The 404,262-nt window shown below is 66.2% G+C and carries 359 protein-coding genes, 14 tRNA genes, 1 rRNA gene and 10 pseudogenes (1 of these 384 cut by a window edge); 228 read left to right on the top strand and 156 right to left on the bottom strand.

The window, feature by feature from the left end:
* The first annotated feature begins 9 nt into the window (after positions 1 to 9).
* The 4 genes from rrf to CFB81_RS11415 all read left to right on the top strand — a co-directional run bounded on the left by rrf (position 10) and on the right by CFB81_RS11415 (position 1,615).
* Positions 10 to 122: ribosomal RNA gene (gene rrf / locus CFB81_RS11430) — 5S ribosomal RNA — on the top strand.
* 244 nt (positions 123 to 366) lie between these two features.
* Entirely contained in the window at positions 367 to 771 is a 405-nt protein-coding gene (gene cueR / locus CFB81_RS11425; protein WP_069620936.1) for a Cu(I)-responsive transcriptional regulator, read from the top strand.
* Between the two features lie 215 nt (positions 772 to 986).
* Complete coding sequence (locus CFB81_RS11420; RefSeq protein ID WP_006478295.1) at positions 987 to 1,133, top strand: DUF3563 family protein; 147 nt, start codon at positions 987 to 989, stop codon at positions 1,131 to 1,133.
* A 146-nt stretch (positions 1,134 to 1,279) separates the two neighbouring features.
* Positions 1,280 to 1,615, top strand: a complete 336-nt coding sequence (locus CFB81_RS11415; RefSeq protein ID WP_089435379.1) for a hypothetical protein — start codon at positions 1,280 to 1,282, stop codon at positions 1,613 to 1,615.
* Between the two features lie 14 nt (positions 1,616 to 1,629).
* Here the strand turns inward: CFB81_RS11415 and CFB81_RS11410 are convergent, their stop codons facing one another.
* The gene (locus tag CFB81_RS11410) at positions 1,630 to 2,475 is read right to left on the bottom strand and encodes a 23S rRNA (adenine(2030)-N(6))-methyltransferase RlmJ (protein ID WP_069620935.1); all 846 of its coding nucleotides are present in this window, start codon (positions 2,473 to 2,475) and stop codon (positions 1,630 to 1,632) included.
* A gap of 111 nt (positions 2,476 to 2,586) precedes the next feature.
* Positions 2,587 to 3,558 carry an aldo/keto reductase gene (locus CFB81_RS11405; RefSeq protein WP_069620934.1) on the bottom strand — a complete coding sequence of 324 codons (972 nt, stop codon included), beginning with the start codon at positions 3,556 to 3,558 and terminating at the stop codon, positions 2,587 to 2,589.
* A 164-nt stretch (positions 3,559 to 3,722) separates the two neighbouring features.
* Between CFB81_RS11405 and CFB81_RS11400 the strand changes: the two genes are divergently transcribed.
* Positions 3,723 to 4,511, top strand: a complete 789-nt coding sequence (locus CFB81_RS11400) for a 3-hydroxybutyrate dehydrogenase (protein ID WP_069620933.1) — start codon at positions 3,723 to 3,725, stop codon at positions 4,509 to 4,511.
* 116 nt (positions 4,512 to 4,627) lie between these two features.
* Here the strand turns inward: CFB81_RS11400 and CFB81_RS11395 are convergent, their stop codons facing one another.
* Entirely contained in the window at positions 4,628 to 5,827 is a 1,200-nt protein-coding gene (locus CFB81_RS11395; protein WP_006478300.1) for an amino acid aminotransferase, read from the bottom strand.
* A gap of 259 nt (positions 5,828 to 6,086) precedes the next feature.
* Here CFB81_RS11395 and uvrB point away from each other — a divergent pair, with 259 nt between their 5' ends.
* The 5 genes from uvrB (at position 6,087) to CFB81_RS11365 (ending at position 11,638) form a co-directional block, all read left to right on the top strand.
* On the top strand, positions 6,087 to 8,177 hold the full coding sequence (uvrB, locus tag CFB81_RS11385; protein ID WP_089435306.1) for an excinuclease ABC subunit UvrB: 2,091 nt from the start codon (positions 6,087 to 6,089) through the stop codon (positions 8,175 to 8,177).
* Between the two features lie 226 nt (positions 8,178 to 8,403).
* Positions 8,404 to 8,955 carry an iron transporter gene (locus tag CFB81_RS11380; protein ID WP_006483880.1) on the top strand — a complete coding sequence of 184 codons (552 nt, stop codon included), beginning with the start codon at positions 8,404 to 8,406 and terminating at the stop codon, positions 8,953 to 8,955.
* Positions 8,956 to 9,010: 55 nt separating this feature from the next.
* Positions 9,011 to 9,343 carry a cupredoxin domain-containing protein gene (locus CFB81_RS11375; RefSeq protein WP_006478303.1) on the top strand — a complete coding sequence of 111 codons (333 nt, stop codon included), beginning with the start codon at positions 9,011 to 9,013 and terminating at the stop codon, positions 9,341 to 9,343.
* Between the two features lie 58 nt (positions 9,344 to 9,401).
* Positions 9,402 to 10,244, top strand: coding sequence for an FTR1 family protein (locus CFB81_RS11370; RefSeq protein ID WP_027784952.1), 843 nt, complete (start codon positions 9,402 to 9,404; stop codon positions 10,242 to 10,244).
* On the top strand, positions 10,241 to 11,638 hold the full coding sequence (locus CFB81_RS11365) for a 4Fe-4S binding protein (protein WP_069620929.1): 1,398 nt from the start codon (positions 10,241 to 10,243) through the stop codon (positions 11,636 to 11,638). The genes CFB81_RS11370 and CFB81_RS11365 overlap by 4 nt, the downstream gene beginning before the upstream one ends.
* Before the next feature lie 275 nt (positions 11,639 to 11,913).
* Here CFB81_RS11365 and hemP read toward each other — a convergent pair whose 3' ends face one another.
* The 3 genes from hemP to CFB81_RS11350 all read right to left on the bottom strand — a co-directional run bounded on the left by hemP (position 11,914) and on the right by CFB81_RS11350 (position 13,752).
* Positions 11,914 to 12,159, bottom strand: coding sequence for a hemin uptake protein HemP (hemP, locus tag CFB81_RS11360; RefSeq protein WP_089435305.1), 246 nt, complete (start codon positions 12,157 to 12,159; stop codon positions 11,914 to 11,916).
* Positions 12,160 to 12,299: 140 nt separating this feature from the next.
* Complete coding sequence (locus CFB81_RS11355) at positions 12,300 to 12,782, bottom strand: SRPBCC family protein (RefSeq protein ID WP_069620927.1); 483 nt, start codon at positions 12,780 to 12,782, stop codon at positions 12,300 to 12,302.
* A gap of 97 nt (positions 12,783 to 12,879) precedes the next feature.
* Positions 12,880 to 13,752, bottom strand: a complete 873-nt coding sequence (locus tag CFB81_RS11350) for a pirin family protein (RefSeq protein WP_069620926.1) — start codon at positions 13,750 to 13,752, stop codon at positions 12,880 to 12,882.
* Between the two features lie 121 nt (positions 13,753 to 13,873).
* Between CFB81_RS11350 and CFB81_RS11345 the strand changes: the two genes are divergently transcribed.
* Positions 13,874 to 14,848 (top strand): LysR substrate-binding domain-containing protein, encoded by a 975-nt coding sequence (locus CFB81_RS11345; RefSeq protein ID WP_050018189.1) that lies wholly within the window; start codon positions 13,874 to 13,876, stop codon positions 14,846 to 14,848.
* Positions 14,849 to 15,254: 406 nt separating this feature from the next.
* Here the strand turns inward: CFB81_RS11345 and CFB81_RS11340 are convergent, their stop codons facing one another.
* The 9 genes from CFB81_RS11340 to CFB81_RS11300 all read right to left on the bottom strand — a co-directional run bounded on the left by CFB81_RS11340 (position 15,255) and on the right by CFB81_RS11300 (position 22,537).
* Complete coding sequence (locus CFB81_RS11340; RefSeq protein ID WP_089435304.1) at positions 15,255 to 15,683, bottom strand: biopolymer transporter ExbD; 429 nt, start codon at positions 15,681 to 15,683, stop codon at positions 15,255 to 15,257.
* 13 nt (positions 15,684 to 15,696) lie between these two features.
* Positions 15,697 to 16,431 carry a MotA/TolQ/ExbB proton channel family protein gene (locus CFB81_RS11335; protein WP_006483875.1) on the bottom strand — a complete coding sequence of 245 codons (735 nt, stop codon included), beginning with the start codon at positions 16,429 to 16,431 and terminating at the stop codon, positions 15,697 to 15,699.
* A 35-nt stretch (positions 16,432 to 16,466) separates the two neighbouring features.
* Complete coding sequence (locus CFB81_RS11330; protein WP_006478312.1) at positions 16,467 to 17,198, bottom strand: energy transducer TonB; 732 nt, start codon at positions 17,196 to 17,198, stop codon at positions 16,467 to 16,469.
* Positions 17,199 to 17,416: 218 nt separating this feature from the next.
* Positions 17,417 to 17,653: a bacterioferritin-associated ferredoxin gene (locus CFB81_RS11325; protein ID WP_006482749.1), complete on the bottom strand. Its 237-nt coding sequence runs from the start codon at positions 17,651 to 17,653 to the stop codon at positions 17,417 to 17,419.
* 149 nt (positions 17,654 to 17,802) lie between these two features.
* Positions 17,803 to 18,660, bottom strand: a complete 858-nt coding sequence (gene murI / locus CFB81_RS11320; protein WP_089435303.1) for a glutamate racemase — start codon at positions 18,658 to 18,660, stop codon at positions 17,803 to 17,805.
* A 34-nt stretch (positions 18,661 to 18,694) separates the two neighbouring features.
* On the bottom strand, positions 18,695 to 19,171 hold the full coding sequence (gene bfr, locus CFB81_RS11315; protein ID WP_006478315.1) for a bacterioferritin: 477 nt from the start codon (positions 19,169 to 19,171) through the stop codon (positions 18,695 to 18,697).
* A gap of 193 nt (positions 19,172 to 19,364) precedes the next feature.
* On the bottom strand, positions 19,365 to 20,888 hold the full coding sequence (locus tag CFB81_RS11310; RefSeq protein ID WP_059528380.1) for a fumarate hydratase: 1,524 nt from the start codon (positions 20,886 to 20,888) through the stop codon (positions 19,365 to 19,367).
* A gap of 43 nt (positions 20,889 to 20,931) precedes the next feature.
* On the bottom strand, positions 20,932 to 21,516 hold the full coding sequence (locus tag CFB81_RS11305) for a TIGR00645 family protein (protein WP_069620923.1): 585 nt from the start codon (positions 21,514 to 21,516) through the stop codon (positions 20,932 to 20,934).
* Positions 21,517 to 21,628: 112 nt separating this feature from the next.
* The gene (locus CFB81_RS11300) at positions 21,629 to 22,537 is read right to left on the bottom strand and encodes a DMT family transporter (protein ID WP_089435302.1); all 909 of its coding nucleotides are present in this window, start codon (positions 22,535 to 22,537) and stop codon (positions 21,629 to 21,631) included.
* 314 nt (positions 22,538 to 22,851) lie between these two features.
* Between CFB81_RS11300 and acs the strand changes: the two genes are divergently transcribed.
* The 3 genes from acs (at position 22,852) to CFB81_RS11280 (ending at position 27,282) form a co-directional block, all read left to right on the top strand.
* Positions 22,852 to 24,834: an acetate--CoA ligase gene (gene acs / locus CFB81_RS11290; RefSeq protein ID WP_089435301.1), complete on the top strand. Its 1,983-nt coding sequence runs from the start codon at positions 22,852 to 22,854 to the stop codon at positions 24,832 to 24,834.
* 84 nt (positions 24,835 to 24,918) lie between these two features.
* Positions 24,919 to 25,263, top strand: a complete 345-nt coding sequence (locus CFB81_RS11285) for a DUF4212 domain-containing protein (RefSeq protein WP_069617740.1) — start codon at positions 24,919 to 24,921, stop codon at positions 25,261 to 25,263.
* Positions 25,264 to 25,266: 3 nt separating this feature from the next.
* Positions 25,267 to 27,282 (top strand): sodium:solute symporter family protein, encoded by a 2,016-nt coding sequence (locus tag CFB81_RS11280; protein WP_089435300.1) that lies wholly within the window; start codon positions 25,267 to 25,269, stop codon positions 27,280 to 27,282.
* Between the two features lie 225 nt (positions 27,283 to 27,507).
* On the opposite strand, the gene CFB81_RS11275 is transcribed toward CFB81_RS11280, so the two are convergent.
* Positions 27,508 to 27,598: transfer RNA gene (locus tag CFB81_RS11275), tRNA-Ser, on the bottom strand.
* A 350-nt stretch (positions 27,599 to 27,948) separates the two neighbouring features.
* On the opposite strand from CFB81_RS11275, the gene CFB81_RS11270 reads away from it, so the two are divergent.
* The 6 genes from CFB81_RS11270 to CFB81_RS11240 all read left to right on the top strand — a co-directional run bounded on the left by CFB81_RS11270 (position 27,949) and on the right by CFB81_RS11240 (position 36,418).
* Complete coding sequence (locus tag CFB81_RS11270) at positions 27,949 to 30,726, top strand: type VI secretion system Vgr family protein (protein WP_089435299.1); 2,778 nt, start codon at positions 27,949 to 27,951, stop codon at positions 30,724 to 30,726.
* A gap of 23 nt (positions 30,727 to 30,749) precedes the next feature.
* Complete coding sequence (locus CFB81_RS11265) at positions 30,750 to 33,011, top strand: hypothetical protein (RefSeq protein WP_089435298.1); 2,262 nt, start codon at positions 30,750 to 30,752, stop codon at positions 33,009 to 33,011.
* The gene (locus CFB81_RS11260; RefSeq protein WP_179235944.1) at positions 33,008 to 34,489 is read left to right on the top strand and encodes a virulence factor; all 1,482 of its coding nucleotides are present in this window, start codon (positions 33,008 to 33,010) and stop codon (positions 34,487 to 34,489) included. Before CFB81_RS11265 ends, CFB81_RS11260 begins: the two co-directional genes overlap by 4 nt.
* Before the next feature lie 9 nt (positions 34,490 to 34,498).
* Positions 34,499 to 34,762, top strand: coding sequence for a PAAR domain-containing protein (locus CFB81_RS11255; RefSeq protein WP_006482760.1), 264 nt, complete (start codon positions 34,499 to 34,501; stop codon positions 34,760 to 34,762).
* Positions 34,763 to 35,021: 259 nt separating this feature from the next.
* Entirely contained in the window at positions 35,022 to 35,675 is a 654-nt protein-coding gene (locus CFB81_RS11245; RefSeq protein WP_256976068.1) for a hypothetical protein, read from the top strand.
* A gap of 122 nt (positions 35,676 to 35,797) precedes the next feature.
* Entirely contained in the window at positions 35,798 to 36,418 is a 621-nt protein-coding gene (locus CFB81_RS11240) for an HAD family hydrolase (protein ID WP_089435297.1), read from the top strand.
* A 40-nt stretch (positions 36,419 to 36,458) separates the two neighbouring features.
* Here CFB81_RS11240 and CFB81_RS11235 read toward each other — a convergent pair whose 3' ends face one another.
* Positions 36,459 to 37,568 carry a fatty acid desaturase gene (locus CFB81_RS11235; RefSeq protein ID WP_089435296.1) on the bottom strand — a complete coding sequence of 370 codons (1,110 nt, stop codon included), beginning with the start codon at positions 37,566 to 37,568 and terminating at the stop codon, positions 36,459 to 36,461.
* Positions 37,569 to 37,794: 226 nt separating this feature from the next.
* Between CFB81_RS11235 and CFB81_RS11230 the strand changes: the two genes are divergently transcribed.
* Positions 37,795 to 38,832, top strand: coding sequence for an AraC family transcriptional regulator (locus CFB81_RS11230; protein WP_089435295.1), 1,038 nt, complete (start codon positions 37,795 to 37,797; stop codon positions 38,830 to 38,832).
* Positions 38,833 to 38,891: 59 nt separating this feature from the next.
* Here the strand turns inward: CFB81_RS11230 and CFB81_RS11225 are convergent, their stop codons facing one another.
* The gene (locus tag CFB81_RS11225; RefSeq protein ID WP_089435294.1) at positions 38,892 to 39,941 is read right to left on the bottom strand and encodes a beta-propeller fold lactonase family protein; all 1,050 of its coding nucleotides are present in this window, start codon (positions 39,939 to 39,941) and stop codon (positions 38,892 to 38,894) included.
* On the bottom strand, positions 39,928 to 41,295 hold the full coding sequence (locus CFB81_RS11220) for an MFS transporter (protein ID WP_089435293.1): 1,368 nt from the start codon (positions 41,293 to 41,295) through the stop codon (positions 39,928 to 39,930). Before CFB81_RS11220 ends, CFB81_RS11225 begins: the two co-directional genes overlap by 14 nt.
* 573 nt (positions 41,296 to 41,868) lie before the next feature.
* Between CFB81_RS11220 and CFB81_RS11205 the strand changes: the two genes are divergently transcribed.
* Positions 41,869 to 42,849, top strand: coding sequence for an acetyltransferase (locus CFB81_RS11205; protein WP_069617763.1), 981 nt, complete (start codon positions 41,869 to 41,871; stop codon positions 42,847 to 42,849).
* 316 nt (positions 42,850 to 43,165) lie between these two features.
* Positions 43,166 to 44,644, top strand: a complete 1,479-nt coding sequence (locus CFB81_RS11200) for a deoxyribodipyrimidine photo-lyase (RefSeq protein WP_179235942.1) — start codon at positions 43,166 to 43,168, stop codon at positions 44,642 to 44,644.
* 22 nt (positions 44,645 to 44,666) lie between these two features.
* On the opposite strand, the gene CFB81_RS36515 is transcribed toward CFB81_RS11200, so the two are convergent.
* From CFB81_RS36515 to CFB81_RS11190, 3 genes are all read right to left on the bottom strand, one after another.
* Positions 44,667 to 44,789: a hypothetical protein gene (locus tag CFB81_RS36515; RefSeq protein WP_059832810.1), complete on the bottom strand. Its 123-nt coding sequence runs from the start codon at positions 44,787 to 44,789 to the stop codon at positions 44,667 to 44,669.
* On the bottom strand, positions 44,780 to 46,012 hold the full coding sequence (locus CFB81_RS11195) for an MFS transporter (RefSeq protein ID WP_089435292.1): 1,233 nt from the start codon (positions 46,010 to 46,012) through the stop codon (positions 44,780 to 44,782). The genes CFB81_RS36515 and CFB81_RS11195 overlap by 10 nt, the downstream gene beginning before the upstream one ends.
* Before the next feature lie 163 nt (positions 46,013 to 46,175).
* Entirely contained in the window at positions 46,176 to 47,117 is a 942-nt protein-coding gene (locus CFB81_RS11190) for a LysR substrate-binding domain-containing protein (protein ID WP_069617751.1), read from the bottom strand.
* A gap of 234 nt (positions 47,118 to 47,351) precedes the next feature.
* Between CFB81_RS11190 and CFB81_RS11185 the strand changes: the two genes are divergently transcribed.
* Positions 47,352 to 48,395, top strand: a complete 1,044-nt coding sequence (locus CFB81_RS11185; protein WP_089435291.1) for an alpha/beta fold hydrolase — start codon at positions 47,352 to 47,354, stop codon at positions 48,393 to 48,395.
* A gap of 124 nt (positions 48,396 to 48,519) precedes the next feature.
* Complete coding sequence (locus CFB81_RS11180) at positions 48,520 to 49,275, top strand: 4'-phosphopantetheinyl transferase superfamily protein (RefSeq protein ID WP_089435290.1); 756 nt, start codon at positions 48,520 to 48,522, stop codon at positions 49,273 to 49,275.
* A 21-nt stretch (positions 49,276 to 49,296) separates the two neighbouring features.
* On the opposite strand, the gene CFB81_RS11175 is transcribed toward CFB81_RS11180, so the two are convergent.
* Positions 49,297 to 50,217, bottom strand: a complete 921-nt coding sequence (locus CFB81_RS11175; protein WP_089435289.1) for a glutamate/aspartate ABC transporter substrate-binding protein — start codon at positions 50,215 to 50,217, stop codon at positions 49,297 to 49,299.
* 213 nt (positions 50,218 to 50,430) lie between these two features.
* Here CFB81_RS11175 and hutH point away from each other — a divergent pair, with 213 nt between their 5' ends.
* The 10 genes from hutH (at position 50,431) to CFB81_RS11120 (ending at position 62,958) form a co-directional block, all read left to right on the top strand.
* Positions 50,431 to 51,954: a histidine ammonia-lyase gene (gene hutH, locus CFB81_RS11170; protein WP_089435288.1), complete on the top strand. Its 1,524-nt coding sequence runs from the start codon at positions 50,431 to 50,433 to the stop codon at positions 51,952 to 51,954.
* Positions 51,955 to 51,958: 4 nt separating this feature from the next.
* Positions 51,959 to 52,654: a histidine utilization repressor gene (gene hutC, locus CFB81_RS11165; RefSeq protein ID WP_069617756.1), complete on the top strand. Its 696-nt coding sequence runs from the start codon at positions 51,959 to 51,961 to the stop codon at positions 52,652 to 52,654.
* Positions 52,655 to 52,693: 39 nt separating this feature from the next.
* A complete protein-coding gene (gene hutU / locus CFB81_RS11160) occupies positions 52,694 to 54,382 on the top strand; it encodes a urocanate hydratase (RefSeq protein ID WP_059791395.1) in 1,689 nt (562 codons plus the stop codon).
* 2 nt (positions 54,383 to 54,384) lie between these two features.
* Positions 54,385 to 55,008: a HutD family protein gene (locus CFB81_RS11155; protein ID WP_089435287.1), complete on the top strand. Its 624-nt coding sequence runs from the start codon at positions 54,385 to 54,387 to the stop codon at positions 55,006 to 55,008.
* A gap of 4 nt (positions 55,009 to 55,012) precedes the next feature.
* A complete protein-coding gene (hutI, locus tag CFB81_RS11150) occupies positions 55,013 to 56,236 on the top strand; it encodes an imidazolonepropionase (RefSeq protein ID WP_089435286.1) in 1,224 nt (407 codons plus the stop codon).
* A 196-nt stretch (positions 56,237 to 56,432) separates the two neighbouring features.
* Positions 56,433 to 57,809, top strand: coding sequence for a formimidoylglutamate deiminase (locus tag CFB81_RS11145; protein ID WP_089435285.1), 1,377 nt, complete (start codon positions 56,433 to 56,435; stop codon positions 57,807 to 57,809).
* Positions 57,810 to 57,860: 51 nt separating this feature from the next.
* Positions 57,861 to 58,658, top strand: coding sequence for an N-formylglutamate deformylase (hutG, locus tag CFB81_RS11140; protein WP_089435284.1), 798 nt, complete (start codon positions 57,861 to 57,863; stop codon positions 58,656 to 58,658).
* Between the two features lie 727 nt (positions 58,659 to 59,385).
* Complete coding sequence (locus CFB81_RS11130; RefSeq protein WP_089435283.1) at positions 59,386 to 60,195, top strand: gamma-glutamyl-gamma-aminobutyrate hydrolase family protein; 810 nt, start codon at positions 59,386 to 59,388, stop codon at positions 60,193 to 60,195.
* 11 nt (positions 60,196 to 60,206) lie between these two features.
* Positions 60,207 to 61,544: a glutamine synthetase family protein gene (locus CFB81_RS11125; protein WP_069617762.1), complete on the top strand. Its 1,338-nt coding sequence runs from the start codon at positions 60,207 to 60,209 to the stop codon at positions 61,542 to 61,544.
* Between the two features lie 28 nt (positions 61,545 to 61,572).
* A complete protein-coding gene (locus tag CFB81_RS11120; RefSeq protein ID WP_089435282.1) occupies positions 61,573 to 62,958 on the top strand; it encodes an aspartate aminotransferase family protein in 1,386 nt (461 codons plus the stop codon).
* A gap of 122 nt (positions 62,959 to 63,080) precedes the next feature.
* Here the strand turns inward: CFB81_RS11120 and CFB81_RS11115 are convergent.
* Positions 63,081 to 63,155 (bottom strand) — tRNA-Val (locus CFB81_RS11115).
* A 98-nt stretch (positions 63,156 to 63,253) separates the two neighbouring features.
* Positions 63,254 to 64,156, bottom strand: coding sequence for a LysR family transcriptional regulator (locus CFB81_RS11110; protein ID WP_089435281.1), 903 nt, complete (start codon positions 64,154 to 64,156; stop codon positions 63,254 to 63,256).
* 175 nt (positions 64,157 to 64,331) lie between these two features.
* Here CFB81_RS11110 and CFB81_RS11105 point away from each other — a divergent pair, with 175 nt between their 5' ends.
* The 3 genes from CFB81_RS11105 (at position 64,332) to CFB81_RS11095 (ending at position 68,878) form a co-directional block, all read left to right on the top strand.
* A complete protein-coding gene (locus CFB81_RS11105; RefSeq protein ID WP_089435280.1) occupies positions 64,332 to 66,083 on the top strand; it encodes an acyl-CoA dehydrogenase family protein in 1,752 nt (583 codons plus the stop codon).
* Positions 66,080 to 67,297 carry a CaiB/BaiF CoA-transferase family protein gene (locus CFB81_RS11100; protein WP_089435279.1) on the top strand — a complete coding sequence of 406 codons (1,218 nt, stop codon included), beginning with the start codon at positions 66,080 to 66,082 and terminating at the stop codon, positions 67,295 to 67,297. The genes CFB81_RS11105 and CFB81_RS11100 overlap by 4 nt, the downstream gene beginning before the upstream one ends.
* Positions 67,298 to 67,465: 168 nt before the next feature.
* Entirely contained in the window at positions 67,466 to 68,878 is a 1,413-nt protein-coding gene (locus CFB81_RS11095; RefSeq protein WP_089435278.1) for an MFS transporter, read from the top strand.
* 210 nt (positions 68,879 to 69,088) lie between these two features.
* Here the strand turns inward: CFB81_RS11095 and CFB81_RS11090 are convergent, their stop codons facing one another.
* Both CFB81_RS11090 and argA read right to left on the bottom strand, forming a co-directional pair.
* Positions 69,089 to 69,364 carry an oxidative damage protection protein gene (locus tag CFB81_RS11090; RefSeq protein WP_006478357.1) on the bottom strand — a complete coding sequence of 92 codons (276 nt, stop codon included), beginning with the start codon at positions 69,362 to 69,364 and terminating at the stop codon, positions 69,089 to 69,091.
* A 51-nt stretch (positions 69,365 to 69,415) separates the two neighbouring features.
* Positions 69,416 to 70,795 carry an amino-acid N-acetyltransferase gene (gene argA, locus CFB81_RS11085; protein ID WP_050013028.1) on the bottom strand — a complete coding sequence of 460 codons (1,380 nt, stop codon included), beginning with the start codon at positions 70,793 to 70,795 and terminating at the stop codon, positions 69,416 to 69,418.
* 23 nt (positions 70,796 to 70,818) lie between these two features.
* On the opposite strand from argA, the gene hrpA reads away from it, so the two are divergent.
* The 5 genes from hrpA (at position 70,819) to CFB81_RS11060 (ending at position 78,956) form a co-directional block, all read left to right on the top strand.
* Positions 70,819 to 75,039, top strand: a complete 4,221-nt coding sequence (gene hrpA / locus CFB81_RS11080) for an ATP-dependent RNA helicase HrpA (RefSeq protein WP_089435277.1) — start codon at positions 70,819 to 70,821, stop codon at positions 75,037 to 75,039.
* 179 nt (positions 75,040 to 75,218) lie between these two features.
* Positions 75,219 to 76,208, top strand: a complete 990-nt coding sequence (locus CFB81_RS11075) for a beta-propeller fold lactonase family protein (protein ID WP_069621806.1) — start codon at positions 75,219 to 75,221, stop codon at positions 76,206 to 76,208.
* A 16-nt stretch (positions 76,209 to 76,224) separates the two neighbouring features.
* On the top strand, positions 76,225 to 77,199 hold the full coding sequence (locus CFB81_RS11070; protein ID WP_069621807.1) for a sterol desaturase family protein: 975 nt from the start codon (positions 76,225 to 76,227) through the stop codon (positions 77,197 to 77,199).
* A gap of 117 nt (positions 77,200 to 77,316) precedes the next feature.
* On the top strand, positions 77,317 to 78,144 hold the full coding sequence (locus CFB81_RS11065) for an EI24 domain-containing protein (RefSeq protein ID WP_069621808.1): 828 nt from the start codon (positions 77,317 to 77,319) through the stop codon (positions 78,142 to 78,144).
* Positions 78,141 to 78,956: a molybdopterin-binding protein gene (locus CFB81_RS11060; protein WP_069621809.1), complete on the top strand. Its 816-nt coding sequence runs from the start codon at positions 78,141 to 78,143 to the stop codon at positions 78,954 to 78,956. The genes CFB81_RS11065 and CFB81_RS11060 overlap by 4 nt, the downstream gene beginning before the upstream one ends.
* 122 nt (positions 78,957 to 79,078) lie before the next feature.
* Here the strand turns inward: CFB81_RS11060 and CFB81_RS11055 are convergent, their stop codons facing one another.
* Positions 79,079 to 79,543, bottom strand: a complete 465-nt coding sequence (locus tag CFB81_RS11055) for a rhodanese-like domain-containing protein (RefSeq protein WP_059583291.1) — start codon at positions 79,541 to 79,543, stop codon at positions 79,079 to 79,081.
* 406 nt (positions 79,544 to 79,949) lie between these two features.
* Here CFB81_RS11055 and glnA point away from each other — a divergent pair, with 406 nt between their 5' ends.
* From glnA to CFB81_RS11035, 4 genes are all read left to right on the top strand, one after another.
* Complete coding sequence (glnA, locus tag CFB81_RS11050; protein WP_017331833.1) at positions 79,950 to 81,365, top strand: type I glutamate--ammonia ligase; 1,416 nt, start codon at positions 79,950 to 79,952, stop codon at positions 81,363 to 81,365.
* Between the two features lie 161 nt (positions 81,366 to 81,526).
* Complete coding sequence (glnL, locus tag CFB81_RS11045; RefSeq protein ID WP_179234889.1) at positions 81,527 to 82,669, top strand: nitrogen regulation protein NR(II); 1,143 nt, start codon at positions 81,527 to 81,529, stop codon at positions 82,667 to 82,669.
* Between the two features lie 37 nt (positions 82,670 to 82,706).
* On the top strand, positions 82,707 to 84,233 hold the full coding sequence (gene ntrC, locus CFB81_RS11040) for a nitrogen regulation protein NR(I) (protein ID WP_069621810.1): 1,527 nt from the start codon (positions 82,707 to 82,709) through the stop codon (positions 84,231 to 84,233).
* A 92-nt stretch (positions 84,234 to 84,325) separates the two neighbouring features.
* Complete coding sequence (locus tag CFB81_RS11035; RefSeq protein ID WP_089435276.1) at positions 84,326 to 86,443, top strand: prolyl oligopeptidase family protein; 2,118 nt, start codon at positions 84,326 to 84,328, stop codon at positions 86,441 to 86,443.
* A 52-nt stretch (positions 86,444 to 86,495) separates the two neighbouring features.
* On the opposite strand, the gene xth is transcribed toward CFB81_RS11035, so the two are convergent.
* On the bottom strand, positions 86,496 to 87,272 hold the full coding sequence (gene xth, locus CFB81_RS11030; RefSeq protein WP_089435275.1) for an exodeoxyribonuclease III: 777 nt from the start codon (positions 87,270 to 87,272) through the stop codon (positions 86,496 to 86,498).
* Between the two features lie 181 nt (positions 87,273 to 87,453).
* Between xth and CFB81_RS11025 the strand changes: the two genes are divergently transcribed.
* Positions 87,454 to 87,530: transfer RNA gene (locus tag CFB81_RS11025), tRNA-Met, on the top strand.
* 106 nt (positions 87,531 to 87,636) lie between these two features.
* Here CFB81_RS11025 and CFB81_RS11020 read toward each other — a convergent pair.
* Positions 87,637 to 88,329 carry an aspartate/glutamate racemase family protein gene (locus CFB81_RS11020; RefSeq protein WP_089435274.1) on the bottom strand — a complete coding sequence of 231 codons (693 nt, stop codon included), beginning with the start codon at positions 88,327 to 88,329 and terminating at the stop codon, positions 87,637 to 87,639.
* Positions 88,330 to 88,494: 165 nt separating this feature from the next.
* Here CFB81_RS11020 and dinB point away from each other — a divergent pair, with 165 nt between their 5' ends.
* Positions 88,495 to 89,670 carry a DNA polymerase IV gene (gene dinB, locus CFB81_RS11015; RefSeq protein WP_069621814.1) on the top strand — a complete coding sequence of 392 codons (1,176 nt, stop codon included), beginning with the start codon at positions 88,495 to 88,497 and terminating at the stop codon, positions 89,668 to 89,670.
* A 67-nt stretch (positions 89,671 to 89,737) separates the two neighbouring features.
* Here dinB and CFB81_RS11010 read toward each other — a convergent pair whose 3' ends face one another.
* The 4 genes from CFB81_RS11010 to fixL form a co-directional block, all read right to left on the bottom strand.
* Positions 89,738 to 91,825: a M3 family metallopeptidase gene (locus tag CFB81_RS11010; protein ID WP_089435273.1), complete on the bottom strand. Its 2,088-nt coding sequence runs from the start codon at positions 91,823 to 91,825 to the stop codon at positions 89,738 to 89,740.
* 285 nt (positions 91,826 to 92,110) lie between these two features.
* Positions 92,111 to 92,971 (bottom strand): bifunctional methylenetetrahydrofolate dehydrogenase/methenyltetrahydrofolate cyclohydrolase FolD, encoded by an 861-nt coding sequence (folD, locus tag CFB81_RS11005; protein WP_069621816.1) that lies wholly within the window; start codon positions 92,969 to 92,971, stop codon positions 92,111 to 92,113.
* Positions 92,972 to 93,222: 251 nt separating this feature from the next.
* Positions 93,223 to 93,861: an oxygen response regulator transcription factor FixJ gene (gene fixJ / locus CFB81_RS11000; protein ID WP_006493245.1), complete on the bottom strand. Its 639-nt coding sequence runs from the start codon at positions 93,859 to 93,861 to the stop codon at positions 93,223 to 93,225.
* A complete protein-coding gene (gene fixL, locus CFB81_RS10995) occupies positions 93,858 to 96,374 on the bottom strand; it encodes an oxygen sensor histidine kinase FixL (RefSeq protein ID WP_050013013.1) in 2,517 nt (838 codons plus the stop codon). Before fixL ends, fixJ begins: the two co-directional genes overlap by 4 nt.
* On the opposite strand from fixL, the pseudogene CFB81_RS36800 reads away from it, so the two are divergent.
* The 4 genes and pseudogenes from CFB81_RS36800 to lpdA form a co-directional block, all read left to right on the top strand.
* Positions 96,294 to 96,511, top strand: a pseudogene (locus CFB81_RS36800) (hypothetical protein); the annotation flags it as partial. The gene fixL and the pseudogene CFB81_RS36800 sit on opposite strands and share 81 nt — an antisense overlap.
* A 136-nt stretch (positions 96,512 to 96,647) precedes the next feature.
* A complete protein-coding gene (gene aceE / locus CFB81_RS10985; RefSeq protein WP_069621817.1) occupies positions 96,648 to 99,344 on the top strand; it encodes a pyruvate dehydrogenase (acetyl-transferring), homodimeric type in 2,697 nt (898 codons plus the stop codon).
* Positions 99,345 to 99,412: 68 nt separating this feature from the next.
* Entirely contained in the window at positions 99,413 to 101,071 is a 1,659-nt protein-coding gene (aceF, locus tag CFB81_RS10980; protein WP_089435272.1) for a dihydrolipoyllysine-residue acetyltransferase, read from the top strand.
* Positions 101,072 to 101,352: 281 nt separating this feature from the next.
* The gene (gene lpdA, locus CFB81_RS10975; protein ID WP_089435271.1) at positions 101,353 to 103,119 is read left to right on the top strand and encodes a dihydrolipoyl dehydrogenase; all 1,767 of its coding nucleotides are present in this window, start codon (positions 101,353 to 101,355) and stop codon (positions 103,117 to 103,119) included.
* 192 nt (positions 103,120 to 103,311) lie between these two features.
* Here lpdA and CFB81_RS10970 read toward each other — a convergent pair whose 3' ends face one another.
* Positions 103,312 to 103,878, bottom strand: coding sequence for a phasin family protein (locus tag CFB81_RS10970; protein WP_034188948.1), 567 nt, complete (start codon positions 103,876 to 103,878; stop codon positions 103,312 to 103,314).
* Positions 103,879 to 104,532: 654 nt separating this feature from the next.
* On the opposite strand from CFB81_RS10970, the gene pbpG reads away from it, so the two are divergent.
* A complete protein-coding gene (gene pbpG, locus CFB81_RS10965) occupies positions 104,533 to 105,699 on the top strand; it encodes a D-alanyl-D-alanine endopeptidase (RefSeq protein WP_050013009.1) in 1,167 nt (388 codons plus the stop codon).
* A gap of 114 nt (positions 105,700 to 105,813) precedes the next feature.
* On the opposite strand, the gene CFB81_RS10960 is transcribed toward pbpG, so the two are convergent.
* Positions 105,814 to 106,623 (bottom strand): IclR family transcriptional regulator, encoded by an 810-nt coding sequence (locus CFB81_RS10960; protein ID WP_050013008.1) that lies wholly within the window; start codon positions 106,621 to 106,623, stop codon positions 105,814 to 105,816.
* A gap of 183 nt (positions 106,624 to 106,806) precedes the next feature.
* Between CFB81_RS10960 and CFB81_RS10950 the strand changes: the two genes are divergently transcribed.
* From CFB81_RS10950 to iscX, 12 genes are all read left to right on the top strand, one after another.
* The gene (locus tag CFB81_RS10950) at positions 106,807 to 107,529 is read left to right on the top strand and encodes a (Fe-S)-binding protein (protein WP_089435269.1); all 723 of its coding nucleotides are present in this window, start codon (positions 106,807 to 106,809) and stop codon (positions 107,527 to 107,529) included.
* 34 nt (positions 107,530 to 107,563) lie between these two features.
* Positions 107,564 to 108,976, top strand: a complete 1,413-nt coding sequence (locus CFB81_RS10945; protein ID WP_089435268.1) for a lactate utilization protein B — start codon at positions 107,564 to 107,566, stop codon at positions 108,974 to 108,976.
* 128 nt (positions 108,977 to 109,104) lie between these two features.
* Positions 109,105 to 109,332: a hypothetical protein gene (locus CFB81_RS10940; protein WP_050013005.1), complete on the top strand. Its 228-nt coding sequence runs from the start codon at positions 109,105 to 109,107 to the stop codon at positions 109,330 to 109,332.
* A 101-nt stretch (positions 109,333 to 109,433) separates the two neighbouring features.
* Positions 109,434 to 109,916, top strand: a complete 483-nt coding sequence (locus CFB81_RS10935; protein ID WP_089435267.1) for a low molecular weight protein-tyrosine-phosphatase — start codon at positions 109,434 to 109,436, stop codon at positions 109,914 to 109,916.
* A 114-nt stretch (positions 109,917 to 110,030) separates the two neighbouring features.
* Positions 110,031 to 110,570: a Fe-S cluster assembly transcriptional regulator IscR gene (gene iscR, locus CFB81_RS10930; RefSeq protein WP_006401955.1), complete on the top strand. Its 540-nt coding sequence runs from the start codon at positions 110,031 to 110,033 to the stop codon at positions 110,568 to 110,570.
* 65 nt (positions 110,571 to 110,635) lie between these two features.
* Positions 110,636 to 111,859 (top strand): IscS subfamily cysteine desulfurase, encoded by a 1,224-nt coding sequence (locus CFB81_RS10925; RefSeq protein WP_069621823.1) that lies wholly within the window; start codon positions 110,636 to 110,638, stop codon positions 111,857 to 111,859.
* A 67-nt stretch (positions 111,860 to 111,926) separates the two neighbouring features.
* Positions 111,927 to 112,334 (top strand): Fe-S cluster assembly scaffold IscU, encoded by a 408-nt coding sequence (gene iscU / locus CFB81_RS10920; protein WP_006478389.1) that lies wholly within the window; start codon positions 111,927 to 111,929, stop codon positions 112,332 to 112,334.
* 65 nt (positions 112,335 to 112,399) lie between these two features.
* Positions 112,400 to 112,723: an iron-sulfur cluster assembly protein IscA gene (gene iscA / locus CFB81_RS10915; RefSeq protein ID WP_011885413.1), complete on the top strand. Its 324-nt coding sequence runs from the start codon at positions 112,400 to 112,402 to the stop codon at positions 112,721 to 112,723.
* Positions 112,724 to 112,819: 96 nt separating this feature from the next.
* Positions 112,820 to 113,347 carry a Fe-S protein assembly co-chaperone HscB gene (gene hscB / locus CFB81_RS10910; RefSeq protein WP_006491598.1) on the top strand — a complete coding sequence of 176 codons (528 nt, stop codon included), beginning with the start codon at positions 112,820 to 112,822 and terminating at the stop codon, positions 113,345 to 113,347.
* Positions 113,348 to 113,401: 54 nt separating this feature from the next.
* On the top strand, positions 113,402 to 115,270 hold the full coding sequence (gene hscA / locus CFB81_RS10905) for a Fe-S protein assembly chaperone HscA (RefSeq protein WP_069621824.1): 1,869 nt from the start codon (positions 113,402 to 113,404) through the stop codon (positions 115,268 to 115,270).
* Between the two features lie 87 nt (positions 115,271 to 115,357).
* The gene (gene fdx / locus CFB81_RS10900) at positions 115,358 to 115,699 is read left to right on the top strand and encodes an ISC system 2Fe-2S type ferredoxin (protein ID WP_089435266.1); all 342 of its coding nucleotides are present in this window, start codon (positions 115,358 to 115,360) and stop codon (positions 115,697 to 115,699) included.
* A 19-nt stretch (positions 115,700 to 115,718) separates the two neighbouring features.
* Positions 115,719 to 115,928 (top strand): Fe-S cluster assembly protein IscX, encoded by a 210-nt coding sequence (gene iscX, locus CFB81_RS10895; protein ID WP_069621826.1) that lies wholly within the window; start codon positions 115,719 to 115,721, stop codon positions 115,926 to 115,928.
* A 145-nt stretch (positions 115,929 to 116,073) separates the two neighbouring features.
* Here iscX and CFB81_RS10890 read toward each other — a convergent pair whose 3' ends face one another.
* The 5 genes from CFB81_RS10890 to CFB81_RS10870 all read right to left on the bottom strand — a co-directional run bounded on the left by CFB81_RS10890 (position 116,074) and on the right by CFB81_RS10870 (position 122,802).
* Positions 116,074 to 116,802 (bottom strand): glycine zipper 2TM domain-containing protein, encoded by a 729-nt coding sequence (locus CFB81_RS10890; protein ID WP_089435265.1) that lies wholly within the window; start codon positions 116,800 to 116,802, stop codon positions 116,074 to 116,076.
* Between the two features lie 347 nt (positions 116,803 to 117,149).
* The gene (lysS, locus tag CFB81_RS10885) at positions 117,150 to 118,676 is read right to left on the bottom strand and encodes a lysine--tRNA ligase (RefSeq protein ID WP_089435264.1); all 1,527 of its coding nucleotides are present in this window, start codon (positions 118,674 to 118,676) and stop codon (positions 117,150 to 117,152) included.
* 73 nt (positions 118,677 to 118,749) lie between these two features.
* A protein-coding gene (prfB, locus tag CFB81_RS10880; protein WP_124504323.1) for a peptide chain release factor 2 occupies positions 118,750 to 119,854 on the bottom strand; the annotation gives its coding sequence in 2 pieces (ribosomal slippage) (positions 118,750 to 119,772 and positions 119,774 to 119,854; 1,104 coding nt in all).
* Positions 119,855 to 120,015: 161 nt separating this feature from the next.
* Complete coding sequence (gene recJ, locus CFB81_RS10875; protein WP_089435263.1) at positions 120,016 to 121,713, bottom strand: single-stranded-DNA-specific exonuclease RecJ; 1,698 nt, start codon at positions 121,711 to 121,713, stop codon at positions 120,016 to 120,018.
* A 12-nt stretch (positions 121,714 to 121,725) separates the two neighbouring features.
* Positions 121,726 to 122,802 carry a regulator gene (locus CFB81_RS10870; protein WP_179235940.1) on the bottom strand — a complete coding sequence of 359 codons (1,077 nt, stop codon included), beginning with the start codon at positions 122,800 to 122,802 and terminating at the stop codon, positions 121,726 to 121,728.
* Positions 122,803 to 122,959: 157 nt separating this feature from the next.
* Here CFB81_RS10870 and CFB81_RS10865 point away from each other — a divergent pair, with 157 nt between their 5' ends.
* The 9 genes from CFB81_RS10865 (at position 122,960) to ftsB (ending at position 133,986) form a co-directional block, all read left to right on the top strand.
* Positions 122,960 to 124,213, top strand: a complete 1,254-nt coding sequence (locus tag CFB81_RS10865) for a lipoprotein-releasing ABC transporter permease subunit (protein WP_006483000.1) — start codon at positions 122,960 to 122,962, stop codon at positions 124,211 to 124,213.
* Positions 124,206 to 124,967, top strand: a complete 762-nt coding sequence (gene lolD, locus CFB81_RS10860; RefSeq protein ID WP_175806125.1) for a lipoprotein-releasing ABC transporter ATP-binding protein LolD — start codon at positions 124,206 to 124,208, stop codon at positions 124,965 to 124,967. The genes CFB81_RS10865 and lolD overlap by 8 nt, the downstream gene beginning before the upstream one ends.
* 66 nt (positions 124,968 to 125,033) lie before the next feature.
* Positions 125,034 to 125,822 (top strand): TatD family hydrolase, encoded by a 789-nt coding sequence (locus CFB81_RS10855; RefSeq protein WP_069617733.1) that lies wholly within the window; start codon positions 125,034 to 125,036, stop codon positions 125,820 to 125,822.
* A gap of 57 nt (positions 125,823 to 125,879) precedes the next feature.
* On the top strand, positions 125,880 to 128,369 hold the full coding sequence (locus tag CFB81_RS10850) for a DNA internalization-related competence protein ComEC/Rec2 (protein ID WP_089435262.1): 2,490 nt from the start codon (positions 125,880 to 125,882) through the stop codon (positions 128,367 to 128,369).
* Positions 128,370 to 128,564: 195 nt separating this feature from the next.
* Positions 128,565 to 129,410 carry an alpha/beta fold hydrolase gene (locus CFB81_RS10845; protein WP_069617731.1) on the top strand — a complete coding sequence of 282 codons (846 nt, stop codon included), beginning with the start codon at positions 128,565 to 128,567 and terminating at the stop codon, positions 129,408 to 129,410.
* 169 nt (positions 129,411 to 129,579) lie between these two features.
* On the top strand, positions 129,580 to 131,238 hold the full coding sequence (locus CFB81_RS10840; protein WP_006478404.1) for a CTP synthase: 1,659 nt from the start codon (positions 129,580 to 129,582) through the stop codon (positions 131,236 to 131,238).
* Positions 131,235 to 132,089, top strand: a complete 855-nt coding sequence (gene kdsA, locus CFB81_RS10835) for a 3-deoxy-8-phosphooctulonate synthase (protein ID WP_006478405.1) — start codon at positions 131,235 to 131,237, stop codon at positions 132,087 to 132,089. The genes CFB81_RS10840 and kdsA overlap by 4 nt, the downstream gene beginning before the upstream one ends.
* A 106-nt stretch (positions 132,090 to 132,195) precedes the next feature.
* Positions 132,196 to 133,479: a phosphopyruvate hydratase gene (gene eno, locus CFB81_RS10830; RefSeq protein WP_006478406.1), complete on the top strand. Its 1,284-nt coding sequence runs from the start codon at positions 132,196 to 132,198 to the stop codon at positions 133,477 to 133,479.
* An 81-nt stretch (positions 133,480 to 133,560) separates the two neighbouring features.
* Positions 133,561 to 133,986 carry a cell division protein FtsB gene (ftsB, locus tag CFB81_RS10825; RefSeq protein ID WP_069617730.1) on the top strand — a complete coding sequence of 142 codons (426 nt, stop codon included), beginning with the start codon at positions 133,561 to 133,563 and terminating at the stop codon, positions 133,984 to 133,986.
* 89 nt (positions 133,987 to 134,075) lie between these two features.
* Here ftsB and CFB81_RS10820 read toward each other — a convergent pair whose 3' ends face one another.
* From CFB81_RS10820 to CFB81_RS10810, 3 genes are all read right to left on the bottom strand, one after another.
* Positions 134,076 to 134,390 carry a hypothetical protein gene (locus tag CFB81_RS10820; protein WP_179235938.1) on the bottom strand — a complete coding sequence of 105 codons (315 nt, stop codon included), beginning with the start codon at positions 134,388 to 134,390 and terminating at the stop codon, positions 134,076 to 134,078.
* Positions 134,391 to 134,575: 185 nt separating this feature from the next.
* Entirely contained in the window at positions 134,576 to 135,526 is a 951-nt protein-coding gene (gene hslO / locus CFB81_RS10815; RefSeq protein WP_069617728.1) for an Hsp33 family molecular chaperone HslO, read from the bottom strand.
* Between the two features lie 25 nt (positions 135,527 to 135,551).
* A complete protein-coding gene (locus tag CFB81_RS10810) occupies positions 135,552 to 136,076 on the bottom strand; it encodes a gamma carbonic anhydrase family protein (RefSeq protein ID WP_069617727.1) in 525 nt (174 codons plus the stop codon).
* 143 nt (positions 136,077 to 136,219) lie between these two features.
* Between CFB81_RS10810 and CFB81_RS10805 the strand changes: the two genes are divergently transcribed.
* The 11 genes from CFB81_RS10805 to CFB81_RS36070 all read left to right on the top strand — a co-directional run bounded on the left by CFB81_RS10805 (position 136,220) and on the right by CFB81_RS36070 (position 145,570).
* Positions 136,220 to 137,080 carry a ferritin-like domain-containing protein gene (locus CFB81_RS10805; protein ID WP_089435260.1) on the top strand — a complete coding sequence of 287 codons (861 nt, stop codon included), beginning with the start codon at positions 136,220 to 136,222 and terminating at the stop codon, positions 137,078 to 137,080.
* A gap of 173 nt (positions 137,081 to 137,253) precedes the next feature.
* Positions 137,254 to 138,144, top strand: coding sequence for an alpha/beta fold hydrolase (locus CFB81_RS10800; RefSeq protein WP_069617725.1), 891 nt, complete (start codon positions 137,254 to 137,256; stop codon positions 138,142 to 138,144).
* Positions 138,145 to 138,226: 82 nt separating this feature from the next.
* On the top strand, positions 138,227 to 139,057 hold the full coding sequence (locus CFB81_RS10795; protein WP_041492088.1) for a 3',5'-nucleoside bisphosphate phosphatase: 831 nt from the start codon (positions 138,227 to 138,229) through the stop codon (positions 139,055 to 139,057).
* Between the two features lie 72 nt (positions 139,058 to 139,129).
* A complete protein-coding gene (locus tag CFB81_RS10790; protein ID WP_050012987.1) occupies positions 139,130 to 139,762 on the top strand; it encodes an L-threonylcarbamoyladenylate synthase in 633 nt (210 codons plus the stop codon).
* 47 nt (positions 139,763 to 139,809) lie between these two features.
* Positions 139,810 to 140,472: a site-2 protease family protein gene (locus tag CFB81_RS10785; RefSeq protein WP_011549479.1), complete on the top strand. Its 663-nt coding sequence runs from the start codon at positions 139,810 to 139,812 to the stop codon at positions 140,470 to 140,472.
* A gap of 8 nt (positions 140,473 to 140,480) precedes the next feature.
* Positions 140,481 to 141,683: a tryptophan--tRNA ligase gene (locus CFB81_RS10780; protein ID WP_012328807.1), complete on the top strand. Its 1,203-nt coding sequence runs from the start codon at positions 140,481 to 140,483 to the stop codon at positions 141,681 to 141,683.
* A gap of 8 nt (positions 141,684 to 141,691) precedes the next feature.
* Positions 141,692 to 142,294, top strand: coding sequence for a bifunctional 2-polyprenyl-6-hydroxyphenol methylase/3-demethylubiquinol 3-O-methyltransferase UbiG (locus CFB81_RS10775; RefSeq protein WP_069617723.1), 603 nt, complete (start codon positions 141,692 to 141,694; stop codon positions 142,292 to 142,294).
* A 46-nt stretch (positions 142,295 to 142,340) separates the two neighbouring features.
* Positions 142,341 to 143,246, top strand: a complete 906-nt coding sequence (dapA, locus tag CFB81_RS10770) for a 4-hydroxy-tetrahydrodipicolinate synthase (protein ID WP_069617722.1) — start codon at positions 142,341 to 142,343, stop codon at positions 143,244 to 143,246.
* A gap of 111 nt (positions 143,247 to 143,357) precedes the next feature.
* A complete protein-coding gene (gene bamC, locus CFB81_RS10765; RefSeq protein WP_089435259.1) occupies positions 143,358 to 144,503 on the top strand; it encodes an outer membrane protein assembly factor BamC in 1,146 nt (381 codons plus the stop codon).
* A 4-nt stretch (positions 144,504 to 144,507) separates the two neighbouring features.
* Positions 144,508 to 145,284 carry an MBL fold metallo-hydrolase gene (locus CFB81_RS10760; RefSeq protein WP_089435258.1) on the top strand — a complete coding sequence of 259 codons (777 nt, stop codon included), beginning with the start codon at positions 144,508 to 144,510 and terminating at the stop codon, positions 145,282 to 145,284.
* Between the two features lie 121 nt (positions 145,285 to 145,405).
* On the top strand, positions 145,406 to 145,570 hold the full coding sequence (locus tag CFB81_RS36070) for a hypothetical protein (protein ID WP_176730179.1): 165 nt from the start codon (positions 145,406 to 145,408) through the stop codon (positions 145,568 to 145,570).
* Positions 145,571 to 145,590: 20 nt separating this feature from the next.
* Here the strand turns inward: CFB81_RS36070 and CFB81_RS36795 are convergent.
* Positions 145,591 to 145,837, bottom strand: a pseudogene (locus CFB81_RS36795) (hypothetical protein).
* 56 nt (positions 145,838 to 145,893) lie between these two features.
* Complete coding sequence (locus CFB81_RS10745) at positions 145,894 to 147,114, bottom strand: cupin domain-containing protein (protein ID WP_089435257.1); 1,221 nt, start codon at positions 147,112 to 147,114, stop codon at positions 145,894 to 145,896.
* 32 nt (positions 147,115 to 147,146) lie between these two features.
* Between CFB81_RS10745 and CFB81_RS10740 the strand changes: the two genes are divergently transcribed.
* A complete protein-coding gene (locus CFB81_RS10740) occupies positions 147,147 to 147,689 on the top strand; it encodes a peptidylprolyl isomerase (protein WP_069617718.1) in 543 nt (180 codons plus the stop codon).
* Here the strand turns inward: CFB81_RS10740 and CFB81_RS10735 are convergent.
* The 4 genes from CFB81_RS10735 to CFB81_RS10715 form a co-directional block, all read right to left on the bottom strand.
* A complete protein-coding gene (locus CFB81_RS10735; protein WP_179235936.1) occupies positions 147,669 to 148,940 on the bottom strand; it encodes a hypothetical protein in 1,272 nt (423 codons plus the stop codon). The genes CFB81_RS10740 and CFB81_RS10735 overlap by 21 nt on opposite strands.
* Positions 148,921 to 151,578: a DNA mismatch repair protein MutS gene (gene mutS / locus CFB81_RS10730; RefSeq protein WP_089435256.1), complete on the bottom strand. Its 2,658-nt coding sequence runs from the start codon at positions 151,576 to 151,578 to the stop codon at positions 148,921 to 148,923. The genes CFB81_RS10735 and mutS overlap by 20 nt, the downstream gene beginning before the upstream one ends.
* Positions 151,579 to 151,857: 279 nt before the next feature.
* Complete coding sequence (locus CFB81_RS10720) at positions 151,858 to 153,480, bottom strand: NAD(P)/FAD-dependent oxidoreductase (RefSeq protein WP_069617716.1); 1,623 nt, start codon at positions 153,478 to 153,480, stop codon at positions 151,858 to 151,860.
* Positions 153,481 to 153,784: 304 nt separating this feature from the next.
* Entirely contained in the window at positions 153,785 to 154,588 is an 804-nt protein-coding gene (locus CFB81_RS10715; protein ID WP_059608913.1) for an inositol monophosphatase family protein, read from the bottom strand.
* Positions 154,589 to 154,869: 281 nt separating this feature from the next.
* Here CFB81_RS10715 and CFB81_RS10710 point away from each other — a divergent pair, with 281 nt between their 5' ends.
* Both CFB81_RS10710 and cysE read left to right on the top strand, forming a co-directional pair.
* On the top strand, positions 154,870 to 155,694 hold the full coding sequence (locus CFB81_RS10710; RefSeq protein WP_089435255.1) for an RNA methyltransferase: 825 nt from the start codon (positions 154,870 to 154,872) through the stop codon (positions 155,692 to 155,694).
* A 301-nt stretch (positions 155,695 to 155,995) separates the two neighbouring features.
* Positions 155,996 to 156,769 (top strand): serine O-acetyltransferase, encoded by a 774-nt coding sequence (gene cysE / locus CFB81_RS10705; protein WP_027784824.1) that lies wholly within the window; start codon positions 155,996 to 155,998, stop codon positions 156,767 to 156,769.
* A gap of 52 nt (positions 156,770 to 156,821) precedes the next feature.
* Here cysE and CFB81_RS10700 read toward each other — a convergent pair whose 3' ends face one another.
* The 4 genes from CFB81_RS10700 to CFB81_RS10685 form a co-directional block, all read right to left on the bottom strand.
* A complete protein-coding gene (locus CFB81_RS10700) occupies positions 156,822 to 157,622 on the bottom strand; it encodes a UDP-2,3-diacylglucosamine diphosphatase (protein ID WP_089435254.1) in 801 nt (266 codons plus the stop codon).
* A gap of 27 nt (positions 157,623 to 157,649) precedes the next feature.
* Positions 157,650 to 158,141 (bottom strand): peptidylprolyl isomerase, encoded by a 492-nt coding sequence (locus tag CFB81_RS10695; protein ID WP_006478428.1) that lies wholly within the window; start codon positions 158,139 to 158,141, stop codon positions 157,650 to 157,652.
* A gap of 88 nt (positions 158,142 to 158,229) precedes the next feature.
* Positions 158,230 to 158,805, bottom strand: coding sequence for a peptidylprolyl isomerase (locus tag CFB81_RS10690; protein WP_006484003.1), 576 nt, complete (start codon positions 158,803 to 158,805; stop codon positions 158,230 to 158,232).
* A 39-nt stretch (positions 158,806 to 158,844) separates the two neighbouring features.
* Positions 158,845 to 159,567 (bottom strand): tetratricopeptide repeat protein, encoded by a 723-nt coding sequence (locus CFB81_RS10685; protein WP_084044165.1) that lies wholly within the window; start codon positions 159,565 to 159,567, stop codon positions 158,845 to 158,847.
* A 234-nt stretch (positions 159,568 to 159,801) separates the two neighbouring features.
* Here CFB81_RS10685 and cysS point away from each other — a divergent pair, with 234 nt between their 5' ends.
* The 7 genes from cysS to CFB81_RS36385 all read left to right on the top strand — a co-directional run bounded on the left by cysS (position 159,802) and on the right by CFB81_RS36385 (position 167,809).
* Positions 159,802 to 161,199: a cysteine--tRNA ligase gene (gene cysS, locus CFB81_RS10675; RefSeq protein WP_069617712.1), complete on the top strand. Its 1,398-nt coding sequence runs from the start codon at positions 159,802 to 159,804 to the stop codon at positions 161,197 to 161,199.
* 43 nt (positions 161,200 to 161,242) lie between these two features.
* Positions 161,243 to 162,070, top strand: coding sequence for a DNA-3-methyladenine glycosylase (locus tag CFB81_RS10670; protein WP_050012971.1), 828 nt, complete (start codon positions 161,243 to 161,245; stop codon positions 162,068 to 162,070).
* A gap of 103 nt (positions 162,071 to 162,173) precedes the next feature.
* Positions 162,174 to 163,145: an acetyl-CoA carboxylase carboxyltransferase subunit alpha gene (locus tag CFB81_RS10665; RefSeq protein ID WP_089435253.1), complete on the top strand. Its 972-nt coding sequence runs from the start codon at positions 162,174 to 162,176 to the stop codon at positions 163,143 to 163,145.
* A gap of 46 nt (positions 163,146 to 163,191) precedes the next feature.
* Entirely contained in the window at positions 163,192 to 164,613 is a 1,422-nt protein-coding gene (gene tilS, locus CFB81_RS10660; protein WP_089435373.1) for a tRNA lysidine(34) synthetase TilS, read from the top strand.
* A gap of 342 nt (positions 164,614 to 164,955) precedes the next feature.
* Entirely contained in the window at positions 164,956 to 166,209 is a 1,254-nt protein-coding gene (locus CFB81_RS10650) for an aspartate kinase (RefSeq protein ID WP_069617711.1), read from the top strand.
* A 110-nt stretch (positions 166,210 to 166,319) separates the two neighbouring features.
* Positions 166,320 to 166,413: transfer RNA gene (locus CFB81_RS10645), tRNA-Ser, on the top strand.
* A 244-nt stretch (positions 166,414 to 166,657) separates the two neighbouring features.
* Positions 166,658 to 167,809 (top strand): AlpA family transcriptional regulator, encoded by a 1,152-nt coding sequence (locus CFB81_RS36385; protein WP_218829338.1) that lies wholly within the window; start codon positions 166,658 to 166,660, stop codon positions 167,807 to 167,809.
* A 160-nt stretch (positions 167,810 to 167,969) separates the two neighbouring features.
* Here the strand turns inward: CFB81_RS36385 and CFB81_RS35400 are convergent, their stop codons facing one another.
* Entirely contained in the window at positions 167,970 to 169,640 is a 1,671-nt protein-coding gene (locus CFB81_RS35400) for a hypothetical protein (protein ID WP_143328582.1), read from the bottom strand.
* 480 nt (positions 169,641 to 170,120) lie between these two features.
* Between CFB81_RS35400 and CFB81_RS35395 the strand changes: the two genes are divergently transcribed.
* Positions 170,121 to 170,591: a hypothetical protein gene (locus tag CFB81_RS35395; protein WP_143328581.1), complete on the top strand. Its 471-nt coding sequence runs from the start codon at positions 170,121 to 170,123 to the stop codon at positions 170,589 to 170,591.
* An 844-nt stretch (positions 170,592 to 171,435) separates the two neighbouring features.
* Here CFB81_RS35395 and CFB81_RS35390 read toward each other — a convergent pair.
* On the bottom strand, positions 171,436 to 172,134 hold the full coding sequence (locus CFB81_RS35390) for a hypothetical protein (RefSeq protein ID WP_143328580.1): 699 nt from the start codon (positions 172,132 to 172,134) through the stop codon (positions 171,436 to 171,438).
* A gap of 1,030 nt (positions 172,135 to 173,164) precedes the next feature.
* Between CFB81_RS35390 and CFB81_RS10625 the strand changes: the two genes are divergently transcribed.
* The 4 genes from CFB81_RS10625 to CFB81_RS35385 all read left to right on the top strand — a co-directional run bounded on the left by CFB81_RS10625 (position 173,165) and on the right by CFB81_RS35385 (position 179,567).
* Positions 173,165 to 173,695 (top strand): hypothetical protein, encoded by a 531-nt coding sequence (locus CFB81_RS10625; RefSeq protein WP_143328579.1) that lies wholly within the window; start codon positions 173,165 to 173,167, stop codon positions 173,693 to 173,695.
* A gap of 75 nt (positions 173,696 to 173,770) precedes the next feature.
* Positions 173,771 to 176,140 (top strand): AAA family ATPase, encoded by a 2,370-nt coding sequence (locus tag CFB81_RS10620; RefSeq protein WP_089435371.1) that lies wholly within the window; start codon positions 173,771 to 173,773, stop codon positions 176,138 to 176,140.
* Complete coding sequence (locus CFB81_RS10615) at positions 176,137 to 178,092, top strand: UvrD-helicase domain-containing protein (RefSeq protein WP_256976038.1); 1,956 nt, start codon at positions 176,137 to 176,139, stop codon at positions 178,090 to 178,092. The genes CFB81_RS10620 and CFB81_RS10615 overlap by 4 nt, the downstream gene beginning before the upstream one ends.
* Before the next feature lie 419 nt (positions 178,093 to 178,511).
* Positions 178,512 to 179,567 carry a hypothetical protein gene (locus CFB81_RS35385; RefSeq protein WP_143328578.1) on the top strand — a complete coding sequence of 352 codons (1,056 nt, stop codon included), beginning with the start codon at positions 178,512 to 178,514 and terminating at the stop codon, positions 179,565 to 179,567.
* A gap of 346 nt (positions 179,568 to 179,913) precedes the next feature.
* Here the strand turns inward: CFB81_RS35385 and CFB81_RS10610 are convergent, their stop codons facing one another.
* The gene (locus CFB81_RS10610; RefSeq protein WP_089435249.1) at positions 179,914 to 180,573 is read right to left on the bottom strand and encodes a hypothetical protein; all 660 of its coding nucleotides are present in this window, start codon (positions 180,571 to 180,573) and stop codon (positions 179,914 to 179,916) included.
* A 218-nt stretch (positions 180,574 to 180,791) separates the two neighbouring features.
* Positions 180,792 to 181,187 carry a hypothetical protein gene (locus CFB81_RS10605; RefSeq protein ID WP_179235934.1) on the bottom strand — a complete coding sequence of 132 codons (396 nt, stop codon included), beginning with the start codon at positions 181,185 to 181,187 and terminating at the stop codon, positions 180,792 to 180,794.
* A 66-nt stretch (positions 181,188 to 181,253) separates the two neighbouring features.
* Here CFB81_RS10605 and CFB81_RS10600 point away from each other — a divergent pair, with 66 nt between their 5' ends.
* Positions 181,254 to 181,511, top strand: coding sequence for a helix-turn-helix domain-containing protein (locus CFB81_RS10600; protein ID WP_089435248.1), 258 nt, complete (start codon positions 181,254 to 181,256; stop codon positions 181,509 to 181,511).
* A 3-nt stretch (positions 181,512 to 181,514) separates the two neighbouring features.
* On the opposite strand, the gene CFB81_RS10595 is transcribed toward CFB81_RS10600, so the two are convergent.
* The 10 genes from CFB81_RS10595 to CFB81_RS36510 form a co-directional block, all read right to left on the bottom strand.
* Complete coding sequence (locus CFB81_RS10595) at positions 181,515 to 181,814, bottom strand: hypothetical protein (protein ID WP_089435369.1); 300 nt, start codon at positions 181,812 to 181,814, stop codon at positions 181,515 to 181,517.
* A gap of 101 nt (positions 181,815 to 181,915) precedes the next feature.
* On the bottom strand, positions 181,916 to 182,722 hold the full coding sequence (locus CFB81_RS10590; protein ID WP_089435247.1) for a DUF4942 domain-containing protein: 807 nt from the start codon (positions 182,720 to 182,722) through the stop codon (positions 181,916 to 181,918).
* Positions 182,723 to 182,788: 66 nt separating this feature from the next.
* Entirely contained in the window at positions 182,789 to 183,871 is a 1,083-nt protein-coding gene (locus CFB81_RS10585) for a hypothetical protein (protein WP_089435246.1), read from the bottom strand.
* Complete coding sequence (locus tag CFB81_RS10580) at positions 183,868 to 184,770, bottom strand: phage capsid protein (protein ID WP_089435245.1); 903 nt, start codon at positions 184,768 to 184,770, stop codon at positions 183,868 to 183,870. Before CFB81_RS10580 ends, CFB81_RS10585 begins: the two co-directional genes overlap by 4 nt.
* A gap of 53 nt (positions 184,771 to 184,823) precedes the next feature.
* A complete protein-coding gene (locus CFB81_RS10575) occupies positions 184,824 to 185,039 on the bottom strand; it encodes a hypothetical protein (protein ID WP_089435244.1) in 216 nt (71 codons plus the stop codon).
* A 12-nt stretch (positions 185,040 to 185,051) separates the two neighbouring features.
* On the bottom strand, positions 185,052 to 186,047 hold the full coding sequence (locus CFB81_RS10570) for a YqaJ viral recombinase family protein (RefSeq protein ID WP_089435243.1): 996 nt from the start codon (positions 186,045 to 186,047) through the stop codon (positions 185,052 to 185,054).
* Positions 186,048 to 186,167: 120 nt separating this feature from the next.
* Positions 186,168 to 186,314, bottom strand: coding sequence for a hypothetical protein (locus tag CFB81_RS36065; RefSeq protein WP_256976034.1), 147 nt, complete (start codon positions 186,312 to 186,314; stop codon positions 186,168 to 186,170).
* Positions 186,311 to 187,279, bottom strand: a complete 969-nt coding sequence (locus CFB81_RS10565) for a DUF932 domain-containing protein (protein ID WP_089435242.1) — start codon at positions 187,277 to 187,279, stop codon at positions 186,311 to 186,313. The genes CFB81_RS36065 and CFB81_RS10565 overlap by 4 nt, the downstream gene beginning before the upstream one ends.
* Before the next feature lie 90 nt (positions 187,280 to 187,369).
* Positions 187,370 to 187,852: a hypothetical protein gene (locus CFB81_RS36060; RefSeq protein ID WP_179235932.1), complete on the bottom strand. Its 483-nt coding sequence runs from the start codon at positions 187,850 to 187,852 to the stop codon at positions 187,370 to 187,372.
* Complete coding sequence (locus CFB81_RS36510; RefSeq protein ID WP_256976030.1) at positions 187,845 to 187,973, bottom strand: hypothetical protein; 129 nt, start codon at positions 187,971 to 187,973, stop codon at positions 187,845 to 187,847. Before CFB81_RS36510 ends, CFB81_RS36060 begins: the two co-directional genes overlap by 8 nt.
* 861 nt (positions 187,974 to 188,834) lie before the next feature.
* On the opposite strand from CFB81_RS36510, the gene CFB81_RS36505 reads away from it, so the two are divergent.
* Positions 188,835 to 189,041 (top strand): UvrD-helicase domain-containing protein, encoded by a 207-nt coding sequence (locus tag CFB81_RS36505; protein ID WP_256976029.1) that lies wholly within the window; start codon positions 188,835 to 188,837, stop codon positions 189,039 to 189,041.
* Between the two features lie 719 nt (positions 189,042 to 189,760).
* Here the strand turns inward: CFB81_RS36505 and CFB81_RS10550 are convergent.
* Both CFB81_RS10550 and CFB81_RS36875 read right to left on the bottom strand, forming a co-directional pair.
* A complete protein-coding gene (locus CFB81_RS10550) occupies positions 189,761 to 190,693 on the bottom strand; it encodes a 5'-methylthioadenosine/S-adenosylhomocysteine nucleosidase (protein ID WP_179235930.1) in 933 nt (310 codons plus the stop codon).
* A gap of 429 nt (positions 190,694 to 191,122) precedes the next feature.
* Positions 191,123 to 191,249 (bottom strand): annotated as a pseudogene (locus CFB81_RS36875) (site-specific integrase); the annotation flags it as partial.
* 322 nt (positions 191,250 to 191,571) lie between these two features.
* On the opposite strand from CFB81_RS36875, the gene CFB81_RS10545 reads away from it, so the two are divergent.
* Both CFB81_RS10545 and CFB81_RS10540 read left to right on the top strand, forming a co-directional pair.
* On the top strand, positions 191,572 to 191,745 hold the full coding sequence (locus CFB81_RS10545) for an integrase core domain-containing protein (protein WP_235348184.1): 174 nt from the start codon (positions 191,572 to 191,574) through the stop codon (positions 191,743 to 191,745).
* A gap of 306 nt (positions 191,746 to 192,051) precedes the next feature.
* Positions 192,052 to 192,231 (top strand): annotated as a pseudogene (locus CFB81_RS10540) (HoxN/HupN/NixA family nickel/cobalt transporter); the annotation flags it as partial.
* 13 nt (positions 192,232 to 192,244) lie between these two features.
* On the opposite strand, the pseudogene CFB81_RS35380 reads toward CFB81_RS10540, so the two are convergent.
* Positions 192,245 to 192,398 (bottom strand): annotated as a pseudogene (locus tag CFB81_RS35380) (IS3 family transposase); the annotation flags it as partial.
* Positions 192,399 to 192,640: 242 nt separating this feature from the next.
* On the opposite strand from CFB81_RS35380, the gene CFB81_RS35375 reads away from it, so the two are divergent.
* The 7 genes and pseudogenes from CFB81_RS35375 (at position 192,641) to CFB81_RS10510 (ending at position 198,961) form a co-directional block, all read left to right on the top strand.
* The gene (locus CFB81_RS35375; RefSeq protein WP_143328577.1) at positions 192,641 to 192,910 is read left to right on the top strand and encodes a hypothetical protein; all 270 of its coding nucleotides are present in this window, start codon (positions 192,641 to 192,643) and stop codon (positions 192,908 to 192,910) included.
* A 397-nt stretch (positions 192,911 to 193,307) separates the two neighbouring features.
* Positions 193,308 to 194,396 carry a cobalt-precorrin-5B (C(1))-methyltransferase gene (locus CFB81_RS10535; RefSeq protein WP_089435239.1) on the top strand — a complete coding sequence of 363 codons (1,089 nt, stop codon included), beginning with the start codon at positions 193,308 to 193,310 and terminating at the stop codon, positions 194,394 to 194,396.
* On the top strand, positions 194,393 to 195,124 hold the full coding sequence (locus tag CFB81_RS10530; RefSeq protein WP_089435238.1) for a cobalt-precorrin-6A reductase: 732 nt from the start codon (positions 194,393 to 194,395) through the stop codon (positions 195,122 to 195,124). The genes CFB81_RS10535 and CFB81_RS10530 overlap by 4 nt, the downstream gene beginning before the upstream one ends.
* 42 nt (positions 195,125 to 195,166) lie before the next feature.
* Positions 195,167 to 195,922 carry a precorrin-4 C(11)-methyltransferase gene (gene cobM, locus CFB81_RS10525; protein ID WP_089435237.1) on the top strand — a complete coding sequence of 252 codons (756 nt, stop codon included), beginning with the start codon at positions 195,167 to 195,169 and terminating at the stop codon, positions 195,920 to 195,922.
* Positions 195,923 to 196,038: 116 nt separating this feature from the next.
* Positions 196,039 to 196,857: pseudogene (locus CFB81_RS10520) on the top strand (IS5 family transposase).
* 89 nt (positions 196,858 to 196,946) lie between these two features.
* On the top strand, positions 196,947 to 198,404 hold the full coding sequence (locus CFB81_RS10515; RefSeq protein ID WP_089435236.1) for a cobyric acid synthase: 1,458 nt from the start codon (positions 196,947 to 196,949) through the stop codon (positions 198,402 to 198,404).
* A 149-nt stretch (positions 198,405 to 198,553) separates the two neighbouring features.
* Entirely contained in the window at positions 198,554 to 198,961 is a 408-nt protein-coding gene (locus CFB81_RS10510) for a hypothetical protein (RefSeq protein WP_089435235.1), read from the top strand.
* 323 nt (positions 198,962 to 199,284) lie between these two features.
* On the opposite strand, the gene CFB81_RS10505 is transcribed toward CFB81_RS10510, so the two are convergent.
* The 3 genes from CFB81_RS10505 to CFB81_RS10495 form a co-directional block, all read right to left on the bottom strand.
* Complete coding sequence (locus tag CFB81_RS10505) at positions 199,285 to 199,566, bottom strand: integrase core domain-containing protein (protein ID WP_373452644.1); 282 nt, start codon at positions 199,564 to 199,566, stop codon at positions 199,285 to 199,287.
* The gene (locus CFB81_RS10500) at positions 199,536 to 200,948 is read right to left on the bottom strand and encodes a tyrosine-type recombinase/integrase (RefSeq protein WP_256976028.1); all 1,413 of its coding nucleotides are present in this window, start codon (positions 200,946 to 200,948) and stop codon (positions 199,536 to 199,538) included. Before CFB81_RS10500 ends, CFB81_RS10505 begins: the two co-directional genes overlap by 31 nt.
* Before the next feature lie 444 nt (positions 200,949 to 201,392).
* Positions 201,393 to 201,821: a hypothetical protein gene (locus CFB81_RS10495; RefSeq protein WP_143328575.1), complete on the bottom strand. Its 429-nt coding sequence runs from the start codon at positions 201,819 to 201,821 to the stop codon at positions 201,393 to 201,395.
* Between the two features lie 317 nt (positions 201,822 to 202,138).
* Between CFB81_RS10495 and CFB81_RS35365 the strand changes: the two genes are divergently transcribed.
* The 6 genes from CFB81_RS35365 (at position 202,139) to cyoD (ending at position 208,534) form a co-directional block, all read left to right on the top strand.
* Positions 202,139 to 202,351 carry a hypothetical protein gene (locus tag CFB81_RS35365; protein ID WP_143328574.1) on the top strand — a complete coding sequence of 71 codons (213 nt, stop codon included), beginning with the start codon at positions 202,139 to 202,141 and terminating at the stop codon, positions 202,349 to 202,351.
* Between the two features lie 533 nt (positions 202,352 to 202,884).
* Positions 202,885 to 204,414, top strand: a complete 1,530-nt coding sequence (locus tag CFB81_RS10490; protein ID WP_089435232.1) for a NuoM family protein — start codon at positions 202,885 to 202,887, stop codon at positions 204,412 to 204,414.
* A gap of 281 nt (positions 204,415 to 204,695) precedes the next feature.
* On the top strand, positions 204,696 to 205,583 hold the full coding sequence (gene cyoA / locus CFB81_RS10485; protein WP_069617708.1) for a ubiquinol oxidase subunit II: 888 nt from the start codon (positions 204,696 to 204,698) through the stop codon (positions 205,581 to 205,583).
* Positions 205,584 to 205,586: 3 nt separating this feature from the next.
* Positions 205,587 to 207,593, top strand: coding sequence for a cytochrome o ubiquinol oxidase subunit I (gene cyoB, locus CFB81_RS10480; protein ID WP_069617707.1), 2,007 nt, complete (start codon positions 205,587 to 205,589; stop codon positions 207,591 to 207,593).
* Entirely contained in the window at positions 207,593 to 208,201 is a 609-nt protein-coding gene (cyoC, locus tag CFB81_RS10475) for a cytochrome o ubiquinol oxidase subunit III (RefSeq protein WP_027784811.1), read from the top strand. Before cyoB ends, cyoC begins: the two co-directional genes overlap by 1 nt.
* Positions 208,202 to 208,534 carry a cytochrome o ubiquinol oxidase subunit IV gene (gene cyoD, locus CFB81_RS10470; protein ID WP_059573658.1) on the top strand — a complete coding sequence of 111 codons (333 nt, stop codon included), beginning with the start codon at positions 208,202 to 208,204 and terminating at the stop codon, positions 208,532 to 208,534.
* A 113-nt stretch (positions 208,535 to 208,647) separates the two neighbouring features.
* On the opposite strand, the gene CFB81_RS10465 is transcribed toward cyoD, so the two are convergent.
* The gene (locus CFB81_RS10465) at positions 208,648 to 208,947 is read right to left on the bottom strand and encodes a DUF4148 domain-containing protein (protein WP_069617706.1); all 300 of its coding nucleotides are present in this window, start codon (positions 208,945 to 208,947) and stop codon (positions 208,648 to 208,650) included.
* Positions 208,948 to 209,165: 218 nt separating this feature from the next.
* Here CFB81_RS10465 and CFB81_RS10460 point away from each other — a divergent pair, with 218 nt between their 5' ends.
* The 9 genes from CFB81_RS10460 (at position 209,166) to CFB81_RS10420 (ending at position 219,141) form a co-directional block, all read left to right on the top strand.
* Complete coding sequence (locus CFB81_RS10460; RefSeq protein ID WP_050013034.1) at positions 209,166 to 209,840, top strand: response regulator transcription factor; 675 nt, start codon at positions 209,166 to 209,168, stop codon at positions 209,838 to 209,840.
* Positions 209,841 to 209,851: 11 nt separating this feature from the next.
* Positions 209,852 to 211,243 (top strand): HAMP domain-containing sensor histidine kinase, encoded by a 1,392-nt coding sequence (locus tag CFB81_RS10455; RefSeq protein WP_089435231.1) that lies wholly within the window; start codon positions 209,852 to 209,854, stop codon positions 211,241 to 211,243.
* 16 nt (positions 211,244 to 211,259) lie between these two features.
* Entirely contained in the window at positions 211,260 to 211,955 is a 696-nt protein-coding gene (locus tag CFB81_RS10450; RefSeq protein ID WP_069617704.1) for a response regulator transcription factor, read from the top strand.
* 164 nt (positions 211,956 to 212,119) lie between these two features.
* Complete coding sequence (locus CFB81_RS10445; protein ID WP_089435230.1) at positions 212,120 to 212,476, top strand: hypothetical protein; 357 nt, start codon at positions 212,120 to 212,122, stop codon at positions 212,474 to 212,476.
* 140 nt (positions 212,477 to 212,616) lie between these two features.
* Positions 212,617 to 214,479 (top strand): extracellular solute-binding protein, encoded by a 1,863-nt coding sequence (locus CFB81_RS10440; RefSeq protein ID WP_089435229.1) that lies wholly within the window; start codon positions 212,617 to 212,619, stop codon positions 214,477 to 214,479.
* 50 nt (positions 214,480 to 214,529) lie between these two features.
* Entirely contained in the window at positions 214,530 to 215,573 is a 1,044-nt protein-coding gene (locus tag CFB81_RS10435) for a microcin C ABC transporter permease YejB (RefSeq protein WP_069617701.1), read from the top strand.
* 48 nt (positions 215,574 to 215,621) lie between these two features.
* Positions 215,622 to 216,719, top strand: a complete 1,098-nt coding sequence (locus tag CFB81_RS10430; protein ID WP_050012940.1) for an ABC transporter permease — start codon at positions 215,622 to 215,624, stop codon at positions 216,717 to 216,719.
* Entirely contained in the window at positions 216,716 to 218,338 is a 1,623-nt protein-coding gene (locus CFB81_RS10425) for an ABC transporter ATP-binding protein (protein ID WP_089435228.1), read from the top strand. The genes CFB81_RS10430 and CFB81_RS10425 overlap by 4 nt, the downstream gene beginning before the upstream one ends.
* 128 nt (positions 218,339 to 218,466) lie before the next feature.
* The gene (locus CFB81_RS10420) at positions 218,467 to 219,141 is read left to right on the top strand and encodes a C40 family peptidase (protein WP_069617699.1); all 675 of its coding nucleotides are present in this window, start codon (positions 218,467 to 218,469) and stop codon (positions 219,139 to 219,141) included.
* A 149-nt stretch (positions 219,142 to 219,290) separates the two neighbouring features.
* On the opposite strand, the gene CFB81_RS10415 is transcribed toward CFB81_RS10420, so the two are convergent.
* Positions 219,291 to 220,208 carry a patatin-like phospholipase family protein gene (locus tag CFB81_RS10415; RefSeq protein WP_069617698.1) on the bottom strand — a complete coding sequence of 306 codons (918 nt, stop codon included), beginning with the start codon at positions 220,206 to 220,208 and terminating at the stop codon, positions 219,291 to 219,293.
* A gap of 273 nt (positions 220,209 to 220,481) precedes the next feature.
* Between CFB81_RS10415 and gltX the strand changes: the two genes are divergently transcribed.
* From gltX to CFB81_RS10370, 9 genes are all read left to right on the top strand, one after another.
* Positions 220,482 to 221,891, top strand: coding sequence for a glutamate--tRNA ligase (gene gltX, locus CFB81_RS10410; RefSeq protein ID WP_069617697.1), 1,410 nt, complete (start codon positions 220,482 to 220,484; stop codon positions 221,889 to 221,891).
* Positions 221,892 to 222,018: 127 nt separating this feature from the next.
* A tRNA-Ala gene (locus CFB81_RS10405) sits at positions 222,019 to 222,094 on the top strand.
* 137 nt (positions 222,095 to 222,231) lie between these two features.
* Positions 222,232 to 222,307: transfer RNA gene (locus tag CFB81_RS10400), tRNA-Glu, on the top strand.
* 78 nt (positions 222,308 to 222,385) lie between these two features.
* Positions 222,386 to 222,462, top strand: a tRNA-Asp gene (locus CFB81_RS10395).
* A gap of 63 nt (positions 222,463 to 222,525) precedes the next feature.
* Positions 222,526 to 222,601 (top strand) — tRNA-Glu (locus CFB81_RS10390).
* Between the two features lie 80 nt (positions 222,602 to 222,681).
* Positions 222,682 to 222,758: transfer RNA gene (locus tag CFB81_RS10385), tRNA-Asp, on the top strand.
* Between the two features lie 65 nt (positions 222,759 to 222,823).
* Positions 222,824 to 222,899: transfer RNA gene (locus CFB81_RS10380), tRNA-Glu, on the top strand.
* A 73-nt stretch (positions 222,900 to 222,972) separates the two neighbouring features.
* Positions 222,973 to 223,049 (top strand) — tRNA-Asp (locus CFB81_RS10375).
* 361 nt (positions 223,050 to 223,410) lie between these two features.
* A complete protein-coding gene (locus CFB81_RS10370; RefSeq protein ID WP_069617696.1) occupies positions 223,411 to 223,875 on the top strand; it encodes a GNAT family N-acetyltransferase in 465 nt (154 codons plus the stop codon).
* 33 nt (positions 223,876 to 223,908) lie between these two features.
* Here CFB81_RS10370 and CFB81_RS10365 read toward each other — a convergent pair whose 3' ends face one another.
* Entirely contained in the window at positions 223,909 to 224,790 is an 882-nt protein-coding gene (locus CFB81_RS10365; protein WP_069617695.1) for a helix-turn-helix domain-containing protein, read from the bottom strand.
* Positions 224,791 to 225,072: 282 nt separating this feature from the next.
* Between CFB81_RS10365 and CFB81_RS10360 the strand changes: the two genes are divergently transcribed.
* Complete coding sequence (locus CFB81_RS10360; protein ID WP_089435227.1) at positions 225,073 to 225,486, top strand: gamma-glutamylcyclotransferase; 414 nt, start codon at positions 225,073 to 225,075, stop codon at positions 225,484 to 225,486.
* A 138-nt stretch (positions 225,487 to 225,624) separates the two neighbouring features.
* Here the strand turns inward: CFB81_RS10360 and aceB are convergent, their stop codons facing one another.
* Complete coding sequence (gene aceB, locus CFB81_RS10355; RefSeq protein ID WP_089435367.1) at positions 225,625 to 227,217, bottom strand: malate synthase A; 1,593 nt, start codon at positions 227,215 to 227,217, stop codon at positions 225,625 to 225,627.
* 68 nt (positions 227,218 to 227,285) lie between these two features.
* Positions 227,286 to 228,053: a haloacid dehalogenase type II gene (locus CFB81_RS10350; RefSeq protein ID WP_089435226.1), complete on the bottom strand. Its 768-nt coding sequence runs from the start codon at positions 228,051 to 228,053 to the stop codon at positions 227,286 to 227,288.
* A 158-nt stretch (positions 228,054 to 228,211) separates the two neighbouring features.
* On the opposite strand from CFB81_RS10350, the gene CFB81_RS10345 reads away from it, so the two are divergent.
* Together CFB81_RS10345 and CFB81_RS10340 are read left to right on the top strand one after the other, a co-directional pair.
* Positions 228,212 to 229,117 carry a LysR family transcriptional regulator gene (locus CFB81_RS10345; protein ID WP_069617691.1) on the top strand — a complete coding sequence of 302 codons (906 nt, stop codon included), beginning with the start codon at positions 228,212 to 228,214 and terminating at the stop codon, positions 229,115 to 229,117.
* A 159-nt stretch (positions 229,118 to 229,276) separates the two neighbouring features.
* Positions 229,277 to 229,711, top strand: a complete 435-nt coding sequence (locus CFB81_RS10340) for a universal stress protein (protein ID WP_050012929.1) — start codon at positions 229,277 to 229,279, stop codon at positions 229,709 to 229,711.
* Positions 229,712 to 229,904: 193 nt separating this feature from the next.
* On the opposite strand, the gene aceA is transcribed toward CFB81_RS10340, so the two are convergent.
* The 3 genes from aceA to CFB81_RS10325 form a co-directional block, all read right to left on the bottom strand.
* Positions 229,905 to 231,212 carry an isocitrate lyase gene (aceA, locus tag CFB81_RS10335; protein WP_089435225.1) on the bottom strand — a complete coding sequence of 436 codons (1,308 nt, stop codon included), beginning with the start codon at positions 231,210 to 231,212 and terminating at the stop codon, positions 229,905 to 229,907.
* Between the two features lie 391 nt (positions 231,213 to 231,603).
* Positions 231,604 to 233,154: a DEAD/DEAH box helicase gene (locus CFB81_RS10330; RefSeq protein WP_089435224.1), complete on the bottom strand. Its 1,551-nt coding sequence runs from the start codon at positions 233,152 to 233,154 to the stop codon at positions 231,604 to 231,606.
* 357 nt (positions 233,155 to 233,511) lie between these two features.
* Positions 233,512 to 233,781 carry an acyl-CoA-binding protein gene (locus tag CFB81_RS10325; protein ID WP_089435223.1) on the bottom strand — a complete coding sequence of 90 codons (270 nt, stop codon included), beginning with the start codon at positions 233,779 to 233,781 and terminating at the stop codon, positions 233,512 to 233,514.
* 147 nt (positions 233,782 to 233,928) lie between these two features.
* On the opposite strand from CFB81_RS10325, the gene tsaB reads away from it, so the two are divergent.
* From tsaB to CFB81_RS10305, 4 genes are read left to right on the top strand one after another with little or no spacing between them, the layout of a single operon-like run.
* Positions 233,929 to 234,696 (top strand): tRNA (adenosine(37)-N6)-threonylcarbamoyltransferase complex dimerization subunit type 1 TsaB, encoded by a 768-nt coding sequence (gene tsaB, locus CFB81_RS10320; protein ID WP_069617687.1) that lies wholly within the window; start codon positions 233,929 to 233,931, stop codon positions 234,694 to 234,696.
* The gene (rimI, locus tag CFB81_RS10315) at positions 234,693 to 235,193 is read left to right on the top strand and encodes a ribosomal protein S18-alanine N-acetyltransferase (protein WP_069617686.1); all 501 of its coding nucleotides are present in this window, start codon (positions 234,693 to 234,695) and stop codon (positions 235,191 to 235,193) included. Before tsaB ends, rimI begins: the two co-directional genes overlap by 4 nt.
* The gene (locus CFB81_RS10310; protein WP_089435366.1) at positions 235,180 to 236,211 is read left to right on the top strand and encodes a uracil-DNA glycosylase; all 1,032 of its coding nucleotides are present in this window, start codon (positions 235,180 to 235,182) and stop codon (positions 236,209 to 236,211) included. Before rimI ends, CFB81_RS10310 begins: the two co-directional genes overlap by 14 nt.
* Positions 236,208 to 237,173, top strand: coding sequence for a DUF1853 family protein (locus tag CFB81_RS10305; RefSeq protein ID WP_089435222.1), 966 nt, complete (start codon positions 236,208 to 236,210; stop codon positions 237,171 to 237,173). Before CFB81_RS10310 ends, CFB81_RS10305 begins: the two co-directional genes overlap by 4 nt.
* Before the next feature lie 18 nt (positions 237,174 to 237,191).
* Here CFB81_RS10305 and thiD read toward each other — a convergent pair whose 3' ends face one another.
* Positions 237,192 to 238,001, bottom strand: a complete 810-nt coding sequence (gene thiD / locus CFB81_RS10300) for a bifunctional hydroxymethylpyrimidine kinase/phosphomethylpyrimidine kinase (RefSeq protein WP_089435221.1) — start codon at positions 237,999 to 238,001, stop codon at positions 237,192 to 237,194.
* Between the two features lie 58 nt (positions 238,002 to 238,059).
* Positions 238,060 to 239,367 (bottom strand): lysophospholipid transporter LplT, encoded by a 1,308-nt coding sequence (gene lplT / locus CFB81_RS10295; protein WP_089435220.1) that lies wholly within the window; start codon positions 239,365 to 239,367, stop codon positions 238,060 to 238,062.
* A gap of 218 nt (positions 239,368 to 239,585) precedes the next feature.
* On the opposite strand from lplT, the gene alr reads away from it, so the two are divergent.
* From alr to CFB81_RS10280, 3 genes are all read left to right on the top strand, one after another.
* Positions 239,586 to 240,656: an alanine racemase gene (gene alr, locus CFB81_RS10290; RefSeq protein ID WP_069617682.1), complete on the top strand. Its 1,071-nt coding sequence runs from the start codon at positions 239,586 to 239,588 to the stop codon at positions 240,654 to 240,656.
* A gap of 11 nt (positions 240,657 to 240,667) precedes the next feature.
* Positions 240,668 to 242,044 carry a DNA repair protein RadA gene (gene radA / locus CFB81_RS10285; protein ID WP_069617681.1) on the top strand — a complete coding sequence of 459 codons (1,377 nt, stop codon included), beginning with the start codon at positions 240,668 to 240,670 and terminating at the stop codon, positions 242,042 to 242,044.
* Between the two features lie 148 nt (positions 242,045 to 242,192).
* Positions 242,193 to 242,459 (top strand): DUF2866 domain-containing protein, encoded by a 267-nt coding sequence (locus CFB81_RS10280; protein WP_089435219.1) that lies wholly within the window; start codon positions 242,193 to 242,195, stop codon positions 242,457 to 242,459.
* Between the two features lie 195 nt (positions 242,460 to 242,654).
* On the opposite strand, the gene CFB81_RS10275 is transcribed toward CFB81_RS10280, so the two are convergent.
* Entirely contained in the window at positions 242,655 to 244,586 is a 1,932-nt protein-coding gene (locus CFB81_RS10275; RefSeq protein WP_089435218.1) for an ATP-binding cassette domain-containing protein, read from the bottom strand.
* A gap of 136 nt (positions 244,587 to 244,722) precedes the next feature.
* Between CFB81_RS10275 and CFB81_RS10270 the strand changes: the two genes are divergently transcribed.
* Complete coding sequence (locus CFB81_RS10270; protein WP_069617679.1) at positions 244,723 to 245,202, top strand: glutathione peroxidase; 480 nt, start codon at positions 244,723 to 244,725, stop codon at positions 245,200 to 245,202.
* Positions 245,203 to 245,259: 57 nt separating this feature from the next.
* On the opposite strand, the gene cls is transcribed toward CFB81_RS10270, so the two are convergent.
* The 6 genes from cls to dapC all read right to left on the bottom strand — a co-directional run bounded on the left by cls (position 245,260) and on the right by dapC (position 251,476).
* Positions 245,260 to 246,699: a cardiolipin synthase gene (cls, locus tag CFB81_RS10265; protein WP_089435217.1), complete on the bottom strand. Its 1,440-nt coding sequence runs from the start codon at positions 246,697 to 246,699 to the stop codon at positions 245,260 to 245,262.
* 155 nt (positions 246,700 to 246,854) lie between these two features.
* A complete protein-coding gene (prmB, locus tag CFB81_RS10260; RefSeq protein ID WP_089435216.1) occupies positions 246,855 to 247,763 on the bottom strand; it encodes a 50S ribosomal protein L3 N(5)-glutamine methyltransferase in 909 nt (302 codons plus the stop codon).
* A gap of 11 nt (positions 247,764 to 247,774) precedes the next feature.
* Positions 247,775 to 248,914 carry a succinyl-diaminopimelate desuccinylase gene (dapE, locus tag CFB81_RS10255; RefSeq protein ID WP_069617676.1) on the bottom strand — a complete coding sequence of 380 codons (1,140 nt, stop codon included), beginning with the start codon at positions 248,912 to 248,914 and terminating at the stop codon, positions 247,775 to 247,777.
* Positions 248,915 to 249,002: 88 nt separating this feature from the next.
* Positions 249,003 to 249,371, bottom strand: coding sequence for an ArsC family reductase (locus tag CFB81_RS10250; RefSeq protein WP_006478478.1), 369 nt, complete (start codon positions 249,369 to 249,371; stop codon positions 249,003 to 249,005).
* Positions 249,371 to 250,198 (bottom strand): 2,3,4,5-tetrahydropyridine-2,6-dicarboxylate N-succinyltransferase, encoded by an 828-nt coding sequence (dapD, locus tag CFB81_RS10245; RefSeq protein WP_006478479.1) that lies wholly within the window; start codon positions 250,196 to 250,198, stop codon positions 249,371 to 249,373. Before dapD ends, CFB81_RS10250 begins: the two co-directional genes overlap by 1 nt.
* 45 nt (positions 250,199 to 250,243) lie before the next feature.
* Positions 250,244 to 251,476 (bottom strand): succinyldiaminopimelate transaminase, encoded by a 1,233-nt coding sequence (gene dapC / locus CFB81_RS10240; RefSeq protein ID WP_089435215.1) that lies wholly within the window; start codon positions 251,474 to 251,476, stop codon positions 250,244 to 250,246.
* 158 nt (positions 251,477 to 251,634) lie between these two features.
* Here dapC and CFB81_RS10235 point away from each other — a divergent pair, with 158 nt between their 5' ends.
* From CFB81_RS10235 to def, 5 genes are all read left to right on the top strand, one after another.
* Entirely contained in the window at positions 251,635 to 252,576 is a 942-nt protein-coding gene (locus CFB81_RS10235; RefSeq protein WP_089435214.1) for a DMT family transporter, read from the top strand.
* 139 nt (positions 252,577 to 252,715) lie between these two features.
* Positions 252,716 to 256,228: a chromosome segregation protein SMC gene (smc, locus tag CFB81_RS10230; protein ID WP_089435213.1), complete on the top strand. Its 3,513-nt coding sequence runs from the start codon at positions 252,716 to 252,718 to the stop codon at positions 256,226 to 256,228.
* A gap of 85 nt (positions 256,229 to 256,313) precedes the next feature.
* The gene (locus tag CFB81_RS10225; RefSeq protein WP_089435212.1) at positions 256,314 to 257,600 is read left to right on the top strand and encodes a cell division protein ZipA C-terminal FtsZ-binding domain-containing protein; all 1,287 of its coding nucleotides are present in this window, start codon (positions 256,314 to 256,316) and stop codon (positions 257,598 to 257,600) included.
* 165 nt (positions 257,601 to 257,765) lie between these two features.
* Complete coding sequence (ligA, locus tag CFB81_RS10220; protein WP_069617670.1) at positions 257,766 to 259,841, top strand: NAD-dependent DNA ligase LigA; 2,076 nt, start codon at positions 257,766 to 257,768, stop codon at positions 259,839 to 259,841.
* On the top strand, positions 259,838 to 260,371 hold the full coding sequence (gene def, locus CFB81_RS10215) for a peptide deformylase (RefSeq protein ID WP_089435211.1): 534 nt from the start codon (positions 259,838 to 259,840) through the stop codon (positions 260,369 to 260,371). Before ligA ends, def begins: the two co-directional genes overlap by 4 nt.
* An 80-nt stretch (positions 260,372 to 260,451) precedes the next feature.
* On the opposite strand, the gene CFB81_RS10210 is transcribed toward def, so the two are convergent.
* The 3 genes from CFB81_RS10210 to map are packed head-to-tail and all read right to left on the bottom strand — an operon-like array spanning position 260,452 to position 265,514.
* A complete protein-coding gene (locus CFB81_RS10210; RefSeq protein ID WP_089435210.1) occupies positions 260,452 to 262,059 on the bottom strand; it encodes a pseudouridine synthase in 1,608 nt (535 codons plus the stop codon).
* Between the two features lie 16 nt (positions 262,060 to 262,075).
* Positions 262,076 to 264,652, bottom strand: a complete 2,577-nt coding sequence (locus tag CFB81_RS10205) for a [protein-PII] uridylyltransferase (protein ID WP_069617668.1) — start codon at positions 264,650 to 264,652, stop codon at positions 262,076 to 262,078.
* Positions 264,653 to 264,698: 46 nt separating this feature from the next.
* Complete coding sequence (gene map / locus CFB81_RS10200) at positions 264,699 to 265,514, bottom strand: type I methionyl aminopeptidase (protein WP_069617667.1); 816 nt, start codon at positions 265,512 to 265,514, stop codon at positions 264,699 to 264,701.
* Between the two features lie 379 nt (positions 265,515 to 265,893).
* Between map and rpsB the strand changes: the two genes are divergently transcribed.
* The 16 genes from rpsB (at position 265,894) to CFB81_RS10115 (ending at position 281,532) form a co-directional block, all read left to right on the top strand.
* Complete coding sequence (gene rpsB / locus CFB81_RS10190; protein ID WP_069617666.1) at positions 265,894 to 266,634, top strand: 30S ribosomal protein S2; 741 nt, start codon at positions 265,894 to 265,896, stop codon at positions 266,632 to 266,634.
* Positions 266,635 to 266,796: 162 nt separating this feature from the next.
* Positions 266,797 to 267,678 (top strand): translation elongation factor Ts, encoded by an 882-nt coding sequence (gene tsf, locus CFB81_RS10185; RefSeq protein ID WP_021159104.1) that lies wholly within the window; start codon positions 266,797 to 266,799, stop codon positions 267,676 to 267,678.
* 156 nt (positions 267,679 to 267,834) lie between these two features.
* Positions 267,835 to 268,548, top strand: a complete 714-nt coding sequence (gene pyrH, locus CFB81_RS10180; protein WP_006402648.1) for a UMP kinase — start codon at positions 267,835 to 267,837, stop codon at positions 268,546 to 268,548.
* A 104-nt stretch (positions 268,549 to 268,652) separates the two neighbouring features.
* A complete protein-coding gene (gene frr, locus CFB81_RS10175) occupies positions 268,653 to 269,213 on the top strand; it encodes a ribosome recycling factor (protein WP_006478492.1) in 561 nt (186 codons plus the stop codon).
* A gap of 49 nt (positions 269,214 to 269,262) precedes the next feature.
* Positions 269,263 to 270,045, top strand: coding sequence for a polyprenyl diphosphate synthase (gene uppS, locus CFB81_RS10170; RefSeq protein WP_034188847.1), 783 nt, complete (start codon positions 269,263 to 269,265; stop codon positions 270,043 to 270,045).
* The gene (locus tag CFB81_RS10165; protein WP_089435209.1) at positions 270,039 to 270,860 is read left to right on the top strand and encodes a phosphatidate cytidylyltransferase; all 822 of its coding nucleotides are present in this window, start codon (positions 270,039 to 270,041) and stop codon (positions 270,858 to 270,860) included. Before uppS ends, CFB81_RS10165 begins: the two co-directional genes overlap by 7 nt.
* A 15-nt stretch (positions 270,861 to 270,875) precedes the next feature.
* Positions 270,876 to 272,072: a 1-deoxy-D-xylulose-5-phosphate reductoisomerase gene (locus CFB81_RS10160; protein ID WP_050012899.1), complete on the top strand. Its 1,197-nt coding sequence runs from the start codon at positions 270,876 to 270,878 to the stop codon at positions 272,070 to 272,072.
* A gap of 11 nt (positions 272,073 to 272,083) precedes the next feature.
* Complete coding sequence (gene rseP, locus CFB81_RS10155; protein WP_089435208.1) at positions 272,084 to 273,457, top strand: RIP metalloprotease RseP; 1,374 nt, start codon at positions 272,084 to 272,086, stop codon at positions 273,455 to 273,457.
* A 61-nt stretch (positions 273,458 to 273,518) separates the two neighbouring features.
* On the top strand, positions 273,519 to 275,828 hold the full coding sequence (gene bamA, locus CFB81_RS10150; RefSeq protein ID WP_089435207.1) for an outer membrane protein assembly factor BamA: 2,310 nt from the start codon (positions 273,519 to 273,521) through the stop codon (positions 275,826 to 275,828).
* A gap of 64 nt (positions 275,829 to 275,892) precedes the next feature.
* Positions 275,893 to 276,390, top strand: coding sequence for an OmpH family outer membrane protein (locus CFB81_RS10145; protein ID WP_048248617.1), 498 nt, complete (start codon positions 275,893 to 275,895; stop codon positions 276,388 to 276,390).
* Positions 276,391 to 276,406: 16 nt separating this feature from the next.
* On the top strand, positions 276,407 to 277,486 hold the full coding sequence (lpxD, locus tag CFB81_RS10140; protein ID WP_069617661.1) for a UDP-3-O-(3-hydroxymyristoyl)glucosamine N-acyltransferase: 1,080 nt from the start codon (positions 276,407 to 276,409) through the stop codon (positions 277,484 to 277,486).
* 129 nt (positions 277,487 to 277,615) lie between these two features.
* A complete protein-coding gene (gene fabZ, locus CFB81_RS10135; protein WP_006495559.1) occupies positions 277,616 to 278,083 on the top strand; it encodes a 3-hydroxyacyl-ACP dehydratase FabZ in 468 nt (155 codons plus the stop codon).
* A 67-nt stretch (positions 278,084 to 278,150) separates the two neighbouring features.
* Positions 278,151 to 278,939, top strand: coding sequence for an acyl-ACP--UDP-N-acetylglucosamine O-acyltransferase (gene lpxA, locus CFB81_RS10130; RefSeq protein ID WP_050012895.1), 789 nt, complete (start codon positions 278,151 to 278,153; stop codon positions 278,937 to 278,939).
* Between the two features lie 3 nt (positions 278,940 to 278,942).
* Positions 278,943 to 280,112 (top strand): lipid-A-disaccharide synthase, encoded by a 1,170-nt coding sequence (gene lpxB / locus CFB81_RS10125; protein WP_069617660.1) that lies wholly within the window; start codon positions 278,943 to 278,945, stop codon positions 280,110 to 280,112.
* Positions 280,109 to 280,753: a ribonuclease HII gene (gene rnhB, locus CFB81_RS10120; protein WP_089435206.1), complete on the top strand. Its 645-nt coding sequence runs from the start codon at positions 280,109 to 280,111 to the stop codon at positions 280,751 to 280,753. Before lpxB ends, rnhB begins: the two co-directional genes overlap by 4 nt.
* Positions 280,750 to 281,532 (top strand): RNA methyltransferase, encoded by a 783-nt coding sequence (locus tag CFB81_RS10115; RefSeq protein WP_089435205.1) that lies wholly within the window; start codon positions 280,750 to 280,752, stop codon positions 281,530 to 281,532. The genes rnhB and CFB81_RS10115 overlap by 4 nt, the downstream gene beginning before the upstream one ends.
* Before the next feature lie 97 nt (positions 281,533 to 281,629).
* On the opposite strand, the gene CFB81_RS10110 is transcribed toward CFB81_RS10115, so the two are convergent.
* On the bottom strand, positions 281,630 to 282,445 hold the full coding sequence (locus CFB81_RS10110) for a pyruvate, water dikinase regulatory protein (protein WP_006483812.1): 816 nt from the start codon (positions 282,443 to 282,445) through the stop codon (positions 281,630 to 281,632).
* Positions 282,446 to 282,820: 375 nt separating this feature from the next.
* On the opposite strand from CFB81_RS10110, the gene ppsA reads away from it, so the two are divergent.
* The 3 genes from ppsA (at position 282,821) to CFB81_RS10090 (ending at position 286,832) form a co-directional block, all read left to right on the top strand.
* On the top strand, positions 282,821 to 285,220 hold the full coding sequence (gene ppsA / locus CFB81_RS10100) for a phosphoenolpyruvate synthase (protein ID WP_089435203.1): 2,400 nt from the start codon (positions 282,821 to 282,823) through the stop codon (positions 285,218 to 285,220).
* 208 nt (positions 285,221 to 285,428) lie between these two features.
* Positions 285,429 to 285,863, top strand: a complete 435-nt coding sequence (locus CFB81_RS10095) for an NfeD family protein (protein WP_089435202.1) — start codon at positions 285,429 to 285,431, stop codon at positions 285,861 to 285,863.
* A gap of 33 nt (positions 285,864 to 285,896) precedes the next feature.
* The gene (locus CFB81_RS10090; RefSeq protein WP_089435201.1) at positions 285,897 to 286,832 is read left to right on the top strand and encodes an SPFH domain-containing protein; all 936 of its coding nucleotides are present in this window, start codon (positions 285,897 to 285,899) and stop codon (positions 286,830 to 286,832) included.
* A gap of 157 nt (positions 286,833 to 286,989) precedes the next feature.
* Here the strand turns inward: CFB81_RS10090 and smpB are convergent, their stop codons facing one another.
* Positions 286,990 to 287,436 carry an SsrA-binding protein SmpB gene (gene smpB, locus CFB81_RS10085; RefSeq protein ID WP_006478511.1) on the bottom strand — a complete coding sequence of 149 codons (447 nt, stop codon included), beginning with the start codon at positions 287,434 to 287,436 and terminating at the stop codon, positions 286,990 to 286,992.
* A gap of 99 nt (positions 287,437 to 287,535) precedes the next feature.
* On the opposite strand from smpB, the gene CFB81_RS10080 reads away from it, so the two are divergent.
* Both CFB81_RS10080 and CFB81_RS10075 read left to right on the top strand, forming a co-directional pair.
* Positions 287,536 to 287,973 (top strand): type II toxin-antitoxin system RatA family toxin, encoded by a 438-nt coding sequence (locus tag CFB81_RS10080; RefSeq protein WP_006478512.1) that lies wholly within the window; start codon positions 287,536 to 287,538, stop codon positions 287,971 to 287,973.
* 4 nt (positions 287,974 to 287,977) lie between these two features.
* A complete protein-coding gene (locus tag CFB81_RS10075; RefSeq protein WP_034207647.1) occupies positions 287,978 to 288,301 on the top strand; it encodes an RnfH family protein in 324 nt (107 codons plus the stop codon).
* Positions 288,302 to 288,341: 40 nt separating this feature from the next.
* Here the strand turns inward: CFB81_RS10075 and CFB81_RS10070 are convergent, their stop codons facing one another.
* The 3 genes from CFB81_RS10070 to CFB81_RS10060 all read right to left on the bottom strand — a co-directional run bounded on the left by CFB81_RS10070 (position 288,342) and on the right by CFB81_RS10060 (position 291,361).
* Positions 288,342 to 289,307, bottom strand: coding sequence for a DMT family transporter (locus CFB81_RS10070; protein WP_089435200.1), 966 nt, complete (start codon positions 289,305 to 289,307; stop codon positions 288,342 to 288,344).
* A 115-nt stretch (positions 289,308 to 289,422) separates the two neighbouring features.
* Positions 289,423 to 290,109: a glutaminyl-peptide cyclotransferase gene (locus tag CFB81_RS10065; RefSeq protein ID WP_069617654.1), complete on the bottom strand. Its 687-nt coding sequence runs from the start codon at positions 290,107 to 290,109 to the stop codon at positions 289,423 to 289,425.
* Positions 290,110 to 290,140: 31 nt separating this feature from the next.
* The gene (locus CFB81_RS10060) at positions 290,141 to 291,361 is read right to left on the bottom strand and encodes a DNA-binding protein (protein ID WP_069617653.1); all 1,221 of its coding nucleotides are present in this window, start codon (positions 291,359 to 291,361) and stop codon (positions 290,141 to 290,143) included.
* Positions 291,362 to 291,475: 114 nt separating this feature from the next.
* Between CFB81_RS10060 and CFB81_RS10055 the strand changes: the two genes are divergently transcribed.
* The 5 genes and pseudogenes from CFB81_RS10055 (at position 291,476) to guaA (ending at position 297,157) form a co-directional block, all read left to right on the top strand.
* Positions 291,476 to 292,240, top strand: a complete 765-nt coding sequence (locus CFB81_RS10055; protein WP_069617652.1) for a DUF899 domain-containing protein — start codon at positions 291,476 to 291,478, stop codon at positions 292,238 to 292,240.
* A gap of 28 nt (positions 292,241 to 292,268) precedes the next feature.
* Positions 292,269 to 293,083, top strand: a pseudogene (locus tag CFB81_RS10050) (DUF2182 domain-containing protein).
* A gap of 280 nt (positions 293,084 to 293,363) precedes the next feature.
* Positions 293,364 to 294,824: an IMP dehydrogenase gene (gene guaB, locus CFB81_RS10045; RefSeq protein WP_089435199.1), complete on the top strand. Its 1,461-nt coding sequence runs from the start codon at positions 293,364 to 293,366 to the stop codon at positions 294,822 to 294,824.
* Positions 294,825 to 294,830: 6 nt separating this feature from the next.
* Positions 294,831 to 295,430 (top strand): hypothetical protein, encoded by a 600-nt coding sequence (locus CFB81_RS10040; protein ID WP_089435198.1) that lies wholly within the window; start codon positions 294,831 to 294,833, stop codon positions 295,428 to 295,430.
* A gap of 107 nt (positions 295,431 to 295,537) precedes the next feature.
* A complete protein-coding gene (gene guaA, locus CFB81_RS10035; RefSeq protein ID WP_089435197.1) occupies positions 295,538 to 297,157 on the top strand; it encodes a glutamine-hydrolyzing GMP synthase in 1,620 nt (539 codons plus the stop codon).
* A 214-nt stretch (positions 297,158 to 297,371) separates the two neighbouring features.
* On the opposite strand, the gene CFB81_RS10030 is transcribed toward guaA, so the two are convergent.
* Positions 297,372 to 297,989, bottom strand: a complete 618-nt coding sequence (locus tag CFB81_RS10030; RefSeq protein ID WP_089435196.1) for a PolC-type DNA polymerase III — start codon at positions 297,987 to 297,989, stop codon at positions 297,372 to 297,374.
* 154 nt (positions 297,990 to 298,143) lie between these two features.
* Here CFB81_RS10030 and CFB81_RS10025 point away from each other — a divergent pair, with 154 nt between their 5' ends.
* A complete protein-coding gene (locus CFB81_RS10025; RefSeq protein WP_069617647.1) occupies positions 298,144 to 298,731 on the top strand; it encodes a 2'-5' RNA ligase family protein in 588 nt (195 codons plus the stop codon).
* Between the two features lie 82 nt (positions 298,732 to 298,813).
* Here the strand turns inward: CFB81_RS10025 and CFB81_RS10020 are convergent, their stop codons facing one another.
* The 9 genes and pseudogenes from CFB81_RS10020 to CFB81_RS09985 form a co-directional block, all read right to left on the bottom strand.
* Positions 298,814 to 299,263 (bottom strand): acetyltransferase, encoded by a 450-nt coding sequence (locus CFB81_RS10020; protein ID WP_089435195.1) that lies wholly within the window; start codon positions 299,261 to 299,263, stop codon positions 298,814 to 298,816.
* Between the two features lie 89 nt (positions 299,264 to 299,352).
* Positions 299,353 to 299,826 (bottom strand): NUDIX hydrolase, encoded by a 474-nt coding sequence (locus CFB81_RS10015; protein WP_089435194.1) that lies wholly within the window; start codon positions 299,824 to 299,826, stop codon positions 299,353 to 299,355.
* 49 nt (positions 299,827 to 299,875) lie between these two features.
* Positions 299,876 to 300,760, bottom strand: coding sequence for an NAD(P)-dependent oxidoreductase (locus CFB81_RS10010; RefSeq protein WP_089435193.1), 885 nt, complete (start codon positions 300,758 to 300,760; stop codon positions 299,876 to 299,878).
* A 106-nt stretch (positions 300,761 to 300,866) separates the two neighbouring features.
* Positions 300,867 to 301,145: a gamma-butyrobetaine hydroxylase-like domain-containing protein gene (locus CFB81_RS10005; protein WP_089435192.1), complete on the bottom strand. Its 279-nt coding sequence runs from the start codon at positions 301,143 to 301,145 to the stop codon at positions 300,867 to 300,869.
* Positions 301,142 to 302,137, bottom strand: coding sequence for a HEAT repeat domain-containing protein (locus CFB81_RS10000; RefSeq protein WP_089435191.1), 996 nt, complete (start codon positions 302,135 to 302,137; stop codon positions 301,142 to 301,144). The genes CFB81_RS10005 and CFB81_RS10000 overlap by 4 nt, the downstream gene beginning before the upstream one ends.
* Before the next feature lie 39 nt (positions 302,138 to 302,176).
* Positions 302,177 to 302,266 (bottom strand): annotated as a pseudogene (locus tag CFB81_RS36790) (ABC transporter ATP-binding protein); the annotation flags it as partial.
* A gap of 6 nt (positions 302,267 to 302,272) precedes the next feature.
* On the bottom strand, positions 302,273 to 302,518 hold the full coding sequence (locus CFB81_RS09995; protein WP_006490846.1) for a ferredoxin family protein: 246 nt from the start codon (positions 302,516 to 302,518) through the stop codon (positions 302,273 to 302,275).
* An 11-nt stretch (positions 302,519 to 302,529) separates the two neighbouring features.
* A complete protein-coding gene (locus tag CFB81_RS09990) occupies positions 302,530 to 304,269 on the bottom strand; it encodes a fumarate reductase/succinate dehydrogenase flavoprotein subunit (RefSeq protein ID WP_089435190.1) in 1,740 nt (579 codons plus the stop codon).
* Positions 304,266 to 305,036: a GntR family transcriptional regulator gene (locus CFB81_RS09985; RefSeq protein WP_069617640.1), complete on the bottom strand. Its 771-nt coding sequence runs from the start codon at positions 305,034 to 305,036 to the stop codon at positions 304,266 to 304,268. The genes CFB81_RS09990 and CFB81_RS09985 overlap by 4 nt, the downstream gene beginning before the upstream one ends.
* 296 nt (positions 305,037 to 305,332) lie before the next feature.
* Between CFB81_RS09985 and CFB81_RS09980 the strand changes: the two genes are divergently transcribed.
* The 11 genes from CFB81_RS09980 (at position 305,333) to CFB81_RS09930 (ending at position 315,564) form a co-directional block, all read left to right on the top strand.
* Complete coding sequence (locus CFB81_RS09980; protein WP_089435365.1) at positions 305,333 to 306,556, top strand: MFS transporter; 1,224 nt, start codon at positions 305,333 to 305,335, stop codon at positions 306,554 to 306,556.
* A gap of 276 nt (positions 306,557 to 306,832) precedes the next feature.
* Positions 306,833 to 307,234, top strand: coding sequence for a DnaJ family domain-containing protein (locus CFB81_RS09975; protein WP_027784729.1), 402 nt, complete (start codon positions 306,833 to 306,835; stop codon positions 307,232 to 307,234).
* Complete coding sequence (tadA, locus tag CFB81_RS09970; protein ID WP_069617638.1) at positions 307,231 to 307,827, top strand: tRNA adenosine(34) deaminase TadA; 597 nt, start codon at positions 307,231 to 307,233, stop codon at positions 307,825 to 307,827. Before CFB81_RS09975 ends, tadA begins: the two co-directional genes overlap by 4 nt.
* 94 nt (positions 307,828 to 307,921) lie before the next feature.
* Positions 307,922 to 308,860, top strand: coding sequence for a muramoyltetrapeptide carboxypeptidase (gene ldcA, locus CFB81_RS09965; protein ID WP_089435189.1), 939 nt, complete (start codon positions 307,922 to 307,924; stop codon positions 308,858 to 308,860).
* A gap of 308 nt (positions 308,861 to 309,168) precedes the next feature.
* Positions 309,169 to 309,873 carry a GntR family transcriptional regulator gene (locus CFB81_RS09960; RefSeq protein ID WP_069617636.1) on the top strand — a complete coding sequence of 235 codons (705 nt, stop codon included), beginning with the start codon at positions 309,169 to 309,171 and terminating at the stop codon, positions 309,871 to 309,873.
* A 149-nt stretch (positions 309,874 to 310,022) separates the two neighbouring features.
* The gene (locus CFB81_RS09955) at positions 310,023 to 311,507 is read left to right on the top strand and encodes an NCS1 family nucleobase:cation symporter-1 (RefSeq protein WP_089435188.1); all 1,485 of its coding nucleotides are present in this window, start codon (positions 310,023 to 310,025) and stop codon (positions 311,505 to 311,507) included.
* Positions 311,508 to 311,517: 10 nt separating this feature from the next.
* Positions 311,518 to 312,309, top strand: a complete 792-nt coding sequence (locus tag CFB81_RS09950) for an aspartate/glutamate racemase family protein (protein WP_089435187.1) — start codon at positions 311,518 to 311,520, stop codon at positions 312,307 to 312,309.
* Between the two features lie 186 nt (positions 312,310 to 312,495).
* A complete protein-coding gene (gene puuE / locus CFB81_RS09945) occupies positions 312,496 to 313,449 on the top strand; it encodes an allantoinase PuuE (RefSeq protein ID WP_034207577.1) in 954 nt (317 codons plus the stop codon).
* Positions 313,446 to 313,967: a 2-oxo-4-hydroxy-4-carboxy-5-ureidoimidazoline decarboxylase gene (uraD, locus tag CFB81_RS09940; protein ID WP_069617633.1), complete on the top strand. Its 522-nt coding sequence runs from the start codon at positions 313,446 to 313,448 to the stop codon at positions 313,965 to 313,967. Before puuE ends, uraD begins: the two co-directional genes overlap by 4 nt.
* 74 nt (positions 313,968 to 314,041) lie before the next feature.
* Positions 314,042 to 315,055 carry an allantoicase gene (gene alc, locus CFB81_RS09935; protein ID WP_089435186.1) on the top strand — a complete coding sequence of 338 codons (1,014 nt, stop codon included), beginning with the start codon at positions 314,042 to 314,044 and terminating at the stop codon, positions 315,053 to 315,055.
* A complete protein-coding gene (locus CFB81_RS09930; protein ID WP_089435185.1) occupies positions 315,052 to 315,564 on the top strand; it encodes an ureidoglycolate lyase in 513 nt (170 codons plus the stop codon). Before alc ends, CFB81_RS09930 begins: the two co-directional genes overlap by 4 nt.
* Before the next feature lie 75 nt (positions 315,565 to 315,639).
* On the opposite strand, the gene CFB81_RS09925 is transcribed toward CFB81_RS09930, so the two are convergent.
* Entirely contained in the window at positions 315,640 to 316,605 is a 966-nt protein-coding gene (locus tag CFB81_RS09925) for a LysR family transcriptional regulator (RefSeq protein WP_089435184.1), read from the bottom strand.
* Between the two features lie 151 nt (positions 316,606 to 316,756).
* Here CFB81_RS09925 and CFB81_RS09920 point away from each other — a divergent pair, with 151 nt between their 5' ends.
* Positions 316,757 to 317,161 (top strand): RidA family protein, encoded by a 405-nt coding sequence (locus CFB81_RS09920; RefSeq protein WP_069617629.1) that lies wholly within the window; start codon positions 316,757 to 316,759, stop codon positions 317,159 to 317,161.
* Positions 317,162 to 317,361: 200 nt separating this feature from the next.
* Positions 317,362 to 317,772 carry an ACT domain-containing protein gene (locus CFB81_RS09915; RefSeq protein ID WP_089435364.1) on the top strand — a complete coding sequence of 137 codons (411 nt, stop codon included), beginning with the start codon at positions 317,362 to 317,364 and terminating at the stop codon, positions 317,770 to 317,772.
* A gap of 102 nt (positions 317,773 to 317,874) precedes the next feature.
* On the opposite strand, the gene CFB81_RS09910 is transcribed toward CFB81_RS09915, so the two are convergent.
* Together CFB81_RS09910 and uraH are read right to left on the bottom strand one after the other, a co-directional pair.
* The gene (locus tag CFB81_RS09910) at positions 317,875 to 319,068 is read right to left on the bottom strand and encodes a urate hydroxylase PuuD (RefSeq protein ID WP_069617627.1); all 1,194 of its coding nucleotides are present in this window, start codon (positions 319,066 to 319,068) and stop codon (positions 317,875 to 317,877) included.
* A 53-nt stretch (positions 319,069 to 319,121) separates the two neighbouring features.
* The gene (uraH, locus tag CFB81_RS09905) at positions 319,122 to 319,475 is read right to left on the bottom strand and encodes a hydroxyisourate hydrolase (RefSeq protein ID WP_089435183.1); all 354 of its coding nucleotides are present in this window, start codon (positions 319,473 to 319,475) and stop codon (positions 319,122 to 319,124) included.
* 508 nt (positions 319,476 to 319,983) lie between these two features.
* Between uraH and CFB81_RS09895 the strand changes: the two genes are divergently transcribed.
* The gene (locus CFB81_RS09895; RefSeq protein WP_089435182.1) at positions 319,984 to 321,396 is read left to right on the top strand and encodes an 8-oxoguanine deaminase; all 1,413 of its coding nucleotides are present in this window, start codon (positions 319,984 to 319,986) and stop codon (positions 321,394 to 321,396) included.
* Positions 321,397 to 321,496: 100 nt separating this feature from the next.
* Here the strand turns inward: CFB81_RS09895 and CFB81_RS09890 are convergent, their stop codons facing one another.
* Together CFB81_RS09890 and CFB81_RS09885 are read right to left on the bottom strand one after the other, a co-directional pair.
* The gene (locus CFB81_RS09890) at positions 321,497 to 322,426 is read right to left on the bottom strand and encodes a LysR substrate-binding domain-containing protein (RefSeq protein ID WP_006478550.1); all 930 of its coding nucleotides are present in this window, start codon (positions 322,424 to 322,426) and stop codon (positions 321,497 to 321,499) included.
* Positions 322,427 to 322,646: 220 nt separating this feature from the next.
* Positions 322,647 to 322,856 (bottom strand): dodecin, encoded by a 210-nt coding sequence (locus CFB81_RS09885; RefSeq protein WP_011549586.1) that lies wholly within the window; start codon positions 322,854 to 322,856, stop codon positions 322,647 to 322,649.
* A 135-nt stretch (positions 322,857 to 322,991) separates the two neighbouring features.
* Between CFB81_RS09885 and CFB81_RS09880 the strand changes: the two genes are divergently transcribed.
* Positions 322,992 to 323,885 carry an NAD(P)-dependent oxidoreductase gene (locus CFB81_RS09880; protein ID WP_089435181.1) on the top strand — a complete coding sequence of 298 codons (894 nt, stop codon included), beginning with the start codon at positions 322,992 to 322,994 and terminating at the stop codon, positions 323,883 to 323,885.
* A 66-nt stretch (positions 323,886 to 323,951) separates the two neighbouring features.
* On the opposite strand, the gene CFB81_RS09875 is transcribed toward CFB81_RS09880, so the two are convergent.
* The 4 genes from CFB81_RS09875 to CFB81_RS09860 all read right to left on the bottom strand — a co-directional run bounded on the left by CFB81_RS09875 (position 323,952) and on the right by CFB81_RS09860 (position 327,344).
* Positions 323,952 to 324,398, bottom strand: a complete 447-nt coding sequence (locus CFB81_RS09875) for a hypothetical protein (RefSeq protein ID WP_006488003.1) — start codon at positions 324,396 to 324,398, stop codon at positions 323,952 to 323,954.
* 333 nt (positions 324,399 to 324,731) lie between these two features.
* Positions 324,732 to 325,163, bottom strand: a complete 432-nt coding sequence (gene mscL / locus CFB81_RS09870) for a large conductance mechanosensitive channel protein MscL (RefSeq protein ID WP_006752022.1) — start codon at positions 325,161 to 325,163, stop codon at positions 324,732 to 324,734.
* 235 nt (positions 325,164 to 325,398) lie between these two features.
* Positions 325,399 to 326,577 (bottom strand): tetratricopeptide repeat protein, encoded by a 1,179-nt coding sequence (locus CFB81_RS09865; RefSeq protein WP_089435180.1) that lies wholly within the window; start codon positions 326,575 to 326,577, stop codon positions 325,399 to 325,401.
* 86 nt (positions 326,578 to 326,663) lie between these two features.
* Entirely contained in the window at positions 326,664 to 327,344 is a 681-nt protein-coding gene (locus tag CFB81_RS09860; RefSeq protein ID WP_050013305.1) for a PspA/IM30 family protein, read from the bottom strand.
* A gap of 442 nt (positions 327,345 to 327,786) precedes the next feature.
* Between CFB81_RS09860 and CFB81_RS09855 the strand changes: the two genes are divergently transcribed.
* Positions 327,787 to 330,309 (top strand): penicillin-binding protein 1A, encoded by a 2,523-nt coding sequence (locus CFB81_RS09855; RefSeq protein WP_069617622.1) that lies wholly within the window; start codon positions 327,787 to 327,789, stop codon positions 330,307 to 330,309.
* Between the two features lie 83 nt (positions 330,310 to 330,392).
* On the opposite strand, the gene CFB81_RS09850 is transcribed toward CFB81_RS09855, so the two are convergent.
* The 4 genes from CFB81_RS09850 to mfd form a co-directional block, all read right to left on the bottom strand.
* Positions 330,393 to 330,827 carry a DUF3574 domain-containing protein gene (locus CFB81_RS09850; protein ID WP_069617621.1) on the bottom strand — a complete coding sequence of 145 codons (435 nt, stop codon included), beginning with the start codon at positions 330,825 to 330,827 and terminating at the stop codon, positions 330,393 to 330,395.
* A 142-nt stretch (positions 330,828 to 330,969) separates the two neighbouring features.
* Positions 330,970 to 331,989, bottom strand: coding sequence for a threonine/serine dehydratase (locus CFB81_RS09845; RefSeq protein WP_089435179.1), 1,020 nt, complete (start codon positions 331,987 to 331,989; stop codon positions 330,970 to 330,972).
* A 60-nt stretch (positions 331,990 to 332,049) separates the two neighbouring features.
* A complete protein-coding gene (gene argE, locus CFB81_RS09840) occupies positions 332,050 to 333,270 on the bottom strand; it encodes an acetylornithine deacetylase (RefSeq protein ID WP_089435178.1) in 1,221 nt (406 codons plus the stop codon).
* A 104-nt stretch (positions 333,271 to 333,374) separates the two neighbouring features.
* On the bottom strand, positions 333,375 to 336,845 hold the full coding sequence (gene mfd, locus CFB81_RS09835) for a transcription-repair coupling factor (RefSeq protein ID WP_069617618.1): 3,471 nt from the start codon (positions 336,843 to 336,845) through the stop codon (positions 333,375 to 333,377).
* Positions 336,846 to 336,952: 107 nt separating this feature from the next.
* Between mfd and ispD the strand changes: the two genes are divergently transcribed.
* On the top strand, positions 336,953 to 337,663 hold the full coding sequence (ispD, locus tag CFB81_RS09830; RefSeq protein WP_069617617.1) for a 2-C-methyl-D-erythritol 4-phosphate cytidylyltransferase: 711 nt from the start codon (positions 336,953 to 336,955) through the stop codon (positions 337,661 to 337,663).
* A gap of 29 nt (positions 337,664 to 337,692) precedes the next feature.
* Positions 337,693 to 338,178 (top strand): 2-C-methyl-D-erythritol 2,4-cyclodiphosphate synthase, encoded by a 486-nt coding sequence (gene ispF / locus CFB81_RS09825; RefSeq protein WP_069617616.1) that lies wholly within the window; start codon positions 337,693 to 337,695, stop codon positions 338,176 to 338,178.
* Between the two features lie 125 nt (positions 338,179 to 338,303).
* Here ispF and CFB81_RS09820 read toward each other — a convergent pair whose 3' ends face one another.
* The 4 genes from CFB81_RS09820 to ompR form a co-directional block, all read right to left on the bottom strand.
* Positions 338,304 to 338,831 carry a carboxymuconolactone decarboxylase family protein gene (locus CFB81_RS09820; protein WP_006478562.1) on the bottom strand — a complete coding sequence of 176 codons (528 nt, stop codon included), beginning with the start codon at positions 338,829 to 338,831 and terminating at the stop codon, positions 338,304 to 338,306.
* Between the two features lie 76 nt (positions 338,832 to 338,907).
* Complete coding sequence (locus CFB81_RS09815; RefSeq protein ID WP_006478563.1) at positions 338,908 to 339,456, bottom strand: peroxiredoxin; 549 nt, start codon at positions 339,454 to 339,456, stop codon at positions 338,908 to 338,910.
* Positions 339,457 to 339,645: 189 nt separating this feature from the next.
* Positions 339,646 to 341,007, bottom strand: a complete 1,362-nt coding sequence (locus CFB81_RS09810; protein ID WP_050013296.1) for an ATP-binding protein — start codon at positions 341,005 to 341,007, stop codon at positions 339,646 to 339,648.
* Between the two features lie 41 nt (positions 341,008 to 341,048).
* A complete protein-coding gene (gene ompR / locus CFB81_RS09805; protein WP_006478565.1) occupies positions 341,049 to 341,783 on the bottom strand; it encodes a two-component system response regulator OmpR in 735 nt (244 codons plus the stop codon).
* Positions 341,784 to 342,041: 258 nt separating this feature from the next.
* On the opposite strand from ompR, the gene CFB81_RS09795 reads away from it, so the two are divergent.
* From CFB81_RS09795 to CFB81_RS09785, 3 genes are all read left to right on the top strand, one after another.
* Positions 342,042 to 342,320: a hypothetical protein gene (locus tag CFB81_RS09795; protein ID WP_006478566.1), complete on the top strand. Its 279-nt coding sequence runs from the start codon at positions 342,042 to 342,044 to the stop codon at positions 342,318 to 342,320.
* Between the two features lie 134 nt (positions 342,321 to 342,454).
* Entirely contained in the window at positions 342,455 to 343,957 is a 1,503-nt protein-coding gene (locus tag CFB81_RS09790) for a DUF1800 family protein (RefSeq protein WP_089435363.1), read from the top strand.
* Between the two features lie 67 nt (positions 343,958 to 344,024).
* Positions 344,025 to 345,245, top strand: a complete 1,221-nt coding sequence (locus CFB81_RS09785; protein WP_089435177.1) for a DUF1501 domain-containing protein — start codon at positions 344,025 to 344,027, stop codon at positions 345,243 to 345,245.
* Positions 345,246 to 345,255: 10 nt separating this feature from the next.
* Here the strand turns inward: CFB81_RS09785 and hpnD are convergent, their stop codons facing one another.
* Positions 345,256 to 346,089 carry a presqualene diphosphate synthase HpnD gene (gene hpnD / locus CFB81_RS09780; RefSeq protein WP_089435176.1) on the bottom strand — a complete coding sequence of 278 codons (834 nt, stop codon included), beginning with the start codon at positions 346,087 to 346,089 and terminating at the stop codon, positions 345,256 to 345,258.
* 246 nt (positions 346,090 to 346,335) lie between these two features.
* Between hpnD and CFB81_RS09775 the strand changes: the two genes are divergently transcribed.
* Positions 346,336 to 346,422, top strand: a tRNA-Leu gene (locus tag CFB81_RS09775).
* Between the two features lie 164 nt (positions 346,423 to 346,586).
* Here CFB81_RS09775 and CFB81_RS36055 read toward each other — a convergent pair.
* The 6 genes from CFB81_RS36055 to CFB81_RS09745 form a co-directional block, all read right to left on the bottom strand.
* A complete protein-coding gene (locus CFB81_RS36055) occupies positions 346,587 to 346,868 on the bottom strand; it encodes a hypothetical protein (protein WP_179235928.1) in 282 nt (93 codons plus the stop codon).
* A gap of 116 nt (positions 346,869 to 346,984) precedes the next feature.
* Positions 346,985 to 347,215 (bottom strand): hypothetical protein, encoded by a 231-nt coding sequence (locus CFB81_RS09765; RefSeq protein WP_006487995.1) that lies wholly within the window; start codon positions 347,213 to 347,215, stop codon positions 346,985 to 346,987.
* A gap of 109 nt (positions 347,216 to 347,324) precedes the next feature.
* The gene (locus CFB81_RS09760; protein WP_069617766.1) at positions 347,325 to 348,434 is read right to left on the bottom strand and encodes a class II histone deacetylase; all 1,110 of its coding nucleotides are present in this window, start codon (positions 348,432 to 348,434) and stop codon (positions 347,325 to 347,327) included.
* 14 nt (positions 348,435 to 348,448) lie between these two features.
* Positions 348,449 to 349,642 (bottom strand): MFS transporter, encoded by a 1,194-nt coding sequence (locus CFB81_RS09755; RefSeq protein WP_089435174.1) that lies wholly within the window; start codon positions 349,640 to 349,642, stop codon positions 348,449 to 348,451.
* A gap of 21 nt (positions 349,643 to 349,663) precedes the next feature.
* Complete coding sequence (locus tag CFB81_RS09750) at positions 349,664 to 350,710, bottom strand: porin (protein ID WP_089435173.1); 1,047 nt, start codon at positions 350,708 to 350,710, stop codon at positions 349,664 to 349,666.
* A complete protein-coding gene (locus CFB81_RS09745) occupies positions 350,707 to 350,880 on the bottom strand; it encodes a hypothetical protein (protein WP_249190494.1) in 174 nt (57 codons plus the stop codon). Before CFB81_RS09745 ends, CFB81_RS09750 begins: the two co-directional genes overlap by 4 nt.
* A gap of 131 nt (positions 350,881 to 351,011) precedes the next feature.
* On the opposite strand from CFB81_RS09745, the gene CFB81_RS09740 reads away from it, so the two are divergent.
* Entirely contained in the window at positions 351,012 to 352,163 is a 1,152-nt protein-coding gene (locus CFB81_RS09740; protein WP_069617770.1) for a helix-turn-helix transcriptional regulator, read from the top strand.
* 106 nt (positions 352,164 to 352,269) lie between these two features.
* A complete protein-coding gene (locus tag CFB81_RS09735; protein ID WP_089435171.1) occupies positions 352,270 to 353,268 on the top strand; it encodes a 2-dehydropantoate 2-reductase in 999 nt (332 codons plus the stop codon).
* Between the two features lie 117 nt (positions 353,269 to 353,385).
* Here CFB81_RS09735 and CFB81_RS09730 read toward each other — a convergent pair whose 3' ends face one another.
* Positions 353,386 to 353,835: a MarR family winged helix-turn-helix transcriptional regulator gene (locus CFB81_RS09730; protein ID WP_089435170.1), complete on the bottom strand. Its 450-nt coding sequence runs from the start codon at positions 353,833 to 353,835 to the stop codon at positions 353,386 to 353,388.
* A 62-nt stretch (positions 353,836 to 353,897) separates the two neighbouring features.
* The gene (locus CFB81_RS09725) at positions 353,898 to 355,043 is read right to left on the bottom strand and encodes a glycerate kinase (RefSeq protein WP_089435169.1); all 1,146 of its coding nucleotides are present in this window, start codon (positions 355,041 to 355,043) and stop codon (positions 353,898 to 353,900) included.
* A gap of 392 nt (positions 355,044 to 355,435) precedes the next feature.
* Between CFB81_RS09725 and tig the strand changes: the two genes are divergently transcribed.
* The 7 genes from tig to CFB81_RS09685 all read left to right on the top strand — a co-directional run bounded on the left by tig (position 355,436) and on the right by CFB81_RS09685 (position 364,341).
* Positions 355,436 to 356,782 (top strand): trigger factor, encoded by a 1,347-nt coding sequence (gene tig / locus CFB81_RS09720; protein WP_069617774.1) that lies wholly within the window; start codon positions 355,436 to 355,438, stop codon positions 356,780 to 356,782.
* 140 nt (positions 356,783 to 356,922) lie between these two features.
* Entirely contained in the window at positions 356,923 to 357,576 is a 654-nt protein-coding gene (gene clpP, locus CFB81_RS09715) for an ATP-dependent Clp endopeptidase proteolytic subunit ClpP (RefSeq protein WP_006496351.1), read from the top strand.
* Positions 357,577 to 357,740: 164 nt separating this feature from the next.
* Positions 357,741 to 359,012 (top strand): ATP-dependent Clp protease ATP-binding subunit ClpX, encoded by a 1,272-nt coding sequence (clpX, locus tag CFB81_RS09710; RefSeq protein ID WP_006489345.1) that lies wholly within the window; start codon positions 357,741 to 357,743, stop codon positions 359,010 to 359,012.
* 197 nt (positions 359,013 to 359,209) lie between these two features.
* Positions 359,210 to 361,633, top strand: a complete 2,424-nt coding sequence (gene lon, locus CFB81_RS09705) for an endopeptidase La (RefSeq protein WP_050013282.1) — start codon at positions 359,210 to 359,212, stop codon at positions 361,631 to 361,633.
* 207 nt (positions 361,634 to 361,840) lie between these two features.
* A tRNA-Val gene (locus CFB81_RS09700) sits at positions 361,841 to 361,916 on the top strand.
* 23 nt (positions 361,917 to 361,939) lie between these two features.
* Positions 361,940 to 362,016, top strand: a tRNA-Asp gene (locus CFB81_RS09695).
* A gap of 387 nt (positions 362,017 to 362,403) precedes the next feature.
* Positions 362,404 to 364,341: a SurA N-terminal domain-containing protein gene (locus CFB81_RS09685; protein ID WP_069617775.1), complete on the top strand. Its 1,938-nt coding sequence runs from the start codon at positions 362,404 to 362,406 to the stop codon at positions 364,339 to 364,341.
* A 71-nt stretch (positions 364,342 to 364,412) separates the two neighbouring features.
* Here the strand turns inward: CFB81_RS09685 and CFB81_RS09680 are convergent, their stop codons facing one another.
* Entirely contained in the window at positions 364,413 to 365,081 is a 669-nt protein-coding gene (locus CFB81_RS09680) for an arylesterase (protein WP_089435167.1), read from the bottom strand.
* On the opposite strand from CFB81_RS09680, the gene CFB81_RS09675 reads away from it, so the two are divergent.
* The gene (locus CFB81_RS09675) at positions 365,080 to 365,793 is read left to right on the top strand and encodes an ABC transporter ATP-binding protein (protein ID WP_069617777.1); all 714 of its coding nucleotides are present in this window, start codon (positions 365,080 to 365,082) and stop codon (positions 365,791 to 365,793) included. The genes CFB81_RS09680 and CFB81_RS09675 overlap by 2 nt on opposite strands.
* Before the next feature lie 69 nt (positions 365,794 to 365,862).
* Here CFB81_RS09675 and pgi read toward each other — a convergent pair whose 3' ends face one another.
* The 3 genes from pgi to CFB81_RS09660 form a co-directional block, all read right to left on the bottom strand.
* On the bottom strand, positions 365,863 to 367,485 hold the full coding sequence (gene pgi / locus CFB81_RS09670) for a glucose-6-phosphate isomerase (RefSeq protein WP_069617778.1): 1,623 nt from the start codon (positions 367,483 to 367,485) through the stop codon (positions 365,863 to 365,865).
* 111 nt (positions 367,486 to 367,596) lie between these two features.
* Positions 367,597 to 369,159 (bottom strand): NAD(P)H-hydrate dehydratase, encoded by a 1,563-nt coding sequence (locus CFB81_RS09665; RefSeq protein ID WP_089435166.1) that lies wholly within the window; start codon positions 369,157 to 369,159, stop codon positions 367,597 to 367,599.
* Positions 369,160 to 369,211: 52 nt separating this feature from the next.
* The gene (locus tag CFB81_RS09660) at positions 369,212 to 370,513 is read right to left on the bottom strand and encodes an FAD-dependent oxidoreductase (RefSeq protein WP_089435165.1); all 1,302 of its coding nucleotides are present in this window, start codon (positions 370,511 to 370,513) and stop codon (positions 369,212 to 369,214) included.
* 330 nt (positions 370,514 to 370,843) lie between these two features.
* Between CFB81_RS09660 and purL the strand changes: the two genes are divergently transcribed.
* The gene (purL, locus tag CFB81_RS09655; protein ID WP_089435164.1) at positions 370,844 to 374,908 is read left to right on the top strand and encodes a phosphoribosylformylglycinamidine synthase; all 4,065 of its coding nucleotides are present in this window, start codon (positions 370,844 to 370,846) and stop codon (positions 374,906 to 374,908) included.
* Positions 374,909 to 374,913: 5 nt separating this feature from the next.
* On the top strand, positions 374,914 to 375,462 hold the full coding sequence (locus CFB81_RS09650; RefSeq protein WP_089435163.1) for a GNAT family N-acetyltransferase: 549 nt from the start codon (positions 374,914 to 374,916) through the stop codon (positions 375,460 to 375,462).
* 171 nt (positions 375,463 to 375,633) lie between these two features.
* Here CFB81_RS09650 and CFB81_RS09645 read toward each other — a convergent pair whose 3' ends face one another.
* From CFB81_RS09645 to CFB81_RS09625, 5 genes are all read right to left on the bottom strand, one after another.
* Entirely contained in the window at positions 375,634 to 376,416 is a 783-nt protein-coding gene (locus CFB81_RS09645) for a peptidylprolyl isomerase (RefSeq protein ID WP_069617783.1), read from the bottom strand.
* A gap of 18 nt (positions 376,417 to 376,434) precedes the next feature.
* Positions 376,435 to 376,743, bottom strand: a complete 309-nt coding sequence (locus CFB81_RS09640; protein ID WP_050013273.1) for a BolA family transcriptional regulator — start codon at positions 376,741 to 376,743, stop codon at positions 376,435 to 376,437.
* A gap of 1 nt (position 376,744) precedes the next feature.
* Positions 376,745 to 377,275 (bottom strand): septation protein A, encoded by a 531-nt coding sequence (locus CFB81_RS09635; RefSeq protein WP_089435162.1) that lies wholly within the window; start codon positions 377,273 to 377,275, stop codon positions 376,745 to 376,747.
* 129 nt (positions 377,276 to 377,404) lie between these two features.
* Complete coding sequence (msrB, locus tag CFB81_RS09630; protein WP_089435161.1) at positions 377,405 to 377,836, bottom strand: peptide-methionine (R)-S-oxide reductase MsrB; 432 nt, start codon at positions 377,834 to 377,836, stop codon at positions 377,405 to 377,407.
* Between the two features lie 43 nt (positions 377,837 to 377,879).
* Complete coding sequence (locus CFB81_RS09625; RefSeq protein WP_089435160.1) at positions 377,880 to 379,448, bottom strand: YdiU family protein; 1,569 nt, start codon at positions 379,446 to 379,448, stop codon at positions 377,880 to 377,882.
* 177 nt (positions 379,449 to 379,625) lie between these two features.
* Between CFB81_RS09625 and CFB81_RS09620 the strand changes: the two genes are divergently transcribed.
* The 5 genes from CFB81_RS09620 to CFB81_RS09600 all read left to right on the top strand — a co-directional run bounded on the left by CFB81_RS09620 (position 379,626) and on the right by CFB81_RS09600 (position 387,103).
* The gene (locus CFB81_RS09620; protein WP_089435159.1) at positions 379,626 to 381,269 is read left to right on the top strand and encodes a 3-(methylthio)propionyl-CoA ligase; all 1,644 of its coding nucleotides are present in this window, start codon (positions 379,626 to 379,628) and stop codon (positions 381,267 to 381,269) included.
* 188 nt (positions 381,270 to 381,457) lie between these two features.
* Positions 381,458 to 383,542, top strand: coding sequence for a 3-hydroxyacyl-CoA dehydrogenase NAD-binding domain-containing protein (locus CFB81_RS09615; protein ID WP_089435158.1), 2,085 nt, complete (start codon positions 381,458 to 381,460; stop codon positions 383,540 to 383,542).
* Positions 383,543 to 383,586: 44 nt separating this feature from the next.
* The gene (gene pncA / locus CFB81_RS09610) at positions 383,587 to 384,219 is read left to right on the top strand and encodes a bifunctional nicotinamidase/pyrazinamidase (RefSeq protein WP_089435157.1); all 633 of its coding nucleotides are present in this window, start codon (positions 383,587 to 383,589) and stop codon (positions 384,217 to 384,219) included.
* A 39-nt stretch (positions 384,220 to 384,258) separates the two neighbouring features.
* Entirely contained in the window at positions 384,259 to 385,437 is a 1,179-nt protein-coding gene (locus tag CFB81_RS09605; RefSeq protein WP_069617789.1) for an acetyl-CoA C-acyltransferase, read from the top strand.
* A gap of 265 nt (positions 385,438 to 385,702) precedes the next feature.
* Positions 385,703 to 387,103: a sensor domain-containing diguanylate cyclase gene (locus CFB81_RS09600; RefSeq protein WP_069617790.1), complete on the top strand. Its 1,401-nt coding sequence runs from the start codon at positions 385,703 to 385,705 to the stop codon at positions 387,101 to 387,103.
* 91 nt (positions 387,104 to 387,194) lie between these two features.
* On the opposite strand, the gene CFB81_RS09595 is transcribed toward CFB81_RS09600, so the two are convergent.
* Entirely contained in the window at positions 387,195 to 389,336 is a 2,142-nt protein-coding gene (locus CFB81_RS09595) for a hypothetical protein (RefSeq protein ID WP_089435362.1), read from the bottom strand.
* A gap of 612 nt (positions 389,337 to 389,948) precedes the next feature.
* Here CFB81_RS09595 and CFB81_RS36495 point away from each other — a divergent pair.
* Positions 389,949 to 390,221, top strand: a pseudogene (locus CFB81_RS36495) (IS3 family transposase); the annotation flags it as partial.
* A gap of 172 nt (positions 390,222 to 390,393) precedes the next feature.
* Entirely contained in the window at positions 390,394 to 391,872 is a 1,479-nt protein-coding gene (locus CFB81_RS09585; protein ID WP_069617792.1) for a sensor domain-containing diguanylate cyclase, read from the top strand.
* Here the strand turns inward: CFB81_RS09585 and CFB81_RS36870 are convergent.
* From CFB81_RS36870 to CFB81_RS09545, 8 genes and pseudogenes are all read right to left on the bottom strand, one after another.
* Positions 391,793 to 391,998: pseudogene (locus CFB81_RS36870) on the bottom strand (integrase core domain-containing protein); the annotation flags it as partial. The gene CFB81_RS09585 and the pseudogene CFB81_RS36870 overlap by 80 nt on opposite strands.
* A gap of 28 nt (positions 391,999 to 392,026) precedes the next feature.
* On the bottom strand, positions 392,027 to 392,311 hold the full coding sequence (locus CFB81_RS09580; protein WP_069617793.1) for a hypothetical protein: 285 nt from the start codon (positions 392,309 to 392,311) through the stop codon (positions 392,027 to 392,029).
* A gap of 134 nt (positions 392,312 to 392,445) precedes the next feature.
* On the bottom strand, positions 392,446 to 392,661 hold the full coding sequence (locus CFB81_RS36490; protein WP_084044169.1) for a hypothetical protein: 216 nt from the start codon (positions 392,659 to 392,661) through the stop codon (positions 392,446 to 392,448).
* 561 nt (positions 392,662 to 393,222) lie between these two features.
* On the bottom strand, positions 393,223 to 393,429 hold the full coding sequence (locus CFB81_RS09570; RefSeq protein WP_069617794.1) for a hypothetical protein: 207 nt from the start codon (positions 393,427 to 393,429) through the stop codon (positions 393,223 to 393,225).
* Between the two features lie 54 nt (positions 393,430 to 393,483).
* A complete protein-coding gene (rpsU, locus tag CFB81_RS09565; RefSeq protein WP_084044170.1) occupies positions 393,484 to 393,606 on the bottom strand; it encodes a 30S ribosomal protein S21 in 123 nt (40 codons plus the stop codon).
* A gap of 33 nt (positions 393,607 to 393,639) precedes the next feature.
* Positions 393,640 to 393,924, bottom strand: coding sequence for a hypothetical protein (locus tag CFB81_RS09560; protein ID WP_089435361.1), 285 nt, complete (start codon positions 393,922 to 393,924; stop codon positions 393,640 to 393,642).
* Positions 393,925 to 394,746: 822 nt separating this feature from the next.
* Positions 394,747 to 394,950 carry a cold-shock protein gene (locus CFB81_RS09550; protein WP_069617796.1) on the bottom strand — a complete coding sequence of 68 codons (204 nt, stop codon included), beginning with the start codon at positions 394,948 to 394,950 and terminating at the stop codon, positions 394,747 to 394,749.
* Positions 394,951 to 395,587: 637 nt separating this feature from the next.
* The gene (locus CFB81_RS09545) at positions 395,588 to 395,905 is read right to left on the bottom strand and encodes a hypothetical protein (protein ID WP_069617876.1); all 318 of its coding nucleotides are present in this window, start codon (positions 395,903 to 395,905) and stop codon (positions 395,588 to 395,590) included.
* Positions 395,906 to 396,759: 854 nt separating this feature from the next.
* On the opposite strand from CFB81_RS09545, the gene CFB81_RS36485 reads away from it, so the two are divergent.
* On the top strand, positions 396,760 to 397,047 hold the full coding sequence (locus tag CFB81_RS36485; protein ID WP_084044171.1) for a hypothetical protein: 288 nt from the start codon (positions 396,760 to 396,762) through the stop codon (positions 397,045 to 397,047).
* Positions 397,048 to 397,693: 646 nt separating this feature from the next.
* Here CFB81_RS36485 and CFB81_RS36865 read toward each other — a convergent pair.
* Positions 397,694 to 397,876: an Arm DNA-binding domain-containing protein gene (locus CFB81_RS36865; protein ID WP_373452646.1), complete on the bottom strand. Its 183-nt coding sequence runs from the start codon at positions 397,874 to 397,876 to the stop codon at positions 397,694 to 397,696.
* Between the two features lie 196 nt (positions 397,877 to 398,072).
* Here CFB81_RS36865 and CFB81_RS09530 point away from each other — a divergent pair, with 196 nt between their 5' ends.
* The 4 genes from CFB81_RS09530 to CFB81_RS09515 all read left to right on the top strand — a co-directional run bounded on the left by CFB81_RS09530 (position 398,073) and on the right by CFB81_RS09515 (position 400,470).
* Positions 398,073 to 398,387, top strand: a complete 315-nt coding sequence (locus CFB81_RS09530; protein WP_012328683.1) for a Dabb family protein — start codon at positions 398,073 to 398,075, stop codon at positions 398,385 to 398,387.
* On the top strand, positions 398,384 to 398,863 hold the full coding sequence (locus CFB81_RS09525) for a PaaI family thioesterase (protein WP_089435154.1): 480 nt from the start codon (positions 398,384 to 398,386) through the stop codon (positions 398,861 to 398,863). Before CFB81_RS09530 ends, CFB81_RS09525 begins: the two co-directional genes overlap by 4 nt.
* Before the next feature lie 161 nt (positions 398,864 to 399,024).
* A complete protein-coding gene (locus tag CFB81_RS09520) occupies positions 399,025 to 399,984 on the top strand; it encodes an alpha/beta hydrolase (RefSeq protein WP_089435153.1) in 960 nt (319 codons plus the stop codon).
* Between the two features lie 39 nt (positions 399,985 to 400,023).
* The gene (locus tag CFB81_RS09515) at positions 400,024 to 400,470 is read left to right on the top strand and encodes a GNAT family N-acetyltransferase (RefSeq protein ID WP_069617878.1); all 447 of its coding nucleotides are present in this window, start codon (positions 400,024 to 400,026) and stop codon (positions 400,468 to 400,470) included.
* 16 nt (positions 400,471 to 400,486) lie between these two features.
* On the opposite strand, the gene CFB81_RS09510 is transcribed toward CFB81_RS09515, so the two are convergent.
* Both CFB81_RS09510 and CFB81_RS09505 read right to left on the bottom strand, forming a co-directional pair.
* Complete coding sequence (locus CFB81_RS09510) at positions 400,487 to 401,332, bottom strand: NRDE family protein (protein WP_089435152.1); 846 nt, start codon at positions 401,330 to 401,332, stop codon at positions 400,487 to 400,489.
* A gap of 76 nt (positions 401,333 to 401,408) precedes the next feature.
* A complete protein-coding gene (locus CFB81_RS09505; protein WP_089435151.1) occupies positions 401,409 to 402,443 on the bottom strand; it encodes a folate-binding protein YgfZ in 1,035 nt (344 codons plus the stop codon).
* Between the two features lie 77 nt (positions 402,444 to 402,520).
* On the opposite strand from CFB81_RS09505, the gene mltG reads away from it, so the two are divergent.
* The 3 genes in view from mltG to CFB81_RS09490 are tightly spaced (at most 19 nt apart) and all read left to right on the top strand, a layout consistent with a single transcriptional unit that may run on beyond the window.
* Positions 402,521 to 403,540, top strand: a complete 1,020-nt coding sequence (gene mltG / locus CFB81_RS09500) for an endolytic transglycosylase MltG (protein WP_069617843.1) — start codon at positions 402,521 to 402,523, stop codon at positions 403,538 to 403,540.
* A complete protein-coding gene (tmk, locus tag CFB81_RS09495) occupies positions 403,540 to 404,160 on the top strand; it encodes a dTMP kinase (RefSeq protein WP_006478605.1) in 621 nt (206 codons plus the stop codon). The genes mltG and tmk overlap by 1 nt, the downstream gene beginning before the upstream one ends.
* A 19-nt stretch (positions 404,161 to 404,179) precedes the next feature.
* On the top strand, positions 404,180 to 404,262 hold the beginning of the coding sequence (locus tag CFB81_RS09490) for a DNA polymerase III subunit delta' (protein ID WP_089435150.1). Its footprint extends 946 nt past the window's final position; only the first 83 of its 1,029 coding nucleotides appear in the window; the start codon lies at positions 404,180 to 404,182; the stop codon falls past the right edge of the window.

The following is a 404,262-nucleotide window of genomic DNA, read 5'->3' as shown; positions in this document are numbered from 1 at the left end:
CCCTCTTTGCCTGATGACCATAGCGAGTCGGTCCCACCCCTTCCCATCCCGAACAGGACCGTGAAACGACTCTACGCCGATGATAGTGCGGATTCCCGTGTGAAAGTAGGTAATCGTCAGGCTCCCTCAAGCCAGAAACCCCCGCCCGATCAGGCGGGGGTTTTTGCATTTCGGCGTCCAAAAAAGCATGGGGCGAAGCGCCCCCTTCCTCGCAACTCCATGGCGTGCGCGCAAGGTCAGATCATCTGCTGTCAACTCTTCTCCCCGGAACGAAACCCCGCGATTTGATACGATCGATGTATCGTCGACGATGGCATCCGTCGATGGTCGTGTTCGAAACCAGGGCTTGATGGAGAGGGGCGGGGAATGAATATCGGCGATGCGTCGCGCGAATCCGGAGTCAGCGCGAAAATGATCCGGTACTACGAACAGGTCGGCCTTCTGGCGCCGAGCAAGCGTACCGATGCCGGCTACCGTATCTACGGCGTGGACGAAATCCATATCCTCCGGTTCATCCGTCAGGCCCGACGACTCGGCTTTCTCGTCGAAGACATCCGCAAGCTGCTGATGCTCTGGCAGGATCGTTCACGCGCCAGCGCAGAAGTGAAATCGATCGCACTTGAGCACGTGGCCGAACTCGACAAACGCATCGCGGAGCTGAGCGACATGCGCGACACGCTGGCTGATCTGGCTGCGCACTGCCATGGTGACGGGCGGCCCGAGTGCCCGATTTTGGCGCGCTTGGCCGACCCCGTCAGTGAACCAAATTAGTGCGTGTGCTCGGGCCTCAAAACGCGCAAAGAGGGCATGTCATTAAAAATCAATGAGTTGGAGGCGGTCCGCTCCTCTTCATTCCAGTTTGGAATGATCTCCATGCAAGTTTTTCACTAGCATATTGGTGCGGCGTCGCTATAATTCGGGATAACCCTATACGGGAAATCCCTGAATCTCGATTCACCAGGGGTCCCTCTTCCTTGGAGAACGTCATGATCGCCTACATCGTTGAAAAGCTGAGCAACTGGTTCGAATCCGCAGAACGTGAGCGCCGTGAGGCTTACCTCGCCACGTCGTCGGACATCGTCCAGCTCGAGAGCCGCATCCGCTCGCTCGAAACCAACGGCTACTCGCTGTAATCAGAGTCGCCGTCAGGTGCCGCGTGGCACCGCACGATAAGCAAGCCCCGTATTGACGGGGCTTTGTTTTTTGTGCGCCGGATCTGGCGAAATCGTCGGTGCAGCGCTATGGTGTGGACCTGCTTTTCATTGTGAAGGACACGATCATGGGTTTGCGTTTTGATGTGCGTCGCAGTGCTCGCGCGCGTCTCGTTCTGGGCGCAGTCGTGCTCATCCAGGGCGTCGCGGCTGGTGCCGCGACGTCGTCCAGGCCGCTCGTTCTCGATACGCAGCGCGGTATCCAGGACGGCAAGGGCGGGTTGGTATTGCAGACGGCGCCGTTGTCGCCGGAGCCGATCGTCGAACCGGCAGGCATGCGGGCTCCGGCCGGGCAGGGGCCGAACACGTCGGTTCCGCTGTTCGTCGCGCCGTATATCAATGTTCCCGCGTGGGGCGGGCAGCCGGCCAACCAGCCGAGGCTCGCGCCCAGGCCCCAGCCGTAACGACCGTCGCCCGGTCAGTTTCCGCGGTGTTCGATTTGACAGCGGGCGCCGCTATCCTGTCCGAGCTTCTCGACCAGGTAGGGCAGTACCTCGTTCATGCTCTGGGCGAGCGTATACGGGGGATTGAGGATAAACATCCCGCTACCGTAGAGGCCCAGTCCGTCGGTCGGCGGATTCGATACCGTCAGCGTCAGGTGCAGCCAGTTGTTCGGCTGCAGGCGCTTCAACTGCTCGGGAAAGCGCTGCGATTCTGTCCGCGTGACCTGCGGATACCAGATCGCATAGCAGCCGGTCGCGAAACGCTTCAGGCATTCGGTCACGCAGCTCACCGTGCGCGCGTAATCCTTCTTGTCCTCGTAGGACGGATCGATCAGCACGAGTGCGCGTCGCGGCGGCGGCGGCAGCAGCGCCTTGATACCTTCGAAGCCGTCGCCGGCGAAGATCATCGCACGTCGCCCCGCATCGCGGAAATTGTGGCGCAGCACATCGATTTCCGTCGTGTGCATTTCGAACAGGCGCATACGATCCTGCTCGCGCATCGATCGCCATGCGATGTACGGCGAGCCCGGATAGAAGTGCAGTTCGCCGTCGTCGTTCAGCGCGCGGACTTCGTCCACATAGTCACCCAACGCCTCCGGCAGGTTCTTTTCGTTCCACAGCCGGCCGATGCCGGTATCGAATTCCGACGTCTTCGCTGCATAACCGTCGCGTAGCGAGTACACGCCGGCGCCCGCGTGCGTATCGATGTACCAGTACGATTTGTCTTTCTTGTTCAGGTAGCGCAGCAGCTGGACGACGACGGCGTGCTTGAGCACGTCCGCGTGATTGCCTGCGTGAAAACCGTGACGATAACTGAGCATGGCGGATTGCCTGAAACGAAAGGTGAATCGATGAAAGCGGTCGATCGCGCGCGGCCGTCAGGCCGGGCGCCGATGCGGCCGCGTATTGTACGCGAGTGGCCGCGAGTCGCCTTACTCGTACGCGTCGCCGACCACCGCCTCGATGCGTTGCTTCACCTCCGGCGTCAGCTTCGCTGCAACGTCGAGCGCGCGCATGTTGTCGCCGATCTGGTCGACCCGCGATGCGCCCGTGATGACCGAACTCACGCGCGGATTCGCGAGCACCCATGCGATTGCCAATTGGCCGGTACTGCAGCCGAGTTCGGCCGCGATCTCGCCGAGCCGTTCGACGATGTCGTTGGCGGCCCGATCGGTCAGGCGTTCGCGCATCCAGTCGTAGCCCTGTAACTGCGCGCGGCTGCCGGCCGGCACGCCGTCGCGGTACTTGCCGGTGAGCAGGCCCGACGCCAGCGGGCTCCAGGTCGTGAGGCCGAGGCCGTAATCGTCGTAGAGCCGCGCATATTCCTGCTCGACCCGGGTGCGGTGGAACAGGTTGTACTGCGGCTGTTCGACGACCGGCTTGTGCAGATGATGCCGCTCGGCGATCTCGCATGCCGCGCGAATCTCGTCGGCGCTCCATTCCGACGTGCCCCAGTACAGCGCCTTGCCGCGCACGATCATGTCGCTCATCGCCCAGACGGTTTCCTCGATCGGCGTATGCGGATCGGGGCGATGGCAATAGGCGAGGTCGACATAGTCGAGCTGCAGCCGGCGCAGCGAGCCGTCGATCGCGTTCAGCAGATATTTCCGGTTCAGCGTGTGATACTGGTTCGGGGCTTCCGCGAGCCCCCAGAAGAATTTCGTGGACACGATATAGCTGACGCGCGGCCAGTCCAGCGACTTGAGCGCCTGGCCCATGATTTCCTCGGACTTGCCGCCGGCGTAGACCTCGGCGTTGTCGAAGAAATTGACGCCCGCGTCGCGTGCCGCGGCGAGGCATTCGCGCGCGACCCGCTGGTCGACCTGGTTGCCGTACGTCACCCACGAGCCAAGGGAAAGCGCGCTGATCTGCAGGCCGGAGCGGCCTAGTCGTCGATAGTGCATGAGACTCTCCTGCTGAACGGAACCGACCTTAAGCTTAGACGTTTTGCGCACGAACGGCGGGGCCGATCGTGCACAATGACGGCTGGCACGCCGATGCGATTTCGCGATGAGCGCGGATGCGACGGGCGCGTGTTTTATCGATCCGATATCGGGAGGAGACGGACATGGCAGCAGATCTGAGCGGCAAGACCGCAGTCGTCACGGGCGCCGCGAGCGGCATCGGCAAGGAAATCGCGCTGGAGCTGGCCAAGGCAGGCGCGGCCGTCGCGATCGCCGACCTGAACCAGGACGGCGCGAACGCGGTGGCCGACGAGATCAACAAGGCAGGCGGCAAGGCGATCGGCGTCGCGATGGACGTGACCAACGAGGACGCCGTGAACAGCGGCATCGACAAGGTGGCCGAGGCGTTCGGCTCGGTCGACATCCTCGTGTCGAACGCGGGCATCCAGATCGTCAACCCGATCGAGAACTATTCGTTCTCCGACTGGAAGAAGATGCAGGCGATCCATGTGGACGGCGCGTTCCTGACGACGAAGGCCGCGCTCAAGCACATGTACAAGGACGATCGCGGCGGCGTCGTGATCTACATGGGCTCGGTGCACTCGCACGAGGCGTCGCCGCTGAAGTCCGCGTATGTGACGGCCAAGCACGGGTTGCTGGGTCTCGCGCGCGTGCTGGCGAAGGAAGGCGCGAAGCACAACGTGCGCTCGCACGTCGTGTGTCCGGGCTTCGTGCGCACGCCGCTGGTCGACAAGCAGATTCCGGAGCAGGCGAAGGAGCTCGGCATCAGCGAAGAGGACGTGATCAAGAAGGTGATGCTCGGCAACACGGTCGACGGCGTGTTCACGACGGTGCAGGACGTCGCGCAGACGGTGCTGTTCCTGTCGGCGTTCCCGAGCGCCGCGCTCACCGGCCAATCGTTCGTCGTCAGCCACGGCTGGTTCATGCAGTAACGCGGGTGCGGGCGCTGTCGTCGCCCGCCGCGCTGGCCTGCAAAAAAACGCGCTCCGTGGAGCGCGTTTTTCATGTCGGCAGGGCGGGGCCGGTGACGGCCGCCGCCCGGCGCCGTTTACTTCAGGACTGCGGCGACCGCATTGGCAACCGCGTCGAGGTTGCGCGTATTCAGCGCGGCGACGCAGATCCGGCCCGTGCCGACCGCATAGATGCCGAATTCGTCGCGCAGGCGATCGACTTGTGCCGAGGTCAGGCCCGAATACGAGAACATCCCGCGCTGCGCGTTGATGAAGCTGAAGTCGCGATCGACGCCGCTCGCCTTCAGGCGCTCGACGAGGCCGTTGCGCATCGCGCGGATGCGATCGCGCATTTCGCCGAGTTCCTGCACCCACGAAGCATGCAGTTCCGGCGATGCGAGCACCGCTGCGACCACTGCGCCGCCGTGGGTCGGCGGGTTCGAGTAGTTCGTGCGGATCACGCGCTTCAGTTGCGACAGCACGCGCGTGGCTTCTTCCTTGCTCGACGTGATGATCGACAGCGCGCCGACGCGCTCGCCGTACAGCGAGAACGACTTCGAGAACGACGACGACACGAACGCGTTCAGGTCGGCCGCGGCAAACAGACGCACGGCAGCGGCATCGGCTTCGATGTTCTCGCCGAAGCCCTGATAGGCCATGTCGAGGAACGGCACGAGGTTGCGCGCCTTCACGACGTCGACGACCTGTTGCCATTGCGCTTCGGTCAGGTCCACGCCGGTCGGGTTGTGGCAGCACGCGTGCAGCACGACGACCGTGCCGGCCGCGTAGCCGTTCAGCGCCGACAGCATGCCTTCGAAGTTCACGCCGTTGGTGGCTGCGTCGTAATACGGGTACGCGACGACCTCGAAGCCGGCCGCTTCGAACAGCGCGCGGTGGTTTTCCCAGCTCGGATCGCTGATCGCGACCTTCACGTTCGGATTCAGGGTGCGCAGGAAATCGGCGCCGATCTTCAGCGCGCCGGTGCCGCCCAGTGCCTGGGCCGTGACCACGCGGCCTGCCGCGATCAGCGGCGAGTCGTTGCCGAGCAGCAGCTTCTGCACGGCCGCATCGTAGGCGGCGATCCCGTCGATCGGCAGGTAACCACGCGGCAGGCCGGCCTCGACACGCGCCTTCTCCGCGTCGCGAACCGCGCGCAGCAGCGGAATCTTGCCGTCTTCGTTCGTGTACACGCCGACGCCGAGGTTGACCTTGGTCGGACGCGCATCGGCGTTGAAGGCTTCGTTCAGGCCCAGGATCGGGTCGCGGGGAGCAAGCTGGACAGCGGAGAAGAGCGACATGATGATTCGGCAGTAGTGAAAAGAGGGTCAGGCTTTCAACCGGCGGGGCGGGTGCAATAGACCGCGCCCACGGCGCGACGCCGGGAAGCGCAGCAGCCTGACATTGTAGCGAATTCGTGCTGGCGGGGGCGGTGATTCCGTCGCGATCAGGGCGACGGATCGCGATTTCGGGCGGCCGCCGCGCGTCAGGAGTCGACAGCAGTTCGCTTGGCCACGAAGCGCTAGAATGCTTTCTTTGCCCTTGCTCCGGCCGCATTCCATGTCCGAACATCATGCCGAAGTCGGCGACGCGCTCGATGAATCCAAATTCGTCACTTTCGAAGGGTCGCCGTTCCAGCTTTACCAGCCCTATCCGCCCGCGGGCGACCAGCCGACCGCGATCGACACGCTCGTCGAAGGCGTCGGCGACGGCCTTGCCTTCCAGACGCTGCTCGGCGTAACCGGCTCGGGCAAGACCTTCACGATGGCCAACACGATCGCGCGGCTCGGCCGCCCGGCGATCGTGTTCGCGCCGAACAAGACGCTCGCGGCCCAGCTTTATGCGGAGTTCAGGGAGTTCTTCCCGCGCAACGCGGTCGAGTATTTCGTCTCGTACTACGACTACTACCAGCCTGAGGCTTACGTGCCGCAGCGCGACCTGTTCATCGAGAAGGATTCGTCGATCAACGAGCACATCGAGCAGATGCGGCTGTCGGCGACGAAAAGCCTGATGGAGCGGCGCGACGTGGTGATCGTCGCGACGGTGTCGGCGATCTACGGTATCGGCAATCCGTCCGAATACCACCAGATGATCCTGACGCTGCGCACTGGCGACAAGCTCGGCCAGCGCGACGTGATCGCGCGACTGATCGCGATGCAATACACGCGCAACGAGCAGGATTTCCAGCGCGGCACGTTCCGCGTGCGCGGCGACACGATCGACATCTTCCCGGCCGAACACGCGGAAATGGCCGTGCGCGTCGAACTGTTCGACGACGAGGTCGAGACGCTGCATCTGTTCGACCCGTTGACCGGGCGCGTGCGGCAGAAGATTCCGCGCTTCACCGTGTATCCGTCGTCGCACTACGTGACGCCGCGCGACACCGTGATGCGCGCGGTCGAAACGATCAAGGACGAATTGCGCGAACGGCTCGAGTTCTTCCATCGCGAAGGCAAGCTCGTCGAGGCGCAGCGCCTCGAGCAGCGCACGCGCTTCGATCTCGAGATGCTGCAGGAGCTCGGCTTCTGCAAGGGCATCGAGAACTATTCGCGGCATTTCTCGGGCGCGGCGCCCGGCGATCCGCCGCCGACGCTCGTCGACTACCTGCCGCCCGATGCGCTGATGCTGCTCGACGAATCGCACGTGCTGATCGGCCAGCTGAACGGGATGTACAACGGCGACCGCGCGCGCAAGGAAAACCTCGTCAATTACGGATTTCGCCTGCCGTCGGCGCTCGACAACCGGCCGCTGAAGTTCCACGAGTTCGAGCGCAAGATGCGTCAGGTCGTGTTCGTGTCGGCCACGCCGGCCGACTACGAGAAGCGCGTGACGGGGCAGATCGCCGAGCAGGTCGTGCGACCGACGGGCCTCGTCGATCCGGAAATCGAAGTGCGGCCGGCGAGCTCGCAGGTCGACGACGTGCTGACCGAGATCAACGCGCGCGTGAAGGCCGGCGAGCGCGTGCTGATCACCGTGCTGACGAAGCGCATGGCCGAACAGCTGACCGAGTTCCTGGCCGACCATGGCGTCAAGGTGCGTTACCTGCACAGCGACATCGACACGGTCGAGCGCGTCGAGATCATCCGCGACCTGCGGCTCGGCACGTTCGACGTGCTGGTCGGGATCAACCTGCTGCGCGAGGGCCTCGACATTCCCGAAGTGTCGCTCGTCGCGATCCTCGACGCGGACAAGGAAGGCTTCCTGCGCGCCGAGCGCTCGCTGATCCAGACGATCGGCCGCGCCGCGCGGAACGTGAACGGCAAGGCGATCCTCTACGCGGACAACATGACCGAGTCGATGAAGCGCGCGATCGGCGAAACCGAGCGGCGCCGCGCGAAGCAGATCGCTTACAACGAAAAGATGGGCATCACGCCGCGCGGCGTCGTGAAGCGTATCAAGGACATTATCGACGGCGTCTACAACGCCGACGACGCGCGCGCGGAGCTGAAGGAGGCGCAGCAGCGGGCGAAATTCGAGGACATGTCGGAAAAGCAGCTCGCGAAGGAGATCAAGCGTCTCGAGAAGCAGATGGCCGACTACGCGAAGAATCTCGAATTCGAGAAGGCCGCCGCGACCCGCGACCAGCTTGCCGTGCTGCGCGAACGCGTGTTCGGCGCGAACGTCGGCGACCACATCAGCGGCGGGCGGTAAATCTTTCCAAGCGTCACCGAATCCTTTTGGTAAAGCGCCTGTAAGCCTTGTCGGATCAGGGGTTTACAGCGCTCTTCGTTTGTTCCGGAGCGGGTTCGGTGCTAAACTCCCCATGTATTGAGAATAGTTCGCATTAACGTTCTTCGTCGCGTTAGTGTTTCCAGCGGGCGGCCCGGCGGCGGCCCGCATGTCGTCAAGATAGTCAGACAAATAACAAGGAGTGTCCATGTTGGGTTCTTCGTTCATCCGCACGACGGTTGCGGTAGCGGCGGCGTTGGCCGCGATGTCGGCCTCGGCTGCCGAGTATCCGATCGGCAAGCAGCAGATCCAGGGCGGCATGGAAATTGGCGCGGTGTATCTGCAGCCGATCACGATGGACCCGGAAGGCATGATGCGCAAGGCGTCGGATTCCGACATCCACCTCGAGGCCGACATCCATGCGGTCAAGAACAACCCGACCGGTTTCGCGGAAGGCGACTGGATGCCGTACCTGCAGGTTACGTACAAGCTGACGAAGCAGGGCGACACGAAGTGGAAGGCCGAAGGCGACCTGATGGGCATGGTCGCGAGCGACGGCCCGCACTACGGCGACAACGTGAAGCTCGCCGGCCCCGGCAAGTACCACCTGACGATGGTGGTCAAGCCGCCGATGCAGTCCGGTCACATGGCGTTCGGTCGCCACGTCGACAAGGAAACGGGCGTGGGTCCCTGGTTCAAGCCCATCACGCTCGAGTACGACTTCCCGTTCGCCGGTATCGGCAAGAAGGGCGGTTACTGATCGGTGGCATCACGAACGGCGCGCTTCGGCGCGCCGTCGGCGTAGAGAACCCAGAATGAAAATTCCCCAGAAAATCGTCGCCGCAGCCGCTGCGCTGTGGCTTGCCGGCGCGGCCCACGCGGCCGATCTGCCGACGTTCAAGCTCGAGATGACGGATGGCAAGCTGAATCCCGCCCGCATCGAAGTGCCGGCCGGTCAGCGTTTCAAGATCGAGATCAGGAACACCGGCAAGGGCGCCGCCGAATTCGAGAGCGTGCAGCTGCGCAAGGAGAAGGTGCTCGCGCCGGGCGCCGACTCGTTCGTGGTCGTCGCCCCGCTGTCGCCGGGCGAATACAAGTTTTTCGACGATTTCCACCAACAGGCACAGGGCGTGATCGTCGCGAAGTAACGCGTTTTATCTGCGCGCGGGCGCGCCAGTCCCTTGCCCCGTGCGTCAGGAGGTATCGATGGGTCAGATCTTGTTCATCGTCTGGCGGGAGAGCGTGGAAGCGCTGCTCGTCGTCGGCATTCTCTATGCATGGCTGAAAAACGGCGACGATGACGCGCGCCGCGGCCTGCCTTTCCTCTGGGCCGGCGTCGGCGTCGGCCTGCTGATGGCCGTTGGCCTCGGCGCCGCGCTGGTCGGGTTCACCGAAGTGCTGTCCGGCGACGCGCAGGATTATTTCCAGACGGCGATGGTGCTGATCGCGTGCGTGCTGATCGTGCAGATGGTGCTGTGGATGCGCCGGCACGGCCGCACGCTGAAGCGCGACATGGAGCAGTCGCTGCAGCAAAGCACGCGCGATTCGAACTGGTGGGGCGTCGCCGTGCTGGTCGCGCTCGCGATCGCCCGCGAAGGCAGCGAGACGGTGATTTTCCTGTACGGCCTCGGTTTCGGCCAGTCGGGCCACGTCGATGGCAGCCAGATGCTCGCGGTCGTGATCGGTCTCGGCCTCGCGTTCCTCACGTTCTATCTGCTGCAGCTCGGCGGCAAGTACTTCTCGTGGCGGCATTTCTTCCGCGTGACCGAAGTGATGCTGCTGTTCCTCGGCGCGGGCCTGTTCCAGACCGGCGTCGACAAGCTGATCGACAAGGAAATCCTGCCGCTCGGCATCTCGCAGGTGTGGGACACGTCCGCGATCCTCGACGATTCGGGCACCTTCGGTTCGCTCGTCGCGACGCTGACCGGTTATCGCGCGCATCCGGCGCTGACCAACCTGGTCGCCTATGCGGTGTACTGGGCGGTCGTCTGGCTGCTGATGAAGCGCGCGAGCCGCCGTCCGGCCGTCGCAGCGGGTCGCGCGGCATGAGCGTTGTCGCCGCCGTCAAGCCGGGCTGGCTCGCGCAGGCCGGCCAGTGGATGCAGCGCCACGGTGCGCTGATCCGCGGTATCCAGTGGATCGTCGTCGCCGTCTACGCGTTCCTGATCATCGTGCCGGCGGTGTTGCCGCTGCCGGACGATTCCGCGCATCTGTGGAACAACCTCACGCTCATCGCGCAGTTCGCGTTCTGGGGCATCTGGTGGCCGTTCGTGCTGCTGTCGATGGTGATGCTCGGCCGCGTGTGGTGCGGCGTGCTGTGTCCGGAGGGCGCGCTCACCGAATACGCGAGCAAGTTCGGTCGCGGCGGCCCGATTCCGCGCTGGATTCGGTGGGGCGGCTGGCCGTTCGTCGCGTTCGGCATCACGACGATCTACGGGCAGATGGTGAGCGTGTACCAGTACCCGCTCGCGGTGTTGTTCGTGCTCGGCGGCTCGACCGTCGGCGCGATCGTGATCGGCGTGCTGTACGGCCGCGAGAAGCGCGTGTGGTGCAAGTATCTGTGCCCGGTTAACGGCGTGTTCGGGCTGCTCGCGCGGCTGGCGCCGATGCGCTACAAGGTCGACGAGGATGCGTGGCGCCGTTCGTACAAGAACGGCGAGCACGGCCATCGCGTGATTCCGATCAACTGCGCGCCGCTTGTGCCGTTGCGCAATATGAAGGGTGCGGCGGATTGCCATATGTGCGGCCGCTGCAGCGGGCACCGCGACGCGATTTCGCTGTCGCTGCGCTCGCCGTCCGACGAAGTCGTGAATCTCGGTGCGGAGCGGGCCAACCCGTGGGACACCGCGCTGATCCTGTACGGCCTGCTCGGCGTGGCGATCGGCGCGTTCCACTGGACCGTCAGCCCGTGGTTCGTGCAGATCAAGCAATGGCTCGCGGGCTGGCTGATCGATCACGACATCACGTGGCCGCTCGAGACCAATGCGCCGTGGTTCCTGCTCACGCACTACCCGGATCGCAACGACGTGTTCTCCTGGCTCGATGGCGGACTGGTCGTCAGCTACATCGTCGGCACGGGGCTCGTGTACGGCACGGCGCTGCTGGTGCTGCTGGCCGGCGCCACGCTGATGCTCGGCCGCTTCGATCGCGTGCGTCTGCATCATCTCGCCCAGGCGCTGATCCCGATCGCGGGCGCGGGCGTGTTCCTCGGGCTGTCGGCCACGACGCTGTCGCTGCTGCGCGCCGAGCATGTGCCGCTTGGTTGGGCTACCGATGTGCGCATCGCGATTCTGGTCGGCGCCAACATATGGAGTGCGTGGCTCGCGTGGAAGGTGGCCGGGCGCTATGCGGCGTGGCCGCGCCGGCTCGCGGCGTTCGCGTGGTTCGCCGTCGGGTTGGCCGTCGTCGATAGCGCATGGTGGTTGATGTTCTGGGGATTCTGAGGCGGCACGCATGCCGCTTCTCGCTGCCGCGCATCGGCGGCAGCCACGACACCCGGGCGGCGTGCTTCGCGCATGGGCTGCCCAAACAAAAAAGCGACACGTCCGTCGACGTGTCGCTTTTTTCTTCCTGGTGCGAGAACCAAAAAAGTGGCTTGGCTTGCTGCAACGGCTGCTTGAGTGTGTTTGCACGAAGGGGTCTAGATCTCGCGTGCAAGCCGTTACGCTGGCTACTGCCCAACACCTCTCAGGGAGGTGGTCCCCACAATACTCGGTCGTTACTTCGTCAGGATCAGTTTGCCGAGCCGCGTGGCGCGCAACTGATAAGTCTCTCCGTTGTGCGCGATGCTGACGTGGCTTTGGCCTTGCAGCAGCGCATCGCTGTTGACGACCCGCGTGCCTGCATCGCGGTTGCCGGCGGGCTTCGCCGGCGTGGTGACCGCTGCCGTCTTCTGACGGCTGCTGGCTGCGGTGCCGGCGGTGCGGCGCAGGGTCAGCGTGGTCGGGCGCATGGTGTCGGTCATTCGGTTTGATCGGTGACTGTCGATACGATGGAATGAATTCTAAATGATAACCATTCCCATTTACAAAAACTCTTTATCGATCGATTTGTGTAGTCTGATAGCTTGAGTCAAAGGGGCGGCCCCGCAGGCCGCCGCCCGGTTCAGTGCAGCGGATCGGGGTCCTTGCGGCCCTGCGCGTACTCGCGGATCAGGCGAACGGTGTCGATGTCCGACGTGCGGTACGCCTCCTTGACGATCCCGTGCGTCTGTCGCGCTTCTTCGCTGTCGTCGGTGACCGTCAGCGTAGTCCGGTATTCGAAACGCAGGAACAGCTCATGGTCGTCGCGTTCCTCGATTGTCATCGTCAGCGAGCCGCCGATCTCGCCATCGGCCGCACGGATGTCGTAGCGGACCTGCTGGTTCGGCGTGAACGTCACGTGGTCGCGCACGGTCGCGTGGCCGTAGTGCAGCTCGCGTTCGAGCGTCGTGTCGGTCCGTTCGCGGATGACGCAGCTGTCGAGGCCGATCACGAACAGTTGCGGCTGTTCCGCACGCAGCACGAGACCTTCCCAGAGCTGGTCGCGGTTGAGGGTCGGCACGGCCGGATCGTCGGAATTGATCTGGATCAGATGTTCGAAGTTCAAGGGGACGGGTTCCTTCTGGTGGCGGGTGGCCACGTGGTTCAAGAAGTTATTGTGACGCAAAACCACCGGCCTCGCGGCACCTGCCGCCCGATCCGATTCACGCTTCGATGCGACCCATGCGACCGGTCTGATAGTCGACGACAGCCTGCCGAATCTCTTCCTCGGTATTCATCACGAACGGGCCGTAACGGACGATCGGCTCGTTGAGCGGCACGCCGCCGATCAGCAGCAGGTCGAGCGCCGTGTCGCCGGCAGCGAATGTGACGACATCGCCATCGTCGCCGTAGACGATCATGTGCCGTGCGTCGACAGCCTGCCTGTCGGGCCCGTAGAGGCCCGTTCCGTCGATCGGATAGGCAAACACGCGATAACCGGCCGGCACGGGCTGCGTGACGGTTGCGCGGGGCTCCAGCGTGAAGTGCTGATAGAGGATCGGCGTGCGCGTCTCGATCGCGGCTTTTACGCCGAATGCTTCTCCGGCGATGACGCGCACGCGTGCGCGGCCGTCCGGCGATGTCGCGGTCGGAATGCGGGCGGCCGGGATCTCCTGGTAGCGCGGCGCGATCATCTTGTCGCGCCGCGGCAGGTTGACCCACAGCTGGAAGCCGTGGGAACGCCCGCCTGCTTGGGCGAACGCCGGGTCAGGCATCTCGCTGTGCACGACACCGGCACCCGCCGTCATCCACTGCACGTCGCCGGGGCCGAGCGTGCCGGCATGGCCTGACGAGTCGCGATGACGGAAGCGTCCATCGAGTGCGTAGGTCACGGTCTCGAAGCCGCGATGCGGATGGTCGGGCGCACCCACGGCTTCGCCGGGTGCGTAGTCGACCGGGCCCATTTCATCGAGCAGCAGGAATGGATCGAAATCCATCAGCAGCCGCGTCGGGAATGGGCGGTGAACCACGAAACCGCCGCCTTCGGTGGTGCGAAGCGCGGGGTAGGTGCGATCAAGCGAGCGAGCGGTGGTCATGGGAAGCCCTCGAAATCATCGGAATAGCGTTATTTTCGAAACATAGCGCTATTATATTGGGCGTTTTACCGGGCGATTTGCGGCGGTTCGCAATGGATTGTTCTGAAATTGGAACGATGAGATGAATATCGATGCACATAACCTGAACGACCTGATGTACTTCTCGCAGGTCGTCGAACATGGTGGCTTCTCGGCCGCCGAACGCGTGCTGGGCATCTCGAAATCGCGTCTGTCGCGGCGCCTGACCGAGCTCGAGGCCGCGCTCGGCGTGCGCCTGCTGCAGCGCTCGACGCGCAAGCTCGCACTGACCGAGGCGGGGGAGCTGTTCTACCAGCATTGCCAGGCGATGCTCGCCGAAGCGCGGGCCGCGATGAACGCGGTGCAGCAGTTGCGCGCGTCGCCACGCGGCTCGGTGCGCGTCAGCGTGCCGGTGACGCTGTCGCAGACAATGCTGTCGCGCATCCTGCCCGAATTCCTGCGCCGCTATCCCGAAGTGAAGGTGCATGTGCGCGTGACGAATCGCGTGATCGACCTGTTCGAGGATTCGATCGACGTCGCGTTGCGCGTGCGTTCGGAGCCGCCGCAGAACGCGAACATCGTCGTGCGGCCGCTGTGGCGCACCGAGCAGATGCTGGTCGGCGCGCCGAGCCTGCTGAGCCAGAACGCACCGCCGCTGGCGCCGGACGACCTGACCGGCTTCGAGACGCTCGATACGCCGAGCGTCGACGGCCGGCACGTCTTCAACCTGATCGCGCCGGACGGAACGCGCCATGTGCACGAGCATGATCCGCGTCTCGTGACCGCCGACCTGATGACGATCCGCGAGGCGGTGCTCGATGGCCTCGGCATCGCCGCGCTGCCGGAGATGATGTACGGCAACGCGTTGCGCGCGGGGCAACTGTCGCCGGTGATGCCGGGCTGGACGCTGCCGGTGCCGCAGCTGTATGCGGTGTTCGTGTCGCGTCAGGGGATGCCGCCCGCGGTCCGTGCGTTCGTCGATTACCTGGTCGAGAAGCTTGACCATGGCGCATACAAGGAGCCGGGTTGCCCCGAGCGCGCGAAGAAGGAAACGGCGGCCGATGTTTCGGCCACCTGAACACGGCATGCACGACGACGCAAATTTGTTTTGTCATTGAAGCGTCGCCGGCAATCGCAAGTTTCAATCGCCGGAACCTTGAATGCGTGCGCGGGCGGGCCTATATTGAAATCCCATTTCGTGAAGGAAGTTCTGAGCGAAATCAGGTGGCCGCATATATTGCGAGCCAGATAGGGCAGAACGCGCAGTCCGTGCAGACCACGGCAGAGTCGCATTTGCGTTGCTCGAGGCGTAACCGATACCGCCGAAGAGCCCGCCGCCCGAAGGCGCCCGCGTGCGCATGAAAAAAGGCCTTCATCTGGCGATGAAGGCCTTTTACTTTGTGTGCGACCGGCCAGGTGCGACCGGCCAGGTGCGACCGGCCAGGTGTGCGCACGGGCGCTGGCGACGACGGAGCCTGCGCGCGTTACTTCGCTTTTGCGCCGGGCTCCGTCACGAAGCCGAGCTTCGTCAGGCCGCCAGCTTGCGCATCCGACATCACTTCCGCGACGTGTTCGTAGGCGACCTTGCGGTCCGCGCGCAGATGCAATTCCGGCTGAGGCGTGCGCTTCGCGGCTTCCGCGATGCGTGCCTGCAGCTGTTCGCGCGTGACCGTGTGGTCGTCCCACAGGATCGTGCCGTCGCCCTGGATCGCGACGTCGACGGTCTGCGGCTTTTCGTCGACGGGCTGGCTGCTGGCGTGCGGCAGGTCGATCTTCACCGCATGCTGCATCGCCGGGATCGTCACGAGGAAAATGATCAGGAGTACGAGCATGACGTCGACGAGCGGCGTCATGTTGATCTCGCTCATCACGCCATCGTCGTCATCGTCGCTGAAACCGGTGTTCATGGCCATGGTTCACCTCGTCTCAGCTGGCGGCGCGCGATGCGAGACGCAGGCCGTCGCGCGTCGACGACGACGCGAGGCTCGCGCCCGTCACGAAGTACGCATGCAGGCCGTGCGCGAAGCGGCGCAGCTTGCTGACGACGCCCTTGTTCGCGCGGGTCAGCGCGTTGTAGCCGAGCACCGCGGGAATCGCGACGAACAGGCCGAAGGCCGTCATGATCAGCGATTCGCCGACCGGGCCCGCGACCTGGTCGATCGACGTCTGGCCGGTGGCGCCGATCGCGAGCAGCGCATGATAGATGCCCCAGACCGTGCCGAACAGGCCGACGAACGGCGCCGTGCTGCCGACCGATGCGAGGATCGCGAGGCCGCTCTGCATGCGCGAAATGCCTTCGTCCATCGTGTCCTTCAGGCAGCGCGTGACCCAGTCCGATACGTCCATGCGGTCGTGCAGGTGCGGTTGCGTCTGGTGGTGGTGGTCGGCGGCTTCCTTGCCCGACAGCGCGAGCGCGAGGAACGGGTTGTCGTTCGGCGTCGATGCGGCGAGGCCGAGCTTCTTGATGCCGTCGTCGAAATTGTCGGAATGCCAGAATGCCTGCTCGGCATTCTTCGTGAGGCGGTTCAGGCGGATCACGTTCCAGCCCTTGATGACGATCACGATCCACGACAGGACCGACATCACGAGCAGCGTGATCGCAATGGCGCGCGTGACGAAATCACCTTGCGCCCAGACGTGCGCGATACCGTAGCTTTGCATTTTTTGTTTCCTTTGAATCTTCCGGATGAGGCAGGTTAGTCGGTGAGCCCGAAGCTGTAGGGCTGTGTGCGGGCGGCGCGGATCGCCTGGCCGTTCTCGACGTACGGGCGGCAGGTGGTCGAGCGCATCGCGTCGAGTGCGGCATCGTCGAGGCGCGGATAACCGCTGCTCTTCTGCAGATCGATGCTTTCGATCTTGCCGGTCACGCCGACGACGAAGTGAACATAGGCGGTGCCCGATTCGCCGCGGCGGCGCGACATCGACGGATAGTCGGGCTTCACGAAATTGCACTGGAGCGTCGGCACGTTCTTCGGTGCGCTGACCTGCATCGTTTCGCGCGCCGGGCCCGGCGTGGCGGCCGGTGCCGCGGGAGCGGGCGCGGCCGGCGCCGGCGTTGGATCGGCAGCGGGAGCGGGTGTGGGCGACGGGGCCGGCGACGGCGCAACCGGCTGCGGGGTCGGCTTCGCCGCCTTTTGCACCGGCTTCGGCTCGACCTTCGGCTTCACGCGCGGCACGGGCTTCGGCGGCGCCGGCTGCGGGATCGACTCGGCCGCGACCTGCTGCGCGATCGGCGCGGGCGTGATGAGCTGCGCGGTGATCGTCTGGACCTCGACCGATTTCGGCGGCGGCGCGTTGCGATGGAGCCACGCGGCCGTCAGCATGATCGCGTGTGCGGCAAGCACACCGACCGCGACGACGATCACTCGGGGATTCATACGTGGTGCAGCCGGCATGGCGCCGGCAGGAGCGAGATGCGAAGCCTGCATGTTAGCTTGAAAGAACGACGTCGCACCCGGGGCGCGGCGGGTGAATCGGCATCACTTGCGGAAGATCAGCAGCGAGATGCAAACGGTGGTTACGAATCCGATCAGCAATTCCATCACAGGCTCCTTGGCAGGTAAGCCGTTGGCTCGCGCAGACGGTGGCTTGCTGACGGTCAAAACAAAAAATGCGGCCTGGGCCGCATGCGCACGCTCGGCGCCGCTCAGGCGGCCTTGCGGTCGTAGAACGTGACCGGAATCGGATGCGCATGATGCTCGACACCGCAACGGCTCGCGCAGACGCCTTGCTCGGCCATGAGGTCGCGTACGGACTCCTCGCACTTGCCGCAGCACGTGGCCACGCCGAGCTCGAACTGGAGTTCATCGAAAGAGTTCACGCCCTCGGCGAGGGACGCGCGAATCTTGCGATCCGAAACAGACTTGCACACGCAGACGATCATGATGAGTTGCGATAGCTAACGTTAATGCGAATTATTATCATTAATTTTGCAGAGGTTGACAAGCCTGGGTCGGCTTTTTTTAAGGTCATCGGACCCTTGAAACGGCGGAGGAAGGCGAGGTCGCCGCTGGAACGGCGCGCCCGCCCGCGTCAGGCGGTTGCGCAGGCGTGCGCGTTCGGCGAGGAAATGGTGACGGATTCGACCGGCGCATCGAGGCCGAGCAGCGTCGACGCGAGCGCACGCAGTTGCAGGCCGTCGCTCGTCGAGCAGAAGCGGGGCGGCGCGGCATGCGTGCCGGCCGGCGCGCGCAGACCGCGCTCGTTGAGCACCCGCGCGAGCTGGCGCGCGATGGCATCGCTCGTGTCGACGATCGTCAGGCGTTCGCCAACAAGGTCACGAATCGTGTCTGTGAAGAACGGGTAATGCGTGCAGCCGAGGACCAGCGTATCGGCGCCGTCGTCGAGCATGGGTTGTATGTAACGCTCGAGCAATGCGCGCAACGCGGGCGAGCCCGTGTCGCCGCGTTCGATCGCTTCGACGAGCCCGTGGCCGGGCTGGCAGATGAAGCGGCGGCCCGCGCCGTAGCGATCGAGCAGCGCCTGGAAGCGCGGGCTGTTCAGCGTCGATTGCGTCGCGAGGACGCCCGCGACGCCGGTCGTGGACAGCGCGGCGGCCGGCTTGATGCCCGGCTCGACGCCGACGAGCGGTATCGACAGGCGTTCGCGGATGGCCGCGATTGCCCGTGCCGTGGCCGTGTTGCACGCGATCACGAGCGCTTTCGCGCCTTCGCGGGCGAGCCACTCGCCGATTGCCAGCGTGCGTTCCGTGATGAATGCCTCGTCGCGCGGGCCATACGGCGCGTGGTGCGAGTCGGCGACGTAGACGAACGATTCGTCGGGCAGGTGTGCGCGCGCGGCGCGCAGCACCGACAGGCCGCCGAGCCCCGAGTCGAAGATGCCGACAGGGGCGGTGGCGCGCGGTGCGGGTGCGGCGGACGGGTTCGTCATCGTCAGGCGGGCGGCGAGTTGGCGGGTGGCGCGATTACTCGGCCGAACCCATCATCGTTTGCTGATAGTTCTGCAGGCCGACCTTGCCGATCAGGTCGATCTGCGTTTCGAGCCAGTCGATGTGCTCTTCGGTGTCGTCGAGGATCTTTTCGAAGATCTCGCGCGACACGTAGTCGCGAACCGATTCGCAGTAGGCGATCGCTTCCTTGCAGGTGGACTGCGAGATCTGCTCGAGCTTCAGGTCGCACTTCAGGATCTCTTCGGTTTCCTCGCCGACGAGCAGCTTGTGCAGGTCCTGCAGGTTCGGCAGCCCGTCGAGCATGAACACGCGCTCGATCAGCCAGTCGGCGTGCTTCATTTCGCCGATCGACTCGTCGTATTCGTGCTTGCCGAGCTTGTCGAGGCCCCAGTGCTTGTACATGCGCGCATGCAGGAAGTACTGGTTGATCGCCGTGAGTTCGTTCTTCAGTTGGGCGTTCAGATATTCGATGACTTTCTTGTCGCCTTGCATGGCTGTTCCTTGTTCAGTGGGGCTTCAGAAACCGAACGATAATCGCTCGAACGAGAAAAGCCAAGCCTCGAAGCCTTGTCGGGCCTGCCTTTTGCGGGTAATGAGAATCAGCCTTGAACAACCGGCCGAGCACAATAATGAGAATGAGAAGTAAAAAGGCCGGACGTCCGTCCGGCCTTTCGTTCGATCGCGCTTAAGCGGTGGCGACCGGGATCTTGCCGATCTTCGCCTGCCATTCCTTCGGACCCGTCTGGTGCACCGACGTACCCGACGAATCGACGGCCACCGTCACCGGCATGTCCTGCACGTCGAACTCGTAGATCGCTTCCATGCCGAGGTCTTCGAACGCGAGCACCTTCGCGCCGCGGATCGCCTTCGACACGAGGTAGGCCGCACCGCCGACCGCCATCAGGTAGGCCGCCTTGTGCTTCTTGATCGCGTCGATCGCGACCGGGCCGCGCTCGGCCTTGCCGACCATCGAGATCAGACCCGTCTGAGCGAGCATCGTCTCGGTGAACTTGTCCATGCGCGTGGCCGTCGTCGGGCCGGCCGGGCCGACCACTTCGTCGCGCACCGGATCGACCGGGCCGACGTAGTAGATCACGCGGTTCGTGAAGTCGACCGGCAGCTTCTCGCCTTTCGCGAGCATGTCGGCGATGCGCTTGTGCGCGGCGTCGCGACCGGTGAGCATCTTGCCCGACAGCAGCAGCGTCTGGCCCGGCGTCCAGCTCGCGACTTCTTCCGGCGTCAGCGTGTTCAGGTCGACGCGCTTGCTGGTTTCCGTGTTCGGTTCCCACTGCACTTTCGGCCAGGCGTCGAGCGACGGCGCTTCAAGCTTGGCCGGGCCCGAACCGTCGAGCACGAAGTGCGCGTGGCGCGTGGCCGCGCAGTTCGGGATCAGCGCGACCGGCTTCGAGGCCGCGTGCGTCGGCGCCGCCATGATCTTCACGTCGAGCACGGTCGCGAGGCCGCCGAGGCCCTGCGCGCCGATGCCGAGCGCGTTGACCTTCTCGTGCAGTTCCACGCGCAGTTCCTCGACCCAGTCCTTCGGGCCGCGCGCGATGATTTCCTGGATGTCGATCGGCTCCATCAGCGATTCCTTCGCCATCAGCATCGCCTTCTCGGCGGTGCCGCCGATACCGATCCCGAGCATGCCCGGCGGGCACCAGCCGGCGCCCATCGTCGGGACCGTCTTCAGCACCCAGTCCACGATCGAGTCGGACGGGTTCAGCATCACGAACTTCGACTTGTTTTCCGAGCCGCCGCCCTTCGCCGCGACCTGCACGTCGACCTTGTCGCCCGGCACGATCTCGTAGTGGATCACGGCCGGCGTGTTGTCCTTCGTGTTCTTGCGGGCGCCTTCCGGCGGATTGACGATCGACGCGCGCAGCACGTTGTCCGGATGCGTGTAACCGCGGCGCACGCCTTCGTTGATCATGTCGGTAAGGCCCATCGTCGCACCGTCCCAGCGCACGTCCATGCCGACCTTCACGAAGATCGTCACGATGCCGGTGTCCTGGCAGATCGGGCGACGGCCTTCCGCGCACATGCGGCTGTTCGTGAGGATCTGCGCGATCGCGTCCTTCGCCGCCGGGCTCTCTTCCAGCTCGTACGCGCGGCCGAGGGCCTGGATGTAGTCGAGCGGGTGGTAGTAGCTGATGTACTGCAGCGAATCCGCGATGCTCTGGATCAGGTCTTCCTGTTTGATGACGGTCATGGCTGAGACTCTGTGGGGACAGTGGAAATGGTTTGTCGACGGTTCAGGCCGCCGGTCGGGACGCCGCGGGCGCATGCGTCTCGTGGAAATGGGCCGGGTGCGTATGCGTCGTCAGGCGGTCGACCCACGCCATCACGAGCGCCGACACGAGGAACGACACGTGGATGAGCACCTGCCACATGATCGCGTGCGTCGTGTGCTGGTCGGGGTTGATGAAGGTCTTCAGCAGGTGGATCGACGAAATGCTGATCAGCGCCATCGACAGCTTGACCTTCAGCACGCCCGCGTTCACGTGGTCGAGCCATTCGGGCTCGTCGGGGTGGCCCTCGATGCCGAGCCGCGACACGAACGTTTCATACCCGCCGACGATCACCATGATCAGCAGGTTCGAGATCATCACCACGTCGATCAGGCCGAGCACGGCGAGCATCACGCTGATTTCGTCGAGACCGGTCGCATGCGACAGCAGGTGCCAGACTTCCTTCAGGAACAGGAACACATAGACGGCCTGCGCGATTATCAGGCCGAGGTAAAGCGGCACCTGGAGCCAGCGGCTCATGAAAATCAGCGCGGGAAGGGGGCGAAGCGGGCGGCGGCCAGGATGGCCGGGCGAGTGCGGGGCGGACATGTCGGGGTACGGGCGCGGTGCGCAGGTATCGGGGGTAATCTTGAAAAGGCGCGCTATTGTAACGCGTCGGCCGGCGCCGCTGCAGCGACGCGCCGGCACTGCCGGGGACGGATCAGGAAGCGGCGGCCGGCATGCGTTTCTCGCGCAGGCTCGCAAGCACGATGCCGGCGACGACGCACGCGAGCGCGATGCCGTGCGCGAGCGTCGGGCGCTCGCCGAGGAACGCGATGCCGTACGTGGCCGCGGCGATCGGCAGCACCGCGCTGAACACGCCGGCGAGGCTGCCCGGCACGTGCCGGATGCCCTTCATCCACAGCCAGAACGAGAAGATGCTGGCCGACAGCCCGTACCAGACGACGAGCGCCCAGGTGCCGGTGGGCACGCTCGCGTAATCGAAGTGCCACAGCGCCGTCGCGCCGAGCGGCAGCATCAGGAACAGCCCGAACAGGTGCGTATACGCGCAGATGTCGATCGGTGCGAGCGTTTGCGTGAGCCGGCGCGACAGGATCACGTAGATCGATTCGCAGCACACCGCGCCGAGGATCAGCAGGTTGCCGGTCAGCGAACCGGACGCGTCGCCCTGCGCGCCGTGGCCGGCCGCGCCGCCATTCGCGAGGTTGATCGTCACGACGCCGACGATCGCGAGCGCGATCGACACGAGCGCACGGCCGTTCGGTTTTTCACGCAGGATCAGCCACGCGAACAGCGCGACGATCGCCGGGATCGTGCTCGTGATGACGCCCGCGGCCACCGCGCTCGTGCGCTGCACGCCGTTGAGCATCAGCAGCGTGAACATGAAGGTGCCGAAGAACGCCTGCAGGAACAGGTTCAGCCATTCGCCGCGCTTGACCGCGCGCATCTTCACGGGACTGAACAGCGGCCACAGCACGGCGATCGCGATCACGAAGCGCAGCGTGGCGAGGATGGCGACCGGGACGAATGCAACGATGGATTTGCCGATACCGACGTTGCTGCCGACGAACAGCATCGACAGGATGAGGAAGAAGGCGTAGCGATTCAAGCTGGAATCCGGAAGGCGAGTTCAGTTAGGATTGTAGGGTCGCGGTCGTAACAGCGTAAAGCCGCGCTCGATGCGGCGCGGCGCACGAAACGGCCATGCCGCGTAAGTGACGGGTAAGTTGGAGCGCTTATCGTGGAAACTGCCGGGCCGCGGGTCACGTTCGTGTGAGGTGGTGCGGTGCAGCATCGTGCGCAGGCTTCGCGGCCGCGTGCGGGTGGTGGGAGACAGCGGCGCGCAAGCGCCGGCCAAGACGACGCGCGGCGCACACGATCGCGCCGCCATGCAGAGGATTCATGTTCACCAAGGGGTTGTCGATGTCTGCGATCGAATCGGTTCTTCACGAAACCCGTCAGTTCGCGCCGCCCGCGGCGCTCGAGAAGACGGCGACCATTTCCGGCATGCCGGCCTATCGCGCGCTCGTCGCCGAGGCCGAGCAGGATTACGAAGGCTTCTGGGCGCGTCTCGCGCGCGAGGGCCTCACGTGGCACAAGCCGTTCACCAAGGTGCTGGACGAGAGCAACGCGCCGTTCTACAAGTGGTTCGACGACGGCGAGCTGAACGCGTCGTACAACTGCCTCGACCGCCACGTCGAAGCCGGCAACGGCGAGCGCGTCGCGGTGATCTTCGAGGCCGACGACGGCACCGTCACCCGCGTCACCTATGCGGATCTCCTCGCACGCGTGTCGCGCTTCGCCAATGCGCTGAAGAAACGCGGCATCGGCAAGGGCGACCGCGTCGTCATCTATATTCCGATGTCGATCGAAGGCATCGTCGCGATGCAGGCCTGCGCGCGTATCGGCGCGACGCACTCGGTCGTGTTCGGCGGCTTCTCCGCGAAATCGCTGAACGAGCGGCTCGTCGACGTCGGCGCGGTCGCGCTGATCACCGCCGACGAGCAGGCGCGCGGCGGCAAGACGCTGCCGCTCAAGAGCATCGCCGACGAGGCGATCGCGATGGGCGGCTGCGACGCGCTCAAGAGCGTGATCGTCTATCGCCGCACCGGCGGCAAGATCGACTGGCATGCGGAGCGCGACCTGTGGATGCACGAGCTGACCGACGGCGAGTCCGACACGTGCGAGCCGACCTGGGTCGGCGCCGAGCATCCGCTGTTCATCCTGTATACGTCGGGCTCGACCGGCAAGCCGAAGGGCGTGCAGCACAGCACCGGCGGCTACCTGCTGTGGGCCGCGCAGACGATGAAGTGGACCTTCGACTGGAAACCCGACGACGTGTTCTGGTGCACGGCCGACATCGGCTGGGTCACGGGCCACACGTACATCACGTACGGGCCGCTCGCGTGCGGCGGCACGCAGGTCGTGTTCGAGGGCGTGCCGACTTATCCGGACGCCGGCCGCTTCTGGAAGATGATCGCCGACCACAAGGTCACCGTGTTCTACACCGCGCCGACCGCGATCCGTTCGCTGATCAAGGCGGCCGAAGCCGACGAGACGGTCCACCCGAAGCGCTATGACCTGTCGAGCCTGCGCATCATCGGCACGGTCGGCGAGCCGATCAATCCGGAAGCGTGGATGTGGTACCACAAACACGTCGGCCACGAGCGCTGCCCGATCGTCGACACGTGGTGGCAGACCGAAACCGGCGGCCACATGATCACGCCGCTGCCGGGCGCGACGCCGACCGTGCCGGGCTCGTGCACGCTGCCGCTGCCGGGCATCATGGCCGCGGTGGTCGACGAGACGGGCCAGGACGTGCCGAACGGGCAAGGCGGGATTCTCGTGGTCAAGCGTCCGTGGCCCGCGATGATCCGCACGATCTGGGGCGACCCGGAGCGCTTCAAGAAGAGTTATTACCCGGAAGAACTCGGCGGCACGCTGTATCTGGCCGGCGACGGCACGGTACGCGACAAGGAGACCGGCTACTTCACGATCATGGGCCGGATCGACGACGTGCTGAACGTGTCGGGCCACCGGCTGGGCACGATGGAGATCGAGTCGGCGCTGGTGTCGCACGAGCTCGTGGCCGAGGCGGCGGTGGTCGGCCGTCCGGACGACACGACGGGCGAGGCGGTCGTGGCGTTCGTCGTGCTCAAGCGTTCGCGCCCGGAAGGCGACGAAGCGGCGGCGCTCGCGAAGACGCTGCGCGACTGGGTCGGCAAGCAGATCGGGCCGATCGCGAAGCCGAAGGACATCCGCTTCGGCGACAACCTGCCGAAGACGCGCTCGGGCAAGATCATGCGGCGCCTGCTGCGCTCGCTCGCGAAGGGCGAGGCGATCACGCAGGATACGTCCACGCTCGAGAATCCGGCCATCCTGGAGCAGCTCACCGAAGTACGCTGAACGCCTGCCGGTTCGCGTCAAGCGTGCAAGCCCCTGCGCGGCAATCCCGATTGCCCGCGCAGGGGCTTTTTGCTACATAACGGCATGACCGTTCCGACCCGTTCGGCGCCTGCCGCGCCACCTCCCGTTCCCGCACCGCTCGCGCGTGCGCATGCGCGCTATTGGCGCTTCAACGTCGCACTGATCGCGGTGCTGATGGTGATCGGCTTCTCGGTGTCGTTCATCGTGCCGTTCTTCGGGCCCGCGCTTGCCGGCGTGCGCTTCGCCGGCTTCAGCCTGCCGTTCTATGTCGGCGCGCAGGGTGCGATTCTCGTGTACCTCGTGCTGATCGTCGTCTACATCGGGTTGATGCAACGCGCGGACCGCACGCTGCGCCGCGCGTACGACGAGCATGCGGCGCGCGCCGGCCATGCGAACGGCGGGCGCTGATTCATGCTGACGCGTCGATTGATACGCGCATACGCGCTCTACACGCTCGGGTTTCTCGGCTTCGTGCTGCTGATGTGGCGGATCGAGCGCGCGACCGGCTCGGGCGTGTGGATCGGCTACGTGTTCCTGTTCGTGCCGATCGCCGTGTATGCGGTGATCGGATTGTTGTCGCGCACGTCCGATCTCGTCGAGTACTACGTGGCCGGGCGGCGCGTGCCGTCCGCGTTCAACGGGATGGCGACGGCGGCCGACTGGCTGTCGGCCGCGTCGTTCATCGGCCTGGCCGGTTCGCTCTATGCCACCGGTTACGACGCGCTCGCGTACGTGATGGGCTGGACGGGCGGGTTCTGCCTCGTCGCGTTCCTGCTCGCGCCGTATGTGCGCAAGCTCGCGCGCTACACGATTCCCGATTTTCTCGGCACGCGCTTTTCGAGCACGGCCGTGCGCGCACTCGCGGCCGGCGCGGCGATCCTGTGTTCGTTCGTGTACCTGGTCGCGCAGATCCAGGGGATCGGCCTGATCGCGACGCGCTTCATCGGCGTCGATTTCGCGATCGGCATCTTCTGCGGGCTGGCGGGCATTCTCGTGTGCTCGTTTCTCGGCGGGATGCGGGCGGTCACGTGGACGCAAGTCGCGCAGTACATCATCCTGATCAGCGCGATCCTGATTCCGGTGTCGCTGATCGCGATGAAGAACGGGCTCGGCCCCGTGCCGCAGTTCAATTACGGCAAGCTGATGGAGCGCGTCGCGGCGCGCGAGGCGCAGGTGCGCGATGCGCGCGACGAGCAGCAGGTGCGCGATGCATACCGCCGGCAGGCCGCGGACATCCAGACGCGGCTCGACCGGTTGCCGGCGTCCTATGCGGATGCGCGCCGGCATCTCGTCGACCAGCTTGCGGACCTGCGGCGCCACAACGGGCCGCTGCGCGAGATCAGCCGACGCGAGCGCGAGCTGGCCGATTTTCCGCGCGATCCGGCGGCGGCGCGCGTGGCGTGGACGCAGGCGCGTGACGACCTGCTCGCGCGTGCCGAGCCGCCCGTGCCGATGCACGAGCCGTTTCCGGCCGCGAGCGAAGACGAACGCAAGCCGCGCGAGCGCAATTTTCTCGCGCTGCTGCTGTGCCTGTCGCTCGGCACCGCGAGCCTGCCGCACATCCTGACGCGCTACAACACGACCACGTCGGTTGCGTCTGCGCGGCGGTCAGTCGGCTGGACGCTGTTCTTCATCGCGTTGTTCTACCTGAGCGTGCCGGTGCTTGCGGTGCTGATCAAGTACGAGATCCTCGCGAATCTCGTCGGGCGACCGTTCGCCGAATTGCCGGCGTGGATCACGCAGTGGCATCACTTCGAACCCGACTTGATCAGCGTCGTGGAGGTGATTCGCGACGGTATCGTGCACTGGTCGGAAATCCAGATGCAGCCGGACATGGTCGTGCTGGCCGCGCCGGAGATCGCGGGGCTGCCGTACGTGGTGTCCGGGCTGATCGCGGCCGGTGCGCTGGCCGCGGCGCTGTCGACCGCGGACGGGTTGTTGCTGACGATCGCGAATGCGCTGTCGCACGACGTCTATTACTGCATGGTCGCGCCCGATGCGTCGAGCCAACGGCGCGTGACGATCTCGAAGGTGCTGCTGTTGGGGGTGGCGCTGTTCGCGTCGTATGTCGCGTCGCTCAATACCGGGAAGATCCTGTTTCTCGTCGGCGCCGCGTTTTCGCTGGCGGCGTCGAGCTTCTTTCCGGTGCTCGTGCTGGGGGTGTTCTGGAAACGCACGACGACGCGTGGCGCGATTGCCGGGATGGTGACGGGGTTGGCGGTGTGCGTGTATTACATCGTGTCGACTTATCCGTTCTTCACGCAATTGACGGGGTTCGCCGGGCGTACATGGTTCGGGATCGAGCCGATCAGCTCAGGCGTGTTCGGCGTGCCGGCGGGGTTCGCGGTGGCGATCGTGGTGAGTCTGTGTGACAAGCGGCCGGATGAGTATACGCGGGCGTTGGTGGATTACATTCGGCATCCGTGAGGGGGAAGGGGCGATGCATCGCGTGCCGGCGCGCCAAGTTGAAAAGCCCTGATTTCCAGGGAAATCCAGGGCTTCACGTATTTCTGGCGGGGAGAGGCGGATTTGCCTACACACCGCGGGCGGCGGATTCGCTTGCAAGCGAATCCCTTCGAATCCCCGCGCCAGCCGAACGATCGGCTGGCTTCTCCGGAAACGAAAATGCCCGCTGGCGCGGGCATCGAATTCTGGCGGAGAGAGGGGGATTCGAACCCCCGATAGGCGATTAACCTATACACGCTTTCCAGGCGTGCGACTTAAACCACTCATCCATCTCTCCGGAAGACCGAGAGTATAGCAAACTCTGGCGGCAGCCCGCCACCCCCTTCCGCGCCCGTCAGAAATTCGTCGATCCATACCGAGCGCGCGTCGCCCGACGTCAGATCGTGACGACCCGTACGACCTGTCGGCTACATCGGACATGGACCGTCCCGGTTCGAAAGAATGTGAACTGTTGAGTCCGTTCGGACGCTTCGCAGAAAGGATTCTAAATCCTGTCAAAAAGCCGTCACCAATCCGACAAATTTGCTATGCTCGCCGAAAACCAGACGGGCGGCACTCCCAGGACGGACCGGCGGGCGTGATTGCTCGCCGAATAACGAAGTCAAACAAAATCCTGAGAGTCACGCTGTGAATACAGCCGAATTGCTACGCGCATTTGCGTCCGGGGTGGTCGATCAGAACAATCGGCCGGTGCGCATGAACTGGGGGCCCGCCCAGAAAACGCTCGAGCAGGTGCTTGCGCTTCAGTATGCCGATATCCGCGAAGGCTTGATGACGGGCATCGAGGGGCATCTGACCTGCGTGTCGGCACGGGCCGATCTTCCGATCCGCAGCTTCATCGGGCTGCCGGTCTCCATCGAGATGACGACCGATCGCGGGCGTCTCCATACCATCAACGGCATCGTCACCGACGTTCGCGCCGGACAATCGGACGGTTCGCTGACCTGCTACCAGCTGACGATTCGCGACGTGCTGTCCGTGATGGAGCGGCGGACCAATTCGCGGTTGTTCCGGTCCAAGAGCCTGCCCGACATTCTGGGTGTGCTGCTTCAGGAATGGCGCCAGCGCAGCTCGGCACTGGCGGGCGCATTCGAGTTCGACTTGTCCGGTCTGCAAACCGAACGTTATCCGGCGCGTGAACTCACGCGGCAGGTCAATGAGTCGGACGCACACTTCATCCGGCGGCTGTTGCGGCGGGACGGGGCGACCGTATTCGTCAAGGCGGGCAAGGCCGGCGAGCGGGCGAGCGCCAATGCGCACGACACGCCGGTTCATACGCTCGTCTTTGCCGACGACCCGATGAAGTTGCCTGAGACGGCGGCCGGCACCATCCGCTACCACCGCGACGCCGCCACCGAACAGCGCGACTCGATCACGCTGTGGGCGACGAGCCGCCGGTTGATCCCGGGCAAGATCGTCCGACCGACGTGGGACTACAAGAGTGGCAGGATGTCCCAGACCGAGCAGGCGACGATCGTCGATCAGGGCGACGGCGGCAACGATCTCGGGCATTTGCTGGCCGACGTCGTCATCGATATCCCGCACGCCGGGGATTCGTCGTCCGATCTCGACCGGATCGGCAAGGACCGGATGCTGGCGCATGAACTGCGTGCCGAATCCGTCGACGGCGTGAGCAATGTGCGTGATCTGGCCGTCGGTCACTGGTTTGCGCTCGCGGAGCATCCGCAACTCGATACGTTGCCGGCCGAACAGCGGCAGTTTGTCGTCACGTCGCTTCATCATTGCGTCCGGAACAACCTGCCGAAGGAACTGAACGAGCGCGCGCAATCGCTGTTCGCGGCAAGCCGCGTGCTGTTCAACGCGGTGCCGTCCGACGTGAACGGCAAGCCGGGCGACGAAAGCGATCGGCGCTACGAGAACACGTTCTCGTGCGTGCGGCGCGGCGTGCCGCTGACGCCGGCCTACGATCCGCACGTCGACTTGCCGCCCGTGCATCCGATGACGGCCGTCGTCGTCGGCCCGGAGGGCGAGGAGGTGTTCTGCGATGAAATGGGCCGCATCCGCGTGCGGATCCAGGGACTGAGCGCGGACGATCATGCGCACGCGCAGGGCGCCGGTACGAGTGGCACGCCGTCCGACAGCGCGCCGGTGCGCGTCGCCTGCGCGCTCGCCGGGCCGAGTTTCGGCGCGAATACGTTGCCGCGCGTCGGCATGGAAGTGCTGATCGGCCATATCGGCGGCGATCCGGACCGGCTCGTCGTGATGGGCGTGCTCGCCAACGGGCCGAACATGCCGGCGACCTTCAGCCATACCGGCGCGCTGCCGGGAAACCGCTATCTTTCCGGCACGAAGACGAAGGAAATCAAGGGGCAGCGGTACAACCAGATCCGTTTCGACGATACGCCCGGACAGATCAGCAGCCAACTGGCGAGCGAGCATGCGTACAGTCAGCTGAACCTCGGCTATCTGACGCAGCCGCGCGACAACGGGCAGGGGGCGGCGCGCGGCGAAGGCGCCGAATTGCGCAGCGATGCACACGTGGCGATTCGAAGCGGCAAGGCGATGCTGATTTCGGCCTGGGAGCGGCTGCGCGCGAGTGACGGCCACCTCGCGCGGGACGAGTATCTGCAACTGATGCAGGAATGCGTCGAGCTGTTCAAGAGCCTCGGCGACTATGCGGGCCAGCATCAGGGCGTGGCGCCGGATACGCAGCCGCACGATGCACTCATGACCACGGTGAAAGGCTGGCCGAATGGCGAGGCGTCCGGCGGCGGTGAGTCGTCAGGCGCGTCGATGGCCGCGATCGGTATTACCGCGCCGGCCGGCATCAGCATGGCGACGCCGAAGACCGTGACGACCCATGCGGGCGGCAATATCGATGTCGTCGCGCAGAACCACCTGCAGTACACGAGTGGGCAGCGGATCAACCTGCAGGCCGGGCATGGCGTGGCGATGTTCGCGCACAGTGAAGGCGTGTCGGCGATCGCCAACCAGGGGAAAGTGGCGCTGCAGAGCCAGAACGACGACACGCAAATCGATTCGGCGAAGAACATCCAGATGACGGCGGGCGGCGGCAAGCTCGCGGGCATGGCCAGCGAGCAGGTCGTGTTCGTGACGTCGGGCGGCGCGTATCTGAAGCTGCATGGCGGCGATATCGAGCTCGGATGTCCGGGGAGTTTCACCGTCAAGTCCGCGTCGCATACGTGGGCCGGACCGGCGAGCATGAGCGCCGATTTTCCGAAGTTCGACCAGGGCTCGCTGGGGCGGGTGCCGAAGCTGGTCCGGGCCACTGACGGGCAGCCGGTCGAGGGCATGGAAGCCGAGGTGCGAAAGGCGTCGGGCGAATTGATCAAGGGGAAGACCGACGCGCAGGGCAAGTTGGCACCGGTCAGCAGCGATCAGTTCGAACAATTGGCGGTTCGCTTTTTCAAGTCGAGAACCTGAGCTGAGTCTTCAAGAAAAACAACATGTTCAACTACAACTTTGCGCAGAACCCGGGCGGGCAACCGTCGACGGACGACCCGTTGCAGACTTCGGTGGGCGGTGGACTGGGGACGACGCTATTCAACCGCAACGACCTCGAGTGCGTGATGCAGATGCCGCTGCCGGGCGTCGTCATTTTCGTGCACGGGGTGAATTCGGAAGGGGAATGGTTCAAGGAGGCCGAGAAGGGGCTGTGTGCCGGATTGAACCGGCGCATGGGGCGTTATGACGATCAGCTGTTCCATTGGGGGCCGGTGGCCGGGCAGATGACGCCGGTCAGCTATATCGAAAGCCTGACGCCGGACGGTTTCCTGAATCCGGACATGTCGTCGAAGACGTACATCAAACCCGATCCGTCCTTTTCGCCCGTCATCCACTTTCGGTGGGGCTATGCCGCGAACGCGGCGGAGCTGAAGGAGTATGGCGACAAGATCATGCTCAACGAAAAGAATTACTGGGGCGGCGGCCCGTTCGCGGGCGGGTGTTCGAGTCTGCCGGATCTGTGGAACGACGGATTGAACGATCGGCTTTTTCTGTGGCTGACCGTCCAGCACATGAATGGCATCGGCAATCGAAAGATCTACTCCACGCCACCGCGCACTTACGGTGTGCTCGGAGCACTGCGGCTTGCACGCCTGGTCGAGTCGATCCGCAAGCGACAGGCCGACGCGCCGATCACGATCGTATGCCACAGCCAGGGAAACATGATCGGCCTTGCCGCTGCATTCCTTGGAGACCGCTTGCCCGAGGTGACGGATCAATGGGGCAAGAAAGGGCGCTGCGTCGCCGATACCTATGTTCTCGCCAATCCCCCATACAGTCTCGTCGAGGCCAACATGACCGACTCATGGGCCCAGCGCGGGGTGCGCGACAAGAACGGGCACGTGGGGCGCGAGACCTATGTCGCGCGCAAGGAAACGCTGAGGGCGTACTTCGATATCCTGCGTGCCCGGGCCGATCTCGAGATGCCCGCGGAGGATCTCGATCGCGCAATGGAAAACGCAAGGCCGTCCAAGAACGGGGGCAAGCCGTATAGCGCAGCCAAGGACCGGGAGGCGCATGGGCTGTATCAGAAAAACACCTACGGGAGAGTGACGCTGTACTGTTGCCCGCACGATCAGGTCATTTCTGCCCTGACCGTTCAGGGAATCGGCTGGCGCGGGATGAGTGTCGACGACATCAGTGCGACGAACGCGTGGGGTGTTTTTTCGCAACGCGTGTTTGCATCGAATTTCGAGGTCGGTGGAGAGAACAAGCTCTATCGGTATTGGCAGGATGACTGGCGCAAGGACAAGAACCAGAAGGAAGGTTTCTGGTATCCGCCATCACCGCCTGCGCGGTATGGTCTTGGGCGAGGCACGCATTCCAATGAAGGGTGGATCGCGAAGTTTTTCACGATTGCAACGAGCCCGGCCCTCTACCTGTTCAATTTGACGAACATGGCGGTCAATGCCGATCCGCCAAAAGACTGGGAAATCCCGATTACCGCACCGATGCTCGACAAGGAAACGCGCTTCCTCCCGCAGGCGTTCCGCTATGGCAAACCATCGGGCGCTCGCGATGCGCAAGGGAAACCGATTGAGGAAGGGTGCTTCAACGAGGGTTACGATCCGCCGTCGGCTGGGCGTGACGCCAACAAGGAGAACAAGCGGGATGACGATCCGTATGACAACTTCGACGCGAAGTCGGAAAAATTCAAGACTGAGGGTGATGCGCTAAAAGCGCAGGGGGATGCGGCGTCCGAGGCTGCGCAGCGGTATGAGGATCATTCGATTCTTCGCATGGAAGCGCGGAGATCCGGAAATCGTCGCTGGGTCGACAAGGAAGGAAATGTGGTCGGGGAAGACAATCCGGAGGCAGCGAGTGCTGACTATACCGAATGGCGGAACAATGAGATTTTTCAGATTCTGAACGGCGGGGACAAGAATAACCCCACCAACCATTCGACCATCATGACCAACAAGGACCATGCTGAAAAGGCGTTGGCTTATGATGTTGCAATTGGGCTTTGCTATCTGACTGAAGATGATTTGACATATCTCAGAACTCAAGCTGATTGGAGGTTTGCCAGTGATTCCAGGAAGAGTGATCCTAATTTCAATTTGATGGATTATATAAATACTGGCAAGCATGGCGAATTGTTTTTGCCCGATTGGGCAAAAAAAGACGAAAATGCCAAGATGCCAGGGAAAATATATGACGAGCGAGATGGCGGATTTTTCCTGAAGCTGGGAGGTGTCTTGTGAAGGCGGTCATTTCTACCTGGCCGCGCCGAGTCGGGATTGCAAGTCTTGCGTTGTTTCTTGCTTTAGGGGCATCATTTTTGATATTGATTTCGTCTGGCAAGCCGATGGGAGAGTTATTGAGTATGGGTAATCTGATGAGACGATTGGTGCTGGTCCCTGGGCTCGTGGCAATCATGGTATTTGCGTTCGCAACAGTGATTGCAACCCCTCGCGCGGTGGCTGCCTCGTCGACGGATAAGGCAGTCCCCATAGCTGGAGCCGGTTCATCCAAACCTTTCGTTGCTCAAGTTGTAGGGCTTGGATGGATGAATCCCCTTCAACGCAGAGACTACCCTACCGAGTGGCAAATATTGTGGACACTTGGTCTAGTCAAGCCCAATGTCAACGACGATATGGTTCGAACGAACCCAAAGAAATATTCGACGTTGCAGGCAATTTCCATTGTTGCCGATGGTAATCGAGGTAGCGAATCTTTTTCTGGATTTTATGAGAAGTATGTTGATAAGTTGTTGTTGCTGTTCCGGGTTCCGTATTTTACTAACGAAGATTATTTTTATACCGTCAGTTCGGATGAGAAAGGGAAGTGGCGAGAGTTGGCCGGTATGCGCGTCGAACTGGCTATTCCTTCTGGTCGAATTGAGCCTGCATCGGCTGCGTCATATCTGCGCAATCGCATTGTCAATATATTCGAAATCGGCAATCCATCCGCAAAAAATCTATGGAGCCGCGACACACCGCCCGATGTGCACGTGACGACGGGCCACGGCAATGCCGGCTTCGCATCGCTGGACGCCGCGCTGGACTATCTGGCTACGCATCCGGACAAGAGTGCATGGGTGATGAACTGGGACGCGCCGAGTTTTCCGCCGAACGACGAACAGATCAATGAGAACATGGTGGTGCTATTCCTTGCTGGCCCGGATCTGAAGACCGAGCGCGAGCCGCTGGCGTGGATCGGTAAAGCCGCACGAAGCAACGTCAAGGACTTCGAGGCAAAGCAAGGCGCGAGCCGCGCGGTGCAGGCATGGAAGTCGACGATCGATACGGCGGCGAATAATGCGGGTGTGCCGGTGTCATCGGTGAATTACGTCGTGCACGACGCGGGCAAGGGCAGCGATGCTGCATCGGCACGTATTGCCTCACTGTCGCAGACGCTGACCGAAGTGCTGCCCGAGTACGATTTCCGTACGCAGACCTTCAATACATCGGCGTTGCTCGGTGACATGGGTGCCGGCGCGGCGCTGACCGATGTGGCGCTGGCGATCGGCCGAGCGAATCACCTCGGTGGAAATGTGCTCGTAGCCGGAACGACCGACACCGAGCATCCGACAGCGATGGTGGTGATCGCGCCGTCGAAACTGACGCCGATCGACGCAAGTAAGAACTGGTTTCGTGCACGCGGTGAAAACAACGCCTATTTGCCTTGGTGGGGACGTCGTCACGATGCGAGCCCTACGACCCAAGGCTATTCAAAGTAAGGAACGCGCATGCGCGGAATCATTCGAGTTGGAGACGCAACGAGCCACGGCGGTCAGGTCGTGACCGGCAGTGCGGTCAGCGAAGTGATGGGGCGGCCGGTCGCGCGGCTCGGTGATACGTGTATCTGTCCGATCGCGGGCCATCAGGCCTGCTTTATCGCCGAAGGCGATCCGCAGGTTATCGTCGACGGGAAACCGGCCGCGTTCGATGGTCACAAGACCTCGTGTGGTGCGACGCTGATTTCGAGTCTCGCGTCGTCCGGACGGGAATGAATTACCGGACCGGCGTGCTCGATTGGCCGGTTCGATCGGGACTATTCCTGCACTGCTTCACACTTGCGAGACGCATCGGGTGCGTCTCGATCGTCATGGCAACACTCTTGTCGGGGCCGCCGTTGCGGACCGAGACGAGCGCCACATCGGCGCAATCTGTCGAAGGTGTGCCTGCTGTGCCGTTTGTTGCCCAGGCTGTCGGACTTGAATGGCTCGATCCGCTGCGGCGTCATGACTATCCGACCGAGTGGCAATTGCTGTGGACGCTTGGGTTAGTCAAACCGAACGCCAACGACGATATGGTCCGGCCAGCTTTCCGAACCTCTATCCCGACTACGCGCCGCGCATCGAGCGGCATATCCGGCAACTGGTGCCGCTGAAGCTTGCGACGGTCGCGACGATCGGCGACAGCGCACTGGAGACGGCCGGCAACCTCGTCGAAGCGATCGCGGCGACGACGCGCGAATTCAACGAACTCGGCGCGGCCGACATGATGGCCGGGATGCTCGCGCAGGCGACGCGCAAGGCCGGCATGTTCGAACGCTGGTTCGGTGCGGCGTCGGGCCAGGTCGACTATCGCGCGGCGCTCGGTGCGCTCAAGCAGTCGCTCGGCTTTTTTCCGCGCCGTACCGAGGAACTCGCCGCGAAGGTCCGTCATGCGGAGGAGAATCTCGTGGTCGTGCTCGCGGCGCTGAGTGCGGTGTCCGACGTCGTGCGCACGCCGGACGATACGGGCGTCGAGCGCACGCTGTTCGACCGCCGCAACATCGTCGGGCAGGCCGTCCAGCAGATCCGGATGCAGCCGGCGCAACTGCGCGGGCTCGACGAGCGCGTGACCGACCTGCTGTCGCGCGCCGATCACCTGATGAACGTCGTGCTGCCGGCGGCGCTGGCTGCGCGGCCGTCGCGCTGACCGAACCATGCGACCGCACGCGCGGCGGCGCGCGCGGCCCGTGTCGAGCTTGACGGTTTCGCGCGGGCGGCCGCGAGTCTGCTATCTTCCCGGGCATCTCATCGCTTTCCCGCCGATTCTCCATGACCGACCGCATCGTCGCCGCCTTCGATTTCGACGGCACCATCACGACTACCGACAGCTTTCGCCATTTCGTCCGCTACGCGGTCGGCACGCCGCGTTTCGCGTGGGCCGGCCTGCGTGCGCTGCCGTGGATCGTCGCGATGAAGGCCGGGTGGCTGTCGCGCGGCGCCGCGAAGGCGAAGTTCGCGTCGTTCGCGTTCGGGCCGATTCGCGAAGACGCACTCGATGCGCACGCGCGCACGTTCGTCGACAGTTATCTGCCGAACCTCGTGCGTCCGGACATGCTCGAGCGCATTCGCGAGCATCGCGCGCGCGGGCATGAAGTCGTGCTGGTCAGCGCGTCGCCGTCGCTGTATCTGGAGAAGTGGGCGAAGACGGCCGGCTTCGACGCGGTGCTCGCGACGCGGCTCGCGTTCGAGCGTGGTGTCTTCGCCGGGCGGCTCGACGGCGAGAATTGCTGGGGGCCGCAGAAGGTCGTGCGGCTGCGCGGATGGTGGGGCGACCGGCCGCCGAAACAGTTGTTCGCGTACGGCGACAGCCGCGGCGACAAGGAAATGGCCCAGTTCGCGAACCGGTCGTGGATCCGCGGGCAGGGGCCGATGCCGCCGATCGGCGATTGATGAAGCGCTGATGCGGCGCTGATGCCGGGCGCCGCCGCCGTTACGCGTCGGCCGGCGCGTTGCGCGTGCCGCGCGGCGGACGATAGCCGCCCCAGCGATTCGCGCGGGCGAACGTGCCGACGTCGTTGAAGCGCACGCCGACTTCACGCAATGCCGCATGCGCGGTGCGCGCGGTCAGTTGCCGGATGTAGAACGGGTCGCGCACCACGAAGTGATGGATCGCGTGCGTGCTGCCGAAATTGAAGCAGAACAGCTGGAACGGCAGCATCCACCACGGGTTCAGCACCTGCGTCTGCTGGATCACGTTGCGCGAATCGATGTCGCCGAAATAGTGCATGTTCGAGCTGACGAAGTTGATGCAGAAGCTGCGCAAGAAGTTCGGCCCGAGCCACACCACCGCGAGGAAATCGACGACGCTCATCGCCCGCTCGACGCCGGCGGGCACCGTCACCGCGACATCGAACGCATGCAGCGCGAACAGGCCGACGTGATAGACGATGAACGCGTGCCATAGCGTGTAGTACAGGTGACCGATCGGCATGTACGACGACACCTGCTCGATGCGCAGTTGCAGGCGCTCGGACGGGTCCTGCACGGGCTGCGCGGCCACGTACTGCTTCACCTTGCGGCGCATCGCGGCCGGCCGCAGCACGACGGCGAGCATGCCGTCCGCGATCATCAGCAGCCGCTTCACGCCCCAGCGCTCGCCGTTGGTGATGCCGAATTCCTCGAGATCCGATTCGCCGCCCGACACCTTGTGGTGATGCAGGTGCATGCGCCGGCGCGTCCACGGATTGATCGTGCCGGGCCGGGTGAGCCAGCACAGCGCCATCATCAGGTGATACGCCCACGGCGTCTTCTTGAAATACATCAGATGGATCAGGTCGTGCTCGAGCTCGTGAATCAGCGACGTGACGAACGCGGCGAGCGGCAGCGCGACGTACCATGCGATCGCGCCGCGCGCATACAGCCAGGCGATCGCGAGCATCGCGCTCACCGACACGGCCATCACGGTCGCGCCGACGAGGTTCTGGTTGTCGAGCAGCGGAAAGCGCGCGCGGATCGCGTCGCTCGCGGCGTTCACTTCGCGGCGGACGTACGCGACCTTGTCTGCGTCGTCGCGAAAGGCGGTTCGGGCGGGTTGGCTCATCGACCGGAATCCAAGCGGAAAGTGTGGGGCGCAATGCCGATGTGACAAGCATAGGCGCGTGCCGGCGCGCCGGCGAGGGCCGTCGGTGCCAATGGCGGTGTCATTTCGGGCCAGGTTGGCCGTCGGGCGGCCGCCCGAGCGGATGTCGGCCCGCTAGAGTGCCGCCGCGGTGTCATTGCGGGCCAGCGACGCTACAATCCGCCGAAACCGCTCCGGAGTTCGCCGCATGGCCTCGTCCGTTCCGGATGCCGCGCGCCAGTTGAACAAGGCGACGGTGTCGTCCGCGTATGCGCTGTTCATGCTGATGCTGGCCGAGGAGCGCGGCATCGACGGCGGCCGCATTCTCGCCGGCTCGGGCGTCGGGCGCGACCGGCTCGCGCAGCCCGATGCGCGCATCACGCCGCTGCAACAGGCGGCGATCGTGTTCAACCTGCTCGACGCGACCGACGATCCGTCGATCGCGATCGAGATCGGCCTGCGCAGCAGCCTGACGAAAGCGGGGCTGATCGGCTTCGGGCTGATGAGCTGCGCGACGCTCGGCGAGGCGCTCGCGCTCGGCATCCGTTACCTGCCGACGCGCGTGCCGTTTTTCTCGGTGCGGCTCGCGCAGCTCGACGGCATCGTCGACATCGACGTGCTCGAAGCGTTTCCGCTCGGCCGGCTGCGCCAGTTCGCGGTGGAAAATTTTCTGGTCGAGACCGCGATCCTGTTCAATTCGCTGCTGTATCCGACGCCGGGCCGCACGCTGCAATCGCGTGCCGAACTCCATTTCGAATGGCCCGAGCCGCCGTGGTTCGAGCGCTATCGCGCGCGGCTGCCGCGCTGCCATTTCGACGCGAGCGCGAACCGCATCCGCTGCGACGCCGCGCTGCTCGACGAGCCGATCGGCACCGCGAACGCGCAGACCGCGCAGATGATCGTCCAGCAGTGCGAGGCCGAACTCGCGCGGCTCGGCTACGCGGAGAGCATCGTCGAGCGCGTGCGCAACCTGCTGATCTGCGGCGAACGCGGCTATCCGTCGGTCGACGACGTCGCGCGCGAACTGCATGTATCGGCGCGCACGCTCAAGCGCAAGCTCGCCGAATACGGCGCCACCTATTCGGCGCTGCTCGACGAGATCCGGCTGCGTGACGCGCTGCGGCTGCTCGAAGGCACGCGGCTGCCGGTCGACGAGATCGCGGCGCGCGTCGGCTACACCGATCGCGCCAATTTCACGCGCGCGTTCAAGCGCTGGACCGGCGTTGCGCCGAGCGCGCGGCGCTGAACGCCGCACCCGCATCGGCGTGCCGGTTTCCGCGCAGGGGCCGAATCTTTTTCAGACCTTCAGACGATCGCGATCCAGTTCGCGCCGCGTCCGCCCGGCACGCGCGCGTGCAGCGACAGCGTGCCGTCGCCCGGCGCGATCGCATACACCGCGACGTGTTCCGACTGTTCGCCGCAGGCGACGAGCCAGCGTCCCGACGGATCGATCGCGAACCCGCGCGGCTGGGTCTCGGTGGGCGTCGCGTGCGTGGGCTCGAACGAGCCGTCTCCGTTGCGGCGATAGCCGAGCAACCGGCTCGACGTGCGCTCGCTGACGTACGCGAAACGCTCGTCGGGCGTCAGGTGCAGATCGGCGGCCCACACGGACGGTTCGGCGGGGGCGGGCGGGCGCGCATGGCCTTGCGCGAGTTCGGCGACGGCCGGATGGCGCGCGCTCAGCCGCGGGTCGCCGAGCCGGCCGGTGTCGGTGTCGCGGGCGAAGGTCGCGAGCGTTCCCTGGAATTCGCTGACGACGACCAGCGTGCGGCCGTCATCCGCGAATCGCAGGTGACGCGGGCCGAAGCCGGCCGGCACGCGCGTTTCGCCGTGTTCGACCGCGCGCACGCCGGCGGCGTCCTCGATGAGCGCGAAGCCGAACACCCGGTCCGAGCCGAGCGAACTGACGTACGCGAAGCGGTTGTCCGGCGATACGATCACCGCATGCGCGTTCGCGATGCCGCCCGCGACTTGCAGCGGCGTGCCGTCGCCGTCGCGCACGCGCGCCGCGTCGTAGAGGCTCAGCGAACTTCCGCCGTACGACGCGCCGAGCAGCCAGCGGCCGCTGCGGTCGAGCGACAGGTACGCATGGCTCGCGTCGATCGCGGTCGTGCCGATGCGCGCGAGCGCGCCCGTGGCGGCGGCGACGCGGAACGCGACGATCGTCGGCTGCTCGCCGCGCGTCGCGACGTAGAGTCGCGTGCGGTCGGCCTGCACGGCGATCGGCATCGCGGCGTCGGCGGCCGGATAACGGGCGAGCGGCGCGAGCGTGCCGTCGCCGGCGAGGGAGAACGTGGCGAGGTCGCCGTCGACGGCATTCGAGACGACGACGGTCAGGCGGTCAGTGTTCGGCATGGCGGAGCATCGAAGCGTGCGTGAAGGATTCGTCGGCCGGCCGGCCGCGCGGCGGATCGCTGCGCCGGTGCGTGCGCGCGAACAGCGCGGCGACCGCGGCGACGAGCGAAGCGATCGCGAGCGCATACAGCCCGCCCGTGATCGAACCCGTATGTTGCTTCAGATAGCCGAAGGCCGTCGGCGCGACGAAGCCGCCGAGGTTGCCGACCGAGTTGATCAGCGCGATCACGGCCGCGGCCACGCGCGTGTCGAGATAGCCCTGCGGGATCGGCCAGAACAGCGACGCAGCCGCCTTGAAACCGAGCGCGGCGAAGCAGATCGACGCGAACGACCACACCGGATTCGGCGACGTCGACGCGAACAGTCCGCACGCGGCAAGCACGAGCGCGAACGCGAGCCAGCGCTGCGGATGCTTCCACTTCGACGACAGCACCGCGAAGCCGTACATCGCACCGATCGCGATCATCCACGGAATCGTGTTGTACAGGCCGACCTGGAAATCGGTGAGTCCGCCCATCTTGCGGATGATGGTCGGCAGCCAGAACGTGGCCGCGTAGATCGTCAGCTGGATCGAGAAGTAGAGGAAGCAGAACAGCATGATCTGCGGATCGCGCAGCAGCGTGGTGGCGCGCACCGGCACGTTGGAGCGGACGTCGCGCGTCGCGCGCTCGTCGTCGAGCGCGTTCTGGAGCGCCGTGCGTTCGTCCGGCGTGAGCCACGTCGCGTCGCGGATATGCGATTTCAGCAGCAGCCAGCTCGCGCCGCACAGTGCAACCGAGAACAGCCCTTCGATCAGGAACATCCATTGCCAGCCTGCGAGGCCGAAGCCGCGGATCGACAGCAGCGCGCCGGTGACGGGCCCGGACAGCACCGACGCGAACGCGGACCCGCCGAGGAAGATCGCCATCGCCTTGCCGCGTTCTTGCGGCGGCAGCCATTGCGACAGATACAGCACGACGCCGGGGAAGAAGCCGGCCTCGGCGGCGCCGAGCAGGAAGCGCAGCGCGTAGAACGACGTGTCGTTCCACACGAACGCCATCGCGGCCGCGACGATGCCCCACGTCGCCATGATCCGCGCGAGCCAGATGCGCGCGCCGTAGCGCTGCATCAGCAGGTTCGACGGCACTTCGAACAGCGCGTAGCCGACGAAGAACAGCCCGGCGCCGAGCCCGTACGCGGCCGCGCCGATACCGATCGACGCTTCGAGATGGCGATCGACGAAGCCGACGTTTACGCGGTCGATGTAGTTCGCGATGAACATGATCAGCACGAGCGGCAGCACGTGCCACTTCACTTTCGAGACGGCGGACGCGAGCGGGTCGCGGCCGGGCAGGGCGGACGAGGGCGGGTTCAACGGTGTCTCCGGTCGGGCGGCGGCGGACGGGGCGGCAGCCCGCGTCGGCGTCTAAGGTGGCGGTTTATGTAGTACGTCGTCGTATGACATGGTACGCCGGTGCGACCGGGATGACGTCGCGGGTTTACCCCGAAAATTTCCGATTTGTGAAGAAATCAGGCGATCACAAGCGCACACTTTCACATCTGATGACGTATGACATGAGGCGACGTTACGTCGACCGCCAAATGCGGAGCGGGTCCGCGTCGGCGTGAAAGCCCGCGATCGGGGCGGCGCATTCGTGCGCGGTACGGTTCGGAAGCAGGCCGAGAAAACGACCTTGACGGGCAGTGCCCGATATCCGCGTGTTTCGCACGACGGCGCTCATGGGGGAAGTCGTGCCGCGCATGAAGCGGCAGCAACGCGATCGTGACGAACGACATGCAGGCGACCCGCAAGCCGTTTGCAGGGGAGCGCCGCTACGCTGTATCGAAGGCGCGCGCGATTACGGCAAAATATCGGGCGCACGCGTTCGGTGTGCGCGCCACTCGCGCGAACGGCGGATTTCATGCGCGGACGATGGAGCGACGGATCATGCAGGACAACCAGTACGCGCGGCATGTCTTCGCGTTCAACGGCGACGCGGACGGCCTGTGCGCGCTTCAGCAACTGCGGCTCGCGGAACGTGTGCACGGCACGCTCGTGACCGGCGTGAAGCGCGACATCAGGCTGCTCGAGCGCATCGACGCGGGCGCGGGCGACATCGTCACCGTGCTCGACGTGTCGCACGACCAGAACCGCGACGCGTGCGCGCGGCTGCTGCGAGACGGCGCGACGGTCCGTTACTTCGACCATCACTTTGCCGGCGAGCTGCCCGACCATCCGCGCTTCGACGCGCATATCGACATGGCGGCCGACGTCTGTACGAGCGCGATCGTGAACCGCCATCTCGGCGGCCGGTACGTGCGCTGGGCGATCGTCGCGGCATTCGGCGACGAACTGCCGGCGCTCGGCGACGCGCTGGCGCGCGAGCATGGCGTCGACGACGCCGAGCGTGGCGTGCTCGCCGAACTCGGGCGCTATCTGAACTACAACGCCTACGGCGAGTGCGTCGGCGATCTGCATTTCGATCCGGCGGCGCTCGCGGAAGCGATGCTGCCGTGCGTCGATCCGCTCGAGTTCGTGCGCGAGACGGCCGTGTTCGCCGCGTTGCGCGACGGCTACCGCGACGACATGGCGCGCGCGTGCGCGCTCGCGCCGCTGCGCGAGGTGCCGGGCGCGACGCTGGTCCGGATGCCCGATCACCCGTGGGCGCGGCGCGCAACCGGCATGCTCGCGAACGAGCGGATGCGCGACGCACCGCATGCGGCGCTCGCGGTGCTGTCGCCGCGAGCGGGCGGCGGGCTCGTCGTCAGCGTACGCGTGCCCGACGGCAGGCCGATCGGCGCGGACGAGTTCTGCCGCGGCTTCGCGACCGGCGGCGGGCGCAAGTGCGCAGGCGGCATCAACCATCTGCCGGAAGCCGAGTTCGACGCATTCGCCGAGCGCTTCGAGGCCGCGTTCCGGCTCGATTGACGCGACGCGTCGTTGACCGGATCAGCCGGTCGCGCCGGCGGGCGCGGTCGCCTGTCGGGCCGCCGCACGCGTGAATCGATGTGTTCGGCGATGCGTCGGCCGTGCGTGATGTGCACGAACCGTCGACGCGCAACGCAGTGAAACATTCCGTGCGTGCGGTCGTTCGGTGGCGCGATTTCCATCGGATTGAAGCGGATCGTGCGGTCGCGCGCAGTGTCGTCATGGCGTGCCGACCGCGACGGCCGGCGTCGACACCGCGCAGCGCAGCCGCGACAATACGCGTCTCCCTTTGCGTTCGCCATCGAGGTGCCTGCCCGTGTCTGCCAAGCCGTCCGTTGCTCCCGCGATCGTCTGGTTCCGCGACGATCTGCGCGTGACCGATCAGCCCGCGCTCACGCGCGCGGTCGAATCCGGCCGGCGGGTCGTCTGCGTGTTCGTCGACGACACGGGCGCCGGCGCCGGGCCCGCGCTCGGCGGCGCGGCGCGCTGGTGGCTGCACGGGTCGCTGGCCGGACTCGACGCCGCGCTCGCGCGACATGGCGGGCGCCTGCTGCTGTTGCGCGGCGACGCGCAGCGCGAGATCGAGCGGGTCGTCGGCGACACGGGCGCGGCCGCCGTGTACTGGAACCGCCGCTATGCGCAGCCGCAACGCGACGCCGACGCGGCGCTGAAGGCATCGCTCAAGGCGCGCGGCGTGACGGTCGAGAGCAGCAACGGCAGCCTGCTGAACGAGCCGTGGGAGGTGCTGACGGGCAGCGGCGGCCCGTACCAGGTCTTCACCGCGTACTGGCGCGCGGCGCGCCGCGATCGCACCGTCGCCGCGCCGCTCCCGGCACCCGGGCGGATCGCGTTTCATCCATGGCCGCAAGCCGTGCGCGACCGTGCGCTGTCGCTCGACGCACTCGCGTTGCGTCCGCATGCGCCGGACTGGGCCGGCGGCCTGCGCGACGCATGGCCTGCGCCCGACGAAGCCGGCGCGCACGCGCAGCTCGACACGTTTGTGACGACCGCGCTCGTCGGCTACGCGGACGCGCGCGACCGTCCCGATCGCCCCGCGACGAGCCGGCTGTCGCCGTACCTGCGCTTCGGCAACGTGTCGCCGCGACAGGTATGGCATGCGGTGCAGGGCGCCGCGCACGCAGGCGGCGCGGCGTACGCGACGCACGCCGACAAGTTCTTGAGCGAGCTCGGCTGGCGCGAATTCAGCTACACGCTGCTGTATCACTTCCCGGCGCTCGCGACCGACAACTTCCGCGCGCAGTTCGATGCGATGCCGTGGCGCGACGATCCCGCCGCGTTACGTGCGTGGCAGCGCGGGCGAACCGGCTATCCGCTCGTCGACGCGGGACTGCGCGAGCTGTGGACGACCGGCTGGATGCACAACCGCGTGCGGATGGTCGTCGCGTCGTTCCTGATCAAGCATTTGCTGATCGACTGGCGCGCGGGCGAAGCGTGGTTCCGCGACACGCTGGTCGACGCCGATCCCGCGAACAACGCGGCGAGCTGGCAATGGGTGGCCGGCTGCGGCGCCGACGCCGCGCCGTATTTCCGCATCTTCAATCCGGTCGCGCAGGGGCAGAAGTTCGACCCGGACGGCGCATACGTACGGCGCTGGGTGCCCGAGCTTGCCGGCCTCGACGACGCATCGATCCATGCGCCCTGGGAAGCGTCGCCGCTGGCGCTCGAAGCGGCCGGCGTACGGCTCGGCGTCGACTATCCGGCGCCGCTCGTCGAGCACGCGGCCGCGCGCGCTCGTGCACTCGATGCGCTGGCCGCATTGCCGAAGCGCCGCTGAGCGCCCGCTGCGGTTTGCCGCATCAATTGCAGAAGGCGACGTGCTCGAGCAGCGCGTACGCGACGCCCGCGTCGAAGTAGGCCGCGCCGCACCACGCGACGAACGCGAGCGTGCCGGCGGCCAGCGCCGCGCGGATCATGCCCATGCCGCTTTTCCCGAGGCCGGACGCGCGACGCGCGCGTCGTCGATCGGCAGGTGCAGCAGCGCCGCGAGCACGCCGAGCGCGATCGAGCCGGTCCACAGCGGCAGGTACGAGTGCGTCGCGTCGTACACGAGCGCGCCGAGCCACACACCGAAGAAGCTGCCGAGCTGGTGGCCGAAGAACACGAAGCCGAACAGTGTCGCGATGTAGCGCACGCCGAACATCTGCGAGATCACGCCGTTCGTCACCGGGACCGTGCCGAGCCACGTGAACCCCATCACGGCCGCGAACACGTAGACGCTCGCGGGCGACAGCGGCGCGGCGACGAACGCGGCCATCGCGAGCGCGCGGACGAGGTACAGCACCGACAGCACGTACTTGCGCCGCAGCAGCCCGCCGAGGTGGCCGCATGCATAGGTGCCGGCCACGTTGGTCAGCGCGATCAGCGCGAGCGCGATGCTCGCGTGGCGCGCCGGCAGCCCGTGGTCGAGCAGGTACGCCGGCAGGTGCGTCGCGATGAATGCGAGCTGGAAGCCGCACGCGAAGAAGCCCGCATTCAGCAGCCAGAAGCCGCGATGCGCGAACGCCTCGCGCACGGCTTCACTAATCGACTGATCGGGGCCGGCGGCGGCGCCGGCCGCCTGCGCGGGCCGATCGCGCAGCAGCACGGCGAGCGGCGCGAGCAGCGCGGCGACGAGCGCCAGCGCGATGAACGCGTGCTGCCAGCCGATGCCGCCGATCAGTTCCTGTGCGACGGGCACCATGCAGAACTGGCCGAGCCCGCCGATCGCGCCGGCGACCCCGAGCGCCCAGCCGCGCCGATCGGGCGGGAACAGGCGGCTCAGCGCGCCGTAGATCGACGCGAACGCCGAGCCCGACAGCGCGATGCCGATCACGAGCCCGGCGCCGACCGTGAACAGGCCGGTCGTGGCCGCCTGCGCCATCGTGACGAGCCCCGCCGCGTACAGCAGCATGCCGACGGCGATCACGCGCACCGAGCCGAAGCGGTCGGCGATCATCCCGGTGAACGGTTGCGCGATGCCCCAGATCAGGTTCTGCAGCGCCAGCGAGAGCCCGAACGCTTCGCGCGACCAGCCGTGGTCGAGCGACACGGGCGCGAGGAACAGGCCCTGCACGTGGCGGATGCCGAGCGCGGCGCCCATGATCAGGCCACCTGCCAGCACGGGCAGCCAGCGGCGCCGGACTTCCTGCTCGATCGGGGTCATGCGTGTCTCCGGATGAATGCGCGCGGCGAAACGGTCGCGCTCGATCCGATTAGACGAGCGGGGCGGCCGTCGCTCAAGCGATCATTCGGTCAGGTTGGCATGCGTGAGGGGAATGCGAAGGGGGCGGCGGTTGCCCGCGGTCACGCGCATCCGCACCGCCGGCTCAGGCCGACGTCGTGTCGTGCGCGTGCATCGCCGCATCGCATTCGGCCGCTTCGGCGAGCATCCAGTCGCGCACGTCGGCGACTTCGCGGCGCGGGGCCGGATCGTGCTGGAACAGCCAGTAGCCGTACGTCCGCGACAGCGTTTGCGTGTGCGGCCCGAGCACCGCGAGCCGGCCGTCGGCGAGCATCGGCGCGACGAGCGCGAGCCGGCCGAGCGCGATGCCCTGGCCGGCGATCGCGGCGTGGATCACCTGGTCGTACTGGTTGAAGCGCAGCACGCCTTTCGGGCGCGCGTCGCCGAGCCCGGCCGCGTGCAGGTGCGCGTGCCACTGCAACTGCGGTTGCGGCGGCCCGTCGAATTCCAGCAGCACGCGATCGGCGATCGCGGCCGCGCTCGTGACCGGCCGCGCGGCGAGCGCGGGATGCGCGACCGGCACGACGATCTCGTCGAACAGGTGCAGCGCGCCGGCCGGCGCGCGCTCGCGCGGGCAGTAGCGGATGCCGAGGTCGATGCCCTCGGCGCGCAAATCGAGTACCTTGTCGTTCGCGGCGACGCGCAGGTCGATGCCGGGCAGCCGCGCCTGCAGCCGCCCGAGCCGCGGCAGCAGCCACAGCGCGGTCACGCCGATGCTGGCGGTGATCGTCACGGGCTGGCGCTCGCGCGCGGCGGCGAGCGATGCGACGGTGTCCTGCAGGCCGTGCAGCGCCGCATCGGCGACGCGGAACAGCCGCTCGCCTTCCGGCGTGAACGCGATCTTCCGGTAGCCGCGCTGCAGCAACGCGACGCCGAGATGCGCTTCGAGCGCATGGATCTGGCGGCTGACCGCCGACTGCGTGACGCACAGGTCCTGCGCGGCAAGCGTGATGCTCATGCGGCGGCCGACGGCGACGAAACCGCGGACGAGATCGAGCGACGGGAGACGGACGAGTGGCGTTGACATGCGCGTGACTCATGCGAACGGAGCAGCAAGATTGGTTGAGAACGCGGCACGCGTCAAGTTCAATGGAGGCGGGTTGATCGCGGAGGAGGGGGCCGAGTCAGCGCTGAAGCGCCAACTCGGACCGACCGCGATGCATGGGACCTCAGTAAGCGCTAAAGCGCTAACTGGGGTCGACCGCGATGCATGGGACCCCAGTAAGCGCTAAAGCGCTAACTGGGGTCGACAGGAGACACGATGACGATTTCGAACGACGAAGGCGGGGCGGCGCCGGGCAGTCGCGCGGCGGGCGCATTGCCGCCCGAACCCGTGACGCTGCGCGCGGCCGACGGCTACGAACTGCGCGGCCACGTGTGGCGCCATCGCGGCGGCGGCGCCGCGGCGCGGCCCGTGACGGTCGTCAACTGCGCGACGTCGGTCCGCTGCGACTACTACTTTCGTTTCGCGGCGTGGCTGTTCGCGCAAGGGCGCGATGTGCTCGTCTACGACTATCGCGGCATCGGCGGATCGCGTCCGGCGCAGCTCGCGAAGCTGCGCGCGAACTGGCTCGACTGGGGACGGCTCGATTGCGAAGCCGCGCTGCACTACGCGCGCGACGCGTTTCCGGGCCAGCCGCTCGATGTGGTCGCGCACAGCATCGGCGGCTGCGTGCTCGGCCTCGCGGCATCGAACGTGCACGTGCGGCATGCGGTGACCGTCGGCGCGCAGTACGCGTACTGGCGCGACTATTTGCCCGCCGAGCGCCGCCGCATGTGGTGGAAGTGGCATGTCGCGATGCCCGCGCTCGCCGCCGTGTTCGGCTACGTGCCCGCGAAGCGGCTCGGCTGGATGGAGGATACGCCGCGCGGTATCGCGCTGTCGTGGGCGCGTTCGCAGCCGCGTTTCGAGGACGGCTACCTCGGCAGCGTGCTCGACGACGGCGCGGCGAGCCGTGCCGCGTTGCCGGCGCGCTTCGCGGGGCTGTCGGCGCCGATGCTCGCGGTCGGCATCGACGACGACGCGTTCGGCACGGTCGCCGCGATCGAACGGCTGGCCGGCTACTACACGGGCAGCAACGTCACGCATCTGCGGATCGCGCCGGCCGACATCGGCGTCGACGCGATCGGCCATTTCGCGTTTTTCCACAGCCGCTTCACCGACACGCTGTGGCCGGTCGCGTTGTACTGGCTGCAACACGGCGTGCTGCCGGCCAATGCGCCGGGCGTCGTGCACGCGCTGCACCCGGCGTCGCGCGGGCGGGTGACGGGGAGCGGTGTGCCGGGCAGGGCCGCGAGCGGGTGAGCGGGCGCATACGAACGCGGCGCGCATCCCTGTTTGCGTCCCGGTCAGGCAGCAGTCGGCCAGACGCCGCCGCGATCGATTAACATCGGACGTTTCGTCTTGCCGTACAGGCTGCCGCGCGCCGATGTCCATTCCTTCCGATTCCGCTTCTCCCGTTGAAACGTCCCGCGCATGGCGTGTGCATGCGCTCGACGCGCCGCTCGCCGCGGCGAGCGCCGGCGTGCGGATCGCGCGCGTCGATTTCGATTGGCGCGTGCAGCTCGCGTCGCCCGCGTATGCGGCGCTGAGCGACGAAGAGCGCGCCCGCGCTGCGCGCTTCCTGCGGCACGAGGATGCGGTGCGTAGCGCCGCGACCCGCGCCGCGCTGCGCGACGTGCTCGGCGCGGCGCTCGGTATCGCGCCGCACGCGGTCGCGCTCGTCGTCGACGCAGCGGGGCGGCCGTCGCTGGACCCGGCGCATTGCGCGTCGCTCGACTTCAACGTGTCGCATGCGGGCGATCATGCGCTGCTCGCATGGGCGCCGGCGGGCCGTGTCGGCGTCGATATCGAGGGCTGCAACCGCGCGACCGACTGGCGCGCGCTGACGCGCGAAGTGTGCGCACCCGCCGAGATCGCGTATCTCGACGGCCTGCCGCCCGGCGCGCGCGAGGGTGAATTCATGCGGGTGTGGTCCGCGAAGGAGGCGCTGCTCAAGGCGCTCGGCACCGGCATCGTCGGCGGGCTGCGCGCGTTCGCGGTCGTGCCGCCGCGCGACCCGGCGACACCCGCGACGACGATCGTCGAGCCGGCCGCGCCTGCCGCCGGCGTCGCGGCGTTCGACGCGGCCTGGCTCGACGCGGCGCCCGGCTACGCGGCGTGCATCGCGTGGACGCGCGCGTAGGCCGAGCGCGACGCACGGCGCTTATTCGAGCGGCGCGTCGTTCGGCGCCGCGTAGCGGGCCTTGATCACGTCGCTCATCGGGAAGTCGAACGACAGCCCCTTCGGCGGCACCGGCTTCATGAACCATTTGTCGTACAGCGCGTTGATCTCGCCGCTTTTCATCAGCTGCACGAGCACGCCGTCGACGAGCGCCTTGAACTGAGGATCGTCCTTGCGCAGCATGAACCCGTAGGCTTCTGACGATTGCGGCGTGCCGACGAGCTGCCAGTCGGCCGGCTTCGCGGCGAGCTGGCGCACGCCCGCGAGCAGCACGTCGTCCATCATGTACGCGGCCGCGCGGCCCGATTCGAGCGTGAGGCGTCCTTCGCCGTAGTCCTTCGCGCTGATGATCTGCATGTGCATCTTCCTTTCCTCGTTCATCTTGCGCAGCAGGCGTTCGGACGTCGTGCCCTGGTTCGTCACGACCGTCTTGCCGGCGAGATCGGGGAAGTCGCGGACGCCCGAGCTCGTGCGCGTGAGCAGGCGCGTCGTCGCGACAAAGACGGTGGTCGAAAACGCGACCTGTGCATGGCGCGCGGCGAGATTGGTCGTCACGCCGCATTCGAGATCGACGGTGCCGTTCTGCACGAGCGGAATGCGGTTCTGCGACGTGACCGGAATGAAGCGCACCTGCAGGTCGGGCTTGCCGGTGCGCGCCTTCACCGCGGCGATCACGCGGTCGCACAGGTCCTGCGAGAAGCCGATGACCTTGCCGCTCGCATCGACATAGGAGAACGGCACCGACGTTTCGCGATGGCCGACCGAAATCAGGTTGGACTGCCGGATCTTCTCGAGCGTGCCGGACAGCGGCTCGGCGGCGACGGACGCGCCGCACGCGAGTGCGCACGCGGCGACGAGCAGAGGACGGCCGACGCGTGCGGCGAATCGTGACGGGAAGGGCATGACGGTCTCCGTGGCGAATGTTGATTCGTATGTTGCCAAATACAAAATAATTGCAACATACGTTAAAAAACGGATCCCGCTGACCGGCCCGGCGGGCCCCGCCGGTCATCAGGGAAACTCCCGAGGCCGGAATAATGAAAAACGGGTTGTCTAGACAAGTTTCGATGGCTACACTTCAAGCCATTCCGAACTTGTCTAGACAGGATTGCTCACATGATTACGTTGACCCCCGGCCATCTGACCCTCCCGCAACTGCGCCGGATCGCACGCGAATCCGTGCAACTGAAGCTCGACCCGGCCAGCTTCGCGAAGATCGACGCGGGCGCGAAGGCCGTCGCCGACATCGCCGCGAAGGGCGAGCCGGCGTACGGCATCAACACGGGCTTCGGCCGCCTGGCGAGCACCCACATCCCGCACGACCAGCTCGAACTGCTGCAGAAGAACCTGGTGCTGTCGCACGCGGTCGGGGTCGGCGAGCCGATGGCGCGCTCGTCGGTGCGCCTCTTGATGGCGCTGAAGCTGTCGAGCCTCGGTCGCGGCCACTCGGGCATCCGCCGCGAAGTGATGGACGCGCTGATCACGCTGTTCAACGCGGACGTGCTGCCGCTGATCCCGGTGAAGGGCTCGGTCGGCGCATCGGGCGACCTCGCGCCGCTCGCCCACATGTCGGCCGTGCTGCTCGGCGTCGGCGAAGTGTTCATCCGCGGCGAACGCGCGAGCGCGCTCGACGGTCTGCGTGTCGCGGGTCTCGCGCCGCTGACGCTGCAGGCGAAGGAAGGCCTCGCGCTCCTGAACGGCACGCAGGCGTCGACCGCGCTCGCGCTCGACAACATGTTCGCGATCGAAGACCTGTACCGCACCGCGCTCGTCGCCGGCGCGCTGTCGGTCGACGCGGCAGCCGGCTCGGTGAAGCCGTTCGACGCGCGCATCCACGAACTGCGCGGCCATCAAGGCCAGATCGACGCGGCCGCGTCGTACCGCGAACTGCTCGAAGGTTCGCCGATCAACCAGTCGCACCGCGACTGCGACAAGGTGCAGGATCCGTACAGCCTGCGCTGCCAGCCGCAGGTGATGGGCGCGTGCCTGGACCAGATGCGCCACGCGGCCGACGTGCTGCTGGTCGAAGCGAACGCCGTGTCGGACAACCCGCTGATCTTCCCGGATACCGGCGAAGTGCTGTCGGGCGGCAACTTCCACGCCGAGCCCGTCGCGTTCGCGGCCGACAACCTCGCGCTCGCCGCGGCGGAAATCGGCGCGCTGGCCGAGCGCCGCATCGCGCTGCTGATCGACGCGACGCTGTCGGGCCTGCCCCCGTTCCTCGTGAAGGACGGCGGCGTGAACTCCGGCTTCATGATCGCGCACGTGACGGCGGCCGCGCTCGCGTCGGAAAACAAGACGCTCGCGCACCCGGCGTCGATCGACTCGCTGCCGACTTCCGCGAACCAGGAAGACCACGTGTCGATGGCGACGTTCGCCGCGCGCAAGCTCGCCGACATCGCGGACAACACGAAGCACATCCTCGCGATCGAACTGCTGGCCGCCGCCCAGGGCGTCGACCTGCGTGCGCCGTACCACACGAGCCCGAAGCTCGCGCCGGTGATGGAGACGATCCGCGGCAAGGTCGCGCACTACGAACTCGACCACTACTTCGCACCGGACATCGCGGCGATCGCGAAGCTGGTCGGCGAGCGTGCGTTCGCGAAGATCGCGCCGTTCTCGTTCGCGTCGGAACAGTAAGCCGATGAGCGCGCCGGTCTACCAGGAGATCAAGGATTTCATCCTGGGCCGCATTCACGCCGGCGAATGGGCGGAGGGCGATCAGGTGCCGTCCGAGAACGAACTGGCACGCGAGTTCAAGGTGGCGCGCATGACCGTCAACCGCGCGGTGCGCGAGTTGACGGCCGAGCAGGTGCTCACGCGCATGAAGGGCGCGGGCACCTACGTCGCGCGGCCGAAGTACGAGTCGACGCTGGTCGCGATCCGCAGCATCTCGGAAGAGGTGGGCGCACGCGGGCATGCGTACCGCGCGAGCGTGCTCGGGCTCGACACGATCCGCGCCGACGATGCGCTTGCCGACGAGATGCAGGTGGCCGTGCGCACGAAGCTGTTTCATTCGCAGGTGCTGCACTTCGAGAACGACGAACCGGTGCAGCTCGAGGAACGATGGGTGAATCCGGCGGTCGCGCCGGATTACGCCGAGCAGGATTTCACGAACACGACGCCGAACCTGTACCTGATGCGCGCGGCGCCGCTGCAGCGCGTCGAGTACCGGATCGAAGCGGCGGCCCCGGCGCCGGAGCGGCGCGAGCAGCTGCGGATGGACGGCGTCGAACCGTGTCTGGTTTTACATCGGCGCACCTGGTCGCAGGGCGTCGTCGCCTCGGTGGCGAATTTGTGGCATCCCGGCAGCCGTTATCGCTTCACCGGGCATTTCTGATTCCTATTTGATCTTCCATTTCCTTCGGGAGCAGCCGTCATGAATCATCCGAAACATATCGATCCCCGTCTCGATCCGACGCGCACGATCCGCGCGCCGCGCGGCAGCGAGAAGACCTGCAAGACCTGGCTGGCCGAAGCGGCCTACCGGATGATCCAGAACAACCTCGATCCGGAAGTCGCCGAGCATCCGCATGCGCTCGTCGTGTACGGCGGCATCGGCCGTGCGGCGCGCAACTGGGAATGCTACGACCAGATCCTCGCGTCGCTGAAGGATCTCGAGGAAAACGAAACGCTGCTGATTCAATCGGGCAAGCCGGTCGGCGTGTTCCGCACGCACAAGGATGCGCCGCGCGTGCTGCTCGCGAACTCGAACCTGGTGCCGCACTGGGCGAACTGGGATCACTTCCACGAGCTCGATCGCAAGGGCCTGATGATGTACGGCCAGATGACGGCCGGCAGCTGGATCTACATCGGCAGCCAGGGCATCGTGCAGGGCACCTATGAAACCTTCTTCTCGGTCGCGAACCAGCATTTCAACGGCGATCCGTCGGGCCGCTGGATCCTGACGGGCGGCCTGGGCGGGATGGGTGGCGCGCAGCCGCTCGCCGCGACGATGGCCGGCTTCTCGATGATCGCGGTCGAATGCGACGAGACGCGCATCGACTTCCGCCTGAAGACGCGCTACGTCGACAAGAAGGCGACGACGCTCGACGAAGCGCTCGGCATGATCGACGAAGCGAAGCGCACCGGCAAGCCGGTGTCGGTCGGCCTGCTCGGCAACGCGGCCGACGTGTTCGCGGAACTCGTCACGCGCGGCATCACGCCGGACTGCGTGACCGACCAGACGAGCGCGCACGATCCGATCAACGGCTACCTGCCGCAAGGCTGGACCGTCGCGCAATGGCGCGAAGCGCAGAAGGTCGATCCGCAGAGCATCGTGAAGGTCGCGAAGCAGTCGATGGCCGTGCAGGTGCGCGCGATGCTCGCGCTGCAGGAACGCGGCGCGGCGACGCTCGACTACGGCAACAACATCCGCCAGATGGCGCTGGAAATGGGCGTCGAGAACGCGTTCGACTTCCCGGGCTTCGTGCCGGCCTACATCCGTCCGCTGTTCTGCGAAGGCAAGGGGCCGTTCCGCTGGGTCGCGCTGTCCGGCGATCCGGAAGACATCTACAAGACCGACCAGAAGGTGAAGGAGCTGATCCCCGACGATCCGCACCTGCACAACTGGCTCGACATGGCGCGCGAGCGCATCGCGTTCCAGGGCCTGCCGGCACGGATCTGCTGGGTCGGCGTGAAGGATCGCTATCGCCTCGGCCAGGCGTTCAACGAGATGGTGAAGAACGGCGAACTGAAGGCGCCGATCGTGATCGGCCGCGATCACCTCGACACCGGTTCGGTCGCGAGCCCGAACCGCGAGACGGAATCGATGAAGGACGGTTCGGACGCGGTCAGCGACTGGCCGCTGCTGAACGCGCTGCTGAACACCGCGGGCGGCGCATCGTGGGTGTCGCTGCACCATGGCGGCGGCGTCGGCATGGGCTTCTCGCAGCACTCGGGCGTCGTGATCGTCGCCGACGGTACGGCTGATGCGCACGAGCGTCTCGGTCGCGTGCTGCTGAACGATCCGGCCACGGGCGTGATGCGCCATGCGGATGCCGGCTACGAACTCGCGCAGCAGACGGCCCGCGAAGCCGGCCTGAAGCTGCCGATGCTCGGCCGCTGAGCATGACGGCGCTCGACCAGGCGCCGGTGAACGCGACGCTGGCCGCCGTGATGATCCGCGCGGCGGATCTCGTCGCGTCGCCGTGGAAGAACGGCGGCGGCGTGACGCGCGAGATCGGTGCATTCCCGCCGGGCGCCGCGCTGGATACGTTCGCATGGCGCGTGAGCGTCGCGGACGTCGGCGCGGCCGGGCCGTTCTCGCGTTTCGACGGCGTCGACCGCACGCTTGTGCTGCTGTCCGGCGCGGGCATGACGCTCGCCGAAGCGGGTGGCACGCGGCACGTGCTCGACGCACCGCTGGCCCGTGCGGATTTCGCGGGCGAGACGGCGATCGACGCGACGCTGCACGACGGCGCGACGCGCGACTTCAACCTAATGACGCGCCGTTCGGCCGCGCGCGGGGCGGTCGACGTATGGCTCGCAGGCACGCACCGCATCGAGCGCGCCGATACCGTACTGCTGTTCTGTGCGACGGGCGCGGTCGGCGTCGAGATCGATGGCGCGCATTATGCGCTGCAGGAAATGGACACGTTGCGGCTCGACGGGCCGCGGCGTGCGTTTGACGTCGTCGTGAGCGGAAGCGGCGCGCTGCTGGCCGTATCGCTTGCCGTCGGCGAACGAGACTGAACGCATGAAACCGACTGTCTGGCATCACCTGAGGCTGTGTCCGCACGGCCATCCCGACGAGACGATCGACGACGCTGCGATCGCCGTCGACGAAACCGGCACGATCGCGTGGCTCGGCGCATTGTCCGCGCTGCCGCACGGCTATGCGCACTGGCGGCGTGAGGACCTGCACGGCGCGTGGGTGACGCCGGGCCTCGTCGACTGCCATACGCACCTCGTGTACGGCGGCACGCGCGCCGACGAATTCGCGCAGCGCCTCGCGGGCGTCAGCTACGAGGAAATCGCGCGGCAGGGCGGCGGCATCGTGTCGACGGTGCGCGCGACGCGCGCGGCCGACGAGACGACGCTGTTCGTGCAGGCCGCCGCGCGTCTGCAGCCGCTGCTCGCCGAAGGCGTGACCGCGATCGAGATCAAGTCGGGCTACGGGCTCGACTTGCCAAGCGAGCGCAAGATGCTGCGCGTCGCGCGCCAGCTCGGCGAACGCTTCCCGGTCACCGTCTATACGACCTTCCTCGGCGCGCATGCGCTACCCCCGGAATACGCGGGACGCGCGGACGACTACATCGACGAAGTGTGCGAGCGGATGCTGCCGACGCTGGCCGACGAAGGGCTCGTCGACGCGGTCGACGTGTTCTGCGAACGCATCGGCTTTTCGCTCGCGCAGACCGAGCGCGTGTTCGAAGCGGCGACACGCCGAGGGTTGCCGGTGAAGCTGCATGCGGAGCAACTGTCGAATGCGGGCGGCACGGCGCTCGCCGCGCGTTACCGCGCGCTGTCCGCCGACCACCTCGAATTTCTGGACGAAGCCGGTATCGAGGCGATGAAGGCGGCCGGCACGGTCGCCGTGCTGTTGCCCGGCGCGTACTACTTCATCCGCGAAACGCAACTGCCGCCGATCGAGCTGCTGCGCAAGCACGGCGTGCCGATCGCGCTCGCGACCGATCACAACCCCGGCACGTCGCCGCTCGAATCGCTGCTGCTGACGCTGAACATGGGCTGCACGCTGTTCCGCATGACGGTGCCGGAGGTGCTGCAGGGCGTCACCCGCCATGCGGCCGCGGCGCTTGGCCGCGGGGATCGCCACGGCGCGCTCGAGGTCGGTCGCCAGGCCGACTTCGCCGTGTGGTCGGTCGGCTCGCTGGCCGAGCTGGCGTACTGGATCGGCCGACCGCTGTGCGAGCAGGTCGTACGCAGCGGCACGGCCGTGTTTCGCAGGATGAACGGATAGTTTTGCGACGGACCGGGCCGGGTACGTGACGCACCGGCCCGGCCGACGCTTTGCAGGGACCGGACTCGCTGTGCAACGGCGCGTTCCGGTCGATCGCCGCGAGGCCGGCGCTGGCGCGACGCGCTCGCGCCTGCCGGCCGCGGCACCGGGCCGGACGAGAGGCTCAAGCGCTCGATCCGGTCGATGAGGACACGCAATGACCGATACCCTGTTGTTCGCGGACCACGCCTACCTGCCCGACGGCTGGCGCCGCAACGTGCTGCTGCGCTGGGACGCGGCCGGCACGCTGACCGACGTGACGTCCGACACCGACGCACCGGCCGGCGTCGCGCGCGCGGCCGGGCCGGTGCTGCCCGGCATGCCGAACCTGCATTCGCACGCGTTCCAGCGCGCGATGGCGGGGCTCACCGAATACCGCGCGAATCCCGCCGACAGCTTCTGGAGCTGGCGCGACCTGATGTACCGCTTCGCGCTGAAGATCACGCCCGACGCGCTCGCGGCGATTGCACGCTGGCTGTACGTCGAGATGCTCAAGTGCGGCTACACGTCGGTGTGCGAATTCCACTACGTGCATCACGCGCAGGACGGCTCCCGCTATCCGCAGATCGCGGCGCTCGGTACGCGCGTGGTCGACGCCGCGCGCTCGGCCGGCATCGGCATCACGATGCTGCCCGTGTCGTACCAGTTCGCCGGCTTCGGCAACAAGCCGCCGCGCGACGACCAGCGCCGCTTCATCAACACACCCGACGGCGTGCTCGAACTGCTCGACGCGATGCGTCGCGCGGCGCCCGAGCATGGCGGGCTGCGCTACGGCGTCGCGCCGCATTCGCTGCGCGCGGTGTCCGAGAACGGGCTGCGCGTGCTGCTCGACGGGCTGCCCGACGATGCGCCGGTGCATATCCACATCGCCGAGCAGACGGCCGAAGTCGACGACTGCGTGCGCGCGTACGGCGCACGCCCGGTCCAATGGCTGCTCGATCGTTTCGACGTCGATGCGCGCTGGTGCCTCGTGCACGCGACGCACGTCGATGCAGCCGAGACGGCGGCGCTCGCGAAGCGCCGCGCGGTCGCCGGGCTGTGCCTGACGACCGAAGCGAACCTCGGCGACGGCGTGTTCCCGGCCGTCGACTATCTCGCGCAGGGCGGCGTGATCGGCGTCGGCTCGGACAGCCACGCGTCGGTCGACTGGCGCTCGGAGCTACGCCTGCTCGAATACGGGCAGCGGCTCGTGCACCGCGCGCGCAACGTGCTGGCGAGCGCGTCGCAGACGCACGTCGCCGATCGCCTGTTCGATGCGTCGCTCGCGGGCGGCGCGCAGGCGAGCGGGCGGCGCATCGGTGCGCTGCGCGCGGGCTGTCGCGCCGACTGGCTCGTGCTCGATCCCGATCATCCGGCGATTGCCGAACACGACAGCGCCGCATGGCTGTCGGGCATCGTGTTCGCCGAGCACGGCGAGACGCCGGTGCTCGACGTCTACACGGGCGGCGAGCGCGTCGTGAGCGGCCGCCGCCATCGCGACGAAGGCGCAGCGTACGCCGACTACCGCGCCGCGCTGGCGCAACTGCTGCGCTGACGCGCGGCAACCGGCGCACGGTGCGCCGGCCGACTCTTACGGTGAGGCGACATGACTGAACAACCGGCTGTATTCACGCTGAAGCAGGGCACGCTGCCGCTGCTGATCTCGATTCCGCATGCGGGCACGTACATTCCCGACGACATCGCCGCGACGATGACGCCCGACGCGCGCTTCGTCGACGATTGCGACTGGCATCTGGAGCGGCTGTACGGCTTCGCGGCCGATCTCGGCGCGTCGATCCTCGTGCCGTCGCATGCGCGTTACGTGGTCGACCTGAACCGTCCGCCCGACAACGAGAACCTGTATCCGGGGCAGGACACGACGGGCCTCGTGCCGGTCGATACGTTCGACAAGGCGCCGCTGTATCCGGCGAGCGCGCTGCCCGGCGACGACGAGATCATGCGTCGCCGCGACCGCTACTGGGTGCCGTATCACGACGCGCTGCAACGCGAGATCGCGCGCGTGAAAGGCGAACACGGCCGCGTGCTCGTGTGGGAAGCGCATTCGATCCGCTCGCACGTGCCGCGTTTCTTCGACGGCCGCCTGCCGGACTTCAACTTCGGCACGTCGAGCGGCGCGAGTGCGACGCCCGGGCTCGCGGAGGCGCTCGCCGCGCGCGTGCTCGCGCACGGCGGCTACACGGCCGTCGCGAACGGGCGCTTCAAGGGCGGCTACATCACGCGCCACTATGGCGTGCCCGAGACCGGCGTCGAGGCCGTGCAGCTCGAGCTGTCGCAGATCACCTACATGGAGGAGACGCGTCCGTACGCGTACGACGAAGCGCGTGCAGCGCGGATCGTGCCGCTTCTGCAGACGCTCGTCGAAACGGCGCTCGCGCATCGCTGAGCAGGGGCCGCATTCATGCGGCAGCGCGGCGAGGCAGTGCGTGGCGCCCCGTCGGCACATGGCAGGCAAGCCGATGCAATGCACAAAACGGCATCGATCCGCGCGATCGATGCCTTTTTTTTCGTCTGATCGATGTCGTCATCGGCCCCTGAAAATTTGACGCAATTTTTAGGTGATATAAGCTGAATGTCAGGAAGTCGTCACGTGCGTACCGGCGGCGAGGCCATCGACATGGCCCGACCGCGCCGGCATCCGCTGCGAGACATCTTGCTGACGTGTCGCCACGCGGCATAGCGACACGTGTCCTGCCTCCATCAGTCAGTCGAGTACGATCGTGAAAGCCGCCAGCCCTTCGATACGCCGGACGCGAAGTCCGTCGGCGGGCGCGCCGCCTCAGGCCGGGCCGAACCGGCATGCTGATCGCGGCACGCGCGCCACCCCGTTACGCGAGCCTCGCTTCTTCGCCATTTCCCATCGCGGCCCGCGCCGCTTCAATCTCGCGACCGCGCACCTGTTCAGCGCGGTGCAGTGCGACGGCAGCGCATCGTTGTTGCCCTAGCGTCCGTTTCCGTTTTCGTCCCGGGTCGTATCGCCCGCTGTTGCAGCATCCGTGCGGCAGGAGCGCGCTTGCGCCTGCGCCGCGCGATTGCGCGCGTGTGCGACGTACCCGTGAACCTGCATCGTTGCGCGCGCAAGCGTGTCGCGCGCCCTTACCGGAGAGACGCCGGTGCGTGCACGACCGATCGTAGCCGTCACCGCCGACCGCATCCTGCGCGGCGCCCACCCGAACCACACGGCGGGCGAGAAGTACCTCGCCGCCATCGTCGACGGCGCCGGCGCGCTGGCGTTCGTCTTGCCCGCACTCGGCGCGCGGCAGCCGGCTGATGCGATCGTCGCGGCAATCGACGGACTGCTGCTGACCGGCAGCTATTCGAACGTCGAACCGCATCACTACGGCGGCGCCGCCAGCGTGCCCGACACGCTGCACGATCCGGCGCGCGATGCGACCGCATTGCCGCTGATCCGCGCGGCGATCGACGCGGGCGTGCCCGTGCTCGCCATTTGCCGCGGCATGCAGGAGCTGAACGTCGCGTACGGCGGTACGCTGCACCAGCGGCTGCATGTGACGGCCGGCTTCGACGACCACCGCGAACGGCCGGACGATCCGCTCGAACGGCAGTACGGTCCCGCGCACGTCGTGCAGCTCGCACCGGGCGGCTTGCTGCAGCGGATCGCGCGCGGCGCGCAAGAGGCGACGGTCAATTCGCTGCACGACCAGGGCCTCGCGCGCCTGGGCGCGGGGCTCGCCGTCGAGGCGAGCGCGCCCGACGGGCTGGTCGAAGCCGTCAGCGTGCGCGGCGCGCGTGCGTTCGCGCTCGGCGTGCAGTGGCATCCCGAATGGCGCTACGCGGAGCAGCCGCTGTCGCGCGACATCTTCGCGGCCTTCGGCGCGGCGTGCCGCGCGCGGATGACGCACCGCCTTCATGCGGGCGGCGCGACGCCGTCGCCGGCCGCATCCGATATCGACATCGACTAACGAGACCGATCATGCAACCCGAACTGAGCGAATTCCTGCGACAGCACCGCATCACCGAAGTCGAGGCGATCATTCCCGACATGGCCGGCATCGCGCGCGGCAAGATCATTCCGCGCAACAAGTTCGAATCCGGCGAATCGATGCGCCTGCCGCAGGCCGTGATGGTGCAGACCGTCACCGGCGACTATCCGGAGGACGGCACGCTGACCGGCGTAACCGATCCCGACATGGTGTGCGTACCCGATCCGTCGACGATCTGCCTGATCCCGTGGGCGGTCGATCCGACCGCGCAGGTGATCCACGACTGCGTGCATTTCGACGGCTCGCCGGTCGAGATCTCGCCGCGCTACGTGCTGCGCCACGTGCTCGACCTGTACGAGGCGAAGGGCTGGAAGCCGGTCGTCGCACCGGAACTCGAGTTTTATCTGGTCGACATGAACGCCGACCCCGACCTGCCGCTGCGTCCGCCCGTCGGCCGTACGGGGCGAGCGGAAACGGGCCGCCAGTCGTATTCGATCGAGGCCGTCAACGAGTTCGATCCGCTATTCGAGGACATCTACGAGTATTGCGAAATGCAGGGCCTCGATATCGAGACGCTGATCCATGAAGTCGGCGCCGCGCAGATGGAGATCAACTTCATGCACGGCGACGCGCTGTCGCTGGCCGACCAGGTGTTCCTGTTCAAGCGCACGGTGCGCGAGGCCGCATTGCGTCACAACATGTATGCGACGTTCATGGCCAAGCCGATGGAAAACGAGCCGGGTTCCGCGATGCACATTCATCAGAGCCTCGCGGACATACGCACCGGGCGTAACCTGTTCGCCGACGAAAACGGCGCCGTGTCGCCGCTGTTCCACAGTTATCTGGCCGGGCTGCAGAAGTACACGCCGGCGCTGATGCCGATCTTCGCGCCGTACATCAATTCGTATCGCCGCCTGTCGCGCTTCATGGCCGCGCCGATCAACGTGCAATGGGGCTACGACAACCGCACGGTGGGCTTTCGCATTCCGCAGTCGAGCCCCGTCGCGCGTCGTATCGAGAACCGGATTCCGGGCGTCGACTGCAATCCGTACCTCGCATTCGCGGCGACGCTCGCCGCCGGCTATCTCGGCATCACGCAACAGCTCGCGCCGACCGAGCCGATCGCATCGGACGGCTATGACCTGCCGTACCAGCTGCCGCGCAACCTCGAGGAAGGCATCTCGCTGATGGCCGCGTGCGAGCCGCTCGCCGGCATCCTCGGCGACAAGTTCGTGAAGGCCTACCTGGCGTTGAAGGAAACCGAATACGAAGCGTTCTTCCGCGTGATCAGCTCGTGGGAACGCAGGCATCTGCTGCTGCACGTGTAGGCGTGCGGCGCTGTTTGACGGAGAAAACATGACCGATCGAAACGACGCTTTTCCGCGGTACTCGACTGCCGATTTTCGCGCGCTCGACGCCGCGCACCACATCCACCCGTTCTCCGACATGGGCGCGCTCAACCGCGCCGGCAGCCGCGTGATCGTCAAGGCCGACGGTGTCTACCTGTGGGACTCGGACGGCAACAAGGTGATCGACGGGATGGCCGGCCTCTGGTGCGTGAACGTCGGCTACGGCCGCAAGGAACTCGCCGACGCCGCGTATCGCCAGATCCAGGAACTGCCGTTCTACAACACGTTCTTCAAGACCACGCATCCACCGATCATCGAGCTGTCGGCGATGCTCGCCGAGGTGACGCCCGCCGGTTTCAACCACTTCTTCTATTGCAACAGCGGCTCGGAAGGCAACGACACCGTGCTGCGACTCGTGCACCAGTACTGGCGCGTGCAGGGCAAGCCGCAGAAGAAGTACGTGATCTCGCGCAAGAACGGCTATCACGGCTCGACGATCGCGGGCGGCACGCTCGGCGGGATGGGCTACATGCACGAGCAGATGCCGTCGAAGGTCGAGCACATCGTGCACATCGACCAGCCGTATTTCTTCGGCGAAGCGCAGCCAGGCGAGACGCCCGAAGCGTTCGGTCTCGCACGTGCGCAGCAGCTCGAAGCGAAGATCCTCGAGCTCGGCGCGGACAACGTCGCGGCGTTCATCGGCGAGCCGTTCCAGGGCGCGGGCGGCGTGATCTTCCCGCCGTCGACGTACTGGCCGGAAATCCAGCGGATCTGCCGCAAGTACGACATCCTGCTCGTCGCGGACGAAGTGATCGGCGGGTTCGGGCGCACCGGCGAATGGTTCGCGCACCAGCACTTCGGCTTCGAGCCGGACCTGATCACGATGGCGAAGGGCCTGACGTCGGGCTACGTGCCGATGGGCGCGGTCGGCATTCACGAACGCGTCGCGCGCCCGATCATCGACAACGGCGAATTCAATCACGGCCTCACGTACTCCGGCCATCCGGTGGCGGCGGCCGTCGCGGTCGCGAACCTGAAGCTGCTGCGCGACGAAGGCATCGTCGAGCGCGTGAAGACCGATATCGGGCCGTATTTCCAGCGCCGGCTGCGCGATGCGCTGGGCGACCATCCGATCGTCGGCGAGATCGCGGGGAGCGGGCTGGTCGCGGGCGTTCAGCTGGCGCGCGATCGTGAGCGGTTCGATGCGAGCATCGATATCGGCACGATCTGCCGCGACTTCTGCTTCAACGGCAACCTGATCATGCGCGCGACCGGCGACCGGATGCTGCTGTCGCCGCCGCTTGTGATTCGCGAGGCGGAGGTCGACGAGATCGTCGACAAGGCGAAGCGCGCGTTCGATGCGACGGCGGAGCGGGTGGGGGACATGCGGTAAGCACGGCACACCTGCGTGCGGAGGGCGCGGCGTCGCGTGATGGGGCGCCCGTATCGCGCCGGGCACGCGCGACGCCAAAACGAAAAGGGCCTGCGTCGTGAGACGCAGGCCCTTGAATTCTTTGGTGGGCGGTACTGGGATCGAACCAGTGACCCCTGCCGTGTGAAGGCAGTGCTCTACCGCTGAGCTAACCGCCCAAAGAAGAATCAAATTATGTCAGAGATTTTGGGGTTCGTAAAGCCCTTTCTGCAAATTTTTTTAAACAGCCGCAAGCACCGGTCCGCAGGCCGCGTGCTCATCTCGCCGGAGCGCGCAGCGCGTCGATGGATGTGCGCACGTAGCCTGCAAAGCGCAACGCGACCGGTTCGGCGGTGCCGCTGCGTTTCAGCGCGAGCGTGCGCGATTCGAGCGACGCGTCCTTCAGCGGCAGGAACGCGAGCCGGTCGCTTTTCGCCTGCTGCAGCACGCGCGGCACCAGCGCGATGCCCATCCCGAACTCGATCATCGACAGGATCGTCTGCCACAGCCGCGCCTCGTGGCGGATCACCGGACTGAAGCCCGCGTTCACGCACTGCGCGATGATCAGGTCGTGATAGTGCGGCGCGGCGTCGCGCGGAAACAGGATGAACGGTTCCGTCGCGAGCGCGGCGAGCGCGACCTGCCGGCGCCGCGCGAGCGGATGCGCGGCCGGCAGGCAGCACACGAACGGCTCCGCATAGACGGGCGCCGATTCGACGTCGGGCGGGAAGCGGCCCCAGTGCGCATAGCCGAGATCGATCTGGCCGCGCTGGATCGCCTGCACCTGCGCGTGCGTGTTCATCTCGCTCAGCACGACCTCGACGCCCGGATAGTCTGCCTCGAAGCGCCGCACCGCATCGGGCAGCCCGCGATACAGCATCGAGTGGACGAAGCCGATCCGCAGCCGGCCCGCGAGGCCCGACGCGGAGCGTACCGTCAGGCGCTCGGCTTCGGCCGCCTGCAGCAGCAGCCGGCGCGCTTCGCCGAGCAGCACCTCGCCCGCGTTGGTTAGCGCGACGGTCTTGTTGGTGCGCGAGAAGAGCTGCACGCCGAGCGCGTCCTCGAACTTGCGGATGTCGAAACTCAGCGCCGGCTGCGAGATGAACAGGCGCTTCGCCGCGCGCCCGAAATGCAGCTCCTCGGCGACCGCCACGAAGTAGCGCAACTGCCTCAGTTCCACGGTGTCTCCTCCTGGCGTCGGCGTCGATAAGCGATATCTATCGTACCGGATAAATCCTGTATTGGACGCTTATCGACCGCACGCCTACGCTCTTCGGAAGGCTTGACGCAGGACCGGCCGGCCGCGGCGTCACGCCGGCCCCGGCAACTGCGCAGGCAACCCAGGAGACGCACGCATGAACGACACTGCTCGCACGCCGGACACCGGCGCATCCAATATCCCCGACAGCCGGGGCCTCAATTTCTTCACCGTCGATCCCGATCTCGGCGCGTTGCTGAAGCTGCATCTCGGCGACGCGCACTACGCCGAACTCGAGCCGCGGCTGCGCGCGCTCGGCGCGCGCGTATCGGGCGAACTCGACGAATGGGCGTCGCGCGCGGACAAGCATCCGCCCGTGCTCGAGCATCGCAACCGGCGCGGCGAAGCCGTGCAGCGGATCGACAAGGATCCGGCGTACGTCGCGCTCGAACGCGTCGCGTATGCGGAGCTCGGGCTCGCGTCGCTGAGCCATCAGCCCGATGGGGTGCCGCCGCTCGTCAAGTACGCGCTGACGTTCCTGTTCGTGCAGGCCGAGTTCGGATTGTGCTGCCCGGTGAGCATGACCGATTCGCTGACGCGCACGCTGCGCCGCTTCGGCGATCCCGCGCTCGTCGCGCGCTACCTGCCGAGGCTCGCGTCGCGCGACTTCGACACGCTGTACCAGGGTGCGATGTTCATGACCGAGCAGGCGGCCGGCTCCGACGTCGGCGGGATCGCGACGCGCGCGACCTGCGAAACCGACGCGTACGGCGAGACCGTCTGGCGCCTGACCGGCGACAAGTGGTTCTGTTCGAATGCGGACGCCGACCTCGCGATGGTGCTCGCGCGGCCCGACGGCGCGCCGGCCGGCATCAAGGGCCTCGCGCTGTTCCTGCTGCCGAAGACGCTGCCGGACGGCACGCGCAACGCGTACCGGATCGTGCGATTGAAGGACAAGCTCGGCACCCGTTCGATGGCGAGCGGCGAGATCGCGCTCGAAGGCGCGCAGGCCTACCTGATCGGCGAAATCGGCCGCGGCTTTCACCAGATGGCCGACATGATCAACATGTCGCGTCTGTCGAACGGCGTGCGCGCGGCGGGGCTGATGCGGCGCGCGCTGAACGAGGCGCTGCACGTCGCCGCGCATCGCGAGGCGTTCGGCCGCAAGCTGATCGAGATGCCGCTGATGCAGCGCCAGCTGATGAAGATGCTGCTGCCGGCCGAGGCCGCGCGCGCGATGTTCATGCAGATCGCGCTGCTGCTGCCGCAGGCGGATGCGGGCGACGAGCAGGCGGCGCGCTGCGTGCGGATCCTGACGCCGCTGATCAAGTTCCGCGCGTGCCGGGACGCGCGCCGCGTGACGGGCGATGCGATGGAAGTGCGCGGCGGCACCGGCTATATCGAGGAATGGAGCGACGCGCGGCTCGTGCGCGACGCACACCTCGGTTCGATCTGGGAAGGCACGAGCAACATCGTCGCGCTCGACGTCGCGCGCGCCGCGCAGCGCGAGCATGCGCTCGACGCGCTGCGCACGTTCCTCGGCGATCGTCTGGGCGCGGCGCCGCTGCCCGACGCGAGCCGCACGGCGCTGCGGCGCATTCTCGCGCGGGCGTGCGATGCGCTCGCACGGGTCGCCGGGGAGGGCGACGACGCGCGCGTGCGGCAGGCCGCGTCCGCGCTGTATTACGCGAGCGCGGCCGTGCTGATGGCCTGCGAGGGCGCACGGCTCGCGCCGGACTTCAGGCGTCTCGCGCTCGCGCACCTGGTCGTGCGGCACAAGCTGCTACCGGTCGATCCGCTCGCGCCGGCATCGCGCGATGATGAATCGGCCGCGTCCGACGCGTTGCTGCGCGGCACGCCGGTGGCGCTCGACATGGCGCTCGACCTGCTGCCGGAGATCGAGCGATGAGCACGGCGACCGAGAACACCACGCGCGGCGCGCTGCACGGCCTGAAGGTCGTCGACCTGAGCCGCGTGCTCGGCGGCCCGTACTGCACGCAGGCGCTCGCCGACCACGGCGCGACGGTGATCAAGATCGAGCCGCCTGACGGCGACGAGACGCGCGGCTGGGGGCCGCCGTTCCTCGGCGACACGGCCTGGTACTTCATGGGCGTGAACCGCAACAAGGAGGGGCTCGCGCTCGACCTGTCGCACGACGAAGGGCGCGCGATCCTGTGGCGCCTGCTCGAAGACGCCGACGTGCTCGTCGAGAACTTCAAGCCCGGGACGCTCGCGCGCTGGGGGATGGACTACGCACGCGACCTGCAGCCGCGCTTCCCGCGCCTGATCCATTGCGCGGTGACGGGCTTCGGCGACGACGGCCCGCTCGGCGGCCTGCCGGGCTACGACGCGGTGATCCAGGCGATGGCCGGGCTGATGAGCGTCAATGGCGAGCGCGACGGTGCCGCGACACGCATCGGTTTGCCGATCGTCGACATGGTCACGGGGCTGAACGCGCTCGCTGGCGTCCTGCTGGCGCTCGCGGAGCGCGAAAAGAGCGGGCGCGGCCAGTCGATCGACGTGGCGTTGTACGACTGCGGCGTGTCGCTGCTGCATCCGCATCTGCCGAATTTCTTCGGGTCGGGCCGCGTGCCGGAACGCAGCGGCAATGCGCATCCGAACATCGCGCCGTACGACAGCTACCGCACGGCCACCGTGCCGATTTTCCTCGCGGTGGGCAACGACCGGCAGTTCGCGCGGCTCGTCGCGCATCTCGGTGCGCCGGCGCTGGCCGGCGATCCGCGCTTCGTCGACAACCGCAGCCGCTGCGCGCACCGGCCGCAGTTGAAGGTCGAACTGGAAGCGCGGCTCGCCGCGCACGCGTGCGAGCCGCTCGCGCGCGACCTGATGGCGGCCGGCGTGCCGTGCGGGCCGGTGCGCACGGTGGCCGACGTCGCGCGCGATCCGCATGCGCTGCACCGCAACCTGTTCGTCGAGATCGGCGCGTATCGCGGCACGGCGTCGCCGGTGAAGCTGTCGCGCACGCCGGCCACCTACCGGTCGGCGCCGCCCGCGCTCGGTCGCGACACGCGCGCGGTGCTCGACCGTCTCGGCGTCGATCGCGCGCTCCAGCAGCCACTGCTCGATGCCGGCGTGCTGAAGGTCGCGCCGGACGAGACGTGACGAGCGACGGCGCCTGCAGATGCGCGTCGTCCGGAACCGGCCGATCGCAACATCGACGGCAACCCCCAGGCAACGCAACGTAGCGCAACCCCGCCAGCCGGCGGCGCAAGGCCGGCCATCCGGCAACGCGCGCGACAGTCGCGCAGCCGAACAAACATGGAGACATCGATGAGCCGTCCGCTATCCCCGCCCGCCGCGCAGCCGCGGCCCGGCCGCGCCGCCCTTGCGGCGTTCGTCGGCACCACGATCGAGTGGTACGACTTCTACATCTACGGCACGGCCGCCGCGCTCGTGTTCGGCAAGGTGTTCTTTTCCAGCACGATGGACCCCGGCGTCGCGACGCTGCTCGCGTTCGTCACGTTCTGGGCCGGCTTCGCCGCGCGGCCGCTCGGCGGGATCGTGTTCGGCCATCTCGGCGATCGCGTCGGCCGCAAGACCGCGCTCGTGATCACGCTGGTGATGATGGGGCTCGCGACGACCGGCATCGGCCTGCTGCCCGGCTATGCGTCGATCGGCGTATGGGCGCCCGCGGGCCTCGTCGTGCTGCGCGTGCTGCAGGGCATCGCGGTCGGCGGCGAGTGGGGCGGCGCGGTGCTGATCGCGAGCGAGAATGCGCCGAAGCATCGCAGCATCCTGTATGCGGCGTTCGCGCAGCAGGGCTCGCCCACCGGCAACCTGCTGGCCACGGCCGCATTCTTCACGCTGAGCGCGCTGCCGACGCCGTCGTTCCTAATGTGGGGCTGGCGCATTCCGTTCCTGCTGTCGGCCGTGCTCGTGATCATCGGGATGGTGATCCGGCTGAGGCTCGAGGAATCGGTCGACATGCAGCGCGTGCTCGCGCGCAAGCGCACGGTGAAGCTGCCGCTGCGCGACGTCGTGCGCGACCACTGGGTTGTCGTGCTGCTTGCGGCCGGCACGCTGCCGGTGATCAACGTCACGTATTTCCGCAGCACGTTCGCGCTGTCGTGGGCGACCAGGGAACTCGGTTACGCGCAGGGTACGTTTCTCGGCATCCTGTCGATTTCGCTCGTCGTGCAATTCCTGATGCAGCCGGTCGGCGCGTGGTTCGTATCGAAGGTCGACATGCGGCGCGCGATGTGCTGGATCCTGATCCCGGAAATCGTGCTGATGCCCGTGATGTTCCATGCGCTCGCGACGCGTTCGTACTGGGTCGCCGTCGCGGGCATGTGCATTTCCACGATCCCGTCGGCGATGTTCTACGGCGCGGTCGGCGGCGTGCTCGCGCGCGTGTTCCCGGCCAACATCCGCTATACGGGCCTGTCGCTCGCGTATCAGTTGAGCGCGCTGGTCGTCGGCGGCGGTACGCCCGTGCTCGCGCAGGCGATCCTCAATGCGACCGGCAGCATCGTCGGCGTCGCGATCGCGTCGGGGCTCTATGCGCTCGTGTCGCTCGCGTGCATGCTGGCGCTGCTCAATCGCACCGGGTATCGCGCCGACGAACTGTCGAGCGCCGAGCGCAGCGACGCGGCCGAGTGGGGTACCGAGAGCACGGGGGCGGGAAGCCCCCCAGGCGAAGCCGCGCAATCCGACGATCGCGGCACGTTGAAACCCGCGGGTTGAGCCGGCAGGCCGGCGCGATGCGATGGGGTGGCGATGCGGGGATTCCGCGGCGTCGCGCGCCCGGCGGCCCGCGCGTCGCGTGGCCTTCGTTCGCGCCCGATCAGGCGTCCCAAAAGCAAACGGCACCGTGCGATACACGGTGCCGTTTGTCCGGGCGTTGGCTTCACGTCGCGACGCCGCCGTCGCGGCCGTCGCGCGCCGCGTCGTCGCTCAGCCTTCCGTCGGCGGCACGTAGCCGGACGCCTGGTCCGCGCCGTCGCCGAAGAAGTACTTCTCCGTCTGCTTCATCAGGTACTGGCGCGCGCGCGGGTCGGCCATGTTCAGGCGGTTTTCGTTGATCAGCATCGTTTGCTGCTTGAGCCAGCCTTGCCATGCTTCCTTCGAGACGCTCTCGTAAATGCGCTTGCCGAGTTCGCCCGGCAGCGGCGGGAAATCGAGGCCTTCGGCTTCCTTGCCGAGCTTCGCGCATTGGATCATTCGAGCCATCGTGTACTTCTCCTGTAATCGGTCTGGGGGGAAGGGCAGTCGTGCCTGCGCTCAGAGCTGCTTCATCAGCACGAGCGACTTGCGCTGCCAGTTATAGAGTTTGCGGCGGTCCTCCGGCAGGTCGTCGACGCTGACCTTGACGAAGCCGCGCTTGAGGAACCAGTGCTCGGTGCGCGTCGTGAGCACGAAGATGTGCGTGAGGCCGCGCGCGCGGGCGCGCTGCTCGATGCGCTTGAGCAGGCGTTCGCCGTCGCCCGAGCCTTGCGCTTCCGGCGCGACCGTCAGGCACGCCATCTCGCCGATCTTCTCCTGCTGGTACGGGTACAGCGCCGCGCAGCCGAACAGCACGCCATCGTGCTCGATCACCGAGAAGTGGTCGATGTCGCGTTCGATCTGGTGACGGCCGCGCCGCACCAGCGTGCCGTCCGACTCGAGCGGCTCGATCAGCGACAGGATGCCGCCGACGTCGTCCGGCGTCGCCTCGCGCAGGCTTTCGAGGTTCTCGTACGAGATCATCGTGCCGACGCCGTCGTGCAGGAACAGTTCGAGCAGCATGCTGCCGTCGAGCGACTGCGGGATCAGGTGCGCGCGGGTCACGCCGCCGCGGCATGCGCGGATCGAATGCTTGAGGAAGAACGCGTCGTCGCCCTGGATGTTGCCGGAATCGAGCAGCTCGGCCGCCGCGTCGAGCGACATTTCACGCACCAGCTCGCCTTCGTCGCCGACGATGCCGGGGCCTTCGGTCAGGAATATGATCTTGTCGGCGCGCAGCGCGATCGCGGCCGCCGACGCGACGTCTTCCATCGACAGGTTGAACGCCTCGCCGGTCGGCGAGAAGCCGAGCGGCGACAGCAGCACGAGCTTGCGGCTCGCGAGCGAATGACGGATCGACTCGGCGTCGATCTTGCGCACGATGCCCGTGTGCGCGAAATCGACCCCGTCGAGAATCCCCACCGGCCGCGCGGTCACGAAGTTGCCGGACACGACGCTGATGTGCGCGTGCGCCATCGGCGAGTTCGGCAGCCCCTGGCTGATCGCGGCCTCGATGTCGAGACGCACTTCGCCGGCCGCTTCCTTCGCCGATTCGAGCGCGCGCGCATCGGTGATGCGCAGCCCGTGCGAAAACTCGGATTCGACACCGTGCAGGCTCAACTGCTCCTCGACCTGCGGGCGCGAGCCGTGCACGAGCACGATCTGGATGCCCATTGCCTGCAACAGCGCGATGTCGGACACGAGCGCATTCAGCAGCCCCTGCTGTACCACCTCGCCGCCGAACCCCACGACGAACGTGCTGTTGCGGAACTTGTGGATATAGGGCGCGACGGAGCGCATCCAGTCGACGAACTGCGCGTGGCTGGCGGCCGAATCGTCGGCGGCCGGCGGCGTCGCGGCGCCGGTCTGGGCGGGAGGGAGGTCGGTTTGGGAATTCATGGGCGGGATTATAATGCGCCCCCATGTCGAATGTTTCTAAAAGTCCCGCGCCGACGCGGGCCAATACGCCGTCGGCGAAGCACCCGGATGGTGCGGCCGATGCGCGCGAGCAGCAGGGCCAGCCGCCGCGCCAGCAGCAGGACAAGCCGGCGGCCACGCCGGCACAGGCGCCGCGCGGGCCGCGCAATGACGAACGGCGCGGCGACGCGCGCCAGCCGGCCGCGAAGGGCGCGCCGCAGGCAACGGGCGAGCGCGCCCCGCGCCGGGAGCGTGCGCCGCGCGCGGCAGTCCCGCCCAGGGCGGCCACACCGAATCCCGTTCCGCCGATCACCTACCCCGAAAGCCTGCCCGTATCGGGCAAGCGCGACGAAATCGCGCGCGCGATCGCCGGTCATCAGGTTGTCATCGTCTGCGGCGAAACCGGCTCGGGCAAGACCACGCAACTGCCGAAGATCTGTCTCGATCTCGGCCGCGGCCTCGGTGCCGGCGGCACGGGCCTGATCGGCCATACGCAGCCGCGGCGCCTGGCCGCGTCGTCGACCGGCCGCCGGATCGCCGAGGAACTCGGCACGCCGTTCGGCGAGGTGGTCGGCTACAAGGTGCGCTTCACCGACAATCTCGCACCCGGCGCGTCCGTGAAGCTGATGACGGACGGCATCCTGCTCGCCGAGACGCAGACCGACCCGCTGCTGAAGGCGTACGACACGCTGATCATCGACGAGGCGCACGAGCGCAGCCTGAACATCGACTTCCTGCTCGGCTATCTGAAGGAAATCCTGCCGCGGCGGCCGGACCTGAAGCTGATCGTCACGTCCGCGACGATCGACGCCGACCGCTTCGCGCGCCATTTCGGCACCGAAGAACGTCCGGCGCCGGTGATCGAGGTGAGCGGGCGGCTGTATCCGGTCGAGATGCGCTACCGGCCGGTGGCCGAGGACCGCCCGGCCGTGAAGAACGCCGAGGGCACGGGCGGCCGCGATCGCGTGAAGACCGCGCGCGAGGCCGAGCGCGACCTGATGGACGCGATCGTCGACGCGGTCGACGAGCTGTGCCGCGAAGGCCCCGGCGACGTGCTGGTGTTCCTGCCCGGCGAGCGCGAGATCCGCGAGGCGGCCGAGGCGCTGCGCAAGCATCATCCGCCGCACACCGAGATCCTGCCGCTGTTCGCGCGGCTGTCGGCGGCCGACCAGGACAAGGTGTTCAAGGCGTCGAACGCGCGCCGGATCGTGCTCGCGACCAACGTGGCCGAAACGTCGCTGACGGTGCCGGGCATCCGCTACGTGGTCGATACCGGTCTTGCACGCGTGAAGCGCTATTCGTACCGGAACAAGGTCGAGCAACTGCAGGTCGAGTCGATCTCGCAGGCCGCCGCGAACCAGCGCGCGGGCCGCTGCGGCCGCGTGGCCGACGGCGTGTGCATCCGCTTGTACGAGGAAAGCGACTATCAGGCGCGCGCGCGCTTCACCGATCCGGAAATCCTGCGCTCGTCGCTCGCGTCGGTGATCCTGCGGATGAAGTCGCTGCACCTCACCGCGATCGAATCGTTCCCGTTCCTCGAACCGCCGCCCGGCCGCGCGATCGCGGACGGTTATCAACTGCTCAACGAGCTCGGCGCTGTCGATGACGACAACGCGCTGACGCCGCTCGGCCGCGAGCTCGCGCGGCTGCCGCTCGACCCGCGCGTCGGCCGGATGATTCTCGCCGCGCGCGACCAGCAGTCGCTGCGCGAGGTGCTGATCATCGCGAGCGCGCTGTCCGTACAGGACCCGCGCGATCGCCCGATCGAAGCGCAGGAGCAGGCCGATCAGGCGCATCGCCGGTTCGCCGACGAGCGCTCCGAATTCCTGCAGTGGCTGAAGATCTGGGCGTGGTTCGAAGAGGCCGTCGCGCACAAGAAGTCGAATCGCCAATTGATCGACGCATGCCGGCAGAATTTCCTGTCGCACCTGCGGCTGCGCGAATGGCGCGACGTCCATTCGCAGCTGCTGACGGTCGTGCGCGAGCACGGCTGGCGGCTCAACGAAGCCGAAGCCACGTACGAGCAGATCCATCTGGCCCTGTTGACGGGCCTGCTCGGCAACCTCGGGATGAAGGCCGACGACGATCCGCATTACCTCGGCGCACGCGGAATCAAGTTCTACCTGTGGCCGGGCTCCGCGCTCGCGAAGAAGGCCGGCCGCTGGGTGATGGCGGCCGAGCTCGTCGAGACGAGCCGGCTGTACGCGCGCTGCCTCGCGAAGATCGAGCCGGAGTGGGTCGAGAAGATCGGCGCGCACCTGCTGAAGAAATCGCTGTCGGAGCCGCACTGGGAGAAGCGTCCGGCGCAGGTCAGCGCGTTCGAGCGCGCGACGCTGTACGGGCTGCCGATCTACCACCGGCGGCGCGTCGCGTTCGGCAAGCAGGACCCGGCGCGCGCGCGCGAGCTGTTCATCCGCGGCGCGCTGGTCGAAGGCGAATTCGACACGAAGCTGCCGTTCTTCGCGCACAACCGCAAGCTGCTCGCCGACATCGAGCAGCTCGAGCACAAGTCGCGCCGCCAGGACGTGCTGGTCGACGACGAGCTGATCTACGCGTACTACGACCACGCGATCCCGGAAGGCATCCATACGGGCGCCGCGTTCGAGCGCTGGTATCGCGACGAGGTGAAGAAGGGGGGCCAGTCCGAAGACAAGCAGCGGCTGCTGTACCTGTCGCGCGACGACCTGATGCGCCACGAGGCGGCCGGCGTGACGACCGACCTGTTCCCGAAGCGCGCGACGATGGCCGGCGTCGAGATGGCGCTCACGTACCACTTCGAGCCCGGCACGCCGCGCGACGGCGTGACGCTCGCGGTGCCGCTCTACGCGCTGAACCAGGTCGACGCACGCCGCTGCGAATGGCTCGTGCCCGGGATGCTGAAGGAGAAGGTGCAGCTGCTGCTGAAGTCGTTGCCGCAGAAGCTGCGCCGGCACTGCGTGCCGCTGCCCGAGTACGCGGCCGGCTTCGTCGAGCGGATGGGCCGCGAGCGCTTCGGCGCGGGCGGGCTCGTCGAGGCGCTGATCGCCGACGTGCGCGGCGAGACGCAGGTCGCGATGAAAACGGCCGACTTCAAGCTCGAGACGCTGCCCGCGCACCTGTTCATGAACTTCAAGGTGATCGACGAGCACGGCCGTCAGCTTGCGATGGGGCGCAATCTCGCGCAGCTTCGCCAGGAGCTGGGCGCGCAGGCGCAGCAGCAGTTCCAGAAGATCGCGGCGGCATCGACGATCGCGACCGGCGGCGACGCCGGCGCGGGCGACGCAGTCGACACGGCCGCGCCCGCCGCCACGCCGGGTTTGGCGGCGCGGGGCGGCAAGCCGGGCAAGGGCGGGGCGCCGCAGACGGCCGCTCCGGCCGACACCGGCGCAACCGCGCTGTACGAGAACCTGACGACGTGGAATTTCGGCAAGCTGCCCGAGCTGCTGGAGATCCGCCGGCGCGGCCAGACGCTGTACGGCTACCCGGCGCTCGTCGACCGCGGCACGCATTGCGACGTCGAGGTGTTCGATTCGCCGGAGGAGGCCGCGCGCATCCACCGGGCCGGCTTGCGGCGGCTGTTCGCGCTGCAGCTGAAGGAGCCGATCAAGTTCCTGGAAAAGAACCTGCCGGGCCTGCGCGAGATGGCGATGCAGTATATGTCGCTCGGCACGCAGGACGAGCTGCGCGACCAGCTGATCGACACGGCGCTCGACCGCGCGTGCCTGCAGGACCCGCTGCCCGACGACGACGCGAGCTTCCATGCGCGCCGCGACGAGGGCCGCAGCCGCCTGAACCTGCTCGCGCAGGAAATCGCGCGGCTCGTCGGGCAGATCCTGGCCGAATACGCGGGCCTCGTGAAGAAGCTCGCGCAGGCGAAGCCGTTCGCGCAGGCCCATGCGGACCTGCAGCAGCAACTGGCCGCGCTGGTCGGCAAGCGCTTCGTGATCGACACGCCTTACGCGCAGCTTGCGCACTTCCCGCGCTACCTGAAGGGCATCGCGCTGCGGATCGACAAGCTGAAGGCCGATCCGGCGCGCGACGCGAAGCAGTCGGCCGAGCTGCTGCCGCTCGCCCAGCAGTACCAGCGCGCGGTGTCGCAGCGCGGCGGCGTCGCCGATGCGCGGCTCGCGGAATTCCGCTGGCTGCTCGAGGAACTGCGGATTTCGCTGTTCGCGCAGGAACTGCGCACGCCGATGCCGGTCTCTGTCAAGCGTCTGCACAAGGTCTGGGAGTCGATGCAGCGCTAGCGCGACATCGGTTGGCCGGGCCTGCACCGCGGCGCACGCCGCTGCGGCTCGTCCCGCCGCCGCGGCGTGCGGCGAGGTGACGCAAAGGCGGCGCAAAAGCGGCGCAATACCGGCATGGGTCAACCGGAGGGGCCCGCCGAACGTTCTACAATGACTGCTGTTCCACGACGTGAGTCTTCATGCGCACTTTCCTTTCCTTCGGCCGCACGCTTGCGCTGGCCGCCGCCGTGCTGGCGCCCGCCGCACACGCGAATAACGTGATCGTCCTCAATTCGGCCGAAGCGACGCTTTCCCTGATCGACCAGCAGTCCCGCGAGGTCGTCTCCACGATGCCGACCGGCAAGGAACCGCACCATTTGATGGCGACGCCCGACAATTCGTCGCTCATCGTCGCGAATTCGGTCTCGAACAGCCTGATGTTCGTCGATCCGAAGACGGGCAAGCTGCAGCGCACGGTCGAAGGCATCGAGGATCCGTACCAGCTCGGCTTCTCGCCGGACAAAAAGTGGTTCGTGTCGACCGGGCTGCGTCTCGACCGGCTCGACATCTACAGCTACGACGGCCGCGACCTGCATCTCGTGAAGCGCCTGCCGCTCGCGGTGATGCCGAGCCACCTCGCGTTCACGAAGGACAGCAAGACCGTGCTCGTGTCGCTGCAGGTGTCCGGCGAGATCGCGGCGGTCGACCTCGCGACGCAGACGGTCAAGTGGAAGATGCCGGTCGGCAAGGTGCCGGCGGGCCTGTGGATGACGCCGGACGACAAATACCTGCTGGTCGGCATGACGGGCGCCGATTACGTCGCGGTCGTCGACTGGCGCAATCAGAAGGTCGTGAAGACGATCCAGACGGGCAAGGGCGCGCACAACTTCCGCTCGCTCGCCGACGGCACGCACGTCGCGATCACGAACCGCGTCGCGAACACGATCAGCATCATCGACGAGATCACGCTCACCAAGGTCGGCGACATCACCGGCCTGCTGCCGGGCCCCGACGACATGGAGCTGTCCGCCGACAAGAAGACGCTGTGGGTGACGTTCCGTTTCGCGAAGAAGGTCGGGATCATCGATCTGGCGTCGCGCAAGCTGGTGCAGACGATCGCCGTCGGTCGCTCGCCGCACGGCATCTACTTCTACGACCGCGCGCCGTGGAAGGCGGCGAACGGCGCGTGACGGGCGGAGGCGGACGATGCTGCACCTGATCGATGCGTTCGTGTCGGACATCCAGACCTGGCTGTACGTCGACGTCGTGCAGCCGCTCCTCTTCAAGTTCAACCTGATGGACTATGACGAGGACACCTACGATGCGCTGTACTGGGTGATCGTCGGCGCGCTGCAGATGGTGCTGATGTTCGCGCTGCTGCGCCCGCTCGAGGCGCTGCTGCCGGTCGAGCGCTGGAAGAACCGCCGCGCGGTGCGGGTCGACGTGATCTACACCGCGATCTCGAAGCTCGGCATCTACACGCTGTTCTTCTTCTTCGCGCTGCAGCCGGTGTTCGACAACCTCCAGGCGTGGCTGCGCCTGCACGGCGTCGCGAACGTGAACCTCGACTATCTGTGGCCGGGCGTGACCTCGCGGCCGATCGTCGCATTCGCGATCTACCTCGTCGTGCTCGATTTCGCCGGCTACTGGTATCACCGCTGGCAGCACAAGTTCGGCATCTGGTGGGAGCTGCACGCGGTCCATCACAGCCAGCGGCAGATGTCGCTGTGGTGCGACGACCGCAACCACCTGCTCGACGACGTGCTCCAGTCGTGCTTCTTCGCGGCGATCGCGCTCGTGATCGGCGTGACGCCGTCGCAGTTCGTCGTGCTGACCGCGGTCACGAACTTCCTGCAGAGCGTCCAGCATACGAATGCGCGGCTGTCGTACGGCCGCATCGGCGAGCGCCTGCTCGTCAGCCCGATCTTCCACCGCCGGCATCATGCGGTCGGCTATGGCCACGAAGGCACCAAGTACGGCTGCAACTTCGGCGTGCTGTTCCCGTGGTGGGACATGCTGTTCGGCACCGCGTCGTGGAACCGCACCGTCGAGCCGACCGGCATCCGCGAGCAGGTCGACGGCGTGTCCTACGGCGACGGCTTCTGGTCGCAGCACGGCCTCGCGTTCGTGCGGATCTTCCGGCGCCTGTTCCCCGCGAAGCGCGGCGCGGCGTCGGCCTGATCCCGACCGGGCCTTTCTCCCGTTGAACGGCTTTCCCACACGGCCCGCCTGCGCTTTGGCGCATGCGGGCCGTGTGGTTTATCCTTTCCCCGTTTTTCTCCATCGATACAGGTCCGCATGAACGACTTGCTGCGCTCCTTCGTCCGGGCGCTCGCCAGCGCGCTGCACCCGCGCATGCTGTGGCTCACCCTGATGCCGTTCGTCGTGTCGGCGCTGCTGTGGGGCGTCGTGCTGTGGTTCTCGTGGCAGACGCTGCTGGATCTGGCGCGCGGCGCGCTCGACGGTTTCGTGCTGACGGCCGCGCTGTATCGCGCGTTCGATGCGATCGGCATGTCGCAGCTGCATGCGGTCGTCGCGCCGTTCGTGGTCGTGTCGCTCGCGATCCCGCTGATCGTGCTGACCGTGCTGCTGCTGATCGCGACGATCTCGATGCCGGTCGTGATCAAGCACCTGTCGAACCGCCAGTTCGCGGCGCTCGAGCCGAAGCGGGGCGGCACCTTCATCGGCAGCGTGGCCAACTCGCTCGGCGCGGCGATCGTCGGCGTCGTGCTGCTCGTCGTCACGATCCCGCTGTGGCTGATTCCGCCGTTCTTCGCGCTGCTGCCGCCGGTGATCTGGGGCTGGCTCACGTACCGCGTGATGACCTACGACGCGCTCGCGCTGCACGCGAGCCGCGACGAGCGCCGCGCGCTCGTGCGCCGGCATCGCTGGCCGCTGATCGGCATCGGCGTCGCGACCGGGCTGCTCGGCACCGTGCCGACCTTCGTATGGGTCTCGTCCGTCTGGATGATGGTGCTGTTCCCGTTCGTCGCGGCCGCCATGATCTGGGTTTACGCTTTCATCCTCGTCTTCTCGGCGCTGTGGTTCGGGCACTACTGCCTGCGCGCGCTGGAAGACCTGCGCGCCAGTGCGCGCGCCACCGCAATCGACATGGGGCAGGCATGAGCATCGGCATCATCATCATCGGCGACGAAATCCTTTCGGGCCGCCGGCAGGACAAGCACCTGGCGAAGGTCATCGAGTTGCTCGGCGCGCGCGGCCTCGCGCTCGACTGGGCCGAATACGTCGGCGACGATCCCGCGCGCATCACCGCGACGCTCGCGCGTGCGATTGCGTCGGGCGACATCGTGTTCTCGACGGGCGGGATCGGCGCGACGCCGGACGACCATACGCGCCAGTGCGCGGCCGCCGCGCTCGGCGTGCCGCTCGAGCTGCATCCGGACGCGAAGGCGCTGATTGCGGAGCGGATCCGCGAAACGCACACCGATCCGGCCACGCCGGTCGACTTCGAGTCGCCGGAGAACCGGCATCGCTTCAACATGGGCGTGTTCCCGGCCGGCGCGACGATCATCCCGAACGGCTATAACCGGATTCCGGGCTTCTCGGTCGGCGATCTCCACTTCGTGCCGGGCTTCCCGGTGATGGCGTGGCCGATGATCGAATGGGTGCTCGATACGAAGTACGCGCATCTGCATCACGCGACGCCGCATGCCGAGCGCTCGCTGTACGTGTTCGAGCTGCCGGAATCGACGCTCACGCCGCTGATGGAAAGGATCGAGCGCGATTTTCCGGGCGTGCGCGTGTTCAGCCTGCCGAGCGTCGGCGACGCGGAGCGCGGCGGCATCTATGCGCGCCGTCACATCGATCTCGGCGTGAAGGGCGAGCCGGAAGCGGTCGCGGCCGCATTCGTGAAGCTGCGCGAAGGCGTGCACCTGCTCGGCGGCGACGTCGTCGAGCCCGATACGCCGCGCGCCTGAGCGGCGGCCTGCAACAACACGGCCGCACCAAAAGCAACGGGCCGCGCAACGCGGCCCGTCATCGGCATGTCATCGCGCGGCTCGACGATGAGGCTGTCGCAACCAGCGGGCGCGGCGCGCCGTCAGGCGCCGATCCACGGCAGTTTGCGGAAGCACCAGCCGTCGACCGTCTTGCGGTGGCCTTCGGCGTCCTTCGCGCCTTCGAAGCCTTCGAGCAGGTCGAACGCTTTCGTGAAGCCGGCCTGCGCGGACGCGACCGCGGCGAGCTTCGAGCGCGCGGCGCTGCGACACAGGAACAGGATCGGCGTATCGGCCGGGAGGGCGGCCTTCAGTTCATTGACGAATTCGGCGTTCGGCACGCCGCCCGGGTAGCGGGTCCATTCGACGTGCAGGTACTGGCCGTCGCCGACGAGCGGCCGGCCGACCCAGTCGAGCTCGGCGCGCGTGCGCACGTCGACGAGGCGCGCGGACGGGTCGAGCTGCAGCAGTTCGAATGCCTCGACCGGCAGCAGCGCGCCGGCATAGTTGAGCGCGCCTTGCGCGCGGCGTTCGTCGGCCTTCGCGTAAAGCTGGTCCAGCGTACTCATGACGGGAAGTCTCCGTATCGGTCAAACGACCATTCTAGCGCGACGGCACCGCACGGACGTCCGCATGCGGCACGGTGCACGCGCCGGACACGCGCTCACCAAAACGGTGCAGAATGGGCGGCATGCACCAGAATGATCGCATTGCGCGGGTGCGCTCGACCGATTGCACCATCGCGGTGCGACGTCGCCATCGCCGGTGCGGCGCCCGGCCCCGGAATCGCGCAGCGAAGCCCCGCTGCGGCGCGGGCCGGCGCGATTCGCGTCGGTTTTGCGATGGTTGGCACGGAAGCTGCTATATAGAATTCGGTCGAATCGGGGCGCGCTGCGCCAAAGCAAGACCCCGGTCAGCTCGATAAACGAGGCGGTTTCCCAGTCCGCCGGAATTGTTCAATCAGGAGAAGAGGTTATGAGTAAAACCGTCGCCGACGTCATGCAGCTCGTGAAGGACGAGGACGTCAAGTTTGTCGATTTCCGCTTCACGGATACGCGCGGCAAGGAACAGCACGTGTCGGTGCCGGTTTCGGCGTTTGACGAAGACAAGTTCGAAAGCGGTCATGCATTCGACGGTTCGTCGATCGCGGGCTGGAAGGGCATCGAGGCGTCGGACATGCTGCTCATGCCGGATCCGAGCGCTGCCTTCGTCGACCCGTTCTACGAAGAGTCGACCCTCGTGCTGACCTGCGACGTGGTCGAGCCGGCCGACGGCAAGGGCTACGAGCGCGATCCGCGTTCGCTCGCGAAGCGCGGCGAAGCGTACCTGAAGAGCACGGGCATCGGCGACACGGCGTACTTCGGTCCGGAACCGGAATTCTTCATTTTCGACTCGGTCCAGTGGAACACGGACATGTCGGGCTGCTTCGTGAAGATCAACTCGGAAGAAGCGCCGTGGTCGGCAGGCAAGGAATTCGAAGGCGGCAACACGGGCCACCGTCCGGGCACGAAGGGCGGCTACTTCCCGGTCGCGCCGGTCGACACGTTCCAGGACATGCGTTCGGAAATGTGCCTGCTGCTCGAACAGCTCGGCATCCCCGTCGAAGTGCACCACCACGAAGTGGCGGGCCAGGGCCAGAACGAAATCGGCACGAAGTTCTCGACGCTGGTTCAGCGCGCCGACTGGACGCAATGGTCGAAGTACATCATCCATAACGTCGCGCACTCGTACGGCAAGACGGCGACGTTCATGCCGAAGCCGGTCGTCGGCGACAACGGTTCGGGCATGCACGTTCACCAGTCGATCTGGAAGGACGGCCAGAACCTGTTCGCGGGCAACGGCTACGCGGGCCTGTCGGAACTGGCGCTGTTCTACATCGGCGGCATCATCAAGCACGCCCGTGCGCTGAACGCGATCACGAACCCGACGACGAACTCGTACAAGCGTCTGGTCCCGCACTTCGAAGCACCGGTCAAGCTCGCTTACTCGGCACGCAACCGTTCGGCATCGATCCGCATTCCGCACGTGTCGAACCCGAAGGGCCGCCGTATCGAAACGCGCTTCCCGGATCCGATGGCGAACCCGTACCTGTGCTTCACGGCGCTGATGATGGCCGGCCTCGACGGGATCCAGAACAAGATCCATCCGGGCGAAGCCGCGGACAAGAACCTGTACGACCTGCCGCCGGAAGAGGATGCAAAGATCCCGACCGTGTGCGCGGGCCTCGACCAGGCACTCGAAGCGCTCGACAAGGATCGCGAGTTCCTGACGCGCGGCGGCGTGTTCACGGACGGCATGATCGACGCGTACCTCGCGCTGAAGGAGCAGGAGCTGGCGAAGTTCCGCATGACGACGCACCCGATCGAGTTCGAGATGTACTACTCGCTCTAATCGGCGATGGCGCTTCGATTCAGCGCCGTCATGCCGGTTCGTTCCCGTCGCGCGGCTTGCGGCGGGAACGGCGGAGTCTGAAAGGGGACGGCGTCCGGCCGTCCCTTTTTTGTTCCGACGATTTTCATTTTCTGGCCCGGTGAGGCGCGACAAGCACGCAGATGGTTCTGAAGAATCTGATCAAGGCGAAAACGGGGCAGCCCGAACGACTGACGGACGACGAGCGGCTCGCGCGCTCGGGTCTGCTGGCAGGGCTCGAAGCACTGCCGACGGTCGTGATCGTGCTCGACCGCAAGACGCTGCGGGTCGCGTTCGCGAACCCGTCCGCGGAGGCGATGCTCGACATCTCGCGGCGGCAGCTCGCGCAGCGGCCGTGGGGCGAGATTTTCCCGAACGCGAACGAACTCGCGTCGACGATCACCGCGATCGGCCAGGAACGCTTTCACGCGACGCACCTCGATACCGTGCTCGACCGGCCCGGCCGCGAACCGCTGCATGTGCATGCGATCGTCGGCTTCCTCGAGAGCGCACCCGATTTCGTGCTCGTCGAACTGTTCGAGAACGAACGGCAGTCGCGCACCGATCGGGAAGAGCGCATCCACGACCTGACCGCGGTCAACAAGCAACTGATCCGCAACCTCGCGCACGAGATCAAGAATCCGCTCGGCGGCATTCGCGGCGCAGCCCAACTGCTCGAATTCGAGCTGGGCGAGCGCGAGCGCGGCGAGTTGCGCGAATACACGCAGGTGATCATCAAGGAGTCCGATCGCCTGCAGACGCTCGTCGACCGGTTGCTGGAGCCGCACCGGCATCCGCACATCGTCGGCGACGTGAACATTCATGAAGTATGCGAACGCGTGCGCGCGGTGATGCTCGCGGAATTCCCGCGCGGGCTCACGATCGAGCGCGATTACGACGTGAGCGTGCCGGACCTGCGCGGCGACAAGGAGCAGTTGATCCAGGCGCTGCTGAACATCGTGCGCAACGCCGCGCAGGCGCTGCGCGAACGCATCGCGCAGGGCGACGCGAAGATCGAGCTGCGCACGCGCATCGCGCGCAAGGTGACGATCGCCAAGCGCCTGTACCGGCTGGCACTGGACTTGCACGTGATCGACAACGGGCCCGGCATTCCGGAAGAGATCCGCGACCGGATCTTCTACCCGCTCGTGTCCGGACGCGACGACGGCAGCGGCCTCGGCCTCACGCTCGCGCAGACGTTTGTCCAGCAGCACGACGGGATGATCGAGGTCGAAAGCCGGCCCGGACGTACCGAATTTCAGATTCTGCTGCCGCTCGACCATTGAGCGGCGGCATTGCGATTCACCCATACCTGACCGACCTATGAAGCCGATCTGGATAGTAGACGACGACCAATCGATCCGCTGGGTGCTTGAAAAGGCACTCGCCCGGGACAGCTTCGCGACGAAGAGCTTCGCGAACGTGCGCGACGCGCTGGCCGCGCTCGACCACGAGACGCCTCAGGTGCTCGTGTCCGACATCCGGATGCCGGGCGGCTCGGGCCTCGAGTTGCTGCAGGCGATGCACGAGCGGCTGCCGGGCCTGCCTGTCATCATCATGACGGCGTTCTCCGATCTCGACAGCGCCGTCGCGGCGTTCCAGGGCGGCGCGTTCGAATATCTCGCGAAGCCGTTCGACGTCGACAAGGCGGTCGAGCTGATCCGTCGCGCGGTGGAAGAAAGCCTGCGCGGCGGCGCGCCGCAGGACGAGCGGGTGGCCGAGGCGCCCGAGATGCTCGGCCAGGCGCCCGCGATGCAGGACATGTTCCGCGCGATCGGCCGGCTGTCGCATTCGGCCGCGACCGTGCTGATCACCGGCGAATCGGGCACCGGCAAGGAGCTCGTCGCGCGGGCGCTGCACCGTCACAGCCCGCGCGCGAACGGGCCGTTCATCGCGCTGAACACGGCGGCGATTCCGAAAGATCTGCTCGAATCCGAACTGTTCGGCCACGAGCGCGGTGCGTTCACCGGCGCGCAGACGACGCGGCAGGGCCGCTTCGAGCAGGCCGAGAACGGCACGCTGTTCCTCGACGAAATCGGCGACATGCCGTTCGACCTGCAGACGCGCCTGTTGCGCGTGCTGTCGGACGGGCAGTTCTACCGGGTGGGCGGTCATAACCCGCTGCGCGCGAACGTACGCGTGATCGCGGCGACGCACCAGAATCTCGAGTCGCGCGTGCGGCAGGGGCTGTTCCGCGAGGACCTTTACCACCGGCTCAACGTGATCCGGCTGCGGCTGCCGCCGCTGCGCGAACGCAGCGAGGACATCGCGCTGCTCACACGCCACTTCCTGCAGAAGAGCGCGCGCGATCTCGGCGTCGAGCCGAAGCGCGTGTCCGACGACGCGCTCGCGTACCTGACGTCGCTGCCGTTTCCCGGCAACGTGCGGCAGCTCGAGAATCTCGCGAACTGGCTGACCGTGATGGCGCCCGCGCAGACGGTCGAGATCAAGGATCTGCCGCCCGACCTCGTGCCGGGCGGCACGCCCGCGGCGCCGGTCGTCGCGACGGGCGAGGGTGCGGACGCGCACGGCAGCGGCGGCCACGCGGCGGCCGTACCTTCCGCGATCGGCGCAACGCCGCTCGCCGCGGCGCCCGCCGCGAGCGCGGCGAACGGCAGCGCGCCGGCCGGCTACCCGCTGTGGGAGCACGGGCTGCGCACCGAAGTCGCGCGGCTGTTGCGCGAGAACTCGACCGACGTGATGGACGAACTCGCACGCCGCTTCGAGGCGGCCGTGATTCGCGAGGCGCTCGACTTCACGCGCGGCCGCAAGGTCGAGGCCGCAGAGCGGCTCGGCATCGGCCGCAACACGATCACGCGCAAGATCCAGGAACTCCATCTGGAGCCCTGACCGGGCACGATTCGCGGCATGCGCGGGCCCGCGCATGCCGCGATCGGACATAATCGCGGTTTGCACGCCGTTTGCCATTCCGCCGATCCTCCATGTCCGATTCCTTCCGCTGGCCCGCCGGGGCCGACCCGTTCCGTTTCCTCGAAGCGCTCGACAGCAAGCGCGCCCGTACGTGGGTCGACGAGCAGAATGTGCGCACGCGCGCCGCGCTGCGTGACGACAATGCCTATCGCGCGCTGACCGCGCGTCTCGCGAAAGCGTATCTGCCCCGCGAACGCCCGGTGATTCCGACCCGCTGGCGCGACTGGGCGTACGACCTGTGGCAGGACGATCTCCACCCGAAGGGACTGTGGCGCCGCACGCGCTGGGCCGACTGGCGAGCCGGCCAGCCGGCCTGGGAAACGCTGCTCGACGTCGACGCGCTCGGCGCGGAAGAGGGGGAGTCGTGGGTGTTCGAGCAGGAGGCGATCCTGTATCCGGACGGCGATCGCGTGCTGCTGTCGCTGTCGCCCGGCGGCGCCGACGCGGTCGTCGTGCGCGAATTCGATCTCGTCGAGCGCCGTTTCGTCGACGGCGGTTTCACGATCGACGAACCGGGCCATCACACGGTCGGCTGGATCGACCGCGACACCGTGTACGTGAGCTGGGATCGCGGCGAAGCACATGCGACCGCGGCCGGTTATCCGTATGAAGCACGGCGCTGGGTACGCGGCACCGCGCTCGCCGATGCGCCCGTCGTGTTCAGCGGTGAGCCGGACGACATCAGCGCGGGCGCATGGTACGACCCGATCGACCGCCGCCACGTCGCGTGGCGCAGCGTCGACTTCTTCGACGCGCATGCGTATCGACTGACCGACGCGGGCGAATGGGCGCGCTACGACGTGCCGACACATGTCGAGGTCGGGTTCTGGGAAGGCTGGCTCATGCTGGAGCCGCGCCTTGACTGGGATTGCGACGGCGTGCGCCACGCGGGCGGTTCGCTGCTCGCGATCCGCGAGCAGGCGTTCCTCGCCGGCGCGCGCACATTCACGACGCTGTTCGCACCGCGACCGACGACGTCCGCCTGCACGTGGACGCACACGCGCACCACGCTGATCGCGAGCTGGCTCGACGACGTGCACAACCGGACCATGCTGTGGCAGCCGAAGCAGGCCGACGACGGATCGTGGACGTGGGACGCACGGCCGTTCGAGTGGCCGGGCGACGCGCAGATCGATGTCGAGCCCGTCGAGTCGACGCTGAACGACGAGGTGTACGTCGACGTCGACACCACGCTCGATCCACCCGAATGCTGGCTGGCCGATCTTGCCGATCTTGCCGATCGCGCGGACGATGCGCCGTCGCGCCGCGTGCTGCTCGACCGGCCGCCGGTGCAGTTCGATGCGGCCGGGCTCGTCGTACGTCGCGCGAGCGCGCGTTCGCGCGACGGCACGGTGGTGCCGTACACGCTGATCGGGCCGCGCGATGCGCTCGATGCACCGGAAGGCGTGGCGCGCGTCGCGCGGCCATGCCTGTTGTCGGGCTACGGCGGCTTTGCGATTCCGAACCTGCCGGGCTACAGCGATGCGTTCGGCATCGGGTGGCTCGAACGCGGCGGCGTGATGGCGTTCGCGCACATCCGCGGCGGCGGCGAGTTCGGGCCGCGCTGGCACGTCGACGCGCAGCGCGAACACCGGCAGCGTTCGTTCGACGATTTCATCGCGGTCGCCGAGGATCTGATTGCGACCGGCGTGACGCGCGCCGCGCAGTTGGGGATCGAAGGCGGCAGCAACGGCGGGCTGCTGGTCGCCGCGTGCATGATGCAGCGGCCCGAGCTGTTCGGCGCGGTGCTGTGCCGCGTGCCGCTGCTCGACATGCAGCGCTATCCGAAACTGCACGCGGGCGCCGCATGGCTCGACGAATACGGCGACCCCGACGATCCGCGCGAAGGCGCGGCGCTGGCCGCGTATTCGCCGTATCACCGTGTGCGCGAAGGCGTCGCGTATCCGCCGTTGCTGCTGACGACGTCGACGCGCGACGACCGCGTGCATCCCGCGCATGCGCGCAAGATGGCCGCGCGCATGCAGGCGCTCGGTCACGAACGGGTGTGGTACTGGGAGAACACCGACGGCGGCCACGGCAGCGCCGACGATCTCGAACGCGCGGAAGCCGACGCCGCCGAATTCGGCTTCCTGTGGGCCCATCTCGGGCCGGCGCCCGCGCGGCGCTGATCGCGCGCGGGCCGCTTGGGGCCCGGTATCGGCGTGAACAGGCGCAGGACGATCAGCCGACGATCGCGACGACGGGCGTGTGGTCGGACGGCTGTTCCCACGTGCGCGGCACGCGATCGACTTCGCACGACGTGCAGGTCGCCGCGAGCGTCGGCGACAGCAGGATGTGGTCGATGCGCAGCCCCGCGTTGCGGCGGAACGCCATCATCCGGTAGTCCCACCACGTGAAGGTTTTCTCGGGCTGTTCGAAGCGGCGGAACGCATCGACGAAGCCGAGTTCGATCAGCTGCGCGAAGTGCGCGCGCTCCTGCGGCGACACGAGGTTCTGGCCTTCCCATTTCGCGGGATCGTGCACGTCGCGGTCTTCCGGCGCGATGTTGTAGTCGCCGAGCAGCGCGAGCTTCGGGTAGCGCTGCAGTTCGGTGCGCAGCCACGCCTGCAGCGCATCGAGCCATTGCATCTTGTAGACGAACTTGTCGGAGTCGAGCGCCTGGCCGTTCGGGAAGTACGCGGACACGATGCGCACGCCGTCGACCGTCGCGGCAATCACGCGCTGCTGCGAATCGTCGAAGCCGGGGATGTTGCGCACGACGTCCGATTCGTCGACGGCGAGCGTGTCGCGCGCGAGGATCGCGACGCCGTTGTAGGTCTTCTGGCCGGTGAACCAGCTGCGGTAGCCGGCCGCCTCGAGATCGGCGCGCGGAAATTTCTCGTCCGGCAGCTTCAGTTCCTGCAGGCACAGTACGTCGGCGCCGCTTTGCGCGAGCCAGTCGAGCACGTGCTGTTTGCGGACGTTGAGCGAATTGACGTTCCAGGTGGCGATTTTCATGAACGGGAGGATGCGTGCGGCGTGAATGCGAAGGCCGCCATCTTACCGCGAGCATGGGGTGCGAACGCGCGTCATGCGGGCTTGCGCATGTGCCACGCATCGCCGGTTGGGCAGCGGAAGCAGAAATTGTGACAAAGGTATTGACGTGAGTACTTCCTCACCCTATAATTTATTTCTCTGACGCGGGGTGGAGCAGTCTGGCAGCTCGTCGGGCTCATAACCCGAAGGTCACAGGTTCAAATCCTGTCCCCGCAACCAAGCACATTAGGCGATGTGCCGCGCAATTGACCGATGCGCACTTCGTCTACAAGAACCCGGCTTCGTGCCGGGTTTTTTGTTTTTCGCGCGCGGATCGCTGTCGCCGTTACCGCGCGGCCCACTCGACGGCAGCCTTCGCGTGCAGCGCGGTCGTATCGAATACCTGTAGCGGCGCATCGTCCGCGCCGATCAGCAGCGTGATTTCCGTGCAGCCGAGGATCACGGCCTGCGCGCCGCGCGTCGCCAGTTCGTCGATGATCGACACGTACGTTGCGCGTGATGCCGCCGAGATGACGCCGTGGCACAGCTCGTCGTAGATGATCCGGTGCACGTCGTCGCGCCCGCGCTCGTCCGGCATCAGCACGTCGAGCCCGAACTTCCCGCGCAGCCGTTCCGCATAGAACGGCAGCTCCATCGTATAGCGCGTGCCGAGCAGGGCGACGCGCTCGACGCCCGCGGCGCGCAGCGCTTTGCCGGTCGGATCGGCGATGTGCAGGAACGGCAGCGTCACCGCGGCCTCGATCGCGTCGTGCACGCGATGCATCGTATTCGTCGTCAGGACAACGAGATCGGCGCCGGCCGCTTCGAGCTGCCGCGCGGCGTCGGCCATCCGTTCGCCGAGCGCGGCCCAGTCGTGCGTGCGCTGCAGCGCTTCGATTTCGGCGAAGTCGACCGTGACCAGCACGCTCTTCGCGTTGTGATGGCCGCCGTGCAATGCCTTCGAGTGCCGGTTGATCATCCGGTAGTACTCGGCCGACGATTCCCAGCTCATGCCGCCGATCAGTCCGATCGTCTTCATCGATCACCTTTGCGTTTCGTGTATCGCGGCAGACGAGTATAGGCGCCGCTGCCCGTGCCCGGCCGGTACGATCCGCGCAAACCGGGCCGGTACGGCGCAGCCGATCGTGAGTGGCCGGCGCCGGGCGACTGGCTCCGGACATACGTGGCAGTTGAAACCGGCACTGTGTTTTTGTACAGTATCGGCACCGTGAGCCCGACCACCATCCCGCCTGCCGATCCGCACGCGCCGCCGCCCGGCGACGCGCCGCCGCGCATGCGCAAGATCATTCATTGCGACTGCGACTGCTTCTACGCGTCGGTCGAGATGCGCGACGACCCGTCGCTGCGCAACCGGCCGCTCGCGGTTGGCGGCCGGCCCGACCAGCGCGGCGTGATCGCGACCTGCAACTACGAGGCGCGGCGCTACGGCGTGCATTCGGCGATGTCGTCGGCGCTGGCGATGCGCAAGTGTCCGGACCTGCTGATCCTGCCGTCCGCGATGGACAAGTATCGCGCGGCGTCGCGGCAGATCATGGCGATCTATCGCGACTACACGCCGGACGTCGAGCCGCTGTCGCTCGACGAGGCGTATCTCGACGTCAGCGGGTCGGAACGCTGCCAGGGCAGTGCGACGTTGATTGCGCGCGAGATCCGCGAGCGGGTGCGCGATACGGTCGGCGTGACCGTGTCGGCGGGCGTCGCGCCGAACAAGTTCATCGCGAAGATCGCGTCCGACTGGAACAAGCCCGACGGGCTATTCGTCGTGCGGCCGCACGAGATCGACGCATTCGTCGCGGCGCTGCCGGTGCGCAAGCTGCACGGCGTCGGCAAGGTGACGGCCACGCGGCTCGACCGGCTCGGCATCCAGACCTGCGCGCAGTTGCGCGACTGGCCGCTGATCGACCTGCACCGCGAGTTCGGCGCGTTCGGGCGGCGGCTGTACGAACTGTCGCGCGGGATCGACGAGCGGCCCGTGCAGGCCGACCAGGAGCGCAAGTCGGTCAGCGTCGAGACGACCTACGTGACCGACCTGACGACGCTCGAGCAATGCGCGGACGAAATCCGCCGCCTCGTCGCGCAGCTCGACGCGCGAATCGAGCGCGCCGGCGCTGCGCGGTCGATCCGCAAGCTGTACGTGAAGATCCGCTTCGCCGATTTCCAGCGTACGACGGTCGAGTGCGTGGCCGACGCGACGAATGCCGAGACGGCCGTCACGCTGCTCGCGAAGGGGTTGTTGCGGCGCGCGCGGCCGGTGCGGCTGCTCGGCGTCGGCGTGCGCATCGACGAGGACACGGCCGAGCGCCACGGGCAATTCCTGCTGTTCGACGACGAAGTGGGCGACGACACGCCCGCGCCATGAAAAAAGGCACCGCCGAAGCGGTGCCTGTCGATGCAGCCTGAACAGCCGGCGTGGCCAGGCGGCGCACTCAGTGCGCAGACGCCGCCATTCCGTTGTGGCGCAGTAGCGCGTCGATCTGCGGTTCGCGGCCGCGGAACGCCTTGAACGACTCCATCGCCGGACGGCTGCCGCCGACCTCGAGGATTTCGCGGCGATAGCGCGTGCCGGTTGCCGCGTCGAGCACGCTGCCGCTGGTCGCGGCCGCTTCCTCGAACGCCGCGTACGCGTCGGCCGACAGCACCTCGGCCCACTTGTAGCTGTAGTAGCCGGCCGCGTAGCCGCCCGCGAAGATGTGGCTGAACGTGTTCGGCCAGCGCGAGAACGCCGCCTGCGGGATCACGTGATAGCGCTCGTTGATCTCGCGCGCGAACGCGGTCACGCCGGTGGCGCCGGCCGGGTCGTAATCGACGTGCAGCAGCATGTCGAACATCGAGAACACGATCTGACGCAGCGTGCCAAGCCCGCTCTGGAAGTTCTTCGCGGCGATCATCTTGTCGAACAGCTCGCGGGGCAGCGCGGCGCCCGTATCGACATGCGACGACATCGACGACAGCACGTCCCATTCCCAGCAGAAGTTCTCCATGAACTGCGACGGCAGTTCGACCGCATCCCATTCGACGCCGTTGATGCCCGACACGCCGAGCTCGTCGACGCGCGTGAGCATGTGGTGCAGCCCGTGGCCGAATTCATGGAACAGCGTGATGACCTCGTCGTGCGTGAAGCACGCGGGCTTGCCGCCGACCGGCGCGGAGAAGTTGCAGGTCAGGTACGCGACGGGCGTCTGCACGTCGCTGCCGCGCTTCGCGCGCGAACGCGCGTCGTCCATCCACGCGCCGCCGCGCTTGCCTTCGCGGGCGTACAGGTCGAGATAGAACTGCGCGACGAGCGAGCCGTCGCGGTTCTCGACGCGGAAGAAGCGCACGTCCTTGTGCCACACCGGCGCGTCGTCCGGCTTGATCTTGACGCCGAACAGCGTTTCGGTGACGGTGAACAGGCCCTTCAGCGCGGCCGGTTCCGGGAAGTATTGCTTGACCTCGTTTTCCGAGAACGCATAGCGCTGCTGGCGGAGCTTCTCGGCGGCGTACGCGACGTCCCACGGCGCGAGTTCGGCGAGCCCGAGTTCCTTCGCGGCGAACGTGCGCAGCTCGTCCCAGTCCTTGTCCGCGTGCGGGCGGGCGCGCGTCGCGAGATCCTCGAGGAACGCGATCACCTGCTGCGGCGATTCGGCCATCTTCGGCGCGAGCGACACTTCGGCGAAGTTGCGATAGCCGAGCATCTGCGCCTCTTCGCGGCGCAGCTTCAGCGCGTCGGCGATGATCGCCGTGTTGTCCCATTCGGCCTTGCCGTCGCCGTACTGCGGCCCGAGCTCCGACGCGCGCGTCGCATACGCGCGGTAGAGCGTCTCGCGCAGCGCGCGGTTGTCCGCGTACTGCAGCACCGGGAAGTACGACGGGAAATGCAGCGTGAATTTCCAGCCTTCCTTGCCGTCCTTCTGCGCGGCTTCGCGGGCGGCCTCGATCGCGTCGCCGGGCAGGCCGGCCAGCTCGGCTTCGTCCTTCGCGAAGTACGCGTACGCATTGGTCGCGTCGAGCACGTGATCGGAGAACGCCTTCGACAGCGCGGCCTGCTGTTCCTGCAATTGCGCGAAGCGCGGCTTTTGCTCCTCGGGCAGCTCGGCGCCCGACAGCCGGAAGTCGCGCAGCGCATTGTCGAGGATCTTCTTGCGCTCGGCGGACAGCGTCGCGTATTCGGCGCTCGCGGCGATCGCCTTGTACTTTTCGTACAGCGCGAGATTCTGGCCGACGCTCGACCAGAACTCGGTCACGCGCGGCAGGTTCTCACCGTAGGCAGCCCGCAGTTCGGGCGTGTCGGCGACCGCATTCAGGTGGCCGACGATACCCCAGGCGCGGCCGAGCGGCTCCGTGGCCCGCTCGACCGTTTCGACGACGGCGGCCCAGGTCGACGGCGTGTCGCTCGCGCTCGCCGTTTCGACCGCGCGGCTGGCGGCATCGAGCAGCGTATCGAGCGCGGGCGTCACGTGTTCCGGGCGGATCTCGCCGAAACGGGGCAGGCCGGAGAAGTCGAGGAGCGGATTGGTGTTGGCGCTGGCGGACATTAAGACTCCCTGTCTGTTGCCGGATGAACCGGGGTGAAAAGGGTGAGGCGCGACGAAGCGGCGCCCGATACCGACATTATTGGGGCGCATCGTGCGCTTTCCAATCGTTAGTTTCTAATGACGCGATTGACGCAGGGTCGGATGCGGGCGGCCGGCGAGGTGCGGCCGGCCAGGCGCGGCCGGCGAGGTGCATCGGGCGCGCCGGCCGGCGCGATTGCAGCCGCGCGATTGCGGCTGGCGAGGCGCCGGCGCGCTGAACCGCGCGCCGGCCGGGCAAAGGCAGCGTCAGGCTGCGGCGGCAGCCGCGCGTTCGGCGGATTCGATCGTATTGATCAGCAGCATCGTGATCGTCATCGGGCCGACGCCGCCCGGCACCGGCGTGATGTAGCCGGCGACTTCCTTCACGCCCGCGAAATCGACGTCGCCGCACAGCTTGCCCGCGTCGTCGCGGTTCATGCCGACGTCGATCACCGTCGCGCCCGGCTTGACCATGTCGGCGGTCAGGATGTTGCGCTTGCCGACCGCGGCGACCACGACGTCGGCCTGGCGCGTATGCGCGGCGAGGTCGCGCGTCTTGCTGTGGCAGATCGTCACGGTCGCGCCGGCGTCGAGCAGCATCATCGCCATCGGCTTGCCGACGATGTTCGAGCGGCCGATCACGACCGCGTTCGCACCTTGCAGCGCGATGCCGTGCGCTTCGAACATCTTCATCACGCCGTACGGCGTGCACGGGCGGAACAGCGGCTTGCCGGTCATCAGCGCGCCCGCGTTCGCGACGTGAAAGCCGTCGACGTCCTTCTCCGGGGCGATCGCCTCGATCACCTTGTGGCTGTCGATATGCGCGGGCAGCGGCAACTGGACGAGGATGCCGTGGATCTTCGGGTCGCGGTTCAGCTCGTCGATGCGCGCGAGCAGGTCGGCTTCCGACAGCGTGGCCGGGTACGCATCCTTCAGCGAGAAGAAACCGTTGTCCTCGCACGCCTTGATCTTGTTGCGCACGTAGACTTCGCTCGCCGGGTTCGCGCCGACGAGGATCACCGCGAGACCGGGCTGGTGGCCGCGTGCGGTCAGTGCGGCGGCGCGTTCGGCGGCCTGGGCGCGCAAGGTCTTCGAAAGGGCGTTGCCGTCGATGAGGAGGGCTGTCATGGTGGTGGGTCCTGCCGGGAAGTTGGAATGCGGGCGTACGGCGCGCGAAGCGCCGTAGCAAAGCACGTAATTATACCGGTCGCCTGCTGCCGTCCGACAGCGAATCAACGGGAAGCGTCATGGCCGCAGCGCGCGTGCGCCGGGAGGAACGGCCGCCGCCGCGCGAGTGGGCCGCATCGCGCGGGGCGGCAAACGCCGGTGGCGGGCCGGGCGGCCGGGGCGAGCCGTGCCGCCGTGGCCGGACAAACCGCTCAGGCCTGTTTCTTCGACAGCGCGAGGCGCAGCAGGTCGGCCACCGTGTTGACGTTGAGCTTTTCCATGATGTTCGCGCGGTGCGCCTCGACCGTCTTGATGCTGATGCCGAGATCGTCGGCGATCTGCTTGTTCAGGCGGCCCGCGATGATCCGTTCGAGCACCTGCTGCTCGCGCGCGGTCAGCTTCGACAGGCGTTCGCTCGCGGCGCGCTGTTCCTGGACGCTCTTGCTTTCGCTTCGGGCCTTGTCGAGCATCCGCTCGACGAGCTTGCGCAGCTCGGCTTCGTCGAACGGTTTCTCGATAAAGTCCATCGCACCCTTTTTCATCGTCGACACGGCCATCGGCACGTCGCCGTGGCCGGTGACGAAGATGATCGGCAGCGCGGCATTGTCGGCGATCAGGCGCTCCTGCAATTCGAGGCCGCTCATGCCCGACATCCGCACGTCGAGGATCAGGCACGCGATCTGGCCGGCCTGCTGCGCCGGCTGGTACGCATCGAGGAACTGCTCGGCGCTCGAGAAGCATTGCACGCGATAGCCGTTCGCCTCCAGCAGCCAGCGCAGCGAGTCCCGTACGGCCTCGTCGTCGTCGACGACAAAGACGGTTTCCTGAGTGGTGGTGACAGGGCTATTCATAGTTCTCCCGTAACGGTATGTGATGCCGATGCCTCGCGCCCCCCTTGGCCGAGATCAGCGGGTTCCCCAATGGGCAGGCTGCAGTGGAACGTCGCGCCGGAAATGCGGCCGTCCGGCTCGACGTTGTTGACCACCCACAGACGCCCCCGATGCGATTCGATGATCGAACGGCAGATGTTCAGCCCCATGCCCATGCCGTCGGACTTGGTGCTGTAAAACGGTTCGAACAGGCGCTCGGCGGTCGCTTCGTCGACGCCCGGGCCCTGGTCGATCACGCGGATGTCGACGAAGCCGGCGTCGATGTCGGCGACGACGCGGATCACGCCGTCCACCGACGCCGGCTTCACGTCGGCCATCGCCTCGGCTGCGTTCTTCATCAGGTTCACGAGCACCTGCTCGATCAACACGGGGTCGACATAAATAATAGGCATTCTTGCGAGGATTTCCGTGACGATCCGGATCCTGCGCTTCCTGGCCTCGATTTCGGCGAGCCCGACCGCGTCGGCGACGATGTCCGCGACCCGCGCCGGCTGGCGCTTCGGCTCGCTGCGCTTCACGAATTCGCGGATCCGCTTGACAATCATCCCCGCGCGCAGCGCCTGCTGCGCGGTCTTCTCCAGCGCGGGCTGCAGCGTCTCGGGCGTGCCGCGGCCGCTCTTGACGAGCGCGAGCGTGCCCGAACAGTAGTTGTTGATCGCGGCGAGCGGCTGATTCAATTCGTGAGCAATCGACGACGCCATTTCGCCCATCGTCATCAATCGGCTCGTGAACTGCAGCTTTTCTTCCTGCTGGTGCGCGAGTTCCTGCGCCTTCTTGCGGGTCGTGATGTCGGTCGCGATCTGCATCTGCGCGAGGTGGCCGTCCACCCACTGTATGTACTGGCGGCGTACCTCGAACCACTTCTGGATGCTCTCGACGTACACCTCCTGCGCGTCCGCCGTGCTGCTCGTCAGCGCGGCGGCCGGCAGGCCCGCGAACGCGTCGACCATGTCGATCGAGTCGGACGACGCCTGCGCGCGGTCGAAGCCGCCGCCCGACAGCTCCAGATGGCCGTCCGGGCGAATGCCGAACAGGTGGCGGTAGTAGCGGTTCGCGAACAGCAGCTCGGCTTCGTCGGCGGCGAGCACCGACACCGCGGCGTCGAGGCTTTCGAGCACCGTCGTGAAGCGTTCGTGCGCGGCCGCGAGCTCTTCCCGCGCGCGCTTGGGCTCGGTGATGTCCGTCATCGACGACATCCAGCCGGTCTGGCGGCCCGAGCTGTCGATCAGCGGCGACACGTACAGGCGCGCATGGAACAGCGTGCCGTTCTTGCGCCGCACGCGCAGCTCGAAGCCCGAGCTCGGCGCCTTGCCGCGCAGCGTCATGTCGAGCTGGCGCTGCATTTCCGGGTACGCGTCGCGCGGCCAGTACGGGAACGGCGCGACCTTGCCGACGAGATCGGTCTCGTCCCAGCCCGTCATCCGGCAGAACGCGGGGTTCACGTGCGTGATGCGGCCGTGCATGTCGAGCACGCGCATGCCGATCAGCACCGAGTTTTCCATCGCGCGGCGGAAGAACGCTTCCGCGTACAGCGCCTGCTGCGCCTCGAAGCGCTGGCGCGTGTGCTTCCACAGGCTCCAGAGGCTCCACAGCACGAAGCACGACAGGCCGGCGACGAGCCACACGAGCGTGTTGTTGGTCAGGTTCGTGAGTTGCGGGAACGCGTACACGCGCACCGTCAGCCCCTGGCCGGGCGGGTCGAGCGGGAGATCGTAGTGCGAGTCGCGCGGCAGGCGCGGGCGCGTCGACGTGGACGACAGTTCGCGGTTGTTCGAATCGGTGATCGAGATCTTGTACTTCGACGACAGTTCCTGCGGGATGTCGTGCTTCAGGATGCCCTCGACCGAAAACACCGCGGCGAGCGAGCCGAGATATTCGCGGTCGCCGCGCATCACGGGCGTCTGCAACGTGATGAAGCCGTTGCCGAACTCGTCGTAGATCAGCGGCGAATACGCCTGGCGGCGCGTGCTGCGCGCTTCGTCGTACGCGCCGCGCACGGCGTCCTGCATCTGCGCGTCGCCGGGCTTCGCGAGCCGCTGGCCGAGCAGCGGCGGATGCACGGCCGGCCAGCGCTGCACGCCCGGCGCCGTGTACCAGTTCAGGTAGAGGATTTCCGGATGCGTCTGCATCACGTCCGCGACGGCCATCTGGAACGCGTTCTGGTCGAGGCGGCCGGACGCGAGGTCGCGCGACAGCGCCTGCAGCTGTTCCTGCGCGCCCGTCATCGACAGGCGGATCTGTTGCTGGGCCCACGCGACGTTGCGAAACAGGGTGTCTTCCTGCTGCTGCTGTTCACGCCGGTTGAGGCTCCACAGGATGAGGCTCATCACGACGAGGAACACCAGGATCGACAGCAGGGGCGTCAGCAAATAGGAGTTGGACCACCACGGTCCGTGGTGCCAACGGGACGGCTGCGACTCCGCCGGCGGGCCCGGCGGTCGCGCCGAGCGTGCGAAAAGCCGATCGGTCAACATGGCAGGATTGTAGCGCAGCGCAATACATGGAAAACCGATACCGGATAGGTTGAACGGAAACGGTTTTGTTCCGATGAGACGGGCCGCGGAGCCCCGAAATATGGGTGCAGCGCAGCAATATTCCGCATCATGAGAAAAGATCTCACGATTCGAAAATTTTGTTGCGCAGGCCCATCCACGCTCATTACAATCCGTCGGAGCTTGCCCGCAGCCGGCCGCGCCGCGTCGTCTGCACGAGAGCGATCCTCACATTCCAGGACCCAGGAGACGAGAATGTCCGCTGTACCGAACGAAGTGATGAAGTATGTCGCCGCCGAACGTGACGACGACCCGCAAGAAACCGTCGAGTGGCTGGAGTCGCTCGATGGCGTGATCTCCTCCGTGGGCACCGGCCGCGCGCATTACCTGATCGAAAAGCAGATCGAATTCGCTCGCATGCACGGCGAGCACCTGCCGTTCTCCGCCAATACCCCGTACATCAACACGATTCCGGTCGAAGCCCAGGCGAAGATTCCGGGCGACCAGGACATCGAGCACCGCATCCGTTCGTACACGCGCTGGAACGCGCTGGCGATGGTGCTGCGCGCGGGCAAGGACACGAACGTCGGCGGCCACATCGCGTCGTTCGCGTCGGCCGCGACGCTCTACGACGTCGGCTACAACCATTTCTGGCACGCGGCGTCCGACCAGCACGGCGGCGATCTCGTGTTCGTCCAGGGCCACTCGTCGCCGGGCGTGTACTCGCGCGCGTTCCTGCTCGGCCGCCTGACGGAAGAGCAGCTCGACAACTTCCGCCAGGAAGTGGACGGCAAGGGCATCTCGTCGTACCCGCACCCGTGGCTGATGCCGGACTTCTGGCAGTTCCCGACCGTGTCGATGGGTCTCGGCCCGATCATGGCGATCTACCAGGCACGCTTCATGAAGTATCTGGAATCGCGCGGCATCGCGAAGACGGAAGGCCGCAAGGTGTGGGCGTTCCTCGGCGACGGCGAGACGGACGAGCCGGAATCGCTCGGCGCGATCGGCATGGCGAGCCGCGAGAAGCTCGACAACCTCGTGTTCGTGATCAACTGCAACCTGCAGCGTCTCGACGGCCCGGTGCGCGGCAACGGCAAGATCATCCAGGAACTCGAATCGGAATTCCGCGGCGCCGGCTGGAACGTGATCAAGGTCATCTGGGGCAGCCGCTGGGATGCGCTGTTCGCACGCGACAAGACGGGCGCGCTGATGCGCCGGATGATGGAAGTCGTCGACGGCGAATACCAGACGTACAAGTCGGAGTCGGGCGCGTACGTCCGCGAGCACTTCTTCAACACGCCTGAACTGAAGGCGCTCGTCGCCGACTGGTCGGACGACGACATCTGGGCGCTGAACCGCGGCGGCCACGATCCGCACAAGATCTACGCGGCGTTCCACGAAGCGACCAACACGAAGGGCGCGCCGACCGTCATCCTCGCGAAGACCATCAAGGGCTACGGGATGGGCGAGTCGGGCCAGGCGATGAACATCACGCACCAGCAGAAGAAGCTGCCGGTCGAGCAACTGAAGAAGTTCCGTGACCAGTTCCGTCTGCCGATCACCGACGAGCAGATCGCCGACGTGCCGTACCTGAAGTTCGAGGAAGGCTCGAAGGAACTCGAGTACATGCGCCAGAAGCGCATGGACCTCGGCGGCTACCTGCCGCACCGCCGCGAGAAGGCGACGTCGCTGCCGGTGCCGGCGCTCGACGCGTTCGAGCCGCTGCTGAAGGGCACGGGCGAAGGCCGCGAGATCTCGACGACGATGGCGTTCGTGCGGATCCTGAACATCCTGCTGAAGGACAAGGCGCTCGGCAAGCGCGTCGTGCCGATCGTCCCGGACGAATCGCGTACGTTCGGCATGGAAGGCCTGTTCCGCCAGATCGGCATCTGGAACCAGGAAGGCCAGAAGTACGTGCCGGAAGATTCCGACCAGCTGATGTTCTACAAGGAATCGCAGACCGGCCAGATCCTGCAGGAAGGCATCAACGAAGCGGGCGGCATGTGCGACTGGATCGCGGCGGCGACGTCGTATTCGACGCACGGCGAGATCATGGTGCCGTTCTACATCTTCTATTCGATGTTCGGCTTCCAGCGCATCGGCGACCTCGCGTGGGCCGCGGGCGACATGCGTTCGCGCGGCTTCCTGCTGGGCGGCACCGCGGGCCGCACGACGCTGAACGGCGAAGGCCTGCAGCACGAAGACGGCCACTCGCTGCTGTGGGCGGCATCGGTGCCGAACTGCGTGAGCTACGACCCGACGTTCGGCTATGAACTCGCGGTGATCGTCCAGGACGGCCTGCGCCGCATGGTGCAGGACCAGGAAGACGTGTACTACTACATCACGGTGATGAACGAGAACTACGAGCACCCGGCGATTCCGCAGGGCGAGCACGTGGCGGCCGACATCATCAAGGGCATGTACGCGTTCAGGAAGGCCGACGCCGACAAGAAGGCGCCGCGCGTCCAGCTGCTCGGCGCGGGCACGATCTTCAACGAAGTGATCGCCGCCGCCGACCTGCTGAAGAACGACTGGGGTGTCGCCGCCGACCTGTGGAGCGTGCCGAGCTTCACCGAACTCGCGCGCGAAGGCCATCAGGTCGAGCGCTGGAACCTGCTCCATCCGACCGAGGAGCGTCGCCTGTCGCACGTGCAGAAGTGCCTGAAGGACACGCAGGGCCCGGTCATCGCATCGACCGACTACGTCCGTGCGCTGGTCGACCAGATCCGCGGCCAGATCGATCGCCGCTTCGTCGTGCTGGGCACCGACGGCTTCGGTCGTTCGGACACTCGCGAGAAGCTGCGTCACTTCTTCGAAGTCGACCGTCACTGGGTTACCGTCGCGGCGCTCAACGCGCTGGCCGACGAAGGCACGATCGAGCGCAAGGTGGTCGCGGACGCGATCGCCAAGTACAACCTCGATCCGTCCAAGCCCAACCCGATGACCGTTTAACGCACACGCCGTGTGATGCCGCGCGCCGCTCCCGCGGGGAGCGCGCGCGGCCATGGAGACAGAAACAGATGAGTCAAGCGATCGAAGTGAAGGTGCCGGATATCGGCGATTACAAGGACGTGCCGGTCATCGAGATCGGCGTGAAGGTCGGCGATACGGTCGAGCCCGAGCAGTCGCTCGTCACGCTCGAGTCGGACAAGGCGACGATGGACGTGCCGAGCCCGGTAGGCGGCGTCGTGAAGGAAATCAAGGTCAAGGTCGGCGATTCCGTGTCGGAAGGTTCGCTGATCGTCCTGCTCGAAGGCGGCGCGGGCGCGCAGGCGAACGGCGCGGCCGCGCCGGCCGCGGCTCCGGCTCCCGCTCCCGCAGCAGCGCCGGCACCGGCCGCCGCCGCGCCCGCTGCCGCACCGGCCGCGTCCGGCGGCACGCTCGAAGTGAAGGTGCCCGACATCGGCGACTACAAGGACGTCCCGGTGATCGAGATCGGCGTGAAGGTCGGCGACACGGTCGAGAAGGAACAGTCGCTCGTCACGCTCGAGTCGGACAAGGCGACGATGGACGTGCCGAGCCCGGCCGCCGGCGTCGTGAAGGACATCAAGGTCAAGGTGGGCGATTCGGTGTCGGAAGGCACGCTGATCGTGCTGCTCGAAGCCGCCGGCGCACCGGCTGCCGCCGCACCGCAGGCCAGCGCACCGGCTCCGGCCGCGGCCGCGCCGGCGCCTGCCGCCGCGCCGGCACCCGCGAAGGCCGCGCCGGCACCCGCTGCCGCCGCGCCGGCCGCGGCCGCCGCGCCGTCGGGCGAATATCGCGCCAGCCACGCATCGCCGTCGGTCCGCAAGTTCGCACGCGAACTCGGCGTCGAAGTCGCGCGCGTGCAGGGCTCGGGTCCGAAGGGCCGCATTACGAAGGAAGACGTCACGGGCTTCGTGAAGGGCGTGATGACGGGCCAGCGCGCGGCGCCGGCCGCGGCAGCCGCGCCGGCGGGCGGCGGCGAGCTGAACCTGCTGCCCTGGCCGAAGGTCGACTTCTCGAAGTTCGGCCCGTTCGAGGCGAAGCCGCTGTCGCGCATCAAGAAGATCTCGGGCGCGAACCTGCATCGCAACTGGGTGATGATCCCGCACGTCACGAACAACGACGAAGCGGACATCACCGAGCTCGAGGCGCTGCGCGTCCAGCTGAACAAGGAACACGAAAAGGCGGGCGTGAAGTTCACGATGCTCGCATTCGTGATCAAGGCGGTCGTTGCCGCGCTGAAGAAATTCCCGACCTTCAACGCGAGCCTCGACGGCGACAACCTCGTGTTCAAGCAGTACTTCCACGTCGGTTTCGCGGCCGATACGCCGAACGGCCTCGTCGTGCCGGTGATCCGCGACGCGGACAAGAAGGGCCTCGTCGACATCGCGAAGGAAATGAGCGACCTCTCGAAGGCCGCGCGCGAAGGCAAGCTGAAGCCGGACCAGATGCAGGGCGGCTGCTTCTCGATTTCGTCGCTCGGCGGGATCGGCGGGACGAACTTCACGCCGATCATCAACGCGCCGGAAGTGGCGATCCTCGGGTTGTCGCGCGGCCAGATGAAGCCGGTGTGGGACGGCAAGCAGTTCGTGCCGCGGCTCATGCTGCCGCTGTCGCTGTCGTATGACCATCGTGTCATCGATGGCGCGGAAGCCGCGCGGTTCAATGCGTATCTCGGAGCGTTGCTCGGGGATTTCCGTCGCATCATTCTTTGATGAGCGGGGTGGGGCTCGCGGGGGCGTGGTTTTGGGTTGGTTCTCCACGCACTTGTCGGTGAACCTGTTGCGCTAACGGTCTGCTAGCGTCGCCCCCGCGCGGGGCGGCGGTCACTTTTCTTTGTCTTCCAAAGAAAAGTAACCAAAAGAAAGGCGCGTCCTTGGGCGGACGGCAAAGGTGGTTCTGCCCAGGTTCGCTGTTTTTGTCAGGCCGTAGCCGTAGTCGGTTCTCTCGCGGGTTCCTCCCCCTCTGTCTGCAGTCAATCAAGAAGGGGACAGTCATGAGTCTCATCGAAGTCAAGGTTCCGGATATCGGCGATTTCAGCGGCGTCGATGTCATCGAAGTCAACGTCAAACCCGGCGACGTGATCGAAAAAGAGCAGACGCTCATCACGCTCGAATCCGATAAAGCCTCCATGGAAGTGCCCAGCGACGTCGCCGGCACCGTCAAGGAAGTCAAGGTCAAAGCCGGCGAGAAAGTCTCGCAAGGCACCGTCATCGCCATCGTCGAAGCGTCGGCAGGCGCAGCCGCGCCCGCTCCCGCGAAAACGCCCGAAGCGCCGAAGCCCGCAGCCGCCGCTCCGGCTCCGGCCGCAGCCGCGCCCGCGCCGCAAGCCGGCAGCTACAGCGGCGCCGCCGACATCGAGTGCGACATGCTCGTGCTCGGCGCCGGCCCCGGCGGCTACTCGGCCGCGTTCCGCGCCGCCGACCTCGGCATGAAGACCGTACTCGTCGAGCGCTATTCGACGCTCGGCGGCGTGTGCCTGAACGTCGGCTGCATCCCGTCGAAGGCGCTGCTGCATACGTCGCTCGTCGTCGAGGAAGCCGCGGCGCTCGCGTCGCACGGCATCACGTTCGGCAAGCCGCAGGTCGATCTCGACAAGCTGCGCGACTTCAAGGGCGGCGTCGTCAAGAAACTGACGACCGGCCTCGCCGGCATGGCGAAGGCGCGCAAGGTCGAAGTGGTCACCGGCGTCGGCGCGTTCGTCGATCCGTTCCACATGGAAGTGCAGGGCGAAAGCGGCAAGAAGGTCGTCAAGTTCAAGCAGGCGATCATCGCCGCGGGCTCGCAGGCCGTGAAGCTGCCGTTCATGCCGGAAGACCCGCGCGTCGTCGATTCGACGGGCGCGCTCGAACTGCGCCAACTGCCCGAGCGCATGCTCGTGATCGGCGGCGGCATCATCGGCCTCGAAATGGCGACGGTCTACTCGACGCTCGGCGCCGAGATCGACGTCGTCGAAATGATGGACGGCCTGATGATGGGCGCCGACCGCGATCTCGTGAAGGTCTGGGAAAAGTACAACGCGAAGCGCTTCGGCAACGTGATGCTGAAGACCAAGACGGTCGGCGCGGAAGCGAAGGAAGACGGCATCTACGTGAAGTTCGAGGGCGAGAAGGCGCCGGCGGAAGCGCAGCGCTACGACCTCGTGCTCGTCGCGGTGGGCCGCAGCCCGAACGGCAAGAAGATCGGTGCCGACAAGGCGGGCGTCGCGGTCACGGATCGCGGCTTCATCGACGTCGACAAGCAGATGCGCACGAACGTGCCGCACATCTTCGCGATCGGCGATATCGTCGGCCAGCCGATGCTCGCGCACAAGGCCGTGCATGAGGGCCACGTCGCCGCGGAAGCCGCGCACGGCGAAAAGGCGTACTTCGACGCACTGCAGATCCCGTCGGTGGCCTACACCGATCCGGAAGTGGCGTGGGCCGGCAAGACCGAGGATCAATGCAAGGCCGAAGGCATCAAGTACGGCAAGGCCGTGTTCCCGTGGGCCGCTTCGGGCCGCGCGATCGCGAACGGCCGCGACGAAGGCTTCACGAAGCTGATCTTCGACGAGGAAACCCATCGCGTGATCGGCGGTGCGATCGTCGGCCTGAACGCGGGCGACCTGATCAGCGAAGTGTGTCTCGCGGTCGAAATGGGCGCGGACGCGGAAGACATCGGCAAGACGATCCACCCGCACCCGACGCTCGGCGAATCGGTCGGCATGGCCGCCGAGCTGTATGAAGGCGTCTGTACGGACCTGCCGCCGCAACGCAAGAAGTAACGCGACCGGCACGGCCGGCTGCGCGCCGGCCTCGAAACAACGCCGCCGCCCGGGCAAACCGGGCGGCGGCGTTTTGTTTTGCCTGGCGCGCGACAGCGCTCGAAGGCGGCGGGCCGTTGCCGCCCGCGCACGCTGCCGCGCCAGAAACGAAAAAGCCGCGCTGGGCGCGGCTCTTTCAGGAGCAGGGGACGCTTACGCGGCCGGCTTGCTCGAACGACGTGCGGCAGCGGCGGTTGCGGCCTTCGTTGCGACGGCAGCAGCGGCGTTGAAGTTCGTTTCAGCGATTTCCACCGCTTGCTTCGTGGCCTTCTGAACCGTTTCGTACGTGGTGTTCGCAGCGTTCAGTGCCGACTTCAGGGCGGCGACAGCCGTTTCCGAACCGGCCGGGGCGTTCTTCGCGACGTTGTCGACGAGTGCCTGGACCTTCTTGTTCTGCTCGTCGAATTGCGCTTCGGCGACCTTCGCGAACTCGGCTTGCGTCGACGAGGCGATTTCGTACAGGTGACGGCCGTACGACAGCACCTTTTCCGCGACCGGCTGCGACAGGCTCGCTTGCAGCGCGATCAGTTCCTGCGCGTCCTTCACCGACAGCAGACGCTGCGCGTTTTCCTGGCCTTCGGCCAGCGTCGACTTCACGACTTGCAGGTTGAGTTCGATCAGCTTTTCGACGCCTTCGAACGCCTTGGTCGTCAGACCGAACAGGCTTTCGAGGTTGGCTTTTTGGGCGGCGGCGATTTGCTCGGGGGTCAGCAAGGACATGTCAGGCTCCTGAAAAGCGATCGCGTCGATCGCAGGATAAAGGGCACTACGCTGGGGAACTTCGGCGCCGCGTGCTTTGTGCAACGCAGCAATGAGGCCTATTTTAGGGCAGAGGGCACGGATGTCAAGCATTTTTTGTGCGTTGCACAATCGCGACAAATTATCGATAAAACAACGAGTTATCGCGCCCGTTCGGAATCGGTTTCATACGTGTTCCCACATGGTGCGCACGGCGGCGGGGCAAACGCGCCGCACCATGATCACGCACAGGTAAACCTGACAGGCCCATGGAACGTTATCCTTCTGCTCCTGTCGAAAAACGCGCCGTTTCGATGCGCGTGCCGTGGCGACGTGCCGCCGTCACGGTCGAGACCGGCGCCCTGGGCACGCCGAGCACCGGATACGTACTTTCCCCGCTTTAAATTGCCTCCGAAGTGACGTTATCTCAATTAACCGCGTGGTAATCGGGAGACGGGCGCTGTCGGGCAGTGCATCCCATCGATTTTTTCGATGGGAGCGGAAGGGTCGATTGGCCAGAGGTTGGCCGACTCTTACATTCCGGTTTAAAGACGATCGGTAAGTGCCTAATATTGCTCTTTTTTTCAGCTTTAACTACACTTGCGGAAACCTCCCGCCCGCTTTGTCCAGACCCCAATGAAAGCCGAATCGTTTTCACCGCGCAGATTGTTGCAGAGCATGACGCTCGGCACCGCTGTGTCGGTCGCAGTCGCGTTGCTGGCGACCACCGCGTCCGTCACGCCTGCTGACGCCTTCGCCGCCACTGCGAAGACCCAAGCCGCCAAGAAAAAGGCCGTCGCTCCTGCTTCGTCAGCGAAGAAGAAGTCGGCCAGGGCGACCTCCGACAAATCCGCCAAGGTCGCCGACGCCGATGCGCCGCGCGCGAAGGCGTCGCGAAAGCGCGTGACGCTCGCGGCGAACAACCTGCATGGCGGCCATCGCGGCGCGGTGCGCAAGGTCGCGTTCCAGCCGCGCCGTCCGACGGTCGGCCAGGCGTTCGGCCTGCACGACACGCCCGACGCGCTCGCGCTGCGCTCGAGCGTCGCGTACGTCGTCGACCAGAATTCCGGCGAGCCGCTGTTCGACAAGAATTCACACGCGGTCGTGCCGATCGCGTCGATCTCGAAGCTGATGACGGCGATGGTCGTGCTCGACTCGAAGTCGCCGATGACCGATCAGCTCGAAGTCACCGACGAAGACCGCGACTACGAGAAGGGCACGGGCTCGCGCCTGTCGGTCGGCTCGGTGCTGTCGCGCGAGGACATGCTGCACATCGCGCTGATGGCGTCGGAAAACCGCGCGGCCGCCGCGCTGTCGCGCTACTACCCGGGCGGCCGTCCGGCGTTCATCGCGGCGATGAACGCGAAGGCGAAGTCGCTCGGCATGACCGATACGCATTTCGAGAATTCGACCGGCCTGTCGAGCTCGAACGTGTCGAGCGCGCGCGATCTCGTGAAGATGGTCAATGCGGCGTACCAGTACCCGATGATCCGCCAGTTCTCGACCGATCGTACCTACGAGGTGTACACGGGCAAGCGCAATCTCGTCTACAACAGCACCAACGCGCTGATCCGCGGCAACGGTTCGTGGGACATCGGCCTGCAGAAGACGGGCTTCATCAACGAAGCGGGCGAATGCCTCGTGATGCAGGCGACGATTCACGGCCGGCCGATGGTGATGGTGCTGCTCGATTCGTTCGGCAAGTACTCGCGTTTCGCCGATGCCTCGCGCCTGCGCAACTGGCTCGACGCCGGCGGCGGCGAGCGCCTGACGGCGGCCAACACGCCGAGCGGCGGTACCTGATCGCGTGCGGTGGTTTGCCGCCGTACCGTACCGGTCGCCGCAACGAAAAGCCCCGCAATCGCGGGGCTTTTTTTGTCTCTCGGAACCGCCGCCGAACCTGGTCGACGGCGCGGCTTACGCCTGCCGCTGCAGCCCGTCCACGTCCTTCGCGGGCGCCGGCCGGTAGCCGAGCGATTCGGAGATGGTGAGCGCCGTCCGGCTCAACTGGCCGAGCCACGCGTCCTGCAGCCGGTCGGCCGGCGCCGACAGCGACAGGCCCGCGACGAGCTTGCCCGAATCGTCGTAGATGCCGGCCGCGATGCAGCGCACGCCGAGTTCGAGCTCTTCGTTGTCGCGCGCGCACGATTGCTGGCGGACGATCGTCAGCTCACGCTCGAGCTTCGCGATATCGGTGATGCTGTTCTGCGTATGGCCGGACAGCCCCGTGCGCGTCGCATACGCACGCACGCGCGACGTTTCGTCGGCCGCGAGGAACAGCTTGCCGACCGACGTGAGGTGCAGCGGCGCGCGGCCGCCGATCGCACGCACGACCTGCATCCCCGAGCGCTCGGAGTACGCGCGCTCGATGTAGACGATCTCGTCGCCCTGGCGCACCGACAGGTTCACGGTCTGCCCGGTGAGGCGGTGCAGCTCGCGCATCGGCATCAGCGCCGCGTCGCGCACCGACAGGCGCGCCTTCACGAGATTGCCGAGCTCGAGCAGCCGCATGCCGAGGCGGTAGGTGCCGGGATCGGAGCGGTCGACGAGGCGGCAGGTCACCATGTCGTTGAGGATGCGGTGCGCGGTCGACGGGTGCAGCTCCGTGCGCTGCGCAAGTTCCTTCAGGCTGACGGGGTCACTGTGCGCGGCGAGCGCGTCCAGCAACCGCATCATGCGTTCGATCACCTGGATCGACGTTTTTGAATCCGGGGTGGGTTGGCTCATGTCGGGGGAGGAATCGGTTGACGCGGCAAGCGGTGTTGGATCGATTGTATCTCGTATCGTGAAAAAAGCGAACGCCGTTCGAGGAAGTCCTCGTTTCGCGCATCGCGGGCTTGCGCGGGGCCCGGCGTTGGTCTTGCCGGACAAACGTCGGATAATGAGAGCCGTTTTCTCGAAGGAGCACGTATGCGAGTCGGTTTGTTCGTGACCTGCCTGGTCGACCTGATGCGCCCCGAAATCGGCTTTTCGGCGCTCAAGCTGATTCGCGACGCCGGCTACGAGGTGGTCGTGCCGCCCGCGCAGACCTGCTGCGGCCAGCCGGCCTACAACTCGGGCGACCGCGCGCTCGCGCGCGACCTCGCGGAAAAGACGCTGCGCGAGTTCGAGCCGTTCGATTACGTCGTCGCCCCGTCCGGTTCGTGTGGCGGGATGATCCGCGCGCACTACGCCGATCTGTTCCGCGACGATCCCGAGCTGATGGGGCGCTACACGCGGTTCCAGCAGAAAGTTTACGAACTGACCGATTTCCTCGCGAACGTCGCGAAGGTGTCGCTGGCGCCGGGCGAATTCGCCGGGCCGGTCACCTATCACGATTCGTGCTCGGGGCTGCGCGAGCTCGGCGTGAAGGCGCAGCCGCGCGCGCTGCTCGCGCAGCGCGGCGTGGCCGTCACCGAGATGAAGGACTGCGAGCACTGTTGCGGCTTCGGCGGCACGTTCTCGGTGAAGTACGGCGACATCTCGGCGGCCATCGCGGATGAAAAATGCGCGAACGTGCGCGCGTCGGGCGCGGCCACGGTGGTGCTCGGCGATCTCGGCTGCATGCTGAACATCGAAGGGCGGTTGCGCCGCACCGGCGACCGCGACACGCGCGTGCTGCACGTCGCGCAGGTGCTGGCGGGCGACGTCTGACGCCCGGTTCCGCTCACTTTTCCCCGATACCGCGATGCAAGTCCAATCGATGCATTTCAAGGCGCGCGCCGGCCAGAAGCTGGCCGACCAGCGCCTGCAGCAGAACCTGAAGAAGCTGTCGACGAAGTTCGTGTCCGCGCGCGCCGACGCGATGACCATGATCGACTTTCCGGCCACGCGCGCCGCGCTGAAGGCGCGCCGCAATCGCGCGCTCGAGAATCTCGACGTGTGGCTCGAGGCGTTCGAGCGCGAGGCGACGCGGCGCGGCACGACGGTGCTGTTCGCCGAAACGACCGCGGACGCCGCGCGGCTCGTGGCCGACATCGCGCGCCGGCACGACGTGAGGAAGGTCATCAAGACCAAGTCGATGGTGTCCGAGGAAATGCGCCTGAACGCGGTGCTCGCCGAGATGGGCGTGCAGTCGATCGAGACGGACCTCGGCGAATACATCCTGCAGATCAACGACAACGAGCCGCCGAGCCACATCATTGCGCCCGTCGTGCACAAGGACAAGGACGAGATCGCCGACCTGTTCGCGCGCACGCATGGGCGCGAGCGGCTCACCGAGATCCCGGACATGACGCGTGAGGCGCGCGAGGTGCTGCGCCCGCATTTCATGTCGGCCGACATGGGCGTGACGGGCGGCAACTTCGTGATCGCCGAAACGGGTTCGGTCGCGATCGTGACGAACGAAGGGAACGAGGGCATGTGCACGGTGATGCCGCGCGTGCATGTCGCGGTGACGGGCATCGAGAAGGTGCTGCCGACCCTCGAGGATCTCGCGACCGCGATGCGGCTGCTGCCGCGTTCCGCGACCGGGCAGAAGACGTCGAACTATTTCTCGCTGCTGACCGGGCCGCGCGGGCCCGGCGACGAGGACGGCCCCGAGCACAACTACGTGGTGCTCGTCGACGGCGGCCGCACGGGCCTGATCGGCGGCGAATTCCAGGAGATGCTGCGCTGCATCCGCTGCGGCGCGTGCATGAACCATTGCCCGGTGTACCAGAAGGTCGGCGGTCATGCGTACGGCTGGGTCTATCCGGGGCCGATGGGATCGGTGCTGACGCCGAGCTACGTCGGGCTCGAGCGCACGCTCGACCTGCCGCAGGCGGCGACGCTGTGCGGCGAATGCGACAGCGTGTGCCCGGCCGGGATTCCGTTGTCGCACCTGTTGCGCACGTTGCGCGAGAAGCAGGTCGAGCGCCGCCTGCGGCCGTGGCGCGAACGCGCGGCGCTCGCCGCGTGGGGGTTCTTCGCCCGGCGCCCGATGCTGTATGCGCTGGCGACCAAACTCGCGGTGCGCGTGCTCGAACGGCTGGGCGGCGACGGCGGCATGCTGCGGCGCCTGCCGATGATGGGCGGCTGGATGGATACGCGCGACATGCCGACACCGACCGGGCGCACGTTCCGCGAGTTGTACGCGGCGTCGCAAAGTCACCTCGGCTGACACTGTTCAGCGAGCGGCAACAGTGCGTTCGCTATTTGCATATTTATCTTGATAGATGCGGTCTATAGAATCTCGTCTGTAGTCCCCGGAATCGGGTTTCGGGGTACGAGGTCAACGAGGTCCGCATCATGAAAAAGACAATATCGATGTACTGGCCGCTGGCAATCGTGGTTCCGCTGGCAGCGGTTGCCTATCTGCATGCGATGGCCGATGCGCCGTCGCGCGGCCCGCTCGCGGTTCACCAGGCGTCCGCCGAACTGGCGCGCGCGGTGTCGTTCGGGCTGGTCGGCGACGCCGCCCAGCCGCTGCCGGCGGCATCCGGCGACATGGCGCTCGCTGCGCCGAAGGCGCTGTAATGCATGGCGCCGTCGCTTCGCGCGGCGGCGCGATGTCGGCCGCCTTTGTATAATGGCGCGTTCTTCTCCCACGCGGTTCGCCGCGGCTTTCCGATAGTGCGATGACGCGCGTTGCGATCTGTTTCGTCTGTCTCGGCAACATCTGCCGTTCGCCCACCGCGGAGGGCGTGATGCGCCACCAGGTCGATGCGGCCGCCCTGGCCGACCGGATCGCGATCGATTCGGCCGGCACCGGCGACTGGCACGTGGGCGAACCGCCGGATACGCGTGCGCAGGCGGCGGCCCGCAGCCGCGGCTACGATCTGTCGGTGCTGCGCGCGCGGCAGGTGAGCGCGGCAGATTTCGAGCGTTTCGACCTGCTGCTCGCGATGGACGAAGCGAATCTCGCCGAGCTGCGCCGCCGCTGTCCACCGCAGCATCGCGACAAGGTGCGCCTGCTGATGGAATTCGCGCCGGGCGCGACCGAAACCGAAGTGGCCGACCCGTATTTCGGCGGCGCGCAGGGCTTCGAGCAGGTGCTCGATCAAATCGAGCGCGCATGCGCGGGCCTGCTGGAGACGCTCCGCGCGCGCACCGCGCACTGACCGCGCGCTATTCAGCGGTCTGCGAATACCCTTTCAAAGGCATGGATACTTGACTAAAAACGTCAAATATTTATACTTGACCAAAATCGTCAAGATTGCAGTCCCCTAGACACCATGAGACTCACCACCAAAGGCCGTTTCGCCGTCACGGCGATGATTGACTTGGCACTGCGCCAGGAGCAGGGCCCGGTGACGCTTGCAGGCATCAGCCAGCGCCAGCGGATTTCGCTCTCGTATCTCGAACAGCTGTTCGGCAAGCTGCGCAGGCATGAAATCGTCGAATCCGTGCGCGGCCCGGGCGGCGGCTACAACCTCGCGCGTCGCGCGCAGGACGTCACCGTTGCCGACATCATCATCGCGGTCGATGAACCGCTCGACGCCACGCAGTGCGGCGGCAAAGGCACGTGCGACGGCTCGAAGCAGCCCGACGGCCATTGCATGACGCACGAGCTGTGGTCGACGCTGAACCAGAAGATGGTCGAATACCTCGATTCGGTGTCGCTGCAGGATCTCGTCGATCAGCAGCGCGCACGCGAGGGCGCCCCTGCGGTGCTGCGCGACCGGCGCGCGCCGGAGCCCGTCGCCGCACCGGCCGAGCCCGTGCGCACGATGCCGCTCGGCCCCAATTCGGTGTTCAACATCGCGAGTTCGTGAGCGCGAAGGCGCCCGCCATACCCCATAACGCACATAGTCCCTGCATAGAATACCCGGAGCGACAGATGACCCAAGAGACTCTCCACCTGCCCATCTACATGGATTACAGCGCGACGACGCCCGTCGATCCGCGCGTGGTCGACAAGATGGTGCCGTACCTGCGCGAGCAGTTCGGCAACCCGGCGTCGCGCAGCCATGCCTACGGCTGGGACGCGGAGCGCGCGGTCGAGGAGGCGCGCGAGCAGGTGGCCGCGCTCGTGAACGCCGATCCGCGCGAGATCATCTGGACGTCGGGCGCCACCGAGTCGGACAACCTCGCGATCAAGGGCGCCGCGAACTTCTACAAGGGCAAGGGCAAGCACATCATCACGGTGAAGACCGAGCACAAGGCCGTGCTCGACACGTGCCGCGAGCTCGAGCGCGACGGTTTCGAAGTCACCTATCTCGACGTGAAGGACGACGGCCTGATCGACCTCGACGTGTTCAAGGCCGCGCTGCGCCCGGACACGATTCTCGTGTCGGTGATGCACGTGAACAACGAGATCGGCGTGATCCAGGACATCGAGACGATCGGTGAAATCTGCCGCGAGAAGGGCATCGTGTTCCACGTCGATGCCGCGCAGTCGACCGGCAAGGTCGCGATCGACCTCGCGAAGCTGAAGGTCGACCTGATGTCGTTCTCGGCGCACAAGACCTACGGCCCGAAGGGCATCGGCGCGCTGTACGTGCGTCGCAAGCCGCGCGTGCGTATCGAAGCGCAGATGCACGGCGGCGGTCACGAGCGCGGGATGCGGTCGGGCACGCTGGCGACGCACCAGATCGTCGGCATGGGCGAAGCGTTCCGCATCGCGCGCGAGGAAATGGCGACGGAGAACGAGCGCATCCGCATGCTGCGCGACAAGCTGCTGCGCGGCCTGTCGCAGATCGAGGAAACCTACGTGAACGGCGACATGGATCGCCGTGTCCCGCACAACCTGAACATCAGCTTCAACTTCGTCGAAGGCGAGTCGCTGATCATGGCGATCAAGGACGTCGCGGTGTCGTCGGGGTCCGCGTGCACGTCGGCGTCGCTGGAGCCGTCGTACGTGCTGCGTGCGCTCGGCCGCAACGACGAGCTCGCGCACAGCTCGATCCGCTTCACGGTGGGCCGCTTCACGACGGAGCAGGAAGTCGACTTCGTGGTCGATCTGCTGAACAGCAAGATCGCGAAGCTGCGCGAGCTGTCGCCGCTCTGGGAAATGCACCAGGAAGGCATCGATCTGTCGACGATCGAATGGGCCGCACACTGATACCGCATTGAATGCAACCGCGGGCGGATTGACGCACGCAGACGTAACGAGTCAAGGAGTCTGAGTCATGTCTTACAGCAACAAGGTTCTGGATCACTACGAAAACCCGCGCAACGTCGGTTCGTTCGCGAAGGACGACGACACGGTCGGCACGGGCATGGTCGGCGCGCCGGCATGCGGCGACGTGATGAAGCTGCAGATTCGTGTCGGCGCGGACGGCGTGATCGAAGACGCGAAGTTCAAGACCTACGGTTGCGGTTCGGCGATCGCATCGAGCTCGCTCGTCACCGAATGGGTGAAGGGCAAGACGCTCGACGAGGCACTGTCGATCAAGAACACGCAGATCGCCGAGGAACTCGCGCTGCCGCCGGTGAAGATTCACTGCTCGATCCTCGCGGAAGACGCGATCAAGGCAGCCGTGGCCGACTACAAGAAGCGCCACGACACCAAGGAAAGCGATCAGGCAGCAGCCTGAACGGCATCGAGCGGCTAGGGAAGGAAACGCGGCGGGCCCCGGCGGCGCGCCGCGGCAAGGACATCATGGCAATTACACTGACCGAAAAAGCAGCACAGCACGTGCAGAAATACCTCGTCCGTCGCGGCAAGGGTGTGGGCCTGCGGCTTGGCGTTCGCACGACCGGGTGCTCGGGGCTCGCATACAAGCTCGAGTATGTCGACGAGCTGGCCCCCGAGGATCAGGTGTTCGAGAGCCATGGCGTGAAGGTCGTCGTCGATCCGAAGAGCCTCGCCTATATCGACGGCACCGAGCTCGACTTCGCCCGCGAAGGCCTGAACGAGGGGTTCAAGTTCAACAACCCGAACGTGAAGGACGAGTGCGGGTGCGGGGAATCGTTCCGCGTGTGACGCGGCTCCCTCCGCGCGATGCGGGCAACAGGCGGCACGGGCCGCCTTTTTAATGTGCGGCGTTTGCCGCGCGACGAACCGGAATTGAACGCGACGATGGTTTCGCTGAAAGACAGCCATTTCGACCTGTTTCACCTGCCGGCGCAATTCGCGCTCGACGAGACGGCGCTCGACGCCGCCTATCGGACGGTGCAGACGCAGGTGCACCCGGACCGCTTCGCGGCGGCCGGCGATGCGCAAAAGCGCATCGCGATGCAATGGGCCACCCGCGCGAACGAGGCGTACCGCACGCTGCGCGATCCGCTGAAGCGCGCGTCCTATCTGCTGTCGCTGCGCGGCGTCGACATCGGCGCGGAAAACAACACGGCGATGGAGCCCGCCTTCCTGATGCAGCAGATGGAATGGCGCGAGGGCATCGAGGATGCCGCGGCCGCCCGCAACGTCGACGCGCTCGATGCGCTCCTCGCCGAGTTGCGCGACGAGAAGCGCGTGCGCGTCGAGCGCCTCGGCACGCTGCTCGACAGCGGTGCGGACCAGGCCGCCGCGGAAGCCGTGCGTCAGCTGATGTTCATCGAACGGGTCGCGTCGGAAGTGGGCGCGCAGATCGAGCGCCTCGAAACTTAACCGCGTGCCTTGCGGCACGCGCAGCAAACGGGCCGAGCGCCCGAACGAACCAAGATGGCTTTACTGCAAATTTCCGAACCGGGCATGGCGCCGGCGCCGCACCAGCGGCGACTCGCCGTCGGGATCGATCTCGGCACGACGAACTCGCTCGTCGCCGCCGTGCGCAACAGCGTGCCCGAAGTCCTGCCGGACGAAGCGGGCCGCGTGCTGCTGCCGTCGGTGGTCCGTTACCTCGAGAAGGGCGGCCGCCGCATCGGCTACGAAGCGAAGGAGCAGGCCGCGACCGATCCGCGTAACACGATCGTGTCGGTCAAGCGCTTCATGGGTCGCGGCAAGGCCGAGGTCGAAGGCGCGGCGAACGCGCCGTACGAATTCGTCGACGCGCCGGGCATGGTGCAGATCCGCACGATCGACGGCGTGAAGAGCCCGGTCGAAGTGTCGGCCGAGATTCTCGCGACGCTGCGTTATCGCGCGGAAGACACGCTCGGCGACGAGCTGGTCGGCGCGGTGATCACGGTGCCCGCGTATTTCGACGATGCACAGCGCCAGGCGACCAAGGATGCCGCGCGCCTCGCCGGCCTCAACGTGCTGCGCCTGCTGAATGAACCGACCGCCGCGGCGATCGCCTACGGTCTCGACAATGCGGCCGAAGGCCTTTACGCGGTATACGACCTTGGCGGCGGCACGTTCGACCTGTCGATCCTGAAGCTGACGAAGGGCGTGTTCGAGGTGCTGGCCGCGGGCGGCGATTCCGCGCTCGGCGGCGACGATTTCGACCACGCGCTGTTCGGTCACGTGCTCGCGCAGGCCGGTATCGACGCGAAGACGCTCGCGCCCGAGGACGTCCGCCTGCTGCTCGACCGCGTGCGCGTGCTGAAGGAAGCGCTGTCGTCGGCACCCGAAGCCGCGCTCGACGTGACGTTGTCGAGCGGCGCGCATCTCGTTCAGACGATTTCGCACGACACGTTCGCGTCGCTCGTCGAGCCGCTCGTGCAGCGCACGCTCACGCCGACCCGCAAGGCGCTGCGCGATGCGCAGGTCACGCCGGCCGACATCAAGGGCGTCGTGCTCGTCGGTGGCGCGACGCGCATGCCGGTGATCCGCGACGCGGTCGCCAGATATTTCGGCCAGCCGCCGCTCGTGAACCTCGATCCGGACCAGGTCGTCGCACTTGGCGCGGCGATCCAGGCCGATCTGCTCGCGGGCAATCGCGGCACCGGCGACGACTGGCTGCTGCTCGACGTGATTCCGTTGTCGCTCGGTGTCGAGACGATGGGCGGCCTCGTCGAGAAGATCATTCCGCGCAACTCGACGATTCCGATCGCGCGCGCGCAGGAATTCACGACCTTCAAGGACGGCCAGACCGCGATGGCGATCCACGTCGTGCAGGGCGAGCGTGAGCTCGTCGCCGACTGCCGGTCGCTCGCGCGCTTCGAGCTGCGCGGCATTCCGCCGATGACGGCGGGCGCCGCGCGTATTCGCGTGACCTATCAGGTCGACGCGGACGGCCTGCTGTCGGTGTTTGCACGCGAGCAGTTGTCGGGCGTCGAGGCGTCGGTCGTCGTGAAGCCGTCGTACGGCCTCGCCGACGACGACATCGCGAAGATGCTGGAAGACAGCTTCAAGACCGCCGAAATCGACATGCGCGCCCGTGCGCTGCGCGAAGCGCAGGTCGAGGCCGAGCGGATGCTCGAGGCGACGCAGGCCGCGCTGGCGGCCGATGGCGAACTGCTCGAGGCCGACGAGCGCGCGCAGGTCGACGCGCTGGCCGCGGCGCTGCGCACGGTCGCGCAGGGCGACGATACGCATGCGATCGAAGCGGCGACCAAGGCGCTGGCCGACGGGACCGACGAATTCGCGGCGCGCCGGATGGACAAGAGCATCAAGCGCGCGCTGTCGGGCCGCCGGCTCGACGAGATCTGAACCTACGAACCGCGCATCGGCCGGCAACGGCCCGCGCGATGATGAACGTGCGGCGCGTGGCGCCGCACCCTGACTGACGGAACGAACATGCCTCAACTGGTGGTGCTGCCTCACGTCGAACTGTGCCCGGACGGCGCGGTGATCGACGCGACGCCCGGCAAGAGTATCTGCGACAACCTGCTCGATCACGGGATCGAGATCGAGCATGCATGCGAGAAGTCGTGCGCATGCACGACGTGCCACGTGGTGATCCGCGAAGGCTTCAACGATCTGGCGCCGTCCGACGAGGACGAGGACGATCTGCTGGACAAGGCGTGGGGCCTCGAGCCGACGTCGCGCCTGTCGTGCCAGGCGATCGTGAAGGAAGATTCGGACCTGGTGGTCGAGATCCCGAAGTACTCGATCAACCACGCGAAGGAAAATCACTGACAGGAACCGGAGGCAGGCGATGAAATGGACCGATTCGCGTGAAATAGCCATTGCGCTGGCGGACAAGCACCCGGACATCGACCCGCAGCGGATCAACTTCGTCGACCTGCGCCAGTGGGTGCTCGAACTCGACGGCTTCAATGACGATCCGGCGCACTCCGGCGAGAAGATCCTCGAGGCGATCCAGGCACACTGGATCGACGAATCGGATTTCGACGACGAGGACTGACCGGCTGGGGCGTGCATGGCAACGATGCACGCCGCGCCAATGAAAAACGGCTCGCGAGCGCTTTGCTCGCGAGCCGTTTTCGTTTTGAGCGAACTGCCCGCGCACGACACGCAGGCAGCGGACGCCGGTGATTACACCATCGGCGTTAAGCGCCGACCAGCGTGCCGTTCTCGATCCGCACACGCTGGCCCTGGCCGAACGGCGGCGGGTTGCGGTACGTGAACGTGCGCGTCGCGCCGCTTTCCATCTGCACTTGCACCTGATAGTCGGTTTCCGCGCGAACCTGCTTCTCGACCTGGTTGCCGGCGAGCCCGCCGCCCAGCGCGCCGATGATCGTCATCGCGGTGCGGCCGTTGCCGTTGCCGAACTGGTTGCCGAGCAGGCCGCCGGCCGCCGCGCCGCCCACGGCGCCGATCCCCGAGCTCTGGCCCGGCGTGCGCGTCTGCGTGATCGAGACGACCGTGCCGCAGCTCTGGCAGTAGGTCTGCGCAGGCGCCGACGGCTGCTGCGCGTATTGCGGCGGCTGCGGGGCGGTTGTGTGACGGCGGTGCGGCGCAGCCGGGCGCGGTGCCGGCTTCGGCTCGGCCTGCGCGACGGCCGCCTTCTGCTGCGCGGCCGCCTGTTCCGCTGCCTGCCGCTGCGCTTGCGCGGCCAGCGCGGCGCTGGCGGCCGCGGCCGTATCGACGGCCGGCTGCGACGCGATCAGCGCGGCCTGGGTCTGGCCGTTCTGCTCGTTGCTGCTGGTGGCTTTCGGGAAGACGCCCGTGATCGCTGCCGTCGCCGCGAGGCTGGCGACGATGACGGCGCCGGCCGCGGTGGCGATCAGCGGGTGGAGGCGTTGCTTTTGCGGCGTGGTCTGATTCTGGTTGTCCATTTTGTTCTCCAAGGTCGATCCGGATCGGCGCACGGCGCCGCAGCAGGATCCCACGCTCGGGAGCGAGCAGACTCGGCGTTCCGGCGCCTCGTTCTGGTCCCGTGGTCATGCGTGGTGATGCAACAGGAGTGTCGTCCACGGCCGGGCGGTGCGCCGTATCAAGGTGTAACGAATTGCAGCGGGGCATGGGCGGACGTTTCCGGGAAAACCCGGAGAAGCGCGTCGCCGCGAGGGAATAAAAGGGGGGAGGATCGTAGGCCGGCGGACGCCGGCTGGCGGGATTTACGCGTCGTTACAAAGCCGACGCGTGCGCGCCACGGGAGGCGGCGCACACGCGGGGGCGGCCGTCAGTCTTCGCGGCGCAGGTGCGGGAACAGCAGCACGTCGCGGATCGTCGGGCTGTCGGTCAGCAGCATCACCAGACGGTCGATGCCGATCCCGCAACCGCCGGTCGGCGGCATCCCGTATTCGAGCGCGCGGATGTAGTCGGCGTCGAAGAACATCGCTTCCTCGTCGCCCGCATCCTTCTGCTCGACCTGCTTCTTGAAGCGCGCGGCCTGGTCTTCCGGATCGTTCAGCTCCGAGAAGCCGTTCGCGATCTCGCGGCCGGTCATGAACAGCTCGAAACGCTCGGTGATGCCCGGCACCGTATCCGATGCGCGTGCGAGCGGCGACACCTCGACCGGGTAGTCGATGATGTAGGTCGGCTCCCACAGTTGCGATTCCGCGGTTTCCTCGAACAGCGCGAGCTGCAGCGCGCCGATGCCTGCGTTCAGGAACGCCGGTTGCGACACGTCGACGCCGAGGCGCTTCAGTTCGGTGCGCAGGAACGCGTCGTCCGACAGCTGGCCGTCGGTGTAGTCGGGTGCGTACTTCTGGATCGCCTGCGTGATCGTCAGGCGATGGAACGGCTTCGCGAGGTCGAGCTCGCGGCCCTGGTACTGGATCGTCGCGGTGCCGAGCGAATCGATCGCCGCCTGGCGGATCAGTTGCTCGGTGAAGTCCATCAGCCAGCGGTAGTCGGTGTACGCGGCGTAGAACTCCATCATCGTGAATTCCGGGTTGTGACGCGGCGACACGCCTTCGTTCCGGAAATTGCGGTTGATCTCGAACACGCGCTCGAAGCCGCCGACGATCAGGCGCTTCAGATACAGCTCCGGCGCGATGCGCAGGAACATCTGCATGTCGAGCGCATTGTGATGCGTGACGAACGGCTTCGCGGCCGCGCCGCCCGGGATCGGGTGCAGCATCGGCGTCTCGACTTCCATGAACTCGGCGTTGTCCATGAACTTGCGGATCGACGCGATCGTCTTCGTGCGGGCGCGGAACGTGTCGCGCGTTTCCGGCGTGACGATCAGGTCGACGTAGCGCTGGCGGTAGCGCATTTCCTGGTCGGACAGACCGTGGAACTTGTCCGGCAGCGGACGCAGCGCCTTCGACAGCAGGCGCAGTTCCTTGCACTGGACCGACAGCTCGCCCTTGTTGGTGCGGAACAGCACGCCGCGCGCGGCGACGATGTCGCCGAGGTCCCACTTCTTGAACGCGTCGTAGGTGTCGGCGCCGACGTCGTTCGGCGTCACGAAGAACTGGATCTGGCCCGACCCGTCCTGCACCGTCGCGAAGCTCGCCTTGCCCATCACGCGCTTGAGCATCATGCGGCCGGCGACCGACACCTCGACCGGATTCGCTTCGAGCGCGGCCTTGTCCGAATCGGCGAATCTGGCCTGCAGGTCGGCTGCGTGGTGCTCGGGCCGGAAATCGTTCGGATAGGCGACGCCTTGCTCGCGCAACGCGCGCAGCTTCTCGCGGCGCTCGGCGATGATCTGGTTGTCGTCCGCCGTGACGGCGGGCTGCGTTTGGGTCGGTTCGGTCATGATGGTCGGAATTCGGAGTGGGGTGCGGCAACGCAAACGGGAAGGGCGGCGCGGGCCGGCCGCGCCGCGGCGCTTACACGCCCTGTTTGAGGCTCGCGCTGATGAAGTCGTCGAGATCGCCGTCGAGCACCGCCCGCGTGTTGCTCATTTCGACGTTCGTGCGCAGGTCCTTCACGCGGCTCTGGTCGAGCACGTACGAGCGGATCTGGTGGCCCCAGCCCACATCGGTCTTGCTCGATTCGAGCTTGTCCTGCTCGGCCTGGCGCTTGCGCATTTCGACTTCGTACAGGCGCGACTTCAGCATCGCCATCGCTTCGGCGCGGTTGCGGTGCTGCGAGCGGTCGTTCTGGCACTGCACGACGATGCCGGTCGGCATGTGCGTGATCCGCACCGCGGAGTCGGTCTTGTTGATGTGCTGGCCACCCGCGCCGGATGCGCGGTACGTGTCGATGCGCAGGTCGGCCGGGTTGATCTCGACTTCGATCGAGTCGTCGATTTCCGGATAGACGAACACCGACGAGAACGACGTATGGCGGCCGCCCGACGAGTCGAACGGCGACTTGCGCACGAGGCGGTGGATGCCCGTTTCGGTGCGCAGGAAGCCGTACGCGTATTCGCCCGTGACCTTGACCGTCGCGTTCTTGATGCCGGCGACGTCGCCGTCGGACTCTTCGAGCACCTCGGCCTTGAAGCCCTTGCGTTCGCAGTAGCGCAGGTACTGGCGCAGCAGCATCGACGCCCAGTCGCATGCCTCGGTGCCGCCGGCGCCGGCCTGGATGTCGATGAAGCAGTTGTTCGGATCGGCCGGGTTCGAGAACATCCGGCGGAACTCGATGTCGCCGACGCGCGCCTCGAGCTTCGCGGCGTCTTCTTCGGATGCGAGAAGGGTGTCTTCGTCGCCTTCCTCGCGCGCCAGCTCGAACAGGTCGAGCGCGTCGCGCAGGTCGCTATCGAGCACGGTGAGCGTCGTGACGACGCCTTCGAGCAGCTTTTTCTCGCGACCGAGCGCCTGGGCGTTCTTCGAATCGTTCCAGACGTTCGGGTCTTCGAGTTCCTTGTTGACTTCGGTCAGACGCGCAGCTTTGGCGTCGTAGTCAAAGATACCCCCGAAGCTCGCCCGCGCGGTTGCGCAGGTCGAGCAGGGAGCTTTCGATCGCGTTGAGACGTTCCGCTTCCATGATCGTTCGCTATTCTTGCTTCGTAAAAAAGCGGAATTATAGCCGATCGGTGGGGTTTCCCGGTGACGCGGAGTGTGCTTGCATGCGCGCCGCGGCCCCGTTCGGCGCGGCACGCATGCGGCTCGCGAGTGCCGCGGGCCGGTCGGCCGGGTGCCCGGCGCTCAGCCGGCCGCGTGTTCGACGATCAGCTGGACGCGCGTCACGCCGTTCCACGTATCGGCGACGAGCCGGTACGCGACCAGCGCGCTCGCCGGCAGCGGCTCGGTGTGGTTGAACCAGATCGCGTTGAAGCGCTGGCGGCCGCGCGCCAGCTGCAGCTTCAGGTGCTTTTCCTTCACGAGCGACTGCGACACGACGTCGAATTCGCCCGAGAAAAGCGGGGCCGGAAACCCTTGCCCCCACACGGCCTCGTCGAGCAGGCCGACGAACTGCGGCGTGAAGTACGCATCCTCGAGTTCGCCGTCGGTCTCGATCACGCGGGCCAGCGCATCGTCGGACAGCCATTCGCGCGCGACGGCCTCGAACGCGGCCGCGAAGCGCGGCACGTTTTCGGTGTCGAGCGTGAGGCCGGCCGCCATCGCGTGGCCGCCGAACGCGACGATCAGGTCCGGTTCGCGTTTCGACACGAGGTCGAGCGCATCGCGCAGATGGAAGCCGGCGATCGATCGGCCGGAGCCCTTGACCCGCTTGCCGTCGTCGTCGGCGTGCGCGAACGTGAACGACGGGCGGTGGAATTTTTCCTTGAGCCGGCCGGCGACGATGCCGATCACGCCCTGGTGCCATTCGGGATTGAACAGCGTGATCGTGCATGCGTCGGCCGGATCGACGTCGGCGAGATCGGCGAGCGCCTGCTGCTGCATGCCGGCCTCGATTTCGCGGCGCTCGCGGTTCATCACGTCGAGCTGCTGCGCGAGATCCCACGCGCGGCCGATGTCGTCGGTGATCAGGCATTCGATGCCGAGCGACATGTCGGACAGCCGCCCGGCCGCGTTCAGGCGCGGACCGAGGCCGAAGCCGAGGTCGAAGCCCGACGCGGTGCGCGCTTCGCGCGCGGCGGCGCGGAACAGCGCGGCGATGCCCGGCTGCATGCGGCCGTTGCGGATGCGCTGCAGCCCCTGCGCGACGAGCACGCGGTTGTTGCCGTCGAGCCGCACGACGTCGGCGACGGTGCCGAGCGCGACGAGGTCGAGCAGGCCGTCGAGGCGCGGTTCGGCTTCCTTGCTCGCGAACGCGCCGCGGCGACGCAGCTCGGCGCGCAGCGCGAGCAGCACGTAGAACATCACGCCGACGCCGGCGAGGTGCTTGCTCGGGAACGCGCAGCCGGGCTGGTTCGGGTTGACGATCGCGCGCGCGGCGGGCAGCGCGTCGCCGGGCAGGTGATGATCGGTCACGAGCACGTCGATGCCGCGTGCGTTCGCGGCTTCGACGCCGGCGACGCTCGCGATCCCGTTGTCCACGGTGATCAGCAGGTCGGGCTTGCGCGCGGCCGCAAGCTCGACGATCTCGGGCGTGAGGCCGTAGCCGTATTCGAAGCGGTTCGGCACCAGGTAGTCGATCTGCGCGCCGAACATCCGCAGGCCGCGCACCGCGACCGCGCAGGCGGTCGCGCCGTCGCAGTCGTAGTCGGCGACAACCAGCAGGCGCCGCTTGTCGGCGATCGCGTCGGCGAGCAGCGCCGCCGCATCGGCACAGCCTTTCAGCTCGGTGGGCGGAACGAGGCGCGCGAGCGCGGTCTCGATATCGACGGGCGACTGCACGCCGCGCGACGCGTACAGGCGCGCGAGGACGGGGTGCAGGCCGTGGCGCGCGAGCGCTTCGGCGTCGGCGGGCGCGACGGGGCGGGTAACGATGCGGGTCATACGGGGGGCGGGTTATTCGAACAGGGAGGCAAGCGCACGGCGGCGCCACAACTTGCGCAGGTCGGCGCGTGTGGCGCGCAGCGTGACGGAGCTCGTGTCGCCGCACAGCGTGACGTCGATGCTCGCCAGCTCGCCGTTTTGCAGCGCGGCGAGCGCGGGCGCGAACCAGTCGCGCTCCAGTGCGGCGAGGCCGTCGTGCCAGCGCGCCCAGTCCTGCTCGATGAACGGGGTGGTCAGCGTCGGCAGCTCGACGAGCGTCGCGCCATCGGCGGCGGGCAGCGCGCCGAACGTCGCGGGCAGGCCGCCGGCTTCGGCTCGTGCGGCGCGTGCGAGGCCGAGCGCGGCCGGCGATGCGGACAGCACGCGCGCGAAGGGTGTGCCGACCGGCTTCAGCGTGCCCTGCGCATGGAACCAGACCGAATTGACGGCCGGCAATCCACGCGCCTCGCGGGCTTCGTTGACCGGATGCTGGAACCACGCCATCTGTACTTCGTTCTGCAGCTTCATCCACATCCGCGAGCGCTCGCCCGTATGCGCCTCGTGCGGCAGCCAGATCTCGATGTTGCGGCCGCTGGCGCGCAGCGGCGCGGCGCCGGCAAGGCGCGCGAGCTGTTCGCTCGACAGGTACCAGCGCGCCGGGTTCGGCGCTTCAAGCCGCACGCCGAGCTCCTCGATCAGCGGCCGCGCGACCGCGAGCAGCGCGGCCGCGTCGCCGTCGTCGAGCGCGAGGGCGGCCGGATCGACGAGCACGAGGTGATCGTGCGCGATTTCGACGTGCACGGGCTCGACGCACGCCCATGCCTGGGTGCCGGGATCGCCGCCGTCGGCCAACAGCATGTAGGGCGCGAGCGGCGCCTCGTCCGCGGCGTTGCCCTGCGTGGCGCCGAAGCGGCTTGCCAGCCAGCGCTCGTGCGGCAGCGTGCGCTGGAAGTCCTCGCCGGCCACACGCTCGACGAGACTCGCGCGGGCGAGCAACTTTTGGAGCGCGGGGCTGTCCAGCGTGTGCAGGGACGAGGCCGCGTCGGCCGCCGACGGCAGCGCGAACGGAACGAGAAAATGGAGGCGTCGGTCGTGCATGATGGTGCGCATTGTATGGCAAACTGCGCGCGTGATCGGGCCGGCTGACGGCCCGTTCGCGTCCGGCGGCCGTTTTTTCGACCGTGCCCGGGCTGCCGGCCGCCACCCGGCGGCGGTCCGGCCGCGGCGCGCCTCCCGCCTCCCGCCGTAACCAGCAGAAAGGATTCGCTTGAAACTTCCGTACGAATGGCAGATCGGCTGGCGCTACACGCGCGCCGGCAAACGCACGACCGGCAACGGCTTCATTTCCTTCATCGCGCTCGTGTCGATGCTCGGGATCGCGCTCGGCGTCGCGGCGCTGATCGTCGTGCTGTCGGTGATGAACGGCTTCCAGAAGGAAGTGCGTGACCGCATGCTGTCGGTGCTCGCGCACGTCGAGGTGTTCTCGCCGACGGGTTCGATGCCCGACTGGCAACTGACCGCGCAGGAAGCCCGCCGCAATCCGTCGGTGATCGGCGCGGCGCCGTACGTCGACGCGCAGGCGCTGCTCACGCGCCAGGACGCGGTGAGCGGCGTGATGCTGCGCGGCGTCGAGCCGTCGCTCGAGCCGCAGGTCTCCGACATCGGCAAGGACATGAAGGCCGGGCAGCTCGGCGCGCTCGTGCCGGGCCAGTTCGGCATCGTGCTCGGCGACGCGCTCGCCGGCAATCTCGGCGTGACGGTCGGCGACAAGGTCACGCTCGTCGCGCCCGAAGGCTCGATCACGCCGGCCGGCATGATGCCGCGCCTGAAGCAGTTCACGGTCGTCGGCGTGTTCGAATCGGGCCACTACGAATACGACAGCACGCTCGCGATGATCAACATCCGCGACGCCGAGGCGCTGTTCCGGATGAGCGCGCCGACCGGCGTGCGGCTGCGGCTCACCGACATGCAGAAGGCGCCGCAGGTCGCGGTCGAGCTGTCGCATACGCTGTCGGGCAGCCTGTACATCCGCGACTGGACCCAGCAGAACAAGACGTGGTTCTCGGCCGTGCAGATCGAGAAGCGGATGATGTTCATCATCCTCACGCTGATCATCGCGGTGGCCGCGTTCAACCTCGTGTCGTCGCTCGTGATGACGGTGACCAACAAGCAGGCCGACATCGCGATCCTGCGCACGCTCGGCGCGCAGCCGGGGTCGATCATGAAGATCTTCGTCGTGCAGGGCGTGACGATCGGCTTCGTCGGCACCGCGTCGGGCGTCGCGCTCGGCTGCCTGATCGCATGGAGCATCCCGTGGCTGATCCCGATGATCGAACACCTGTTCGGCGTGCAGTTCCTGCCGCCGTCGGTGTACTTCATCAGCGAGCTGCCGTCCGAACTCGTCGCGAGCGACGTGATCCGGATCGGGCTGATCGCGTTCGCGCTGTCGGCCGTCGCGACGCTCTATCCGAGCTGGCGCGGCGCGAAGGTGAAGCCGGCGGAGGCGCTCCGCTATGAATGACCGCGCGGCCGCATTCGCGGATTCACGACAACAACACAACAGACAGGATTCGGCAGGTATGCAGGAATACGTGCTTCAGGCGCGCGGGATCACGAAGGCGTTCGTGCAGGGCGGCTTCAACGTGCAGGTGCTCAACAACACCGAGCTGACGGTGCGGCGCGGCGAGAAGCTCGCGGTCGTCGGCGCGTCGGGGTCCGGCAAGAGCACGCTGCTGCACGTGCTCGGCGGTCTCGACGAGCCGAGCGCCGGCGAAGTGTCGCTGCTCGGCAAGCCGTTTACGCAGCTCGCCGAGCGCGAGCGCAACGAGCTGCGCAACCGCGCGCTCGGCTTCGTCTACCAGTTCCATCACCTGCTGCCCGAGTTCACGGCGCTCGACAACGTCGCGATGCCGCTGCGCATCCGCCGGATGACGACCGAGGACGCGCGCGCGCAGGCACAGGCGATGCTCGAACGCGTCGGTCTCGGCCCGCGGGCGAAGCACCGGCCGGGCGAGCTGTCGGGCGGCGAACGGCAGCGCGTCGCGATCGCGCGCGCGCTGGTCACGAAGCCCGCATGCGTGCTCGCCGACGAGCCGACCGGCAACCTCGACGGCACGACGGCCGATACGGTGTTCAACCTGATGCTCGAACTGTCCGAGACGCTCGAAACGAGTTTCGTGATCGTCACGCACGACCCCGATCTCGCCGCGCGCTGCGACCGCATCATGCGGCTGCGCGACGGGGTGCTGCACGAGGAGCCGGCGCTGCCGGTGTAAAAAAGCCACGCCGTTGGCCGGCCGCCGGTTCGTCGCGGCACGGCGCAACGACACAGGACCGCTGACATGTGGATCGACACGCACTGCCATCTCGATGCCGCCGAGTTCGACGCCGACCGCGACGGGGTCGCGCAGGCTGCGCGCGCGGTCGGCGTGTCGCGCATCGTGATCCCGAGCATCGGGCGCGACAACTTCACGACGGTGCGCGAACTCGCGCAGCGCACGCCGGGTGCGGTCTATGCGCTCGGCATCCATCCGATGTATACGCCGCAGGCGCGCGACGCCGATCTCGACCGGCTGCGCATGGAGATCGAGGCGAGCCTCGACGATCCGCGGTTCGTCGCGATCGGCGAGATTGGGCTCGACTATTTCGTGCCGGGGCTCGACGAAGCGCGGCAGCAGTTCTTCTATCAGGGCCAGCTCAGGCTCGCGCGGGAATTCGACCTGCCGGTGCTGTGCCACGTGCGCAAGTCGCAGGACCGCGTGCTCGCCGGGCTGCGCCGTTTCGGCGTGCGGCGCGGCATCGCGCATGCGTTCAACGGCAGTTTTCAGCAGGCCGAAGCGTACCTGGCGCAGGGGCTGCATCTCGGCTTCGGCGGCAACGTGACCTTCACGCGCGCGCGGCAGATCCGCCGGCTCGCCACCGAGTTGCCGCTCGACGCGCTCGTCGTCGAGACCGACGCGCCCGACATCGCGCCCGAATGGGCATACAAATCCCGCAATACGCCTGATCAGGTACCGCGGATCGGCGGCGTGCTCGCCGAATTGCGCGGGCTCGAGACTGGCGAACTGGCCGTATGCACTTCGGCTAACGCGCTCGCCGCGCTGCCGCGACTCGCACTTTCGTCCGCATAATCGTTGCCGGAAGGCGCCGCGTTGCAGGGGGCGGCGCCGGGTCGACGAGGAGGCGGAATGCGCGTGTGGTGGATCGCGTTCGCGCTCGGCGTCGTCGTGCTGCAGCGGCAGGCGGCGTTGCCCGGGGCGGTCGCATGGACGATCGGAGCAGCCGTGCTCGCGGGCTGCGCGGCGCTGGGCACATGGTGCGTGCGTCGGCGGCGCACGCGCGCGGTCGTGGTATGCGGATGGATGCTGTGCGCGGTCGCGGCCTGCGTCGCGGGGTTCGGCTATGCGGCCGCGCGCGCCGAATGGCGGCTGCGCGACAGCCTGCCTGTCGAGTGGGAAGGGCGCGACATCGTCGTCACGGGCGTGATCCGCGGGCTGCCCGTCGTCGACGAGACAGGCGCGCGGCTGCTGTTGGCGGTCGAGTCGAACGATGCAGGCCTCGCCCGTTTTCCGCCGTTGATCCGGTTGTCGTGGCGCGCGTACGGCGCATCCGCGACACGCGATGCGCTTCCGGATTTGCGCGCTGCCGAACGCTGGCGTTTCGTCGTGCGTCTCAAGCGTCCGCATGCCGAGGCCAATCCCGGCGTGCGCGACAGCGAGGCGGCATGGCTCGCCGCGGGCATTCGTGCGATCGGCTATGTCAGTGCACCGCGTCGGGCGGTATTGCTCGGTGCGCGCGTATCGGGATGGCGTGCATCGATCGATCGGGTGCGCGACACGCTGCGCGCACGCATCGGCGCGGTGCTGGGCACCGATGCGGCGCACCGGGGCATCGTCGCGGCGTTGGCGATCGGCGACCAGTCGGGCATTGGCGACGACGACTGGCGCGTCCTGCGCAACACGGGCACGAGCCACCTGGTCGCGATTTCCGGTCTCCATGTCGGGCTGGTCGGCGCGATTGCCGGCTGGCTCGTGTCGATGGTCTGGCGCCGCGTGCGCTGGCGCGCGCGGGCCGCGACGCTCGTGTTGCCGGCGCCGTACGCGGCCGCGCTTGCCGCGCTGGTTGCTGCCGCGGGCTACGCCGCGCTCGCCGGCTTCAACGTGCCGGCGCAGCGCGCGTGGTGGATGATCGCGGGCGGCGGCGTCGCGTATCTGGCCGGCCGCAGCGTGCCGACGTCCGCGGTGTTGTGCGCGGCGCTCGGCGGCGTGCTGCTCGCCGATCCGTGGGCCGTACTGTCGGCCGGCTTCTGGCTGTCGTTCGGTGCGGTCGCGGTGATCCTGCTGGCCGTCGCCGGCTGGCGTGCGGTGCGCGAGCTCGACGATGTCGACGAAGCGGGCGCGGAAAGCGGCGCGGCCTGCTTGCGGAGCCGGTTGCGCGGGTGGGCGACGCGTGGCCGGCGCCGCATCGCCGAGGCGACGCGCGTGCAGTACGCGGTGACGATCGGTCTTGCGCCGCTCACCGCCGCCTGGTTCGCGCAGGTTTCCCTGTCGGGTCCGTTCGGCAATGCGTTCGCGATTCCGTGGGTCAGCTCGGTCGTGACGCCGGTCGTGCTGGCCGGCATCGCGTTGCCGCCGCCGCTCGATGCGGCGGCCTTTCGGCTTGCGCATGCGGCGCTCGCACCGATGATGACGCTGCTCGCGCAGCTGGCCGACTGGCCGGCCGGCGTGTTCTGGCTGCGCATGCCCGACTGGCCGGTACTGGCGCTCGCATGCGTGGGCGTCGCGTGGGCGCTGATGCCGCGCGGCTGGCCGTTGCGCTGGGCGGCGCCGCTGACGTGGCTGCCGCTCGTCGCGCCGGCGCCCGATGCGCCGCCGCCCGGCGGCTTTCGGCTGACCGTGCTCGACGTCGGGCAAGGCGCGGCGGTGCTGGTCGAAACCGCGCGGCGGACGTTGCTGTTCGATGCGGGGCCGGGCGCGGAGTCGTCCCACGCCGGTACGCGGATCGTCGCGCCGGCGTTGCGGGCGCGCGGCATCGCGACGATCGACTCGCTCGTCCTCAGTCACGCGGATGCCGATCACGCGGGCGGCGCGCCGGCCGTTTATGCGGCCGCCGACGTGCGTCAGCTGCTGGCCGGTATTGCGCCGCGGCACCGGCTGTGGCGCGATGCGCAGGCGGCCGGCGTGGCCGATCGGCTGCCTTGCGCAGCCGGGCAGCGGTGGAGCTGGGACGGCGTCGTCTTCACGATGCTGTGGCCGCCGGGCGGGGTGGGCACGGGTTCGTCCAACGGACAATCGTGTGTGCTGCGTATCGACGCCGGCGGCACCTCCGCGCTGCTGACGGGCGACATCGAGGCCGCCGCCGAGCGTCGGCTGGTGGCCGACGCGCGCGACGCGCTGGCCGCGCAGATCCTGGTCGTTCCGCACCATGGCAGCCGTACGTCGTCGATCGAGCCTTTCCTCGATTCGGTCGGGCCGCGCGTCGCGGCTTTTCCTGTAGGCTATCGCAATCGCTTCGGGCATCCGCACCGGACGGTCCTCGCCCGCTACGAGGCGCGCGGGATTCCGCTGCCGCGCACCGATCGCGACGGCGCCGTGCGGTTCGACGTCGCGCCGGCCGGCGGCGGGTTCGCATTCGCGCGCTATCGCGACGAACGGCGCCGGTACTGGATGGACCGGTGAGCGCGGCGAAGGCCGGCGTATCGGGACGGAAAGCGCCAGGCCGGCCTACCGTGCCGAAGCGCGGTTCCGACACAGATAAATATGAAGCATGGGGCTGGCGTAAGCGCTGAAGCGCTTACGCCCACCGACCGCGAAGCATGGGGTGGGAGTACGTGCTGAAGCACTGACTCCCGCCGACAAAGGAGACATCGGCGTTTGAAGGACATCCTCCACTTCTCGCATGCGAACGGCTTTCCGGCGTCGACGTACCGGACGATCTTCGCCGAGCTGGCCGACGACTACGAGCTGCGCTACATCGAACGGATCGGCCACGATCGCCGCTACCCGGTGACGCGCGACTGGCCGCATCTCGTCGAACAACTGCTCGACGATATCGGCAGCCGCTACGAGCGCCCGGTCTGGCTCGTCGGCCATTCGCTCGGCGGCTACCTGTCGCTGATGGCTGCGTTGAAGAAGCCGCAGTGGGTGCGCGGCGTCGTGATGATCGATTCGCCGATCATCGCGGGCTGGCGCGCCGGCGCGCTGCGCGCGAGCCAGTGGGCGGGGCTCGACGAGCGGCTGTCGCCGGCCGCCGCGACGCGCAACCGGCGCACGCGCTGGACGAGCCGCGACGAAGTGTGGCGGCACTTTCGCGAGAAGCCCGCGTTCGCGCGCTGGGACGAGCGGATGCTCGCCGACTATATCGACCACGGGATCCCTCAGGCCGGCGCCGACGGCGAGCGCGCGCTGGCGTTCGACCGGCAGGTCGAATACCTGATCTACCGGACGCTGCCGCACACGCTCGGCCCGCGGCTCGCACACGGCGCGCCGGTGCCGCTCGGCTTCCTCGCCGGCACGCGCTCGCGCGAGGTGCGGCAGGTCGGGCTCGATGCGACGCGCCGCGCGACGCGCGGGCGCATCGAATGGCTCGAGGGGAGCCACCTGTTCCCGATGGAACGGCCGATCGAGACCGCCCGCGCATTGCAGCGGATGCTGAATTCGCTGAAGGCGGAGGAGGGCGGCGTTTCGCAGGCAGGCGCGCCGCTCGCGAAGCGCGCCTGACGCTTCGCCGGGCGGCCGGAACGCCCGCCGGCGCGCATGCGCGCGGCGCCGACCGGCCGGCCGGTTCGTGTCGGCGCGGGCCGGCACGAAAGGGCGCGATCATCACGTCAATTGCTGAGAGAAGGGCGGGCTTTACGGTATAATCCGTTTTTCCCGCGAGCATCCAGCGATGACCAAATATGTTTTCGTCACCGGCGGCGTAGTTTCTTCCCTCGGCAAGGGTATTGCCGCCGCCTCTCTCGCCGCGATCCTCGAATCGCGCGGTCTGAAAGTCACCCTCCTCAAACTCGATCCCTACATCAACGTCGACCCCGGCACGATGAGCCCGTTCCAGCACGGCGAAGTGTTCGTGACGGAAGACGGAGCGGAGACCGACCTCGACCTCGGCCACTATGAGCGCTTCATCAGCACGAAGATGCGCAAGGCCAACAACTTCACGACCGGCCAGATCTACGAATCGGTGATCCGCAAGGAACGCCGCGGCGACTATCTCGGCAAGACCGTGCAGGTCATTCCGCACATCACGAACGAAATCCAGGCGTTCATCGAGCGCGGGGCCGCATCGGCCACCTGCGGCGAGCCGGACGTCGCGATCGTCGAGATCGGCGGCACGGTCGGCGACATCGAGTCGCTGCCGTTCCTCGAGGCCGCGCGCCAGATGAGCCTGCGCCTCGGTCGCAACAGCGCGTGCTTCGTGCACCTGACGCTCGTGCCGTACGTCGCGACGGCCGGCGAGCTGAAGACGAAGCCGACCCAGCACAGCGTGCAGAAGCTGCGCGAGATCGGCATCCTGCCGCACGTGCTGCTGTGCCGCGCGGATCGCCGCATCCCCGACGACGAATCGAAGAAGATCTCGATGTTCTCGAACGTGCCGGAAGACGCGGTGATCTCGGTGTGGGACGCCGACAGCATCTACAAGATTCCGCAGATGCTGCACGACCAGGGCCTCGACCGGATCATCTGCGAAGAGCTGAAGCTGTCGCCGAAGGACGCCGACCTGAGCATGTGGTCGGCGCTCGTCGAGAAGCTGGAAAACCCGAAGCAGGAAGTGACGATCGGCATGGTCGGCAAGTACGTCGACCTGACCGAGTCGTACAAGTCGCTGATCGAGGCGCTGCGCCATGCGTCGATCCACACGTCGACCAAGGTCAACATAGAGTACATCGACTCGGAAGAGCTCGAGACGAACGGCGTCGACAGCCTGAAGCATCTCGACGCCGTGCTGGTGCCGGGCGGGTTCGGCCGTCGCGGCACGGAAGGCAAGATCGCCGCGGTTCGCTATGCGCGCGAGTCGAAGGTGCCGTACCTCGGCATCTGCCTCGGCATGCAGCTCGCGGTGATCGAATTCGCGCGCGACGTCGTCGGCCTGAAGCAGGCGAACAGCACGGAATTCGATCCGGACACGCCGGAGCGCGTGGTCGCGCTGATCACCGAATGGTACGACCGCGAAGGCAAGGTCGAGACGCGCACCGAGGAATCCGACCTCGGCGGCACGATGCGCCTGGGTTCGCAGCGCTGCCCGATCAAGCCGGGCACGATGGCGGAAGAAATCTACGGCAAGGACGTGAACGAGCGCCATCGCCACCGTTATGAAGTCAATAACCGCTTCGTGCCCCAGCTCGAAGCCGGCGGCCTTATCATCAGCGCCCGTACCCCGAGCGAGGATCTGCCGGAAATGATGGAGTTGCCGCGTTCGATGCACCCGTGGTTCGTCGGCGTTCAGTTCCACCCGGAATTCACGTCCACGCCGCGTGACGGTCATCCGCTGTTCAAGTCGTTCGTCGAAGCCGCGCTCGCCAACAAGCAAGCGCGCGGAGTGCAAGCATGAAGCTGTGCGATTTCGAGGTCGGCCTCGACCAGCCTTTCTTCCTGATCGCGGGTACCTGCGTCGTCGAATCGGAGCAAATGACGATCGACACGGCCGGCCGCCTGAAGGAAATCTGCGAGAAGCTGAACGTTCCGTTCATCTACAAGTCGTCCTACGACAAGGCAAACCGCAGTTCGGGCAAGTCGTTTCGCGGCCTCGGAATGGACGAGGGGCTGCGGATCCTCGGCGAGGTGAAGCGCCAGCTCGGCCTGCCGGTGCTGACCGACGTGCATTCGATCGACGAGATCGAGCAGGTCGCGTCGGTCGTCGACGTGCTGCAGACGCCGGCGTTCCTGTGCCGTCAGACCGATTTCATCCATGCGTGCGCGCGCTCGGGCAAGCCCGTCAACATCAAGAAGGGCCAGTTCCTCGCGCCGCACGACATGAAGAACGTGATCGACAAGGCGCGCGACGCGGCGCGTGAAGCCGGTCTGTCGGAAGACCGCTTCATGGCGTGCGAGCGCGGCGTCTCGTTCGGCTACAACAATCTCGTGTCGGACATGCGTTCGCTCGCGATCATGCGCGAAACGAACGCGCCGGTCGTGTTCGATGCGACCCACTCGGTGCAGTTGCCGGGCGGGCAGGGCACGAGCTCGGGCGGCCAGCGCGAATTCGTGCCGGTGCTCGCGCGTGCGGCGGTCGCGACGGGTGTCGCGGGCCTCTTCATGGAAACGCATCCGAATCCGGCCGAGGCGAAGTCGGACGGCCCGAACGCGGTGCCGCTGAACCGCATGGGCGCGTTGCTGGAGACCCTCGTCACGCTCGACCAGGCGGTGAAGCGCAATCCGTTCCTGGAAAACGATTTCAATTAAAGATCGAATGAACCTTGCGACGGCTTCGCGCGTCTGTAGCGAAAGCGGTTGCGGCGCGCACGCCGTCGCAGTTTGAAGAATCCATCGTCATTCTCAGAGGAAACCCATGAGTGCAATCGTAGATATCATCGGCCGCGAGATTCTGGATTCGCGCGGCAACCCGACCGTCGAATGCGACGTGCTGCTCGAATCGGGCACGATGGGCCGCGCGGCGGTGCCGTCGGGCGCGTCCACCGGCTCGCGTGAAGCGATCGAACTGCGCGACGGCGAAGCCGGCCGCTACAACGGCAAGGGCGTGCTGAAGGCGGTCGAGCACATCAACACCGAAATCTCCGAAGCCATCATGGGCCTCGACGCGTCGGAACAGGCGTTCCTCGACAAGACGCTGCTCGAGCTGGACGGCACCGACAACAAGTCGCGCCTCGGCGCGAACGCGATGCTGGCCGTGTCGATGGCCGTCGCGAAGGCCGCCGCCGAAGAGGCCGGCCTGCCGCTGTACCGCTATTTCGGCGGCTCGGGCGCGATGCAACTGCCGGTGCCGATGATGAACATCGTCAACGGCGGCGCGCATGCGAACAACAGCCTGGACATCCAGGAATTCATGATCGTCCCGGTCAGCCAGCCGACGTTCCGTGAAGCGCTGCGTTGCGGCGCGGAAGTGTTCCACGCGCTGAAGAAAATCCTCAGCGACCGCGGCATGAGCACGGCGGTCGGCGACGAAGGCGGTTTCGCACCGAACTTCGGCAGCAACGACGAGTGCCTGTCGACGATCCTGCAGGCGATCGAGAAGGCCGGCTACCGTGCGGGCGAAGACGTGCTGCTCGCGCTCGACTGCGCGGCATCCGAGTTCTACCACGACGGCAAGTACCAGCTCGCGGGCGAAGGCCTGCAACTGTCGTCGGCCGAATTCACCGACTACCTCGCGACGCTCGCCGACAAGTTCCCGATTGTGTCAATCGAGGACGGCATGCACGAAAGCGACTGGGACGGCTGGAAGCTGCTGACCGACCGCCTCGGCAAGAAGGTGCAGCTGGTCGGCGACGACCTGTTCGTGACCAACACGCGCATCCTGAAGGAAGGCATCGAGAAGGGCATCGCGAACTCGATCCTCATCAAGATCAACCAGATTGGTACGCTGACCGAAACATTCGCGGCGATCGAAATGGCGAAGCGTGCGGGTTACACGGCCGTGATCTCGCACCGCTCGGGCGAAACGGAAGATTCGACGATCGCGGACATCGCGGTCGGCCTGAACGCCGGTCAGATCAAGACGGGTTCGCTGTCGCGCAGCGACCGCATCTCGAAGTACAACCAGTTGCTGCGTATCGAGGAAGATCTCGGCGACATCGCGAGCTACCCGGGCAAATCGGCTTTCTATAACCTGCGCTAACGCGCTACTATCGGGTTCGTCATCTCGACGCCGCTCTGTGCCTGTGCGCGGAGCGGCGCTTCTTATATCTGCGTCTCTTACATGCGGCTTGTCACTGTCGTCCTGATTGCCTTGCTGGCGCTCATTCAGTACCCCCTATGGTGGGGACACGGCGGCTGGCTGCGGGTGCACGAATTGCGTCAGCAGCTCGACGACCAGCTGCAGAAGAACGCGGACGAGAAGCTGCGCAACGAGCGCACCGCCGGCGAAGTGCAGGATCTGCAGAGCGGCACCGCGGCGATCGAGGAGCGTGCGCGCTACGAGATGGGCATGGTGAAGGACGGCGAAGTATTCGTGCAGTTCGTGTCGCCGAATGCACCTGCAGGACCGGTGAACACCACGCCGTCGAATACGTCGACGCGCGGCGCCGTGTCCGCGGCCCCGGTGCGGGTCGTGCCGAATCCGCAGTCGGTCGCGAAGCCGTCGCGGCATCACGGCGGCGACAAGGGCAAGGCGGCGCATCACTGAGCGCGATACCTCGAATTCATTGAAAAAGCGCGGGAAATGCCGCGCTTTTTTATTTCCTGCCAGTCGTCAATCGAGCGGGCGATGCCTGCTCACCACCACCAGCCCGGGTAGCCGTAACCGATGCCGGTGCCCCAGCGATTGCCCCATCCACCGTAGTACCCGCCGTAGACCGTCACGGGCGGCGGCGAATAATAGGCCCACGCACGCGCGGCTGCTTCGGCCGCCATCGCGTTGTTTTGCTCGCGCAGCACCTGCTGGTCGATCTCGTCGTAGCGCTTGCGTTCGGCGCTCGACAGCACGGGCGGCTGGCCGCCCGACGCGCCCGGTTCGGGCAGGCGGCTCAGGATCGTGGCAGTCGGCGGGGGCATCGCGCAGCCGGCAAGCGCGAGCGTACCGGCGGCCATGCTTGTCAGGACGAGAGTGCGGAGGGTGCAAAAGAGGCGGCGATTCATGTGTTTCTCCTGCGGCGCGCCGACCGCGGAAAGCGGCTTGCGCCGAAGGCCGTGCCTCCGGCGCCTGAACCGCGCGTGCGGCGCTCGTGCGTCATTATGCGCCCGCGCCGTGCCGCTGGCGGGCACGGGCGCGCGGCTCAGTGACGCTGGTCGGTCGCGGGTGCGATGCCGGTTTCGACACCGGGCGCCGCGAACAGTTGCGCGACGTCGACCGGATCGAATTCGTAGCGCTGGTTGCAGAACTCGCAGTGGATCTCGACGTGGCCGCGCTCGACGATCACGCTGTCGACTTCCTCGCGACCGAGCATGCGCAGCATCGCGCCGACCTTCTCGCGCGAGCACGAGCACTGGAAGCGCGTGCCGGCCGGTTCGAAGTGCTGCACGTTTTCCTGCCAGAACAGCCGGCGGAACACCACTTCCGGTTCGACTTCGAGCAGTTCCTTCGCGGACAGCGTGCCGCCGAGCGTGCACACGCGCTCCCACGTGTCGATATCGGTTTCGGCGTTGCGCGGCACGATGCCGCCGTCGCCCGGCAGCTTCTGCAGCAGCATCCCGACCGCGCGATCGCGATCGGCCGCGAGCCACAGCCGCGTGTCGAGCTGCTCCGAGTGATGCATGTAGTGCTCGAGTACCTGCGACACCGATTCGAGCGGGCCGTCGACGCCGTTCAGCGGCACGATACCCTGGTACGGCTGCTGGCCCGGCAGCTTGTCGGCCGGGTCGAGCGTGATCACGCAACGGCCGTGGCCGCTCGCGTTGACGAGCGACGCGAAGCTCGTGTCGTCGTCGATCGTCTGCGCGGCGTCGCCCGAGAACTTCGCGGTGGCCCGCATCGACAGGTCGGACCCGCACTGGACGACCAGCATCTGGACCGGCCCGTCGCCGAAGATCTGCATGATCAGGGTGCCGTGAAATTTCAGGTTCGCGGACAGCAGCGCGCACGCGGCCATCATCTCGCCGAGCACCGTGCGCACGGGGGCAGGGTAGTCGCGGCGGGCGAGCACTTCCTGCCACGTGTTGCGCAGCGAAACGATCTCGCCGCGCACGGGCGCCGCATTGAACATGAATTTCTGTAACTGGTCGCTCACTCTTCTTCCTTGAAATCCGTGCGAATCACCCGATCCGCACGAGTTGCTCCTTGAAATGCGCGCGTCGCTCGACATATGTCTTCGCGTTTGCGCGCAGCCGCGCGACGTCTTCGGCCGACAGCTCGCGCACGACTTTCGCCGGTGCGCCGAGAATCAGCGAGTTGTCCGGGAACGTCTTGCCTTCCGTCACGACCGCGCCGGCACCCACCAGACAGTTGCGGCCGATGACCGCTCCATTCAAGACCACCGCCTGAATCCCGATCAGCGAACCTTCGCCGATCGTGCAGCCGTGCAGCATCGCCTGGTGCCCGATCGTCACGTTGTCCGCAATCGTCAGCGGAAAGCCCGGGTCGGTATGCAGGACCGCGCCTTCCTGGACGTTGCTGCCGGCGCCGACCGTGATCGTCTCGTTGTCGCCGCGAATCGTCGCGCCGAACCACACGCTCGCGTTTTCCTCGAGCACGACCTTGCCGATGATGGCCGCCGTGTCGGCGACGAATACGCTTTCGTGGATCGTCGGGGCCGTATCGCCCAGCTTGTAGATCGTCACGGGGTCTCCTTGTCTCTTCGATGATGGGCGCCGGTAGAATGGCGCGTCCGGTTTGCCCGGCGCCTGGCGCCGTGGAACAAACGCATATTGTAAACCGTCGCGTGCCTGTGCTCCCGCGACGCGTACGCAAGGTGTCCCCGTTTATGAGCATCGTGTCTTCTTCTTTCGGCCCGGCGCCCGCTTGTGTGCGCAGCGTGGCGCTCGACGCGCTGCGTATTGCCGAGCCGGCGGCCAAGGCCGCGCAGGTGCGCGCGCTGCACGATGCGCTGCGAGCCGGGCAGGCCGCGATCGCATCGTCGCTTCAGCTGCACGAACCGGCCGGTCTGCCCGGGCGCCCGGCGCGGCCGCCGCTCGTCGAGCCGCGCGCGCTGCAGCGGCGCAGCATGCGATCGCCGGAAGGGCGTGCCGTGCTGTTGCACGCGCTTGCCCATATCGAATTCAATGCGATCAACCTGGCGCTCGACGCAGTCTGGCGCTTCGCGGGCCTGCCGGACGCGTTCTACGCAGACTGGCTGAAGGTCGCGGCCGAGGAGGCCTACCACTTCACGCTGCTGTCCGACCGGCTCGCCGACGGGTTCGGGCATGCGTACGGCGATTTTCCCGCGCACAACGGACTGTGGGAGATGTGCGAGCGGACCAGGAACGACGTGCTCGCGCGCATGGCGCTCGTGCCGCGGACGCTCGAGGCCCGCGGGCTCGACGCGTCGCCGCCGATCCGCGCACGGCTCGTGCAGGCGGGCGACGATGCGTCGGCCGCGATCCTCGACGTGATCCTGCGCGACGAAATCGGCCACGTCGCGATCGGCAACCGCTGGTTCCGCCATCTGTGCGACGCCGCCGGGCGCGACCCCGTGCCGACCTACCGGCAGCTCGCCGAGCAGTACCACGCGCCACGACTGCGCGGCCCGTTCAATTTCGATGCGCGGCGCGATGCCGGCTTCGAGCAGGCCGAACTCGACGAACTGGCCGCCCAGGATGCGGCGGACGGACGTCCCGCACATTAGCCGGATCGCGTTCGGCCGCGTCCGGGTGGTCGCCGCCGGCTCGCGCACCTGAGCGATGGCGTGTTGCCGGCCGGCGCTGGAACGACCTCGCCGCTAGAGCGGTACCTCGATCGCCGGCCGCCGGAACCGGGGCGCCGCTATAATCGAACGATCATTCTTTTTTGGCGGTTGCAATGAGTGCCTCGAGTTCTGTTTCCGATTTCATCACGGTGCGCGGCGTCCAGCTGCATGTACGGCGCTGGGGCCGGCCCGATGCGCCGACGCTGTTCATGCTGCACGGCTGGATGGACGTCGCGGCGTCGTTCCAGTTCGTCGTCGATGCGCTCGCGGGCGACTGGCAGGTGATCGCGCCCGATGCGCGCGGCTTCGGGCTGTCCGACTGGCCGGTCGCGCGGCAGGGCGGCGGCCACTACTGGTTCCACGAGTACCTGGGCGACCTCGATGCGCTCGTCGACCGCTACGCGCCGACCGGCGAGGTCAACCTCATCGGACACAGCATGGGCGCGAACGTCGTGTGCCTGTATGCCGGCGCGCGGCCGGAACGCGTGCGCCGCGTGGTCGATCTCGAAGGGTTCGGGCTCGCGCCGGCCCGCGCCGAACAGGCGCCGCGCCGGCTACGCGGCTGGCTCGACGAGCTGCGCGAGCCGCCCGCGCTGCGGCCGTACGCGTCCCTCGACGACGTGGCGGCGCGCCTGATCAAGACCAATCCGCGGCTCGACCCGCGCCGCGCCGCATTTCTCGCCGCGCACTGGTCGAAACGCGGCGACGACGGCCTCTACCATCTGCTGGCCGACCCGGCGCACAAGATGCCGGGCCCGCTGCTGTACCGGCTCGACGAAGTGATGGCGACCTGGAAGCAGGTGCGCGCGAAGGTGCTGCACGTCGAGGCCGTCAATTCGCCGACGCTCGCTTACATCGCCGGCGATATTCCTCTGCCCGAATTCAAGGCGCGCTTCAACGCGTTCCCCGACTGGCGCGAGAAGCTCATCGAGGATGCCGGCCACATGGTGCATCACGACCAGCCCGAGCAGATCGCGGCGCTGATCGAGGCGTTCTGCGCGTAGGCGCGCGGCCCGGGTGGCACGGCGGGCGGCCGGCGCAATTGCCGCATTGCAGTAGAATGAGGCCTTACCTGCCATGCCGACAATGAACGCCGATCTCCACTGCCATTCCAATGTTTCCGACGGGTTGCTGTCGCCTGCCGACGTCGCGCGCCGCGCGCATGCGGGCGGCGTGACCCTGTGGGCGCTGACCGATCACGACGAGATCGGCGGCCAGGCGGCGGCGCGCAGCGAGGCGGAAGCGCTCGGCATGCGCTACCTGAGCGGCGTCGAGATTTCGGTCACCTGGGCATCGCGCACCGTACACATCGTCGGTCTGAACATCGATCCCGCCCATCCGGCGCTGGTCGACGGCCTGTACCGCACGCGTCACGGCCGCGCGGCGCGCGCGCTGGCAATCGCCGAGCAGCTCGCGACGCTCGGCATTCCCGGCGCGTACGAAGGCGCGCTGAAATACGTGTCGAATCCCGACCTGATCTCGCGCACGCACTTCGCGCGCTTTCTCGTCGAAAACGGCCATGCCGAATCGACGTCGGATGTATTCGATCGCCTGCTCGGCGACGGCAAGCCCGGCTTCGTCCCGCATCGCTGGGCGTCCCTGTCCGACGCGGTCGGCTGGATCCGTGCGGCAGGGGGCGAAGCGGTGGTCGCGCATCCGGGCCGCTATCGCTATACGCCGGTCGAATTCGACGCGTTCTTCGGCGAGTTCATCGATCTCGGCGGCCGCGCGATCGAGGTCATCACGGGCAGCCACACGCCCGACCAGTACCGCGAATACGCGGACGTTGCACGCCGCTTCGGCTTCGAAGTGTCGCGCGGATCGGATTTCCACGCGCCGGGCGAGGGCCGCATCGAGCTCGGCAGCCTGCCGCCGTTGCCGCCCGACCTGACACCGGTCTGGGAGCGCTGGCTCTGACGCCGGGCGGCTTCGGGCCGCCCGCGTGGCCGCCGATGCGCGCATCCGACTTCTCCCTCTTTACGTATCCCCATGTCCCAGTTCTTCAGGATTCATCCGGATAATCCGCAGCCGCGCCTGATCAAGCAGGCGGTGGAGATCGTCAACAAGGGCGGCGTGATCGCGATGCCGACCGATTCGAGCTATGCGCTCGCGTGCCATCTCGACGACAAGGATGCGGTCGAACGCGTGCGCCGGATTCGCGGCCTCGACGAGAAGCAGCACCTGTCGCTGCTCGTGCGCGACCTGTCGGAGCTCGCCAACTTCGCGATGGTCGACAACCGCCAGTACCGGCAGATCAAGTCGGTGACGCCGGGCCCGTACGTGTTCATCCTGCAGGCGACGAAGGAAGTGCCGCGCCGGCTGTCGCACCCGTCGCGCAAGACGATCGGGCTGCGCGTGCCCGATCACGCGATCACGCTCGCGCTGCTGGAGTCGCTCGGCCAGCCGCTGCTCGGCACGACGCTGATCCTGCCGCCCGACGATGAACCGCTGAACGATCCCGAGGAAATCCGCACGCGGCTCGAGAAACAGGTCGACCTCGTGATCGACGGCGGCGCGTGCCCGCGCGAACCGTCGACGGTGATCGACCTGACCGGCGATGCGCCCGAACTCATCCGCGCGGGGCGCGGCGCGCTCGAACCGTTCGGACTCTCGGCCGCATGAGCGCGCCGTTCATTTCTACGCGAGTGCGCTTGTTACAATAACGCGATATGGATGCTTCCCTGATACAGACCATCGCCGTCTACGCGCTGCCCGTGATCTTCGCGATCACGCTGCACGAGGCCGCGCACGGCTACGCCGCGCGCCTGCTCGGCGACAACACCGCCTACGCGATGGGGCGCGTGTCGTTCAATCCGATGCGCCATATCGATCCGCTCGGCACGATCGCGATCCCGCTCGCGATGTACTTCCTGACCGGCGGTGCGTTCCTGTTCGGCTATGCGAAGCCGGTGCCGGTATCGTTCGGCAACCTGCGCAATCCGCGTTGGGGCAGCCTCTGGGTCGCGCTCGCGGGCCCGGCCTGCAACTTCGTGCAGGCGCTCGTCTGGGGCCTGCTGACCCTCGTGCTGCCGGCCGTCGGCGTCGACGAGCCGTTCTTCACGCGGATGGCGTTCGCCGGCGTCAGCGCGAACCTCGTGCTCGGCGTGCTGAACCTGTTTCCGCTGCCGCCGCTCGACGGCGGCCGCATCCTGGCGGCGCTGCTGCCGACCAGGCAATCGATCGCGCTGTCGCGCATCGAGCCGTACGGTTTCATCATCGTCCTCGTGCTCGTCACGACGGGCGTGCTGACGAACTTCTGGCTGCGTCCGCTCGTCAATGTCGGCTACGCCGTCCTGAGCGCCATCCTGTCTCCCTTCGCCTCGCTTTTCTAACGACAATCATGTTCCCAGAACGTATTTTCTCCGGCATGCGACCCACCGGGTCGCTGCACCTCGGCCATTACCACGGCGTGCTGAAAAACTGGGTGAAGCTGCAATCCGAGTACCCGTGCTTCTTCTGCGTCGTCGACTGGCATGCGCTGACGACGCACTACGAGACGCCAGAGGTCATCGAGAAGAACGTGTGGGACGTGCTGATCGACTGGCTCGCGTCCGGCATCGATCCCGCGCAGGCGACGCTGTTCATCCAGAGCAAGGTGCCCGAGCACGCGGAACTCGCGCTACTGCTCGGCATGAGCACGCCGCTCGGCTGGCTCGAACGCGTGCCGACCTACAAGGAGCAGATGGAGAAGCTGAAGGACAAGGATCTGTCCACCTACGGCTTCCTCGGCTACCCGGTGCTGATGGCCGCCGACATCCTGCTGTATCGCGGCTCGCTCGTGCCGGTCGGCGAGGACCAGGTGCCGCACGTCGAGATGACGCGCGAGATCGCGCGCCGCTTCAACTACCTGTACGGCCGCGAGCCCGGTTTCGAGGAGAAGGCGCTCGAAGCCGCGAAGAAGCTCGGCGGCAAGCGCGCGAAGCTCTATCACGAACTGCGCAACGCGTATCAGCAGGAGGGCGACGACGAGGCGCTCGAACAGGCGCGCGCGATGCTGCAGGAATCGCAAAGCCTGTCGATGAGCGACCGCGAGCGCCTGTTCGGCTATCTCGAAGGTGCGCGCAAGATCATCCTGGTCGAGCCGCAGGCGCTGCTGACCGAAGCGTCGCGGATGCCGGGCCTCGACGGGCAGAAGATGTCCAAGTCGTACGGCAACACGATCGGCCTGCGTGAAGACGCCGACACGATCACGAAGAAGGTCCGCACGATGCCGACCGATCCCGCACGCGTGCGCCGCACCGATCCGGGCGATCCCGACAAATGCCCGGTGTGGCAGCTTCACCAGGTCTACACGGACGAAGCGACGCACGAATGGGTGCAGAAGGGCTGCCGTTCGGCGGGCATCGGCTGCCTCGACTGCAAGCAGCCGGTCGTCGAAGGCATCCTGCGCGAACAGCAGCCGATGCTCGAGCGCGCGCAGAAGTACATGGACGATCCGTCGCTGCTGCGTGCGATCGTCGCGGACGGTTGCGACAAGGCGCGCAAGTACGCGACGGAAACGATGCGCGACGTGCGCGACGCGATGGGCCTGTCGTACAACTGATCCGGCGCATGAGCGAATCCGTCATCGCCGCCGCGGGCGGCCACGTCGGCCAGGCCGAGCCGTCGCGCTGGGTCGCGCAATGGGCGCGGCTCGTGCCGGCCGGCGGTGCGGTGCTCGACGTCGCCGCGGGCGGCGGCCGCCATGCGCGCTGGTTCGCGTCGCGAGGGCATCCGGTCGTCGCGCTCGACCGTGACCCGGCCGCGCTGGCCGTGTTGCGCGCGATTCCGGGTGTCGACGCCCGAGACGCCGATCTCGAGGGCGCGCCATGGCCGCTGCCGGCCGGCGAGCAGTATGCGGCCGTAATCGTCACGAACTATCTGCATCGCCCGCTCTGGCCCCATCTGCTCGATGCCGTGGCGCCGGGCGGCGTGCTGATCTACGAAACCTTCGCGCAAGGAAACGAAACGGTCGGAAAACCGTCCAACCCCGCGTTCCTGCTCGCCCCGGGCGAGTTGCTGGACGCCGTGCGCGGCCGCCTGCGGGTGGTCGCGTACGAGGACGGTTTCATCGCCGCGCCGCGCGAGGCGTTCGTCCAGCGTCTTAGCGCAGTGCGCGAGGGCGCGACCCCGAAGGCGGGGGCGGGAATTCCACGTTACGAACTGCCCGGCTAATCCGCTACAATCTCAACGTTTACCGGTACACAATCAATCGCGTTTCATGGCTAACGGCACCCAAGACGGCATTCAAATCCGCGGCAGCATCCCCGCGATCGTCACCCCGATGCTCGAAGACGGCAGTCTCGACCTGCCGGCATTTCGCAAACTGGTCGACTGGCACATCGCGGAAGGCACCGATGCGCTCGTCGTCGTCGGTACGAGCGGCGAGTCGGCAACGCTCAGCGTCGAAGAGCACATCCTGATGATCCGCACGGCGGTCGAGCATGCGGCGAAACGCATTCCGATCATCGCGGGCGCGGGCGGCAATTCGACCGCCGAGGCGATCGAGCTGACGAAGCACGCGAAGGCCGTCGGCGCGGACGCGACGCTGCAGGTCGTGCCGTACTACAACAAGCCGACGCAGGAAGGCATGTACCGCCACTTCCGGACGATCGCCGAAGCGGTCGACCTGCCGGTGATCCTGTACAACGTGCCGGGCCGGACGGTCGCGGACATGGCGCACGAGACGACGCTGCGCCTCGCGCAGGTGCCGGGCATCATCGGCGTGAAGGAAGCGACCGGCAACATCGATCGCGCCGCACATCTGATCAAGGCCGCGCCGAAGCATTTCGCGATCTACAGCGGCGACGATCCGACCGCGATTGCGCTGATGCTGCTCGGCGGCCACGGCAACATCTCGGTGACCGCGAACGTCGCGCCGCGCGCGATGAGCGAGCTGTGCCGCGCGGCACTGGCCGGCGACGTCGCAACGGCGCGCGAACTGCACATGAAGCTGCTGTCGCTGCACAAGAACCTGTTCATTGAAGCGAACCCGATCCCGGTGAAGTGGGCGCTGCAGGCGATGGGCAAGATGCAGGGCGGCATCCGGCTGCCGCTCACGCCGCTCGACGAGCGCTGCCACGATGCCGTACGTTCGGCCCTCGTCGAGGCCGGCGTTCTCGCCTGATGCCGAGGCGGCCGCGTCCTGCGGCCGCCGGCTCGACCCCTGATCAACCCGCACCGGCCGGCTCCGTCCGGCGCCGCTCCTGACGAGCGTTCTAGCAAGACGAAGGATTTCATGAAACGTTTCGCCATTTCCTCTCGCGCCATCCAGTTGTCGGTGGTGGCGCTGGCGCTGGGCGCGCTCGCTGGCTGCGATACGCTGAACGACTACCTGGCCCCCGACCGGGTCAACTACAAGAACACCGGGTCGGCGCCGCCGCTCGCAGTGCCGAGCGACCTGAAGCCGGTGCAGACGACGCAGCAGTTCGTCGCACCGCCGACCAACGCCGGGCTCGGCACGCTGCCGCCGCGGGCCACGACGCAAGCCGGCAACGCGACCGACGGCATTCCGAGTGCGCAGGATCCGCTCGGCATGCACATCGAGCGCGACGGCGATCGCCGCTGGCTCGTCGTCGACGGCCGGACGCCCGAGCAGCTGTGGCCGATCCTGAAGGAGTTCTGGCAGGAGAACGGCTTCTCGCTGAAGACCGATGCGCCGTCGACGGGCATCATGGCCACCGACTGGGCCGAGAACCGCGCGAACATTCCGGACGACTGGTTCCGCCGTACGATCGGCCGGGTCATCGATTTCGCGTACTCGTCGGGCACGCGCGACCGCTTCCGCACGCTCGTGAACCGCACGTCGGACGGCAACACCGACATCTCGATCACGCATAGCGCGATGGAAGAAATGATGGTCGGCCCGCAGGGCGGCACGTCGTCGCGTTGGGAAGAGCGTCCACGCAACCCGGTGCTCGAAGCCGTGTTCCTGTCGAAACTGATGCAGAAGTTCGGCCTGACCGACGCGCAGGCGAAGCAGTTGCTGACCGATGCGCGCCCCGCGACGGCGCCGGCGCAGGTCACCGACACGAGCGGCGGCGCGGCGACGCTGCAACTGGCCGAGTCGTTCGACCGTGCGTGGCTGCGCGTGGGCCTGGCGCTCGACCGGACCAACTTCACGGTCGACAATCGCGATCGCGAGAAGGGCGTCTACACCGTGCGCTATGCGAATTCGATGGAAGAGCTCAAGCGTGACGGCCTGTTCGGCAAGCTGTTCTACGGCGGCCCGTCGGCGGCGAAGCCGGGCAAGGAATACCTGATCAACGTGCGCGCGGCAGGCGCCGGCGGCACGCAGGTGGCGGTGATTGGCGCGAACGGCCAGGTCGACAACTCGTCGGACGCGCAGCGGATCATTTCGCTGCTGCACGCGCAGCTGAACTGAGCGCGTGCGATTCGCCAGCCTCGGAAGCGGCAGCGAAGGCAACGCGCTGGTCGTCGAGGCCTCGAGCGGCACGACGACCACCCGCGTGCTGCTCGACTGCGGCTTTTCTGCCAAGGAGGTCGAGCGCCGGCTCGGCCGACTGAATCTCTGCATCGCCGATCTCGATGCGATCCTCGTTACCCACGAACACAGCGACCACGTCGGCAGCGCGCTGACGCTCGCGCGCCGCGCGTCGCTGCCGCTCTACATGAGCTGGGGCACCGCGCGCGCGGTCGGCGCGGACGAGGCCGATGTCGATCTCCACGTGCTGTGGGGCGACGAGACGGCTGCGATACGCGATCTGGCCGTGATGCCCTATACGGTCCCGCACGATGCGCGAGAGCCGCTCCAGTTCGTGTTCATGGACGGAAACCGCCGGCTCGGCGTGCTGACGGACGTCGGGATGGCTACGCCGCACATCACGGCCGTTCTGAGCGGCTGTGACGCGCTGGTACTCGAATCCAACCACGATACCGCGATGCTGGCCGCCAGCCGCTATCCGCAGTCGCTGAAGGCGCGGATCGGCGGCAACCACGGCCACCTGAGCAACGACGCGGCGGCCGGCATCCTCGCATCGCTCGAACGCAGTCGTCTGCAGCACCTGGTCGCGGCCCATCTGAGCCTGCAGAACAACCTGCCGGAACTGGCCCGCCAGGCGTTTGGCGGCGTGCTCGGGACGGACGGGGAAGACGTGGTCGTGGCCTCGCAGGACGCGGGCTTCGACTGGCTGATGCTCGGATGAGCGGGCAGGGCTGCTGCGGCGGCCCGAAGTGGCTGCCGGGCGATCGATTCGAAAGCGGCAGACGTAAAAAAACCGGCCCTCGGGCCGGTTTTTTTTCAGCTGATGCTGAAGGCTTACTGGCTTGCGCCCGAAGCCGGAGCAGCCGTCGCTGCCGAAGCAGCCGACGCCACTGCAGCAGCAGCGTCGCTCGCAGCAGCCGTTGCCGACGAAGCAGCAGCCGAAGCGTCGCTCGCAGCGCCAGCAACTGCCGAAGCAGCCGACGAAGCAGCAGCCGATGCGTCGCTAGCAGCCGACGATGCAGCTTGATCAGCGCTCTTGTTGCAAGCAGCCAGTGCAACAGCAGCCAACAGGGAAGCTACGAGGAGGGATTTCTTCATGATCACGTCCTTTTATGGTTAAAGGTAAGCAACAGCGCGAAACAATACCGGTAATGTGCTCCAACACCGACCTGGGCCGCTGGTGGAGATGCACTTCTTAGAGCGTGAATCTTCCCTACGGCTTGGGCGGAAATTATATGCACTTTCCTATCGACCGTCGACAAATGCGGGGTCAATACGTTGTCTTTCCCATACAGAATTTGATCTGTATGGGCATACGGGGCGACTCACACTAATTCCGGCTTCCGACCCGTATCCAGCCCGCACGATACCACTCGTGCAACAAGGCTGTCATCGAGGGAACCCGGGATAGTGTTACAAACCGTTTCGCCTCCATCTGGCGTTGATTGGCCAGTTCGGGCAGCCATTCATCGGCTTGCTCGAGTGGCCCTTCCTCGCCATTAATGAAGTACGAGCGCGCGTTATACATCAATGCGGCCCTTCTGTCGAGACACACGCCACGGCGCGATGCCTGCGTGACGAACGCGGCCTCGGACAGCGGGCGCTCGGGCGGGTCGAAAACGACGTTCGATTTGGGCTCGCTCAGGTAGCAGCCGAGGAATTCGGCGACGTCGCGCTTGCGCCAGCGGATCGCGTCGACGATCTCGGCCACACGGTCGACCATGGCCGGCGGCAGTTGCGCGGGCGCGTCGACGGCCGGCTGCTTCGGATCGCGGTAGAGGTCGTCGCCGCCCGCGTCGCGCAGGCCGCCGCGCTCCGCGAGGTAGTACAGGAACTGGGCGCCCAGCTCGCCGGCGGACGGGGCCCGGAAGCCGATCGAGCAGGTCATGCACTCGCCTTCGGCGACGCCGTCGTGCGCGATGTGCGGCGGCAGGTACAGCATGTCGCCGGGCTCCAGCACCCATTCGTCGCTCGGCTCGAAGTTCTCGAGGATCTTCAGCGGGACGTCCGCCTGCAGCGACAGGTCCTTCTGCGCGCCGACCCGCCAGCGGCGCCGGCCTTCGACCTGCAGCAGGAAGACGTCGTACGAATCGAAGTGCGGGCCGACACCGCCGCCGTCCGTCGCATACGAGATCATCAGGTCGTCCAGCCGCGCGTCGGGGACGAAGCGGAAGCGGTCGAGCAGCGCACGGGCCGCGTCGACGTGCAGGTCGAGCCCCTGCACGAGCAAGGTCCAGGATTTGCGCGTGACCGCGGGCAGCGAGTCGGGCTCGAACGGACCGTGCGACAGTTGCCACTTGTTACGAAAATGGGTGATCAATCGCGATTCCGCGTCATAGTCGGCGGCGAGCTCGAACAATGCATCGCGCGTGACGGGCGACGCGACGCCGGGGATCGCCTGGCGGATCAGCAGCGGCTTCTTTTGCCAGTAGCCGCGCATGAATTGCGCCGGCGTCAGGCCGCCGAGCAGCGGTGTGGGAAGATCGGAAGGCGGCGCGCCGAGCGGGGCGGCAGCGGCATCCCGCGGTTCGGCTTGAGACCGGTTGTGCATCGTATAATGAGACTTGTATTTGGGAGAATTGGATGAAAATCGCAAAAAACACCGTCGTGTCGGTCACTTACAAGCTGTCGGACGCACAGGGCAATCTGATCGAGGAAAGCGACGAGCCGATGGTCTATCTGCACGGCGGCTATGATGGCACGTTCCCCAAGATCGAGGAACAGCTCGACGGCCACGAGGCGGGCTACCAGGCGCAGATCCAGCTCGAGCCGGAAGACGCGTTCGGCGACTACGATCCCGAACTCGTGAAGATCGAGCCGCGCGACCGTTTTCCCGAGCCGCTCGAAGTGGGCATGCAGTTCGAAGGCACGCCGGAAGACGGTGACGAGGAAGCCGACTCGCTGATCTATACGGTCACCGACATCGCCGACGACAAGGTCGTGCTCGACGGCAATCACCCGCTGGCGGGCATGGCGCTGCGTTTCGCGCTGACCGTGAAGGACGTTCGCGAAGCCACCGAAGACGAAATCGAGCACGAGCACGCGCATGGCGCGGAAGGGCTCGAGATCGTCGACGAGGATGACGACGAAGACGGCGAAGCGCCGTCAGGGCGTACGCTGCACTGAGCTCGCCGGCAGGCCCGGCGCCGGTCCCGATGCGGGGGGCGGTGCCGGCCACGACGCGCCGCCCGGTGCGGCGCCGTCGCCCTGCAGCGGCGGCGCGACCGACGACGCGTCGGGCAGCGCGGGCAGCGCGGGGATTTCCGGCATCTGCGGCAGCGGCACGTCGTCGCGCGGCGCGAGCGGCAGTGTGGGCGGCACCGGCAGGTTCTTCGGCACCTCCTGCAGGCTCACGTTGAAGATCGTCTGCCGCGCCGGCGATACGCTCACCTTCACCCACTGATTCGCCGGATGGCGCGGTCCGATCGCGACGCGCGTCACGTTTCCTACCAGCTCACCGTCGTCGCCATGCAGCGGACGGTCGATCAGAAAGCCGTTCGCCAGCGGTTCGCCGCTCGCGTGCATCACCAGGATCGGGCCGCGGAATGTCGCCGCCGCCTTCACCAGCGTTCGTTTCAGCTCACGGAAGCCGTCGCGCACGCGTGGCCGGTTGAAACGCAGCCACGCGAAGCGCTCCGAACGTTCATAGCGTTCGAACTGCGGATCGCCTTCGAAAATCACGACCATCGCGCGCGCTTCGCGCCGCTTCGCATATTCGGCCGCGTGGTCGATCCAGAAGCCGTTCGCGACGATGCGATCCTCGAATTCGCCGTTGCGGCCGCCCGCCGTCAAATAATGGTTGTTCGGCGCCGGCGCATTGAGTGCGACGTAGACGACGTCGTCGCGCATCCAGCGTGCGTTCTCGCGATACGGCCGGAACCGTGCGACTTCGCTCTCCCGCGTAATCTGCAGCGCGCCGGGGTCGGGCAGCGCCGCGTCGGCGAGCAGCGTCTGCCGCAGGAAATCGAGCCGCTCGACCGGGTCGTAGCCGCCGCCGGCCGCGGTGCTGCACGCGATCCAGTCGTCGTGGCCGGGAATGAACACGAGCGGCACGCGCGCCGAATCCAGGATCGCGCCGCGCTGCGAATACAGCGTATCGCGGCACGCTTCCTTCGAGCCTTTGAGATCGCCCGCGTAGACGACGAATGCGAGGTTGCGCTCGCGTGCGATCGCATCGAGCAGCCGCTGCGCAGCCGGTTCGTCCGCCGGGACGTTGATGACGCCCGACACGACCGCGAACGAGTAGGGCGCCGCGCCGCGCTTGGGCGGCGCGGCCAGCGCACCGGCCTGCGCGAGCACAAGGACCGCCGCGACGAGCGCGGCGGCGGCGCGGGCCGGCAGGCCGCGCGGAATGCGCTTACGCGTGCCCGTCGGCATCGTGCGACCGGACCAGCGTACGCAGTTCGTACAGCAGGTCGAGCGCCTCGCGCGGCTTGAGATCGTCGGGATCGATGTCGCGCAGCTTTTCGAGCGCCGGATGCGGCGTGTCGGGCAGCGCCGGCGCGTCCGCGCATTCGAGATCGTCGACGGCCGCCGGCGGCGCGCTGAAAAGATCGAGTTGCGGCGTGTGCTGGGATGCCGACTGCTGTTCGAGATACGCGAGGTGCTTGCGCGCCGCGCGGATCACCGGCGCCGGGACGCCCGCGAGCTGCGCGACCTGGAGGCCGTAGCTCTGGTTCGCCGGGCCTTCGTTGACTGCGTGCAGGAACACGATCCCGTGGCCGTGCTCGACCGCCGACAGATGGACGTTGGCCGCTTGCGGGAATTCGGCCGGCAGTTGCGTCAGCTCGAAGTAGTGCGTCGCGAACAGCGTGTAGCACCCGTTGTGCGCGAGCAGGTGGCGCGCGATGGCCCAGGCGAGCGCGAGGCCGTCGAAGGTCGACGTGCCGCGGCCGATCTCGTCCATCAGCACGAGGCTTTGCGGCGTCGCGTCGTTGAGGATCGCCGCGGCTTCGGTCATCTCGACCATGAAGGTCGAGCGGCCGCCCGCGAGATCGTCGGCCGCGCCGATGCGCGTGAAGATCCGGTCGATCGGGCCGAAGCACGCCGACTTCGCCGGCACGTAGCTGCCGACGTACGCCATCAGCGCGATCAGCGCGGTCTGCCGCATGAACGTCGACTTACCGCCCATGTTCGGGCCGGTAATCAGCAGCAGCTTGCGTTCGGCGCCGAACCGGCAATCGTTCGCGATGAACTGCTCGACCTGCGCTTCGACGACCGGATGGCGACCCTGCTCGATTTCGATGCCGATCTCGTCGGTGAAGGTCGGCGCGACCCAGTCGAGCGCGCGTGCGCGTTCGGCGAACGCGGCCAGCAGGTCGAGTTCGGCGAGGGCCGACGCGACGCGCTGGCATTCGGGGATGAACGGCAGCAGCGCCTGCAGCACCGAGTCGTACAGCGCGCGCTCGCGCGCCAATGCACGTTCCTGCGCGGACAGCGCCTTGTCCTCGAAGGTCTTCAGTTCCGGCGTGATGTAGCGCTCGGCGTTCTTCAGCGTCTGGCGGCGACGGTAATCGTCGGGCACCTTGTCGGTCTGACCGCGCGTGACCTCGATGTAGAAACCGTGCACCTTGTTGTATTCGACGCGCAGGTTCGCGATGCCGGTGCGCGCGCGCTCGCGCGCTTCCAGATCGATCAGGAATTGCCCGCAGTTCTCCGAAATGTCGCGCAGCTCGTCGAGCTCGGCATCGTAGCCGCGTGCGATCACGCTGCCGTCGCGCACCATCGCGGCCGGCTCGGTGGCGATCGCGCTCGTCAGCAGGTCGAGGCATTCGGCGGGAGGCGCGAGCGCCGCGTCGACGCGCGCGAGCGCATCCGCGTTCGCGACGATCGCGCCGATGCGCTCGCGCAGCGCCGGCAGCGCGGCGAACGTGTCGCGCAGGCTCGACAAGTCGCGCGGGCGCGCGGACAGCAGCGCGAGCCGCCCGGTGATCCGCTCGACGTCGGCGATCTGGCGCAGCGCGCTGCGCAGCGCATCGAGGCTCGCATTGGCTGGTGCCTCGAGCAGCGCGCCGATCGCCTGCTGGCGCGACTGCGCGGCGACCGACGCGCGCGGCGGGTGATGCAGCCAGTGACGCAGCAGGCGGCTGCCCATCGTCGTGCAGCAGGTGTCGAGCAGCGAATACAGCGTGGGCGACTCGGTGCCGCGCAGCGTCTCGGTCAGCTCGAGGTTGCGGCGCGTGGCCGGATCGAGCCCGATGTATTCGGTTTCGTTCTCGACCTTCAGGCTGCGCACGTGCCGCAGTTGCTGGCCTTGCGTGGCCGCTGCGTAGAGCAGCAGCGCGCCGGCCGCGCCGCACGCGCTCGTCAGCGAATGCGCGCCGAAACCGTCGAGGCTCGCGACGTCGAGCTGGTCGCACAGACGCTGCGTGCCCGATGCGATGTCGAAGTGCCAGGCCGGCACGCGCTTGCTTGTGCCCGCGCCGGAGGGGAGGGCGTCGGTTGCGCCGTCCGGCGTCAGGATTTCGGCCGGCCGGATGCGTTCGAGCGCGGCGGCGAGCTGCTCGGGCTCGATTTCGGCGAGCCGTAACGCACCGCTCGCGAGATTCAGCCACGCGAGCCCGATATTGACCGCGACGCCGCGCTTGTTGTGGCCGGTGCACATCGCGAGCAGGTAGACGTCGTTCTTGTCGGACAGCAGCGCGGCATCGGTCAGCGTGCCGGGCGTGACGACGCGCACGACCTTGCGCTCGACCGGGCCCTTCGACGTGGCCGGATCGCCGATCTGCTCGCAGATCGCGACCGATTCGCCCATCTTCACGAGCTTCGCCAGATACTGCTCGACCGCGTGATGCGGGACGCCGGCCATCTTGATCGGCGTGCCGGCCGACGCGCCGCGCTGCGTGAGGGTCAGGTCGAGCAGGCGGGCCGCTTTTTCCGCATCCTCGAAGAACAGCTCGTAGAAGTCGCCCATCCGGTAGAAGACGAGCGTGTCCGGATGATCGGCCTTGATGCGCAGGTACTGCTGCATCATCGGAGTATGGCCTGCGAAGGCTTCGGGCGACAGCGTGGTCATAGGTCAGGCATGAAGTTGTTGCTTGGGTTGCCCGAGTTTACCAGTGGCTTCGACGCGAACGTGCGAAGTTGGCCGTTTGGCCGAATGCCGGCGGCGCCGTGCAGCGGCAACCGACCTCGAGCGGCGGCTCACGATCGCCTGCCACGAGGCATCGAAGAAAGGGCGCATGGCCGGAAGCCGCGCGCGCTTTCGTCATTCCCGATCGGAAGCGTTGCCGCGACCGGAGCAGGCCGGCGGCGCCGGGCTTGCGAGCCTGCGCACCCCGGCCCGTACCGCCGATCAGGACGCGTGCCCCGACGTCAGGCTGAGCGCCACCGCCTGCGCGACTTCGATGCCGTCGATCGCGGCCGAATAGATGCCGCCCGCATACCCGGCGCCTTCGCCGGCCGGATACAGGCCTTCGACGTTCATGCTCTGGTAGTCGTCCTTGCGTCGAATCCGGATCGGCGACGACGTGCGCGTCTCCACGCCGGTCAGCACGGCGTCGTGCATCGCGAAGCCGGCGATCTTCTTGTCGATCTCCGGCAGCGCTTCGCGAATCGCTTCGATCACGTAGTCGGGCAGCGCGGTGCCGAGATCGGTCGGATTCACGCCGGGCTTGTACGACGGCTCCACGGAACCCAGCGACGTCGACGGCCGGCCCGCGATGAAATCGCCGACCAGCTGGCCCGGCGCGCGGTAGTCGCCGCCGCCGAGTTCGAACGCGCGCTCTTCCCATTTGCGCTGGAACGCGATGCCGGCGAGCGGGCCGCCCGGATAGTCGTCCGGCGTGATGCCGACGACGATGCCCGCGTTCGCATTGCGCTCGGCGCGGGAATACTGGCTCATCCCGTTGGTGACCACGCGGCCCGGCTCCGAGGTCGCGGCGACCACCGTGCCGCCCGGGCACATGCAGAAGCTGTAGACCGCGCGCCCGTTGCTTGCGTGGTGGACCACCTTGTAGTCGGCCGCGCCGAGCTGCTTGTGGCCCGCGAACTTGCCGAAGCGGCTGCGATCGATCAGCCCTTGCGGATGCTCGATACGGAAACCCAGCGAGAACGGCTTGGCCTCGATGTAGACGCCGCGGTCGTGCAGCATCTGGAACGTGTCGCGCGCGCTGTGACCCACGGCCAGCACCACGCGGTCGCACCGCAGCGTTTCCCCGTTCGACAGCTTGAGCGCGCGCACCTTGCCCTGATCGATTTCGATGTCGTCGACGCGGGTTTCGAAACGCACTTCGCCGCCGAGTTCGTGGATCGACGCGCGCATTTTTTCCACCATGCTGACGAGGCGGAACGTGCCGATGTGCGGGCGGCTCAGATACAGGATGTCCTCGGGCGCGCCGGCCTTGACGAATTCGTCCAGCACCTTGCGGCCATAGTGGTTCGGATCCTTGATCTGGCTGTACAGCTTGCCGTCGGAAAACGTCCCCGCGCCGCCTTCGCCGAACTGCACGTTGGATTCGGGATTGAGCACGCTCTTGCGCCACAGGCCGAAGGTGTCCTTGGTGCGCTCGCGCACGGCCTTGCCGCGTTCGAGAATGATCGGGCGGAACCCCATCTGCGCGAGGATCAGCCCCGCGAACAGCCCGCACGGCCCCATGCCGATGACGACCGGGCGCAGGAAATCGGCGTGCTCGGGCGCCTTCGTGACGAAGTGGTACGTCATGTCGGGCGTCACGCCGCAATGCGGCTTGCCGGCGATGCGCTGGAGCGCGGCCGCTTCGTCGCTGACTTCGACGTCGACGATATACGTGAGCTTGATGTCGGCGCGCTTGCGCGCGTCGTGCGCGCGGCGGAACACGGTGTAACGGAGCAACCCGTCTGGCGCCACGCCAAGCTCCGCGAGGCGCGCGCGAATCGCGGCCTCGAGCGCGCTCTCGGGGTGGTCGAGGGGGAGTTTAATTTCGCTTAGCCGTAACATGATGACTCGGATGCGATTGCCACGGCGCCGTGGCGATGTTGATACAGGTGGGGCCGGCACGCCGGCGGCGTCGTTCGCCGCGCGGGCATGCCGGACGCAAACCCTGCGCTGTCGTTGCGGGACAAGCGGCGCGAGCGGCAGTACGCCGACTCGAACGCGCAACGCGAGCAACTTCAGGATAGGCGCACGAAGCGGCCCGCGTGCGCGGATGATTGTCCCCCGTGTCGGGCGATCGGCGCGCCGTCATGACGATGCCGTGCGAGCGGTTTGCGCGAAAGCCGCGCCACGCGGGCGCGGCGCGGGCTTACTCCGCTGCCGGATGCACGCGGCTGTAGCGGTTCAGGATCGGGATCATCTGCGCGTAGATCTTCGGGTTCGCGGCCACGATCTCGTGGCGATGCAGGAAATCGGCGTCGCCCGTGTAGTTGCCGACGAGACCGCCGGCCTCGGTGATCAGCAGGCTGCCCGCCGCCATGTCCCACACGTTGATGCCTTGCTCGAAGAACGCGTCGAGGCGGCCGGCCGCGACGTTCGCGAGGTCGAGCGCCGCCGCGCCCGGGCGGCGCAGGCCCGTGCAGGCCTGCGTCATTTCGGTGAAGAGGCGCGCGTACGCGTCGAGGCCGTCCTTCTCGCGGAACGGAAAGCCGGTGCCGACCAGCGCGTCCGACAGGCGGTCGCGGCGGCCCACGCGGATGCGGCGATCGTTCAGGTACGCGCCGCGGCCGCGGGTGGCCGTGAACAGGTCGTTCTTGTTCGGATCGTAGACGACGGCCTGCGTGACGACGCCCTTGTGCTCGAGCGCGATCGATACGCAGTAGTACGGGAAGCCGTGGATGAAGTTGGTCGTGCCGTCAAGCGGATCGATGATCCACTTGAATTCGGATTCGTTCTCCGATTCGCCCGACTCTTCCGCGAGGATCGCGTGGTCGGGGTAGGCGGTCTTCAGCGTCTCGATGATCGCGTCTTCGGCGGCCTTGTCCACTTCGGTGACGAAGTCGTTCTGCTGCTTCTTGCGGATCTCGATCAGGTCGAGATCGAGCGACGCGCGATTGATGATCTGTCCGGCGCGGCGCGCAGCCTTGACAGCAATGTTGAGCATGGGATGCATGAGCCTGGATCCTGTAGCCGGCGGCACGGGCCGCCACGAAGTGGGACAACCGCCCGGAACGGCGCAAGCGTGCCGGGGCGAGGTGAGACGCGAATTGACAAAGAGCGGGGTACGACCCGCGCTGCGCCGAGCGCAACGCGTAAAGGCATGATTTTACCCGATTTTCGGCGGTTTCAGGCGATCGGCATGCGGGGAAACCCCCACTGGCCGTCCGGACGAGTGGGTTTGCGCGGGCGATGGCGATACCATACGGCCATTCTGATGAACCGAGTCGTATCGTAGTGGAAACCCCGCAGAACACTGCCGCGCCGTCCGAATCGGGCGCGGCCTCGTCCGCGCCGCCGTCCGGCGGCTTCACGTCCACCCGCTTCGTGCTCGTCGAGCCGAGCCATCCCGGTAACGTCGGGGCGGCGGCCCGTGCGCTGAAGACGATGGGCTTCTCGCGCCTCGTGCTGGTTGCGCCGCGCGTGCCGCACGTGCAGAGCGACCCCGACGCGATCGCGATGGCCAGCGGCGCGGACGACGTCCTCGCGTCCGCGCACGTCGTGCCGACGCTCGGCGAAGCGCTGTCCGGCGTGCACTGGTCGATCGCGCTGACCGCGCGCACGCGCGAGTACGGGCCGCCGCGCCTCGCACCGCGCGCGGCCGCCGCGCAGGCGAGCGCGCAGGTCGGCGCGGGCGACATCGCGCTCGTGTTCGGCAACGAGCGCACCGGTCTCGCGAACGAGCATGTCGAGCAGTGCAGCGCGCTCGCGCACATTCCGGCCAATCCGGCCTACAGTTCGCTGAATCTCGCGCAGGCCGTGCAGGTGCTCGCGTACGAGTTGCGCGTCGCGTTTCTCGAGCAAGCGAGCGAGCCGTCGGCGCAGCCGCAGGCCGAAGTCGGCACGCCCGCGCAGAGCGACGAGATCGAGCGGATGTACGTGCACCTCGAGAACGCATTGATCGCGCTCGACTTCCTCGATCCGCGCAATCCGAAGAAGCTGATGCCGCGGCTGCGGCGCCTGTTCGCGCGCACGGGCCTCGAGCGCGAGGAGGTCAACATCCTGCGCGGCGTCGCGAAGCACATCCTGCTGAAGTCGGGCAAGCCGGGCGGCGACGCGTAAGCGGCCGGCGCCCCGATTGCCGGGCGCGGGGCGGTCCGCTGGATGCGGCGCGTGGCCGGCAGGCCATGCGTTAGCCAGCCGAGCCGTCGAACCGGCTGTTTCTCCCCGTCGATCGGCCCCGGAAACCCCGTCGCAACAAGCGTCCCGGCCGAATACCCGCGCCGACGGCGGGGTGAACGCGCGGCCGCGTGCGGCCGGGCGCGACTGGCCCTACAATCGCCGGACGTCATAAGCAAATGACCCGGCGCGATAACGGCCGGCATTGCCGGCGATGCGCGCCGGCCTTTTCCCAGATCACATCATGTTCACGAGACTGCGCGAAGACGTTGCAACGATTCGCGAGCGGGATCCCGCCGCTCGCAGTGCGTGGGAAGTGCTGACCTGTTATCCGGGGCTGCATGCGCTCGTCCTGCACCGTTTCGCGCACGCATGCTGGCGCGCGAAACGCTACTGGCTCGCGCGGTTCGCGTCGCAGGCGGGCCGGTTCCTGACGGGCATCGAGATCCATCCCGGCGCGACGATCGGCCGGCGCGTGTTCATCGATCACGGCATGGGCGTCGTGATTGGCGAGACGGCGATCATCGGCGACGACTGCACGATCTATCAGGGCGTGACGCTGGGCGGCACGTCGCTCACGCGCGGCGCGAAGCGCCACCCGACGCTGGAAGCCGGCGTGATCGTCGGCGCCGGCGCGAAGGTGCTCGGCGGTTTCACGGTGGGCGCGGGCGCGAAGATCGGCTCGAACGCGGTGGTCGTCAAGCCGGTGCCGGCGGGCGGCACCGCGGTCGGCAATCCGGCGCGCATCGTGATGCCGGCGCAGCCGAAGCCGCAGCCCGAGCGTGCGGCGTTCTGCGCGTACGGGATCACGCCGAACGCAGACGATCCGATGTCGCTCGCGATCCACGGGCTGATCGATCACGCGGCGAAGGAAAGCCGCCGCGTCGACGAAATCGTCGCGGCGCTCGAGCGGCTCGGCACGCATCTGGAAACGCTGCAGGGCGCCGACGCGGCGCGCCTCGACCTGCGCAGGCTGTCGGCGGTGCTGGAAGGCAAGACGGTCGAACGCCAGATGTAACGAACGCGATCCACGCCGATCGCTGCCGGTCGGTGCGACGGCAGCGGCGGCGTCAGTCGAGCGGCATCGCGTGGATGCCTTCCGCGTCGACGCGCAGGTAGCCGCCGCGTCGCGTGCCGTGATCGAGATCCCAGTCGGGCAGTACCCAGCGGATCCCGCCCGGTTCCGCGTGGCGCGCGGGGCGGTGCGTGTGGCCGTGAATGATCACGCTCGCGCGACTTTTCCGGAACAGCGCGGCCACGCCTTCCCGCGTGACGTCGTAGACGGCCGAAGCAGGGCGCATCCGGCCCGCTTCACTGGTCGAGCGCATGCGCTGCGCGAGCGCGCGGCGCCAGCGGAACGGCCACGCGAGAAACAGCCATTGCGCGACGCGGTTACGCGCGAAGCGGCGGAACACCTGGTAGCCGCGGTCGGCCGTGCATTGCGCGTCGCCGTGCGCGAGCACGATGCGCTGGCCGAATGCGATGATCAGCGAAGGGTCGGGCAGCAGCATCGCGCCGGCCGCCTTCATGAAGCGCCGGCCGAGCAGGAAATCGCGGTTGCCGTGCATCACGTAGAGCGCGATGCCGCGTTCCGAGAACGTGTGCATCAGCGCGGCCATGCGCGCGGCGAACGGATCGTCGTCGAGGATGTCGTCGCCGATCCAGTATTCGAACAAGTCGCCGAGGATGAACACCGAGTCGGCGCTGTCGGCCGTGTATTTCACGAAATGCTCGAACGCGGCGACCGTATTCGGAATCGCCTCGCTCAGGTGCAGATCGGACAGAAACAGGAACGGGCGTGCGGCTTGCGCGTATTCGCGCTCGCCCGGCACGCCCGCGGAGACGCTTCGCGGCGGACTCTCCTGCAACATCGAAGTGCCTCCGTAACGGCTGGTGCGTCAGACCACCACGGCCTTTTCGATCACGACGTCGTCGGTCGGCACGTCCTGGTGGAAGCCGGCGTTGCCCGTCTTGACGCCCTTGATCTTGTCGACCACGTCCTGGCCTTCGACGACCTTGCCGAACACCGCGTAGCCCCAGCCTTGCGGCGTCGGCGACGAGTGGTTCAGGAAGTCGTTGTCGTTCACGTTGATGAAGAACTGGGCGGTCGCCGAGTGCGGATCGTTCGTGCGCGCCATCGCGACCGTGTAGTTGTCGTTCTTCAGGCCGTTGTTCGCCTCGTTGTCGATCGGCGCGTCGGTCGGCTTCTGCTTCAGGCCCGGCTCGAAGCCGCCGCCCTGGATCATGAAGCCGTTGATCACGCGATGGAACACGGTGCCGTCGTAATGGCCCTTCTTCACGTAGTTCAGGAAGTTCTCGACCGTCTTCGGTGCCTTCGCGGCGTCGAGTTCGAGCTTGATCACGCCGTGGTTCGTATGCAGTTCAACCATGATGAATTCCTTCGGTAAGGCGGTTTAAATGGCACGCGGCCGGTCGTGCGACGCGGCCGCGTGTGGCGCCGGACGTGCCGGCAGGTTCTTACTTCGAGACGATGCTCGCCGATTCGATCACGACCGGTTGCGCCGGCACGTCCTGCATCGGCCCGCGCGAGGTCGTCGCCACGCCTTCGATCTTCTTCACGACGTCGAGGCCCGACACGACCTTGCCGAACACCGCATAGCCGTTGCCGTCCGGGTTCGGGTAGTCGAGGCCGCTGTTGTCGACCGTGTTGATGAAGAACTGCGCGGTGGCCGAATTCGGATCGCTCGTGCGGGCCATCGCGATCGTGCCCGTCAGGTTCTTCAGACCATTGCGGCTTTCCAGCGGGATCGGCGCGCGGGTCGGCTTTTCCTCGAAGTTGGTCTTGTAGCCGCCGCCCTGGATCATGAAGCCCTTGATCACGCGATGGAAGATCGTGCCGTTGTACTGGCCGGCCTTCACGTAATCGAGGAAGTTGGCGACCGACTTCGGCGCCTTCTCCGGATAGAGCTCGACGCGGATGTCGCCCTGCGAGGTCTTGAGCTGCACGACGGGGTGCGCGGTGGCCGTTTGCGCGAACGCGGGCGCGGTCGCGAGAAGGGCGGCGCCGCCAAGCGCCAGCAACAGACGTTTCATTGCGATCCTCAGGTTGGGAGGGAAGGAGGGCCGCGCCGCTTATTTCGACGGCGCGACGTACGGTGCCGCCAGTGCGCCCGACGGACCGCTGAACTGGAACGTCGGCGACATCGGCAGCGTGGTGGTGCTCACGTTCGCGGCGGCGCGATCGGTGTAGTCGCGCGTGGCCGGCGTCGTCGCGCGGGCGTTCGGCGCGGCTTTCGACGGCGACACGATCTTCTGCAGATCGGCGAGGCGCTGCGCGGTCGCGCCGCTCGTGCGGCCGAGCGATTGCGCGCGCTTGTACGATTCGGCCGCGAGGCGCAGGTACAGATCGCCGAGGTTCTCGTACGCGAGCGAGTAGCTCGGGTTCGATTGCGTCGCGGTGACGAGCGCGGTGCGCGCTTCATCGTAGCGGCCGTGCTTCGCGTAGAGCGCCGCGAGGTTGTTGTAGGGCTCGGGCAGTTCGGGGTAGGCCTGCGTGATCGCGACGAACTGCTGGATCGCGTCGTCGTCGCGGTTCAGGCGGGCCAGCACGGTGCCGCGCTTGAACTGCGCCTGCACGTCGCGCGGGTTCGACGCGATGCGCGCGTCGAGCTGCGCGAGCGCCTGCTTCCACTGCTTGCCGGCGATCGACGCATCGACTTCTGGCGTGCCGTCGGCGACCGCCGGGGCCTTTTGCGCATGTGCCGCGGGCGCCGCGAAAAGCGTCAGCGCGACGCCCATGACGGTGGTCGCAACGAGGGTCGCAGCGCTCGGCGCGCGGCCGCGATGAGGTTTCATAGGCGTAAATCGGAATGTTATACTCCGAGCCATTCTAACAAAACGTCTGCGCGTTCCGGCGAGCGGCAGACAGTCTTTCTTAGCCTCTCGTGGCCGTCACCGCTGTGCTTGCAGCCTGACCGCCCCATGTGATATCGAGGACGCGCGGCCTGGCGCCGCAGCAGATGGTCCGTCCGTTTCACATGCTGGGCGAGCTTCGCCAGGGCGGTTTCCTTCGGCTCACGGTTCATCTCTATGGAATCACTGCGCATCTACAACACGCTCGCGCGTGACAAGCAAGTTTTCGTGCCGCGCCAGCCCGGCGAAGTGCGGATGTACGTATGCGGGATCACCGTCTACGACTATTGTCACGTGGGCCACGCGCGCATGCTGGTCGTGTTCGACCTCGTCCAGCGCTGGCTGCGTGCGATCGGCTATCGGGTCACGTACGTGCGCAACATCACCGACATCGAGGACAAGATCATCCGCCGCGCGGTCGAGAACGGCGAGACGATCAAGTCGCTGACCGACCGCTTCATCGGCGCGATGCACGAGGATGAAACCGCGCTCGGCATCCAGCGGCCCGACATCGAGCCGCGCGCGACGCAGTTCATCCCGCAGATGCTCGGCATGATCGAGACGCTCGAGGCGAACGGCTACGCGTACCAGGCGACCGACGGCGACGTCAATTACTCGGTGCGCAAGTTCGCGAACTACGGGAAGCTGTCGGGCAAGTCGCTCGACGATCTCCGTGCGGGCGAGCGCGTCGCCGCGAACGATGCGAAGCAGGATCCGCTCGACTTCGTGCTGTGGAAGCGCGCGAAGGCGGACGAGCCGGAAGGCGCGTCGTGGGCGTCGAAGTACGGGATGGGTCGCCCGGGCTGGCACATCGAGTGCTCGGCGATGGGCTGCTCGCTGCTCGGCAATCATTTCGACATCCACGGCGGCGGGCAGGATCTGCAATTCCCGCACCACGAGAACGAGATCGCGCAGAGCGAAGGCGCGACCGGCGAGACGTTCGTCAATTACTGGATGCACAACGGCTTTGTGCAGGTCGACAACGAGAAGATGTCGAAATCGCTCGGCAACTTCTTCACGATCCGCGAAGTGCTCGAGCGTTACGACGCGGAAGTCATGCGCTTCTTCATCGTGCGCACGCACTACCGTTCGCCGCTGAATTACAGCGACGTGCATCTCGACGATGCGCGCGCGTCGCTCACGCGTCTGTACACCGCGCTGAAGGATGTCGAGCCCGACACGCTCGCGCTCGACTGGAGCGAGCCGCACGCGCAGCGTTTCGCGGCCGCGATGAACGACGATTTCAACACGCCGGTCGCGGTGGCGACGCTGTTCGAGCTGGCGGGGGAAGTCAACCGCACGCGCGATGCGTCGCTCGCGCGGCAACTGAAACAGCTGGCGGGCCTGCTCGGCCTGCTGGGCCGCGAACCGCGCGCGTTCCTGCAGCAGGCGTCCGGCGCCGCACAGGCGGGCGGGCTCGCGGCCGACGAGATCGAAGCGAAGATCGCCGCGCGCGTCGCGGCGAAGCAAGCGAAGGACTATGCCGAAGCGGACCGGATCCGGGCGGAACTGCTCGAAGCCGGCATCGCACTTGAAGACAAACCGGGCGGATCGACCGAATGGCGTCGCGTATGAGCGCGGCGCGTTCCACTGACCGATCCGTCAGGTAGGAGGCAAGATGGCAACGGCCAGAAAAGCGCCGGTCAGGCGCGCGACTCCGGTCGCCGCGCGTCCGGCAGCCAAGCGCGTCCCGGCGACGAAGGCGGACGCGACGCGCGCCGTGCCGAACGGCGCGCTGAACGGTCATGCGCAGCCGGCAGCCGCGCTGCCGGCCGCCGACGCGGCCCGCAAGACACGGGCGTCCGAAGCGGACGGCGAGGAAGTCGTCGTGCGTCCCGCCTATTGGGACAAGGCGTGCGCGGACCTCGTCAAGCGCGACCGGATCCTGAAGAAACTGATTCCGAAGTTCGGTCCCGCGCATCTCGTGAAGCGCGGCGATCCGTTCGTCACGCTCGCGCGCTCGGTCGTCGGCCAGCAGATTTCGGTGCCGTCCGCGCAGTCGCTGTGGGCGCGCATCGAGGACGCCTGTCCGAAGCTCGCGCCGCAACCGGTGATCCGGCTCGGTGCGGACAAGCTGATCGCGTGCGGGTTGTCCAAGCGCAAGACGGAATACATCCTCGATCTCGCGCAGCATTTCGTGTCGGGGGCGCTGCACGTCGACAAATGGATGTCGATGGACGACGAGGACGTGATCGCGGAACTCACGCAGATCCGCGGCATCAGCCGCTGGACGGCCGAGATGTTCCTGATCTTCAACCTGTCGCGGCCCGACGTGCTGCCGCTCGACGACCCGGGCCTGATCCGTGCGATCAGCGTCAATTACTTCAGCGGCGAACCCGTCACGCGCAGCGAGGCGCGCGAGGTTGCGGCCAACTGGGAGCCGTGGCGCACCGTCGCGACCTGGTACATGTGGCGCAGCCTCGATGCGCCCGACGCCGACGCCTGAGCGCCGGCTATCGGGTTTTAAACATCAATAGTTGAGAGCCGGTTTTGAGCGTCGCCCGCGCGGGTAGAATACGCGCTGCCGCAAGACCCAAGGATTCGAACACATGAAGACCACATTTCTGGATTTCGAACAGCCGATCGCCGAACTCGAGGCCAAGATCGAAGAGCTGCGATTCGTGCAGGACGACTCGGCTGTCGATATTTCGGAAGAAATCGAGCGGCTGTCGAAGAAAAGCCAGCAACTGACGAAAGACCTCTACGCGAACCTGTCGCCGTGGCAGGTTTCGCAGATCGCGCGGCATCCGCAGCGGCCGTACACGCTCGATTACGTCGCGGAACTGTTTACCGATTTTCACGAGCTGCATGGCGATCGCGCGTTCGCGGACGACCTGTCGATCGTCGGCGGTCTCGCGCGCTTCGGCGGCCATCCGTGCATGGTGATCGGTCACCAGAAGGGGCGCGACACGAAGGAGCGCGCCGCGCGCAACTTCGGGATGCCGCGTCCGGAGGGCTATCGCAAGGCCGAACGCCTGATGCGTCTGGCCGAGAAGTTCGGGCTGCCGATCTTCACGTTCGTCGACACGCCGGGCGCGTACCCGGGCATCGGCGCGGAAGAGCGCGGCCAGTCGGAGGCGATCGGCCGCAACCTGTACGTGATGGCCGAGCTGAAGACGCCGATCATCACGACGGTGATCGGCGAGGGCGGTTCGGGCGGCGCGCTGGCGATCGCCGTGGCCGACACCGTGATGATGCTGCAGTTCTCGACCTACTCGGTGATCTCGCCGGAAGGCTGCGCGTCGATCCTGTGGAAGAGCGCCGCGAAGGCGCCGGAAGCCGCGGAAGCGCTGGGCCTGACCGCGCACCGCCTGAAGGCGCTCGGCCTGATCGACAAGATCATCAACGAGCCGCTCGGCGGCGCGCACCGCGATCCGAAGGGCATGGCCGCGCTGCTGCGCCGTGCGTTGGCCGATTCGCTGCGCCAGTTCCAGGGCATGGGCATCGATGCGCTGCGCGAGCGCCGCTTCGAGCGCCTGATGGCCTACGGCAAGTTCAAGGAAACCACGCCGGGCGCATGACCGGCCGTGTATGCAATGCGCGCGCCGCTGCGCGCGCGTCCCGCTCGTGATCCCGCCCACCGAATTCTCCGCCGACCGCGTCGTACTCGACGCGGTCGGCGTTGCGCTTTCCGGCCTGCCGCCGGATGCGCGCATTGCGATCGCGTACAGCGGCGGCCTCGATTCGACCGTGCTGCTCGATGCGGCCGTGCGCGTCGCGGGCGCATCGCGCTGCGTCGCGCTGCACGTGCATCACGGCCTGAGCGCGAACGCCGATGCGTGGGTCGCGCATGCCGAAGGGCAGGCGGCGCGGCTCGGCGTCGCATTCGAATCGATGCGCGTCGACGTGCCGCGCGACAGCGGGCTCGGTGTCGAGGCGACGGCGCGCGAGCGTCGCTACGCGGCGCTCGACGAGATGGGCGGGCGCCACGGCGTGGCGGCGCTGTGGCTCGCGCAACATGCGGATGACCAGGCCGAGACGGTGCTGCTGCAACTGCTGCGCGGGGCGGGAATCGCGGGGCTCGCCGCGATGGCCCCGCGTTATCGCCCCGACGGCGTGAACATCGACCGTGTGCGTCCGTTACTGAGACTGTTGCGCGCGCAACTTGAGCGCTATGCGGAGCAGCACGCGCTCGTGTGGATCGACGACGAATCGAACGGCGATACGCGCTATGCGCGCAATGCGCTGCGCGTCGACGTGCTGCCGGCGCTGGCCGTGCATTTCCCGGGCTTTCGCGACGCGCTCGGTCGCGCGGCCCAGCATGCGGCGGCCGCTCAGCGGCTGCTCGACGATCTGGCCGAGCTGGATTTCGCCGTCGCCGCGCGCGATGACGGTCAGGCGCTGTCGCGCGACGCGCTGATCGGCTTCGACGACACGCGTGGCGCGAACCTGCTGCGCTTCTGGATGCGCCGGCTGGGTTTGCCGGGCGCGTCGGCGGCCCGGCTCGCGAACATGATGCGGCAACTGCGCGCGGCGCACGACGCGCATGCGCTGCGCGTCGATCATGCGGGGCAGTGCCTGCGGCTCTATCGCGATGTCGTCTACTGGGAAGCGGGCGACAGCAGCGAGCCGGCCGACGACGGCACGGGCGCACCGCAACCGGAGGCGGCACTCGCATGGGACGGACAGGACGTGTGGCACCTGCCGGGATGGCGCGGCACGTTCGTGTTCGCGCCCGCCGACGCGGGCAGCGCCGATGCGGTGCCGGAGGGGGTGCTGCGCGGTGCGCGGCTGGCGGCGCGCGCGCGGGCCGGCGGCGAACGGATGCGCACGTCGCCGGGCGGGCCCGGCCGGACGCTGAAGAACCTGTTCCAGGAGCGCGGCGTGCCGGCCTGGCAGCGCGACGTGCCGCTGCTGTTCGCGGGCGACCGGCTGATCTACGTGCCGCGGTTGGGCGTCAATCGCGACATGGGCGAGACTGCCGACGCGGCGCCCGCCACCGCCGCATGGCGCCGAATCGAATGGCGTCCCGACCTGCTGATCGCATAGCGGCGGCGGGTGACTGGCGGCGCGATGGCGTGCTCATTTTCACCATTCGGTAAACAGCGCCGGAACGGCCGGCGACACGGCGCGCGGCTTGTCAAGTGGGCGTCTATCGGGTACGCTCGGTCGTTTGCTCGGCTCGATTTTTGAGCGTTTTGTGCAGGTTTCCCGCGTGACGTACCCGGTTTGCGCGGCCTGATCGGCCTTCCGGGCAAAATCCGTCACGCTTGCGTGTTGCGTCCCAGCCGTTCCCCTCGTCGTCCGTCCACAGCCACAAGCCGCGTGACCGAACGGCAACGCGGCCTGCCCAGCGCGCCCGTGCGGCTTCTCCTCCAGTTCAGAACGACAATGGCACTCATCGTACACAAATACGGCGGCACTTCGATGGGCTCGGTCGAGCGCATCAAGAACGTCGCGAAACGCGTCGCAAAATGGCATCAGGCCGGGCACCAGATGGTGGTCGTGCCTTCGGCGATGTCCGGCGAAACCAACCGTCTGCTCGGTCTTGCGAAAGAGATTTCGAGCCAGCCGAGCCCGCGTGAGCTCGACATGATCGCGTCGACCGGCGAGCAGGTCAGCGTCGGCCTGCTGTCGATCGCGCTGCAGGAAATCGGTGTCGAGGCCGTGAGCTATGCCGGCTGGCAAGTGCCGATCAAGACGGACAGCGCGTTTACGAAGGCACGCATTCACTCGATCGACGACGAGCGCGTGAAGGCCGACCTGAACGCGGGCAAGGTCGTGATCATCACCGGCTTCCAGGGCGTCGATCCGGACGGTCACATCACGACGTTGGGCCGCGGCGGCTCGGACACGTCGGCGGTAGCGGTGGCCGCTGCGCTGGGCGCCGAAGAGTGCCTGATCTATACCGACGTCGACGGCGTCTACACGACCGACCCGCGCGTCGTCGAAGAGGCGCGCCGCCTCGACCGCGTGACGTTCGAGGAGATGCTGGAAATGGCCAGCCTCGGCTCGAAGGTCCTGCAGATCCGCTCGGTCGAATTCGCCGGCAAATACCAGGTGAAGACGCGTGTGCTGTCGAGCCTGACCGATCCGCTGATTGCGCTCGACGAAGAAATGCGCTCGGGCACCCTGATTACTTTTGAAGAAGACGAGACCATGGAAAAGGCAGTCATTTCCGGCATCGCGTTCCAGCGCGACGAAGCACGCATTGCGGTGATGGGCGTGCCCGACAAGCCGGGCATCGCATATCAGATCCTCGGCCCGGTGGCCGATGCGAACGTCGACGTCGACATGATCATCCAGAACCAGAGCGTCGAAGGCAAAACCGACTTCACGTTCACGGTCGGTCGCGGCGACTACCAGAAGGCGATGGACATCCTCACCAACCAGGTGCAGGGCCATGTGAGCGCCGAGCGCGTGCAGGGCGACCCGAAGGTGTCGAAGGTGTCGGTCGTCGGCGTCGGCATGCGTTCGCACGTGGGCGTCGCGAGCAAGATGTTCCGCACGCTGTCGGAAGAGGGCATCAACATCCAGATGATCTCGACGTCCGAAATCAAGATTTCGGTGCTGATCGACGAGAAATACATGGAGCTGGCCGTCCGCGCGCTGCACAAGGTGTTCGAACTCGACCAGGCATCGTGAATTTTTCGTGATGCATTGAAGAAAATGCATCACGGAAATTGACGCACGGTTCGAAACCCTATATTATTTCGTTCTCGTCGCACTGCCTCCCTGGTGCGAGCGAAAGTTTGGGAGACGTGGCCGAGAGGTCGAAGGCACTCCCCTGCTAAGGGAGCATCTGGGCCAAAACCTGGATCGAGGGTTCGAATCCCTCCGTCTCCGCCAAAAGCGGTGAGAAAGCCCCGTAAGTTCAAGGACTTACGGGGCTTTTTGTTTTTCGGCCCATCAATGGGCCCATCATCGAACGCTGGCTTGTCTGCTGTCGATTTGGCCCGTCGCTCAAATCTTCGGGCAGTGCTCCGTTCCAGGATAGTGGTGCGTGGTGGGCCGGCTCAGGCAAGGGCGTCGTCGGTAGATTCTCACTCCCTTATACTCGCACAGCTTACGAGAACAATCCAACGGGGTCCAAGTGCAAGTCCGCGTCAAACTGCCAGCCGGTCCGCTCATCGAGCTTACGAGTTTTTGCAAGGCGATTGCTGAGGCGCTTCGCCCGACGGAGGTGCGGCACTTTGAAGGCATCGAGTGCGTCGTTGCGAAGATGCAAAAATTTCATCGATCGATGATGCAGCCTGACGCCAGTGGCGGGCAACTGGCTGCGGGGCAATCGCAGACTGCGCTGCAGGTCAAAGGTAGCGACGAGGTGAGCCAACCGCTTCAGGAGCGGCTTGAAGCCGAAGAGCAGCGCGCATCGGAAGTGTCGCACGCATCCGATTCGCAACAACTGGCTGTTGGATTGTCTGAGGCTCCCTATCCCTTGACCAAGGATGAGCGACGTGAGTTGAGCCGCATCTTACCGAGCTTGCCGCCCCTGCAGTATCCGATTGCGGACGACGACAAGGCGGCGTTTCTCAATGCTTGGTTCAGTTTAAGCGATCGACCGGCCTGGGAGCCCATTCTGATGTCTGCTGCGGATCTCGAGCGGTACAAGACGGAGCAAAGGGAGATTCAGATACGCCATCAACGGGCTTTGCGCGATGAGTTTGCGCGCGGTCGGCTTTCGGCCGTCGATGCTGCGCATACCCCCGTAGTGGCTCTGGCCTCGGGTAGTTCAATTCTGAGAGATTCCGCTGTTGCTTATTTGCGCCGTTGTGGTCTTGCGCCTGACGACGGCGATGTAAGCATCGATACTGAGCGCAATGACCAATCGCCGGAGCCCAAGCGCAGGCTGGCTCCGGCGACTATGCCGGTTGCAGTGCGGGCGCCGATAGTGGTGGAATCCGTGGCGCCGACGAGAGACGAATCTGAAGGCCGCGCTGTCGACGTCAAAGAGAATGACCCGAACTCGAAGAGTGGTCGAGTCGATGTAGGCGGATTGCCGCAGCCCACCTCCGCCACGGAGAAGCGGAAAGTCGGCAAGGTTGCCCGCTTGCCGCGCGTGATCGAGCTAACTGGACTCGGGCGCAGCTCGATCTACAACCGAATGGACTCACGGTCGAAGTATTACGACCCATCCTTCCCCCGATGCTTCTCTCTAAGCACGAGCGAGAGCGGTGCGGTTGGATGGGACGAAGAAGAAATTAAGGCGTGGGTGGCGGCGCGTGCATCGAGAGCTGGAACGTGAGAATGGCGCGCATGTTTTCAAAGGGTGCTCGAGGAATGAACAATATTACGACGTGAAAGGCGTCCGGTCGCGGAATCGCCAACGTGCGGGCCCAGACGAGCGCATCACGAAGGGGGCCCGGCCAACGAATGACCGCGCGCAGTTTTCCATCGCTTGTTTTTCAGGTTTCCGATTCGGGCCTTTGCTTACGCTTTTTGCGAACCTCGACTTTTGTCCGTTCGCGACTAGGGCTACTTTCCTTGGCGTCCCGATGCTGACGTTCCAAACGAATCTGGTGATGAGGCGGGGTTGTCGTTGTCGGCGTGCTGTCGGTTGACGACATAGTCGGCGTACTTTCGGCTGATGGACGGGATTGTTGCTGCTTGTTCTCGGGGACGATTGCCGGTGAAGTGGCGGGACCACTCGGGGTATCTCGGTCCCGGTCTTGGTCGTGGGACTCGTCATTGGCGGCCGTGATCGACGCGTAGGCGATTGCGGCCGTGTATGTCGAGCCATGACCTGACGCCAAAGCGCCCAGGGAGCGTCGCTGCCGTGAACGCGTCTTGGCTCCTTTCTTGTTCCTTTCGGAAAGTTTTTCGTTGCGCCGCTCACGCAGCATAGTCCAGTGGGCGGACTGCAAGAGTTCCTGGTTGGCCAGTGCTATCTCCTGAAGGCGGCTCATTGGGGTGGTCTGGGTGTTGGCGGCTTTCTTTTTTTGTGCTTCCCGGCGCTTGCTTTGTCTTGTCCTCTCGGTCAGCTTTCCGATTGGCGACTGAGTGCACCAGAATCGATGTGCGTCCTCAGCCGACACCCGGCAATAGAGGTTGGGGTCGGCCACAAGAACAATTCGATCTAGAGTTCTTCCGTACCGCTTGTCGCGGTCCCAGTGTGCTTCGAACAGAATTTCACCAAAGCATCCTGCGCTGCCCAAGCCAGCTTCGCTGTTCCAGCGGTTGACGAGTTTCGCCATCAGGTCGCCATCTTGTATTAGGGCGTTTTTGGTGAAAAATATAAACGCGTCCAACCAGCATCCTAATGCCGCATCACGCTTCAGAAGTAGCGCATGTCCAAGATAATTCTCTTCTGGGATCTCACGCTTGACGTGTTTGATGAACTTTTCCCGTAACTCCTTGGACTTGGCTCGTGAAATGGATGGGCCGCCGCCGATCACCTTAGTATCTCTGCGGATCGTGAGGTGTGCAACAAGAGTCTGCGATTCACCGTCCAACAAGTGGTAGGCATATTGCAATAAGCTACGCCTGTTTTCGTTCGACGTTCGGCGAAAGGATTTTACTTTCTCCATTGCCTCTCGCGCAGATTGATGTAGGTGCGCAAAAAAGTGATTGAGTTGGTCGCAAATATGATAAATGTGAATTTTGTTCGTGAACTTCCAGTGCGATTCCTCGGAAAAGTAGTCATTGGCGATTTTTTCCAATTGATAACTCCAGCCTTCTATTTTGAAGACGGGTTTCCGTTCAATGGCATCACATAGAAGCCGGAAATGGGGGTGAAGATCGCACCCTGAGAAATGAGTCTTGGCCTCAAGGATTCTGCTACTAGTCCGTCCGGTGAATAGCTCCAATATCGGAGCGCCCGGCCATCGGGCATCGAGAGACTTATTTCCTTTCGTATCAACTGATACGGAAAACAGCCCGGGTTGCCAGTGTTTTACTCGAGTGAGCTTTTCCAGTATCTGCACCGTTCCACGAACCGAAATCACCAGATCGAATCGGCCCTTCCCATATCGCTCCACAAGCTCATCGGTCGGATGCCTCAGGCTGTCCCAAGCACCATCTTGAACCGCAGACGAAGGCCTCCCAGTCAGCAACTGGTAGCCGGGATCATGCGGCACTTTCCGCTTGGGCTTGATCGCGGGGGAGGCTGGCCGTTTGGATGCGCGACGATCGGGCATGGGTGCAAAAAAGTGACGGATCAAGTGGATTTTAGCTTAGCGGTGATGGTGGAACAACTATGTTCCCCGAGATCGAAGAGTTAATACCCTTAGCTTACACATCAAGCTAGATCTGAGAGCAGTCTGGAAGAGAGATGAAGAGGCTGATACGACTACATGGTAGCCGGATCTGGTCACGAAATTCGCCTCTGACGGCGTGGCGCTCCTACGTTGCGGACAATTCGCCGTCGTGACAGTGGCGTGCCCGAGTGCGTGGCCCGGATCGATCCAGAGCGTGCGATGGCTGACGGCGATCGTTTCGTCGTGAATCCGCTAGGCAAGGACAAGGAACTATTCGATCACCGGCTCGCATAAGCGGCTGGTTGCAAACGGATTCATTGGGCCGCATGATGTCGCGTTCGTCTGCAACCGCTCACTGTCATGTCGAAAGAAGAGTTATTGGAAGGGCTGCGTGATCTCGAGCGGCGGGAGAAGCCGGGGAGCGCGACTGCGCAGCTTCGCGAGATCGAGACTGAGATCACGGCTCTTCTGGGAAATGGCTACACACTGCAGCAGGTGTGGCGCAGCCTGGCCGAACGGGGGCTCAAGCTGTCCTTCAGCGGTTTCAAATCGTCCTACTACCGGATGCGGAAAGAAGCTGGAGAGTTTCAAAAAGCCTCAAATGGTTTCAAGGAGTGTCCGCATTGCGGTGGTGCATTGACCAACCGGAGCAGTCGCGTGGACAACCAGAGCGCGGAGACGGGAGCTGCGGCGGATTCGCAACCGGCGGTTATTGCTGGAAGGAAGTCTTCCGGCAAAGACGTCCCTAGCGAAAGCAGGGGCGCGTCTTTAGCCCGCGCACTTGAAAAAGGAATATTGCCCCCGCCTTTGGCGCGTAGATCGAAACCCTAATTCCGAGTGATATGACATGGGGACGCGCTGTTAGGAAAGGGGAAGGTTCGGCGGGGCGGTACTACGGGCTGATTTGGCGTATAGTGTACCGAACAATCCGCATGCCGCATGCCGCATGCCGCATGCCGCTGGCCGCTGCCCCACGCGTAATTTCAGGTAATGTTGATGATTTCAATGGGCGTGTGGCTAGTGGATGGTGTCCTTGTCCGAGCAACATTGTGGAAATGTCGGTGACTTTCCTGTGAATAACTGTTGTAGCACACAACGAATTCTTTCTGTCCAGACGATAGGGCGCTCACGCCTGATGGTCTGTACAGAAGGAATTCGTTTTTCTAAATAAATATTTATCGTACTCGATACCTATCATATAGGTCGGGTGATGCAGTCGCATCACCTTCTCTCTCACGCAATTTGCGTGAGGGGAACCTACGGAGGGGTTTGTGTGATAGTGAGCGAGCGAAGTGAAGCGATCTATTAAAGAGATTATAGTAACCAAAGGTGGATATAATCACTTCCTCCTTAACTGGTGAGGGGCATTTACAACCCCTCACCAGCACTCTCTTATAGAGTTTATAGCAACTGGAGGCTCCTGCCGGAGGTGGATATAAACTCGATCAACCGGGACTTGGCTGGAGGCCAATCCCGGGATGCTTTCCTTAAATCAGGACTATGCGAGCCGTTCCTGATGGGCCTCAAGGCCCAGCAGGGGCGGGCATGCGGTGACAGGCGGTCACAGCACTCAATCAAACTACTTCGTTAAAATATATCGCGTACGATAATTCTACAGAGACAATGGAAATATTTCCTGACGTAGCCAGCAACCGTTGACGCTGAAGCCGGCGGATCAAGCCGGGGGTACGGGATGGCTAGCCGTTTCGGGAAGAAACCTTACGAATCCCCGTACGTGAATAAGCGCATAGTGCAGGAATTCGTCGAAGTGGTTGCGCTTGAGGTGAACCGACTCACCCACCTCGGAGGAGATCCCATAAACGCTTAGCCGAACCTGCTTCCCTTCGCTTGGTACGCGTCCTCCCGAATGGATAAAGCAATTGCGTACCTCGATGATGGCGCTGAGCTTCAGCAGGACTTCGTCGTCATTCAGGACGGTATCGATTCCCAGGGCACGATGCAGCTTGCGGATCTGTCTGATCGTCTTGTTACCGAGCTGGATCGGTGCTACTCCGCCGTTTGGGGCTTCGATCGGCGGCTCATTGTCGGCAGTGACGCCATAGGTTCGAGAAATCGAATCAAACAGAATTTCGAAGGCGGTACAAAGCTGGATGGTTGCTAATCGCAAAGATAACTGCGAGTAATGGCCCGATTCAATACTTTCAACGAGATCACCCACATTTCGGATAGTCGTGAAGTAATCGGAGAAGTCGTTCGATAACGCAATCTCTGTTTCTGGTGCAAGCTGCGACAGATCAAGGGCTTCTAGGAGTCTTGAGCCGGCAAAATGAGTCGCCACACCAAGGATGTAGTCTTTGAATGCGTTGTAGGCTGCTGCAACTTCTTCGTTTGCAATCGGGATATTCCAATCCATGTTCGGGTCTATCGAGGCGATGTGTAGGTAGGAGCTTCGCAGCGGAGCGACGGTGCCGTTCGGGTTCGCGAACTTTGGGCAGTTGCGATTCAACGGGATAACGCGCCTCCATCGTAACAGGGGGGAAAGGGAATGAGGCGGGCGCCACGCCGACCACGAAGGCTGGCGCGTACACTTCGCATATTACGTGTAGCGGAGACCCGAAACGATGGTAATGCGGTGCAATAGATCGACGGCGCGAAAGCATCTTTGCGCGGTGGCATTGGCGGCGCAGATCGTCGTGAGCGTCGGCGCAAATGCGATGAGTAGAGAGATGTCGTCCGCGCAGTGTGGGCAGCCGCTTGCGCAACGTCTGATCCAGGCTGCGCTCGCATCACCGGCCGCGGTGCAGGAGGACGGTTCACTCTACGGCGTGCAGCGTTGGACTGCAGGTACCCGGGCGAGCTATCTCGGTCTGCAGTTCCCAGGACTACTCTCGTGTGCCTAGACGGTAAGTGCGATCTTCCGGGCAGCATGCCATCCGATCGGCAATCTTGCGTCGGTCGCTGCTGTCGACGCGGCGCTGTCGCGTTGGCCGAAGATCACGAAGATCGAGGACTTGAGACCCGGAGATGTTGTGTTCTGACGACCGCGGCATACTGGCTTAGTGCGATGCCCGAACACTCACTGGCACGTCGGTATCGCCATCGGCGACGGGCGAGCAGTCGACAACGATTGGTGGTCGGGTAGGCCGGAAGAACACTCCGTGCATCGGCTCTGCTCGACATTTGCATATGCGCGTCGAGTTCAGTGAGTGTTGGAGGAGTCCATTGGGTCACACGGAGATGCTGATGCGGTTGCCGACTCCAGCACTCGCCATACACGTCGGCGATGACATGCGTAAGCCGGGAGAGACGATCATCCCGAATATGGAAAGCGGTGAGGGCCTTTCAATCGGAGCATCCGGGATAGAGTGCTTCGAATAGCGGGTGGCCTGTGCTGTATTATCTAGCGACAATAATGGCGGCGAGACCACAGCTCCGATAATACGATGAGTGCGAATCTAATTGTAAGCGGGCCGTTTGACATACCTTTTACCCTGAGTCCGGCTAAGATCAAGTGCATTGATACGCCACAAGCTAGGCAGTTCTGGCAAAAGGCGGAGACCGCGCCATTTCACACCAAGCAGGGGGTCTATGTGTTCGCGACGCGAGCTGGACGCGGATACCGCCCGGTGTACGTTGGCAAAGCCACCCGTGGGTTCAAGAGCGAATGCTTTACGCCGCACAAGCTACATCACTACGCACAGGCGCTGAGCAATGGCGACAAGGGCAGCCCAGTTATGTTTTTTGTCGCTCTACCCGGGAACGCCAACAAGGTTCCGAAGAAGGTGATTGCTGAAGTCGAGGAGTTGATGATTCAGTTCGCCGCTGCGAAGAACCCGAAGTTGCGGAACAAGATTGGCACGGCGGTAGCGGACTGGACAATCAAGGGTGTGGTGCGCGGTGGACAGGGGAAACGGACAAAGGCTGCGTCGTCGTTTTCCACGATGTTGGGTATCACGCGAGTCATAGCCGGCTGAGCGTTGCGGCGCCGAATCCCGCAACCACTACAATTCTTGCCGTCCGACGAGCGGGCGGCTGCACGAGAAGGTGCCATGGTTATTCCCGAGGTTTCTGCTCATTCTTCCACTATGGACGCGGCATCGAGTTCCGCCCCAAGTGCACCGGCAGGGCCACCCGCCGAAGCAGTCACGCTTCCAGATGATTCACCGATTCGTCTTGCTTGCGTCGAGGTCTGTAACTTCCGGCGCTTGGCCAAGACCCGCCTTGAGCTCGATGACTCCACCACTATCCTGGTGGGCGCCAACAACAGCGGCAAGACCTCTCTTCTCACGGTTCTTCGCAACTTCCTCAGCGACTCGCCAGGCTTTCGTGCTTTCGACATTAGCCTCTCGCAGTGGGCGAAATTGCGGCAACTGAGCGAGCTCTGGGAGGCGCTGGACGAGGACCCCACGACCGAATCAAAGGATGCGGAAAAATGGGAGGAGCAGTATCGGCAGCTTCTAGGTTGCATGCCGTTCATTGATCTTTGGTTCGACGCTAAGGAAGGCGCGTACAACTATGTTGCTCCCTTCATTACATCGCTGAAATGGCGTGGCGGTGCAGTTGGCGTGCGTGTACGACTCGAACCTGTGGCAGACGCAGATGAGTTGCGGAAGCTGGCTTGGCGCTACCGAGAAGCGCGCTCTCCCGTCCGGAAGCTTCCGAAGGATGGCCACGCGTGGCCAATGGATCTGCTTGATTACTGGTTGAGGTACTCCGCGGACCTGCGCCGCATTGCTGTCTACCGCCTCGACCCTGCGAAGGGGCCCTTGGCAACGGAGCAGTGCAGTGAACTACAAGATCTGCCACCTGATTCGCAGCCGGTCGAACTGCAACTTCTGCGCAAGCTTGTACGTGTGGATTTTGTGCCGGCTCAACGGGGGCTTGGTGCGGAAGACGACGAGACGAGATCCGAGTCGGCGAGCACGCGTCCCGGGCTGTTCTCAAGCCAGCTTCTGAAATTTGCCCGGCAACATCTGAACGTCGCTCCATCCGGCCATGGTAATCGCGAGGATCTGGTTGCAGCTATTGCAAGGGCTCAAGCGGAACTTGACGATTCGATTTACAAGGCGCTCCAACCGGCGATGGAGGACGTGGAGGTTCTAGGGTATCCGGGACTGCATGATCCGCAACAGCTTCACTTCCGTACCCGCATTCAGACTGCCGACCTTCTCGCACATAGCACCGCGGTCCAGTATCGCCTGGATGAGACGGCGGTCGACGAGTCGTTGCCGGAGCATTCTATTGGGCTTGGCTATCAGAATTTGCAGTCGCTGAGCTTCATGCTTGTGTCATTCCGAGCCGCGCGCCTCAATCCCCCGCAGGGCTCTCCAGCGGCGGTTCACGTTGTAATGGTAGAGGAGCCTGAAGCCCATTTGCACGTTCAGGTTCAACGTAATTTTTCGTCGAATGCTCACGAACTTATCCGCCCAAAAGAGCTCGTGCATAGCAATCTTCGCAGCCAATTGCTTATTAGTACGCACTCAAGCCATCTAGCCCACGGGGACAGTTTCACACGTCTGCGATATGTAAAACGGATAGCAAGTGCCGGTGCGGGTGTTAGGCCCAGTAGCGAGGTCGTCAATCTCGGCGACGCCTTTGGCGATGACATTCAAACCAGGACGTTCGCCGAGCGCTACTTTCAGGTCCAACACACAGACCTCCTCTTCGCGGACGCAGCCATTTTTGTGGAGGGAACTGCGGAGCGCATGCTGGTGCCGCTTTTCATCGAGCGCGACTTCCCCAAACTTGCTAAAAAGTACGTGTCGTTCCTTGATATCGGGGGCAGTCACGCGCACCGCCTCAGGCCCCTGATAGAACGACTGGGGATTCCAACGGCTGTTATCACCGACTTGGACCCTGTGGTACCGACCACGAGCAAAGGCGGGCGTGTTGTGCGAGCGGCGGTACATATCGCAGGCCAAGCAGATCTCGAGTGTGGGAATGACACACTGACGTCGTGGCACCCGAAACTAGCGGATTTCCATGCTTATGCGAAGCCAACGTCCGCACACTTGGAGTGGGTCTCCGACTCGGGCGTAAAAGTCCGCTTCGCATGGCAGCTTCCCGTCGCGGCCGCAAGCGATCAATGGCCAAGCTCGTTCGAGGACGCACTCGTTCTGACGAACATCGATTGGTTTAAAGCGTTGGACGAAGAGACGGATTCCGTGTCCGGCAAGAAGAAGTATCACCGAGGCACTCTCGGGAAGGTGATAGGTCTCGTACTCGACCACTCTGACCATACCGAGCTTCTTAAGGAACTCCACGCGATGCTGCATGGGAACTTCAGCAAGGGCGATTTCGCGGCAACACTGTTTGAACGGTTGACCGCTCGGCAAGCCTTGGCATGTCCTACATACATCGCCGACGCACTCGCCTGGCTGAGTGGTCAACTTGAAGCCACAGTCGGAGAGACCGCGTGAGCGCCGCACGTGAATCCCTCGGAAACGACCGCGACGCTCACATAGTTGAGGAAATCTGCGGTTACGTTACGGCGACCCCAGCTCGCAGCTTTTTCTTGTTCGCTGGCGCCGGGTCGGGGAAGACTCGAACGTTGGTTGAGGTTTTGCGCCGAATTACGGGAGTAGTGACGCATGACGCGGGTGACCGGTACGCAGCGCGGCTTCGGTCTCGTGGGCAATCGGTACGCGTCATCACGTATACCAACAACGCCACCGCTGTCGTCAACGGTCGACTCGGCGAGAATTACCTGACTGCGGTGTCGACAATTCACGCCTTCTGCTGGGAACTCATCAAGGGTTTCGACGAAGATATTCGAGATGCCCTGCTCGCTCGCAATGCCGAAAGCCTTGCGACTACCAAGGCCAAGGCATTGAGTAAGGCCAAGGGGGAATCTGATAGGGACCGGGAGAAGTACGCAGAGATCGAAGCGAAGGCTGAAGAAATCCGGAAAATCGATGCATTTATCTATCATCCGGACCGCAACACCTACGGACAAGGCGCGCTGTCGCATACTGACGTTCTACATGTGACAGCTTGGCTCATTCGCGAGCGACCGACGTTGCAGCGCATCCTTGAGGACCGACACCCTCTCATCCTCATCGATGAATCGCAGGACACGATGAAAAGTGTGCTTGACGCGTTGTTCGAGCTCACGATTAGCCGTCCCGGACACATTACGCTCGGACTCCTGGGCGACCATCGGCAGCGGATTTATCCCGACGGGCACGACGATCTGCCCTCGCATGTACCGGAGAACTGGGCACGCCCCGCGCTGCAGATGAACCATCGCAGTCAGCAACGCATCGTCGAGCTCATTAACAAAATCTGGGATTCGGATGTTGAAGGCCGTACTCAGCCTAAGACTGGTGTGCCTCAGCATTCCCGGACGGAGAAAAACGGCGGAACCGTGCGCCTTTTCGTTGGTGATACCAAGACGAGCACGGCTGAGAAGATTAGGAGGGAGTCGGATTGCGCCCTCGCCATGGCTGCGGAGACTGGCTGCGCTGCCTGGCAAGATGGCACGCGCGGCTATAAGACGCTCGCGCTGGAGCACAAGTTAGCCGCCAAGCGCGGCGATTTTTTCGATGCGTATAGCGCGATGGACCTGTTGGACAAGGACGCCGCGATGCCTAAGAGTAACGGTGAGCGGACCGGTCCTTCGATGGTTCGGCCGCTGCTTGGCCCAATGCTCGAACTCGCCAAGTGTCTACAACCAGATGGTTCGCTGAACGAGTTCACTGTTGTTGACGTGCTGCGCCGGCATGGAACCCTTGCAAAGCTGCCGGAGGCCAGCGCTGAGCGTCAAGCTACCTTGGATAAGCTTCACGCGGCAGTCATGAAGTTCGCGGGCTCCATCTCCACGCCGGAAGCGACGGTCCGAGATGTATTGGGGCCGGTCTTGGAAGGCGGGATATTCGATGCGGACCTGCGTCTAGTCCAGGCGTACGGCGATACCTCGCCTCCACCACCAGAACCCAAACCCAGAAGCAAGGAAGCAAAGGAAGATCGGCGTAGACGTGGATGGTGTGCTCTCTTCGCCACGCCTTGGCAACAGATTGCACGGTATCGCGCCTATCTTAGCGGAGACGCGGAACTCGCGACTCACCAAGTCGTCAAGGGCTCCGAGTTCAAACACGTGATGGTCGTCATGGACGATGAGGAAGCTGGTGGCTCCCTTTTCTCTTACGATAAGCTTTTCGGTGCCGAGGAGTTGAGCTCGAATGACCGCGAGAACGTCGACGAGGGAAACGAGACAATCATCGATCGGACACTGCGACTTCTGTACGTCACCTGTAGTCGAGCAGAAGAAAGCCTCGCGCTAGTTCTGTGGGCAAAGAATCCGGCTGCGGCGCTTGACGCAATCAAACGGTCAGAATGGTTTGCCGCTAGCGAGGTGTCCGCTCTGGAGTAGCCACTGGTTCGGAGTAACTTGATAGAGGAACGCATCGCGTCGATACCCGGACGCTCCGATAGTGAGCGCTTCGTTGTCCGGCGTTCTCGGATCATTGTGGATGAGCAGTGCTTAGGCGAGTTGGGGTTGCAGCAGTCCCCTTTGGATGGGTTTCACAAAAGTGCTTGGCTCGCAGTACCAGACGCCGCTCGCATTGCAGGCCTACACGTCGATCGTCAAAATCGGGTGATAGATCACCATCCGATTACGAGTCGACTGCGCTTGAGCTACAAACCCGGCGAGGAGGGCGCTCAAGTAGCATGGCTGCACGCCGAGCGCGATTGTATCCGAGTACGTGAGGTCAGATGGGGGGCGCGCATGTCGGTAGCACGAATGGATGCGGCGACAGATTGATCAGTGGCGAACGGGGTAAGGTCACTATGGCAACGATTACGCAAATTCGGGGTGCTCTTCTTGAAGAGGCAGTGTTATTCCTGCTGCGAAAGGTCGGGTATGCTCCCTACGATCCTGCTTCTTTGTTACCACATCACGCAAGCTACATGCGGTCCGGGCGTTCCGGACTTGAAGTTCGGGGACGAGGAACGTGGCACCAGCTCGACGCATTCGCCCTCTGGCAACATTCTCCGGCCTTCATGTATCCGTTGCATCTGGTTGTCGAGGCCAAGTGCTATGCTTCTCATCGGCCCGTTGGTGTAGAGATTCCTCGAAATAGTGTTGGCGTACTCAAGGACATTTCCGAGAATTACTTTACTTACTCGCGGAGAGGCACGACATTCCAGGGGCCTCGATATAACTATACGTCTGCAATATTCTCTACGTCAGGCTTCACTCAAGGCGCAGTAGAATATGCCATTGCACATCAAGTGTTTTTGATTCAGTACGAAAGTGTTCCCGCGATCCAGCCGTTGATCAATGCAATTCTGAACTTTGATGAGGGTTGCATCAATTTGCGCGGTCTGGCTGCGATCAGTGCTGCGCGATCTTATTACCGTGATAGGTTGGTTGGTTTGCCGGATGATGAGGTCGGGGAGGATAAGTTGACGCGCCGTGGCAGAGCGCTGTTGTCGGGATCGATTAGCGAGGCATGTCGATCAATCGGCGGGTCTTACTTTGGAATGCTCCAGGGGCAATGGCCATTGCATTTGTTGCGTAGAGATCCGCTTCCGCCGGCTGCGTTCATAGAAGACACGATACAGTGTGAGGTTCACGGGAACAATTTAGGTGAGTGGTCGTTTTCTCCCATCGGGGTTCGACGCGATTCAGAAGGTTGGTTTGAATTGGAGTTCAGCTTGCCGACCTCAATCGCTGAACTTGTTAGTGACAGTTGGCAAGATCCTGTGGCTGTTGCCAATATTAAGCAGCGACATTTTTCTTACATTGATCTGACTGGCATCATCGGTGGCATTCGAAGAAGCGTGCGGCTCGAGCTGAATCACCAGTGGATCGAGGAGTATATTCAGCGCCGTCGGCGATAAGTGGCGTTCAGCGATGTGCAGCTGTGGTCTAGTTCCGGATGCGTGTGGTTATGCCCCATTTGGAAATTGGCTGTGATGAGGCGATTATTTTACGTTTCCACTAGCCAAAAAAAGAAGCGGCGCCGAAGCATAACCAGACGGGTGTGTCATTCTGCACACCCGTCTATGCTCGTCTCCTGCTGCGCGCAGAGCGCATACCTGAGGCGGGACCGTAGCTATTCGCCGAAATTGAGTCCCGGCTGTCGGATGACGTTGAACAACGCTGATGCTTGGTCCTCTTCGAAGGCAGCCTAAGCCGGCAGTCACACGGCGTGAATTCCTATCGCTGCAGGCCACATGTCGATCGCTATCGCGCTGCTTGCCATCCGTTGTCGGTCCGGATCATATCGAGCGTCTGGGCAAACTCCACGTCGACGTCATTGCTGTAGTCCGTTTCCTTACCATTGAAGAAGTTGGTGAGGAGCCGCAGGTCGATACTGGGGCATGCTTGAACGATAGTGCGCCGGAAGACCAGGCCTGGAGCGGTGTTATTAAGCGCCGCGGCAGCGTTGCCCACTTCAATTTTTGCGTTTGACATCGCCTGGTACTCGTCCTGATGTTGCTGTTCGAACGTGCGTCGCGCGTCAAGATCGTTGGGATTCGCAGCAATGTAGGCCTGTTGGTTGTCGTAGTACTGCTTCGCTTTCTGTTCCGCGTCGGCGTTCAGTGATTGATACTTGTCGTACTGATCTTTCCACTGTCTGGCGTAGGCCTTGATGTCGCTGTTCGGGGACAGGCGAATGGTGTATTTGACGTCCACACGGTAGTCATTGCCGGAGTCGCCAGGAAGACCGTTCACCTTCTGGAAGTCTCTGAGTTCAAAATATCTGCAATCGCCGAGCGCGCTCGCGACGACTTGCTTCGCGTCGCTTTCCGAAGGTGCGCTCTGTCCGCAGGCCGACAAGATTGTGACTGTGGTGGCGCACAACACGTAGCGGACGATTCCGATGTGACGCTTGTTCTTCATGATTTCGTTTCCCGTTGCAGTGTGATTGATGAAATGGCAGGTGCTTCGTGGCTCCCGGCGCGTGCCGGGCAGCCGGAATAAAAAATGCCGACAGGGCGAGCCTGTCGGCGAACGGTCCTGGCAAACGAGGGATAGATTGCTGCCAGGACTCAGGCCAGGGTTAAGTTCCGTTTTCGGACGAGCGCGATTAAACGCGGTCGGTTGCAACATCGTTTCCCTTACGTGTATCGACCTGTATCTCCGTCATTGACCGGTAGCCGGGCGTCCTGTCCGGGGATTGCGTTGAGCGATTCCGCGTCCAGCATGGCCAGGCAAGCCCGGAAGACCGGTGTGCCGAGCATGCCGCTGCGCCTGAGCGCAATTAGCCGCTCCCGCCGAATCGCAATCGGATGTGCCGCATCACCAATCAGTTGCCAAGTCGCGTCGACCAACGCTGCCTGTGCGGACCGCCGCCGGAGCATGTAAGTGATGCCGGCAATGGGGCCGACACAGACCGACACGACGATCCAACCGAGCGGCCGTAGGCCGACTCGGTTGGCGCGTAGCCGGTGCATGTCGAACACGATGGCAAACGCCGTCGTGACAATGCTGGACAGCCAGACGAGTTGAAACATGTAATCCTCCTCAAATATACCGTATACGGATAAAGCATATTCTCTATGTATATCTAGAATTTCTTCATGACCCATCCGATCCACGATCCCCGTTACCAGCGGATTGCGACGTTGCTCGCAGACTTACGCAAGCAGCGTGGCCTGTTGCAGCAGGACGTCGCGGATCGCCTCGGACGACCGCAGGCCTTCGTGTCGAAGGTCGAGAGTGGCGTGCGCCGCCTTGATGTGGTCGAGCTGCTGGACTTCCTGCGGGTGCTTGATGTCGACCCGCACGTCTTTATCGATGCGCTGCTGGACCAGCCGATGTCCTCCTTGCCGCGCTGAGCGCTAGTAGTCTCCCGGTAACAGAAAGGTAGTCGCGGCACGATCCGCTTCCGTGATGACCCAGACGGATTGTCCGTTCGGGAGAATGTAGCTGGAGAGCAAACGCGAACCGACCTCGAGCGCCAACTCGTTTTGTTGGAGGTCGGATTCGCAAATGTCGCCCCAGTCGCCGCGAACGTGACGGATCAGTAGGTCGATGATCGAGATGCGCGCGGCATTCATGACGTCGATGGCGGCGGGCGTGGCGAAGATCCGACCGAGCTTGAAGCGCGGGCCGGCGTGGCGGGTGGAAGACAGGTTCACGAAATACTCCAGGCAACAGACGAGCAAGAGCCTCCGGATGGACCGGATATCGAGCGCGATGAATGAATGGGGAAAGACGAGGCGCAGGACGCGTCCCGGAACTACCGGGCTTCCGATGCGAGCGCGTTCGGGTAATGCTTGGCGAGAATCTTGTTCATCTTCTCGACGAGTTCGGGACGCTTGAAGGTCAGGTGCCCGTTGCCATTCTTAAACCAGCGAAGATAGAAATAGTCATGCTCAGCTTCGTTGTGGCGAGCTTGTCGGGTATCGGAGACGAGGCTATATGCACCGTTCCGGTGATCCGGCTCAGGCTTGCCATCGAGGACGCAAAAGACCCGAATGAGGTCGTCCAGTTCGTTGGTCACCCGGAAATTCGGAGAACTGGAACTGAGCAGGTATCTCACGATGATCCGTTTGCCGAACTTGAAGGGCTGATTGGTCTTGTAGTCCCACGACAGCCGCTTGAAGCACTGAAGCACGCCGCGCTCGAATATGTCGCCGCGTGCGCCGTACAGTTGCGCGAAGGTCGCTTCGATGTTGGCGGCCGTCAGTTCGGGTACGTCGCCTTCGGCAATCTGGCTGCTCCACTCTTCACGGGCCTTGGCGTCCATGAAGGTACGCAGTCCCGATTCCGACAGCAGGTAATCCCAGCCGCGCACGTCGATGAGACGTACGATGGCCGCTTCGGCCTCGTCGCGCTTGGCATATTCCCCCGTGACGGTGGGCCGGCCACGGCAGCCGTAGCTTTCATCGAGCACAAGACGCGGGAATCCGAGATGCGCAGCTTTGGCGAGCGCCTGGGCTTCGGCGAGCAGATCGAGCGCAGCGCGCACGCGTTCGACGACAGCGACGCGCTGATTGGCGAGATTGGTGATGCTGATGCTTTTGACGAGATCGGTAGAGTCCATGTGGCATGTCGATGCGAAGTGGAATGAGGGCAACAAGAAAAAGCCGGGCCACTTGGGCCCGGCTGCTTATGCCGCGACGTTGAGTTCGACCAGTCGCCGGCGAAGCGCGAGCGCTTTGGCCTGCGAGCAGCCGAGATGGAGCCGGATGTCAGCGACGGTCGGACGTACCAACCCTGCTGCAACATCCCGAGCGAGTCGCGACAGGTGATCGTCGATGGGAGCGACAACGGGTAATGGTGTAATCGGATCGTCGCGAGGCGCGTGACTGCGGATCGTGCTGTCGTGACTCGTTGTCACTGAATCGCAACTAACGGCCTTGTCGTCGTGACTGGCCGCGACGGGCATGACTACCGGCTGAGTCATGCCGACGGCGTTCGCGACTGTCGTGACTGCGGGTTCAATCACGTCGGGCGCCGCCACTGTTGCTGTAATAACGTCAGTCACGACAGGTAACGGCTCCGGTAACCGCGACCGAAGCGCGATAGTCCACAACAGGCAGGCCACACCTTCGAGCACAGCGGCGAACGCGAGACCGGTCAGCAGATCGACGCGAGTCGCCGTTGTGCCGAGTAACGCGGCGAGCCGTGACGTGACCGGATCAACGAGTAATGCATCATGTCGCGTCGTGATGCGATCCGTCGTGACCTGCTGACGGCGGATCTCGTCGGCTTCGGCATTTAGCGCGTCGATCCTGGCGCCGAGCGTGACGCGTCGCCCCTCCAGCGTCACGCAGTGATCAGCGCAGTAACGGGCGTTGGCCGCTGCGAGTTGCGCAGTCACGGTCGCGCGCTCGGACATGACGGCCGTGAGACTGCGAGTGAAGGGCGGCACCGAAGTTACTGGTACCGTTGATGCCCGCAGCTCGCCGGCATGCTGTTGGGTGAACGTGAAGAAAACTGTATGCCCGAAACATGCCGTTACCAGACAGGCACCCCATAACACGCTACCCACGGTGCGGATGACGAGCGGCGCATCGCGAATCAGCGCCGGCAACAGGTGCGCGCTCGTGACGAGCACCGTTCCGATCGCGATCCAGATGAGCCGTTCCGGCAACGTTCCGCCGCGCTGCCAGCCTGCCAGAATCGACAGACTGAGTGCGGTGGTCGTTGCTAGCGTCGCCAATAGAAGCGTCCAGTGACGGACTTTCATGCCGCTTTGCCGCCGAGCAGGACGGCCGTGCGTTCGAGCTTGTCGCGAAGGGACGGCGACTCGGGCGTGAGGCGTTCGCCGGTATCCGACCGAGCCGAATCATCCGGATAGAATTCCTCGGCGACAGTGGCCTGTTCATCGGGGCTATCCTCAAACGCACCGTTGGCAAACCCGAGCCGAGCGGCGGCATCGAGCGCCGACTGGTCGAACCCCGCCGAACGCCGCCGCGTGTCCAGTTCCTTAGCCTGTACGAGCGCTTCTTCCAGCGTACTGCCCGAGCGCACACCGAGGTCAACGTAATAGATCGCCGACCGATAGCTCTGCGTGGTCGACTTGCCGCGCAGCTTCAGTTCCAGCGGCAGACAGGCGAGCAGGTTGCCGGACACCGCGCGGAAGTAATGCAGGCGTGCGGCCAGCGTCCGAATCGAGTTGTAGGACGTCGTTCTCAGGATGAACGAACCCGGTTCATCGTCATCCCCGACGATCACGTTCATCCGCCCGTAGGGCTTGCAGCCGCCCTGACGGCCGAAGACGCAACCGTCCGGAGACGGGCACGGCATGGCTTCGATACCGGTGTCGGTGACGCGTCGGCATTGTTCTCCGTTACCGACGCATACGGGCCGTCCGGTATCGCGATCGAACAGAGAGTACTCGGCCCGCAGGTTCAGATCCGGATCGTTGAACAGCACGCGAACCGGGATCGAACGCAGCTTGCCGGCCGTTGCCTTGCGCAGTGTTTCGTTCAGAGGGTGCAACATCCACTCGCCGCGTTGTTGCACCTGCGTCGTGAGGGTGAATTGGTCATCCTTTTCGGGCAGACGTTTGCCGTTCTTCTCGACGATGTGCCCGATGGAGATGCGCCCGACAACGGGTGGAGTAATGGCAAGACCTTTGAGCATGTGGGCCTCTAAATAGAAAGGGGAAGGGAGCGGCGAACATCGAACCGCGCCGACTACCGCGCGAAGTGCGCTTCGAGCTTCGTGTGGACTTCCTGGGCGACGCCGCGCCACGCGCGCGCACTGATCATCGGGTTGACTTCCAGTGCGTCCAGCGGCGTTTGGGCCACGCGTGCCGCGTGCTGGCTCGGCGCGTCCATCACGAAGGCTTGTGCGAGCGCGCCGTATCGTGAAAACGTCATGATGTCGGTGAGGCATTCGAGATTCGTCATGGTGGGTGGGCATCAGGTGGAAACGAGAAACCGGCGAGAGCCGGGCTTCGAGCGGGCGTACTGCTGTTCGAACTCGGGGTGATCGGACAGCAGCCGTTCGAGATCGACCGACGAGGAATCCTTGCTGCGCTTGAACGACACCGAGCCCGTCTCGAATACGGCTCGGGTCGCGTCCCCCATTGCTTGCTGGATCGCCTGCTTGAACTGCGCCTCGAGCTGCTGACGCGTCTCGATCTCGGCCCGCACGGCAACCAGATCGGCAAACACGGACGACAGGTGTTGGTCGTCGCTGAAATCGATCGTTTCGCCGTTGCCGGGATACAGGTGGCGTAGGGCGCGATCGGCCGACTCCGATCCGTCCGCAGGCGGTGGCGTGTCCGTTTCCACGAACCGCCAGAAACGAGCTTCCAGTTCGATGAGCCGGCCAATCAGCGCGTCGTCGCGCTCGATCCGATGCACTTCGAGCGCTTGGCCACACAACAGGACGGCCACGTGCGCCGCAGCTTTACCGGTGACCGCGAGCTGATGCTGAACTTGTACCTGCACGTATTCCGGCACGCCTTCGCGCCAGAGTCGGGCGCCGTACTCGCCGGCTGTCTTGCACTCAAGGATCTGGACATCGAGCGCACCGACGATCTCGCGGTCGATGTTCGCGAGCATCCAGGGGATCGACGGGTGTCGCAGCACGGCATTGACCTTGCGAACCTTGTTGCCGATCTGGTGGGTATAGACGGCTGCGACGATGGGTTCTAGCAACGTTCCCCAATACGTCGGGGAAGTCGTGTCGGCCGGATCGGGACGGGGCATACCGTCCGCGCGACCGGTTTTGTCGAGCCACAATTCCAGTGCACTCATGTACGGATTGAGTCCGACCGCAGCGGCGGCATCGGAGCCGCCAATGCCGGTGCGACGAACGGCCAGCCAGTCGTCACGCGATAGCTCGGTCGTTTTGACGAGCTTCAGCGCGGGCCTTCGCGTGCGCGGCGGCTCAGGGTGAGGGGTGTTCACGGGACCTCCAAAATGAAGAAGCCCGGCAGACGAATCTGACCGGGTCGAAGGTGAGTCAATACGGGAGCTATGCGGAACTGCTGCGTTTGATCGCGTCCTGTAACGCGTCGTAGGCGTAGGTCACGAGCTTGCCGTTTCCGAGGTGGACGGCCGTGCCTTGGGTTTGATTTGCAGGATCGTGACGTAACGGCCACTGAACCGTAACCCGACGCCGCGTGGAATCTGAATCCGCATGTTGATCGCAAGACGCGGCATGGGCTTGGTCATGCGACAAGCTTCATGGCCTCGTCCCAGGCGCGCTGCTTGAGCGTCGCACCCGCACCGAACCATGCAGCATCGAGGCGGTGGTCATCGCTACGGGCGCGGCGATGGTGATCCACATATTCCGTGACAGCGTTCAGCAAACCCCATGCCGTGCCAGACGCCGAGGCCAAATCCGAGCCTTTCCCACGTCCGGCATAGAGCTGGCCAACCGCCTTGATGGCCCGCTCGTTGACGGCAACGGTTTCGCGATCGGGGAGATTGGCGGTCGAGTAAGTCAGCACACGACGAAGAAACGCTTCGGCCGCTGAGTCCGTCACCTTACGTTCGGACAGCGCTTTGGTTCGCGCCATGAATGCATCCCATGTCGAGACGGCAATGCCGAGTTGGCGCTTGACCGCAGCCGCATCGAACTGCGAACGGTGCGAGACCTTGATCGCGCCGACGCTGTTCCCCAAGGCTATTTGCAAGGTGTTATTGCAGACGACGCGTACCGAAGTGAATTGCGCCGTCGTGGCGAGCGTGCCGTCGCAGGCCGTCGCCAACAGGAGGTAGCCGTTGATCTGATCCTTGCCCTTGAGCGTGCCGGACTGACCAGTACGAGCGAGCGCCCACAGCTTCCGGCCTTCCTTCAGCACGCCAGCTGTCTCGAGCTGGAACCCGCCGATCTCGGTCAGATCGCGATAGAACTCCAGAATCTCTTCGGGTTGCACGACCTGATAACGCGCCGACACGACGGACAACGGTGCTTTGTTGTCCGAGCGGTACAGCACCTTCTGTTCGGGAAACGCGTGAATCGAGCCGAGGTTTTGGTTGCCAGCGGCGACGAAACGCACTTCGGCTTCTTCGATTCGCCAGTCCATGCCGGCAGCGCGTGCCCAGACTTCGAGCGGCTGTTTCGGGGTGAGTTTGTTGCCGAGACCGTGCCACGGTTCTTGGCCTACGTATGCCATGCTGGATACGAGATGCATATAGACTCCTGATGAGAAAACAGACATACAGCCCGGCCGGAGCCGGGCGAAACGAGGGGGACAATGGGAGGAGGTATGGAACAGAACAGGTCAGCAGGGGCGGACGGTGAAGGTGCGTCCGCAGGCAAGGCAGCGCCAGTTGTCGAGGACTTTGTGGTCAAGAGCTTCACCTAGCGCTGCACCGGTTGCACAGCCTGCGGCTCCGGCGACCAGCCCGGCGAGAATGGCGCCGGCAATGCCGCCACAGGCTGCGCCAATCGGACCTCCGAGCATGCCGATAGCCGCGCCAGTCTCAGCACCCGACAGCGTAGCGGCGATACCGCTCGTCGCGCCTGCCGTAGCGCCGACCGCGCAGCAGATTCGTCTGGCAAGATGCCGTTGTTCGGTGCGAAACGATTCGCATGACGGACACGGAAACACGAGATCTGCCTTGCCAGGGCGATAGTGTGGCGATTTGCCTGCATCGGGCTCTGGAGTTTCATGAGGCTGGTGAAGTCGGTTCAGCATTGATTGCCACGCAGGGGTCTCGTCGTCCTCGTCGTCATAGGGGAAGAACGGGGGGCGGTCACGCATGGCACGCGGCTCCTTGCCGGACCTTGCCGATGTATTTGCAGAAGCAGATCGACCACAGCACGCCGCAGAGATAGGCGAGTGCGAAGGCGATCAGGTATTCGAGCGGAGAGATGGGGAGCATTACCGAACTCCTGAGATAAGTTCGTCTGCGCGGAGCTGCGCAGACGGAGCGGCAGTCATCTGCCGTGCTCAGGAAGGTGATATAGGTCCGAGAGTTTTTTGAATGGTTTGATTCGTGCTCTCGTTTCAGCGAACCAGGGTCGAACTGGCAGTTTTGCGGGGCGCTTGTGTCAGACGGATGGGTACCGCTAATCTTCAGATTTTTAAGGATAGTTACGGGGAGACGATGAACCTGTTCCATGTCGCACAGTCGGGCTGTATGTGATGGCCCATACCACGTCGGAAAAGAAAATACTGAGAAGCATTAAGGAATCGTTTTCGCCTCGGGGCTGGGCGTGCCGGCTCGGTTGGGCGACGCGTTGGAGCGCAGAAATCGAGGCGGACATTGTGCGTGTGCGGGCAGAGAATGACGCCTGTGCGTCCGTACTTGACGTATCGCTACGCGCGCAGCGAGGGTGGATCTGGTCGTCTCTACATATTGAGGGGATGGAGATCCGACTGCTACGCGGACTGTCGCATCAAGATGCTGAGCGATTTGTTACAGCAATCACTCGCGCGAAGGCAGTGGCATTGCGACGGCTGGAAGCCGATCTCGGAGTAGACGAGAAGACGCTGGTCCCGTTGTGGCAGGACGTAGTGCGGGAGCAGTCGGCGGATCGCTACCTCACGGCACGCGAACGAGCGAGTCTCCTTGATCGGATCGCGGCTGAAAAGGAGAGATTGGATGGTGCGTTTGCACGTAGCCGGAGCCCGCATGCAAAGCGATTCACGATCAGCGAGGAATTGACGCGGGCAATTCTGTATTTGCGCGCGCTGAACCACCGATGGCGATCGGTTGCTGAGGCAACGTAACGACGAATTCGTGGAACGTGAACTGGAGCGATGGCGCGGATTCTTCGCATATTGCGAAGAGCGGGCATTGACGGACGAACAGGCGAGAGCGGCAATCACGTTCGAAGAAAATACGTTGCTCATTGCTGCTGCGGGTTCGGGCAAGACATCCACGGTTGTGGGTAAGGTTGCTTATGGGCATTGTCCGGCCGGAGGAAATCCTGTGTCCAGCATTTAACGGCAAGGCTGCCGCAGAAATTGCCGTGAGGACCCGCACGCGACTTCGAGCAATGATCGCAGATGCGTGTCCGATCGATCCGGCGATCAAGAAGCGGGTCAGGGAATTGGTCGATAGTGGCGTACAGATAGAGTCGCGCACATTTCACTCGCTTGACGGTCTCGTCAACGAGATATAGACGAGCTGGGTTTCACAACATCCACATGGCCGCAAGCCCTCGGTATGCATATCCCTGTCGCCAGATACTGGCGGCGTGGGTTCGCGAGCGCTATCCGGAAACCAGGAAACGCGTGGTTGGCAAGGCCGGCCGGCCTCCCGGCGTTAAGCGGCGAGGGGCGCGCCGAACTTAAGGCGAGACTACGCGCGCATTCTGAATTGACTAAGTCGAGCACGCTGGGCGCCTCACAGAACGAGCGCGCACTTCTGCAGAGGTATCGGGCTATACAGGGCCGAATTCTTGCTCTGCTACAAGATGCCGACGAATGTGCGGAAGAGATCCGGGCCGAGCGGCAACGACGCTGCTAGTGCCCGATGTTGCCGGAGCGTCGTTGCGATTGAGCGGCGATTACGATGATCGCTCGAGCACCGAAACAACGAACGGCATTTCGGTTGGCGGTGCTGCGAATGGCTCAATCCGCGGGCGTTATGGTGCTCGCTTTTTGGAGACGGACCATGCCCATGGAAGTTCCTTCCATTCGGATAGGCTCCACGGGTAGGCCCTATGAATTCGTTTCGTGATTCAAAACCTCTATAACAAATGCCCCGAGTTTCTCGTATAAGAACTTCCAATTCGCGACCGGCACCTCATTCAGAGACTCCAGCCACGCCCACCCTTCTTCCGATGTATTGATTGTCGCGGGAAGGCGGCGTTTTGTACGTGAAGGCTGTCCTGTATCTACAACGATTCGTATAATTATCCATGGCGTCGCATTTTCCTCGGCGGCCACTGCAAATGCGATATCTTCCTGATTAACGATCAGACCATCCTCTGTATCGACAGAAGGATCCCGCACTCGTGCAAGCTCGGCGATTTGCCGTAGGCGCACCTGTGCATCATGACCAAGTACAAACTGACTGCCACTTGCCGATATACATGCCCTCGTAAAAATACCTTTTCGGACCCCTGAATTGGGGGAGAGATCCAAGTCGGTATCTTGCATCTTTTTCATGCGCTCGGCTACTTGACTAACCCAATCAAGATCTGGTTTGAGGCCTACTTGCTCTCTTCGACCGTCGTTGCTCCATACCCAGATACCATTTGATTGCCAAAGCAGCGAACCGTGTTCTTGGGCAATGCCCTCTTGGTCGAACCACGTACCCAAATCATGTTGAAGAATCAGCGAGGGGACGCAGACATCGCCCACGGACAGTTTTTCTATCGAACCCGCAATTCCCATAAACAAAAGCCGCTCGACTCGGAAGTTGTTCAGAAGTGTCGTTGTTCCGATGGACGCATTGACAAGGCCACCGCCGGTCACCGTCGCGACTACCTGTCGGTTCAAAAGCGTTCCGACGAAGAACTTTCGGCCCGCAAATTGGTAGGTGTACGTCAACTTGATATGTCTCAGTACGGGTTCAATTTCGGCGTCGCCTGAAGCCGCCAAAGCAAGGCGTGACTCGTGAGGGAGGCGTGCCTCGTAGGGAAGAATCAAGAAACGTTCATGCGGAAGCGCCGCGTCGGCCGAAGACAAGTGATTTGCGGCCAAGAACTCAGTGACTTCAACGCAATGGTCTCGAGCTAATTGCGCGCTCGTTTGCCTCTGATCTGCCCTAACAGTGATAGCAAGTGGTCTTGGTGACAAAAGGTTTCTCCTCTTTGAAACATTGATCGCTTCGATGGCTCGTGTGTCAATGTTCGACACGTATCATGAAACAACTTGCAATTTCCTATCTAACTATCACGATAGGCTGACGTGACGTCAACCGAAGTAAAGTTCATGCGTTTTGCGCAGTAAAGTTTGAACTCGGACTGAATCTGCGTAAACTCCTTTGATGATGGTGTGATATTGTTGTTAAAAATCAATGGCATAAATTATTTTGAAAAGTAAATTCGGACCGTTTTCGAGGAGTTCGCGTGAACGTCACAAGTGCTTGCGTCTGTCGAACGCCAGATCAAACTGCGTCGGCCGTTCGACTTAAACGGGTTGACGTCGTTGAGATCAACGCGTGCCATAGGTTATCTCGCACCATGATCAATTCGGCTCCGCGCGTGCCCGTGTCTCGTGGCTGATGCGCGAAAACGGTTTTGCTTTCGCCCCATCGGAGAGCGCAGAAACTGCCCAACGCTCACGATGGTCGAATCACGACCCATCCGCCCTACGAGACGTGGGGCACCGATGGCACCAAGGTCCAATCCGTCGACGAGGGCCCGGTCTGCCTTCGCTGCAGTCGGCCACTGCGACGCGGCTTGCGTTGGCTTCCACGTCACCAAAGTGGGCGACCCGCTTTGCGGCACTGGACCCATCAGCCTTGGGCTGCCCGAGCGGTTCGGATGGTCGGAGCCGACGCCGGTCGTGGACTGTCCCTGCGAATGGATCGCAGCTATCAGTACACGTCGGACGACTTCCGCGCCCAGTTCAGATTCTGGGGCGTCACGTCGAGCTACATTTTCGTCGCCGAGCCGCAGACTAACGGCGTCGCAGAGCGTTTCAACCGAACCATGAAGGAGCAAGCTATCCACAGGTGTCTGTTCAAAAAACGTTGAGGAGGTTCGTGCTGCCGCCGTCGCGTTCAAGGATCGGTACAATCGCGAACGGCGTCTCGAAAAACTGGGCTTCAAGTCCCCCTAGAAGCCCGTCATGCGGCGCTCTTGCCAGCTGCCTGATCTCAGACCTTGTCTAAATAGCCGGATCCGGAACGCTGCATCCACGCTTTGACTCGAATGCGATGAGATTGATTGGATATGAAGACGGTTTCGCGGAGCGACCGCTTCCGCACAAATGGTAATGAGCAGTGTTGTTCGTGTTGGCATCCATCCAGTATGCCGACCGTTCTCAAAGGGATTCCAAGAATGCTCAAATCTGTTTTTCGTCTCTTCAATGATAACTCCACAGAACTGCGCAGCAAGATTGTCGGAATTTACTTTTTTCTAATCGCGTTCAATGTTGGCGCCTGGATATGGGCCTTTATTGGCTTTCACGGTCAGCCGGTGCTGCTTGGCACAGCGTTGCTCGCTTATACGTTTGGCTTGCCGCGCCGTCGACCTTCTCCGCGCGTACCCGGCTTACCTGCGTCTTGATTGGGATCGACAAGCGCCGGAAGCTCCCCATACCCCAACACCTTCAGTCAACGCCAGCTTGACGACTTCGTCGCGAAGCTCTTTCGAATAGTATAGATCGCTCTTGGAATCCGGTTCATCCATGCCTCCGTTTCTCGATTTTACGAGACGTTGGCTTCCGTCTATTTCGTGGGCCGCACTTGGCTGGCCGTAGCATGAGGTGGAGGCACTCTAGGTGGTACACTACGTACTAGGTCGTCGGCTTGCAACAGTGAACGTGCATTTACATCTGGGGGCGTGACTCTTTGTTCTGAGTGTTGATGGGATTACACCTTCGGCATTAGCAACTCTGCTTACTCCTCGCGGCTTCGGGGAAAGACGGATGACCGAGCTTCAAGACCTCGGCGATATACGCGAACGCGGCCTAGGTGTTCGCGCCAATGAATGGTCTGGTGAAGCGGTCGGTGCCTTGAACTTGGTCGAACTCGAATGTCGTGCGACCGGTGAGACGTCGCATTTGCCGCTTGTGACAGGTTTGCCCGGTGATGCGTTTCAACATGATGTTCAGTTGACCAAACGTGATATCAGAGTTATTGAATTTGCACGTCTAGCGGCGGCGGCTGGCGAACTGCGGTGGGATGGGGTGCTGTGAGTGGCTCAATCGGTATCGAATGGGTGCGTACGCGCCCATCTTTTCGCCATCACGATTGAGAATCATTCGGCAGCTAGTTGTTGAACGCAATCGCGACGCGCTCGGTGTTCCAAGTTTGCAACTGGTTATTTCATAGTGAGGCGAAACTAATGGCGTTGCGTAAGCGGCACGGCGGTACGTGTACGCGTATTTCGCTGGCTGAGGCGCAGCCGCTTGGAGATTTCGATGTTTGGAGACAGTCGCTACCGATCACGATGCTTGAACTCAACAAACCACGTACGTCACCGAGTGGCAAAATATTTGGTGATTCGACTGAAATGGCGTGAGTCGACATCATGGACTCGATAACCTGTCGCGTGACGAGTTCTGAGAACATGTCAAGCGACTCTTTCGTGTGATGCGCGACGAAACCCCCGAACAGCCCGCGCCGCTGCGCTTCGGCTACACGACCGGCAGCTGCGCGACCGCGACGTCGCTCGCGGCCGCGCGGCTGCTGCTCGCGGGCCACGCGGACGACGCGGTCGAGATCGTGCTGCCGAAGGGGCAGCGCGTGATGATGCGGCTCGAGTTCTGCCGCGCCACGGCTGAAGGCGCCGAAGCCGGCACGATCAAGGATGCCGGCGACGATCCGGACGTCACGCATGGCGCGCTGATCTTCGCGCGCGTCGCGCTCGCGGCGGTGCCCGGCGTGCGCTTTCATGCCGGGCCGGGCGTCGGCACGGTCACGCGCGCGGGGCTGACGCTGCCGGTCGGCGAACCGGCGATCAATCCGGTGCCGCGCCAGATGATGACCACGCACCTGGAGGCGCTTGCGGCCGAGCACGGCTACGCGGGTGGCTTCGACGTGACGATCGGCGTCGAAGGCGGCGAGATGCTCGCGCTGAAGACGATGAACCCGCGCCTGGGCATCGTCGGCGGGCTGTCGATCCTCGGCACGACCGGCATCGTGCGGCCGTTCTCGTGTTCGGCCTATATCGCGTCGATTCATCAGGGCATCGACGTCGCACGGGCGAATGGCATCGCGCATATCGCCGCCTGCACGGGCAACGCCAGCGAGGACGCGATGCGCGCGCACTACCACCTGCCCGACATGGCGCTGATCGAGATGGGCGATTTCGCGGGCGCGGTGCTCAAGCACCTGCGGCGCGCGCCCGTCGCGCGCCTGTCGATGTGCGGCGGCTTCGGCAAGCTGAGCAAACTCGCGGCCGGCCATCTCGACCTGCACAGCCGCCATTCGAGCATCGACCTGCCGCTGCTCGCGCAGTGGGCGGCCGAAGCCGGCGCGAACGAGGCGCTGCAGGCCGCGATGCGCGCGGCCAACACGAGCCAGGAAGCGTTGAAACTGGCGCAGGCCGACGGCGTGCCGCTCGGCGATCTCGTTTGCGCACAGGCGCTGCGGGTGGCGCGCGACATCGTGCCGCCGTCGGTCGCGGTCGAGATGTTCGCGATCGACCGGCAGGGCCGCTTCGTCGGGGCGGCCCGATGAGCCCGCGCATCCTGCTGCTCGGCGGCACCGGCGATGCACTGAAAATCGCGCGCGCGCTCGGCCCGCATCATGTCTACAGTCTCGCCGGTCTCGGCAAGACGCCCGACGACTTGCGCTGCGACGTGCGCGTCGGCGGTTTCGGCGGCGCGGCCGGGCTGACCGCATATCTTCGCGACGCCGGCATCGGCCTCGTGATCGACGCGACGCATCCGTATGCGGCGCAAATCAGCGCGAACGCCGCGACGGCGACGCGCGACGCAGGCGTGCCGCTGTGGGCGCTGCGCCGCGCGCCGTGGGCGCCGCAGCCGGGCGACGACTGGCGGATGGTCGACGACTGGGCCGGCATCGAGGCCGCGCTCGCGCCGTTCAGGCGCCCGCTGTTCACGCTCGGCCGCGAACCGCTCGCGCATCTCGACGCGATCCCGCCGCACCAGTTCTGGCTCGTGCGCTGCCTCGATGCGCACCCCGGCAACGCCCGCGCGCAGATCGTCGCCGCGCGCGGGCCGTTCACGCCCGACGGCGAGCGCGCGCTGTTCGCGCTCGTCGGCATCGACGTCGTCGTCAGCAAGAACAGCGGCGGCGCGGCCACCGAGGCCAAGCTCGACGTCGCGCGCGAACGCAGGCTGCCGGTCGTGATGCTGCGCCGGCCGCCGCTGCCCGATGCCGACCGCGCGTTCGACTCGGTCACGGCGCTCATCGACGCACTCGATCCGGCCGCGCGCGCGTGACGCGACGCAGCGGTCTTCCCACGAATTGACGGAGAAATTTCGATGACGGTGTATTTCATCGGCGCGGGCCCCGGCGACCCGGAGCTGATCACGGTGAAGGGCCAGCGCCTCGTGCGCACGTGCCCGGTGATCCTGTATGCGGGCTCGCTCGTGCCGGCCGCCGTGCTCGACGGTCATCGCGCGGAGCGGGTCGTCAACACGGCCGAGCTCGACCTCGAGGCGATCGTCGCGCTGCTCGCCGCCGCGCACGCGAACGGGCAGGACGTTGCGCGCGTGCATTCCGGCGACCCGTCGCTGTACGGCGCGATCGGCGAACAGATCCGCCGTCTGAAAGCGCTTGGGATTCCGTACGAAATCGTACCGGGCGTGACGGCCACGGCCGCGTGCGCGGCGACGCTCGGCGTCGAGCTGACGCTGCCTGGCGTTGCGCAGACGGTGATCCTCACGCGCTTCGCGGGCAAGACGACGATGCCGGAAGGCGAAGCGCTCGGCGCGCTCGCCGCGCATCGCGCGACGCTCGCGATCCATCTCGGCGTGCGCCATCTCGCGCGCATCGTCGAGGAAGTGCTGCCGCATTACGGCGCCGATTGCCCGGTGGCGGTGATCTATCGCGCGAGCTGGCCCGACGAGGAACGCGTGACGGGCACGCTGGCCGACATCGTCGGCAAGGTGCAGGGCACGCAGATCGAGCGCACCGCGCTGATCCTGATCGGGCGCGTGCTCGACGCCAAAGGGTTCGCGGATTCGACGCTGTATGCGAAGGGGGCGTTTGCACCAAAAAACAACTCTTTTTGCTGAGCTTTGTGCTACTTTCCATCAAACGCTTAGAGGCCAGTTCAAATTCCCTGAGAGGGGGCTGTTTACTTCTTCGGCAATTTGTTAACCTTGGGCACCGGAACAACGGGAGTCCAAGGATGGAAGCGCCGATCATTTGACGACGAGCTGTGAAAACTGATCGAACCCTTGCTGCCTGTCGTGAAACCTCGCGCGAAGAGCGATCCGGGGCGTCCGCGTGTGCTGGATCGCGTGGCGCTCAACGGCATCCTGTTCGTGCTCAGGACAGGCATCCGTTGGAACCACTTGCCGACCCGGCTGGGATTCGGCTCGGGCGTGACTTGCCGGCGTCGACTAGACGACTGGCAAAAGACTGGCGCGTGGGATCGGCTGCACGAATTGTTGCGCGACAAGCTGCGTGCGACGGGCCAGTTCGACCTTTCATACGCTGCGGTCGATTCATCGTCGGTACGTGCGGTTGGGGCGGGCGAAAAACTGGCCCGAACCCCACGGATCGCGCACATCCGGACTCCAAGAATCACATCCTCGTAGACTCCAACGGAATTCCCGTCGTCGCAATCCTGATCGGCGCAAACGCCAACGACGTAACGCAACTGCTGCCGCGTATCGACTCGATTCCGTCGATTCGAGGCGTGCGTGGCCGAGCGCTTCAGAAACTCGGCGTCGTCTATGCCGATCGGGGCTACGACTCCAAGCGGCACCGGCGCGCGCTGTGCGAACGCGGCATCAGGCCCGTGATCGCACAGCGTCGAATCGAACACGGCAGCGGACTCGGCGCGTATCGGTGGGTCGTCGAACGTACTCACTCTTGGTTCCACTATTTCCGTCGTCTAGGCATTCGCTTCGATCGTCGCGCGGACATTCACGAAGCGTTCCTCAAACTCGGCTGCTCGCTCGTCTGTTGGAATATCGTCAGGCGGGTTGAGCAGGTTTTTTGAACAGGTCTCTTATAGTGTCGAACCACCTCGTGACTGCTCCCTCGAACTCTCCGCCACAAACATCCCCGCTCGTGCCGCACGGCACGTTGATGATCCAAGGCACGACGTCTGATGCCGGTAAGAGCACGCTCGTCGCGGGCCTGTGTCGTCTTGCGCAACGTGCCGGCGTACGCGTCGCGCCGTTCAAGCCGCAAAACATGGCGCTCAATAGCGCTGTGACCGCCGACGGCGGCGAGATCGGCCGAGCGCAGGCATTGCAGGCGATCGCCGCAGGCATCGATGCACATACCGATCTGAATCCAGTGCTGCTTAAACCGACAAGCGGTTTTGGCTCGCAGGTAATTATCCATGGCAAGGCGAGGATGAATCTCGACGCGCGTGCGTATCACGACTATAAGCCGGTCGCGTTCGAGGCAGTGCTGGCGTCGTACCGGCGTCTGCAAACGAAGTTCGATACAATATTCGTTGAAGGCGCGGGAAGCCCTGCTGAGGTAAATCTACGCGATCGCGACATCGCCAACATGGGGTTTGCGGAAGCGGTCGACTGTCCGGTAGTGTTGGTGGCGGATATCGACCGCGGTGGAGTATTCGCGCATCTGATAGGGACGCTCGCGTGTCTGTCAGCAAGCGAGCAGGCACGAGTGCGAGGATTCGTGATCAACCGGTTTCGTGGTGATATCGGGCAGCTAAAGTCAGGGCTAGATTGGCTCGAAGCACGGACCAATAAGCCGGTGTTTGGCGTGGTGCCGTATCTGCATGGTCTCACCCTCGATGCCGAGGACATGCTTCCGCGTGAGCTGCTTCCAGCGCGCGCCGGTGAGGCTACAGACAAGCTACGCGTCATCGTGCCGGCGCTGCCGCATATAAGCAACCATACCGACTTCGATGCGTTGCGGGTGCATCCGCAAGTCGACTTCCAGTATGTACGCAACAGCCCCCCACCGCGTGCGGATCTAATCGTGCTGCCGGGCTCGAAGAACGTTCAGGGCGATCTCGCGTTCCTGCGCTCTCAAGGCTGGGATAGGGTCTTGCAACGACACCTACGCTATGGCGGAAAAGTGATTGGTATTTGCGGGGGCATGCAGATGCTGGGGCGGCAAGTGGCCGATCCACATGGCGTCGAAGGCGCGCCGGGCACGGTAGCCGGCCTCGGTTGGCTAGACTTCTCTACTACGCTTACCCGCGAAAAGACGCTCGCGAACGTGACCGGTACGCTATCACTGTCAAGCGCCCCCACCGTGGTCGGCTATGAGATCCATATGGGCGAAACCACCGGGCCCGCGCTTGCTTTACCGGCATTGCACCTCACGACGGCTGCCGGGTCACGCGCGGACGGCGCGCGCTCTGACGACGACCAAATTCTTGCGACCTATGTTCACGGCCTGTTCGACACACCAGCCGCCTGTGCCGCATTGCTGAAGTGGGCCGGCCTCAATGCTACAGAGAAGATCGACTATTCAGCGCTACGTGAAGCCTCCCTCGACCGGCTTGCGACCACGCTAGGCGAGCATCTTGACTTACCCCGGATATTCGCCGCGATCCGCTGACGGGAAACACGCCACGGTTCCAATACAAAGCTTTACGAGCACACGAGCGTCGCGATCACGACCAATCTCATGGGCTGTGCGAGGGCAGGAGATAACGGGTGGGAAGAAATACGATGGGGCGAGGCAGCCGCTCAGCTTTAACAAAAGAGATGCTGCTACCACTATCGACCGAAAAAGTGCGATCGCTGTCGCTTGCGCATCACTTGGCGCTGGCCGTGGTTCGCTCGGGAAACGGAGATTGCGACCAAGTTGTTTCCCTGCTTCGAGTCGTCTATCTGGCTTTCTTTATGCGAAATGAGACTGCATCTGGCTCGGATCTCGACCTTTACCGCCGAGCTGAAGCTGTGCTGGATGCTTGTATTGCGCGAGCCGAGCGCGGCGAGTCATGGATGCTTCGCGAGAACGAAGCTGCTGATGTGGAACGGCTTTTAGTCGTGCATGACGAACAATTGGCTGCAGTGCCGAAGCACCACTATCTTGCGGCGTGGGATCGGTTGCAGCGGTTCGTAACGGGAACTGGACGATCGCCGATTCCGGTCGCTGCAGTATCAGGGTGAGAAAACTTCGCTGGCGTTGCGAGCCGGGCGAGTATTTTCCACTCGCAAAATGCCGGGCTGTAGCTGTCGCAGCGACAGCTGCAGGCTGTCCGCACGTGTAGCTATTATGCCCTTTTCTTACATGAGCAGATCAGGCGGAGCAGACGTGTTCCGTCCATGTATCTTTGAGTGGGCGCCGCTGCTCCAGCAGGTCGGTACGGTGATAAGCGGCCTCGACTTGATTTTTGACGGCGTGAGCTTGACCCGCTCCCTACAAACAGTGCCATCCGGAGTCTAGTAAAGTTCAGGGTGAACGGTCCCGGTTTTCAGTGCCAAAGGCAATGTTAGTCTTCGGCGTTCTGTTGGTCCGTCAGTTGGGCCTGCAGGCCCAACTGACGGACGTATTCGGCAGGCGGCACTTCACCGAGAGCCCTGTGAGGCCGACTCTCGTTGTATTCGACCCGCCATCGCTCAATCTGCTCCCTGGCGTCGGCCAGCGATGTGAACCAGTGCACGTTCAGGGGCGCCTGCATTGGTGTTTCTCGGCCAGAGCGGACGGCGTACGGGGTGGCGGCCTGTAGTCCGTCATATCTCTTTAGCTTCCCGATAAGACGTGCAGTGCCCATGCTTCCATCAGTGGTCGTCGCTGTTCAAGTAGGTCTGTACGGTGATATGCCGCTTCGACCTGATTCTTGACGGCATGAGCTAGCGCGCGTTCGGCTAGGTCGCGAGCATACCCATGTTCGCTGGCCCAATCCCGGAAACTGGAACGGAAGCCGTGAGCGGTCGCGACGCGGCCGGATGCATCACTCTCGGCTTTAACGCGGCGGAGAAGGGCGGTTAGGGCCATGTCGCTCAGTACTTTTTCGCGTGGGGACGGAAAGACAAGCGTTTCGTGCAGTTGATGCTGTCGGAGAGCCTTGATGAGTTCCAGCGCCTTCTCAGACAGCGGGACGCGATGCAGTTCTTTTGCTTTCATGCGCGTAGCGGGGATGATCCAAACGTGTCCAAATAGATCGAATTCATCCCACGTCGCGCCGCGAACTTCGCCGCTTCTGGTTGCGGTGAGTATCAGGAAGAGCAGGGCTGCACGAGTGCTATCCGTAGGCTCGTGTTTTGCAAGGTGGCTTGCGACGAATTTGGGGACTTGGCGCCAGGGCATAGCCGGTTGGTGTTCCGCTTTGGTCGACTGTTTGGGGAGGATGTGGTCGACGACCGCGACGGGATTTGCTGCGATATGACCATGCGCCCAGGCCCACTGCATGACAGCATGCATGCGTTGGCGCGTGCGACTGGCTGTCTCGGCCTTCGTCAGCCAGATCGGGCGGAGGACGTCTGCGCAGTCGCCGGGGCCGATCGTGTCGAGCTTGCGATTGCCGAGTTTGGGGAAGACGTAGGTTTCGAGGGTGTTGATCCATTGAGCTGCATGCTTCTCGCTCTTCCAGCCGGGCTTCAATTCTTCGTGGACTTGGCGGGCCGCCTTTTCGAACGTAAGAGCCGCGGTGGCAATGGCGGTAGCTTCGCGTTCCCGATTGCGGTGGTCTATCGGATCTTCTCCGCTATCGATGAGCTTGCGCATGGCAAGCGCTTTGTCCCGAGCCTCAGCGATCGAGATTTCTGGATAGGTGCCGAGTCCTGCGTCCCGGCGCTTGCGGGTCACGGGGCTGGTGAAACGTAAGATCCATTTGCAGCCCGACTTCGTTGGGGTGAGCAGCAGTCCGGTTACTTTGCCGTCGAAGACGGGTTTGTCGGTTGGCTTGAGTGCTTTGGCTTGCTTGTCAGTTAGCATCGATTCTGGCCCATCAATTGGCCCATCGTGAAACGTTGGGTGGGATTGGATGTCATAAGCGTAAATTGAACGCTTGGACGATGCAAGTATTTGATTTATTGGATTGTATTTGGATTGACATGGATGCCATTGGATATTGATTTGGCGGCCTCCGTCTCCGCCAAAAGCGGTGACAAAGCCCCGCAAGTTCTCGGACTTGTGGGGCTTTTTCTTTTTCACGATCAAATTGACTTACAAGCCTGGCGGGTATTGAGCGCGATGAGCGAGGTGCTTCGCCAGTTGCGGCCGTCGCAATTGCCGCGCCGTGGTGTGGCTGCAAGTGTCGTCCGTGCCGAACCGTTGCGGTGACGCGGCCACGACGCCCGACAAGGCAGACCGGATGCGCGATCTCAGGTGCAAACCTGAGCCGCGCCGTCCTGGATAAACTCTCGGAAACCTCAAGCGCCCATTAAGTAAAAGCGGCGCTGCAGAGCGGGGCGGGGGAGCATGCGGCACAACCTACGCTCCCCCGCCCCGGTGACACCCGCTGCTCGGTCCGGCAGGCCACGCTGAGCCGCGCCAACCGCCACGACTCCGCGTCAAGACGGCCGCTCTACGTCATCCTGGTGACGGCCGGACACGCCTGATGCGCGGCGCGCGGAGCAGAGCCATTAGTCGATGTCTTCACCCCAGGGGGATCGAATTGAGAATATTTTCATCAAGGAGATTGATCTTCCTGGGATTGAAAGAAAAATTTTCGAATGTGGCTTCGTCCGGAATCAAACGCTTCTGACCGTTCGTCACCAAATATTTCGATCCGCTCGTTTTTCCTTGGGCGAGATAGGCTCCGTTGGACAGCGCGCCGACCAACGGGATACGGGAAACGAGAGAATTGTTGGTTTTGATGGGGCTCCCCGGAATGAACAGGTTTTCGTATGTGGGCCAATCCGGAATGGTGTGGCGCGCCCCATTAATAACGAGGTAGATGATGGGGCTGTCGGACGCCTTGATGCGCTGTCCGTCATATTGCCTGGAATCGGCATAACCTGCCTTCGCCTCCGCATCGGAGATCGGGGGGAGGTCATTTTCGGAGTGTGCGGCTTGCGTGCTCATATCAATCTCCATTTCTCTTGATTAATGAAAGTCACAATTAACGAATGAAGCTATCGGCCTTGATGTAATTGTGCTGCCTTTCGATTCGTGGTGAATCTATCGGGCAAATTTATTCTATGTAGCGGCCATGTTAACGCAAAGAATATTTCGTCAGACATTGTCAAGCGTCGAGCTGAAATGTTTTTATCGTTATTAATATTTGTGGATTGCTGTAATAGTTTACTTTTTTTGATTTAATAATTTAGTTTAAGTGACCGGTGGCGCAAATTGTTCAAGGTATTTGCATGTCTTGCCGATTAAGGCCGGTGCGTGCGCAAGTGCTCGCCACCGCCGCGGCTGATCGCGTTGCCGGCAATATGTCGATGAACCTCGAAGCGAGTGAGCTTTCGTCGACGGGCTACCAAGCCGACGGCTCGTCGATTGCGCAAGCGCCGTGGCTGCGGTCACTGGGCCCGGTGGCGCAGCAACTGTCGCGTTTGTCTCCATGGCCTTCTCCCGTTCTTCCGGACACCTCAGCCAAGCTGATGTAAGCCGAAGGGGACGAAATGGTGCGGATATGGGATCGCGTGAGTCCGTCGGCGTGAGCGGCGCGATCGCGCGAAAGAGGCGGGCGAGGACAACGCTTCGTCCGGGCTGCACTGCACGAGATCAACTGAAATAAAAACGAAAGTATTCGTGTAAGGCAGACTGCCCCACGCGATCGCCGCGCCGCGAGACATCAACCTTGTCGTTCCAACCCCTCGAAATGACGGGTTGATGTCAAAAATGCGGCGCTGCGTCTATTCTCGCGGCACATCGCCTTGGACAATACAAAAAATTACTCATATAAATCAGTATATTACGCAGAAGGCGAAAAACAGTGCTCTGCTGCGCTGCAAAAAATAATCAATCGCCTTATGCTGGTTAACCCGATCGCGTTTGAGCGGCATCAAGTTTTCCGGTGATGCCGCTTTACATTTAGCCAACATTGGCGATTCACGAAATCTACCTGTCGATTTGATTTCGTTCCTTTCGTCGCGCCTTTCCCCGATGGAAGGCGCGACCTCCTCAAGGCGTTGTTGACATGCATGATTTCCCCTTCCTGAGCCTGGCCATCTGGGTTCCGATACTGTTCGGCGCGGGGCTGCTGCGCGCCGGTTCCGACCAGCATTTCCGCCGGATACGACTGATCGCGCTGGTCGGAGCGATTGCCGGGCTGGCGGCCGTCGTTCCGCTGATGGCCGGTTTCGACGCGCATTCCGCGGCGATGCAGTTCGTCGAAAGACGCGACTGGCTGGCGGCATTCAACGCCGGCTGGCGGGTCGGCATCGACGGCGCGTCGCTCTGGCTCGTCGTGCTGACCGCGTTCACGACGCTCGTGGTAGTGGTGGCATCGTGGGAATCGGTCACGGTTCGCGTCGCGCAGTACTACGCGTCGTTCCTGATCCTGTCGGGGCTGATGGTCGGCGTGTTCGTCGCGCAGGACGGGCTGCTGTTCTTCATCTTCTTCGAGGCGACGCTGATTCCGTTGTACCTGCTGATCGGTACGTGGGGGCGCGAGCGCCGCGTGTATGCGGCCGTGAAGTTCTTCTTCATTTCGTTCGCCGGCTCGCTGTTGCTGCTGATGGCGATGCTGTACCTGTACGCGCAGTCGCATACGTTCGACATGGCCGTGTGGCGCACGTTGCAGCTCGGCTTCGCGCCGCAGTTGCTGGTGTTCCTCGGCTTTTTCGCCGCGTTCGCGGTCAAGGTGCCGATGTGGCCGGTCCACACGTGGCTGAGCGACGTGTACACCGACGGCTCCACGGGCGCCGCGCTGATGCTCGCGATGCTCAAGCTCGGCGGGTACGGGTTCTTGCGCTTCGCGTTGCCGATCACGCCCGACGCGAGTCACTTCTTCGCGCCGGCCGTGATCGCGCTCTCGCTGTTCGCGATCGTCTACGCGAGCCTGATCGCGCTCGCACAGACCGATCTCGGCAAGCTGCTCGCGTATTCGACGGTCGCGCACATGGGAATCGTCACGCTCGGGCTGTTCCTGTTCAACCGGATCGGCGTCGAAGGCGCGATCGTGCAGCTCGTGTCGTACGGCTTCGTGGCGGGCGCGATGCTGTTGTGCGTGAACGTGCTCGTGGACCGCACCCGGCAGCGCGAGATCGCCGCATACGGCGGCGTGGCCGGCGTGATGCCGCGTTTTGCGACCTTCACGCTGCTGTTCGCGATGGCCAACGTCGGGCTGCCGGGCACGTCGGGGTTCGTCGGCGAGTTCATGGTGATCATGGGCGCGATCCGCTTCAACTTCTGGATCGGCGCGATCGCCGCGCTCACGCTGATCCTCAGCGCGTCGTACACGCTGTGGATGCTCAAGCGCGTGGTGTTCGGCAAGGTCGCGAACCAGCGGATCGCGAAGCTCGCCGACCTGAACCGCCGCGAGATCGTGATGTTCGCGTCGCTCGCACTGATCGTGCTGGCGGTCGGCATCGATCCGAAGCCGTTCACCGATGCAATCGATCCGACCGTCGGCAAGCTGATCCAGGAAGCCAGTCATTCGAAGGTGCCGGCTGGGGATGGCCCCGCGCCGGCGTTGCCGTCGTACATGGCGTCGACGCACGACTGAGCGCGCGGCACACCGGGCCGTCCCGCGCAAACGAGCCGCGTCGAGCGGCGACGCATAGTTGCGCACGCATCCATCGTGGCCCGGCACGGCAAGTGCCGGGCGCGCTTGCGACTGCGTGAAATTGCCCCGCGACAATGTGACTCACGGCAGATTTTGCAATGATGATTTGCCGCATGCGCCGGTTTTTCATCACACTCGCGCGACGTATGATTCGGCCAATTTCGTGAATCGAATGCGCATCGGGCATACGCAAACGGATTCAATGACCCTCGGGCTGTGTGATGAAAAGAAGAGCTTCAAGAGGCTGGTCGGCGCTGCTTTCAATGGGCGCGGCATTGAGCCTGTCAGGTTGTAATTTAGATGTACTGAATCCGAAAGGAAGCGTGGGGGCGGCCGAAAAGGCGCTGATCGCGACGTCCACGTGGGCGATGCTGATCGTCGTCGTGCCGGTGATCCTGCTCACGCTGTGGTTCGCGTGGCGTTACCGCGCGTCGAACCGCAACGCCGCCTACGCGCCGAACTGGTCGCACTCGACCGCGATCGAAGTCGTGATCTGGACGGTGCCGACGCTGATCATCCTGTTCCTCGGCGTGCTCACGTGGAAGACCACGCACGAGCTCGATCCGTACAAGCCGCTCGAATCGGCGGTGAAGCCGATCGACGTCGAGGTGGTCGCGCTCGACTGGAAGTGGCTGTTCATCTATCCCGAGCTCGGCATCGCGTCGGTGAACCAGCTCGCGATTCCGGTCGGCACGCCGGTGAACTTCCGCATCACGTCGGATTCGGTGATGAACTCGTTCTTCATCCCGCAGCTCGGCGGCCAGGTCTACGCGATGGCCGGCATGCAGACGCGCCTGCACCTGATCGCCGACGAGGCCGGCAATTACGCGGGCACGTCAGCCAACTTCAGCGGCCGCGGTTTCTCGGACATGAAGTTCCGCACGCTCGCCGAGCCGCGCGAGCAGTTCGATGCGTGGGTGCAGAAGGTGAAGGCGTCGCCGGACCGGCTCGACGCGACCGTATACGGCAGCGTCGCGCAGCCGAGCGAGAAGGCGCCGGTGCGCTACTTCTCGTCGGTCGATCCGCGGCTCTTCCACAACATCATCGCGAAATACAACGATGGCCACGTCCTCGACCTGAAGGACGCCGCCTGCGGCACGAAGGGGTAACGCATGTTCGGCAAACTCACACTTTCGGCGATCCCGTTCGATCAGCCCATCATCATGGGGGCCGGCGCCTTCATGGGGCTGGTCGTGCTGGGCATTCTCGCCGCGCTGACGATCACCGGCCGATGGAAATGGCTGTGGACGGAATGGCTGACCACGGTCGACCACAAGAGACTCGGGGTGATGTACATCATCGTCGCGCTGATCATGCTGCTGCGCGGCTTCGCCGACGCGATCATGATGCGCATGCAGCTCGCGCTCGCGTACAACGCGCCCGGCTATCTGCCGCCGCACCACTATGACCAGATCTTCACGGCACACGGCGTGATCATGATCTTCTTCATGGCGATGGTGTTCATGGTCGGCCTGATGAACCTCATCGTGCCGCTGCAGATCGGTGCGCGCGACGTCGCGTTCCCGTTCATCAACTCGCTGTCGTTCTGGATGACGGCGGTCAGCGCGATCCTGATCAACCTGTCGCTCGTGATCGGCGAATTCGCGCAGACGGGCTGGCTCGCGTACCCGCCGCTGTCGGAGCTGCAGTTCAGTCCGGGAGTAGGGGTCGACTACTATCTGTGGGCGCTGCAGATCTCCGGCGTCGGCACGCTGCTGACCGGCGTGAACTTCTTCGTGACGATCATCAAGATGCGCGCGCCCGGCATGACGCTGTTGAAGATGCCGGTGTTCACGTGGACGGCGCTCTGCACGAACGTGCTGATCATGGCGTCGTTCCCGATCCTGACCGCGACGCTTGCGCTGCTCGGCCTCGACCGTTACCTCGGCATGCACTTCTTCACGAACGACGCCGGCGGCAACGCGATGCTGTACCTGAACCTGATCTGGGCGTGGGGCCATCCGGAGGTGTACATCCTGATCCTGCCGGCGTTCGGGATCTTCTCGGAAGTCATCGCGACGTTCGCGAAGAAGCCGCTGTTCGGCTACAAGACGATGGTGTACGCGACCTGCGCGATCATGGTGCTGTCGTTCCTCGTGTGGCTGCATCACTTCTTCACGATGGGCTCGGGCGCGAACGTGAACGCGTTTTTCGGGATCATGACGATGATCATCGCGATTCCGACCGGCGTGAAGGTGTTCAACTGGCTGTTCACGATGTACCGCGGCCGGATCGAATTCACGACGCCGGTGCTGTGGACGATCGGCTTCATGGTCACGTTCACGCTCGGCGGCATGACCGGCGTGATGATGGCGATTCCCGGCGCCGACTTTGTGCTGCACAACAGTCTGTTCCTGATCGCGCACTTCCACAACGTGATCATCGGCGGCGTGCTGTTCGGCTATCTCGCGGGCTTCAACTACTGGTTCCCGAAGGCGTTCGGCTTCAAGCTGAACGAGAAGCTCGGCAAGGCCGCGTTCTGGTTCTGGCAGGTCGGCTTCTACGTCGCGTTCGTGCCGCTCTACGTGCTCGGCTTCATGGGCATGACGCGCCGCCTGAACCATTACGACAACCCGGCCTGGCATCCGTGGCTGCTGGTCGCCGCGTTCGGCGCCGTGCTGATCGCGATCGGCATCGCGTGCCAGCTGCTGCAGCTGGTGGTCAGCATCCGCAACCGCCATCTGCCCGAGTACCGCGACACGACGGGCGACCCGTGGGGCGGCCGCACGCTGGAGTGGGCGACGTCGTCGCCGCCGGCCGACTACAACTTCGCGGTGATCCCGCAGGTGCGCACGCTCGACGCGTATGCGGACATGAAGGCGCGCGGCGAAGGCCGGCCGAACCCGGCAGCGATTCGCGACATCCACATGCCGTCGAATACCTGCGCGGGCCTCGTGATCGCGGTCTTCAGCCTGGTGCTCGGCTTCGCGCTGGTGTGGCACATCTGGTGGATGGCGATCGGCGGGCTCGTCGGAATCATCGCGACGCTCGTGATCTACAGCTCGCGCGATAACGACGGCTATTACATCCCTGCGTCGACGGTGCGCAAGACCGAAGACAAGCAGCCGACGAAGCGCACGGCCGCGCGCGTCGACGACGTGGAACTGGAGGCCAACTGATGTTGCAGAAAACCTTGAGCGCAACCCTGCTTGAGCACGACGACCATCCGCCGTCGCATTCGGTGTTCGGTTTCTGGCTGTACCTGATGACCGACTGCGTGATCTTCGCGGCGCTGTTCGCGACGTTCGCGGTGCTCGGCCACCAGTACGCGGGCGGGCAGACCGCGAAAGAGCTGTTCGACATTCCGGGCGTCGCGGTGGAAACCGCCGCACTGCTGCTGTCGAGCATCACGTACGGTTTCGCGATGCTCGCGGCGTACAAGCAGCGGCGCGGTGCGCTGCTCGCATGGCTCGCGGTGACGTTCGTGCTCGGCGCGGCGTTTCTCGCGATGGAACTGCGGGAGTTCTCGCACCTGATCGCGGAAGGCGCCGGCCCGCAGCGCAGCGCGTTCCTGTCGGCGTTCTTCACGCTGGTCGGCACGCACGGGCTGCACGTGACGGCAGGTCTCTTGTGGATGATCGTGCTGGCCGCGCAGATCGTGTTGCGCGGCGGCGACCTGACCGATCGCGACCTGCGACGCCTGACGTGCCTGAGCCTGTTCTGGCACTTCCTCGACATCGTGTGGATCTGCGTGTTTTCCTTTGTCTATCTCGCGAGCGTGATCTAAATGGCCCATTCGCATTCGTCTCAACTCGAAGAAGGGCACGGCAGTGTCGGCGGCTACGTCGCCGGTTTCATCCTGTCGGTGCTGCTCACGGCCGCGTCGTTCGGCCTCGTGATGGGCGGCGTGCTGTCGCCGCATGCGTCGCTGATCGGGCTCGCCGTGCTCGCGTTCGTGCAGATCGTCGTGCACCTCGTGTACTTCCTGCACATGAACGGCTCGTCGGGCCAGCGCTGGAACGTGATGGCGTTCAGCTATACGGTGCTGACCGCCGCGATCCTGATCGTCGGCACGCTGTGGGTGATGCACAACGTGAGCATGAACATGATGTCGCGTTGAGCGGCAGCGCGGCGCATCGGGTTCACCACCATGCGCGTTCATGAAGAAAAGGCGGCACGTGCCGCCTTTTCGTTTTTTCCCGCTGCCGCGTCGCGTCGCTTCGAGCAGTGCGGTCAGCGTCGCGGGCCGGCGTCGGCCGTCAGCGCATGCGCGCAGTCGGCGCGGTACTCGGCGGCGAGCCGATGCTTCGCGCCGTCGAGATCGTCGGGGTAATACGGGCTGGCATGGGCGGGATCGTAGCCGACCTGTTCGAGTTCGGTCAGCTCGCGCACGAGGTCCGCACGCGTGACGTCGCTGCCCGTGTGCACGAACGGGTACGCGTTGCATTCCTGCGGGGTGAGGTGCGGCCCCGCGAATGCGGCGGTGCTCGCGCATGCGAGCAGCATGCAGGCGACGGTGGTCGACAGTTTCATCCGGTAGCTCCTGGTTTCGCGGCCCGATGCCGCATGACGTCAGCGTAGGCGGCCCCGGCCGCAGCGCGGCCGACGCACGGATGAAACATGTTTCACAGGCGCGCGCCGCGACGCAGGATGAAGCTATTTTCATCTGGCGCCGCGCGGCGATCGCGGCGCTTACGATAGCGACGGGCGCATCGTGCGCGCCCGTCTTGACGTTCATTGCGAGGGCAACCATGCGAGTACTGACGGTCGAGGACGATGCGGTCACCGCGAACGAAATCGTCGGCGAGCTGACCGCACGCGGCTTCGAGGTCGACTGGATCGACAACGGCCGCGAAGGGATGATGCGTGCGATGAGCGCATCGTACGACGCGATCACGCTCGACCGGATGCTGCCGGGGGCGGACGGTCTCGCGATCGTGACCGCGATGCGCACGGTCGGCATCGATACGCCGGTGCTGATGCTGAGCGCGCTCGGCGACGTCGACGAGCGCATTCGCGGTCTGCGTGCGGGCGGCGACGATTACCTGACGAAGCCATTCGATTCCGGCGAACTGAGCGCGCGCATCGAAGTGCTGCTGCGCCGCCGGCAGGCATCGGGCGTGCCGCAGCAGACGCTGCTGAAGGTCGGCGCGCTCGAGCTCGACCTCATTTCGCGCTGCGCGCGCCGCGGCGCCGACGAGATTCCGCTGCTGCCGACCGAGTTCCGCGTGCTCGAGTTCATGATGCGCAACGCGGGACAGACGATCACGCGCACGATGCTGTTCGAGGCCGTGTGGGGCTATCACTTCGATCCCGGTACCAACCTGATCGACGTTCACATGGGGCGGCTGCGCAAGAAGATCGATCCGCCCGGCGCGAACCCGATGATCCAGACGGTGCGCGGATCGGGCTACATGCTCGCTTGACGGAGGCACGGATGGACGCAGCCCGCGCGGCGAATTTCACGCGCCGCTGGCATACGACGACGTTTCGCTGGCTGTGCGCGTACGCGGCGATCTTCTCGGTGTCGCTGCTGCTGCTCGCGGGCGTGATCAGCGTGGCCGCGACGCATACGATGACACACGACACCGACGAGGTGCTCGCGTGGCAACTGATCTATTTCGATTCGATTCCCGATGCCGAGTTGCCGCTCGCGATCCATCGGCGGCTCGAGCACGAGCACATGCATACGAATTTCTACGGGCTGTTCGACGCGAGCGGGCGCCGCGTGGCCGGCGACATCGCGACACCGCCCGGGCTGCGCACCGATCGCCACGGCCGGACGCTGAACCGCACGCTCGCGCCGCTCGACGGCCAATCGTCGCCGATCACGCGCGCGATGGCGGTGCGCCGCGACAACGGGATGACGCTGGTCGTCGCGCGCGACCTGTCGCATTTCATCCAGATCCGCGACGTCGCGATTCGCGGGCTCGTGATCGGCGGCGTGACGATCCTGATCGCGGGCGTCGCGGGCGGCAGCATGCTGGGCATGCGGCAGATGCGCCGCGTCGCCGAGATCCGGCGCGTCACGCGGCAGATCGCCGAGGGCGATCTCGGCAAGCGGCTACCGGTCGGCGGCTATGACGAACTCGATCTGCTCGCGCATCTCGTGAACCACATGCTCGACGAAGTCGAGCGGCTGATGGGCGAGGTGCGCCATACCTGCGACGGGATCGCGCACGACCTGCGCACGCCGCTCGCACGCGTGCATACGATGCTGGCGCGGCTCGCCGACCAGCCGTTCTGCGCACACGATCCCGCGTCGGCGGCGCTGCTGGCGTCGGCGCGCGACGAAACCGACCGGCTGCTCGAACGTTTTCGCGCGATGCTGCGCATTTCCGAGATCGGCACGCTGAGCCGGCGCGGCGGTTTTGCCGAGGTCGACGTCGCGGCCTTGCTGCGCGACGTGTGCGAGCTTTACGAGCCGCTGGCCGAGGCGGTCGACGTGTCGTTCGAACTCGATGCGGCCGCGGTCGACGGCATCCATGGCGACCGTGCGTTGCTGTTCGAGGCGTTCAGCAATCTCGCGGACAACGCGATCAAGTTCACGCCGCCCGGCGGCCGCGTGCGCGTCGTGCTCCAGACGACGTCGCATGGGCCGCTCGTCCGGTTCGAGGACACCGGGCCCGGCATCCCGCCCGGCGAGCGCAATGCGGTGCTCGAACGCTTCTATCGTGGCGAGCGCACGCGCCACGTGAACGGCTCGGGGCTGGGGTTGAGCATCGTGTCGGCGGTGATGCGCGTGCACGGTTTCGCGCTGCGGATCGGCGGTGCGCAGCCGGCCGGTGCGGCGATCACGGTCGAATGCTGGCCGCGTTCGCTCGCGTGACGGAGGAGGCCGATCGATGCGCATCCTGCTGATTGCGCCGCCGACGCCGGACGCGTCGCGGCTCGACAAGGCGTTTCGGGAAAGCATGCACGGCGTCGAGCGCGTTGACGAATGGCGCGACGGCTGTTTCGCGGCGACGCAGGATCGGTTCGACGCAATCGTGATCGTCGCGACCGATGGCGCTTCCGCGCCGGCGCTTCTCGACGGATTGCCGCCGCTCGCCGCGTCGGCGGGCAGCGCGGCGATTGCTGCGATCGTTGCCGGCACCACGTCCGCCCAGCGCGCGCAGATGCTGAATGCGGGCTGCGACGTGTGCCTGGCCCATCCGTGCTCGTTCGTCGAATTGCACGAGCGGCTGCACGCGCTGTGGCGCCGCGCGGGCGTCATCGCGACGCGTGAATCGATCCGGCTCGACACGGCGACGCGCGCCCTCGACGAGCGTGGCCGGCGGCTCGCGCTCAGCGCGCGGGAATTTCGCGTGGTCGAATGCCTGCTGCGCGAAGCCGGGCGGCCGGTCGGGCGCGACGCCGTGCTCCGTTATGCGTGGGGCGATGCGGACATCGAGCCCGAAACGGTCAATGCGCTCGTCGTACGGTTGCGGCGCAAGCTGGCCGCGCATGCATTTTCCGCGCGGATCGAAACGGTGGCGCGATTCGGCTTCCGGTTCGACACGGGCGCGGCGCCGCTTGACGCGGGCCGCGGCGCAGGTTGAAAGGCGTGTCGGGAAAGGCTGGCGCCGGCCGCCGATTGTTACAAGACGTTAGCGCGGGCTTCCCGTTGCGATGCCGCGCATCAGTTCTTACAAACTTGAAATATGCGGGGAGGGCGCTTGCCGCTATAGTCGAATTACACATGACACAACCAGAAGAGGAATCCATGAAGACTTTGCGTGTTGCCTCGCTCATGACCGGTATGACGGCCTTGCTCGTGTCGGGCGCAGCAATGGCGGGAGTCAATGTCGGGATCAACGTCGGCGTGCCGGCACCGGTCTACGTCGCGCCCGCGCCCGTGTATGCGCCGCCGCCTCCGCCGGTCGTCTACCAGCCGGCGCCCGTCTACGCACCGGCGCCCGTGTACGGGCCGGCGCCGGCGATCGTGATCGGCTGGCACGGCGACCGCTACTGGGACGGCCGCCGCTACTGGGGCCGCGACGAGTGGTATCGCCACCATGGTCGCGGCTGGGGCGGCGATCGCGGTCACTGGGATCACGGCCGCCACAACGGCTGGCGCTGATCGACCGGTCGCGCGTGCGTGCCGCGCGCGCGACAACGGCTCGTGAGGAAACCGCCCGCGTGGCGGTTTTCTTTTGGCCCGACGGATTGAATGGGTAGAATCGCTCCACGTTACTACCCTCATTCGACGACAGGGCCTCTATGACGAAGGGTTCGCCCCGGGCCGCCGCCGCGCGCGCCTGCCTCGGCGCGCTTCGGGCCGCCGGCCGCGTGGCCGCGGTGCTGGCGCTGGCCGCGCCGGCCGCGCACGCGGCCTATGCGATTGCACAGTACGGCGAGCCGAAGTATCCGCCGGGCTTCAAGCATTTCGACTACGTGAACCCCGACGCGCCGAAGGGCGGCACGCTCGTGCTCGCGAACCCGAGCCGGCTGACGTCGTTCGACAAGTTCAATCCGTTCACGATGCGCGGCAACACCGCGCCCGGCATCGACATGCTGTTCGAGAGCCTCGCGACCGGCAGCTCCGACGAACCGGCGTCCGCCTACGGGCTGCTGGCCGACGACATCGACGTCGCGCCGGATCGCCGTTCGGTCACGTTCCACCTGAATCCGCGCGCGCGCTTCTCGAACGGCGATCGCGTCACGGCGGACGACGTCAAGTTTTCATTCGACACGTTGAAGAGCAAACGGGCCGCACCGCAGTTCGGCGCGTACTTCGCCGAAATTACGAAGGCCGTGGTGGTCGATCCCGCGACCGTGCGCTTCGAATTCCACAGCGCGAACCGCGAGTTGCCGCTGATCGCCGGCGGCGTGCCGGTGTTCTCGCGCAAGTGGGGATTGCGCGCGGACGGCTCGCGCATCCCGTTCGACCAGCTCGCGTTCGAGCAGCCGATCGGCAGCGGCCCGTACGTGATCGACCATTATGACAACGGCCGCACGATCACCTACCGGCGCAACCCCGCGTACTGGGGCGCCGACCTGCCGGTGCGAGTCGGCACCAACAACTTCGAGCGGATCGTCTACAAACTGTACGGCGACGGCGTCGCGCGGCTCGAGGCGTTCAAGGCCGGCGAATACGACGTGCTCGTCGAGTACGTCGCGCGCAACTGGGCGCGACGCGACGTCGGCAAGCGTTTCGACAGCGGCGAACTGGTCAAGCGCGAATTCCGCCAGCATAACGGCGCCGGCATGCAGGGCTTCTTCATGAACCTGCGCCGGCCGCTGTTTCGCGACGTGCGCGTGCGTCAGGCGCTCGACCTCGCGTTCGACTTCGAATGGCTGAACCGTCAGCTGTTCTACAGCGCCTACACGCGCCTCAACAGTTATTTCGCCGACACCGACCTGCAGGCGACCGGTGCGCCGGGCGAGGGCGAGCTGAAGCTGCTGGAGCCGCTGCGTGCGCAACTCGATCCGGCGGTGTTCGGCCCGATGGTCACGCAGCCGAACACGAATCCGCCGGGCTCGCTGCGCGCGAACCTGCTGAAGGCGCGCGCGCTGCTCGCACAGGCCGGCTGGACCTATCGCGACGGCGCGCTGCGCAATGCGAAGGGCGAGCCGTTCGCTTTCGAGATCCTCGACGATGCGGGTGGCGCGATGGAAGGCGTCGTGACCGCGTACCAGCGCAACCTCGCGAAGCTGGGCATCGACGTGCGGTTTCGCACGGCCGATTACGCGCTGCTGCAAAAGCGCCTCGATGCGTTCGACTACGACATGACGACGATCCGCCTGCCGGGCGTGCAGGTGCCGGGCGCCGAGCAATACTCGCGTTACGCGAGCAAGTTCGCCGACGAGCCGGGCTCCGACAATCTCATCGGGCTGAAATCGCCGGCCGTCGACGCGTTGCTGCACGCGCTGGGCACCGCGCAGACGCGCGAGGAATTGCTCGACGCGACGCACGCGCTCGACCGCGTGCTGATGCACGACTACTACGCGGTTCCGCAGTGGTACAGCACGACGCACCGCGTCGCGTACAAGCGCACGCTCGCTTATCCCCAGACGCTGCCGCTGTACTATTCGGCCGAGGGCTGGATCGTGTCGACCTGGTGGGCGAAGCCCGATCACTGAGCCGCGCCGGCCCTTCATCCAACCCGCCACCGATCACGAGTCGACGCCCTATGTGGAGCTACATCCTCAAACGCCTGCTGTTGATGATCCCGACGCTCGTCGGCGTGCTGACGCTCACGTTCGCGGTGATCCAGTTCGTGCCGGGCGGCCCGGTCGAGCAGGCCGTGCAGGAATTGCGCAAGGGCGCGACCGAGCAGGGCGCGACGCCGTTCGGAATGCGCGCGCACACCGGCGTCGACGCGCAGCAGCTCGCACAGCTCAAGGCGCTGTACGGTTTCGACAAGCCGCCGCTTGAACGCTACTGGCTGATGCTGAAGCGCTTCGCGCGCTTCGATCTCGGCGAAAGCTACTTTCGCCATCAAAGCGTCTGGTCGCTGGTCGTGCAGAAGCTGCCCGTGTCGATCAGCATCGGGCTGTGGACGTTCTTCCTCACGTACCTGATCTCGGTGCCGCTCGGCATCGCGAAGGCCGTGCGCAACGGTTCGCCGTTCGACGTCGCGACGAGCCTCGTCGTGCTGGTCGGCTATGCGATTCCGGGTTTCGTGCTCGGCGTGCTGCTGCTCGTGCTGTTCGGCGGCGGCTCGTTCTGGCAGCTCTTTCCGCTGCGCGGCCTCACGTCGGACAACTTCGCGCAGCTGTCGCTCGTCGGCAAGGTGCTCGACTATTTGTGGCACATCGCGCTGCCGATCACCGCGTCGGTCGTCGGCAGCTTCGCGGTCGTCACGATGCTCACGAAGAACGCGTTCCTCGACCAGATCCGCCGGCAATACGTGCTCACCGCGCGCGCGAAGGGGCTCTCCGAGCGCAGCGTGCTGTGGAAGCACGTGTTCCGCAATGCGATGCTGCCGCTGATCGTCGGCTTTCCGGCCGCGTTCATCGGCGCGTTCTTCACCGGCAGCCTGCTGATCGAGACGCTGTTCTCGCTCGACGGCCTCGGGCTGCTGTCGTACGAGTCGGTCGTGCGGCGCGATTACCCGGTCGTGCTCGGCACGCTGTACCTATTCACGCTGATCGGGCTCGCGACCAAGCTGATTTCCGATCTTTGCTATGTGTGGGTCGATCCGCGCATTCAATTCGACAACCTGGAGCGCTGACATGAAACGAGCCATTCGCATGCCCGGCGCCAGCGGGCGAGGCGCGCGATGAACCGGGCCGTCGCATCCCCCCGTATCGACGCCGCGCGTGCGCGCGTGTCGCCGTCGCCGGCCCGCCGTGTGTGGCAGCGCTTCAGGCAGCAGCGCCTCGGCTACTGGAGCTTCGTGATCTTCGTCGTCGCCTTTGCCGCGAGCCTCGCGGCGCCGCTGTGGTCCAACGACAAGCCGCTCGTCGTGCGCTACGACGGGCAGACCTATTTCCCGATGTTCCATGCGTACCCGGAGACCACCTTCGGCGGCGATTTCCCGACGCCGGCCGACTATCTCGATCCGTATGTGCGCAAGCGGCTCGAGGCGCCTGGCAACTTCGTCGTCTATCCGCCGAACCGTTACTACTACGACACGCTGAACTACTTCTCGAACGTGCCGAACCCGGCGCCGCCGTCGCGGGAGAACTGGCTCGGCACCGATGCGCAGGGCCGCGACCTGCTTGCGCGGCTCGTGTACGGGTTCCGTATCTCGGTCGAGTTCGGGCTGATCCTGACCGTGATCGGCACGCTGCTCGGGATCGCCGCGGGCGCGGTGCAAGGCTTCTTCGGCGGACGCATCGACATCGTCGGGCAGCGGCTGATCGAGATCTGGAGCTCGCTGCCGGAGCTGTACCTGCTGATCATCTTCGCGTCGATCTTCGAGCCGAGCTTCCTGCTGCTGATCGTGCTGCTGTCGCTGTTCGGCTGGATCGGGCTCGCCGACTACGTGCGCGCCGAGTTCCTGCGCAACCGCACGCAGGACTACGTGCGCGCGGCCCGCGCGATGGGGCTCACGAATTGGCAGATCATCTGGCGCCACGTGCTGCCGAACAGCCTCACGCCGGTGATCACGTTCCTGCCGTTCCGGATGAGCGGCTCGATCCTCGCGCTCACCAGCCTCGATTTCCTCGGGCTCGGCGTGCCGCCGCCGACGCCGAGCCTCGGCGAGCTGCTCGCGCAGGGCAAGGGCAACCTCGACGCGTGGTGGATCTCGCTGTCGACGTTCGGCGTGCTGGTCGCGACGCTGCTGCTGCTGACCTTCATGGGCGACGCGCTGCGCAACGCGCTCGACACGCGGATCGCCGATTCGGTGCGCGCGGCGGGAGGGCAGCGATGAGCGAGTCGACCGTATCGACGCAGCACGAGCCGCTGCTGTCGCTCGAGCATCTGCATGTGCGCTTCGGCGACACGGTCGCGGTGGACGACGTGACGCTCGCGATCGGGCGTGGCGAGCGGGTCGCGCTCGTCGGCGAATCGGGGTCGGGCAAGAGCGTGACCGCGCTGTCGATCCTGCGGCTGCTGCGCGACGCCGAAGTCGCGGGCGCGATCCGTTTCGCCGGGCAGGACCTGACGGCCAAGAGCGAGCGCGAGATGCGCGGGCTGCGCGGCTCGGACATCGCGATGATCTTCCAGGAGCCGATGACGGCGCTCAATCCGCTGTATACGATCGGCGTGCAGATCGGCGAGACGATCGTGCTGCACGACGGCGTATCGGCCGTGGAGGCGCGCAAGCGGGCGATCGCGTTGCTCGCGCGCACCGGCATCGCGGAGCCGGAGAAGCGCGTCGACAGCTACCCGCACCAGTTGTCGGGCGGCCAGCGGCAGCGCGCGATGATCGCGATGGCGCTCGCGTGCCGGCCGCGCCTGCTGCTCGCGGACGAGCCGACCACCGCGCTCGACGTGACGATCCGCGCGCAGATCGTCGACCTGCTGCTGGAGCTGCAGCGCGACGAGGCGGAAAAGCGCGGGATGGCGATCCTGCTGATCACGCACGACCTGAATCTCGTGCGGCACTTCGCGCAGCGGGTCGCGGTGATGGAGCATGGCCGGCTCGTCGAGAGCGGGCCTGTCGAGCGGATCTTCGCGGCGCCCGAGCATCCGTATACGCAGCGGCTGCTGAACAGCCGGCCGCAACGCGCGGTCACGCCGGTGATGCCGATCGCACCCGTCGTGCTCGACGCGCGCCACGTGAGCGTGCAGTTCGCGCGCAAGCGGCCGGGCTTCGCGGGCTGGTTCGGCACGGTGCCGGTGACGGCCGTGGCCGACGTGTCGGTGTCGGTGCGGCAGGGCGAAACGCTCGGCATCGTCGGCGAATCGGGATCGGGGAAGTCGACGCTCGCGATGGCGCTGCTCGGGCTGCAGAAGACGGCCGGCGGCGAGATCGAATTCCAGGGGCGCGCGCTGTCGACCTATCGCGGCCGCGAACAGACCGCGCTGCGCTCGAACATGCAGGTGGTCTTTCAGGACCCATTCAGCTCGCTTTCGCCGCGTCACACGATCGAGCGGATCGTCGGCGAGGGGCTCGAGCTGCATCGCCCGGACATGACGCCCGACGCGCGCCGCGCGAAGTCGCTCGCGGTGCTGCGGGAAGTCGGCCTGGACCGCACGGTGCTACACCGCTATCCGCACGAATTCTCGGGCGGCCAGCGCCAGCGGATCGCGATCGCGCGCGCACTGGTGCTGGAGCCGCGCATCCTGATCCTCGACGAGCCGACGTCGGCGCTCGACGTGTCGATCCAGCAGCAGGTGCTGAAGCTGCTCGCGAATTTGCAACAGAAATACAACCTCGGCTACGTGTTCATCAGCCACGACCTGGAGGTGATCGGCGCGATGGCGCACCGCGTCGCGGTGATGCAGGACGGCGCCGTCGTCGAGTCGGGGGAGGTGTCCGACATCTTCACCAGACCGTCACATCCTTACACACAAAAGCTGTTGAAAGCGGTCTGGAAAGCGTGATAGGCGTCCAATGGTCTGACCATCTCGATTGTATTTATTAATTTGTTTTGACAAACGATTACGCGCTGGCTAGTATCGACCGAAATTTTCCGCCAATCAGCTGATTTTTAAGCATATTCCATCGACCAATGCAGCATCGATCCCTGACCCAGGCATGCGCGCGCACCATCGCCGGGCTGTTCATCGGCGCCCTGTTCGCAGCAGCACCCGGCGCGTTCGCCGACGAAGTCAGCAGTTTTAATCAGAATGTCAGCAATTCGACTCAGATCGGGTCGGGCTCATCCCTCCAGCAGACCAGCGCGCAGCCGTCGAGCGGCGGCGCGAAGTCGTTCCTCGCCGGCATGGCGGGCAAGGCGGGCGACGTGGTCGTCGGCGCGCTGAACATGATCGGCGTGCGGTATCGCTGGGGCGGCAACTCGCCGGATTCGGGACTCGACTGCAGCGGCTTCGTGCGCTACGTGTTCCAGGACACGCTCGGCATGTCGCTGCCGCGTCGCGCGGAAGAAATGAGCCGCGTCGGCGAGAAGGTGAGCATGAGCAACCTGAAGCCGGGCGATCTCGTGTTCTTCAACACGATGCGCCGCACGTTCTCGCACGTCGGCATCTACATCGGCGACAACAAGTTCGTGCATTCGCCGTCGACGGGCAGCACGGTCCGCGTCGACGATCTCGACAGCGGCTACTGGGAAAAGCGTTTCACCGGCGCGCGCCGGCTCGAATCGGAATTCCCGATGAAGCCCGAAGACCTGCGTCAGCGCGTGCGCGCGACGATCGGCGACGATTCGGCGAACGGCAACAACTGACGTTTGCCGGTCGCGCGGGCCGGACGACAAACCCTGTCACCGAAAGGCGGCAGGGTTTTTTGCTTTGGCGCGGCGCTGACGGCGAGGCGGAAGTCGTTGCGTCGGCCACCGGCAGGCGGCGCGTGCCGCGGCCTGCCGCCCATCGCGGCCTACGCGGCCACGGCCACGCCGCGCGCCGCCGCGAGCTTGCGCTGCAGTTCCGGCATGATGCGCGCGACCGCTTCCTCGCCCGCGAGGATCGCCGCGTTGCGCTGGTTGAAGTCGCTGCCGCCCATCGCCGCGAGGTTCGGGCGAATCACGACGTCCGCGTACTTGTCCAGCTCGTAGGTCTTGATCGTCTGGCCCATGATCGTGAAGGTCTGCAGCAGCATCTCGATCGGGTTGTTGGTCGGCGCGCCGTCCGGCCGGGACGAGATGTCGACCGCGATCACGAAGCTCGCGCCCATCTTGCGCGCGTACGACGCCGGCACCGGGCTCACGAGGCCGCCGTCGACATATTCGCGATTGCCGATCTTCACCGGCTCGAACACCGACGGCACGCTGCACGACGCGCGTACCGCGAGCCCCGCGTTGCCTTGCTGGAACAGGATCGGCTGGCCGCTTTGCAGGTCCGTCGCAACGATGCCGAGCGGCTTCGCCATCTTCTCGATCGGCCGGTTGTTGAGCGTCTTGTTCAGAAAGTTCTGCAGCGCGACGCCTTGCAGCAGGCCGCGCGAGCGGAACGGCAGCGCCCAGTCGCTGATCGCCGCCTGGTCCATGTCGAGGGCGATCTTGTTGATCTGCAGCGCGTTCATGCCCGACGCGTAGAGCGCGCCGACCACCGAGCCCGCGCTCGTTCCGGCGACGATCTCGATCGGAATGCCGCGCGCCTCGAGCGCCTTCAGCACGCCGATGTGCGAGAAGCCGCGCGCGGCGCCGCCGCCGAGCGCGATGCCGATCTTGACGGGCTTCTCCGGCGGCAGGGCCGTGCCGGGGCGGGACTTGTCGCCGAAGGACGTACAGGCGGCGAGGCTGGCAGACGCGCACGCGATCGTGAAGTGGCGGCGCGACAGACGAGGGGACGACATCGATGGTTCTCCGGCGGCTTGGCGGCGGGTCACACGGCCCGCGGCTGCGAGGGTTTCCGAGGCCGCGCAGCGGGTTCCGTGCGGCCGGCGCCGCACCGGCAGGCGGCCGCGGCGCGCACATCATAAAGCAAGCGGCGCGCTTGGCGCGATGTCCGGCGCGAGTATAATTCCGGCTTCTTTCCCGTTCCGGGCGTCGCCGGCTCCGTTGCTGTCCGGGCTGCCGTCGTCCCGCGTCGAATCATTCATGCGCCCCAGGCGTTCGAGTTACCGTTTATGACCCGTCCTGTCCGTACCCGCTTCGCGCCGAGTCCCACCGGCTTCATCCACCTCGGCAACATCCGCTCCGCACTCTATCCGTGGGCGTTCGCCCGCAAGATGAAAGGCACGTTCGTGCTGCGCATCGAGGATACCGACGTCGAGCGCTCGTCGCAGGAAGCGGTCGATGCGATCCTCGAAGGGATGCAATGGCTCGGGCTGGATTTCGACGAAGGCCCGATCTACCAGATGCAGCGGATGGACCGCTATCGCGAAGTGCTCGCGCAGATGCTCGAGAAGGGCCTCGCGTACCCGTGCTACATGTCGGCCGAGGAACTCGACGCGCTGCGCGAACGTCAGCGCGAAGCCGGCCTGAAGCCGCGCTACGACGGCACGTGGCGTCCGGAGCCCGGCAAGGTGCTGCCGGAGCCGCCGGCCGGCGTGAAGCCGGTGCTGCGCTTTCGCAATCCGCTCACGGGCACGGTGGTGTGGGACGACGCGGTGAAGGGGCGTGTCGAGATCTCGAACGAGGAGCTCGACGACCTCGTGATCGCGCGTCCGGACGGCACGCCGATCTACAACTTCTGCGTGGTGGTGGACGACATGGACATGGGCATCACGCACGTGATCCGCGGCGACGACCACGTGAACAACACGCCGCGCCAGATCAACATCCTGAACGCACTCGGCGGCGAGCCGCCCGTCTATGCGCACCTGCCGACCGTGCTGAACGAGCAGGGCGAGAAGATGAGCAAGCGGCATGGCGCGATGAGCGTGATGGCGTACCGCGACGCAGGCTTCCTGCCGGAGGCCGTCGTCAACTATCTCGCGCGCCTCGGCTGGTCGCACGGCGATGCCGAAATCTTCTCGCGCGAACAGTTCGTCGAATGGTTCGATCTGGAGCATCTCGGCAAGTCGCCCGCGCAGTACGACCACAGCAAGCTGAGCTGGCTGAACGCGCACTACATCAAGGAAGCTGACAACGCGCGCCTTGCCGCACTCGCGAAGCCGTTCCTCGACGCGCTCGGCATCGACGACGCGGCGATCGCGACGGGCCCCGCGCTCGACGCGGTGGTCGGCCTGATGAAGGATCGTGCGACGACGGTCAAGGAGATCGCGGAAGGCGCGACGATGTTCTACCGCGTGCCGGCACCCGACGCCGATGCGCTCGCGCAGCACGTGACCGATGCGGTGCGGCCGGCGCTGGCCGATCTCGTCGCCGCACTGAAGGCGGCCGACTGGACGAAGGAAGCGGTGTCCGCGGCGCTGAAGGCGACGCTCGCCGCGCACAAGCTGAAGATGCCGCAGCTCGCGATGCCGGTGCGGCTGCTGGTGGCGGGCACGACGCACACGCCGTCGATCGACGCGGTGCTCGTGCTGTTCGGTCGCGACGTCGTGGTGTCGCGCATCGAGGCCGCGCTGGCTTGACGTATAGGCGAGAGCGAAGCCGTCGTGCATGAGTGCGCGGCGGCTTCGCAAAAAATTTCGCGCGAATCGTAAAAAGGGTATTTACAAGTTCGGAATCGGTCCATATAATCTCATTTCTGTTCTGCAAGGGGGTATAGCTCAGCTGGGAGAGCGCTTGCATGGCATGCAAGAGGTCAGCGGTTCGATCCCGCTTACCTCCACCAACAGAACAAGCTGGATTGATTTGCGAGGCAGCGGTAGTAATAAATGCTTCACAAAATGATTCAAAGCAGTTAGAATTTCGGCCTTCGCTGTTGAGCAGAAGTAAATAGCGAAAGTCAGACAAATCTGAAAAGATTTTGTCCCCTTCGTCTAGAGGCCTAGGACATCACCCTTTCACGGTGAGTACAGGGGTTCGAATCCCCTAGGGGACGCCAGATTCAGCGGCGTTTCGTAGAAGTGTCGCAAGGCTTGCAGGAACGTAACCGACGTCCTGCGGGTTGGGTAAGAAAGCTGGAGCGGTAGTTCAGTCGGTTAGAATACCGGCCTGTCACGCCGGGGGTCGCGGGTTCGAGTCCCGTCCGCTCCGCCAGAACGAAGCCCGTTCAAGACGTTTTTGAGCGGGCTTTTGTATTAAAGATGTAAGCAGTACGTTGTCCCCTTCGTCTAGAGGCCTAGGACATCACCCTTTCACGGTGAGTACAGGGGTTCGAATCCCCTAGGGGACGCCAGATTCAGCGGCGTTTCATGGAAGTGTCGCAACGCGTGCAGGAACCTGACGAGATCCTGTGGGCGGTGGTGCAGAAAAGCTGGAGCGGTAGTTCAGTTGGTTAGAATACCGGCCTGTCACGCCGGGGGTCGCGGGTTCGAGCCCCGTCCGCTCCGCCAGAACGAAGCCCGTTCAAAAAGCGTTTTTGAACGGGCTTTCTCGTTAAGGATGTAAGCAGTACGTTGTCCCCTTCGTCTAGAGGCCTAGGACATCACCCTTTCACGGTGAGTACAGGGGTTCGAATCCCCTAGGGGACGCCAGATTTCGGCGTCGTTCGAACAAACGGCGCGCCGGCAGGAAGTAACCGACGCCTGCCAGGCAAGCAGCAAGACTGGAGCGGTAGTTCAGTCGGTTAGAATACCGGCCTGTCACGCCGGGGGTCGCGGGTTCGAGTCCCGTCCGCTCCGCCAAACAAACAACAATGCCCGCCTAGTGCGGGCATTGTTGTTTGTGCGTTCGGTCGTTGTGCCCGCTTGCGGGCACGTGGCCGCGGAGCGGAGGAAGCCGCCTGTGCGGCTTCCGGCGGGACTCGAAGGGCTGCGCTTGCAAGCGCAGCCGCGGCCTGCGCGATGTAGGCGCGTCCCGTCCGCTCCGCCAGAAAATGAAAAAGCCCGCCTCGTGCGGGCTTTTTCATTTGCATCGTCCGTTGTGGCTTTCGCTGACGCCCCATACCGCGTACCGAACCGCGCGCCGCGCCCCTACGAGAAATTCGCGATTGCATCCGCACGCGACTGCGCTATCGTGGCGGGATGCGTTTCTGACTTCTGCGCGATGCTCGATCCGACCGACCTGCGACTGCTGTATCAGCTCCGGCCCGCGGAGCCCGGCGATTTTCCGTATGCCGAAGCGTTGACGCACGGCAACATGGGCGGCTACTACAAGCGCCATGGGCTCGTGTGGCGCAGCGACCTGTTCTATGCGAGCTGGCGCGAATCCGAAAACTTCATCCTCGAAGCCGACGGCGAGCGCATCGGCGTGCTGCGCGTGACCGAGGAGGGCGATTCGCTGCACATTCGCGACGTGCAGATCGCGGCCGGCCATCGTGGGCAGGGCGCCGGGACCTACATGCTCGAGATGTCGCATCGCTGGGCACGTGCGCGCGGGCTGCACGAACTGCAGTTGCGCGTGTTCGTCGACAATCCTGCCGCGCATCTGTACCTGCGCATGGGCTACCGGGTCACCGGGCCGCGGCTTGCACAACTCGGCTCGATCCGCCACATGGTGCGGCCGGTCTGATGGTCCGACGGTCCGTCGCGGCGGAACGAGCGATCAGCGGGCCGCGTCGATCGCGCCGTCGTCGTCCGGCGTGTCGTTTTCCGCGACGTCGCCTTCCGGGCCTCGATGCTCGTAGCCGCGCAGCATGAACGCGCGCGGGCTTTCGCCGAATGCGCGGCGGAACATGGCCGAGAACGCGCTCTGGCTCTGGTAGCCGAGTTCGCGCGCAATGTGCGACAGCGGGCGCCCCTGGTTCAGCAGCGGGATCGCCCGCGCGAGCAGCGCCTGCTGGCGCCACTGCGAAAAGCTCACGCCCAGTTCCTGCTTGAAGAGCCGGGAGATCGTGCGCGTGCTCGCGCCGACCTCGCTCGCCCAGTGCTCGAGCGACTCCGCATGCGCGGGCTGCGCGAGTACCGATTCGCACAGCAGGCGCAGGCGTTTTTCGTCCGGCATCGGCACCGCGAGCGGCAACGGTTCGGCATGACTCAGCTCATCGAGCACGAGCCCGCACAGCAGGCGCTCGCGCGAGGCGCTCAGGTCGCGCGCGTCGAGGGCGACGATCAGCTCGCGCAGCAGCCCCGTCACCTCGACGACGCGGCATGCATCGAGCCCGCCCGGCACGATCGACTCGTCGATATACAGCGTGCGCAAGTAGGCCTCTTCGACGATCACGACTTCGTGCGACACGTGCGGCGGCACCCAGATCGCGCGGGACGGCGGCACCATCCACGTCGTGCCGGTCGTCGCGACGCGCAGCACGCCGCGCGACGCATACGCGAGCTGCGCCCACGCATGCGTGTGCAGCGGAATGCGGCGGCCGGCATCGACCTGCCGTGCGCGCACGCGCATCGGATGGACGGCGGTCGGCGCGAATTCCGGCGGGATGTCGATGACGTCGTACGGGTTCGATACGTCGGCTGAGGCGGGCGGATTCATGAACGGTTCGGGCGGCGCGGCGGCGATGCCGTTATTTTAGAAGGCACGGCGCGTGCGCATGCGGTGGTTTTTCGGGCCATCATGCCGGGTTCAAATGAACTTTGTGTGGGCGCCGGCGAACCCGGGGTGGCTGCCGGCAGCCGGTCGCCCGCAGCCGGTCGCGCCGACGGTTCGAACCATCGGGCCGGTATCGCGGTCTACCGATGCGTGCGCCACGTCGCGCCCATCGCGCACCGGTCGCACGCCAACACGGCAACACACGAATCGAAGAGGAGAACCACGATGCGCCACGTATTCGTCTATGGCACCTTGAGAGCCGGACAGGCCAACGACATCGGCCATGCGGCCGCCCGCCACGGCATCGCCGCCCCGACGCTGCTGGGTGCAGCCGCGCTGCCGGGCGAACTGGTCGATTTCGGCGCGTATCCGGGCATGATCGCCGGGACGGCCGGCAAGTCGCTGGTCTGGGGCGACGTCTACGAGGTCGACGAGCAACTCGTCCCGGTGCTCGACGAGATCGAGCGCGTCTATCCGGGCGTCGACTCGCTGTTCAAACCGGAAGAGGTGACCGTCGAACTCGGCGGTCGGCAGTACGCGTGCCTGTATTATCCGGTGGCCGCGCATGCGGCGGCCGGGCGCCCACGCATCGCGTCCGGCGACTGGGTTCAGCACCGGCGCGAGCAGGAAGCCGCCTGAGCGGGCCGGCGGGCGGTGGCTCGATACGCCGCAAAAGAGAAAGCGCCCCGCGGGGCGCTTTTTTCATGCCGGTGACGCGTCATCGCATGCGACCGGCGGCGCGGCGTGGCCGTCCGGCGATCGCACCGGACAGCGTCGTCAGATTTCCTCGTACAGCGGCAGCGTCAGGAATTCGGTGAAGCCTTCCGACGTCGACATCTGCTCGAAGATCGCCGCGGCGCGTTCGTACGGCTGCGTGTTGCCGCCGACCGAGCGCTTGACGTTGTCGAGCTCGATCTTCGCGAATTCGCGCACGAGATCGGCCGTGACCTTGCGGCCGTCGTCGAGCACTCCCTTCGGCGAGCGGATCCATTGCCACACCTGCGAGCGGGAGATCTCGGCCGTCGCCGCGTCTTCCATCAGGTTGTGGATCGGCACGCAGCCGTTGCCGTCGAGCCAAGCGCCGAGGTAGTGGATCCCGACGTTGATGTTGTTGCGCAGCCCGGCTTCGGTGATCGGCGCTTCCGGCTGGAAGTCGAGCAGGTTCTTGCCTTCCACCTGCACGTCGTCGCGCTGCTTCGCGATCTGGTTCGGCTGGTCGCCGAGCACCTTGACGAATTCCTCCATCGCGATCGGCACGAGGCCCGGGTGCGCGACCCAGCCGCCGTCGTAGCCGTCGGTCGCGTCGCGCTGCTTGTCCGAGCGCACGCCGCCCATCGCCTTGTCGTTCGCTTCCGGATCGTTCTTGATCGGAATCAGCGCGCTCATCCCGCCGATCGCCGGCGCGTTGCGCTTGTGGCAGGTCTTCAGCAGCAGCAGCGCGTACGCGCGCATGAACGGCACGGTCATCGTGATCTTGGAACGGTCGGCCAGGCAGAAGTCGTGGTCGTTCTTGAACTTCTTGATCGCCGAGAAGATGTAGTCCCAGCGGCCGGCGTTCAGGCCCGAGCTGTGTTCGCGCAGTTCGTACAGGATCTCGTCCATCTCGAACGCGGCGAGGATCGTCTCGATCAGCACCGTTGCGCGGATCGTGCCGCGCGGCACGCCGACCGCTTCCTGGGCCGCGACGAAGATGTCGTTCCACAGGCGCGCCTCGAGATGACTTTCCATCTTCGGCAGGTAGAAGTACGGGCCCGAGCCGCGCGCGATCAGTTCCTTCGCGTTGTGGAACAGGAACAGCGCGAAATCGAAGATGCCGCCGGACACGCGCTGGCCGTCGACCGTCACGTGCTTCTCGTCGAGGTGCCAGCCGCGCGGACGCACGATCAGCGTCGCGACCTTGTCGTTCAGCCGGTACGACTTGCCGTTCTGCTCGAGCGAGATCGTGCGGCGCACCGCGTCCTTCAGGTTGATCTGGCCGTCGATCTGGTTCGTCCAGCTCGGCGCGTTCGAATCCTCGAAATCCGTCATGTACGAATCGGCGCCCGAGTTCAGCGCGTTGATGATCATCTTGCGCTCGACCGGGCCCGTGATCTCGACGCGGCGGCATTGCAGATCGGCCGGCAGCGGCGCGACCTTCCAGTCGCCTTCGCGGATCGCCTTCGTCTCGGCCAGGAAATCGGGGCGCTCGCCCGCGTCGAGGCGTTTCGTGCGCTCGACGCGCGCCTGCAGCAGCGTCTGGCGGCGCGATTCGAACGTGCGATGCAGCGACGCAACGAGTTCCAGCGCGTCGGGCGTCAGGATCGCTTCGTAACCCGGCTTGATTTCGCCGGTGATCGTCATGCCTTGCGGCAGCGTGATCGGGGTGCTCATGAGTCTCATCTCCTTGGTCGGTCAGTTGCGGTTTCGGTGAAAGGGGAAGGCGGCAGCGCTGCGAAACGTCATGCACCCGGGCCGGGGCGCGTGCGGTTTGCGGGGCTGCCGGACGGAGCCGGGGTGGGTGCGGCGAGGAACGCGAGCAGGTCGGCCATGCCGGTGCCCGTGCCGTCGGGCGGCGCGCCGAGTTCCTCGGCGGGGGCGCCCGTGCGGTTGAGCCAGAACGTCGTGTAGCCGAACCAGGTGGCGCCCGCGACGTCCCACGCGTTCGACGACACGAACACGATGTCGCGCGGGTTCGCCCCGAACGCGGCGGTGCCGAGCGCATAGGCGGCCGGGCTCGGCTTGTACGCACGCACGGTGTCGGCCGACAGCACGCGATCGAACAGCCCGGACATGCCCGCGCTCTTGATCGCGATGTCGAGCATCTGCGGGGTGCCGTTCGACAGGATCGCGAGCGGCGGGCGCGGGTCGAGCGCGCGCAGCTTGCGCAATGCGGGCAGCGTGTCGGGATAGGTGGACAGGCACGCGTATTCGTCCATCAGCCGTTTCTCGGCCGCGCTGTTCAGCGCGAGCCCGAGCCGGCGCGCGGCGAACCGCAGCGCATCGAGCGTGATGTCCCGGAACGGGCGGTAGTGCGTGCCGGCCGGATCGGCAAGCGTGCGCAACTGCGAGTATTCGATCTGCTTGCGTCGCCACAGCTGCGACAACCGTTCCCCATGACCGGGAAACATCTGCTCAGCCACGGCCAGCACGGCACGCACGTCGAACAACGTGCCGAATGCGTCGAAGAGAATGGCGTTGGGAGAGGAGAGTGTCGTTGTGGCCGACATAGCCTTGCGCTCCGGTTTCAGAGGTCGGGTCGATTCTATTCGTGATAGAAGGTGCTAAAAAAGACGCTAAACGTCACTTGATCTTTTACTTTCATATACCTAATCTTGTGCGGCTCAAGTTATTCGAAGGGCGGCGATGCCGTCCTCCCGACGGAGTCATGGACCGGTTCAAACAGATCGAAACGTTCGCCGCGGTCGCGGCCAAAGGCAGCCTGTCGGCGGCCGCGCATGCGGAAGGCGTCGCGCCGGCGATCATCGGCCGCCGCCTCGACGCGCTCGAGGAGCGGCTCGGCGTGAAGCTGCTGGTGCGCACGACGCGCAAGCTCACGCTGACGTTCGAGGGGTCGGCGTTCCTCGAGGATTGCCAGCGCATCATCAACGAGATGCAGAACGCGGAAGCGAGCGTGTCCGCCGGCGGCGTCAAGGCGAGCGGCCATCTGCGGATCTCCGCGCCGGCCGGCTTCGGCCGGCGGCACGTCGCGCCGCTCGTGCCCGAATTCAGCGGCGCGCATCCGGACGTGTCGGTGACGCTCGACCTGTCCGACCGGATGGTCGACCTCGTCAACGAGGGGTTCGATTGCGCGGTGCGGCTCGGCGAGCTGCCCGATTCGTCGCTCGTGTCGCTGAAGCTCGGCGAGAATCGCCGCGTGTGCGTCGCGTCGCCCGCGTATCTCGCGCGGCGCGGCACGCCGGCCACGCTCGCGGAACTGGCGCGGCACAACTGCCTCGCGCTCGCGGCCAATGCAAACCAGCAGCGCGGCTGGGCGTTCCAGGAAGGCGACAAGGTCGTGTCGATCCGCGTAAACGGCACGATGGAATGCTCGGACGGCGCGGTGCTGCACGAGTGGTGCCTCGCAGGGCATGGCCTCGCATGGCGCTCGTGGTGGGAAGTCGGCGAGGACATCGCGGCCGGCCGGCTCGTCAGCGTGCTCGACGCCTTCGCTGCGCCGCCGATCGGCATTCATGCGGTGTTTCCGCAGCGCCGGCACCTGCCGCTTCGCGTGCGCCTGTTTCTCGATTACCTGAAGCACACGTACGAGCGGCCCGGCTATTGGGGCGAGTAGGTGCTGCGCGTCCGCGTGTTTCCGATATGAGGGCGAACCCGCTGACGGTGCGGCTTGCGCGGTTTCACCCACTACAATCGTAAGAGGCATGCACGCCGTGTCGCGGCCGGTTCGGCCGGAGCCGGGGCGCGCGGCGTGCGATTGACGAAGGAGGGCGCGATGTTCCGGCACATCCTCGTTCCAACCGACGGTTCCGAACTGTCGCAAAAGGCGATCGACGGCGCGATCGACCTGGCGCGCGCGGTCGGCGCGCAGGTCACGGCCTACGCGTGCCTGCCGCAATACCCGTACTCGCCGTTTTCCGAAGTGATCATCGAGCCGCCCGCCGATTTCCGCGCGCGCAGCGAGCGCGAGGCGCGGGCGCATCTCGACGAGGTGGAAGCGGCGGCGAAGGCGGCCGGGGTCGCGTGCGATACGTGGACGAGCGTGCATCCGTCGCCGTATCTCGGCATCATCGAGGCGGCCGAACGCGGCGGGTGCGACGTGATCTTCATGGCGTCCCACGGACGCCGCGGGCTCGGCAGCCTGCTGATCGGCAGCGAGACGCAGCGCGTGCTGACCCATACGAAAATTCCGGTGATCGTCTATCGGTAGGGCAGCGCCGGCCGTGGCCGGGCCAGGCTGCGCCGCAGAAAAAGGGCGCGCCGGACGAAGCCGGCGCGCGGCGTTGCTGGCGGCCCGCAGGCCGCGCGGCCGGTCGCGCGATGGGACTCGCGCGCCTGCCGTCTCCTCCCTGATTGTTGTTCCGGTGGCCGATGCCGCGGCATCGGCGTCACGCTTGGGCGGGTTACGCGACCTTCTTGCCGTCGAAGAACTGTTCGTCCTCTGTCGAGCCGTGCAGCGCGGTCGTCGATGCTTCGCGTTCGACCGTCTGCGTCACCGCGTCGAAGTAGCCCGTGCCGACCTCGCGCTGGTGCTTGACTGCCGTGAAGCCCTTGTCGGCCGCCGCGAACTCGGCCTGCTGCAGTTCGACGAACGCGCTCATCTGCGTGCGGGCATAGCCGTGCGCGAGGTTGAACATCGAGTAGTTCAGCGCATGGAAGCCGGCCAGCGTGATGAACTGGAATTTGTAGCCCATCGCGCCGAGTTCCTTCTGGAACTTCGCGATCGTCGCGTCGTCGAGGTTCTTCTTCCAGTTGAACGACGGCGAGCAGTTGTACGACAGCAGCTTGCCCGGGAACTGCTTGTGGATCGCTTCCGCGAACTTCTTCGCGTACTCGAGATCGGGCTTGCCCGTTTCGCACCAGATCAGGTCCGCGTACGGCGCGTACGCGAGGCCGCGCGAGATCGCCTGTTCGAGGCCCGGCTTGGTGCGGAAGAAGCCTTCCACCGTGCGCTCGCCGGTGAGGAACGGCTTGTCGTTGTCGTCGACGTCGGACGTGATCAGGTCGGCCGCTTCCGCGTCGGTGCGGGCCACCAGCACGGTCGGCGTGCCCATCACGTCGGCCGCGAGGCGCGCGGCCGACAGCTTCGCGACGGCTTCGCGCGTCGGCACGAGCACCTTGCCGCCCATGTGGCCGCACTTCTTCACCGACGCGAGCTGGTCTTCGAAGTGGACGCCCGACGCGCCGGCCTCGATCATCGCCTTCATCAGCTCGAACGCGTTGAGCACGCCGCCGAATCCGGCTTCCGCATCGGCGACGATCGGCGCGAAGAAATCGACGTAGCCTTCGTCGCCCGGGTTCTTGCCTTCCGACCACTGGATCTGGTCGGCGCGCGTGAGCGTGTTGTTGATGCGCTTGACGACGAGCGGCACCGAGTTCGCCGGGTACAGCGACTGGTCCGGGTACATTTCGCCCGCGACGTTCGCGTCGCCGGCCACTTGCCAGCCGGACAGGTAGATGGCCTTCAGGCCGGCCTTCACCTGCTGCATCGCCTGGTTGCCGGTCAGCGCGCCGAGTGCGTTGACGAACGGCTCGTTGTTGACGAGGCTCCACAGTTTTTCCGCGCCGCGCCTGGCCAGCGTGTGCTCGATCGGGATCGAGCCGCGCAGGCGGACCACGTCCTCAGCCGAGTAGTTGCGCTTGATGCCCTTCCAGCGCGGATCGGTTTCCCATTGCTGCTGCAGTTCCTGTGCCTGTTGCTGACGCGACATGATGAGCTCCTTGATGCGATGTATGCGTGACGGGCCGAATCTGGCGGTGACGATGCGGTTCGCGAGGCGGGGAAGCGATGCGTTCCGGTTCGCGAAGTCTTGTATAAGAGTCTAGGCAAATCGGTGGGAGCGAAACAGGGGCTGTCTTGGGAAGCGTGGATTTTTTTAGTTGTTTTTAATCAATGGTTTGCCATTGTAATTTCGAGATAAGAAATGCGGTTTCCTATCCCGCAATCGCGCGGGTTGTGCCGTGCAGCATGATTTTTTACGACGCAAAAAAATTTTCCGCATCGTGAAATTGACGCGAGGCAAAAAAAACCGGCGCGGATGCGCCGGTTGGCTGGATGGGCATAGCCGATCCGCGGGGCGGCCGAGGGCCGCCCGTGTGTGCTTACGATGCCGAGTTGCTGCGGCGCGGGCCGCCGCTGCGCTGGCCGTCGCGACGCGGGCCGCCGTCGCGGCTGCCGCCCGGCTTGCCGCTCCAGCCGCCGCCATTGCCGCCGCCGTAGCTGCGACCGTTGCCGCTGCCGTTGCCGCCATAACCGCCGCCCGGCTTGCCGCCGAAACGACGACCGCCGTTGCCGCCGCCCGGACGACCGCGGCCGCCGGTGCCGCCGTTACGCGGAGGCGACTTGCGCGGCTCGAAACCTTCGACCACGTTGACCGGCAGCGGCGAGCGCACGAAGCGCTCGATACGCTTGAGCGCGCCTTGCTCGGCGTGGTGCACGAGGCTCACCGCGGTGCCCGAACGGCCCGCGCGACCGGTACGGCCGATACGGTGCACGTAGTCTTCCGCGAACTTCGGCAGGTCGTAGTTGAACACGTGCGTGATGCCCGGGATGTCGATGCCGCGTGCCGCGACGTCGGTCGCAACCAGCACGCGCACACGGCGCTCGCGCAGCGCGCGGATCGTGCGGTTACGCGCGCCCTGCGGCAGGTCGCCGTGCAGCGCGGCCGACTCGAAGCCTGCGTCGGCGAGGCGGCCGGCGAGCTGGTCGGCGTCGATCTTGGTCGCCGTGAAGATGATCGCCTGGTCGAGCGCGTCGTCGCGCAGCAGGTGATCGAGCAGGCGATCCTTGTGATCGCGGTCGTCGACGTAGTGAACCGTCTGCGCGATGTTCGTGCGCGATTCGAGGCGCTGCTGGATCTCGATGCGTTCCGGGTCCTTCAGCAGGCGGCTCGTCAGCGAACCGATCTTGCCGTCGAGCGTGGCCGAGAACAGCATCGTCTGGCGCGATTCCGGCGTGGCGGCGACGATCGTTTCGATGTCTTCGATGAAGCCCATGTCGAGCATGCGGTCGGCTTCGTCGAGCACGAGCATCTTCAGTTCGGACAGGTCGATGCGGCCGCGCTCGAGGTGATCGAGCAGGCGGCCCGGCGTGGCAACCAGGATTTCCGGGTTCTTCGCGAGCAGCATCAGCTGCTGGCCGTAGGCGACACCGCCGAGGATGCTGACCGTGCGCAGGCGCTTCAGGTGCTTGCCGTACGTCGATGCGGCCGTCGTGACCTGCATCGCGAGTTCACGGGTCGGCGTCAGCACGAGCAGGCCCGGGCGCGCGACGGGTTGCGGGCGGCGCGCGCGGCGGTCGCCCTGGTTCGGGTCGCGCGGCGCGCGCGGCTGCTGCGCCTGCGTCTTCTGGAGCTGCGCGAAACGTTCGATCGCGGGCAGCATGAATGCGGCGGTCTTGCCCGAACCGGTCGGGCTCGACACCAGCAGGTCGCGGCCGGCGATGCCGGCCGGAATCGCGCGCTGCTGGACCGGCGTCGGCTTCACGTAGCCGGCGGCCTGCAGCGCGGAGACGATCTCCGGCGACAACCCGAGCGACGCGAAGCTCGGCTCGTCCGACGCCGGTTCGACCGCGGCCGGTGCGGCGGCGGCGTCGAGACCGAGCGCCTGGTCGGCGATCGCGTTGAGCGGGCTGCAGTTGATGCTCGAAGTCATAACAATCCTTGAAACACAGTGGGTGAAACGTCGGCGCCAATCGCGCATACCCAAGTCGTCGGATTCAGCGAGCAAATCGGGAAACGGGTGCAATCCGCCGAACCGTCGGCGGATGAGGCATTAGAAGCTGTTTTGGGTGCGGCGCGCTTCAGGAGCGGGGCCGCCAGCCTAGTTGACGACCGCAAGGGTCGAAGCAGGAGGGGACAGGTTCTAAACCGGATTGGAGCTTAACGCTACGAGGCGTCGGGCCGGAACGGCTTGCGAGCCGAGCGCGGGAGGTGACGCAGGCCGCATTATAAAGAAATTTGCTGCGCTGCGCCACTGATTTGATTGCCGATTGCGATGACGGCGATCCGGTCAGGACGCCGTGCCGTTTTTCAGCGATTCGACGAGTTCGATGTACTGCTGCTTCGCCGCATCCTGCGGCGTGCCCTTCAGCGCTTCCCACGCATCGTACTTGTATTTGCCGACGATGTCGGTGAAGCCCGGCTTGTCGCCGTGCGCGTCGCCGTCGGTCGCCTGCTTGAAAAGCGCGTACAGGCGCAGCAGGGTCAGGTTGCCCGGCCGTTCCGTCAGTTGCTTGACGTCGATCTGGGCCTGGTCGAATTGGGCGGCGAGTTCGCTCATCGGGTGTCTCCGTAAGGGTTTCAGATCGGCCGATCTTAACAAGCGGACCGTCGCGCCGGGTCGAGCGATCCTTCCAAACCGCGGCCGGCGCCGCACGTGCGCACAGATCGGGCCCGATTGCCCGTGGGAGCGGGGCGGCGCATTACAATGTCGGCCATGACGCAAACAGTGCTCCTCGCCATCGACACGTCGACCGAATACTGCTCGGTCGCGCTGCTGCGCTCGGCCCCGGCCGATGACGCCGTTTCCACTCCGCAAACCTGGGTCCGTCACGAGCTGACGGGCGCCGTGTCGAGCACGCGCGTGCTGCCGGCGATCCAGGAACTCTTCGCCGAATCCGGGCTGACGCTCGCCGACTGCGACGCGATCGCGTTCGGCGCGGGCCCCGGCTCGTTTACGGGCCTGCGTACCGCGACGGGCATTACCCAGGGCCTCGCGTTCGGGGGCGGGCTGCCGGTCGTGCCGATCGGCACGCTGCTCGCGTGCGCCGAGCATGCACGGCTGCGCGCGCCCGGCACGGCCCGCGTGCTCGCCGCGCTCGACGCGCGGATGGATGAAGCCTATTGGGCGGATTTCGAATGGGACGACAGCGTCGGCGAATGGCGCACGCTGCATCCGGCGTCGCTCGACGCACCGGGCGCCGTCGGCGTACCCGACGCGCCGTTCACGCTCGCCGGCAACGCGGCCGCGGCGTTCGGCGCGCAATTGCCGGCTGCCGCGCGGGCCGCCGCGATCGACGGCGATGCGCTGCCGCATGCGCTGGCGGTCGCGCATGCCGCGCTGCGGGCGTTCCGCGCGGGGCGGGCGGTGCCGGCCGACCAGGCCGCGCCCGAATACGTGCGCGACAAGGTCGCGCAGACCACGGCCGAGCGCCTCGCCGCCCGGGCCGCGCAGACGGGCGGAGCGAAGGGATGACGGGCGTGCTGCTGAGCGACCGCTATCTGGCGCCGATGACGGACGCCGATCTCGACGAAGTCGTCGCGATCGAGCAAGTCGCGTACGAATTCCCGTGGAGCCGTGGCAATTTCGAGGATTCGCTGCGTAACGGCTATCTCGGCGTGTGCCTGCGGCACGTGACGGGCTCGCTCGTCGGCTATTGCGTGCTGATGCCCGTGATCGACGAGATGCATCTGCTGAACCTGTGCGTCGCGCCGGCCGCGCAGCATGCGGGCGCGGGCCTCGCGCTGCTGCGCGAGGCGGTGCGTATTTCGCGCGCGGAGCGGCTCGACGGCGTGCTGCTCGAGGTGCGGCCGTCCAACCCGCGCGCGATCCATCTGTACGAGCGCTTCGGCTTCGTGACGATCGGCCGGCGCAAGAACTACTATCCGGCGAAGCATCGCAGCCGGGAAGACGCGATCGTGATGCGTCTGACGCTGAACAAGGACGAGGGGGATGCGCATGGCGTGGGCTGAAGCGGCGCTCGAGGAACTGGGCCTCGCGCAGATCTGGGTGCGGCGCGGGCAGCGCGCGGACGAAGGCGCGGCAGCCGACGCGCCTGCGGTCGCGCACACCGCCGCGACCGATGACGGTTCCGCCGTCGCGGCCGATCGGCCGGTGCGTGCAGCGCGTACACCGGTGCAGGACGATGCGCTGGCGGCCGTCGCGCGTGGCGCGGCTGGCGCCTCGGCGGCTCGCGACTCGGCGGTGTCGGTGCAGGGGGGCGACGATGGCGATCGCCGGGCTGCGCGAGCTGTATCGGCCGCATCGCCCGATACGATGCCGCCGCAGGATGATGCGCCGGCTGCAGCGGACGACGATTTCGCCTGGTTCGACGCGGCGCCGCCGGCCGAGTCCGCGCCCGTGCCGCTCACCGAATCGCGCCCCGCCGGCACGCCGGTTGCCGCGCTCGACTGGGATGCGCTGGCCGCGCGCGTGGCCGACTGCACGCTGTGCCGTCTGTGCGAGAAGCGGACCAACACCGTGTTCGGCGTCGGCGACCGCGAAGCGGACTGGATGCTGATCGGCGAAGCGCCGGGCGAGAACGAGGACAAGCAGGGCGAGCCGTTCGTCGGCCAGGCCGGCAAGCTGCTCGACAACATGCTGCAGTCGTTGTCGCTCAAGCGCGGCGACAACGTGTATATCGCGAACGTGATCAAGTGCCGGCCGCCCGGCAACCGCAACCCGGAGCCGGACGAGGTCGCAAGCTGCGAGCCGTATCTGCAGCGCCAGGTCGCGCTCGTGAAGCCGAAGCTGATCGTCGCGCTCGGCCGTTTTGCCGCGCAGACGCTGCTGAAGACGGATGCGAGCATCGCGTCGCTGCGCGGCCGCGTGCACGCGTACGAGGGCGTGCCGGTGATCGTCACCTACCACCCGGCCTACCTGTTGCGCAGCCTTCAGGACAAGTCGAAGGCGTGGGCCGACCTGTGCCTCGCGCGCGACACGTTCAAGCGCGCGGACGGCGCCGACGCGAACGGTCCGGCCGGGTCATGACGACCGGCGCGGCGTGCGCGTTCGTCGATACGCTGCATGACACCGCGGTGCGCGATCTGGGCTGGCTGCTGGCCAGCCCGAGCCTGCTCACCGCGGTGCCGGGCGCGCCGCTCGCGCGCCCATGGCCGGATGCGGCGGGCCAGGCGGCCGTCGAAGCCTGGCTCGCCGTGCTCGATGCGCAGCCCGGGCCGCTGCATCGCGCGCTCGACCGGTGTCGGCCCACCCGGCTCGGCCGCTACGCCGAATGCCTGCTCGAATACTTCCTGACGCACGGGCCGTCGCTGCGGCTCGTCGCGGCCAATCTCCCCTTGCGCAGCAACGGCCGCACGCTTGGCGAGGTTGATTTTCTCGTCGATGCACCGGACGGCCGGCGCCTGCACTGGGAACTCGCGGTGAAGTGTTATCTGTGCGCGCCGGTCAGCGACGGCGCGTCGCTCGCCGACTTCGTCGGCCCCAATCTCGTCGACCGGTTCGACCGCAAGCGCAGCCGGCTGCTCGACCATCAGTTGCGGCTCGGCGAACACGACGGCTTTGCCCGGCTCGGCTACGGCGCGCCGTCCGACGCGCAGATGTTCATCAAGGGCTGGCTGTTCCATCCGCACGGTGCACCGGTGCCGCCGGTGTCCGCCGAAATCGCGCCGGATCACCCGCGCGGGTTCTGGCTGACGCATGCGCAGTGGCCGGCGTGGGCGGCCGCGCAACGTGACGGCGCGGCATGGAGCGTATTGCCGCGGCTGGCGTGGCTGGCGCCGCGACGTGTCGCCGCCGGCGCGGGGTTCGCGCCCGAGCCGCTGGCGAGCGCACCGGAACTGCCGCCCGTACTGGCGACGCGCCAGGCGCCCGACCTGATCGGCATCCATGAAAAGGGCGGCGACGGCACGTGGCGCGAGACGGCGCGCGGTTTCGTCGTGCCCGACGACTGGCCGGCGCGCGCGCAGGCGTTCGCCGCGCAGGATCGCTGACGCCGCGCCAGCGGCCGCTCACCACCAGCGATGAAAGTGATGGACCGGGCCGACGCCGTGCCCGACGTCGAGGCGACCGCTCGCGGCGATCGCGCCGGTCAGGTAGGTCTTTGCCTCGCGTACCGCGCTTTCCAGATCGGGTTGCTGCGGCAGCAGCGCGGCGATCGCCGACGACAGCGTGCAGCCGGTGCCGTGCGTGTTGCTGACCGGCACGCGCGCGCCGTCGAGCCGCACGGTGCGGGTCGCTTCGACGAGCCAGTCGGGGCTCGCGGACGCGTCGGGCAGGTGGCCGCCCTTCATCAGCACGGCGCGCGCGCCCGTCTGCAGCAGCGCCTGGCCTTGCCGGACCATGTCGTCCTCGGTGGTGGCGGGCGCAACGTTCAGCAGCGCGGCCGCTTCGGGCAGGTTCGGCGTGACGACCGTCGCGAGCGGCAGCAGCGTGTCGCGCAGCGCGGCGACGGCATCGGGTGCGAGCAGCGCGTGCGAACTCTTCGAGATCATCACCGTGTCGAGCACGACGAAGCGCGGTGCGTAACGGCGCAGCGCGTCGGCCACCGCCTGCACGATCGCCGCGTTCGCGAGCATCCCGATCTTGACCGCGTCGATGCGGATGTCGTCGAACACCGCGTCGAGTTGCGCGGTCACGAACGCGGCGTCCGGCGCATGCACGCCCGTCACGCCGCGCGTGTTCTGCGCGGTCAGCGCGGTGATCACGCTCGCGCCATACGCGCCGAGCGCGGAAAACGTCTTCAGGTCGGCCTGGATGCCTGCGCCGCCGCCCGAATCGGAGCCGGCGATCGTCAGGAGGTTGGGTATCGGGTGCGTCATGAGGGCAACGCGCCGGTTCGAGGGCCGGCGCCGGCGGACGAAAACGGAAAGTGTAGCGTCAGTGCCGCGATTCGCCGATCAGCGCGACCGAGTCGAACTGACGCTGGTTCGCCTGGTGGCGGCGCATCACGAGCCACATGGTCAGGCAGACGAACGTGCCGAACAGCACGATCACGACGCCGACCGGCACGTCGAGCCACACGAGCACCGCATACAGGCACAGCATCACGAGCACCGACAGGTTCTCGTTGAAGTTCTGCACCGCGATCGAATGGCCGGCCGACAGCAGCACGTGGCCGCGATGCTGCAGCAGCGCGTTCATCGGCACGACGAAGTAGCCGGACAGCGCGCCGACGCCGATCAGGAAGATGTACGCGACGATCAGGTAGAACGGCAGGCGCAGATGGCCGAAATGCACGGCCCAGTGCGACGGGAACAGGTCGCGCGTGTAGAACGCCATCAGCATCACCGCGATGCCCATGACGATGCCGACGGGCAGCACGGTCAGCGACTTCTTCAGCGGAATGCGGGCGGCCGCGGCGATCGCGCCGGCCGCGACGCCGACCGCGACCACGGCCTGCAGGATCGCGCCTTCGGACAGCGACATGTTGAGCGACACCTCGGCCCACTTCAGCACGATGAACTGCAGCGTCGCGCCCGCGCCCCAGAACAGCGTGGTGACCGCGAGCGAGATCTGGCCGAGCTTGTCGCGCCAGAGCACCATGAAGCAGTCGGCGAAATCGGTGAGCAGCTTGACCGGGCCGCGTTCCTGCTTCGGATAGCGGGCGCCCGTGTCGGGAATGCGCAGGTTGAACAGTGCGGCGACCACGTAGATCGCCATGATGATCGCCATCGCGGCTTCGGCGGGCGTGCCGATCCAGGCAGGGGTGTGCGCGATCACGTGCGCCGCGATGTGCGGGCTGATCAGCGCGCCGCCGAGCACGGTGCCGAGGATGATCGAGCTGACGGTCGTGCCTTCGATCCAGCCGTTCGCGGCGACCAGCCGGTCGGCCGGCAGCAGCTCGGTGAGAATCCCGTATTTGGCGGGCGAGTAGGCCGCCGCGCCGAACCCGACGATTCCGTACGCGATCAGCGGATGGGCGCCGAACAGCATGATCAGGCAGCCGACCACCTTGATCGAGTTGGTGATGAACATCACGCGGCCCTTCGGACGCGAATCCGCGAACGCACCGACATACGCCGCCAACACCACATACGACAACACGAAGAACAGCTTCAGCAGCGGTGTCATCCAGTTGGGGGCGTGGAGGTCTTTCAGCAGGGCGATGGCGGCGATGAGAAGCGCATTGTCGGCCAGCGACGAGAAAAACTGCGCGGCCATGATGGTGTAAAAACCTTTTTTCATCTGATGCGATGCTTTCGTCGCTGCGGCAGGGCCGCGTAGGCCGCCTGGTATGCGATCGGCTTATTCCGTTCGAAATGGGTTGTGCGCACGGCTTTATAACATGAAAATACGCGAATTCGGACTAGCAAGATTCCCCGATCGTTCCGCAAATTGTCGGCTTCGGTGCTCAAAAGGCGCGGTAAGCTGATGATTCGCAAGCGTCTTTACGTAAATTTCCCATGCCGCGCCCGATCTCCGCCACCATCCACACCGCCGCTCTCGCGAACAATCTCTCCGTCGTCCGCCGCTTTGCCGGCCCGTCCAAGGTCTGGGCGGTCGTCAAGGCCAACGCGTACGGCCACGGTCTCGCCCGTGCGTTTCCGGGCCTGCGCGGTACCGACGGCTTCGGCCTGCTCGACCTCGACGAGGCCGTGAAGCTGCGCGAGCTCGGCTGGGCCGGCCCGATCCTGCTGCTCGAAGGTTTCTTCCGCTCGACCGACATCGACGTGATCGACCGCTACAGCCTGACCACGACCGTCCACAACGACGAGCAGATGCGGATGCTGGAAACGGCGCGGCTGTCGAAGCCCGTCAACGTGCAGCTCAAGATGAACAGCGGGATGAACCGGCTCGGCTACATGCCGGAAAAATACCGTGCCGCGTGGGAGCGCGCCCGTGCGTGCCCCGGCATCGGCCAGATCACGTTGATGACCCATTTTTCGGACGCGGACAACGAGCGCGGCGTCGCCGAGCAGCTCGCGACGTTCGAGCGCGGCGCGGAAAACATCGCCGGCGCGCGCAGTCTCGCGAATTCGGCGGCCGTGCTGTGGCATCCGGATACGCACTTCGACTGGGTGCGGCCGGGGATCGTGCTGTATGGGGCGTCGCCGTCCGGGCTGTCGTCCGATATCGCCGATACGGGGTTGAAGCCCGCGATGACGCTCTCGTCCGAGCTGATCGCGGTGCAGACGATCGGGAAGGGGCAGGCGATCGGCTATGGCTCGACGTTTTCGGCGCAGGCGCCGATGCGGATCGGCGTCGTCGCGTGCGGCTACGCGGACGGCTATCCGCGCGTGGCGCCGGAAGGCACGCCCGTGATCGTCGACGGCATTCGCACGCGGATCGTCGGTCGCGTGTCGATGGACATGATCACCGTCGACCTGACGCCGTGCCCGCAGGCCGGCGTCGGCGCGCGCGTCGAGCTGTGGGGCAACGCGCTGCCGATCGACGACGTCGCGCGCCATTGCGGGACGATCGGCTACGAGTTGATGTGCGCGGTCGCTGCCCGCGTGCCGGTGCGAGCGGAATAAGGGCGTCGCGCGTGGCCAAGCAGAAAACCGTTTACGTCTGCAGCGAGTGCGGCGGACAGACCCCGAAGTGGCAGGGCCAGTGCCCGTCGTGCCAGGCGTGGAACACGCTCGTCGAATCGGTCGCCGAGTCGCCGGCCGCCCATCGATTCCAGTCGCTCGCGAAGCGGGCGCCGGTCCAGCGTCTCGCCGACATCGAGGCCGCCGACGTACCGCGCTTCTCGACCGGCATCGGCGAATTCGACCGCGTGCTGGGCGGCGGGCTCGTCCCCGGCGGCGTCGTGCTGATCGGCGGCGACCCGGGCATCGGCAAGTCGACGCTGCTGCTGCAGTCGCTCGCGGATATCGCGAACGCGCGGCGCGCGCTCTATATCAGCGGCGAGGAATCGGCCGCGCAGATCGCGTTGCGCGCGCAACGGCTCGCGCTGCTCGACGGCGGCGCGCCGGCGGCCGAACTGAAGCTGCTTGCCGAGATCCAGCTCGAGAAGATCCAGGCCGCGATCGACGCGGAGCGGCCGGACGTGGCCGTCATCGACTCGATCCAGACCGTCTATTCCGAAGCACTGACGTCGGCGCCGGGCTCGGTCGCGCAGGTGCGCGAGTGCGCGGCGCAGCTCACGCGCATCGCGAAACAGTCGGGCACCGCGATCATCATGGTCGGCCACGTGACGAAGGAGGGCAACCTGGCCGGCCCGCGCGTGCTCGAGCACATCGTCGACACGGTGCTGTACTTCGAGGGCGACACGCATTCGTCGTTCCGGCTGGTGCGCGCGTTCAAGAACCGCTTCGGCGCGGTCAACGAACTCGGCGTGTTCGCGATGACCGAGCGCGGGCTGCGCGGCGTGGCCAATCCGTCCGCGCTGTTCCTGTCGCAGCACGAGCAGGTCGTGCCCGGTTCGTGCGTGCTCGTCACGCAGGAAGGCACGCGCCCGCTGCTCGTCGAAATCCAGGCGCTCGTGGATACGGCGCACGTGCCGAACCCGCGCCGGCTCGCGGTCGGCCTCGAGCAGAACCGGCTCGCGATGCTGCTCGCGGTGCTGCACCGCCACGCGGGCATCGCGGCCTTCGACCAGGACGTGTTCCTGAACGCGGTGGGCGGCGTGAAGATCACCGAGCCGGCCGCCGACCTCGCGGTGCTGCTCGCGATTCACTCGTCGATGCGCAACAAGGCACTGCCGAAAGGGCTGATCGTGTTCGGCGAAGTGGGGCTGGCCGGTGAAATCCGGCCGTCCCCGCGCGGGCAGGAACGGCTGCGCGAAGCGGCGAAGCTCGGCTTCACGTCCGCGCTGATCCCGAAGGCGAATGCGCCGAAACAGCCGATCGAAGGGCTGAACGTGATGGCCGTCGAGCGGCTCGAGCAGGCGATCGACCGCGTACGCGATCTTGAATGAGCGGCCCGGCGCGCGCACGGGCCGTGCGTCGCCGGGCGATCTGTCGCGTAATTCGCTGTAAAGAATATGTAGGCTGCTGTAACCCGCCGGACATCGCTTTTCCCTATCCTTTGCCGGATTGTCGAACCGCGCAATGCGAAGGGAACCTATGTTGAAATCGTATGGGGAAGCGCCTGGCGGACGCCTTTACAACCTGCGCGGCTGCCGCGTGTCGGAGCCGATTCGCCAGCCGTGGGGCGGCGGATGCCGGATCGTCGAGTGGATCGACGACGAAGGGCGCCTGGCGCGCAAGGTCGTGTCCGAGGATGTGACGGAAGCGGAAGTCGCCGCGGCGATCCGCCGGCCGACCGAAGGGCGCCGGTACCTGATGGACGACGACGAGCAGATGCCGCGCGATACGCTGCCGCGCCGCTGACAGGATGGCGCGGCGGGCATACGGGCCGGCCGACGCAGCCACGTCGAACGCAGCCGAGACGACGAGGCCGGGCCAGGGTGCCCGGCCTCGTCGTTTCCGGGGCCGCAGCGGCCGGGCGGGTTCGTGGGGTGTCAGCACCCCACGCGCTGCGCCGCCGATGACGCGCTCGTCGGCTGACGGCGCCGATGGCCGCGTTCAGCCGATCTGCTCGAGTTCTTCCTGCGCGGCGAGCCAGTCCGCCTCGGCCGTCTCGAGCCGGGTCGTGACCTCGCCGAGCTTGCGGATCGCGTCGGTCAGTTCCGTCTTGCGCGCGGCTTCGTAGCTGGCCGGATCGGCGACGAACGCGTCGAGGCGCGCCTTCTCCGCGTGCAGCGCTTCCATTTCCTTTTCGAGCTTCGTGATGCGATTCTGCAGCGGTTTCTTCAATTGCGACAACCGCTGGCGCTCTTCGGCCGCCTGGCGCTTCTGGTCCTTGCGGTTGACGCCCGGATCGGCGCCCGCGGCTGCCGCGCTGTCGGCCTTCGCGGCCGCGCGCTGCTCGGCCGCATGCTGCAGCAGCCAGTCGCGGTAGTCGTCGAGGTCGCCGTCGAACGGCTGCAGCCGGTGCTTCGCGACGAGCATGAACTGGTCGGTCGTCGCGCGCAGCAGGTGGCGGTCGTGCGACACGAGGATCAGCGTGCCCTCGAATTGCGCGAGCGCCATCGTCAGCGCATGGCGCGTTTCGAGGTCGAGGTGGTTCGTCGGTTCGTCGAGCAGCAGCAGGTTCGGCTTCTGCCAGATGATCAGCGCCAGCGCGAGCCGTGCCTTTTCGCCGCCCGAGAACGGCCCGACCGGGCTGGTCGCCATGTCGCCCGAGAAATTGAAGCCGCCGAGGAAGTCGCGCAATTCCTGTTCGCGCGTGTCGGGCGCGAGCCGCGCCAGATGCGCGAGCGGCGAATCGTCTTCGCGCAGCGTTTCGAGCTGGTGCTGCGCGAAATAGCCGATCGTCAGTCCCTTGCCGTCGCGGACGTGCCCCGACAGCGGCGCGAGCGTGCCGGCCAGCGTCTTGATCAGCGTCGACTTGCCCTGACCGTTCGCGCCGAGGAGGCCGATGCGCTGGCCGTTCTGGATCGACAGCGCGACGCGCTCGACGATCGGGATGTCCGTTCCGTCGTCGGCGTGGTAGCCGCAGCGGACGTCTTCCATCACCATCATCGGGTTCGGCGCGGCATCGGGCGTGCGGAATTCGAACGTGAACGGCGACGCGATGTGCGCGGGCGCGATCAGCTCCATCTTCTCGAGCGCCTTCATCCGGCTTTGCGCCTGCTTGGCCTTGGTCGCCTTGGCCTTGAAGCGGTCGACGAAGCTCTGCAGGTGCTCGATCGTCTTCTGCTGCTTTTCGTACGCGCTTTGCTGCAGCGCCAGTTGCTGCGCGCGCAGCACTTCGAACTGCGAGTAGTTGCCGCCGTAGCGCTTCACCTGGCGGTTTTCCAGATGCAGCGTGACGTTGCAGATCGAATCGAGGAATTCGCGGTCGTGTGAAATTACGACGAGCGTGCCGGGGTAGCGGTGCAACCAGTCTTCGAGCCACACGATCGCGTCGAGGTCGAGGTGGTTCGTCGGTTCGTCGAGCAGCAGCAGGTCGGAGCGGCACATCAGCGCCTGCGCGAGGTTCAGGCGCATGCGCCAGCCGCCGGAGAAGCTCGCGACGGATTCGCGCGTTTGCGCGAGCGTGAAGCCGAGGCCGAGCAGCAGCGCTTCGGCGCGGGCCGGCGCGGTGTAGCCGTCGGCGTCGGCGAACGCCGCGTGCGCGTCGCCTTCGGCGGCGCCGTCATGCGCGGCCGACGCGGCGGCGATGCGGGCCTCGATCTCGCGCAGCGCGGTATCGCCGTCCAGCGTGTAGTCGAGCGCGGAACGATCGACCGCGGGCGTTTCCTGCGACACGTGGGCGATCCGCCACGACGGCGGCATCGAGAAATCGCCTCCGTCGGAATGCAGCTCGCCGCGCAGGACGGAAAACAGCGTCGACTTGCCGGCGCCGTTCGCGCCGATCAGGCCGGCTTTCTCGCCGGGATTGAGCACGAACGAGGTCGACTCGAACAGCGGCTTGGTGCCGCGCGCAAGGCTGAACTGATTGAAACGGATCACGGCGGAAATGACTGGCCAAAACCGCTATTCTAGACCGCGCGCCGATCCCGCCGGGCATCGGCCGTTCGGCGGATGCCGCAACGGCGCAATTTCGCCTAGACTCGACGTCGATCCGGTTTCGTAAAAGGAGTGCCCGATGTCCACCCTGTATTCGTTCAGCGCAGAGACGCTCGCCGGTGCGCCGGTATCGCTCGACGCGTATCGCGGCAAGGTGCTGCTGATCGTCAATACCGCGAGCGAGTGCGGTTTCACGCCGCAGTACGCGGGTCTGCAGAAGCTGTACGACCAGTACGCGGCGCGCGGCTTCTTCGTGCTCGGCTTCCCGTGCAACCAGTTCGGCAAGCAGGAGCCGGGCGACGCCGAGCAGATCGGTGCGTTCTGCGAACGCAACTACGGCGTCACGTTCCCGATGTTCGCGAAGATCGACGTGAAAGGCGACCATGCGCATCCGCTGTATCGCTACCTGACCGACGAGGCGCCCGGCATTCTCGGCCTCAAGGCGATCAAGTGGAATTTCACGAAATTCCTGATCGACCGCGACGGGCGCATCGTCAAGCGCTACGCGCCATCCACCAAGCCCGACGAAATCGCGGCGGACATCGACAAGTTGCTGTGACGGCGCGGCGTGCGCAGCGCCGGTGCGGATCGTGCGGGGCGGCGGTCGGCGCGGCCGTTACAGGATCGGCGCGAACAGCCGTGCGACGTGCATCGCGATGCGCCGCCAGGCGGGCGACTGCCGGTATTCGTCCGCGTCGACCTCGTACGCCTGCGCGAAGTCGGCGTTGAGCATCGTCTCGACCTCGTCGGCGAATGCCGGATCGACGGTCAGCACCATGACCTCGAAATTGAGGCGGAACGAACGGTTGTCGAGATTCGCGCTGCCGATCGCCGCCGCGATGCGGTCGATCAGCACGACCTTCTGGTGCAGGAAACCGGGCCGGTAGCGGAACACCTTCACGCCCGCATCGACGAGGTCGCGCGCATAAAGCTTCGACGCCTCGAATACGACGTAGTGGTCGCGCCGGCTCGGAATCAGGATGCGCACGTCGACGCCGCGCATCACGGCGAGCTTCAGCGCGGAGACCACGGCTTCGTCGGGAACGAGGTACGGCGTGGTGATCCAGACCCGCTCGCGGGCGGCATTGATCGATTCGGCGAAGAACAGCGAGCCCGTTTCCTGCTTGTCGGCGGGTCCCATCGGCACCGCGAGGCAATGCATGCCGTCGCCGGGCTGCGCGGGCGGCGGCAGCGCGATGGGCGGCAGTTTCTGCGTCGCCCAGTGCCAGTCTTCGGCGAACACGTACTGGATGCTCGCCACGACGGGGCCGCGTATCTCGATGTGGGTGTCGCGCCATGGCGACAGGCGCGGATTCGCGCCGAGATATTCGACGCCGACGTTATGGCCGCCGACGAACGCGCAATTGCCGTCGACGACGACGATCTTGCGATGGTTGCGGAAGTTCAGCTGGAAGCGGTTGACGAATTGCCGGTTGGTCGCGAACGGATGGACCTCGACGCCGCCGCGGCGCAATGCGTCGACGTAGCTGTGCGGCAGGTCGAAGCTGCCGATGCTGTCGTACAGCACGCAGCAGCGTACGCCGGCGGCCACGCGTGCGAGCAGCGAGTCGCGCAGCATCCGGCCGAGCGCATCGTCGCGCACGATGAAGAACTGGACGAGCACGTAGTCGCGCGCGGCGTCGATCGCCGACAGGATGGCCGAGAACGTCGCGTCGCCGTTCACGAGCGTGCGTACCGAATTGCCGCCGAGGAACGGCATGCCGCCGAGCCGCGTGAGCGCGAGCACGGCAGCCTGTCCCAGCGCGTCGGCGGCCGGCCCGTCGGTCGCGTCGGTCGCGCGCCACGGCGAACGCGGTGTGTGCGTGCGCAACATTTCGAGCTCGTGGCGCCGGGCGTCGACGTAGCCGGAGAATTTGCTGCGGCCGAGGAACAGATACGGAACGAGCGTCAGGTACGGCATGGCCGTGAGCGAGACGGCCCACGCGATCGCGCCTTGCGACGTGCGCGTGTTCATGATTGCGTGGCATGCCGCGACGATCCCGAGCACGTGGATGGTCAGGATCAGGGTACCGAGATGTAGCCAGTCGAGGGTCATGGGCGCGTAAAGGACTTCCGAGCGGACTCCCGAGCGGACTTCCGAGCGTGCTCGCGAGGGAGTTCCGGAGAACGTGCGGCCAGGCGGCCGCCTACGCGCATCTTACCCAACCGTGCGGCGCAATGGTGCGCCGCACGGCGGGCCGGCCGGAACGCTCAGGCCTTGCGGGGCAGGTCCGACGCCTGGATCAGGAACACGGCGTCGTCGCCCGCGCTGGTGGGCAGCCACGTGAGCTCGAGGCCGCCGAACGCAGCTTCGACGTGCTCGCGCTCGTTGCCGATCTCGACGACGAGCACGCCGTCGTCATGCAGCCAGCGGTGCGCGTCGGCGACGATACGTCGCACGATGTCCATCCCGTCGTCGCCGCCGGCGAGCGCCATCTCAGGCTCGTGCCGGTACTCGGGCGGCAGCGCGGCCATCGACGCGGCGTTCACGTACGGCGGGTTCGTCAGGATCACGTCGTAGCGCGAGTCGGGATCGGTGCGGAACGCGGGCAGCGGGGCGTAGAGGTCGCCGCAGTGCAGCCCGATGCGGTCTTCGAGGCCGTAGTCGCGCACGTTGATTTCCGCGACTTCGAGCGCCTTGTCCGACAGGTCGACCGCGTCGATCTCGGCGTTCGGGAACGCGCTCGCCGCGAGGATCGCGAGGCAGCCGGAGCCGGTGCACAGTTCGAGCACCGCGCCGACTTGCTCGGGATCGGCGACATACGGCTGCAGCCCGTCGTCGAGCAGTTCGCCGATGAACGAGCGCGGCACGATCACGCGTTCGTCGACGTAGAAGCGGTGGCCATGCATCCACGCTTCATGCGTGAGGTACGCGGCCGGCACGCGGTCGGCCGCGCGTCGTTCGATCACCGCGAGCACGGCCGCGATTTCGTCGGGCAAGAGGCGCGCGTCGAGGAACGGCTCGAGCGTGTCGAGCGGCAGGTCGAGCGTATGCAGCACGAGGTAGGCCGCTTCGTCGTATGCGTTGTCGGAACCGTGGCCGAACGCGAGCTTCGCTTTCGAGAAGCGCGTGACCGCGTAGCGCAGCAGGTCGCGGACTGTGGCAAAAGGTGTCGTCATGCGAGGCTCCGTCAGGCGATCAGTTGTTCGAGCACGCGTCGGTACACGTTCTTCAGCGGGTCGACGAAGCGCACTTCGATGTGCTCGTCGATCTTGTGGATGCTGCCGTTCGGCGGCCCGAATTCGATCACCTGCGGGCAGATGCGCGCGATGAAGCGGCCGTCCGACGTGCCGCCCGTCGTCGACAGCTCGGTCGTGATGCCGGTTTCGGTGCGGATCGCGTTTTCCAGCGCGCCCGACAGTTCGCCGCGCGGCGTGAGGAACGGCAGGCCGCTCACCGACCACTTCAGCGTGTATTCGAGGCCGTGCTTGTCGAGGATCGCATGCACGCGGGCCTGCAGGCCTTCGACGGTGCTCGCGGTCGAGAAGCGGAAGTTGAACAGCAGGTCGGCGTGGCCGGGAATCACGTTGGTCGCGCCGGTGCCGGCGTGCAGGTTCGACACCTGCCAGGTGGTCGGCGGGAAGTATTCGTTGCCGGCGTCCCATTGCTCGGCGGCGAGCTCGGCGAGCGCCGGCGCGAGCAGGTGGATCGGGTTCTTCGCGAGGTGCGGATACGCGATGTGGCCCTGCACGCCCTTGACGACCAGTTCGCCGGACATCGACCCGCGGCGGCCGTTCTTGACGACGTCGCCGAGCTCGGCGGTCGACGTCGGCTCGCCGACGATGCAGTAGTCGAGACGTTCGCCGCGTTCCTGCAACAACTCGACGACCTTCACGGTGCCGTCGGTGGCCGGGCCTTCCTCGTCGCTCGTGATCAGGAACGCGATCGCGCCGCGGTGGTCGGGATGGGCCGCGACGAATTCCTCGGACGCGACGACGAACGCCGCGAGCGACGTCTTCATGTCGGCCGCGCCGCGGCCGTACAGCTTGCCGTCGCGATGGGCGGGGATGAACGGCGGCGACGTCCACTGTTCGAGCGGGCCGGTCGGCACGACGTCGGTGTGGCCCGCGAATGCGAGCAGCTTGCCGTCGCGGCCGTCGGCGCCGCGCTTGACGGCCCACAGGTTGGTCACGCCGTGCGACGCGATGGTCTCGCATTCGAAGCCGAGCGCGGCGAGGCGCTCGGTCATGATCTGCTGGCAGTGCTGGTCGTCGGGCGTCACGGACGCGCGGGCGATCAGCTGTTCGGTAAGGGCTAGGGTGGCGGACATGGTTCGGACCACTTTCGATAAAAAATGCCGGCGCGGTGGCCGGCAGCGACAGGGCGTCGTGTGCAGCGCAGGCGCAGCGCGGGCGGCCCTATGCGGCAAACAGCGCCGCGTATTGATCGGCCACGAAGCCGAGCGATTTCACGCGGCCGTTGACGACGAGCACGGGACGCTTGATGACCGACGGCTTGTGGATCATCAGCGCGACCGCGCCGGTCTTCGTTTCGGCGGCCGCCTTCATCGCGTCGTCCAGGCCGCGCCACGTGGTGCCGCGCTTGTTCACGAGCGCGTCGAGCGACACGTCCTTCAGCCAGTCTTCGATCAGCGGCGCGCTGACGCCGAGCTTCTTGAAATCGTGGAACTCGAACTCGACGCCGTGATCGTCGAGCCACACGCGGGCCTTCTTCACGGTGTCGCAGTTCGGAATGCCGTAGACGACCACGGTGTGCGGCTTCGCCATCAGTCGCCTCGCAGCAGCTCGTTCAGGCCGACCTTCGCTCGCGTCTTCGCGTCGACCTTCTTCACGATCACCGCGCAGTACAGGCTGTGCGAGCCGTCCTTCGACGGCAGGTTGCCGGCGACGACGACCGAGCCGGCCGGGATGCGGCCGTAGCTGACTTCGCCGGTCTCGCGATCGTAGATCTTGGTGCTCTGGCCGAGGTACACGCCCATCGAAATCACCGAGTTTTCCTCGACGATCACGCCTTCGACGACTTCCGAGCGCGCGCCGATGAAGCAGTTGTCTTCGATGATCACCGGGTTCGCCTGCAGCGGCTCGAGCACGCCGCCGATGCCGACGCCGCCCGACAGGTGCACGTTCTTGCCGATCTGCGCGCACGAACCGACCGTCGCCCACGTGTCGACCATCGTGCCTTCGTCGACGTACGCGCCGATGTTGGTGTACGACGGCATCAGCACGACGTTCTTCGCGATGAACGAGCCGCGGCGCGCGATGGCCGGCGGCACGACGCGGAAGCCGCCCGCGGCGAAGTCTTCGGCCGTGTAGTTCGCGAACTTCGACGGCACCTTGTCGTAGAACTGCGAGTAGCCGCCGGCCGGCATCGGCGCGTTGTCCTCCAGGCGGAACGACAGCAGCACGGCCTTCTTCAGCCATTGGTGGACCGTCCAGTTGCCGTCGATTTTCTCGGCGACGCGCAGCGCACCCTTGTCGAGTTGCTCGATTGCGTGAGCGACGGCCTCGCGGACGTCGGCGGGCGCGGCCTTCGGCGACAGCTCGGCGCGGTTTTCCCAGGCGGTATCGATGATTTGCTGAAGTTGTTGCGACATGTTCGTTTTCGCAGGAAATGGATGGAATTGATCGGGATGGACGTCTTACCGCGCGAGAGAGCGGCAGAAATCGACGATGCGTTGCGCGCCCTCGACGCATTCGGGGGTGCCCGCGACGAGCGCGATCCGGATGAAATCGCGGCCCGGGTTCGTGCCGTGCGCATCGCGCGCCAGGTACGAGCCGGGCAGAACCGTCACATTATAGTCGGCGTACAGGCGACGGGCGAACGCGGTGTCCGACAGGCCGGTGCGCGCGACGTTGGCCCACAGGTAGAACGCGGCGTCGGGCAGTTTCACGTCGATCACGTCGGCGAGCATCGGCGTGACCGTATTGAACTTCTGCAGGTACAGCGCGCGGTTCTCGCGCACGTGCGCCTCGTCGTTCCACGCGGCGATGCTCGCGTGCTGCCAGACCGGCGACAGCGCGGCGCCGTGATACGTGCGATACAGCAGGAATTTCCTGAGCAGCTCGGCGTCGCCGGCGACGAAGCCCGAGCGCATGCCCGGCACGTTCGAGCGCTTCGACAGGCTGGAGAGCATCACGAGCCGCTCGAAGCCGCGGCCAAGGCGGTGCGCGGCTTCGAGGCCGCCGAGCGGCGGCGCCGCTTCGTCGAAATAGATTTCCGAATAGCACTCGTCGGACGCGATCACGAAGCCGTGGCGGTCGGACAGCGCGAACAGCTCGCGCCAGTCGTCGAGCGTCAGCACGGCGCCCGTCGGGTTGCCGGGCGAGCACACGTACAGCAGCTGCGTGCGCGCCCACACCTCGTCGGGCACGGCCGCGTAGTCGCATGCGAAGTTGCGGGCCGGGTCGCTGTTCGCGAAATAGGGTTCGGCACCGGCCAGGAGCGCCGCGCCTTCGTAAATTTGATAGAAGGGATTCGGACAGAGTACGATCGCCTTCTTGCCGTCCGCGGCCGGGCGCGCGTCGATCACCGTCTGCGCGAGCGAGAACAGCGCCTCGCGCGAGCCCGACACCGGCAGCACCTGCGTGGCCGCATCGATTGCCGGCAGCCCGTAGCGGCGTTCGAGCCAGCGCGCGATCGACGTGCGCAGCGCATCCGAGCCGGCGGTGGCCGGATACGACGCGAGGCCGTCGAGCGCGGCCACCACGGCGTCGCGGATCAGCGCCGGCGTCGCGTGTTTGGGCTCGCCGATGCCGAAGCTGATCGGTTTCAGGTCGCCGGAAGGCGTCACGTCCTTGAACAGGGCGCGCAGCTTTTCGAAGGGATAGGGCTGGAGCGAATCGAGTCGAGGGTTCACGGGCGAAGCGGCCATCGCGGCCGGTTGGAGCGAAAGAAGCGGCGGGCGCGCCGCGCGGCTGCGAACGGGCGCCGGGGCGCGCGAGTCGCAACGGACGATTATAGCGTGACGGAATGCGGTCACGGCCTGCCGGAGCGGCGGCCGGGCCGCTCGAACAAAGGGTATCGAACCAAATGAACAACGCGGTACGCGGCAGCCTGCCGACGCTGGCCATCCTGATCGGCGCGTCGGTATGGGGCCTGATCTGGTATCCGCTGCGGATCCTCGCGTCGCTCGGCGTGACGGGCACGCTGGCCAGCGCGCTGACGAGCCTCGTCGCGTTCCTGTTCGTGATCGTTGCGCGGCACCGGACGATCGCGACGCTGCGCTGGCACTGGGTGCTGCCGGCCATCGCGGTCACGGCCGGCGTGACGAACCTCGGGTTCGTATGGGGCACGATCCACGGCGAGGTGCTGCGCGTGATGCTGCTGTTCTACCTGACGCCGGCCTGGACCGCGATCTACGCGCACTTCCTGCTGCGCGAGCGGCTGACCTGGGCCGGCGCCGGGCTCGCGGCGCTGTCGATCGGCGGCGCGATGCTGATGCTGTGGTCGCCGGCGCTCGGCTTGCCGCTGCCGGCCAATCCGGCCGAATGGGCCGGTCTCGCGGCCGGGCTGAGCTTCGCGATGAGCAACGTGCTGGTGATCAAGGCGAGCCGCGAGCTGCCCGACATGCGCGCCGAAATGCGCACCGCGACGCTGTTCGGCGGCGCGGCCGTGTTCGGCGCGATCGCGTCGCTGTTCGAGGGACTGCCGGCCGTGCCGGCGAGCGGCCAGCTGGGCGTGGCCGTGCTGATCATCGCGGCGATCGGCGTGACGATGGCGTCGAACAACCTGCTCGTCCAGTACGGCCTCGCGCGCGTGCCGGCGAACCGCGCGTCGATCATCATGCTGTTCGAGATCGTGATCACCGCGCTGTCCGCGTGGGTGTTCGCGAACGAGCTGCCGACCGCGCGCGAGTGGGCGGGCGGCGCGTGCATCGTGCTCGCGACGCTGCTGTCGAGCCGGGTCCATCGTGCCGCGCCGGCACCGGACAAACCCGGCGACGGTCGGGACGGCTCACACGCGATGGTATGATGGAAGCCGTTTGCGGGGCCCAACGCTGGATGCGCGCGGCCCCGTTTTTGAATTCCGGGGCGCGTGGCGCGCAGGGGCTTTCCGGCCCCGCGTCGCGCGGCCCCGTCCGTTTCACACCTTCTTCACATCCGATACCGCCGTGCGTCTGAGCTCGATCAAACTCGCTGGCTTCAAATCCTTCGTCGATCCCACGCATTTCCAGGTTCCGGGCCAGCTTGTCGGCGTGGTCGGCCCGAACGGATGCGGCAAGTCCAACATCATCGATGCCGTGCGCTGGGTGCTCGGCGAGTCGCGCGCGTCCGAGCTGCGCGGCGAGTCGATGCAGGACGTGATCTTCAACGGTTCGACCGCCCGCAAGCCCGGCAGCCGGGCCAGCGTCGAACTGATCTTCGACAACTCCGACGGCCGCGCGGCCGGCCAGTGGGGCCAGTACGGCGAAATCGCCGTGAAGCGCGTGCTGACGCGCGACGGCACGTCGAGCTACTACATCAACAACCTGCCGGCGCGCCGCCGCGACATCCAGGACATCTTCCTCGGCACCGGCCTCGGGCCGCGCGCGTACGCGATCATCGGGCAGGGCATGATCGCTCGGATCATCGAGGCGAAGCCGGAAGAGCTGCGCGTGTTCCTCGAGGAAGCCGCCGGCGTGTCGAAGTACAAGGAACGCCGCCGCGAAACCGAGAACCGCCTGCACGACACGCGCGAGAACCTGACGCGCGTCGAGGACATCGTGCGCGAACTCGGCGCGAACCTCGAGAAGCTCGAGGCGCAGGCGGTGGTCGCGACCAAGTACAAGGAACTCGTCGCCGACGGCGAGGAGAAGCAGCGCCTCTTGTGGCTGCTGCGCAAGAACGAGGCTGCCGGCGAGCAGCAGAAGCAGCAGCGCGCGATCGAACAGGCGCAGATCGACCTCGAGGCGCAGACGGCGAAGCTGCGCGAAGTCGAGGCGCAGCTCGAGACGCTGCGTGTCGCGCACTACTCGGCGAGCGACGCGATGCAGGGCGCGCAGGGCGCGCTCTACGAAGCGAACGCCGAGGTGAGCCGCCTCGAAGCCGAGATCAAGTTCATCGTCGAATCGCGCAATCGCGTGCAGGCGCAGATCGCCGCGCTGAACGCGCAGCGCGAGCAGTGGCGCGCGCAGGCCGAGAAGTCGCAGGACGAGCTCGAGGAAGCCGAAGAGGCGCGCGCGATGGCCGACGAGAAGGCCGCGCTCGCGGAAGACAACGCGGCCGCGAAGCACGATGCGCTGCCGGCGCTCGAAGCGAAGTGGCGCGACGCGCAGGCGCAGCTCAACGACGAGCGTGCGCGGATCGCGCAGACCGAGCAGTCGCTCAAGCTCGAAGCCGCGCATCAGCGCAACGCCGACCAGCAGCTCCAGCAGCTTCAGCAGCGCCACGAGCGCCTGAAGAGCGAAGCGGGCGGGCTCGACGCGCCGGACGAGACGCAGCTCGAAGAGCTGCGCATGCAGTTGGCCGAGCAGGAAGAGATCCTCGCGGAAGCGCAGGCACGTCTCGCCGACGCGCAGGAAACGGTGCCGCGCCTCGACGGCGAACGCCGCGCCGCGCAGGAGCGCGTGCAGGCCGAAGCCGCGCAGATCCACCAGCTCGAAGCGCGCCTCGCCGCGCTGAAGCAGCTGCAGGACAACGTGCAGACCGAAGGCAAGATCCAGCCGTGGCTCGACAAGCACGAGCTCGGCGCGTTGCCGCGTCTGTGGAAGAAGCTGCACGTCGAGGCCGGCTGGGAAGCGGCGCTCGAGGCCGTGCTGCGCGAGCGTCTCGCCGCCCTCGAAGTGTCGAATCTCGACTGGGTGAAGGCATTCGCGACCGATGCGCCGCCCGCGAAGCTCGCGTTCTACGCGCCGCCCGCGGCCGGTGAGCCGCCCGTCGCGGTGGCCGGGCTGCGTCCGGTGCTGTCGCTCGTGCGCATCGACGACGCGGGTATCCGTGCGGTGCTGAACGACTGGCTCGGCAACGTGTACGTCGCCGACGACGTCGCGCAGGCGCTCGCGACGCGCGCGCAGCTGCCGGCAGGCGGCGCGTTTGTCGTCAAGGCCGGCCATATCGTCACGCGGGTCGGCGTGCAGTTGTACGCGGCCGATTCGGAGCAGGCCGGGATGCTGGCCCGCCAGCAGGAAATCGAAAACCTGACGCGCCAGGTGCGCGCGCAGGCGCTGCTCGCCGACGAGGCGCGCACGGCCGCCGTGCGGGCGGAAGCCGCGCACACGCAGGCCACGCAGGCGCTCGGCGACGTGCGCGCGCAGGCCGAACGCGCGACGCAGCGCGTGCATGCGCTGCAGATGGACGTGCTGAAGCTCGCGCAGGCGCACGAACGCTACACGCAGCGCAGCACGCAGATCCGCGAGGAACTCGAGGAAATCGGCGCGCAGATCGAAGAGCAGCGTGCGCTGCGCGCGGAGTCGGAAGCGAATTTCGAGCGCTTCGACGGCGAGCTCGCGGAACTGCAGGCGCGCTTCGAGGACAACCAGCTCGCATTCGAGGCGCTCGACGAATCGCTGACGCAGGCGCGTCAGGAAGCGCGCGACCTGGAGCGCGGCGCGAACGACGCGCGCTTCGCCGCACGCAACGCGGTGACCCGGATCGACGAGCTCAAGCGCACGATCCAGGTCGCGCACGAGCAGAGCGAGCGCGTCGCCGCGTCGCTCGAAGACGCGCGCGCCGAACTCGAGACGATCAACGAGCAGACCGCGCACACGGGCCTGCAGGACGCGCTCGAGATTCGCGCGGTGAAGGAAGAGGCGCTGCAGGCGGCGCGGATCGAGCTCGACGATCTCACCGCGAAGCTGCGTGCGTCGGACGAGCAGCGGCTCGTCGCCGAGCGTTCGCTGCAGCCGCTGCGCGACCGCATTACCGAGCTGCAGCTGAAGGAGCAGGCCGCGCGCCTGTCCGTCGAGCAGTTCGCCGAGCAGCTCGCGACCGCCGAGGTCGACGAGGTCGCGCTGGCCGCGAAGCTGACGCCGGATCTCAAGCCTTCGTACCTGCAGGGCGAAGTCACGCGCCTGAACAACGCGATCAACGCGCTCGGCCCGGTGAACATGGCCGCGCTCGACGAGCTGAAGGCCGCGAGCGAGCGCAAGGTGTTCCTCGACGCGCAGTCGGCCGACCTGATCGATGCGATCACGACGCTCGAAGACGCGATCCACAAGATCGACCAGGAAACCCGCACGCTGCTGCAGGGCACCTTCGACGAAGTCAATCGTCATTTCAGCGACCTGTTCCCGCGCCTGTTCGGCGGCGGCCAGGCGAAGCTGATCATGACGGGCGACGAGATTCTCGACGCCGGCGTGCAGGTGATGGCGCAGCCGCCGGGCAAGAAGAACGCGACGATTCACCTGCTGTCGGGCGGCGAGAAGGCGCTGACCGCGACCGCGCTGGTGTTCGCGATGTTCCAGCTGAACCCGGCGCCGTTCTGTCTGCTCGACGAGGTCGACGCGCCGCTGGACGACGCGAACACCGAGCGTTTCGCGAATCTCGTGCGCGCGATGTCCGACAAGACGCAGTTCCTGTTCATCTCGCACAACAAGATCGCGATGGAAATGGCGCAGCAGCTGATCGGCGTGACGATGCAGGAGCAGGGCGTGTCGCGGATCGTCGCGGTGGACATGGAAACCGCCGCGGGTTTTGCCCAGAATTGACGTTTGACGAAACCGGACCGCGTTCGCGCGGCGCATGGGCGCCCGTTCGCGGTTCCGACGAAAAAGAATTGCTGATGGAGCGTGCATGGACGAGTTGACACTCGGTTTGATCGGCGCCGGCGCCGTCGTGGTGGGCGGCGTCGTGGTCTACAACGCATGGCAGGGCGCGAAAGTGCGGCGCAGGATGCCGCGCCCGATGCCGGAGGAAGCGGCCGAGGCGATGAACCGCCCCGAGCGTGACGAAGAGTTGCCGTTCATCGAACCGGTGCGTCAGCCGGTGCGCCGCGAGCCCGCGGCACCGGTCGCGGCGGCGGCAGCAGCGACCGAAGCCGCGCGCGTCGAGCCGACGTTCGGCGGGGCCGCCAGCGGCGCGGCGCCGGCCGATACGCCGGCCGACCTGCAGGCCGAGGCGACCGGCGTCGACACGTCGTCCGAATGGATCGAACCGGCTGCCGGCGAAGAAGCCGTGCCCGCCGCGACGCACGAGGCGGCGGCCGAACCGGCCGGCCCGACCGAACCGGTGATGCCGGCCGCGACGACGGTCTCGTCGGCGCCGCCCGCGATCGTCGATCGCCGGATCGACTGCATCGTGCCGATTCGCCTCACCGGGCCGCTGCCGGGCGACAAGATCCTGCCGGTCGCGCAGCGGTTGCGCCGCGCGGGCAGCAAGCCCGTGCACATCGAAGGCAAGCCGGAAGGCGGCCAGTGGGAGTTGCTGCAGAACGGCGTGCGCTATGAAGAGCTGCGCGCGGCCGCGCAGCTTGCGAACCGCGGCGGTGCGCTGAACGAGCTGGAATTCTCCGAATTCGTGACGGGCGTCCAGCAGTTCGCCGACGCGATCGACGGCGCGCCGGAATTCCCGGACATGATGGAAACGGTCGCGATGGCGCGCGAGCTCGACGCGTTTGCCGCGCAGTGCGACGCGCAACTGTCGATCAACGTGATGTCGGACGGCGCGCCGTGGTCCGCGAACTACGTGCAGGCGGTCGCGTCGCAGGACGGGCTGCTGCTGTCGCGCGACGGCACGCGCTTCGTGAAGCTCGACGCGAAGCAGAATCCGGTATTCATGCTGCAGTTCGGCGATACGAACTTCCTGCGCGACGACCTGACGTACAAGGGCGGCAACATGATCACGCTGGTGCTCGACGTGCCGGTGGCGGAAGAGGACATCCTGCCGTTCCGGCTGATGTGCGATTACGCGAAGTCGCTGTCCGAGCGGATCGGCGCGCGCGTCGTCGACGATTCGCGCCGGCCGCTGCCGGAGTCGACGCTGCTCGCGATCGAGCAGCAGCTGATGAAGCTGTACGCGAAGCTCGAGGAAGCCGGCATTCCGGCCGGTTCGCCGGTCACGCGCCGCCTGTTCAGCCAGTAACGCGATGGCGCGGACGGCGCGCCTTGGCGCCGTCGTTCGCCGCCGCGGCGCACGCCGCTCGGTGTGCGCCGCAGCACGTCATCGGGCCCGCATTGCGTGCCCCGCCGCGGCGTCAAACTGAGATAATCGGACATCCGATTTTTTCAGACCGACTCTGCCGCCAGCATGGCCCGAACCCAAGCCGAACCGCCAGCCAGCCAGCCCGACGCGCGTGCCGCGTGGCTGCGCGACCAACTCGAGCGGGCGAACTACGCCTATTACGTGCTCGACCAGCCGGATCTGCCCGATGCCGAATACGACCGGCTGTTCCGTGAGCTGCAGCAGCTCGAAACCGACCATCCCGAACTCGTGACGCCCGATTCGCCGACGCAGCGCGTCGGCGGCGAAGCGGCCGGCGGCTTCACGCCGGTCGTCCACGATGCGCCGATGCTGTCGCTGAACAATGGCTTCGCCGACGAGGACATCGTCGCGTTCGACAAGCGCATCGCCGACGCGCTCGCGAAGACGACCGATCTTGCCGGCTCGGTGACGGACCCCGTCGAATACGCGTGCGAACTGAAGTTCGACGGCCTCGCGATTTCGCTGCGCTACGAGCAAGGCGTGTTCGTGCAGGCCGCGACGCGCGGTGACGGGACGACGGGCGAGGACGTGACCGAGAACGTGCGCACGATCCGCTCGATTCCGCTCAAGCTGAAGGGCAAGCACGTGCCGACCGTGCTCGACGTGCGCGGCGAGGTGCTGATGTTCAAGCGCGATTTCGCACGCCTGAACGAACGCCAGCGCGCGGCCGAGCAGCGCGAATTCGCGAACCCGCGCAACGCGGCCGCCGGCAGCCTGCGCCAGCTCGACTCGAAGATCACCGCGCAGCGGCCGCTGTCGTTCTTCGCGTACGGGATCGGTGTGCTCGACGGAATGCCGATGCCCGACACGCACAGCGCGCTGCTCGACTGGTACGAGGCGTTCGGCCTGCCGGTGAACCGCGAGCGTGCGGTCGTGCACGGCGCCGAAGGCTTGCTCGACTTTTTCCGCAAGGTCGGCGAGAAGCGCGAGTCGCTGCCGTACGACATCGACGGCGTCGTCTACAAGGTCAACCGGCGCGACGAGCAGGAGCGGCTCGGCTTCGTATCGCGTGCGCCGCGCTTTGCGCTCGCGCACAAGTTCCCCGCGCAGGAAGCGCTGACGAAGCTCGTCGCGATCGACGTGCAGGTCGGCCGCACCGGCGCGATCACGCCGGTCGCGCGTCTCGAGCCGGTGTTCGTCGGCGGCGCGACCGTGACCAACGCGACGCTGCACAACGAGGACGAAGTGCGCCGCAAGGACATCCGGATCGGCGATACCGTGATCGTGCGCCGCGCGGGCGATGTGATTCCGGAAGTCGTCGGTGCGCTGCTCGACCGGCGCCCGCCGGACGCGGCCGAATTCGTGATGCCGACCGAATGCCCGGTGTGCGGCTCGAAGATCGAGCGCCTGCCGGACGAGGCGATCGCGCGCTGCACGGGCGGGCTGTTCTGCCCGGCGCAGCGCAAGCAGGCGCTATGGCATTTCGCGCAGCGCCGCGCGCTCGACATCGACGGCCTCGGCGAGAAGATCATCGACCAGCTCGTCGAGCTGAATCTCGTACGTACGCCGGCCGACCTGTTCAATCTCGGTTTCGCGACGCTGGCCGAGCTCGACCGGTTCGCGGAGAAGTCCGCACAGAATCTGCTCGATTCGCTCGAGAAGGCGAAGCATACGACGCTCGCGCGCTTCATCTACGGGCTCGGCATCCGCCATGTCGGCGAATCGACCGCGAAGGATCTCGCGAAGCATTTCGGCTCGCTGACGCCGATCATGGATGCGTCGATCGAGGAGCTGCTCGAAGTCAACGATGTCGGGCCGATCGTCGCCGAGTCGATTCACCAGTTCTTCGCGGAAGAGCACAACCGCACGGTGATCGAGCAGTTGCGCGCGCCGGGCAAGGTCACGTGGCCGGAAGGGCCGCCCGCGCCGAAGGCGCCGCAGGGCGTGCTGGCCGGCAAGACGGTCGTGCTGACGGGCACGCTGCCGAATCTCACGCGCGATGCGGCGAAGGAGATGCTCGAAGCGGCCGGCGCCAAGGTGGCCGGTTCGGTATCGAAGAAGACGGATTACGTGGTCGCGGGCGCCGAAGCCGGCAGCAAGCTCGCGAAGGCCGAGGAACTCGGCATCCCCGTGCTGGACGAAGACGGTCTGCACCAACTCCTGGAGGGCAATACGCCATGATTCGCGAGATCCTGAAGATGGGCGATCCGCGCCTGCTCGAAATCGCCGAACCGGTCGATCGGTTCGATACGCCCGAGCTGCACGAGATCGTCGCGGACATGTTCGAGACGATGCACCACGCGAACGGCGCCGGGCTGGCCGCGCCGCAGATCGGCATCGGGCTGCAGATCATCATCTTCGGCTTCGGCAACAACAACCGCTACCCGGATGCGCCGCCGGTCCCGGAGACCGTGCTGATCAACCCGAAGGTCGAGTACCTGCCGCCGGACATGGAAGAGGGCTGGGAAGGCTGCCTGTCGGTGCCGGGCATGCGCGGCGTCGTCAGCCGCTACGCGAAGGTGCGCTACAGCGGCTTCGACCAGTTCGGCGAGAAGATCGACCGCATCGCCGAGGGGTTCCACGCGCGCGTGGTCCAGCACGAATACGACCACCTGATCGGCAAGCTGTACCCGATGCGGATCACCGACTTCACGCGCTTCGGTTTCACCGAGGTGCTGTTCCCGGGGCTCGACCCGGCCGACGACGACTGATCGGACGCTCTCGCGTAGAAAAGAGAAAGCCCGCTTGAAGCGGGCTTTTTCATTGCATGGCGCACAGGGTGCGCTTGCGGTCAGAACGTCTCGTCGGCGGACAGGTAACGCCATTGGCCCTGCGGCAGCGCGCCGAGCATCACGCGGCCCATCCGCACGCGCTTCAGGCCGATCACGTCGAGGCCGACCAGTTCGCACATGCGGCGAATCTGGCGCTTCTTGCCTTCGCGCAGCACGAAGCGCAACTGCTCGCCGTTCTGCCAGCTCACCAGCGCCGGCTTCAGCGCGACGCCGTCGAGTTCGAGGCCGTGGCGCAGTTTCGCGAGCGATTCCGCCGGGAAGTGCTGGTCGATGTCGATCAGTTGTTCGCCGAAGCGCACGCGCACCAGGTATTCCTTGTCGATGTCCGACTGTTCGCCGATCAGCTGCTTCGCGATCACGCCGTTTTGCGTCAGCACGAGCAGGCCGGTGGAGTCGATGTCGAGACGGCCGGCCGGCGCGAGCGCATGCAGGTGCTGCGGCGAGAAGCGCACCGGCGAATGATCGCCGCTCCAGCGGTTCGCGCGCGTGATCAGCGCGGCCGCCGGCTCGTAGCCGTCTTCCGCCTGGCCCGACACGTAGCCGACCGGCTTGTGCAGCAGGATCGTCACTTGCGCGGCCTGCGCGGCGCTCGCGCGCTCGTCGATCTCGATCTTCTGGTCGGCGCGCACCTTGGTGCCGAGCGTGTCGATGCGTTCGCCGTCGACGAGCACCCAGCCCTTTTCGATCCATTCGTCGGCTTCGCGGCGCGAGCACATGCCGAGTTCGGACATCCGCTTCGACAGGCGCATCAGGCCCGTTTCGTCGCCGTAGTCGACGTCGGCCGCAGCGCGCTTGACCGGCTGCGCGGTCTTCACCGCACCGAACGAACGGCGCTCGCCGTCGCGCGCCGGGCGGGCCGGGCGGTCGCCGAAGCTGCGCTTCGCGCCTTCGCCGGTTGCCTTGTCGCGGTAGGACGGGCGTTTGCTGTCGTCGCCTGCTGCACGACGTGGACGTGCATCGTCATCGCTGCGGCGGGCAGGGCGATCGGACGACGTACGGCGGTCGCCGAAGCTGCGTTTTGCGCCTTCGCCGGCTGCCTTGTCGCGGTAGGACGGGCGCTTGCCTTCGTCGCTACCTGCTGCGCGACGCGGACGTGCATCGTCATCACGGCGCGGCGGACGATCGGATGACGTACGGCGGTCGCCGAAGCTGCGCTTCGCGCCTTCGCCGGATGCGTTATCACGATAGGACGGGCGCGTGCCCTCGTCGCCACCGGCACGACGCGGCCGTGCATCATCGTCGCTACGGCGCGGCGGCCGCTCCGACGACGTGTGACGGTCGCCGAAACTGCGCTTCGCACCTTCGCCGGCTGCACTGTCGCGATACGGCGCGCGCGTGCCGCGTTCGGCGCCGCCGTCACGCGGCGCACGCTTGACCGGTGCGCGATCCGCGCCCGGGCGTTCTGCGCCGGCGGCGCCGCGCGGCTTGAACGCACGCTCGCCGGTGGCGGCGGCTGCAGCGGGCGCCTTCTTCGGGCGGGCCGGTTTATCCCCCGCGGGCGGCGCGGCGGGACGCACCGCCTTGCGGGCGACGAGGCTGCCGGAGCGGACAGGGGCGCGGGTCGGCGACGCCGGCTTCGGATTCTTGACGGTTAATTTGGTGCGCATAAACGCTGGGATTCATTCAGACTGCGATCGCACGCAGCAATTCGGTTTCGAGCTGGATCTGCAGGCGGTTGTCGGACAGGCCGGCGCCCGCGAGCAGGAAGATGTCTTCGACGCGCTCGCCGAGCGTATTGATCCGCGCCGCATGGACGCCGATCCGATGTTCGGCGAGTACGCGCGCGATCGAATAGAGAAGGCCCGGCCGGTCGTTGGCCGACACGGACAGGATGTAGTACTGACCGCGCTCGTCGGCCCGCAGGTCGACGCGCGGCGTGATCGGAAACGTCCGGGACAGCCTCGACAGGCGGCCCTTCGACGGCTCCGGCAGCGTTGCGGTTTCGGCGAGCCGCGTCGCGAGCTGCTGCTCGACGAGATTCGCGATGTCGCGGTAGCGCACGTCGCGTTCGGTTTGCGTGACGATGAAGTTGTCGAGCGCGTAGCCGTGCCGCGTCGTGCTGACGCGCGCATCGAGCACCGACAGCCCGTTGCGGTCGAAATACGCGCAGATGCCCGCGAACAGGTCGGGGCGATCCTTCACGTACACGAGCACCTGCAGCGCGTCGCCGATCGGCGACGGCCGCGCGCGGACGATCGCCGTTTCGGCGTTCACGTGCCGGTACAGCACGCGCGTCTGCCACGCGATGTCGGCCGCGTCGTGACGCAGGAAGAAACCGACGTCGAGCTGATCCCACAACGCACGGTGCGCATCGTCGGGCACGGTTTCGAGGCGCAGCAGCGCGAGCGCCTGCTCCTGCCGCGACTTCAGTTCCGAATGCGCATCGGGATTCGCGCCGCCGAGCACCGCGAGCGTGATGCGGTACAGATCCTCGAGCAGCTTGCCCTTCCACGTGTTCCACACCTTCGGGCTCGTGCCGCGGATATCGGCGACGGTCAGCAGGTAGAGCGCGGTCAGGTACCGTTCGTTGCCGACGACCTCGGCGAAGCGCTTGATGACTTCGGGGTCGCTCGTGTCCTGCTTCTGCGCGACCTGGCTCATCGTCAGGTGATGCTGGACGAGCCACACGATCAGCGCGGCGTCGTCGCCGGCGATCCCGTGCTCGCGGCAGAAGCGCCGCGCGTCGGCCATCCCGAGCGTCGAGTGATCGCCGCCGCGGCCCTTCGCGATGTCGTGGAACAGCGCCGCGACATACAGCACCCACGGGCGCTCGAAATTGCCGATCAACTGGCTGCAGAACGGATACTCGTGCGCATGCTCGGCCACCGCGAAGCGGCGGAGGTTGCGCAGCACCATCAGGATGTGCTGGTCGACCGTGTACACGTGGTACAGGTCGTGCTGCATCTGGCCGACGATGCGGCGGAAGTTCAGCAGGTAGCGGCCGAGCACGCTCGTCTGGTTCATCAGCCGGAACGCGTGCGTGATGCCTTCGGGCTGCTGCAGGATCCGCATGAACGTGGCGCGGTTTTGCGGATCGCGGCGCCACGTGTTGTTCATGATTTCGCGCGAGTTGTACAGCGCACGCAGCGTGCGGGCGGACAGGCCTTTCACGCCGCGCGTCGTTTCGTACAGCAGGAACGCTTCGAGGATCGCGTCGGGGTGGCGTTCGAACACGCCGTCGTCGACGATCTCGAGCATCCCCTGTTTCTCGACGAAGCGATCGGCCGACAGCACGCGCGTGATGCCGCTCGTCGCGGGGAAGAGTTGCGCCTCGATGTTCTGGATCAGGATCGTCGCGAGCTGCGTGACGGCCTTCGCGGCCCAGTAGTAGCGGCGCATCAGTTGCTCGCTCGCGCGCTTGGCCTGCGTCGGCTGGTAGCCGAAGCTCTCGGCGGCTTGCGTCTGCAGGTCGAACACGAGCATGTCCTGGCGGCGCCCGGCGATCACGTGCAGCCGCGCGCGCAGCGTTTTCAGGAAGCCTTCGTTACGGCGCAGCTCGCGCGCTTCGCGGTCGGTGATGAGGCCGCGCGTGTCGAGTTCGCGCCAGCTGCTGCCGAAGCCGGCCGCGCGCGCGATCCACAGGATCGTCTGCAGGTCGCGCAGCCCGCCGGGGCTTTCCTTCACGTTCGGTTCGAGGCTGTACGGCGTGTCCTGGCACTTCGCGTGGCGCTGGCGCATCTCGAGCACCTTCGCGGTGAAGAACGCGCGGGCGTCGAGCGCTTCGTGGTAGCGCACGGTGAAGCGCTCGAACAGCGCGGTGCTGCCGACGATGCGGCGCGCTTCCAGCAGCGAGGTCTGCACCGTGACATCCTGCGACGCCTCCTCGATGCACTGCGCGACGGTACGCACGCTGCTGCCGATCTCGAGGCCGAGGTCCCACGCCATGCCGATGAAGCGCTCGATGCGCGCGTCGAGCGCCGCGTCGTGCGCATCGGGCAGCAGCACGAGGATGTCGACGTCGGAATAGGGTGCGAGTTCGCCGCGTCCGTAGCCGCCGACGGCGACGAGCGCGAGCGTCGCGGGTAGCCCGCATTCGTCCCACACGCGCTTCAATGCGTCGTCGGTGAGTTTCGACAGCGCGTGCATCAGCGACGCGACGTTCGCCGCGCGGCGAAAGCGCTCGAGCATCGCCGTCTTCGCGGCCTTGAATTCGGCGCGCCGCGACAGCGCTTCGGGCGAGGGGGCAGCGTGAGCGCTCATGGGCGACCGTTCAGGTGCGGGGTGGGGCGGGCTGGCGCGACGGCGCTCAGACGGCGGCGGCCGGTTGTGCGAACACGGGGCGCGCCGGCGTGCCGGCCGACACGGTCAGCACTTCGTAGCCGGTTTCGGTGACGAGCACCGTGTGCTCCCACTGCGCGGAGAGGCTGCGATCGCGCGTCTTGACCGTCCACTGGTCGGGCATCGTGCGGATGTCGCGCTTGCCGGCGTTGATCATCGGCTCGATCGTGAAGATCATCCCGGCCTTCAGTTCGATGCCGGTGCCCGGGCGGCCGTAGTGGACGACCTGCGGATCCTCGTGGAACACCGTGCCGATGCCGTGGCCGCAGTATTCGCGCACGACGCTGTAGCCCTGCGCCTCCGCGTGCTTCTGGATCGCGTAGCCGATGTCGCCGAGGTGCGCGCCGGGCTTGACCTGGTCGATGCCGAGCCACATGCATTCGTAGGTGGTCTGCACGAGACGCTTCGCGAGGATCGAACCCTCGCCGACGATGAACATCCGGCTGGTGTCGCCGAAATAGCCGTTCTTGATCACGGTGATGTCGATGTTCAGCGCGTCGCCGTTCTTGAGCACCTTCTCGCCGGGAATGCCGTGGCAGATCACGTCGTTGACCGAAATGCAGGTGGCCTTCGGGTACGGCGGATAGCCGGGCGGCTGATAGTTCAGCGGCGCGGGGATCGTGCCTTGCTCGTTGAGCATGAACTCGTGGCAGAGGCGGTCGAGTTCGGCGGTCGTGACGCCCGCGACGACGTGCGGCGTGATGAAGTCGAGCACTTCGCTGGCGAGACGGCAGGCGACGCGCATCTCCGCGATATCGTGTTCGTTTTTGAGCGTAATAGCCATCGAGGTATGCCTGGAATGCGGTGAATTGACGGATTATCGCACCTTATGGCGGGCCTCGCAGCCCCTGCGGGCCGCGCGGATGCGGGTTTTCGAGGATTGTCCGGCCCGCGGCCGCGCGGCAAGCGAAAGTGCCGTGCGACTTGAGAGCCGACAAATCCGCGTGCTATACTCTTTGGCTAAGTCGACATCCAAATTTGCCGTCGTGCCCCATCTTGGGGCGGCATCGCGGTGAAAGGCTTACGGCACGGGCGTTTTGCACGTGCCGAATCGCAAGCCGGCGCAACCAGGGTGCCGTCCGTGCGGAATCCCCGCCCTTCAGGGCGGGTTCGCGCGGCGGTACGGCAGCCGGCTTAAGACCCAACCCTCGTGGAGAATTTACATGGCAGTTACGATGCGCCAAATGCTGGAAGCGGGTGTCCACTTCGGTCACCAGACGCGCTTCTGGAACCCGAAGATGGCTCCGTTCATTTTCGGTCACCGCAACAAGATTCACATCATCAACCTCGAAAAGACGCTGCCGATGTTCACGGACGCACAGAAGTACGTGCGCCAGCTGGCAGCGAACCGCGGCACGATCCTGTTCGTCGGCACGAAGCGCCAGTCGCGTGACACGATCGCCCAGGAAGCGCAACGTGCGGGCATGCCGTACGTCAACGCACGCTGGCTCGGCGGCATGATGACCAACTTCAAGACGCTGAAGGTGTCGATCAAGCGCCTGAAGGACATGGAAGCGGCCGTCGAAGCGGGTGAAACCGAGAAGATGAGCAAGAAGGAAGCGCTGCTGTTCGAACGCGAAATCGCCAAGCTGCAGAAGTCGATCGGCGGCGTGAAGGACATGGGCGGTATTCCGGACGCGATCTTCGTCATCGACGTCGGCTACCACAAGATTGCCGTCACGGAAGCGAACAAGCTGGGCGTGCCGGTCATCGCCGTGGTCGATACGAACCACTCGCCGGAAGGCGTGGATTACGTGATCCCGGGTAACGACGACTCGAGCAAGGCAGTCGCGCTGTACGCCGAAGGCGTGGCCGACGCGATCCTCGAAGGCCGTGCGAACGCGGTCAACGAAGTGGTCCAGGCCGCACGCGGCGACGACGAATACGTCGAGGAAAACGCGTAACTGGCCCCGAGCCGGCGCAAAAAGGGGGCTCTCAACAGGCCCCCTTTTTTTAAGCTTGTGCGCCGGACCTGATCGCGCCGAATCGGCGCGGGTCCGGAAACGAATCTCGGCCGTTCGCGTCCAAGCGGGCGGCGTTGTGAATACAGACTCAAGGAGCGAATGATGGCGGCAATTACCGCAAGCATGGTGGCAGAACTGCGCGCGAAGACCGACGCACCGATGATGGAGTGCAAGAAGGCGCTGACGGAAGCCGACGGCGATCTGGCCAAGGCTGAAGAACTGCTGCGCGTGAAGCTCGGCAACAAGGCGAGCAAGGCCGCATCGCGCGTGACGGCAGAAGGCGTCGTCGCATCGTTCGTCGGCGGCAACGCAGGCGCGCTGGTCGAGCTGAACTGCGAAACCGACTTCGTCGCGAAGAACGACGACTTCCTCGCGTTCTCGAAGACGGTGGCAGAACTCGTCGCGACGCAGAACCCGGCCGACGTGGCCGCGCTGTCGGCGCTGCCGCTCGAAGGCTCGACCGTCGACGCAGTGCGTCTGGCGCTGATCGGCAAGATCGGCGAGAACGTGTCGATCCGCCGTTTCGTCCGTTTCGAAACCGCGAACAAGATCGCGACGTACCTGCACGGCGCGCGTATCGGCGTGATCGTCGAGTACACGGGCGCGGAAGAGCAGGTCGGCAAGGACGTCGCGATGCACATCGCCGCGATGAAGCCGGTCGCGCTGTCGTCGGCCGACGTGCCGGCGGAACTGATCGAGACGGAACGCCGCGTCGCCGAGCAGAAGGCTGCCGAATCGGGCAAGCCGGCTGAAATCGTCGCGAAGATGGTCGACGGCAGCGTCCAGAAGTACCTGAAGGAAGTGTCGCTGCTGAACCAGACGTTCGTGAAGAACGACAAGCAGACGATCGAGCAGATGCTGAAGGCGGCGAATGCGGCAGTGCAGAAGTTCGCGCTGTTCGTCGTCGGCGAAGGCATCGAGAAGCGCCAGGACGACTTCGCCGCCGAAGTGGCCGCGCAAGTCGCAGCAGCCAAGCAGCAGTAAGCAGTTCGCAGTATCCGCGGCGGGGCGTCCGCTCCGCCGCGGCCGGCGGCGCCGCCGGCCGGCCGGGAACCCCGGTCCGGTCGTCGGCGCTTGCCCGAATCAGTATTTCGCCCCTACAGTTCGTGGTTGTCATCCTCTCGTCGCTCGGAAGCCCCTATGTCCAATGCCTATAAACGCGTCCTCCTCAAACTCTCCGGCGAAGCGCTGATGGGCGACGATGCCTTCGGCATCAATCGCGCGACGATCGAACGGATGGTGGCCGATATCGCCGAAGTCGTGCGTCTCGGGACGCAGCTCGCGGTCGTGATCGGTGGCGGTAATATTTTCCGCGGCGTCGCGGGCGGCGCGGCCGGCATGGACCGCGCGACGGCCGACTACATGGGGATGCTGGCGACGATGATGAACGCTCTGGCACTGCAGGACGCGATGCGCCACGCCGGCATCGAGGCGCGCGTGCAGTCCGCGCTGCGCATGGACCAGGTCGTCGAGCCGTACATCCGGCCCCGCGCGATCCGTCAGCTCGAGGAAGGCCGCGTCGTGATCTTCGCGGCCGGCACCGGCAACCCGTTCTTCACGACGGATACCGCCGCCGCGCTGCGCGGCTCGGAAGTGGGCGCCGAAGTCGTGCTGAAGGCGACCAAGGTCGATGGCGTATATTCTGCCGATCCGAAGAAGGATCCGTCGGCCACGCGCTACACGACGATCAGCTTCGACGAGGCGATCAGCCGCAACCTGCAGGTGATGGACGCGACGGCGTTTGCGCTGTGCCGCGACCAGAAGCTGCCGATTCGCGTGTTTTCGATCAACAAGCCGGGCGCGCTCAAGCGCATCGTGCTGGGCGAGGACGAAGGTACGCTCGTCCACGTGTAAACTCCCGCGGATGCGGGCGACCGGCGCGGGTTGCCGGCCGCGGCGCGCGACGTGCGTCGGGCGGGGCCCGCGTTCTTTGAAGGTTTGAAGGTTCGGAGGTTGAAATGAGTGTCGCTGATGTGAAGAAGGGCGTCGAGCAAAAGATGCAGCGCTCGATCGAAGCGTTCAAGAACGATCTGGCCAAGATCCGTACGGGCCGTGCACACACCGGTCTGCTCGATCACGTGCAGGTCGACTACTACGGCTCGATGGTGCCGATCTCGCAGGTCGCGAACCTGACGCTCGTCGACGCGCGCACGATCGGCGTGCAGCCGTGGGAAAAGAACATGGTCGCGAAGGTCGAGAAGGCCATCCGCGAAGCCGATCTGGGCCTGAATCCGGCGACGACCGGCGACCTGATCCGCGTGCCGATGCCCGCGCTGACGGAAGAGCGCCGCCGCGAGCTGACCAAGGTCGTGAAGAGCGAAGGCGAAACGGCCAAGGTCGCGATCCGCAACCTGCGCCGCGACGCGAACGAAGCGCTGAAGAAGCTCGTGAAGGACAAGGAAATCTCGGAAGACGACGAGCGCCGCGCGAGCGACGACGTGCAGAAGCTGACCGACAAGCACGTTGCCGAAATCGACAAGCTCGTGCAGACCAAGGAAGCCGAGATCATGACGGTCTGACGACCGTCCTCGCGCGCCGTCTTCTTCCCGCATTACTGTCTCAACGGCCATGACCTATACCAGCTCTACCGTTCGCGTGCCTGACGTCGGCGTCGTGCCGCGTCACATCGCGATCATCATGGACGGCAACGGCCGTTGGGCGACCGAACGCCGCTTGCCGCGCGTCGCGGGGCACACCCGCGGCGTCGATGCCGTGCGGGCGGTGGTCGAAGGCTGCGCGCGCGCCGGCGTCGAATACCTGACGCTGTTCGCGTTCAGTTCGGAAAACTGGCGTCGGCCGAACGACGAAGTGTCGTTCCTGATGCGGCTGTTCATCACCGCGCTCGAGCGCGAAGTGGGCAAGCTGCATGCGAACGGGATCCGCCTGCGCGTCGTCGGCGATCTCGACCGTTTCGAGCCGCGCATCCGCGAGCTGATTCGCCGCGCCGAGACCAAGACGGCGCGCAATACCCGTCTGACGCTTACCATCGCGGCCAACTACGGCGGCCGGTGGGACATTCTGCAGGCGACGAAGAAACTCGTCGAGCAGGCGGTGCGCGAAGGTCGCGAGGTCGAAGTGACCGAGGACGCATTCGCGCCGCACCTGGCAATGGCTTACGCGCCGGAGCCCGATCTCTTCATCCGTACCGGCGGCGAGCAGCGCGTCAGCAACTTCCTGCTGTGGCAGCTCGCGTACGCCGAATTCTATTTCACCGACAAGTACTGGCCGGATTTCGACGGCGCGGCACTGGCCGACGCGCTGGCGTCGTATACCGAGCGCGAGCGCCGTTTCGGGCGCACGAGTGCGCAACTCGAACCGCAATCGCAGAACGCCGACTCCCTTTCATGCTGAAAACCCGTGTGATCACGGCGATCGTGATGCTGGCGGTGCTGCTGCCGGTGACACTGTTCGCGCCGCTCGCCGGGTTCGGCGCGCTGATCGGCGTCGTTCTCGTGTTCGCCGCGTGGGAGTGGGCGCGCCTGCTGAAGCTCGGTGGTGCCGCTCCGATCGTCTATGCGGGCGTCGCGGCGCTCGCGCTCGGGGCCACCGCCCCGTTCGGCGTCGATGCGGCTTCGTCCCGTCCCCTTTTCATGGCGGCCGGCGTGTTCTGGCTGCTGGTCGGCCCGTTCGCGCTGCGGCGCAAGCCCACGCTCGCGGGCGGCGTCTGGCGGCCGTTCCTGCTGGCCGCCGGCCTTGTCGTGTTCGCCGCCTGCTGGCACGCGCTCGTTGCAGCCCGCGCGCAGGGCGTGCCGTTCGTGCTGTCACTGCTTCTGGTCGTCTGGCTGGCCGATATCGGCGCATACTTCGCGGGCAAGGCCTTCGGAAAGCGTAAACTGGCCATCACGATCAGCCCCGGCAAGAGCTGGGAAGGCGCGATCGGCGGCTGGTTCGCGGTGATGGTCGTCGGCGGTGTCGCGATGGCCATGCATGCGTTCGAACCGACCCTGTTTTCTGCATTCGCCGCGCGCTACGGGATGCCCGGCGCGTGGGCCGCGCTGACGCTGCTGGTCGCGTACAGCGTGGTCGGGGACCTGTTCGAGTCGCTGCTGAAGCGGCAGGCGGGCGTGAAGGATTCGAGCGGACTACTGCCGGGCCACGGCGGCGTGCTCGATCGTGTCGACGCGCTGCTGCCGGTGCTGCCGCTCGCGATGCTGCTGCTTGGTTAAACCATTATTTCTGTTATGCAAAAACGTCTGACATTGCTCGGTTCCACGGGCTCGATCGGAGACAGCACGCTCGACGTGGTGGCGCGCCATCCGGAGCGCTTCTCGGTCTACGCGCTGACCGCGCACCGCAACGGCGACAAGCTCGTCGAGCAGTGTCTGCGCTTCGCGCCTGAAGTGGCGGTGGTCGGCGATGCCGCGACGGCCGCGCACGTCGACGCGAAACTGCGCGCGGCGGGCAGCAAGACGGTCGTGCTGCACGGCCCGCAGGCGCTCGTCGACGTGTCGAAGAGCGACGGCTGCGACACGGTGGTCGCGGCGATCGTCGGCGCGGCCGGCCTTGCGCCGAGCCTGGCGGCCGCCCGCGCCGGCAAGCGGATCCTGCTCGCGAACAAGGAAGCGCTCGTGATGTCGGGCGCGATCTTCATGGACGCCGTGCGCGACCATGGCGCGATCCTGCTGCCGGTCGACAGCGAACACAACGCGATCTTCCAGTGCATGCCGCGCGACGCGGCCGAGCACGGCGGGATCTCGAAGATCATCCTGACCGCATCGGGTGGCCCGTTCCGCACGCGCGAACCGGCCACGCTCGTCGACGTGACGCCGGACGAGGCGTGCAAGCACCCGAACTGGGTGATGGGCCGCAAGATCTCGGTCGATTCCGCGACGATGATGAACAAGGGCCTCGAGGTGATCGAGGCGCACTGGATCTTCGGGCTGCCGGGCGACCGCATCGACGTGCTGATCCATCCGCAGAGCGTGATCCATTCGCTCGTGTCGTACCGCGACGGCTCGGTGCTCGCGCAGCTCGGCAACCCCGACATGCGCACGCCGATCGCACATGCACTCGCGTTCCCTGAGCGCGTCGACGCGGGCGTCGACCAGCTCGATCTCGCGCAGATCGCCCAGCTGTCGTTCGAGAAGCCCGATTACGCGCGCTTCCCGTGCCTCGCGCTCGCGCTGAAGGCGCTCGAGGAGGGCGGTATCGCGAGCGCCGCATTGAACGCGGCGAACGAAGTGGCAGTCGAAGCATTTCTCGAGCGCCGGATCGGCTTCATGGCGATCGCGGCGACGGTCGACGCGGTGCTCAACGCGCTGCCGAACCGCGCGCCCGACGGGCTCGACGACGTCCTCGCGGCGGATGCCGAGGCTCGCCGCCTCGCCGCCGCGATCATTGCAAAAGCGCCTGCGCCACGCGTGGAGCGTACGGTCTGAATGAGGTGCTCATGAACGTGCTGGTCGAACTGGTCGCGTTTGCGGTGGCGATCGGGGTACTGGTCGTCGTGCATGAGTACGGACACTATCGCGTCGCGCGCTGGTGCGGCGTGAAGGTGCTGCGTTTCTCGATCGGCTTCGGCCAGCCTGTCGCGCGCTGGGTCAGCCGCAGGACGGGCACCGAATGGACGCTGTCCGCGCTGCCGCTCGGCGGCTACGTGAAGATGCTCGACGAGCGCGATCCGGGCCCGGGTGGCATTCCGCCCGACGAGCTCGGCCAGGCATTCAATCGCCAGTCGGTCTACAAGCGCATCGCGATCGTCGCGGCCGGGCCGATTGCGAACTTTCTGCTGGCAATCGCACTGTTTTCCCTCGTATTCGCCACCGGCGTGACCGAGCCGGCCGCGATCGTCGCGCCGCCGGCCGCCGGCACGGCGGCGGCCCGTGCGGGCTTCGACGGCAGCGAGACGGTCGTGTCGATCCGCAATGCGCAGGGCGGCGAGTCCGAGCCGGTGCGATCGTGGTCGGACCTGCGCTGGAAGCTGCTGTCGGCCGCGTTCGACCATCGCGAGGTCGTGCTCGGCGCGCGTGACGGCAATGCGACCTTCGATTTCCGCGTCGACCTTCGCAACGTCCCCGACAGCCAGCTCGACGACGACTTCATGGCCCATCTGGGTTTCGAGGCCGGCGGCGGCACGTTGTCGGTCGCGTCGGTGCAGCCGGGCAGCGCGGCGGAGCAGGCCGGCCTGAAGGTCGGCGACAAGCTGGTCGCGCTCGACGGCAAGCCGATCGGCGGCGCGTCGCGCTTCATCGATGCGGTGAAGCACCGTGCGGGCCAGCCGCTCGAGCTGCGGATCGAGCGCAACGGCGCCGCGCAGACGGTGGCGATCGTGCCGCAGATGCAGCGCGACGACGAATCGGGGCAGCAGGTCGGCCGGATCGGCGCGGCGCTGTCGATGCACGCGCCATCGGTGGACGTGCGCTACGGGCCGATCGAGAGCCTGCGGCTCGGCGCGCATCGCACGTGGGACATTTCCGTGTATTCGCTGAAGATGTTCGGGCGGATGATCACGGGCAACGCGTCGCTGAAGAACCTGTCCGGCCCGGTGACGATCGCCGACTACGCGGGCAAGAGCGCGCGGCTCGGTCCGTCGGCCTTCCTGTCGTTCCTCGCCCTTGTCAGCATTAGCCTTGGCGTCCTGAACTTGTTGCCGATTCCCGTTTTGGACGGGGGGCATCTGTTATATTATGCGGTTGAAGCCGCGACCGGGAAAGCCGTCTCGGAGCGCTGGCAGCTGATTCTGCAAAGAGCCGGGTTGATCTGCATCGTCGCGTTGTCGGCGATCGCGCTGTTCAACGATCTGGCTCGGTTAATCCATTTCTGAAGCGTCAGGCGGCGGCCGGTGGTCAGCCGCCTGATTTGATGCAGCTAAATATTGGGGATGCATGTTGTTCAAACCTCATCGCTTTGTACCTAAGACAGTTGCAGCGGCCGCGCTCGCCGCGCACGGCCTCGCGGCGCATGCAGCGGCACCGTTCGTGGTGCAAGACATCAAGATCGAGGGGCTGCAGCGCGTCGAAGCGGGTTCGGTGTTCGCCTATCTGCCGATCAAGCAGGGCGATACCTTCACGGACGACAAGGCATCCGAAGCAATCCGCGCGTTGTACGCGACGGGCTTTTTCAACGACGTGCGCATCGCCACGCAGGGCAACGTCGTGATCGTGCAGGTGCAGGAGCGTCCGGCCATCGCGTCGATCGACTTCACCGGCACGAAGGAATTCGACAAGGACAACCTGACGAAGGCGCTGCGCGCGGTCGGCCTGGCCGATGGCCGCTACTACGACAAGGCGCTCGTCGACAAGGCGGAGCAGGAGCTCAAGCGCCAGTACCTGACGCGCGGCTTCTATGCGGCCGAGGTCAAGACGACGGTCACGCCGGTCGACGCGAACCGCGTGTCGATCCTGTTCGCGGTCGCCGAAGGCCCGAGCGCGAAGATCCGCCAGATCAACTTCATCGGCAACAAGGCATTCAGCACCAGCACGCTGCGCGACGAGATGCAGTTGTCGACGCCGAACTGGTTCTCCTGGTACACGAAGAACGACCTGTACTCGAAGGAAAAGCTCACGGGGGACCTCGAGGCCGTGCGCTCGTACTACCTGAACCGCGGCTACCTCGAGTTCAACATCGAGTCGACCCAGGTGTCGATCTCGCCGGACAAGAAGGACATGTACCTGACGGTCACGCTGCATGAAGGCGAGCCGTACACGGTGTCGGGCATCAAGCTGTCGGGCAACCTGCTGGATCGCGAGGCCGAACTCAACAAGCTGATCAAGATCAAGCCGGGCGACCGCTTCTCGGCCGAAAAGCTGCAGCAGACCACCAAGTCGATCGTCGACAAGCTCGGCGAATACGGCTACGCATTTGCGACCGTCAACGCGCAGCCGGACATCGACCAGGCGAACCACAAGGTGAACCTGAACCTCGTCGTCGATCCGAGCCGCCGCGTGTACGTGCGCCGCATCAACGTGGTCGGCAATACGCGCACGCGCGACGAAGTGGTGCGCCGCGAAATGCGCCAGCTCGAAAGCTCGTGGTTCGACTCGAACCGCCTCGCGCTGTCGAAGGACCGCGTGAACCGCCTCGGCTACTTCACCAACGTCGACGTGACGACGGTGCCGGTCGAAGGCACGAACGACCAGGTCGACGTGAACGTGAAGGTCGACGAAAAGCCGACCGGCGCGATCACGCTGGGCGCCGGCTTCTCGTCGACGGACAAGGTCGTGCTGTCGGCCGGCGTGTCGCAGGACAACGTGTTCGGTTCGGGCACGAGCCTGTCGGTGAACGTCAACACCGCGAAGAGCTACCGCACGCTGACCGTCACGCAGGTCGATCCGTACTTCACGGTCGACGGCATCAAGCGGATCACCGACGTGTTCTACCGCACGTACCAGCCGCTCTACTATTCGACGAGCTCGAGCTTCCGGATCATCAGCGCGGGCGGCAACCTGAAGTTCGGCATTCCGTTCTCGGAAGTCGACACCGTCTACTTCGGCGCGGGCTTCGAGCAGAACCGCCTCGACGTCGATTCGAACACGCCGCAGAGCTACCAGGATTACGTGAACCAGTTCGGCCGCGTGTCGAACACGGTGCCGCTGACGGTCGCATGGTCGCGCGACGCGCGTGACAGCGCGCTGATTCCGAGCCGCGGCTACTTCACGCAGGCGAACATGGAGTACGGCGTGCCGGTCGGCAAGATCCAGTACTACAAGGCGGACCTGCAGGCGCAGTACTACTATTCGTTCTCGCGCGGCTTCATCCTGGGCCTGAACCTGCAAGGCGGCTACGGTAACGGTATCGGCAACCCGTACCCGATCTTCAAGAACTACTACGCGGGCGGTATCGGCTCCGTGCGGGGCTACGAGCCGAGCTCGCTGGGCCCGCGCGACACGAAGACGAACGACCCGATCGGCGGTTCGAAGATGCTGGTCGGCAACATCGAGCTGACGTTCCCGCTGCCGGGTACCGGCTACGACCGCACGCTGCGCGTGTTCACGTTCCTCGACGGCGGTAACGTGTGGGGCAACGCGCCGGGCGGCACGAGTACGGGCGCCAACGGCCTGCGCTACGGCTACGGCGTGGGTCTCGCGTGGATCTCGCCGATCGGCCCGCTGAAGCTGAGCCTCGGCTTCCCGCTGCAGAAGCACGAAGGCGACCAGTACCAGAAATTCCAGTTCCAGATCGGGACGGCGTTCTGACCGAACGCATGACAACAGCAACGAGAGGGTAATTTTGCTAACCGGTAAGTTTTCGAAACGAGTGATGTGCGCGTTGACCGTTGCGCTGGCCTTGGGCGCGGCAACGGTGCACGCACAGGACGTCGCCCGCATCGCGGCGGTCAATTCGGATCGGATCCTGCGCGAGTCGGCGCCCGCGAAGGCGGCGCAGACGAAGCTCGAAGCCGAGTTCGCGAAGCGTGACAAGGATCTGCAGGACCTGGCGGCGCGCCTGAAGTCGATGTCCGATTCGCTGGACAAGAACGGCACGTCGCTGTCGGCGGCCGATCGCGCGCAGAAGCAGCGCGATCTCGCGCAGCTCGACACCGACTTCCAGCGCAAGCAGCGCGAGTTCCGCGAAGACCTGAACCAGCGTCGCAACGAAGAGCTGGCGGCCGTGCTGGAAAGGGCGAACAAGGTCATCAAGCAGATCGCCGAGCAGCAGAATTACGACCTGATCGTGCAGGAAGCCGTGTACGTCAGCCCGCGCATCGACATCACCGACAAGGTGCTCAAGGCGCTCGCGTCCGGCTCGACGAACTGAACGGAGCAGACGACGAATGGCATTGACGCTTGAGGCACTCGTAAAGCGGTTCGGCGGCGAGATCGCCGGCGACGCCCAGTGCACGGTCAGCGGCCTCGCGCCGCTCGATCAGGCAGGCCCTCAGCAGCTCGCGTTCCTCGCGAACCCGAAGTACCTGTCGCAGGTCGACACGACCCGCGCCGGCGCGGTGCTGATCGCGCCGAAGGATCTGGAAAAGCTGGGCGCGGCCGCGAAGGGTCGCAATTTCATCGTGACGCCGAATCCGTACGCGTATTTCGCGCGCGTCGCGCAGATGTTCATCGATCTCGCCACGCCGCCGCGCGCGGCCGGCGTGCATCCGAGCGCGACGATCGATCCGGCCGCGCAGGTCGCCGCGACCGCGGTGATCGGCCCGCACGTGACGGTCGAAGCCGGCGCGGTGATCGAAGACGGCGTGCAGCTCGACGCGAACGTCTTCGTCGGCCGCGGCACGACGATCGGCGCCGGCTCGCATTTCTATCCGAACGCATCGGTGTACCACGGCTGCAAGATCGGCCCGCGCGCGATCGTCCATTCGGGCGCCGTGATCGGCTCCGACGGCTTCGGCTTCGCACCGGATTTCGTCGGCGACGGCGACGCGCGCACCGGCAGCTGGGTCAAGATCCCGCAGGTCGGCGGCGTGACGATCGGCCCGGACGTCGAAATCGGCGCGAACACGACGATCGACCGCGGCGCGATGGCGGATACCGTCATCGAGGAATGCGTGAAGATCGACAACCAGGTGCAGATCGGCCACAACTGCCGGATCGGCGCGTACACGGTGATCGCCGGCAGCGCCGGCATCGCGGGCAGTACGACGATCGGCCGCCATTGCATGATCGGCGGCGCGGCCGGGATCGCCGGCCACGTGACGCTCGGCGACTACGTCATCATTACCGCGAAGTCGGGCGTATCGAAGTCGCTGCCGAAGGCCGGCATCTATACCAGCGCGTTCCCGGCCGTCGACCACGGCGAATGGAACAAGAGCGCCGCGCTCGTGCGCAACCTCGACAAGCTGCGCGAGCGCATCAAGGCGCTCGAAGCCGCGCTCGCCGCCCAGGGCGGCGCGGGCGCCTGAGCGCGTCATGCGAGACCACGAACCGGGCACGGCCAGCGCAACCGGCCCGGTTTGCCAGACTGGGCCGCGCGGCGGCCCGCTTCAGCCTTTGCATCACCACCGCGCAGCCTCTGCGTGAGACGAACCATCATGAGCACTGAAAAAATCAATCTCGACATCCACAAGATCCTCACGCTGCTGCCGCATCGCTACCCGATTCTGCTCGTCGACCGCGTGCTCGAACTCGAACCGCACAAAGGGATCAAAGCGCTGAAGAACGTGTCGATCAACGAGCCGTTCTTCCAGGGGCACTTCCCGAAGCGGCCGGTGATGCCCGGCGTGCTGATCCTCGAGGCGCTCGCACAAGCCGCGGCGCTGCTGACGTTCGCGGAAGAGCAGCCGAAGGATCCGGAGAACACGCTGTACTACTTCGTCGGGATCGACGGCGCCCGCTTCAAGCGCGTGGTCGAACCGGGCGACCAGCTGATCCTGAACGTGACGTTCGAGCGCTACATCCGCGGCATCTGGAAGTTCAAGGCGGTGGCGGAAGTGGACGGCAAGGTGGCGGCGGAAGCCGAACTGATGTGCACGGTCAAGACGGCCGACGCGGCGCCCTGAGCGACGCGGCACGCATGGATAACATAACGCGAGCAACGCGACACATCATATCGAGAGGCAACGGCGCATGACCAGGATTCATCCTACCGCGATCGTCGAGCCGGGCGCGCAGATCGACGAATCGGTCGAGATCGGCCCGTACGCGATCGTCGGCCCGCACGTCACGATCGGCGCGCGCACGACGATCGGCTCGCACAGCGTGATCGAGGGCCATACGACGCTCGGCGAGGACAACCGCATCGGCCATTACGCGTCGGTCGGCGGCCGTCCGCAGGACATGAAGTACAAGGACGAGCCGACGAAGCTCGTGATCGGCAACCGCAACACGATCCGCGAATTCACGACGATCCACACGGGCACCGTGCAGGACGTCGGCGTGACGACGCTCGGCGACGACAACTGGATCATGGCCTACGTGCATATCGGTCATGACTGCCGCGTCGGCAACAACGTGATCCTGTCGAGCAACGCGCAGATGGCCGGCCACGTCGAGATCGGCGATTTCGCGATCGTCGGCGGCATGTCGGGCGTGCACCAGTTCGTGCGCATCGGCGCGCATTCGATGCTGGGCGGCGCGTCGGCGCTCGTGCAGGACATCCCGCCGTTCGTGATCGCGGCGGGCAACAAGGCCGAGCCGCACGGGATCAACGTCGAAGGGCTGCGCCGGCGCGGCTTCTCGGCCGACGCGATCTCGGCGCTGCGCAGCGCGTACCGCTTGCTGTACAAGAACGGCCTGTCGCTCGAGGAAGCGAAGGTGCAATTGCGCGAGCTCGCGGAAGCGGGCGGCGACGGCGATGCACCGGTGAAGGCGCTCGTCGAGTTCATCGACGCGTCGCAACGCGGCATCATCCGCTAAGCGATGCCGCTCACGACCCATCAGCTCCGGCTCGCGATGGTGGCCGGCGAGCCGTCGGGCGACCTGCTCGCGGCGTCGCTGCTCGGCGGGCTGCGCGAGCGGCTGCCCGAAGCGGCCCGGTATTACGGGATCGGCGGGCCGCGCATGATCGCGCAGGGCTTCGACTCGCACTGGCAGATGGACAAGCTGACCGTGCGCGGCTATGTCGAGGCGCTGGGCCAGATTCCCGAGATCCTGCGGATTCGCGGCGAACTCAAGCGCCAGCTGCTCGCCGAGCGGCCGGACGCGTTCATCGGCGTCGACGCGCCCGATTTCAACTTCAGCGTCGAACAGGCGGCGCGCGACGCGGGCATCCCGTCGATCCACTTCGTGTGCCCGTCGATCTGGGCGTGGCGCGGCGGCAGGATCAAGAAGATCGCGAAGTCCGTCGATCACATGCTGTGCCTGTTCCCGTTCGAACCGGCGATCCTCGACAAGGCTGGCGTCGCATCGACGTACGTCGGTCATCCGCTGGCCGACGACATTCCGCTCGAACCCGACACGCACGGCGCGCGCATCGCGCTGGGTCTGCCGGCCGACGGCCCCGTGATCGCGGTGCTGCCGGGCAGCCGGCGCTCGGAGATCGCGCTGATCGGCCCGACGTTCTTCGCGGCGATGGCGCTGATGCAGCAGCGCGAGCCCGGTGTGCGGTTCGTGATGCCGGCGGCGACGCCCGCGCTGCGCGAACTGCTGCAGCCGCTCGTCGACGCCCATCCGCAGCTCGCGCTGACGATCACCGACGGCCGTTCGCAGGTCGCGATGACGGCCGCCGACGCGATCCTCGTGAAGAGCGGCACCGTCACGCTGGAAGCCGCGCTGCTGAAAAAGCCGATGGTGATCTCGTACAAGGTGCCCTGGCTGACCGGGCAGATCATGCGTCGGCAGGGCTACCTGCCGTATGTCGGCTTGCCGAACATCCTGGCGGGGCGCTTCGTCGTGCCGGAACTGCTGCAGCATTTCGCGACGCCCGAGGCGCTCGCCGATGCGACGCTCACACAGCTGCGCGACGACGCGAACCGCCGCACGCTGACCGAAGTGTTTACCGAAATGCATCTGTCGCTGCGGCAGAATACGGCCGCGAAGGCGGCCGAGGCCGTCGTGCGCGTGCTCGAACAACGCAAGGGGGGCGCATGACCGCCGTCCGTGCACCGCGCCGCCGCGCGTCGAGCGACGTGCAGGGCGGTTTCGACTTCAGCCGCCCGGACGAGATCGTCTGCGGCGTCGACGAAGCGGGCCGAGGCCCGCTCGCCGGGCCGGTGGTGGCCGCCGCGGTGATTCTCGATCCGGCGCAGCCGATCGACGGGCTCGACGATTCAAAAGCGCTGTCCGCGAAAAAGCGCGACATGCTGTACGACCTGATCATCGCGCGTTCGCGCGCGTACTGCGTCGCGTCGGCGAGCGTCGACGAGATCGATACGCTGAACATCCTGCATGCGACGATGCTCGCGATGAAACGGGCGGTCGAAGGGCTGTCGGTGCTGCCGACGCTCGCGCAGATCGACGGCAACCGTTGCCCGACGTTGATGGTACGTGCCGAGGCGATCGTCAGCGGCGACGCGCTCGTGCCGAGCATCTCGGCCGCGTCGATCCTCGCGAAGGTCACGCGCGACCGCATGCTGGTCGACCTGCATGAGCGCTTCCCCGTATATGGCTTCAACGTGCATGCCGGGTATGGCACGCCGAAACATCTTGCCGCGCTGCGCGAGCACGGCCCGTGCGAAGTGCATCGGCGCTCGTTTGCCCCCGTGCGCGAGGCGCTCGACCTGATTCGATGAAAAGCATCACTTCCCGCGACAACCCGCTGTACAAGCGCCTGAAGGCGCTCGCGGGTTCGACGCCCCATCAGCGCCGCAGCGGCCAGGCGCTGCTCGAAGGTTTCCACCTCGCGAGCGCGTACCTCGATACGGGTGCGGCGCCCGAACTGTGCGTGACGACCGAAGGCGCGCTCGGCCACGCGGAGGCGCAGGCGATCGTCGCGCGCATCGACGCGCAGCGGATCGTCACGCTGCCGGACGCGTTGTTCGGGCAGTTGTCGAACGTCGTCAACGGCGTCGGCTTCCTGCTGCTGGTCGACCGGCCGGCGCAACCGCTGCCCGGGCGCGTCACGCATACGTCGGTCGTGCTCGACGGCGTGCAGGATGCCGGCAACGTCGGCTCGATCCTGCGCAGCGCGGCGGCGGCCGGCGTGCGTCACGTGTTCTGCGCACAGGGGACGGCCCATGCGTGGTCGTCGAAGGTGCTGCGTTCGGGCATGGGCGCGCATTTCCTGTTGTCGATCCATGAGGACGTCGAAGCGGCGGCGCTGGCCGAACGCCTCGACGTACCGGTTGCGCTGACCGACTCGCACGGCGCGCGGGCGGTCTACGACTGCGACCTGTCGGGCCCCGTCGCTTGGGTGTTCGGCAACGAAGGCGCCGGCGTGTCGGCATTCTGGCGCGACGCGGCCACGCATCGCGTGACGATTCCGCAGCCGGGCGGGATGGAGTCGTTGAACGTGGCGGCAGCCGCCGCCGTGTGCCTGTTCGAGCAGGTACGACAGCAGCGGCCGGCGTGACGCCGCACGCGCGCATGTGCGGCAAAAACGAGAAAAGGCCGCATTCGCGGCCTTTTTGCTTTCGGCGGCGGCCGGACGGCCGCCCGCGCACCCGCGCTCAGTACGACTGCCGGTCGAGGCGGATTTCCTGCAGGATCGTCGTCGCGATTTCCTCGATCGACTTGTGCGTCGACGACAGCCACTTGATCCCTTCGCGGCGCATCATCGCCTCGGCCTCGTTGATCTCGTAGCGGCAGTTCTCGGGCGCCGCGTACTTGCTGCCCGGCCGGCGCTCGTTGCGGATCTCCGACAGGCGCTGCGGGTCGATCGACAGCCCGAACAGCTTCTCGCTGTACGGCGACAGCGCCGACGGCAGCTTGCCGCGTTCGAAATCCTCCGGAATCAGCGGATAGTTGGCGGCCTTCACGCCGTACTGCATCGCGAGGTACAGGCTCGTCGGCGTCTTGCCGCTGCGCGACACGCCGACGAGGATCACGTCGGCTTCCGACAGGTTGCGGTTCGACTGGCCGTCGTCGTGCGCGAGCGAGAAGTTGATCGCCTCGATCCGCGTCTTGTACTCCTCGGTGTCCGCGTTCTGGTGGCCGCGGCCCATCGCGTGGCTCGACTTGAGCTCCAGCTCCTGCTCGAGCGGTTCGACGAAGCGCTGGAACATGTCGAGCACGAGCGCGTTCGAGCGCTTGACGATGTCGTTCGACTCGCTGTCGACGAGCGTCGTGAACACGATCGCGCGGCGGCCGTCGTGCACGGCGGCCTCGTTGATCTTCTCGACGGTCGCATAGGCCTTGTCGAGCGAGTCGACGAACGGCACGCGCACGAGGCGGAATTTCTGGTCGAACTGGGAGAGGATCGAGTGCGCGAAGGTTTCGGCAGTGATCCCGGTGCCGTCGGAGACGATGAATACGGTAGGCAGCATGAATCTGGACGTCGAGCGTGAAGGGCAGTTGCGCGGGCGGCTGGAGGCACGCCTCCACACCCAGTGACAAGGTCGCGCCACATCCGGCAGCCGGCACGGTAGAATAGCGGCAACCTGTTGGATAAGCAATTGCGGGGGCGGGGCGCGAACGGCGCCCGCGACTTGGCCGCGAGATTCGAGAATTCCCGGCAAGTCTGGCGATTTGTCTGCAAATATCGCCCTTCTGCCGGGATTTTTGCAAATCGGGTCGGATGATTTTCGCCGCTGCGAGTGTTTATCTAACAGGTTGCGCAAGACGCGCCGCGCCTTTTTGCAAGCGCCCGCGTCCGAGCCCACTTGCGCGATCGAGCATTTTTTTCACACTTAGGGGCTTGTATGACTAACGCAGCAAACGTCGCAAAGGACCAGGCGTATGTAATTCCGTTCGAGCAGTTGCGGATGACCGATGTGGAGATCGTGGGCGGCAAGAATGCGTCGCTCGGCGAGATGATCAGCCAGCTTTCCGAAGCAGGCGTTCGCGTACCCACCGGTTTCGCCACGACCGCGCTCGCATTCCGCGATTTCCTCAAGCACAACGACCTCACCGATCGCATCGCCAAGCGTCTCGAGTCGCTCGACATCGACGACGTGAAGGCGCTCGCCGAAGCCGGTGCCGACATCCGCAAGTGGATCGTCGACGCGCCGCTGCAGGCGCGCCTCGAGCAGGAAATCCGCGCGCAGTTCGACGTGCTGAAGAACGGCTCGCCGAACGAACTGTCGTTCGCCGTGCGCTCGTCCGCGACCGCGGAAGACCTGCCCGACGCGTCGTTCGCCGGCCAGCAGGAGTCGTATCTGAACGTCGTCGGCATCGACGACGTGCTCGACCGCATGAAGCACGTGTTCGCGTCGCTGTACAACGACCGCGCGATCTCGTACCGCGTGCACAAGGGCTTCACGCACGCCGAAGTCGCGCTGTCGGCCGGTGTGCAGCGCATGGTCCGCTCGGACGTCGGCGCGGCCGGCGTGATGTTCACGATCGATACCGAATCGGGCTTCAAGGACGCCGTGTTCATCACGTCGAGCTACGGCCTGGGCGAAACCGTCGTGCAGGGCGCGGTGAACCCGGACGAGTTCTACGTGTTCAAGACGACGCTCGCGCAGGACAAGTACCCGATCATCCGTCGCTCGATCGGCTCGAAGCTGATCAAGATGGAATTCACGCAGCCGGGCGAGCCGGGCCGCGTGAAGACGGTCGACGTGCCGCACGAGCAGCGCAACCGCTATTCGATCACCGACGAAGACGTGATCGAGCTGGCGAAGTACGCGGTCATCATCGAGAAGCACTACCAGCGTCCGATGGACATCGAGTGGGGCAAGGACGGCCGCGACGGCAAGATCTTCATCCTGCAGGCGCGTCCGGAAACGGTGAAGAGCCAGGCGAGCGGCAAGGCCGAGCAGCGCTTCAAGCTGAAGGGCCAGTCGCAGGTGCTCGCGACGGGGCGTGCGATCGGCCAGAAGATCGGCGCGGGCCCCGTACGCGTGATCCAGGATCCGTCGGAAATGGAACGCGTGCAGCCGGGCGACGTGCTGGTGGCCGACATGACCGACCCGAACTGGGAGCCGGTGATGAAGCGGGCGGCGGCGATCGTCACGAACCGTGGCGGCCGTACCTGCCACGCGGCGATCATCGCGCGTGAGTTGGGCGTGCCGGCAGTCGTCGGCTGCGGCGATGCAACGGACGTGCTGAAGGACGGCGCGCTCGTCACCGTGTCGTGCGCGGAAGGCGACGAAGGCAAGATCTACGACGGGCTGCTCGAGACGGAAGTCACGGAAGTGCAGCGCGGCGAACTGCCGGAGATCCCGGTCAAGATCATGATGAACGTCGGCAACCCGCAGCTCGCGTTCGACTTCTCGCAACTGCCGAACGGCGGCGTGGGTCTCGCGCGTCTCGAGTTCATCATCAACAACAACATCGGCGTTCACCCGAAGGCGATTCTCGAGTATCCGAACATCGACCAGGACCTGAAGAAGGCGGTCGAGAGCGTCGCGCGCGGTCACGCGTCGCCGCGTCAGTTCTACGTCGACAAGCTGACGGAAGGCGTCGCGACGATCGCGGCGGCGTTCTATCCGAAGCCCGTGATCGTGCGTCTGTCCGACTTCAAGTCGAACGAGTACAAGAAGCTGATCGGCGGTTCGCGTTACGAGCCGGACGAGGAAAACCCGATGCTGGGCTTCCGCGGCGCGTCGCGCTACATCGCCGAGGACTTCGCGCAGGCGTTCGAGATGGAATGCCGTGCACTGAAGCGCGTGCGTGACGAGATGGGCCTGACCAACGTCGAGATCATGGTGCCGTTCGTGCGGACCGTGAAGCAGGCGGAGCGCGTCGTCGGCCTGCTCGAGAAGTTCGGCCTGAAGCGCGGCGAAAACGGCCTGCGCCTCGTGATGATGTGCGAAGTCCCGACCAACGCGATCCTCGCCGAAGAGTTCCTGGAACACTTCGACGGTTTCTCGATCGGCTCGAACGACCTCACGCAGCTCACGCTCGGCCTCGACCGCGATTCGGGCATGGAACTGCTGGCCGTCGACTTCGACGAACGCGATCCGGCCGTCAAGTTCCTGTTGAAGCGTGCGATCGATACCTGCCGCAAGATGGGCAAGTACGTCGGGATCTGCGGCCAGGGCCCGTCCGATCATCCGGACTTCGCGCAATGGCTGACCGACGAAGGCATCGTGTCGATCTCGCTGAACCCCGACACGATCATCGATACGTGGCAGGCGCTCGCCAACCGCAAGTAACGGTCGGTCATGCAACTTCGGCGAAAGGGCGGTCCGCCGTGCTTTCGTTGAAGGCAAAATGCAAGGTTCGTGCTATAAACACCCCGGTAAGCACCGGGGTGTTTTTTTTCGTCGGTACGCGCGGCGATCTCCAGCGTGCCGACCGCTTCGTCCAGTTGTGCACGCAGCGAATAGAGTGAGCATCGGAGACGTTTTTCTGGAGACCACAATGATGTCGGGGCATCTGTTCTGGTGGGTCGGGGTGGGCGTGCTGGTCGTCGCGGAGTTGCTGACGGGCACGTTCTACCTGCTGATGATCGCGCTCGGCTTTCTCGCGGGCGGACTGTTGCAACTGGCCGGTTTCGCGCCGCACGTGCAGTTCGGCGCGGCGGCCGCGGTCGCGATCGTCGCGATGATCGTACTGCGCCGCTCGGGGCTCGGCCGCAAGCAGAAGCGAGACACGTCGACGAATCCCGACGTCAATCTCGATATCGGCTCGACCGTCACGGTCGACGCGTGGCGTGACGGCCGCGCGCGCGTGCAGTATCGCGGGGCAGACTGGGACGTCGAGCTCGCGTACGGCGAGCGCGACGATGCGCACGTGTACCAGGTCAGCGCCGTGCGGGGCAATTGCCTCGTGGTCGTGGCGAAACCCGCGGGCTGATTGTCCGCTGATACAACAAGGAGGGAATATTTCATGGATTCGCTGATCATCTGGGTTGTCCTGCTCGTCATCGCGATCGTGATCGTGTCGAAGACGGTGAAGATCGTGCCGCAGCAGCATGCATGGGTGCTCGAGCGCTTCGGGCGCTACCACGCGACGTTGTCTCCCGGTCTCAATATCGTGCTGCCGTTCGTCGATCGCATCGCGTACCGGCACGTGCTGAAGGAAATTCCGCTCGACGTGCCGAGCCAGGTCTGTATCACGCGCGACAACACGCAGTTGCAGGTCGACGGCGTGCTGTACTTCCAGGTAACCGATCCGATGAAGGCGTCCTACGGATCGAGCAACTTCGTGCTGGCGATCACCCAGCTCGCGCAAACCACGCTGCGCTCCGTGGTCGGCAAGCTCGAACTCGACAAGACGTTCGAGGAGCGTGATTTCATCAACCACAACATCGTGTCGGCGCTTGACCAGGCGGCGGCGAACTGGGGCGTGAAAGTGCTGCGCTACGAGATCAAGGACCTGACGCCGCCGAAGGAGATCCTGCACGCGATGCAGGCGCAGATCACCGCGGAGCGCGAAAAGCGCGCGCTGATCGCCGCATCCGAAGGCCGCAAGCAGGAACAGATCAATCTCGCGTCGGGTGCGCGCGAAGCCGCGATCCAGAAGTCCGAAGGCGAGCGGCAGGCCGCGATCAACCAGGCGCAGGGCGAAGCCGCCGCGATTCTGGCGGTGGCCGAGGCGAACGCGCAGGCGATCCAGAAGATCGCGAGCGCGATCCAGTCGCAGGGCGGGATGGACGCGGTGAACCTGAAGGTCGCCGAGCAGTATGTCGGCGCGTTCGCGAATCTCGCGAAGCAGGGCAATACGCTGATCGTGCCGTCGAACCTGTCGGATATCGGCACCGCGATCTCGTCGGCGCTGACGATCGTCAAGAGCGCGGGGGCGGCGTCCGGCGCGAAGGGCTGAGCCCGACGGTCCGCCCGATGCCAGCGCGGTCGCCCGTTGCGCTCGTCATGCGGCGAATCGTCGCGCAGCCGGGCAAACGGCACGCGCGATTCAGGTAGTCCAAAGCAACACGGCCCGCTTCGAGCGGGCCGTGTCGTTTGCGGTGATGGCGTGCGCGTCAGGTGCCGGCGCGCATGATGCGCGCCTTCTCGCGTTCCCAGTCGCGTTTCTTCTCGGTTTCGCGCTTGTCGTGCAGCTTCTTGCCCTTCGCGAGCGCGATGTCGCACTTCACGCGGCCGCCCTTGTAGTGGAAGTTCAGCGGCACGAGCGTATAGCCGCGCTGCTCGACCTTGCCGATCAGCTTCTTGATTTCCTCGCGGTGCAGCAGCAGCTTGCGCGTGCGGACCGGGTCGGGCTTGATGTGCGTCGAGGCTTCGGGCAGCGGGCTGATATGGGTCCCGATCAGGAAGATCTCGGCGTTCTTCACCACGACGTAGCCTTCCTTGATCTGGCCGCGTCCGGCGCGCAGCGCCTTGACTTCCCAGCCCTCGAGCACGAGCCCCGCCTCGTAGCGTTCCTCGATGTGATAATCGAAGTGCGCTTTCCTGTTGTCGATGATGCTCATGAAAGGATCGGGCCAACTCGTTTAAAATCACGATTTTAGCAAAGCGGGGCGGGAATCGCCCGGCTTGGCGTTCCCCCTTTCAGCGATGCCGCGCGATTTATGGCAGATGTCCAGAAAACCGTATTGATCCGCCACTCGGCGGAACAGATGTTCGACCTCGTCACCGACGTGGCCGACTACCCCAATTTCCTGCCCTGGTGCGGCGGTGTCGAGGTTCGCCGTCAGGACGAGAGCGGGATGGAAGCGCGCATCGACATCAACTTCAAGGGTATCAAGCAGCATTTCGCGACGCGCAACACGCAGCAGCGTCCGACGCGCATCGACATGGAGTTCGCGGACGGGCCGTTCAAGAAGTTCACGGGTTCGTGGCGCTTCATCCCGCTGCGCGCCGATGCGTGCAAGATCGAATTCGCGCTGCACTACGAGTTTTCGAGCATCCTGCTCGAGAAGATCATCGGGCCTGTGTTCAGCCACATCGCGAACACGTTCGTCGATTCGTTCGTGAAGCGCGCGGACCAGCGCTACGGAAAGGGGTGACGCGATGCTGTCGATCGAAGTCTGCTATGCACTGCCGGACCGCCAGACGCTGATTCCGCTGTCGCTGCCCGAAGGGGCGACCGTGCGCTCGGCCATCGACGCGAGCGGCGTGCTCGCGCTGCACCCGGAGATCGATCTCGCGCACGCGAAGACGGGCGTGTACGGCAAGCTCGCGCCGCTCGATACGCCGCTCGTCGACCACGATCGCGTCGAGATCTACCGTCCGCTGATCGTCGATCCGAAGCTCGCGCGCCAGCGGCGCGTCGACAAGTCCCGCCGCGACGGTTCGATCGAGGGCCGCAAGTGGATGCACAAGGACGCGCGCTGACGCGTCGTTCGCGCTGACGGGCGGTCAAACGCCGCGGCGCTCAGTGGGCCGCGGCGTTTGCGTTTGTCGGTGCGCCGCCCGGCGTGTCGCCATGCTTTCGCACGGAGCCGTATACGCCGGCGAGCAGCAGCACGAGCGCGGCGATCTCGAGCGCATGCGGCATCCGCCGATCGTACACGAACGCGTACAGCATCGCGAACACGGTTTCGAACACGATCAACTGACCCGACAGCGTCAGCGGCAGCCGCTTCGACGCGGCGTTCCACAGCCCGTTGCCGAGCCACGACGCGCCGATCGCGAGCACGAGGTTCAGCAGCCAGAACAACTGCCAGCGCGATGCGGGCACGGCCGCCTGCACGGTGCCGGCCGGCAGCGCGAGGATCGCCAGCCAGCAGAGCCCGCCGATCAGGCCCGTCACGACACCCCACAGCACCGACCATTCGTTGCCGCCGAAGTGGTGATGGCGCTGCAGGTAGCGTGTGTTCGCCACCGCATACCAGGTCCAGCTCGCGAGCGCGCCCAACGCACAGGCGATGCCCGCGAGCTTCTGCGCGAGCGTCGTCGCGTGCGCGGCTTCGGACGTAAACAGATCGACGTTGATGCAGACGATGCCCGTGATCACCAGCACGAGCGGGGCAGCAAGCCGCCGCAGCGGCATGGCGCCGTGGTCGCCGAGGCCCGCGAGCGTGACGGTCACGGGCAGCACGCCGACGATCAGCGAGCTGGGCGCGATGCCGATCAGGTGCACGGCGCCGGACAGCAGCATGTAGTACGCGACGTTGCCGATGACGGCGAGCCTCACGAGGGCGACGAGATCCTCGCGGGTCAGCCGGGCGAGCAGCGAGCGCGCGGTCGGCAAGGCGGCCACGAGCGACACGAGGCCGTACATCGTGTAGCGGCCGGCGCTCAGCAGCAGCGGCGAGAAATCGGTCAGCAGCCGCGGCACGAGAAACACCATGCCCCACAGGGCGCCTGCCAGGACACCGTACACCACGCCGCGCTGCATCGACCGCTCCGAACGAATGACTGAAGTGCGCGCATGTTAGCGATGCCGTCGCGGCGGCGTCTTGTTCATTCCTGCACTCGGGGCATGGCGTCGAGCGGTTTCGACGGGCGGCGAATCAGTCCTTTGCCGAATCGGGTGTCGCCGCCGCGCCGTCACCGGCGGCACGCGTGCGCGCCGGGCGCCGCACGGTACGCAGCTTGCCGCTGTTGCCGCCGCCGCAGTAGAAGCGGTCGTGACCGTCGGATTCGAGCCCCGACACGCCGACACCGGCCGGCATGTCGATCTGCTCGAGTACTTCCCCCGTGCGCGGATCGATGCGCCGCAGGTCGCTCCGGTCGGCTTCCCACGTGCCGTGCCACAGCTCGCCGTCGACCCACGTCACGCCCGTGACGAAGCGGTTCGATTCGATCGTGCGCAGCACGGCGCCCGACTGCGGATCCACCTGATGAATCTTGCGTTCGCTGTACTGGCCGACCCACAGCGTGCCTTCCGCCCACGCGAGCCCCGAATCGGCGCCGCCGCCGGGCGCCGGGATCGTCGCGAGCACGCGGCCCGATTCGGGGTCGATCTTCTCGATGCGGTCCTCGACGATCTGGAACAGGTGGTGGCCGTCGAACGCGGTGCCCGCGTGCGCGGCGACGTCGAGCGAACGGACGATCGTGCCGCGCTCGGGGTCGAGCGCATTCAGCTTGTCGCCGGACGCGTACCACACGTGCTGCCCGTCGAACGTGACGCCGTGCACGCCGTCGACGCCCGGAAACGGGCCGTACTCGTGAAGGATGTCTGCAGTGGAGCGTTTCATGTTCGTTACCTCGTCGTTCGATGAGGCCATCCTAATCGCCCGGCAGCGCAACCGGGAGTAACAAGGTCGTCGCGAATCCGGGCAGCGGCGGCGTCATCCAGCGGCGCGCGCGTGCGCGGCCGAGCGCCTGCACCTTGCCGGTTTCCGCGAGCGCATCCAGCGCGCGCTGCACGGTACGCTGGCTGGCGCCGAGCGCGAGCGCCAGCGCGGAGCTCGACCACGCTTCGCCGTCGGCGAGGAGCGCGAGCACGGCCGCGTGCCGATCGTCGACCGGGCGCGCGAGGACGACGGTTTCGCGCACGCCGAGCGGTTCGAGCGCGAAGCCGCGCGGCGTCGCGACGACGTTCGCGAGCGGGCGCAGCACCGCACGCAGCCGGCCGATCTCCACACGCAGCCGCGCACGATGCGATTCGTCGGCCTGTTTCGCGCGGAACGCGGCGGCGACGAGCGCGTTTCTCGACACGTCGGCCGGCCACGCTTCGCCGAGCGCACGGGCGAGCACGAACAGCACCGGACGCCGCGCGAGCGACACGGTCGTGCGCGCATCGCGCACCGTGTGGCGGCATGCGTCGACGACCAGCGCATTCGACTCGAACAGCGTCTCGACTTCGTCGAGCGGCACGAGCCGCGACGTGCCGCGCGCGATGAGCCGAGCGGCCGGCGCGTCGAGCACGCGCGCGGCGGTGTCGACCTCGGCCGTCAGCGCGGCGATGCCGGCGGCGCGGGCGGCTGTCCGCGCACGGTCGAGCGCCGCACGGGCCGCGTGCGTACGGATGCGGCGCATCGCGATGCCGGCCGCGATCAATTCATGGGCGGCGCGCGATGCGGGCGGCAGCGGCGCGGGATCGAGATGCGCGAGCAGCCGCTCGGCCTCGTCGAGATGGCCGATCAGCAGCAAGCGGCGCACGCCGAGATAGCGCGCATGCGCGGCGTTCGCACGATCACCGTGCGCGTCGAGCGTCGCGCAGGCCGCATCGAGCGCGCGCGTCGGCCAGTGCAGGTCGCGCGACGCGAGCGCGATCTCGGCTTCCGCGACGACGCAGCGCGCCCGCGCGACCGCTTCCTTCGCGCCGAATGCGCGTGCGGCGCCGCGCACGAGCGAACGCGCGCGTTCGAAATCGCCGAGCTGCGCGAGCGCGATGCCGCGCAGCGCGAGCGCCGGCGCATCGTCGCGCAGCGCGACGCGGTTCAACGCGCCGAGCGCGTCACCGGCCGCGAGCGCGCGCGCGGCCGCCGTGATCAGCGAATCCATCCGAATCCCGACACACTTGTCACTCCCTGCGGTCCGATGCCGGCCACTAATCTAGCACCACGCACACGGCTCCGGATGCCGTGCCCGGATACCCATCGGAAGGAGGAACCTGCAATGACGACCCATCTCACCGGAACCCGCGACGAATGGCTGGCCGAACGCCGCGCGCTGCTCGACGCGGAAAAGGCGTTGACGCGGCAAAGCGACGAACTCGCGCGGCGGCGCCAGGCGCTGCCGTGGGTGCGCGTCGACAAAACTTACCGGTTCGATACCGAGGACGGCCAGACGACGCTCGACGACCTGTTTCGCGGCCGTTCGCAACTGCTCGTCTATCACTTCATGTTCGGCCCCGACTACAAGGCCGGCTGCCCGTCGTGCTCGGCGCTCGCCGACGGCTTCGACGGCTTCGCCGTGCATCTGGCGCACCACGACGTGACGCTCGCGGCCGTGTCGCGCGCGCCGCTCGCGAAACTGCTCGCATACCGGCAGCGGATGGGGTGGACGTTCCCGTGGGCGTCGTCGGTCGGCAGCGATTTCAACTTCGACTTCAATGTGTCGTTTACCGAAACGCAGCAGCGCGCGGGCGACGTCGAATACAACTATGCGCGGGCCGGCCACGCGATGGACATGGATCCGCCGCCGGCGCCCGTCGTGCAGTTCGCGGCCACGTGCGGCACCGACGCGCTCACGTATTCGCTCGACCGGCCGGGGATGAGCGCGTTCGTGCGCGAGGACGGCGCCGTCTATCACACGTATTCGACCTACGCACGCGGCCTCGACGGCTTGTGGGGGATGTACCAGTGGCTCGATCGTGCGCCACGCGGGCGCAACGAGGCCGGCCCGTGGTGGCGTCGTCACGACGAGTACGCGCGCGGCTGAGCGGGCCGGCGACGGGTGGGCATGCGCAATGACACGAACGACGACCGGGCTGAAAACCGGGCCGCCCGATCCGCGGGTGTTCGGCGCGGCGATCGCGGCCGTGTTCGCGGTCGCCGCGATGGCGTTGCTGGCGCAGCACGCGTCGATGGCGGAGATGGGCGGCGAACCGATGCCCGGCGGCTGGATGGCGTCGGCCGCCTGGCTGCGACCGTGCGGGCAGGGCGCCGGGCGCGCATTCGCCGCGTTCGCCGGAATGTGGGGCGCGATGACGGTGACGATGATGCTGCCCGTGCTCGCGCGCAGCTCTGGCATTACCGGCAGCGCATCGGCCCCTATGCGGCGGTGCGGCCGGCCTGGCTCGTCGTCGTCGCGGGGGCCGGCTACTTCTCGGTCTGGATCGCGCTCGGCGCGTTGGTGTTTCCGGCCGGCGCCGCGCTGACGACGGCCGCCGCGCGGCTGCCGGCGCTCGCCCGGACGATGCCGTTCGCGACCGGCGCCGTCGTGCTGGCCGCGGGCGGGCTGCAATTCTCCGGGTGGAAGGCGCGCCGGCTCGCGTGCTGCCGACACGCGGCGGTGCAAGGCGGACACCGGCCGCGGGCGGCGGCCGCCACGGCATGGCGGTACGGCGTGCATGCCGCGATCCGATGCGGCGCGTGTTGCGGGAACCTGATGGCGGTCGCGCTGGCGGCCGGCATGATGGATCTGCGCGTGATGGCCGCCGTCGCGGGGGCGATTGCCGCCGAACGCATGGCGCCGGCCGGCGGGCGCGTCGCGCGGATCGTCGGGTGCGGCGTGGTGGCGGCCGGCATCGCGATGGTCGCCCGCGCGGCCGGGCTGGCGTGAGGCGGGCAGGCAAGCCGCTTCGGCTGTGTGTCGCCGGGCCGTGCGCGGCCGCTGTCGTCGCGCCCGTGTGGCCTCGGCGCGACACGCGCACGTGCCGCCCGGCCAGCCCTTGCGCGAATGGTTCGACGCGGCCGTGAAACGAAAAGCGATCGAAAACGAACCGAACGGCGATCCGAACGATTCGGCCCCCGAACGGCCGAAACCGGCTAAGCCGTTGTTCGTGTTGTGAAAATTCACGGCGCTTCGCGTATAATTCGCTTTTGCGCCCATAGGATTTGCCATGCGTCTGATCCAAAAAGCACTCACTTTCGATGACGTGCTCCTCGTTCCCGCCTTCTCCGACGTTCTCCCGCGCGACACCAGCCTCAAGACCAAGCTGACCCGCAACATCTCCCTGAACATGCCGCTCGTGTCCGCCGCGATGGACACGGTCACCGAAGGTCGCCTCGCGATCGCGATGGCGCAGCAGGGTGGCGTCGGTATCGTCCACAAGAACCTCACGCCGGCCGAGCAGGCCCGCGAAGTCGCGAAGGTCAAGCGTTTCGAGTCGGGCGTCGTCCGCGACCCGATCACCGTGCCGCCGCAAATGAAGGTGCGCGACGTGATCGCGCTGTCGCGCCAGCATGGCATCTCGGGCTTCCCGGTCGTCGAAGGTCTGCAGCTCGTCGGCATCGTCACGAACCGCGACCTGCGTTTCGAAACGCGCCTCGACGAGCCGGTCAAGTCGATCATGACGCCGCGCGAGCGCCTCGTCACGGTCAAGGAAGGCACGCCGCTCGCCGAAGCGAAGGCGCTGATGCACAGCCACCGCCTCGAGCGCGTGCTGGTCGTCAACGACGCGTTCGAACTGCGCGGCCTGATGACCGTCAAGGACATCACGAAGCAGACCGAGCACCCGGACGCGTGCAAGGACGAACACGGCAAGCTGCGCGCAGGCGCGGCGGTCGGCGTCGGCCCGGACAACGAGGAGCGCGTCGAGCTGCTGGTGCAGGCCGGCGTCGACGTGATCGTCGTCGATACCGCGCACGGTCACAGCAAGGGCGTGCTCGAGCGCGTGCGCTGGGTCAAGCAGAACTTCCCGCACGTCGAGGTGATCGGCGGCAACATCGCGACGGCCGCCGCCGCGAAGGCGCTCGTCGAATACGGCGCGGACGCGGTCAAGGTCGGTATCGGCCCGGGCTCGATCTGCACGACGCGGATCGTCGCGGGTGTCGGCGTGCCGCAGATCAGCGCGATCGCGAACGTCGCGGAAGCGCTGAAGGGCACCGGCGTGCCGTGCATCGCCGACGGCGGCGTGCGCTTCTCGGGCGACGTGTCGAAGGCCCTCGCGGCCGGCGCGAACGCGGTGATGATGGGCAGCATGTTCGCGGGCACCGAAGAGGCGCCGGGCGACGTGTTCCTGTATCAGGGCCGCCAGTACAAGTCGTATCGCGGCATGGGTTCGGTCGGTGCGATGAAGGACGGTGCGGCAGACCGCTATTTCCAGGACAACTCGGCGAACATCGACAAGCTCGTGCCTGAAGGCATCGAAGGCCGCGTCGCGTACAAGGGTTCGGTCAACGCGATCCTGTTCCAGCTGGTCGGCGGCGTGCGCGCGAGCATGGGCTACTGCGGCTGCAAGACGATCGACGAGCTGCACGAGAAGGCCGAATTCGTCCAGATCACCGCGGCGGGCATGCGCGAGTCGCACGTGCACGACGTGCAGATCACGAAGGAAGCGCCGAACTACCACGTGGACTGATCGCCGATGAAACCGCTGCTGCGAGCCGTGCTGATCGTCGATGCCGTGCTGCTGCTGGCGTTCGGCGTGCTGTTCGTGCTGACGCCCTGGCAGGCGCTGTTCAACGCGCTGCAACTGGCGAACCTCCAGCCGGCGATGCTCGGCCAGGCGTTCGGTATCGCGCTGCTCGGGCTCGCGTGGCTCGCGTTTCATGCGGCGTTCAACGGCGACCTCACGGCGCCCGTCGCACGGGCGGTCGGCCACGTGTACTGGCTGACCGGCGTGCTGACCGTCGTGTGGTCGATCGGCACCGGCAGCGGGCCCGCGCTCGCGGCCGCCGGCCGGGTGTTGTCGGCGGTGGCCGGGGTCGCGTTGATCCTGCTCGGCCTCGGCGGCGTGCGCCTCGCATCGGCCGTGCGCCGGCGCGAGAAAGCACAGGCGCTCGAGGGCCGGGACGCGCAGCGTCCGGTCGAACCGGCGCCGGCCTCCGCGGTGCAGCCGCGGGTCGAGCCGGTCGTCAGCCGTCCTGTGGCGCCTTCGGCGCCGGCCGCGGCAGCCCCATCGGCCGCTTCCGAGCGCGCGTCAGGCAGCGTCGCGTTCGACGCGCGCCCGCCGTCGCAGGATTGACCGGCAATGCGTCGCGCGAGCCGCCTGCCGCCCGACGCCGCTGTCCATGCTTTTGACGCAGCGCTTCGTGCGCTGCTTTTCTTATTCTCTTCATCCCGTCCGCAGCCATGCACGACAAAATCCTGATTCTCGACTTCGGTTCGCAAGTCACCCAACTGATCGCGCGCCGCGTGCGTGAAGCGCACGTCTACTGCGAAATTCATCCGAACGATGTGTCCGACGACTTCGTCCGCGAGTTCGCGCCGAAGGCGGTGATCCTGTCGGGCAGCCACGCGAGCACGTACGAAGACCATCAACTGCGCGCGCCGCAGGCCGTGTGGGATCTCGGCGTGCCGGTGCTCGGCATCTGCTACGGCATGCAGACGATGGCCGTGCAGCTCGGCGGCAAGGTCGAGTGGAGCGACCACCGCGAATTCGGCTACGCGGAAATGCGTGCGCACGGCCATACGCGCCTGCTCGACGGCATCGAGGATTTCACGACGGCCGAAGGCCACGGCATGCTGAAGGTCTGGATGAGCCACGGCGACAAGGTGGCCGAGCTGCCGCCGGGCTTCGCGCTGATGGCGTCGACGCCGAGCTGCCCGATCGCCGGCATGGCCGACGAGGCGCGCGGCTACTACGCGGTGCAGTTCCACCCGGAAGTCACGCACACGGTGAAGGGCCGCCAGATCATCGAACGGTTCGTGCTGCAGATCGCCGGCGCGAAGCCCGACTGGATCATGAAGAACCACATCGAGGAAGCCGTCGCGAAGATCCGCGAGCAGGTCGGTGACGAGGAAGTGATTCTCGGCCTGTCGGGCGGCGTCGATTCGAGCGTCGCGGCCGCGCTGATCCATCGCGCGATCGGCGATCAGCTGACCTGCGTGTTCGTCGATCACGGCCTGCTGCGCCTGAACGAAGGCAAGATGGTGCTCGACATGTTCGAGGGCCGCCTGCATGCGAAGGTCGTGCACGTCGACGCGTCCGAGCAGTTCCTTGGCCACCTGGCCGGCGTGACCGATCCGGAAGCGAAGCGCAAGATCATCGGCCGCGAGTTCGTCGAGGTATTCCAGGCCGAGGCGAAGAAGCTGTCGAAGGCGAAGTGGCTCGCGCAGGGCACGATCTACCCGGACGTGGTCGAGTCGGGCGGCACGAAGACGAAGAAGGCGACGACGATCAAGAGCCACCACAACGTCGGCGGCCTGCCGGAAACGCTCGGCCTGAAGTTGCTCGAGCCGCTGCGCGACCTGTTCAAGGACGAAGTGCGCGAGCTGGGCGTCGCGCTCGGCCTGCCGCCGGAGATGGTGTACCGCCACCCGTTCCCGGGCCCGGGCCTCGGCGTGCGGATTCTCGGCGAAGTGAAGCGCGAGTACGCGGACCTGCTGCGCCGCGCGGACGCGATCTTCATCGAGGAACTGCGCGGCACGGTCGCGACCGCGCAGGATGCGGCGGCCGGCCTGTGCGGCGAGGCCGATGTCGGCAAGAGCTGGTACGACCTGACGAGCCAGGCGTTCGCGGTGTTCCTGCCGGTGAAGTCGGTCGGCGTGATGGGCGATGGCCGCACGTACGACTATGTGACGTCGCTGCGCGCGGTGCAGACGACCGACTTCATGACCGCGCACTGGGCGCATCTGCCGTATGCGCTGCTTGGTCGCGCGTCGAACCGGATCATCAACGAAGTGCGCGGGATCAATCGGGTGGTGTACGACATCTCGGGGAAGCCGCCGGCGACGATCGAGTGGGAGTGAGCATTCCGGCTGAATCGGCGTTCGATTCCGCTTGTGTCGTCGCGCATCGGTCGATGTCGCGATAGTTCGCAAGCGGATTGTCGGTTCGGTTGGCTTGCTGCCCCGGCTCACGCGGGAGCAAGAAGCGGCCTGGCAATTCATTGCCCGGCCGTTTTGCGTTAACGCGTGCAGTCAGTCAGCGCGCGTCGTGTTTCCCGTTCCGGGACCGGATACGTCATGCATGCGCCTGCCCAAGCGACCGCAAATACATCGGCACCTTCGCCTTGGTCGTCGCCTGCACCCGCGACATCAATGCGTGATCGATCCGATCCAGCCCATAAGTACGCGAAATATCCTGCTGCAACCGGCACCACAGATGCCCGGCCATCTCGGCATCGACCATCGCGCGGTGCGCACGGCCCGTTTGCGGCAACCGCAGCATCTCGGCGAGGCTCGACAGGCGGTGACTCCGCGCGTCCGGGTAGATCCGCCTCGCCACCAGCATCGTGCATGCAAACGCATGGTCGACCGACATGCCGAGCATCCCCAGTTCCGACTGCCAGAAGCGCTTGTCGAAGCCGGCGTTGTGGGCGACGACCGCATGCTTGCCGACGAACGCCGCCGCTTCTTTCATGACTTCGGACGCGGGCGGCGCCGCCGCGATCATGTCGTTCGTGATGCCGGTGAGCGCAACGACATCGGACGGGATGCGTCGGCCGGCATTCATCAAGCTCTGGAAACGGTCGACGACCTGCCCGTCGCGCAGCAGGATGACGGCAATTTCGGTTGCGCGGTCGCCCAGATTCGGCGACAGCCCGGTAGTTTCGAAGTCCAGTACCGCGACGGTTTGCATGGTTGAATTCGGGGGCTTCATCAGAGGATGTCGAGTGTGGCCGAGAGGGTAGCATCTTCGGGCGCGCGAACGGCGGATTCGTCGCGCGGCGAGCGAACAGGCTTCCCATTGACGATAATGAAAATTCCGCTCCAGGCCTGTCGGACATGCTGCCGTGACTCAACTGACGCTACCCGGCTTCGACGTACCGCCGCCGGTTCCCGTGCACCGCTTCTTTTTCGCCGTAATGCCGGACCCGGCCACGGCGGCGCGCATTACTGGCCTTGCCGAAAGCATGCTGCTGGAGAAGGACAGCTCGGTGAGCACCGAGCGTCTGCACATCACGCTGGGTTCTCTGGGGGACTTCGCTTATGTTCCCGACGCTAAGCTTGCGCGGGCCCGCGCGGTCGCGGATCGCATGGATGTACCGTCTTTCTCCGTGAGGTTCGACAAGATCATCAGCTTCAACAGGCGGTCCGGTCGTCAGCCGCTGGTCCTGACGGGGAAGGCCGGTCTGGAAGACTTGATCGATTTTCGACGGCAGTTGCGAGACGCGTTGAAACGGGCAGGTGTGCCTGTTTTTCCGTCGAGTTTTACCCCGCACGTGACGCTGCTGTATGGCGCACAGAGGCCCGACGAGTATCGGATCGAGCCGATTACTTGGACTGTGTTCGACTTCGTCCTGATCGATAGCTGGCTCGGCAAGTCGCACTACGACGTGTTGGGGCGCTGGCCGTTGACGGCCGGCAACGCCGCGGGATAACCGCGATACCGCAAGGGCGGTGTCGTTTCAGCGCATCCAGGCCTGCCCGGTGCCGGTGTTCCGTTCCTGCCCGGCCTCCGGCTCAGTCCCGACCACCCCCGCGATAACGAAGGTGAATCAGCGGATAAGGCCGCCCTTGTCCATCCCGCTCCGATCGCCCCCAGCGCTCGAATCCGAGTCGTTCATAAAATCTCGCCGCCGCGTCGTTCTGTTCGTTGACGTCGGTCGACAGGCCGGGGTGGCGCTTGAGCGCCTCTTCGACGAGCAACCGCCCGACACCCGCGCGATGGTGGGCGGGATCGACGAACAGCGCTTCCATGTGGCTGCCGTCGAGCAGCATGAAGCCGATCGGACGATCGCGCTCGTCGACGGCCACATCGAGCGGCGCGCCGGGCAGAAACGCGACGACTTCGGATTCGATCGTGCGACGGTCGTCATCGCTCAGGAAGTGATGCGTGGCGTCGACGGCATGGCGCCAGATATCCAGCACGCGTGTGCCGTCGGCCTCGGTGGATTGTCGAATTCTGATCATGGTTTGATGCGTGATGATTCGGTGCTCGGCGGGTGGCGGCTCCATGACGGAGCGAACGCGTCGCGGGATGCGCAAGTGACGGCGATGTGTCAGTCGGATGGCCGCCGCGTGCGCTCCAGCGCTGCAGCCCGCTCCATCGCCCGTCGCGCGACCTCCCGCACACCCGCGCTCATCGGTAAATCGTCGCGGTCGATCTCGTCGATCCCGAACCAGCGCGCGTCGAGCGCATCGTCGCCGGCGGCCGGCGTGCCGCGTAGCCATCTGCACAGCACCGCGACCATGATGAAATGCTGGCGCACGGCGCCGTGCGCATCGTAATCGAACGCATCCAGCGCGGTAAAGGTGTCGAGCGCCTCGACGTCGATCGTCGTTTCTTCGGCGACCTCGCGCACGACCGCATCCGCGAGCGGCTCGCCCGGTTCGATCTTGCCGCCGGGAAAGCCCCAGCAGCCCGCGTCGGGCGGATTTGCGCGGCGCACGAGCAGCACGTCGCGTTCGCGTAGCACGATGCCGATCACGGCGGGAACGGGGCGCAAGGGTACAGCGTTGCCAGGTGCGGACATGGTCGGGCCTACCCGTCGGTGCGAACGAACGCGTGAGCGTGCACGTCGCTCATCGCGCGTCCCCGGTACGCCGTTCGATCGCACGAATCACGGCGACCATGTCGGCCGCGCCGTGTCCGGCCTGCTCGGTCTCGCCGTAAAGCGCGTGGCAGATGTCGAGCAGCGGCGACGCGATGCCGATGCCGCGCGCGGATTCGGCGACGAGACGCGCATTCTTCAGCACGTCGGTAATCGCGGCCTGCACCGAGAAATCGTCCGCGACGAGCTTGCCGAGCTTCACGCGCGACACGTCGCTGGCCATCGGGCCGGCATTCAGCACGTCGGCGAAGCGCGCGAGGTCGATACCGTGACGTTGCGCGAAATGCGTGGCTTCGGCGAGACCGGTGACCATCGTGATCAGGAACAGGTTGACGGCGAGCTTCATCGTCAGGGCCGACGGCACGTCGCCGCACACGAAGCTGTCGCGGCACAGCGGCTTCACGAGCGCGCGGACGGCGCCGACGTCGTCTGGCGCGCCGGCCAGCATCACGACGAGCTGCCCGGCTTCGGCCGGCTTGCGCGAGCCCGACACCGGCGCCTCGACGTAGCGGCCCGACGCGGCGGCGATGTCATCGGCGAGCGCGCGCGAGTATTCGGGCGCATTCGTGCCCATGTTGACGATCGTGTGTCCGCCGACCCGGGCGGCAAAACCGGGCGTGCCGCGCGCGAGGGCGGCATCGATCGCCGCGTCGTTCGCGAGCATCAAAATCACGGTGCGGCAGGACCCGAATACGTCGTCGATGTCCCCGGCCACGCGTGCGCCGGCGTCGCGCAGTGCATCGTCGTTGCCGTGCGAACGGCTCCACACGACGAGCGGCGTGCCGGCCCGCGCGAGATTGAGCGCCATCGGCGTGCCCATCACGCCGAGACCGATGAATCCGACTGCGGTTTGCATGGTGCTGCTCCCACGGTAGCTGGTGACGATCGTGGAAGTCAGTATCGCAGCGTTTTCGCATGCTTGCCATGTGGCCCGCGCGAACGGGGAAGCCGCGTCATCGCCGCTACGCAAGGTTCGCCAGATACGGCCAAGGATAAATGCCGCGTGCATGACCGTCGCCGAACAGGAAGCGCACGCCGTAGCCGAGCGCTTCCACGCCGTCCAGTGTCAGGCCCGGCCGCGCGTCGATGTGGCCGCCGTCGAGCCGGACCTTTCGGCATTCCGCACACGGGCAGTCGCTGCGCAACCGCGCATAGCCGATACGTTGCGTGGCGCCGTCGGGCCAGCGCAGCGTCAGTGCGTGCGCCGGGTGATCGAGTGCGATGTCGGCCGGCGCGATCATCGCGATGCGTCGTCGATCTGTCCGATCGCGATCCGCACGGCCTTGCGGACTTCGGGGTCGCGATCGCCGAGTGCATCGTGCAGCGCGGGCAGCGTCGCCCGGTCGCGCAATTCGCCGAGCGCGAGGGCGGCTTCCTTGCGCAGATTGCTGATCGCATGCGGGAGCAGCGCGACGACGGCCGATGCCGCGGCCGCATCGCGCAATTGTCCGAGCGCACGCACGGCGCGCACGCGCACTTGCCAGTAATCGTCGTCGAGCGCGGCGACGAGCGGGTCGCGCGCAACGGCGGCGCGCAGCTTGCCGAGCGTGGCCGCCGCTTCCTCGCGCACCTGCCATTCGGCGTCGTGCAGCGCCGCGAGCAACGCGGTGACGACGGCCGCATCGCCCGCCGATGCAAATCCGATTGCGCCGACCGCCGCGCGCCGCACGTCGGCATCGGCATCCGTGGTCGCGATGCGCGCGAGCGGCGACAGCGCGCGGCCGTCCTTGAGCCAGCCGAGCACGACGACCGCTTCTGTGCGTACGGCAGCGGCGCTCGCGTCGAGCGCGCGCAGCGCGGGCGAGAACGCGTCGGGGTCGCGCAACTCGCGCAAGCCGCGCAGCACGGCGGCGCGCACGAACGGCTCGGGTCGGTCGGCCCACCGGCACAGCACGGCGCCCGATGCCGCGTCCTTCAGATCGGACAGGCTGTGCGCGGCGGTCGCGCGCACGCCGTCGTCGGGATCGAGCAGCGCGTGGCACAGCGCGTCGACGACATCGGGTTGCTCCCATGCGCCGAGCACGCGTGCGGCCTCGCTGCGTACGTCGGTCGACGGGTCGTCGCGCAGCGCCGCGACGAACGACGGCACGAGTTCGGGCGCTTCGAGATCGGCGAGTTCGAGCAGTGCGATGCGGCGCACCGACGCATCGGCTGCGGCGAGGCGCGCGATGAGCGCGGCATGATCGGCGGCCGGCACGCCGGGCGACGGGAAAGCGGAGGAAGAAGCGGTCATGGAGCAAAGTCGGTGCGGTGAATGGGCCAGTACGCGCGCTCAGGCGGCGTTGCGCAATAGCGCGAGACAGCGGCGCTTGATGTCGATGAATACGGGCTCGGTCGTGCTGTCGTCGGTGTCGGGCCGCGCGCCGTGTCAGCGCAGCAGGTACGGAATATCGACCTTGACCGCGCCGGTCGGGCAGTCGCGTTCGCACGGCATGCAGTACCAGCATTCGTCGAACTGCATGTACGCCTTGCCCTTGGTGACGTCGATCGCGAGCAGGTCGAGCGGGCACACGTCGACGCACACGGTGCAGCCCTTGTCGGCGATGCACAGCGACTCGTCGATCGTCACGGGCGCGCTGCTGCGCTGGAAGATGTCGTGCGGGGTATGGGGCATGGCAAGGTTCCCTACAGGGCGGCCGCGAGCGCGGCCGGTTCGCGGATGCGCAACTGCGCGTAGGCGCCGCGTTCGTCGTCGGCGAGCGGCACGACGTAGGGTTCGACCGGCCGCTTCTCGCTGCGCATCGCGCCCGCGGCATCCTTGCGCAGCCACGTGTGGCAGAACCATTCGGCATCGTCGCGGTGCGGAAAATCGACGCGATGGTGGTACAGCCCCCAGCGGCTCTCGGTGCGGAACAGCGACGCGCGCGCAGCCATTTCCGCGCAGTCGCGGATCGCGCGCACTTCGGCCGCACGCATCAGTTCGTGTGGATTGTTCGCCTTTATTTCTTTGATGTCCTCAGTAATGCCGTAAAAACGTTGCAGCCCGATTTCCATCTTGCGCGTCACCTTCGGCGGTTGCAGGTAGTCGTTCACCATCCGGCGCAGCTTGTACTCGACCTGAGCCGGCGCGAGGCCGCGCTCGCGCTGCAGCGGCGCGAGCACGCGGGTGCGTTCGGCATCGACCTGTTCGTCATCCACCGGCGCATGTTCGCGGCCGGCCACGTAGTCGGCCGCGTTTTGCCCGGCGAACCAGCCGTACGTGAACGCACCGAGCATGTAGTTGTGCGGGACGGCCGCCATGTCGCCGGCGGCGTACAGCCCCGGCACGGTCGTCTCCGCGCGCGCATTCACGTACACGCCCGATGCGCTGTGGCCGCTGCAGAAACCGATCTCGGAGATGTGCATTTCGACCATCTGGCTGCGGTAGTCGGTGCCGCGCCCCGCATGGAAGCGGCCGCGGCTCGGCCGTTCGTTCGTATGCAGGATCTGCTCGATGGTGCGGATCGTTTCTTCAGCGAGATGGTCGAGCTTCAGGAACACGGGGCCGTTGCCGCTCTGCAGTTCCTGGTAGAACTCCCACATCATCTGGCCGCTCCAGTAGTCGCATTCGATGAAGCGTTCGCCCTTGCCGTTCGCGGTGAAGCCGCCCAGGGGCCCCGTCACGTATGCGCACGCCGGGCCGTTGTAGTCCTTGATCAATGGATTGATCTGGAAGCATTCGAGGTTCGCGAGCGCGGCGCCCGCGTGATAGGCCATCGCGTAGCCGTCGCCCGCGTTGGTCGGGTTCTCGTACGTGCCCATCAGGTAGCCCGACGCCGGCAGGCCGAGGCGGCCGGCCGCGCCGCAGCAGAGGATGACGGCCTTCGCACGGATCACGTGGAAATCGGCGGTGCGGCAGTCGAAGCCAAGCACGCCGCTCGCGCGGCCCTGCGCGTCGGTCAGCACGCGCGTCGCGACGATCCGGTTCGTGATCGCGATGCGGGCGCGCTTCAGTTGCCGGTACAGCACCTTCTTGATGTCGTGGCCTTCCGGCATCGGCAGCACGTACGAGCCCATGTGGTGGACCTTCTTCACCGCATAGTCGCCGGTGCCGTCCTTCTCGAACTTCACGCCCCAGCGGTCGAGTTGCTCGATCGTCGCGAAGCTGTGCGTCGCGTACGCGTACACGGCTTCCTGGTCGACGATCCCGTCGTTGGCGATCGTGATCTCGCGCGTGTACTGCTCGGGCGTAGCATGACCGGGGATCACCGCGTTGTTCAGGCCGTCCATCCCCATCGAGATCGCGCCGCTGCGTTTGACGTTGGCCTTCTCGAGCAGCAGCACGCGCAGGGACGGATCGCGCTCTTTCGCCTTGATGGCCGCCATCGGGCCGGCCGTGCCGCCGCCGACCACGACGATGTCGTATTCGTGCACATGGGTATTCATCGCGGGTTCCTTGCAGGTTTGCGCGCCTTTTGCCGGTCGACGCGCAACCGGTACTGGAAGGCGTCGCCGCGGAAGTAGAGGTATTCGTAGTCGATCGGCGCGCCCGACGCGTCGTGCGTGAGGCGCTCGATGCGCAGCACGGGGCTGCTTTCCTCGACGTGCAGCGCGTCGACGATTTCGTCGTCCGCGAGGATCGCGTCGATCGACACGTCGGCATGACCGAGCGGGATGCCGCAGTCGTTCTCCAGGATCAGGAAGATGTCGCGGGTGGCGAGATCGGCGCCGGCGAGGCGCTTGCCGAGCGCCTCCGGCACCCAGGTCTGTTCGAGCGACACGGGTTCGCGGTTCAGCAGCCGCACGCGATGGATCTCGACGAGCGGCGCGCCTTCGGGCACGTTCAGCTTCGTCGCGAGATGGCGATCGGCCTTCACGGTGCGCAGGCTGCGCAACTGGTTGACGATCTCGTAGCCCATCGACGACATCGCCTCGGCGAAGCCCTGCAGCGACGTCACGTTCTGGAACGCCTTCGGCTTCGACACGAACGTGCCCTTGCCGTGCAGCTTGAACAGCAGGCCTTCCTTCTGCAGATCGCCGAGCGCCTGGCGCACCGTGATGCGGCTCACGTCGAACATCGCGCAGAGCGCGTGCTCGGACGGCATCCGGCTGTGCGGCGCGTAGGTGCCGTCGAGTATGCGCGCGCGCAGCGTGTCCTTGATCTGCACGTAGAGCGGGGCCGCGGACAGCGGCACGACGTTGGGCGGGTTCATCGGTCAACTTGTTATGACAAGATGGGGCGAGTGTAGCCAGCGCAAGTGCGTGCCCCAACCAACGATTTCTGATTTCGAATTTCCCGTTGAGGAAAAGTGGGGCGCGCGATCCGACCCTTGCGAGCCGCGCGCAATCGCCGACAATAAAAATCCGCGGACCACGCGCCTCGCATGTCGATTTCCCGATGCGTCGCCCGTCGTATCGATATCGACCGGGCAGTGTGCCGCGCCATGCGGCCGGCAGCCGGTTTCCGCAAATGGCGCAACGAACCAGGAGAGGCCACATGACACGCCACATGCCGGATTCCCGATACCGCTGGGTGATCGTCGCCGCGGGCGGCCTGATGGGCTGCGTCGCGATCGGCGCGATGTTTTCGTTGCCGGTGTTTCTACGGTCTATCGCGCGCGATACGGGCTGGTCGATGACCGGCATTTCCGCCGCGATGACGCTTGGTTTCATCGCGATGGCGTTCGCAAGCATGGCGTGGGGCAGCCTGTCGGACCGCGTCGGTACGCGGCCGGTGGTCATCGCGGGCGCCGTGCTGCTGTCGGCGAGCCTCGCGCTGGCGAGCCGCGCGCCGTCGCTGCTCGTGTTCCAGTTGACCTTCGGCCTGGCCGTCGGCAGCGCGACGGCCGCGATATTCGCGCCGATGATGGCGTGCGTGACCGGCTGGTTCGATACGCACCGCAGCCTCGCGGTGTCGCTCGTGTCGGCCGGCATGGGGATGGCGCCGATGACGATGGCGCCGCTGGCCGCGTGGCTCGTGTCGGTTCGCGACTGGCGCACGTCGATGCTGCTGATCGCCGCGCTGGCGGCCGTCGTGATGATTCCGGTATCGCTGCTCGTGCGCCGGGCGCCCGCGCTCGATCCTGGATCCACGCACGCGGCGGCTGCGCCTGCGTCCGCCGGCGCGCCCGCCGCGATGTCGGTCGCGGATGCGCTGCGCTCGCCGCAGTTCATGGTGCTCGTGCTGACCAACTTCTTCTGCTGCGCGACGCATTCGGGCCCGATCTTCCATACGGTCAGCTACGCGGTAACTTGCGGGATTCCGCTGATCGTCGCCGTGTCGATCTATAGCGTCGAAGGGCTCGCGGGCATGGGCGGCCGGATCGCGTTCGGGATCCTCGGCGATCGGCTCGGCGCGAAGCGCATGCTGGTGGCGGGGCTGCTCGCGCAAGCGCTGGGCGCGCTCGGCTACTACTTCGTGCGCACGCTCGACGGCTTCTACGCGGTCGCGACGCTGTTCGGTTTCATCTATGCGGGCGTGATGCCGTTGTATTCGGTGCTCGCGCGCGAGAATTTCCCGCTACGAATGATGGGTACCGTGATCGGCGGCTGCGCGATGGCCGGCAGCCTCGGGATGGCCGCGGGCCCGGTTGCCGGCGGGCTGATCGTCGATGCGTTCGGCAGTTACGGCTGGCTGTACCTCGGCTCGTTCGTGATCGGGATCGGCGCGTTCCTGATCGCGACGATGTTCCGCCCGTTCGCGAAGGCGCGGCCGGAAACGGCGGCTGCGTGATCGGGCAGCGGGGGATGCGCATGGCGTTTTCACCGCGTCGACAGCGGTCGGCTGTATCGGCGGGATAAGAAATGGGTCCGGCTACGCGTTCCATTTGCACGCGTCCAAACCGCGCTCAGCCTGTTGCGGCGCAGCAGAGCGGCAACCGACGCCGATCGGCACGCATGCGCGGCGATTCGGCCCCTAAAAACACAATATCGAGCATGTATTCGAAGGGCCTGTCATACCGGCGTCACCCTGCTAGAATTCGGCCTGCCGCATTGTTCCGATTGACTGATGAGATTGCTTGACGCCCTGGTCGAACAACGTATTGCCGCCGCCGCCGCGCGGGGCGAGTTCGACGATTTGCCGGGTACCGGCGCGCCACAGGCGCTGGATGACGACCTGCTCGTGCCCGAGGAGGTGCGCGTGGCCAACCGTATCCTGAAGAACGCGGGCTTCGTGCCGCCGGCCGTCGAGCAACTGCGCGCGCTGCGCAACCTGCACGACGAAGTGCAGGCGGTCAGCGACCGTGCCGCGCGCTGCCGGCTGCAGGCGAAGATCCTTGCGCTCGACATGGCGCTCGAATCGTTGCGCGGCGGCCCGATGGTGATGCCGCGCGACTACTGCCGACGCATCGCCGAGCGCCTGTGCGAGCGCGGGCTCGACGACGCGCCCGCCGAAGCGGGGACGATGTGACGTCCGACGCGCTGCACGACGCAGCACGCTCGGCAGCCGCCGCGGCCGCTGACCCCGCCGCCGATTCTCCCGTTCCCGAAACCGCGCCCGTCTCGGCGCGGGATCTGCATTTCATGCGTCTTGCGCAGGCCGCCGCCGAAGAGGCGCGCGCGGCCGGTGAAGTGCCGGTCGGCGCGGTGCTCGTGCGCGGCGACGAAGTGATCGCCCGCGGCTTCAACCATCCGATCGGCGGACACGACCCGTCCGCGCATGCCGAAATGGCCGCGTTGCGCATGGCCGCGCAGCATCTGCAGAATTACCGGATGCCCGGCTGCGAACTGTACGTGACGCTCGAGCCGTGCCTGATGTGCGCAGGCGCGATCATGCACGCCCGCATCGCGCGGGTCGTCTACGGCGCGGCCGACCCGAAGACGGGCGCGTGCGGCAGCGTGATCGACGCATTCGCGAATCCGCAGCTGAATCACCACACCGCAGTGACCGGCGGCGTGCTCGCCGACGAATGCGGCGCCGCGCTGAAGTCGTTCTTCGCCGAGCGCCGTCGCGCGCTGCGCGACGCGCGGCTCGCCCGCGACGCCGAATCCGGCGCGTCATAGGCTGCGTCCCGCCGCGCCCGGCGTGCACGGTTTTCGTGAACCGGACACGGTTCAGGCCCTCTAAGCAGGTTTGACGACCCCGACACCCTTCGCCATGTCCTTCCAGCCCGCCGCGTCCTACACCATCCGCCTGCTGGCGCCGTCCGGCTATCCGCACGACCCCGACGCGATCAACCGCGCGCTCGAGCGCCTCAGCACCGCGCAGCAACGCATCGAGAACATCGAGGCGACGCAGCGGCGCTTCCAGCGTTTCGGCGGCACCGACGGCGAGCGGGCAGGCGACCTGAACCGGCTCGCCGATCCCGAACGGCCGCTGCCGGACATCGCGCTCGCGGTGCGCGGCGGCTACGGCGCCGCGCGCATCCTGCACGGCCTCGACTATCGCGGGCTCGAACGCCGGTTGCGCGACCAGCCGGTCGCGCTCGTGGGTCACAGCGACTTCACGGCGATTCAACTGGCGCTCTACGCGAAGGCGCGCATCAAGACGTTCGGCGGCCCGATGCTGTCGGCCGACTTCGGCGCTCAAACGCCGAGCGACTTCACGATGCAGCATTTCTGGCAGACGCTGACGCAGTCGAGCACGACGATCATCGCCGACGCACCGCAGGTGCAGGCGGTGAACGTGACGGGCACGCTGTGGGGCGGCAACCTCGCGATCCTCACGTCGCTGGTCGGCACGCCGTACATGCCCGATATCGAAGGCGGGATCCTGTTCATCGAAGACGTCAACGAGCAGCCGTTCCGGATCGAGCGGATGATCTATCAACTGCACCTGTCGGGGCTGCTCGCGCGGCAGCAGGCGCTCGTGCTCGGCCAGTTCACCGGCGCACGGCCGTTCGAGTACGACAACGGCTACGACATGCAGGCGATGATCGACCAGGTTCGCGCGGTGGTCGGCATCCCGGTCGTCACGGGGCTCCAGTTCGGCCATGTGCCAGATCTGCTGACGCTGCCGTTCGGCGCCCACGCGCAACTGGTCGCGAATGCGCACGGATTCCGGCTCACGCTGTCCGACTATCCGCATCTCGGCTGATGCCGGCGCGATCGATCGAAAGGCGGGGTTTCCCGCCTTTTTCTTTATGTAGTTACGCAACTAACGGTCAATATTTTTCGTTGGCGCCTACGGGCGCTTCGCCCGTTTTTGCACCAATTTTGTCAACAAAATAAGCGGGCGGGCATACGACGAGAGGGGCCTCCATTTTGCCTGTCAGGCTTGTATTGCTTGGATGTTGTGCGCATTGCACCGAATAGGAACACGCTCGCGCACATCGATTGTGCGAAATACTTCAAAAGAATTGTTGACAATCTTTATGTCCACCCTAGGATGAGGACCATCACACGATGCAGATCATGAACGAGCCCGATTCCTCCCCGTCCGGTGCGACCAGCCCCGAAGCGATCGCCGAGCGGATCCGCACCGCGATCCTCGAGCATCGGCTCGCGCCTGGCGCGAAGCTGACGGAGGCGCAGCTCTGCGACGTGTTCGGCGTGAAGCGCGGGACGATTCGCCAGGCGCTCGCTCAGCTCGCGACCGACAAGCTGGTCGACCTCGAGCCGAACCGTGGCGCATTCGTCGCGAGCCCGACGCTGCAGGACGTGCACGAAGTGTTCGAGATGCGCCGGATCATCGAGCTTGCCGTCGTCGAGCGGCTCGCGACCGGCCCCGGCGCCAGGCGGCTGAAGGGCGTCGCGGCGCTGATCGACAAGGAACGCAAGGCGTTCGAGCGGCACGACTTCGCGGCGTGGATCCGGCTGTCGGGCGAATTCCATACGGCGCTCGCGACGCTGATGGGCAATGCGACGCTCAGCGAGTGCCTCGAAGGGCTCGTCGCACGCTCGACGCTGATGTCGGCGCTGTACGAATCGCACGGGCGCAGCCCGTGCTCGTGCGACGACCACGACGAGATCCTCGCCGCGCTGGAGGCGGGCGATCCTAAGCAGGCGGTGACGCTGATGGCGCGCCACCTGCAGCATGTCGAACTGAAGATGCTGGACCGGCCCGCGCAAGGGCAGGTCGATTTGCGCGAAGTGTTCGGCGGCGCCTGAGCGGCGACGCGAACCCGGCCGCGCGCCACACGACGAGCGCAATGCAGGCCTGCGGTGTTTGCCGCGGGCCGCGGGTCCGACTCCGGGCGATGATCCGGAGCGATATCGATGACGGTGGAGCGGCCTGTCGGCCGCGTCAAGGAGAAGTCATGGCTCAGTTCAGTGTGGCACACGACAGCGCCTATCCGGCGGAAGAAGGCGGCGAGGGCGGCGGTCCGGCACTGCCGGATGGTTACAGCGAACGTCTGTACAACGAAGATTTGGCACCCCTTAAAAATCAGACATGGGGTTCGTACAACATCTTTGCGTTCTGGATGTCCGACGTGCACAGCGTCGGCGGCTACGTATTCGCGGGCAGCCTCTTCGCGCTCGGGCTGACGAGCTGGCAGGTGCTGATCGCGCTGATCGTCGGCATCGGCCTCGTGAACGCGCTGTGCAACCTGATCGCGCGGCCGAGCCAGCAGATCGGCGTACCGTATCCGGTCGCGTGCCGCGCGACGTTCGGCGTGCTCGGCGCGAACGTGCCGGCGGTGATCCGCGGGCTGATCGCGATCGCGTGGTACGGCATCCAGACCTATCTCGCATCGAGCGCGCTCGTGATCGTCGTGCTGAAATTCTTCCCGCAATGGCTGCCGTATGCGGACGTTCATCGCTACGGCTTCCTCGGGCTGTCGGCGGTCGGCTGGGCCGGCTTCATGCTGCTGTGGGTGCTCCAGGCGTTCGTGTTCTGGAACGGGATGGAGACGATCAAGAAGTTCATCGACTTCGCGGGCCCGGCCGTCTATGTCGTGATGTTCATCCTCGCCGGCTACATGGTGTGGCGCGCGGGCTGGCGCAACATCGGCATCAACCTCGGCGGCGTCAAGTATCACGGCGCGGAAGTGATTCCGGTGATGATCACCGCCGTGTCGCTCGTCGTGTCGTACTTCTCCGGGCCGATGCTGAACTTCGGCGATTTCTCGCGCTATTGCCGCTCGTTCGGCGACGTGAAACGCGGCAATTTCTGGGGGCTGCCCGTCAACTTCCTCGCGTTCTCGCTCGTCACGGTGATCACCACCGCCGCGACGCTGCCGGTGTTCGGCGAACTGATCACCGACCCAGTCGCGACGGTCGGCCGCATCGACCATCCGACCGCGGTGATCCTCGGCGCGCTGACCTTCACGATCGCGACGATCGGCATCAACATCGTCGCGAACTTCGTGTCGCCGGCGTTCGACTTCTCGAACGTCGCGCCGCGCCTGATCAGCTGGCGCGCGGGCGGGATGCTCGCGGCCGTCGCGTCGATTTTCATCACGCCGTGGAACCTGTTCAACAACCCGGCCGTGATCCACTACACGCTCGACGTGCTCGGCGCGTTCATCGGCCCGCTGTACGGCGTGCTGATCGCCGACTTCTACCTCGTCAAGCGCGGCCGTCTCGTGCGCGACGACCTGTACACGATGTCCGAAAGCGGCGCCTACTGGTATACGGGCGGCGTGAACCGCCGCGCGCTGGCCGCGCTGTTGCCGGCCGCGGTGATCGCGGTCGTCTGCGTGATGGTGCCGGGCTGGCAGGCCCTCGCGAATTTCTCGTGGTTCATCGGCGCGGGGCTCGGCTTCGCGTTCTATCGGCTGCTCGCGAGCGCGAACGCGTAAGGAGCGTGCGATGAAGATCCGACTGATCAATCCGAATACGACGCAGCGGATGACCGACGCAATGGGCCGCTGCGCGCGCGAGGTCGCGGCTGCCGGCACGGAGATCGTGGCCGTGAGCCCACCGATGGGGCCGCCGTCGATCGAAGGCTATTACGACGAGGCACTCGCGACGCCCGGCCTGCTCGCCGAAGTCGCGCGGGGCGAGCGCGACGGCTGCGACGCGTACGTGATCGCATGTTTCGGCGATCCGGGCCTGTACGCGGCGCGCGAGCTTGCGCGCGGGCCGGTGATCGGCATCGCCGAGGCCGCGATGCATGCGGCCAGCGTGCTCGCGCCGGGCTTCTCGGTCGTCACGACGCTCGCGCGGACCTGCGGGATGGCGTGGCACCTCGCGGAGCGCTACGGGATGAAGCGGTTCTGCCGCAACGTGCGCGCGACCGACGTCGCGGTGCTCGAACTCGACCGGCCCGGCTCGGCCGCGCGCCGGATCATCGTCGACGAATGCCGGCGCGCGCTCGACGAGGACGGCGCCGACGCGATCGTGCTCGGCTGCGCGGGGATGGCCGAATTCGCGCACGAGATCGAGCAGCAGATCGGCGCGCCGGTGGTCGAGGGCGTCACGGCGGCCGTGAAGTGGGCCGAGGCGCTCGTCGCGCTGCGCCTCGCGACCGCGAAGCGCGGCGACTACGCGCGGCCGCTGGCGAAGCGCTACGACGGCGCGTTCGCCCGCTTCAGCCCGCCGGACGGGGAGGCGGCCGAACCTCCGCCGAATTTGCCGCAACCGCACATACACACCGTCTGACATGCACTATCTGCGCCGCTGTATGGGCGCGTATCAACGTTTTCGCTACACTGGGCCGTCATCGCATCGGCTCGCGCGGCCGGCCGCCGGCACCGCGCAGTCGATGCGAACCCGTTATTCGAGCCCGCTCATCCGGCCTGCTCATTCAGCCTGCTCATTCAGCCCGTTTTCGCCGCACTTCGAACCATGTCACTCGATCCCAACTATCCTCGCGACCTGATCGGCTACGGCCGCCATCCCGTGCAGGCGAACTGGCCGGGGCGCGCCCGCGTCGCCGTGCAATTCGTGCTGAACTACGAGGAGGGCGGCGAGAATTGCGTGTTGCACGGCGATCCGGGCTCCGAGCAGTTCCTGTCCGAGATCGTCGGCGCGGCCGCGTATCCGGACCGCCACATGAGCATGGAGTCGATCTACGAATACGGGTCGCGGGCCGGCGTGTGGCGCATCCTGCGCGAATTCGAGAAGCGCGGGCTGCCGCTGACGGTATTCGGCGTCGGCATGGCGATCGAGCGGCATCCGGAGCTCGCGCGTGCATTCGTCGAGCTTGGCCATGAAATCGCATGCCACGGCTGGCGCTGGATCCACTACCAGAGCATGACGCCGGAGCTCGAAGCCGAGCACATGCGCCTCGGGATGGAAGCGATCGAGCGCGTGACGGGCGAGCGTCCGCTCGGCTGGTATACGGGCCGCGACAGCCCCAACACGCATCGCCTCGTCGCCGAATACGGCGGCTTCCTGTACGACTCCGACAACTACGGCGACGACCTGCCGTTCTGGATGGACGTCGAGGTGTCGGGCGGGCGCACGTCGCCACAACTGATCGTGCCGTACACGCTCGACACGAACGACATGCGCTTCGCGACGCCGCAGGGCTTCAACACCGGCGACCACTTCTTCCACTACCTGCGCGACGCGTTCGACGTGCTGTACGCGGAGGGCGACGAGGCGCCGAAGATGCTGTCGATCGGCATGCATTGCCGGCTGCTCGGCCGGCCGGGCCGGTTCCGCGGGCTGCAGCGGTTCCTCGATCACATCGAGAAGCACGATCGCGTGTGGGTGACGCGCCGTGTCGATATCGCGCGTCACTGGCGTGAACATCATCCGTATCAGCCCAATCATCGAAACGAAGGGAAAGCATGAAGGCGATGCGCTACACGTTGGAACAACTGAACACGATGGCGCCGAGCGCATTCGTCGCGGCGCTGTCGGGGATTTTCGAACATTCGCCGTGGGTGGCCGAGGTCGCCGCGGGCAAGCGGCCGTTCGCGAGCATCGACGCGCTGCACGAGACGATGTCGGAAGCGGTGGAAACCGGCGGCGAAGCGCGCCAGCTCGCGCTGATCAACGCTCACCCGGAGCTGGCCGGCAAGGCCGCCGTGCGCGGCGAGCTGACGGCCGAGTCGACCCGCGAGCAGAGCGGTGCGGGCCTCGACCAGTGCACGCAGGAAGAATTCGACAAGCTGCTGACGCTGAACCGCACGTATCGCGAGAAATTCGGCTTCCCGTTCATTCTCGCGGTGCGCGGCTATGACCGCCACGGCATCATCGCGAACTTCGAGTCACGCGTGAATCATTCGCGCGACGAGGAACTGCGCGCGAGCCTCGACCAGATCTACCGGATCGCGCGCTTTCGCCTCGACGACCTGATCGACGCCTGACACCGCCGCCTGACACCGCAATACGGCCCGCTGCGTCGCAGCGGCCGATCGTCTCACTGAAACAAGGAAACATCATGGCTGTTCCGCTTCTCGATCCGAACGCGCCCGATTTCACGCGGCGCTACGTGAATCTTGCCGACCCGCGTCTCGGTGCGCAGGCGCTCGAGGCGAGCGACGATTTCTTCGCGCCGAAGGACCGGATGCTGAACCCCGAGCCGGCCGTCTTCATCCCCGGCAAGTATGACGATCACGGCAAATGGATGGACGGCTGGGAAACGCGCCGCAAGCGCACGACCGGCTATGACTGGTGCATCGTCAAGCTCGCGCGCCCGGGCGTGATCAAGGGCTTCGACATCGACACGAGCCACTTTACCGGCAACTTCCCGCCGGCCGCGTCGATCGACGCCGCGTTCGTGGCCGACGGCGCGCCGACGCACGCGACCGAGTGGGTCGAGATCGTCCCGTCGACGACGCTGCAAGGCAACAGCCATCACTACGTCGAAGCGAGCGACGCGCGCGCGTTCACGCATTTGCGCGTGAACATCTACCCGGACGGCGGCATCGCGCGCCTGCGCGTGTACGGCCAGCCGCAGCTCGACTGGGCCGGCGCGAGCGCGACCGAGCAGTTCGACCTCGCGGCGATGGAAAACGGCGGTTACGTGGTGGCGGCGAACAACCAGCACTTCGGCGTCGCGTCGAACCTGCTGCTGCCGGGCCGCGGCGTGAACATGGGCGACGGCTGGGAAACCCGCCGCCGCCGCGAGCCGGGCAACGACTGGGCGATCATCGCGCTCGCGCAGCCGGGCGTGATCCGCAAGATCGAAGTCGATACCGCGTTCTTCAAGGGCAACTACCCGGATCGCTGCTCGATCCAAGCCGCGTATGTGTCGGGCGGCACGGACAGCTCGCTGATCACGCAGTCGATGTTCTGGCCGGTGCTGCTCGGCGAACAGAAGCTGCAGATGGACAAGCAGCACTACTTCGAACAGGAGATCGCGTCGCTCGGCCCCGTCACGCACGTGCGACTGAACATCATTCCGGACGGCGGCGTGTCGCGCCTGCGTCTGTGGGGGACGCTCGACAAATGAAGACGCTTGCCATCGAACCGCTGACCAGGGAGGCGTTTGCGCCGTTCGGCGACGTGATCGAAACGGAAGGGGCGAAGCAGATCCCGATCAACCTCGGCACGACGATCCGCTTTCACGATCTCGCGAAAGTCGACGTGACCGATGAAGGCGGCCGCCCGCTCGTCAACCTGTTCCGCGGCCAGCCGCGCACGCTGCCGTTCGAGGTGAAGATGCTGGAGCGGCATCCGCTCGGCAGCCAGGCGTTCGTGCCGCTGAACGACCAGCCGTATCTCGTCGTCGTCGCACCCGCGGGCGAGCTCGATCCGGCGAAGATCCGCGCGTTCGTGACGAGCGGCTGGCAGGGCGTGAACTATGCGAAGGGCGTGTGGCATCACCCGCTGATCGCGTTGGGTGGCGTCAGCGATTTCATCGTCGTCGATCGCGGCGGCGACGGGCTGAACCTGAACGAGCAGGATCTGCAGGAGTCGCTGTGGCTCACGGAGGATGCGCTGGATGCGGTGACGGCCTGAATCAGGCCGATCGTTCGTCTGTCGACACCCGCGCAACCTGCGCGGGTTTTTTATGTGCGCTCGCTGGCGCGCGAATCAGGTTGACACGGCCTTGCGCGTATCGCGCGAACCGTTGCCGCCGCGCCGCCGGTGCGCAACCGGCGCATGCCGGGCCATCAGCTCGGCGACCCAGTCGACGAACACGCGCAGCTTCGCGCTGACATGCCGGTTCGGCGGGAACGCGACATACATCGGCATCGGTTCGAGTTGCCATTGTTCGAACAGCGGCACCAGCTCGCCGCTCGCGCGATACGCGGCGGCCATGTAGTCGGGCAGCCACAGGATGCCGAGCCCCGCGAGGCCGGCTTCGAGGTATGCATTGCCATCGTCGACCGCGAGCACGTAGCGCCCGCGCACATTGACTTCCTCGCCGTCGCGTTCCATCGCGAACGGCAGCGTCTTGCCGGTGCGCGCCCACAGAAAGCCGACGACCCGGTGATGCGTGTCCTCGAGTTCGGCCGGATGCGACGGCGTGCCGGCACGCGCGAGATAGGCGGGCGATGCGTACACGCCGAGCCGCAGGTCGCCGATGCGGCGCGCGACCAGTGCGCGGTCCGTCGGTTCGCCGCCGCGCACGACGCAATCGACGTTCTCGCCGATCACGTCGACCACACGATCGCTCACGCCCATGTCGAGCTGGATGTCCGGATAGCGCGCATGGAACGCGGGCAGCGCGGGGATCAGGATCAGGCGCGCGAACGGAGTCGGCACGTCCACGCGCAGCCGCCCTCGCGGCGACGCCGACGCGGCCGACAGGCTCGTTTCGGCATCGTCCATGTCGGCCAGCAGTCGTACGACGCGCTCGTAGTAGGCGGCGCCGTCGGCGGTGACGACGACCTTGCGGGTCGTGCGGTTGAACAGCTTCACGCGCAGCCGCGCTTCGAGCTGCTGCACCAGTTGCGTGACGGTGGTGCGGCTCATGTGCAGCGTGTCGGCTGCCTTCGTGAAGCTGCCGGCTTCCACCACGCGGGCGAACGCCTGCATTGCGTCGAATCGATCCATCGGTCGGGGCTCCGCGTCGGTCGCAGATTGTTTGGAGTGCGCAAACAGTGTTGGACAGGGTTGCCGGTTTATCCGCCGCGCAACGGTCCTTAAAGTGCCTCCATCGTGGATGCAAGGGCACGTCGCCCGACAAGACCGATGGAGGTGTCGAATGGCAAAGCGTAGCGTAGTTTTTCCGCCGGGTCGCCAGGCGCTGTACGACCGCAACCGTTATTCGCCGGCGCTGCGTTCGAACGGCTTCCTGTTCGTATCCGGGCAGGTCGGCAGCCGCGAGGACGGCTCGCCCGAGCCCGAACTGGGCGCGCAGGTCCGCCGCGCGTTCGAGAACCTGAATGCGGTGCTGCGCGCGGCCGGCTGCACGTTCGACGACGTCGTCGACGTGACGGTGTTCCTCGTCGATCCCGAAGCGACGTTCGAGCGGGTCTGGGAGATCGTGCCCGAATACTGGGGCGACGCACCGCATCCGACGCTGACCGCCGTCGGCGTGACCTGGCTGTACGGGTTTCAGTTCGAGATCAAGGCGATCGCGCGGTTGCCGGAGACGGTCGACGCGTGACCGGACGCTTCGTGCGACCGTTCGACGTGAGCGTCGACGCGGCGCCCGCGCTCGCGTATCACGTTGTATATCCGCGGCACATGCAGGACGATCCGCGCCGCGACTGGCTCGCGGACGAAGTCGCGATGGTGTGCGTGCAGCGCGTGCTATCGTGCCCGCATCGCCACCACACGACGCCCGGTTCCGGGCATGATCTTCCGATGAGCCAGCCTGAAAACGACCTCGCTGTCCTGCTGCGCACGATGCAGCCCGAACTGCATCCGGGCGCATTCGCATTCATCGCGCTGCCGCACGACGCGGACGTATCGTTATCCGAAGTGATCGCGACGTTCCGCGAAGCGGAAGGGCTGACGGTCGTGGTCGACGAGGAGACGGCCGCGCGTCGCGGCTGGCCGGTGCTGTTCCGGGCCGCATGGATCACGCTGACCGTGCATTCCGACCTCGCGGCCGTCGGCCTCACGGCCGCGTTCGCGCGGGCGCTCGGCGCGGCCGGCATCAGCTGCAACGTGATGGCCGCCGCGTACCACGATCACATCTTCGTGCCGTTCGACGACGGCCCGCACGCACGCGACGTACTCGTGGCACTGCAGCGGGACGCGATGCGCGGCTGACGCGCGAACGGCATTCCGCCGCGCGGGCAAAAAAACGGGCCCGTCACCGGGCCCGCGAACGGAGAGCATGGCGCCGGCGAATGACGTCCGGCGCGCGGCGGCTTACCTGACCGCGCCACCCTCGAACCAGGCGGCGAGCTTGGTCCGCTCGTCGTCGGTCATGTGCGTGACGTTGCCGATCGGCATCGCCTTCAGGCGCACGGCCTGGTCGTAGATCCGCTGCGCGTTCTTCGACACTTCGTCCGGCGTATCGAACATCACGCCCGCGGGCGCGCTGCCCATCAGCGTCGGCTTCGCCGAGTGGCATTCGACGCAGCGCTGCTGCAGGATCGGCATGATGTCGTGGATCGCGATCTTCGGTGCGTTGGCCGCTTGCGCTTCCGGCGCGACCGGCTTCGGCATCGTCCACACCAGCGCGCCCGACAGCAGCGCGACGCCGCCGATCGGCAGGTACCACAGCTGCTTGCCGCGGTGACGCATCACGAAGAACTGGCGGATCAGCGCGCCGGCCAGCATGATCAGCACGAGCACGACCCAGTTGAACTTGTTCGTGTACGTCATCGCATAGTGGTTCGACAGCATCGCGAATACGACCGGCAGCGTGAAGTACGTGTTGTGCACCGAACGCTGCTTGCCGCGCTTGCCGTAGATCGGGTTCGGTTCTTCGCCCTTGAGCATCTTGTCGACCATCTTGCGCTGGCCCGGGATGATCACGAAGAACACGTTCGCCGACATGATCGTCGCGAGCATCGCGCCGACGATCAGGTAGGCGGCCCGGCCCGAGAAGATGTGGCACGCGAGGTATGCGGCGACGACGACGTACAGGCCGACGCAGATGCCGAGCACGCGGTCGTTGGTGCCGAGCAGGCGGCACAGCGAGTCGTAGACGATCCAGCCGGCCGCGAGGAAGCCGAGTGCGGACGCGACGGCGACCACCGGGCCCATGTCGAGCACGTTCTTGTCGATCAGGTACGTGTTCGGGGCAAGCAGGTACAGCACGAAGAACAGCGTGAAGCCGGACAGCCACGTCGTGTACGACGGCCACTTCGACCAGTGCAGGTCATCGGGCATTTCCGGCGGTGCGACCGTGTACTTCTGCATGTTGTAGAAACCGCCGCCGTGGACGTGCCACAGCTCGCCGAACACCCCGCGCTTGCGCTGGTTCGGGTCGGTCGGCGGCTTCAGGCTGTTGTCGAGCGCGACGAAATAGAACGACTCGCCGATCCACGCAATGGCGACGATGACGTGCAGCCATCGCAGCGCGAGGTTCAGCCAGTCGGTGATGAAGCCTTCCATGAAACTCCTCCAGACTCAGATCGTTTGTCTTGATGCAGGCGCTGATTCGTCTGTCAGCTGCCGCGATAGGTGCTGTACGACCACGGCGACACGAGCAGCGGCACGTGGTAGTGCGACCCAACGTCGGCGATGCCGAAGCGCAGCACGACGCGGTCGACGAAGCGGGGTTCGGGCACCTTCACGCCGAGCGCCGCGAAGTAGTCGCCGGCATGGAACACGAGTTCGTATTCGCCGGCGGCGAGCGCCGCGCCTTCGAGCAGCGGTTCGTCGCAGCGGCCGTCGCTATTGGTCAGCACGGTCTTGATCGCGCGGCGCGATTCGCCGTCCAGCGCGTAGAGGTCCACCTTGATGGCGGCGCCGGGACGGCCGTGCGCCGTATCGAGTACGTGGGTAGTGAGCTTTCCCATTCGTTGTTCCTTGTGTGAATGCGAGGTTCGGCGGCGACTCGATCCATTGACCGTGCGGCGGATCGAGGCTCCACGTCACGTGGCTACATACCCGTCGGCGAGAGTGAAGCGAGCGCCGTGCAGGCATTGTAAAAAGGTTCCCCGTGCAAATACGTGCGCGATATCGAAGATAATGCGCCGCGCATGAGCGGCTGTCGACGGCCCGCCGGACAGGGCTGAGCGCGCCGGTGTCGGGCACGCGGCGGGGCATCGGGCGGCGTACCATACCGGATCCCTGAAGCAGGGTATTCGGGATCGCGTATTGTGCGCGGCGCGCACTTGGGCGATCCTCCCGCCGTGCGCGTCGGCCGGTGGCCGGGCGCACCCCGAAGACGGCGAGCACGCCGGGTAACCGGGCCAGGGCGTTCGAACGGACGCAGGCGCCGGGGCGTGCCGCGATTCAGCGTTCGAACGGCTGTGTGACCGCTTCCAGGGCAGCCCCCTGGAGGCAGACCGACGCGGAGAACGCATGAATCTCGAGCAGCACGCCGGCGCACGCGCGCCGACCCCTTCCTCATCCCGCCCGACGACCCTGCTGGTCAAGCACGCCGACGTGCTCGTGACCATGGACGACACGCGCCGCGAGCTGCGCGACGCGGGACTCTACATCGAAGACAACCGGATCGTCGCGGTCGGTCCGAGCGCCGAGCTGCCCGACACGGCCGACGAAGTGCTCGACCTGCGCGGCCACCTCGTGATCCCGGGGCTCGTGAACACGCATCACCACATGTACCAGAGCCTCACGCGCGCGGTGCCGGCCGCGCAGAACGCCGAACTGTTCGGCTGGCTCACGAACCTGTACCGGATCTGGGCGCACCTGACGCCCTCGATGATCGAGGTGTCCACGCTGACCGCGATGGCCGAGCTGCTGCAGTCGGGCTGCACGACGTCGAGCGACCATCTGTACATCTACCCGAACGGCAGCCGGCTCGACGACAGCATCGGCGCCGCGCGGCGGATCGGCATGCGCTTTCATGCGAGCCGCGGCGCGATGAGCGTCGGCCAGCGCGACGGCGGGTTGCCGCCCGACTCGGTCGTCGAGCGCGAACCCGACATCCTGCGCGACGCGCAGCGCCTGATCGAGACCTATCACGACGAAGGCCGCTACGCGATGCTGCGCGTGGTGGTCGCGCCGTGCTCGCCGTTCTCGGTGAGCCGCGGGCTGATGCGCGATGCGGCCGTGCTCGCGCGCGAATACGGCGTGTCGCTGCACACGCACCTCGCGGAGAACGTCAACGACATCGCGTACAGCCGCGAGAAGTTCGGGATGACGCCCGCCGAATATGCGGAAGATCTCGGCTGGGTCGGCCACGACGTATGGCACGCGCACTGCGTGCAGCTCGACGATGCGGGCATCGGCCTGTTCGCGCGCACCGGCACGGGTGTCGCGCATTGCCCGTGCTCGAACATGCGGTTGGCGTCCGGCATCGCGCCGGTGAAGAAGATGCGGCTCGCGGGCGTGCCGGTCGGGCTTGGCGTCGACGGTTCCGCATCGAACGACGGCGCGCAGATGGTGGCGGAGGTACGCCAGGCGCTGCTGCTGCAGCGGGTCGGTTTCGGGCCCGACGCGATGACCGCGCGCGAAGCGCTCGAGATCGCGACGCTCGGCGGTGCGAAGGTGCTGAACCGCGACGACATCGGCGCGCTGAAGCCCGGCATGGCCGCGGATTTCGCCGCGTTCGACCTGCGTCAGCCGTTGTTCGCGGGCGCGCTGCACGATCCGGTCGCGGCGCTCGTGTTCTGCGCGCCATCGCAGACGGCGTACACGGTGGTGAACGGGAAGGTGGTGGTGCGGGAAGGGCGGCTCGCGACGCTCGATCTGCCGCCGGTGATCGAGCGTCACAACGCGCTGGCGCACGCGCTCGTGGAGGCGTCGCGCTGACGCGTCGGCGGGGAGGCCGCGCCGCACGGGGCGCGGCCGTTGCCGCCACCGCCCGCCGCGCAACGGCGTGACCGGCGCGCGCGTGGCGCGCCGTATGCGCTTACGCCTCGATCAGCGTGCGAGTGGCTTCGGCGACGAGGCTGCGCAGCCAGCGCACTTCGTCGGAGTAATGGCAGCGCTCGTGCCACAGCTGGTAGTACTGCATCGGCGGGAAGTCGAGCGGCGCCGGCACGACCGACAGCGGCAGGAACTTCGCGTAGTGATCGGCGAACAGCCGCGTGGTCGTGAAGATCAGGTCCGACTTCACGAGCACGTAAGGCGCGAGGTTGAAGTACGGCAGCGTGACGACCACGTGGCGCTTGAGCCGTTCGCGCGCGAGATGCACGTCGATCGCGCCGCGCTGGCCGACCGAGTACGGCGTCGGCGCGAGATGCGGCGCGTTCAGGTACTGGTCGAGCGTGAGCCCGCCGCGCTTGGCGAACGGGTGCGTGTTGCTCATCAGGCAGACGATTTCGTCGACGAACAGGTTCGACAGGTGCAACTGCTCGGGCGGCTCGGGCCAGTTGCCGACGACGATGTCGAGCTTGCCGTCTTCCAGCGCGAGCTCGTAGTCGAACGCGGGGCCGAGCGAGTGGAACTCGAGCGTCGCGTTCGGCGCGGCCAGGCGGAAGCGTTCGACGACGGTCGGCACGAACAGCACGTTCAGGTAGTCGGGGCAGCCGATCCGGTAGCAGCGGATCGACGTGGCCGGGTCGAAGTTGTGCTGCTGGAACTTGATGCGCTCGATTTCGCGCAGCGCGTTCTGCACGGGCTCGAGCAGGCGCAGCCCGTATTCGGTCGGGACCATGCCGGATTTGCCGCGCACCAGCAGCGGATCGCCGGTGATGTCGCGCAGGCGCCGCAGCGCGGCGCTGATCGCCGGTTGCGACTGGTTCAGTTTGACGGCCGCGCGTGTGACGCTGCGCTCCATCAACAAGGTGTGCAAGACGCGCAAGAGGTACGTGTCGATCGCCTCGCGTTGCTGGCTCATGTTATCTCCGGGTTATATGGCTGGGCTGATCGAGGGATGGGGTGGGTATATCGTTTTTAATATGAACGAAAATCAGCGTCAAGAGATGGATACCCGCGGCTACCGGCCGGCCGCGCGTCGACAAGGGGCCCGAACGGAGCGAAATGCGGGCGGGCACGGCGCCGCGCGGATGCGCATTGCACGCATCCGGCGGTGGGGCGTCGCGTGACGCGTAGGCGCGTCAGTCGTCGATACGCATGCCGACCTTCAGCGTGACCTGCCAGTGCACGACCTGGTCGCCTTCGATGTGGCCGCGCGTTTCGGTCACCTGGAACCAGTGCAGGTTGTGCAGCGTCTTGCCGGCTTTCGAGATTGCGTTGCGGATCGCGTCGTCGCTCGATTGTTGCGACGAACCGGTCAGTTCGATCAGCTTGTACACGTGGTCGCTCATGATGCGCTCCCTGGGATATCGGTCTGTGTTGGCGGGGCAAACCGCGGTCCCGCTACGGTCCCGTGCATGCCCGGCTTCTTGAGTGATAGGTATGATGGGCGGCAACTGCAACCCATATCGGAGACGAGGCGCATCGTGGAAGTCGGATTTTGCGGACCGGGATTGATGGGCGCGCCGATGATTCGGCATTTGCTGGCGGCCGGGCATCGCGTCAGCGTATGGAATCGCTCGCGCGACAAGGCCGACGCGCTGGTGAAGGACGGCGCGCAGGTGGTCGGCACGCCGCGCGAGCTGGCCGAGCGCGTCGAGACGGTGTTCGTGTGCGTGCTCGACGGCCGGGCGGTCGGCGACGTCGTGTTCGGCGAGCACGGGCTGCTTTCCGGTGACGCGAGCACGCGCCGCCTGCGGCGCATCGTCGATCATTCGAGCATTCCGCCCGCCGCCACGCGCGACTATGCGGCGCGCGCGGCCGCGCTCGAGGTCGGCTGGGTCGATGCGCCGGTGTCCGGCGGCGTGCCGGGCGCGCAGGCCGGCACGCTCGCGGTGATGGCCGGCGGCCGCGTGGCCGAGCTCGACGCGGTGCGCGCGCTGATCGATACGTACGCGTCGCGCATCACGCACATGGGCGACGCGGGCGCCGGCCAGACGGCGAAGCTGTGCAACCAGGCGATCGTCACCGCGACGGTCACCGCGATCGCCGAGGCGGTCGGCCTCGCACAGGCGAGCGGCATCGAGGCCGCGCGTCTGGCCGAGGCGCTCGCCGGCGGCTGGGCCGATTCGGTGCTGCTGCAGACGTTCGTGCCGCGCATGACGTCGGGTGGTCACCCGCCGATCGGCGCGCTCAGTACGTTCCAGAAGGATGTCGACGCAATCGCCGACGCCGCGCGCGACACGGGCGCGGTGATGCCCGTATCGGCCACCGTGCAGCAGGTGCTGAGGCTCGGCGCCGCGCAGGGGCTCGCCGGCGCCGATTTCGCCGCATTCATCGACATCGTGCGGCCGAACAACGGCCGTGGGCCGGCATCGTGACGGGCAAGCGGGACGCGTAAATGGCAGATGGGCCGCCTGGAGGCGGCCCATCGAATGACTGGCGGTTCAGCCGAGCGAGCGGGGTGTCGTGTCGCCCGCGTTCTGGCGGCCGAGGCCGCCGCGCAGGCTCGCCTTCGTGCCTGCACCAAACTCGGGCAGGATGCGCGCACGCGCCCGGCTCGCGAACACGAGGAAGCCGAAGCCGTTCGCTTCGTACCAGTATCCGCCGTTCTCGAGGCCGTCGAGCGGCTGCTCGAGCGCGTTGGCGATCGATTCGATGCAGCGCTTGCGCAGCTCGGCGATGGCCGGATAGGGCGGCTGCGCGCCGCGTACGCTGCACAGAAGCACGTCGAGCCCGGGCAGCACGTGCGCATAGAGGACGGGTTCGTCCTGCGCGCGGGCGCGGGCAATCTTGGTGTCGAGCTGGGCAAACGGCTTCGAGTGGCGCAAGACCGCGAGGAACGACTCCTGGCCATCCTGCGGCGCACGCCGACGTTTTTTCGGGAAGGACATAAACACTCGCCTCAAAAACAATTGCAAGAAATGCGGCACTTTCATGCGACCCACTCCCGGCTATGTACGCCGCATGTCGATCCTTTATAGCACACGAAAATGCTGCATTCGTGCAGTACGACGATCAATGTCTCCCGTCGACCTGCTCGCCATGATCGACACAGCCAGCGTCTTGGCGCCCGTACTGTCGTTTAGTCTCCATCATAGACCTGCTTTTCCCGCGCGTGCATTCGCTCGTCACAAAAAAGTGAGATGGGCCGCATGCGGCGGTGCATCGCATGCGCAATAAAAAGGCCCGCGCGGGGCGGGCCTGGCTGGCGGAGCGTGTCGCGATCAGCGCTGCTTGAGCGAATCGCGGATCTCGCGCAGCAGCACGATGTCTTCCGGCGTCGCGGCCGGTGCGGCCTCTTCCGGCTTGCGCAGCTTGTTGATGAATTTCACCATCAGGAAGATGATGAACGCAAGGATCACGAAATTGATCGCCACGGTGATGAACGAGCCGTAGCCGAATGCGGCGACGCCGGCGGCCTGCAGGTCCTTGAACGAATCGGGATTACCCTTGAACGACGGCGGGATGGTGCCGAGCAGAACGAACTTGTTCGAGAAATCCAGGCCGCCGGTCAGCACGCCGATGACCGGCATGATGAGGTCCTTCACGACCGAGTCGACGATCTTCGAGAACGCGCCACCGATGATCACGCCGACGGCGAGATCCATCACGTTGCCCTTGACGGCGAACTCCTTGAATTCCTTGATGATGCTCATGAGCGGCTTTCTCCTGTGTGGGGCGGGGGAGGCGTGCCGCGACGCGCAGGATTGCTTTGCGTCGAATAAGGGTCGGTGGCACGCCGATGGCCGCATGATAGCGAACGCGTCCCGTTGCCGGTAGCCCATCTTGAAATGATTGACAAATCCGGGCGTCGACGCGGCCGCTCATGCGGCAGGGCCTGGCGTGCGTGGCCGGGCGTCGACATGCGGGCGACGCCCGGTGCGCGGGTACTCAGGTGTTGTCGTCGGTCCAGCCGTCGTCGTTGCTGCCGAGATCCATCCCGCCGCCGCTGTTGCCGTCGCTCCAGTTCGAATCGTCGCCGCGGCCGAGGTCGAAGCCCGGGTCGGCGTCCTGCCGGCGGTGCTCGCCGTCGACGATCACGTCGCGTTCGACCACGCGCTCGCGGCCGCCGGACATCGCTTCGCCGAGCAGCACGCCGGTCAGGAGCCCGCCCATTCCGCCGCCGAAACCGCCGCCTTGCTGGATCACGACGGGCGGTTGCTGTTGCGGATACGGTTGTTGCGGCGGGTAGGGCTGCTGCTGATACGGCTGACCCTGGGCGCCCGTCATGCGGTCGGCTTCCTGCGCATAGACGGAGCCGCTGCCGTTCGCCGGCGCCGTGGGCTGCGCGGCCGGGTCGGGGCGGCCTTCGACACGCGCCTTCACGCTGGCGTGGCGCTGTTCGAGTTCATCGACGCGATACGGCGGCACCGGATTCTTGCCGTTCGACAGCGTCTCGACGAGCGTGCGCGCGTCGTTCTCGATCGCTTCGAGTTCGCCGGTCAGCGCCGCGGCGCCGGGCGCCGTCGACAGTTTCGCGTCGAGCTTCAGCGGCCGGATGTCGTTCAGCACGTCGGTCGCGCGCTTGAGCTGCGTACGGCGTTCATCGTCGGCGCGGCCGTCGTCTGCCGTGCGCGCGCGCCGCAGCGTCCAGCGCAGCACCAGCGCGATCACGGCGACGATCAGTCCGAGGCCGATCCACATGCTGGTGGACGGGCCGTGTTTTTCGGCCGGCGCGACGGCGGGGGCGAGCCCCGGCTGCAGCGTGCCGGCCTGCGTGGCCGACGGCGTGTTGCCGCTGACGCGCGCGGCGTCGGCGCGAATGCGCGACTCCGTCTGCGCGAAGCGCGACGCATCGGTGAAGCGCAGTTGCGGATCGAGCGATTTCGCGCGCTGCAGTTGCGCGAGCGCGTCGGACGCGCGGCCTTCGCGGTCAAGCACCTGCGCATACAGGTAGCGCGCGTGCGCGTTGTTCGGATGGGCGTCGATGACTTGCGACAGCTGCGTGTCGGCTTGCTGCCAGTTGCGCTGCGCGATCGACTGCTCGACCTGCTGCAACGACGGGACCGCAAACGCGGCGGACGACAGCAACATCAGCGAGAGGCCGAGTGCGGCGAGAGATTTCTTCATGGTCGAACCGGGCGCATGCGCCCGTCTCCTGACGATCGGTTCGCGCCGCGCGCCCGGGCCGGGGGCGCGGCGCGGTGGCCCGGCGGTTACTGCGCAGGCGTATCGAGCTGCTTCTTCAGCGCGGCGAGGCGATCCTCGACCGACGGGCCCTTGTTCAGCGCGGCGAGCTTGTCGTCGAGCGCCTTGCCGCTCGACGTGTCGGCCGAATTGAGGCGCGCGTCCGAGCGGGCGTTCTGCAGCGCGACCTTGTCCTCGAGCTTCTGAAAATCCTCGGACAGGTTCTTGCCGCCGATGCCGCCCAGCGCGCTGGCGGCCACGTCCTTCGCCTGCGCGATTTCCTGCTTGGCCTGCAGGATGTTCGAGCGCGCATTCAGGTCGTTGCGGCGCTGGCGCATGTCGGCGATCTGCCCCTTCAGCTTGTCGACCGACGGCTCGAGCGTCGCCAGCTCGGCCGCGAGCGCATCGCGCTCCGCTTCCGCGTTCGACTGGGCCGCGAGCGCCTCGCGGGCGAGCGCTTCGTCGCCGCCCTGCAGCGCGCGCTTCGCGCCGTCTTCATACTTCTTCACCTTGTCGTCGGCCGCATCGCGCTTGCTGCGCTGGGTGGCGACCTGTGCCTCGATCTCGATCAGCGAATTCTCGGCACGGCCGATGCTGTCGTCGAGCTCCCGCACGATCTGCCGTGCGTCGCGCGACGGATCCTGTACCGAATCGGCCGCATCGTTCAGCAGGCCTTTGATCGTGCGCGAAATAGAGTCGAAAAGCGACATGAAATCCTCCGTGGTTGAAAGGCGCCGCGTGACCGCGGCAATGCCCGTCGCGAGCCCGTTCCGGCCCGCGTGAGCCGGCGGATATTACACCACCGGTTCACTTAAATACGGCTTAAACGCGCGCGTTCAAGCGGCTCGCGCATCAGGACGCCAACCTTTCGCGGCTGAAAGAAAATCGCCTGCGTGCGCGGTATCGCGTGTCCATCATAGGCCGAGGATGCCGACAATACGCGCCGGAAATCACGGCATTGCGGGAATTTTTACAAAAAATCGCGAAGGCACCCGGGCGATTTCATTAAAATGCGCTGTCACGTCGCGGGAACGGATCGCCGCGCGGCGGGGTCTGTCGACGTGACAGCCGTATCTCGATGCACCCACTCTGATTCATCCGCTTGCATTTCCGCATGCGTCCGAGGGCGCCACGACCGCCCGCCATTCCGACATGCCAATTATCAAACGACCGCCTTCTTCTTCCGACAGGAACGAACCCCACTACACGCTGCGCCGTTCGCCGTCCGGAGCCTATTACCCCGATGACGACGATCGCGACGACGGCCGCCGCGCGCAGCAGCGCAGTGGCGGTGGCGGAGGGCGCCGCCGCACGTTCGGCTCGCGCGTCGCGCTGTGGTTCGTCGGCCTGTTCGCGACACTGGCGGTCGTCGGCGCGCTGATCGTCGGCTATGCGCTGGTCGTGATGGCGCCGCAACTGCCGTCGCTCGATGCGCTGACCCATTACCAGCCGAAGGTGCCGTTGCGCGTGTTCACCGCCGACCACGTGCTGATCGGCGAGTTCGGCGAGGAGCGCCGCAGCCTCGTGCGCTTCCAGGACATTCCCGACGTGATGAAGAAGGCCGTGCTGGCGATCGAGGACTACCGCTTCTACGAGCACGGCGGCGTCGATTTCCTCGGCATCCTGCGCGCGGGCGTGGCCGACCTGATGCACGGCGGCGCGCGCCAGGGCGCGAGCACGATCACGATGCAGGTCGCGCGCAACTTCTTCCTGTCGAGCGAGAAGACCTACACGCGCAAGATCTACGAGATGCTGCTCGCGTACAAGATCGAGAAGGCCCTGACGAAGGACCAGATTCTCGAGCTGTACATGAACCAGATCTATCTCGGCCAGCGCTCGTACGGCTTCGCGGCCGCGGCGCGCGTGTACTTCGGCAAGGACCTGAAGGACATCACGCTCGCGGAAGCGGCGATGCTCGCGGGGCTGCCGAAGGCGCCGTCCGCGTACAACCCGGTCGTCAATCCGAAGCGCGCGAAGGTGCGTCAGGAATACATCCTGAAGCGGATGCTCGACATCGGCTACATCACCCAGCCGCAGTACGACCAGGCGATCAAGGAAGAGATTCACGTGCGCACGCCCGGCAACCAGTACGCGGTGCACGGCGAGTACGTCGCCGAGATGGTGCGGCAGATGATGTACGAGCAATACAAGGACGAAACCTACACGCGCGGGCTGACCGTCACGACGACGATCAACTCGGCCGACCAGGAAGCCGCGTATCAGGCCGTGCGTCGCGGCATTCTCGACTACGAGCGCCGTCACGGCTATCGCGGCCCCGAAGCGTCGATCAACCTGCCCGCGGCCGGCGACGAGCGCGACGAGGCGATCGACGACGCGCTCGCCGACCACCCGGACAACGGCGACCTGCAATCGGCGGTCGTGCTGTCGGCATCGCCGAACGCGGTCGAGGTGCAGTTCGTCGGCGGCGCGACCACGACGATCGGCCCGGCCGGCCTGCGCTTCGTGTCGGCCGCGCTCGGGGCCCGCGCGAACAACGCGCTGCGCATCAAGCCGGGCTCGGTCGTGCGCGTGCTGAAGGACGGCAAGACGGGCTGGCAGGTCGTGCAGCTGCCGCAGGTCGAAGGTGCGCTCGTCGCGATCGCGCCGCAGGACGGCGCGATCCGCTCGCTCGTCGGCGGCTTCGACTTCAACAAGAGCAAGTTCAACCACGTGACGCAGGCGTGGCGGCAGCCGGGTTCGTCGTTCAAGCCGTTCATCTACTCGGCGTCGCTCGACAAGGGGCTCGGGCCGGCGACGATGATCAACGACGCGCCGCTGTACTTCCCGCCGAGCGTGCCGGGCGGCACCGCATGGGAGCCGAAGGACGACGACCAGCCGGACGGCCCGATGACGATGCGCACCGGTCTGCAGCGTTCGAAGAACCTGGTGTCGATCCGGATCCTCGCGTCGATCGGCACGCAGTATGCGCAGCAGTACGTGACGCAGCGCTTCGGCTTCGATCCGGCGAAGACGCCGCCGTACCTGCCGATGGCGCTCGGCGCGGGCCTCGTGACGCCGCTGCAGCTTGCGACCGGCTACGCGGTGTTCGCGAACGGCGGTTACAAGGTCGATCCGTACCTGATCGCCGAAGTCGACGACGCACGCGGCCAGCCGCTGCAGAAGTCGCAACCGGTGGTCGCGGGCGGCACCGCGCCGCGCACGATCGAAGGCCGCAACGCGTACGTGATGAACAGCCTGCTGCATTCGGTCGCGACGGGCGGCACGGGCGCGGGCACCAATGCGCTGGGCCGCAACGACCTGCAGGGCAAGACGGGTACCACGAACGACGCGAAGGACGGCTGGTTCGCCGGCTATCAGCAATCGCTCGTCGCGGTCGCGTGGATGGGCTTCGACCAGCCGAAGAGCCTCGGCAGTCGCGAATTCGGCGCGCAACTCGCGTTGCCGATCTGGGTGAACTATATGCGTACCGCGCTGAACGGCGTGCCCGAGCAGCAGATGCCGATGCCGGACGGCCTGACGACGATCGACGGCGAGCTGTACTACGCGGATCGCACGCCGGGCAATGGCTTCGTCGCGAACGTCGACATCAACCCGGCCGAGAACGCGATCAGCGCGAACGACGCACTCGGTTCGGCCGGCGCGGCCGGGCTGGCGCCGCCGCCCGTCACGCCGCAGGAGAAGCAGCAGATCATGGACATGTTCGAGAGCAAGTAAGCGGTACGCTGTTCTTCAGCCATGCGACGGGCGCCTTCGGGCGCCCGTTTTTTTGCGTGCGGCCGGCAGCGGAAGACGGCGAATCAGAACGACGCGCAGGCCGGCACGACGGTCATGCCGACCGATTGCTGGTGAAATCGCTCGACGTACGCTTGCCGGATCGCGGCGAGTCGTGTGCGCGTGTCGCGCGTATCGTCGGCGATGATACGGATCACGAAGCTGTCTTCACGCGTGATCGCGCCGGTCGAGCGGTCGCGCCACTGGCCGTGCGTGTCCCAGTAGGTGAGGCCGTCGGGGAAGCGCGGCGTGACCGTATCGGCGAGGAATGCCGCGCGTTCGGCATCGGTGACGGGGCCGCGCCCGGCGATGTCGCGCCCGAACAGCAGGTCGGCCTGCAGCATGCGGCTTTCGCCCGGGTGCGTGCAGGCCGCCGGTTGCGTGCTGGAGGGGGACGAGGGCGGTGCCGCACACCCGGCGAGCAGCGCGAGCGCCGTCGCGCATGCGGCTACCCGCCGCATTTGCCCATTTCGTGACGATCGACCTTCGCGCGCGCAAAACGCTGCGCGCTCAACCACTTGCGTGCGGGTCCGGCGGGTTATCAACAGGGCTGTCAACATAATCTGGGGATAACCCTAGGGTCCGCACACGCGCGATGCGCGATCAGTGCTGCAGTTGCGCGTGCGCGAGATGCATGCCGAGCGTGGCGGGGTCGGTGTTCGTGCCCGACAGCAGCACGCCGACGCGTTTGCCCTGCAGCGTTTCGCGCAGCGGGCCGAGCAGCGCGGCGAGCGCGGCCGCGCAGGCCGGCTCGACCGACAGTTTCAGGTGCGAGAACAGGAACAGCATCGCGGCGCGCAGCGCGTCGTCGGAGACGGTGACGATGCGATCGAGGTGGCGCCGGCACAGCTGATAGCTGTATTCCTCGGTGTGCGGCGCCATCAGCGAATCGGCGATGGTCTGCATCGCGCTCATCTTGATCGTGTGATTGGCCGCGAAGCTGCGGCTCATCGCGTCGGCGCCTTCCGGCTCCACGCCGTACACGTGCACGCGCGGGTTCGCGAGCCGCAGCGCGGTCGCCATGCCGGCCGCGAGCCCGCCGCCGCCGATCGGCACGATCACCGCGTCGAGGTCCGGCGTCTGCGTCGCCCATTCGTACCCGAGCGTCGCGGTGCCGAGGATCGTGTGATAGCCGTTGAACGGATGAATGAAGAAGCGGCCTTCCTCGGCCTCGATGCGCCGCACGAGATCGAACGCCTGCGACGCGCTGCCGGCCAGCACGACCTCCGCGCGGTACTGCTTGCACTGCGCGATGCGTGTCGGGCTCGCGGTATGGAACATCACGACCTTCGCGCTGCTGCCGAGCCGCATTGCCGCATACGCGACGGCCGCCGCATGATTGCCGGCCGACACGCAGGTGACGCCGGCGTTCTTGCGGGCTTCGTCGAGCGCGAGCAGGTGCGTGAACGCGCCGCGCGCCTTGAAGCTGCCGCTTGCCTGCAGCAGCTCGAACTTGAAGTTGACGTGCGTGCCTTCGAGCGAAGGCAGGTCGGCGCGCTCGAACACGGGCGTGCGCGCGACCCACGGCGACAACGCGAAATGCTGGGCGGCGATTTCGTCGAGCGTCGGAATCGGCTCGCCGTCGATCGTCGTATGGGCTGTGCCCTGTTGTTCAGTCGACATGACGTGGCGGGTGGCGGAGTGGGCCGGCCCGCACACGCGGGCCGGCGTGGCGGGAGGCAGTCAGTGCGCGTCGACCGACATGCTGCGGATGAACTTGCGCAGGAACTGCTCGCAGCCGGCGAGCTGCGCGAGCTCGACATATTCGTTCGGCTTGTGCGCCTGCTCGATGTTGCCGGGCCCGCACACGACGCTCGGGATGCCCGCGCGGGCGAACAGCCCGGCCTCGGTGCCGTACGCGACCTTGCGCTTGTCCTGGTCGGCCGTCAGCGCGCGCACGAGCTGCGTGATCGCCGCCTGTTCGGTCGCGTCGAGGCCGGGCGCCGCGGCGATCTTCGAGAATTCGATCGCGGCGTTCGGGTGCTCGCGCAGCATCTGCGGCAGCAGCGTTTCCTGCGCATACGCTTCGATGCGCGTGAAGATCTGCTCGGGATCGAGCGTCGGCAGGTTGCGGAATTCGAAGTCGAAGCGGCACTCGGCCGGCACCGTGTTGATCGCGTTGCCGCCCTGGATCGTACTCGTCTGCGCGGTCGTGAACGGCACGTCGTACAGTTCGTCGAACGGGCCTTCGGCGCGAAAGCGCTCGGCGATGTCGCGGATGTGGCAGATGAGCCGCGCCGCATACTCGATCGCGTTGAGTCCCTTCGGCGTCAGCGACGAATGCGCGGCATGGCCGCGCACGCAGCAGCGGTACGCGTTGATGCCCTTGTGCGCGATGATCGGCCGCATGCTGGTCGGCTCGCCGACGATGCAGCCCGACGGCTGCACGCCGCGCTTCACGAGATCGGCGATCATCAGCGGCGCGCCCGCGCAGCCGATCTCCTCGTCGTAGGACAGCGCGAAATGGATCGGCTTCGCAAGCTTGGTCGCCTGCATCTCGGGCAGCAGCGCGAGCGCCGCGCCGATGAAGCCCTTCATGTCGCAGGTGCCGCGGCCGTACAGGCGGCCCTCGCGGATTTCCGGCGCGAACGGGTTGCTGTCCCATTGCTGGCCGTCGACCGGCACGACGTCGGTGTGGCCAGACAGCACGATGCCGCCGTTGGTCGAACCGTCGTGCGCGGGCACGGTGGCAAACAGGTTCGCCCAGCCCTCGCGCGGATCGTGCGTGATCGTCGACGCGATGCCCTTTGCGGCGAGCGCGTCGCGTACCGTTTCGATCAGGCCGAGGTTCGGCACGCGGCTCGTCGTGTCCATCGACACGAGCTGCTTGACCCAGGGCAGGCTGACGAGCGATGCGTCGCCTTCGGTGGCGGCGGACGGCGCCGTCGTGTCGAGAGTGGACATGGCAAAACTCCGTCTGATGAATGGGAAATCATACTCAAAAACGCGCCGGCCCGCCTTCGCCGGGCGCGGTGCGGTGCAGCAACGTCGCGCCCGTCAGGATTGCGTCACCGGGCCGCGACGGCCGCGCCCTGTTTCGGGCCGAGTGCGCGCAGCGTTTCCTTGATCGTCGATACGCGGATCGCGAGGTCGGGCGAGCGCGTCTCGATGCGCAGCTTGTCCTGGCCCGCGAGCTTGATGTGGCGATGCTTCTGCACCATCTCGATGATCCGCATCGGGTCGATCGGCGGATTCGGCTCGAACTGCAGGCCGATCGCGACCTCGCTCGCGTCGATCTTCACGATGCCGAGCGGTTTCGCGGCGATCCGCAGCCGGTGCGTCTCGACGAGCGCGTGCGCCTGCGGCGGCAGCTTGCCGAAGCGGTCGATCAGCTCCTCCTGGATGCCGTCGATCGCGTCGCCGTGCTCGCAGTTCGCGAGCCGCTTGTACAGCGACAGCCGTTCCTGCACGTCCGCGCAGTAGTCGGCCGGCAGGATCGCGGGTGCATGCAGGTTGATTTCGGTCGTCGCGGCGAGCGGGGCGGTGAGGTCGGGCTCCTTGCCGTTCTTCAGCGCCTTCACCGCGTCGTTCAGCATGTCCGTATAGAGCTGGAAGCCGATCTCGTGGATTTCGCCCGACTGCTTGTCGCCGAGCACCTCGCCGGTGCCGCGGATCTCGAGGTCGTGCATCGCGAGATAGAAGCCCGAGCCCAGTTCCTCCATCTGCTGAATCGCTTCCAGCCGGCGCTGCGCCTGCTTGGTCAGCGACTGCGGATCGTGGACCAGCAGGTACGCATAGGCCTGGTGGTGCGAGCGGCCGACGCGGCCGCGCAACTGGTGAAGCTGCGCGAGGCCGAACTTGTCCGCGCGGTGCATGATGATCGTGTTCGCGCTCGGCACGTCGATGCCGGTCTCGATGATGGTCGTGCACAGCAGCACGTTCGCGCGCTGCGCGACGAAATCGCGCATCACGCGTTCGAGCTCGCGCTCGTGCATCTGGCCGTGCGCGATCACGATGCGTGCCTCTGGCACGAGCGCCTCGAGCATCGCCTTGCGGTTCTCGATCGTCTCGACCTCGTTGTGCAGGAAGTACACCTGGCCGCCGCGCTTCAGCTCGCGCAGCATCGCCTCGCGGATCACGCTTTCCTCCTCGCGGCGCACGAAGGTCTTGATCGCGAGCCGCTTCTGCGGCGCGGTCGCGATCACCGAGAAATCGCGCAGCCCTTCGAGCGCCATCCCGAGCGTACGCGGGATCGGCGTCGCAGTGAGCGTCAGCACGTCGACTTCCGCGCGCAGCGCCTTCAGCGCTTCCTTCTGGCGCACGCCGAAGCGGTGTTCCTCGTCGATGATCACGAGGCCGAGGCGCTTGAACTGCACGTCCGACGACAGCAGCTTGTGCGTGCCGATCACGATGTCGACGCTGCCTTCGTTGATCTGCGCGATCGCCGCATTCACTTCCTTCGCGGTCTTGAAGCGCGACAGCTCGACGATGCGCACCGGCCAGTCCGCGAAGCGGTCGGCGAAGGTCTGCGTGTGCTGCTCGGCGAGCAGCGTGGTCGGCGACAGCAGCGCGACCTGCTTGCCGCCGAGCACCGCGATGAACGCCGCGCGCAGCGCGACCTCGGTCTTGCCGAAGCCGACGTCGCCGCACACGAGGCGGTCCATCGGCTTGCCGCTCGTCATGTCGCCGATCACGGCCGCGATCGCCGCGGCCTGGTCGGGCGTTTCCTCGAAGCCGAAGCTTTCCGCGAATTTCACGTAGTCGCGCGGGTCGAGGGAGAAAGCGTGGCCTTCGCGCGCCGCGCGGCGTGCGTACAGGTTCAGCAGCTCGGCGGCCGTATCGCGGATCTGTTGCGCGGCCTTGCGTTTCGCGCGCTCCCACTGGCCGGAGCCGAGCGCGTGCAGCGGCGCGCTGTCGGGATCGGCGCCGCTGTAGCGCGAGATCACGTGCAGTTGCGCGACGGGCACGTAGAGCTTGCTGTCGCCCGAGTATTCGAGATGCAGGAATTCGGTTTCGCCTTCGCCGAGATCCATCGACACGAGGCCCATGTAGCGGCCGATGCCGTGCTGCGCGTGGACGACCGGGTCGCCGACCTTCAGCTCCGACAGGTCGCGCACCATCGCGTCGACGTTGCTCGCCTGTTCCTGCCGGCGGCGGCCCGCGCGGCGCCCGAGCGCGCCGTACAGCTCGGTCTCGGTGACGATCGCATAGCCTTCGCCCGGCACCGCGAAGCCGTTCGCGAGCGGCGCGACGCCGAGCGCGAAGCGTTCGTCGCTCGCGAGCCAGCCCGCGAAGTCGTCGTTCGACGCGGGGCGCAGGTGGTGTTCGGCCAGCAGTTGCAGGATCGTCTCGCGGCGCCCGGCCGATTCGACCGTCAGCAGCACGCGCTTGCCCGACGATTCGACGAACGTGCGCAGCGATGCGAGCGGATCGTCCGCATGGCGGTCGACGGTCAGTTCGGGCAGCGCGGTCGCCCAGCCGCCGGCCGGCTGCGCGGGCAGCACGACGCGTGCGAACGGCTTCGCGAACGCGAAGAAATCCTCGTCGGACAGGAACAGCCGCTGCGGCTCGAGGATCGGCCGCTCGCGATCGTGCGCGAGGAACGCATGGCGCTGCTTCGTATCGGCCGTGAAGCGGCGGATCGACGCTTCGAGATCGCCGGTGAACACGAGGTGCGCGTCCTGCGGCAGGTAGTGGAACAGCGTGGCCGTCTCGTCGAAGAACAGCGGCAGGTAATACTCGATACCGGCCGACGGCACGCCGTTGCCGATGTCCTTGTAGATCGGCGCGCGGCTCGGGTCGCCTTCGAAGGTTTCGCGCCAGCGGCTGCGGAAGGCCGTGCGCGCGGCTTCGTCGAACGGGAACTCGCGGCCGGGCAGCAGGCGCACGTCGCGCACCGGATACAGGCTGCGCTGCGTGTCGGGATCGAACGCGCGGATCGAATCGACCTGATCGTCGAACAGGTCGATCCGGTACGGCAGCGGCGAGCCCATCGGGTACAGGTCGATCAGCGAGCCGCGCACGCAGTATTCGCCCGGCCGCACGACCTGGCTCACGTGCTCGTAGCCGGCCAGCGTGAGCTGCGCCTTCAGCTTCGCCTCGTCGAGCCGCTCGCCCTGCGCGAACGCGAACGTGTAAGCGGCCATGAACGATGCGGGCGGCATCCGGTACAGCGCGGTGGTCGCGGGCACGAGCAGGATGTCGCAGCGGCCCTCGCCCAGGTCGTGCAGCGTGGCCAGCCGCTCGGACACGAGGTCCTGGTGCGGCGAGAACGTGTCGTACGGCAGCGTTTCCCAGTCGGGCAGCAGGCGCACGCGCGCGTCGGGCGAGAAATAGCGGATTTCCTGCGACAGCCGCTGCGCGTCGACCGCGTTCGCGCAGATTACCGCGAGGAGCGGCACGTCCTGGCGGTTGTCGGCGAGATAACGGGCGATGGCGAGCGCGTCGGCGGAGCCGTGCGCGCCGTCGAAGGCGAAACGCTGGCCGGGCTTGACGCGGGCAACGGGTGAAGCGAACGGGGTGGAAGCGTTATCTGGCATAGGGACGACAGGGGTGGCGTGCACGGGCGCAGCGCGGTGCGCCGGTCGAGACGAAAGACCTATTATAAAATCCGCTTCTCGATTTCATCTTTCCGGCGTTTCCCTTCGTGACTCCCCGACTTTTCGCCCTGATTCCTTGCGCCGGCACGGGCAGCCGTTCCGGTTCGGCCGTGCCGAAGCAATACCGCACGCTGGCCGGCCGCGCGCTGCTGCACTACACGCTCGCCGCGTTCGACGCATGCAGCGAATTCGCGCAGACGCTCGTCGTGCTCGCGCCCGACGATTCCCATTTCGACGCGCGCCGCTTCGCGGGCCTGCGCTTCGCGGTGCGCCGCTGCGGCGGCGGCTCGCGGCAGGCGTCGGTGCTGAACGGGTTGATGGAGCTGGCCGAATTCGGCGCGACCGACCACGACTGGGTGCTCGTGCACGACGCCGCGCGCCCGGGCATCACGCCGGCGCTGATCCGCACACTGGTCGCGACGCTGAAGGACGACCCGGTCGGCGGGATCGTCGCGCTGCCGGTGGCCGATACGCTCAAGCGCGTGCCGGCCGGCGGCGACGCGATCGCGCGCACCGAGTCGCGCGACGCGCTGTGGCAGGCGCAGACGCCGCAGATGTTCCGCATCGGCATGCTGCGCGACGCGATCCTGCAGGCGCAGCGCGAAGGGCACGACCTGACCGACGAGGCCAGCGCGATCGAATGGGCCGGCCACACGCCGCGCGTCGTGCAGGGCAGCCTGCGCAACTTCAAGGTCACGTACCCGGAAGATTTCGCGCTTGCGGAGGCGATCCTCGCGCGCCCCGCGAACGCTTCCTGACTTTCACCCCATCTAAAACCGGATTACGCATGGATTTCAGAATCGGACAAGGCTACGACGTGCACCAGCTCGTCGAAGGGCGCCCCCTCATCATCGGCGGCGTGACGATTCCGTACGAGCGCGGCCTGCTCGGCCACTCGGATGCGGACGTGCTGCTGCACGCGATCACCGACGCGCTGTTCGGCGCGGCGGCGCTCGGCGACATCGGCCGCCATTTCTCCGACGCCGACGCGGCGTTCAAGGGTGCGGACAGCCGCGTGCTGCTGCGCGCGTGCGCCGAGCGCGTGAAGGCGGCCGGCTTCACGATCCAGAACGTCGACAGCACCGTGATCGCGCAGGCGCCGAAGCTCGCGCCGCATATCGACGGGATGCGCGCGAACATCGCCGCCGACCTCGGGCTGCCGCTCGATCGCGTGAACGTGAAGGCGAAGACCAACGAGAAGCTCGGTTATCTGGGCCGCGGCGAGGGGATCGAAGCGCAGGCGGCTGCGCTGCTGATCAAGCAGGGCGGCTGACGTCCGGCCGTAGCGGCGTGGGGTTCGCGCCGCACGTCGCGCCGCCGAAATGAAAAATGCCACGCGAATGCGTGGCATTTTCGTTTGGAGCGGGCGCGGCTCACGGCCGCGCCCCGTGCAACCGCTTATTCGCCTTCGGCGGCGATCACCTGCGCGGCGGCGTTGATCACCGACGCGATGCGGCCGACGTCGCGCAGTTGCGTGACCGTCATCCCTTGCTCGTTCTTCAGCAGCGCATAGTGCGACTTCACGCAGAAGTGGCACTTGCCGACGATCGACGCGGCGAGCGCGTACATCTCGAACTTGCGCTTGTCGACGCCGCCGTGCGTCGCATACGCGCCCATCCGCAATTCGGCGCGCTGCGTCTTCAGGTCGGCGTCGTCGGCCATCTCGACATACGGATACCAGGTGTTGTTCATCCCCATCAGCGCGGCCGCCGTCAGCACGGCGTTCGTCTCTTCGGGCGACAGCACGCCGGCTTCGCGGATCGTCTTCACGAGCACCGTGCTCTTCGCCGCGATGGCCGCCGCCAGCGCCACGCCGACCGCGTCGGTGCCTTCGAGCGACGAGCGCGAGATCGTGCCGTCGAGGTTCAGGCGAATGTCTTTCGCGTAGTCGGGGATACGTGCCTTAATCGAGTCGATGAATTCCATTGATATCTCCTATGGGTTGGCCGTTAAAAAAGCCCGCAGGCAGGACGTGCGCCGCGGGCTTCGTGCATTGCTACGCTTACAGCGTTGCGCCGCCGACTGCGCGGTTGCACGGGCACAGTTCGTCCGTTTGCAGGCCGTCCAGAATGCGCAGGACTTCTTCCGGGCTGCGGCCGACGTTCAGGTTGTTCACCGACACGTGCTGGATCGTGTTGTCCGGATCGACGATGAACGTTGCACGCAGGGCCACGCCTGCTTCCTTGTCGCGCACGCCGAGCTGGTCGATCAGTTCGCCCTTGACGTCGCCGAACGAGTAATGGTTCAGCTTGTCGAGGTCCTTGTGTTCACGGCGCCATGCGAGCTTGACGAATTCGTTGTCCGAGCTGCCGCCGAGCAGGACGGCGTCGCGCTCTTCGAACTGCTTCGTGAGCTTCGCGAATTCGACGATTTCCGTCGGGCACACGAACGTGAAATCCTTCGGATAGAAGTAGATGATCTTCCACTTGCCCGGGAACGACGCTTCGGTGACGGTCTCGAACGCCGACTGGCCGTTTTCCTCGTGATTATTGAAGCCCGGCTTCGCGGCTACGACGGTGAAAGCTTCGAGTTTATCGCCCACGGTTTTCATGCGGATACTCCTGTGTGAGTTGGGAAGAAGACTGAGTCAAGCTACCTCGGTGCTGCAACGATGATGTGACAGCATGGGGAAAACTATAACACTATTAGTAAGTCGCTTCAATAGATTTTGACTAACGACCCTCATAGCTTTTGTCAACCGGGTCGATAGTGTGACGCGCAAGATGCGTGCGCGGGCGTGTCACGCGGTCGCACGCGCCTTGCCGGCGCCCGGGAATTCCAGCGTGACTTCGAGGCCGGCTTCCGGGTGGCGGTTGCGCAGGCGCAGCGCGCCGCGATAGCGGCCGACGAGGCGCAGCACGATCGCCATCCCGAGGCCCGTGCCGTCCGCCTTGGTGCGCGCGGTGTCGACGCGGTAGAACGGCCGCATCACGAGCGGCAGCTGATCCTCGGGGATGCCGGGGCCCTCGTCGCTCACCGACAGCTCGACGCGCGCATGCGACACGCGCGTCTCGAGCGTGATGCGAGAAATGCCGTCCTGCTTGCTCTGGCCGTACTTGCGCGCGTTCTCGACGAGGTTGCCGATCACGCGCCGCATGTCGGTCTCGTCGGCTTCGATGATCGCGCTCGGCGCGAGTCGCGTGCGGATCTCGACGCCGTCCTCGCCCGACACGCGTGCGGCGACTTCGTGCGCGACCGACGACAGGTCGACGGGCTCGGGCTTGCGCTGCGACGGGCGCGCGTAGTCGATGAAGGCCGCGATGATGCGGTCCATCTGTTCGATGTCGTCGACCATCGCGTCCTTGGTCGCCTGGTCGGACGGGCTCATCTCGGTTTCGAGCCGCAGCCGCGCGAGCGGCGTGCGCAGGTCGTGCGAGATGCCCGCGAGCATCAGCGCGCGATCGGCCTCGAGCTGTTCGAGGTCGCGCACCATCTGGTTGAAGCTGCGGTTGGTGTCGGCCGCGACGCCCATCCCGCGCTCGGGCAGCGGCTCGGGCGCCTGGCCCGAACCGACCTGGCGCGCGGCGAGCGCGAGCCGCGAGAACGGCCGGTTCACGAGGCTTGTGATGAACGCGGAGCCGAACAGCGACAGCGCGAGCGCGAACAGCCCCCAGCCGGCCCACTGCAGGCCCGTGACGTTGTCGAGCTGGTCGCGGTCGAGCGCGACCCAGTAATCGTCGTCGTCGATCTTGAAGCTGATCCACACGCCGGGAATGTCGTTGACCGACTGCGCGATCACGGTATCGTCGCCGAGGCGGCTGCGGATGTCGTGTTCGATCAGGCGGTTCAGCGATTCGTCGGGCTGCAGCTTGAACTTGTCGGTTTTCTCGCGCGGGTACACGCGCACGCCCTCGTTGCTCTCGAGATCCTGCAGCAGCGCGCGCCGCAAGTCGGGATCGGAATAGAGCAGGGCGGTGCGCGTGAGCTTCACGACCGCGACGAGCTGGAGCGCGACGCGCTGCGCACGCGGCTCGCGCTCGATCACGCGAAAGCTCTGGAACCACGCGGCGAGACTGACCGAGATCAGCAGCGCGATCAGCAGGAAGGTGCGCCAGAACAGCCCGCCGAACGCGAGCTGCAAAAGGCGCCGGTCGATACGCATGGGACGGGCCGTGGGCGGGGCGAAACCGGGAAGGAAAAAGCTCAGGCGGCGCCGTCGGGGATGAACACGTAGCCGAGGCCCCAGACGGTCTGGATGAAGCGCGGGCTGCCCGGATCCGGTTCGATCAGCTTGCGCAGGCGCGAGATTTGCACGTCGAGGCTGCGGTCGAACACTTCGTATTCGCGGCCGCGCGCGAGTTCCATCAGCTTTTCACGCGACAGCGGCTGGCGCGGATGACGCGCGAACACCTTCAGCACCGAGAATTCGCCGGTCGTCAGCGGAATTTCCTGGCCGGACTTCGTCAGCGTGCGCGTGGCGAGGTTCAGCGAGAATTCGCCGAACTCGAACACCTCGGTGGTTTCCGACGGCGCGCCCGGCAGTTCGGCCGGCGCCTGGCGGCGCAGCACCGCGTGAATGCGCGCGACCAGTTCGCGCGGATTGAACGGCTTCGGCAGGTAATCGTCGGCGCCCATCTCGAGGCCGACGATGCGATCGACGTCTTCGCCCTTCGCGGTGAGCATGATGATCGGCGTGCGGTCGTTGCTGCCGCGCAGCCGGCGGCAGATCGACAGGCCGTCTTCGCCCGGCAGCATCAGGTCGAGCACGAGCAGGTCGAAGCGCTCGCGTACCCAGAGCTTGTTCATCGCCGTTGCGTTTTCCGCGACGTAGACGTTGAAACCCTGTTCGCCGAGATAGCGGCGCAGCAGATCGCGCAGGCGAGGGTCGTCGTCGACGACGAGAATCTTGGAGGGGTTTTTCGTTTCCATGATCGGCATCTTATCGCGAATGGGAATTGACGCACGGCCGGGGATTTTCGTGCGTTACAGTCGGTTACAAAATTTACCCGTAGTGTCGCGCCGAGTAAAGGCAGGCTATAGAGATTCCTTTACTCGAAGCCGAAATTCGGTAGATACTCCCCTGCACTCCATCTTTCATCTTTGCACACCCGAATTCCGCAGGGTTTTTCAAGTACCAGAGGTAACCGGTTGCCGCGTGACGAAGGGAACAAATCGACCAAAGAAGCGAGGACGGTCATGCGATCTGCCCGGATTGCACTGATGCTGACGATCGCGCTTGCCGGTCCGTATGCGTCGAACTTCGCGTATGCGCAGCGCCCCGAGCAGGGCGCATCGTCGCGCAAGCTGCCGCGCGGCAAAGCGCCGCAACCCGATCGCGCCGCCGATATGACGGTCCGTTCCGCCGTGCCTCCCGATCTCGAACAGCGCCGCCGCGACGGGCACATGACGCCCGAAGAGCGACACCTGTTGCGCCAGCACATCGAAGACGCCGTTCGCGAGCTGTACAAGCGCTGAGGCGTGCCGTCGTTCTCCTTGCGCGGAAATGTCCGCGCGGAAAGAATTCGTAGCACTTTTTCCGTCAACTTTCCGCTGCCGAATGCCGTTGTACGGGCATCCGCACCGCCGGTGCGTTCCCGGAGTCCATGACGATGAAAGCGAACGCTGCCGCACCGGCGCCGTCGCCTGCCATGCAGTCGCCGGTCGATGCCGACGACGCGCTGTTTTTCTTGAGCCGCACCGGTTTCTCTCCCGCGCCCGCCGAGGTCGCGCGCATCGTCGGCATGACGCGCGCGCAGGTCGTGGCCGACACGCTCGGCAATGCGCGACACGAGCCCGTCACGACATGGCCCGACTGGCTCGCCGAGCCGCCGCCGACGCGCGCGCAGCGCCAGGCGCTGACGCCCGACATGCGGCGCGACGAGCAACGCGAGCGCAATCGCCGCTACGACGCGTTGCGGGCGGCCTGGGTCAACGAGATGGTCGCGACGCCGTCGCCGCTGACCGAACGCATGACGCTGTTCTGGCATGGACATTTCACGTCCGGACAGGACAAGGTGCCTTACCCGCAGACGATGGCCGCGCAGAACGCGCTGTTTCGCCGCGAGGCGCTCGGCAACTTCGGCACGCTGCTGCATGCGGTCGCGAAAGATCCGGCGATGCTGCAGTATCTCGACGGCGCGAGCAATCGCAAGGGGCGGCCGAACGAGAATTTCGCGCGCGAGGTGATGGAGCTGTTCACGCTCGGCGAAGGGCACTACACGCAATACGACGTGACGGAAGCCGCGCGCGCGATGACGGGCTGGACGGTCGATCCCGATACGCTGCGCTTCGCGGTGCGGCCCGACTGGCACGATGCCGGCGACAAGACGATTCTCGGCGAAACCGGGCCGTTCGACGGCGACGGTTTTCTCGACATCCTGCTGAAGCGGCCGGGCACCGCGCGCTTTATCGTCGGCAAGCTGTGGCGCGAGTTCGTGTCCGATACGCCGGAGCCGGGCACGCTCGATGCGGTCGCCGAGCGGTTTCGCGCGAGCGGCTACGACATTCGCGCGGCGCTTGCCGCGCTGTGGTCGACCGACGCGTTCTGGGATCCGCGCAACCGCGGCGTGCTCGTCAAGTCGCCAGCGGAGTTCGTCGTCGGCTCGGTGCGGCTGTTCGACATCGCGTACGGCGATCCGCAGAGGCTCGCGGACACCGTGCGCACGCTCGGGCAGAACCTGTTCTATCCGCCGAACGTGAAGGGCTGGCCGGGCGGCGCGCTGTGGATCAACAGCACCACGCTGCTGTCGCGCAAGCAGTTCGTCGAGCAGTTGTTCCGCGCGACCGAGACGGTCGGCATGCGGCCGCCGGCCCGTGCGATCGCGCCGCCGCCGAACGCGCGTGCGCAGGCGATGCCGGTGGTCGACACGGCGTCCGTCGGCGACCTGCGCGGCATGCCGGCGAAGCCGGCGCGCGGCGGCCTGCGTTTCGACCTCGAACGCTGGCTCGCCCAGTATCGTGCACGGCCGCAGGCGATCGCGGGATTGTCGACCGAACTGCAGCTGCAGCATGCGGTGCTGCAGCTTTCGCCGGTCGCGGCGATCGACACCGATTCGACCGGCAGCGCGTATCTCGAGGCGCTGCTGATGGATCCGGCCTATCAACTGAAATGATGCAAACGACGACGAAGCGGGCAGCCGCCGCGGCAAGGACGCCGGGCGGCGAACCAAAGGATGTGCGATGAACCGACGTGATTTTCTGACGCTCGCAGGCGCCGCGGCGGCTGCCGGCGTGTCGATGTGGCAAGCGCCCGCGATGGCGGCTGCCGCGACGCAGGCTGGGCGCAAGCCCGCTACCGGGTATGCGAACGTGCTGATCCTCGTCGAGCTGAAGGGCGGCAACGACGGCCTCAACACGGTGGTGCCGTATGCCGATCCGCTGTATTACCCGCTCCGGCGCAGCATCGGCATCAAGCGAGACCAGGTGCTGCAGCTCGACGCGCAGACGGGGCTGCACCCGTCGCTCGCGCCGCTGATGCCGCTGTGGCGGGACGGTCAGGTCGCGGTCGTGCAGGGTGTCGGCTATCCGCAGCCGAACCTGTCGCATTTTCGTTCCATCGAGATCTGGGACACCGCGTCGCGCTCGGATCAGTACCTGCACGAAGGCTGGCTCACGCGCACGTTCGCGCAGGCGCCCGTGCCACCCGGTTTCGCGGCGGACGGCGTCGTGCTCGGCAGCGCCGAGATGGGGCCGCTGTCGAACGGCGCGCGCGCGATCGCGCTCGTCAATCCCGCGCAGTTCATCCGTGCGGCCCGGCTCGCCGAACCGTTGTCGCTGCGCGAGCAGAACCCGGCGCTCGCGCACATCATCGACGTCGAGAACGACATCGTGAAGGCGGCCGACCGGCTGCGTCCGCGCGGCGGGATGCGCGAATTCAGGACGGCCTTTCCGGCCGGCGCGTTCGGCACGTCGGTCAAGACCGCGATGCAGGTGCTGGCCGCGTGCGAAGCGTCGGGGCCCGGCGCGCAGGACGGTGTCGCGGTGCTGCGCCTGACGCTCAACGGCTTCGACACGCACCAGAATCAGCCGGGGCAGCACGCCGCGCTGCTCAAGCAGTTCGCGGAAGGGATGGGCGCGATGCGCGCGGCATTGATCGAACTCGGGCGCTGGAACGAGACGCTCGTGATGACATATGCGGAATTCGGGCGGCGCGTGCGCGAGAACCAGAGCAACGGCACCGATCATGGCACGGCCGCGCCGCATTTCGTGATGGGCGGCCGCGTGGCGGGCGGTCTGTACGGCGCACCGCCGGCGCTCGGGCGGCTCGACGGCAACGGCAACCTGCCGGTGGCCGTCGATTTCCGCCAGCTTTACGCGACCGTGCTTGGGCCCTGGTGGGGGCTCGATGCGACGCGCGTGCTGCAGCAGCGTTTCGACACGCTGCCGCTGCTGAAGGCGTGATGCGCGCGGCTTAGCGACGGCGCGCCGCGCGCCACGCGATCCACAGCTTGCGGATCGGCGTCAGCGCAATGCGCTGGTGCAGCACCTGGTAGCCGTCGCGCGCGATTTCGTCGAGCAGCGCGCCGGCCAGCGCGAGCTGCGCGCGCAGTGTGCGCTGCGCGCGACGTTCGGCGGCGGGAATCGCCGCATCGGCGGCCGCGAGCGCTTCGCGCGCGCGGGTCGTCTGGAATTGCAGCAATTCGGTGAAGGCCGGGCTGTAGCGGCGATTCAGCAGATCGGCCGCGGTCACGTTGTAGCGCTGGAGTTCGTCGATCGGCAAATAGATGCGGCCGTGGCGCGCGTCGTTGCCGAGCTCCTGCACGAATTGCGCGAGCATCAGCGCGCGGCCGACGTCCGCGGCCCACGGTTGCGGGTCGGCCGGGTTCGGCGAACTGGCGCGCGCAACCAGCGACGCGAACGTGCCGCCGACCTGCGCGATATAGCGCTGCAGGTTCGCGAAATCGAGGTAGCGTGCCTGTTCGAGGTCCATCCCGTAACCGTTGACGAGCGTGCGCAATGCATCGGCCTCGGCGGCGATCGCCGGGTGATGCTGCGCGAGCGCCTTCGTGACCGGGTGCGACGGCTGCCCGTCGACGAGTGCCGCGAGTTCCTTGTGCCACCACGCGAGCTTCGTGTGCCCGACGGTCGGATCGCTGGTTTCCTTGACGGTTTCCTCGAGTTCGCGGCGCAGCGCGAACAGCGCGGTCAGGCGCGGTTGCGTGGCGAGCGGCGCCTGGCGCAGCGCGTAGTAGACGCTGGAGCCGGCGGGGGCGGCCTTTTGCTGACAGTAGTCGTCGAAGTTCACGGGCGAAATCGGGTGGGGCGGGTTCGGGGGACGCGCGGCGGCGCGCTGCCGAAACGTCGAGCGCGGCATTCTAGCACCGCGGCACGACGGGCGCCGACGGGGCGAGACAACGCCGAACGGATCGGGTAGAATCTCGCGCTCGCCTGATCGGGCATGCCGGTTTTCGGGCCGGCGTGAAGTCCCGGGCAAGCGCCGGGCGCGTGGAGCACGCATCTTGCGTCCCGCGCGATCAGGCGACGGAAATGCGCGTGAGTGGCGAAATTGGTAGACGCACCAGGTTTAGGTCCTGACGCCCGCAAGGGTGTGCCGGTTCGAGTCCGGCCTCACGCACCAGAAGTCGAACGCGCCCCGTCACGGGCCGTTCGCGAAAAAGCGCTGCCGGTCGGCTGACCGCAGCGCTTTTTTGTTGATGGCCCTCAGCCGGGATGATGCCGTTCGCGCAGGCACGGTAAATCGGCGACGGGTAACATGGCGTAATGTTTCCACACGCTGGCTGTTCAACGGGGGCCGTCGATGACCAACACCGTACGTACGTCGATCGGCGTTCTCGCGCTGATGCTGGCCATGCCGGCGGTCGCGGCCACGCCTGCCGACAACGTGGCGTGGAGCGCAAGACCCGAGGCGACCGTCAGGAAGCCGCTGGACTGCACTGTTTCCACTTCGACTTCTGCGGGGTGGCGGATCGTGGGCGGTGAGCCTCCTTCCGCGGAGTCCGTGCTGAAATCGGTTGGTACGGTGCTGGCTGTGTCTGCACTCAGTGTGGTATCGAGGGGCAGCATGCAACAATCCGTGAACGCATGCCGGCCTGCAAATGGCTCGTAGGTGCGCGCTGCGTCGTTCGACAATCAAGCGCCGCACGTCGCCCGCCCGCGACGCTTCGCCGTTTCCGCCGGACCTATTCCCAGAAGCTGCGTATCGCGACGGCCACGATCACCGGCACCGAGAACACCAGCGGAATCGCGAAATACTGCGCTTCCCGGTCGACGACCCAGCTATAGATCACCCACGCCGCACCGATCGCGAACGTGATGAGGCCAACCGTCACGGCGGCGATGTTCAGGGCCAGCTTCGACGGCTGGCGGCGCGTTTTGGCGTTGTCGTTGTTGTCGCGCGGGGACGATTTCATCGGAAGAGTGCGGCCTCGTGCCGGAACAGGGGTAAAGACACAGGAAACCCCATCCGCACCGATCGCGCAAGGGCCGGCGCCAGCCGGCCCCGTCACGTCCGTTCGCGCGTTACAACCCGAAAGACGCGGCCAGTTCGTCGAGCAGGGCGCGCTGGAACGCGACGAACCGCTCGCCCGGCTGCTGCGCGATCGCGAGGTCGAGCATCGGATCGGCGACCTCGGTGCGAATGCCGGCCAGTTCCTCGACGATCGCGAGCCCGCAGAACGGTACGTACGCCTCCGAATAGCCGCCTTCGTGAACGATCACGAGCCGCCCGCCGCAATGGCGCTGCGCGGCGTCCTTCACCGCGCGGGTCATGAACCGGTAGCTGTCGGTATGCAGCTGCATGCGCGCGAGCGGATCGACCGCGCTCGCATCGAGGCCGCTCGCGATGACGATCAGCTCGGGGCGAAAACGCGCGAGCGCCGGCAGGACGATCCGCTCGAACGCATAGCGATACGCATCGTCGCCGCTGCCCGCGAGCAGCGGCACGTTCAGGTTCGCGCCGATGCCCGCGCCTTCGCCGCGATCGTCCGCGCCGCTGTAGCCGGGCGGGAAGCAGCGGTCCTGGTGCAGCGAGATCGTCAGCGTATCGGGATCGTCGTAGTAGATCGACTGCGTGCCGTTGCCGTGATGCACGTCCCAGTCGATCACCGCGACGCGCTCGATGCCGTGCTTCGCGCGCGCGGCCTCGATCGCGATCGGGATGTTCGCGAGCATGCAGAAGCCCATCGGGCGGTCGCGCAGGCAGTGATGGCCGGGCGGCCGCGACAGCGCGAACGCATTCGCCGCGCGCTCGCCGACGACCGCCTCGACCGCCGCGATCGCGAGACCGGCCGACAGCGCGGCGATCTCGTAGCTGCCCTTGCCGAACGGCGCGAGATCGCCGAGATCGCCGCCGTTCGCGTCGCTCAGCGCGCGGAACGCGTCGAGGTAATGCGCCGGATGGATGCGCAGCAAGTCGGCGGTCGTCGCGGGCTCGGCGCCGCGCAGGTCGAGCTGTGCGGCCAGGCCCGACGCCTGCACGAGCGACAGGAAGCGGCGCTTCGAATCGGGCGATTCCGCGTAGCCCGCGCTCGACGGCGGCTGGACCCAGCCGCCGACCGGGAAGAACAGCGCGTGCGTGCCGCCGGTATGCCAGAAAGTGCGTTCGTCGGTGAAGAAGGCAGTGCGATTCATGGATGCGTGACCTGTCACGGTTGGGAGGAAACGGAAGAACGGCGATCGATGTGGCGCAGCGCGGCGAACGACGCGATCGCGACGGCCGTCGCGGCCGCGAACAGCACGCGCATCGTGCCGCCGGCGTCCAGCATCAGGCCGGCCAGCAGCGGGCCTGCGGCGAGGCCCGCGCCGATCACGAAATTGAGCGTTGCGACGAGGCGACCCGATGCGTCGATCTGCGCGACGGTCGCGAGGATGAACGGCAGCACGAAGGTCCACGCGAACTTGAACGTGAAGATCGCCGCGCTGTAGCCGGCGGTGTCACGCATCGCGGCGAGCGCGACGAGCGACGCCGCGAGCAGTGCGTAGCCGGCCGCCAGCATCGCGCGCCGCGCGAGCCGGCCGCCCGCGCACGACGCGAGCGCCGCGCCGGCGATCCCCATCACGCTCGCGATCGCGAGCACGTTGCCGGTCGACTGCGGATCCAGCCCGGCCTCGGCGGCCGCGCGGCTCGCGAATGTCCACACGCTGCCGATCGCGAGATAGAACGTCAGCACCGCGCCGATGGCGAGCACGACAAAGCGTCGCGGCATGTGCGGCGCGTCGCCGCGCGCGGATGCCGTTCGCGTGCCGAGCGACGACGGAAAGCCGCGCGACAGCGGCGCCGCGAGCAGCGCGAGCGCGGCGAGCGCGACGTACAGCGCGCGCAGCCCGAATGCGGCGAACACGTGCGGCAGCACGAACAGGCCGATCGCGCCCGCGATCAGCTGGCCGACGACCCACAGGCCGTACACGCGGTCGCTGTTTTTGCTCGTCGCCGCGCTCGTCATGCAGAGCACCATCAGCGAGCCGCCACCAAGCGCCGTGACGGCGCGCAGCGCGAGCAGCGCGGCGAAGCCCGGCATCCATAGCGCGGTCAGCAGGTTGCCTGCGCCGAACAGCGCGATGGCGAACGCGGCGACGCGGCGCGCATCGACCCGACCGAGCCACAGGTAGGACGGCACGGTCGCGAGGCTGAACGCGCCGAGTTCGATGAAAAAGTACGTACCGATCTGCGATGCGGACAAGCCGAGCTGCGTCGCCAGCTGACCGGCGACGGCGGGCGCCACGAGGAGCAGCAGCGGCGTGACGGCCGCGAACACGACGAGCGCGACGAGCGTCGAGCGTGCGAATGTCGATGCGCGACCGTCGGGCGAAAGGGCGGCATCCGGGGACAGGGTTTTCATGGCGGGATCTCGTTGGGGGAATCAGAACAGGTGGTACATGCCGACCATCGCGCCGAACTGCGACGCGCCGGCGAGCGGCGTCGGGTCGTATTCGTAGACGGTCTGCGAACTCTGGCCGCTGTTGCGCGCATAGCCGAGGTTCACGTACGCGACGGTGCGTTTGGACAGCGCGTACGTCGTGCTCGCGATGAACAGCGTTGGATGGCCGACCGCCGGCGTGCGCGAATCGGTGTGGTAGATGCCCGCATTCAGGCCGATCCCGTTCGACGTCAGGTAGCGCGCACCGCCCCAGACGATCGTGCGGGCCGCGTCGAGGTCGCCGGTCAGGCGCTCGACGCCCGCATACACGGTGAGCGGCAGCGTCGCGAACGCATAACGCGCGGCGAGCGTGCCGAGTTCGCGACGCCGTGCGGACGCGTCGGCCGCCGCCGATACGTCGCCGTGCGCCTGGTGCAGCACCGCGCTCACCGACAGGCCGTTGCTCGTGTACTGGCCGCCGAGCTCGAGCACGCGTCCGGCACGCGTATTGCCGGCGACGCCCGAGGTCGCGGCGAGCGCCTCGACGTCGAAGCCGGCGAAGGTCGGCGACTGGTATTTGACCGAGTGGTCGATGAAGTTCGCGCTCATCGGTACGAGCACGCCCTGGCCGCTGTACGACGCATACCAGAGCGGGTCGTAGAACAGCGTCTTGTCGAACAGCACACTGAACTGGCGGCCGAGCGTGACGGTGCCGACCGGCCCCGCGATGCCCACGTATGCGCCGCGGAAGAACGCGTAGCCGGGCACGGTCGCGGTGCCGTCGTTGAGGTTGAGGCCCTGTTCGAGCTTGAACAGCGCCCGCCAGCCGCCGCCGAGATCCTCGTGGCCCTTGATCCCGACCTGCGAAGGCAGGATGCCGTAGTTCTGCAACCGCACGGCCGAATGGCGCCCGTCGGCGTGCGTCAGGTATTGCACGCCGGCGTCGAGCGCGCCGTACAGCGTGAGGGTGGACTGCGCGTGCGCGGCGGCGCCGCATGCGGCCAGCGTCGCGGCGGCCGCGGCCGTGCGGATGAAGCGGGGTGTCGTCACGTCGGGTTCTCCATACCGTCCTGCATCGGTTTGTCGTTGGTGTGGTCGCGACGCAGTGTCCGCAGCGGGAAAACCGTCGAACAGTCGTCCAGATGAACGGTGCGGAAAACCCGCGGCGCGCGGCGCGAAGGCCGCGCGATGCCGCCGCGCGCCGTGCTGCGCAGCAGCAACGGGCGGCGCACCGTTCAAATGGATGGGGCAGGCGAGCGTTCCGGCGCCGTGGCCCGCCAAAAAAGCCGCTCGCTATAATCGGCCGGTGTCGTTGCGCACATCAGCAGCCCGAGCGGGCAGGGAGCGGAAAGTGAGGATCACGACGGATATCGGGCAGGATCTCGACGCACTGCGCGACGTGCCGGCCGCCATCGTGCTCGACGAGTTCGCGTGGCCGCCGCGGCCGGCACGTCGCGCCGATTTCGACGGCGTCACGCGCGGCGACGCAGCGCAGCGCGCACTCGGGCTGATGCTGCTCGACCTGTACGCGGTGGCCGCGCAGTCCGCCATCGGCGAATTCGAATACCGGTTCTTTTCGCTACTGCAGGCGCTCATGCCGTTCGATGCCGCGTGGACGGGCGTTGCGACCCATCTGCCGACCGGTCCGGTGATGCACAACAGTTTTTTGTACCGGTTGCCGCACGCGTTCTTCATCGACTGGAAGCGCGTGCGCGATTGCGATCCGCTTGCGCACCGCACGTTGCGCGGCGCGCACGGTCGCGCGGTGCGGCTGTCGGTCGTCGAGCCGGGGCTCGATGCGCGGTTTCGCGACTGGTGCGTGAAGTACGGGCTCGCGCAACTGATGTTCGTGTGTACGCTCGACCGCCGCTTCGGCCTGACGACGTTCGTGTCGATCTACCGTCAGGGCCTGAACCGGCCGTTCAGCGACGACGACGCGTGTCGTTTCGAGGAGGTCATTCCGCATCTCGCGGCCGCGTTGACGATCAATCGGGCCGCGCAGCTCACGCGCGAACGCGAGCGTGCCGACACGGTCGCGCCGGCGGCGCGTGCGCTGTGCGACAACTTCGGGGTGCTGCACCATGCCGATCACGGGTTCGACGACGTGCTGCGCACCGAATGGCCGGCCTGGGCCGGCGCGCGCGTGCCGGAGCCGCTCGTCGCGCACCTGCGGCGCCAGTCGGGCCGGCCGTTCGTCGGCGACGCGCTGCGCATCCAGTGCGTGCCCGTCGCGGGGCTGTTCCAGATCGACGCGCGGCCGCGCTCGCTGCTCGACCGGCTGAGCCCGCGCGAACTCGCGGCGATCCGTTTTTACGGCGCCGGGCGTTCGCACAAGGAAGTCGCGCAGCAGATGGCGATCTCGCCGACGACCGTGCGCCACTACCTGCGCTGCGCGTACCGCAAGCTCGGCATGCACGACAAGAGCCAGATCGCCGGCATGCTCGGCGCGACCGGCGGTGCGACCGACGACGAAGCGGTGGAGGCCGGCGGTCTGCCGCGCTGACGTGTACGAACGTGTGCCGCGCGGAGGGGCACTACGCGGGCTGAATGGTTGTGTACGCAACCATTGAGCGTTATGCTCGTCAGCTCCCAGGAGACGGAATGCCATCATGAACGACACGAATTTGGGGGCGGTGCGCACGGCGGTGGTCGGCGTCGGCGCGATCGGCGGATTGCTCGCGGCCGCGTTGTCGAGAGCCGGCATGACCGTGAGCGCGTACGCACGCGGCGCGACGCTCGATGCGCTGAATACGCACGGCGTGCGCGTGATCGACGAGACGGGCGCAACCTCGTCGGTGCCGGTGCGCGCCAGCGACGACGCGGCGGCGCTCGGCGTGCAGGACTACGTGGTGATTGCGCTGAAGGCACAGGCGCTGCCGGCGCTGGCCGCGCGCATTGCGCCGCTGGTCGGGCCGGACACCGTGATCGTCGCGGCGATGAACGGGCTGCCCTGGTGGTTCACGCACGGGCTCGAAGGGGCGATCGACGGCGTGCCGCTCGATGCGGTCGATCCGGCCGGTGCGGTGTCGGCAGCGTTGCCGCCCGCGCAGGCGATCGGCTGCGTCGTGCACCTGTCGTCGAGTACCGACGCCCCGGGTGTCGTGCGTCGCGGGCGCGGCAACCGGCTGATCGTCGGCACGCCCGATCCGCGGCTCGACATGGCCACCGCGCGGTTCGCCGCGGCGCTCGCGGCTGGCGGTTTCGACGTCGAGTCGACGCGTGCCATCCGGACCGAGATCTGGGCGAAGCTGTGGGGCAACATGAACATGAATCCGCTGAGCGCGCTGACCGGGTCGACGGCCGAGCAGTTGCTCGACGATCCGTTCACGCAGGATCTCGCGCTGCGGATGATGGAGGAGGCGGCCGCGATCGGCGCGAGGCTTGGCCTGTCCACCGGGATGAGCGGCCCGGAGCGGATCGCGGTCACGCGCAAGCTCGGCGCGTTCAAGACGTCAATGCTGCAGGATTTCGAGGCGGGGCGCTCGCTGGAGATCGGGCCGATCCTCGGCGTGTTTCCGGAGCTCGGCCGCAAGCTTGGCGTGCCGACCCCGTACTGCGACGCGGTGCTCGGGCTGTTGCGCCAGCGCGCGACGAACAGCGGGTTGTAGTGCGCACGGGGCGGCTGAATTCGCGGCTGCCGGGAACGCGACCCGGGCGGCCCGTCCGATTCGTCGGATCAAACCTGCCGACAGCTCGCCGATCCGGCGAGGCGGCCGCCTCGCGGCTCAGTCGTCGCGTTCGGTCGCGTGCGTGACGACCTTGTCGAGCAGCCGCTCGAACGTCTGACGTTCGCTGTCGGACAGGCATGCGAGCAAGCCGTCGTTCCATTTGCGCACGATCGGCATGATCTTGCGATGCAGCGCGCGACCGTCCGGGGTCAGCGCGATCAGCACGATCCGGCCATCTTCGTCGCTCGCGCTGCGCTCGAGCAGCCCCTGGCGCAGCAGCGCTTCTGCCGCCCGGCTCGCCTGGCTCTTGTCGAGATTGGTGTGGCGCGCGAGATCCATGATCGAGAACGGGCCGAACGCGCCGACAGCGGCGATCACGCGCGCCTCGGGCAGCGAGATGTCGAGCTTGTGCCGGTACACCTCGCCGATCCCGCGGTCGGAGCGCTTCGTGAGCGCATGGAGGCGATAGGTCAGAAACTGATCGTGCCCGGCTTGACGGCCTTTCATGTCGAATCCTGAAGAAAAAGGGCGGGCCCGATTGTTCCTGTATCGCGCGCTCGGGTCAACGGTCAGTGTGCACCGTACTTCAGGCGTGTCAACTGTTCCGCTTCGTTCGCGAGCAGGTTGGCCGCGTCACGGATCGCGACGTCGAGCGTGATCGGCCCCGGAGCCGGCGAAAAGCAGCCGCAGAAATGCTCGGACAGGCGCGGCAGCGCGGCCGGGTCGACCGCGCCGGACAGCAGCGACGCGCTCACGCCGGCGGCCCGCGCGTGCCGGCACGCGATGAACGGCGCCTTGCCGTGCAGCGTCTGCACGTCGGAGCGGCCTTCGCCGGTGATCAGCCAGTCGGCGCCGGCCAGTGCGGCGTCGAGCCCCACCTGGCGCGCGACCACTTCCGCACCGGGCTCGAAGCGTGCGCCGAGCATGTGCAGCGCGAAACCGAGGCCGCCCGCGGCGCCCGCACCCGGCAGATCGCGGCCGCGGCGGTCGAGTTCGGCTTCGAGCAGGTCGGCGAAGCGGGCGAGGGCCGCGTCGAGGGTCGCGACCTGGGCGGCTGTCACGCCCTTTTGCGGACCGAACACGGCGGTCGCGCCGTGCGCGCCCGTCAGCGGGTTGTCGACGTCGGACATGCCGACGAATTCCGTTTCCTTCAGGCGCGGATCGAGCCCCGATGCGTCGATGCGCGCGATGTCGGCGAGCCGCGACGGCACCGGCTCGACCGGCTGGCCGCCGGCGTCGAAGCACTGCAGGCCGAGGCCCGCGAGCAGCCCGGCGCCCGCGTCGTTGGTGCTGCTGCCGCCGAGCGCGACGAAGAAGCGGCGCACGCCGTCGTCGAGCAGCGTGCGGATTGCCTCGCCCATCCCGCGCGTGCTGCGCGCGTCGACCGGCACGCTCATGCCGACCGGGTCCGTGATGCCGACGATCTCGGCCGTCTCGACGATCGCGGTGCGCGCATCGATCACGCCGACCGCCGCATCGCGCGCCGCCAGCGACGCGCCGGCCACCTGCAGCGTGCGCCGCGTGCCGCCGCCCGCCAGCATCGCGTCGAGCGTGCCTTCGCCGCCGTCGGCCATCGGGCAGCAGCGCACCACGGCGTCGGGCCGGGCGCGGCGGATGCCGGTGGCGATCGCGTCCGCGACCTGCTCGGCGGAAAGCGAGCCTTTGAACGAATCGGGCGCGATGACGACGACAGGCGCGGACGGGTGTTGCGGCATGGTGTCTCCGGGAGGCGTGATTGGTGTGAAGAATGAATGGTCGGGCCACGAGGGTGGCGCACACGCTATTGGAGCTTACAGGATGGCGGGCCGCGGGTGGATACGCCGTTCGGCATAGCGGCGATCCGCGTGCATGGGCCGTGCAACGGGCCGTCGACGGCGCGGGACGCATGCGTGTCGCACCGATCTGGCGGTATGAGGAAAATTGTTTGCTAGAATAGTCGATTCTTCCGGCCAAAGCCGTGCTCCGAGCCGCTTGCGCTAGCCATCCGGCGCGTGCAGGGATGGCGTGGCGCTCCGGCGCGGCATGCGAGTGCGACGCACCGCATGCTGCAGGCAGGCACGGCAAGGAAAACCCGATTCGCTCGAATAATTTTAGGACGATTGAAGCCATGGCTAACGTTGTTGAGAACCTCGGCAAGCTTGAACGCCGTGTGACGATTTCTTTGCCGAAAGACACCGTGCAGAAGGAAATCGACGCCCGCATCCAGAAACTCGCGAAGAACGTTCGCATGCCGGGGTTCCGCCCGGGCAAGGTGCCGCTGAAGATGGTCGCGCAACAGTACGCGGGTCAGGTCGAGGCGGAAGTGCTGAGCGACAAGATCGGCCAGGAATTCTTCACGATCAGCCGCGCGGAAAACCTGCGCGTCGCCGGCCAGCCGAGCTTCGAGCCGAAGCAGGAACAGGCCGAGGATGCATATGCGTTCGACGCGACGTTCGAGGTTTACCCGGAAGTGAAGATCGGCGATCTGGCGACGGCTGAAGTCGAGCGCTCGACCACGTCGATCGGCGACGCCGAAATCGACCGCACGCTGGACATCCTGCGCAAGCAGCGCGTGCACTTCCACGCACGTGGCGAAGCCGGCGAGCACGGCGACGGCGGCGCGGACACCGCAGCGAAGAACGGCGACCGCGTGACGGTCGACTTCGTCGGCAAGATCGACGACGTCGCGTTCCAGGGCGGCACGGCCGAAGATTTCCCGTTCGTGCTCGGCGAAGGCCGCATGCTGCCGGAATTCGAAACGGCGGCGCTCGGCCTGAAGGTCGGCGAACAGCGTACGTTCGACCTCAAGTTCCCGGACGATTACCACGGCAAGGACGTCGCCGGCAAAACGGCGCAGTTCACGGTCACGATGAAGAAGATCGAATGGCCGCACCTGCCGGAAATCGACGCGGAATTCGCGAAGTCGCTCGGTATCGAAGACGGCGACCTCACGAAGATGCGCGCCGAGATCAAGGAAAACCTCGAGCGTGAAGCGAAGCGTCGCACGCAGTCGATCGTCAAGAACCAGGTGATGGACGCGCTGCTGAAGATTTCCGAACTCGACGTGCCGAAGGCGCTGATCGAGCAGGATCAGCAACGTCTCGTCGAAATGGCTCGCCAGGATCTGGCGCAGCGCGGCGTGCCGAACGCGAAGGACGCGCCGATCCCGGCCGAAATGTTCGCCGAGCAGGCCGAGCGTCGCGTGAAGCTGGGCCTCGTGCTGGCCGAACTCGTGAAGGCGAACGGCCTCGAGGCGAAGCCGGAACAGATCCGCGCGGAAGTCGACGAGTTCGCGAAGAGCTACGAAGACCCGAAGGAAGTGGTCCGCTGGTATTATTCCAACCAGCAGCGCCTCGCCGAGATGGAAGCGTTCGTCGTTGAAAGCAACGTCGTCGATTTCGTGCTGGGCAAGGCAAAGGTGACGGACAAGGAAGTGAGCTTCGAGGCACTCGCGAGCGCATCGGCGCAAGCGTAAGTGTTGCTCTAGCGGCGTGCCGGCTGTCGGAGCGACGGCCCGCACGCCGTTTTTACGTCAAGCGCACGGTTGCCATTAATATGGCGATTGGGCGGGCGGCTTCCTTCCGTTCAATTTTCCATTCGAACAAGGTTCATTGAATGATCACTCGCGCTGAATTGCTGGACATGCTTGCTTCGAACGCGCCGCAGGGTTTCGAGGCGCAAGCGCTGGGGCTGGTGCCGATCGTCGTCGAAACGAGCGGCCGCGGCGAGCGTTCGTACGATATCTATTCGCGTCTCCTGAAGGAGCGCCTGGTGTTCATGGTCGGCGAAGTGAACGACCAGACCGCCAACCTCGTGGTCGCGCAATTGCTGTTCCTCGAGAGCGAGAATCCCGACAAGGACATCAGCCTCTACATCAACAGCCCGGGCGGCTCGGTGTCGGCCGGGATGGCGATCTACGACACGATGCAGTTCATCAAGCCGGACGTGTCGACCCTCTGCATGGGCCTCGCGGCCAGCATGGGCGCGTTCCTGCTCGCGTCGGGTGCGAAGGGCAAGCGCTTCGCGCTGCCGAATTCGCGCGTGATGATTCACCAGCCGCTCGGCGGCGCGCGCGGCCAGGCATCCGACATCGAGATCCAGGCACGCGAGATCCTCTACCTGAAGGAGCGGTTGAACAACCTGCTCGCGCAGCATACGGGCCAGGACGTCGAACGCATCGCGCGCGACACCGACCGTGATAACTTCATGTCGAGCGAGGACGCGAAGGCGTACGGGCTGATCGATCAGGTGCTGTTGAAGCGCCCGTGAGCTTAAACGGGGTGCCGCCCCGATTCGGGCCGGCGCCCTCAAACGTCCCGAGTGCCCTGAGCATCTGCGGCAAGCGCATCCAGCCGGCTCCGGTCGCGCCCTAGGCGCGGCGTCCGGAGCAATCGGCGTATCATGTCATTTACCTGTCCGGAGGCTCTACATTCATGGCGGACAAAAAAGGTTCGAACAGCGAGAAGCTGTTGTATTGCTCGTTTTGCGGGAAAAGCCAGCATGAGGTGAAAAAACTCATCGCGGGCCCGTCGGTGTTCATCTGCGATGAATGTATCGACCTCTGCAACGAAATCATTCGCGACGAGGCGGCTGCCGCCGGCGTCGAGGCCAGCCTGTCCCGGTCGGATCTGCCGAGCCCGCAGGAAATTCGCGACATCCTCGATCAGTACGTGATCGGCCAGGAGCGCGCGAAGAAAATCCTCGCGGTGGCCGTGTACAACCACTACAAGCGCCTGAAGCATCTCGACAAGAAGGACGACGTCGAGCTGTCGAAGAGCAACATCCTGCTGATCGGCCCGACGGGCTCCGGCAAGACGCTGCTCGCGCAGACGCTCGCACGGTTGCTCAACGTGCCGTTCGTGATCGCCGACGCGACGACGCTGACCGAAGCCGGCTACGTCGGCGAGGACGTCGAGAACATCATCCAGAAGCTGTTGCAGAACTGCAACTACGAAGTCGACAAGGCTCAGCGCGGGATCGTCTACATCGACGAAATCGACAAGATCAGCCGCAAGTCGGACAACCCGTCGATCACGCGCGACGTGTCGGGCGAGGGCGTCCAGCAGGCGCTGCTGAAGCTCGTCGAGGGCACGATGGCGTCGGTGCCACCGCAGGGCGGCCGCAAGCACCCGAACCAGGATTTCATCCAGGTCGACACGACCAACATCCTGTTCATCTGCGGCGGCGCGTTCGACGGTCTCGAAAAGGTGATCACCGATCGTACCGAGAAAACCGGCATCGGCTTCGGCGCGACGGTCAAGAGCAAGCAGGAACGCGATGCGGGCGAAGTGCTGCGCGAGACGGAACCGGAAGACCTGATCAAATTCGGTCTGATCCCCGAATTGATCGGCCGCCTGCCGGTGGTCGCGACGCTCGGCAAGCTCGACGAAGCCGCGCTGATGAAGATCCTGGTCGAGCCGAAGAATGCGCTCGTCAAGCAGTATCACAAGCTGTTCGCGATGGAGCGCGTCGAGCTGGAAATCCGGCCGGGCGCGTTGCAGGCAGTCGCCCGCAAGGCGATCCGCCGCAAGACCGGCGCGCGCGGTTTGCGTTCGATCATCGAACAGGCATTGCTCGACGTGATGTACGAGCTGCCGACGATGAAAGGGGTCAGCAAGGTCATCATCGACGAGAATGTCATCGATGGGGACGGCAAGCCCTTGCTGATCTACGAGGACACGCCGAAGGTGGCGGGTTCGAACTGACCGGCTTGCCGACGATGTTCAGCGAAAAAGGCCGTTCATGAGTCCGTGGGCGGCTTTTTTTCGTTTATCTTGTGGGTAACTCTGACTCGACACGCGGTGGTTACTTTCTTACCGAATATTTCCCGCACTTGAAGGCTTGCAATTCGTTGTGGCGGCCTCAATTACCGAACAATTGATTCCACTCATGGGGAAATGAAATGTCAGGCACCCAACTTCTCCCGCCGGAACGCATCACGCTCCCGCTGCTGCCGCTGCGGGACGTCGTCGTTTTCCCGCACATGGTCATTCCGCTCTTCGTGGGCCGGCCGAAATCGATCAAGGCCCTCGAAGCAGCGATGGAAGGCGGCAAGCACATCATGCTCGTCGCCCAGAAAACCGCGGCCAAGGACGAACCGACCGAAAAGGACATGTACGAGGTCGGTTGTATCGCCAACATTCTGCAGATGCTGAAGCTGCCGGACGGCACCGTGAAGGTGCTCGTCGAGGGCCTGCAGCGCGCGAAGGCGTTGTCCATCGAGGAACAGGAGACGCAGTTCTCCTGCGAAGTGATGCCGCTCGAGCCGGATCACGCCGACAGCGCCGAGACGGAAGCGCTGCGTCGCGCGATCGTGTCGCAGTTCGACCAGTACGTGAAGCTGAACAAGAAGATCCCGCCGGAGATTCTCACGTCGCTGTCGGGCATCGATGAAGCCGGTCGCCTCGCGGACATGATCGCCGAGCGCCTGCCGCTGAAGCTCGACCAGAAGCAGCACATCCTCGAGATGTTCCCGGTGATCGAGCGCCTCGAGCACCTGCTCGCGCAGCTCGAAGCCGAGATCGACATCCTGCAGGTCGAAAAGCGCATCCGCGGGCGCGTGAAGCGCCAGATGGAAAAGAGCCAGCGCGAGTACTACCTGAACGAACAGGTCAAGGCGATCCAGAAGGAACTGGGCGAGGGCGAGGAAGGCGCGGATCTCGAGGAGCTCGAGAAGCGCATCAACGCCGCGCGCATGCCGAAGGAAGCCAAGAAGAAGGCCGACGCCGAGCTGAAGAAGCTGAAGCTGATGTCGCCGATGTCGGCGGAAGCGACCGTCGTGCGCAACTACATCGACACGCTGATCGGCCTGCCGTGGCGCAAGAAGAGCAAGGTCAACAACGACCTGTCGAATGCCGAGCAGGTGCTCGACGAGGATCACTTCGGCCTCGAGAAGGTCAAGGAACGGATCCTCGAGTATCTCGCGGTGCAACAGCGCGTGGACAAGGTCAAGGCGCCGATCCTGTGCCTCGTCGGGCCTCCGGGCGTCGGCAAGACGTCGCTCGGCCAGTCGATCGCGCGTGCGACGAACCGCAAGTTCGTCCGGATGGCGCTCGGCGGCGTGCGTGACGAAGCCGAGATCCGCGGCCACCGCCGCACGTACATCGGTTCGATGCCGGGCAAGATCCTGCAAAGCCTCGCGAAGGTCGGCGTGCGCAATCCGCTCTTCCTGCTCGACGAAGTCGACAAGATGGGCATGGATTTCCGCGGCGATCCGTCGTCGGCGCTGCTCGAGGTGCTCGATCCCGAACAGAATCACACGTTCGCCGACCACTACATCGAAGTCGACTTCGATCTGTCGGACGTGATGTTCGTCGCGACGTCGAACTCGCTGAACATTCCGCCGCCGCTGCTCGACCGGATGGAAGTGATCCGTCTGTCGGGCTACACGGAAGACGAGAAGGTCAGCATCGCGCAGCGTTACCTGCTGCCGAAGCAGAAGAAGAACAACGGGCTGAAGGAAGGCGAGATCGAGGTCACCGAGCAGGCGATTCGCGACATCATCCGCTACTACACGCGCGAAGCCGGTGTGCGTTCGCTCGAGCGCGAAGTGTCGAAGATCTGCCGCAAGGTCGTGAAGATGCTGCTGCTGAAGAAGGCGTCGGGCGCGATCAAGGTCGATGGCGAGAATCTCGACACGTTCCTCGGCGTGCGCAAGTACGACTTCGGCCTCGCGGCGAAGGAAAACCAGGTCGGTCAGGTGACGGGCCTCGCGTGGACGGAAGTCGGCGGCGACCTGCTGACGATCGAAGCCGCGGTGATGCCGGGCAAGGGCAACGTGATTCGTACGGGCTCGCTCGGCGACGTGATGAAGGAGTCGGTCGAGGCTGCGCGTTCGGTCGTGCGCTCGCGTTCGCGTCGTCTCGGTATCAAGGACGAAGCGTTCGAGAAGCAGGACATCCACATCCACGTGCCGGAAGGCGCGACGCCGAAGGACGGTCCGTCCGCCGGCGGTGCGATGACGACCGCGCTGGTGTCGGTGCTGACGGGTATTCCCGTGCGGGCCGACGTCGCGATGACGGGCGAAATCACGTTGCGTGGCGAAGTGCTGCCGATCGGCGGGCTGAAGGAAAAGTTGCTGGCGGCGCATCGCGGCGGCATCAAGCTCGTGCTGATCCCGGAAGAGAACGTAAAGGATCTCGCGGACATTCCGGACAACGTGAAGAACGCGATCGAAATCGTGCCGGTCCGCTGGATCGACAAGGTGCTGGAGCTCGCGCTCGAGCGTTCGCCAACGCCGCTGCCGCCGGAAGAAGAGGCGAAGGCTGCGGCGCCGGTCGGCGAGGCGGCGAAGGATGCCGGCTCGACGGAAGTCGTCAAGCACTGAGGCCCTGAACACCGTCGTTGCTGACGGTCGTTCACGAAACCCGCGGCAGTGTCCGCGGGTTTTTTTATGCGCATCGGAATCGTGCGAGCGCGCGCGGTAAAAAAATTCGCGTGCAGGCTTGGCAAAATGATCGGGGATGAATTAAACTTGCGGGCTCGCTGATTGTTGATGCGGAAACGCAGATCGCAGTCAGAACGAATCGGAAACGGGTGCTTAGCTCAGCTGGTAGAGCGGCGCCCTTACAAGGCGTAGGTCGGGGGTTCGAACCCCTCAGCACCCACCAGTTTCCCGATTCAGCCAGACCAAGGAGCGGTAGTTCAGTCGGTTAGAATACCGGCCTGTCACGCCGGGGGTCGCGGGTTCGAGTCCCGTCCGCTCCGCCAAAAATAAGAAAGCCCGCCTTGTGCGGGCTTTCTTATTTGCATCGTTCGTTGCGCCTGCTTGCGGGCGCGTGACTGCGGAGTGGAGGAAGCCGCCTGCGCGGCTTCCGGCGGGACTCGCAGAGTTGCGCGTGCACGCGCAACCGCGGCCTGCAGGATGTAGGCGAGTCCCGTCCGCTCCGCCAAAAAATAAGAAAGCCCGCCTTGTGCGGGTTTTCTTATTTGCATCGTTCGTTGCGCCCGCTTGCGGGCGCGTGACTGCAGAATGGACGAAGCCGCCGCGCGGCTTCCGGATTCCGGTTCCATTCGCGCACAGCATTTGCCTGCTTTTTTCCCGTCCCACCCCGTATGTTGTAATATCGGTCGTTTTGTCCAATTTTCCCGTCACGCATGCTCGATTTCTTCCGTAATCACCAGCGCCTGATGATGGCGCTCCTGCTCCTGATCGTGTTGCCGGGGCTGGGTTTCGTCGGGATCCAAGGCTTCCGCGGCTTCTTCGACGACAGTGCGAACGTCGCGGCGGTCAACGGGCACAAGATCACGCGGGTCGAATTCGACGGCGCGTTCCGCCAACAGATCGACCAGGCGCGCCAGGCGCTCGGTGGGCAGTTCGACATCAAGATGTTCGACACGCCCGAGCATCGCAAGCAGGTGCTCGACGGCCTGATCCAGCAACGCGTGCTGGCCGACGAGACGCAACGTCTGCACCTGACCGCGTCCGACAACGCCGTGCGCGATGCGCTGATGAGCGATCCGATGATCGCGTCGCTGAAGAAACCCGACGGCACGATCGACGTCGAACGCTATGCGCAACTGCTGTCGTTCCAGGGGATGACGCCCGAGCAGTACCAGGAGCGCGTGCGTTACAGCCTCGCGCTTCAGCAGATTCCGGCCAGCATCGTGTCGAGCGCGTTCACGCCGAAGAGCCTCGCGCAACGCCTGTCCGAACTCGCCGCGCAGCAGCGTGAAGTGCAGGCACTCGTGCTGAAGACGAGCGACTTCGCAGCGAAGGTCCAGCCGACCGACGCGCAGCTCACCGCGTACTACGACGCGCACAAGCAGAGCTTCGCGACGCCCGAAACCGCGACGATCCAGTATCTCGTCTATTCGCCGGCCGCAGCGGCCGCGAGTGCGCAGCCGACCGAAGCGGACATCAAGAAGTTCTACGACGACAACCCGACGCATTTCCGTACCGAAGCACAGGTGCGCGTGAGCCACATCTTCATCGCCGCGCCGGGCAGCGCCAGCGCGGCCGACAAGGCGGCTGCGAAGGCGAAGGCCGAGCAACTGCTCGCCGACGTGAAAGCGCATCCCGATCAATTCGCGCAGATCGCGCAGAAGAGCTCGCAGGACGCGCCGTCGGCGGCGAAGGGCGGCGACCTCGGCTTCATCACGCGCGGCTCGACCGCGGGCGGCAAGGCGTTCGACGACGCCGCGTTCTCGCTCAAGCAGGGCGACGTGAGCGGTATCGTGCAGTCGGATCTCGGTTTCCACATCCTGAAGGCGACCGAAGTGAAGCCTGCCGTCGTCAAGCCGTTCGCGGAAGTGAAAGACCAGATCGCGATCGACCTGAAGCAGCAGTACGCGGCGAAGGCGTTCTCGGACAATGCGGAAGGCTTCACGTCGACCGTCTACGAAAAGGCGAAGACGCTGCAGCCGGCCGCGGACAAGTACAAGCTGACGATCCAGACGGCCACCGTCACGCCGACGCCGAATCCGCAGCTGCCGCCGACGAGCCCGTTGAACAATCCGAAGTTCCTGGCCGCCGTGTTCGCGAACGACTCGGTGAAGAACCAGAACAACACGCAGGCGATCGACGTCGGCAACAACACGCTGATTTCGGCGCGCGTGACCGAGCACAAGCCGGCTGCGGTGCCCGCGCTCGACGCGATCAAGGATGTCGTGCGCCAGAAGGTCATCGCCGAGCAGGCCGCGGAACTCGCGAAGAAGGACGGCGCGGCGAAGCTGGCCGAATTGCAGAAGTCGAAGTCGGCCGACGGCTTTACGGCCGCGCAGAAAGTGTCGCGCACGCAGTCGCAGGGCCTGACGCCGGCCGCGCTGAGCGCCGTCTACAAGGTCGATGCGAAGACGCTGCCGGCTTACGTCGGTGTCGACCTCGGCGCGGACGGCTATGCGATCTACCGCGTGAACGCGGTGATCCCCGGTTCGGCGGTCGATCCGCAGCAACTGGCGGCCGCGCAGCAGCAGATGGCGCAGGTCGACGCGCAAAGCGAAGGCGAAGCCTACCTCGCCGCGCTGCGCGACCGCTCGAAGGTGAAGCTGTACGGCAGCACGACGGCCAGCCAGCAGCAGGACGGCGACAACTGAGCACCGTTTCGCCCGCAACCATCGAAAAGCCCCGCTCGAAGCGGGGCTTTTTGTTTTCCGGTGCGCTGCGCTCAGCCGTGCGGCTTGCCGAGCAGCGGCTTCAGCGCCGGCCATACATTGTCGAGCAGGATGCCCTGGGCCTGCTGCGCGGGATGCATCTGATCGGCCTGGAACATGTCGGGCTTGTTCTCGATGCCGGCCAGCAGGAACGGCACGAGCGGCACGCCGAGATCCTTCGACAGCCGCGTATAGACGGCATGGAACTTCTGTGTGTAGTCGGGCCCGTAATTGGGCGGCACGTACATGCCGACCAGCACGACCTTTGCCTGCGCACGTCGCGCGCCGGCGATGATGTCGCGCAGGTTCTGCTCGGTCGTCGCGAGCGGCACGCCGCGCAGCGCATCGTTCGAACCGAGTTCGACGACGACGATCGACGGCTTGAGCCGCTGCAGCACCGCGGGCAGCCGCGCGCGGCCGCCGCTCGTGGTGTCGCCGCTGACGCTGGCGTTCGCGACGCTATAATCGATTCGCTCGGTCGCGAGCCGTTGCCGCAGCAACGCCACCCAGCCGGTGTCGCGCGGCAATCCGTATTCGGCCGACAGGCTGTCGCCGAGCACGACGATCACGGGCGGGCTCGATGCCGGCGTCGTCGCGGCGCGTGCGGGCACGGTGACGGCCAGCAGGGTGCCCAGCAGCGCGGCGGCCGCCGCGCGTCTTTTCCAGCGAAATGTCGTGTCCATGTTCAAGATTACCGATCCGATCATCGAAGTCCATGACGTGTGCAAGCGGGTCGCCGATGCAACGGGCGAGCTGACGATCCTCGACGGCATCACGCTCGCCGTGCCACCGGGCAGCAGCCTCGCGATCGTCGGCGCGTCGGGGTCGGGCAAATCGACGCTGCTCGGCGTGCTCGCAGGGTTGGACAGCGCGACGAGCGGCACGGTTCGCCTGCTCGGTCGCGCGCTCGACCAGCTCGACGAGGACGAACGCGCGGCATTGCGCAACGGCGCGGTCGGCTTCGTGTTCCAGTCGTTCCAATTGATGCCGCACCTGACGGCGCTCGAGAACGTGATGCTGCCGCTCGAACTGCAGGGCGGCATCAGTGCGCGCGACGCGGCCGACCGCGCCCGGGCGCTGCTCGTGCAGGTCGGTCTCGGCGAACGCACCGCGCATTATCCGAAGCTGCTGTCGGGCGGCGAACAGCAGCGCGTCGCACTCGCACGCGCGTTCGTCACGCGCCCGGCGATCCTGTTCGCCGACGAGCCGACCGGCAGCCTCGACGCGGCCACCGGCCACGCGGTCATCGACCTGATGTTCGAACTGAACCGCACGCACGGCGCGACGCTCGTGCTCGTCACGCACGATGCCGAACTCGCGCGCCGCTGCGCGACGACGGTCACCATCGACGCCGGGCGCATCGTCGCGCCGCGCGCGGCTTCGCGCAACGCGTGAATGTTCGTACCGGCCGCGGGGTGGAACGCGCGGCCGGCACCACGGGCATGACGCCGCCGCGTCAGTGCTTCAACGCTTGAGCGCCGCGCGAGCGCGCTCGATCAGCGCGGTGGTCGACGAGTCGTGCTTCGCCGGATCGACCGAATCGGCCGACAGATCGGCTTCGACGACCTTGCCCAGAATCTTGCCGAGCTCGACGCCCCACTGGTCGAACGGATTGATGTCCCACACCGTCGCCTGCACGAGCACCTTGTGCTCGTAAAGCGCGATCAGCGCGCCGAGCGTGCGCGGCGTCAGCGCATCGACGAGCAGCGTCGTGGTCGGGCGGTTGCCGGGGAACGTCAGGTGTGGCGCGAGCGCTTCCTTGCCCGGCCCGGCGACCTTGAGCGCTTCGTCGAGCGTGCGGCCGAGCATCAGCGCCTCGCTCTGCGCGAAGCAGTTCGCGAGCAGCTTCGGATGATGGCTCGCGAGAGGATGCTCGGGCGTCAGCACCGCGATGAAGTCGATCGGCACGATCGTCGGCCCCTGGTGCAGCATCTGGAAGAACGCATGCTGGCCGTTGGTGCCCGGTTCGCCCCACGTGACGGCCGACGTCGGGTAGTCGACGAAGGCGCCGTCCAGGCGCGCGGACTTGCCGTTGCTCTCCATCTCGAGCTGCTGCAGGTACGACGGCAGGTAGTGCAGCGCTTCCGAGTACGGCGCGACGAGATAGCTCTGCGAGCCGAAGAAATTCCGGTACCAGATGCCGATCAGGCCGAGCAGCACCGGCAGGTTGCGCTCGAGCGGCGCTTCGCGGAAGTGACGGTCCATGTCGTTCGCGCCGGCCAGCAGCTCGTCGAACTGCTCCGGGCCGACCGCGATCATGATCGACAGCCCGACCGCCGACCACAGCGAATAGCGGCCGCCGACCCAGTCCCACATTTCGAACACGTTGTCCGCGGCAATGCCGAACTTCACGACTTCGGCCGGGTTCGCCGACACGCCGACGAAGTGCTTCGCGAGCGCGTCCTCGGGGCAGCCGCGCGCGACGAACCAGTCGCGCAGCGAGCGTGCGTTCGTCATCGTCTCGAGCGTCGTAAACGTCTTCGACACGATGATCGCGAGCGTTTCCTCGGGATCGACCTGTTCGAGCACGCGCGCGAGATCGGCGCCGTCGACGTTCGATACGAAGTGGGTCGAGATCTCGGGCGTCGCGACGTGGTGCAGCGCATGCACGACCATCTTCGGGCCGAGATCCGAGCCGCCGATGCCGATGTTGATCACGTGGCGGATGCGCTTGCCCGTATAGCCCGTCCACGTGCCGCTGCGCACGGCGCGCGCGAACGTCGCCATCTTCGCGCGCTCGGCGCTCACCTGCGCGTGGAACGGTGCCTGCGGGTCGGTCGCGCGCAGCGCGGTGTGCAGCGCGGCGCGGCCTTCGGTCGGGTTGACGACCTCGCCCGCGAACATCGCGTCGCGGCGTGCCTCGACGCCGGCGTCGCGCGCGAGCTGCACGAGCAGGCGTAGCGTTTCGTCGTCGATGCGGTTCTTCGAGAAATCGGCCGCGAGACCGCCGCCCGGAATCGTGAAGCGTTCGGCGCGGGTCGGCGCGCGGTCGTTTTCCGGCGCGAACCAGTCGCGCAGCCGCGCGTGGCGGATCTGTTCGAAGTGGGATTGAAGGGCAGTCCAGGCGGGGAGCGATTTCAGCGTCATGGCGGTTCGAGTGAAGCGTGAATCGGGAGGAATGCCGCGCCGGCTCATCGGGATCGGAAAGCCGGCGGACGAGAAGGCCCGCCGTGCGGCGGGGCAGTCAGTATAGCGGCGTTACGTGTCGGCGCGCGGCGACGGATAAAAAAGGCGATTGACCAGCGTGCGCACCATCGGCGCGAGTTCGCCCGCGGTGAGCCCGGCCGGGCCGGTGCCGTTCGCGGTCAGCGTGTCGGCCGCGAGGCCGTGCAGGTAGACGCCGGCCAGCGCGGCTTCGTACGGCGCGACTCGCTGCGCGAGCAGCGCGCCGATCAGGCCGCCGAGCACGTCGCCGGTGCCGCCGGTGGCGAGTGCGGCGTTGCCGGTCGGGTTGATCGTCACGCGGCCGTCGGGCGCCGCAATCACCGTACCCGAGCCCTTCAGCACGACGATGGCCGCGTAGCGTGCGGCGAGCGCTTGTGCAGCCGCGACGCGATCGCGCTGCACCGAGGCCGTGTCGCCGCCGAGCAGGCGCGCGGCTTCGAGCGGATGCGGCGTCAACACGCACGGATTGCCGCGTGCGCCGCGCGCGGCGACGGCGGTCGCGAGGTCCGCGTGCGTCGCGACGAGGTTCAGCGCGTCGGCGTCGAGCAGTGTCGCGATGTCGTGCGCGAGCACGTCGCGCACGAGCGTCGCCGCGGCTTCGCGCGTGCCGAGCCCGCAACCGGCCGCGATCGCGGTCATCGTGCCGAGATCGAGGGTGTCGGCCGGGTGCAGCATCAGTTCGGGGAAGGGCGGATCGTACGGCGGCGCGCCCGCGCCAAGGAAGCCGACGTGCACCTTGCCGGCGCCCGCGAACAGCGCGGCGCGGGCGGCGAGGATCGGCGCGCCGCACATGCCGGTGTCGCCGCCGAGCACCGCGAGGCTGCCGTACGTGCCCTTGTGGGATGCGAAGGCGCGCGCGGGCAGTGCCGCGGCGAACCGCGCGGGCGCATTCAGCACGATGGCCGGTGCGGCGGGCGGCGCGACGTCGAGCGACGCGACGTGGATCTCGCCGGCGAGATCGCGGCCGTCGCCCGTGTAGAGGCCGGGCTTCGCGCCGATGAAGGTGAGCGTGTGGGTGGCCGCGACGGCGGCGCCCGCGCCGACGATCCGGCCCGTATCGCTGTCGAGTCCGCTCGGCACGTCGAGCGCGAGCACGCGGCCGCCGCCGCGGGCATGGGCGGCGATGCGCGCGGCCTGCTCGGCGAACGCGCCGTCGAGCGCGCGGCCGAGACCGATGCCGAACAGCCCGTCGACGACCCACGCGTAGCCCTCCAGCGACGCGGGCGGGGCGGCCGACAGCGGCACGCCGGCCGAGCGTGCGAGACCGAGCGCCCATTGCGCATCGTCCGGCTTGACCGGCACCGGCATCCACGCCTGCGTCGCGACGCCAAGCTGCTGGAGTTGCGCGGCGGCCACCAGCGCGTCGCCGCCGTTGTTGCCGGGGCCGACTGCGAACCAGACGGGGCGATCGTCGCCGGCGACGCGCTCGGACAGCCAGCGCGCGGCGGCCGCGCCGGCGCGGCCCATCAGCGTGTGCGGCGGCAGTACGGCGGTGGCGTCGGCTTCGGCCGCGCGCAGGTCGGCGACGCGCAAGAGCGCGATCGGATCGGAATCGGGGAGCGGGCGGGTAGCGGGGGTAACGGGGGTAACGGTCATCGCGGGATCGTGGCGGCTGGCAAGGGTGCCGCCACGGGCCGGCCCGCGGCGGTCAGGTCGTGAAGCGGCCGGCGTTCAGCGCGGCGAGCGTGTCGGCGGGCCAGTGCTGAGCGTTGCCGCCCAGATAGTCGGTCACCACTTTAGCAGACCCGCACGCGAGGCCCCAGCCGGCCGGGCCATGGCCGAAATTGACGAACACGCGCGGATGCGGGGTCGGACCCACCACGGGCAAGCCGTCCGGCGATAGCAGTTGCATGCCGCGCCACGACAGCGCAGCCGAGATTTTCGCGGCGCCGGGCACCCAGTCATGGACCGCCTGGCCGAGCAGCGCGAGCGCGGCCTCGGACAGCGGCTCGGCAAGCGGCTTCGCGGTGTCGGCGAGGCTCTGCAGCACGGCGGCCCCGCCGACGCGCAGCCGCTGGTGGGTGCGCGTGATCGAGATCCGCTTGATCGAATCGACGACGCACAGGTGCGGCGAGTGTTCTTCATATGCGACCGGCGCGGTGAGCGTATGGACGCGCACCGGGTGCAGCGGCAGGCGCCAGCCGAGCCGTTCGAGCAGCGCAAGGCTGCCCGCGCCGGCGGCGACCACGATCGCATCGGCGGACATCACGTCGACCTCGCGCGCGCGCGCCGCGCTCCGGTTGCCGGGCGGCGCGAGTTCGACCGCGACGCGGCCGTTGTCGACGCGGATCGCGGCGACGTCCGCGCCGAAGCGGAACTGCACGCCGTGCTCGTCGAGCGTCTGCTTGACCAGTTTCGCGAACAGCGGGCAGTTGCCGGTGCGCTCGGTTTCGAGCAGCACGCCGCCGGCAAAGCCGGGTTCGGCCGGCACCGAAGGCTCGAGCGCCACGCATTCGTCGGCGGTGAGCGTGCGGTACGGCTGGTCGAGCGTGCGCAGCAGGTCGAGCGCGGGTTGCAGCGCGTCCCAGTCGCGCGGATCGCGCACGACGTGCAGGAGGCCGGGCTTTTGCTCGAATTCGAGCTCGAGGCGCGCCTCGATATCGGCGAGCGTGTCGCGCGACACGTCGATCAGCGGGCGCAGCCGCGCGTACTGCGCGGCAAATGCGTCGGGCTCGCGCAGCGTGCCGAGCTGCTTGACGAAGCGGCGCACGCCGCCGTTGAAGCCCGGCTTGTAGACGATGCCGCTGTCGCGCGCCTGACGCTGGTGCATGAAAGTCGGGCCGAACCAGACGTCGAGCGGGCTCGGCAGCAGCGCGCCGCCGTCGCCATAGGTCGCGCCTTGCGCGACGGTCGCGTGGCGTTCGACCACGCACACGCGATGGCCGGCCGCGCGCAGCTGGTAGGCGGTGGCGACGCCGCTGATTCCGCCGCCGATGACGATGACATCCATTGGATTGCTTCGATGACGGGCGGCGCGCACGCCGCCCGGTGAGAATTCGCTGAGGGCCCGGGCCCGGTGAACCCGGAATGATAGCGCCAAAAGTGCGCGAGCCGGCGGCGGCCGAGCATGGGCCGTGCGGCCGCGCCACGGCGGCCGCCCCGCGGGCCCGCGCAGGGCCGGCCCCGCGTGCGGCCGGGTGCGCCGCCCGCACGGTCGCCGTGGCGGTGCAGGCGGACTACCGATTGGCCGGTCTTGGGCGGCCGACTTCCGGGTATAATTACGGCCTTCCTTTCGCCCCACGTCGCCACCTCGCGCGACTCATCGACGTCAGTCCAGCCCATGGCTCACTTCTCGTGTTTTCCCGGCGCTTCGGCCCTCTCCGATTTCCGTCAAACCCGTCTGCTCGACACGCTCAGGCAAATCGACGCCAACATCGTCGCGGTGCGCGGCCAGTTCCTGCACTTCGTCAATGCGGCCGAACCGCTGTCGGCCGACGACAGCGCGCGCATCGATGCGCTGATGCACTACGGTGCGCCGTTCCAGCCGGCGGGCGAAAAGGGCGCGACCGAGACCTTCGTCGTGCTGCCGCGCTTCGGCACGGTTTCGCCGTGGGCCAGCAAGGCGACCGACATCGCACAGCACTGCGGCCTCACGCAGGTGCGCCGCATCGAGCGCGGCGTCGAATTCACGGTCACACTGAAATCGGGCCTGCTCGGCGGCAAGAAGGCGCTGTCGGACGACGCGCGCGCGGCCGTCGCGGCCGCGCTGCATGACCGGATGACCGAAAGCGTGGTCGCGGCGCGCGACGATGCGAGGCACCTGTTCGACGAACTGCCGGCCAAGCCGCTGTCGACCGTCGACGTATTGGGTGTCGGCCGCGGCGCGCTGGAGCGTGCGAACGTCGAGCTGGGCCTCGCGCTCGCCGACGACGAGATCGACTACCTGGTCGACGCGTTCCGCAAGCTCGAACGCAACCCGACCGACGTCGAACTGATGATGTTCGCGCAGGCGAACAGCGAACACTGCCGCCACAAGATCTTCAACGCGCAGTGGACGATCGACGGCGAAGCGCAGGACATGTCGCTGTTCGCAATGATCCGCAATACCGAGAAGCTGAGCCCGCAGGGCACGATCGTCGCGTATTCGGACAACTCGTCGATCATGGTCGGCGCCGAAGCCGAGCGCTGGTTCCCGCGCAAGGCCGGCGCGGCCGGCGAGCCGGGCGAACGTTATGGCCGCCACACCGAGCTCACGCACACGCTGATGAAGGTCGAGACGCACAACCACCCGACGGCGATCTCGCCGTTCCCGGGTGCGGCGACCGGCGCGGGCGGCGAGATCCGCGACGAGGGCGCGACGGGCCGCGGCGCGCGTCCGAAGGCCGGCCTCACGGGTTTCACCGTGTCGAACCTCGACCTGCCCGATGCACGCCAGCCATGGGAAAACGCGCGCGACGCCGCGCAGCCGGTCGCCGAGCGCAACCCGAACGAAGTGCATGGCCCGTACGGCCGTCCGGACCGCATCGCGTCGCCGCTGCAGATCATGATCGACGGCCCGCTGGGCGGCGCCGCGTTCAACAACGAATTCGGCCGCCCGAACCTCGGCGGCTACTTCCGCGTGTACGAGCAGAACGTTGGCGGCACGGTGCACGGCTATCACAAGCCGATCATGATCGCGGGCGGCCTCGGCAACATCGCGGATCAGCACACGCACAAGCACGACGTGCCGGCCGGCTCGCTGCTGATCCAGATCGGCGGGCCCGGCATGCGGATCGGCATGGGCGGCGGCGCCGCGAGCTCGATGGCGACCGGCGCGAACACGGCCGAACTCGACTTCGACTCGGTGCAGCGCGGCAACCCGGAAATCGAGCGTCGCGCGCAGGAAGTGATCAACGGCTGCTGGCAGCTCGGCGCGGAAAACCCGATCCTGAGCATCCACGACGTCGGCGCGGGCGGCCTGTCGAACGCGTTCCCCGAAATCGTCGACGGCGCGGGCAAGGGCGCGCGCTTCGAACTGCGCAAGGTCGCGCTCGAGGAGTCGGGTCTGTCGCCGCGCGAAATCTGGTCGAACGAGGCGCAGGAGCGCTACGTGCTGGCGATCGCGCCGGCCGACCTGCCGCGCTTCGAGGCGATCTGCGCGCGCGAGCGCTGCCCGTTCGCGGTGGTCGGTGTCGCGACCGACGAACGCCAGCTGAAGCTGGTCGACGACGAAGCGACGGGCGTCGACGAATACCCGGTCGACATGCCGATGGAAGTGCTGCTCGGCAAGCCGCCGCGCATGCACCGCGACGTCACGCGTGTCGCGGTCGAGCGTGCGCCGGTCGACGTGACGGGCATCGCGCTGTCGGCCGTCGCGCTCGACGTGCTGAAGCATCCGACGGTCGGCAGCAAATCGTTCCTGATCACGATCGGCGATCGGTCGGTCGGCGGTACGTCGGTGCGCGACCAGATGGTCGGCCCGTGGCAGGTGCCGGTGGCCGACTGCGCGATCACCGCGCTCGACTACGCGGGCTTCAAGGGCGAGGCGATGACGATGGCCGAGCGCACGCCGCTCGCGGTGATCGACGCGCCGGCGTCGGGCCGCATGGCCGTCGGCGAAGCGATCACGAACATCGCGAGCGCGCCGATCGCGTCGCTCGACAAGCTGAAGCTGTCGGCGAACTGGATGGCCGCGTGCGGCACGGCCGGCGAAGACGCCGCGCTGTTCGACACGGTCAAGGCGATCGGCATGGAGCTGTGCCCGGCGCTCGGGATCGGCATCCCGGTCGGCAAGGACTCGCTGTCGATGAAGACGAAGTGGGACGAGCAGGGCGTCGCGAAGGAAGTCGTGTCGCCGGTGTCGCTGATCATCTCGGCGTTCGCGCCGGTCGAGGACGTGCGCCGTCATCTCACGCCGCAACTGCGCCGCGTGGCCGACGCGGGCGATAGCGTGCTGATCGCGATCGATCTCGGCCGCGGCAAGAACCGGATGGGGGGCAGCATCTTCGCGCAGGTCACGCAGCAGGTCGGCGACACGACGCCGGACGTCGACGACGCGGAAGACCTGAAGCGCTTCTTCAACGCGATCCAGTCGCTCAATGCGCAAGACAAGCTGCTCGCGTACCACGACCGCTCGGACGGCGGCCTGTGGGCGACGGTGTGCGAAATGGCGTTCGCGGGCCATGCGGGCGTGTCGCTGAACGTCGACATGCTGACGCTCGACCCGAACCACGAATCCGACTACGGCGACGCGAAGGACTGGGCGAAGCAGACGAGCGGCCGTCGCGACGACCGTACGCTGCGCGCGCTGTTCTCCGAAGAGCTCGGCGCCGTCGTGCAGGTGCGTGCGTCCGACCGCGACGCGGTGCTCGGCGCGCTGCGCGAGTTCGGCCTGTCGACGTGCTCGCACGTGATCGGCTCGGTCAACGATCGCGACGTGATCGAGGTGTACCGCGACGCGAAGAAGATTTTCGACGCGCCGCGCACCGAACTCCATCGCGCATGGAGTGAAGTGAGCTGGCGCATCGCGCGCCTGCGCGACAACCCGGCCTGCGCGGATGCCGAATACGACGCGCTGCTCGATGCGACCGATCCGGGCATCTCGCCGGTGCTGACGTTCGATCCGGCCGACGACATCGCCGCGCCGTTCATCGCGACGGGTGCACGGCCGCGCGTCGCGATCCTGCGCGAGCAGGGCGTGAACTCGCATCTGGAAACCGCGTACGCGTTCGACCGCGCAGGCTTCGATGCGCACGACGTGCACATGAGCGACCTGCTCGCGGGCCGCGCATCGCTGGCCGATTTCGCGGGCGCGGTCGCATGCGGCGGCTTCTCGTACGGCGACGTGCTGGGCGCGGGCGAAGGCTGGGCGAAGACGATCCGCTTCAACGCGAATCTCGCCGACATGTTCTCGGCGTTCTTCGCGCGTCCCGATACCTTCGCACTCGGTATCTGCAACGGCTGCCAGATGCTGTCGAGCATCGCGTCGATGATCCCGGGCGCGGAAGCCTGGCCGAAGTTCACGCGCAACAAGTCCGAGCAGTTCGAGGCGCGCTTCTCGTTCGTCGAAGTGGAGAAGTCGCCGTCGATCTTCTTCGCGGGGATGGAAGGCTCGCGGATTCCGGTCGCGGTCGCGCACGGCGAAGGCTATGCGGACTTCTCGCAGCAGGGCGACATCGATCGCGTCGCGGTCGCGATGCGTTACGTCGACCACCGCGGCGAAGCGACCGAACGCTACCCGTTCAACCCGAACGGGTCGCCGGCCGGCATCACGTCGGTCACGACGGCCGACGGCCGCTTCTCGGTGCTGATGCCGCACATGGAGCGCGTGCATCGCACGGTCACGATGAGCTGGCATCCGGAAGGCTGGGGTGAGGCGAGCCCGTGGCTGCGCGTATTCCGCAACGCGCGTCGCTGGATCGGTTGATCGGGATGATGTTCGACCCGAACGCGCCGGTCGAGGTCGTCACGCTGCGTGACGAACGTGCGAGCGAGGCCGACGCGATCGGCCGCGTGATCCGCGCGGCGTTCGCGGGCGAGCCGCAGGGCGGGCAGGTCGAACGGCGCATCGTCGACACGCTGCGTGCGGACGGTGCGCTGAGCGTCTCGCTCGTCGCGGAGCGCGACGGACGTATCGTCGGGCACGTCGCGTTCTCGCCGGTCGCGATCGGCGGCGAGCCGGCCGGCAGCCAGCAGTGGTACGGGCTCGCGCCGCTCGCGGTGCGGCCCGATTGCCAGCGGCAAAGCATCGGCGCGGGGCTCGTGCGCACGGGGCTCGACGCGTTGCGCCGGCTCGGCGCGCGCGGCTGCGTGGTGCTCGGCGAGCCCGCGTATTACGCGCGTTTCGGGTTCGAACCGCACGGCGACATCGTGTTTCCGGGCGTGCCGGCCGAGTATTTTCTTGCGCTGTCGTTCGACGAATCGGCTCCGCTGCCGGCGGGCGACGTGCGCTATCACGACGTGTTCTATCCCGCCGCGTAGCGAACGTCGCGCGCGGGTAACGCCTGGCATGGAAAAGCCGCTCTTCGGAGCGGTTTTTTATTGCGCGTCGGCCCCGCACCATCGCGTCGCGCGACATCCGTTTCGTGCACGCCAAAAGAAAAAGCCGCTCCGAAGAGCGGCTTTTCGATGCGCGTGCGACGCGCGCCGGCGTTACTGGATCTTCGCCTGCTGGCGCAGACCTTCCTCGAACGCCTGCAGCTTCTGCTGCACGAGCTGCTGCGCGATCTGCGCCTTCACCTGGTCGAACGGCGGCGGCGCGATGTCGCGGATGTCGTCGACGCGGATGATGTGCCAGCCGAACTGCGTCTTCACCGGCGTGTCGGTCATCTGGCCTTTCTGCAGCTTCTGCGCGGCCGCCGCGAATTCCGGCACGTACGCCTTCGGATCGGACCAGTCGAGATCGCCGCCGTTCTTGCCCGAACCCGGATCCTTCGAGTATTGCTTCGCGAGATCCTCGAACTTCGCGCCGCCCTTGATCTTCGCGATCAGGTCCTTCGCCTGCTGCTCGCTCTCGACGAGGATGTGGTGCAGGTGGTACTCGCGGTTGCCGCCCACGCCCTTGACGAGTTCGTCGTAGCGCGCCTTCACTTCGGCGTCGGTCGGCTGGTTCTTCTTCAGGAAGCTCTCGATCATCGAGCGCAGCACGACGGTCTGCTGCGCGACGGCGACTTGCGCCTTCACGTCCGGACGGTTCGGGATGCCTTCGCGGATCGCTTCCTGCATCAGGATTTCGCGGTTCACGAGTTCCTGGCGCACGGCCTGCTGCAGTTGCGGGCCGTCGGTCTGGCCTTGCTGGACGAGCTGCGCGACCATCGCGTCGGCGCGCGACTTCGGAATCGGCGTGCCGTTGACGACGGCGATGTTCTGGGCAAATGCCGGTGCCGCTGCAAACGCAGCCGCCGCGACCCACAGGCGGGGGGATTTCAGGATCATCGGGAATTCCTAATGAGACTAGATTGAAGATTCGTTGAATTCTTCGGGCGTGTAAGCCACGATCGCGAGCGCGTGAATGCCGCGCTGCATCGCATCAGCGAGCGCATCATACACCAGCCGGTGCCGCGCGACGCGCGGTTTGCCCGCGAACGCGGACGATACGATCGTGACCGTGAAATGGCCGCCGGCGGCCGCGCCCGCATGGCCCGCGTGCTGTGCGCTGTCGTCGCGCACGGTGAGCGACAGCGGCGCGAGCGACGCGGTGAGGCGCGCTTCGATCAGCGCGATGCGTTCGTCGGCGGAGGCGTGGAGAAAGGCGTCGCTCATGTCATTCGTCCTTCAGGTACTTCGTGAGCCACAGGCTCTGCAGGATGATGAACACGACCATCGCGCCCGTCGTACCGAACAGCTTGAAGTTCACCCATTGCGACTCGGTGAAGTTGTGCACCACGTACAGGTTCGCGACGCCGAGCACCGCGAAGAACGATGCCCACGCGACGTTCAGCTTGTCCCACACGGGGACGGGCAGCGTGAGCTGCTTGCCCATCATCTTCTCGATCAGGTTCTTGCTGAACGCATAACGCGCGGCGAGCAACCCGATCGCAAACAGCCAGTACAGCACAGTCGGTTTCCATTGAATGAATTTCTCGTCATGCAGGACGAGGGTGGCGCCGCCGAACACGACGATCACGCCGAGGCTGACCCACAGCATCGTGTCGACCTTCCGGTGCCGGAAGGCGACCCACGCGACCTGGGCCAGCGTCGCGACGATCGCGACAGCGGTGGCGGTGAAGATGCCCCAGACCTTGAAGGCTACAAAAAACAGGATGATCGGAAACAGATCGAACAGGAATTTCATGGCGCTCGCAGCTGCGTGACGGGCTGCTGGCGCAGCCTGTCATCGTTGTAGGGACCCGCCAGGCATCGCCGTCGCGGAGCGGGGCGGCCGGCCCGCGGCTGGCCGCCCGGCAGATCCGCCCGGCGCCGCTCATTCGTTTTCGGGTCGGGACTCGAAGTTTAACGCAGCCGAATTGATGCAGTACCGCAAACCGGTCTGGTCGCGCGGGCCGTCTTCGAACACGTGGCCCAGATGGGCGCCGCAGTGGTTGCAGCGCACCTCGACGCGCACCATCCCGTGCGAGTAGTCGACCTTCTTGTCGATCACCTCGCCGTTGAGCGGCTTGAAATAGCTGGGCCAGCCGCAGCCCGAATGGAACTTGGCGCCGGATTCGAACAGCGGCGTGCTGCAGACGACGCACTTGTAGATGCCGGCATCCTCGGTGTCGGTGTATTCGCCGGTGAACGCGCGCTCGGTCGCCGCGTGTTGCGTGACCTCGTACTGCATCGGCGTGAGCCGGCGGCGCAGCTCGGCGTCGTCCTTCTGGTACGGGAAGGTCTTGTCGTCGGAATCGTGGGACATGGGGTTCTCCTGATCGGTCGGTCGAGATGTGCGGGTTGCGGGCTCAGGACGAGCAGCTCACTTCGAGCGTGCCGGCCCAGTCGGGCGGCAACGCCGCATACGCTTCATGCTCCGGTTGTTCGTCGAACGGGCGGCGCAGGATCTGCGCGAGCCGCTCGACTTCCGAAAAATCCTTTTCCTTCGCGCGCCGGATCGCAACTTCGGCCAGATGGTTGCGAAGCACGTATTTGGGGTTCGCGCGGTTCATTGCAACCGCGCGCGCCGCGTCGTCGCGCGTTTCCTCGGACAGCCGCGCGCGGTAGAGGTTCGCCCAGGCGTCGAACGCTTCGCGGTCGATGAACAGGTCGCGCACCGGTGCGTCGCGGCTCGCGTCGTGCTTCGAGAGCTGCGCGAGCCGGCGGAACGTCAGCGTGAAATCCGCATGGCTCGCATGCATCGTCTCGAGCAGCTTGTTCGCGAGGTCGGCGTCGCCGTCGCGTTCGAGCGCGAGGCCGAGCTTCGCGCGCATCGCGCGTTCGAGCGCGGGGCCGAAGTGTTCCGGAAACTTCGCGAGTACGGCCTGGGCGTCGTCCACCGCGCGCTCGGCGCGCGCATCGTCGTCGGCGATGCCGTGCTGCAGCCCGATCAGCGGCAGCAGCGCCTGCGCGAGGCAGTAGCAGTTCCAGTGCGCGATGCGCGGCTGCATCCGGTACGCATAGCGGCCGCTGGTGTCCGAGTGGTTGCAGATGTGGTTCGCGTCGAATGCATCGACGAAGCCGAACGGGCCGTAGTCGATCGTCACGCCGAGGATCGACATGTTGTCGGTGTTCATCACGCCGTGGCAGAAGCCGACGGCCTGCCATTGCGCGACGAGCTCGGCCGTGCGTAGCGTCGCGGCTTCGAGCAGCGCGAGGTACGGATCGTCCGCGTCGCGGCAGGCCGGATAGAAGCGGTCGATCACGTGATCGGCAAGCTGACGCAGCAGGTCGGGGCGATCGTTCGAGAAGAAGTGCTCGAAGTGGCCGAAGCGCACGAAGCTTTCCGACACGCGCGTGACGACGGCCGCCGTCTCGATCTCCTCGCGCACCACCGGCTGGTCGGAGCCGATTACCGTCAGCGCGCGCGTGGTCGGGATGCCGAGGTGATGCATCGCTTCCGAGCACAGGAATTCGCGAATCGACGAGCGCAGCACCGCGCGGCCGTCGCCCATCCGCGAGTACGGCGTGCGGCCGCCGCCCTTGATCTGCAGTTCGTAGCGCCGGCCGTCGGCGCCGGGCAACTCGCCGATCGTCAGCGCGCGGCCGTCGCCGAGCTGGCCGGCCCACACGCCGAACTGATGGCCGGAATAGACCGACGCGTACGGCAGCGCGTGCGCGGGCCAGTCGCGCGTCGGGTTGCCGGCGAACAGCTCGGCGAAGCCGGGCTGCGCGGCGATCGCGGGCGGCAGGTCGAGCAGTTGTGCGACTTCGTCGGAAAAGCCGACGACGTAAGGCGCGGCAAGCGGCGCGGCCGGCAACCGCGTATGAAACGCGTCGCCGAGCGTGACGAACGCGCGCTCGGCGGGCGCGCCGAGCGTCGCGGCGAGGTCGGGAAGGGTGTCAGCCGCATCGGCTGCGCTTCGGGAAAACGACATGTTGAGCGCCTCTGGGTAAGCCGATATTGTAAGGCGGCGTCGCGCCGCCCGCATGGCGGCCCGCGCATCGTGCGCCACGCCCGTCCGGGCCGCCGACGGGCGCGCATGAGGGCTGCTTCCGGACGGAAACGGCCGCCAGGCTGGTCACCGATTCGCATCCTCACGGAGAACAAGACGATGGGTAAGCCGTTGCTGGGCCAGATGATGGATGTGCCGCTGCTGGTGTCGTCGCTGATTGCGCATGCCGCGCGGCACGCCGGCGACACGGAGATCGTGTCGAAGCGCGTGGAAGGCGACCTGCATCGCTATACGTACCGCGATTGCGAACGCCGCGCGAAGCAACTGGCGCAGGCGCTCGCGCGGCTCGGCGTCGAAACCGGCGACCGCGTCGGCACGCTGGCGTGGAACGGCTACCGGCATCTGGAAGCGTATTACGGGATCGGCGGGGTGGGCGCCGTTTGCCACACGATCAACCCGCGCCTGTTTCCCGAACAGATCGCGTACATCGTCAATCACGCGGAAGACCGCTACGTCTTCTTCGACATCAATTTCGCGCCGCTCGTCGATGCGATCGCGCCGCAATGTCCGCACGTGAAGGGCTGGATCGCGATGACGGACGCCGCGCACCTGCCGTCCGGCGCGACGCCGTTCCTCTGCTACGAAACGCTCGTCGAAGCCGAGGACGGCCGCTACGACTGGCCGCGCCTCGACGAGCAGCAGGCGTCGGGGCTCTGCTACACGTCGGGGACGACCGGCAACCCGAAGGGTGTGTTGTACTCGCATCGCTCGACCGTGCTGCATGCATACGGCGCCGCGCTGCCCGACGCGATGAACCTGTCCGCGATGGATGCCGTGCTGCCCGTCGTGCCGATGTTCCACGTCAACGCGTGGGGGCTGCCGTACGCGGTGCCGCTCACCGGCGGCAAGCTGGTGCTGCCCGGCAAGGATCTCGACGGGAAATCGCTGTACGAACTGATGGAGGCCGAGCGCGTGACGTTCTCCGCAGGCGTGCCGACCGTGTGGCTCGGCTTGCTGAACCACATGCGCGAGGCCGGCGTGCGTTTCTCGACGCTGAACCGCACGGTGATCGGCGGCTCCGCGTGCCCGCCCGCGATGCTGCGCACGTTCGAGGACGAATACGGCGTGCGCGTGATCCATGCGTGGGGGATGACCGAACTGTCGCCGCTCGGCACGCTCGCGAAGCTCAACTGGGCGCAGTCGCAGCGGCCGCTCGACGCGCAACGCCGGCTGCTCGAAAAGCAGGGGCGCGTGATCTGCGGCGTCGACATGCGGATCGTCGGCGAGGACGGCCGCGAGCTGCCGTGGGACGGCGTCGCGTTCGGCGAACTGCAGGTACGCGGTCCGTGGGTGATCGACCACTACTTTCGCGGCGATGCGTCGCCGCTGTCGGACGGTTGGTTCCCGACCGGCGACGTCGCGACGATCGACCCCGACGGCTTCCTGCAGATCACCGACCGCAGCAAGGACGTGATCAAGTCGGGCGGCGAATGGATCAGCTCGATCGACATCGAGAACGTCGCGATCGCGCATCCCGGGGTGGCCGAAGCCGCGTGTATCGCGTGCGCGCACCCGAAATGGACCGAGCGGCCGCTGCTCGTCGTGGTGCCGCGCGACGGCGCGAACCTGACGCGCGACGCGCTGCTCGCGTTCTACGAAGGCAAGGTCGCGAAGTGGTGGATCCCCGACGACGTCGTGTTCGTCGAAGCGCTGCCGCACACCGCGACCGGCAAGCTGCAGAAGCTGAAGCTGCGCGAGACGTTCCGCGATTACGTGTTGCCGACGGCAGCGTGCGCGCCATAAGCCGCGTGTCTGGGGCGCCGCCTGCCCGCGAACCGGTCGCCGATCCGTCCCCGGATCGGGCACGAAATTCAAATTGAACGACCGTGCTTTTTCGTTGTATGCTGCCTGCGTTCATTCGGACATGCGGCCGTTCGACCGCGCACAATGAAGCGCAGCCAATCCGGCGCGCGATGCATGGAGGCAGGCAGATGGCAGTGGATTACTCGACTCGCGACGGCGTGGCCGTCATCACGCTCAACAATCCGCCCGTCAACGGGCTCGGCCTGTCGACCCGCCAGGGCGTCATGGACGCGCTCGATCGCGCCGCGCAGGATTCGTCGGTCACGGCCATCGTGCTGACCGGCGCGGGCCGCGCGTTCTCGGGCGGCGCCGACATCACCGAATTCAATACGCCGAAGGCGCTGCAGGAGCCGACGCTGCACACCGTGATCCGCGCGGTGGAGGCGAGCGCGAAGCCGGTCGTCGCGGCGCTGCACAGCGTCGTGATGGGCGGCGGGCTGGAACTCGCGCTCGGCGCGCACTACCGGGTCGCCGCGCCGGGCGCGCAGGTCGCGCTGCCCGAAGTGAAGCTCGGGCTGCTGCCGGGCGCGGGCGGCACGCAACGGCTGCCGCGTGCGGTGGGGCTCGAAACCGCGCTGAACATGATCGTGTCGGGCGCGCCGGTGCCGTCGGAGCAACTCGCGAAGAGCGGGCTGTTCGACGAGATGGCCGACGGCGACCTGCTCGACGCGGCCGTCGCGTTCGCACGCAGGGTCGGCGCGCAGAACGGGCCGCATCCGCGCGTGCGTGATCGCCAGATCGTCCACGAGAACGCGGCGGGCTTCATTCAGTTCGCACGCAACTCCGCGCGGGCCGCCGCGCCGAATTTCCCCGCGCCGCACAAGTGCATCGATGCGGTCGAGGCCGGCGTGCTGAACGGCTTCGACAAGGGCAGCGTCGCGGAACGCGACGGCTTCGTCGCGCTGATGATGACGCCGGAAAGCCGCGCGCTGCGCCATGCGTTCTTCGGCGAGCGCGCGGCGAGCAAGATTCCCGACGTGCCGGCCGATACGCCGCTGCGCGAGATCCGCCGGGTCGGCGTGATCGGCGCGGGCACGATGGGCGGCGGGATCGCGATGAACTTCGTCAACGCCGGGCTGCCCGTCACGCTGCTCGAGACGAAGCAGGATGCGCTCGAGCGCGGCCTCGCGACGATCCGCAGGAACTACGACGCGCAGGTGAAGAAGGGCAAGCTCACGCAGGAGAAGCTCGACGCGCGCATCGCGCTGATCACGCCGACGCTGTCTTACGACGACCTGAAGGACGCCGACCTGATCGTCGAAGCGGTGTTCGAGGAACTCGGCGTGAAGGAGCAGGTGTTCAAGAAGCTCGACGAAATCGCGAAGCCGGGTGCGATCCTCGCGTCGAACACGTCGACGCTCGACGTCGACAAGATCGCGGCGTTCACGAAGCGTCCGCAGGACGTCGTCGGCATGCACTTCTTCAGCCCGGCGAACGTGATGAAGCTGCTCGAGGTCGTGCGCGGCGCGCAGACCGCGAAGGACGTGCTCGCGACCGTGATGGCGGTGGCGAAGAAGATCCGCAAGACGGCGGTCGTGTCGGGCGTGTGCGACGGCTTCATCGGCAACCGGATGATCGAGCAGTACATCCGCCAGGCGCTGTTCATGCTCGAGGAGGGCGCGCTGCCCGCGCAGGTCGATCGCGCGATCGAGAAGTTCGGCTTCGCGATGGGGCCGTTCCGGATGAGCGACCTCGCCGGCAACGACATCGGCTGGGCGATCCGCAAGCGCCGCTACGTCGAGCAGCCCGATCTGCACTATTCGAAGATCGCCGACCGTCTGTGCGAACAGGGCCGCTTCGGCCAGAAGACGGGCGCCGGCTGGTACGACTACGTGCCGGGCGACCGCAAGGCGAAGCCGTCGCCGCTCGTCGACGAGATGGTCGTCGCGTACTCGAAGGAGCGCGGCGTCGAGCGGCGCAAGATCGGCGACGACGAGATCGTCGAGCGGCTGGTGTTCGCGCTCGTCAACGAAGGCGCGAAGATCCTCGAGGAGAAGATCGCGTCGAAGGCGTCCGACATCGACATGGTGTACCTGACCGGCTATGGCTTCCCGCTGTGGCGCGGCGGCCCGATGCTGTACGCGGACATGGTCGGCCTCTACAACGTCGAGCGCGCGATTCGCCGCTATGCGGCCGCGCCGAACGGCGACGCATGGCAGCTCGCGCCGTCGATCGCGGAACTGGCGAAGGCCGGCCGCGGGTTCAACGGCTGACGCCGCCGCATCGCGGCGCGACCGATCCTGTCTGGAGATACGCAATGAAACGCACCGACGACGTCCTGCTCGTGATCGACGTGCAATACGACTTCATGCCGGGCGGCGCGCTCGCGGTGCCCGACGGCGATGCGGTCGTGCCGGTGATCAACGCGCTCGCGCAACGCTTCGACCAGGTCGTGCTCACGCAGGACTGGCACCCGCGCGAGCACGTGTCGTTCGCGGCGAACCACCCGGGCCGCGAGCCGTTCTCGACGCTCGCGCTGCCGTACGGCGAGCAGGTGCTGTGGCCCGTGCACTGCGTGCAGGACACCGACGGCGCGGCGCTGCATCGCGACCTCGACATCCCGCACGCGAGGCTCGTGATCCGCAAGGGGGGCGACGCGCAGGTCGACAGCTATTCCGCGTTCGTCGAAGCCGACCGCACGACGCGCACGGGGCTCGCGGGTTATCTGCGCGAGCTCGGCGCGAAGCGCGTGTGGTGCTGCGGGCTCGCGACCGACTATTGCGTCGCGTGGTCGGCGCTCGATGCGCGCGCGGCCGGTTTCGAAGCCGCGGTGATCAACGACGCGTGCCGGGCGATCGACCTGAACGGGTCGCTCGCGCACGCATGGCTGCAGATGCAGGCAGCGGGCGTCGCGCATGCGACGTCCGCCAGCGCGCGCCCGGCGGCGTAGCGCAGACCCCAACATGAAGCAGGACCGAAGGAGACTCGCATGACCGAAGCCGTAATCGTATCGACCGCACGCACGCCGCTCGCGAAATCCTGGCGCGGCGCCTTCAACATGACGCACGGCGCGACGCTCGGCGGCCACGTGGTCGCGGCCGCGCTCGAGCGCGCGAAGCTCGACCCGGCGCGCGTCGAGGACGTGATCATGGGCTGCGCGAACCCCGAAGGCGCGACGGGCGCGAACATCGCGCGGCAGATCGCGCTGCGCGCCGGGTTGCCGGTGAGCGTGCCGGGGATGACGGTGAACCGTTTCTGTTCGTCGGGGCTGCAGACCATCGCGCTGGCCGCGCAGCGGATCATCGCGGGCGAAGGCGAGATCTATGTGGCCGGCGGCGTCGAATCGATCTCGTGCGTGCAGAACGAGATGAACCGGCACATGATCCAGGAAGGCTGGCTCGTCCAGCACAAGCCCGAGATCTACTGGAACATGCTGCAAACCGCCGAGAACGTCGCGAAGCGCTACGGGATCTCGAAGGAGCGTCAGGACGCGTACGGCGTGCAGTCGCAACTGCGGGCCGCGGCCGCGCAGGAAGCCGGGCGTTTCCGCGACGAGATCGTGCCGATCACCGTGCTCGCGGGCATCGCCGACAAGGCGACGGGCCGCCTGTTCACGCAGGAAGTGACGGTCTCGGCCGACGAAGGCATCCGCCCCGACACGACGCTCGAAGGCGTGTCGAAGATCCGTTCGGCCGTGCCGGGCGGCGTGATCACCGCGGGCAATGCGAGCCAGTTCTCGGACGGCGCGTCGGCATGCGTCGTGATGAGCGCCGAGGCGGCGCAGCGCGAAGGGCTGCAGCCGCTGGGCGCGTTCCGCGGCTTCGCGGTGGCCGGCTGCGAACCGGATGAAATGGGCATCGGCCCGGTGTTCGCCGTGCCCAAGCTGCTGAAGCAGGCCGGGCTGACAGTCGACGACATCGGCCTGTGGGAATTGAACGAGGCGTTCGCGGTGCAGGTGCTGTACTGCCGCGATACACTCGGGATTCCTGAGGACCGCCTGAACGTGAACGGCGGCGCGATCGCCGTCGGCCATCCGTACGGCGTGTCAGGCGCGCGCCTGACCGGCCATGCGCTGATCGAGGGCAAGCGGCGCGGCGTGAAGTACGTGGTCGTCACGATGTGCATCGGCGGCGGGCAGGGCGCGGCCGGCCTCTTCGAAATCCTCTGATCTTTGACCGGCGGCGGCCGCGGTCGCGCTTCGGCGTCGCCGCGCGCCGCCGCAGCGAATCGGCGCGACCGATGCGCCATTCGAAACGATCGGGAAGCAAAAGGCATGCACCCGGCAATGCCGTTTCCCCTGACTTGTCAAACGAATTACCCCTCCTATACTTGCTCTGACATTTGCCTTTCGGCACGATGGGCCGGATCGCGCGTGGGGGCACGATCCGTCCCGAGAAGATTCCAGCCAACGCAGCAGACCGACCGGGGACCGAATGAGTACGACCTATGCAGCCGGGGAACCGCCGCGCGTCGTCAGCGCGGCCGTCAGGCTCTACGCGAAATGCCTGCTGGTCGGATTCGCGTTGCTGCCGGCCTATCTGATTGCCTATCTGTGGTTCTTCAGCGACCGGAGCGTCGTGTTCGAGAACCACGCCTTCCATGAAATCGCGATCGCGGCGGCGACGATCGAAGGCGCGTTCGTCACCTACGTGACGTGGGTGTGTTACCGGTCGTCCGGCGAGCCGCTGCTGCGCTGGCTGACGCTCGGTTTTCTCGGCTTCGCGATGATCTACGCGCTGCACGGCGCGTTCACCGGGATGGCGCACCACAATATCTGGCTGTTCCTGCTGTACGGGCCCGCGTCGCGGTTCGTGATGTCGGCGCTGCTGCTCACGGGGCTGCTGTCGTATTCGCGTCCGCCCGACCGGCTCGACAAGCGCACGAGTGTGCGGACGTGGCTGCCGTGGATCGTGTTCTTCCTGATCGTGAACGTGGCGGTCGCGTACGTCGCGTATTCGCCGGTCGCGGGTGCGCTCGGCACGCGGCTGTCGATGGAAGGCGGCGCACTGGTGTTCTCGCTGCTGAACGTGGGCCTGCTGCTCGCACGGCGGATCCGCTCGCCGCTGATGGTGATCTACGGCGTGTCGATCATGGCGTTCGCGCTGTCGTCGCTCGCGTTCATCCTCGGCAAGCCGTGGAATCACATGTGGTGGCTCGCGCACGCGATCTTCGCGGGCGGGTTCTTCCTGTTGAGCTACGGCGTCGTGCAGGCGCTGCAGACGACGCGCTCGTTCTCGGCGATCTACAGCCAGGAAGACCTGATGAGCCGGCTGTCGGAATCGATGGCGCGCACCGAAAGCGCGCTGCAGGAGTTGCGGCGTACGAATCAGAAGCTCGAGTACATGGCCGCGACCGACCCGATGACGGGCGCGTCGAACCGCCGCCAGTTCATCGCGCAGGTCGAGCGCGAAATCGTGCGGGCCGAGCGCGACGGCACGCCGTTCTGCCTGCTCGCGCTCGATCTCGACAATTTCAAGAACATCAACGATGCCTATGGGCACCAGATCGGCGACGAGGTGCTGCGCGGCGTCGTGCGCCAGTGCCTCGAGGCGATCCGGCCGGCGGGCGCGCTCGCGCGGGTCGGCGGCGAGGAATTCATGGCGCTCTTGCCCGAGATGCCGCTCGAAGGCGCGCGGATGACGGCCGAGCGCGTGCGTTCGTCGATCGCGAGTGCGCCGTTCGGGCTGGACTTCAAGCGCGTGCAGGTGACGGTCAGCGTCGGCGTCGCGCAATACGGCGTCGACGGCGGCACGGTCGATGCGCTGCTGCGGGCGGTCGACGAGCGGCTGTACCAGGCGAAACGGGAAGGGCGCAACCGCGTGGTGTCGCGCTGATCCGCATGTCATCGACACCCCGGCGACGGGCGCGCCCCCGGGGCTTTGGCGGGCCGGTGGCGGCGCCGGCCGGCACGCGCGCGGCGACGCGCTAGCGCGACGCCACCGCCGTCGCCTGCTTCGGCAGCCCGCCCTGCATCGGCTGCGACGCTTGCCACCAGTACTTGCCCGCGCGCTGCTGCGGATCGCGGATCGCGAGATACGTCGTACTCCAGAGCTGCGCCGCGTTGGCTTCGGTCGCATCGGCGCTGCGCGTGCCGAATGCGTCGGTCTGGTACTTGCCGTTCACGTAGGACCACGTCCACATTTCCGACGTGCGCATGTCGCGTCCGTTCGAGATCACCTGCCAGATCGTCTGCCGCGCCTGCGTGAGCAGCGTGCGTGTCGCGGCCGACAGGTCCTGGCGCGCCAGCTGGCGATCGAGCCCGGCCACCCACATCGCCTGCTGCCACGACCAGATCACCGTGCCGTGATACGCGGAACTCGTGAACTTCGGCCACAGCGACGGGTTCGCATACGCGGGGTTCGCGATCAGCATCCCGACATCGGTCACGAGGCCGGTCGGGAACGGCCGCGTGACGTCGGCGACGATCCGCTGGAGCTGATCGTCCGGCGGCGTGCCGAAGAGCAGCGCGAAGCCGCCGTCCGAATTCATCACCGGGATCGGGTTGCCCTGCTGGTCGAGCGACAGCGCGTAGAAGGCCTGCGACGCGTTGGGCGCGGCGCCGGCCGGCACGCCGGCGGACGGCGCATAGGCCGACACGTCGGCGGCCGCCTGCGCGGCCGGCACGCTGACCTGGAACAGCGGCGGCGCCTGCGTTTCCCACGTGGCCGCTTCGTTCGCCGTGTTGGCGAGCGTCGCGCGCTGCCCGGCATCGAGATACGGATCGAGCAGGCCGCGGGCGAGAAACGCGTTCGCCGCGCGCAGCGCGGCCGGCACGAGCACCGCGTTCACGTCGTACGGGTACACGCCGCCGCCGAGGCCGTCGGTGCTGTCGCGCCAGTTGCCGACGATTTCACCGGGCCGCAGGTGAATCAGGTTCGCAACCGACGGCTGCTGCGCGAACGGCTGCGCGGTCGTCGCGACGTGCAGCAGATTGACGACGAGGCGGCTGCCGTTGGTCTGCCCGTCGCTGCCGCGCTGCGCCAGATAGGCTGCCGCACGCGCCTGGCCGCGCGTATCGTCGATCAGCCACGCGGCCGCGATCGGCGCGAGCAGGTAGTCGCTGTCGATCATCTTGTAGTCGTAGGTCGGTGTCGGATCGTTCGGTCGCCCGTTCTTCTGGTTGTCGACCAGCGCGAATTCGCCGATGCCTTCCTCGTGCGCGACCTTGCCGTCGGCCGACAGGCGGCTCAGCACCGACGACAGCCCGGCCTCGATCGCAGCGGGTTCGAGCACGGGCATCAGCATGCGGACCGAAATCAGCGTGTCACGGCCGAAGTACGTGTCGTACTGCCACGAGCCCGCCAACAGCTTGTCGTTGAAGCTCAGGAATTCGAGCACGTTCTGGCTGACCGGGTCGGGATTCACCGACGGGGCGAACAGGTCGGCGTGCGTGATCGGCGACAGCGGCGTCTCGCCCGACAGCACATCGATGTGCAGCTTCAGCGTGTGCGAGCCCGCCGGCGCGTTCAGCACGAGCTTGCCGCCCGCTGCCGGCGCGATGCTGCCGCCGTCGCGCAGCGTGATGCGCAGCGCATAGCCGGGCGCGCCGTCGAGCCGGTCGCGTTGCCATTGCGCGGTGCCGCCCTGGACCGTCGGCGCGGTGAGGATCTGCGGCGGAATCGTTGCGCCGCCGTTGAAGTCGCGCAGGAAGCGCACGTTGCTGAGCACGCCCTGGCGGATCGTCAGCGTAGCGGTGTCGACCGACACGTCGGCGCCGATGCCGTACAGCGGGCGGCCGTGTGCGTCCGGCGCCGACAGCGCGGACGGCGGCGTGTCGAGAGTCCAGTTCACCGGCTGCGCGGTGTCGTCGAACCACAGCCCGGTGCCGCTGTTGCCGGCGGGGAAGACCACGAGCAGGCGCGGCTTCGTCGACGAGCGTACCAGCAGGTGTGCGGCGACCTTGTCCTGCCGGTAGAACGCGTTGATCTGGCCGCCGGTATCCATGCGGAACGACAACGCGGCGGTGTTCGACGGCGAGGTGGTCGACCGGACGTCGTCGTCGTTGCAGGCCGACAGCAGGCCGGCGCAGACGAACCCGAGACACAGCGACTTCGCAAGGCGATGCATGTTCATGTCCCTCCTGATGACTGGCGATTTTTTATCCGGATATCTAATGGGCGGATCTTGGGTCCGTTGGGTGCTGCTTTGCATTCACTCTCGCGAATGACTGGAGTGAATGAGGGTATTGCGTTTCTTCGAAAGGAAAATGAGTTGGCAAATAACCGAGTGGCCGATATATGCCGAAAGCTGAAAACGACAGGGGCGCACGTCGATGCCCCGCGGGAAGGTCGATACAACGGGCCTTCGTGCAGGTGAGTGGCGAATCCGGAGCGGCGAGGAAAACGATACGTAAGCCGTCGTAGGCGATTCTAAATTTGCGGGAAAGTCGAAGTCAATAATGTTTTTGTCTTCCAATATTGGATTGAAATCCGGTCGCAATTATTACTCGTTGCGCCGGTAAAATGTGCGATTCAATGGGATCGAGTTAATGCATTCCGGATATCGGTTGAGAAACGATCGGCAATGCTCCGTCACGCCGGCGATTGATGCCGGATAGGAAACGAATCGGCGCATTGTGTCGGTCGGTGTCATGACAGGCCGACATGCGCCGCCACCGTGCGCGAAGGCCGTTAGCAATCCGCGTTCCTGCGCATGCCCGCACGACGATGCATCGTCGCTTCGACGCTTCACCGGCTAAAGAGGCTCGACGAAGAGCGCGCGAAGCTCGAGCGGCCCGTTCGCGGCCGATTTGTCGCCGGACACGGTCATGCTGCAGGACGTGCTTTCAAAAAACGCCGAGGCGTTCCCGACGTCGTGAACGGTCACGGACTCGAAGCAGCGTTTCGCGCAAGCCAGCGGCAGACTTTCGCTTTGTTGCAGCTGCCCCCGCACGGTCATCGTCACGAGTCGGTCGCGGGGATCGAAGCGCGCTGTAGAGACGCGTCGAACGTGTGTATCGGGGGGCAGGAGCCGGCTACGGGCGGGCAATTTTTCTTGCTGAATATTTATAATCGCCCGCGGCTGAGCCTTTCCGCTCGCGCTGGGCGCAAATATCGCCCTAACTGATTTAGTATGAGCAATCTGCGCTCGGCGCGAGGGGCGCGCATTCGCGGTGAGGAGACCCATGCATCCCCGTAAGACTGCCCCTTACATCATCGTGGCGATTGCTTCCGTGATCGCATGCGCGCTCATGGCGCTATGCGTGCTGCAACTCTTGCAGAGCCGCGACGACGCGATGGAGCGGGCAAGGGAAACGTCACGCAACCTCGGACTGGTCGCCGAGCGCGACATCGAACGTAATTTGGAGTTGTACGACCTGTCTTTGCAAGCGGTCATCCATGGGTTGCAGCGCCGCGATGTGATGGACGCTTCGCCCGGTCTGCGCCGTGCGGTGCTGTTCGATCACGCGATGACCGCGCAATTTCTCGGCTCGATGCTCGTGATGGATGCAGGCGGCAATATCGTTCTGGATTCGGGCTATGACGAGCCGCGCAAGGGCAATTTCGCCGATCGGCGATACTTCACGGTCCACCGCGACAACCCGAACGTCGGACTCTATATCAGTGACCCGTTCGTCTCCCGTTTGCGTGGAGGAAAGCTCAGTATCGCGCTCACGCGGCGGATTTCGAACCCCGATGGATCGTTTGGCGGCATTGTCGTTATCGCGGTCAATCTTGATTATTTCCATCAACTCTTCGCCGGGCTTTCGCTTGGCAAGCATGGCTCGATTTCGCTCATCGGCGAAGACGGCAAGATGGTGATGCGTCAGCCGTACGATGTGCATACCATCGGCCGCGACATCAGCAAAGCCGCGACGTTCCGGCGGTTTCAGACCGCGCGCGAGGGCGCCTTCTCCGAAACGTCATCGATCGACGGCGTGCGTCGCCTGTACTACTTCAAGCATTTGCCGAAACTGCCGCTGATCATCATGGTGGCGGAGGCAGAGGAGGACATTTACGCCGCATGGCGGCAACGTGCGATCAAGATCGGCGGACTGGTCGCGACGTTCGGGGTGGCGTTCATCGCACTGTCCCTTCTGCTCGGTTCGCAGCTACGGCGCCGTATGCGGGCGGAGTCGGAACTCGTGCTGCTCGCCCGGACGGACGGTCTCACCGGCCTGAGCAATCGCCGCAGCTTTGGCGAGGTACTGGACCAGGAGTGGCGTCGCGCGCGACGTGCGCATTCCGTTTTCTCGCTGCTGTTCGTGGATGTGGACCGGTTCAAGGCTTACAACGACACGTACGGCCATCAGGCCGGGGACGATGCGTTGGCGGCTGTCGCGCGGTGCATCGGCGACAATATTCGCCGGCCGGCCGATACGGCGGCGCGTTATGGCGGAGAGGAGTTCGTCGTACTGCTTCCTGACACGCCACAAACCGGAGCGGCGCAGATTGCCGAGCGGATCCGCGCGGCAATCGATGCGTTGGCCCTCGAGCACGCCGGCAGCGAATACGGACGTGTGACGGCGAGCATTGGCCTGGCGTGCTGGATGCCGGATCAGGAAGGGCAGCCTGATGCCGTGATCAAGGCGGCGGACGAGGCGCTGTACTACGCGAAGGCGACCGGGCGGAACAAGGTCGCCGCGCTGCAGCCGGCGGAGTGACGGGGGGTGCTGCATTGCGTCGCTCGTTATAGAGCTGCCGCCAGCGTTCGATGAGCACCTGGCCTCGGCGCGGCTGCGGAACCATTCGCGGTTTAGCAATGCGTCTCGCAGTTTAGATGTATGGCTTCGCCATGTCTCCGTCCGGAATGCCGAGTCAGAGAATTGCAAGCAGCCGCAGTTGATGTTCGGTCTCGGTCCCTTTTACCAGCGCGTAGAACCGTGCCTCCCGACGCTCAGGCGCTGAAAGATTCTGCGTCTCGGAAAACGTATTCCAATCGTCGCCGTCGATGCACTCGAGTTTTCCGCGAGTGCGTGCAAAGGCAAGCAACAACCGGCTTGCGTCGCGTCGGATAACGATACGGTCTATATTCAACACATAGGGCCGCCAGCCACCCAACACAACGACGTAGTGAGGTATGGAACTTTGGTCGATCGTCATCGCCGGCGTGTCATTTTTTCGAGATGGTGTTAGCAAGTCAGACTCCTTCCAATGCGGCCATTCGTATAGATGTTCGATGCAGAAGAATGCGGTGAGCGATGCTTTTCCCGTTCGTTGGGTGACAGTGCGGATATTCAACCAAACTGTGACGTCAGCCACCCCTCCGCCCATTTCGTTGCGTACGCAATTGCATCGCCACGACTGTAGAAAACGGCCAGGTCGCCGCTAGCGTGCACTTCTCGCTCCGATCCATCCAAGAGGAACGTGGTGATTCTCGCGTGCGCGACGTACTGCTCATCGGCCCTGCGTGGTGTCGGATTGATTCGGAATCTTGTCGAATTGAAGAACATATGCGCCCAACTTTCGTGGTGAACTGAGCCATCGATGGAACAGCCGGAAATGGAATCAGTCGCAAGGAACGGTTGTTCGATGCTCGATGATCGAGCCAGCTATGAGGACGGCATCTTGCTGGCTTGCTGCTGATGCCCGGATGCTCGTCCCCGTGCGAGTATCGTCACTGTCAGACCTGCTGCCGAAGGTAGCGAACGCACTTTGACCGCAGATTCAACCGACTCAACAGCGCGCCTCGCGGCCGCGTTGTCGAATCGTCTTCCGTGCCGAGAAACTGTTCCGCACATGTGAACTTGTCTGCGGAGCTGACGGACTTCGCTATCTGAAGCGATGCGTGACCTATCCAGACACGATCGCGCCATTCGCATTTCGCACGATGGACGACGAGCCATGCCTGCAATGATTCAACGAGCTGAAATGGCGACAGCCACTCACGAGTTTTCCTTTGAGTGACGAGTTGCATTGCAACAAGGAAACAGAGCAAATCCACGTATCTGGTCGCGAAGCGCATGATGGTCGTCGTCTTGTTGTCGATACTCGCGAATGCTTCGGCACCCGTATCATCCCCGGGTACTGAGCGCCTTCTCTATTGCCGCAATCAACCTGAATGCATCGTCCCGACCAATCAGGAGGCCACGGCCAGTGTACTCATATCCGAACGCATAGAAGCTCGGCAGGAGTGTCACCATTTCCTTCTTTTGATCGAAATCTACTTCGCATTTTGTCAGCGGGAAAAACGGAGGAACATCGGCCGGCATATTGAACACGATGGTCCCCTAGTACATCTTGCGAGGCGGCAACATGTGCTTCGCGCGCCGGCGCTATCTGACAACGGCGCCGGCCTTTTTCCGCTTGCGTTCCGTCGTCGGCTTCTCGTAGCTCGTGCGGCTGCGCAACTCGCGAATCAGCCTTGTTTTCTCAATGCCGCGCCGAAATCGCCGCATGCACAACAAATTGCGTTGCGTTGGCGCGTGGCCTCAGCGTGCGCTGGAAAAGAACGCCTGACTGCGTCGATTGTCATCGATGATGTTCTCGGCATAGCGCACCGACGCTCGACGCGCGTCGCCGGCGTTGTCGAATGGCGATGCGTCGCCCAATCTGAAGGTCTGGCTCTGCGTCAGCGTATCGGTGGTGCCGCGCAGGCAAATCTTGACCGCCGCGTCGAATCCGGCGTCGTAGTTATGCGGGCAGCCGTTCAGCGCCGGCACGTGAGGATAAATGAGTGGATAAATCTCGAATCCACGATAGACATGCATGCTCATGACGAACTCCTGGCGTTCGGCCACGACGAGTCGCATGGGCGAACACATCCGGCCAGTATTCCCGTTATGGGGGGCCGATGGGTGAAGGGGACAACGTTGCAGCGCGAAGGAGGGGCGATGCAGCAAGCGGAAGGCTGGAGGGGCGAACGTCAGAGGACGACTGGTCGCTCGGATGAGCCCATCATACGCGCATCGCTTGCTTTGCGTTCAATTTATTCGGGAGTGGCACAAAGGCGCACCACACATGAGCGGAAGGTGTGGGAACGGCTTGCTAGATGAGGGGGCGTTGTCGCCTGTCTGGCCGGCGTTCGGGCCGGCGCATGCACCCCATGCGCATGCGGCGACTGTCGTGCCGTTTTCTAGTGTCACGCAGAAGTTGCTGTCTGGATGCACTTCCTCGACGACGCCATCCGGACCCGCGAGCGTTATTGTGGAGCAAGCGAGCGTTTCTTTGAATGTGATTTCGTGACGGAGAGAGGCTTGGGTGGCACCCAGTTTAATGCGGTGCCCAGCTTTGGCAGGATCATGGCTTGCTTGGCACGGGGAGGCGCCTTGTTACTGCGAGGCCAGCTTCGGGTCATGGGGGTTCTCCTGCTGCGCCACTCGCTTGGATCGGTGAGCGCTATGTGTGCGATCGCGCTGGTGCGGCCTAACATGCGCGCGGCGTGCGACATTGGGGTATAGGCACACGCCCGGAAGCGATGGCCTGATGCAAATCGGACGGCCATGCCGGGCCTGCGTCGAGTCGCCCATGCGACGCCGGGTTTGGCACGTGAAGCGGCCGCGATGTGCCGCTCCGTCGATGGGCTGAGGGTTCGGCGATTACAGCGGGGTAATGTTCGAGGCCTGCAGGCCTTTGGGGCCGCTCTTCGTTTCGTAGCTGACTTTCTGACCTTCCGCGAGGGTCTTGAAGCCGTCGCTGCGGATTTCCGAGAAGTGGGCGAACAGATCATCGCCGCCTTTGTCGGGGGTGATGAAACCGAAGCCTTTGCTGTCGTTGAACCACTTGACGGTACCGGTATCCATGTTAGATCTCCTGAAAATAAACGAGCGCATGTGCCCCGAATGAACGAGGAAAAAGAAATCAAGGAGGGAGAGGACAACGAATACCGCAGGCTGCGGTCGATGATGAGCAGCAATCGCGCTTCTTGAATACTTCAGCGGCCGACAGTACGCGTCGTCAAGAAATGTGTCAAGCGCTTTTGAACGCGGCAGAGCAAGTGACTGAAATTCGGTCGGCGACTGCTCACCGACGTGACTGCTTGCTCTTAGGGAGCCATCCCTGTTGTTTCGTCTGCGACCGGCTGTTCGGGACCGGCACCCGCCCATCCGCAAAAGCACAAGCGTAGGTTTGTACGCCGGGCTTGTCAGATAAAGAGCAGGTACTGCTGCATCATTCGAGTGACAGTTGCTGATACCGCTGTAGGGTGCGTGCTCGTGTGACTGCGAAAAATTGATTGGGTAACCTGAATTTACCAGTGGTCCCCGTGGGGGTCGACCACCTCTCATTGGCCGCGAGAGGGGGCAACCCGGCGGGAGCGTAGGTTGCCGCGCACAGGCCCGGCTCTTGAATACACCAACGCCGTACCCACTGGGGTATCCACGATGCTGGCCGTGTGTAATCGACAAGTCGTGGACATGACATGTGGGCGCAGGCAAACCCCTATCCTCTCAAATGTTTCATTTCCTCGGCTTCCACCGCGGCAAGCCGCTCTTCGCTTGCGGAAACAGATTCCATGGCTTCGTTGATCGATGCCAAAGCGAACTCGCAGGCTAGTTTCGTTGCTTCAACGGTCGGCTCCGGCTCCTCGTCGTCGCTTGGCGGAGGAGACAGCATGTCTTCGAGCATCATGGCCAGTTCTTGGGTATCCCATTGGTCGCCCCTTTGCTCCTTCCTCTTTATGTAATGCCGAATTTCCGCGTCTTGTTCGCTCGAGAGCGGGAGGTGTCGAAACGTGTTGCTTGGGCTGGCGTCAATCATGATGTTGCTCCGAATCGTGAAGTCGGCTTGCTGTACCTGCCTCCCGGATTGCGCGTGAAGAGGGGCGAGCTTGATTCTCCAATACAAAGGATTGCTTATAGACAATCTGTTGATGAAGGCCTGCTGCGTTTTTTTCAAGGAGTCTGATCGCTCGTCTGATATGTACCAATTCGCGTTCCACGCTGCAGTGCCAACTCATCTTCGCCGCCTTTTGATCGAGACCTGCAATTTGAATTGATGCCCAGCGAGAGCACTAGGGTTCACTTGAACGGGCTGCGCAGGAGCCGGTTCCGAGGGACGTATGCCGCACGACGTGGCGGACTGAAGAGACGGAAAATACCGTGCACAACCGCGGGAGGCCCAAGCTGGAGGGAGGAGCCATCGATTTGCACATGCGGCCCGCATGAGGCCATCATACGCGCCTCGCCGGAGGGGGCAGCCATTTTATTTCGGCCGTGACCAGGAGTGTAGATGCAATGTCGCTGCATCATGTCGAGATCGGTCGGTAGCGCTAGCGTCGGCATGCGGCCATGGGCACTCTAGAGACCGAACATCGCGCCCGCTGAAATAAGGGCGGAAGCTGCCTATCGTCTAGCTTACCAGGAGCAGTTTCCGACGCCATCCGGAGTAGGTGCGGCCGAGAGGGGGGGGCGCGAGCGGAGCTGTCACCGCCCTGAACCATGCGTGTGCCGGATTCGCTGGCTGGCGGCCGTCGTAATGGGTCGGCAGCGATTCGCTTGTAGACCAGTATCGAGATGCGCGGGCTGGCGCTTCGGACGATGCAATTCGAAGAATCTCGGTCACCCTGCTACCCGTTCCGTGTATAGTGGGCCTCCCCTTGTGGAGTAATCAACATGCCGACATATCCGCTTCTTCTCTACAAGGGGTTCGAACTTCATCCTCTTGTATTTTCCCGTACGTTTATTCGCTTTGACAGACATTCCCGTTATGCCGAAGGGTATGACATTGCGGTGCGCATATGTCGTCCGGCCTCGATAGCAAGCTCCCCCGGTAGTCGTATTTTCCGGCTGAACCAGCCCCACACGTTCTCCGACTTTGGAGTTGCGAGACGCGCAGCACGGCAACAAGGTAAGGACATCGTCGACGGGAAGGTGGGCGGGGCTTCAGTCGCCGACTTATGAAAGCGCAGCAGTGGCGCCAGAGCAATTGACCATCGCAACTGTCCCTTTGCCTGTTTCACGGTCGTTTTTGGGAAAGGAGCCGCAAGGACCTTTGCGATGGTATCGGCCGTGCAAGTCAACCTGGATGGAATCTCGCATCGTCTCGCGCTGCGCGCGGTCATCCAGGTGTGCTCAACGCTGAGCGCAGTGTTTCGCGTTGCGAGGCACACCATCTCCTGTGTTCGTTCGCGGGTACCTCGGCGCGCCTATTACGGTCGCGAACGATGCTTGCCTCCATTCCTGGCCCACCTTTGGTTTGTCAATGCCGGACATCAAACCTGTCGAAGTCGAATGACGGAAGTGTCGATAACGGCCTATCCCCAAAAAGCACGAGCGCAGGTTTTGGCGTAGGTTTGTGCGCCGGGCCTTGTCAGATGGCGCAGGTACTGCTGCATCGGTCACCAACAGGGGGACATCTGCTGCGCCGCCGTCTTGGGGTTGGAGTGCTTCTCGCTCGACGTCGTCGAGCCAATTTGCCCACGCTTGCATCAGCCACGCGTCGCTGACTCCGCGAAAAGTGGCTTTGCCTTCGTTGATACGTGCCGACAGCAATTCGTGCCGAGCATGTGACTGGTGCGGTCCCTTCTTGACGAGTTCGTGGGCATCGTCACGCGCAGCGCGCGTCTTGAAGGCTGATCGTGGGATATTCGCTAATCGGGAAGAGGTTTTCCTTCCCGGCAATCCTGTATTTGTAACGCCAGAGCTTGAAGCCGGACGGCTTCACCAGCAGATACCGTCCATTGCCGTCGGTAAGTTTGGTAGGCTTGTCGCCTGCCTTCGCTCGTCGGATTTTGACGTCGGCGAGTGATACGGTGAGAAAGCGGCTATCTTCCGTGAAGATTTCAATTGATGCCCTTTATTACCCGTTTTTTCGACCGGACGAGATCTCGAGCGAACGGAGAGTCGAGCGGCGGGCGGGCGTAAGATGCCCGACTGGCAAGGGTTCCACGCGAATCGCCGAACCAACACGAACAGGAGCAACCGAAGTGATCAGACATATCGTCATGTGGAAGTTGAAAGAATCCGCGGAAGGCGCCACGCGCGCGCAGAACGCGCTGAAGCTGAAGGAAAAGCTCGAAGGCTGCCGCGACCTCGTGCCGGGCACCCTGCAGATCGACGTCGGCCTGGCGACGCCCGGCCTCGACGCGACCGCCGACATCGTGCTCGTCTCCGATTTCACCGACAAGGCGGCGCTCGACGCGTACCAGGTGCATCCGGTTCACCAGGAAGTGAAGAAATTCGTCGTCGCGGTGGCCGAATCGCGCGAGTGCGTCGACTACATCGTCGACGTCGCACGATGAGCGACGCGGCAACCCCGACGGAAGGCCCGTCGATCGAAAGCCCGTTCGTCGATCTGCTCGGCGTGCAGCTCGTGTCCGCGAAGGATGGTGCGAGCGAGATCGTGCTGCCGCTCGAGGAGCGCCACATGAACACGTGGAGCATCGCGCACGGCGGCGTGACGATGACGCTCGCCGATATCGCGCTCGCGATGGCGGCGCGCAGCCTGACCGACGACGGCGTCGGCGTCGTCACGGTCGAGATGAAGGTGAACTTCATGCAGCCGGGCCGCGGCGAGCTGCGCGCTTACGGGCGCGTGATGCACCGCTCGACGACGATGGCCTACTGCGAAGGCGAAGTGCGCGACAGCGACGGCAATTTCGTCGCGAAGGCGCTCGGCACGTTCAAGTACATGCGGCGGCTTGCGGTCGGCCGCGACATCAAGCGGCAACGCTCGCGCACGGCGCCGGACGCCCATCCCGGCCCGAGCGACGCGTAAGCATCCGCCACGCGCGGCCCTGTCTCTTCGATGCGGCAGGGCCGTTTCGTTTGGCGGCATGGAATGCCGGCACACGGCGCGGCGCGCCGCGTGTCCGGCCCCCGCGTGGCATCATGTCACGCTTGTCCGTTCACGGCGCCCCGCCGGCGCCGTCCACTCCGATGCCGCTGAATCCGAAGATCGCCCAGGTGCTCGACATGATCGAGCGCGCGAAACGTCCGTCGTATCACCACCAGACGCCGCAGCAGGCGCGCGCCGCGTACGAGAAGAGCGCGCCGATCCTCGACGTCGCGCCGGCGCCGATGCATTCGGTGGAGGAATGCGTGGTGCCGACGCGCGACGGCCGCACGATCGGCGCGCGGCTGTATCTGCCGGTCGCGCCGAGCCTGGCGGAGCCGCTGCCCGCGCTCGTGTACTACCACGGCGGCGGCTTCACGGTCGGCAGCGTCGACACGCACGATGCGCTGTGCCGGATGTTCGCGCACGATGCGCAGTGCGCGGTGCTGTCGGTCGCCTACCGGCTCGCGCCCGAGCACAAATTTCCGACCGCGGTGAACGACGCGGACGACGCGCTGCAATGGCTGCATCGCGAGGCAGCCGCGTTCGGCATCGACGCCGCGCGGCTGGCTGTCGGCGGCGACAGCGCGGGCGGAACGCTCGCGACGGTCTGCGCGGTGCTCGCGCGCGACGCGGGCATTCGTCTTGCGCTGCAGCTTCTGATCTATCCGGGCGTGACACGTGACCAGGACACCGAGTCGCACGCGCGACTCGCCAGCGGCCACCTGCTGACGCAGGACACGATCCAGTGGTTTTTCACGCAATACGTGCGCGATCGGGCGGATCGCGACGACTGGCGTTTCGCGCCGCTCGACGGCACGCGCGATGCGCCGTCGTTCGCGGGCGTCGCGCCGGCGTGGATCGCGACGGCCGAATACGATCCGCTGAGCGACGAGGGCGCCGCGTACGCGGACAAGTTGCGTGCGGCCGGCAACGCGGTCACGCTGGTCTGCTATCCGGGAATGATCCACGAATTCTTCAAGATGGGCGGCTACGTGCCGGAGGTGCGGGTCGCGCATGCCGATGCGGTCGCGGCGCTTAAGGCCGCATTCGACGAGGTTTGACGGCGGGCGCCGGAAGGCGCGCGCCGCGGGAGGATGGCGATGACGAACGGCGTGGGCAGGGTGGAAACGGGCGACTGGACGGTGCTGGGCGGTGACGCCGCGCGGATTCGCGACGCGGTGTTCGTGCGCGAGCAGCAGATTCCGCCGGAATGGGAACTCGACGACGACGATCCGCTGTCGCTGCATGCGGTCGCGTACCGGACCGACGCGGCGACCGGGCTGCGCCGCGCGGTCGCGACGGGGCGGCTGTTGCCGTCCGGCACGATCGGCCGCGTCGCGGTGCTGGCCGACATGCGCGGGCAGGGTGTCGGGTCGGCAGTGCTGAATGCGCTGCTGGACGCCGCGCGGCGCCGCGGCGAAGCAGTCGTGCGGCTGTACGCGCAGGATTCGGCGGTGTCGTTCTATCTGCGGCACGGCTTTGCGGCGGTCGGCGAACCGTTCGTCGAAGCCGGCGTCCCGCACGTCGAGATGGCGCGCGCGCCGTAGCGCGCCACGTGTGCGCTCAGCGCGGCCGCGCCGCGTCGATATCGAACGTGAACGTGCGCTCGAATGCGCCGGGGCGGACGGTGCGGTGCGAGCCGTCGTCGTCGCTGCGTTCCTTGACCTCGACCGTCAGCCGCACGCCTTCCTTCATCGTGACGCGCAGCGCGGTCGTGCCGCGCGTGCCGTATTCGGGCGTCTCGATGAACGCGGCCGACAGCGCGCGTTCGCGCTCGATCGGAATGCCCGTGTGCGGCAGCGCGTCGTCGTCCGCGACGTGCGGGTCGCGCATCAGCGCGATCAGTTCGTCGAGCGACGGGGTCGGGTTGTCGGTGAGCAGCGTGCCGAGTTCCGCGCGCTTGCGCACCACTTTCGGCCAGGGCGTATCGAGCCGCGCATTCGACAGCGCATGCACGCCCGGCGCGATCGCGACGGGCGCGGCGACACGGCTTTCGCCTTCGGGCGCGCGGTTGCAGAACCACGCGAGTTCGCGCCGGCGCCAGTCGCCGACGAGCAGGTTGAAGCCGTTGTACACGGCCGCATGCTCGGCAAGCTGCGCGAGATAGTCGAGCGGCGCGACAGGCGAGCCGCCGAGAAAGTCGGAGACCAGCTTGCCGCGGGTCGGCGCGCCCGCGCGGATGTCGAACGGCGCGCGGTAGTTGGTCAGCGCGGCGAAGCGGCCGTCGCGCGAGACGCCGAGCCACGTGCCGCCTGCTTCGAGATCGCGGCCGGCCAGTACGCCCGGCACGTCTTCCCACCAAGAGAGCGGCGCGCTGGTCCGGCGAAAGAACTCGTCGCGATTGGCGGCGAGGGTAAAGACGGGACCGGCGGCGGCATCGGGCTGCCAGTCGAAGGCAATCAGACACATCGGGCGAATCTCTCGCAGGAAACGTCGCGCGCCGGCTGCGACTCGCGAGCCGGCGCGCGAACGGGTTGTCAGTGCATCACGCTTCGGTCGGCCACGCGTACGGCAGCGCGTCGAACGCGAGCGCCGGGCCGTCGGCCGAACCGAGGTGCACCGTGCCGCTGTCGAGCGCGGCGAGCTTGATCTCGACGAGCGCGTCGACGCCGCCCGCCGGCGCGGCCGCCGCGTTGACGACCATTCCGCACGGCTGGCCCGGGTCGTCGCTGTGGAACAGCTCGACGCCGGCATGCACGGTATCGGTCTCGCCGGCGACGTGCGCGAGCGCGGTGCGGCGCTTGATCGTGCCGCGGTACTGGCTGCGCGCCACCACTTCCTGGCCCGGGTAGCACCCTTTCCTGAAGTTAACGGCACCGATCACGTCGAAGTTGACCATTTGCGGGACGAACTGTTCGACGGCCGGCTGCGTGATGCGCGGCTCGCCCGCGCGAACGTCGAGCCAGTCCCACACGGCAGGCGACACGACGGGCAGCGTGCCGGCCAGCGCGGCGAGGCGCGCGTCGACCTCGGCGCGCGGGCCGATCCACAGATAGCGCTTGCGGCCGGCCGCATCGGGCACGCGGATCAGCGCGCCGGCCGGGCCGTCGACCTTCACGTGCACGCCGTCGGGCAGCGCATCGAAGATGCCCGACAGCGCGTCGCGCACGTCGCCCGCGAAGCCGGCCACCGCGAGCGCGTCGCTGGCGTCGGTCAGCTTCGCCTTCGCGCGCAGCACGAACATCGACAGCCGCTTCTGCACGGCCGGCTGCACGTCCTTCGACACGAGCAGGCGCACGTCGTGGCCGGCGCGCCACGTGAGGAACGACGCGAGCAGGCGGCCCTTCGGCGAGCAGTACCCGGACAGCCGCGCGCTGCCGGCATCGAGGTGCTCGATGTCGTTGGTGAGCTGGCTGTGCAGGAACGTCGCGGCGTCGCCGCCGGCCACGTCGATCACGCCGAACTGCGGCAGCGGCATGCAGGCGCCCGGCGCGTCGAAATCGGCGGCGGACGGGCGGGGGAAAACGGGGAGCGAGGCAGATGCGGCCTGGGCAGCCGGTGAAGCGAACGGTGTGCTCATGGAATGAGGGAACAGTCAACCCTGACTTTGACGGAGGCGAGCAAGTATTATATGGGTCTTACCTGAGTCACGTTTCCATGTCCCTACTGAAGAAATGCGCCGCGACGATCGTGGCGCTGGCCGTCGTTGTGGCCGCTGCCGGCGCGGGCGGCGGGTATTACTGGGCGACCCGGCCGCTGTTGCTGGGCGCGGCATCGCTCGACGTCACGATCAAGCCGCGCAGCAGCGTGAAGAGCGTCGCGCTGCAGCTCAAGCGCGGCGGCGTGCCGGTCGAGCCGTTCGCGTTCGTCGCGATGACGCGCGTGCTCGGGCTGTCGAGCCGGCTCAAATCGGGCAACTACGAATTCAAGACCGGCATCACGCCTTACGACGTGCTGCAGAAGATCGCGCGCGGCGACGTGAACGAGTACGTCGCGACGGTCATCGAGGGCTGGACCTTCAAGCGGATGCGCGCGGAGCTCGACGCGAACCCCGATCTCGCGCACGCGACGGCCGGCATGAGCGACGCCGAGCTGCTGCGCGCGATCGGCGCATCGGAGAGCGCGGTGCAGCGCGGCAGCGGCGAGGGGCTGTTCTTCCCCGATACCTACCTGTTCGACAAGGGCACGAGCGACCTGAACATCTACCGGCGCGCGTACCGCCTGATGCAGACGCGCATCGACGAGGCATGGGCCGCGCGCACGCCGGGGCTGCCGTACAAGACGCCTTACGAAATGCTGACGATTGCGTCGATCGTCGAGAAGGAAACGGGCCACGCGGCCGACCGCGCGTTCGTCGCGGCCGTGTTCGCGAACCGGCTGCGCATCGGCATGCCGCTGCAGACCGATCCGTCGGTGATCTACGGGCTCGGCGATGCGTACGACGGCCGTCTGCGCAAGCGCGACCTGCAGGCCGACACTCCCTACAATACCTACACCCGACGCGGGCTGCCGCCCACGCCGATCGCGTTGCCGGGTGTCGCCGCGCTGCAGGCGGCGATCAATCCGGCGCCGACGAGCGCGCTCTATTTCGTCGCGAAGGGCGACGGCACGAGCGTGTTCTCGGACACGCTCGGCGACCACAACAAGGCCGTGGACAAGTACATACGAGGTCAATAATGGCGAGCGGTAAATTCATCACGTTCGAAGGCATCGACGGGGCGGGGAAGACCACCCACCTGCAATGGTTCTGCGAACGCCTCCAGGGCCGGCTGGCCGCGGCCGGCCGGCAGGTCGTCGTGACCCGCGAGCCGGGCGGCACGCAGCTCGGCGAGAAACTGCGCGAGATCCTGCTGAACCAGCCGATGGATCTCGAGACGGAAGCGCTGCTGATGTTCGCCGCGCGTCGCGAGCACCTCGCGCTCGTGATCGAGCCGGCGCTCGCGCGCGGCGACTGGGTCGTGTCGGATCGCTTCACCGACGCGACGTTCGCTTACCAGGGCGGCGGCCGCGGGCTGCCGCGCGACAAGCTCGAGACGCTCGAGCGCTGGGTGCAGGGCGGTTTCCAGCCGGACCTCACGGTGCTGTTCGACGTCGCGCCGCAGGTCGCGAGCGAGCGTCGCGGCGCCGCGCGCATGCCTGACAAGTTCGAAAGCGAGTCCGACGCGTTCTTCTCGCGCACGCGCGCCGAATACCTGCGGCGCGCGGAAGAGGCGCCGCACCGCTTCGCGATCGTCGACGCGACACGATCGATCCCGGAGATCCGCCAGCAGCTCGAACGCGTGCTCGCCGCGCTGTAACCCGCAAGGAACGCACCCCATGATCTATCCGTGGCAAACCGACGACTGGAACCGCCTGCAGCAACTGCGCGCGCAATGGCCGCATGCGCTGTTGCTGCACGG

It is taken from the genome of Burkholderia sp. AU28863 (genome assembly GCF_002223195.1).
Classification (GTDB): Bacteria; Pseudomonadota; Gammaproteobacteria; order Burkholderiales; family Burkholderiaceae; genus Burkholderia; species Burkholderia sola.
Note: the sequence above shows the minus strand (reverse complement) of the source record. Positions and strands in the feature narration are given on the sequence as shown.

What these genes read in the sequence shown, in the direction of transcription:
- cobM (WP_089435237.1), top strand. Translation starts at nt 195,167, where the DNA reads ATGACGGTGTATTTCATCGGCGCGGGCCCCGGCGACCCGGAGCTGATC.
- CFB81_RS11190 (WP_069617751.1), bottom strand. Translation starts at nt 47,117, where the DNA reads ATGTCAACGCCACTCGTCCGTCTCCCGTCGCTCGATCTCGTCCGCGGT.
- CFB81_RS09640 (WP_050013273.1), bottom strand. Translation starts at nt 376,743, where the DNA reads ATGAGCGACGCCTTTCTCCACGCCTCCGCCGACGAACGCATCGCGCTG.
- CFB81_RS36060 (WP_179235932.1), bottom strand. Translation starts at nt 187,852, where the DNA reads ATGCGTGACCGCCCCCCGTTCTTCCCCTATGACGACGAGGACGACGAG.
- CFB81_RS09600 (WP_069617790.1), top strand. Translation starts at nt 385,703, where the DNA reads ATGAGTACGACCTATGCAGCCGGGGAACCGCCGCGCGTCGTCAGCGCG.
- dapE (WP_069617676.1), bottom strand. Translation starts at nt 248,914, where the DNA reads ATGTCCGCCACCCTAGCCCTTACCGAACAGCTGATCGCCCGCGCGTCC.
- CFB81_RS10280 (WP_089435219.1), top strand. Translation starts at nt 242,193, where the DNA reads ATGTTGAAATCGTATGGGGAAGCGCCTGGCGGACGCCTTTACAACCTG.
- CFB81_RS10575 (WP_089435244.1), bottom strand. Translation starts at nt 185,039, where the DNA reads ATGACGAATCTCGAATGCCTCACCGACATCATGACGTTTTCACGATAC.
- CFB81_RS11095 (WP_089435278.1), top strand. Translation starts at nt 67,466, where the DNA reads ATGAGCCGTCCGCTATCCCCGCCCGCCGCGCAGCCGCGGCCCGGCCGC.
- CFB81_RS10785 (WP_011549479.1), top strand. Translation starts at nt 139,810, where the DNA reads ATGGATGCTTCCCTGATACAGACCATCGCCGTCTACGCGCTGCCCGTG.
- fixL (WP_050013013.1), bottom strand. Translation starts at nt 96,374, where the DNA reads ATGTTGACCGATCGGCTTTTCGCACGCTCGGCGCGACCGCCGGGCCCG.
- bamC (WP_089435259.1), top strand. Translation starts at nt 143,358, where the DNA reads ATGAAACGTTTCGCCATTTCCTCTCGCGCCATCCAGTTGTCGGTGGTG.
- CFB81_RS09995 (WP_006490846.1), bottom strand. Translation starts at nt 302,518, where the DNA reads ATGCCCCATACCCCGCACGACATCTTCCAGCGCAGCAGCGCGCCCGTG.
- CFB81_RS11350 (WP_069620926.1), bottom strand. Translation starts at nt 13,752, where the DNA reads ATGACCACCGCTCGCTCGCTTGATCGCACCTACCCCGCGCTTCGCACC.
- CFB81_RS09860 (WP_050013305.1), bottom strand. Translation starts at nt 327,344, where the DNA reads ATGTCGCTTTTCGACTCTATTTCGCGCACGATCAAAGGCCTGCTGAAC.
- glnL (WP_179234889.1), top strand. Translation starts at nt 81,527, where the DNA reads ATGGTTCTGAAGAATCTGATCAAGGCGAAAACGGGGCAGCCCGAACGA.
- CFB81_RS09620 (WP_089435159.1), top strand. Translation starts at nt 379,626, where the DNA reads ATGGGTAAGCCGTTGCTGGGCCAGATGATGGATGTGCCGCTGCTGGTG.
- CFB81_RS09820 (WP_006478562.1), bottom strand. Translation starts at nt 338,831, where the DNA reads ATGGAATTCATCGACTCGATTAAGGCACGTATCCCCGACTACGCGAAA.
- CFB81_RS10110 (WP_006483812.1), bottom strand. Translation starts at nt 282,445, where the DNA reads ATGCTGCCTACCGTATTCATCGTCTCCGACGGCACCGGGATCACTGCC.
- alr (WP_069617682.1), top strand. Translation starts at nt 239,586, where the DNA reads ATGCCGCGCCCGATCTCCGCCACCATCCACACCGCCGCTCTCGCGAAC.
- CFB81_RS09925 (WP_089435184.1), bottom strand. Translation starts at nt 316,605, where the DNA reads ATGGATCGATTCGACGCAATGCAGGCGTTCGCCCGCGTGGTGGAAGCC.
- uvrB (WP_089435306.1), top strand. Translation starts at nt 6,087, where the DNA reads ATGTCCGAACATCATGCCGAAGTCGGCGACGCGCTCGATGAATCCAAA.
- ompR (WP_006478565.1), bottom strand. Translation starts at nt 341,783, where the DNA reads ATGCCGATCATGGAAACGAAAAACCCCTCCAAGATTCTCGTCGTCGAC.
- CFB81_RS11070 (WP_069621807.1), top strand. Translation starts at nt 76,225, where the DNA reads ATGCTGCACCTGATCGATGCGTTCGTGTCGGACATCCAGACCTGGCTG.
- CFB81_RS10040 (WP_089435198.1), top strand. Translation starts at nt 294,831, where the DNA reads ATGAAACCGCTGCTGCGAGCCGTGCTGATCGTCGATGCCGTGCTGCTG.
- CFB81_RS09605 (WP_069617789.1), top strand. Translation starts at nt 384,259, where the DNA reads ATGACCGAAGCCGTAATCGTATCGACCGCACGCACGCCGCTCGCGAAA.
- CFB81_RS10095 (WP_089435202.1), top strand. Translation starts at nt 285,429, where the DNA reads ATGATGTCGGGGCATCTGTTCTGGTGGGTCGGGGTGGGCGTGCTGGTC.
- acs (WP_089435301.1), top strand. Translation starts at nt 22,852, where the DNA reads ATGTCTGCGATCGAATCGGTTCTTCACGAAACCCGTCAGTTCGCGCCG.
- CFB81_RS11195 (WP_089435292.1), bottom strand. Translation starts at nt 46,012, where the DNA reads ATGACCCCGATCGAGCAGGAAGTCCGGCGCCGCTGGCTGCCCGTGCTG.
- clpX (WP_006489345.1), top strand. Translation starts at nt 357,741, where the DNA reads ATGGCGGACAAAAAAGGTTCGAACAGCGAGAAGCTGTTGTATTGCTCG.
- CFB81_RS11330 (WP_006478312.1), bottom strand. Translation starts at nt 17,198, where the DNA reads ATGCAGGCTTCGCATCTCGCTCCTGCCGGCGCCATGCCGGCTGCACCA.
- CFB81_RS09625 (WP_089435160.1), bottom strand. Translation starts at nt 379,448, where the DNA reads ATGTCGTTTTCCCGAAGCGCAGCCGATGCGGCTGACACCCTTCCCGAC.
- CFB81_RS09760 (WP_069617766.1), bottom strand. Translation starts at nt 348,434, where the DNA reads ATGAATCGCACTGCCTTCTTCACCGACGAACGCACTTTCTGGCATACC.
- CFB81_RS11285 (WP_069617740.1), top strand. Translation starts at nt 24,919, where the DNA reads ATGACCGTTCCGACCCGTTCGGCGCCTGCCGCGCCACCTCCCGTTCCC.
- hutU (WP_059791395.1), top strand. Translation starts at nt 52,694, where the DNA reads ATGAATCATCCGAAACATATCGATCCCCGTCTCGATCCGACGCGCACG.
- hemP (WP_089435305.1), bottom strand. Translation starts at nt 12,159, where the DNA reads ATGACCGACACCATGCGCCCGACCACGCTGACCCTGCGCCGCACCGCC.
- CFB81_RS10820 (WP_179235938.1), bottom strand. Translation starts at nt 134,390, where the DNA reads ATGGCCGCCGGTACGCTCGCGCTTGCCGGCTGCGCGATGCCCCCGCCG.
- CFB81_RS11280 (WP_089435300.1), top strand. Translation starts at nt 25,267, where the DNA reads ATGCTGACGCGTCGATTGATACGCGCATACGCGCTCTACACGCTCGGG.
- def (WP_089435211.1), top strand. Translation starts at nt 259,838, where the DNA reads ATGATTCGCGAGATCCTGAAGATGGGCGATCCGCGCCTGCTCGAAATC.
- CFB81_RS10850 (WP_089435262.1), top strand. Translation starts at nt 125,880, where the DNA reads ATGCGCGTGTGGTGGATCGCGTTCGCGCTCGGCGTCGTCGTGCTGCAG.
- cls (WP_089435217.1), bottom strand. Translation starts at nt 246,699, where the DNA reads ATGACCCTCGACTGGCTACATCTCGGTACCCTGATCCTGACCATCCAC.
- mutS (WP_089435256.1), bottom strand. Translation starts at nt 151,578, where the DNA reads ATGACCACGCTGTCGCCCGAAGCCTTCGCAGGCCATACTCCGATGATG.
- CFB81_RS10795 (WP_041492088.1), top strand. Translation starts at nt 138,227, where the DNA reads ATGAACGCCGATCTCCACTGCCATTCCAATGTTTCCGACGGGTTGCTG.
- CFB81_RS11345 (WP_050018189.1), top strand. Translation starts at nt 13,874, where the DNA reads ATGAATATCGATGCACATAACCTGAACGACCTGATGTACTTCTCGCAG.
- CFB81_RS10585 (WP_089435246.1), bottom strand. Translation starts at nt 183,871, where the DNA reads ATGAAAGTCCGTCACTGGACGCTTCTATTGGCGACGCTAGCAACGACC.
- CFB81_RS09895 (WP_089435182.1), top strand. Translation starts at nt 319,984, where the DNA reads ATGAATCTCGAGCAGCACGCCGGCGCACGCGCGCCGACCCCTTCCTCA.
- lolD (WP_175806125.1), top strand. Translation starts at nt 124,206, where the DNA reads ATGAATGACCGCGCGGCCGCATTCGCGGATTCACGACAACAACACAAC.
- CFB81_RS10735 (WP_179235936.1), bottom strand. Translation starts at nt 148,940, where the DNA reads ATGCCGACGGGCACGCGTAAGCGCATTCCGCGCGGCCTGCCGGCCCGC.
- tig (WP_069617774.1), top strand. Translation starts at nt 355,436, where the DNA reads ATGGCTAACGTTGTTGAGAACCTCGGCAAGCTTGAACGCCGTGTGACG.
- frr (WP_006478492.1), top strand. Translation starts at nt 268,653, where the DNA reads ATGAGTGTCGCTGATGTGAAGAAGGGCGTCGAGCAAAAGATGCAGCGC.
- CFB81_RS10695 (WP_006478428.1), bottom strand. Translation starts at nt 158,141, where the DNA reads ATGGTTGAACTGCATACGAACCACGGCGTGATCAAGCTCGAACTCGAC.
- bamA (WP_089435207.1), top strand. Translation starts at nt 273,519, where the DNA reads ATGTTGTTCAAACCTCATCGCTTTGTACCTAAGACAGTTGCAGCGGCC.
- CFB81_RS10425 (WP_089435228.1), top strand. Translation starts at nt 216,716, where the DNA reads ATGAGCGAGTCGACCGTATCGACGCAGCACGAGCCGCTGCTGTCGCTC.
- CFB81_RS10145 (WP_048248617.1), top strand. Translation starts at nt 275,893, where the DNA reads ATGTGCGCGTTGACCGTTGCGCTGGCCTTGGGCGCGGCAACGGTGCAC.
- CFB81_RS11055 (WP_059583291.1), bottom strand. Translation starts at nt 79,543, where the DNA reads ATGAGTACGCTGGACCAGCTTTACGCGAAGGCCGACGAACGCCGCGCG.
- CFB81_RS09645 (WP_069617783.1), bottom strand. Translation starts at nt 376,416, where the DNA reads ATGATCCTGAAATCCCCCCGCCTGTGGGTCGCGGCGGCTGCGTTTGCA.
- CFB81_RS10415 (WP_069617698.1), bottom strand. Translation starts at nt 220,208, where the DNA reads ATGTCGTCCCCTCGTCTGTCGCGCCGCCACTTCACGATCGCGTGCGCG.
- iscR (WP_006401955.1), top strand. Translation starts at nt 110,031, where the DNA reads ATGAGACTCACCACCAAAGGCCGTTTCGCCGTCACGGCGATGATTGAC.
- CFB81_RS10700 (WP_089435254.1), bottom strand. Translation starts at nt 157,622, where the DNA reads ATGTTGCAGGAGAGTCCGCCGCGAAGCGTCTCCGCGGGCGTGCCGGGC.
- pgi (WP_069617778.1), bottom strand. Translation starts at nt 367,485, where the DNA reads ATGACGCTGAAATCGCTCCCCGCCTGGACTGCCCTTCAATCCCACTTC.
- CFB81_RS10115 (WP_089435205.1), top strand. Translation starts at nt 280,750, where the DNA reads ATGAAAAGCATCACTTCCCGCGACAACCCGCTGTACAAGCGCCTGAAG.
- rpsU (WP_084044170.1), bottom strand. Translation starts at nt 393,606, where the DNA reads ATGCGGCGATTTCGGCGCGGCATTGAGAAAACAAGGCTGATTCGCGAG.
- dapA (WP_069617722.1), top strand. Translation starts at nt 142,341, where the DNA reads ATGGCTAACGGCACCCAAGACGGCATTCAAATCCGCGGCAGCATCCCC.
- CFB81_RS10610 (WP_089435249.1), bottom strand. Translation starts at nt 180,573, where the DNA reads ATGAAGAACAAGCGTCACATCGGAATCGTCCGCTACGTGTTGTGCGCC.
- CFB81_RS11410 (WP_069620935.1), bottom strand. Translation starts at nt 2,475, where the DNA reads ATGCTCAGTTATCGTCACGGTTTTCACGCAGGCAATCACGCGGACGTG.
- CFB81_RS11100 (WP_089435279.1), top strand. Translation starts at nt 66,080, where the DNA reads ATGAGCACGGCGACCGAGAACACCACGCGCGGCGCGCTGCACGGCCTG.
- CFB81_RS10505 (WP_373452644.1), bottom strand. Translation starts at nt 199,566, where the DNA reads ATGGGCACTGCACGTCTTATCGGGAAGCTAAAGAGATATGACGGACTA.
- CFB81_RS11380 (WP_006483880.1), top strand. Translation starts at nt 8,404, where the DNA reads ATGTTGGGTTCTTCGTTCATCCGCACGACGGTTGCGGTAGCGGCGGCG.
- CFB81_RS09915 (WP_089435364.1), top strand. Translation starts at nt 317,362, where the DNA reads ATGAGCCAGCCTGAAAACGACCTCGCTGTCCTGCTGCGCACGATGCAG.
- CFB81_RS10740 (WP_069617718.1), top strand. Translation starts at nt 147,147, where the DNA reads ATGAAAATCGCAAAAAACACCGTCGTGTCGGTCACTTACAAGCTGTCG.
- CFB81_RS11020 (WP_089435274.1), bottom strand. Translation starts at nt 88,329, where the DNA reads ATGAAGACGATCGGACTGATCGGCGGCATGAGCTGGGAATCGTCGGCC.
- CFB81_RS10600 (WP_089435248.1), top strand. Translation starts at nt 181,254, where the DNA reads ATGACCCATCCGATCCACGATCCCCGTTACCAGCGGATTGCGACGTTG.
- CFB81_RS09685 (WP_069617775.1), top strand. Translation starts at nt 362,404, where the DNA reads ATGCTCGATTTCTTCCGTAATCACCAGCGCCTGATGATGGCGCTCCTG.
- CFB81_RS09665 (WP_089435166.1), bottom strand. Translation starts at nt 369,159, where the DNA reads ATGACCGTTACCCCCGTTACCCCCGCTACCCGCCCGCTCCCCGATTCC.
- CFB81_RS10360 (WP_089435227.1), top strand. Translation starts at nt 225,073, where the DNA reads ATGCGCCACGTATTCGTCTATGGCACCTTGAGAGCCGGACAGGCCAAC.
- CFB81_RS09920 (WP_069617629.1), top strand. Translation starts at nt 316,757, where the DNA reads ATGGCAAAGCGTAGCGTAGTTTTTCCGCCGGGTCGCCAGGCGCTGTAC.
- CFB81_RS11335 (WP_006483875.1), bottom strand. Translation starts at nt 16,431, where the DNA reads ATGCAAAGCTACGGTATCGCGCACGTCTGGGCGCAAGGTGATTTCGTC.
- argE (WP_089435178.1), bottom strand. Translation starts at nt 333,270, where the DNA reads ATGTCCACTCTCGACACGACGGCGCCGTCCGCCGCCACCGAAGGCGAC.
- CFB81_RS09755 (WP_089435174.1), bottom strand. Translation starts at nt 349,642, where the DNA reads ATGAAAACCCTGTCCCCGGATGCCGCCCTTTCGCCCGACGGTCGCGCA.
- recJ (WP_089435263.1), bottom strand. Translation starts at nt 121,713, where the DNA reads ATGACCCGCATCGTTACCCGCCCCGTCGCGCCCGCCGACGCCGAAGCG.
- uraH (WP_089435183.1), bottom strand. Translation starts at nt 319,475, where the DNA reads ATGGGAAAGCTCACTACCCACGTACTCGATACGGCGCACGGCCGTCCC.
- CFB81_RS10510 (WP_089435235.1), top strand. Translation starts at nt 198,554, where the DNA reads ATGCTGCTACCACTATCGACCGAAAAAGTGCGATCGCTGTCGCTTGCG.
- cueR (WP_069620936.1), top strand. Translation starts at nt 367, where the DNA reads ATGAATATCGGCGATGCGTCGCGCGAATCCGGAGTCAGCGCGAAAATG.
- CFB81_RS11305 (WP_069620923.1), bottom strand. Translation starts at nt 21,516, where the DNA reads ATGTCCGCCCCGCACTCGCCCGGCCATCCTGGCCGCCGCCCGCTTCGC.
- CFB81_RS10545 (WP_235348184.1), top strand. Translation starts at nt 191,572, where the DNA reads ATGGATCGCAGCTATCAGTACACGTCGGACGACTTCCGCGCCCAGTTC.
- glnA (WP_017331833.1), top strand. Translation starts at nt 79,950, where the DNA reads ATGAGTAAAACCGTCGCCGACGTCATGCAGCTCGTGAAGGACGAGGAC.
- CFB81_RS10365 (WP_069617695.1), bottom strand. Translation starts at nt 224,790, where the DNA reads ATGAATCCGCCCGCCTCAGCCGACGTATCGAACCCGTACGACGTCATC.
- cyoC (WP_027784811.1), top strand. Translation starts at nt 207,593, where the DNA reads ATGTTGCAGAAAACCTTGAGCGCAACCCTGCTTGAGCACGACGACCAT.
- ftsB (WP_069617730.1), top strand. Translation starts at nt 133,561, where the DNA reads ATGCGGCTTGTCACTGTCGTCCTGATTGCCTTGCTGGCGCTCATTCAG.
- CFB81_RS10060 (WP_069617653.1), bottom strand. Translation starts at nt 291,361, where the DNA reads ATGGATTCGCTGATCACGGCGGCCGCGCGCGCGCTCGCGGCCGGTGAC.
- CFB81_RS11420 (WP_006478295.1), top strand. Translation starts at nt 987, where the DNA reads ATGATCGCCTACATCGTTGAAAAGCTGAGCAACTGGTTCGAATCCGCA.
- folD (WP_069621816.1), bottom strand. Translation starts at nt 92,971, where the DNA reads ATGACAGCCCTCCTCATCGACGGCAACGCCCTTTCGAAGACCTTGCGC.
- CFB81_RS10430 (WP_050012940.1), top strand. Translation starts at nt 215,622, where the DNA reads ATGAACCGGGCCGTCGCATCCCCCCGTATCGACGCCGCGCGTGCGCGC.
- lpxD (WP_069617661.1), top strand. Translation starts at nt 276,407, where the DNA reads ATGGCATTGACGCTTGAGGCACTCGTAAAGCGGTTCGGCGGCGAGATC.
- CFB81_RS09615 (WP_089435158.1), top strand. Translation starts at nt 381,458, where the DNA reads ATGGCAGTGGATTACTCGACTCGCGACGGCGTGGCCGTCATCACGCTC.
- CFB81_RS10625 (WP_143328579.1), top strand. Translation starts at nt 173,165, where the DNA reads ATGAGTGCGAATCTAATTGTAAGCGGGCCGTTTGACATACCTTTTACC.
- hutG (WP_089435284.1), top strand. Translation starts at nt 57,861, where the DNA reads ATGACTGAACAACCGGCTGTATTCACGCTGAAGCAGGGCACGCTGCCG.
- purL (WP_089435164.1), top strand. Translation starts at nt 370,844, where the DNA reads ATGGCTCACTTCTCGTGTTTTCCCGGCGCTTCGGCCCTCTCCGATTTC.
- CFB81_RS09910 (WP_069617627.1), bottom strand. Translation starts at nt 319,068, where the DNA reads ATGGAAGGCTTCATCACCGACTGGCTGAACCTCGCGCTGCGATGGCTG.
- CFB81_RS09985 (WP_069617640.1), bottom strand. Translation starts at nt 305,036, where the DNA reads ATGAACCCGCCCAACGTCGTGCCGCTGTCCGCGGCCCCGCTCTACGTG.
- map (WP_069617667.1), bottom strand. Translation starts at nt 265,514, where the DNA reads ATGGCTATTACGCTCAAAAACGAACACGATATCGCGGAGATGCGCGTC.
- CFB81_RS09545 (WP_069617876.1), bottom strand. Translation starts at nt 395,905, where the DNA reads ATGATTGACGCCAGCCCAAGCAACACGTTTCGACACCTCCCGCTCTCG.
- cyoA (WP_069617708.1), top strand. Translation starts at nt 204,696, where the DNA reads ATGAAAAGAAGAGCTTCAAGAGGCTGGTCGGCGCTGCTTTCAATGGGC.
- gltX (WP_069617697.1), top strand. Translation starts at nt 220,482, where the DNA reads ATGACCCGTCCTGTCCGTACCCGCTTCGCGCCGAGTCCCACCGGCTTC.
- CFB81_RS10685 (WP_084044165.1), bottom strand. Translation starts at nt 159,567, where the DNA reads ATGAAACCTCATCGCGGCCGCGCGCCGAGCGCTGCGACCCTCGTTGCG.
- CFB81_RS10535 (WP_089435239.1), top strand. Translation starts at nt 193,308, where the DNA reads ATGCGCGACGAAACCCCCGAACAGCCCGCGCCGCTGCGCTTCGGCTAC.
- CFB81_RS10010 (WP_089435193.1), bottom strand. Translation starts at nt 300,760, where the DNA reads ATGCAAACCGCAGTCGGATTCATCGGTCTCGGCGTGATGGGCACGCCG.
- CFB81_RS10490 (WP_089435232.1), top strand. Translation starts at nt 202,885, where the DNA reads ATGCATGATTTCCCCTTCCTGAGCCTGGCCATCTGGGTTCCGATACTG.
- CFB81_RS10790 (WP_050012987.1), top strand. Translation starts at nt 139,130, where the DNA reads ATGTCCCAGTTCTTCAGGATTCATCCGGATAATCCGCAGCCGCGCCTG.
- CFB81_RS35390 (WP_143328580.1), bottom strand. Translation starts at nt 172,134, where the DNA reads ATGGATTGGAATATCCCGATTGCAAACGAAGAAGTTGCAGCAGCCTAC.
- fabZ (WP_006495559.1), top strand. Translation starts at nt 277,616, where the DNA reads ATGAGCACTGAAAAAATCAATCTCGACATCCACAAGATCCTCACGCTG.
- CFB81_RS10775 (WP_069617723.1), top strand. Translation starts at nt 141,692, where the DNA reads ATGAGCGAATCCGTCATCGCCGCCGCGGGCGGCCACGTCGGCCAGGCC.
- CFB81_RS11370 (WP_027784952.1), top strand. Translation starts at nt 9,402, where the DNA reads ATGGGTCAGATCTTGTTCATCGTCTGGCGGGAGAGCGTGGAAGCGCTG.
- CFB81_RS10080 (WP_006478512.1), top strand. Translation starts at nt 287,536, where the DNA reads ATGGCAGATGTCCAGAAAACCGTATTGATCCGCCACTCGGCGGAACAG.
- CFB81_RS10925 (WP_069621823.1), top strand. Translation starts at nt 110,636, where the DNA reads ATGACCCAAGAGACTCTCCACCTGCCCATCTACATGGATTACAGCGCG.
- CFB81_RS11065 (WP_069621808.1), top strand. Translation starts at nt 77,317, where the DNA reads ATGAACGACTTGCTGCGCTCCTTCGTCCGGGCGCTCGCCAGCGCGCTG.
- CFB81_RS36515 (WP_059832810.1), bottom strand. Translation starts at nt 44,789, where the DNA reads ATGGGCATGATCCGCGCGGCGCTGGCCGCCGGCACGCTCGCGTTCGTC.
- hscA (WP_069621824.1), top strand. Translation starts at nt 113,402, where the DNA reads ATGGCTTTACTGCAAATTTCCGAACCGGGCATGGCGCCGGCGCCGCAC.
- CFB81_RS11060 (WP_069621809.1), top strand. Translation starts at nt 78,141, where the DNA reads ATGAGCATCGGCATCATCATCATCGGCGACGAAATCCTTTCGGGCCGC.
- uppS (WP_034188847.1), top strand. Translation starts at nt 269,263, where the DNA reads ATGACCTATACCAGCTCTACCGTTCGCGTGCCTGACGTCGGCGTCGTG.
- CFB81_RS11255 (WP_006482760.1), top strand. Translation starts at nt 34,499, where the DNA reads ATGCGCGGAATCATTCGAGTTGGAGACGCAACGAGCCACGGCGGTCAG.
- CFB81_RS09885 (WP_011549586.1), bottom strand. Translation starts at nt 322,856, where the DNA reads ATGAGCGACCACGTGTACAAGCTGATCGAACTGACCGGTTCGTCGCAA.
- mscL (WP_006752022.1), bottom strand. Translation starts at nt 325,163, where the DNA reads ATGAGCATCATCAAGGAATTCAAGGAGTTCGCCGTCAAGGGCAACGTG.
- CFB81_RS10590 (WP_089435247.1), bottom strand. Translation starts at nt 182,722, where the DNA reads ATGGACTCTACCGATCTCGTCAAAAGCATCAGCATCACCAATCTCGCC.
- iscX (WP_069621826.1), top strand. Translation starts at nt 115,719, where the DNA reads ATGAAATGGACCGATTCGCGTGAAATAGCCATTGCGCTGGCGGACAAG.
- CFB81_RS09735 (WP_089435171.1), top strand. Translation starts at nt 352,270, where the DNA reads ATGAACGACACGAATTTGGGGGCGGTGCGCACGGCGGTGGTCGGCGTC.
- ligA (WP_069617670.1), top strand. Translation starts at nt 257,766, where the DNA reads ATGGCCCGAACCCAAGCCGAACCGCCAGCCAGCCAGCCCGACGCGCGT.
- lpdA (WP_089435271.1), top strand. Translation starts at nt 101,353, where the DNA reads ATGAGTCTCATCGAAGTCAAGGTTCCGGATATCGGCGATTTCAGCGGC.
- CFB81_RS10800 (WP_069617725.1), top strand. Translation starts at nt 137,254, where the DNA reads ATGAGTGCCTCGAGTTCTGTTTCCGATTTCATCACGGTGCGCGGCGTC.
- CFB81_RS11125 (WP_069617762.1), top strand. Translation starts at nt 60,207, where the DNA reads ATGCAACCCGAACTGAGCGAATTCCTGCGACAGCACCGCATCACCGAA.
- CFB81_RS09505 (WP_089435151.1), bottom strand. Translation starts at nt 402,443, where the DNA reads ATGAGCACACCGTTCGCTTCACCGGCTGCCCAGGCCGCATCTGCCTCG.
- CFB81_RS09785 (WP_089435177.1), top strand. Translation starts at nt 344,025, where the DNA reads ATGAACCGACGTGATTTTCTGACGCTCGCAGGCGCCGCGGCGGCTGCC.
- CFB81_RS09520 (WP_089435153.1), top strand. Translation starts at nt 399,025, where the DNA reads ATGCCGCTGAATCCGAAGATCGCCCAGGTGCTCGACATGATCGAGCGC.
- CFB81_RS10005 (WP_089435192.1), bottom strand. Translation starts at nt 301,145, where the DNA reads ATGATCGCGCCGGCCGACATCGCACTCGATCACCCGGCGCACGCACTG.
- CFB81_RS10805 (WP_089435260.1), top strand. Translation starts at nt 136,220, where the DNA reads ATGAGCATCGTGTCTTCTTCTTTCGGCCCGGCGCCCGCTTGTGTGCGC.
- tsf (WP_021159104.1), top strand. Translation starts at nt 266,797, where the DNA reads ATGGCGGCAATTACCGCAAGCATGGTGGCAGAACTGCGCGCGAAGACC.
- CFB81_RS09930 (WP_089435185.1), top strand. Translation starts at nt 315,052, where the DNA reads ATGAAGACGCTTGCCATCGAACCGCTGACCAGGGAGGCGTTTGCGCCG.
- rimI (WP_069617686.1), top strand. Translation starts at nt 234,693, where the DNA reads ATGACGGGCGTGCTGCTGAGCGACCGCTATCTGGCGCCGATGACGGAC.
- CFB81_RS09595 (WP_089435362.1), bottom strand. Translation starts at nt 389,336, where the DNA reads ATGCATCGCCTTGCGAAGTCGCTGTGTCTCGGGTTCGTCTGCGCCGGC.
- CFB81_RS10015 (WP_089435194.1), bottom strand. Translation starts at nt 299,826, where the DNA reads ATGTCCGCACCTGGCAACGCTGTACCCTTGCGCCCCGTTCCCGCCGTG.
- CFB81_RS36485 (WP_084044171.1), top strand. Translation starts at nt 396,760, where the DNA reads ATGCCGACATATCCGCTTCTTCTCTACAAGGGGTTCGAACTTCATCCT.
- pncA (WP_089435157.1), top strand. Translation starts at nt 383,587, where the DNA reads ATGAAACGCACCGACGACGTCCTGCTCGTGATCGACGTGCAATACGAC.
- CFB81_RS09950 (WP_089435187.1), top strand. Translation starts at nt 311,518, where the DNA reads ATGAAGATCCGACTGATCAATCCGAATACGACGCAGCGGATGACCGAC.
- CFB81_RS10160 (WP_050012899.1), top strand. Translation starts at nt 270,876, where the DNA reads ATGCAAAAACGTCTGACATTGCTCGGTTCCACGGGCTCGATCGGAGAC.
- CFB81_RS10370 (WP_069617696.1), top strand. Translation starts at nt 223,411, where the DNA reads ATGCTCGATCCGACCGACCTGCGACTGCTGTATCAGCTCCGGCCCGCG.
- CFB81_RS11075 (WP_069621806.1), top strand. Translation starts at nt 75,219, where the DNA reads ATGCGCACTTTCCTTTCCTTCGGCCGCACGCTTGCGCTGGCCGCCGCC.
- CFB81_RS10065 (WP_069617654.1), bottom strand. Translation starts at nt 290,109, where the DNA reads ATGAAACGCTCCACTGCAGACATCCTTCACGAGTACGGCCCGTTTCCG.
- CFB81_RS10165 (WP_089435209.1), top strand. Translation starts at nt 270,039, where the DNA reads ATGCTGAAAACCCGTGTGATCACGGCGATCGTGATGCTGGCGGTGCTG.
- CFB81_RS10780 (WP_012328807.1), top strand. Translation starts at nt 140,481, where the DNA reads ATGTTCCCAGAACGTATTTTCTCCGGCATGCGACCCACCGGGTCGCTG.
- CFB81_RS11310 (WP_059528380.1), bottom strand. Translation starts at nt 20,888, where the DNA reads ATGACCGTCATCAAACAGGAAGACCTGATCCAGAGCATCGCGGATTCG.
- CFB81_RS09660 (WP_089435165.1), bottom strand. Translation starts at nt 370,513, where the DNA reads ATGGATGTCATCGTCATCGGCGGCGGAATCAGCGGCGTCGCCACCGCC.
- CFB81_RS10945 (WP_089435268.1), top strand. Translation starts at nt 107,564, where the DNA reads ATGCAAGTCCAATCGATGCATTTCAAGGCGCGCGCCGGCCAGAAGCTG.
- mfd (WP_069617618.1), bottom strand. Translation starts at nt 336,845, where the DNA reads ATGCCAGATAACGCTTCCACCCCGTTCGCTTCACCCGTTGCCCGCGTC.
- CFB81_RS09990 (WP_089435190.1), bottom strand. Translation starts at nt 304,269, where the DNA reads ATGAATACCCATGTGCACGAATACGACATCGTCGTGGTCGGCGGCGGC.
- guaB (WP_089435199.1), top strand. Translation starts at nt 293,364, where the DNA reads ATGCGTCTGATCCAAAAAGCACTCACTTTCGATGACGTGCTCCTCGTT.
- CFB81_RS36065 (WP_256976034.1), bottom strand. Translation starts at nt 186,314, where the DNA reads ATGACCAAGCCCATGCCGCGTCTTGCGATCAACATGCGGATTCAGATT.
- CFB81_RS10650 (WP_069617711.1), top strand. Translation starts at nt 164,956, where the DNA reads ATGGCACTCATCGTACACAAATACGGCGGCACTTCGATGGGCTCGGTC.
- CFB81_RS10090 (WP_089435201.1), top strand. Translation starts at nt 285,897, where the DNA reads ATGGATTCGCTGATCATCTGGGTTGTCCTGCTCGTCATCGCGATCGTG.
- CFB81_RS09875 (WP_006488003.1), bottom strand. Translation starts at nt 324,398, where the DNA reads ATGTCCTTCCCGAAAAAACGTCGGCGTGCGCCGCAGGATGGCCAGGAG.
- hutC (WP_069617756.1), top strand. Translation starts at nt 51,959, where the DNA reads ATGAGCGCGCCGGTCTACCAGGAGATCAAGGATTTCATCCTGGGCCGC.
- CFB81_RS09635 (WP_089435162.1), bottom strand. Translation starts at nt 377,275, where the DNA reads ATGAAATTCCTGTTCGATCTGTTTCCGATCATCCTGTTTTTTGTAGCC.
- CFB81_RS10000 (WP_089435191.1), bottom strand. Translation starts at nt 302,137, where the DNA reads ATGACCGCTTCTTCCTCCGCTTTCCCGTCGCCCGGCGTGCCGGCCGCC.
- CFB81_RS11185 (WP_089435291.1), top strand. Translation starts at nt 47,352, where the DNA reads ATGACGATTTCGAACGACGAAGGCGGGGCGGCGCCGGGCAGTCGCGCG.
- lpxB (WP_069617660.1), top strand. Translation starts at nt 278,943, where the DNA reads ATGCCGCTCACGACCCATCAGCTCCGGCTCGCGATGGTGGCCGGCGAG.
- CFB81_RS10670 (WP_050012971.1), top strand. Translation starts at nt 161,243, where the DNA reads ATGGCAACGGCCAGAAAAGCGCCGGTCAGGCGCGCGACTCCGGTCGCC.
- CFB81_RS09960 (WP_069617636.1), top strand. Translation starts at nt 309,169, where the DNA reads ATGCAGATCATGAACGAGCCCGATTCCTCCCCGTCCGGTGCGACCAGC.
- CFB81_RS10225 (WP_089435212.1), top strand. Translation starts at nt 256,314, where the DNA reads ATGGACGAGTTGACACTCGGTTTGATCGGCGCCGGCGCCGTCGTGGTG.
- CFB81_RS10450 (WP_069617704.1), top strand. Translation starts at nt 211,260, where the DNA reads ATGCGCATCCTGCTGATTGCGCCGCCGACGCCGGACGCGTCGCGGCTC.
- rpsB (WP_069617666.1), top strand. Translation starts at nt 265,894, where the DNA reads ATGGCAGTTACGATGCGCCAAATGCTGGAAGCGGGTGTCCACTTCGGT.
- CFB81_RS36510 (WP_256976030.1), bottom strand. Translation starts at nt 187,973, where the DNA reads ATGCTCCCCATCTCTCCGCTCGAATACCTGATCGCCTTCGCACTCGCC.
- CFB81_RS10840 (WP_006478404.1), top strand. Translation starts at nt 129,580, where the DNA reads ATGACCAAATATGTTTTCGTCACCGGCGGCGTAGTTTCTTCCCTCGGC.
- lpxA (WP_050012895.1), top strand. Translation starts at nt 278,151, where the DNA reads ATGACCAGGATTCATCCTACCGCGATCGTCGAGCCGGGCGCGCAGATC.
- CFB81_RS10235 (WP_089435214.1), top strand. Translation starts at nt 251,635, where the DNA reads ATGAACAACGCGGTACGCGGCAGCCTGCCGACGCTGGCCATCCTGATC.
- CFB81_RS10435 (WP_069617701.1), top strand. Translation starts at nt 214,530, where the DNA reads ATGTGGAGCTACATCCTCAAACGCCTGCTGTTGATGATCCCGACGCTC.
- CFB81_RS10445 (WP_089435230.1), top strand. Translation starts at nt 212,120, where the DNA reads ATGAAGACTTTGCGTGTTGCCTCGCTCATGACCGGTATGACGGCCTTG.
- hutH (WP_089435288.1), top strand. Translation starts at nt 50,431, where the DNA reads ATGATTACGTTGACCCCCGGCCATCTGACCCTCCCGCAACTGCGCCGG.
- CFB81_RS11405 (WP_069620934.1), bottom strand. Translation starts at nt 3,558, where the DNA reads ATGCACTATCGACGACTAGGCCGCTCCGGCCTGCAGATCAGCGCGCTT.
- murI (WP_089435303.1), bottom strand. Translation starts at nt 18,660, where the DNA reads ATGACGAACCCGTCCGCCGCACCCGCACCGCGCGCCACCGCCCCTGTC.
- CFB81_RS11120 (WP_089435282.1), top strand. Translation starts at nt 61,573, where the DNA reads ATGACCGATCGAAACGACGCTTTTCCGCGGTACTCGACTGCCGATTTT.
- CFB81_RS09845 (WP_089435179.1), bottom strand. Translation starts at nt 331,989, where the DNA reads ATGTCGACTGAACAACAGGGCACAGCCCATACGACGATCGACGGCGAG.
- CFB81_RS09865 (WP_089435180.1), bottom strand. Translation starts at nt 326,577, where the DNA reads ATGAAGAAATCTCTCGCCGCACTCGGCCTCTCGCTGATGTTGCTGTCG.
- CFB81_RS10075 (WP_034207647.1), top strand. Translation starts at nt 287,978, where the DNA reads ATGCTGTCGATCGAAGTCTGCTATGCACTGCCGGACCGCCAGACGCTG.
- CFB81_RS09810 (WP_050013296.1), bottom strand. Translation starts at nt 341,007, where the DNA reads ATGCGTATCGACCGGCGCCTTTTGCAGCTCGCGTTCGGCGGGCTGTTC.
- CFB81_RS35375 (WP_143328577.1), top strand. Translation starts at nt 192,641, where the DNA reads ATGACCGAGCTTCAAGACCTCGGCGATATACGCGAACGCGGCCTAGGT.
- msrB (WP_089435161.1), bottom strand. Translation starts at nt 377,836, where the DNA reads ATGTCCCACGATTCCGACGACAAGACCTTCCCGTACCAGAAGGACGAC.
- CFB81_RS10340 (WP_050012929.1), top strand. Translation starts at nt 229,277, where the DNA reads ATGTTCCGGCACATCCTCGTTCCAACCGACGGTTCCGAACTGTCGCAA.
- CFB81_RS10205 (WP_069617668.1), bottom strand. Translation starts at nt 264,652, where the DNA reads ATGAGCGCTCACGCTGCCCCCTCGCCCGAAGCGCTGTCGCGGCGCGCC.
- dapD (WP_006478479.1), bottom strand. Translation starts at nt 250,198, where the DNA reads ATGTCGCAACAACTTCAGCAAATCATCGATACCGCCTGGGAAAACCGC.
- CFB81_RS09515 (WP_069617878.1), top strand. Translation starts at nt 400,024, where the DNA reads ATGACGAACGGCGTGGGCAGGGTGGAAACGGGCGACTGGACGGTGCTG.
- CFB81_RS10620 (WP_089435371.1), top strand. Translation starts at nt 173,771, where the DNA reads ATGGTTATTCCCGAGGTTTCTGCTCATTCTTCCACTATGGACGCGGCA.
- CFB81_RS09680 (WP_089435167.1), bottom strand. Translation starts at nt 365,081, where the DNA reads ATGGACACGACATTTCGCTGGAAAAGACGCGCGGCGGCCGCCGCGCTG.
- rseP (WP_089435208.1), top strand. Translation starts at nt 272,084, where the DNA reads ATGAACGTGCTGGTCGAACTGGTCGCGTTTGCGGTGGCGATCGGGGTA.
- hscB (WP_006491598.1), top strand. Translation starts at nt 112,820, where the DNA reads ATGGTTTCGCTGAAAGACAGCCATTTCGACCTGTTTCACCTGCCGGCG.
- CFB81_RS10270 (WP_069617679.1), top strand. Translation starts at nt 244,723, where the DNA reads ATGTCCACCCTGTATTCGTTCAGCGCAGAGACGCTCGCCGGTGCGCCG.
- alc (WP_089435186.1), top strand. Translation starts at nt 314,042, where the DNA reads ATGGCTGTTCCGCTTCTCGATCCGAACGCGCCCGATTTCACGCGGCGC.
- CFB81_RS10935 (WP_089435267.1), top strand. Translation starts at nt 109,434, where the DNA reads ATGACGCGCGTTGCGATCTGTTTCGTCTGTCTCGGCAACATCTGCCGT.
- ldcA (WP_089435189.1), top strand. Translation starts at nt 307,922, where the DNA reads ATGTCCTTCCAGCCCGCCGCGTCCTACACCATCCGCCTGCTGGCGCCG.
- CFB81_RS11235 (WP_089435296.1), bottom strand. Translation starts at nt 37,568, where the DNA reads ATGAGCCAACCCGCCCGAACCGCCTTTCGCGACGACGCAGACAAGGTC.
- CFB81_RS09560 (WP_089435361.1), bottom strand. Translation starts at nt 393,924, where the DNA reads ATGAGCATGCATGTCTATCGTGGATTCGAGATTTATCCACTCATTTAT.
- CFB81_RS09890 (WP_006478550.1), bottom strand. Translation starts at nt 322,426, where the DNA reads ATGAGCCAGCAACGCGAGGCGATCGACACGTACCTCTTGCGCGTCTTG.
- CFB81_RS11090 (WP_006478357.1), bottom strand. Translation starts at nt 69,364, where the DNA reads ATGGCTCGAATGATCCAATGCGCGAAGCTCGGCAAGGAAGCCGAAGGC.
- CFB81_RS36055 (WP_179235928.1), bottom strand. Translation starts at nt 346,868, where the DNA reads ATGCTGCCCCTCGATACCACACTGAGTGCAGACACAGCCAGCACCGTA.
- CFB81_RS09580 (WP_069617793.1), bottom strand. Translation starts at nt 392,311, where the DNA reads ATGACGATCGACCAAAGTTCCATACCTCACTACGTCGTTGTGTTGGGT.
- CFB81_RS11105 (WP_089435280.1), top strand. Translation starts at nt 64,332, where the DNA reads ATGAACGACACTGCTCGCACGCCGGACACCGGCGCATCCAATATCCCC.
- CFB81_RS10455 (WP_089435231.1), top strand. Translation starts at nt 209,852, where the DNA reads ATGGACGCAGCCCGCGCGGCGAATTTCACGCGCCGCTGGCATACGACG.
- CFB81_RS10950 (WP_089435269.1), top strand. Translation starts at nt 106,807, where the DNA reads ATGCGAGTCGGTTTGTTCGTGACCTGCCTGGTCGACCTGATGCGCCCC.
- cysE (WP_027784824.1), top strand. Translation starts at nt 155,996, where the DNA reads ATGTTCACGAGACTGCGCGAAGACGTTGCAACGATTCGCGAGCGGGAT.
- CFB81_RS11415 (WP_089435379.1), top strand. Translation starts at nt 1,280, where the DNA reads ATGGGTTTGCGTTTTGATGTGCGTCGCAGTGCTCGCGCGCGTCTCGTT.
- CFB81_RS09955 (WP_089435188.1), top strand. Translation starts at nt 310,023, where the DNA reads ATGGCTCAGTTCAGTGTGGCACACGACAGCGCCTATCCGGCGGAAGAA.
- aceB (WP_089435367.1), bottom strand. Translation starts at nt 227,217, where the DNA reads ATGAGCACCCCGATCACGCTGCCGCAAGGCATGACGATCACCGGCGAA.
- CFB81_RS10055 (WP_069617652.1), top strand. Translation starts at nt 291,476, where the DNA reads ATGACGACCCATCTCACCGGAACCCGCGACGAATGGCTGGCCGAACGC.
- cyoD (WP_059573658.1), top strand. Translation starts at nt 208,202, where the DNA reads ATGGCCCATTCGCATTCGTCTCAACTCGAAGAAGGGCACGGCAGTGTC.
- CFB81_RS10325 (WP_089435223.1), bottom strand. Translation starts at nt 233,781, where the DNA reads ATGAGCGAACTCGCCGCCCAATTCGACCAGGCCCAGATCGACGTCAAG.
- CFB81_RS10855 (WP_069617733.1), top strand. Translation starts at nt 125,034, where the DNA reads ATGTGGATCGACACGCACTGCCATCTCGATGCCGCCGAGTTCGACGCC.
- CFB81_RS10345 (WP_069617691.1), top strand. Translation starts at nt 228,212, where the DNA reads ATGGACCGGTTCAAACAGATCGAAACGTTCGCCGCGGTCGCGGCCAAA.
- CFB81_RS09850 (WP_069617621.1), bottom strand. Translation starts at nt 330,827, where the DNA reads ATGCGGCGGGTAGCCGCATGCGCGACGGCGCTCGCGCTGCTCGCCGGG.
- CFB81_RS36490 (WP_084044169.1), bottom strand. Translation starts at nt 392,661, where the DNA reads ATGTTCTTCAATTCGACAAGATTCCGAATCAATCCGACACCACGCAGG.
- CFB81_RS11340 (WP_089435304.1), bottom strand. Translation starts at nt 15,683, where the DNA reads ATGGCCATGAACACCGGTTTCAGCGACGATGACGACGATGGCGTGATG.
- uraD (WP_069617633.1), top strand. Translation starts at nt 313,446, where the DNA reads ATGAAGGCGATGCGCTACACGTTGGAACAACTGAACACGATGGCGCCG.
- CFB81_RS09650 (WP_089435163.1), top strand. Translation starts at nt 374,914, where the DNA reads ATGATGTTCGACCCGAACGCGCCGGTCGAGGTCGTCACGCTGCGTGAC.
- CFB81_RS09815 (WP_006478563.1), bottom strand. Translation starts at nt 339,456, where the DNA reads ATGAAAACCGTGGGCGATAAACTCGAAGCTTTCACCGTCGTAGCCGCG.
- CFB81_RS11225 (WP_089435294.1), bottom strand. Translation starts at nt 39,941, where the DNA reads ATGCCGAACACTGACCGCCTGACCGTCGTCGTCTCGAATGCCGTCGAC.
- CFB81_RS11395 (WP_006478300.1), bottom strand. Translation starts at nt 5,827, where the DNA reads ATGTCGCTCTTCTCCGCTGTCCAGCTTGCTCCCCGCGACCCGATCCTG.
- CFB81_RS10305 (WP_089435222.1), top strand. Translation starts at nt 236,208, where the DNA reads ATGACGACCGGCGCGGCGTGCGCGTTCGTCGATACGCTGCATGACACC.
- puuE (WP_034207577.1), top strand. Translation starts at nt 312,496, where the DNA reads ATGTCACTCGATCCCAACTATCCTCGCGACCTGATCGGCTACGGCCGC.
- cyoB (WP_069617707.1), top strand. Translation starts at nt 205,587, where the DNA reads ATGTTCGGCAAACTCACACTTTCGGCGATCCCGTTCGATCAGCCCATC.
- CFB81_RS35385 (WP_143328578.1), top strand. Translation starts at nt 178,512, where the DNA reads ATGGCAACGATTACGCAAATTCGGGGTGCTCTTCTTGAAGAGGCAGTG.
- xth (WP_089435275.1), bottom strand. Translation starts at nt 87,272, where the DNA reads ATGAAAATCGCCACCTGGAACGTCAATTCGCTCAACGTCCGCAAACAG.
- CFB81_RS09510 (WP_089435152.1), bottom strand. Translation starts at nt 401,332, where the DNA reads ATGTGTCTGATTGCCTTCGACTGGCAGCCCGATGCCGCCGCCGGTCCC.
- CFB81_RS10970 (WP_034188948.1), bottom strand. Translation starts at nt 103,878, where the DNA reads ATGTCCTTGCTGACCCCCGAGCAAATCGCCGCCGCCCAAAAAGCCAAC.
- CFB81_RS09765 (WP_006487995.1), bottom strand. Translation starts at nt 347,215, where the DNA reads ATGAAATCGTCCCCGCGCGACAACAACGACAACGCCAAAACGCGCCGC.
- iscA (WP_011885413.1), top strand. Translation starts at nt 112,400, where the DNA reads ATGGCAATTACACTGACCGAAAAAGCAGCACAGCACGTGCAGAAATAC.
- CFB81_RS11145 (WP_089435285.1), top strand. Translation starts at nt 56,433, where the DNA reads ATGACCGATACCCTGTTGTTCGCGGACCACGCCTACCTGCCCGACGGC.
- CFB81_RS10210 (WP_089435210.1), bottom strand. Translation starts at nt 262,059, where the DNA reads ATGCGCACCAAATTAACCGTCAAGAATCCGAAGCCGGCGTCGCCGACC.
- CFB81_RS09725 (WP_089435169.1), bottom strand. Translation starts at nt 355,043, where the DNA reads ATGCCGCAACACCCGTCCGCGCCTGTCGTCGTCATCGCGCCCGATTCG.
- ppsA (WP_089435203.1), top strand. Translation starts at nt 282,821, where the DNA reads ATGACTAACGCAGCAAACGTCGCAAAGGACCAGGCGTATGTAATTCCG.
- CFB81_RS11400 (WP_069620933.1), top strand. Translation starts at nt 3,723, where the DNA reads ATGGCAGCAGATCTGAGCGGCAAGACCGCAGTCGTCACGGGCGCCGCG.
- CFB81_RS10665 (WP_089435253.1), top strand. Translation starts at nt 162,174, where the DNA reads ATGAAGACCACATTTCTGGATTTCGAACAGCCGATCGCCGAACTCGAG.
- CFB81_RS10690 (WP_006484003.1), bottom strand. Translation starts at nt 158,805, where the DNA reads ATGAAACGTCTGTTGCTGGCGCTTGGCGGCGCCGCCCTTCTCGCGACC.
- ispF (WP_069617616.1), top strand. Translation starts at nt 337,693, where the DNA reads ATGGATTTCAGAATCGGACAAGGCTACGACGTGCACCAGCTCGTCGAA.
- guaA (WP_089435197.1), top strand. Translation starts at nt 295,538, where the DNA reads ATGCACGACAAAATCCTGATTCTCGACTTCGGTTCGCAAGTCACCCAA.
- CFB81_RS09855 (WP_069617622.1), top strand. Translation starts at nt 327,787, where the DNA reads ATGCCAATTATCAAACGACCGCCTTCTTCTTCCGACAGGAACGAACCC.
- bfr (WP_006478315.1), bottom strand. Translation starts at nt 19,171, where the DNA reads ATGCAAGGCGACAAGAAAGTCATCGAATATCTGAACGCCCAACTGAAG.
- clpP (WP_006496351.1), top strand. Translation starts at nt 356,923, where the DNA reads ATGATCACTCGCGCTGAATTGCTGGACATGCTTGCTTCGAACGCGCCG.
- CFB81_RS11375 (WP_006478303.1), top strand. Translation starts at nt 9,011, where the DNA reads ATGAAAATTCCCCAGAAAATCGTCGCCGCAGCCGCTGCGCTGTGGCTT.
- mltG (WP_069617843.1), top strand. Translation starts at nt 402,521, where the DNA reads ATGTCCCTACTGAAGAAATGCGCCGCGACGATCGTGGCGCTGGCCGTC.
- CFB81_RS10420 (WP_069617699.1), top strand. Translation starts at nt 218,467, where the DNA reads ATGCAGCATCGATCCCTGACCCAGGCATGCGCGCGCACCATCGCCGGG.
- CFB81_RS10440 (WP_089435229.1), top strand. Translation starts at nt 212,617, where the DNA reads ATGACGAAGGGTTCGCCCCGGGCCGCCGCCGCGCGCGCCTGCCTCGGC.
- CFB81_RS10495 (WP_143328575.1), bottom strand. Translation starts at nt 201,821, where the DNA reads ATGAGCACGCAAGCCGCACACTCCGAAAATGACCTCCCCCCGATCTCC.
- aceF (WP_089435272.1), top strand. Translation starts at nt 99,413, where the DNA reads ATGAGTCAAGCGATCGAAGTGAAGGTGCCGGATATCGGCGATTACAAG.
- CFB81_RS09550 (WP_069617796.1), bottom strand. Translation starts at nt 394,950, where the DNA reads ATGGATACCGGTACCGTCAAGTGGTTCAACGACAGCAAAGGCTTCGGT.
- kdsA (WP_006478405.1), top strand. Translation starts at nt 131,235, where the DNA reads ATGAAGCTGTGCGATTTCGAGGTCGGCCTCGACCAGCCTTTCTTCCTG.
- CFB81_RS11035 (WP_089435276.1), top strand. Translation starts at nt 84,326, where the DNA reads ATGTCCGATTCCTTCCGCTGGCCCGCCGGGGCCGACCCGTTCCGTTTC.
- CFB81_RS10460 (WP_050013034.1), top strand. Translation starts at nt 209,166, where the DNA reads ATGCGAGTACTGACGGTCGAGGACGATGCGGTCACCGCGAACGAAATC.
- CFB81_RS09975 (WP_027784729.1), top strand. Translation starts at nt 306,833, where the DNA reads ATGAGATTGCTTGACGCCCTGGTCGAACAACGTATTGCCGCCGCCGCC.
- ntrC (WP_069621810.1), top strand. Translation starts at nt 82,707, where the DNA reads ATGAAGCCGATCTGGATAGTAGACGACGACCAATCGATCCGCTGGGTG.
- CFB81_RS09730 (WP_089435170.1), bottom strand. Translation starts at nt 353,835, where the DNA reads ATGAAAGGCCGTCAAGCCGGGCACGATCAGTTTCTGACCTATCGCCTC.
- CFB81_RS10030 (WP_089435196.1), bottom strand. Translation starts at nt 297,989, where the DNA reads ATGCAAACCGTCGCGGTACTGGACTTCGAAACTACCGGGCTGTCGCCG.
- eno (WP_006478406.1), top strand. Translation starts at nt 132,196, where the DNA reads ATGAGTGCAATCGTAGATATCATCGGCCGCGAGATTCTGGATTCGCGC.
- CFB81_RS11155 (WP_089435287.1), top strand. Translation starts at nt 54,385, where the DNA reads ATGACGGCGCTCGACCAGGCGCCGGTGAACGCGACGCTGGCCGCCGTG.
- CFB81_RS10940 (WP_050013005.1), top strand. Translation starts at nt 109,105, where the DNA reads ATGAAAAAGACAATATCGATGTACTGGCCGCTGGCAATCGTGGTTCCG.
- fixJ (WP_006493245.1), bottom strand. Translation starts at nt 93,861, where the DNA reads ATGAATAGCCCTGTCACCACCACTCAGGAAACCGTCTTTGTCGTCGAC.
- CFB81_RS09525 (WP_089435154.1), top strand. Translation starts at nt 398,384, where the DNA reads ATGAGCGACGCGGCAACCCCGACGGAAGGCCCGTCGATCGAAAGCCCG.
- CFB81_RS11365 (WP_069620929.1), top strand. Translation starts at nt 10,241, where the DNA reads ATGAGCGTTGTCGCCGCCGTCAAGCCGGGCTGGCTCGCGCAGGCCGGC.
- CFB81_RS10465 (WP_069617706.1), bottom strand. Translation starts at nt 208,947, where the DNA reads ATGAAACTGTCGACCACCGTCGCCTGCATGCTGCTCGCATGCGCGAGC.
- tmk (WP_006478605.1), top strand. Translation starts at nt 403,540, where the DNA reads ATGGCGAGCGGTAAATTCATCACGTTCGAAGGCATCGACGGGGCGGGG.
- CFB81_RS11010 (WP_089435273.1), bottom strand. Translation starts at nt 91,825, where the DNA reads ATGTCCGCCAGCGCCAACACCAATCCGCTCCTCGACTTCTCCGGCCTG.
- CFB81_RS10565 (WP_089435242.1), bottom strand. Translation starts at nt 187,279, where the DNA reads ATGCATCTCGTATCCAGCATGGCATACGTAGGCCAAGAACCGTGGCAC.
- CFB81_RS09790 (WP_089435363.1), top strand. Translation starts at nt 342,455, where the DNA reads ATGAAAGCGAACGCTGCCGCACCGGCGCCGTCGCCTGCCATGCAGTCG.
- CFB81_RS10715 (WP_059608913.1), bottom strand. Translation starts at nt 154,588, where the DNA reads ATGCATCCCATGCTCAACATTGCTGTCAAGGCTGCGCGCCGCGCCGGA.
- thiD (WP_089435221.1), bottom strand. Translation starts at nt 238,001, where the DNA reads ATGACGCACCCGATACCCAACCTCCTGACGATCGCCGGCTCCGATTCG.
- rnhB (WP_089435206.1), top strand. Translation starts at nt 280,109, where the DNA reads ATGACCGCCGTCCGTGCACCGCGCCGCCGCGCGTCGAGCGACGTGCAG.
- CFB81_RS10890 (WP_089435265.1), bottom strand. Translation starts at nt 116,802, where the DNA reads ATGGACAACCAGAATCAGACCACGCCGCAAAAGCAACGCCTCCACCCG.
- CFB81_RS10310 (WP_089435366.1), top strand. Translation starts at nt 235,180, where the DNA reads ATGGCGTGGGCTGAAGCGGCGCTCGAGGAACTGGGCCTCGCGCAGATC.
- CFB81_RS10515 (WP_089435236.1), top strand. Translation starts at nt 196,947, where the DNA reads ATGATCCAAGGCACGACGTCTGATGCCGGTAAGAGCACGCTCGTCGCG.
- CFB81_RS11265 (WP_089435298.1), top strand. Translation starts at nt 30,750, where the DNA reads ATGTTCAACTACAACTTTGCGCAGAACCCGGGCGGGCAACCGTCGACG.
- pyrH (WP_006402648.1), top strand. Translation starts at nt 267,835, where the DNA reads ATGTCCAATGCCTATAAACGCGTCCTCCTCAAACTCTCCGGCGAAGCG.
- aceA (WP_089435225.1), bottom strand. Translation starts at nt 231,212, where the DNA reads ATGTCGCGTCAGCAACAGGCACAGGAACTGCAGCAGCAATGGGAAACC.
- CFB81_RS11325 (WP_006482749.1), bottom strand. Translation starts at nt 17,653, where the DNA reads ATGATCGTCTGCGTGTGCAAGTCTGTTTCGGATCGCAAGATTCGCGCG.
- lplT (WP_089435220.1), bottom strand. Translation starts at nt 239,367, where the DNA reads ATGAAAAAAGGTTTTTACACCATCATGGCCGCGCAGTTTTTCTCGTCG.
- CFB81_RS11205 (WP_069617763.1), top strand. Translation starts at nt 41,869, where the DNA reads ATGCAGGACAACCAGTACGCGCGGCATGTCTTCGCGTTCAACGGCGAC.
- CFB81_RS35395 (WP_143328581.1), top strand. Translation starts at nt 170,121, where the DNA reads ATGTCGAAAGAAGAGTTATTGGAAGGGCTGCGTGATCTCGAGCGGCGG.
- CFB81_RS09585 (WP_069617792.1), top strand. Translation starts at nt 390,394, where the DNA reads ATGCATCCCCGTAAGACTGCCCCTTACATCATCGTGGCGATTGCTTCC.
- CFB81_RS09795 (WP_006478566.1), top strand. Translation starts at nt 342,042, where the DNA reads ATGCGATCTGCCCGGATTGCACTGATGCTGACGATCGCGCTTGCCGGT.
- CFB81_RS10250 (WP_006478478.1), bottom strand. Translation starts at nt 249,371, where the DNA reads ATGGCGAAGCCGCACACCGTGGTCGTCTACGGCATTCCGAACTGCGAC.
- smpB (WP_006478511.1), bottom strand. Translation starts at nt 287,436, where the DNA reads ATGAGCATCATCGACAACAGGAAAGCGCACTTCGATTATCACATCGAG.
- argA (WP_050013028.1), bottom strand. Translation starts at nt 70,795, where the DNA reads ATGAATTCCCAAACCGACCTCCCTCCCGCCCAGACCGGCGCCGCGACG.
- iscU (WP_006478389.1), top strand. Translation starts at nt 111,927, where the DNA reads ATGTCTTACAGCAACAAGGTTCTGGATCACTACGAAAACCCGCGCAAC.
- CFB81_RS10330 (WP_089435224.1), bottom strand. Translation starts at nt 233,154, where the DNA reads ATGACTTCGAGCATCAACTGCAGCCCGCTCAACGCGATCGCCGACCAG.
- hrpA (WP_089435277.1), top strand. Translation starts at nt 70,819, where the DNA reads ATGTCGAATGTTTCTAAAAGTCCCGCGCCGACGCGGGCCAATACGCCG.
- CFB81_RS11230 (WP_089435295.1), top strand. Translation starts at nt 37,795, where the DNA reads ATGGCCTCGTCCGTTCCGGATGCCGCGCGCCAGTTGAACAAGGCGACG.
- fdx (WP_089435266.1), top strand. Translation starts at nt 115,358, where the DNA reads ATGCCTCAACTGGTGGTGCTGCCTCACGTCGAACTGTGCCCGGACGGC.
- CFB81_RS11175 (WP_089435289.1), bottom strand. Translation starts at nt 50,217, where the DNA reads ATGCCCTTCCCGTCACGATTCGCCGCACGCGTCGGCCGTCCTCTGCTC.
- CFB81_RS11180 (WP_089435290.1), top strand. Translation starts at nt 48,520, where the DNA reads ATGTCCATTCCTTCCGATTCCGCTTCTCCCGTTGAAACGTCCCGCGCA.
- CFB81_RS09675 (WP_069617777.1), top strand. Translation starts at nt 365,080, where the DNA reads ATGTTCAAGATTACCGATCCGATCATCGAAGTCCATGACGTGTGCAAG.
- hutI (WP_089435286.1), top strand. Translation starts at nt 55,013, where the DNA reads ATGAAACCGACTGTCTGGCATCACCTGAGGCTGTGTCCGCACGGCCAT.
- lon (WP_050013282.1), top strand. Translation starts at nt 359,210, where the DNA reads ATGTCAGGCACCCAACTTCTCCCGCCGGAACGCATCACGCTCCCGCTG.
- CFB81_RS10020 (WP_089435195.1), bottom strand. Translation starts at nt 299,263, where the DNA reads ATGATCAGAATTCGACAATCCACCGAGGCCGACGGCACACGCGTGCTG.
- CFB81_RS09980 (WP_089435365.1), top strand. Translation starts at nt 305,333, where the DNA reads ATGCCGGATTCCCGATACCGCTGGGTGATCGTCGCCGCGGGCGGCCTG.
- CFB81_RS10580 (WP_089435245.1), bottom strand. Translation starts at nt 184,770, where the DNA reads ATGCTCAAAGGTCTTGCCATTACTCCACCCGTTGTCGGGCGCATCTCC.
- lysS (WP_089435264.1), bottom strand. Translation starts at nt 118,676, where the DNA reads ATGACCGAACCGACCCAAACGCAGCCCGCCGTCACGGCGGACGACAAC.
- CFB81_RS10745 (WP_089435257.1), bottom strand. Translation starts at nt 147,114, where the DNA reads ATGCACAACCGGTCTCAAGCCGAACCGCGGGATGCCGCTGCCGCCCCG.
- CFB81_RS10070 (WP_089435200.1), bottom strand. Translation starts at nt 289,307, where the DNA reads ATGCAGCGCGGCGTGGTGTACGGTGTCCTGGCAGGCGCCCTGTGGGGC.
- CFB81_RS10960 (WP_050013008.1), bottom strand. Translation starts at nt 106,623, where the DNA reads ATGAGCCAACCCACCCCGGATTCAAAAACGTCGATCCAGGTGATCGAA.
- pbpG (WP_050013009.1), top strand. Translation starts at nt 104,533, where the DNA reads ATGAAAGCCGAATCGTTTTCACCGCGCAGATTGTTGCAGAGCATGACG.
- cysS (WP_069617712.1), top strand. Translation starts at nt 159,802, where the DNA reads ATGGAATCACTGCGCATCTACAACACGCTCGCGCGTGACAAGCAAGTT.
- prmB (WP_089435216.1), bottom strand. Translation starts at nt 247,763, where the DNA reads ATGACGACACCTTTTGCCACAGTCCGCGACCTGCTGCGCTACGCGGTC.
- CFB81_RS11240 (WP_089435297.1), top strand. Translation starts at nt 35,798, where the DNA reads ATGACCGACCGCATCGTCGCCGCCTTCGATTTCGACGGCACCATCACG.
- dapC (WP_089435215.1), bottom strand. Translation starts at nt 251,476, where the DNA reads ATGGCCGCTTCGCCCGTGAACCCTCGACTCGATTCGCTCCAGCCCTAT.
- CFB81_RS10350 (WP_089435226.1), bottom strand. Translation starts at nt 228,053, where the DNA reads ATGTCGGCCACAACGACACTCTCCTCTCCCAACGCCATTCTCTTCGAC.
- CFB81_RS10870 (WP_179235940.1), bottom strand. Translation starts at nt 122,802, where the DNA reads ATGCGCACCATCATGCACGACCGACGCCTCCATTTTCTCGTTCCGTTC.
- aceE (WP_069621817.1), top strand. Translation starts at nt 96,648, where the DNA reads ATGTCCGCTGTACCGAACGAAGTGATGAAGTATGTCGCCGCCGAACGT.
- CFB81_RS10605 (WP_179235934.1), bottom strand. Translation starts at nt 181,187, where the DNA reads ATGTTTCAACTCGTCTGGCTGTCCAGCATTGTCACGACGGCGTTTGCC.
- CFB81_RS10530 (WP_089435238.1), top strand. Translation starts at nt 194,393, where the DNA reads ATGAGCCCGCGCATCCTGCTGCTCGGCGGCACCGGCGATGCACTGAAA.
- tsaB (WP_069617687.1), top strand. Translation starts at nt 233,929, where the DNA reads ATGTCGGCCATGACGCAAACAGTGCTCCTCGCCATCGACACGTCGACC.
- CFB81_RS10720 (WP_069617716.1), bottom strand. Translation starts at nt 153,480, where the DNA reads ATGTTACGGCTAAGCGAAATTAAACTCCCCCTCGACCACCCCGAGAGC.